The following is a 358,789-nucleotide window of genomic DNA, read 5'->3' as shown; positions in this document are numbered from 1 at the left end:
GCCGACCTCGCAGGAACAGGTCATTCAGTCACTCGAGGGCGGTGTTGTCGCCAAGCTCATGGTGCGACAGGATGATGTGGTGGAGCCGGGGCAGATTCTGGCGCAGCTCGACCCAACCGTTACAGAATCAAGCGTGCAGGAAAGTGCCGCCAAATATCGTGCGGCTTTGGCAAGTTCTGCGCGGCTAACTGCTGAAGTCAGCCAGACTGAGCTGCAATTTTCGCCGGAGCTTGATGCGTTTCCGATGCTGGTGGCTGCAGAAACACGACTTTTCGATGCGCGTACACGCAGCCTGCAGGATTCGCTTGAATGGATCACCGAATCCAAAAAGCTTGTGCAAGACGAACTCAATATCAGCCAGTCACTAAGCAAAATGGGTGCTGCCAGTAATGTGGAAGTGATCCGCCTGAAACGGCAGCTGGTTGAGTTGCAACTCAAGGAAACTGAGATCAAATCGGATTATATCGTTCAGGCGCGTGAGGAGCTTGCAAAGGCAAATGCCGAGGTGGAATCGCTTTCATCGGTTATTCGCGGACGATCCGATGCGCTTGCGCGTCTGACGTTGCGTTCGCCGGTGCGCGGCATCGTCAAGAATATCGAAGTCTCGACCATTGGTGGTGTGGTGCCTCCGAATGGCAAACTGATGATTATTGTGCCGCTTGATGAACAGCTGCTGATCGAGACGCGTATCTCGCCGCGGGATATTGCTTATATTCACCCGGATCAGCGTGCGACCGTCAAGGTGACCGCATATGATTATGCGATTTATGGCGGATTGGAAGGCAAGGTTGTCAGCATCTCGGCCGACACAATCAAGGATGAAGCGAAGCCTGAAAATTATTATTATCGCGTATTCATCAAGACCGAGACAGATGCGCTTTTAAACAAGCATGGAGAACGCTTTCCCATCGTTCCAGGCATGGTTGCGACGGTGGATATTCATACTGGTAGCAAGACAGTCTTTGATTACCTGATCAAACCGCTCAACAGGGCAAGCGAAGCGTTGCGAGAACGGTAGGGACCAGGTGGCGCCATGTGGAAAATGGTTCGCGAAAGTCGCCGGTTCAGCTGTGAATGGGTGATTTCGCTGGGCCTGATGCTGATTATCTTAACCATCGATGGTGCCAGAGCCGAGCTGCTGCAGTGGAGCCTCAAGCCTGATTTTGCGACCTGCCAGAAAACAGATGATGCAGTCTGGGCGGAATATGCAGGCGGGCAGGATTGTATCCGCTTTTTCTCAGGCGGCACCATCAAGGATGCGCCGGTGGTCATTGTTCTGCTGCGCGGCGATACCGTTGGCTGGGTGAAACGCAAGCCGGCAGATATTCCCGACAATACGGTGAAAGCGCAGAAAGGCCGCGCGGAACGAACAGCGCAGGTGATCGATGTTCCTGTCATCGTGCTGGAGCGGCCCGGAACTTTCGGTTCAACCGGCAACCACTTGCGGAGACGACAGGCGCCCGAATTCCTGGCGCTGAATTCTGCGCTGGATGCAATCAAACAGCGATACAACATCCAGCAGTTTGTGCTGATGGGGCATAGCGGCGGTGCAACTGCGGCTGCAGCTTTGCTCACACTTGGGCGCAATGATGTATCTTGTGCGGTGTTGACGTCGGGTGCATTCGGCCTTCTGGAACGTGCGCAGATGTTGCGTGCTGAATCCGGGCTGAAGCAACGGCCCGGACGTGACACAACGGGACTGCCTACGCCCTATGATCCGATGGAACATATCCGTGGATTCGTACGAAATCCGCAGCTGAAGATTATTGTGATTGGAAATCCGAGGGATCGCGTTGCGCCATTTGTTTTGCAGCGCCGTTTTGTCGATTTGTTGACTGGGAATGGATATTCCGCACAGCTTATGACTTACGGCGCTTTTCCGCCGCAATACCATAAACTGCGTGACGATATCGGCCTGAAACAAGCAGCGACCTGCGCAAAGCAGTTGTAGCTTTAGGAAATCAATTTGTTTTGTCGGGAGAAAGTTACTTCACTTTGAAGTGATGGTAGCGGAGGACGGATTCGAACCGCCGACACAAGGATTATGATTCCTCTGCTCTAACCTACTGAGCTACTCCGCCACGTTTTCTGCGAACTCTGTTCACCACCGTTTCCAGTGTTTTGAACGAATGATTTCGCAAGGAATGGCGGCGGTATATGTGGGGAACGGGACCCTGTCAAGCACTCTTCGCATAGCTTTCGTCTTGTTTTCCACGTTTTGCGTAGATAAGTAACTAGCGGAAAGCAAAGGCTTAGTTTTATGGCACCTCGTATTGCGGTTTTGGGTTGTGGCTATTGGGGCGGCAACCATATTCGTACCTTGAAGGGGCTCGGTGTCCTTCAGGGTGTTTCTGACGCCAATCCACAGAATGCGGAACGATTCGCTTCTGAGTTCGGTGTTCCCAACATTCCGGTCGATGAACTCTTCTCCCATCCCGATATTGATGGCATCGTTTTGGCGCTGCCTGCGCAGTTTCATGCGCAATATGCGATTGAAGCAGTGAAAAACGGCAAAGACGTTCTGGTTGAAAAGCCTATCGCGCTGGAAGTTGCCGATGCGGAAGCAGAAGTTGCGGCTGCACGCGAAAATGGTCGCGTGTTCATGGTCGGGCATATTCTGCGCTTCCATCCGGCATTTGAGAAGCTGCTCGAAATGGTGAAGGGCGGAGAGCTCGGCGATATTCGCTATGTGCATTCGCACCGCGTCGGTTTCGGAAAATTCCACGACAAGTTCGATGCGCTTTGGGATCTTGCTCCGCACGACCTTTCGATGATCCTCGCCATCACTGGCGAAGAGCCGTCAGCTGTTCGCGGAGAAGGCACGGCGATCATCGACAAGATCAGCGATTTTGCGCATGTGCATCTCGAATTCCCGAGCGGCATTCGCGGCCATCTCTTCGCTTCCCGAATGAACTCCTATCGTGAGCGCCGCCTGAGTGTGACGGGAACCAAGGGTATGCTTGTCTTTGACGATGCCGAGCCCTGGGATCGCAAGCTTGCATTCTACAAGCACGAAGTATGGCGTGAGAATGATCAGTGGGCTTTCAAATCGGTCGATCCGATCTATATCCCCGTCGAAGAAGGAATGCCGCTGACACGCGAGTTGCAGCATTTCCTGCACTGCATCGAAACGCGCGAAAATCCGCGCACTGATGGGCAGGAAGCAATCAACGTATTGCGCATTCTGACCGAAGGATCGGTCAGTCATTCCAGATAACACGCACTTGACGGAAATTTCTGTCAAGCGGTGTTACGGGAATAGCAAAACTTTGAACGCTCCACCCATGGCAGGGCGGGGCGCGAAGGAATAAGAGAATTGTCGTGGATTCGCTGAGCATTCTCAGTAAACCAGATAAATTGGAGCCAACATGCAGTTCATTGATCTTGGAGCGCAACGCGCGCGTATCGAAGACCGTCTTAATGCCGCCGTTTCCAAGGTTGTTGCGGAAGGCCGTTACATTCTCGGTCCTGAAGTGGCTGAGTTCGAAAAGAAGCTCGGTGAATATCTGGGCGTGGAGCATGTGATCGCCTGCGCCAACGGCACCGACGCCTTGCAGATGCCTTTGATGGCGCGCGGCATCGGCCCGGGCCATGCAGTTTTCGTTCCGTCGTTCACGTTTGCAGCGACTGCTGAAGTTGTTGCGCTTGTTGGTGCAGAGCCGGTTTTCGTCGATGTCGATGCCGACACCTACAACATGAATATCGAACAGCTTGAAGCTGCCATTGCTGCTGTCCGCAAGGAAGGTCGTCTTGAGCCAAAGGCAATCATTCCTGTCGATCTGTTTGGTCTTGCTGCCGATTACAACCGCATCACCGCAGTTGCTGATCGCGAAAACCTGTTTGTGATCGAAGACGCGGCTCAGTCGATTGGCGGCAAGCGCGACAACGTCATGTGCGGTGCTTTCGGCCATGTCGGTGCAACGAGCTTTTACCCTGCCAAGCCGCTCGGCTGCTATGGCGACGGCGGTGCAATGTTCACCAACGATGCCGAACTGGCCGACACGCTGCGTTCCGTTCTGTTTCACGGCAAGGGCGAAACGCAGTATGACAATGTTCGCATCGGTCTCAACTCGCGTCTCGACACCATCCAGGCAGCTATTCTTTTGGAAAAGCTGGCGATCCTTGAAGACGAAATGGAAGCGCGCGACCGTATTGCCAAGCGCTACAATGAGCTGCTCAAGGATGTGGTCAAGGTTCCGGGTCTGCCTGCTGGCAATCGTTCGGCCTGGGCACAGTATTCGATTGAAAGCGAAAACCGCGATGGTCTGAAGGCACATCTTCAGGCAGCCGGCGTTCCATCGGTCATCTACTATGTGAAGCCTTTGCATCTGCAGACGGCATACAAGCATTATCCGATTGCACCCGGCGGTCTGCCTGTTTCGGAAGCGCTGCCTGCGCGCATTCTCAGCCTGCCGATGCATCCTTACCTTTCGGAAGAAGATCAGGACAAGATCATCGGCGCGATCCGTGGTTTCCACGGCAAGTAAGCCTGATTTACCAGTGATTGAGAAAAGCCCGGCGAAAGTCGGGCTTTCTTTATATTATTGCCGTTTCGCGATACGTGAGGCGACGAAGCGGGCAATTGCCGGACCAGCAAGCAGCACGATGAAAAAGCGGCTGGTTTGCATGGCGATGATGAATGGCAGATCGACATTGCTCGATGCTGCGATAATGGCCACGGTATCTGCGCCGCCGGGGCTGGTGGCGAGGTAAGCGGTGAGTGGATCTAGGTCCAGCACATGGCCGAGTGTCATGCCGAACAGGCCACAAACGGCAATCAGAATAAGCGCTGATGCGAGCACAGCCGGAAAGGCGCGGGCAGCGTGTGCAATGATCGCGCGGGTAAAGCCAAGGCCAATGCGCCAGCCGATGAATATATAGCTCGCAGCCAGCAGCCATGGCGGCAGATCAATGACCATAAGGCCGAAATCCTGCAACAAGGCACCGAGCGCCAGCGGTACGAGCATCGCTCCGGTTGGAATGCGTGATATTTGGCCCAGAAAGGCGCCGCAGACGATCAATGCGAGGGTCGGGCCAAGCGTATGCCAGTTTATTGTCGGAAACCATTCTACGGCCGCTGGAGCGACTGTTTCGACATCGGCCGTGAACATGACAACAAGCGATGCAGTGGTTGCCACCAGCACTACGCGCAAATATTGCATGAAGGCGATAAGGCGTGCGTCAGACCCAAAGGATTCAGCCATGAGCACGATTGCTGTCGCAGCCCCCGGCGAGACACCCCAGACGGCGGTTGTTCCGGGCAAAACGCGAAAGCGTGCCAGAAGATAGCCTATTGTGGTGCTGGCGAGCAGCGTGAAGCCCGTCGAAAACAGGATGATCGGCAGATGTTGTCCCATATTGCTGAAGAATTCAGCGGTCATGGCACGGGCGATCAACAGGCCGACGATTGCCTGTGCGAGCAGGGAGAAATTCTTGTGAACCTTGATCGTGCTCTCACGAGACGCGAGAAAGATGGCGCCCAGCATCGCGCCAAGCAGCAAAGCTGCGGGTAATCCCAGCATTTCTCCGAGGAAGATCAGCAAGGCAGAGGCGATCAGCAGCACGCCCCACTGGACTGGCTTCGGTGTATTGCTGAACGTGAACGTATTGCGGGCCTTTTCTTGCCCGGGGGGGACGGGTTTTTGCATCGCGCTTCTTCCCTACAACTAGCGAAGGTGAGAATGCAAACGCGTTTTTCCCCCAAAGGCATATATGCGCGAGAAGAAACTCACGCGGTTCGTGCCATCAAACGATGGTGCCGAATTCCATGCTGACGGGATCAATCAGCGACAGGAATGCATCGCAATCTGCATTGCCTTGCCAGCTTGCACAAATTTCGGTGGCGGTGGTCTGATTATCGGCGAAGGCCAGATCGACAAATGTCCCATCAGCGAGTTTTACGAGATGCTGTGCAAGCCAGCCCGACTGATGCGAGAGGTGGTTGCTCACCATCGCGGTATAGGCGTCTCGCATGGCTTGTTCATCCACGCCGGCTTTCAATCGGAAGCGCCCGAGTTCTATGCCGTTGCCTGATGTTACCGGCTGCTGCGGCTCTGCCTGGGCTTGGTAATGGCCTATCGATACCATTTCTTTTAGCGTTTCTCTAAAGGCGGCAAATTCTGGTGCGGTGCCAACGAGCGATGCTGCAGCCAGCGCATCATCCAGCGTGGACCAGGAAACGAGATCAACACGATCTCCCGCATGCGTTATGCCGCTAAATGGCACCCAAGAGATGAAGCCAGGAAGAGCACAGATTTGTTCGCGTGCGTTTTCGCGCTCCTTATCTGCGCTCGCTATGTCGTTGACCTTATATGTTACAATTTCGAAGTATGGCGTGTTCAAGAAAAGCTCCTGTGTATTTGGTGTGCTGCACATACACGGAGTCCCTGACAGTTCCTGTCAGGGGTGTGCTATAGGCTTGGCGCATGAAAACACTGCGGCTCTTTTCTCTGCTCGATAGACTTCGTTCGGCTTCCACACCCGTTTCGGCGGAGGTGCTTGCCGATATGCTGGAAGTGTCACCGCGCACGATCTATCGCGATATGGCGACGCTGGTTGCAATGGGCGCGCCGGTCAGAGGTGAAGCCGGGTTGGGTTATCAGCTTGAGAAAGGTTACTTTTTGCCGCCGCTTCACTTCGATGCGGATGAGCTGGAAGCCATTATGCTCGGTGTGAGGCTTGTTATGGCCAGAGGTGATGGCGATCTTGGTGCCGCAGCGCAGCGCGTTTCAGGAAAAATCAGTTCAACCATGCAGGCTGGGGCGGGGGATCGTTACAAGAACCTGCCGTTGAGGGCTGTGTCGAAACTGACCGAGGAACACAGCAAGGCGAACCTGCATCTTTCATTTCTACGGCGTGCGGTTCGTGATCGCGTGGTTGTTACGCTCGAATATCTTGATCTGAAAGACAACATCACAGAGCGTATTGTAAGGCCACTTGGTTTAACGATGTTCGATGCGGTCTGGCTGCTGACAGGTTGGTGTGAAAGTCGTAACGATTTCCGGAATTTCCGTCTCGACCGCATCAGTAATGTTGAAACTGCCGGTCGGGTGTTTCGGCATCAGAAGGGGCAGCGCTTCGAGGACTATCTGCTCACGCTTTAGAGCGCCTTTGTGAGCCCGGAAGGGCGCATGGCGCTCTAGCGCCCCCAAGGCTAAAAACACGAAAGGCACGGCTCCCCCGCAGAAGCCGCGCCTCATTTTTCCGAAATCCAGAGACTTCGCAGTTCGTAATCTTAGCCGATCATCGCGCGGCGCTGATTGACCGGGCGTTCCACTACATCACGCGGGGCTTTTACGCCGTCGCGCTCTTCCAGTGCTTCGGCTTTCGCAAGGTCAGCCTCAGCCACAACCAGTTCGGCCTCGGCGCCTTCCTTCTGCTGCATCAGATCGCGAATCGAACCAAACAGGTTATCGCGCCGCTGGCGCGCTGCCTTTGCGAAGGTCGGATAGGCAAAATGATTGATGTCAGTGATGCCTGCCTTCTTTTCTTCCGATAGAATCTGGGCGTCGAGTTCTCCGGCCATCCGCTCGAACTCGCCGATCATCAAGTCAAGTTGGCCCAGCTGACGGCGCTTTTCCTTCACCTGGAACAATTTCAGCCTGACGAGGCTTTCACGTGGCTTCATACGCAATACTCCTTGAACACCAACCAGCTCTCTTAACGTTGGGGCGTTCCCCCCGACTTTATTAACAGGCATATATGCGGGCGGTTTTCCCACAATATGCCGTGAAATCCGTTGCAATGCCTGGCTTTTAAGGGCTTCAGCTCTGCCACCAATTTTAAGAACAGCCTCAATAAGCGAAACAAAAAGTTAAGATTTCGCCCTTTTGGTAACCATTCCTTTACCGGCAACGTTAATCATACGCGTTAGGAATTAAGGCTCGGTAAATCTGGTGTGGTTTTTGAGTAACAGGTGAAAGCTAGAGTCAAATGAATCACTTAGGAAGTTTTCTTAATGTGATTCATAAGGGTCTAATGAGTCGAATAATTACATATGATTCAGTTGGATAAGAGTTTTTTCTAAACTGGAAAGAATTGTACTTGCCAACCGGAATCATATTTTGTTAACCATTTGCAGGCACCTTCATGCTAAGGCAACGACAGTTCCGTCAGCTGCCGTGAGGGAAAACTGATCAGCGGCGGAAAGGGGATAAGATATGCGCGTCCTTTTGATTGAAGACGACAGTGCTATCGCACAGAGCATTGAATTGATGCTGAAGTCCGAGAGCTTCAATGTCTACACCACCGATCTGGGTGAAGAAGGCATCGATCTCGGCAAGCTTTATGATTACGACATCATCTTGCTGGACCTGAACTTGCCGGACATGTCCGGTTATGAAGTTCTGCGTACCTTGCGCCTTTCGAAGGTCAAGACGCCAATCCTTATCCTCTCCGGCATGGCTGGCATTGAGGACAAGGTTCGCGGTCTGGGCTTCGGTGCAGACGACTACATGACGAAGCCGTTCCACAAGGACGAGCTGATCGCCCGTATTCATGCGATTGTTCGTCGTTCCAAGGGCCACGCCCAGTCGGTCATCACCACTGGCGACCTGATTGTTAACCTCGACGCCAAGACGGTTGAGGTTGGTGGTCAGCGCGTTCACCTGACCGGCAAAGAATATCAGATGCTCGAGCTTCTTTCGCTCCGCAAGGGCACGACGCTCACCAAGGAAATGTTCCTCAACCACCTTTATGGCGGCATGGACGAGCCTGAGCTGAAGATCATCGACGTGTTTATCTGCAAGCTGCGCAAGAAGCTTGATGCCGTTTCCGGCAGCCAGAGCTACATCGAAACCGTTTGGGGTCGCGGCTATGTGCTGCGCGAGCCAGATGGCACAGAACTGCGTGAAAGCGCATAAGCGTTTTTAAAGCGCTTAGCAGTTCTGCTGGAAATACCTGATTGAATAAGGCTCCGCGTAAGCGGGGCCTTTTCTTATATGAGGCCGCAAACAAAAAAGGCGCAGGTTTTACCCTGCGCCTTTTGCTTAAAGAAATGCTTCTTATTCTGCGGCGAAGACGATGTCTTCGGCAGTCGCATGGATGGAAATGGTCATGCCTGCATCTTCAGCCAGAAGCAGTGTGTAGTATGGCTGAACCGAATGGGCGTCGATTGGCTCTTCCGGCTCTGCGCCTGAATGCAGTTCGAGGAACTTTGGCGGTACGCGCAGCATCCGACCTTTGGCGGTGATGACAAAACGTGGATTGGTGTCGCCATTTTCGAGGCGAACAGCCAGCGAACCGCCGCGTGGAATGGCTGCATTGCTGATCAGAAGCAGGTTGAGCAAAAGCTTGACCTTGTTCTTTGGCAGCAGAACGCGGGCGCCTTCCCAGGTCAGTTCCGGCTTTTCATTCTTGAAATATTCGGTTGCGACATGCTGCGCATCGCCGGTATCGATCTGTACGCCTGCGGAACCGGCTGCACCGAACGCGATGCGGGCAAACTGAAGACGGGCCGAAGCATTGCGAGCGCTCGACTTGATGAGCGCCATTGCGTCTTCGTCCGCGCCACCTTCTTCGAGCAGTTCGAGACCATTGTTAATGGCGCCAACCGGCGAGATGATGTCATGACAGATCCGGCTGCACAGAAGCGCACCAAGATCGAGTGCGGACAGGGTAACGGGCAATGGCATGGTGTTTTCTCCAGGCGCGAACCGGCTCTGCGAATCGACTTTGTAATCGAATGTCAGGCGGCAATCAGTTGATGAGCATAAATCCCGACGAATCACCACCGGGAACCTTGGGAATCTGGATACACGCGACATCCATTTGCCGCAACAAAGCTGTTTTTTGCCGCCATTCTAAAGCCAATTTCGGCGCTTAAAGATTTAGACAATAAATTCGCGGTTAAACTACGCGCGATTCGGCAAAGTGCTCGCAAGAAGCGCTGCCAGGCTTTTAACAGGGCCGTCAGACAGAGAAGCTGGTAGGCAAAAGGAATTATAGATGGCCATACCGTCCCTGTCGCAGATCAGGTTCCGCAACGCGGCGTATATTGTAGCGTTCTTTGCGGCCTTTCTGATCTCCATCACCGCCGTGCCGCACAAAGCGCAGGCACAGAGCAGCAACACATATTCGGCCGAGGAAGTTGTTGAATCCGGACACCGGTTCTTCGGTTCGACATCTGGCGGTATCGCCAGCGCAGTCGAAAAGGCGTTCCAGAGCTTCGGACTTCCCAATGGCTATATTCTGGGTGAAGAGGGCTCTGGTGCCTTCATAGGTGGTCTCACCTATGGCGAAGGTACGCTCTACACCAAGAATGCTGGCGATCATCGCACGTTCTGGCAGGGTCCGTCGCTCGGCTGGGATTTTGGCGGGCAAGGCTCGCGCGTCATGATGCTCGTCTATAATCTCGACGATATTCAGAGCCTTTATGGGCGTTATGCCGGCGTTGCAGGTTCTGCTTATGTGATCGCCGGAGCGGGCTTCAACGTGCTAAAGCGTCAGAATATCATGCTGGTGCCAATTCGTACGGGCGTTGGTGCCCGCCTTGGCGTCAATATTGGTTATCTGAAGCTTTCTGCGGCTCCGACCTGGAACCCATTCTGATTTGGACTGGCGTTCGAGCTGGAAAGCGGAACGCCGCTCCATTATGAATAACAACCAGCCAAGTCTTTTGGCTGGTCCATTTTCCCGTTTAGTGACAAAGCCGTGATCCAGTCTGCGCTCATTTTCATACTTGGCGTTCTCGTGGCGGTTTTCGTCGTGGTTCTGCTTGGCCCTTCGGTTTGGCGCCGCGCTTTCTTTCTGGCGCGTCGGCAGGTTCAAGCCGAACTGCCGATAACGCTTGCTGAAATCAGAGCGGATCGTGATGGCCTGAGAGCCGAACATGCGGTGGTGGCCAGCAAGCTTGCACAGCAGCTCAAGCTTGAACGTGATAAATCATCCGGCCAGCTGATCGAGCTCGGCAAGCAGAATGATGAACTCAAGCGTTTCGCTTCATTGGAAAATGATATCGCACAGCTAAAAGAGACGCTGGCGGAACGTGCAAAGCAGGTCGCAGAAACGATATCGGAACGCGACACTGCTGCTGAAAAAGCAGAAATTGTTGAGGCCGAGGTTGAGCGGCTGCAGAAACATCTTTCATCTCTCGAAGAACTGGCCGATACGCTACGTATCGAAATGAGTGCCAAAGAGACCGAACATGGTCGTCTGATGAATGAGATGAGCGAAATGCGTCGGGAACGTAAAGATGCATCTGCCCGCTATAATGAGGTTTCGACGCAATTGACGACAGCACAGACTGAGTTAAAGAGCGAGAAGCGCCGCAATACTGAATTGCAGGCCAAACTCGACAAGCTGATTACCGATTTCTCCGACGCTCAGGAAAAGCTGGAGCGCTTTACCCGCAAGGGTTCGGCATCAAACGCCGAAACAGAGCAACCCGCAGAATTCTCAAAAGAAAATGCGGCGCTTCGCGAAGAGATGGCAGCCTTGGCCGCGCGCATGGTTGCAGCTACCGCAGAGAAGGAAGGCGAAAACTCGCCTATCCATAAGGTGCTTGACGCTGAAGGTTCAGTTGGCAAGGGCAAAAATGCCAGCCCAAAGAGCCTTGCCAGTCGCATCCGCGATCTGCGCTGATATCAATCACTGGCTATAACGTCTGACCAATCTGGATGGCGCTTGACCTGCGCCTGCATGAAACTGCAGCGTGGGATGATTTTCCAGCCGGTTTTACGGGCGTCTTCGACAGCATTTAGCGCTAAGGCCTGCGCTACACCTTTGCCACGCATGGAATCGGGCACGAAGGTGTGATCGATGGAGATGAGTGCAGGCCCGAGCTTTGTATAAGTCATCTCCGCTTCGTCGCCATCGATATTGGCAAAGTAACGACCGCTATCGGTGCTGTCGGCTTTCTGGATCTGAATATTTTCGGCCATTCTGCTCTCCCCATGAGGGTTTCAGTTCTCATTGATATAGTGATGAACGGCCAAAGAAAAACCCCGGCCGGGTTAACCGGCCGGGGCTTAATTTGCGTATCTGCCTTTTCCGGAGAAACCGGCAGATTTTTAGTGTCTATACTGCTGGATACGTGTGGTCCTGAGACCGGCGAGACCATGCTCATCGATCGAGGACTGCCAGCCAAGAAATTCCTCCACCGTCAAGGTATAACGCTGACATGCTTCCTCAAGGCTGAGAAGCCCACCGCGTACAGCGGCGACAACTTCAGCCTTACGGCGAATGACCCAGCGCCTTGTAGTGGCGGGCGGGAGGTCCGCGATGGTCAGTGGACTGCCATCAGGACCGATAACATATTTTATACGCGGTCTTGTCAGATCGGTCATTGTACTCTCTACACAACACTCAAGGACCTAATCGAGACCGAGACTAACGCCACAGCTTTAAGAATTACCTAAACAGGCGGTAACTCTCTGGTAACACTTGCAAAAAAATGACTTATTTCGAAAGAAAGTCATAAAAAAACCTGTCTTGGCAGGCATTTGATAAAAAGTCTCACGGGAATTTGTGGTTGCAATGCCGCAAAACGGCCACTGTTTTTGCTGCGACATCTTGGCAAGTACCCGTTGTGTGACCTATATAGGGCGCAAACCTAAACTTTTAAAAGCAGGGCATTTGCCCGGAAGCTGGAAATAATCATGAGCCTGAACAGCCTCGATCTACCGGGAAAGCCGGAAGACACGCGCGTTGTCGTCGCCATGTCGGGCGGCGTCGATTCCTCTGTTGTGGCAGGCATTCTCAAACGTGAAGGCTATGATGTTGTTGGCGTAACGCTGCAGCTTTACGATCATGGTGCGGCAGTGCATCGCGCCGGTTCTTGCTGCGCTGGCCAGGACATTGAAGATGCCCGCCGCGTTTCGGAAAGCCTCGGCATTCCTCATTATGTATTGGATTATGAAGCACGCTTTCGTGAAGCCGTGATCGATCCATTTGCAAATTCCTATGTGAGCGGTGAAACGCCGATTCCATGCGTATCCTGCAATCAGACTGTAAAGTTTGCCGATCTTCTGCAGACTGCGCGTGAACTTGGTGCCGATGCGCTGGCAACCGGCCACTATATCCGCAGCAGTCAGAATGGCGACCATCGTGCGATGTTCCGTCCGGTCGATTCGGACCGTGATCAGAGCTACTTCCTGTTTGCGACCACGCAGGACCAGATCGATTATCTGCGTTTCCCGCTGGGCCATCTGCCAAAGGCACAGGTTCGCGAAATCGCCGAAGAAATGGGCCTGACTGTTGCCAAGAAGCAGGATAGCCAGGACATCTGCTTTGTTCCGCAGGGCAAATATTCCGACATCATTTCCAAGCTGAAGCCTGAAGCGGCAACGCCGGGCGATATCGTTCATATCGACGGTCGCGTGCTCGGTCGCCATGATGGCATTGTTCATTATACGGTCGGCCAGCGCCGCGGAATTGGTGTTGCAACCGGTGAGCCGCTTTATGTGGTGCATCTCGATGCTGCCAATACGCGTGTGATTGTTGGCCCGCGTGAAGCCCTTGAAACCCATAAGGTTTTCCTGCGCGATGTTAACTGGCTCGGCGATGGCGCGCTGGACGCGCTGCCAAAGGGCGGTATTGAAGTCTTCGCAAAGGTTCGCTCGACGCGTCCGCCACGTCCAGCTGTTCTGCATCATGCAGATGGCAAGACCTGGGTGGAGCTGGTCGACGGCGAAAGCGGTATCGCACCCGGACAGGCGTGCGTTCTCTATTCAGATGATTCGAACACTGCGCGTGTGTTTGGCGGCGGTTTCATCGGTCGCTCCGAACGTGAACCGCAGGCAGAAGAAATGCTGCGTCGTCTGGTTGCCAATACCTCAAAGGTATCTGCAGCTTAGAGCGCGACATATGCGTTTACAGCGGTCCAGTTAAGAAAGAATCGTTGGAACCGCTGTAACTGTTTGTTTTTACGCATTATCCGACGCAAAATCGCTTCGCACTTTTGCTGGAAATGCTATAAAATCAAAAGCCTCCGACATTGTTCGGAGGCTTTTTCATTTGAACAGTTATTTTTAATCGAAACGACTGAAGCGGGATAATGCTATGCCCGACGCCGTTGCCACGTTGAGGCTATCGAACTCTTTGGACATCGGTATGCGTGCTGTTGCTAATCGCTGTAATAGGTGAGGGGGCAAACCTTCGCCTTCCGTACCTAACAGCAAAGCCTGTTTTTTATGGTCCGGAGCCTTGAAGATGCTTGTTTCAGAAGAAGGGCTTAGCGCCAATATGTTGAAGTTGGCAACTTGCAGCGCTGCAATGATATCTTCGATAGAAGCACCGTGGAAATATGGCATTTTCAGCGTGGCGCCGACAGAAACGCGAATGGCTTTTCGGTAAAGTGGATCGCAGCAGGTCTCATCCATAAGAACACAATCCGCTTCAAATGCTGCCGCATTGCGGAAGATCGAGCCGACATTGTCGTGATTGGAAATGCCACACAGCACAACAACCAGAGCGTTCTCTGGTAACTGGCCGACCATTTCTTCAAGGGTTGGCTGAGTTTTGCGTCGTCCGACCGCGAGAATGCCGCGATGGACGTGAAATCCTGCAACTTCATCCATAACAGATTGAGGCACAGAATAGACAGCGACGCCATCGGGACGCTGTTTTAGTTGCTCCTCAAGCCCGTTCAGGCGATTTTCCAGAACGAGCAAGGATTCTGTTTGAAAGCGTGCATGAGAGGAGAACAGGACGTTAACGACCACTTTTCCCTCAGCGATGAAACGCTGCTGGCGACCGACAAGATCTTTTTCACGAATGTTCGTGTAGGGGGATAAACGAGCATCGGCAGAATCAGAGATGCTTACGACAAAGTCGTGCGATCCGGTTTGTTCCTTCATCGCACGACTTATGCCTCATATAGGTGCGTTATTGGTGAACGACCGCAGCAATCTCACGTCGACGCGGTGCAGGACTCATATAGAGACTTGAAAGCGTAGACAACATCAACTCGATGTGTGGTGAAGATACCATGTAATATATGGTTTGCGCGTCACGCCGCGTCGATACGAGGTCAAGTGCCCGTAGTTTTGCGAGGTGCTGGGATAGCGCGGATTGGCTAAGATCAATTGCTTTTGCTAAAGCACCAACAGACATTTCATTGTGAAGTAACTTGCACAAAATGAGTAGTCTTTTGTTGTTAGCAAGAGCTGAAAGAAAATCAGCCGCTTGATCAACGTTTTCTATTAAATCAAAAAAATTATGTTCATTGGTCATTTGCAGTCATACCCCCGTAAGACAGCATTCGGTTAAAAAAATGCCTGTGGTTCATTAGCCGCAGACACCCCAAAATTAATACTATACCGAGAAATTGAAAAGGGCTTGCTTATATTAACCAGCTCAAAAAATCATCGATTTGTCCCAAAAATAGCAGGGTTTTGTTTCAGCGCTCGGCTTTGAACAAGCCTTGCAGCATTTTCATTGCGTTCTCACCAGAATCGGCCCGAGCGGAAAAATCAGAGCGGATGATGTGGTCACCACTCGACATATTGAAGCCGTCGGGATCGAAACTCGTTATCTTCCAGTTTTTTGCCACGTCTTTGTGACGGGCGGCGTGAAGATTGATTTCGTTACCATATTTGTTGTTGAGGTCATCAATCGTGTCCTGTTCGGAAACCGCGATTGCACCGACGCTCTCAGGCGGGTTTATGAGGTCGTTATCGGTCAGATTAAATGCCTTGCCGAAGCCGCCATTCAGGCTGGCAGACTCAATTGTCAGTCGGAAAAAGGCAAAGTCTCCCAGGTCGACATATAAAGCGCCCTTGGGATTATGGTTGAGATAACGCCGTCTTACACGAGGATACTCGCTAGAGATTCGTTCAATTTTGTTGGCATTACAGTGAAGGGTGATGCGCGGATGGGCGAGTGGATCTCCCTTTCCTGCCTCACCAAGAAGCAGCGAGCAGGCGGGATTGGCGATTAACCCGGGAGTATGCGCTGCCAGTGCCGAAATGAGAATAATCGGCGTTCCGTCGATGTCCGTGGCGACAGCCACTCGGCTTGCAAGCGGTCTGCCCGTCTTGGGATCAAGGACTGCGATTGCGCCATAACGGGACGTGCGCAGCAAGGCTTTGGCCAACTGGATCGCTTCTGGCGTGGTGGGCCGAATAGGGCTTTTTTCTTCGGGCATGGAACGCAGCTCAAATGTGAGTGAATTTATCCAGTTAATAGCTCATCCGCATATTGTAGTATAGAAGCGGATCAATTTTTGCTTATCGAAGAGTGATAGCCTGTAGCAATATCCAATCTTTTGCTAAATTATGTTTGGAGTACGAATGCATAATGTGCCGAACAGTACACCTCTGACGGGATGTCAGGTGGCTGTTGTCGCACATATTTTAGATGCGAAGATTATTATAATTCCATGCCGTTTAGCGCAATTTTCTAAAACCCAACGCTGTCATGGAATAAAAATCTAATAAAACTGGGTAAAATCGGTTGAGAATATGACGCGATTCTAAAAATTGCGCTTGCATTGTGGCAAGCCAAGCGTTTCGATAAGGTCCAATTGCGTGCTTAGGGTGCGCGCAATATTATTTTCCGTGGAGGCGGGCACTACAATGAAATTCTACCAGAAACTTTTGGCGGCAACTGCAGTTGTCGCTCTAATGAGCGGCGCTGCATCGGCTAAGACCTTTGTATATTGCTCGCCAGCATCGCCTGAGGGCTTTGATCCGGCAGCTTACACCGGTGGTGACACGTTCGATGCGTCGGCGCATCCGGTCTACAACCGCCTTGCAGAGTTCAAGAACGGCACGACAGAAGTCGTACCGGGTCTGGCAGAAAGCTGGGAAGTTTCGGAAGACGGTAAGGAATATACCTTCCATCTGCGTAAGGGCGTAAAGTTCCATTCGAGCGATTACTTCACGCCAACCCGTGATTTCAACGCCGACGACGTGATCCTTTCCTTCGACCGTATGGGTAACAAGGAAAACCCTTGGCACGAATATACGGCTGGCATTTCCTACGAATATTTCGATTCGATGGAAATGGGCTCGCTGATCAAGGAAATTCAGAAGATCGACGACAACACCGTCAAGTTCGTTCTGAACCGTTCGGAAGCTGCTTTCCTCGCCAATATCTCGATGCCTTTCGCTTCGATCATCTCGAAGGAATATACCGACAAGCTCGCAGCTGACGGTAAGAAGGACGATCTCAATCAGGTTCCTGTCGGCACTGGTCCTTTCCAGTTCGTAGCCTACCAGAAGGACGCCGTTGTTCGCTTCAAGGCTAACAAGGACTATTGGGGCGATAAGCCAAAGATCGACGATCTGGTTTTCGCAATCACGACCGATCCTGCAGTCCGCGCGCAGAAGCTCAAGGCTGGCGAATGCCACCTGATGTCCTATCCTGCTCCAGCAGACATCAAGGACCTTCAGGCTGATTCCAACCTCAAGGTTGACGAACAGGCTGGTCTGAACATTGCTTACTTCGCTTACAACACGACTGTCGCTCCATACGACAAGCCGGAAGTTCGTAAGGCACTCAACCAGGCTGTTAACAAGCAGGCTATCGTTGATGCAGTGTTCCAGGGTCAGGGACAGGTTGCTAAGAACCCGATCCCACCGACAATGTGGAGCTACAACGACAAGATCGAGGACGACAAGTATGATCCGGAAGCTGCCAAGAAGGCTCTCGAAGCTGCTGGCGTTAAGGATCTTAAGATGAAGCTCTGGGCAATGCCTGTGAGCCGTCCTTACATGCCAAACGCACGTCGTACTGCAGAACTCATGCAGTCCGATCTTGCCAAGGTTGGCGTAAGCGCTGAAATCGTTTCGATGGAATGGGGTGAATACCTCAAGAAGTCCGGCGAAAAGGACCGCGACGGTGCCGTCATCCTCGGCTGGACCGGTGACAATGGTGATCCGGATAACTTCCTCGGCACGCTTCTGGGCTGCGCCGGCGTTGGTTCGAACAACCGTGCACAGTGGTGCTACCAGCCGTTCGAAGACCTGATCCAGAAGGCAAAGGTCTCGACCAACCATGAAGAACGCGTCAAGCTTTATGAAGAAGCTCAGGTGATCTTCAAGGAGCAGGCTCCATGGAACACCATCGCTCACTCGACCGTATTCGTGCCGATGTCGGCCAAGGTTACGGGCTTCAAGCAGAGCCCGCTTGGTGATTATCGCTTCGAAGATGTCGATATCTCCGAGTAAAATCTAACAACACCAGCGGCCGGGTGTGGAGGTTTCCTCCGCACCCGGTCGGAGTTTTTGTATGTTTCGTTTTATATTAAACAAACTCATCTATCTGGTGCCGACTTTCATTGGCATCACGATCGTTGCTTTCGCATTCGTCCGCGTTCTACCGGGCGATCCCGTGCTGTTGATGGCAGGCGAACGCGGCGTCAGTCCTGAGCGCCATGCACAGCTGCTGGCTCAGCTCGGCTTTGACCGCCCGTTGTGGGAGCAATATATCAACTATGTCTGGAACCTTCTCAATGGTGACTTCGGCCAGTCTCTGGTCACGAAAAAGCCGGTTCTGACGGAATTCTTCGCCCTGTTCCCTGCAACTGTCGAGCTTTCAATCTGCGCGATTATCGTGGCTATCCTGGTTGGTATTCCTGCAGGTGTCATCGCAGCTGTGAAGCGCGGTTCATGGTTCGATCAGGGCCTGATGGGCATCTCGCTCGTTGGTTATTCGATGCCGATCTTTTGGTGGGCTTTGCTGCTCATCATCTTTTTCTCGGGCATGATGCAGTGGACGCCGGTTTCTGGCCGTATCTCATTGCTGTATTTCTTCCCGCCAGTAACGGGCTTCATGCTGATTGACAGCCTGCTGTCAGGTCAGAAGGGCGCTTTCGCTTCTGCGGCTTCGCATCTCATCCTGCCGACCATCGTGCTTGCAACGATCCCGCTTGCGGTGATTGCGCGCCAGACACGTTCGGCAATGCTGGAAGTGCTGGGTGAAGACTACGTACGTACAGCTCGTGCAAAAGGCCTGCCGGTTCGCCGCGTTATCGGTCTTCATGCGTTGCGTAACGCAATGATCCCGGTCATCACCACCATTGGCCTTCAGGTCGGTGTGCTTATGGCGGGTGCTATCCTGACTGAGACGATCTTCTCATGGCCCGGAATTGGCAAATGGATGCTCGATTCCATTTCGCGTCGCGACTATCCGGTTGTGCAGAGCGGACTCCTGATTATCGCTTTCATCATCATGATCGTGAATCTGGTTGTCGATCTGCTTTACGGCCTGATCAATCCGCGTATCCGGCATAAGTGAGGGTATCATGACACACTCAGCAATTCAGCCGGAAGCCGTAAACGAAGTCGGAAAAATCCGTGCTTTGAAAGATTTCTGGTTCTATTTCAGCGTCAATCGCGGCGCTGTCATCGGTCTTTTCGTATTTCTGGCGCTTGTTATCGTCGCGATCCTCGCGCCGGTTCTCGCACCGCACAATCCTTCGGAACAGTTCCGTGACTTCATGCTGGTTCCTCCTTTCTGGGAACAGGGCGGCACAACGCAGTTCCTGCTTGGCACGGATGCTGTCGGTCGCGATATGCTGTCGCGTTTGATCTATGGCGCCCAGTATTCGCTGCTGGTCGGCTTTGTCATCGTCATCATTTCGATGTGCCTTGGCATCACCATCGGCCTTCTCTCCGGCTATTTTGGCGGCGGCGTCGATACGATTTTCATGCGTATCATGGACGTCATTCTGGCGTTTCCATCGCTGTTGCTCGCACTGGTTCTGGTGGCGATTCTGGGACCAGGCCTCATCAACGCCGTTCTTGCGATCACGCTGGTTCTGCTTCCGCACTTTTCACGTCTGACCCGCGCCGCAGTCATGGCCGAAAAGGAACGTGAATATGTGACCGCAGCCAAGCTTGCCGGTGCAAGCAAACTGCGTCTGATGTTCAAGACCATTCTGCCAAACTGCCTTGCACCTCTGGTTGTTCAGGCAACCATGTCGTTCTCCAACGCCATTCTCGACGTTGCAGCACTTGGCTTCCTTGGTATGGGTGCGCAGCCGCCGACACCGGAATGGGGCACAATGCTTGCAGAAGCGCGTGAATTCATCATGCGTGCATGGTGGGTTGTGACTTTCCCGGGTCTTGCGATCCTGATCACTGTTCTCGCGATCAATCTGGTCGGCGATGGTCTGCGCGATGCGCTTGACCCGAAACTGAAGAGGAGCTGATCGATGGCTCTGCTTGAAATCAAGAACCTTACGGTTTCGTTTGATACCTCGACTGGCCCGTTCAAGGCGGTCGATGGCATCGATATCTCGGTGGACAAGGGCGAAGTCCTTGCCATCGTGGGTGAGTCAGGCTCTGGTAAATCTGTCGGTATGCTTGCTGTCATGGGCTTGCTGCCCAAGACTGCAACCGTAACCGCCGACAGCATGACGTTTGACGGACAAGACCTGAAAGGGATGTCCGACAAGGAACGCCGCAAGATTATCGGGCGCGATATTTCGATGATCTTTCAGGAGCCGGTTGCAAGCCTCAATCCGTGTTTCACGGTGGGCTATCAGCTTGAAGAAGTGCTTAAGCGCCATATGGGGCTTAAAGGTTCTGCAAGCCGTGCCCGTGCGATTGAGCTGCTGGAACTCGTTGGCATCCGTGATGCTGCCGAGCGCCTGTCCAGCTTCCCGCATCAGATGTCTGGCGGTCAGTGCCAGCGCGTTATGATCGCGATTGCAATCGCCTGTAATCCGAAGCTATTGATTGCCGATGAGCCGACAACCGCGCTTGACGTGACGATCCAGAAGCAGATCCTCGATCTGCTGATGCGTCTTCAGGTGGAGCACGGCATGGGCCTCATCATGATTACCCATGATATGGGCGTTGTTGCCGAAACTGCTGACCGAGTGATCGTGCAGTATAAGGGCCACAAGATGGAAGACGCTGACGTGTTGTCGTTGTTTTCCGCGCCAAAGCACCCATATACGCGTGCGTTGCTTTCGGCTCTGCCGGAAAATGCGACCGGCGACCGTCTGCCGACGGTTTCCGATTTCGTCTTTGCAAACAATGCCGCAGGAGAAGCGTGATGAGCGAGATCGTTCTCGAAGCGCGCGATATCAAGCGCGACTACCATGTTGGCGGCGGTCTTTTTGGCAAGCCCAAGATTGTTCATGCCGTCAAGGGCGTGAGCTTCAAGCTTGAAAAAGGCAAGACGCTGGCAATCGTCGGTGAATCAGGTTGCGGCAAGTCAACACTCGCCCGCATCCTGACCATGATCGACCCGCAGACCTCTGGCGATCTGATGATCGGCGGGAAGGATGTGAACATTGCCCGTGATGGTCTGACAGCCGAAATGCGCCAGAAGGTGCAGATCGTTTTCCAGAACCCTTACGGTTCGCTCAATCCGCGCCAGAAGATTGGCGATGTGCTGGCTGAGCCTCTGCTGCTCAACACCAATATGTCTGCCAAGGAACGTCGTGAAAAGTCGATGGAAATGCTGCTCAAGGTTGGTCTTGGCAAGGAGCATTTCAATCGCTACCCGCACATGTTCTCGGGCGGTCAGCGTCAGCGTATCGCTATTGCACGCGCATTGATGCTCAATCCGAAGCTGCTCATTCTTGATGAGCCGGTTTCGGCGCTCGATCTTTCTGTGCAGGCGCAGGTGCTCAATATTCTTGCTGATCTGCAGGAAGAATTTGGCCTGACTTACGTATTCATCAGCCACGATCTGTCGGTTGTCCGTTACATCGCTGACGATGTGATGGTGATGTATTTCGGTGAAGTTGTTGAATATGGCTCGCGTGACGACGTGTTTAACAACCCGCAGCACGACTATACGAAGAAGCTTTTTGCAGCCACGCCGCGTGCGGATGTGGATGCAATCCGCGCCCGTGTTGAAGCGCGTGCCGCTGCACGAGAGGCCGCACAGGCTTAAAGCCTTCAATTCGATAATAAAAAACGCCGCCCTTTGAGGCGGCGTTTTTGTTTGAAGCTCTTGTTTTAGAGCGCCCTTTGTGCGCCCATAAGGGCGCACGGTACTCTATCCATTTGTCTTTACGCGCATCTTGTTCCGAAAACCGCTTCGCACTTTTCGGGATGCGCTCTAATGCTGACCGCGTTGCTGGTGCCAGGCAAGAGCGCGCACAATGTCATCGGCGGCAATTTTGCCGATGATGGCGCCATTCTCGACAATCCCCACATCACCGCTGCTATCCGCAACTGCGCCCATCAGGTCGCGAATAAGGGTTTCGCGTCGAGCGGTTGCGGCAAAGGGGCGAGGTGCGGCAGTGCGGTCAAATGGCGTCATGATATCGCCTGCACACAAAACGCCGAGCGGGTTCATATGCGCTACGAAATCGGCGACATATTGATCTGCCGGCTGCAGAAGAATTTCCTGCGGCGTACCACATTGAACGATGCGACCGCCTTCCATGATGGCGATACGATTGCCGATTTTCATGGCTTCGTCGAGATCGTGGCTCACGAAAACGATTGTCTTCTTGAGCCGTGACTGGAAAGCCAGCAGCTCATCCTGCAAACGCGTGCGGATCAACGGATCGAGCGCGGAAAACGGCTCATCCATGAGCAGAATCGGTGCGCCGGTTGCAAAGGCGCGCGCCAGGCCGACGCGCTGCTGCATACCGCCGGAAAGTTCGCCTACCTTGCGCTTGGCCCAGTCCTGCAAGCCCACCAGCTCAAGCTGCTTACGCGCTTGTGCCAACCGCTCGTCCTTGCGCATACCGGAGATTTCCAGCCCAAACGCGACGTTTTCCTCAACCGTGCGCCATGGTAGCAGACCAAACTGCTGAAACACCATTGAAACGAGTTCCGTGCGCAGATGGCGAAGCGTTCCCCGATCTGCTTTGCCGACATCGATAGTCCGCTCGCCATCACGCACCAGCACACGGCCGCGTGAAATCGGGTTGAGCCGGTTGATGGCCCGCAGGAGCGTTGATTTTCCAGAGCCTGAGAGGCCCATCAGGACGAGAATCTCGCCTTCCTGAATATTGAGCGCGCAGTCATGCACGCCCAGAACGAGATCGGTTTCAGCCTGAATTTCCGAACGCGAAGCACCCCGGTCCGCGAGTTCCAGCGCGTTATCGACATTTTTGCCGAAAATGATGCTGACATCTTCCAGTGCAATGATTGTCATGATCGGCTCCTATTTCTCGCGTCCGGCGCGGAAGATGCGGTCGAGCACGATAGCGACCACGACAATGACAAAGCCCGATTCAAAGCCCAGTGCGGTATTGACCGAGTTCAGGGCTCGAACGACCGGCACACCGAGGCCGTCAGCACCGACAAGCGCCGCAATCACCACCATGGAAAGCGACAGCATGATCGTCTGTGTCAGGCCAGCCAGAATTTGCGGCATGGCGTAAGGCAGCTCGATTTTCCAGAGAAGCTGTGTGCGGGATGCGCCGAAAGCTTCACCGGCTTCGATCAATGACGAAGGTGTCGATGAGATACCGAGATGGGTCAGTCGTACCGGTGCGGGCAGCACAAAGATCGCGGTTGCCAGCAGGCCGGGAACCATGCCGATGCCGAAGAAGACGATGGCCGGGATCAGATAGACGAAGGTTGGCAACGTCTGCATCAGATCGAGAATCGGTCGCAGGACTGCATAAAGGGTAGGGCGGTGCGCTGCGGCGATGCCGAGCGGGACGCCAATTGCCATACAGAGGAAACAGGCCGACAGAACCAGCGTCAGTGTCTTGAGTGTGCCATCCCAATAGCCCTGATTGATGATGAACAGAAAACCCAGGATGGTGAGGATCATCACCGAGATGCGGCGCTGGATAAACCAGGCGATCACTGCAAAAATGACGATCAGGACAAGCGGATGCGGCAGTTGCAACAGATACAACAGGCCGTCGATAAGCCACTGCATAACTGCAGCCAGCCCATCGAAAAAGCCACCCATATTGTCCGTGAGCCAATCGACCACCGACTTTGCGGTGGGTCCGACCGGAATTTTATAGTCCGTCAGCCAGTTCAACGATTATGTCTCCTGCCGCGTTCTTTCAGTCGTGGAGCGTGGTGCGACCTGCTTTATCAGATCGCTTCGCTGCTCCAGCTGTTTATCTTAACGCGCATCCTGTCCGAAAACCGCTTCACCCTTTTCGGGATGCGCTTCGATAGTTTACCTACAAAAGAGTAGGCCGCGGTAATCCGCGGCCTGACTTTCTAAGGATTACAGGCCCAGTTCCGACTTAACGGCTGGCAGACCTTCCTTGCCATCAACGGTGGTTACACCGTCAAGCCACTTGTCGAGCACAGCAGGATTTGCCTTGAGCCACGCAGTTGCGGCCTTTGCCGGATCTTCGCCATCGTCGAGAATCTTGCCCATGATCTCGTTTTCCATTTCAAGCTGGAACTCAAGATTGGTCAGGAACTTGCCGACATTAGGGCATTCCTGCGTATAGCCAGCACGGACATTTGTTTCGACCTTCGCGCCACCAAGGTTTGGTCCGAAGAAGTCGTTGCCGCCGGTCAGATAAGCGATCTCAAAGCGCTTGTTCATCGGATGCGGTTCCCAGGCGAGGAAGACGACCGGGTCTTTGCTTTTGATGCTGCGGGCAACCTGCGCCAGCATTCCCTGTTCAGACGATTCTGCCAGTTCGAACGACTTGAGGCCGAACGCATCCTTGCTGATCATGTCGAGAATCAGACGATTGCCGTCATTGCCCGGTTCAATGCCGTAAATCTTGCCGCCGAGCTTGTCCTTGAAGGTGGCGATGTCTTTGAAGTCCTTCAGGCCTTCGTCATAGGCATATTTCGGCACCGCGAGGGTGTATTTTGCGCCCGTCAGGTTGGTGCGGAGGGTTTCGACGCTCTTGTCATCCAGATAAGGCTTGAGATCAGCGCTCATCGATGGGTTCCAATAGCCGAGGAAAACGTCGATGTCCTTCTTGCTGAGCGACGCATAGGTCACCGGCACGGAAAGAACCTTGATGTCGGTCTTGTAGCCAAGGCCCTTGAGGATCTCGGTGGCTACCGCTGTGGTGGAAGTGATGTCGGTCCAGCCCACATCGGAAAAGCGGACAGTTGAGCAGCTTGCAGGCTCCGCAGCCGAGGCGGTTGCGGGCAGCGCAAAGATCGCTGTCGTGATGGCTAACATACTCAAGGCATATTTGAGCGTAGGCGTCGAAGTGGACTTCATTTTTCTCTCCATTAACCGGGCCGCTTTAACGGTTGATTGTTTTTCCGGTTCCGGCTTTTAGCAAACACCAAAGATTTCGCCGATCAAGTACCATTGCGGCGAAAATATTTCTGATTGCGACTTTGGGGTGTGTTGTACTCGTTTTTCTGGACCGTCAGACAAAAGGTTCTGCAGATAAAGCGTTAAAAGCCGAAGCAGTGCGAAGTGGCGCCATGTTACGCACAGCCCGTGTTGTTTCAACCCTTGAAGGCTTGAAAACACCCAATAAAGTCCGAACCTGTCTGGTTGATGGTTGTCGAAAAGCCTGACGCACTCTATTTGAGAAGTGTGAAACTTATCAGCATATGCTGCTTGGTAATCGGCGATTTTCCGGGTCTGTGATCCGGATGGGTAAAAGTGTCGGAGAGCCTGCAATTGCAGGTAACAGGAAGGATTCGTTACAGTGTGGAATGCAGTTCGGGGCGTTTTCTCCTTCCTTGGTCGTTTTATCGCGGCATTGGCTCGCGTGATTGCAGTGCCACTCGGCGGTCTGTGGGGACTTTTTCTCAAGTTGGGAAATTTGTGGAAAGTTGCGATTGCGGTGATCGTAATCGGACTTGGCGGCCTTTATGTCTATTTTATCTGGCAAACGCAGGTCTGGACCAACTTCAATCCTGATTATCCAGCCAAGTATAGCTACCAGAATGCTGTGACGCCTGGTGAAGTGGTGCAGACGACACCTCAGCCCCTGACTTCAACACCAGAGTCTGGAACGCCGGAGCCTGCAACCTCAACGCCTTCCGAAAACAGTGCGAGCGGGACAGACACCACGCCTGCAACGGGTGATGGTGACACTTCAACGCAGACACCGCCCATGCAGGCAGCGCAAATTCCGTCGACAGCGCGCAAGTGTTCGCCTTCCGCGATTGCTGAAGTCGCCGCTGATCTTACCGATTTCAATGTGAACCAGAACGCGTGGATTTCTTCCATGCTGCTGTACAAGGTTGGCTTCTTCGGTGTTGATTGGGATCGCACACCTTTCCTCGACAACAAGGCGTCGTTCCAGCGCGGTATCAATGCAGCTGTGCGCCGCACGGCAATCGAACTGGTGGACAATATCGGCCGTCTGCGCGGCACATCGCAAATTGATGGCGACCTGCAGAAAGCACGCGGCAATCTGCAGTTTGCAGAAGACGCCTGGTATTTTGGCCTGAGCCCGTTTGGTCCAAAGACACCGACGCCGAGCTATTATCGTTCTGCGATCAAGGATCTGCGCTCGTTCAACACCCGTCTTGAAAACTGTCAGGCAACCTTTGATGCACGCGCCGATAATCTGATCCAGTTCGTTGATCGTATTGCAAGCGATCTGGGTTCGACCTCTGCAATCCTCAAGGATCGTGCTGAAAACTATCATGCTGGCTGGTTCGATACGCGTGCCGATGATCGCTTCTGGTTCGCCTATGGCCAGCTCTATGCCTATTACGGCCTGCTGCGTGCGTCGCACTCGGACTTCCGTAATGTACTGGCGGAAAAGCATCTTGATGGCGTTTGGGACGAAATGGAGCGGCAGCTGCGCTCGGCGCTCGATATGCAGCCATTTATCGTTTCCAATGGTAGCCCGGATGCTTGGTTTACGCCGTCGCATCTGACGACCATGGGCTTTTACATCCTGCGCGTTCGCTCCAATCTGGTGGACGTGAAGCAGGTTCTGGAGCGCTAATTTCTAATGGAACTGCCATCACTATTGCGTCAGGCTGTGGACGCGTCGCTTGAAGGGGTGGCTCTGGCTGATCTCAAGCGTGCGTCTGAGGTTCTTTCGCGGCGCTATCGCGCGGAAACGCGCGATGGTCGTCTGCATATTTCGGATGAACTTGCCGCAAAAGCCTATCTGGCTGCGCGACTGCCTGCGACCTATGCGGCTGTGCGCGCAAGCCTTGAGAGTGTTGCGGAAATGTGCCCGGATTTTACCCCTGCCACCATGCTTGATGTTGGCTGTGGACCAGGGACCGCCCTTTGGGCCGCACGCGGATGCTGGTCTGACTTGCAATCAGCCACGATGATCGAAGCAAGCCCGGCAATCCGTGCCGTGGGAAGCAAGCTTGCAGAAAATGTTGGGCTTCAAACCGAGTGGCGTGCAGGCGATCTGGTCAAGGAAAAGATCGATTTTCCGCAAGCCGATCTCGTGACGATTGCCTATGTTCTGGACGAACTCGCTCCCCTTGATCGTAAGGCGCTTGTCGAGCGGCTATGGGCCTCGGCTCGCCATCTGTTTGTGATTGTGGAGCCGGGAACACCTGCCGGTTGGCAACGCATTCTTGATGCCCGGTCAGCACTGATTGCGCAAGGTGCGCATATCGCAGCGCCATGCACGCATCAGCACGACTGTCCGTTGATTGCGCCTGACTGGTGCCATTTTTCGCGCCGTGTTGCCCGGTCCCGTATCCATCGCCTGACGAAGGATGCGGAAGTGCCATGGGAAGACGAGAAGTTCATCTATCTGGCTGCAACGCGTGATCCGTCGATGAGTGCCACGGCGCGCGTGATCGCGCCTACGCGCGTTGGCGGCGGCAAGGTTTCACTTAAGCTGTGCAATGATGATGGCAGCGCCGAAGAGCGTCTCGTCACCAAGCGGGATGGCGAGTTTTTCCGTTGGGCGCGTCGTGCCGATTGGGGCGACGCAGCACTGGGAAACTAAGCGATGAAGATCAGTCTCGTGCAGCTGCGTTTGCTTGAAGCGGTAGCCGAAACCGGCAGTGTCGGTGCTGCAGCGCGCAAGCTTGGCCTTACCCAGTCGGGTGCAAGTCAGGCGCTGGCGACATTGGAGAAAATCCTCGGACTGGATCTGCTTGCGCGCAAACGCGACGGTGCGATGCTGACTGCTTTCGCACAGACCATTCTCGATGATGCACGCAGCGCTTTATCGGCGGTTGATCGGATCGAAGCGCAGGCACGCAAGATGGTCACGAATGCGCCCGACAGGTTGCGTGTGGCGGCTATTCCCAGCCAGCTCGAATATGTGGTGCCGGAGCTGCGCAAAAACTTTTTGCGGCTTCATCCGCGTGTTGAGTTCAGTACCTTTGAAGGTGGTCATGACGATGTGAGCCTTTGGGTCAGCGAAGGAATTGCCGATCTGGGCATTACCTCATTACCGACTTCCGGCCTTGAAGCAGACGAAGTCGGGCAGGAAGAGCTGGTTGTCGTGGGGCGTCGTGACGATCCGTTCATGCGCCGCGATCTCATCTCTCCCGGTGATTTGCGTGATCGACAGCTTATCGCGGCTGCTGGCTGTGAGCTGATTATCGACCGCATCATTCATGCAGATGGCGGCGCACGCAGCGAGCAGGTCAGAACGCGAGACGTTGCGACCGTGCTTGAAATGGTACGCCATGGGGTCGGCTTGACGCTGCTATCGGAAATCAGCCTTCCGGGGTCCAATCTGCACGATCTCAGGGCGATCAAGCTGGATCCACCGACTTTCAGGACGGTTTATGTCGTGTATCGTTCAGATAGTCCGGTCAGGCATTTGATCGACAGTTTCTGCGCGATTGCCAAACAGGCAAATGTCAAAGCGGCATAAGAATTTCTAATATCTCATATCTGATTTATCCGTGCCGTATGCATTCATGGTTTCTGTAATAGTTGCCCGACTATTCACGAAGCAGAGCACAGCAAATATGACGGCGACCACCGATACGACCATTCCCGTTTCAACCTCCGATACAGTGAAAGGCCTTGTTTGGGGCCTCTCAGGAGTTCTCGTCTGGTCTGGTTCATTCGTTTTGACCCGCTTTGGATTCAAGACAGCGCTTATGCCTTCTGACATCATCGCATTGCGATTTGGGGTGGCCGGGCTGGTTCTGCTGCCGGTTGTCTTCGCCAAAGGGTTTGGCTTCCGGCAATTGGGGCTGCTTGGCTTCGTGCTGCTCGCATCTGGTGCCGGATTTCCCTATGCGCTTCTGACGGTTTATGGGCTGCAATTCGCGCCTGCATCGCACGCGGCAGCGCTTATCCCCGGCCTGATGACAGCACTTGTTGCGGTCCTTGGCGTGTTGCTGCTTCAGGAGCGATTGGCGCTGTCGCGCTGGATCGGGGTGGTGCTCATCCTTATCGGCAGTGGCTTGATCGCTGGCCTGTCACAACTTGGCGGGCAGGAGATGATGGGTCATCTCTCGTTTTTTGCAGCGGCGCTGGTTTGGTCGATCTACGTGATGGTCTTTCGCCGGAAAGGCATGGACGGCCTTCATGCCACTGCGATTGCAGCGGTTGCCTCTGCACTGGTGTTTCTGCCGATTTACATCCTGTTGCTCGACAAAGGCATCGGACAGACTTCGTGGGGTGATATAGCCTTGCAGGGCTTTTATCAGGGCGTGCTGACGTCGGCTTTCGGTGTTTTTGCCTTTAATCGTGCTGTTGTGCTGTTGGGAACCGCCGCAGGAGCGGCCTTATCCGCACTTATACCGGTTGCGACACTGGTTTTGGGGCTCTTGCTGCTTGGTGAGGTGCCGGGATGGACCGACACCGCCGCTGCCCTTCTGATCAGCTTGGGTGTGCTGGCGCTGAACAGAAAGGGCAGGAAGCGTTGAGTGTTATGATGCCTGCAAAGCGGGTCTTGGAGCTGGCCTGCTGATGATGAACACCATGGCGGCTGCTGCGAAACACATCGCCCCTGCCAGAATGAGGGCAGGTGTATAGCTGCCATAATCGGTGCGGACGAAGCCTGCGAAAGCTGCGGCTGCAGCTGCACCCACCTGGTGGCCGGTGAACACCCATCCGAACACCATGCCAGCCTTTTCTGGACCGAAACGTTCTGCGGCAAGCTTGACCGTTGGTGGTACGGTTGCAACCCAATCGAGACCATAGAAGACGGCAAAGAGTGCCAGTTCATAGAGCGTGAAATCGGTAAAGGTCAGGTAGATCAGTGACAATCCGCGCAGGCTGTAGAACCAGAACAGCAGCCAGCGGTTGTCAAAGCGGTCGGAAAGCCAACCTGCGCCGATGGTGCCGATGAGATCGAAAGCACCGATGACGGCCAGAATGCCTGCTGCACCCACAGGTACGATGCCGAAATCGCCGCACAATGCGATCCAGTGGGTCTGGATCAAACCGTTGGTGGAAAAGCCGCAGACGAAGAAGGTGACGAACAGCACCCAGAAGGTTGATGTGGACGATACTTCGCGCAAGGTAATCAGCGGGGAAGCGAGCAGCGAGGCAAAGCTTTTCTTAGGCTCTGCGGCAGGGAGAGGGGCGGTTCGGCCATAAGGCTTCAGCCCGATATCTGCGGGATGATCGCGCATCAGGGCAAGCACCAGCACGAGTGCTGCTATAAGAAAGCCGACGACAATGGTTAGCGACGTGCGCCAGCCGATATTCTGGCTCACACTGGCGAGGATCGGCATGAAAACAAGTTGGCCGGTTGCATTGCTGGCTGTCATGAGGCCAACCACGAGACCCCGGCGCTTTTCAAACCAGCGAGCAGCAACAGTCGCACCCAGGACAAGTGCGGTCATGCCGGTGCCAAGGCCGATAACGATGCCCCAAAGGCCGACCATCTGCCATTCTTCAGTCATGAAGATCGAGCCGACCAGTCCGCAGGCGATCATGACGAGTGCTGCGGACACGACGCGTCGCAGGCCAAACTGGTTCATGAAAGCAGCAGCAAAAGGCCCCATCAAACCAAACAGCACCAGACGCAGCGCCATGGCGAAGGAAATATTGGCATTGGTCCAGCCGAATTCCTTCTGCAATGGCTCGATCAGGATGCCCGCCGAGCCCATGGCTGCAGCGGTTGCAAGCATGGTCAGAAACGTGATGGCAGCAACAACCCATCCATAGTGGATGTTTCGTTTTTGAAGAAAGCTTGCAAGGCTGGCAGAAATCATCTTCGGCGCTTTCGGAGACTGGCTGATTTTTGAACAGCCGCAAAGTTGAAGGTCAACCCAGTTGGCCAGTTACAGGCTCAATGGGCTTTGGTCATTGTTTTCAGTCAAAGGCGCGGAGAAGGGTAAGCAATTGCTCCACGCCTTCGCTGCCAAGTTTTGCTTCTATTTCATCTTGTGCCTGATCCCAGAGCGGCCCACCGCGCTCGACAAGGTCGCGGCCTGTCGACGTCAAAGCGATGTGCGTCTCACGATGATCTTCGCCCGATGTCTGTTCGATAAGATCCATACGCTGCAACACCTTCGCATTGCGGCCCATTGTTGATCGATCAAGGTCGGCAAGCCGGGCAAGCTCGGTCAATGAGATCGATTGCGCACGCGCAATTTTTCGCAGCAGACTGAACTGCGCGACATTGATGCCGAGCGGCGCCAGCGCCTTGTCGTAAACGCTGGATGATTTTCTCGCGGCCTGCCGCAGAAGGATGCAGAAACATGGATTTGACATGATGCGGGTATATACCCGTAAATAGTTATTGGCAAGCCTGTATCGGCAATGAGCCGATCTATACTGTCATCACGCTGGCAATAAATTTAGGTCGATAGCCGACGATAGCGACGTCACACAGCGATGTGTGACGTTTCCTTGACCTCTTCCATTACGGCGTAGGTGTGGGATTCCCTTACGCCCGGCAGGGATAGAAGTGCTTCCGAGAGAAAACGGCGATAGTGATCCATATCGGAGACGCGTGCCTTGATCAGATAATCGAAGCCGCCTGCAACCATATGACATTCGAGAATATCGGGATTGCCGCGCGTGAAGGCGGAGAAGGTTTCAAAGACCTCTGGCGTGGTGCGATCAAGCTTGATTTCAATGAAAACCAGCATCGATCGATCAAGCATCTTTGGCGACAGATGGGCAGAATAGCCGAGAATATAGCCTTCGCGTGTGAGGCGTTTGACGCGTTCTGCGGTGGCGGTCTGAGACAGATTAATACGATCGGCAAGTTCAGTATTGGTCAGTCGCCCGTTCTCTTGAAGGGCGTGCAGAATACTCCTGTCCATTACATCAAGATTCTTCATTGGTGTCCCCACTCGACCGCCTGCGATGGCGGCTTTTTATTGTTAGTTTATAAATGATTTGCTTGCGAAATGAATCCGAAATCCGTCTCGCACGCAAGGCAAAATTTTTGAAACATACTTAAATTACAGCTGCATTACACGGTTTGGTAGAAGGCTACGACGATAGACTTGACAGTTGCGGAAATGTGCAATCCATAGTAGTAAAGATGTGTACTTAAAGTGATATTGCACGCATAGAGTTAAGACTTTTGGCAGGTGTTATACCCACGGCGGGCCGGAAAAGGTACTCCAACCTTTAGTCAGTTTGTCCTTATCAAGGACTAGGGAGAATCCGGACTATTTAAAGCAGTCCGGATTTTCTTTTTGTGCGGGATAAAACATTCTAAAAAATTTGCACCGCTGAAATACGGTCAATTCTGACAAGTCTACATCAGTGAATTGAGGCTTTGAATTTTCCAGTTGCAAGCGATGCGAGGGAAGGCTAACAGTATCGCCATGAACATTTCGCGCATTGACACAAAAATCTGGTGGTGGGCTCGCTAAAAGCGGCCACGCAGGCGTTTGTGCATTTGCGTTTTAGTTAAGGCCGCTGGGATTATCCGGGCGGCCTTTTTGTTTGGCTGTTTGAATAATGCCACCGCATGTTGCCCAAGAGCGGAAGCCAGTTTTGGGCAACATGCTAGAATAAAAAGCCGAAGCACGATGCGCTTTGGTTGAGGGGCCTGAGCTTTGGAAGTGCTCGATAACGAATAACACTTGGGAATTGCCAGTCATGAATGCGAAGATTGCGGATAGCGAGATATTCACGCACGAGACAGCGGGCGGCATTGTTGTCGAACGTGTGCGCCATTTGACTGCTTATAAAGGAGCTATCGAGACTTATATCGATGCTCTCAATGAGCGGCGAGGCGCGGTCTTTTCTTCCAACTACGAATATCCCGGCCGCTACACGCGATGGGACACGGCAATTGTCGATCCGCCAGTCGTGATTACCTCCCGCAATCGCCAGATGCGTATTGAAGCGCTGAACAAGCGCGGCACGATCCTGCTGCGCCCGATCCTCAAGACGGTTCAGGCGCTTGCCGAAGTGAAGGTCGATAAGGCCGACGAAGATCTTATCGAGCTGACAATTGCTAAACCCACTGGCACATTCACCGAAGAAGAACGCTCGCGTATGCCTTCGGTCTTCACCGTGCTGCGCGCGATTGTGGGCCTTTTCTTCTCCGAGGAAGATGCAAATCTCGGACTTTACGGTGCGTTTGGCTATGATCTGGCATTCCAGTTCGATCCAATTCAGTACAAGTTGAAGCGCCCGGACGATCAGCGTGATCTGGTGCTTTTCATACCGGACGAAATCTTCGTGGCCGACCACTATTCGGCACGCGCATGGGTGGATCGCTACGAATTTGTCTGCGGTGGTTCTTCAACGCATGATCTTGCACGGGCGACACCGGTGCAGCCATTCAAGCCCGCAGAGCGCGATCTGCCGCGTGGCGATCATAATCCGGGCGAATATGCCAAGCTGGTCGAACGCGCGAAGGAAAGCTTCAAGCGCGGCGATCTGTTTGAAGTCGTGCCGGGGCAGACTTTCTATGAGCGCTGTCACACGGCCCCTTCGGAAATCTTCCGTCGCCTGAAGTCGATCAATCCATCGCCTTATTCGTTCTTCATCAATCTTGGAGAGAACGAGTATCTGGTGGGCGCTTCGCCAGAGATGTTCGTGCGCGTCAATGGTCGCCGCATTGAGACCTGTCCGATTTCCGGCACCATCAAGCGTGGTGAAGATGCAATTTCGGATTCGGAACAGATTCTGAAACTGCTCAATTCCAAGAAGGACGAGTCCGAGCTGACCATGTGTTCGGACGTTGATCGCAATGACAAAAGCCGGGTTTGTGAGCCAGGTTCGGTGCGGGTGATCGGTCGTCGTCAGATCGAGATGTACTCGCGTCTGATCCACACTGTTGACCATATCGAAGGCCGTCTGCGTGACGGTATGGATGCCTTTGACGGCTTCCTCAGTCATGCATGGGCTGTAACCGTAACCGGTGCACCAAAACTTTGGGCTATGCGCTTCCTCGAAGAAAACGAGCGTAGCCCACGCGCATGGTATGGCGGTGCCATCGGCATGATGCACTTCAACGGCGACATGAACACTGGCCTCACGCTGCGCACGATCCGCGTCAAGGATGGCGTGGCACAGATCCGCGCCGGTGCGACGCTGCTGTTTGATTCCAATCCTGAAGAGGAGGAAGCAGAAACCGAACTGAAGGCATCCGCGATGATCGCTGCTGTGCGTGAAGCACAGAAGAGCAATCAGGTTGCTGAAGAACGGGTTGCGGCAAAGGTGGGCGAGGGGATTTCGATCCTGCTGGTCGATCACGAAGATTCCTTCGTGCACACGCTCGCCAATTACTTCCGCCAGACGGGTGCTACGGTTTCGACGGTACGCTCGCCGGTCGCCGAAGAAGTGTTCGACCGCATTAATCCTGATCTTGTTGTGCTGTCACCCGGACCGGGTACACCGCAAGACTTCGATTGCAAGGCGACCATCGACAAGGCGCTTAAGCGCCAGCTGCCAATCTTCGGTGTCTGCCTTGGGCTTCAGGCTTTGGCAGAAGCCTATGGCGGCACTCTGCGTCAGCTGCGCATTCCGATGCATGGCAAGCCGTCGCGTATCCGGGTTTCAAAGCCTGAACGCATCTTCTCGGGTCTGCCGAAGGAAGTAACGGTTGGCCGCTATCACTCGATCTTTGCTGATCCTGAACGTCTGCCGGATGATTTTCTGGTTACGGCGGAGACAGAGGACGGCGTCATCATGGCTTTTGAACATAAAAAAGAGCCTGTGGCAGCCGTTCAGTTCCACCCCGAATCCATCATGACGCTTGGTCATAATGCGGGGATGCGAATGATCGAAAATGTCGTGGTGCATTTTGCAGCAAAGCACAAAGCGCGTCGCAGCAATTACTAGAGCATTTCCTGTTTTGATTGAGTCATTGGAAATGCTCTATCTATTTTTTGCGCGCATCTTGTTCCGAAAACCGCTTCGCACTTTTCGGGATGCGCTCTAATTGATTTTCTCAGTTGCAAAATAATGAGCCGGCCGTGGTGAAAACCGTGGCCGGTTTTTTGTTTATGGCCTTATAAAATCATGGTTTTTCAGAGCTGCTCTGGCGAACCATTTGCAACTGTAATGCATTGCATTCGCAAGAGAAAATTAAATGCGCGAAGTAAAAAAACAGGGTTTCGAAATTTGAATTTTATGGGCTATAGAACGGCTATCGAAATGCTGCTTACCGGCCACGCCGGAGTGAATGCGCAATAGGCTTCTTGTTAGCCTGAACCCGCCTGTCGGGATAAGAATTAAAGTATCTGAAGGTTTGTGATGGACGCGAGTGTAAAAGTTCGGCGGCTCGCCGCTTGGTCGATTCCTGTTGCGCTGGGCGTAATGGGGCTGAAATATCTGGCCTATGCAGTGACCGGCTCCGTGGCACTCTATTCGGATGCTCTGGAATCCATCGTCAATGTGATTGCGGCACTTGGCGCCTGGTGGGCGATCAGTGTCAGCTATAAGCCAGCGGATGAAAACCACCCGTTTGGCCATCATAAAGCAGAGTATATTTCGGCAGTTGTCGAAGGCGTACTGATTACGATTGCGGCGCTTTTGATTGCAAAAGAAGCATGGTCTGCGCTTGAGAATCCGCGTCAGCTTGATGAGCCGTGGCTGGGTCTTGCGATCAATACGGGCGCTGCTGTGATAAATGCTTTCTGGGCCATGCTGCTCATCCGCACAGGTCGCAGTGCGCGCTCGCCTGCTTTGGAAGCAGATGGTCAGCATATTATGACTGACGTGTTTACGTCGGTCGGTGTTCTGGTTGGTCTTGTTGGAGCCGTCATAACAGGCTGGGCGATCCTCGATCCGCTGCTCGCTATTCTGGTTGCGATCAACATTCTCTGGCAGGGTTGGGGTGTTATCAATAAATCCGTACAGGGTTTGATGGATATCGGTGTCGAACCTTCCGAGGAAATGCGGATTCGCGACGTTATTTCAGCAAATGCCGGTGGCGCGATTGAGGTTCATGATCTCAAGACCCGCATTGCAGGCCGTGTAACTTTCATCGAGTTTCATCTGGTTGTGGCTGCTGAAATGAGCGTGGGCGACGCGCATGTCATATGCGACCGAATCGAAGACGCACTGAAGACGCAGATCGAAAGCGCGCGTGTTGTGATCCATGTTGAGCCGGAAGATGAGGCAAAACTGCCGATTGGAACGAGTTCTGTGCCATTTGCCTAGAGCGCGTTTCGATCTGATTTTATCAGATCGGCGCTCTAATCTTTATATTTGATGCGCATCCTATCCGAAAACCGCTACGCACTTTTCGGGGTGCGCATGAAACAAATAGCGGCTTGCGCGTTTTGAACCTCGAGTGTAAAAGCGTTTCCATGGTTATGAAGAACGCAACATCTATGGAACATTCCGCAGCCGCTTCCAGCGCGCGCGTGAACGTTTGCGTTCTAAACTCGCTTCTTACCCTCGGCCTTAGCGGCGATCGCCGGGCTCGTTGAAAGGAGCGTCCGGCGGTCGATTGAAGTCCCGCTGACGCATGCTCCTTTCTCAAAATCCAAATTTGAATTTTAAGACGAGATATCCGTGTCGTTACAGCAGTACAGAACTGCTTAGTACGCCGGGAGGATGAGATGACCATGAATCAGAACGTAAACACGCCGAATTCCGCTGCTAAGCATAAAGGTATGCCAGACGCGGCTGTGAAATATTCGCCGTTTCCTTACCCAAAACTCGATGACCGCACCTGGCCTGCAAAGCGCATCGAAAAGGCACCAATCTGGTGTTCGGTCGATTTGCGCGACGGTAATCAGGCACTGATCGACCCAATGGGTCACGACCGAAAGGAACGCATGTTCCGCTTGCTGGTCGATATGGGTTTCCCTGAAATCGAAATCGGCTTCCCATCGGCTTCGCAGACCGATTTTGACTTCTGCCGCTGGGCAATTGAGCAGGGCGACACGCCTGACGAAGTTGATCTGCAGGTGCTGGTGCAGTGCCGCCCTGAATTGATCACGCGTACGTTTGAAGCGCTGGAAGGTGCTAAGACGCCAATTATCCACTTCTACAATTCGACCAGTGAATTGCAGCGCCGCGTTGTTTTCAACAAGGACGTCAAGGGCATCAAGCAGATTGCGACCGATGCCGCAAAGATGATCATGGACATGGCTGCGAAAGCAGGCGGTGGTTATCGTTTCCAGTATTCGCCAGAAAGCTTCACCGGCACCGAGCTGGAAGTTGCGCTGGAAATCTGCAATGCGGTGACGGAAATCGTCAAGCCGACAGCAGAGCACAAGCTGATCCTCAACCTGCCGTCGACTGTCGAAATGAACACGCCAAATGTTTACGCCGACCAGATCGAATGGATGTGCCGCAATCTCGACAATCGCGAAAACCTGATCATTTCGCTGCACCCGCACAATGATCGTGGAACGGGCATCGCTGCAACCGAACTCGGCCTGATGGCGGGCGCTGATCGCGTTGAAGGTACGCTGTTCGGCAATGGCGAACGCACCGGCAATGTGGACGTGGTGACGTTGGCGCTCAACATGTACACGCAGGGCATCGATCCAGAGCTGGATTGCACAGACATCAATCGCATGAAGGATGTCTACGAATATTCAAACCAGCTGAAGATTGCAGAGCGTCATCCTTATGTGGGCGAGCTGGTCTATACGGCTTTCTCCGGTTCGCATCAGGATGCGATCAACAAGGGTATGAAGGTTCGCAAGACCGCCAATTCGCCGGTCTGGGAAGTGCCTTATCTGCCAATCGATCCACAGGATGTTGGCCGTTCCTATGAGGCGATCATCCGCATTAATTCGCAGTCTGGTAAGGGCGGCATCGCCTATATTCTGCAGGCTGATTACGGCTTGAATTTGCCGCGCAATCTGCAGGTTGAGTTCCGCGAAATCATCCAGAACATCACGGATGATGAAGGCAAGGAACTGCCATCAAAGCGCATTCATGAAGAGTTCCAGAAGCTCTATGTCGAACAGGCAGAAGGCCGCATCAAGTTCGTGGATCACCACACCTATCCTGATCCTGAGCAGAAGGGTCGTCGTATTCTGACTGCTGAAATCACCGATAACGGCGTGACCAAGAATATCGAAGGCAAAGGTACAGGCCCGATTGATGGCTTCATCGATGCGCTGTCGAAATATCTGGGTGTGAAGATGTCGGTTATTGATTACTCCGAGCATTCGCTAAAGCAAGGTTCGGACGCGGCTGCTATTTCCTATGTTGAAGTTGCATACCCGGACGGCAAATTGTTCGGCGCCGGTATCAACGACAACATCGTGAGCGCCTCGCTCGAAGCAATTGTTTCGGCAGCTAATCGCGTAATCGGAAAATAATACGGGCAATTTATTCTATTAAAGGCGGCGCTATGCGTCGCCTTTAATTTATGTATCTATTATATGTGCCTTTATGTTTATTTATATTTTGGGATTGTCATCATATATTCATATTTATAAATACAAGGCCCAGTGAATTATTTTATTTATTGGGTATGTTTATGAAGAATATTCTAATGTTAGTAGTATTTTTATCTGTTGTTGCAGGTTGTGCATCGCGCTCCAGCAATATTTCGGCGAGTTATGTATCTCCTTCGGCATACAGCTCGCTTTCATGTGCTGCTCTTAAAGAAGAGGCCGTGCGCGTTTCATATAGTGCAGCAGCGGCTGCAGGACGCCAAGATTCAGCGGCCACTGGAGATGCAGTAAAAACAGGGGTTGGTCTTGTCCTGTTCTGGCCCGTACTTTTCTTCAATGAAGGTAACGGCGCAAAAGCCGCCGATGTTGCCCGCCTGAAAGGTGAAATGCAGGCATTGGAAGTCGCTGCAGCCCAAAAGAACTGCAATATCACGTTTCGCTCTCGCTGAACTTTAATGATGTAATGAGTGGTTTGAATTTAGCGTTTGATATCGCCGGTTGAAACACTGCGTCAGACGTTACAGCGGTTCCAGTTAAGACTAAATCGTTGGGGCCGCTTTAACTATTTGTTTTTACGCATTATCCGACGCGAAAACGGTTCCCACTTTTGCTGGAAATGCTATAAATTCGAAACATCCATTAATCGTCGTGTTGAACTATGGAATTTTCAGCTCTTGCCGGCTGAGCTCGATTATTCTTTCGCTTTCATCTTCAATGCCGTGCTGTTCCCACTGGCATAGCCATCCGCCTTCCGGCTTCCGGTCGATGTTGAAGATGTTGTAGCGTGCAGGCGGCTTATGCCCGCCGAAATTCTGGCTGGCAGATGGCACGCAGATAACCGGCACTTTTCCGTTCAGCCCGTCAATATCGTAGCGCGTTGCCAGATGCGTGTGGCCATGAATGACCAGCTCGGCACCATGCTTGCGAATAACTTTCTGAAAGCGGCGAATACCGTAGAGCCGCTTATGCGTGGGCGTTGCGCCGTGGATCGGCGGGTGATGGATCATCACCACACGGAACAGTCCGCGTGCGCCAGCTTCATCAAGCGCCATGGCCAGGCGCTTGGCCTGTGCGGATTTAAAGTCACCGCTGGCCATGAAGGGAGCAGTTGCGCGTGCAGACGAGACGCCGATTATCGCTACCGGCCCGCGCTCGCGCATATAGGGGAATAGCGGTCGCTGGCCGTGGTTGTCCACGCCATCGCCACGCATCCATGGCTCCCATTTGCGGCAGGATTTATCCAGCGCACCGGGGACATAGGCATCGTGATTGCCCGGAACGACAGATACGTTATCCGGATTGCCAAGCTTCAACAGCCAGTCATGGGCGATGTCGATTTCCAGATTGAGGGCAAGGTTCACCAGATCGCCCGTGACTGAGATATGATCAGGCTTTTGTGCCAGCATGTCGGCAATCAGACTATCCAGCACGGTGCCGTGCATGGCGTTTTTACGATTACGCAGCCAGTTGATGTAACCTGTGATACGTTTCGACGCCAATTCGCGATAACGAATGCGGGGCAGAGGCGACAGGTGGATGTCGGAAATATGGGCGAGGCGAAACATATAGTCGGTGTACTGTATTATTTTTTAAATCGAAACCGTGTTTAGCGACTTTTTATTGATGTGTCTGTAGCAATGATGCTGCAAAGAAATTTGTTCAGGATCGACGGTATGCGCTTCCGCCATTTTTTATTTCATACCTATTTTCTATTACGCCGCCCGATGACCCTCGGGGTCAGGGCAATTGTACTTGATGAGCAGAAAAATTCAGTTTTTCTGGTGAAGCATACTTACGTACCAGGCTGGCAATTGCCGGGCGGTGGCGTGGATAGTGGCGAAACTTTTGGACAGGCTCTCGAAAAGGAATTGCGTGAGGAAGGTAATATTTTCCTCACCGGACGGCCTGAGCTTTTCGCGCTTTACAAAAATGCTCATGCCTCAAAGCGGGATCATGTGGCGCTTTATGTCTGTCGGGCGTTTGAGCAGACAGAGCCGAAACAGCGAGACAGGGAAATAGCGGAAGCAGGTTTCTTTCCGCTCGATAATTTGCCTGAAGGGACGACGCCTTCAACCAAGCGCCGCCTGCAGGAAGCGCTTCACGATCTTGATCCGCTCCCAAACTGGTAAAAGGAAAGGGCGCTTTCGCGCCCTTATATTCAGAGATTAGAAGCGGTAGGTGATACCCGTACCGATCAGCCAAGGGTTAAGCTTGGCCTTACCGCTAACCTGTGTGCCGCCAGCCAGAGTCGCATCGAACTTGGGTTCGAGGAACAGCTTCTTCACATCGAAGTTGATACCCCAATGTTCATCGATCATGTAGTCGAAGCCGACCTGAAGCGCCCCGCCAAAGGTGTTCTTCACTTTCAGATAATCAACGCCAGCTGCATCCTGATTATAGAAAATGGTGTAGTTCACGCCCGCACCGACATAAGGCTTGAAAGCGCCGAAGTTGGTGAAGTGATACTGCATGGTGAGCGTTGGAGGCAGCATCCATACCTTGCCGACCTTGCCCAGACCTTCAATCGAACCAGTGCCATTAATATTGGCATAGGTGGTGCCGAGGATGAGTTCAGCGGCCAGATTGTCAGTGAAGTAGTAGGTGATGTCGAGTTCTGGCGTGATCGACTTCGAGTAATCAAGACCAGAGCCATCGACGCCGTTCACATAGCCTTTATTCTCGGCAATAACGCCAAGCGCACGCACGCGGATCTGCCATGGCGACAAAGCCTGTGGCACGGCAACGATCTCGGTTGCTGGCTGCGCAACAATCGCATCAGCAGCAAAAGCTGCAGGTGCTGCGAATGTCAGTGCGGTTGCGGCGAGAAGCCCTTTGGCAAAGCGGTTCATCAGTCTCTCCTAAAAGTCTTGGTCTAACAGTCCTGATCCCGGTAGTCTGGGGTAGTGATGCGCGCACTCTGGACCGCATAGCAAAGCGCCCCATTGATCAGGATCAAAGAGGCGCTCAAGATTTTAGAAAGTAAGGATGTTCTGATGGGACTGTTGCAGGAAAAGCTCAGTTGCTGAGACGGTCCCGGTCATGTGGTGCTGAGAGGTCGATTTCCGGTCCAAGCGGAACAATGCCTGTTGGGTTGATCGTCTTGTGGCTGCAATAATAATGGCCCTTGATGTGTTCCATATTGACGGTCGAAGCCACGCCCGGCACCTGATAAAGCTCTTTCGTGTAATTCCAAAGGTTCGGATAGTCGGCGATGCGCCGCAGGTTGCATTTAAAATGCCCGACATAAACCGGATCAAAGCGTAACAGTGTAGTGAACAGCCGCCAATCAGCTTCCGTCAGGCTGGAGCCTGCCAGATAGCGGCTCTTTGAAAGTTTTTCCTCCAGTGTATCGAGCGCTGCGAAAACCTGTCCGAAAGCTTCTTCATAGGCTTCCTGTGAGGTCGCAAAGCCAGCCCGGTAAACACCATTATTGATGTTTGGATAGACAAACTCATTGAGTGCGTCGATCTCTCCGCGCAGGGCTTCCGGATAAAGATCAAGCGACGCATCGCCAAACGCATCGAAAGCCGAATTGAGCATTCTGATAATCTCAGATGACTCATTTGAAACAATCGTCTCGCGCTGCTTGTCCCAGAGAACCGGTACGGTTACGCGACCGGAATAGGTTGGATCGGCGCGGGTATAAATCTCATGCAGGCGTTTTGAGCCGTAGAGAGCGTCACCCGTACTGCCGGTTGTGCCGTAGAAGGTCCAGCCTTCTTCGACCATGAGATAATCGACAACCGAGACGGAAATTACATCTTCAAGCTTCTTCAATGCACGGAATATCAGCGTACGATGTGCCCATGGGCAGGCGTAGGAGACATAGAGGTGATAGCGGCCGGGTTCGGCCTTGAAGCCGCCTTCGCCAGTTGGGCCTGCGCTTCCATCCGCTGTGACCCAGTTTCTGAACTGCGATTTCGAGCGCTCGAAACGGCCTTTGGTGGCTTTTGTGTCATACCAGACATCCTGCCATTTGCCGTCAACCAGAAGTCCCATGTGATTTCTCCTTTTGATAAGGAAAATAGCCGCAAAACTGCCGTTTGACAGCCTATCAACGCGTGAACAGTGCGTAACGGTGCCAAAAAGCTAAATTTGAACCGCCGTTTTGAAAGATTTTGTTTTACCTGTGATCATTTTGGTGATACCCAGCTTCCAAATTGCGGTTGGATAATTCCGACCAATCAGGAGAGCCGTGTAATGGAAATGCTTTTCATCCTCCGACGATGAAATCTGGACTGCGTGAAATGCGCGGTATGCATTCCATTGACCATCGAACGGTCACCGACATCTCCTATTGCGATCAAAGCCCCATGCAGCAGCTTGAACTGACATACGCGCAGGAAAACCCGGCGCACGACATCGAAATCGAAGCCATCAATGCCGAGGCTTTCGGTCCTGCCCGTTTTACCAAAGCAGCGCATTTCATCCGTGAAGGTGGCCCTCACGATCTGAACCTGTCCTTCGTCGCGCTGATGGGGGGCATCGTTGTTGGGTCAGTTCGGCAGACGCCAGTCATGGTTGGCAAGACGCCTGCTTTGCTGCTCGGACCGCTCGCTGTAAGGCCGGAATGGAAGAAGCGCGGCATCGGTGGCACCTTGATGCGGATGTCAATCGAGGCAGCTCAGAATGCCGGTCACAAGCTGATCGTTCTGGTAGGTGACGAGCCTTATTATGCGCCTTTTGGCTTCAAGATGGTGCAGCCGGGTTCGATGATTATGCCAGCGCCCGTCGATCCGCGCCGGATGCTCGCCTGTGAGCTTGCGCCAAATGCGCTGAACGGCGCAACCGGCATAGTGCGCCACGCAAGCAGAGTTTAAAAGTTAAAAAGAGGGGAAGCGAGGGGCGGTTTACCGCCCTTCGCGATACCACATGCCGCCGAAGACAAAGAGCAGGGCGGCGAGCGCAAACAATCCAGAGAACAACGGCAGACGGTTGACGCTTTTAAGCTGCGTGTCTGATGTTTCGCGCAAGCCGATCCAGTCATTGCCTGCAGCTGTACGATTGGCTGCAACGGCGGTGATTGCTGGCACCTGAACCGAACTATCGGCACTTTCATGAACGCGGTGAACTGAGCCACCCGTTGCATCGGCCAGTGGCTTCAGGCGATCAGCTGTCGAAATGCTGTCTGCAAATTCCGGCGCATCGACAGGGCCGACATGCGCAAGTGTTTCCAGATCGCCATTCTTCACACGGAAAATGCCAATTTCATCGGTTTGCAGCGAACCCTCGAACAGGCCAGGTTTTCCCTGTGCAAGATTAACCTGCAATTGCTTGCCGGATGGTGATGTGACGGTGGCAATGCCCGGATTATCGCCCATCGTCTGACGCCGGATTGAGAGGGTGCGGCCGTTGCCGCTTGCGGTCAGTGCTTCTTCTTCCAGTTCCGGTTCCTGCATTAGCCAATGTGCGATGCGGCGATAAAGCGAGGCGTATGGGCCTCCACCTTCAAAACCACGCGCCCAAAGCCAGCCCTGATCAGAAAGGAACATGCCAACGCGACCTTTGCCAACGCGATTGAGTACCAGCAGCGGCTTGTTGTCGGCACCGCTCATCACGGTTTCGCCTTGCGGCTGACCGATATCAATGGTGCGGAACCAGCGGCTCCAATGTGGCGGCTCCTGTTCGGCTCCATCAAGACCGCGCGTGACTGGATGGCGTTTGCCAAGGTTGGTCAGTCGCGGATAGAAAGCCTTCTCGGTTATCGTGCCGGTCGGCATGGCTGGCAGCGCGCTATAAAGCGGCGTGCGGGCAATCGACATATCGCCTGCATATTCCGGACCAGCTGCAATCAGCAGTGCGCCGCCATTCTCCACATATTGAGCGATATAATCGTAATAGAGAAGCGGCAGCACATCGCGGTGTTGGTAGCGATCAAGAATGATGAGATCGAACTCGTTGACCTTATCGACAAAGAGTTCGCGCGTCGGAAAGGCAATCAGCGACAGCTCGTTGATCGGCGTTCCGTCCTGTTTTTCAGGCGGACGCAGAATCGTGAAATGGACGAGATCCACAGCGGCGTCGGATTTCAGAAGATTGCGCCATGTGCGTTCGCCATTATGCGGCTCGCCGGAAACCAGAAGCACACGCAGGTTTTCGCGAATGCCGTCAATGGTTGCGACTGCGCGGTTATTGGCGTCCGTTACTTCGCCCGGAAGTGTAGGCGTTGTTATCTCGACTATATTCACGCCAGCGCGAGGCAGGTTGATGCTGGTCGTTGTTTCCTGTCCAACCTGTGCTTCTTCTTCGCTGACGACTTCGCCATTAACACTGATCTGAACCTGTGCGGGATTTCCGAGGCTTTTGCCTTCGTCCATCACCGTAAAGGACATTTCCAGCGGCTTGCCGCTGATGCCATAGCGCGGCGCCTTGTTGAATTTGATCCGGCGGTCGAATTCGTCAGGCTTTCCGGTGATAAGACCATGGACCGGTGCGTCGAAGCCAAGTGCATTCTCATTGGCTGGAATATCATGGACCTGACCATCGGTGATCATGATCGCGCCAGCTACACGCGATGGCGGTACGTCGAGAAGTGTGCGTGCAAGTGGACCAAACAGGCGCGTTGCATAGCCGTCATCATTGTCATCAGGCTTGCCAGCTTCAACCACGCGCGTTTCAAACTGCGGCATTGCTGACAACTGATCCTGAACGGCTTTCAGTGCGGCATCCGTATCGCTGCTGCGTTCGCCCAGCTCCTGGCTCTGGCTGCGATCAACCACAACAGCCACGACACTCTTTAACGGTTCACGCTCTTCATTGATGATGACCGGATTGAACAGGGCAAGTGCGAGAGCTGCTGCGGCAGCCAGACGAATAAGACCGCCACGCATACGAAGCGCAATAGTTGCCAAAATGAGAAGCGCCAATGGCACGAGAATACCAATGAGCCACGGCAGAGAGAGGAACGGTTCGAATTCAACATTCATGCCGATCTCCTTTCCGCATATCTTTTACCGGAAAGCCGGTTTTTACTTTTCCGAAACATGCTTTAATTCCCCAGCCGTTCAAGCAGGGCCGGGACGTGGACCTGATCGGATTTGTAATTGCCGGTGAGCATATACATCACGATATTGACACCGCCACGGATGGCATAGATGCGCTGCATTGGATCGTTCGGAACGGTTGGCAACAGAGGATTGCCCTGTTCATCGACTGCCCATGCGCCCGCAAAATCATTTGCGGTGATCATGATTGGTGTCACACCATCGCCGGTGCGAACGGGGCGATCCTGTGTGGCATTGTTGGGTGTTGTTGCTTCCACCCAGAGCGGGCTTCCCTCATAACGACCTGGAAAATCTGGCATGATGAAGAAGGACTTGGTCAGGACATGGTCGTCCGGAACGGGTTCCAGAGGTGGCACGTTCATGTTGTCGAGGATCGCCCTTAGCCGCTGATTTGCAGGTGACGCAGATGCATCAAGGCTTGCGCCTGCCTGAAGCTGGTCGCGGGTATCGAAAAGCACTGTTCCGCCCTGCTGCATATAGGCATCGACCTTGGCTATGGCCTCAGCGCTTGGCATGGCTGCATTTGGATCAATCGGCCAGTAAATCAACGGATAGAAAGCCAGTTCATCCTTGGCAGGATCAACGCCAATCGGATCGCCCGGCTCAAGCGCGGTCTTGTCGTTAAGAGCGAAGGTAAGGCCACGCAGACCTGCCTTGCTGATATCGTCGGTCTCGGCATTGCCGGTGATGATATAGGCAAGGTGGGTTTGCGAAACCGAGTTGATGATCGCTTCATCGCCGGGTTTGCTGTCGTCGTGTGTTTGTTGTGGCTCTTGGGCTCGCGCATGATTGACGGTTGCAGGGGCAAAACTGAATGCCAGTCCACCTGCCAATAGCAGGGCGATGCTTGCAGCCTTGGCCCGCGTCTTCATGCGACGACGGAAGGCACCGCGCAGCCAGAGCATCAACAATGTATCGAGTGCCAAAAGCATAGCTGCGAAGCCAAGAAATGGTCCTGCGAGCGAGATCGACTCATCCGACGTGTAGGATGCTTCGGTGACGCCCGTGGAAAATGCTGGTTGCTCGATTGGCTGCAATTTGATGTTGCTGCCATCAAAAATATTGAGTGCTTTCAAGCCATCCTCATTGCCGTAGAAACCGGGCGGCGTGTTGATACTGACACTGGCCTGTTTGTTTTTCTCAACGATCAAAGGCTTGGCCTCCGATGTCGGTGGCACAAGCGCTCCAGAAGCAGAAAGAAGCTGGAACGGCGGCAGCGAGACTGCGTCCTGATTGTCCTGTCCGCCTGCGCGGTTGGACAATGAGACGATGCGGCGAAGCATGTCGACAAATGAGCCGGAAATAGGCAGCGTCGACCAAGTTGCGTCAGGCGAAATATGGAACAACACGATATTGCCGCGTCCGCGTTTTTCGCCGGTTACAAGCGGAGTGCCGTCGGCAAGCACGGCATAGGTCTTGTCATTCAGATCAAAAGACGGTTCAGCCAGCACCTGTCGCGAGACATTCACATCGTCGGGAATAGTCAGACCAGCAAATGGGCCCTGCTGCGGAAAGGTACGGAGTTTCTGCGGTTCCGACCATGAGAGCGTACCACCCAAAGCGCGTTCGCCTTTGCGCAGTTTAACCGGAAGTAGCGGATCGTTGTCATTTGCACCGGCAAGGCGTGGACCCGCAAAACGCACAAGTGTGCCGCCGTCTTCCACCCATTTTGAAAGCTGTTCGATGACCGGCTGCGGCATCGTACCGATGTCGGCCATAATGAGCAGGGAAGGCTTGCCATCGAGCAATTCCGGTACGGATTGCAGGAGGTCGGCAGAGCGCGGCTCAACCAGATTTGCGTAAGGGGAAAGGGCGCGCGAAATATAATGCAGCGGTGACAGCAGTGGCTGGGCGAGATCGCCATCACCACTTGCAAGAAGCCCAATGGTACGGCGCTCTGAACCGGCATCGATCAGATGGGTCGCGCCTGCCTGCTCAACGCCATCAACGCGTATCAGGCGGAAATCATTGCGTAATTCCACCGGCAGATTGAAACGCGCTGTACCCTCGACGCTGCCGAGCGCAAAGGTAAGCGGTGCTTCGGCAATGCGGCGTCCTTTGTCGTCATAAGCTGCGGCAGTCAACGAACGCGGTGCCTGTACCCCTTCCGGACGGATTGCAATCGCATCCAGACTGTCGGCTTTGTTGTCGATGCCGGTGAGGGCAAATGTGCGACCGAGGCTCGCCCTATACCAGAGGATCGAACCCAGATGGCCGGTCTTGTCGAGCGCGCCGAAGCTTTCGGCGTCGTTCTCGCTGGCAAGGCCGTCATTCAGGAAAGCGAGGCGTATTTTTACGCCTTCAGGCAAGGCTGAAGAGAGGCGTTCAGTGGCGGCTTTGCGGTCCACAGGAAGTGGGCGTGCCTGCAACGCCTGCAAACGTTCGGTTGCTCCAGTGCGATCATAAGGCCCGATTGCAGCATTGGCTGGTTCTGCGGTGCCGATAATATAAATCTGCGTGTTGGTTTCATCTGTATCGGAAATAAGTTTTTCCGCAGCAGCCACACGTTGCGACCAGTCTTCAGCCGAGGCCCAGCCGTTATCGATCATGATTGCAAGCGGCTCATCGCCTGCAATTGCGGTGGCACGCGGGTTCCAGACAGGGGAGGCAAGTGCCAGAATAACCAGTGCTGCGATCAGCAGGCGTAGCAGCGTCATCCACCAGGGGCTTTTTGACGGCACTTCCTCGCGTTTGAAGACTTGCGCCAGAATACGCAAAGGCGGGAAGCTTTCTTCCTGCGGGCGCGGTGGCGTCATACGCAGCAGCCACCAGATAACCGGCAAGGCGAGAAGGCCTGCGAGGATCAGCGGTGATCCAAAGGCGAGAGGCAGAAAATTCATGCGCGTGCTCCACTAAGAGAGGACGCGCTTAAAGAACTATGCAATCGTGATAGCGCTTCGGTCGCTGGTCGATCTGTACGATGCACCGTATAGCTCCAGCCAAGTCGTTTGCAGAAATCAGACAATGTTTCCCGACGCGCGATGTATAAGCGCCGGTAGTCCTCGGCATAGGTTTCTGCGCGACCGGCAACAAGGGTACTGCCCGTCTCAGGGTCGCGAAACTCTGTACGTCCCGCATAGGGGAATGTTTCTTCTGCAGGATCTGCGACTTCGACAAGATGTGCGCGGACGCCGCGACGTGCAAGCTGATCGAGTAAATCGGTCAGTTCATCGAACGGATGCAGAAAGTCTGAAACAAGTACCACTTCGGAAAAGCGGCGGATCTGGTTGATGTCCGGCAGAGCGCTTTCAGATGCTTCATTCATCATTGAACCCATCAGGGCTCCTGCAAGGCGTTCGGCACCATTGCGGGCTGAGAAAGGTGGCAGCAGGGCCGGAAAGGCGATGCGTTCGCCTGATCTTGAGAGAAGCTCGGCCATAGCCAGCGTCAGGACCAATGCGCGTGCTTCCTTGGAGATCGGCGTCAGATTGGAGCGGTAGAGCATGGATGGCGAGAAGTCGCACCACAGCCAGACCGTATGGGCTGATTCCCATTCCCGGTCGCGAACATAGGTATGGTCGTCGCGGGCCGAGCGTCGCCAGTCGATGCGTGCAAGCGCATCGCCTTCAACATAGGGGCGGAACTGCCAGAAGTTTTCTCCGGGGCCGCGTTTGCGCCGTCCGTGCCAGCCATTCATGACGGTGTTGACGACGCGCCGGGCCTCGACCAGCAGATCGGGAATGCTTGCAGCTCGCGCCCGAGCACGAGCGAGCGTATCCTTGCGGTCTGTAGCTGAAACCTGTGCGCCAACCGCCATCAGGCTGCTGCCTTCACCAGATTGGCAATGACATCACGGACATGCATACCATCGGCGCGCGCTGCGAAATTGAGCGCCATGCGGTGTTGAAGAACAGGCTCGGCCAGCGCTTTGACATCGTCAACGGATGGAGCAAGGCGGCCTTCGTAAAGTGCGCGCGCACGGGCGCAGAGCATCAGCGCCTGACTGGCACGCGGGCCCGGACCCCAGGCAATATGCTTTTTCGCATGTTCATTATCAGCGTCAGGTCGCGCCGAACGAACCAGCTTGAGAATTGCATCCACCACACTTTCAGAAACAGGCATACGGCGCACCAGCGCCTGCATCTGACGCAGACGCTCGGCATCGAGAATTTCATAGGCCTTTGCTTCCGCAACGCCGGTGGTTTCCAGAAGAATACGACGTTCGGCGTCGAGTTCCGGATAGAGAATATCGATCTGCATGAGGAAGCGGTCGAGCTGGGCTTCTGGCAGCGGATAGGTGCCTTCCTGTTCCAGCGGGTTTTGTGTTGCAAGCACATGAAAGGGCGCAGGCAGATCATAACGCTGACCGGCGACCGTGACGTGGTATTCCTGCATGGCCTGCAAAAGGGCTGATTGCGTGCGCGGCGAAGCACGGTTGATTTCGTCGGCCATCAGAAGCTGTGCGAAGATCGGACCTTTGAGGTAACGGAAAGAACGGCGACCATCGGCATCCTGCTCCATCACTTCCGAACCGATGATGTCGGATGGCATCAGGTCGGGCGTGAACTGGATGCGCTGGCCCGAAAGGCCAAGCACCGTTCCCAGTGTTTCGACCAGCTTGGTTTTTGCAAGGCCGGGTACGCCGACAAGCAGAGCATGACCGCCAGCCAGAACCGCTACGAGCGTGCGCTCAATAACGCTTTCCTGTCCGAAGATAACGGTGCCGATGCTTTCCTTGATCCGCGCAATATCTGCAAGTGCACGTTCAGCTTCGGCGACGATCTGATCGGGGTTGACGGCTTCGGGCGTAACAACAACACTCATAAGAACCTCGCAAAAATATCCGCACCTGCATGTGATCGGTTAAATCACTATATATACTGACAAGCCGTGAAACGGTGACTATTTCATGACTTTAGAGCATTTCCTGTTTTGATTGAGTCATTGGAAATGCTCTATCAATTTGTTTTTACGCGCATCTTGCTCCGAAAACCGCTTCGCACTTTTCGGGATGCGCTCTACGAGTTAAATTCACATTCAGACAGGGATAACCGAGTCGGATGACAAAAAGCACCCCTGAAGGCAATGAAACGCCGCAAAGCGCAAAGCCGGGCACTGAAGGAATGGGCGGACTGGAGGCCCTGATTGCACGCGCTCATGCGGACGCGCAAAGCGGACCGGCTACGAAAGAACGTGGAATTCCGCCGGTAGAGCGCTGGAATCCGGAATTTTGTGGCGCGCTTGATATCGACATCAAGGCCGATGGAACATGGTTTTACATGGGCACGCCTATCGGGCGTAAACAGCTGGTGCGCTTGTTTTCAACCGTGTTGCGCAAGGATGAAGACGGTAAAACCTATCTCGTAACGCCGGTGGAGAAGATTGAAATCAGTGTCGAAGACGCGCATTTCATAGCCGTTGAAATGCAGGTTTCAGGTGAAGGTGACGATCAGAAATTGACCTTCCGCACCAATGTTGGCGATGTGGTTGACGCCGACGCCGAGCATCCATTGCGCTTTGTCGTTGAGGATGAAAGCGGTGGGTTGAAGCCCTATATCAACGTGCGTGGACGGCTTGAGGCGCTGGTTGGGCGTTCAGTTATGTATGATCTTGTGGCATTGGGCGAAGAAATCGAAGTGAATGGCGTTGTGATGTTTGCAATACGCTCTGGCGGCACAGTTTTCCCTATCATGCCAGCGGAAGCTCTTGAGGCTTCGCTGAAATGATGGACCGTGCATTGCATCTAAACACCCGATTTTCGGCCGGTGATTTTGCTGAGCGTGTTCGCCACTGGCAGCCTGATCAAGATGATCTGACCGGCGATCATTCGCTTAATCCGGATTTCACACAAGCTATGGTGACGGCGAAGATGCGCGATGCCGCCGTGCTCGTGCCGGTGGTTGATCGCGGTTCGGAAGCAACCCTTTTGCTGACGCGTCGCACGGACACTTTGCGTAAACATTCGGGTCAGATCGCTTTCCCGGGCGGTGCAATCGACCCGGAGGATGGGACGGCGGAAAATGCCGCTTTGCGCGAAGCCAATGAAGAGATTGGCCTTGTGTCGGAACGCGCCGAAATTCTCGGCAGTCTGCCGCGTTATCTCACCGGTAGCGGCTTTTCGATTACGCCGGTTCTGGCGGTCGTCAACACACCTTTCGATGTGCATCCGAACCCTGATGAGGTTGCGGATATTTTTGAAGTGCCGTTGTCCTTTCTGATGAACCCGGACAATCACCGGCGCGAAAGCAGGCTGTTCAATGGCACGGAACGCTTTTATTACGCGATGCCTTATCACGAGCGATTCATCTGGGGCGTGACTGCAGGCATTATTCGCGGACTTTATGAAAGGCTCTACCGTTGAGCAATACAGTGAATATTTCAGATCGGGCCAACTGGCTTCGCTCCAAGCCGTTACAGGCGCTGTTTGCGGCACTCAACCGCGATGGTGGCGAGGTACGTGTGGTGGGCGGTGCAGTTCGCAATACCCTGCTTGGCACGAAAGTCAGCGATGTCGATCTGGCGACCACGCATTTGCCGGAAGAAACGGTTCGGCTTGCCAAGGAAGCTGGCTTCAAGCCGGTGCCGACCGGGATTGAGCATGGCACGATTACCGTTGTGGTGCAGGGGCAGCCTTTTGAAGTCACGACCTTGCGCAAGGATATTGAGACCAACGGTCGCCACGCCAAGGTTGCGTTTGGCACCGACTGGAAGACGGATGCAGAGCGGCGTGACTTCACCATCAATGCGCTTTATGCGACTTCTGACGGCCATGTGATCGATTATGTCGGCGGTCTTGCTGACATTGAAACTAAGACGCTGCGTTTTATCGGCGATGCTGAAGAACGTATCCGCGAGGATTATCTGCGCATTCTGCGCTTTTTCCGCTTCTTTGCCTGGTATGGTTCGGGTCGGCCCGAGGCCAACGGATTGCGGGCGAGCGCTCGTTTGAAAGACGGGTTGAACCAGCTTTCAGCCGAGCGCGTCTGGTCGGAGCTCAAGAAGCTGCTATCTGCGCCTGATCCTTCTCGTGCGATGCTGTGGATGCGGCAATCGGGTGTGCTGAATATCATTCTGCCTGAAAGCGAGAAATGGGGCATTGATGCCATTCACGGCCTCGTTCGTGCAGAAACTGATCTCGACTGGCAGGTGGATGCGCTTTTGCGTCTTGAAAGCATTGTTCCGCCGGATGCTGCCCGTATGACAGAACTTGGCAAGCGGCTGAAAATGTCGAATGCCGAACGCGCTCGTCTTGAAGCATGGGCGCGGGCCGATGCCATCAAGTCGGAAACGTCTGAACAGGCATTGAAGAAGCTCATCTATCGCGGCAGTTCGCAGGCAGTCGCGGACCGTATTCGTCTTGCCTATGCGTCTGCGCGACAGGAAGCGGCTGCCAGTGATGAAGCGATGATCCGCGCTGGCGGATATTCACGTCTTCTGGATGCGGTTGAGAAATATGAACCGCTGGTCTTTCCAGTGACCGGCGGAGACCTGCTGTCGCTTGGTGTCGAGAAGGGGCCGGGGCTTGGTGAAGCATTGCGTGATCTCGAAACTCTATGGATTGACTCCGGATTTAGTCTTGACCGCGAAGCGCTTCTGGACAAACTTGATCGCAATAAAATGAACGGCTGATGGCTTGCAAAATTCAGCCATAGTTTCATTAACTTATGATCGAATGTTTTTAGTTTTGTTTTGAAAGCGTCTTGGCATGTCCAATCCTGATACATCAACTTCGCAGAATGCCAGCTCAGATCCCAAGCAGAATTTTGGCACCAGCGGTATCGCGCCGATGGAGCGTCCGGGTGCTGTAACGCGCTTCTTTATGGGGATTGTTGCCTGGGCAGAGAGCCTTAATCTGAAATATGCGAAGCTCGGCAATCCGCCTGTTTATGACAATGCCACGTTCCCATGGGCAGCAGAGGTTGAGAAGGCCTATCCGGCTATTCGCAAGGAACTTGAAAAGGTTCTGCTGCGTCAGAGCGAGCTTCCTTCGTTTCAGGATATTTCGTCCGACGTGAAGACGATCTCGACAGATAATCATTGGAAGACATTCTTCCTGCTGGGCTTTGGTGTGAAGTCGGAGCAGAACATTAAGGCCTGTCCCAATACATGGAATGCGGTGCAGCATATTCCGGGTCTGACGACTGCCATGTTCTCGATCTTCGAGCCGGGCAAGCACCTGCCGCCGCATCGCGGTCCTTATAATGGCGTGCTGCGTCTGCATATGGGCATGATCGTGCCGGAACCTGTCGATAAGCTTGCGATCCGCGTGGATAAGCAGGTTTGCCATTGGCAGGAAGGCAAGGTTCTGATTTTCGACGATGCTTATGAGCATGAAGCCTGGAACCACACCGAGCATACGCGCGTGGTGCTGTTCGTTGATTTTGTGAAGCCGCTGAAATTCCCGGCCCGTTTTGTGAACTGGGCACTGATGAATCTCGCGATCTTCACGCCCTTCATCAAGGAAGGGCTGGATAACCACAATGAGTGGGAAAAGAAGTTCTATGCGCAAGCTGAACAGCTTCGCAACCAGCCAAAAGCCTGAGCGATTTGACTTCAAGCCTCGCCGCTTTTAAATAATCTTCTGGAGGGCTTTTTAGCCCTCCAGTTGTTTGTGCCCCAAATGAGTGGGCCGCATACTTTTCGAGTGTGCTCCAGAAGGAATTGTTGATGCCGGAGATTGTAGGAAGCCTCTGATCGTTCCGAACGATTGCTGCGCCTTGAGTAGAGCGCAGATGTTCAGGGACGGAAATGGCATTGGCCGTGGACAGGTATTGGCTGTCCGCGTGCGCTGATGCTTGTCATGGTTTCCATCCAGGCATAACAACAATGAATATCTCACGTATTGAACAGCGCGTGCTTCACGTGCTGGCGCAGGGCGGCTACATTCGCCATCTGCGCGAAGACGGACGCATCTGCGAAATCGAATGCTACACGCGTGAAGGCTATCTGCTTTCCGATTGCACGATGGTTGTTTTCCAGCAATTGCGACGAAAACGGCTGATCGAATCGCGTGCAGGAAGTGCTTATCGCATCTCGCTCAAAGGACGCACCAACGTCCGAGCACAAGCCAACAATCGATGAGGAGTGCATGATGCATATCCGCAAGGAACAACTGAAGGATATTTCCTCAATCCGGCATTTGACGAATGACGCCTTTCGTACGGTGCCCTATAGCAATCAGAAAGAGGCGGCAATTGTCGACGCTCTTCGTTCGGCATCGGCCTTGACCTTATCGCTGGTTGCCGAAGAGGGAGAGGCTCTTGTCGGGCATGTGGCATTCTCGCCGGTTCTCATCAATGGTGTTGATTGTGGCTGGTACGGGCTTGGCCCCGTCTCCGTGCGGCCGGACAGGCAGGGTGAGGGCATTGGCAGTGCGCTCATCCGGCAAGGTCTAACATGCTTGCATGAAGTGGGTGCCAAAGGTTGCGTGCTGCTCGGTGACCCGGGCTATTATCAACGGTTTGGTTTTAAAGTCGATGAAAGGCTAACACTTGACGGTGTTCCGGCTGAGTATTTCCAATGCCTTGTGATTGAGGGTGAAATGCCGAAAGGCAAAGTGACCTATCACTCAGCATTTGATGCATAAAGAAAGGGCGGGAAATTCCCGCCCTTTTGTTTGGTTCATATTAACTTTTACGGCCACTTCACCACGGGTGGCATCGACGACAGAATGGAATTCACATTGCCGCCGGTCTTGAGACCAAAGATCGTACCGCGATCATAAAGCAGGTTGAATTCGACATAGCGTCCGCGACGGATCAGCTGTTCCTCGCGCTGTTCTGGTGTCCATTCCTTGTTGAAGTTCTGGCGCACGAGATGCGGGTAGACCACCGAGAAACCACGACCGACATCGCGGGTAAAAGCGAAATCCTTATCCCAGCCGCCCTGTTCTTCGGTTGAATGCAGCCAGTCATAGAAGATGCCACCGATGCCGCGGGCTTCATTGCGGTGTGGCAGGTAGAAATATTCGTCGCACCATTCTTTCAGACGCTGATAATCGACAATGTCCTTGTGCTTTTCACAGATGAAGCGGAACGCCTTGTGGAAGGCGAGGGTGTCCGGATCTTCCTGTGTGCGGCGGTCATCGAGAACGGGCGTAAGGTCGGCGCCACCACCAAACCATTGGCGTGTGGTCACGACCATGCGGGTGTTCATATGGACGGCTGGCACATTCGGGTTCTGCGGATGCGCGATCAGTGAAATGCCGCTTGCCCAATAGCGTGGGTCTTCCTCGGCGCCCGGTATCTGCTTGCGGAACTCAGGAGAAAATTCGCCATAGACGGTCGAGACATGCACGCCGACTTTTTCAAAGACACGGCCATGCATGATGGACATGACACCGCCACCACCTTTGCCTTCATCCTTCTGCCATGGGGTTCGAACAAAGCGTCCCGGCTCCTGGTCGGAAAGCTGGCCTTGCAAATCGTCTTCGAGCTGTTCGAAGCTCGCGCAGATACGGTCGCGCAGTTCTTCAAACCAGTTCTGGGCGGCTTGCTTTTTCTCTTCGATATCTTGCGGGATGATTGCCGGAATTTCGTCGCGCTGCATTTTGGATATCCTCTCACGCAATGTACCGAGCGACCGAAAGGCCGCAAAAATTCAAACGTCTATCTTCTTGACTTAGCAAAGTCCTGCAGTCTGGCAAAGCGCGAAGAGTGCGCGGCTTGCGGGTGCGAATTCCTCTCCCCAAGAAAAGACTCGTCATGAAGTCGTTGCTTCCCTATCTTAAGCTTCCAAGGGATTGGAAGTTTCGAGTTTTCCCTTGTTTCGGGAGGCAATTGCATGACCGCATCTTCGCCCCGCCCACCACTTGAAGGCTTGCGCAAGCAGCTAGAAAAAGGTCGTGCCAAGAAGAGCCGTATGCCACGCGACGGGTTTGTCCGCGAGACATTCACCCTACCGCGACAGGCCGCACGCGATAAAGCGCGGGAATGGTTTGAGGCTTTCCCCAAGGCTGCCTATTGGACTGAGATCGAAAGCTGGTGTGAACGGCCTGATGATGTCATCGAATTTACCATGCGTCGCCTGCCGACATCGGATTAGAGATCTGAGTCAACGAGACGCTTTAAGCCATTGAAACCAGATTCAAATCAGGCATTTGCGAAAACGCCCTCCGGTTTTTCCGAAGGGCGTTTACATTTCTGAGTTGTTATAGCGTTACAGCTTTATTTCGCTTCCGTCTGAGGGGCCTGCTCCCACGACTTCCAATCCTTGATGATGCTGTCAGCATATGCCTTGCCAACGCGATAGGCATTGGTCGTTGCCAGCGGGAAACCGCCCGACTTCGCAGCAAGGGATTCTGCCGCCGTCTGGTCTTTGCCCTGACGGTCGAAGTTGGAAGACGTACGCAGCAGCGCAATACGGTCATAATCGAGCTTGCCTGCATCGGCTGCGCGCTTGAGCGAGGTCAGCGTTGCATTGTCTTCCATCTGTGAGGTGCAGTAGTTCGCTTTGCCATCAGTCAGGAGCTTTGCCCACTGTTCCATGGCTTCGCCGAGCTTGGTGCCGTGCCAGTATGTGTCGCCCGATGCGGTATCGCAGATTGTGACCTGAGGCGCGCTGGTTGCTGCTTCTTCCGTGTAATGCTTGCGATATTCCTTGGCATCGTCGCTGTCGAGAAGTTCAACGCCCTTGGTCGTTGCGAGTGCGTAATCGGCAAGCTTGCCATTGAGTTCGAAGACTTCCGTGCCTGCAGCCCATTTTGGCTTTTCACCCGGCTTTTCAGCGCCGAGGCCGAAGAAGTCGGTCGCCCAGCCTTCAGGTGCTTCGCGGATATCAATGCGATGGTTGAGGTTGGCATCGATTGCGTATTTTGCCCAATGCGCAGAACCGAGTGTACCATGTTTTGGATCAACGCCTGCGATACCGGCGATGAGGAAATAAGTGTGGCTCAGATCAAGCTTGTCGCTCAGCGCCATTGCCGAGACCGCACTGGCTGCATTGGCAAAACCCATGGCCGTGGTCATGTGGCAGAGGCCTTCAGCCGTACAATCGATCTCAGGATATTCAGGGCTCAAGCCCGCAAGCTTCAGCTTCTGTGTGAACTTTTCACCTTCCAGCCAAGGCTTTGCTTCCTCACCGAACATGGTGATGACCATGACCTTTGGCGAAATGGTTTCAGCAGCCTGTGCAAATGCAGGAGCGGCAACTGCGGTTGCCAGAAGAGAGGCCGTAAGAACAGAAGTGCGGAACGATGGCTTCATCGGAGAAGAACCTTTTCTGACTGAATACTAAATCTGCTTCGGGAACTGATTCCGTTTGTCCGTCTATGCGGTTGAAACGGAATCGCTTTTTAAATTTTGCTGGCGCAGAGCTTCGCCTGCCGTGATCGCAACAGAAACCGCAAGATTGAGGGATCTGGCACCCGGCACCATGGGGATAATCAGTCGCGCATCCGCGATGTCCTGAATGCTGTCAGGGACGCCTGCGGACTCCCGCCCGAACAACAGGATGTCATTTTCCTGAAACGCGTATTCCGTATAGGGGATTGCTGCCTTGGTCGACAGCAACACGAGGCGCTTGCCTGCCTGGCTGCGCCAATCGTTGAAATTCTGCCAGTCCGCATGGCGGGTGAGGGCGGCCTGTTCGAGATAATCCATGCCTGCGCGTTTCAATGATCTGTCGGAAACGTCGAAGCCTGCAGGCTCGATCAGGTCCACCGCGAAGCCAAGGCAGGCGGCCATGCGCAGAATGGTTCCCGTGTTGCCGGGAATGTCGGGCTGGTAAAGGGCGATACGCAGATCCATATAAGGCGGGTAGCTCACAAATCCGATGGCTGCAAGTGTTCAGATTGGTTGTGTCGCACACGTCAACACATCAATTCGCGGGATGGTGCCCGCAAGAATAAAATCATTCTAGCATCACGAAAATATTCCCTTTTTGTTCCTGTTCCGACTTGGAAATTTTGCAAGGTGCCCGTAAAAGGATCGCCATGTTCAAATGGTTTGAAAAACGACTCGAAGCTTATCCCGAAGAACCGCCGCGCGAGCCTCCGCGCGGGCTGGTAGCCTTTTGCCTTTATTACACCCGTGGCGCATGGCCATGGATTATCGGCATGGCAATTTTCACGACACTGATCGCTATTATCGAAGTGTCGCTTTTTGCCTTCATGGGCAATATCGTCGACTGGCTTTCGCACCAGTCGCGTGAGACATTCCTGAGCAATGAAGGCTGGCGGCTTGCGCTGATCGCGGGCGTCGTTCTGGTCGGTTTGCCGGGCGTGGTTCTCATCCACTCGCTGCTTATTCACCAGACGTTGCTCGGCAACTATCCGATGCGTGTGCGCTGGCTTATGCATCGCTATCTGATCCGTCAGTCCATGTCGTTCTTTCAGGACGAGTTTGCCGGACGTATCTCAACCAAGCTGATGCAGACTGCTCTCGCTGTGCGTGAAACGGTGATGAAGCTGCTCGACGTGCTGAACTACGTCATCGTCTATTTTGCCGGTACGCTGTTTATCGCGGCCTCGGCGGATATTGTTCTGATGATCCCGTTTGCGGTCTGGCTGATCGTCTACATCATCCTGTTGCGCTTCTTCATTCCGCGTCTCAGGGTGATTTCCGAACAGCAGGCTGATGCGCGTTCGTCCATGACCGGACGTATTGTCGATAGTTATACCAACATCGCGACCGTGAAGCTGTTCTCGCATTCAAGCCGTGAAGAGTCTTATGTGAAAGAAAGCCTCGATGGCTTCCTCGTCACGGTGCATCGACAGATGCGTCTCATAACGATGTTCCACTTCACGCTTTATATGGCGAACTGCATCCTGCTGTTTGCTGTGGGTGCGATCGGCATCAAGCTCTGGATGAATGAAGCCATTTCGGTGGGTGCTGTTGCTGTCGGCATCGGCCTTGTGCTGCGCCTTAACGGCATGTCGCAGTGGATCATGTGGGAAATGTCTGCACTGTTCGAAAATATCGGCACGGTGGAAGACGGCATCACGACGATTTCGCGCGCACATGAAGTGGTGGATACGCCAAATGCGCCTGTGCTGAAAGTGAGCAAGGGTGCGCTGGATTTCGACAAGATCGGTTTCCACTACGGCAAGGGCAAGGGTGTTATCGAAGGCCTGTCGCTCGACATTCAGGCCGGGCAGAAGATCGGTCTCGTCGGACGTTCCGGTGCGGGTAAATCCACGCTCGTCAATCTGCTGCTGCGCTTCTACGATCTTGAAAAAGGCCGCATCCTGATTGATGGGCAGAATATTTCCAAGGTCACGCAGGATTCGCTTCGCGCAAGCATCGGCATGGTTACGCAGGACACGTCTTTGCTGCATCGTTCGGTGCGCGAGAACATCATGTATGGCCGTCCGGATGCGACAGAAGAAATGGTCGAACGGGCAATCCGTCTCGCTCAGGCTGACCAGTTCATTCCTCTATTGACTGATGCGAAGGGCCGACGCGGACTGGATGCTCATGTCGGTGAGCGTGGTGTGAAGCTTTCCGGTGGCCAGCGTCAGCGTATCGCGATTGCGCGCGTGATGCTGAAGGATGCTCCCATCCTCATTCTGGATGAGGCAACCTCTGCACTCGACTCGGAAGTGGAGGCAGCCATTCAGGACAGTCTCAACACACTGATGGAAGGCAAGACCGTTATTGCGATCGCCCATCGCCTTTCGACTATCGCCGCCCTTGATCGCCTCGTTGTGATGGACAAGGGACAGATTGTCGAAGATGGCACGCATGAGGAACTTGTTGCGCTCGGCGGCATTTATGCCGGACTATGGGCACGTCAGTCGGGCGGGTTCCTTGGTTTTGACGAGCAGACCGAAGCGGAAATGGCAAAGTAAGGAATACGCAATTGATGAAAGCGGTTTATAGCCTGTTCGAGCGTTGGGTTGATCCCTTCCGCGAACCGGACAAGCTTAGACCGCCTTCAACAACATTGGCCTTCCTCTGGCATTATGCGCGACAGGCTAAATGGCCGCTTGCAGCCTCGCTGGCTGTTGGCGGTCTTCTGCCTCTTGTGGAGGCGGGGTTGTTTTATTTCACGGGCAGGCTTGTCGATATTCTCGATCAGGCAGGCAAGGGCGGTGTCGAGCGTAGCTGGTCGGCACTGTTTCAGGCTGCGGGTCCGGAACTTCTGTTCATGGGGATCACGGTTCTTGTGATCCGTTTTGTAGTCACGGCCATAAACACCCTTCTTGAAGGTCAGACACTTTCGCCCGGTTTCTACAACATGATCCGCTGGCAGGCGAATTCCTATGTCCAGCGGCAATCCTATGCATTCTTTCAGAATGATTTTGCCGGGCGCATTGCCACCAAGGTCTGGCAGGCGGGGCAGGCGGCAGGTGATCTGATTGAAAGTCTCATTCAGGTCGTCTGGTTCATGGCGATCTATAGCGTGACGACGCTGTTTCTGGTGGGTCGTCTCGACTGGCGGCTGGCTGCCGCGGTGATTGCATGGATCGTGGCTTTCGGCCTGATTGCCCGGCACTATTTGCCGCGCATTCGAAAGAATGCTGAAGCCTCCGCGGAAGCGGGCTCCCTGATCAACGGCCGTATCGTTGATAGCTATTCCAATATCCAGACCATCAAGCTCAACACCGTCGATGACGATGAGCGCTATATGCGCGACGGTTTTATGCGCTATCTCGGGGCAATCCTGCCGTTTATGCGCTCACTGACCGGCGTGCGTCTTGCCATGACCGCCTTGTCAGGTCTGATGATTGTGACTGTGGCAGCAATTACCATCGACCTGTGGACCAAAGATGCCATCACTGTTGGGCAGGTGTCGTTCACGCTCGGTCTGGTGTTGCGTCTTAATATGCTGCTTGGCCGTCTGATGATGCAGCTGAATGGTATGCTGCGTCAGCTTGGGCTTATAGAAAACTCGATGAAGCTTGTTTCCGAACCATTGGGTCTGGAAGACAAGCGCGGTGCAAAACCGTTGCAGATTACCGAAGCGCGCATCGACATTCAGAATGTCACGTTTCATTATGGTAAGGCGGCGGGTGTTCTTGACGGTATCAACTTTTCCATCAGGGGTGGCGAACGGGTCGGACTTGTTGGCCATTCAGGGGCGGGCAAGTCGACACTCATCAATCTGATCCTGCGTCTTTATGATGTTGAGAAGGGCGCGATCCTTGTCGATGGTCAGGATGTTCGCGATGTGACGCAATCCTCTCTGCGACGCGCCTTTGCGGTCGTCAGTCAGGAAACAGCGCTGCTGCACCGTTCGCTGCGTGACAACATTATGCTGGCGCGTGATGATGCCACGGATGAAGAGCTTGCGCAGGCTGCACGACAGGCCGAAGCAGACGAGTTCATCGCGAAGCTGGAAGACTTCAATGGACGGAAATCCTTCGATGCCTTCGTAGGTGAGCGCGGCGTCAAGCTTTCGGGCGGTCAGCGTCAGCGTATCGCGATTGCGCGTGCGATCCTGAAAGACGCACCGATCCTCATTCTGGATGAAGCAACCTCGGCACTCGACTCAGAGGTTGAAGCCTCGATCCAGGAGAATCTTCGTCAGCTCATGGAAGGCAAGACCGTTATCGCAATTGCACATCGGCTTTCGACTATTGCAGCTCTTGATCGCCTCATCGTCATGGATAAGGGCCGGATTGTCGAAGAAGGCACCCATGAGGAATTGATTGCGCAAGGCGGAATCTATGCGGGCCTCTGGGCCCGCCAGTCGGGCGGTTTTCTCGGTATAAACAGCTAATTTCAAGTATTTTCAGACGACACTCACCAAGCCGCTCAAAGTAAGATTTGAGCGGCTTGGTTTGTTTTGTCGCTTTTAAAACATCCCAATAAATCAGCCTGCGACATGGTGCCGTCCTATGGGGTTGGCGTCTGGACAAGGCATTTCAACCTGCCTAAACCTGAATGTTGAGATGGAGGGAATTTCGTTCTGCAAGCAATTGTAGAACTGCTTTTTGCGTGAACGCGAAAGGCTGGACTGCTTTTGCCTAAGTGCAAGGGAACGAGGGGAGATTTCAATTGGATATCCAGGTTAAAAAGGAATTGGCACGTGAGCGCACACGACACGGCTGAGCCGACACGGCGTGATTTTTTGTATATTGCGACGGGAATGGCCGGTGTCGTCGGTGTCGGCGGACTGGCATGGCCGTTTATCGACCAGATGCGCCCCGACGCTTCGACGCTTGCTGCAGCGTCTATTGAGGTTGATGTTTCTTCTCTCGCAGAAGGCGCATCGCTCACCGTCAAATGGCGCGGTAAGCCAGTTTTCATCCGAAACCGTACGGCCAAGGAAATAGAAGACGCGAAGACAACAGCGCTTGGCGATCTTAAAGATCCGAATGCCCGTAACGCCAATCTTGCTTCGGACGCACAGGCGACCGACGTTGCGCGTTCTGCTGGTGAAGGTAAGGAAAACTGGATCATCATGATCGGTGTTTGTACCCACCTTGGTTGCGTGCCACTGGGTGAGTCAGGTTCGTTTGGCGGCTGGTTCTGCCCGTGCCATGGCTCGACCTATGACACTGCGGGTCGTATCCGCAGCGGTCCGGCGCCGGAAAACATGCACATTCCGGAATACGCATTTGCTTCCGATACGGTCATCAGGATCGGCTAAGACAGATCTTGGGGAGAGAAAACATGAGTGGTAATCACTCCACATATACGCCCTCGACCGGCATCGAAAAATGGGTCGACGAACGGCTTCCTTTGCCGCGCCTGGTCTATGATTCCTTTGTTGCCTATCCGACGCCGCGTAACCTGAACTATATGTACACCTTTGGTGGCATTCTAAGCTTTATGCTTATTGCGCAGCTCATCACCGGTATCGTGCTGGCCATGCATTATGCTGCGGATACGGGCATTGCATTCAACTCCGTTGAAAAGATTATGCGTGACGTCAACTCTGGTTGGCTGCTGCGTTACATGCACGCAAACGGTGCATCATTCTTCTTTATCGCCGTTTATCTTCATATTGCTCGCGGTCTTTATTACGGCTCCTACAAGGCACCGCGCGAGCTGCTTTGGATCCTCGGCGTGGTGATCTTCCTTCTCATGATGGCAACCGCCTTCATGGGTTATGTTCTGCCTTGGGGACAGATGTCCTTCTGGGGTGCGACGGTTATCACGGGCTTCTTTACGGCTTTTCCGATAATCGGCGAGCCGATCCAGCAATTGCTGCTCGGTGGCTTTGCCGTTGATAATCCAACGCTTAACCGCTTCTTCTCGCTGCATTACCTGCTGCCGTTCATGATTGTGGGCGTTGTTATCCTGCACGTATGGGCTTTGCACGTAACCGGGCAGACCAATCCGACAGGGATTGAAGTGAAGTCGAAGACAGACACGCTGCCGTTCACGCCTTATGCAACCATCAAGGATGCTTTCGGCGCGCTCGTGTTCTTCATTTTCTTCGCTTACTTCGTCTTCTACATGCCAAACTTCCTGGGCCATCCGGATAACTACATTCCGGCTGACTCACTGAAGACGCCAGCTCACATTGTTCCTGAATGGTACTTCCTGCCGTTCTACGCGATGCTGCGTGCGATCACCTTCAATATCGGCCCGATCGACTCAAAGCTTGGCGGCGTTCTGACCATGTTCGGTTCGATCGCGATCCTCTTTGTCGTGCCTTGGCTCGACACATCGAAGGTCCGTTCGGCGGTTTACCGCCCGTTGTTCAAGTTGTTCTTCTGGCTGTTTGTCATCAACGCTATCTTCCTTGGCTGGTTGGGTTCGCGTCCGGCTGAAGGCGTCTACACGCTGATGGCCCAGTTTGGCACGCTCTACTACTTCGCATTCTTCATCGTCATCATGCCTGTTCTTGGCTTGATCGAAACGCCGAAGCGTCTGCCGAACTCGATTACCGAGGCCGTGCTGGAAAAGAATGAAGGCAAGGCCGAGATCGCCCCAGTGGAAATCAAGGGCTGAAGCAGCGAGAGATGAAGGACGTATCAATGAAAAACATCCTCAAGAGTTTCGCTGCTTTCGGTATCGCTCCGCTGGTTGCGTTGGGTGTGACGATGGGTGGTGCTTTTGCCGCCGGTGGCGGTGAGGGGGAGCCGGAACACTTTCCGATCCACCATCCAAAGCAGGAAAAGTGGACCTTCTCTGGCCCATTCGGAACTTATGACAAGGGACAGCTTCAGCGCGGTCTCAAGGTCTATAAGGAAGTCTGCTCTGCTTGCCATTCGATGAACCTGGTGGCCTTCCGCACGCTGGAAGACCTTGGCTATTCGCCTGAGCAGGTAAAGGCTTTTGCTGCGGAATATGAAGTACAGGATGGCCCGAATGCAGACGGTGAAATGTTCACCCGCAAGGCAATCCCTACTGATCATTTCCCATCGCCATTTGCGAATGCGAATGCAGCGGCTGCAGCTAACAACGGTGCAGCTCCGCCTGACTTCTCGCTGATTGCGAAGGCGCGTGCGGTTGAGCGTGGTTTCCCGACCTTTATCTTCGACATATTCACGCAATATGCTGAAGCAGGTCCGGATTACATCCACTCTCTGCTGACCGGCTATGATGAACAGCCGCCTGCAGGTATGCATGTACCGGAAGGCACGCACTACAACCCGTATTTCATCGCGGGCAAGTCGCTGGCCATGGCGAAACCACTCAGTGACGATCAGGTGACTTACGATGATGGTTCTCCACAGACGGTGGACCAGTATGCACGTGACGTTTCTGCGTTTTTGATGTGGGCTGCAGAGCCGCATCTGGAAGATCGCAAGAAGACTGGCTTCCGCGTCATCATCTTCCTCATTCTATTCGCCGGCCTTGTTTACATTGCCAAGCGTTCGGTCTGGTCTGATGTGAAGCACTGATCTCCTGATTAAAGTTGAATGTTAAGGGCGCTGCGAGGCGCCCTTTTCTTTTGCCCGTATGACATCAGCGATCTCGCGGTTTTGATCAGCGAACCACCATTCCCGGGATACACTGTCGAGAATGATCGGGAACGGCTTTGAATAAGCTTGGCGTAGCGGCCATATCGTGATTGAAGATAATCTGAAAAAAGAAGTGCTTTTGAAATGAGAAAAGCACCTTAGATTTATTCGCATCGAAAGGACTGAAAATGGAATCCGGGTTCAAAGCCACTTTGAAGGACGCGATCAGAACCATTCCCGATTATCCAAAACCCGGTGTTCAGTTCCGTGATGTCACCACGCTTATGGGCGATGCACAGGCATTTCGCCGTGCGGTGGATGAGCTGGTTTATCCTTATGCCGGAAACAAGGTCGATAAGGTTGCCGGTATCGAAGCACGCGGCTTCATTCTTGGCGGCGCGATTGCACATCAGCTTTCGGCTGGCTTTGTGCCGATCCGCAAGAAGGGTAAGTTGCCGCGCGATACCGTTCGCATTGCCTACAGCCTTGAATACGGCATCGACGAAATGGAGATGCATCGCGACGCCATCGAAAAGGGCGAACGCATTATTCTCGTTGACGATCTGATTGCAACTGGTGGCACGGCAGAAGCTGCAGCCAAGCTGCTTCTGCAGATGGGTGCCAATATCGTCGCGGCCTGCTTTATCATCGATCTGCCAGACCTTGGCGGACGCAAGAAGCTCGAAGCTCTCGGTGTTCCGGTCCGCACGCTTGTCGAATTTGAAGGTGATTGATTCACCTCACCCTCAGAAGAAAAGGCCCGGAGTTTTCCGGGCCTTTTTCGTTAAGCGGGCAGCTTTACCATGGCGGCATTGTCAAAGGACAAAACCTTTTCGCCGTTTTGGTTATAAGCACTGGTGCTCATACTCAGCATCGACCAGCCGGGACGCGAGCTGAGAGGGCGGACCGCATGGACGGTGCGCTTATAGGTGATCGTGTCGCCTGCATAGACCGGGCGCATCCATTTGAGGTTTTCAAAGCCGGGTGAGGGGCCAAATGTCGGCGGAACTTCGCCGCGCTTCATTGCATCTTTTGTTGCCTCAACAATGGATGCCACGTTCAGCTTCATGAAGACTGCTGTGGTATGCCAACCCGACGCACAGAGGCCGCCCAGCACGCTTTTCTTGGCTGCTTCCGCATCCAGATGAAACGGCTGCGGGTCGAATTTTGAAGCGAAGTGGATGATTTCTTCTGCGGTGAATGTATAGCTGCCGATGGTCAGCTCTTCACCAAGATGCTCTTCAATAAAGCTCATGCTTCGTCTCCTTCGCGCTCAGGATTGCGAAGGCCGACCATGGCAGTGTGCTGTAACTCGCAAACGACCTCGCCACGCTGATTGACGATCTCATTATAGACCGTGAGGAATCCCACATGCGGCATGGATTTAGAGCGGCGGCGATCAAGGACGGTTGAGAAACCGCTCAATGTATCGCCTGCAAGAACAGGCCGTTTCCAGCGGTTGAATTCGATGCCGGGGCTGCCTTGCGAGGTCGAATCTTTAAGATAGGCATCCCAGACCATGCGCATGAAAAGCGACACGGTATGCCAGCCCGAAGCAGCCAGACCTCCAAGTACGCTTGCCTTGCCCGCTTCTTCATCAAGGTGGAAGGGCTGAGGGTCGAACTCTCGGGCGAATTCGATGATCTCTTCTTTGCTAATGGTGCGTGGTCCGAAGGGAAGCTTCAGTCCTTGCGTGAAATCTTCATAAGCATATCGAGGCGTCTTATCAGTCAATCCGGTCTCCTCCCACCAGAGCGGCATTCGCCGCCCTGTTTCTTTGCCTGCGCATGTCTATAACCCCAAAACCGGTTCCCACTTTAGGGAGACATGCGTAGAAAAAAAGGCCGCTAATTTGTAGCGGCCTTTGTTTTATCAGGTATTGAAGCGGAACAGCATCACATCGCCGTCATGGACGATGTATTCCTTGCCTTCGTCCCGCGCCTTGCCTGCTTCCTTGGCGCCGACTTCACCATTGAACTTGATGTAGTCCTCATAGGCGATGGTCTGTGCACGAATGAAGCCGCGCTCAAAATCCGTATGAATCACGCCAGCAGCACCCGGAGCTTTGGTTCCGCGACGGATAGTCCATGCGCGTGTTTCCTTGGGGCCAGCGGTGAAATAGGTGATGAGGTCGAGCAGCTTGTAGCCTGCACGAATAAGACGATCGAGGCCCGGTTCCTCTAAGCCCATGGCGTCGAGATATTCCTTGGCTTCCTCGTCAGCGAGCTGTGCAACTTCAGCTTCAATCGCAGCTGAAATAATAACGCTTTCGGCGCCCTGTTCAGCAGCCATCTTTGCAACAGCAGCACTGTACTCATTGCCATTGGCAGCATCGCTTTCAGCGACGTTGCAGACATAAAGCACAGGCTTGGAGGTGAGCAGATTAAGACCCTTGAGGATCAGCAGATCATCTGGTGCAATGTCTTTCAGCATCAGGCGAACCGGCTTGCCGTTCTGCAACAGTTCAAGTGCCTGTTCCATCACTGGCAGAACAGTCGTTGCTTCCTTGTCCTTGGACGAAGCGCGCTTGCGGATCTGAACGATACGGCGCTCGATGCTTTCGAGATCTGACAGCATCAGCTCCGTTTCAACAGTTTCAGCGTCCGACACAGGATCGATACGGCCTTCAACATGGGTGATGTCGTCGTCTTCAAAGCAACGAAGAACATGCACGATCGCATCGACTTCACGGATGTTGGCGAGGAACTGGTTGCCCAGACCTTCACCCTTGGATGCGCCGCGCACCAGACCAGCAATGTCTACGAAGTTGATGCGGGTTGGGATGATTTCCTTGGAACCTGCGATTTTCGCAATGCCATTCTGGCGAGGATCGGGAACTGCCACTTCGCCAGTATTAGGTTCAATGGTGCAGAACGGATAGTTTGCAGCCTGTGCTGCCGCAGTCTTGGTCAGCGCGTTAAAAAGCGTGGACTTGCCAACATTAGGCAGACCGACGATGCCGCATTTGAAACCCATGATATTCGTCCTTTATCGCTTTACGCGGTAAATTGAGCGCACGGCGCCATTATGAAGCGCCTTGGCGGATTGCAGATCCAGCCAGTGGCGTGATGATTTTTTGAAAGCCGGTTTGCCGCTTCCCAGAATGACCGGAATAGTTCCTATATCGATGATGTCAAGCAGGCCAGCATCAAGAAATTGCCGCGCCAGATCACCGCCGCCCATGAGCCATATGCGGCCATCCGCTCCCATGGCTTTCAACTTCGCGAGAAGTTCATCTGGCGTACCAGCCATCGTTGCGGTGCTTGCTGGCAGATTGTCGAATTTCTGATGCGTTGCAACAACGACTGGCAGTGAGCCATAAGGCCATTCCGGAATAGAACGAACCACATCAAAAGTGTCACGTCCCATGACGATGCCGGTGATGCCAGCCATGAACTCATCGAAGCCGAAGCCGTCATCCGGCGGAAACTGTTCCAGCCAGTCAAAGCTGCCATCATCATTGGCGATGAAGCCATCAAGGCTCATGGCAAACATATAAACGACATCGCTCATAGTTTAGTCCTTCTTGCCAAGCAGCTTTTTCAGCATTTCAGCCATCGGGCCACTTGCCGGAATGTTCGGCTTGGCTGCGCTCTGGCGCGCCTGCCGAATGTGGCTCTGTGCTTTTGGTGGAGCTTTGGCTGCCTGTTCAGGGTCAGCTTTGAAGCCGTTGGGACGCTGATTGCCATCACCCATGACGACTGCCACGCGGTTCATGAAGCTGTTGTCTTCTTTTTTGGCCAGCAGGCCAATATTGTCCGAGATGGCGCCAAACAGCTTATCCAGCCATTCATTATCGACTTTGGCGAAGTCGCCCAGAACGTGGTTGTGAACCAGCTCTTTTGCGCCCGGATGGCCGATGCCAAGGCGCATACGACGATAGTCTTTGCCGCCGGGGAAAGCCTGCACATGGGCGTCTATGGATTTGATGCCATTATGACCACCGGAACCGCCACCCGTCTTGATGCGCAGCTTTGCAGGCGCAAGGTCAAGCTCGTCATAGATTACGACGAGATCGGCAGGGGTCAGCTTGTAGAAGCGCATGGCTTCGCCAATCGACTGGCCGGAAAGGTTCATGAAAGTCATTGGCTTGATGAGAAGCACTTTTTCGCCGTCGATCACGCCATCGGCGATCTCGGCCTTGAACTTCTTCTGCCAGTTAGAAAATCTATGGCGGCGGAATATTTCATCCACCGCCATGAAACCGATATTGTGTCGGTTATGCGCATATTGGGGGCCGGGATTGCCAAGTCCTGCGATGAGCAGCATGGTTCAGAGCCCCTATAATGCGTAAAGCGATTATTCGCTTTCGTTGGCTTCTGCTTCGCCTTCTGCATTTTCTTCCGACTTGAGGCCGGCAGGTGCAGCAATGGTGGCGATCGTGAAGTCACGGTCCTGAATAGCAGCAGTTGCACCCTTCGGCAGCTTGATAGCCGAAATGTGAACCGAATCGCCGATTTCGAGACCGGTGAGGTCGAATTCGAGAGCTTCTGGAATCGCGTTCGCTGGAACGATCAGTTCAACGTCGTGACGAACGATGTTGAGAACGCCGCCGCGCTTGATGCCCGGTGCTGCTTCTTCGTTCTTGAAGTGAACTGGAACGTTGACGTGAACAACCGACTTCGCGGAAACGCGGAGGAAGTCAACGTGCTGTGGGAAGTCGCGAACTGGATCCAGCTGGTAGTCCTTAGGGAGAACCTGGATCTTCTTGCCGTCTACTTCAATCGTAGCAACAGTGGTTTTGAAGCCGCCGCCGTGGATCTTGTAGAAGATTTCCTTATAGGAAACAGCAATCGAGATTGGCTCCTGCTTGTCGCCATAGATGACTGCAGGAATCAGGCCGTTGCGGCGAAGTTCGCGGGAGGACCCCTTACCAACCCGGCTGCGCAGATCGGCCTTGAGCACGTAAGTATCGCTCATGGCATTACCTTTCAAAGTTACTGGAGTGTCGATCGCAGTTTTAATTGAGCACTTTCATGCTCCAGCGAACGACATGAAACAGCCCGAAATGCCCCTCACAGAGTGAAAGACCGGACCGCTCCATTCCGCGTTGCCTCCAAGGGTGTCTACGCGGATGGCAGGCCTATAGACCATAGGCATTCCATGTGCAAGTTTTTTGCCTGTGAAACACTGCTTCTGTGGGCTTTTGTCTTAACGGGTGGCAATGGCCATGTCAAAAATGTTAAGCGCATCGCTGATCGACCGCCTTTGTATTGCGAGTCGTTATATCATTTATGAAATAAAGGAAACGAGATGCAGGTCGGTATCGACATGGGTTCTGTTGCTGGAAGCGGCTCTGCCTCGGCAGCGGCGCTTGGTGGTGGCAAACAGGCCATGCTTGATCTTGAAGAGCTTCTCGCAACACGTCTTCTGGTGCAGGGTAATTCCGGCTCCGGCAAGTCGCATCTGCTGCGCCGCCTGCTAGAGCAGAGCGCGCAATGGGTGCAGCAGTGCATCATCGATCCTGAAGGCGATTTCGTAACGCTTGCCGATCTTTACGGCCATGTGGTTGTCGATGCAGCACGCTCGGAAGCTGAACTCACTCGCATTGCGAGCCGCATTCGCCAGCATCGCGTGTCGGTCGTGCTCAATCTCGAAGGTCTGGATGTCGAGCAGCAGATGCGTGCGGCAGCAGCCTTCCTCGGCGGACTGTTTGATGCAGAACGTGATTACTGGTATCCGATGCTGGTGGTCGTTGACGAGGCGCAGCTCTTTGCGCCCGCTGCTGCAGGCGAGGTATCTGACGAAGCGCGTAAGCTCTCGCTGGGTGCCATGACGAACCTGATGTGTCGTGGCCGCAAGCGTGGTCTGGCCGGTGTGATTGCCACACAGCGCCTTGCAAAGCTTGCCAAGAATGTCGCTGCCGAAGCATCGAACTTCCTGATGGGCCGTACCTTCCTTGATATTGATATGGCGCGTGCCTCCGATCTTCTCGGGATGGAGCGTAAGCAGGCAGAACAGTTTCGCGATCTGCAACGCGGCCATTTCATTGCTCTCGGACCTGCTTTGTCGCGCCGCCCGTTGCCGATCAAAATCGGCAAGGTCGAAACCTCTGCGCGATCGTCGTCGCCCAAGCTCATGCCTTTGCCCGATGCACCGGAAGACGCGCGCGATCTGATCTTCACGCCAGCGCCTGAAGAAATCCGCACTGTTGTTCGCCGAACGCCACCACCGCCTCCGCCACCATCGACGGCAGAAATTCTGGCCCAGGTGGCAAAGCCAAAGCCGGAAGCAGAGCCTGTTGAAGCGCCATTGTTTCCGGGCATTGTGGAAGCCGAGCGCGACAGTCTGCTTGAGAAGGTGATGCGCGAGATCGTTGATGATCCTGAAGCGTCCTTCCGTTCGGTTGCGGTGCTTTATCAGGATTTTCTGGTCCGCTGCCGCATTCACCGCGTTCCGGGTGAGCCACTGGCTTTGCCTGCTTTCCGCCGTCGTCTTGCGGTTGCGCAAGCAAGCATTGAGAGCGATGTGGCAACCGGTGAGACATGGCAGAAGGCATTGGCGCTGTCTGAAAGTCTCACAGATGACGTGCAAGGCGTGTTTCTGATTGTCGCACAGGCGGCGGTAACGGGCGCTATATGCCCTTCGGATGCGGCACTCGCGCGTGCTTACGGTACGCATTCGCTAAGCCGTGCCCGGCGTTTGCTGACCTATTTCGAAGAGCGTGGATTGCTGGTCGTGCGCAACGATTTCAAAGGCTTGCGCATTGTGAACTTCCCGGATCTCGAATGTGAGACGGCACCGGGCGATCCAAATGCACCGGATGATCAGGCAGAGGAAGCAACGGCTGCTGAATAAAGCGGCTCTGTGCAAACCGTCATGAACCTGTAATGATCCTCGGTAACTGCTGGGAGGATTTTACAGAGAGCAAGAATGACGACAGCGCCGCAGCCTGATTTCCGAGAATTGTTTGTTACTTTTGGCAAAGTCGGGCTTTTGTCGTTTGGCGGGCCAGCTGCGCAGATTGCCATGTTGCAGCGCATCCTTGTTGATGAAAAGCGCTGGATGGATCAGGAACGACTGATCCATGCCCTTAATTTCTGTATGTTGCTGCCGGGACCGGAAGCCATGCAGCTTGCGACCTATGCAGGCTGGGCTGTGAAAGGCTGGCGCGGTGGATTGCTGGCAGGGCTTTTGTTTGTTTTGCCCGGTGCGAGCGTGATGCTGGCTCTGTCGGCGCTTTATGTTGCCTTTGGGCATGTCGATATAGTTGCTGGTCTGTTGTTTGGCCTCAAGGCGGCAGTGCTGGCCGTTGTGTTTGAAGCGCTTTACCGGATGGCCAAGCGCACACTGGCTTCTGGCTTTTCTTATGTGATAGCGATTGCAGCTTTCGTTGCGATTGCGCTTCTGAAGCTACCTTTTCCGATTGTCGTGCTGCTCGCAGCTTTAGCTGGCGGTTTGCGTCATTTGCTGAAAGGCTGTGGTGTGGCAACTTCTGTTACACACGCAGCTCCCCATGCATTTCGGGAGTTTTCGCTGCAAACCCTGATCTGGGGTGGCTTGTGGCTGGTGCCACTCATTGCGCTGTATCTAATCTTTGGCGGGCAGCATGTGTTCACAGCTGAGGCCGCGTTTTTTTCTAAGCTTGCAGCCGTCACTTTTGGCGGAGCCTATGCAGCGCTGTCCTATACAGCGCAGCAGGCTGTCGAACATTTCGGCTGGATGAAACCCGGTGAAATGCTGACCGGACTGGGACTGGCAGAAACCACACCGGGGCCGCTGATATTAGTATTGGTCTTTGTTGGCTTTGTGGGTGCAGCCAATCTATCTGGTCTGCCGCCACTGGTCGGCGGGCTTGTGGGCGGGTTAATCGCCCTCTGGTTTACCTTCGTGCCGTGCTTTCTCTGGATATTGGCTGGTGCGCCTTTTGTGGAGCGCCTGCGTCAGCTGCGCTGGCTGTCCGCCATGCTTGGCGGGATCACGGCGGCGGTGGTCGGCGTGATTGCCAATCTGGCGCTCTGGTTCTCGCTGCACGTCTTGTTTGCACAGGTTCGGGAAATGCCGCTCGGTGCCTTCACGCTGCCAATGTCAATGTGGAGCACAATAGACAATGCCGCCGTCCTGATCGCAGGCGCGGCGGCATTATTGCTTATCGTTCTGAGGCTCAACATGCCGCTCGTGCTATTGCTTGCGGCATGTCTGGGCATTGTAATTAAATTAATCGAACAGGCTTGAAACCGACTCTTCAGCGGCAGTACGCGCAACAGCTTCACCGATGAGGCTGGAGATCGACAGAACGCGGATATTTGGAGCGTCGTTGATGGCGGTTGTTGGCTGGATCGAGTCGGTAATGACCAACTCTTTCAGCTTTGAAGAAGCGATACGGGCAACAGCGCCACCCGACAGAACGCCGTGTGTGATGTAAGCGGTGACGCTTTTCGCGCCCTTGGCAAGCAGTGCTTCGGCCGCATTGCAGAGCGTGCCGCCGGAATCGACGATATCATCGAACAGCAGGCAGTCTTTGCCGCTGACGTCACCAATGACGTTCATGACTTCCGATTCACCCGGACGTTCACGGCGCTTATCAACGATTGCGAGCTGAGCATCGATACGCTTTGCGAGCGAACGAGCACGAACCACACCGCCAACGTCTGGCGAAACGACCATGCAATTGCCGGTCGGGTAATTTGCCTTCACATCGCGCGCAATGACCGGAACAGCATAGAGGTTGTCGGTCGGAATATCGAAGAAGCCCTGAATCTGACCTGCATGAAGATCAAGCGTCAGAACGCGGTTTGCACCGGCTTCGGTGATGAGGTTGGCAACCAGCTTTGCCGAGATCGGCGTGCGTGGGCCTGGCTTACGATCCTGACGAGCATAGCCGAAATAAGGGAGAACGGCAGTGATGCGGCGTGCTGACGAACGACGAAACGCGTCGATCATGATCAGCAGTTCCATCAGATTGTCGTTTGCCGGATAGGAGGTCGATTGCAGAACGAATACGTCTTCGCCGCGCACGTTTTCCTGAATCTCTACGAAGATTTCCTGATCGGCAAAACGGCGAACACTGGCCTTACCGAGCGGGATGTTGAGATATTGAGCAACGGATTCGGCAAGAACCCGGTTGGAGTTGCCTGCGAAAAGTTTCATTCTTTTTGCCTCTGAAGCCGGAGCAGTTTCGTTCTGTCGCAAAAAGTCCGTGAAACGGACGTAATCTCTTATGTGAACGTGAGCCGAAGTAAGTTCGGTTACGCTATGCCACTCTTAAAAACTTTAAAGCCGCGTACTCTTTCACAAGGTGTCAAGTGCCGCAGCTTTCAAGGTTTTCTCGAATGAGCGGCCTATTGCAAAGAGTCACCGTCATTGCAAGTCCTGTCTGGCCACAATTACAGTAAAAAGCCTCTGCAAAGTGCTTTCCCACAGGGCTTCACCCATGATTCAGCAAAAGATTTCAGTCTTTTGCCGCATAAGTGCTTTCTCATGCGCGATTTGCCGCAAGCCAGGTCGAATATTCCTGCATGGTCTTGTCGGCGATTGATTGCATGGCAGAAGGCGGGACGATGCTCCATGAGTCTGCCGCAGCACCTGGTACTTTTTCCTGCCCTTGAATGCGATGCAGGCGGTTGCCGGTGGCGTCCATAACGTCCCAGACATAGAGTACGGTCGTCTGATTATCTTCGGACAGGACCGAGAAATAGCCCTTCATGACATAGGCTGCATCGGCGCCATTGTTGCCTGAAAGCTCAACGCCCTTTGCACGCGCATCGTCATTGATGCGGTGGGTGAGGGGAGTGACCACATTAACCGGCGCACCGATGATGGGAGCAATATAAAGCTTGCCCGGCTTCAGCGATGCTGAACGCTGCGGTGCTGTCGGCGTCGTTGTCTGTGCGGGCGTTGTGGCAGCAGGCGTCGCTGCCGGGTCAGTCGTTTGGCCCGTAGGTGGTGTTGTGGTTTGTCCGGATTGCTGATTGGCGCCCTGCACATTCAATGCAGATTCAGTGCTATTGCAGGCGGCAAGCAGTCCAGCAAGCAACAGCATCACGGAAAGATGTGCCTTGTTCATGTTCAGCTTCATCTCCTGAAAGCGCAGACCACTCCCGCGCCAGTCGGATTTATCGCCGATTGTGCGCTACTTGGCAATGATATCAAGAGAATGGCGGGACAATGGCAGAGCTGCACCATTTGTGGTGAGATATGTTTGCCCCAGCGTCATCGCCGTTTCCGTGTCAGAATCCATAATGATCATGTGCGCAAACAGCGTCATATCAGGCTGGATGCTTTCAGGGTTGCCCGAATAGAACATCTGCGGGTCCATCCATGATGGCGTAAAGCGTGCGCCCACAGAATAACCACAGGCATTGAGCCTGTGCCGGGTAAGGCCATGCGCCTCCATCGTGCGCGAATGCGCGTCGAATACATCGCCGAATGTCGAAGCAGGTGTCATGGCTTCTTCAACGGCTTCCAATGCTTCGCGTGCGGCGTCATAAAGCTTTTGATGTTCAGGCCTTGGCTGACCAATGATGATCGTGCGCATCATCGGTGCATGGTAATGGCGATAAACGCCTGACCATTCGAGCGTGAGCTGGTCATTGGCGGAAAGTGTGCGACGTCCCGCTTTGTAGCGGCAAAGCAGGGCATCGGCTCCAGAGCCGATAATATATTCATTGGCCGGATAGTCGCCATCGCCTGCAAAATTAGCTGCCATCATCGCAGCGAGAATATCGGCTTCACTCGCGCCAGCCTTGACCAGTTTCAGGGCCGCATCAAGCGCATCATCACTGAGTTCCGCTGCGCGCTTGGTGAAAGCAATTTCAGCAGGGCTTTTGAGAAGGCGCAGACTGTCGACCATGCCCGATGCATCATAGAGCTTGGCAAAGCTCTGCAACTGCTCATCAAGTTTGCGGGCATTGGCGCCGGTGAGGCCGTGGGTCTGGTATTCGATACCGATGCGCGTGCCGAGCAGATCAAGCTCAGTGAGAATGTTGCGCAGATCGATTGCCGGGTTTGCATTGTCGCGATCAGTCCAGACAACGATATTCTCGATGTTAGAGGTATGGCGCGCTTGCCTCAGATCGGCGGAGCGTGTCATCAACACGCTTGTACCGTCAGCTTTGACGACGAGACACTGGAAAAAGCAAAAGCCGAACGTGTCATAGCCGGTCAGCCAATACATGCTTTCCTGCGCGAAAAGCAGCAAAGCATCCAGTTTCTCTTCCTCCATCTTCAAGATCAGACGGTCGCGACGTGCGGCGAATTCTTCCGGCTCGAAGTGAAGGGCCATGCGGTTCTCCTTAATCTTCTACAATGGCGATGGCAGCAATCTGACGACCGTAATCTGGCTCGCCGCGATGCGTCGTGCGCCGATAGGAATAAAACTGGTCTTCATCGGCATAGGTGCACTGACGCAGTGCTTCCGCTCTGACACCTGCGCTGGTCAGACGGTCTGTGATGAAGGTCCAGAGATCGAAAAGCTTGTGGCCTTCCTTGTCCGAAGGCTCAAAATATTTCGTGTAGGATGCGTCTTTGCCAGTGAACTCTGAATAGAATTCCGGTCCGACTTCATAGTTTTCGGGGCCAATCGTTGGGCCAAGAACGGCAACAATGTTCTCGCGTCTGGCACCCAGCTTGATCATCGCTTCAACGGTGTTTTCAAGTACGCCTGTAAAGGCACCGCGCCAGCCTGCATGGGCCGAGCCGATGACACCTGATTCATGATCGGCAAACAGCACCGGGCCACAATCAGCCGATAGCGCGCCAATCGCAATGCCCGGAACATTCGTCACCATTGCGTCGGCCTTTGGACGTGGTGAGCTCAACGGTTCTGTGACGTAAACCACGTCGGGCGAATGAACCTGATGCACAGTCATCAGATGGTCGGAGGCAATACCAAGTGTTTCGGCAACGCGGCGGCGATTCTCGGTCACGAGTTCCGGCACGTCATTTGAACCGCTGCCAACGTTGAGGCCAGCGTAAATGCCATCTGAAACGCCACCTTTGCGGGTGAAAAAGCCATGCGCAATACGCTTGCCGTTTGATCCGGCAGGGCCGTCCAGTAAAGGGGAGCGAAGCGGTTGCGGCTTATCGATCATTAGCTTTCTCTTTTCAAACGGCTGGATGGTGGGGGAGCAAGATTGGCTTGTCAATTGAAGCTTTTTGACGATGCAATTTATTGGGATGTATCAAGGGGGAAGATTTTTGTTTGTTGGTCAGCAATTGCCAGCACTTTGAAAAGTGTTCCCATCTGGTCCGGTGCCGCCAATCGTTCGACGTCTTCGCGAATTTTATTCTGGAAAGTTTCGTCACGCCCGGCACCTAAGCGACCGGCACGGTCGATGAGGCCCATAGCGAGCAGAAAGTCACCTTGCGTCATGGTTGCGGTCAGGCAGCCGCAATTGCGCGCGGTTTTTTCCAGCATGTCGAAATCGACATGGCTGGTAAGGTCTGCTTCTCCCGGGTGGGCGAAGACGTCATCATAGGCATGTTTCAGCATGGCTTGCAGCGTATCGCCAAAGCCTGATTGCAGATGGCCATAATCGATGGAGAGTGCTGCACCTCGCATTGCGGCAATGCGCTGCGCAATTTCCTGCATCAAAGCGGTGCGAGCAGGGGCGGCTTCAAAGATCGTGCCGTCGGGCACTGTCTGATGGTTTGCTGGTAGAAGCGCTGCATCAATGCCTGCTGCGCCGCTGACGAACTGGAGTTCGTCTTGTTCATTGAGTGCGATCAGCCGTTCGACAAAGCGGCCATCGGCTTTCACGAACTGCCGGATCGGGATCGCGTCGAACAATTCGTTGGAAAAGAGGATCAGCGGGCCATCAGGAATATCTGCAAAGCGTTCAAACCAGTCGATTGAATATCCGGTGTTTGAAAGCTTCTCCTTCTGCTTTTCAATGAGGCGCGGACTGGTCTCGACCATGGCGACACGAATTGAAGCGGCCATTTGCGGTGCGAGCTTGGCGAGCGTACGCAGCATATCACTCATCAATGTGCCGCGGCCGGGACCAATTTCGCAAAGTACAGCGTTATCAGGGCGTCCGAGAGCGTCCCACACGCCGACACACCAGATGCCGATGAGTTCGCCGAACATCTGGCTGACTTCAGGGGCGGTGATGAAATCGCCGTCCCGCCCGAAGGGTTCGCGTGTGGTGTAGTAACCCTGTTCCCGATCACCAAGGCAGGCGGCCATGTAGTCGGCGACGCTGATCGGCCCTGTGGTGCCGACCAGTCGTTTCAGCCGGTCTTTCAGTGTTGCCTCAGGCATTCTTCGCTGCTGCCCGATTGGCGCGCCACATGGCCCAAAGGCCGATGAGAACCATTGGAAGGGAGAGGATCATTCCCATGGTCAGCCAGCCACCGAAGAGATAGCCAAGCTGGGCATCCGGTTCGCGGAAGAACTCGACGATAATGCGGCTGAGACCATAACCAAGGACGAATGTTCCAGCGATAAAGCCGGGGGCTTTCAGCTTTTTTCCAACCCATACGAGCAGAAGAAGAACGAAGAACAGCACAAAGCCTTCGAGGAATGCTTCATAGAGCTGGCTTGGGTGACGTGGTTCTGGTCCGCCATTTGGGAAATAGAAAGCCCATGGCACATCGCTGACACGGCCCCAGAGCTCGGAATTGATGAAGTTTGCCACGCGCACGACGCCAAGTCCGACGGGGACGCCTGCTGCAATCACATCAAACATGCTCCAGACCTTGATGCCGCGCGAGCGCGCGAACCAGATCATCGCGATTGTGGTGCCTAAGATTCCGCCATGGAACGACATGCCGCCATCCCATACCGCAGGAATGGCCAGCGGATTGGAGAGATAATAGGAGAAGTTATAGAACAGCACATAGCCGATACGCCCGCCGAGCACGACGCCAAGCGCTGCCCAGATGACAAAATCATCAAGCGCTTCGGGCTGCATTGGCGGCTGATTATTACCCCACAGACGATGATTGCGTAGCAGCTTTTTGCCGTACCACCATGCAAACATGATGCCGACGACATATCCCAGCCCATACCAATGAACGGCGAGGGGGCCGACCGAGAAGATCACCGGATCGATGTTTGGAAAAGCCAGAGCCGAAACCGGCAGCAACGTCTCTATCATTCAATTACTCCATTTTCCGGCGGAAGATGCGCGACGATATCTGAGTGGTCAAGTCATCACGTTTATACAGCTTCACTTGCATCAGAACCGAGACGGCCCTATTTCAAAATCAGGTTTTCAACAAGACCGTATCGAAGATAGGAAAGAATGCCATGACCAGCGGATCAAACCGGGTTCTCGATGAACTCGCCAAGCTTGTGACTGATGCGGCAGGCGCTGCGCAAGGCGTACGCCGCGAAGTAGAGACAGCATTGCGCTCGCAGAGCGAACGCGTGCTCAATACGCTCGATGTCGTGCAGCGTGAAGACTTCGAAGCGGTGCGTGAAATGGCAATCAAGGCGCGTGCTGAAAACGCTGCTCTGCTTGTTAAAATTGAAGCATTGGAAGCCCGTCTTGCCAAATTCGAAGTTGATTCGACTGCCAAAACGGCAAAAACCTCTGCTTCGGCTGCTAAATCCAAAGATAATTCATAATTTTTTATTAACAGGCTGTAAGTGCCAAAAACCCTTGTCTTAGAGTCGCTTAAGGCAGGGGTTGCGGTCCGCTCAAATCATATTTCCACATGCTTTAATGCCTCTTTTTATAAAAGGGGCTGGCGTTCAGATTCAGCATCAATAGACTGAAAACACTACATGATTCGTAATGTGGTCATGTAGGCAGCGGCGAGAGGCTGTAGTTTTAGTTTTCGCGTCTTCCAGGCTGCTTTCCAGTATCAGTTGCGTATGTGCGTGTGCCATTGAGGCGTTGCATGCTGTCTAAGCATGTCAGTTCCTCAACCGATCAATTCGTGCCTGTTTTTCTGCACTTATTCTTGTGCAGGGCCGGGTACGGGCGAGCAGTAACTTGCGCGCCGGGAATTTGGAGGTGTCTTTCGAGGCGCTTCCCAGAACAGGAAACGGACATGAGCCTTCTTGAGCTTGAATTTGCACGCGAAGCACATCCAGTGGATGTGATCGAGCATGTTGCGAATTCAAACGACTGGACGTTCGAGCGGACTGGCGACGACGAAATTGCAATTTCGGTAGCAGGTAACTGGACTGACTACCATATCTCGTTCTCCTGGATGGAGGACTTTGAAGCTCTGCATCTGGCCTGTGCCTTTGACATCAAGGTTGCTGAACCTCGGGTCAATGAAGTGATGCGGTTGCTGTCGCTCATCAACGAAAAGCTTTTGATGGGCCACTTCGATCTCTGGCAGCAGGAAGGCGCGATCATGTATCGTCAGTCGCTTCTGCTTGCTGGTGGTGCGGAGCCGACCAGCCGTCAGGTTGAAGTGTTGCTTTCGGCAGCGCTTGAAGCTTGCGAAAACTACTTCCAGGCGTTTCAGTTTGTCGTTTGGTCCGGTGTCAGTGCGCGTGAAGCGCTGGAAAGCGTGCTGTTTGAAACGGTCGGACGCGCATAATCAATTCAAATCCCGGCAGGGTTCGCCGGGATTTTACTTTCGGGGGGATAAAATGAGCGGAACTGAAACGATCAACTGGGCTGATTTCGAGAAGGTCGATATTCGCACAGGAACTATCGTTGAGGCCGTGCCATTCCCGGAAGCACGCAAGCCAGCTTTTAAGCTGAAGATCGATTTTGGCGACAAGATCGGTATTAAGAAGTCGTCTGCACAAATCACCAAGCATTATCAGCCGGAGGATCTGGTCGGTCGGCAGATCATGGCTGTGGTCAATTTTCCACCACGGCAGATCGGACCCTTCATGTCCGAAGTGCTGACACTTGGTTTTCCTGACGAAAATGGCGATGTTGTTCTCGCCGCAATCGATAAAAAAGTCCAAGACGGCGTTAAGCTGTTCTGATCTTCTATCTGTGATTTGTGCATATCGCATGTTCTGTGCGATTGATCGCGCAAGCAACGGATAGGAATGGAACAGATGCAGGGAACGATCGTCGTCGCCATCGGTGGAGCACTTGGCAGTGTTTTGCGCTACTGGTTTGCCATCTGGCTGGCACCGGTGAGCAAAGATTTGCCGTGGGGTACGATCGTCGTCAACATCATCGGTTCATTTGCTATCGCCTTTTTTGGCGCCATGACGATGGCATCAAGCCGTTTCGAAGTGCCCGAAATATGGCGTATTGCCTTTATGGTCGGTATTTGTGGTGGCTTCACCACCTTTTCCTCATTCAGTGTACAGACGTTCGAGTTGCTGCGGCTTGGGATGCCGGGTCGCGCTCTTATGAATGTCGGCATTTCGCTCTTCGTCTGCCTGGCTGCAACGGCGCTCGGTTATGTTGTGGGACAGGCGATCAGCAAGGTTTAGAGTGGGTGGCACTGTTTAGTGCAATCACATAGAGCATCTCCGGTTTCACTGAATCATTGGAAATGCTCTACCTCTTTGTTTTTATAGCATTATCCCATGAAAAACCGCTTCGCACTTTTCGGGCCGCAACATCTGTTTGTTTTTGCGCGCATCTTGTTCCGAAAACCGCGTCGCACTTTTCGGGATGCGCTCTAAGCCGGAATGCGGATAATCGCCCTCAACCCGCCGGTCGGTGCATCTTCCAGATCGATGTCGCCGCCGTGGCTTCGTGCGATATCGCGCGCGATAGCGAGGCCAAGGCCACCCGTGCCGCCTGAATCCTGCGTACGTGCTTCATCAAGGCGCACAAAGGGCTTGAATACGTCTTCTCGGCGATCTTCCGGAATGCCTGGACCGTCGTCGTCCACGACGATCTTCAGCCAGCCTTCATCATGTGTGATTGCCAACTCGACATTCTGCGCATGGCGGAAAGCGTTCGATACAAGATTGCTGACAAGGCGCGAGAAGGCATTGGGGCGCACATTCACTTCGCTGTCGCCTTCGATCGAATACTTGAACCCGCGCTCCCGCAACCGCGCTTCATTGGCCAGCTTGTCGCAAAGCAGGCGCACATCATAGGTCGCTGCTTCTTCCGATCCTTCACCGCGCGCAAAGGCCAGATAGCCTTCAAGCATGGTCTGCATGTCGGCGATGTCCTGATTGAGCGGCTCCGTATCGATAGAGTGACCAGCCAACGCCAGTTGCAGTTTGAAGCGGGTAAGGATCGTGCGCAGATCATGGCTGACGCCTGAGAGCATTGCCGTGCGCTGTTCAATCTGACGTTCGATACGCGAGCGCATTTGAATGAAAGCGATGCCTGCGCGGCGAACTTCTTCCGCGCCATGCGGACGGAAGCCTTCCGGCATTGGGCGGCCCTTGCCGAAGCTTTCAGCGGCCTGTGAAAGCTGCTGGATCGGTTTGATCTGGTTGCGCAGGAAGGCGATGGCGATGATCAGCAACACAAGCGCTGTGCCAATCATCCATGTCAGGAAGATGCCGGTATTGGACGCATAAGCCTGACTGCGGCGTGCAAAGACGCGCAGCACTTTATCATCGAGCTTGATGCGGATTTCAATGAGATCAGAATCGCCCACCGTATCGACCCAGAAGGGCCGGTTGATCTGGCGTGTGATTTCTTCACTCAGGAAGTAATCAAGAATAGCGAAGAACGGTTTTGGCCCCGGCGGTGGCAGCGGGTCAGGAGGCAGGATCGAAATGTTGAGCCCGAGGCGCTGCTGCGAAATGCGGATTAGATTGTCGTATCCGGGTTCCTGCGGATAGGTTTCCAGAATGTCGATAATCGCAGAAATATCGCGGACAACGGCTGTTGAAAGCCGCTCAGTCACCATCTGCCAATGTCTTTCCATGAAGACATAAGCGATCACTGACTGAAGGAGAACCATCGGTGCAATGATGATGATGAGCGAGCGCGCATAAAGCCCTTTAGGCATTCTGCGCGCAAACCAGCGTGTTATCGATTTCCAGGGTGACTTCATCGTCTCAGATAACTCCAGACGGTTCTGCTAGTTGCATGGCTTTTGTCACGCTCTGAAATTTGCGAGGCTCCGCTCTCTCTCTTCGAATTACTATTCGATGCTCAGCTTGTAGCCGATGCCGCGAACTGTTTGCAGCCAGACCGGGTTGGCCGGGTCCTGTTCGATCTTACGGCGCAGACGGTTGATCTGCACATCAATCGTGCGCTCGCCGACATCGCCATCCTGACCAGTCAGTTCATGACGTGGAATGGTTTCGCCAGCACGCTCGGCGAAAATCGCCATGATGTCCTGTTCACGATCGGTAAGCTTGATCGTTTCCGTGCCTTTCTTCAGTTCGCGACGTGGAATGAAGAAAGTGTAAGGGCCGAAAACGATCTGCTCGATCTTCGGCTGGGCCGGTGCGGCGCCACGACGAAGAATATTATTGATACGCAGGATCAGCTCACGCGGATCGAAAGGTTTTGGCAAATAATCATCTGCACCGGCCGACAGGCCGTCAATGCGGCTGTCTGTTTCCGACAGAGCTGTCAGCATGAGGATCGGCACGCTCTTCTGCTCGCGCAGCGAGCGGGTCAGCGAAACGCCTGTTTCTCCTGGCATCATGACGTCGAGGATCAGAAGATCAAAGTCGATGCCTTCAAGCTTGCGGCGCGCTTCTGCAGCGCTGCCTGCCATGGTGACGCGGAAGCCGCTGGTCGTCAGATATTGTGAAAGAAGGCTACGGATTCGCGTGTCGTCATCGACAACAAGAAGATGTGGCGCGTCATCCGATAGGTTCGATTCTTCTACAGCCATGGCGTCGTTTGATCCCATCCTGTGCCAAATTACCGTGCAAAGGATGCCGCACGGCATTGGGCTTTTTACTTCACGTATATGGAGGAAAACCATTTCATGATCTTCCATAACATACCGCATCTTAGCCACTGCAAGACGGCGCGTCTATGCAGGGCTTATATTGTTGCGCGTTCTCCCCCAGCCTTCTCAGGTTGGGGGCTAAGATGCTTCCACAGCCGTTTCGGTTGCTGCAAAATCATCGATCTGGGCGCGGCGCTCAGGATTGACCATATTATAAAGAAAACGTTCAATAACTTCGCGTTCTACCGCTCCGGATTCTTCCAATGCCCGTGCGATGCGGCGCGACTGTGGCAGAGCAAGCGCGAGTGTGAGTTGTCGTCCGCTTTTCGTGGGATAAAGTTTGCGATGGCGGCGATCGTGAAGTCCGGTAGCCTGAACAACGTGACCTGTGTCGATCAATTGTTTGAGAACACGCGACAGGCTTTGCTTGGTGATACGAAGAACATCAAGTAGCTCTGCTACCGTCATGCCGGGCTTACGGTTGATAAAATACAGCACACGGTGATGCGCGCGGCCAAAGCCAATCTTTTCAAGGATCAGATCGGGGTCGGCGGTGAAATCGCGATAGGAAAAGAACAGCAACTCAATGACGTTGAGGTCATCTGCCTCCAGAGAGGTTAGAGGGTTGCTTATGTAGTTCATATCATTCGTCGAGTTCACATCGAAGCTCCATCCTGTTGCGATAAATATGTCAGCATTGTTGACATAACTCAATCGCCAAGATAATTTTTGGGAAGTGCAGACCGGTTTTTTTGGAATAAAGTTTGCGCTGCTGCATGTTGGAGGAGAGATAATTACGCGGTTAGCTGTGTCATACTGTCCCTTAAGGACGGTAATGACCAATAGCGAGCGTTATTTTCCGTAATTGCCGGAAATATCTTTGTTTTACATGCATTCTTTGTCTGATCTCAGCATAATTGTTTGAGCTGACCTCAGCGTGTTTGATTGTAAAATGCCAGTCTTGGCAAAGAAAAACGTCTCTATCTTACCAGTTATATCGATTTAAATGGTGAGAAAAGACTAGGGAAAGGCCCATCAGGGCAAAACGGGCGGGCGGAAAAACCGTAGCCCAACTTTGAGGAAGCTAAAATGGCTGCGATTCCATTCGATCAACGGGAAGGGTTTATCTGGCAGGACGGCGAGTTCGTCGCCTGGAAGGATGCAAAGGTTCATGTGCTGACCCATGGTCTGCACTATGCGAGTGCAGTGTTTGAAGGCGAACGCGCTTATGGCGGCGAAATCTTCAAACTGACGGAGCATACCGAGCGTCTGCATGAATCGGCGCGAATTCTTGGTTTCGAGATTCCCTACAGCGTGGATGAAATCAACGATGCCTGCCGCGAGCTGCTGAAAAAGCAGGGCTTTGAAGATGCCTATGTGCGTCCGATTGCATGGCGCGGCTCGGAGTCGCTCGGCGTTTCCGCACAGAACAATCGCATTCATCTGGCAATCGCGATCTGGCAGTGGCCAAGCTATTTCTCGCCAGAAGAGAAAATGAAGGGTATTCGCCTCGATATTGCTGAATATTGCCGCCCAGACCCGCGCACTGCACCTTCGCGCTCGAAGGCTGCCGGTCTTTATATGATCTGCACCATTTCCAAGCACGCGGCAGAAGCCAAGGGTTATGCCGACGCGTTGATGCTGGATTGGCGTGGTCAGGTTGCTGAAGCCACGGGTGCCAATGTCTTCTTCGTGAAGGATGGTGCTTTGCATACGCCAAAGCCTGATTGCTTCCTCGACGGTATTACGCGCCGCACGATCATTGATCTCGCCAAGCGCCGTGGTCTGGAAGTTATCGAGCGCGTTATCATGCCAGAAGAAATGGAAACATTCAGCGAATGCTTCCTGTGCGGCACGGCTGCCGAAGTGACGCCGGTTTCTGAAATCGGCAAGTACCATTTCAAGCCAGGCGAAATTACGAATTTGCTGATGAACGACTATACAGCCGAAGTTCAGCCCAAGCGAATAGCTGCTGAGTAATAAGGTTTTAAACAGAAAAAAGCGGCTTTTAAGCCGCTTTTTTACTATGTGAATGCTTATTGTTTGACATTGGGAAGTTTCGGTTCAAGATTTTCCAAGTCGGATTCGCGTTATTCCGGCTTTTAACTCAGATGGGGTGACGATTATGGAATCTCTACTGCCTATCATTCTCCAGCTTGTTTCAGGTGCAGTCGGCGGCAACATTGCTGGTGCTGTCAAGAATCTGAGCCTCGGAACCGCAGGAAACACTGTTGCCGGTGGCATTGGTGGCGTTATTCTTGGTCAGCTTCTGCCTTTACTGTCCGGTGGCGGGTTGGACTCTGTTCTCAATGGTGTCGTTGGCCAGCTGGCCGGTGGTGGTGTGGGCGGTATCGTCCTCACGGCAATTATCGGACTGATCAAGAACTCGCTGGCAAGCAAAGCCTGAGTGTAAGCAAATAGCGCGGTTGTGGGGACAACAACCGATTTTGAGTGCATCCTGCAGAATAACTGTTTTCCGACAAGATGTGCTTCAGACCTTCGTGAGAGAGGGGAAAACGGGCGGCTTAAGGCCGCCCGTTTTGTTTGAGGGGCTTTGCAAGCATGTCATGCCGCATTATGTGATGGGGGACGGCAATATATGCAGCCTTTTCAATCATGCTGACCAAATGGAGTATTTCATGGGGCAACTTCAGGCCATAATCGTTCCGGTGACGCCATTTCAGCAGAACTGCACAATCCTTTTTGATGCGGAAACGAAAAAGGGTGTGGTGATTGATCCGGGTGGCGATCTTGAGCGCATCAAGGAAGCAGTCGCTTCTCAGAATGTCGAAGTTGAAGCGATCTGGATCACGCATGGTCATATCGATCATGCTGGCGCGGCATCTGAGCTTAGGGACGCTTTGGGCGTTGATGTTATCGGCCCGCACAAGGATGATGAGTTTCTGCTCAACAGTCTGGTCACGACTGGCCTGAAATACGGTTTAACCGAAGGTGTACGAAATATAACGCCCGATCGCTGGCTCGAAGAAGGTGACACAGTCACCGTTGCTGGCCATGTGTTTGACGTTTTCCATTGCCCGGGTCACGCACCGGGTCATGTGGTTTTTTATAACCCTGAAGCGCGTTTTGCGATTGTTGGTGATGTTCTGTTTAACGGGTCTGTGGGTCGAACCGATCTTCCGGGCGGAGACCATGACGCGTTGATCCGTTCGATCAAAGAAAAGCTTTTACCGCTGGGCGACGATGTCGGCTTTCTATGCGGACATGGTACGGGAAGCCGTTTTGGTGAAGAGCGCCGCAACAATCCGTTTCTGAACAATATCGGATATGCATGATATCCGGACAAGAATACAAGAAAGCCGCCCTTTTATAACAAGGCGGCTCAAGATGCTGACGCATCAAGCTTTGAAAAAACAATCGCCACTTGGCTAAATCAAAACTCCATGAGTAGGACTCATGGAGTTTTTGTATTAAGCGGCTTTTTTAGTCTGGTACGGGATTAGTTTGCTGAGCAGAAATGATCCCGACCGTCGTAACCACGATAGGTTCCGGTATTTGCATTGAACGAGCGATAGCGGTCCGAGCAATACTGATACCAGCCACGGCTCCATGGTTCATACCCAACGCGATACTGCACGCTGCGTGCTGGCGGCGCTGGATAATAGGCTGGAGGCGGTGGGGGCGGCGCATAAACCGGAGCTGGCTGCACATAGGTTGGCTGCGGCTGGCTCAGAGCGCTGCCGAGCAATGCGCCTGCTGCGAGGCCAATTACACCAGCTGCAACGGCATCACCTGTGCGGTCACGATGACGATGGTATGGGCGATCCCATCCACCACGGTTCCAGTCGCCGCGATCCCAGCCGCGACGGCCCCAGGAGTCTGCCGAAGCCGCTGCCAGCGGTGCTGAGACTGCTGCTATCGAGGCAACTGCCAGAATAGCTGTTTTAAGTAGTTTGTTCATTGTCCGCTCCTTCAGAAGCACAACTGCAATTTCGGCGATGCTGCGGGCCGGTCGGCACATCGCATCAATCATGAATATCAGGTTAATATTCTCGACATGAATGGAGGCTGAACAATGGTGAAGGCGCGGCGGAATCCGCTGATAAGCGGTAAATTAAATACCGTGCTGGTAATATTTCGCGCGTTTTAAGTGACGTGTTTTTAGGCGCATATTGGGCCAATGATCGGCCAATAAAAAACCCCGGCGTTGGCCGGGGTATAGATCTTTTTGGGTAAACGATTACTCAGTAACGGTAATGTTTACAGCCTTAGGGCCTTTGCCACGACGATCCGGTTCCGTCTCGTAGGAAACCTTCTGATTGTCAGCAAGTCCGGCCAAACCCGACGCCTGAACAGCGGAGATGTGCACGAAAATGTCTGCGCCGCCATCATCTGGCTTGATGAATCCGAAACCTTTTTCGGAGTTGAAGAATTTGACCTGTCCGGTCTGTGCCATGGGATCCGTTCCTTTTCCTTGGCGCCACTGCTTTTTTAGAAAACAGTGGAATTACAACTTCTGCCGAACGCACCACACACCCGGCAGAGGGTCATGCAGGCAGTTTTCGACATTGGAAAGGAACCGATCATTGCCAGAGATTACTCCCCGACCCGGAACTTCTAGCGGTTCCGGCGCGCCGTTCTTCCAGTCTTCCGTTTGTACTCAAATTGCCCGGACGAACGAAGACTGATCTATGCCGCGTAGTTTGGCAAGCAAATTCTTCACAGAATATGTGATTGGTTATCTTTGAAACGGTATCGTCACGAATTTGTACAAAAATTACGAGAATAACGACGGTTTAATACCAAAATAGAACATTCTGGTCGCAATATATCGTATCATACTATGGTATAGCATTCGAATATGCTTAGCGATTACGCAAAACTATGCAGGCTCCACCAACTGCGCGAAGTTTACTGCAAATGTTATCAGCCTCGGAACGGCTATCTGCACCGATACGAACCGCATAGATTCCACGTCGCGCCATCGGTGTGCGAACGCGGCTGATGACAGGGTTATGCCCGGCGAGTACTGACGAGAATTGTTTACGCAACCTGCTCCATTGATTAACGGCAACGCTGCGTCGGAAATTACCGGCAACTTGAATACCCCATGGCTTCGGCTTGATCTGCGACATGGGAATCGTTGCTGTTCTAACGATGGGCAGACGCTTGCAGGCTTCCGTAAAGGTGAGTTTTGCATCAAGCGGACGATTGGTAATTTCATTGCCCGACGCAAAGTTATCGGCAGGAGCGCCAGTCAGATCCAGCACGTAATCTTCGGTTTCCAATGGAAGAAAGCCGCCTGAGCGCATCCAGTTGGAGACGCGTGTCGGCCCGGCATTATAGGCTGCAGCTGCGAGCCCCCAATTGCCGAAAGCGCCTTTCAGTTCACTGAGAAAACTGGCTGAAGCCGGGATGGCCTGTTCGATATCGAATGGGTCTGCCAAACCGCGTTCTTTGGCCGTATAGGGCATGAATTGTGCAATGCCCTGTGCGCCCACAGGGCTGACAGCGCGATGATCAAAACGGCTTTCCTTCCAGATCAGCCGTGCAAAGAAGTCTTTTGGAATGCCGCGATGTTCGGCGCTCGCTTCAATCAATTCGCAGATTCGTGCGACCGTGGGTTCTGCTTTCTTGGGGGGCATCGGTGGACCATAGATTTCGGCTTCCGATCCATTTTCAGCAAAGGCGGAATTGATAGCTTCTGGCCAGCAAAGAAGCTGGAAAACTGCGACAGTTGCTATAGCCAGATGCGAACGCTTCATGCAGCCTTTCCGCCATTCATCCCCGAAAGCTACCGACAGAGTAAAGGAAGTTTCTGACTTGTCGATATGAGTTTCGCGGAGGGAAGCGGAATATACGCGAATATATCCTTGTTCTTCCTCTTCGCTGTGCCATTTTAGCAGTTAACAGGAGAGGGAAAGAGCAATGCTTCTAAACAGAATCAGTCGTTTGAGCCTATTGGCAGGTGCCTTGTTTCTTGCAGGTTGCGTCCCTGAAGGTGGCCCTGATTATCGCCCGCCGGTGCGGCCAGGCCCATCGCAGCCGCAAATGTGCCCGATGATTTACGCGCCGGTTTGCGGTGAGCGCGGGTCTTCGCGCAAGACGTTTGGTAATGCCTGTCAGGCGCGGGCCGATGGCTATCGTATCGTCGGCAACGGACAATGCACATCAAGGCCGGGACCTGGTTCGGGCTGGGGAGGAGAGCGGCCAGGACGCCCGCCGCATCAAGGCAATAGACCGGGTCGTCCGGGGCCGGGTGCTGGTGCCTGCACGCGGGAATATATGCCAGTTTGCGCCCGCAGGGGTAATGACAGGCAGACATTCCCTAACCGCTGTGAAGCAGAACGCGCAGGCTATCGCATTACTGGCGGTGGTCAGTGTCGGTAAGATAACTGAACTAAAAGAGCGGTCTTCATGGGCCGCTTTTTTCAAGCCGCAGTTTGTGTTGACTGTTGCTTGCTGAAACGCTCGATATTTGTGTCACCCCAGTCTTTGAGTGCAAGAAGAATGGGCTCAATGCTGCGGCCAAGTGGGGAGAGGCTATATTCTACCTTGGGCGGAACCTGCGCATAGACCTTGCGCTCAATCAGGCCATCGTCTTCCAGCTCACGTAGCTGATTGGTGAGCATACGCTGCGTAACGCCCGGTATCTGCCGTCTCAATTCATTGAATCTCAGCGTTCCATCCAGAAGATGATACAGCACCACACTCTTCCATTTGCCGTCGATGAGGCTGATTGCAGCCTCGACTGCGCAGCCGGGACTGCAATCGAAGCGTGAGTGCTTTGGCTTGGTCATTTCAGTAACCTCTGTATACTAAGTACAAATATCGTCACTATGGGCGATTTTTGTGCGTATTTTCATTTTCAGATAGTAGTCTAATATTTGATCCATAGCAAATGGAGCAAAGACTATGAAAGCTGTTGCCTATCAAACTGCCGGAAAGCTGGATCGTGCAGATTCGCTGGTTGATGTCGAACTGGATAAGCCTGTTGCGAAAGGCCGTGATCTGCTGGTGCAGGTCGAGGCGATATCGGTCAATCCCGTCGATTACAAAATCCGGAACCGTGCGTCGGCAGACGAAGGCACATGGAAAGTGCTGGGTTGGGATGCGGTTGGAACGGTGGTTGAAACCGGTGAGGCGGTCCAGAACTTCAAGACTGGTGACAAGGTCTGGTATGCCGGGTCACTTATCCGTCAGGGTGCAAACAGTGAATATCACCTCGTGGACGAGCGTATTGTTGGACAGGCGCCGGTATCGCTTGCCAAGAGTGAGGCTGCAGCTTTGCCGCTTACGTCGATTACTGCCTGGGAAATGCTCTTTGACAGGCTTGATGTGCGCAAGCCTGTGCCCGGTGCCGCAAACGCGGTGCTTATTGTTGGTGGGGCAGGCGGTGTGGGTTCTATCGCTATCCAGCTCGTTCGTGCATTAACCGATCTGACTGTAATTGCGACAGCATCGCGTCCTGAAACCCAGGAATGGGTCAAGCAGCTCGGGGCGCACCATGTCATCAATCACAGTAAGCCGTTGGCAGAGCAGGTCGAGGCTTTGGGGATTGGCGCGCCTGCCTTTGTGTTCTCGACCACGCAAACGCTGGATCATCTTAGCGAAATCGTTGAACTGATCGCACCACAGGGACGGTTCGGTCTGATTGACGATCCGGACAAGCTTGACATCATGCCATTCAAGCGCAAGTCGGTGTCAGTGCACTGGGAACTGATGTTCACACGTCCAATTTTTGAAACTGCCGACATGGATGAGCAGGGCAAACTTCTGAATGAAGTTGCACGCCTGATCGATGCAGGCAAAATCAAAACGACGGTGACGGACGTGCTGTCCCCGATCAACGCCACAAATCTCAAGGCAGCTCATGCAGTGCTTGAAAGCGGTAAGGCCAAGGGCAAGATCGTACTCGAAGGCTGGTAAAAAGCAGCCTCCGAGCTTTGCGATATTACCGCCCCGGTCGGCCAGTCTTGCCGGGGCGTCGCTTCTTGCGGGCGGTTTCAGCCGGGTCTTCATAAGAGCCGATGCCTGAACGCTCGCGGCGAAGAAGAGCTTCATCCGCACCTGCCGGTTTTTCCGTCCGCTTGACGGTCATCTCGTCCAACGTGTTCTTGCGGAACAGCGGTTTGGCCATGTCCGTGCCCGGTCCCATGTTGTCGAGCGAAGGCTTGGCAAAAAGCGACTTCTTCGGCTCGTCATCGACCGTGCGGTGAACCTTGCGACCCGCATTGTGACGGCCCTTGGTACGGCCAGTTACAGGGCTTTCAAGCTCCACTTCACGCGCCATCGGATCATCGGCAATCGCCAGTTCCATTTCGCGCAGGCGCTTGACCTCATCACGCAGACGCGCTGCCTTTTCGAAGTCGAGATCGGCGGCGGCATCGCGCATCTGTTTTTCAAGATGTTCAAGATGAGCAGCAAGATTGTTGCCCATCATCGAGCCTTCTTCGGCAAAGCCCGAAATATCAGCGCGGACGTGATCCTGCTCGTAAACCGAGTTCAGAATGTCCGAGATATTCTTCTTCACCGAGGCAGGCGTGATGCCATGCTCAAGATTGTAGGCTTCCTGCTTTTCGCGGCGGCGGCTGGTTTCATCCATCGCGCGCTGCATCGAGCCAGTGATGTTGTCGGCGTAAAGAATAACCTTGCCGTCAACGTTACGAGCCGCACGACCGATCGTCTGAACGAGAGACGTTTCCGAACGCAGGAAACCTTCCTTGTCGGCATCAAGAATGGCGACGAAGCCGCATTCGGGAATATCGAGACCTTCGCGCAGCAGGTTGATACCCACCAGCACGTCGAAAGCGCCAAGGCGCAGATCGCGAATGATTTCGATACGTTCCAGCGTGTCGATGTCCGAGTGCATATAACGCACGCGAACGCCTTGTTCGTGCAGATACTCGGTCAGGTCTTCCGCCATGCGCTTGGTAAGAACCGTGCAGAGCGTACGATAGCCCTTGCGCGCAGTTTCGCGGATTTCGCCCAACACATCATCGACCTGACTTTTCGCAGGGCGCACTTCTACCGGCGGATCGATCAGGCCGGTCGGGCGGATGACCTGTTCGGCAAACACGCCGCCAGCTTCTTCCATTTCCCATTTACCGGGCGTTGCCGAAACCGCGATAGTCTGCGGACGCATGGCGTCCCATTCCTCGAAGCGCAACGGGCGGTTATCCATGCAGGATGGCAGGCGGAAACCATATTCGGCCAATGTTGCTTTGCGCCTAAAGTCGCCGCGATACATGCCGCCAATTTGTGGAACAGTGACGTGGCTTTCGTCGAGGAAGACCAGTGCATTATCCGGGATGTACTCGAATAGTGTCGGAGGTGGTTCGCCCGGCTGGCGTCCAGTGAGATAGCGCGAATAGTTTTCAATGCCGTTGCAGACGCCGGTTGCCTCTAACATTTCAAGGTCGAAATTCGTGCGCTGTTCAAGGCGCTGCGCTTCGAGCAGACGACCTGCGCGGGTGAGTTCCGCAAGACGATGCTGCAGCTCTTCCTGAATGGACTTGATCGCCTGATTAAGCGTCGGGCGCGGAGTCACATAGTGCGAATTCGCGTAGATCTTGACTGACTGAAGATCGCCGGTCTTTTGGGCAGTCAGCGGGTCAAACTCGGCGATGGTTTCAATCTCGTCGCCAAACAGCGAGATGCGCCATGCGCGGTCTTCCAAGTGGGCCGGGAAGATTTCAATCGTATCGCCACGCACGCGGAATGAGCCGCGGACGAAGTTGATGTCCTGCCGCTTATATTGCTGTGCCACGAGATCGGCGAGAAGCTGACGCTGGTCGAGCCGGTCGCCAATTTTCATCTCAAACGTCATGGCCGTATAGGTTTCGACCGAACCGATACCGTAAATGCACGAAACCGATGCCACGATGATGACGTCATCGCGCTCGATCAACGCACGCGTTGCTGCGTGGCGCATCCGGTCGATCTGTTCGTTTACGGTCGATTCTTTTTCGATAAAGGTGTCCGACCGCGCCACATAGGCTTCGGGCTGATAGTAATCGTAATACGAAACGAAATATTCGACGGCATTGTTCGGAAAGAAGTTTTTGAACTCGCCGTAAAGCTGCGCCGCAAGCGTCTTGTTCGGCGCAAGAATAAGCGCCGGACGCTGCGTTTCCTGAATGACCTTCGCCATGGTGAAGGTCTTACCGGAGCCGGTGACGCCGAGCAGAACCTGTGTCCGATCTTCGTCATTCAAACCGCTGATCAGGTCGCGGATCGCGGTCGGCTGGTCGCCAGATGGCTCGAAGCTCGACTCCATCTCAATCGCAATCCCGCCTTCGGATTTGGCCGGACGGGCAGGGCGGTGCGGTGTCCAAAGCTCACCATTCTTGAACAGCGGATTGCCGGATTCAATCAGGTCAGACAGCGCTTTGACGGTAGCCGTGGCGCCTGAAGGATTAAGAGCCGTGGCGTCTTCGAGGCTTATATCAAGACCCGCCACAGGATTAAGACCAGCGGCTGCGCGTTCCTTAGCGGAGGCTGCGCCGCCCATGGATGTACCGCGCGCGCTGCGCGTCGCTTCTTTGCTGCGTTCAGGCACCTTTTTCGGTGTCTTCGCCGCTTTGGGTGATTTGGCTTTAGGTTGAGGTTTTTCAGCCTCATCCCCTATCTCTTTCGCCCAGTCGGAAATTGAGCCTGAAAGCGGCGCACCTGAGAAACCGGACTGAGGCGCTTCGCCAAAGCCGCGAGTTTCATCATGCGAATCCTGAGTGTATTTGTCTTTTGAGGAAGCCATGGTCCCAATATGGAATTTCACGGCACAAATGAAAAGGGCGCCCGGATCAAATATGGAACAAATCCGGTGCGCCGCGTCGCAATTCTATATGGCTCCTGACATCAGGCTGTCAGGAGGTGGCAATCACCGTGGCCCGCGTGGACGCCAGCGATCACCGGGGCCGTAGACATTTGGGTGAAAGCCGGGGTGGTCGCGCCAGCCGGGACGATCACCCCAATGTGGACGTGGTTCACCCCACTGGCCAGGTCCGCGCCAACCTGGGCCCGGACGATAAGGGCCGGGGCCCCAGCCGGAACGGTATGGGCGTGGACCCCATCCTGGTCCCCAATTTGGACCATCGTCCCATCGATTGTTGTTTATTGCCGAACCGATCACCAGCCCGGCAATCAGGGGAATGCCGACGGCTGCGGCAGTCGAGCCGAAATTGTCGTTGGTCGTGTAGCCGCCACCGCCGGTTTGTACAGCGATGTAATTTGAAGAAGCCCAGCCGTCGAGCCCGGCATAGTTGACGCGACACCAACCATATCCGCTGGTGCAGCCTGCAACGTTGAGAAGGACACCATTCGGAATTCTACCCATTGATGGGTATTGTGTGCCGGGGCCAGTGCGAAGATTTATATTCGCGGTTGCAAGGCCACTATATGCTTCAGCATTCGTTGCAAATAAAACTGCTAATGTAGCAATAGATGATGTAATAATAATCTTCATTTTAGCCCCTGATATGTATTACATGAATTTATACATAGCAGATAATTGTTATTATTAATTTAAAGCCAATATGAATATTTACGGTATGATTAATAATTAAGAGTTTAACTTTTATAGGTGTCTCGTGCCTGATTTGCATGGCTGCGGTGCGCATGTCGCACTTTCCCTTCGGAGAGGCTTGCAGCATACTCAGCGATGACTCTAGTTTTCTGTTTTGACGTGCATCTTTTACGAAACCGCTTCATGCGGTTTGGGATGCGCCTCTGGTGATCGAAGGACCTACTGATGAATGATATTAATGCGCCAAAGGGCATGTTGACTGTACGCACGCAGGCTATGCCTAAAGATACCAATTCGGCTGGTGATATTTTCGGCGGCTGGGTTATGGCGCAGATGGATACGGCCAGCGGCATTCGTGCGGCAGAACGCGCCAAGGGTCGCGTTGTAACAGCTGCGGTGCGTGAAATGTCTTTCGCCAAGCCGGTCAAGATTGGCGACGTTCTTTGTGTTTATACCGAGATTACGCGCGTTGGTCGCACCTCGATTACGCTGCGCGTTGAAGCGTGGGCTCAGCGTTATCTAGCTGACGAAATGGATCTGGTTACACATGGCGAATTCGTCATGGTGGCGCTCGACAAGAGTGGCCAGCCGACACCAGTTCCGGCTGAGTAAGCAAGTTCGGGAACTGATTCAGCCTGTTTCGCTAAGCTGATGAAATAGAATCGAAAAAGCCCGGGTGATCCGGGCTTTTTTACTACTTGCAGGCACGGTGGCCGCTGCGTCGCTGCATCAGGTCGAAGTGAAAATGGTCGGCATGTTCGCGGTTATAGCCAGGCCCGAGAACGGTTGTGAAATAGGAGCAGGCGTCCGAGCGCACGCTGTTGAGCAAGCCTTTTTCGCGGAAAGCAAAGAAGCCGGGCTTGCGCACCGTGATGCTCTTGCCGTTATTCAGAACGATCTTGGTGACATCGATCGCATTGCCGCGAGAATGCTCCGACATCTTGGCGCCACGGCGATGGTTCATTGTGCGGCAGGAATAGCCACCGGCATTGTGAATGGTGTTGATACCGGACAGATAACGAAGGCGTGCAGATGGCTGCAAGTCGCCCTTGATCCAGCGCGCAAAGGCTTCTGTCACCTGACAATTCAAAGTCGCGGCAGGTTTGAAAGCGATGGCACCGCTGTTGAAGCCGCTGACTTCAATAGGATTATCGATACGACAGCTGCCGCTTTGATTGATGGGTGATTTTTCAGTGAAGACAACTCCGAGGCGCTTTAGCCGGGTTCGGCAAGCTGCTTCCGAATTGGACATCGTATAGATGTTTTCCGCAGTGCTGACTGGGTTCTGTACAGGTGTCGCAAAACCGTAATCGCCAGTGTAATGCGGCTGGCTCTGTGTCGTCATTTCATTGGCGTTGTTTTCGATTTCCTCCGCCAACCCCACGACACGTTGTTCCTGCGGTGTGTTCACCGAAGCAACAGGGGCAGGCGGGACCATGACATCGGCGTTGCCGATGTCTGCCTGCGGACGAGAAGGCCGGTCTCCGGAGCAGCCTGCAACAAGTGTGAACAGCGCAAGAGATGCCGGTAATAGGTAATGGTGAAAGCGAGCGGACAACGCAAAACTCATGCCCCTGCCTTTCATTTTGGAACCGGGCTTCCGTTCATATTAGCTGATAAGCGTAAACGAACAGTCAGTGAGCTTGTTAAGAGCTGCGGCGCAAATAAGGTGATTTATCGCCCAATTGATGGTCATAAGTCCGACGAAATCTTCATGGCTTTGTGCTAACGCTTAAAAGCGGTTTCGGGCCAAGCCGCGACAGTGTCCTCCCGGTCCCCAAAGTTCTTTCCATGTCAGCACTGATGTCGCCAAGTGTTCTGCCGATCCTGCTTCTGATCGGCTCTAATGTTTTCATGACCTTTGCCTGGTACGGGCATCTCAAGTTCACCAGTACCCCTCTGGTCACTGTGATTTTCATCAGTTGGGGCATTGCTCTGATTGAATATTGTCTGGCTGTGCCGGCAAATCGTATCGGGCATGAAGTCTATTCAGCCGCCCAACTCAAGACGATGCAGGAAGTGATCACGCTGGTGATATTCAGCCTGTTCTCGATCTTCTATCTCAAAGAAGCCTTCACCTGGAATCATGTGCTTGGTTTTGCGCTGATCGCAGGCGGGGCGGCCCTTATTTTCCGAGGGTAATTATTCGGCGGCTGCCATGATTGGTTCCGCTTTACGTTTCCAGAACATCGGAACCAGTTCGACAGCAAGCATCGCTGTAAATAGCAAACCACAGCCGATGAAGCCGATGAAAGTCAGCCGGTCTCCAAGGAAAATTGCGCCAAACATTGCTGCAAAGATCGCTTCGGACGACAGGAAAATCGCAGCCTGCGCCGAGGTGGTGTAGCGTTGGCCGATGGCTTGCAGCGTGAAGGCAATGCCGGATGAAAAGACGCCGGTGAACAGCAGTTCTTTCCAGGTGAGTGCGATGACGTTCCAGTTAATGTCTTCAATTGCTGCGGCGATCAGCAATCCTGCGACTGCGGCGGTCGCAAACTGAACGCAGCTCAGCGTGATCGGGCGGCCTGCTCGATTGGCACGGCTAATCAACAAAACCTGCATAGCCCAGAAAACAGCACCGGCAATGACAAGCCAGTCGCCTTGCTTGAGAGCGCTTAGTTCCCCGCCTGATAACAGGAATATGCCTGTGAGGCAGGCGATAGCGCTTGGCCAGACAACAGGATGCGGCCAGCTGCGGAAAATAATCACGCCGAGCACCGGTACCATCACGACATAAAGACCTGTCAGGAACCCGGCATTGGTGACGGAGGTGGTGATCAGTCCGATCTGCTGCAGCACAAGGCCGATAAAAAGCGTTGCTCCAACGACCATGAAGTAGAGATAGTTCGAGCCTTTGAGCTTGTGCGGTGAGCGTCTGCTTTCGGCGATTGACCATGGTAGTACGGTCAGGGCGGCAATGGCTGAACGGACACCGATAAACAAAAAGGGGCCTATGCTTGCCATTGCGGTAGACTGCGCGACGAAGCCCATACCCCAAATGACGCCCGCCAAAAGGAGAAGTAAATTTGCCTGAACGCGCGTCATTGCTGCCTCATCCCACCAAATAATTCTTTAAGCGGCTCTTGGCTTCTTGAAGCGCAGAGGGTGCTCTAAAGAGAACTGCCCTCTTTCATTTGGATCATCTTCCCGGGGCAGGATATGCTATAGAGAATATTCGGGATAATCGGCAAGGTAGTAGTTTCACTGCGACACTGCTGCACATAAGAAAGCAAATATTTACACGCGGGGAGTTGTTTATGCTTTCATTGAAAAAGAGCAGTAAAGCTATCTTGCTGGCCGGGACGGTTTTTACGTTGATATTGAGCAGTCTTGGCGTCTCTTACGCCGCCTACAAGTTGATCCGTGATACATCCGTCCTGTGTGATTTCGCGCAGAATTGCACATTATCCCTGACACCAGTTGCCAGTGACGGTGCGCCGGGATTGGGCATTTATCGCGGTCGTGCTGTGGGCGCAAAGCCTGAACTTCAACTCTCTTATATCGACCCATCGAAAGTGTCGGGTAAGCTGGAGCTATCGATTGATGGAAAGCCCGCGTTGAGTGTCGATGCGTCAGTCATGAAGTTGCAGGATGAACAACTCAATTATGGAGATGCGGACGCGGTCGCCAAATTGATTGAAGCGATGAGGAATGGCCAGAAGCTGCAGCTTAAATTCGCAGGCAAGGTTTCGAACTATTCGCTCTCCGGCTTCGTCGGAGGCTTGATCTATACTGACGAACAGCAATCGCGTGCAGGAACGGTTGATGCACTTCAAGCCAAAGGTGCCAAGTCAGCCCCGCCTGCGCCTGATGTGACATTGATCAAGGATGTTCAGCAGATTCCCGAACAAGTCCGCAAAGACTTCACTGACGAGGATGGCGTTTGCGGAACATCAAACGGGGATTCGTTCAGCTCCGGTGGCGGTTTTAATGCAAACATTGCGGATGGGCTTAATCTGATCGGAATGCCGTGTGGTTCTCCTGGGGCATATAATCAGTCTTACGTGTTCTATAGCCAGAGCGAGAATCAGGTCGTCCCAATTTCGCTGCCGACCATTTCAGATGCTGGACCAAGCACAACGGATCAGGCCTGGAATATTGATTGGTCGCAGTCGAATAAAACGATCACAGCGTTCTTCAAGGGCAGGGGATTGGGTGATTGCGGCATCTATGACGTCTGGAAAGCGACTGACGACGGGGAGGGCAAGGTTCGCTTTGTGCTCGTTGAAGAACGCTCGAAAGGTGATTGCGACGGTAATTATGCGGGCGGCCCCGAAAAATGGCCAGCGAGCTGGCCTGTATCTGCAAAATAGCTGCTGTTTTGGATACAATTAACAGGCTTAAATTTTTCTTCGTGAAATGATCGACGAAAATGCTATAGTTTAAGCAACATCACTTTGAACGGTTCCGAAGCGTGTGCTTCGGTGACCGTTTTCTTTTTGTGTACCGGCGGGTGAATTCACCTCCCGGGCGGGTGTCTTGTGCCAAACACGGCTCAAGATCAGGCGGGCAACCAAACTGCCGTCGCGCTCATCCTGGAGGGACGTGCGGCGGGCGATGGAAAGGACTGGACTGGGTATGGAAAAGTTCCCAATGACCCCTCGCGGTTTCGAAAACCTCAAGGAAGAACTCCGCACGCGTCAGCAAAATGAACGCCCGCGGATCATTGAGGCAATTGCTGAAGCGCGTGCACATGGCGATCTGTCTGAAAATGCCGAATATCATGCAGCAAAAGAAGCGCAGAGCCTCAATGAAGGTCGAATCAACGAATTGGAAGACCTCGTTGGCCGCGCAGAAGTTATCGACGTTACGAAGCTGACCGGCGACAAGATCAAGTTTGGCGCCACTGTCACGCTTATTGATGAAGATACCGAAGAAGAAAAAATCTATCAGATCGTTGGCGATCAGGAAGCCAATGTGAAGGAAGGTCGTATTTCAATTTCTTCCCCGATCGCGCGTGCGCTGATCGGCAAGGGTGAAGGCGATACCATTGAGGTCAATGCACCGGGCGGTTCGCGTTCCTACGAAATTCTCGGCTTTAAGTTCGCTTGAGTCGAAACGTGTCCGTTCCCGTTGAACAGGTGGAAGTCGTAGCGCCGAACTTCAAGCGCCGCCTTTCGGGTGTGACTTCGACCATCGTACAGCTCATCCCTTTGCAACGCGCAAAGGGATTGGGCATTGCAACAATGGGGCCGGGACTTCCTGACAGCCTGCCGCATCTGGGCTGGTCAGCACTTTTTTCATTCTGGAAGAAGCCTGCCAAACGCCGTTTTCGTATCTGGCATGCACGCCGCAATATCGAAATGCTGGCGGGTATTTTCATGCGCGATATTCTGCGTATGAAGCTTCGACTGGTATTCACCTCAGCTGCGCAGCGTGACCACAAGCCTTTCACCAAATGGCTGATCCGTCGCATGAATGCGGTGATTGCAACCAGTGGCCGGTCGGGCAGTTTTCTTCAAGTGCCGCATGATGTGATTATGCATGGTGTCGATCTTGAGCGTTTTCATCCGCCCGTCGATGCGGCTGATGCATTCAGCGCATCAGGGTTGCCGGGCAAATATGCCGTTGGCTGTTTTGGGCGTGTGCGTCATTCCAAAGGCACCGACCTTTTTGTCGACGCCATGATCGCACTTTTACCCAAATATCCGGAATGGACGGCAATTATCACCGGCCGTACGACGTCCGAACATCAGTCGTTCGAGGATGATCTGAAAGCGCGTATTGCTGCTGCAGGTCTTCAGGATCGTATTCTTATCTTAGGTGAAGTGCCGGATATCCGTGTCTGGTACCGCCGGTTGACGCTTTATGTTGCGCCATCGCGTAACGAAGGTTTTGGCCTGACCCCGCTGGAAGCAATGGCTTCAAAAACCGCTGTCGTTGCAAGTGATGCCGGCGCTTATGCCGAAATGATCGTGGACGGCACGGGCAGCTTTGTTGCAGCGGGTGATGGCGACGCGCTTCGCGATGCGATTGAGCCATATCTTGCCGATCCGGCTATGGCGCAGCGCCATGGTGAAAATGCCCTTGCCCATGTGCATGAAGCATTTCCGCTCGAAAAAGAAGCGGACGCTATCAGCGCCGTTTATGAGCGTGTTTTTAACAGCTGAGCTCGATTCCAAATAAAAAGAGCGACTGCGCCGGGACGCAGTCGCTCTCTCATGGAATATTTCTCTTATCAGAGAATCATCAGCGGCTCGTCCTTGACCGGACGAATTGTCAGCGCTGTGCGTACTGAATCCACATTTGGGGCCGCGGTCAGCTCTTCAATGACGAAAGTCTGGAAGGTGTTGAGGTCGCGTGCAACGCAATGAAGCAGGAAGTCGGATTCGCCAGAAACCATCCATGCGCGGCGTACCAGAGGCCACTGCTTCGTTTTCTCCGCAAATGCCTTGAGATCGGCATCAGCCTGACGGTGCAAGCCAACCGAGCAGAAAGCCACCAGATCCTGGCCGAGCGCATTACCATTCAGGATTGCGCGATAGCCACGAATAACGCCGCTTTCCTCGAGTTTACGTACACGACGCAAGCAAGGAGGGGCCGAGATTCCGACCCGTTCAGCGAGTTCGACATTGGTGATGCGCCCGTCATTCTGGAGCTCCCGAAGGATTTTCCAATCGATATCGTCCAGATCAGCCTTGATAGGCATGCAAAACTCCGCGCGCAAGGATATTTCAGTCGGTTGTAATTATAAAACACTCAGCGCTGGTATAGCGCAATCTAATCCTGCTCATACCAAAAGAAACGACCGGATGTAAACCGCCTAAAGCGTTGTTAGCGCATCCAGAAAGTACGTGTGAACAGGATAAATATGGTTATGAGCTCGAGGCGGCCGACCAACATGAGGAACGAGAGCACCCAAAGTGCGGGGTCATGGATCGTCGAAAAATTGCCCACAGGACCAATTGTATCGCCGAATCCGGGGCCAACATTCGATAATGCGGTCAGTGCACCAGTGAAGGCCGATACGAAGTCGAGGCCAAGTGAAGCGAGTAAGACCGCGCCGATAATGAGCGATGCGATATAGAGAAAGAGATAGAGCAATACGTTCTGGGCGATCTCGCCAGACACTTCCGATGAACCGTACCGGATTTTAATAACAGCGTGGGGCATGACGAGGCGTGCCAGATTGGCTTGCGTCAAGCTCCACAGGATGATGAGACGGTTCATCTTGATGCCGCCGGACGTCGAGCCTGCGCAGCCGCCCAGAAAAGACGCGAGGAAAAAGATGCCTATCGCGGGTGGTCCCCACAGTGAGTAATCTTCGGTTGTAAAGCCAGTGGTTGTGATGACCGAGACAAAGTGGAACGAAGCTGAAATCAGCGCATCGCCAAATGGAACGTTAGAACCAAGGCGCAGTACGACAGCGAGAACGAAGCTGAAACCGATTACGATGGTGAAGAAGAGTTTCACCTGGGGATCTTTCAGCAGTTCTGTACGGCGTGGCATAAACGCCTTGATGTATAAAACGAAGGGCAGGGCCGACAGCACCATGAAAACTGTCGAAACAACCAGCAACATTCGGTTGCCTTCATAAAAGCCGAATGAATTATCATGGGTCGAAAAACCGGCCGTCGCAACCGTCGCCAAACCATGATTGATTGCATCGAAGATGCTCATCCCGACAGCGAAATAAGCGATCATGCAGGCGGCTGTCAGGGTGAGATAAGCCAAAATAATGCCAAGCGCGATCTGGTTCATGCGCGGCAGAATTTTTTCCGACTTGTCCGAGTTTTCCATATGGAACAGCGCCAGACCACCAGCTCGCAACGACGGCAGCATCAAGAGGGCCAAGCCGATGAAGCCAACGCCCCCGATCCAGCAAAGCAGAGAGCGCCACAGCAGAATACCGCGCTGCATGTCATCAAGGCCTGTGAGTGCTGTAGCTCCTGTAGACGTCACACCCGACATGGCCTCAAAGAATGCCGTCGCGTAGCTGATTGGCAGATGCGAAAAATAAAGCGGGATAGAGCCAAGAAAACTTGCAGTGAGCCACAGGCAGGCAGTCAGCAAAAAACCAAGACGTGGTGTGAAGCGCGTGTTCTGGTTTTGCGTGGCAAACAGGATCAGCGCGGATAGCGCTCCGGTTGCTGCAGCAGAGCGCACGAAAATCAGCCAGTCATCGCTGCCGTCGCGCAGATCGATGGCTGCAGGCAGCAGCATTGCAACAGCCATAACAAGGCCGAAACGCGCACAGATATTGGCGACTGTCTTATAGATGGCGGTCGGCTCCAGCGTTTTTTAGAAGCTGCTTCATATCCTGTGTGTTTAACGCGGGAAATTGCCAGCTGCAATGTGGTGTGACGTATAGCCATGCCGAAAGGTCACAAGCTGTGGCTAACGGGCTTCAAATGCTGGTCGAACCTTGCAATGGCCAGTTTGCAGACCTACCTTGGCCATAATATCAGGGCATTGGCAGAGCTGAGCGCGAAGGCGATTCTAGTAAGCTTGAAGTCCGCGATTTAAATCGATTTTTGGGACCGGAGAACTACCCATGTCACAGCGTCACGCGCCCGTCATTGTCATCGGCTCAGGTCCGGCAGGATATACAGCAGCCATTTATGCAGCGCGCGCCATGCTCAAGCCGATCATCATTACCGGTTTGCAGCAGGGTGGTCAGCTGATGATCACCACCGATGTGGAAAACTATCCGGGCTATGCCGAACCTGTTCAGGGTCCATGGATGATGGATCAGATGGCGACGCAGGCTCAGAATGTCGGCGCTGAAATTCTTTATGACATCATCACAGAGGTCGATACGAAATCGCGTCCATTCCGCCTGATCGGCGATTCAGGCACGGTTTATACCTGTGATGCGCTGATCATTGCGACTGGTGCGCAGGCTAAGTGGCTGGGGCTCGAGAGCGAACAGACCTTCATGGGCGGCGGCGTTTCAGCTTGTGCGACCTGTGACGGTTTCTTCTATCGCGGCAAGGATGTTGTGGTTGTCGGCGGCGGCAATACCGCTGTCGAGGAAGCGCTTTACCTTTCGCATATCGCGAAGAGTGTGACCGTTGTTCATCGCCGCGAAGGCTTCCGCGCAGAAAAGATCATGCAGGATCGCCTGCTGAACCGCGACAATGTTAAAGTCGTCTGGAACAGCGTCATCGACGAAATCGTCGGCACCGAGGCCAAGCCACCAATGGGCGCGACAGTGACCGGCGTGCGCCTCAAGAATGTTGTCACGGGCGAAACGGCTGTTCACGACGTTCATGGCGTTTTCATCGCCATTGGCCATGCACCTGCCGTTTCTTTGTTCGAGGGCAAACTCAAGCAGAAGCCAAACGGCTATCTTTGGACTGCACCTGATTCAACGGCCACTGACGTTCCAGGCATTTTTGCCGCCGGTGACGTTACGGACGATATTTACCGGCAGGCTGTAACGGCAGCAGGTATGGGTTGCATGGCTGCTCTGGAAGCAGAGCGCTGGTTGGCTGCACAGGAACCGCTGCACGAAGCTGCGGAGTAACGAGAGGGGGAGAAGGTGGTCGCACCGCTCGACTGGGATAAACTGCGCATATTCCATGCTGCCGCGGAAGCGGGGTCCTTTACCCATGCCGCGCAGACATTGCATCTGTCGCAATCGGCTATTTCGCGTCAGGTCAGCGCGCTTGAGCAGGATGTCGGCGTTCCGCTGTTTCATCGTCATGCGCGTGGGCTTATTCTGACGGAACAGGGTGAAACGCTCTATCGCACGGCGCATGACGTGCTGATGAAGCTCGAAAATGTCCGCTCCAAACTTGCCGAAAGCAAGGAAAAGCCGACGGGTCGCCTGCGTGTGACCACGACGGTTGGTCTTGGCTCGGGCTGGCTGATCGAGCGCATTCAGGAGTTTGTCGAGCTTTACCCGGATATTCAGCTGCAGCTGATCCTCGATAATGAGGAACTGGATCTGACCATGCGTCATGCGGATTGCGCAATCCGCTTGCGCCAGCCCCAGCAGCCTGACCTCATCCAGCGCCGCCTGTTCACCGTGCATATGCATGTTTATGCCTCTGCGGGTTATGTCTCGAAATATGGGAAGCTGAATTCCATAGACGAGATCGACCAGCATCGGGTTGTGACATTCGGTGAGCCTGCTCCAAGCTATCTGACAGGATTGAACTGGCTCGAGATCGCTGGTCGGTCCGATGGCAGCTCACGCATTCCGGTTTTGCAGGTGAATAATCTGCTTTCCATTCGTCGTGCGGTCCAGCGTGGTGTCGGAATTGCGGTGTTGCCTGACTATATGGCGGACAAGGAATCCGGGCTTGTTCAGCTTCTGCCTGAGCTTGAGGAAATCCCATCCTTCGACACGTTCTTCTGTTATCCGGAAGCGCTGAAGAATTCTGCCAAGCTTCATGCTTTCCGTGATTTCCTGTTCTCGAAGGCAAGAAACTGGACCTTCTGATCTCGTTTTTGACAAGAAAAGGCCGCGCTGGACAATCCAGCGCGGCCTTTTTGTTTTGTGAAGCTATTTGCGTGGCAGCAGGCGCTGAACTTCTTTCGATGCATCGGCAAGAGCATCTTCAGGCGTAGCCGACTGCTCAACAACGCGCGAGAGGTTGTCGACAATGGTCTGTGTTACCTTGACGCCGTTCGAGCCCGGGAATGCATACCAAGGGATCATGATCGACATCTGGCTCAGACCAGCTTTGAAGAGCGGATTTTCTTCATAGAATTTGCCGAGATATTCATCCGACTGCGCAGCCAGTTCGTTGTTCGGTACATAGCCGGTACCTGGTACAACGACCGATGCGCCGTATGGGCCTGCAGCAAATTTGGCAAATTTCCAGGCTGCCTCAAGCTTTGCCTGGTCTTCGGTCAGGATGACAACTGCATTACCACCCGTCGGCAAGCGACCCTTTTCAGGGTTAAGCAGTGGAATCTTGGCGGTGCGCATATCGAACTTATCGCCAACATTCTTGATCGTGTTGCGCAGTGCGCCAGTGGTCTGGAATGCGAAGCCTACCTTACCAGCAGCAAAAGCCTGTTCACCCGCAGCCTTGGTCAAAACTGGCATGCCGCCTTCTTTCACCAAGCGATCAACGAGTTTGAAGGCTTCAAGGCCTTCCGGTCCATTAAAGGCAACCTTCTTTTCGTCTTCAGTGAGCATGGTGCCGCCCGCGCCGAAAAGCAGCGCTGAGAACATCCAGTCGTCACCCTGCCAACGGAAGTCGATGCCTTCATTGCCGTTGCCGAGTGCCTTGATTTTGCCGCCGAGCTCGATCACCTCGTCCCAGGTGGTTGGCGGTGTATCTGGGTTGCCGCCCGCAGCCTTAACCAGATCGGCATTGTAATACATGATCGGGTTTGACGTTGCGAAAGCAAGGCCGACCTGACGATCACCAACGCGAGCAAGGCTTAGCAGGTGATCGGTAAAGCCCTGAGCTTCAAGGTCTGCTTCCTTATCAACGAGCGGCTTCATATCGACGCCGATATTGCGTTCAGCCAGTACGCGCAGACGGTTCAAGCCAGTGAAAGTGATGTCTGGCAGTTCCGAGGTGCCAGCCTGACGCATGATTGTCTGGATGCCTTCTTCATAAGTCGCTGAGGGGCTTACGAAGTTGATCTTGATATCTGGATTTTCTTCCATGAACTTCTTCGAGATGTCGGCCATGACATCTTTGAAGAAGCCGGGCATCGGATAGTGCACGTTAAGCGTGGTTTCTGCGAAAGCCGGAGAGACGAGGCCGGTCGCAACAGCCAGAGCGGCAAGAGCGCTGGAAAGGCGTTTCATGGTTTAACTCCTTGGGAGGATAAGGGAGGGCGGGGAGGATTTCAGCCTTTGAGGCCGGTTAAAGTAATGCCTTCGATGAAGCGGCGTTGGGCTGCGAGAAACGCGAGGAGAAGCGGCAGGGTGATGATGAGCGTTGCCGCCATCAGTGCGCCATAGTCGTCGCCAGCTTCTGCTGCGCGGAAATAGAGGAGACCGAGCGGTGGTGTGGCCCGTTCCATGCCATTGACGACGATGAGCGGCCAAAACAGATCGTTCCAGTGTGCGACCACCGAAAAGATCGAGAAAGCGGTTATGGCAGGCCACGCATTTGGAACAATGACGCGCATGACGATGCCTGCTTCGGACATTCCATCAAGGCGAGCAGCGCTGATGAGGTCATCCGGAAGAGCACGGAAAAACTGTAGAAACAGGAAAATGCCGAAAACCGAAATGAAGAACGGTGCGCTCAGTGCGAAGTAGCTATTGAGAACGCCAAGCTGATTGAAGCCGACATAGAACGGGAGGGCCGTTGCATGGATCGGAACAAGAAGGCCAAGCATGACCAGCATCATCATCGTGCGCTGACCGCGAAACTGCAGCTTTGCCATTGCATAAGCGCACGGTATGGCAATCACCACCTGTACGACGAGAACCAGCCCACAGACGACGACACCGTTAAACAGCAGAAGTCCCATCGGAACGCGCGTCAAAGCTTTGGTGAGGTTATCCCAAAGAGCCCAGTTTTGCGGAATGAGCGAAAGTGAAGAGGAAAAGATATCCTGCTGCGATTTGGCGGCCGTCGATAGCATGAAGATATAGGGCGCCAGAAAAATAAGCGCACCCAACGAAAGCAAGCCGAGACGGAAGGAACGGGCAAAAGTCATTTCTGGTTCCTCAATAATGGGTACGACGGTCCAGCACGCGGAACTGCAGCATCATCAGAACGATCAGCACAGCGAGGAAAATCACGGTCATCGCAGAGGCATAGCCCACGCGCAGATAGACAAAACCTTCCTGATAAATGGTCCAGAGCAGCACTTCGGATGCTTTATTTGGACCGCCTTCGGTCAGTGTTTTGACTGTCTCAAAGACTTTCACTGCATTGATAATGCTGATTGTCGTTACAAACAGCGTGGTGGGGCCGAGCAGAGGCCAAGTGACCAGACGAAACCGTTCCCAGCTGCTTTTCACGCCATCAACTTCCGCAGCCGAATAAAGTTCGCGTGGTATCGCGGTCAGGCCAGCAAGAAACAGAACCATGTTGAAGCCGACGCTCTGCCAGACGCCAATGAGTGCAAGGCTAAAGAGCACGGTATCGCTGGAGCCTAGCCAGTTGGGGCCGGTAATCCCGATCATCCCAAGCATTGCATTTACCGGACCAAGCGTTGGATGCAGCAGATACTGCCAGACGGTTGCCATGGCGACGAGAAGCGAAGCGACAGGAAGGAAGTAAACCGTGCGGAAAAATGATTTGCCGCGAACTTCGCTTTCAATAAGAAGCGCCACGCCAAGGCCCAGAAAAACGGAAGCCGGAGCTACGATGGCTGTGTAAACTGCCGTGTTTTTGAGTGAGATCAAAAACGTGCGGTCGGTGAATAACTCGCGGTAGTTATCAAGGCCGATAAATTCAAAGCCGTCATAGCCCAACTCGAAATTGGTGAGGCTCCAGAAGATCACAGCTGCTGTCGGTAACAGGATCAAAAGTGTTGTGAGGAGAATGGCCGGTGCCGCAAGCTTCCAGGCAAGGCGTTCTTCACGCCGGCGTGCCTTTTCTGCAGCCGTGCGAGCGTTGGTTAAACCCGTGTGAGGAAGAGCGGCGTCAGACATGAGCTGGCGCCTTTTCCCGCGGGGCAAGTTGTATTGCATTCCCGGCGGGTTGACGCAGACGCAGACCGTCGTCGCCAAAAAGATAGGCGTTGTCTGCATCAAAATGCAGGCCAACGGCGAGGCCCGCTGCAATATGTTTTGCGTTCGCGGGATCAAGCTTGACTGTGAGATCCTGTGACGCGCCGGGAGCTTTTACATAGATCAACACTTCCGAGCCCAGGAACTCAATCCGCGAAACCGTGGCAGTGATACCGGTTCTGTCGTGTGGAACGATGCGGAAATGTTCGGGCCTGATGCCGACGCGGATTTGCGTGCCAGAATGTGCCGCGATGCCTTGCAGTATCGCGCGGCCAGCAAAATGGACGATGCCATTGTCGCTCACCAGAGCGTCAAGGATATTGATGCGCGGTGTGCCGATAAACTGAGCGACTTCAATATGTTTTGGATCATTATAGATCGCAGTTGGCGTATCAATCTGCAGTAGCTTACCGCCCATCATGACAGCCACACGGTCGGCCATGCTCAGCGCTTCAGCCTGATCGTGCGTTACATAGATTGTCGGCACGCCGGCGCGGCGATGTAGCTCCACGATTTCCGCCCGGGTGTGAACACGCAGATTGGCGTCGAGGTTGGACAGCGGCTCATCCATTAGAAACGCGCCGGGCTGACGGACAAGAGCACGGGCAAGCGCAACACGCTGGCGCTGGCCACCCGACATTTGGCCCGGCTTGCGATCAAGCAGATGATCGATTTTAAGGCTGGTCGCTGTCGCTTTGACCTGCTTTTGGATGGCTGCTCGCTTCTTGCGTTGCCCCGGAACGAGTACGCCGACCAGTGGAAAGCGTTCCAGAGTGGTCATATCGCGCATGGCAAGAGGAACCGCGATGTTCTGCGCCGCCGTTAAATGCGGATAAAGTGCATAGGATTGAAAGACCATCGCCATGTTGCGGTCAGCAGGATGGGCGCCTGTGATATCGCGTCCGGCAATGGCAATGCTGCCTTCATCGGCGTGATCAAGGCCTGCTAGAATGCGCAGCAACGTGCTCTTGCCACAACCTGACGGACCCACGAGTGCAATAAACTCGCCTTCTGCGGCCTCAATGGAAATACCGTCAAGGATCTGATTGTTGCCGTAAGACTTGCTGATATCGCGAAGGACAAGCGTGCTCACTGAGTAGCCTCCTCAGCAAGCTTTTCCGCCTCACCATCGCCGGTGTGATGCGGATAGACTTCATGCACCACATCATCAATGACGTAAGGTGTAAGCTCTTCAATACGGACGATTTCACTTTTTACTGTTTCGCCGAGGTCGTGGATAGCTGCTCCCAGAATACGCTCACCGGGCAGGTCACGTTCCATGGCGCCCACGATGAATGCTGCTGCCGGTGCCCAGATATAGCTTGTACCATAAGCTTCCCCAGCCCATGCGCGGTGAAGATGGCCGCTTGCATGAAGCTTTACATTATTGGCGGCAAACAGATCGTAGAGGCGCTGACGTGGAGCGGGACGAATACCCCAGTAGCCCGTGTCCCCTTCATCTGGCTGATCGACGAAAACCGGCTTATGCGCAAAAATAGCAACAGGCTTGCCATCGCTGTTATTCAGCTCTGCCTCAAGCCATTGGAACTGTTCTTCTTCCTCAGCGGAGTCAGCACCGATAATCAGGCTGTTAAGCCCAATGACGCGCCAGTCGCCGAGATCTTTAGCCCAGTAGTCTGGCCCGAAATGATCACGCCAACGCTTCAGGCGCTGCATGTTGACAGGTTGATGGCTGCCGGGCAGGTGGCCGATGTCGTGATTGCCGGGAAGGCTCAGCACAGGGGCGGTAAGTTCGGCGATACGTTCGCGGCAGAAAGCGAGATCCGCTTCCATATCTGCACCGTCAACCGTCAGGTCGCCGGTGTGAATGATGAGATCCGGCTTTTGTTCTTCAATCCACGCAACAAGGGGTGCCCAATTGCTGTTGAAGTGCGACTTGGTTGGGCTGAGGTGGGTGTCGGTAATCTGGACGATACGCAAGATGGCGCTCCTTGTTGGATAAGGGGTGCGCTGCAGCATGTGCCGTTTCGGCATTCAAAAAGGATGGCTGCGGCCTTGCGAGGGCTTCTATGCCTCTTCTGTGACAAGTCAGATTCAGTGCCATGATAGTTTCATGACAGCGGCGGATGCTTGCGATTTACGGAAGTGATTTGCTATTTTTAGAGGCAGTGATTGTTCGGCTATGCCTTCTGTTTGGGCGGCTCTATAATAGCCAGTTAAGAAAGTCGGATAAGTGGTTAATCTCTAACTCTATGAATATATTGACTTTTTATTGATTTTCTAGCCATGCAAAAAACGCATAGCTGTATTGCGCTAAAGTTGCATTGCAAAAACAATGAGCACAAGGCATATATAAGTCATCTCAGCGCTGCGTTTCCTCCTCCCATTTGCGCGCGCTGAGTGTTCCCCTCTGGAGGTTTGCCTTGAAGGCACCTTCAAAACTCAAAGCCAGACATTTGTCTGGCTTTTTTTTTGGCTTTTCGCCTGATCTTGGTTTTTCTCTTGAGGTGAAGATACGAAAAAGGGGCCTTTCGGCCCCTTCGTCATTTGTATTTATAGCTTTTAACGCAGGCTTGCGCAGAAGCGCTGAATGCGTGAGCAGGCTTCTTCAAGCAGTTCGTCGGATGTCGCATAAGAAATGCGGAAGTTTGGTCCAAGGCCAAATGCCGAACCATGAACAACTGCAACGCCTTCTGCTTCGAGCAGCTCAGTTACGAAGTCTTCGTCGGTTTCGATGACTTTGCCAGCTTCCGTCTTCTTGCCGATCAGTCCTGCACAGGATGGGTAAACGTAGAATGCACCTTCTGGCGTTGGGCAATGAATGCCGGTTGCCTGATTGAGCATCGATACGACCAGATCGCGGCGAGCCTGGAAGATCTTCTTGTTTTCCGGAATGAAGTCCTGCGTGCCGTTGAGCGCTTCAACCGCTGCCCACTGAGCGATGGAACAAGCGCCGGAGGTCTGCTGACCCTGCACCATGTCCATAGCCTTGATGAGCTGCAGCGGGCCTGCGGCATAACCAATACGCCAGCCGGTCATTGCATAGGCCTTCGATACGCCGTTCATGGTGAGCGTTCGATCATAGAGCGAAGGTTCAACCTGTGCAGGCGTCGTGAAGACGAAATCGCCATAGACGAGATGTTCATACATGTCGTCGGTGAGGATCCAGACCTGCGGATGACGGACGAGAACGTCGGTCAGAGCCTTCAGTTCTGCTTCAGTGTATGCCGAGCCGGTTGGGTTCGATGGCGAGTTGAAGATCAGCCACTTGGTCTTTGGCGTGATCGCCTTTTCAAGATCGCTTGCTGTCAGCTTGAAGTTGTCTTCGATCTTCGTGTTGACGAAAACTGGCGTGCCGCCGTTGATCGCAACCATTTCCGGGTAGCTTACCCAGTATGGGGCAGGCACGATCACTTCATCACCTGGGTTCAGGGTCGCCATGAAAGCGTTGAACAGGATCTGCTTGCCGCCGGTGCCGACGATAACCTGTTCCGGCTTATAGTCGAGGCCGTTTTCGCGCTTGAACTTAGCAACGATGGCCTGACGCAGCTCAGGAATACCAGCAACTGGCGTGTACTTGGTTTCGCCGCGATTAATCGCGTCGATGGCAGCCTTCTTGATATTGTCTGGTGTGTCGAAATCGGGTTCGCCCGCTCCGAGACCAATCACGTCCTTGCCCTTGGCTTTCAGTTCACGTGCTTTCTGGCTGACCGCGATGGTTGCAGATGGCTTTACACGAGAAAGGGCGTCGGCGAGAAATGCCATGATAGATCTCCATAGATGGCAGGATCAGATAACCGGCACCGGGCACGGTCCGGTTTTGCGGACTTTCTATGTCGCATCGGCGCACGAATCGCAACAAAAGCTTTGCATTTTCGCAAGAAATTCCGGTTTCTCGCGCGATTGTGTTGCTGAAAAGTTCTGATCCATCAGATATCCGCACATATTCGTTCAATGAAACTGATTGGACAGCTTTCAGTCTGACGGACATGTTATGCCGGTACAGGAGAAGCAAATGCTCACGATCTATTCACAGCCAGATTCCGGAAATTGCTATAAGCCACGGCTTTTGCTCGCAAAACTCGGTAAGCCTTTCAAGCACGTCACCGTTTCATCCCTCGACGGTTCGACGCGAACACCTGAATATCTGGCGAAAAACCCGAATGGTAAGGTTCCGCTCCTTGAACTGGAAGATGGTCGCTTCCTTGCCGAATCGAATGCCATGCTTCTCCATCTGGCTGAAGGGACGCCCTATCTGCCTAAAGACGCTTATGAGCGGGCGCTGGTTTATCAATGGCTGTTCTTCGAGCAATACAGCCATGAGCCTTATGTCGCGGTGCGCCGTGCCTTGATGGTCTATCCGGAGCGCGCCCGTGATGCGACGCCTGAACGTCTGGCATCGACCCTTGCCGGTGGCGACAAGGCGCTCGGCGTTATGGAAGAGCAATTGAAGAAGACACCTTTCCTGGCAGGTGACAGCCTGACGGTGGCTGATATTGCTCTTTATGCTTATACGCATGAGGCGCATCGGGGCGGCTTCAACATGGATCGCTATCCGGCAGTGAATGCGTGGCTTAAGCGCGTAGCAGCCGATCAAGGGCATGTTTCGATGGACTGGCTGCCTTAAGGTTCAGAGCGGTTCCAGTTAATACTAAATTGTTGGAACCGCTCCATCTTTTGTTTTACGCATTATCCTCACGCAACACCGCTTCGCAGTTTTGTTGGAAATGCTTTAATGGCTCATGAGGTCTCGCAAGCTGCGCGTGGCCATGACTTTATAAGCCTCAATCAGCGCGTAGCATTCATCTTCCGCAACCTCGACGGCAATGCGCATGGTGGATTCGCCAAAATGCATCAGCAGAAAAGCTGTTTCGTCCAGCTGGGCGGTGTCTTTATCGGGGGCGATCTGGCGGATTGTATCCGCTAGCAGTTTGCCATTCTGGCGGCTTTCGGCAATCTCCAGCTTCGACAGGGATTTATCGGTCTGCATGGCCGACCATATATCGCGCATTGCTGGTTCCAGCCGCATCAAAGCCAGATATTCGTCAATCAAGGCGTTAAATGCAGCAATCAATTCGTCGCTTGAATTTGCTGCGGCAAGTCCATCTTCGATGCACTGACGCGATTGCGCGTTACAGCTTTCAAACAGATACCGGATCAAGGCGCTTTTATCAGGAAAATACTGATAGAGCGCACCGATCGAAATGCCGGCCTGCTGGGCAATTTCGCTCATCTTCAGGCTGTCGCTGCCCTTTGCGGCGATCAGCGCGGTCGCGCATTCCGCTATGCGGCGGATTTTTTCCTGTGCCCGGCTCTGACTGGGCGTGCGTCGCAGGATTGCCGCACCGATTACTTCTGTTTCCGTACCCGAATTCTGCTTCATGACCGACTCACATTATCCGCTCTTGACAGAATATGAGGATTGCTCACATATTGCAAATATGAGGGATACTCATATTTTGGGAGATGGAAAATGAATACGGACTCGAATGATCTTTATCTGGTGATCGGTGCGACCGGCAAAACCGGCAGGCGCGTTGCGGAGAAATTGCGGGAGAAGGGCCTGTCTGTTCGTGCCGTATCGCGAAGCACGGAAATTGCCTTTGACTGGAGTAATCAATCCGGTTGGGCAGGGGCGCTTGAAGGCGTCACACGGGCCTATGTCACATATCAGCCGGATCTGGCTTTGCCGGGTGCGGTAGATGCAATCCGCGCATTTCTGATGGTCGCGAAGACGGCGGGTGTGAAACATGTCGTTCTTCTTTCCGGACGAGGTGAGGAGGAGGCCGAAGCTGCCGAGCAGGTGCTTCAAACCTCCGGCCTTGACTGGACCGTGCTGCGCGCAAGTTGGTTCATGCAGAACTTCAGTGAAAACTACATGCGGGATGAGCTTTTATCGGGTTCGCTGACGTTGCCGGTCGGACAGACAAAAGAGCCGTTCATCGATGCCGACGATATTGCTGATGTGGCGGTTGCAGCCCTGACGCAATCGAGCCACCGCAATCGCCTCTATGAGCTAACAGGCCCGGAACTGCTGAGTTTTAATGATGCAGTGAGCGAGCTCGCAAGCGCTACGGGGAGGGAACTGTCGTTCTATTCTGTTTCGTTTGCTGATTATGAAGTGGCGTTGCGCGAACAGGCGCTGCCTGAAGATGTCATTGCGCTTCTACGCTATCTTTTCACTGAGCTTTTTGATGGCCGTAACGGCAAAGTGGCGAAGGGCGTCGAGGAAGCTCTGGGTCGAAAGCCGCGCCGCTTTGCAGATTTTGCCCGCAAGGCCGCTGAAGAAGGCGCTTGGGAGGAAGGATCATGACGATGAGTTTTCAACTGCTTGTGCTGCTGACGGCATGGGGTAGTGCGATTACAGGCGGTATTTTCTATGCGTTCTCAAGTTTTGTGATGGCTGCTCTCGCACGCATTCCGGCAAATGCAGGTATATCGGCAATGCAGTCGATCAACATAACAGTGATTAATGGTACATTCTTTGCCGTCTTTTTCGGAACAGCATTGCTCTGTCTGGCGATAATTGCGCTCGGGCTGATGGGTTTTGGCAGCCTGTCGAAGTGGACGATGATCGGTGCTGGCATCTATCTGATCGGCACCATTGGCGTAACCATGATTCTGAATGTGCCGCTCAATGATCAGCTTGCCGTCATGGATGCAAATGCTGCTGCATCAGCGGATGTCTGGATCGCTTATGTGCGCGACTGGACTCTTTGGAACCATGTTCGCACCGTAGCAGCGTTGGTCGCGGCTCTTATGCTGGGAGCGAGTGCGCTGATAAAAGTTTGAATATTATCGAATAAGAAATCGGGCAAATAAAAAAGGCGGGACAAGTCCCGCCTTTCCTCTGCCTTGCGGCAAAAATTATGCTGCGACGAGGTTGTCGGCAGACGAACGGCCCGAACGACGGTCCTGTACGATTTCGTACGTAACCTTCTGGCCTTCATCGAGCGTGGCCAGACCAGCGCGCTGAACAGCGGAAATGTGAACGAATACGTCCGTGCCGCCCTGATCAGGCTGAATGAAGCCGAAGCCCTTGGTCGTGTTGAACCACTTAACAGTTCCCGTAGCCATGGGAAATTCCTTTGTAACATTAGTAGTCGTGTAGTCCGTATGCTTCGCACACGTCCCTGTGGATCGAATTTATGGACAGGAGATCGTCAGGAAGCACGGCAGGCCGGGCGGGTCGCAAAGTCACTTGACCGAAAAATCGATTGCCCGACTATATGCGACAAATTTGACCAATACAAGACAGGCTTTGATATCTCTAAAGGCCTATTTTTGAAATGCTTTTTCATATTCCGATCCAGATGTGATCGCTAACGTCTGCCAAATGCACCTGGAAGAGATGAAAAGAGATGGTTTTATTCCTCAAACGGGGATGCATTTTATAATGCTGCCAGCTGGATAAGCAGGTGCAAGCATCCGATAAAGTGAGCGGTCTGGTTCTCACACAAAAGTTCCAAAATGTTGCTACAGAGTGAGGCCGGAATTGTTTAAGAACAATCCCATGACCTTTGGTATTTACGCCTATATTTACTAGTGGTCTGATTCCAACATTTGCTTCCCTCGTTTCATGTGCTGAGCAAATGTTGGAATTTAAAAGGACCACTAGTAAGTATTTCTATCTAGTGGATTTTTCGAATTTGACGTTTGAAACAACATAAGTGTCAGCCGGAATTCAAACGTCAAATTCAAGCCACTAGCAAAGTTTTGCATCTGCCAAACACAAGCCCGATGAGGAAAGACGTGGTGTCCAAATCAAAGCAGGATAAGCCGCATAGGGCTACTCGCCCGCCTCGTCGTCATCCGGATAAGAGCAAGCAGGACGGCAGCGATCTTCTCTCGCAAGTTCGCATGATGATGAGCGCGTTCTGGGTGTCCCCCGTTCGTAATCAGCTGATCGCCTTGGGAACAGGTATCTTCGTGCTGATCGTTCTGATCGCTATCGGGCAAGTGGCAATCAACCGCTGGAACGTGCCATTTTACAATGCGTTATCGGACCGCAATTTGAGTGCGTTTTTCCATCAGCTATTAATTTTCTTTGCCATTGCCGGCTCAGTTCTCATCCTTAACGTCTCACAGACCTGGCTGAACCAGATGTTCAAGCTGAAGCTGCGCGATGGGTTGGCGCGTGATCTGGTTGGTCAGTGGTTGCAGCCGGGGAGGGCGTTTCGACTGGCAAAGGCTGGCGAAATTGGCATCAATCCCGATCAACGCTTGCAGGAAGATGCACGCCATCTGGCCGAAACGACGAGCGATCTCGGCATCAATCTGCTGCAATCGACAGTCATTCTGGTGAGTTTCGTTGGCGTCTTATGGTCGCTTTCAAGCGGCTTTGTCTTCCATGTCTGGGGTTATAGTTTTTCTATTCCCGGTTACATGGTTTGGGCGGCTGTTTTTTATGCGGGCTCTGCGTCGCTGCTTTCGTGGTTTGTCGGTCGCAGCCTCGTCAATCACAATGCCAACCGCTATGCGCGCGAGGCTGATTTCCGCTTCTCGCTGATGCGGGTTAACGAGCATATCGATGCCGTAACACTCGCACGCGGTGAAGCTGATGAGCGCCGCAGGCTGGATCGCGATCTCGATGCCGTTTTGAGCGCGATCAAGAGGATCGTCATTGCGACAACGAACCTCACATGGGTAACTGCAGGCTATGGCTGGTTCACGATTATTGCTCCGATTCTTGTCGCGGCACCGGTCTATTTTTCCGGCGGGCTGACCTTCGGTGGCCTTATGATGGCTGTGGGTGCCTTCACGCAGGTACATAATTCTCTGCGCTGGTTCGTCGATAATTTCGGCGCGATTGCAGACTGGCGTGCAACGCTTTTGCGCGTTGCAAGCTTCCGTCAGGCTATCTTGCGAATGGATGATATCGGCCATATTGATCGCCAGATCACGCTCGAAACGAACGAAGACGAGCGTTTGACCATCGACGGTTTGTCGATTGCGGTACCTGACGGCTGTCTCAATCTTGTTGAGAAGCAAGTAGCGATCAACCCCGGCGAACGTCTGTTTGTGACAGGGGCAACGGAGACCGAGCGCAGCCGGTTTTTCCGTGCTCTCGGTGGTTTGTGGCCTTGGGGAAGCGGACGCATCGGGCTGCCCGCTGGTGATCGCGTGGTGTTTATCCCTCATGCGCCTTATATCCCACCCGGCAACCTGCATGACGCCGTTGTATATCCACTGAATGCTGCCGATTTCTCTAAAAATCAGGTCGCGGAAGTGCTGAAATTCGCGGGGCTGGAGCGTCTGGAACCACAGATTGATCGTACCTTGCGCTGGGATAGGACGCTCACTGATGACGAGCAGCAAAGCCTGGCACTCGCGCGGCTTGTTCTGCAAAATCCAAGCTGGATCGTGATTGATGGCACATTGGACGGTATGGATGAAGAAGCGCGCAAACGCGCGTATGCAATTTTGACCGGCCCATTAAAAGATGCATCCGTCATTCATATCGGCAAAGGTCTTGGGCATAATGGTTTGTTCACACGCCAACTCCATCTTGAGATGGACTTGCAGGCTGATCCACTTCGCCTGCCGCATCAAACAGAAGCAACGGTCTAGGGTCTGTGGAGAATTAGTTTTGGAGCGTGGTATGAGTGAAAATCGCACAGGTTCCGGAGCAAGATGCGCGCCAAAACAAATAGATAGAGCATTGCCGAGTTCGTCATATTGGCGGTTGCTACCAAAGAAAAAGGCCGCAGATTTTCATCTGCGGCCTTTTTCGTGTCTCTCAGTTTGATTAATCGCGGAAGTAATCCTGCAGCGGACGGACTTCCATCGAACCGGCCTTAAGTGCCGCAATAGCTTCAGCAGCAGCTTCTGCACCAGCCATGGTGGTGTAGTAAGGCAGCTTCTGCATCAGTGTTGCACGGCGGATCGACTTGCTGTCCGAAACAGCGCTTGCGCTGTCGGTCGTGTTGAAGACCAAATGGATCTGACGATTGCGGATCGCGTCTTCAACGTGCGGACGGCCTTCGATGACCTTGTTGATCTTGGTCGCTTCCACGCCATTTGCGACGAGGAACTGCTGTGTTCCGCCGGTTGCCATTACCTTGAAGCCGATGCTCGCAAGCTTGCGGACTGCACCCAGTACGCGTTCCTTGTCTTCATCGCGAACTGAGACGAAGACCGTGCCTTCGCGCGGCAGCTCAACGCCTGCGCCGAGCTGCGCCTTGGCGAAGGCCAGTGCGTAGTCGTAGTCGAGGCCCATGACTTCACCGGTCGAACGCATTTCAGGTCCGAGCAGGGTATCGACGCCCGGGAAGCGTGCAAATGGGAACACGGCTTCCTTGACTGCGATGTGCGGGCGCGAAGGAGCCTGCGGCTTGCCGCCATACGCGCCGAGCGCTTCTTCAAGGCTTTCGCCAGCCATGATGCGGGCCGCAACCTTGGCAATCGGTGTGCCGATGGTCTTTGCAACGAACGGAACCGTACGCGAAGCGCGCGGGTTCACTTCAAGAATGAAGATTTCGCCGTCCTTGATCGCGAACTGGACGTTCATCAGGCCGCCAACATTAAGTGCCTTGGCAAGAGCTTCGGTCTGACGTTCCAGCTCAGCAACGGTTTCAGCGGAGAGCGAATGAACTGGCAGCGAGCAGGCGCTGTCGCCCGAGTGAATACCGGCTTCTTCGATATGCTCCATGATGCCGGAAACGAAGCTGGTCTTGCCGTCGCAAAGGCAGTCGACGTCCACTTCGATGGCCTGTGTAAGATAGGTATCGAACAGGAGCGGGTTCTTGCCGAGCAGCGTGTTGATCTGACCAGTCTTGTCGTTTGGATACTTGGCCTTGATGTCTTCAGGGACCAGTTCCGGAACGGTATCGAGCAGATAGGCCTGCAGGCTGCGTTCATCATGGATGATCTGCATGGCGCGGCCACCCAGAACATAGGACGGACGAACAACCAGCGGGAAACCAAGATCTGCTGCGATTAGGCGTGCCTGTTCAACCGAATAGGCGATGCCGTTCTTTGGCTGGTTGAGACCGAGCTTGATGAGCAGCTTCTGGAAGCGGTCGCGGTCTTCTGCAAGATCAATCGCGTCAGGCGAAGTGCCGAGGATCGGAATGCCTGCCTTTTCCAGTGCATTTGCAAGCTTGAGCGGGGTCTGGCCGCCAAACTGTACGATCACGCCATGCAATGTGCCTTTTTCTTGCTCTACGCGCAGGATTTCCAACACATCTTCAGCTGTAAGCGGTTCGAAGTAGAGGCGGTCGGACGTGTCGTAATCGGTCGAAACTGTTTCCGGGTTGCAGTTGATCATGATGGCTTCGTAATCGGCATCGCCGAGTGCGAAAGCGGCATGACAGCAGCAATAATCGAATTCGATGCCCTGACCGATACGGTTTGGACCGCCGCCGAGAATGACGACCTTCTTGCGATCCGAAACCTGTGCCTCGGAGCGAGGCTGACCGACGAATGGCGTTTCATAGGTCGAGTACATGTAGGCGGTTGGCGAAGCGAATTCTGCAGCGCAGGTATCGATGCGCTTGTAAACCGGATGCACATCAAGTTCACTGCGCAGCTTTGCGATATCCTCTGCGTCCTTGCCCGTCAGGCTGGCGAGGCGCGCATCGGAGAAGCCCATGGCCTTCAACATACGCAGGTTTTCTGCATCCTGTGGCAGACCGTGTTCGCGAACACGCTCTTCGGTCTTCACAATGGCTTCGATTTGTTCGAGGAACCAAGGATCGATCTTGGACGCATCGTGAACCTGCTCGGTCGTCAAACCAAGGCGCATTGCCTGAGCGACCATGCGCAGACGGTCTGGCGTAGGCGTGCCGATGGCAGCGCGGATCGCGTTCTTCTCATCGCCTTCTTCAATATTTGGAATGGCGATTTCATCAAGGCCCGTCAGGCCGGTTTCGAGGCCGCGAAGCGCCTTCTGCAAGCTTTCCTGGAAAGTACGGCCAATGGCCATGACTTCACCGACCGACTTCATTGCAGTGGTCAGGATTGGCGAAGAGCCCGGGAATTTTTCGAATGCAAAGCGCGGGATCTTGGTGACGACATAGTCGATCGATGGTTCGAACGATGCAGGTGTCGCGCCGCCGGTGATGTCGTTGTCGAGTTCATCCAGTGTGTAGCCGACAGCAAGCTTTGCCGCGACCTTGGCAATCGGGAAGCCGGTTGCCTTGGAAGCGAGAGCCGAAGAACGCGACACGCGTGGGTTCATTTCAATCACGATCATGCGGCCATTGGCCGGGTTGATCGCGAACTGCACGTTGGAGCCACCGGTTTCAACGCCGATCTCGCGCAGCACCGCAATCGAGGCGTTACGCATGATCTGGTATTCTTTGTCGGTCAGCGTCAGCGCTGGTGCAACGGTGATTGAGTCGCCGGTATGGACGCCCATAGGATCGAGGTTTTCGATCGAGCAGATGATGATGCAGTTATCCGCCTTGTCGCGGACGACTTCCATTTCATATTCTTTCCAACCCAGAACCGACTCTTCGATCAGAACTTCAGTCGTTGGCGATGCATCGAGACCGCGCTCGATGATTTCGAAGAATTCCTGGCGGTTATAAGCGATGCCGCCGCCGGTGCCGCCGAGCGTAAAGCTTGGGCGGATAATGGCAGGCAGGCCAACCACGTCGAGTGCCTGCGCAGCTTTTGCAAGCGCGTGGCTCATGTAGCGCTGCTTGCGCTCAACTTCGCCCAGCTGCCATTCGGTTTCCAGCTTGTCGAGCGCCTTGTCGAGATCATCGCCAGAATACTGCGACTTCACTTCAGCGCGCTTGGCTTCGTGACGCTTGCGGTCTTCGTCCTTGATTTCGGTCGCATTGGCCAGTCGCGATTCCGGTGTGTCGAGGCCAATCTTGTCCATGGCTTCACGGAAGAGGGCGCGGTCTTCTGCCTTGTCGATGGCTTCTGCATGTGCGCCGATCATCTCAACATTGTAGCGCTCAAGAACGCCCATGCGGCGGAGCGACAATGCAGTGTTCAGCGCGGTCTGACCGCCCATGGTTGGCAGCAGTGCGTCAGGACGTTCCTTGGCAATGATCTTAGCAACGACTTCAGGCGTAATTGGTTCGATATAGGTCGCGTCCGCCAGATCAGGATCGGTCATGATCGTAGCTGGGTTGGAGTTGACGAGGATGATGCGGTAGCCTTCCTCTTTCAACGCTTTACAGGCCTGCGTGCCGGAATAATCGAACTCGCAAGCCTGGCCGATAACAATGGGGCCCGCGCCGATAATCAGGATCGATTTGATATCTGTACGTTTCGGCATGGGGGCGTTTTCCTTGTTCTTAGCCTGCCAGAAAAGCCCGCACGGTTTACCGGCGGGTTGGCAGAGAGAAATTCTGTGGGCTAAGCTGGCCTTATAGGCAATGATGACCCAAAGCGGAACCCCACAAATGCCCTTATTTAAAAGAAAATGTGGGCATTTACGGAAAATCACAAACAAGCGTCGAGATTGCAACCACTCATTGGTGCGTTTGTTGCAGATACGTGTTTGTTTGTGATCCTCGCTCATTTACTTTTTCTGTTGCCGCGCCAACTGTTTGTGCGACAATTGCTTGCAACAGATTGGTGCTGCCTTCTTAACGGCTGGCACGGTGAAGGGGAGTTGGTCCATGCGTTGGCAAGGCCGTAGACAAAGCGATAATGTTGAGGATGTGCGTGGACAACAAGGTGGCGGCCTCGGCGGCGGCTTTGGTCGCGGTGGCGGCATGGGCGGCGGACCCGGCTTTCGCATTGTTCGCGGCGGCGGCATTTCCGGTATTCTCATTCTCGTTGTGATGTTCTTCGTGTTGCGTGCAATTGGCATTGATCCACTGCCATTCCTGTTTGGTGATGGCAGTATCCAGTCTACGCAGACGCAGCAGAGCAGTGGTCGCACGCCTGCTGAGGGCGGCAAGGTCGCTAATGACGAGGCGACACAATTTGCTCGCACCATTCTCGCTGAAACCGAAGATACATGGAGCGGAATTTTCCAGTCACGCGGGCAGACATACACACCGCCGACGATGGTTTTATTCTCGGATGGTGTTCGTTCAGCCTGCGGTATGGCTTCGGCGGCTTCAGGGCCATTCTACTGCCCCGGTGATCGCAAGCTTTATATCGATCTGACTTTCTTCAATGAACTGGCCACTAAGTTCGGTGCATCGGGTGATTTCGCCAATGCCTATGTTATTGCGCATGAGGTCGGCCACCATGTTCAGAACCTGCTCGGCATTCTGCCGCGCTTTAATCAGATGCGTCAGCAGATGAGTCAGGCTCAGGCCAACCAGATGTCGGTTCGTGTCGAATTGCAGGCCGATTGTTTTGCTGGCGTCTGGGGATATTACACAAACCAGAAGGGCATTCTGGAAGCTGGTGATCTTGAAGAAGCGATCAATGCTGCGCACCAGATTGGTGACGATACGCTGCAAAAGCGTAGTCAGGGCTATGTCGTTCCTGAAAGCTTCAATCACGGAACGTCTGCACAGCGCGCCAAGTGGTTCCAACGCGGTTTCCAGAGCGGCAAGATCGAATCCTGCGATACTTTCAGCGGCGATGTCTGATCGCTAAAGCCGATATAAACAACGAAAAAAGCCGGGATCAAATCCCGGCTTTTTCTTTTCTTAACAGAGTTTTACAACAGTTCCAGTTAAGAATGAATCGTTGGAACCGCTGTAACTGTTTGTTTTCACGCAGCCTCTTCGCGTTCTGGCAGAAGAGCTTCGCCCTTCTTTTCACGGATCAGATTGATGAAGCGACGGAAGAGATAGTGGCTGTCCTGCGGGCCGGGAGAAGCTTCCGGATGGTGCTGTACGGAGAACACCGGCTTGCCGATGACGCGCAGGCCGCAATTGGTGCCGTCGAACAGCGATACATGCGTTTCTTCTACATGGTCTGGCAGGCTGTCGGAATCGACCGCGAAGCCGTGGTTCATCGAAACAATCTCAACCTTACCGGTTGTGTAATCCTTGACCGGATGGTTTGCGCCATGATGGCCCTGATGCATCTTCTCGGTTTTCGCACCAAGTGCCAGTGCCAGCATCTGGTGTCCAAGGCAGATGCCGAAAACAGGCAGTTCGCTATCAACCAGCTTCTGGATCGTTGGCACAGCATATTCACCGGTGGCAGCCGGATCGCCAGGGCCGTTCGAAAGGAAGATGCCGTCTGGATTATAGGCCAGTACATCTTCTGCAGTAGCGGTTGCAGGCAGAACTGTGACCTTCGCGCCGAGGCCGGAAAGCAGACGCAGAATGTTACGCTTTACGCCGAAGTCGAGTGCTACGACATGATACTGGTTGTCGGCCTGTTCGCTATAGCCTTCGCCCAGCGTCCAAGGGGTCTGGTCCCAGGTCAGGCTCTGACCGATGGTGACATCTTTTGCTAGATCAAGATTTTCCAGACCGCTCCAGTTAGCAGCGCGGGCCTTGAGAGCGTCGATGTCGAACTTACCTTCAGGATCATGTGCGATGACGGCATTCTGCGCGCCACGCTCACGGATCAGCGATGTGAGGGCGCGGGTATCGATGCCGGCGAGCGCGATAACGCCGCGGTTTTTGAGCCAGGTGTTGAGGTCTTCCGACGAACGGAAGTTCGAAGGCGTTGTGATGTCTGCCTTGAAGATCGCGCCGACTGCGCCGTGGCGATTGGCTGGCGTCAGGTCTTCGATGTCTTCAGCATTAGCACCGACATTGCCGATATGCGGGAAGGTGAAGGTCACGATCTGTCCGGCATAGGATGGATCGGTCAGGATTTCTTCATAACCGGTGAGGGCGGTGTTGAAGACCACTTCGGCTTCAATCGCGCCGGTTGCGCCAAGGCCCTGACCTTCGATAACGGTTCCGTCTGCCAGAACCAGAATGGCGGTTCGCTTGGTCGTCGTCCAGGGTGCGGTTTTCGATGTGGCTTCGGTCATAGGTGCACTCCTGTGTGGTTTCGCGGCTGCCGTCTGGCGCACGTTTCGAGTTTATCAGTATGCGACATGCGCCTGTTTTCAGCCAGCCAGTTGAGGGGCTGCTTGAAAACTGGAACTTTTAGAGCCATATACGCGCCAAAAAGCAGCGGGGTTAAAAACCTTCCGCCGTGAGCACATGCCGATGTCCTGCTAAGCCTCGAGCAATAGAGAAAGTTGGGCGCGGGGTCAATCGTCTTGATCCATTGTTTCCGGTAATATCGGCGATAATTGCCGGGTTTTTACTTGTGGGATGATGGTTTCGACAGCTCGGCGGATATGCAGCATTGCTGTATAGCTATATTTCTTACCTAACCGTCAGGAGAGACGTTATGCTTCGCCAGGAGATTTCTCAGGCACTTACCAATGCAATGAAGGCACAGGATAAGCTGCGCTTGTCGACACTGCGTCTGATTATGGCTGCGGTTAAGGACCGTGACATTGCTAATCGCGGCGCTGGCAAAGATCCGGTTGGCGACGAGGAACTGCTTGGCATTCTCGGAAAGATGGTCAAGCAGCGCGAAGAATCCGCGCGCATCTATGAAGAAGGCAATCGTATTGAGCTCGCTGAAGGCGAACGTCAGGAAATTGCGATCCTCAATGATTTCCTGCCAACGCAGATGAGCGATGATGAGATCAAGACGGCTTGTGAAACGGTTATTGCAGATATCGGTGCGCAGGGCCTTCGCGATATGGGCAAGGTCATGGCTGCATTGAAAGAACGCTATGCAGGCCAGATGGACTTCACCAAAGCCAGCGCTCTGGTGAAGACACTGCTTCAATAGAAGCGCCTTTGTTGTAAATAAAAAAGCCCCGCTTCTGCGGGGCTTTTTGTTAGCTTTGTTTCGCTGTCTTCAAGCGGGTTGCACTGAGCAGTCCTTGTTCTTCGAGAACCGGATATGCCATCGATGCCAGCAATGAATTAATCTGCTTGAGATCGCGAATGGTGTCGAGATGGATGGTGCTTGTTTCGATACTGCGCGTTGAGCCTTCGCGAAGGCGCGAGAAGTGACGCATACTCGTCTGCTTTTCGAGATCGCGCAGATTGTCCTTCTCCTGCACCAGCAGGCGCGCCGTGCGACCATCACGCGAAACAATCACGTTGAAAGCCATATGCGCGTTGGCCAGCACCATGGCATGGAAGTGGCTCAGTTCCTTCCAGCCTTCCTCGGTGAATTCGAGATTGTGGTCCATCTTCTTTTGCACATGCGCAAGCATGTTGCGGACGATGATGTCGCCGACCTGTTCGAGCTTGACGCAGGCACCCATCAGCTCCTGCATACGGAGCGCTTCAAACTCATCAAGATCCTTGCTTGCAAGCCTGGTGAGATAAAGCTTGATCGCCGCATGTTTCTTGTCGACCCGGTCATCGAGTGCTGCAAGTTCATTAATACGTGCCTGATCCGGCTTCTCGTAAAGGTCGATAATGCGGCGCAGCATTACTTCAATCGTGTCGCAGACGCCCACAACTTCGCGCGTTGCATTGGCAAGCGCCTGCGAAGGACGGTCGAGCACGGCATTGTCGAGCGCGCTGTATTCTTCGACCTCGATTGGCTGAACGGGGGCATTCTTGTCCGAGTTGAGATGCACCAATGCTTCTGTCGCTCGCAGAACCAGGCCGGACAATGGAATGCCCGCAAGCATGATGATGACATTGAACAGGATATGCGCGTTGACCACCTGCGAGACAGGGTCGCCGCCGAGGAAGCCGAGCGAAGGCTTGAAGCTTTCAAACAGCACCAGCATGATCATCGAACCTGCACCGCGCATCAGCAAATTGCCGAGCGGGACGACGCGAGTTTCGGGTGGCGCGTTGCGGGTCAGAATTGGGGCAATAATGGACGAGCCGAGATTGACACCCAGCACCATGATAACTGCAAGCTCGGGCGTGATTAGTCCACGGGACGCGAATGTGGTCAGCAGGATGACGCCTGCAATGCTCGAATGGAACAACCAGGTCATCAGTGCGGCCAGAAGATAGGTCGTCACCGGATCGCTGGAGAGATAATCTACGATAATTGGCAGAAGCTCGCTCTGACGCAGCGGCTCGGTGGCCTGTCCTGTCATTTCCAGAGACATGATGAGCAGGCCGATGCCGACGAGGATGCGGCCAATCTGGCGCCAGTCCCGTCGCTCGGTGGTCATGAAAATGGCGGTGCCTGAAACAAGGCAGAGCGGCACAAGCAAGGTCAGATCATAGCTCAGGATCTTGACGACAAGCGCCGATCCAAGTTCGCCGCCGCGCACAGCCATCAAGCCCGCAACGCCGCTCACAATGCCTGATCCGACAAAAGAGCCGACCAAAAGTGTGACTGCGGTGGAACTTTGCAGGGCAATTGCCATGACAAGGCCGAAGGCTATCGCCAGCAGCGGGTTCTGCATCTGATTGCGCAGACGACGGCGTAGCCGATCACCATAGGCGCGCTCCACACCCGTTCGCACCATGCGGGTCGCCCAAAGAAGGAGAGCAACAGCACCAGCAAGATGCAAAAGGACAAGAGAACCGTTCATTGGAACTCCTTTCGGGTTGGAGATTGGGGGATCAAATTTTTCAATTAAGTCTAAACAACAAAAAGAGAAAAAATATGTTCCGGCTAATTATATTAATGAGGGAATATGAGCCTGAAATCCCTCTAAATCAAGCGGCGTCGCTTCAATGTGAAAGATATGTGACAGTTTTATGACATATCGGGCGAAGCAGTCCCTATGTACTGCGGACTGTGATTAGCGGGGAGGGCCGCTTCTGTGTCATGGACTGCGTGTTCGCGCGCGCCTATATATGCTGAAGAACAAATTGCCTGCTGAGCTGAAAGAGACAATCGTAATGCGTTTTCCGCCTTCCTTTCTCGATGAGATCCGAGATCGCGTGCCGATCTCGACGCTGATCGGAACGCGCGTTTCGTTTGATCGGAAAAAGAGCAATCCGCCGAAGGGTGATTTCTGGGGCTGTTGCCCGTTCCATGGCGAAAAAACGCCAAGCTTCCACTGCGAAGACCGTAAGGGACGTTACCACTGTTTCGGTTGCGGAGTAACCGGCGATCACTTCAAATTTCTGACCGAGCTGGAAGGCGCAAGCTTTCCTGAAGCAGTGGAGCGCGTCGCTGACATGGCTGGCGTGCCGATGCCCGCACGCGATCCGGAAATGGAAAAGCGCGAAGCGCAGCGCGCATCGCTTTATGATGTGATGGAGCTTGCAGCGCAGTTTTTTGAAAGCCAGCTGCAGGTTGCTGCAGGCGCAAAGGCGCGTGCTTATCTGCGCGATCGCGGACTTTCCAGCGCAACACAGCAGACTTTTCGCATTGGCTATGCGCCGGAATCGCGCAATGCGCTGAAAGAGTTCCTGGCGGGCAAAGGTATCGCGAAAGATCAGATCGAAGCCTGCGGCCTCGTTGTCCATGGTGAAGGCATTGCGGTTTCCTATGATCGTTTCCGTGATCGTATCATGTTCCCGATTGAGGATTTGCGCGGCCGCATTGTCGCTTTTGGTGGTCGTGCGCTTTCGGCTGATGCCCCTGCAAAATACCTCAATTCACCGGAAACCGAGCTGTTTCATAAGGGCCGCATTCTTTATAATGGCCTCCGTGCGCGCAAGGCGTGTCAGCCACAGGGCGGCGAACCGGCAAAGCCGATCATCGCTGTTGAAGGCTATATGGATGTGATTGCGCTGGCACAGGCGGGCATTGAGCAGGCCGTGGCGCCGCTCGGGACGGCACTGACAGAAGAGCAGCTTGAATTGCTTTGGCGCATCAGTCCTGAACCTATCCTCTGCTTTGACGGCGATGGCGCAGGTGTTCGCGCAGCCTATCGTGCGGCTGATCTGGCATTGCCTACGTTGCAACCGGGTAAATCGTTGCGTTTCGCCATGCTTCCCGAAGGGCAGGACCCGGACGATCTGGTGAAGGCAGAAGGTCCATCAGCGTTTTATTCCGTTTTGCGTGATGCTAAGCCGCTGGTCGATATGGTCTGGACGCGTGAGACTGCCAGCGGCGTTTACGACACCCCGGAGCGGCGTGCTGAGCTGGAAGCGCGTTTGCGCGAAATCACCAGCCGCATCGCAAATGAGGACATTCGGCGCCATTATAGCCAGGAAATGCGTGACAGAGCTCAGGCATTTTTTGGGCAGCGACGGCAAAATAATGGCGGAAATACGTTTAATCGTGGCAAAGATAAGGCGCGAGGCCCTCAGCAGGGTCGCGGCGGTGCTGCCTTTGGCGGTCGTCTGTCGTTTTCTGACAGTCTGACGCGCTCCAACATGGTCAAAGGCCGCAACGCGCCGCTGCGCGAAACGGCAATCGTTTTGATGCTGCTTAACCATCCGCGTCTGATCGAAGAAGATTTTGAGACGATGGCCGCACTTGATCTTGAGCACGATGCTTTGAAGGTATTGCATCTGGCAATGCTGGATGTGCTGGCCTCCAATCATGTCGAAGATGGCTATGCGATGCGCAAGGCGCTGGTTGCGGCGGGGCATGTCGAATTGATCGAGACGCTTGAAGCTGTTGTCAGGCGTACCCGCGAGTGGACGGCCACGGCGCAGGCGGCCGAGGATGATGTTCGTGAAGCCTTAAAACAGGCGCTTCACTTGCATCAGCGGGCGCGCACCCTACATAGGGAGTTGCGCGCTGTCGAAGCATCGCTTGATAGTGATGAAACGGGTGAAATTTTCGCCCGACTTATTGATATTCAGAAACAGATTGCTCAGGCAGAAGCAACCGAAGCCCTCATTGACGGGTTTGGACTTTCATCGGGACGCGCACCGGGAAGTTCGTGATTTCAGTCATGCTGTCTGCAATCAGGTAAACGCGTAACAGTTTAATGTCACAGGCCCCGAATCACCTGGAAACGGCGAAAGACTTCAAACTGCCGGAAATGGCGGGTTTGTGGGAATTTGGGGCGTTGAAAAGGGCTGAGAACGCGCCGCGACAATAAATGATTCGCTTTTTGGACCCGAATCAGGTGAGTCGCTCTTGACGTGCGGCACAAATGACGGAATCACGACAGTTCGAGCAAGGATTAAAGAACTGATATTGATAAACGTTCCCTAAGTGGACTCCTGAAATCAGCCTTGATGGGCGATAGTAACAGACCGGGCAGGGCCTTGAAGGCGACCATTGATCCCGGATCTACCCACAAGAATTTGGAGACGACAGGGTCCGTTAATACCGGCAGGGTTAATCCGGCATTAACGTGAAATCAGCTATTCGCAGAATCAACAGTTAAACGGCGCTCTCGCAAAACCGTTTGACCACTCTATATATCTTAGAAGCGACCGGTGTCGCCTGGAGACGAGCAATATGGCAACGAAGGTTAAGGAAAACGAAGAAGCCGAAGTCGAGCGCGAAGGTGCGACCGACGGGCCGCTTCTCGACCTTTCTGACGATGCTGTCAAGAAGATGATCAAGCTCGCGAAGAAGCGCGGCTACGTCACTATGGACGAGCTGAATGCCGTGCTGCCTTCCGAGGAAGTGACATCCGAGCAGATCGAAGACACGATGGCCATGCTTTCGGACATGGGCATCAACGTCGTTGAAGACGACGAACAGGAAAACGATCGCGACGACAACAGCGACGACGACAATGAAGAAGGTGGCGATCTGGTCGAATCGACCGGAACGGCTGTTGCTGCCACCACTACCAAGAAAGAGCCGACTGATCGTACGGACGATCCGGTGCGCATGTATCTGCGCGAAATGGGTTCCGTCGAGCTTCTGTCACGCGAAGGCGAAATCGCCATCGCAAAGCGCATTGAAGCCGGTCGTGAAACGATGATTGCAGGGCTTTGCGAAAGCCCGCTGACATTCCAGGCGATCATCATCTGGCGTGAACAGCTGAATGAATCCAACATTCTGCTGCGTGAAATCATTGACCTTGAAACCACTTATGCCGGACCGGAAGCCAAGCAGGCTCCGATCGTCGAGCGCGTGGAAGAAGAAAAGCCGCGTGATGACAAGGGTCCGCGCCGTTCGCGTGATGACGACGACATTACCAATGTCGGCGGTGACATGCCTGCGGAAGAGGAAGAAGAAGACGAGGATGAAGCCAACCTGTCGCTGGCGGCTATGGAAGCCGAACTGCGCCCACAGGTCATGGAAACACTCGATCTGATCGCAGATACCTATCGCAAGCTGCGTAAGCTGCAGGACCAGCAGGTTGAAAGCCGTCTGGCTGCTGCCGCTGATCTGTCTTCCAGCCAGGAACGTCGTTACAAGGAACTGAAGGATCAGCTGATCAAGGCGGTTAAGTCGCTTTCGCTGAACCAGAATCGTATCGAGCAGCTGGTTGAACAGCTTTACGACATCAACAAGCGTCTCGTTCAGAACGAGGGCAAGCTGCTCCGTCTGGCTGAATCGTTTGGCGTGCGTCGTGAAGAGTTCCTGAAGGAATATCAGGGTCACGAACTCGATCCAAAGTGGGTTGAGCGCGTCGGCACTCTGGCTGCTCGCGGCTGGAAAGACTTCGCCACGAAGGAAGAACGCACGATTGATCGTCTGCGTTCGGAAATTCAGATGTTGGCTACCGAAACCGCGATTTCGATCGGCGAATTCCGCCGCATCGTCAATCAGGTTCAGAAGGGCGAACGCGAAGCAACCATCGCCAAGAAGGAAATGGTGGAAGCCAACCTTCGTCTCGTTATCTCGATTGCCAAGAAGTACACCAATCGTGGCCTTCAGTTCCTTGATCTTATTCAGGAAGGCAATATCGGTCTGATGAAGGCGGTCGATAAGTTCGAATATCGCCGTGGTTACAAGTTCTCGACCTATGCGACCTGGTGGATCCGTCAGGCGATCACACGTTCGATTGCCGATCAGGCCCGCACCATCCGTATTCCGGTGCATATGATCGAAACGATCAACAAGATCGTTCGTACCTCGCGCCAGATGCTGCATGAAATCGGTCGTGAACCAACGCCGGAAGAATTGGCTGAAAAGCTGGCCATGCCGCTTGAAAAGGTGCGCAAGGTTCTGAAAATCGCCAAGGAACCAATTTCGCTTGAAACGCCAGTTGGTGATGAAGAAGATTCACACCTGGGTGATTTCATCGAAGACAAGAATGCGCTGCTGCCAATTGATGCGGCCATTCAGGCAAACCTTCGTGATACGACGACCCGCGTTCTCGCATCGCTTACACCGCGTGAAGAACGCGTGCTGCGTATGCGTTTCGGTATCGGCATGAACACTGACCATACGCTTGAAGAAGTCGGTCAGCAGTTCTCGGTAACGCGCGAACGTATCCGTCAGATTGAAGCGAAGGCACTGCGCAAGCTCAAGCATCCGAGCCGCTCGCGCAAGCTGCGTTCGTTCCTCGACAGCTGATAACTCCTCGCCCGATGCCGGATACGGTTTCGGGCGATTTTTATAAAGAGGGAGCGTTATGTCTTTTCTGAAGCGTCTTTTTGGCGGTGGCTCAGTTGAAGAAACCCCAGCAGCACCAAAAGAAGCCGGGCGTCTTGAACACAAAGACTTTCTGATCATCGCGACGCCTTACAGCGAAGGCGGCCAGTATCAGGTTTGCGGTGTTATCTCGAAGACGATCAATGGTGAGCTGAAAGAACATCGCTTTGTGCGCGCTGATCGCTGCCCTGGCATTGAAGATGCCGCGAGCATTTCGCTTAATAAGGGTCGTCAGATCGTGGATGAGCAGGGCGAAGCTATCTTCCGCTAAGCGAACTACAATAAATTGAAAAAGCCGCGCATGAACACTGCGCGGCTTTTTTGTATGCCCTAGTTATTTTTTCGTTTTATTCTACGCAAAATGGCGACCTTTGTGCGTCCGAATGGACGCACGGCGCTCTAATGCGGATGGCAGACGAAGCCGACCATTTTTCGAACCACTGGCAGGATGGCAAGCAGAACCGGGAAGGCGATTGCCCAGGACAGAGCCCACGACGTCATCCAGCTGTAGGCCAGATCAGGGTGGGCAAAGCCAAGGCTTTTCGCCGTTGCGATCAGCGAGACGACGAAGGTCATCATGATCGAGAGAATGAATGGCATCACAATAGATGCATAACGCGCTGGCAGTTTTCTGCTGCGTGACCCGTTAAACTGAGACATATGTATTCCTGAATATTATGCGGGGAACGCGCAACGAAACATCAAAGCGGATAGCCGTTCCCAGCTAAATTGATGCGTTGCCTAACGTAAGACGCTTACGGTCATAAGGATGACGAAGGTTGTCTAACGCAAGAATGCTCAGCATTCAATAGGGAAGGGCGGCGATTTGCCCATGCCCAAAAGTATCTAATTGCACTATATGCAGCGTCATGGATAAGAAACCCTTCTGGCAAACCAAATCTCTAGAGCAGCTCAACCGACAGGAATGGGAAAGCCTGTGCGATGGATGCGGTCAGTGCTGCCTGCATAAATTGCTGGATGACGACACTGAGGAAGTCTACTGGACGACTGTTGCCTGTACACTTCTGGACGCAGAGAGCTGCAAGTGCAGCGACTATCCGAACCGTCGCAAAACGGTGCCGGATTGTGTGTTCCTGACGCCTGAGATCGTTCATGAAGTCAATTGGCTTCCGGCTACCTGTGCTTATCGCTTGGTTGCAGAAGGTGCTGATCTCTATTGGTGGCACCCGCTGGTATCAGGTTCGCCAGATACGATCTATGAAGCCGGCGTCTCCGTTCGCGGCAAGGTGACGGCTTTTGATCATGAACTCAAGGATGAAGAAGAATACATCCAGCACATGGTGCCGTTGGATTAATCGTCTTATCAGGGTGCATTAATTAAGTTTAATTTTCGCTCTTTAGCGATTTCGTTTTGGCGCTACTTTTCAACTTAAGTGATTGTTTTATATTATTTTTATGAAGACATGTTGTGTCGATCTTTGGCGGTGTTTACCAAACTGAACGCTATATGAACGTGAACTTGGCTTTCCGTTCATGTTCGATGGACTACTTATCGGATGTCTCGGGTGAGGATCACCTGATAAAAGTTCGAAAGGGTTTTAAGATGTCCGCAATGTCGCTCAAGTCATTCGTTGTCACTGCTGCAATCGGTTTCGCCGCCGTCTTCACCGCTGGTGCTTCGGCAAATGCTGCATCGCCTGCATCCGTGCCTGCGGTCAGCACCGCAGCGCATTCGCCTGTGATCAACATCGATTATCGTGGTAATCGTCATCATGGACGTCCTGCCTATCGCGGTCCGGCCTGCTCGGTTGAAGGCGCCAAGATGAAGGCACACCGCATGGGTATTCGTAACGCACGCGTTGCTTATCGCGGAAAATCGGTTCAGGTGCGCGGCTTCCGCCATGGTCGCCCGACCGGCGTTGTATTCGCCAATGTACGCGGTTGCCCAATCATCCGTTAATCGGACCTACTGACTAAACATAAAGCCAGCCTGAAACTCAGGCTGGCTTTTTCTGTTGTCTTAGACTGGTAGAGTAAAAGGGGCGCGTGAACGCCCCTTCTTTGTCGTTATTCCTTGATCTCGAAAACGACGTTTACCGAAACATTATAGCTGTTTTCACCAGCTGCGACTGGAACTGAATCCTCAGGGGCAGCGGCTGCCATCATCTTGGCCTGACGCGCGATTGGCATCGGCATAGGCGGACGGCTCTGTTCGTTGATTTCAACGACCCGACCGAGGCCAACGCCTGCTGCATCAGCAAGGGTCTTTGCCTTGGCAATCGCATCAGCAACGGCACGTTTACGGGCTTCGTTGATCGTGGAAGCTGGATTATCGTTCACGAAGGTAAGGTCGCCGCCCTGATTGACGCCAAGCGTTACTGATTCATCGAGAACATTGCCAACCTTGGCCAGATCACGCACACGCACGCTCAGGCTGTTGGATACGCTATAACCGCTTATTTTTGGTTCTTTCAGGCCATTCTTGTCGTCTGGGTAGACATAACGCGGCTGAATATTGATACCGCTGGTCTGGAGATCACGCTCCTCGACGCCGGCCTTTTTCATTGCTTCCAGCACCTTGGCCATTGCTTCATTATTGGCCGTCATTGCTTCGCGCGCCGTTTCAGCATCGCGCAATACAGTGAGGTTCAGAATTGCCATGTCCGGGGCAGAGTTCATCTTGCCTTCGCCGGTCACTGCAATGCGTGCTGGCTGCTTCGTCATGTGATTCTCCTGCGCTGCAGCTGGCAGTGAAAATGCACCTGCAAGCATGATTGCCGAAAATGAAGTGGCAAGAAGGGTAGTAGCGCGGTTGTTCATAAAATCTCCTGTAGAGAAAGTTGAGGCAGCTTGTGCAAAGCAGACTCCTTGAGAAGCCATTTCTGCTTTGTCATTGAGTGTATTTAAGTTCCCTCTAAAGCAAAACGCCACAATATCTGGCCTGAAACGCAGTTGATTTGCAACCTGGCGGTTCAATTCAGATGAATCGTGTCTTGAGTTGCATGAATGACAATCGAATATGTGCGCATTAGGGCAACTCGTGTAATTGACAGCTTGTGTCGTATCTTTCTTTAGGGTAGGTGCAGTGTTGCGTGGGCCTGTAGCTCAATTGGTCAGAGCCGGCGGCTCATAACCGCTTGGTTGGGGGTTCGAGTCCCTCCGGGCCCACCATTTTCTCCACAAAACTTATTCTCGACTTTCAATGGGTTTCGCTTACTCAAGCGGAGGAACCTTGTGAGCGGTTTTGAAATAGTTTTCTACCACGGTAGTCATAATCAACAACGTCGCAGTTTAAGTGTTGATTAGATGCAATAACGGCGTGACGCATTGTATTTCATTAATTAGAAATTCCTGTGTGAACTATAAAAACAGGTGGGAATCACAGTGGGTTATAAAATGGGATGGTGGTCTGGCGAGGGTCAGGCCACGGGAATTATTGCGTCTGATTGTAAGAAACTGAAGCGTGCTTCGGCATTTACCAGCGCTGCTGGTGCTCTTGCTGTAGCCGTTGGGATCGCTGGCGTATCAATGAGCAGCGGTGCTGCTGCGTATGATTACGGTCAGTATGCCAATCAAACAGTCGATAAACTGATAAATGATTATCCGGGCCGATATCGCGGTACTGCTAATTTTGAAGCTGCAACCAGCTGGATGCAGTCGCGGCTTGGTGTGGGATATGAAACATCAATCCAGAACTTTAATTGGACAGCTAGCGGCACGAGCCGTGCGTCGAAGAACGTAATCGCTTCGGCAGCTGGTACGACCGGAAAATATCTCGTGGTGGGCGCGCATTACGACACGTTCTTCGGTCGGCCTACCTTGCAGGGTCTGGATGACAATGCGTCGGGCGCTGGCGTTCTGACCGAAATCGCGCGCAATATGGCCGGTATCCAGCTTGAAAACGGGTTGGAAGTGGTTGGCTTTGGTGCGGAAGAAGAAGGTTTGCGCGGATCGCGTGCCTATGTCGCTTCGTTAAGCGCTGAAGCGCGCGCCAACATGCTCGGCATGATCAATATCGACAGTCTGATCACCGGCGATAAAATGTATGCGCATGCAGGCCGCAACAGCGTCGCTAATCCAGCTCTAGCGTCTTATCGTGAGCAGATTTTCAGAATTGCGGATGAGCTGAATATCTCGCTCTTCACCAATCCTGGATTGGACCCGGCATATCCGGCCGGTACAGGCTGCTGTAGTGACGGTGATAGTTTTCTTGGTCTTGGCATTCCGGTCCTCTACATGGAATCAACCAATTGGGAACTTGGCGATCTTGATGGCTATACACAGACCGATAATCCCGCGATCCCGGGAGGCAGCACCTGGCATAATCCGGCGCGCGATAATGAACAGGTCTTAACGGACGCCTTTGGCGAAGAACGTGTCGAACAGCGCCTACGCGATTATTCACGACTGTTGACCCGCCTTGTGCTGGAGCTGACCAACGCCGACCTTCTTGCTTCGACAGCTTCCGGCGGCGCGATGATCAGGCAGATGTCGGATCAGCTTGGCCGTCAGCATGATGCTCTGGTCAACCTTCATAACCGCCGCTGGCTTAGTTTGCTTGAAAGCGACCGCGCTGTCGGGACGTTTAAGGGCGAAGCGAGTATCGAAGGCGATATCTTTCCAGGTAGCGGCTTCGATCTACCTGGCGTATCCGATGCAACGCGTTTGGGCATCAATCTTCTCGGTGATTATCGTTACAACGATTCCTGGACCTTCGGCGGCAGTATCGGATTTCAACGCAGTCGCGATAAGCTCAACCACGAGGGTTCTATCGAGAGCGACAACTGGCAGGCTGGCCTTTATGCGTTGTTTCAGGACAGCGCTTCAAATTGGCTTGCGGGTGATTTGAATATCGGGCGTAGCAGCTTCGATAATAAACGCTCGATATTCCTACAGGCGATTGACGGCCCAGTGCTACTCGATCAGCGGCTTTCGTCAGATACGTCAACCTTGTCATGGGGCGCTCGGGTTGAGGGTGGCCATGACTTTACATTGGGCGGTGTAAAAAGCGGCCCGGTCGCAGGTCTTGATTATATGCGGTATCGCATCAACGGCTTTGACGAAGACAGCGATTTCCGCACCGGCATGAGCTATGACAAACAAACGTTTGATTCATTCGAGGCCAGTATCGGCTGGCGTTTGCATGGCACAATTGCGCTGGGCAATGGAATGGTTCTCCGTCCATATTCCAGCGTGAAGTGGGTGCATGAGTTTGCAGATGGTCGTCCTGACAGCATCCAGCTGACAAGCCTTTCGGATGGCGGTGTACGTATCGCCGATTTGGGCAATGTTGATAAAGACTTTGGACGTGCGCAGCTTGGTGCTCAGCTCGCTGTAACTGAACAGGTCGGCGTCTTCAGCGAAATCAATGCGCGCTTTGGTCATGACGACGGAAATCAGGTTGGCTACTCTCTCGGTCTTCAGTTCCGCTTTTAGTGCGCCGGCTCGCTTTAGTCAGAGCGAAACGTGCTCTAAGCGTGAATTGAATTTCAATCCGAATTTAATCTGGTTGATTTCATAAGCTCATACGGTTGTAGCCCGCCCGGTTTAATCGCCAGGCGGGCTTTCTCATGCGCGAATTACGCATGGCCGCGACGATTTTACCTGTTCAACAATTTTTTAGGGGTCTGTTAAGGAAATAGTAACGCAATGAAACAATTTTTTATGCTGCGTGATTGGCGATATTATGGAGGTTTCAGGCAATGACTAAAAAAACAACCACTGTTGCGTTGGCGCTTGCAGGGTTGGTGGCGAGTTCTTTCGCGGCTTCGGCTAAAACAAGTCATGTTGGTGAGTTTCGGGATTGGGGCGTTTATCAGAACACGCAACTGCCCGGAAATAAATGCTATGCTTTGACTGTGCCGTCGAGTTTCCTTCCGGCAGGCGTCAGGCATGGCGATAATTTTATCATTATTTCCAAGTCTGGAGGCGGTTACAGCCCCCAGCTCGTTATGGGTTATCAGCTTAAAGCCGATAGCACGGTGAGGGTGATGGTGGACGGTGCGCAGTTCCCATTTTTCACTGAAGGGAATCGGGCTTGGGCACAGAATGAAGGCGATGAGGCGCGCATTATCAGCGCAATGCGGTCTGGCCGCTCGGTTAATGTGCAGGCGACTTCTGTTCGTGGCACGCAGACACGCTACACATTCTCGCTTATGGGACTGTCGGCATCGCTTCAGCGCGTTGATCGCTGCTAAGCAAGAAAAAATGAAGCCCCGCCAAAGGGCAGGGCTTCATTTCGTTAGAGCTTGGGCGGGCTATGACAGCCATTGCTGGTGCTTGTACCAGTCATCGATGTCGGACTTCACACGGTCCTTAGCGATACCGTAGCGCTCCTGAATCTTGCCTTCCAACTGTTCGCGGCGACCATTGATCTGGTCAAGATCATCGTCAGTAAGTTTACCCCACTGTTCCTTGACCTTACCCTTAGCCTGTTTCCAATTACCTTCTACGCGATTCCAGTCCATTGGATTTCCTCCGTTCTGGTTAGTTGTGATTAAACAACGCGTCAAAGGCTGTTTGGTTCAGATTATTGGGCCGTTTTTCAAATTCTCTTGGCCGGATTGCAGTTTCGTTGAACTCAAAGACCGAGGAACTTGAACGGTTCGGAATCCTTGAAATCTTTGTTTACGACGCCGGAAAAGATGTTGCGCTGATCTGGTCCCAGATCGAGTTTCTGAACCTTTCCTTTATCGGCTGAAAAGTCGATTGTGTTCAGATCGACCCAGAAGATGTTGGGCGTAAGCGCAGATTCAAAGAAATAGAGCTTACGTTTGTGATCAGCGACTGTGCGCCAGCGTGTCGATGAGATGTTCGGCTGATCAGGTGTGGTGATGCCGAAAGGTACTGATGTGTTGCGAATGACGCTGAAAACGCTCGCCAGTGCTTCGACTGGTTCTTCTGACTTCGGAATAGCATTGATGTAGAAGGCCGCGCGCGTGAAGCGATCCGAAGCCCGATTGGTGCCCGGCAGCATCACCGTTCCGCCGATCTGTGTCCAATAGGAGTGAAGTGCCAGCTGTTCATCAAAGGTCGGCGAATTGGTCATTACCTGATATTCACGGCTGTGATGAATGACCTGTTTGCCGTCGATATATTCGATGATGGCGCTGTCGCCTGATGCGTCCGACATGGAGAGATGCAGCGTTGCTAGCCTGCTTTCACCGGGAACCTTGTCAGTGACGATTGTGAATGGGTTGGCACTGAGCGCTTTAACGGCTTCATCGACGGTCGCGAAATTGTCGAGCACATATTGCGCCCAGGCCGCGATGGACAGACCGGGACCCGTTCCGTCATATTTCGGATATTCAGATTCAACCAGCCATAACACATTGGCCACAAGACCGGCTTCGTTCATGCCGTCGGTTGTGGAAATGTCGTAGCCGGAGGAAATGACGCTTCCGTATTTAGACTTCCACTTGACGGAGTTTGGTCCGGCTTCACCTGAACGATCCATTCCGCGGGGGAAAATCCAGAGATTGGTGCCGACATCAACTTTCCAGTCCATGGAGCGGGCAGTGATTACCTGATCATTCGCCCCGAGATAGACTACGCGTGTGCAGGCTTCGACGACAGGTGCGACAAACATACTGACGGCGACGAGAGCGCTGGTGCATGCAGCGGCAAAGGACTTTCTCAGAATAGCCATTGGTAACCCCCTTGTTGAAACGGTCGACGCATTTCTCAACTTTATGCGCCGCATTCGTGACGCCTATGACGGCAGTCTCTTGCAGCACCTGATCGGTATTTATCTCTCACCGCCATAACCACGGCGTTTCCATTCGGCAAGCAGCATGATGTCGGGCGGACCGCCGCCTGCTTCATACCAGGAATCAACGGCCCAGCGCTCGCCATCCTTCGCTTGGATTACGGCGGTCCAGTGTGGATAGCGGCCGTCGATAAAGCTGCCGCGTGTTGTTTTGCGTGCTGGCGAATGATGCTTTAGCCAGCCTCGTGCATCCAGATATCGGATGAAATTATCAGTGTTGGTCGATTCATCGATACAATCCATCTGGCCTTTGATGCGCGCTTTGCCAAATTGCATTCGTGGTTTGTCGCGCACGCCGATGAAAGCCGTGCTGCGTTGCTCAAACAAGGCAATTGCTGACCGCAACGCTTTACGTTCGGCGGCGGGCGATTGCGCTCCTTGGCGCATGAGGCTTTGAACTCGGCGCAGATCCTGGGCAGATAAAGTCACCTTGGTTCGATAATAGCATTCATAGCCATGACAAACACTGAAAGTTTGAGCCTCGGCCTTTGGCGCAGCTACAAAGAGCGTCAGTGCAGTGATTGCTACGGCAAGCGGTTTCATAACGAGTTCCTATTTCGCTTTCAAAGCTGCGGATCAGGTTTGCTTCTGGTTTGTAAATAAGAGCGATGGTTCAAGACGCTCTATCCCCTGATAAGGATTGGCATGAATGGCGAGAATCCATAGACAAAATGCTGCCGTGATCGAATAGATTACCATAGCTTTTATCCCGGCCGTTACTCTGTCCGCATGTGTTGCGGCAATTGTAATTATCGTCAGGACCGTCAGTGAGAACAGTAGATACCACTTATACATGTCAACCGAAGTTGAGCCGACAGAGAGCCGTGCATTGCGCGCATCCTGCAATTCATCAAAATCGCGTACGAGCTGCGATATGATCGGTGCAGGAATGTCAGTTTTGGCGAGGTGTACGATCTCACGCCGAATATTTTGCAGTGCAACCTCAACGGAATGAACGGGATAAATGTTACTGTTCCCCTGCCATTCGTCCTTAATGACTGCAGAGCGATATTCGGACAACGAATTCACGAGCACAGGCGCGTTGAGAATGTCGGGGCTTGCAGCTCCGATCAGTCGCGAGATTGATGACCGCTCTTCGCTTGTAGCCTGATCAGCCTTCGAGTTCGCTGTCCAGATATCTGCGGCCACAAACCCAAGCGAGAGCGCCCAAGCCGTAGCAATAGTGCTGATGAAAGCACCGATCGGGATTGATAAAATATCGTGATTGGCATGGCGAGACAGAATGTGGAGTGCCAAGCGGCCCACAAAATAGACGGCAACACCGAGTATCGCGAACGTTACGAACGAAAGATACACGGATAGTTCGAATATTGATGTCATCCCGCGCCCTGTTCCCCAAAATCTATAACCTGCTCAGGTAGTTGAGGCCATATTAGAAAATCTTGCAAGTATGAAATGGCTTTCCATTATTTCTTGCTAAACAAAGGCTTGCGCTCGATCCTGGTTATTTGGCTGACCAATTCCATGGACAAGCAAAAGCCGCCGGGAAACCCCAGCGGCTTTGAGTTACGGCTCCACCAAAAGCAGAACTGCTGAATGGGTATCAGAACTGGACCGAGAGGCCGATGACTGGACCGTGCTGGGTTACGTCATATTTGAACTTCTCGACACCATCATTGTCGCGATAATCCTGGTAGAGCGCACGGTAGCCGACGCGCCAGGTGGTGGGAACATCAAATACCAGCGTGCGATAGCCGAGATAGATCTGACCATTCGCACTCAGCTTGGTTCCTGCGCCAAAGCCGCCAATATCCGCTTCTGCGAAGATGTTCCAGCGATCATTGATATCGTAGAAGACACGCGTCCCGATGAATGGATCAGTCCAATCTGCTTTACGAGATGCGCTGAATGGTCCGATATTGACCTTGGCTTTCAGTTCGGTCCAGCGAACGCCCACAGTCGGCTCAATAGCGAAGACGCGCTGTCTGCCGAAAAGTGTGGTGCCCTCGAGCTGCTGTTCATAGAGGCGATAGTAGACGCCACCTGAGAGGGTCGTCGATGTGATGTCCATGTCGAGCTGTTCATTGAGAACATCCGCGCCCTGACTGGTCTTGGTATATTGGCCATCAAAATAGGCGCCGAATGTACCATTCGTCACTTCGATATTGCCCATGAAGCTCATATCGAGATTATCAAGAATGTCTTTGAACGGCACGTCAACATTCGTGTTCAGCCCAAGTAGGCCTGCTTTACCGTTCAACGATGCACCCCAGACATAGGGGCTGAAAATCACACGCCAGCGCTGTTGATCCTGAATATCGGTCTGAACAGGAGGAGCAGCGACGATATCGGCAGCATGGGTGGTCCCAGCAGCCGTTAATATAAAAGAGCTAGCTAATATAATATTTCTAAAAGTAGTATTCAGTAAATTATTACTATCGGTGCGCGAATTGTTTCTGTTCACGGCATTATCCTCTCGGAACCTAATTTAGAAACATATAAAAGACAGGGCCATTAAAGGCGTAATCCATAATTATGTTAATCATGACAAGAAATAAACCAGAAAATGAATGTAATACAGAGGTTTTATCTGTTGACTTTGCTCTGAGGCAACCGTTCTATTCCAATGCAATTGGATTAATGAATGTTTCTGGCTTCCGAATGTGGCCGAGCTCCCAAGTGGCTGCATTTTATCAATCCAGGCATCTAATTTTGTGATGAGGTTTATCATGCAAAAGAATTGGTCTATCTGGAAGTCCTCTTACCGAATGTTGGCTCGTGGTGCAGCGGTTGCAACACTTGCTTCGGCACTCATCGTCCCGCAGGTGGCACAAGCCTGCACGAGTTTTGTATTGCCGACAACAGACGGTAGCGTCGTTTACGGACGCACAATGGAATTCGCTTTCCCAATCGATTCCGATTTGATCGTACTGCCGCGCAACTTTGAAATTTCAGCCACACCGGCAGATGGCAAGGAAGCGAAGTCGTGGAAAGCCAAATATGCGGCGGTGGGCATGAACGCTTTCGGCGTCACTGCACTCGCGGATGGTATGAACGAAAAAGGCCTGACCGGCGGCGTTCTTTATTTCCCTGATTTTGCAAAATACACCGATCCTGCAGATGCCAAAGCTGAAGACAGCCTTGCACCTTGGGATGTTCTGACCTGGGCTTTGACGAATTTTGCAACTGTTGCAGAAGTGAAAGAAGCGCTGAGCAATATTTCAGTCGTGACGGTTATTCAGAAGAATATGGGCATCGCTCCGCCGCTGCACTACACCCTTCACGATGCCACCGGCGCATCCATTGTCATCGAGCCAGTTGATGGCAAGCTGAAGGTTTATGACAATCCACTTGGCGTGATGACGAATTCACCTTCGTTCGATTGGCACATGACCAATCTCCGGAATTACGTCAAATTGTCGCCGAATAATGCGAAGCCAGTAAAAATCCTCGGGGCTGAAATCACGCCGCTTGGCGAGGGTTCAGGCATGTTGGGCATTCCGGGCGACACGACACCACCATCGCGTTTCGTCCGTGCTAGCGCTTATGTCCTGTCAGCCAAACCGGTTGCCAGTGGCGTTGAAAGCGTGCGACTTGCTGAGCATATCGTGAATAACTTCGACATTCCAAAAGGCTGGATCGAAGAGCCGAATACGCCTGCTGAATATACACAGTGGAGCACAATCGGCGATTTGAAGAACCAGGTCTATTACATCAAGACTTACGATGATCCGGTTCTTCGCGGCGTTTCGTTCAAAGAACTGGACCTCGATGCCAAGGATATGCAGACGATCAAGATGCATCCTAAGCTTGAGCCAGCTTCACTCATTGAGAAAAAGTAAGCTGGTAAGAACTCCGAAAATGAGGGCGGCCGATCAGGTCGCCCTTTTACAGCGGTTCCAGTTAGAAAAGAATCGTCGGAACCGCTGTAACTATTTGTTTTTACGCATTATCCGACGCAAAACCGCTTCGCACTTTTGCTGGAAATGCTATAATTATGGTACGTCGTCGTAACCGACCACTCCGCCCTCGTTTTCGAGATTGGCAATTCGTTTTGCTTCGGAGCGGCTAAACTTCAGACGCACGCCAAGTCCACCACCGTTCTCCCAGATAAACTGAGCGCCCACCTTCTCCAGCGTATCTTGCAGCGCTTGGATCTGTTTATCGGAAGGCGTTCCAAGCTTCCGTTCGAACTGTTCAATGGTTCCGGTGTCGATACCCGATAGTTGTGCCAGTCGCTCGCGAGAGAATTCTACGAGTGCGCGTGCTGCACGGCATTGCGGCCCTGTTATCATAGTAAACTTCCTATCCGGATGACATGGTTTCTGCCTCTGATGTCGATAAGTCTATGACAAATAACCACGAAAGCCATGCGGCTTTTTGCTAGCAATGAAGTGCTACCGTTAACGATCACGCAATCTTGAAGCTTGCGTTTTTTCGTGAACACAGTTTCGCCATTGTTTTTCTTGTCCGCCGCGGTGTCGCTTCTTACATAAAGAAGAACTCCCGCAGGAGGATGCCGTTTGTCTGGCTCCTTGCCAGATCGATAGTTCGGCCTGCCTCATAAACATAAAAATCAGATGGTTTCCGATGACCACTTATAAATATTTCATTTGGCCTGCGATTTTCACGGTCATTGGACTTCTCTGCGCTCTCTGGCTGGGCTATTCGACAACCGGCACCGTCGGGGGCATGGTCTCCGTCTTCATCATCTGTGCGGTGCTGAGTGTTCTCGAAATTTCCCTTTCATTCGACAATGCCATTGTGAATGCACGCATTCTGCGTGACATGACGCCCAAGTGGCAGCATCGGTTCCTGACCTGGGGCATTATCATCGCCGTTTTCGGTATGCGGATCATCTTCCCGCTGGCAATCGTTGCGGTTGCCATGTGGACAGACCCGATTTCCGCACTGAAACTCGCCATTTGGCAGCCTAATGAATATGCGCGGGTCATTGCCGAGTCTCACACGGGTATCGCAGCCTTTGGCGGCACATTCCTGCTGATGGTTGGCATGAAATACTTCTTCGACGTCGAGAAAGATGTGCATTGGGTCAAGATCATCGAGAGCCGCATGTCGAAGTTCGCGTCGGTTCAGGGTGTTGAAATCGGCGTTGCCGTCGCACTCATTCTCTTCTTCTCCTATCAGCTTGATGCCGAGCATTCGCACACATTTCTAGTCGCAGCGTTGTTCGGCCTGCTGACCTTCCTTGCAGTTGAGGGCTTGGGCGAAGTGCTCGACGCTTCGCAGGAACAGGTGGACATGGTCCATCGCGGCGGTCTTGGCGCTTTCATCTATCTTGAAGTGCTGGATGCCAGCTTCTCTTTCGATGGTGTGATCGGTGCCTTTGCGCTCACCACCAATCTGTTCGTGATTGCAATCGGTCTTGGCATCGGTGCGTTCTATGTGCGTTCGCTCACCATCATGCTGGTGGAGCGTAAGACGCTCGGCCAGTATCGCTATCTTGAGCACGGCGCTTTTTACGCGATTATGGTGCTGGCCGTGATCATGTATGTGCAGACGCTGGTCCACATTCCGGAAGTCATCACTGGTCTGATCGGCGCAGTGCTGATCGGTCTCTCGCTTCTGTCGTCCATTCGCTACAACAAGAAAAACCCCGAGTGGCAGAATGAGGCCGATGAAGCGGCGCTGCATTGATAAACGGCTTACAAGCGAAACGAGAAAGGGAGGCGAAAGCCTCCTTTTTTCTTGAGGCTTGACGGAATCAGCAGAGTTAGCGAGCTTTGGTGAGCTCCCGGCGCTGATAGGCCGGAGCATATCAGCATATGCCGCAAGCCTATAAGCCAGCGGCTACGACTTTTTTGGAGAGGGGTCTTCCATGGTCGTTACTCGTTTGAGCAAAACCGCCTTTGTCGCGGCAATCGCTTTCTTCGCAACACTCGTTTCGTTCGGCAATATCACAGACTACGGAAGCAATTTTGCTTTCGTCCAGCATGTGCTTCTGATGGATACGATCTTTCCGGACGCAACCATCAAATATCGCGCGATCGACAGCAACTTCCTACATAATGCCGGATACATTCTGATTATCGCGGCAGAGACATTGACGGCAATTCTTTGCTGGATTGGTGCTTTTGCCATGTTCGGTCGCCTGAGTGGTGATGCAAAGAGCTTCAATCACTCAAAGAAATGGGCAATTGCTGGCCTGTCTGTTGGCTTCCTCGTCTGGCAGGTAGGCTTCATGTCGATTGGCGGCGAATGGTTCGGTATGTGGATGTCTTCAACCTGGAACGGTATCGAATCCGCCTTCCGCTTCTTCATCACCATCATTGCCGTGCTGATCTATGTCGTCCTGCCGGATGGCGAGATCGAAAAATAATCAGATGAAATGAGATGCAAGGGCGGGTTCGTTGATGAGTTCAACGCCCGCCTTTTGCATTTGATTGAGCATGGTGTCCATCGATCCGCCTATGTCGATGCCGCGACAGGCGTCGAGCCGAACGCGCACACGAAAGCCATGTGACACGGCGTCGAGCGCGGAATAGGCAACGCAGAAATCAGTTGCCAGTCCAGCGATTGTCAGAGAGCCAATGTTGCGGTCACGCAAGTATCCGGAAAGACCGGTCGGCGTCTGCCGGTCGTTTTCATAAAAAGAGGAATAGCTGTCTACGCCAATGCGGAAGCCTTTGCGAATAACGAGCTGCGCGCGCGTCCAATTTAAATCTGGATGAAAGTCGGCTCCATGCGTGCCTTGCACACAATGGTCGGGCCATAATGTTTGTGGGCCATAAGGCATATCGATGGTGTCGAATGGCTTCTTACCAGAATGGCTTGTGGCAAAGCTTGAGTGACCCGCAGGGTGCCAGTCCTGTGTCAGAATGACATGTTCGCTCTCATCGATCAGCCGGTTGATAGCGGGCAGAATTTCATCGCCCTTATCGACAGCCAGTGCACCACCGGGGCAGAAATCATTTTGCACATCAACGACGAGAAGGGCATGACCGATCATAAAATGCTCCTGACTGCTTTGATGCGATTATAATCAGCGGCAAGGGTGCTTGCCAGCAATTATCCGCGTTCTGGTATTACATTGTCTTTGGTGCTACCGACCTACTTTCTTTACTTGAACAGGGGGTAGTCATGACCGATGAAATCACGCGCGACAGCAACGGAACGCAGCTGAACGACGGCGATTCTGTTACGCTCATCAAGGATTTGAAGGTCAAAGGAACATCAACCACGCTCAAGCGTGGTACGCTGGTCAAGGGCATTCGCCTGACTGGAAATCCAGACGAAGTTGATTGCAGCACAAAGCAAGTCAAAGGCCTCGTGCTGCGTACTGAGTTTTTGAAAAAAGCCTAATCAGGCATCAATTTCGACACGACCACGCGGACGGCTGCAACAGGCAAGTATGTAGCCTTCCGCGATCTCGTCGTCACGAATGCCGCCATTGTGGTTCATTTCGGTTTCACCGCCGACGCATTTGACCTTGCAGGTGCCACAGATGCCGAACTCGCAGGCGCTCGGGATTTTGAGCCCGCCATTGCGCGCTGCCAAAAGGATTGTGTCATTTTCAGTGCATTCGACTTCAACGCCGGACAGGCTGAAGACGACGCTGGCTGGTGCGACAGCGGGCTTTACCGGAGCCGCCGGTGTATCCACCGCCAGAGCAGAAGGCACTGGAACGGCAGAGATTTCGGTCGCAGGCTGGAAGCTTTCCTGATGATAGTTGGCCATGTTGAAGCCGGATTGTTCCAAAAGGCCACGCACGCCATTCATGAACGGCTCAGGACCGCAGCAGAATACTTTGCGATGCAGAAAATCCGGCGCCAGCAGTTCGAGCCGGGCACGGTCGATACGTCCATGCAGGCCGGGCCAGACATGGCGGGCGGATGATTGCTCGACGATGAATGCAAGGCGCATGGCTTCCATGCGGCCAGAGAGCAATTCAAGCTCCTTGCGGAAGATGATGTCGTCGGGGGAGCGCGCGCAATTGATGAAGGCGACATCGGTTGCCGGTGCGCAATCAAATAGCCAGCGCGTCATCGAAACCATTGGTGTGATGCCGGAGCCAGCCGAAATGAAGAGATATTTTTCACTCGGATGATTGGCGAGCGAAAAGTCGCCATTTGGGCCATAGGCCTTGATGGTCATCGGTGGGCGCAGATGATCGAGCATCCAGCGCGTGCCGATGCTATCTTTCTGCGCTTTGACGGTGACAGAGATATGATAGGGCCGGGAAGGGGTCGATGACAGCGTGTAGGTTCGCAGCACCGGCCCCAATCCATCGGCCCGTTCAATCGGCAGTTCAAGAGTGACGAACTGACCCGGCGTATAGCGGAACCAGTTGTCCTCCAGCGTTTTGAAGGAGAAGGTCATAACGTCTGGCGCTTCTTCGATGGCCGAGATGCATTGCAGCATCTGCAACCTGTCGTTCCACGGCAGCATCTCGTCCAGATATTTCAGAGGCTGCATGGCCTTCTCACTTCTTCAATACGTATTACAGTTTATGCGACGCGGCTAAGCTTTGCCGTTTCACCCTTCAGGCGAGGTGTGACAGTGTTGGTGTACCATTCGAGGAACTGCATCACACCACCTTCATGCTCGACCGAATAAGGGCCGGGCTGGTAAGCGGGTGAGCGAATGCCGACCGCATTTTCTTCCACGATCTGGCGATCCTGGTCATTGGTCTGAATCCACACATGGGTCAGCTCATCGAGGTCGTAATCAACGCCTTCAACCGCATCCTTGTGAACCAGCCACTTTGTCGTCACCATGGTTTCCTCGGCGCTGATTGGCAGCACGCGGAACGAGATGGCGTGATCGACCATCAGGTGGTTCCAGGTTGATGGGTAGTTGAAGAGCAGCATAGCGCCGATATTGGTGTTACCCGCTACCTGATCGCTCAAAGGCTTCTTGACGGCTGGTTTGCCCGACATGGTGTAGCTCACGGCATCGCGCAGAAGCGGGATTCGGGTGATGCGATAGCGGCCGTCTTCCGACATGTTAAACTCAGCAGGAAGGCCGATGGAGGCGCAGTTTTTCCAGAGCTGGTTGATTTCCGGGTCTTCCATCACCCCCTGAACGCCAGTAGCGCTCGGTGCTTCAGGATAGGTGCGGCAAAGCTCAGGATGGTTGGCTGCGCAGTGATAGCACTCGCGGTTGTTTTCCCATACGAGCTTCCAGTTGCCTTTCTCGATGATCGAGCTTTCAAAGGCGACCTTTGCATCCTTGATATTGTGCGGTGCGAGATAAGGCTCAACGAGATTGCGGAAGCCATTGAAGTCCGGCGCTTCGTCTGCAAGGCAGACATAGATATAGCCCGCGACGTTTTCGCAGTGAACCTGCTTCAAACCATATTCGGCAGGCTTGAAATCCGGGCCAACCTGACGAGCAAACAGCAGGCGACCATCGAGTTCGTAGGTCCACTGGTGGTAAGGGCAGACGAGCTTCGCTGCGGTGCCTTTTTCGGCGGAGCAGATACGTGAGCCGCGATGGCGACAGGAATTGTGGAACGCGCGGATGCCGCCCTGAGCATCGCGCACGATGACGACAGGGTATGCGCCGACCTGAACGGTCATGTAAGAGCCGGTTTTTGGCAGCTCGCAATCGTGGCCGACAAACAGCCAATCGCGATAGAAGATGTTTTCCAGATCAAGCTTGTAGAAATCCGGATCAGTATAAAATTTCTGCTCCAGGCTGAAATTTGGGTCGCGCCCGGTCAAAAGCCCCAGCATTTCGTTGCGAACGTCCATAGCCTCGAACCCTCTGTGTTCTGTCGTTGGATTGGCCTTTTGCTGTTCTCTCAGCGACCTTGGCCCGATCCGGTGTTCCCTTAATCCTCCGGAAGCACGGCTTTTCCCGTTATCTCAATGGCTTGTCTGTTCATCTGCGGATGTTCAGACTGGCTCCCGTTGTCATGATTCAATCATCGAAATGTTCTAAACGCGCATTGGGATGCGACATGATTTTCGCGTAAAGACGACACGCCAGAGCGTGCTTCGATCCGCGTCCAGCTGATCGGTGCTCTAACTCGTTGTTTCGACGCGTATCTTGTCCGAAAACCGCTTCATACTTTTCGGGATATGCTCCAAAATGACGCGCTGAGAATGATGCCGGACTTCGCAATTGTGTGAGACTCTCTCTTGTGGGATTGCCAAGAGGCTAAAAAGGCAGTTACCAAACTGCGAAATATATTCGGTTTCATTCCATGGGAGGTTCAGAGGCCATGAAACGTTCAGAAATCAATGAGATTATCCGCGAGAGCGACGCCTTCATTCGTTCCTTTGGCTACGTCATGCCTCCTTTTGCTTATTGGTCGCCAGAAGAGCTGAAAACGCGCACTTCGAGTGATGCAAAGGCCATTCTCGATGGTCGTCTTGGCTGGGACATTACGGATTACGGTCAGGGCAAGTTTGCGGATCTTGGTCTGTTCCTCTTCACCACGCGCAACGGCAATGCCGAGGACCTCAAGCGCGGTGGCGGTATGCTTTATGCCGAAAAGATTATGATCTCGCGCAAGAATCAGCTTTCGCCGATGCATCGTCATGTGGTGAAAGCAGAAGACATCATTAATCGCGGTGGTGGCACGTTGGTACTGGAACTCTTCAATTCGCGCGCCGATGGCAGCGTCGATGAAGAAACCGATGTAACGGTTGCAACCGATGGCCGTCTCGTGACGCAAAAGGCTGGTGCTCACCTGAAGCTGCGTCCGGGTGAAAGCGTCACGCTTCTGCCGGGCAACTGGCACGCTTTTTGGGGTGAAGGCGCCGATGTGCTGATCGGTGAAGTATCGACAGTGAACGACGATCTGACAGATAATATTTTCCGTGAGCCGATCGGACGTTTTTCCAATATTGAAGAAAACGAACAGCCAGTACATCTGCTGGTATCAGATTATGATAAATGGCTCTGAACCTAGCGATATTCCGGCTCTAGCCGTCTGCAAATATCGGTTTTTGAGCTTCCGGTGCTCACGTACCCCAAAGTACGCTGCGCTTCGGGTCTCGAAAACCAACATTTTCGACAGGCCATAACCGAAATCTCAACTGGTTCAGCAGGCTTGCGATGAACAAAAAGGTCTAAACTTATGAAGCTGGCGATGATCGGGACGGGCTATGTGGGTCTGGTTTCGGGCGTGTGTTTTGCCGAATTCGGCTTTCACGTCACCTGTGTCGACAAGAATCCTTCGATCATCGAACGGCTTGAAGCGGGTAAGGTTACGATATTCGAGCCGGGGCTTGATGAGCTTATGGGCCGGAATATTCGTGACGGGCGGCTGGAGTTCAGCACCGATCTGGCGAGCAGCGTTGCCGATGCCGATGTCATCCTGATCGCCGTTGGCACGCCGTCGCGGCGTGGCGATGGCGAGGCCGATCTGCAATATATTGAAGCTGCTGCTGATGAAATTGCTGCTGCCATGAAGCCGGGGGCGGTGGTCGTCATTAAATCGACCGTTGTTGTTGGCACCAATGCGCGCATTCGTGATCGTATCGCGCAAGCGCGTCCGGGCGTTGCCTTTTCGATGGTTTCAAATCCAGAATTCCTGCGTGAAGGCTCTGCGATTGAAGATTTCATGCGCCCTGATCGCGTTGTCGTTGGTGTTGATGATGAGCGTGGTAAGGCTGCGATGCAGCGGCTTTATCGTCCGCTTTATCTGCGTGAAACGCCGATGGTGGTCACGTCGCTGGAGAACGCGGAAATCATCAAATATGCGGCCAACGCTTTTCTTGCGATGAAGGTGACTTTCATCAATCAGGTAGCCGATCTTTGCGAAAAGACCGGCGGTAATGTGCAGGAAGTCGCGCGCGCCATCGGCATGGATAACCGCATCGGTTCGAAATTCCTCCATGCTGGCCCGGGCTTTGGCGGTTCCTGCTTCCCGAAAGATACGCGCGCCTTTGCTGCAACCGGCAAGAAATATGATGCGCCGCAGTCGCTGATCGAGGAAGTGATTTCGGTCAATGAGGCGCGCAAGCAAGCAATGGCAGAGCGCATCGTTACAGCGGCTCGCGAAAGCGGCGCGAATACGGTTGCCGTGCTTGGTGTCGCCTTCAAACCGAACACGGACGATATTCGTGAATCGCCGTCGCTCGATATCATTGCGGCTATCCAGAAGGCTGGCCTCTCTGTTCGTGCGCATGATCCGGAAGCGATGGATGCTGCAAAGGCAGTATTGCCGGATGTGATCTGGTGCAGCTCCGCCTATGAGGCCGCAAAAGGCGCAGGCGTTGTGGCGCTGCTCACCGAATGGAATGCCTATCGCGCACTTGATCTGAAGCGTGTCGCCAATGCGATGGAAGGCAATGTGCTGATTGATCTTCGCAATGTCTATAAAGCCGATGATGTGGCCGGAACCGGACTTGATTATCGCTCAGTGGGGCGGACTCTAAAAATCCAGTAGCTAAAACAAAAACGCCGATCTGAACTCATCAGATCGGCGTTTTGATTTTGAGCTGTGAACAGCGAACTAGTCAGCCGCTGCCACGCGCTTCTTCTCGTTAGCAATCAGCCAGAGATTGCGGACATAAACGATAAGGCCCAGAGCCTGGCCCGCGATGAAGACCGGATCCTTGCGCTGTATCGCATAAATCAGCAGCAACGCGCCGCCAAACAGCGAAAAGAACCAGAATGCCACCGGCATAACGCTTTTCTTGGCCTTTTCAGATGCCAGCCACTGCACGACGAAGCGCATTGTGAAACAGGCTTGTGCGATAAAGCCCAGAATGATCCAGCCATCCCATTGTGCGACGAACACATCGTGCAGCCATTGAGCGAGGCTGTTGAAAATATCAGTCATGGGTAATCTCCGTCACGCGCGGCACAACCTTGCGACGCTTGCGCAGCCACCATACGCCATAAAGGTCGAGAATGCCGCGCAGGCCACGGTCGAGAATGCCGTAGTTGGATTTGCCATGGCGGCGTTCGCGGTCAGTGACATCGATGTGGACGACATCAAAGCCTTCGCGCAGGGCCAGCGCTGGCAGATAACGATGCCAGCCGTCAAAAAATGGCAGCTGTCGGAAAAGTTCAGTGTGCAGTGCTTTGAGGCCGCAACCGGAATCGCGTGTCTTGTCCTTCAGGATCGCGCCGCGCAGATTGTTGGCAAAGCGTGAGGAAAGCTGCTTGAGTTTGGTGTCGGTGCGCTTGAGACGCTGACCGGCGGCGATACCAAAAGCCGGGCCTGCATTGATCAAAGCGTCTGCAAGTGCTGGCAGATAGGCTGGATTATTCTGTCCGTCGCCGTCCATCGTCACAACAATCTGGCCACGAGCTGCGAAAACACCGGAGCGCAAAGCAGCGCTCTGCCCGGATGAACGGTCGTGGCGGATATGGCGCAGCGGCTTGCCTGCATGGATGCGACCAGCCAGCACATCACTGGTGGAATCTGTCGAGCCATCGTCAACGACGATCACTTCATACGCGCGACCCAGCATGGCGCTATCGACTTCGTCGAGCAGAAAAGCGAGATTGTCGGCCTCATTGCGGCAGGGGATGACCACAGAAATCGTTGGTGTTGCCAAGCGGAGCTTCCTTCATTCCTTGCGCATTTGCCGTAAAATCGTGTGCTTAATATCTCAGTACAGGTGCCCTGTAGCGCGCAAGGCGGGCTCCATAACATTGATTGCCGGGCAAACCAAGTGTTTCAAGAAATCGTGAGTTGGACCGGATAGTTGTTTATCAGCCGCTTTTACTCCGACATATGTCCAGACGGAAGTACCTCTGCAAGCCAATCCAGAAAATTCTGCGTCACTTCATCCCGGTTGATGTCATTGAGGCTTTCGTGGCGCGTGCCGGGGTAAATCGTGCAAGTGACCTTGCTGAAGCCCATGGCCTGCATTCTGTCCGCAAGTTTACGCGTCGCTTTGGCCTTGTCTGTTGCAGGATCCTCAGTGCCTCCAACCAGATTGAAAGGCAAATCTTTGCGGATACCCGCAAAATTGCTGTCGGTTGCACCAGCTTTCATCATACGAAAGACGTCGATCCAGAGTGCAACACTCGCGTCGAAGCCGCAGAGCGGATCATTCACATAGGCTTCAACCTCTGCCGGATCGCGCGAGAGCCAGTCGAAAGGCGTTTTATGGCCGGGAATGGATGTTCCCCATGCGCGGAAAGTGAGCTTCGGCAGGATCGAGCTTGGAACGTCGGAGCCCTTGAACATCCGTTCCGCCTTCAACAGCGCCATGGCAGCACTGTTTTCGATGCCGCCATTGAAATTGGCATTCCAGACTGCAGCTGCATCGATGGTATCTGAATGTGCAAGCGCATAGTTCAGTGCGATAAGTCCACCCATCGAGTGGCCGAATAAAACCACAGGCACGCCGGGATAGGCCGCATGAATATGGCGGTTTAGTGCGAGAATATCGTCGATGGCCACTCTATGGCCGTCTTTTTGTGCAAACATTCCTCTTGGTGCATGAGGACTTATGTTTGCACCATGACCACGGTGATCATGTGCATAGACGTGGTAGCCCGCTTGATTAAGCGCCTTTGCGAAGCGCGCATAACGAGCCGAATGTTCGGCAAGCCCATGGCAGATGTGCACGATAGCCTTTGGGGCGTCTTGCGCAGCGGACAACGACTGACGGTATGGCAGTTCGGTTCCGTCTGAGAGGGGCAAGCGATTGATGGTTTCAAATGACATGGGATCATCTGAATTTATGCTGCGCAAATAGTCAAATTGTCTTTTGGTAGCGTCTTTAAAAAAGGCATCCAAAGGTTGAATGAACTAATTTTAGGCATTTGCAATTTTTGAGCAAATTCCGCTTGAAAACCGCGAAATCCTAGGCAAATCTATCTTTATCAGGGGATATGGACGGAGTTTTGAAGAGAATTCAGGGGCGTCGAATTCCAGTCGTTAAGGCATAACTAGCAGGCTATTCGGTGAAAGGGAGGATACTTTCTCGAATAGTGGCCAGAGGGGAAACCGGGTGACGGAAATATCCGCGCCCGGTTTCATTTTATCAAGGCATATTTCCATTTGGACTTTGCGCGATGATATTTGCTTCCGCGCTCTATTTCGCCTACATAGCCTTCAGAATTTTATCTGCGGTTCGACCGAATAGTCGTACACGCTCTCTAACTCGTGGAGACGACGCGCTTTATGGCACGCCAATTCATCTATCATATGTCCGGGCTGAATAAGGCCTACGGCGCTAAGAAGGTTATCGAAAACCTTCACCTGTCATTCTATCCAGATGCGAAGATCGGTATTCTTGGTCCAAACGGCGCCGGTAAGTCGACGATCCTCAAGATCATGGCCGGTATGGACAAGGATTATACCGGCGAGGCCTGGCTCGCTGAAGGTGCGACTTGTGGCTATCTTGCTCAGGAACCGCATCTTGATCCTGAAAAGACTGTACTCGGCAATGTGATGGAAGGTGTGGCTGACAAAACGGCCATTCTCGACCGTTATAATGAGCTGATGATGAATTATTCTGATGAAACCGCAGACGAAGGTGCGGCTCTTCAGGACGTTATCGACAGCCAGAACCTCTGGGATCTGGACAGTCAGGTTGAAATGGCGATGGAAGCTCTGCGCTGCCCGCCTGCTGATGCTGATGTCACCAAGCTTTCGGGTGGTGAGCGTCGTCGCGTGGCACTTTGCAAGCTGCTTCTTTCGAAGCCTGATCTGCTGCTGCTCGACGAACCGACCAACCACCTTGACGCTGAAACCACCGCCTGGCTGGAAAAGCACCTGCGTGAGTATGAAGGCGCTGTCCTGCTCATCACGCACGATCGCTACTTCCTCGACAATGTCACCGGCTGGATTCTCGAACTCGATCGCGGTCGCGGCATTCCTTATGAAGGCAACTATTCTGCCTATCTGGAAGCCAAGTCCAAGCGCATGATTCAGGAAGGTCGTGAAGACGATTCCCGCCAGAAGGCACTTGAGCGTGAACGCCAGTGGATTGCTGCGAGCCCGAAAGCGCGTCAGTCCAAATCGAAGGCACGTATCAAGGCCTATGACCAGCTGGTCGAAGCTGCCAATAATCAGCGTCCGGGTGATGCCCAGATTCTGATCCCGGCTGGTGAGCGTCTTGGTCAGGTGGTTATTGAAGCAGAAGGTCTGACCAAATCGTTTGGCGACCGTATGCTGATTGAAAACCTTACCTTCAAGCTGCCTCCGGGCGGTATCGTTGGTGTTATCGGTCCAAACGGTGCCGGTAAGTCGACGCTCTTCAAGATGATTACGGGTCAGGAAAAGCCGGATTCCGGTTCGATCCGCATCGGCGATACGGTTCATCTTGGTTACGTCGATCAGAGCCGCGATCACCTCGACCCAAACAAGAACGTCTGGGAAGAAATTTCCGGCGGCAACGACATCATCAAGCTTGGCAAGTTTGAAATGAACTCCCGCGCTTATTGCGGTGCGTTCAACTTCAAGGGCGGCGATCAGCAGGCCAAGGTTGGCAATCTCTCCGGTGGTCAGCGTAACCGCGTGCATCTTGCCAAGATGCTGCAGGCAGGCGGCAACGTTCTGCTCCTCGACGAACCGACCAACGATCTTGATACGGAAACGCTGGCAGCGCTCGAAGATGCGCTTGAAAAGTATGCTGGCTGCGCTGTTATCATCTCCCACGATCGTATGTTCCTCGATCGTCTGGCAACGCACATCCTCGCTTTTGAAGGCGATAGCCATGTTGAATGGTTCGAAGGCAACTTCGAGGATTACGAAGCTGACAAGGTCCGCCGTCTTGGACCTGAAAGCGTCAATCCGAAGCGGGTAACCTACAAGCCGCTGACGCGCTAAGAAATCAAAGGCCGGTGCATCGCACCGGCCTTTTTGTTTGATCGCATGTGCTTAACTCTCACGAATTGTGAGGGTGTAATGAGGAGTGGAAAATGAAAGACTGGTCCGCAAAGCAATATCTGAAGTTTGAAGATGAACGTAGCCGCCCGGCGGCTGATCTTCTGGCGCAGATTATGATCGATAGTCCGCGCAAGGTGGTCGATATCGGTTGCGGTCCAGGAAACTCCACCGAGCTTCTCGTCAAACGTTGGCCGAATGCAAAAGTCTCGGGTTTCGACACATCGCCGGATATGATCGCGAAAGCCAAGCAGCGCTTGCCACAGGTTGATTTTTCTCTGGGTGATCTGACGAAGTTTGAGCCTGACGTTGAGACGGATGTGCTGTTTTCCAATGCGGTTTTTCAGTGGATTCCTGATCATAAAGAGCAGATGCAAAGGCTTTTGTCGCAGCTCCGGACCGGCGCTTATCTCGCGGTGCAAATGCCGGATAATATGGCAGAGCCAACCCACGTATTGATGCGTGAAGTTGCCAGGTCCGAGCCCTTCGCCGCGAAGATTGGCAATAAGGGAAGGGGGCCTCTGCCGCCTGTCGCCGACTATTACAATGCGTTGATTGATCATGCTTCCCGTGTTGATATCTGGCATGTGGTTTACAATCATCAGCTGGCTGATGTGGACGCTATCATTGAGTGGGTGAAATCCACCGGTCTGCGTCCCTTCCTTGATCCATTGGATGATGATGAACAGCGCGAATTTTTGAAAGCATACAAATCGCGTCTTCTGGAATTCTATCCAACGCTGAATGATGGTCGTGTGCTGCTGCGCTTCCCACGAATTTTCATCGTTGCCAGAAAATAAGAGAACGCTTTAGCGAGTCTTCTCTCGTCTGTTGCGGAGACCATCTTTCACAAAGATTTTACCGGGTCTGCAAATCGCTTATCCGGTAAAATATTTAAACTTCAAATACTTATGCTCCTGCTGAAGAGTTTCTAATCCAATAGTAGTGTATGATAATAGATTGCATACAAACGATATTGCTCCTATGATTTTGCGGTATCGGAGGTAATTCCAAACAATTTTTGATGCCCGCTGGGATCGCTTGATTGGGAGTGGTGACATCTCTTTTTCAAAGATGTTGCGTCAAGGTTAGCTTCAGAGACTGTGCGGCTTTTGGTCGAACCATGCAGACTTGCAGACTGAAATCTGAGGCCCGACCGACCTGCCGAATATATTGATTTAGAGATCAACGATTACTGGTTTTGCTCTCTCCCAAGCAAGGCAAGTGATCATGCAGTCGTTTCCCCGTTTTCGGCTGCTATCGGGAGTTTCAGAATGAGCAATGCAGAAATGCACAGCGATGCCAATGGTGAGATCGAAGAGAAACACGACGCTCACGATACGCGCCGCCGGATTTATGCGATCGTTGCGAGCGCCTCCGGCAATCTGGTCGAATGGTACGACTTTTATGTCTATTCTTTTGGCGCACTTTACTTCGCATCACAGTTTTTCCCGGCTGAAGATCAGACCAGTCAGCTGCTGAACGCAGCGGCTATTTTCGCAGCCGGTTTTCTTATGCGCCCGATTGGCGGTTGGCTGTTTGGTCGGCTCGCTGACAGGCTCGGTCGCCGTACTTCTATGCTGATTTCGGTCAGCATGATGTGTCTTGGTTCTTTTGCTATCGCTATCCTTCCGACTTATGAGTCCATCGGCCTTTGGGCACCGCTTCTTCTTTTGCTGGTGCGACTGTTGCAGGGCCTGTCGGTTGGCGGAGAATATGGCACCACTGCCACTTACATGAGTGAAGTGGCTCTTGCCGGGCGTCGCGGTTTCTTCTCGTCGTTCCAGTATGTGACGCTGATTGGCGGTCAGCTTCTTGCTGTTCTGGTGCTGGTAATTCTGCAGTTCTTCCTGACGTCGGAACAGCTGCATGAATGGGGCTGGCGCATTCCGTTTGCCATTGGCGGTCTGGCTGCAATCGTTGCGCTTTATCTGCGCCGTACACTGCACGAGACTTCAACCGAAGAGTCACGTAACAGCAAGGCTGCAGGTAGTTTTGCGACGATCTGGAAGCATCACCGCAAGGCATTCCTGGTCGTTGTGGGCTTCACGGCTGGCGGTTCGCTGACCTTCTATACTTTCACGACCTATATGCAGAAATATCTGGTCAATACCGCCGGTATGGACAAGGAAACGGCCAGCGAGGTTATGACGGTCGCGCTGTTTGCATTCATGCTCATGCAGCCGCTGTTTGGCTATATCTCCGACAAGGTTGGTCGCAAACCGATGATGATCGCCTTTGGCGGCGTATCGGTGTTGACGACTATTCCTTTGCTCACAGTGCTTGGCTCTGTGCAAAGCCCGACAATGGCATTTGTCTATATCGCCATCGCTTCGGCAATTGTGAGCATGTACACGTCGATTGGCGGTATCGTGAAATCGGAACTGTTTCCGGCTGAAGTGCGTGCTTTGGGTGTTGGCTTTTCCTATGCCATTGCCAATGCAATCTTCGGCGGTACCGCCGAATATGTGGCGCTATGGTTCAAGAAGGCCGGCTTTGAAAGCGGGTTCTTCTGGTATGTAACCATCATGATGGTGATCGTGTTCATCGTCGGTCTGGTCATGCCTGATCCGCGCAAACACGGTTATTTGCAGGGTCACGGAACCCACTGATACTTGAACTTGTTAGACGCCGCCTTTGGGCGGCGTTTACATTTCTACCTTCTCATCATCATCAGCGGTGACGAGACGCGTGGCGCGCCATTCGGTTAGCTTTTTGTTGATGTCATCCAGCACAAAGAAACGCGCTGAATCCTTGTCATATCCGTCATCGCGCAGAGTGTCGTAGTCGGTATGCGCGTGGCGAACATGCGCGACCGTTGCAAGCCAGACGGCCACTGAGGGCGGGAGTGTCTTCATATGAGGCGCAAGCGCTGCGGCTCGGATTGGCTCTGAGTCTGAATAAGGAACCGCGGGAAGCAAAAGCGTGAGCGATTTTGCAATTGCCTTCTGTCGTACAGAGCTTGCACCCATGGCGGTCTTCCTTTCCTGCCTGCAGCAAGATTCGATATAATCATAACCCAGCTACCATTCTGCTCAAACGGCTACCCGAACCGGGTGACAGTTTTGCTGTGTATGGGTTTGCGAAAACTGCTTGCGTCATTATCGCAATTCACATAAACATATCTTTATATGTTTTAGAGCGTGGAGGTTGCGGATTGCGTTTGCAGCTCGATCAGATGGTGGATGTTTTAAAAGCGGTGGCCGAGCCAAGCCGCTTACGCATCCTTGCGCTTCTTTCCAAGGGCGATTTGACGGTATCTGACCTGACCACAATTCTTGGTCAGTCGCAGCCGCGCGTGTCGCGCCATCTCAAGCTGCTCGGTGAAGCTGATCTGATCGACCGTTATCAGGAAGGCGCCTGGGCCTATTTCCGGCTTTCCGATAATGCGCTCTGCGGTGAGGTTGCACGCAATCTTCTCATCCGGCTCGATGCGACGGATGCGCTGATTGAGCGTGATCTGGAGCGGCTCTCACAGGTCAAATCCAATCGTCAGGAAAAGGCTGCGGCCTATTTCAGTGCGAATGCCGGAAGCTGGGACGAAATTCGCAAGCTTCATGTGTCTGAGAATGCCGTGGAAGCGGCGCTCAAGACCATTGTGGGTGATAAGCCATTTCAGGCGATGCTTGATGTTGGTACGGGCACCGGTCGGTTGCTGGAACTGTTTTCACCGCTTTATTCTCGCGGCCTTGGCATTGATATCAATCGCGACATGCTTGCCGTGGCGCGTGCCAATCTTGACCTTGCAACGGTGAGCAATGCGCAAGTGCGGCAGGGCGATGTTTATGCACTGCCCGTCGAACGTGAGAATTTCGATCTCGTAACCATCCATCAGGTTCTGCATTTTCTTGATGATCCGCAGGCTGCTATTCGCGAGGCAACGCGTGCGCTGCGCCCCGGCGGCAGATTGCTGATTGTCGATTTTGCACCGCATAAGCTTGAGTTTCTGCGCGAAGAACACGCGCATTTGAGGCTTGGCTTCAGCGATGAGCAGATGCTTGGCTGGCTGAAGGAAACAGGGCTTGAGCCCGACACAACGACTGAATTGGGGCCGAAGGTTGCCAATGGCGATGACGGATTGACGGTAAAGCTCTGGCTTGCCCGTGATCCGCGTGTGCTGATTGCTGATCCGGCTTCGCGCAATGAAAGCATGACGGAGACAGTTTGATGGGTTTCTATGGTCTTTCCCGCCGACCAGATATCGGCCAGACCACCCGGGTTTCGTTCGAATTCTTCCCGCCCAAGTCGGAAGAAATGGAACAGCGCCTGTGGGAGACGGTAACGCGGCTTGCGCCGCTCAAGCCGGAATTTGTCTCCGTGACCTATGGCGCAGGTGGTTCTACGCGTGAGCGCACAATACGCACGGTTGCACGTATTCTGAAAGAAACAGATGTCCAGCCTGCTGCGCATCTCACCTGTGTTGATGCGACCAGTGAGGAAGTTGATCGCGTGGCGCAGGAGTTCGCAGCGCTTGGCGTCAATCGCTTCGTAGCGCTGCGTGGTGATCCGGCTGCCGGTATCGGCGAGAAATATGTTCCGACGCCGGGCGGCTATCAGAATGGCGCTGAGCTCGTCGGTGGTCTGCGTAAGCTTGCTGACTTCGACATTTCTGTTTCGGCCTATCCTGAAAAGCATCCGGAAAGCCCGGATTTTGCGACCGATATCGATATGCTCAAGCGCAAGGTCGATAATGGCGCAACGCGCGCAATCACGCAGTTCTTCTTCGATAACGATCTGTACGAGCGTTATGTCGAGCGTGTGCGCCGTGCTGGCATCTATATCCCAATCGTTCCAGGTGTTCTGCCAGTGCACAATTTCAAGCAGGTTCGCAATTTCTGCGCCCGTTCAGCAACGCATATCCCGGCATGGCTGGCAGAGCGCTTTGACGGGCTGGATAATGACCCGCAGACGCATCAGCTTGTTGCAGCAGCCATTGCTGCCGAACAGGTCATGGATCTGATCGAACGCGGCGTGCAGGACTTCCATTTCTACACGATGAACCGAGCTGACCTTCCATACGCGATCTGCCATATGATTGGTATTCGGCCTAAAACTGAAGCCCAGTTAGAAGTCGCCTGAAATGAAAAAAGCCCGGTCTGAAACCGGGCTTTTCTTTTAAGTGAAACGGATCGGTTCATCCTCAAAAACCGATGCCGTCTAATGGCTTAGGCTGTTCCCAATCAGGGAATAACGCCTGCTATCAACGCGGCAACAAATGCAAATGCTGCACAGATCATGAGGACATTCAAAGATCGCGTAAGTCCCATTGGTCTGTCTCCTTCTAAGCATCCGACAAAGTCGAATGCGCGCTGGTAGAGAACCTGAATCTAAGCGCAAAAGGTCTCAAACAAAAGAAGATTTCTTGCTGCAATATGCGGTGATCGTGGAAAAAACCTTCTGTTTACCACCTAAGTCATTGAAATTTTTAACTGTAAAATTTTGTTCACATTTCATGAAAATGCCACGAAACCGCCAACTTTGGAGGTGGTTTTGACACAATTTTTGGGGTGTTTCAGCTGATAAACGCCAGAAAAACGGACAGAGTCACGACCGAAATCGTTGTCGAATAGAGAATTACATTCGACGTAATTGCTGCCTCACGACGGTAATGTTCGGCCAGCATGAAGGGTCCGGTGCCAGCGGGCAGTGCTGCGAGCAGGGTCGCGCTTTGTGCCAGATGCGGCGGCAGCTTAAACACATAGACTGCAAGCAGCCATGTTGCGAACGGCATGACAATGAGCTTGACCGAGACCAGAAAAGCGATGGCATTGACGCTTTCGCGCTCAATCTTGCGCGGCTGGGCAAGGAAAAGCCCAAGCGCAACCAGCGCGCAAGGAGAGGCAGCGCCGCCCAACATCTTCAGGAAAGTTTCGGCAGGTGCAGGAATGGTAAAGCCAGTTAAAGGCACCAGCATTCCGAGGAATGGTGCTACGAGCAGCGGATTGCGGATCAGCGAACGCGTAACCTTCCACACTAGATGCAGCGGCTTCTTCTCTGTTTGCAGGCCGATCTCGATCAGGACAATGGCGAAAGCGAAGGTCACACAAACGGTGATGATGATGGTGATCGTAGTTGCAGCGAGTACGCCTGAACCAAATGCAATCATCGAAAGCGGAATGCCCATATAGCCCGTATTGGGATAGGCTGCATTAAGGCCATCGATGGCGCTGTCTGCGAGCGGCTGCTTGCCGCGCAGGCGGATAATAAAAGGCAGGGCAAAGGCGATGGCGCTGCTGAGCAGAAACACGGCGATAAAGCCCGGCTGCCAAAGATCGCTGCCATGGGTGTTGGCCATGATGTCGAACAGCAGGGCCGGCAGTGCGAGATAGACGACAAAGCGATTGAGTTCCGCAATTGCATGTGGGCCCAATATTTTCAGCTTGAACGCAAGCCAGCCTGAGAAAATCAGGGCGAATACGGGCAGGACGACGATCAGAGTCGAGAGCATGGCGGGATCACTTGCAACGATAGAGCGGTTCCCGCTTTTGCTGGAAATACTCTAGAACTAAAAAGGCGCGGGGTTATCCGCGCCTTGGATTTATTCAGAGTCAGAGCTTTTCAAGCAGCTCTGGAGTTGGCCAGGAATCAGCTGGCATTCCAAGACGCAGCTGTTCGGTGCGCACTGCATCGCGGGTCAATACGCCGAAGACACCATCAATCTTGCCCATATCATAGCCACGAGCCTGAAGCTTGGTCTGCAGTTCCTTCATCTGTTCCTGCGTCAAGCCCTGATCAGGGTTGCCGGGATTGAAGGCTGGAGCACCTGCAAGGCGGGTGGCAAAATAAGCAGCCGTGGTCGCGTAAACAATCGACTTGTTCCACTCCACGAAAACATCGAAGTTTGCATAAGACAGGAACGCTGGTCCCTTGCGGCCCAGTGGCAGTAACAGCGATGCATCGCCATCATCAGGGCCAAGCGGTCCCTTGAGGCCGACAACGCCCTGTTCAGCCCACCATGAATGCGGCTTGCGATTGGTGCGGATGGATTCTTCCCACGGCAGGTCTTTGGTGATGCGTACTTCTTCGAGCCAAGGCTCGCCGCGTTTCCAGCCGAGTTCGGAAATCATGCGGCCTGCCGTCATCATCGCGTCAGGCACGCTGTTCTTGAGATCGACCTTGCCGTCGCCGTCGCCGTCAACGCCGCGCTCAAGATAATCCTTCGGCAGAAGCTGCATCATGCCGATTTCGCCAGCCCATGCGCCTGTAGTTGCCGCATCGACAACACCGGTATCGAAAAGCTTGAGAAGGGCGATCAACTGAGGACGGAAGAGCTCTGGGCGGCGGCAGTCGTAGGAAAGCGTCACAAGCGCGTTCAGCGTATCGAAATCACCCTGAATGGCGCCGTAATCGGTTTCAAGACCCCAGAAGGCTGCAAGAACCGGACCCGGCACGCCATAAGTGTCTTCGACCTTCTTGAACACATCGGCATATTTGACGAGGTTGCTCTGGCCGTTCTTCAGGCGCGCTTCGGAAATCAAGCGCTTGGAGAATTCGGTGAAGGTCAGGTTGAAGACCGTCTGTTTGCGGTCGCGGTCGAGAACTTTTTGCTCAAGCATAGCCTTGTGTAGCTCGGCAATGCCCTTTTCACCCACGCCTGCTTCGCGTGCTTCCTTGGTCAGATTATCCATCCACTGACCGTAATCGATCTCGCATTCCGGCTTAGGCAGATTGGTCGCATTGGTTGCGGCATCCGGGCCCGGAGAGGCGAGCGCGGGAGAAATTGCAGTTGATGCCAGTAAAGCGGCAGCCATCACTGAAGCGATAAGTTTCATCGAGAGAACTCACAATTAAAAGAGAAAGAACTTCCCCATTTATTTCCAAAAGCTATTGCCTCATCACGTCATGGAAATGAAGCGAAACTTAGCGTGAGTTCTCATTTGATGCCGAGTTAACGGACCTTGTTGCTTTCCAGCCACTTTTTCCATGCACTGGCACTGCCGGCAAACACATTGATATCTGCATCACCCTTGATGCCCGGAATGGTTCCCGTACCCGTATATTGCCAGAAGGTCCAAGGATGCGGCCCGTATTTCTCTGTCGGGTGACCAGCCGTGGATCGCAGCCAGAACGGATATTCCCGCATCTGGTTGAGGTCATTTTCATCGAAGAAGTCGACCGTTGTGTAGATGATCGGTCGTTTGCCATAGTGCTTTTCGACGGCATCAAGGAAAATCTTCATTTCCTTGCGTACCACAACCGCATTTGGCCTTAGCTTACAGCTCGGCGAACTTGCGTTCCATTCCATATCGAGAACAGGAGGCAGTGCGTTCGGATCGCGCGGAACATTCTGAATGTACCAGCGTGCCTGCTCGATGGCTGGGCGGCAGAAGTAATAGAAATGATAGGCGCTGCGCGGAATGCCAGCCTGCTTCGCGCCATTCCAATGCTCGGTGAAACGGTCATCAAAGCGGTCGCCGCCTTCTGTTGCCTTGATGAAGGCGAACGAAATGCCGCTGCGGCGTACCGCATTCCAATCAACATCGACCTGATATTTTGAAACATCCGTACCATGGATTGGATAATGCCATGGCGTGCGGCCCGTCCATTCAAACGGTTTTCGATCACCGAACCGCGGTGCATTGACGGCTCCTGTCGGGCGCGCCATCTGCTGCATCGAATTGCCTGACTTTTTAACGTCGGCGAAGTCGTAGTCGACTGTGGTGCAGCCGGCTAGAAGTAACATGCCAAGGGCTAGAATGCTGCGGTTGGCCATACGGTTCATACAGTGGTCCCGGTGTCGCGAATCAATCTTAACAAGGGTTACGCGATCCCGATGCTGACGTCATCAGTCAGCGGGCAAAACTTTGCTGGAAATAGATTGTGTCGCACCAGTTGCGGCTTATTCGGCGCGGATAGTCGCGATCCATGCAAAGCCGCGATAGAGCACTTTGTGTCTTGATATGGCGCCTTGTTCCGCGGCCATTTGGTCTGCGACAGTGAAGAGATCACTACGAGGCGTCACATGGAACCAGCGAAGCCAGGTGAAAAGTGCTTTCTTAAACCAGTAGGGCAGACCTTGCTGATCTCCAAAATCGACTATGTGCAGTTCGCCGCCCGGTTTGAGGTGGCGAATGCTTTCCCGGATGACAGGTTGCCATTGCGGGATCATCGAAACAGCATAGGAAATGAAGATACGGTCGAAATTGCTTTGACCAAAAAGCGCTTCGGGGTCGAAATGCGTGGCGTCGGCGCGTTCGAGGCTGGTGCGTTCGGCAATCCCGGCCCGCTCAGCCGCGCTGTGGGCCGTTTCCAGCATCTCAGCTGAAATATCGATGCCAAACAGTTTTGCGTCCGGGTAGGCTTGGGCGGTTTTGACGAGATTGCGGCCTGTGCCGCAACCGATTTCGAGTACATGGCCATTGGATGGAACATTGAGGCCAGCGATCATTGTATCGCGGCCAAGGAGATAATATTTGCGCGTTGCATCGTAAAAATGCCGTTGCCGCTTATAAACCCGGTCCATCAGGCTGGCATGGTCGATGCCCTGAGCCCGTCCGCGACTGCCCAATGGATTAACGCCCATATCAAGCGTCCTTTAATGTGTAGAGGTGAAAGCCGCCATATATAGAAGAGCGGTCGCGATCATGTAGTGTGCGCGATTCATCTTCGCGGTAATCCCAATGGGCCAGAATTGACGGATCAACACGGCCCGGAAGCAGACTTGGTTCTGCTGCCGTGCGGAAAATGACGCGGGCACCGGGCGCTGCTGTGCGTGTGATTTCGCTCCAGAGCGCGTTGAGCTGGCCGTCGTTCATCCAGTCCTGTGCGTCGAGCAGAATATAGCGATCTACGGATGAGGCTGGCTTCTGGGCAAGGAACTCGGTGTAGTTGGCGTTCTGAACCGTCATGCGGTCCACACGGGCGCGCACGGTTTCAAAATTGGCACGGGAGAGATAGGGCGGCAGGGGGCCGGTTTCCTCATTGCCGCTATAGCCACGTCCGAAGGCCTGCCAGGCGAAATAATTTTCAGTCAGCGGAAAGGCGCAGGCGAGTTTTTCAAGGCGTGCACGAAGGACGAAAGCCATGTCGCCATTGCCGGCGGTTGCCAGCGCATCATATTGCTGCGGCGGAATGCCAAGGCCAAACAACGATGATTTACGAGCGGTGGCCCAGCGTACCATGCGTTTTTCAAACAAGGGTGCGAGTGCTGTATCGAAGAATGTTCGCTGCTCTTCCATTGTGCGTGCCTTGAGAATGTCACGCGGGTCAATGCCATAAAGGCGGGCAACGCGGTGCCCCATGCCGATGAAGACACCCAGAAGACCGTGACGATACAGGTCACGCGAGAAGATTGAGATGCGCTGGCGGCCACTTAGTTTGCGTTTTTCCCAGTAGGCGCGGCTTTCTTGATCAAGATGCGGGCGGATAAAGCGTTGGTAGGCGGCGAGATTGGCCTTGTCATCAGCCTTGCCATAGAAGCGATAAAAGGTGGCATAATCGGGCAGGTGCTTGAGTGCTGCAAGCTTCAGGCGATTGAACGCCACATGCGCACGGTTAAGATCGACGGCCTCGACGCGAGCCGGATCTGCGGTCAGATAGGAAAGCGCGTTGCAGCCGCCAGACGCAATGGTCACGATACGATGGCCGGGCTGAATGGCGAGTGCCACCATGTCGACTTCTGGGTCCTCCCAGATTTGTGGATACACCAGCCCCTTAAACAACCAGGCAAAAAGACGCTCTGAAAAGCCCTGTCGTGAGAGCGCATGATTTTGTGTGACGGCGCGTTGAAGGATCGTTCCGTTGGCGTCTTGTCCTGTCATGCCATGCTCCCCGTTTATTTAGCGCATCCCGAATTCTGAATTGGTTCGGGCAAGATGCGCGAAGTTTTAAAGGCGAATCCGACCTTGTTTGCGCAAGTTAAACATCTGCCAGTGACAGGGGCGTGACGGCAGTTTTACGGGAAAATCATGGTTAAAACTTTGTTATTATGGCGTTTTGTTACGAGCAGTAAGACTATTTGAGAGAACCTTTCCGCATGCTCGCCGTTTTTTGTTGTGACGTTGGCATCGTCGTAAAGCATCGCCGGGGACTAAAGAGCGATGTGGCGACTGTCTTCGTAGGTGATTGATCGGATGAACCGATCAGACACGGAAAACCAAAGCAGCGTTGGCTAAATCCCCGCAGCGCTGATTTTTAGGGAAGGAGAGCCATTATGAAAAAGTTTCTGGTAAGTGCGGTAGCTGCCGTATCGTTTCTCGGACTTGCTGCCTGCAGCGACAATTCGAAAGATACGAATAGTGCGCCGTCCACCCCTGCGCCATCAGCGCCGGCAAATAACGATACGACAACGACTCCGTCGACCCCAGCACCGGCACCATCGACACCGGGCACGGGTACACCTCCTGCAAACTAAATTGCAGTTGGTTTATGTGAACCGCGATCAGTTCGCGGCTGAATGGCGGTCTGTTTTGCAGGCCGCCATTTTCCCCGAAAGGAGCAAAGTTGATGGATAACTCTGCAGTAGTCGTCAATAAAGACAGTATGACTGCGTTTTCCATGTTCAAACGCAGGCTTTCTTCGGTTATGGCTTTTGTTATGAGCCGTCATTTTCTGTTTTTGATTTCCGCTGTTGTTCTGGTTGCCCTTGCTGCTTGCGGCAAAGGAGAGGACGAGCAGGCTGCTGCTCCAGCTCAGCCAGAGCAAAACACATCTGCTCCAGCCCCATCCAGTGATACACAGGCTGGACCAGATTTAATGAAGGCTTTGCAGGATAATGCTGGCGTTATAACTCCCGAACAAAAGGCTGCAGCGATTGAGCGTGCGCGCACCAATGCCGAAGCTGCAGCCAAGGCTGTGGGTCAGAGCGTTGAGCAGGCACAGGCCGCAGGCGAAGCGGCGGCGAGTGCTGCACAGCAGTCGTTTGAGGCTCGTCAGGCCGCGCAATAATCGTCTTCACAGGCAGCGATATTTTTCTAAATTATTGTTTTTTCGTCGATTGCAACGGGTTGTTGTTTCCAGCCTTTACGGAATTATATAGAAACGATTCATGTCGATCTGGGTCCGCATCGGTGAGTTCGTCACCTCTGTAACGCTGAACGCTATTTCCAGCGTTATCGAAGCCGTGCGCACGGTTTTTGAGGGCGATGCAGATACGCGCCGTCGCGTTGCATTCTCCATTGCCATGATCGCGCTGTCTGCAAAAATGGCAAAAGCGGATGGTGTGGTGACGCAGGATGAGTTTCGTGCGTTCCAGAGCATTTTTTCAGTGCCGCCAGAAGAGCACGCCCATGTGGTTCGTCTCTATAATCTCGCTCAGCAGGATGTGGCGGGCTATGAAAGCTACGCGCGTCAGTTGGCAGGTCTTTGCCGCGAAGGCGACGATAATTGTCATCTGCTTGAAGATATTCTCGACGGTCTTTTTCATATCGCGACCGCTGACGGCTATGTGCATGACAAGGAAATGGCGTTCCTTGCGAGCGTTGCTGAGATTTTCGGTTATGACGAGGAAGGCTTCGAGCGCATCGCGCTCCGCCATGTCAATCGCGGAGAGGGCGATCCTTATGCCATCCTCGGGCTTGTTCGCGGTGTGTCTTTTGAGGATGCGCGCAAGCGCTATCGCTCTTTGGTGAAAGAGCACCATCCTGACCGGCTTGTTGCGGAAGGTCTTCCGCTGGAATTTATAAAGATCGCAAATACACGCCTTGCTGCCATCAATGCAGCCTGGGCAAGCGTAGAAAAACAATTGGAAGCCGCATGAGCAGCGCAGACGTATCAGAAGCAGAACTTTTGGCGGCACTTGTTTTGGATAAGCCCGATTATCCAGCGGCCTCGATTGATGCGTCGCCGAATTTCGGCATTCGCAAGGACGGCAAGACACCGACCTATCTGATCCTGCATTATACGGGTCTGGCTACGGCTCAGGAGGCTCTGGACGTTCTAAAGTCGCCTGAGATGGAAGTCTCGGCACATTATCTGGTTCATGAAGATGGCCGCGTAGTGCAGATGGTCTCTGAAAAGGCGCGCGCATGGCACGCAGGAAAGAGCTTCTGGAAGGGCGAGACAGATATCAATTCGGCATCAATCGGGATCGAAATCGTCAATCCGGGCAATCTCGAAAATTATCCGCCTTTTGCGGACCGTCAGATCGAAGCAGTTATAGAGCTTTGCCGCAGCATATGTAGCCGATATGAAATCCGTCCCGAAAACGTACTCGCGCATTCGGACATCGCACCAGAGCGTAAAACAGATCCGGGGCACAACTTCCCGTGGAAAAAGCTTCATGCCGCAGGGATTGGTCATCTGATCGAACCAACTGCTGTCCGGGGCGGACGCTTTCTCGCGCGTGGCGAGCAAGGACAACCGGTCGAAGCTTTGCAGTCCATGCTGGCACTTTACGGATATAAAATCGAGATCAACGGTGTGTTCGATGAGGCTACCGAGACCGTAATTAAGGCGTTTCAGCGGCATTTTCGGACACAAAATGTGGACGGTGTAGCGGACGTATCTACTATAGATACCCTCTACAGGCTTATTTTTTCCCTACAAAATGTTACCGCATGAGCATGAGATTTCATGCTTATGCGTGATAGCTTGCGGCTTCATATTTCTGTAGTAATTTCATTAAATTAGAACGATTACACCTTTTGTCGATGGTATTTTTCCACCATGGCGCGTATCACGAAATGTGACAGTCTTTATTACAACCTGTAAGACTATTTTACTTCCCCAACCAATCTTCGGCTGCATTTCCCCAGCAAATGATCTGGCATTCCCAGCGGCGACGGGCGGGTTTTGGCCAGTCATGCGGGATCATAATTCAAACGGCTCTGCTGCCCCCAAGACCAGCGAAGCCCCATAAAAAACGATCCAAGACGGTAGGTTATGAAAGTAAAATTTGTTGTTGTATGCGCCCTGATTGGCGCCATGAGTTCTTTTGGCCTTAATTCTGCAATGAGTGCGCCAGTCAATGAACCAACCAATCTGGCAGATCTTCTGAAGGCTCGCGCCCAGAACAAGGCTGCTGAAACCAACAAGTCTGAACAGTCATCACGCTCAGCCCAGACAGAACGCAAGCAAACCGCAAAGAAGGCTTCGGTCATCACAAAGCGTGCCGCACCAACGGCAAAGAGCGCGAAGCGGTCCAAGTCTCGCGGTGAGACGTCAAAGTCCGTGAAGAGCGGTACCGGCTACTCCCAGATTATCAATCGCTATGCAGCGACCTACGGTGTGCCTTCGTCGCTCGCCCATGCGGTTGTTCGTCACGAAAGCAATTTCCAGCCAAATGTTCGCGGCAAAGCTGGTGAAATCGGTCTGATGCAGATCAAGCTCTCGACGGCTCGTGGCCTCGGTTATACCGGTTCTGCAAAGGGCCTCTATGAGCCTTCGACCAACATCCAGTTTGGCATGAAGTATCTTGCAATGGCACAGAAGCTCGGCGGCGGCAGCACCTGCGGCACGATCCTCAAGTACAATGCCGGTCATGGCGCAAAGCGCATGAACCCAACCTCTGCAAAATATTGCAGCTCGGTTAAGGCCTACATGGCTGGCCTCTAATGTTTGTTCTGACACGCCTATCCTGAAAGTCGTTTAGCCCTTTTCGGGATAGGCTCTGAATTTATGTTGTCGGTTGCGTAGAGTTCCAAACCGATGATGTAAACGAAAAGCCGGTAGCGGTTTCGCTGCCGGCTTTTCTGTTGTGCATAGATTTTTTCGAAACCCGGTTCCCACTTGGCATGATCGTGCTATATACGCGCCCGTCAGTCGGTCGGGCAGCCGCGCTTGTCATATGCCGAAAGGCGGCAGGTGAGGAAAGTCCGGGCTCCATGGAAACACGATGCCGGGTAACGCCCGGCGGGGGCGACCCCAGGGACAGTGCCACAGAGAGTAGACCGCCCCGTCTTCCGTACCGCTTGGTCAAGCGGCAGGGATGACGGGGTAAGGGTGAAAGGGTGGGGTAAGAGCCCACCGCGCCGGTGGCAACACAGGCGGCAAGGTAAACCCCATTGGGAGCAAAACCGAATAGGGACGGCGCGCCGGTTCGCAAGAACCGGCAATCAGTTTCCGGATCAGCCGTCCGGGTGGGTTGCAAGAGGCGGGTGGCGACATCCGTCCCAGATGAATGGCTGCCACGTTGGACGCAAGTCCGGCCATACAGAACCCGGCTTACAGACCGACTGACACTTTATCCTTCCCCATTTCTGTTTGATCGCAGGAAACGGATAGTTGTGTTCGGGTTGCACATCTATTGCGGAACTTCCCAATCAAGGAGGTTTCCATGTCGAGCTTAAAAGATAAGGTCGCAATCATTATCGGTGCGTCGTCGGGAATAGGGCGCGCTACGGCAATGCTGTTTGCTGCGCAAGGTGCAGCTATCATTCTAAATGCCCGCAATGAGGCGGGGTTGGTGCCAGTAGCGCAAGCTATCAAAGAGCTTGGCGGCGAAGCACATTATGTTGCTGGCGACGCTTCACAAGCTGAAACACATGAGAAACTCATAGCCGCTGCGCAAAATGAGTTCGGTCGTCTTGATGTCGCTTTTAACAATGCTGGTACTGTCGGCCCCATCGGACCGATGACAGAAGCAAGCCTTGATGATTGGAACAAGGTGATTGCCGGAAATCTGACATCGGCATTTCTCGGCGCGAAATCGCAGATACCATTCATGCTCAAGTCCGGCGGCGGTTCGATCATTTTTACATCGACCTTTGTTGGCACCAGTGTCGGCATTCCTGGAATGTCGCTCTATGGTGCCGCAAAGGCTGGGTTAATGGGATTGGTGAAGGGCATCACCGCAGACTATGGCGCGCAAGGCATCAGAGCCAATGCGCTTTTGCCGGGCGGTGTCGATACGCCGATGGCAGGCAGTGACGCGCAGAAAGAATGGGCGGCGGGCCTTCATGCAATGAAGCGGATTGCGCAGCCCGAAGAAATTGCTCAGGCGGCACTGTTTCTTGCAGGGCCAATGGCGAGCTTTGTTTCCGGTTCAGCGCTTTATGCTGACGGTGGCAATTCAGCGGTCAAGTAAAAAAGCAGCGGCTTTCCGGGTTGGAAAGCCGCTGTGCCGTCTCAAATCGGTACGCCTGTGAAGAAGTCGTAGATGAGTTTCATGTTCAACACGACGATGATGGCAGCGGTAACTGCCGCAAGGATTGTTACCCAGCGCGGCGCCACCAGCGCGCCCATCTTTTTCTTTTCTGCTGTGAACATCACGAGCGGGATGATGGCAAAGGGCAGCTGAAGACTGAGCACCACCTGCGACAGGATCAAAAGTTCGGTCGTTCCCTGCGAGCCATACATGATCGTAACTATGGCCGCTGGCACGATAGCGACGAAGCGGGTGATTGCGCGACGCAACCAGGGCTTCAGTTTGATATCGATAAAGCCTTCCATCACGATCTGACCAGCCATGGTCGCCGTGATGGTCGAGTTAAGCCCGCAGCATAGCAGCGCAATTGCAAACAGTGTTGGCGCTAGAGCGGAACCGAGCAACGGGTTGAGCAAGGCATGGGCTTTGTCGAGATCTTCGACGGTGGTATTGCCTGTCGCATTGAAGCTTGCTGCGGCCAAAATCAGGATCGATGCATTGACCAGCAGTGCGAAGGTAAGGGCAATCGTCGAGTCGAGTGTTGCAAAGCGTATTGCTTCGCGCTTTTCCGGCAAAGTATGCCCGTAATCGCGTGTCTGAATGATGCCGGAATGCAAATAGAGGTTATGCGGCATCACGGTCGCACCAATAATGCCCAATGCTATATAGAGCATATCCGGATTGCGGATGATTTCTGTGGTTGGCGCAAAGCCGCGGATCACTTCGCCCCACTTGGGTTCAGCCATCAAAATCTGGATCAGGAAGCAGAGCGCAATGACGCCGAGCAGCGTGATGATGAGCGCTTCGACCCGACGAAAGCCCTTGTTCTGGAGATAGAGAACAAGAAGCACGTCTGCGGCGGTAATGATGACGCCGATTTCCAGCGGAATGCCGAAAAGCAGATTGAGACCGATTGCCGTGCCGATAACCTCGGCAAGATCGGTGGCGCAGATGGCAAGTTCTGCCAAAAACCACAAAGGCCAGGCGAGAAAGCGTGGATAGGCATCGCGGCAGGCTTGAGCGAGATCGCGACCGGTTGCAACCGCAAGCCGGGTGCATAGTGCTTGCAGGAGTACTGCCATGAGATTTGAAATCAACACGACCGACAGCAGCATATAGCCGAAGCGGGAGCCACCTGCGAGCGAGGTGGCCCAGTTGCCGGGGTCCATATAGCCTACGGCGACAAGATAACCGGGGCCAAAGAAAGCCATTGCGCGGCGAAGTTTTGAACCGGATCGGTTTACCCGGATAGACCGGTGTACATCGGACATCGAGGCTTCGCCCCGATCACGACGCCAACCTTCAAATGTAACGTCTTGCGGAGCGGGGGGCGTACTTCCCCGCGGAGCCATCTTAAATGCCATGCGTTAAGCTTTCAAAATGCAATTGCGAACTATTTGCAATTAATAACGCCAGCATGGCTTGCCGTCAACGGCAGCAAATGGGGACTTTTTTCATATCTATGTGATCGTTGGATCTGGTTATTGGACGAATTGACTGCCGGTTGGGCGCGCAGTTTTCGGTCTTTGGACAAGCTGAAATGATGCTAGAAAAACTTTTGTATAAGCCCTGGTTTTCTGTATGGGCGTTGCAAAGGATAACGGTTCATTAAGCTTAATATCCGATAACTGTTTGAACGAATCCGCCAAATCGAAGCTCGTCTACAATTGGCCGGAATCCATACAGAAAACACAGGATAGCGGGACTTGATCCCGGGAAAGGATCGGGATGATGGCTAGCCTCGGCGGAGACCAATCTCAAGCCGAAGGGGCTCAGGTCCGTCACGTTCCGGTGCTTATTTCCGAAGTGATCGATGCCTTGAAGCCCGAAACCGGCAAAGTAATCGTCGATGGCACATTCGGTGCGGGCGGTTATACCCGACGTATTCTGGAGCAGGGCGCAAGCGTTATCGCTATTGATCGCGACCCGACTGCCATTGCAGCCGGTCGTGTCATGGAAAAGCAGTTCGAAGGCAGGCTCAATCTGGTTGAAAGCCGGTTTTCGGCGCTGGATGAAGCTGTTGAAACAGTCGAGGGAGAAGGCGCGAAGGTGGATGGCGTTGTGCTCGATATCGGTGTCTCGTCGATGCAGATCGATGAAGCCGAGCGTGGCTTTTCCTTCCAGAAGGATGGGCCGCTCGACATGCGCATGTCACGCAACGGTCCAAGCGCTGCCGATGTGGTTAACCGCCTGAAGATGGGCGATCTTGCACGCATCTTTAATTTTCTCGGCGAAGAGCGTCATGCAGGTCGCATCGCGCGCATGATTGAAAAGCGTCGCGAAACACAGTTTTTCACGCGCACACTTGATCTAGCCAATGCGATTGAATCGCTGGTCGGCCGTAATCCAAAAGTGCCTATTCATCCTGCAACGCGCGTGTTTCAGGCGTTGCGCATCTATGTGAATGACGAGCTGGGTGAACTGGCGCGAGCATTGCTTGCAGCCGAACGTATTCTGAAGCCTGGTGGTCGCCTTGTTGTCGTGACCTTCCATTCGCTCGAAGATCGTATGGTCAAGCGCTACTTTGCAGACCGTGCTGGTGGCAGCGCTGGATCGCGGCATTTGCCGGAAACCCATGTGCGCCTTCCAAGCTTTACGGCTGCGGTAAAAGGGGCTGTTGGACCGAGCGCCGAAGAAGAAGAGCGCAATCCTCGTGCTCGCTCTGCAAAACTGCGTGCGGGACTGAGGACTGAAAATCCGCCTCTAGAAGATGATCTTTCACTTTTCGGGCTGCCAAAGCTGCCTGAAACGTATGAACTGGCCCGGAGTTGAACGAGTGCTGCGTACTTTTGAACTCATCATGATAGCGGCGATGCTGGTGGCAGCAACGATCACCTATACCATCAAATATGATGCGGAAAGGCAGATCGCTGTTATTGCCAAGCTCAAGCGTCAGATCGATTCCGAGAAGGATACGATTACGCTGTTGCGCGCGGATTGGGCATTGATGACGCAGCCAGGTCGTCTGCAGAGCCTCGTTGGCGTTTACGCGGAAGAGCTGAAGCTCCAGCCAATTGAAGCAGAGCAGCTTGCTATGGGCGTGGAAGACATTCCAGAGCGTCAGCTGGATGATATTCAGAAACTTATCTCAGGTAGCGATGAACTGGTGGCAAGTGGCGTTCTGGAGCCAGACGCGACAACCACTGGCAGCATCAAGAAGAATGGAGCGAGGCACTAATCATGCGGCTGAAGCTCGGATTTTCCAAGAAGAACAAACAGAACACCAATGACGGCTTTGAGCCGGCTGGCAATGAAAAGCTGGCCGGCAATATGGCTTTTGTCGGCTCGCGTAAAAAGCACGGCAATCGCGCACGTAATCGTCTCTGGATGGCCATTGCCTGCTTCGTCGGCATTTATGGCGTGATCGGCGGTAAGCTGGTCTATTTCGGTGTGATTGGCGGCGAGGGTGATGACTCTGGCGGCCCTGCCGTACATCAGCTCGCATCGCGCCCGGACATTCTGGATCGCAATGGTGAAATCCTTGCGACTGATATCAAGACCGCTTCGCTGTTTGCTGAGCCACGCAAGATCGTCGATCCGGATGAAACAATCGAACTTCTCTCGACTGTTATTCCCGATCTCGACTGGGAAGCGACCTATCGCCGTCTGAAAAGCGGAGCAGGCTTCGTTTGGGTGAAGCGTGGTCTGACGCCACGTCAGCAGAGCCAGATTATGGCTCTAGGTGTGCCCGGTATCGGCTTCCGTACGGAAAAGCGTCGCTTTTATCCGGGTGGTCCAACGGCTTCGCATATTCTTGGTCTCGTTAATGTCGACAATCAGGGCATTGCGGGTATGGAAAAATATATCGACAGTCAGGGACTGAGCGATCTTCGCGCTGTCGGTATGGCAACCGGGCAATCGCTTGAGCCGATCAAGCTCTCGATCGATATCCGCGTGCAGCACATCATGCGCGACGTTCTCGTTAAGGCGATGGAACGTTATCGCGCGATTGCTGCGGGTGCCGTGGTTCTCAACGTGAAGACCGGCGAAGTCATTGCTATGGCTTCGGTGCCGGATTTTGATCCGAACAATCCGGTTAATGCGCTCGATAAGGATCGCTTGAACCGCATGTCGGCGGGTACCTACGAAATGGGCTCGACGATCAAGAGCTTCACCACTGCAATGGCGCTCGATTCGGGCAAGTTTAATCTCAATTCGAGGATCGATGCGTCGCGTCCGCTGGTTATCGGTCGTCAGACAATCCGCGACTTCCACGGCAAAGGCCGCGTTTTGACGCTGCCTGAAGTCTTTATCTTCTCATCCAACATTGGTTCAGGTCATGAAGCCAACGTTGTCGGAATTGAAGGTCATCGTGCGTTCCTGAAGAAAATGGGTCTTCTTGATCGTATGCAGACTGAGCTGCCTGAAGTGGCGCGCCCGGTCGAGCCGCGCGTCTGGAAGAAGGTTCACTCGATGACCATTTCGTTCGGACACGGCATGATGACCACGCCGCTGCAGACCGCTGTTGGTGCAGCAGCTTTGATGAATGGCGGCAAGCTGATTGAGCCGACATTCCTTACACGCACGCAGACTCAGGCCGATCAGGTGGCGCAGCAGGTTATTCACCCGCAGGTGTCAGCGGACATGCGTTATCTTTATCGCCTGAACTCAACCGCGCCAGGTGGTTCGGGTAAACGTGCAACGGTTCAGGGCTACCGTGTCGGCGGCAAGACGGGTACGGCTGAAAAGGTCGTGCATGGCCGCTATTCGAAGGATGTGCGCTTCAATGCATTTCTCGCATCCTTCCCGATGGACGATCCTACCTATGTCGTTCTGACTATTATTGACGAGCCTAAGCCGGAAGAAGGCAAGTACAGCGCGACCGCTGGTCTTAATGCTGCGCCAATGGTTGCCGATATTATTAGGCGCTCAGCCTCATTTTTGGGGGTTAAGCCCGATTTTAAACAGGAATTTGCGCCAGCAGCATCAGAGATCGCTTCTGCTGATTCGATAAACGACTGATTTGTGTAGTTGTAGCGGGAAGCGGAAACTGCACCACTGAACCTGGATTTGGTATGACCATGAAGCTGAAGGAAATTACACTCTTTAAGGAACTGGCCTCCGGCGCTGCGGGCGAAGTGGACATTGTTGGTGTCACCTCAGATTCTCGTAAAGTCGAGCGCGGCTTCCTTTTTGCGGCTCTCAAAGGTGTAAAAGCGGATGGCTCCGCCTATGCAGTCGATGCCGTCAAGCGTGGTGCTGTTGCCGTTATCGCTGGCAAGAATGCAGCCATTGAAAACCTCGGTGTGCCTGTTCTGCATGTTGAAGATCCACGTCATGCACTGGCCGTTGCGAGCGCACAGTTTTATGGCAAGCAGCCTGAAGTCATGGTTGCCGTGACGGGCACCAGCGGCAAGACTTCTGTTGCTTCGTTTACCCGACAGATTTGGGCTTATGCCGGTTTTCCTGCGGCCAATATCGGAACGACAGGCGTTTTCTCGCCAACCCGCAGTGATTATAATTCGCTGACGACACCTGATCCGGTTGAACTGCATCGCGTGCTCGCAGAGCTTGCCGATGAAGGTGTGACCCATGCCGCGATGGAAGCCTCGTCCCATGGTCTTGATCAGCGTCGCCTTGACGGCGTGAAGCTTGCTGCTGGCGCGTTCACCAATCTCGGTCGCGATCACATGGATTATCATGCAACGATCGAAGAATATCTGCACGCCAAGATGCGCCTGTTCGATACGCTGCTTCCAAAAGGTGCACCTGCAATCATTTTTGCGGATGACCAGTTCTCGCCACAGGCGATTGAAGCTGCAAAAGCCGCTGGTTGCGATGTGAAGACTGTTGGTCGCAAAGGTGATTTCATCACCATCAAACGCGTTGAGCATGAACGTTTCCGCCAGCACATTGAAGTGCGCATTGCTGACGAAATCTTTGAAATCGAACTGCCGCTGGCCGGTGACTTTCAGGTTGCCAATGCGCTTGTGTCGGCAGGTCTTGCGATGGTTACGGGTGTTCCGGCTGCGGCTGCCATGCGTGCGCTTGAGCGCCTCAAGGGTGCGCCGGGCCGTCTTGATCTGGTTGGAGCCACGGAAGAGGGCGCTCCGGCCTATGTGGACTACGCACATAAGCCGGAAGCACTTGAAAACGTTCTTACTTCCGTGCGTCCATTTACAACTGGACGCGTGATCGTGGTGTTTGGCTGTGGCGGCGACCGTGACAAGGGCAAGCGCCCGATCATGGGTGAAATTGCTGCACGTCTCGCCGATGTTGCCATTGTCACCGACGACAATCCACGTTCGGAGGTCCCTGCGCAGATCCGTTCGGAAATCATGGCTGCAGCCCCGGGTGCCACCGAAATCGGCGACCGTCGTGAGGCAATTTTCACTGCAGTTTCCATGATGATGCCCGGTGACACACTGGTGGTTGCGGGTAAGGGACACGAAGAAGGCCAGATCGTCGGCGACATCACGCTGCCGTTCTCGGATCATACGGAAGTGGCGGCTGCACTGGCAGCACGCCTTGAGGAGCATAAGGGATGAGTGACTGGCTTTGGACATCTGCCGATATGGTGGAGGCCATGGAAGGCCGGCCTTTCGGTACATTGCCTGCGGGTATCACCGGTATTTCTATCGATAGCCGTACGCTGAAAGAGGGCGAAGCTTTCTTTGCAATCAAAGGCGAATTGTTCGATGGACATGATTTTGCAACGGCCGCCATGGCAGCCGGTGCTGGTCTTCTGGTCGTCAACGAATCCCGTCTTCCAGCTCTCGGCAATCTCAAGGTTCCGATGATCGTGGTTGAAGACGTGCTTGAAGCCTTGATCAAGCTCGGTATTGCCTCGCGTGATCGCTCCAAAGCCCAGATCATTGCTGTTACCGGTTCTGTCGGTAAAACGACGACCAAGGAAGCGCTGCGTCATGTGCTGGCCGATTCAGGCAAGGTCCATGCGTCGGTTGCGTCGTTTAACAATCATTGGGGCGTGCCGCTGACACTCGCCCGTATGCCAGCCGATACCGATTATGGTGTGTTTGAAATTGGCATGAACCACCACGACGAAATCCGGCCGCTGGTTAAGATGGTTCGCCCGCATGTGGCGCTCATAACGTTGATCGCACCGGCACATCTTGGTCACTTTGCAAATCTCGAAGAAATCGCAGTGGCAAAAGCCGAGATTTTTGAAGGTGTTGTGCCGGGTGGTTATGCGCTTCTCAATCGCGACGACAAGCGCTTCAAGCAGCTTGAAGAACTCGCCGAAAAGGCAGGCGTCGAGCATATCGTCACCTTCGGCGAAAATGCGCGTTCCGAATATCGCCTGCGCGAAGTGAAAATGCATCCTACCTGCTCATGCATGACGGTCAAGATCGGTAACGAAGAAGCGGTTGTAAAGGTCGGCATGCCGGGACGCCATATCGTGCAGAATATGCTTGCTGTACTTGGCGCGGCCCATCTCGTTGGTGCAGATATGGCAAAGGTTGCCATTGCCATGGCAACTTTGACTGCTGAAGGCGGGCGCGGCGCGCGTCATGTTCTGGAGCATCCGGATGGCGGTTCCTTCACGCTGATCGATGAAAGCTACAATGCAAACCCGACCTCGATGCGTGCATCGCTGTCGCTGCTTCATGCAACGCCGCCTGAAGGCCCGCGGGGTCGTCGTATCGCAATTCTGGGCGATATGCTGGAGCTTGGCCGTCAGTCTGGAAAGCTTCATGCCGATCTTGCACGCCCCATCGTCGATGCGGAAGTGAACGTGCTTTATATCGGCGGACGCGAAATGTCGGTGCTCAAAAATGCCTTGCCGGTTGAAATTAGCGTCGAATACAGGCAGAGCACCGATGAATTGTTGCCGCTGGTGACGAAGGCTGTGCGTCCCGGCGATGTTGTCATGGTGAAGTCATCCAAGGGGATTGGCTTTTCTAAGATCGTCAAGGCGCTTACCAATCAGTTTCCGCCAGTGGTGCCTGCCGAGTAGCAGTTTTTGAGGGATTTTTCTCAGCATGTTGATGCTTCTTTCAATCTTCGCCGAGCATGTGACACCGTTTAACGTGTTCCGCTACATCACGTTCCGCACTGGCGGGGCGATGATTACCTCGGCGTTGATCGTGTTCTTGTTCGGCCCTGCGATCATCAATTCGCTGCGCGCGCGACAGGGAAAAGGTCAGCCGATCCGTGCTGATGGCCCTCAGACCCACTTCAAGAAAGCTGGTACGCCCACCATGGGCGGTCTGATGATTATGACCGGTATTCTGGTCTCCTGCTTCTTCTGGGCTAATCTCGCCAGCGTCTATGTCTGGGTCGTGCTGATGGTCACAGTTGGTTTTGGTGCAATCGGCTTTTACGACGACTATCTCAAGGTCACGAAACAGTCGGATAAAGGCTTTTCCGGTAAATCGCGTCTGGGCATCGAGTTTCTGATTGCGGCGATTGCAGCCTTCATCATCATGCGGGCAGGACAGGAGCCGTTTTCCTCATCGCTGACGTTCCCGTTCGTAAAGCAGTTTGTTCTGAACCTCGGCTGGTTCTTCATTCCATTGGCAGCCTTCGTCATGGTTGGCGCAGGCAATGCGGTAAACCTTACTGACGGTCTTGACGGTCTTGCGATTGTGCCTGTGATGGTTGCTGCGGCCTCTTTCGGCTTCATCGCCTACCTTTCGGGTAATGCGATCTTTGCCGATTACCTGCAAATTCATTTTGTTCCAGGCACTGGTGAACTGGCCGTTGTACTGGGCGCTGTTATCGGCGCAGGCCTTGGCTTCCTCTGGTTCAATGCACCGCCTGCTGCAATCTTCATGGGTGACACGGGTTCGCTGGCGCTCGGCGGGATGCTCGGCACGGTTGCTGTTGCAACCAAGCACGAAATCGTTCTTGCCATCATCGGTGGTTTGTTTGTGGTTGAAGCACTCTCGGTCATCATTCAGGTTGGTTCGTTCAAACTCACCGGCAAGCGCGTCTTCCTGATGGCACCAATTCATCATCATTTTGAAAAGAAGGGCTGGACGGAGAGCCAGGTCGTGATCCGTTTCTGGATCGTGGCAATTATCCTCGCCATGATCGGCCTTTCCACATTGAAGCTCAGATAACAGGCAAGCAGAATGATCCCGATCACCGCCCTTAAAGATAAGACTGTAGCCCTCTTCGGACTGGGTGGGTCGGGCATCGCTACCGCCAGGGCCATTGTGGCGGGTGGAGCGAAGATCATTGCCTGGGATGATAATCCCGACAGTGTTGCCCGCGCACAGAGCGCGGGTATAGCGACTGGCGATTTGAGGCAGGCGGACTGGTCGCAGTTCGCTGCCTTTGTGCTTTCGCCCGGCGTGCCGCTGACACATCCCAAGCCACACTGGACAGTTGATCTCGCTCATGCTGCAGGTGTCGAGATTATCGGTGACGTTGAGCTTTTCGTGCGTGAACGCAATCACATCGCACCGGATTGCCCGTTTATCGCCATCACCGGCACGAACGGCAAATCCACCACGACCGCGCTGATTGCGCATATCATTAAGGCTTCGGGCCGCGACATGCAGCTCGGCGGCAATATCGGAACGGCGATCCTCACATTGGAAGCGCCAGCACCGGATCGTTTCTATGTGGTCGAGTGCTCGTCCTACCAGATTGATCTGGCACCGTCGCTCAATCCCACTGCTGGTATTCTTCTCAATCTTACGCCTGATCATCTCGACCGCCATGGCTCCATGGAAAACTATGCTGCCATTAAGCAGCGGCTTGTTGAGAAAAGCGGTGTGGCAATCGTTGGTGTGGACGATGAATATTGCGGGAGCATTGCGGATCGTCTTGAAAGCAAAGGCGTAAAAGTCGCACGTCTTTCCAAAGATAAGCGCCTTGAGAACGGTGCATTTGCTGAAGGTGCAAAGCTCTATTCGACATTGGGCGGCAAGGTTGAAGAACTCGCTTCACTGGACGGAATTGGTTCGCTGCGCGGCGCGCATAATGCGCAGAACGCGTTGGCTGCAATCGTGGCCTGTTTGTCGGTCGGCCTTTCGATTGAAGAAATTCGTGCAGGTTTGAAAAGCTTCCCAGGTCTTGCGCATCGCATGGAACAGGTTGGTCATCGCGGCAAGGTTCTGTTCGTCAATGATTCCAAGGCAACCAATGCCGAAGCAACCGCGCCTGCGCTGTCGTCTTTTGCGAACCACATTTACTGGATCGCTGGCGGTGTACCCAAGGCTGGCGGTATCAGCGCTTTATCGGAGTTCTTCCCGCGCATTACCAAAGCCTATCTGATTGGTGAAGCTGCGGCGCAGTTTGCTGCGACGCTGGGCGATGCGGTGACATTTGAGATTTCCGACACGCTGGCTGTTGCAGTTGAACATGCTGCACGCGATGCAGGCAATGATGCAGCAAGCGAACCTGTGGTTCTGCTTTCGCCAGCCTGTGCGAGCTTCGACCAGTTCCAGAATTTTGAAAAACGCGGCGATGCATTCCGTAACGCCGTGCTTGCGCTCCCGGGTATTGAGCCAATGAGAGGGGAAAGCTGATGGTAAGTCGTGTTGACCGTGGTGCTGTCGCCAATTGGTGGTGGACAATCGACCGTTACTTTCTGGCTGCATGTCTGGCCCTGATGGGGCTTGGTGTGCTGTTGTCCTTTGCTGCAAGCCCTGCCGTTGCGCAGCGCATTGGCCTTGATAGCTTCCATTTCGTAGAACGACAGACCTTCTTCATGATTCCGGCTGTTGCCGTGATGATCGGTGTCTCGTTCCTGTCGCCACGCCAGATCAGGCGTTTTGCGCTGATCCTGCTCTGCGCCTCGCTGTTTCTGATGGCAGCAGCACTTTTCGTCGGTATCGAGATCAAGGGTGCGCGCCGCTGGGTCAGCCTTGCAGGCATTTCCATTCAGCCTTCCGAGTTCATGAAGCCCGCTTTTGTGGTCATCTGCGCATGGCTTTTCTCCGAGCGCGAGCGCGGCGGCGAGATGCCGGGCTATTTTCTGGCGATGATGCTGTTCTGCGTGACTGCTGGTCTGTTGATGCTGCAGCCTGACTTTGGTCAGACAATGCTCACCACCGGCACATGGGGCGCGATGTTCTTCCTCGCCGGTCTGCCGATGTTCTGGATTCTGGTCCTTGGCGGCATCGCCGTTGTCGGTGCCTTTGGTGCATACATGACGCTCGATCACGTTGCGGGCCGTGTTAACCGCTTCATGACCGGTGAAGGTGATACATTCCAGGTGGATGCAGGGCGCGAAGCCATTCTGCGTGGCGGCTGGTTCGGTCAGGGACCGGGTGAAGGCACCGTCAAGCGTATCATCCCGGATAGCCACACCGACTTTATCTTCTCGGTTGCCGCAGAAGAATACGGCATCATTCTCTGCATGATCATCATGGCGCTGTTCGCGTTTATCGTGATCCGCGGACTTTCGATTGCGCTGCGTGAGCGCGATGCTTTCACACGCCTCGCAGTTTCCGGCATCGTGATTCTGTTCGGCTTCCAGTCGATCATCAATATGGCGGTTAATCTGCATCTGATGCCTGCCAAGGGCATGACCCTGCCGTTTATCTCCTATGGCGGCTCTTCGCTCGTTGCTATTGCGATCACCATGGGCATCTTGCTGGCTTTAACACGCCGTCGTCCGGAAGCGCGCATGACGCATACGGTCAGCATGGGCGAGCGCATTCCGGCTTTGTGAGGGGACTATGGGAAAAGGCGTAATTGTATTGGCCGCTGGGGGAACAGGCGGCCATCTGTTTCCAGCTGAAGCACTGGCGCACGAATTGAAGTCTCGCGGCTGGGATGTGCATCTGGCAACGGACGCACGCGCGCAGCGTTTTGCCGGTGCCTTTGCAGAAGACCATGTGCATGTGATCCGCTCAGCCACTATTGCAGGGCGCAATCCGATTGCGCTGGCACGCACATTGTGGTCACTCTGGCAGGGTAATCTCGATAGCCGCAAACTGTTTCGTCGCTTGAAGCCCAAGCTCGTCGCTGGTTTTGGTGGCTACCCAACATTGCCGCCGCTTTATGCCGCGAGCAATATGGGTATCCCGACCATGGTGCATGAGCAGAACGCTGTCATGGGGCGCGCCAATAAGGGCTTGGCTTCGCGCGTGAAAGCGATTGCTGGCGGGTTCCTGCCAGAAACGAGCGGTGCGTTCGCTGACAAGATTGTTGCGACCGGCAATCCGGTTCGCCCGCCAGTGCTTGCTGCTGCCAACACGCCTTATAAGCCAGCCAAAGAGGGTCAGCGTTTTCGCCTTCTGGTATTTGGTGGCAGTCAGGGCGCGCAGTTTTTCTCAAATGCGATCCCAGAAGCGATTGCGCTTTTGCCCGAGAGCGAACGCGCAAGGCTGCTGATTACACAGCAGGCGCGTAAAGAGGATGAGGCCGCTGTCCGTGCCGCATATCAGAAGCTCAAGATTCCGGCTGATGTCGCGCCATTCTTTAACGATATGCCTGCCCGTATTGCCGACGCGCATTTTGTGATTTCGCGTTCGGGAGCTTCTACCGTTTCAGAAATCGCAGCGATTGGCCGTCCGGCCATGCTGGTGCCGTTTCCACATGCACTTGATCATGATCAGGCGGCGAATGCGGCGGCTCTTGCTGCTGCAGGCGGTTGTGATGTGGTTCGGCAGGCTGAACTAACGCCAGAACGACTGGCCAGCATCATTAGTGCAGCGATTAACGAGCCAGAAAGGCTTGAGCAACAGGCAAAAGCTGCGAAAAGCGTCGGGAAGCCTGATGCCGCGCAGTTGCTTGCCGATCTTGCAGAGGCTATTGCAGCAGGAAAATCAGTTCAGGAATTGAAAGAAGGAACTCGGCCATGAAAATGCCGCTCAACATCGGGCTTGTCCATTTTATCGGGATCGGCGGCATTGGCATGAGCGGTATCGCGGAAGTGCTGCACAATCTTGGCTATAAGGTTCAGGGTTCTGATCAGTCGGACAGCGCCAATGTGCAGCGTCTACGCGAGAAGGGCATTGAGGTCTTTGTCGGTCATAAGGCCGAGAATCTTGGCGATGCGGAAGTCATCGTCGTTTCGACTGCCATCAAGAAAACCAATCCGGAATTGGCTGCCGCCCGCGAAAAGCTTCTGCCGATTGTTCGCCGCGCTGAAATGCTGGCCGAGCTGATGCGCTTCCGTCGTGCGGTTGCCATCGGCGGCACACATGGCAAAACCACGACCACATCGATGGTTGCAGCTTTGCTTGATGCAGGTCATCTCGATCCCACCGTCATCAACGGCGGCATTATCAATGCTTATGGCACCAATGCTCGTATGGGCGATGGTGACTGGATGGTTGTTGAAGCCGATGAAAGCGATGGCACCTTCCTGAAACTGCCAGCCGATATTGCGGTTGTTACCAACATCGATCCTGAACATCTGGATCACTACGGCAATTTCGACAATGTACGTGCAGCTTTTGCGCAGTTCGTCGAAAACGTACCATTCTATGGCTTTGGCGTGATGTGTCTTGACCACCCTGAAGTGCAGGCTCTGGTAAGCCGCATCGAAGATCGTCGCATCATCACCTATGGTCAGAACCCGCAGGCGGATGTCCGCTTTGTTAATCATCGCATGGATGGCGCAACGAGCCTGTTTGACGTGCTGATCCGCTCACGCAAGGGCGATACGGTTGAGATCAAGGATCTCCGCTTGCCGATGCCGGGTATGCACAATGTTTCAAACGCAACGGCAGCGATTGCAGTCGCAAATGAACTTGGCATAACAGCCGACGATATCCGTCGTGGTTTGGGTGCGTTCGGTGGGGTCAAGCGTCGCTTCACTCATACCGGCTCCTGGAATGGTGTCGAAATTTTCGATGACTACGGCCACCATCCGGTTGAAATTCGAGCTGTTCTGAAAGCAGCACGCGAAGCAACCAAAGGTCGAGTAATCGGCATCGTTCAGCCGCACCGCTATACACGTCTTCACAGCCTGTTTGATGAGTTTGCAGCGTGCTTCAATGATGCCGACACGGTTATCGTAACACCGGTTTACACAGCTGGCGAAGACCCGATTGAAGGTGTGAACTCGGAAACGCTCGTGTCGCGCATCAAGACTGCTGGTCATCGCGATGCACGTTATGCAAGCGGCCCTGAAGCATTGGTGCCGTTGGTGGCTTCTATCGCAGAGCCTGGTGATTTCGTGGTTTGCCTCGGTGCAGGCAACATTACACAGTGGGCTTATGCATTGCCGAAAGAATTGGCTGAACAGGGTGCAAAGTAATGGAAAGCGGCGAAACGCTTCTCAAGAAGCTTGATGGCAGGCTTTCCGGTCTTCGCGGCCGGATGATGCCGGATACCGGCATGGACAAGATTACGTGGTTCCGTGCCGGCGGTCCTGCGCAGGTTCTGTTTCAGCCTGCTGATGAAGAAGATCTGTCGGAATTTCTGAAAGCTGTGCCAGAAGAGATTCCGCTTCTGGTTGTAGGTATCGGCTCCAATCTTCTGGTGCGTGACGGTGGCATTCCAGGTTTTGTTGTCAGGCTATCGGCCAAGGGTTTTGGCGAAGTCGAACGTGTTTCAGAAACCCAGCTCAGGGCAGGGACTGCGACGCCGGATAAGCGTGTGGCAGCGGCAGCACTTGAAGCGGGTCTGAGCGGCTTTCATTTCTACCACGGCATTCCCGGGGGCATTGGTGGCGCTCTGCGCATGAATGCCGGAGCCAACGGCGTTGAGACGCGTGAGCGTGTTGTGGAAGTGCGTGCGTTTGATCGCAAGGGTGAACTGCATGTCCTGTCCAATGCGGATATGGGTTATGCATATCGGCATTCCTCAGCGTCGCCTGATCTGATTTTCACCTCGGCTCTGTTCGAAGGTATTCCGGGCGACCGTGAAGAAATTCAGAAAGCCATGGACGAGGTGCAGAATCACCGTGAAACGGTTCAGCCTGTGCGCGAAAAAACCGGCGGCTCAACCTTCAAGAATCCTGAAGGCACATCTGCCTGGAAAGAAATCGACAAGGCGGGCTGTCGCGGCCTGCGTGTTGGTGGCGCGCAGATGTCTGAGATGCACTGCAATTTCATGATCAATACCGGAAATGCGACCGGCCATGACCTTGAAACGCTCGGCGAAACTGTTCGCGCTAAAGTTTATGAGAATTCAGGTATTCGCCTTCATTGGGAGATCAAGCGGCTTGGCTTGTTCCGCGAAGGGGAAGAAGTGAAAGAATTCTTGCAAAAAGTCTAATTTTAAGAAGCCCGGATTTCCTACTGAAATTCCGGGCTTTTTTGCGCTTGTTGAGCGCTCCGTAAGTTGCTCCCCTTTTGATAGGGGCTTGCCACGGAATCAACTCTCTGATTCTTTATGGTTAACCGTACAGTGATTTGATTCGTCAGGGTTTTCCTGACTTGGGTGTCTGCGGCTTGTGTCGCCGGACTATCCAGATTCTATTTTTGATTCGAGCGCAGGGGATGCGCAGAGGGGATGACTGACATGGCTGGACAGAAGGCTGGAAAGCATGTTGCCGTTTTGATGGGTGGCTTCTCATCGGAGCGTCCAGTTAGTCTCTCGTCCGGAACTGCCTGTGCGCAAACCCTTGAAGAGTGCGGCTATCGCGTGACGCGCATTGATGTTGATCGCAATGTCGCGAGCGTTCTAGCTGAGCTGAAGCCTGATGTGGCGTTCAATGCGCTGCACGGCCCGTTCGGCGAAGATGGCGCCATTCAAGGTGTGCTCGAATATCTCCAGATCCCATACACGCATTCCGGCGTGCTGGCTTCAGCGCTTGCCATGGACAAGGATCGCGCCAAGAAGGTCGCGGCTGCGGCTGGTGTAGCTGTTGCGCCGTCGCTTCTGCTCAACCGTTTCGAAATCGGCTCTGAGCATCCGATGAAGCCGCCTTACGTCGTCAAGCCGGTCCGTGAAGGTTCAAGCTTCGGTGTTGTAATCGTCAAAGAAGATCAGACTCACCCGCCGCAAATCATCAGCTCTGCTGAATGGAATTATGGTGCCGAGGTTCTGGTCGAAAAATACATCGCTGGCCGCGAATTGACCTGCGCCGTGATGGGTGATCGCGCGATGGACGTCTGCGAGATCATTCCGGTGGGGCATCAGTTCTACGATTATGATTCAAAATATGTTGCAGGCGCATCAACTCACGTGTGTCCGGCAAAAATTTTACCAAATATTTACCAAAAAATACAAACAATGGCCCTTACGGCGCATCGGGCAATCGGGTGTCGGGGCGTAAGCAGATCAGACTTCCGTTTCGACGATCGTTTTTCCGAAGAAGGCGAAGTTATTTGGCTGGAAGTTAACACCCAGCCGGGAATGACTCCTACCTCGCTCGTACCTGATATCGCGAAGGCGGCAGGTATCTCTTTTGGTGAATTGTTGAGTTGGATGGTGGAGGACGCGTCTTGTTTGCGTTGAACGGCAGATCTCAGGAATATAGGCGTTCGGGCACGATGCGGGATGCATCGGGTGCAGCCTTTGTTCTGCCGCGCCTTCTGCGGAAGCCTTTCCGCTTCGCTGTCCGTATGTTTCAGGGCAATATCAATGTTCCGCGCTATGCTGGCACGATTGGTATGCTCGGATTTCTCGGTGCAACCGGCATCTACGGCATGGTGCTCGGTGGTCATTCCGAAAATATGATCAAGGCAACCGCTTCCACTTTTGGTTTTGCGATTGAAGACGTGAAGGTCGTTGGCAACAACGAAACGTCGGATATCGATATTCTCGGTCAGCTTGAGCTGGACGGCGAGACGTCACTGGTCGGCATGAGTGCTGAAGGTGCGCGTCAGGCTATCGCCAAGCTGCCTTGGGTTGAAAGTGCTGAAGTGCGTAAGGTTTATCCTGGTACGCTGCTGGTTTCTCTGGAAGAGCGCAAGGCATTTGCCGTCTGGCAGAATGGCCAGGAGCTCTCTCTGATTGATTCTGCAGGCGATACCATCGTCCCATTCCGTCCGGGCCGTTACAATGCTCTCCCGCTTGTTGTGGGTGAGGGTGCTGAAAAGCGCGTTAAGGGCTTCGTGGACGAGGTTGCGGCCTATCCGGCGCTTGCTGGCAAGGTTCGTGCCTATATCCGCGTTGCTGACCGCCGCTGGGATATTCTGCTGGAGAATGGCGTTCGTATCATGCTGCCGGAAGATGAGCCTATGAAGGCTCTCGCCGAAGTCGAGCGCCTGGATAGCGAAAAGCATCTTCTGTCCCGCGATATTGCTGCGGTCGATATGCGTCTTGACGATCGCGTCACGGTTCAGCTGACGGCAAGCGGCATGGAACAGCGCCAGAAGTTCTTGGCTGATCGTAAAAAAGAATTAGCCCGCACGGGGAAGCGCGTATGAGTATTCTGGGCGGAAAAGGTTCATCACAGGTTGGAACTGCAGGGCGCAAGGTGCGCCTGCTCACAGTTCTGGACGTCGGTTCAAGCAAGGTCTCCTGCGTGATCGCACGTCTGCGTCCACATGAAAGCGGCGTCTTGCTGCCAGGTCGCACGCACCGCATGGAAGTGCTGGGCATTGGCCATCAGCGTTCGCGTGGTGTGAAGTCTGGCGTCATCATCGATCTTGATGCGGCTGAACAGTCGATCCGTCTTGCGGTTGATGCTGCAGAGCGCATGGCTGGCCTGACTGTCGACAGCCTGATTGTTAATATTTCTGCTGGTCGCCTCAAGAGCGAAACCTTTACCGCGAGCGTCAACCTCGGCGGTCATGAAGTTGAGCAGACAGATATTCGCCGCGTGCTGGCTGCAGGTGCCAAGCAGGCGCTTGCTGCCGAACGTCACCTCGTTCACTCGCTGCCGGTTGGCTACACGCTCGACGGTGAGCGCGGTATCCGCGATCCGCTTGGTATGCTGGGTGACAGTCTCGGCGTTGATATGCATGTGCTGACGGCTGATGCCGCTCCACTGCGCAATCTCGAGCTTTGCATCAATCGTTGTCATCTGTCAGTCGAAGCAATCGTCGCGACCCCTTATGCGAGCGGCCTCGCAGCTCTCGTTGGTGATGAAGCCGAAATGGGTGCGGCCTGCATCGATATGGGCGGCGGCACGACAACGATTTCCGTCTTCTCCGAAGGCAAGTTCATTCACGCTGATGCTGTAGCTATCGGTGGAACACACGTCACGATGGATGTGGCGCGGGGCTTCTCCACCCGTATGGAAGATGCTGAGCGTCTGAAGGTCATGTACGGCTCGGCGCTGCCAAGTGCCGCAGACGATCGTGATCTCATCTCGGTTCCGCCAATTGGCGATGACGAGCGTGATGTACCCAATCAATATCCGCGCTCAGTATTGACGCGGATCATCCGTGCACGCGTGGAAGAGACCCTGGAACTGGTTCGCGACAGGCTGAACCAGTCGGGCCTCGGACATATCGTTGGCAAGCGTGTTGTTCTGACGGGTGGCGCAAGCCAGCTGCCGGGAATGCCAGAAGCTGCCAGACGGATTCTTGCAAGAAATGTGCGAATCGGGCGTCCTCTAGGAATAGCAGGACTGCCTGAGGCGGCTAAGGGTGCGGCTTTCTCCGCGACCGTTGGTCTTCTGATCTACCCTCAGGTGGCAGGTATTGAAGAACGGTCCGTGAAGGCAGCCTCCTCCGGTCTTATGACTGGTACGGGCGGGCGAATTCAACGTGTCAGCCAATGGCTGAGAGAGAGTTTTTGAGTACACATTGAGTGATTTGATTGCGTGATGTGGGCGTAACCATCAGCGTAATAACCAATTAGCACCGCGGCGGCGAAGCGGTGAGAGGCTTAAGAGGAACGAGAACCATGACCATTAATCTGCAAAAGCCGGACATCACCGAGCTGAAGCCTCGCATCACCGTATTCGGTGTCGGCGGCGGCGGCGGCAATGCGGTAAACAATATGATCAATGCCGGTCTGCGCGGCGTGGATTTTGTCGTTGCAAACACTGACGCTCAGGCTCTGACCATGTCGAAGTCTGAACGCATGATCCAGCTTGGTGCTGCTGTCACCGAAGGTCTCGGCGCTGGTTCGCAGCCAGAAGTTGGCCGCGCAGCAGCTGAAGAATGCATCGACGAAATCGTCGATCACCTCAACGGCACGCATATGTGCTTCGTCACTGCCGGCATGGGCGGTGGTACCGGTACTGGTGCTGCTCCTGTTGTGGCACGCGCTGCACGCGAACGCGGTATCCTCACCGTTGGCGTCGTAACCAAGCCTTTCCACTTCGAAGGTGCTCGCCGCATGAAGACGGCTGAGCTTGGCATAGAAGAACTGCAGAAGAACGTCGATACGCTTATCGTCATTCCAAACCAGAACCTCTTCCGCATTGCCAACGACAAGACCACCTTCGCCGATGCATTCGCAATGGCTGACCAGGTGCTTTATTCGGGTGTTGCCTGCATCACCGATCTGATGGTCAAGGAAGGCCTCATCAACCTCGACTTTGCTGACGTTCGCTCGGTTATGCGCGAAATGGGCAAGGCGATGATGGGCACTGGCGAAGCTTCGGGCGAAGGCCGTGCAATGGCTGCTGCTGAAGCTGCGATTGCTAATCCGCTCCTCGACGAAACCTCGATGCGCGGTGCCAAGGGTCTCCTGATTTCGATCACCGGTGGTCGCGATATGACCCTGTTCGAAGTCGATGAAGCTGCAACTCGTATCCGTGAAGAAGTTGATCCGGAAGCCAACATCATCCTCGGTGCTACCTTCGACGAAGGCCTCGAAGGCGTCATCCGTGTATCCGTTGTTGCGACCGGCATCGACAAGCAGATCGGAGACGCGGCGCCTGCGCCGCTGGAATTTCGCCAGCCGGTAAAGCCTGCTGCACAGACCAAGCCGATGGCTCCGCATGGCGCTCTGCGTCCTCCGGTTGTTGAACAGCCACGTCAGGTCGAACAGCCTGCTCCAGTTGCCCAGTCGATCGAAAACGAAATCGCTGCAGCAACTGCTGCTCCAGCAGCTTCGGCTGCTCCTGAGTTTCGTCCACAGAGCCGCATTTTCCAGGCTCCTGCCGCTGATAGCTTTGAACGCGCACCTGTTGCACGTCCAGCCGCTCCACAGCCGCAGATGATCAATAATCAGGCAACGGCTCAGGCCATGCAGCCACAGGCTTACCAGCAGCCACAGCAGATGCATGCAGAACCGGCTCCTCAGCCACGTCCTGCTCCGCGTATGCCAGCTGTTTCGGATTTCCCACCTGTTGCACAGGCTGAAATCAATGCACGTCGTGCAGCGCCTCAGCAGCCTGCTCAGGAAGAACGTGGTCCAATGGGTCTGCTTTCCCGCCTGACCCGTGGTCTGACGCGCCGTGAAGAAGAGCAGCCAGCTGCTCGTCTGGAACCAGCGCATCGTGAACCTGCTATGCGTCAGCCAGAACAGCGTCGCCCAATGCAGCAGGACAGCTCGATCTATGCTCCACGTCGTGGCCAACTTGATGATCAGGGCCGTCCGCAGCCGCGCGCTGCTTCGGAAGAAGATCAGCTCGAAATTCCGGCATTCCTGCGCCGTCAGTCGAACTAATCATCTGATACGACATTGAAAATACAGATGCCGTGGAGTTAACGCTCCACGGCATTTTGTTATGATAATTATCGTTATGGTTTGTAAGAAAGCGTGATTTTGAACAGCTGCCGCTCATCACTATTTTCGACATAACTGTCTTATTATAGAAGAATACGATGGAAACTGGCGATTGTCAGTTGCGGGCATTATATGCTTGGCAAATCTCTTGCGGGATGCAGCTGCATCTTGCCCCATACGATAGATTGGACTGATTTTGAGCGCTTACCAAAAAACAATCGGGCGTGCGGTTACTCTTTCCGGCGTCGGCGTCCACGGTGGCGCTGCAGCCTCGGTGACGTTTCTGCCAGCCGATGCGGATACGGGAATTGTATTCAAGCGCTCAGATCTCAGTACCAAGGCCGATATTCGTGCCCATGTTTCGCAGATTGGTGCAACAGACCTTTGTACCGCGCTCGGTCCGCAGGATTCGCGTATCAACACGGTCGAGCATTTGATGGCGGCGATTTCCGCATTGGCTATAGACAACTTGGTTGTCGAAGTGGAAGGGCCGGAAGTTCCTATTCTGGACGGGACATCTGCGCGCTTTATTGATGCATTTGATGATGCTGGAATCGTTGTTCAGGAGTCGAAGCGCCGTTTCATCCGTATTTTGAAGACAGTGCGTGTAGAAGCGGGTGGTTCCTGGGGCGAGTTTCAGCCTTATTCGGGTACGCGCTTTGAAGTGGAAATCGACTTCGAGTGCCCGCTCATCGGTCGGCAGAAGTTTGGCTCCGATATGTCCGAGGATACTTTCCGCAAAGAACTATCAACTGCGCGAACTTTCGGCTTCATGAAAGACGTTGAACGCCTGTGGGCCGCAGGTTTGGCGCTCGGTTCATCACTCGACAATTCGCTTGTCATCGGTGACGATAATTCGGTGATCAATCCCGGTGGTCTGCGCTTCAAGGATGAATTCGTGCGTCACAAGACGCTTGACGCTGTTGGCGATATAGCTCTTGCCGGGCTGCCTTTCATCGGTTGTTTCCGTTCCTATCGCGGTGGTCACAGGCTGAATGCTGAAACGGTGAAGGCACTTTTGGCCGATAAGTCGAATTACGACATCGTTGAAGCAAGCGGTGTGCGTCGGAATGCAGACAATTTGGACTTTGTTACAGTCCGTCCAAATATCTCGGCGCCCTGGGCGCTTTGAACTTTCTATTGGAAGTCCGGTGTTTATGGCCATAATTGGGCCGTGATCGCCGGGTCTTCTTCGCATGAGTCGGCGTATTCATTGTGGACTGAGAGCCAAGCCTCCGTATTTGGTGAGGAAAAAGCCATTGGTTTGCATAGATATAGCTTCAGGCCGAGCCATTGATGCCTTATGCGTGCCAAATTCGGACGATTGATCAGCTAGACGATTGCCGATTTCGCCAGCATGTGGTTTATGGACGGCCAAAACAGCCTCGGCTATGTTTACCTAAGTGCTGATGCTGATGTATTGGGAAGAATGGAGAAAGAGTGAACTACAGAGTTCATTTTACTCCAGACAGAAAAGACGTTGCCAAATGGCCGGAGACCGCATGACGAGTTCGAAATTCCCGGTGAAGACGAAAACCGCGTTGATTGCCAGCGCTCTTGCCGTTTTTGTTCCGCTTGCGGGATGTGCCAGCAAAAACGACGATATCGATCTGACCAAATATGTTGAGACGATCGATCCGGCGGACAAGCTTTACAACGAAGGCCTCGCGAATCTTGATGCGGGCCGCCTCGGTGAAGCTGCCAAGAAGTTTGCAGCGGTTGACCGTCAGCACCCTTATACCGAATGGGCACGCAAGTCGCTCGTCATGGCTGCTTTCACAAATTACCGTCAGGGCAATTACGAAGAAGCGGTCAGCATGGCAAAGCGTTATAACACGCTTTATCCGACATCGCCTGAATCGGCTTATGCCTATTACATCATTGGTCTGAGCTACTTCCGCCAGATTCCTGACGTGACCCGCGATCAGGCGGCAAGCCGCCGTGCAATCGCTGCGATGCAGGAAGTGGTCGATCGCTTCCCGGATTCAGAATATACCGACGACGCCAAGACCAAGATCCGCGTCGCCCGCGACCAGCTCGCTGGCAAGGAAATGCAGGTCGGTCGTTATTATCTTGAGCGCAAGGAATATCTGGCTGCGATCAAGCGCTTCCGTGGTGTGGTTGAAGAATATTCAAACACCCGCCAGGTTGAAGAAGCACTTGCCCGTTTGGTCGAAGCCTATTATGCGCTTGGTCTGACTTCCGAAGCTCAGATGGCAGCTTCGGTGCTAGGCAAGAACTTCCCGGACAGCCGCTGGTACAAGGATAGCTACAAGCTCTTGCAGAGCGGTGGTCTTGAGCCACGTGAAAACGGCGGTTCGTGGCTGGCCAAGGCTTCGGCAATGATCACGGGTGGCGGCGCTTAAGCCGATACCCGCATGCTGTCGCACCTGTCGATCCGCGATATTGTCCTGATTGAACGGCTCGACATCGAGTTCAAGACCGGCTTGTCCGTGCTTACGGGCGAGACCGGTGCCGGTAAATCCATCCTGCTTGATTCGTTGTCGCTGGCGCTTGGTGCGCGCGGCGACGCTTCTCTGGTTCGCCATGGGGCGGATCAGGGGCAGGTGACGGCAGTTTTTGATGTGCCGGGTGGACACCCCGCCCGTAAATTCCTGAGCGAAAATGGCTTTGACGATGACGGCGACGTCATCCTTCGCCGTCTCCAGATGGGTGACGGACGCACGCGCGTTTTCATCAATGACCAAGCGGCAAGTGTTGCGCTGCTGCGCGAACTGGGCAAACGGCTGGTCGAAATCCATGGTCAACATGACGACCGCGCGCTGATCGATACCGACCTTCATCGTACATTGCTGGATGCGTTTGGCGGTCTCGATGCTGAGGCCACGACTGTTCGCGAGCGCTATAAAGCGTGGCGTGATGCTGAAAGTGCATTGTCGAAGCATCGGGCACGGGTTGAACAGGCCGAGCGTGAAGGCGATTATCTGCGCTCTTCGGTGGAAGAACTAACCAAGCTTGATCCGCAGTCGGGCGAGGAAGACGAGCTCGCTGAACGCCGCGCTGTCATGATGAAGTCGGAGAAGATTGCGGGTGACGTGAACGAAGCAGGTGAGCTTCTGTCGGGCAATGGTTCACCAGTGCCGACACTTGCAAGCCTCGTGCGTCGTCTGGAGCGTAAAATTCCGGAAGCGCCGCATCTGCTCGAGCCTGTCTGCAAGGCGATTGACGAAGCACTCAATAGTTTGGCACTGGCGCAGGATGGCATCGACCACGCCATGCGAGAGATCGATTTTGATCCGCGTGTGCTGGAGCAGGTTGAAGAGCGGCTGTTCGCGCTTAGAGCTGCTGCCCGCAAATATTCTGTTGCAGTTGAAGGCTTGCCTGCACTGCGTGACAAGATGGACGCCGATCTTGCCGATCTGGATGCCGGTGCAGAAAAGCTGATCCAGCTTGAAGCGCAGGCAACCGAAACGCGTGCAGCTTACGATGCTGCTGCGAAGGTCTTGTCAGAGCGCCGTAAGGACACTGCCGAGCATCTGAAGGCTGCGGTTATGGCGGAGCTGCCAGCACTGAAGCTGGAGCGCGCCGAGTTTATCGTTGAAATGACGACGGATACCAACGCGCGCGCTGCTGAAGGCATTGATACGGTCGAATATTGGGTTCGCACCAATCCGGGCACGCGTGCTGGCCCGATGATGAAGGTTGCCTCTGGTGGCGAGCTTTCTCGTTTCCTGCTGGCACTCAAAGTGGCGCTTGCCGACCGCGGTTCGGCGCCGACGCTTGTTTTCGACGAGATCGATACAGGTGTTGGTGGTGCAGTCGCTGATGCGATCGGACAGCGTCTGGCGCGTCTCTCATCTCGCGTACAGGTACTTTCTGTGACCCATGCGCCGCAGGTTGCAGCACGCGCATCCACTCATTTTCTTATTGCGAAGTCTGCAACCAATGAAGACCGCATGTCTACGTCGATCCGTTCGATTGGTGTCGATGAGCGGCAGGAAGAAATTGCGCGTATGTTGGCCGGTGCCAGCATCACCGATGAAGCGCGTGCAGCAGCTGAGCGTTTGCTGGCAGAGAATAGCGCGCTCGTCTCCTGACAGAACGCTGTCAGTGTGACCATATGTTCGTAACTGCGCGCGGCTGTAGGCGCGGCCTCATTTCTTGGTTATGTTGAGCAAAATTGAATCAGCAGGTTTTGCCACGCATATGCCCGATATTTCCGTTGAAAAACTGACCGACCTTGAAGCCGCTGCAGAACTGGAGCGGCTAGCGCGTGAAATTGCTCATCATGATGAGTTGTATCATGCCAATGACCGGCCGGAGATTTCGGACGCGGATTATGATGCGCTGAAGCGGCGTAATGATGCCATTGAAGAGCGTTTTCCGCATCTGGTACGGGCCGACAGTCCTTCCGTGCGCGTGGGCACGGCACCAGTTTCCAAATTCGCACAGGTTGTCCATGCGCGGCCGATGCTTTCGCTCGGCAACGCGTTTTCGGATGAAGACGTGCAGGATTTCGTAGGCAGCGTATATCGCTTTCTCGGGCAACTGCCGGATAATTCCATTGCTTTCACAGCTGAACCGAAGATCGACGGGCTATCGATGTCGATCCGTTATGAAAACGGCGTTCTCGTTAGTGCCGCTACGCGTGGTGATGGCACGACCGGCGAAAATGTAACCGCCAATATCCGAACCATCAGTGAGATTCCAAATAAGCTTCCAGCAGGTGTTCCAGCGGTCGTCGAAGTGCGCGGCGAGGTCTATATGGCCAAGAGCGACTTCCTCGCGCTCAACGAGCAGATGGTGGCAGAAGGCAAGCAAACATATGTCAACCCGCGCAACACCGCAGCAGGCTCGCTGAGACAGCTTGATGCGAAAGTGACGGCCAGCCGCAAGCTCAGGTTCTTCGCCTATGCCTGGGGTGAGATGTCTGAAATGCCATCTGATACACAGCATGGAATGGTCGAGGTGTTCCGCGAATGGGGCTTCCCGGTCAACCCGCTGACGAAACGATTGAAGAGCGCAGATGAGCTTATTGCGCATTATCGGGCGATTGGGCTTGAGCGCGCCAAGCTCGATTACGATATTGACGGCGTTGTCTACAAAGTGGATCGGCTGGATCTGCAAACACGGCTTGGCTTTCGTTCGCGTAGCCCGCGCTGGGCTATCGCACACAAGTTCCCGGCAGAGCAGGCAACCACGATTCTGCGCGGCATTGACATTCAGGTTGGACGTACGGGCGCGCTGACGCCGGTTGCACGCCTTGAGCCGATTACTGTTGGTGGCGTGGTTGTCACCAATGCAACGCTGCACAATGAAGATTACATCAAGGGCATAGGCCTCAAGGGTGAACGTATCCGTGAGGAGGATCACGACATTCGCATCGGCGATACGGTGATCGTGCAACGGGCAGGCGATGTCATTCCGCAGATTGTCGATGTGGTGTTGGAAAAGCGCCCTGCTGATGCTGTGCCGTTCCATTTCCCGCATGAATGCCCAGTTTGTGGCAGTCATGCCGTGCGCGAAGAAGGCGAGGCGGTCTATCGCTGCACAGGTGGTTTGACCTGTGCCGCACAGGCTGTAGAGCGCATCCGCCATTTCGTATCGCGCAACGCGTTCGACATTGAAGGTCTCGGCGAAAAGCAGGTCGAGTTTTTCTTCCATGCGGAAGATGACAACCTGAAAATCAAATCACCTGCGGATATTTTCACGTTGCAGAAGAGACAGGCGAATTCGCCGCTCAAGAAGCTCGAGAATATCGAGGGCTTTGGTGCGACTTCCGTGAAGAAGCTCTATGACGCAATCAATGACCGGCGCGAGATTGCTTTGCATCGCTTCCTGTTCGGTCTTGGTATCCGCCATGTTGGTGAAGTGAACGCCAAGCGATTTGCCAAGGCTTATCTCACCTACGACAAGTTTGCCGAAGCAGCAACAACGGCTATCCCACCAAAAGAGGGCGACCGTAGCGACAAGGGCAACGAAGCCTGGCAGGATCTGATTGCGGTTGAAGGCATTGGCGGGATTGTTGCCGAAGCCGTGGTCGATTTTTATGCCGAACCGCATAATCGGGAAGTTCTGAAAAATCTGTTCAAAGCGGGTGTGGTCCCTCAGGATGAAGTTGCACGCGTGGCCACTGGGTCGCCAGTTGAAGGCAAGACGGTGGTGTTCACGGGAAGTCTTGAACGCATGTCGCGCGATGAAGCGAAGGCTATGGCCGAGCGTCATGGTGCCAAGACTGCGGGTTCTGTTTCCAAGAAAACTGATCTTGTGGTGGCCGGTCCGGGGGCAGGGTCAAAGCTTGCGAAAGCATCGGAACTCGGCATCGAAGTGATCGACGAAGATGCGTGGCTTGCACTTGTTGGGGAAGGCTGATGGCTTCGTTCAAAGGTTTTGGCGACAAGGCTATTCCGTTCCTGAAGGCACTTGATTTTCATCAGAACCGCGAGTGGTTTGTTGAAAACAAGGACTTGTTTGAAGAGCATCTGAAAGAACCGCTTGGTGATCTGGTTGAAGAGCTGACTGCGCGCTTTGAGAAAGCCGGATTGCCTTTCAAGGGTGATCGGGTGAAGTCTCAGTTTCGCATCAAGCGCGACACGCGGTTTTCGCACGACAAAGCGCCTTATAACCGGCATCTGTCCGCGCTTTTGTCCAACTCTGGCACCAAATGGGACGAAAGCGGCTGCTTTTATGTCTGTATTGGTTTGCCGGGCGTGCGTGATTGCTATGCAGGTGTGGCATGGTGGGGGCCGAAGAAAGAGCTTCTGCAAGCCATACGCGAAGCGATTGTTGAAAAGCCGGATGAGTATCGTGCCGTTGTGGCAAAGCTCAAGAAAAGTGGTTTGAAGATCAGCGATAATGATCGTTTGAAGCGCACGCCGCGTGGTTTTGAAACCGTAACCGATGCCGACCTTCTGGAAGCCATTCGCAATCGCCATTTTGCTGTTCGTCTGGAAATTGATCCAGAGACCATAACCCGTGCCGACCTCGCAGATCGGCTGGTGAAGTTTACCGAACAGGCGCGCCCGTTGATCGATTGGATCAAGAAGATCGAAGGCACTGTTCCTCAAACATCAGAATAATGCATTGATGCATCACACATTATGATAGGTGATGCTGAAATGCTGCGCGTGCTTTCTAATAGTATGATTTTTATCGAAAACTGATTTCAACTTGGCCCAAAATTTCTTAAGCACTCCCAGACTGAGGAGTGATTTTCGTGGATCAGGGTTTTCGACCAGCACCGGTTTCAGCGCGGAACGATTTCTGGGCGGGCGTCAAACGCGGCGTTCCCATTGTTGCGGCTGGTGCGCCGTTCGGGCTGCTATTTGGTGCTGTGGCACTCGATAACGGTCTGTCGATCAGTGAAGCCGTCTTTATGAGTGCAATGCTCTATGCAGGAGCGAGCCAGATGGTCGGGCTTGATCTTTTCGGCCAGAACATCGCGCCATGGATGATTGTCCTGTCGATTTTCGCAGTCAATTTCCGACATGTGCTTTATTCGGCGACCGTTGGCCGACGCATCCGCCATTTCACCTTCATGCAGAAGGTTGCCTCCTTTTTTCTGCTCGTTGATCCACAATATGCGGAAGTTGAAATTCGTGCTGAGGCCGGCCGGAAAATCAGCTTTGCCTGGTATATGGGTGTGGGTCTCACAATCTATATCTGCTGGCTTCTCGAGACACTTATCGGAGCGCTGTTCGGCAACCTGATTTCCGATCCCTATGCGCTTGGTATCGACTTCCTGCTGCCGATCTATTTTCTTGGCATGGTGATGAGCTTTCGCCATCGCGAGCATTGGTGGCCGGTGGTGATCGTTAGCGCGATCTGCGCGGTCGTTGCCTATAAGCTGGTCGGCTCGCCGTGGCATGTGACGCTGGGTGCTATAGGTGGCGTTGTGCTTGCTGCCATTCTCGCAAAGCCGCAAACAGGGAAGGCATAGGGCCATGTCCACGACGATCTGGATCATCATAGCAGGCGCTGTTTGCACTTATCTCACCCGTGTCGGCGGACATCTTATTTTGTCGCGATTTGAGCGGGTGCATTATCGTGTTGAAGCAGCGCTCAATGCCGTGCCTGCGGCTGTTCTTACTGCAATTGTTGCTGCACCTGCTTCGGATCACGGATGGCGTGAACTGCTTGTGCTCGTCTTCTGCGTGCTGCTCTCGCTGCGCGTGGGCATGATGACGATGTTTTTTGCGGGCGCAGCACTGTTAATCGCGCTGCGCCATTTCTTTCCGGCCTGATTTCAGAGTGGCGCGGTGGCTGTTGTGAGCCATTCAGCCTGTTTGCCATCAAGATGGCCGATAAGCTTATCACGCACTCGGTCATGATAGGCATTGAGCCAATCAAGCTCTTCCTGCGTGAGAAGTGATTTATCGATCAGGCGCCGGTCGATCGGGCAGAAGGTAAGCGTTTCAAAGCTCATCATCGGCAACTCGCCGCCTGCTGGCACTTCCGCTTCCTTGACGATGATCAGGTTTTCAATGCGGATGCCGTAAGCGCCCGGTTTGTAATAGCCCGGTTCGTTGGAAAGGATCATGCCGGGCAAAAGCTCCTGCACGCCTTTTTTGGAAATGCTCTGCGGGCCTTCATGGACCGAAAGATAGCTGCCGACGCCATGGCCGGTGCCATGTGCATAGTCGAAACCTTGTTTCCACAACGCGATGCGTGCCAGCACATCGATGTCCTGTCCGCGTGTGCCTTTTGGGAAGCGGGCAGTGGTGATGGCGATCATGCCCTTCAGCACGAGTGTGAAAGAGCGAATCGTTTTCGGCGTAATTGTGCCGACGGCAACCGTACGCGTGATATCTGTCGTGCCATCGCGATACTGAGCACCGGAATCGATCAGGTAAAGCTCCCCGTCGTTGAGTTTACGATTGGTATCGGTGTTCACGCGGTAGTGGATGATCGCACCATCCGGACCTGCGCCGGAAATTGAATCAAACGAGATGTCTTCGAGCGGCATCTGGAAATCGCGACCAGCCTTGTCACGGCTCTCCTCCAGCTTTTGCGCAGCTGAGATTTCATCTACTGTGCCGGGCTTTTCGCCATCAAGCCATGACAGGAAATTGACCATGGCAACGCCATCGCGTTCATGTGCTGCGCGGGAGCCGTCAAGCTCGGCCTTGTTCTTAATGGCGCGGGGCAAGCGGGCAGGGTCTTTGCCATGAATGACATGACCGCCCGCGGCCTCTACCGCCAGACGAAGCTTTTCCGCAGCCAGTGCGGGATCGAGCATAATGGTTTCACCAGCTGCTGCTCGCGCACTCAAATGACCTTCAAGCTTTGCGGGTGCGCAGAGTTTGGCAAGCTGCGTGAGATAGGCGCGGGGTTCGATAGCAAGCTTGCGCTCGTCGATGAACAGTTCCGGCTCGCCCTCTGCGGGGATGATGGCAAAGCTCAATGGCAAAGGTGTGTTTGAAACGTCCTTGCCGCGAATGTTGAACACCCAGGCAACCGATGACGGATCAGTCAGCACGGTGGCACTTGCACCCGTTGCTGCTACTGTTTTTTGCATTTCCTTGATTTTGTCTTCAGCCTCGTGGCCCGAGAAACGGGCGGGCTGAATAGTGACTGGCGCAAGAGGTGCTTCTGGCTGATCGTCCCATACGAGATCAACAAGATTATGTGCAACCGGCACCAGCTTGCCGCCCTGATTTTCCAGAGCTTCTCGCAATGCGTTGGCTTCGGAAATCGTGTGCAGCCATGGATCGAAGCCAATCGTCAGGCCTTTGCCGTTCTCTGCAAGCCAGCTCGCAGGCGGATTGGTGACAAGGCTTACATAAGAAAACACGTTGCCATCGGTTTGATTGCGCACCTGTAATTCATAACGGCCATCGATGAAAATATAGGCCTGCTCCTTTAGGATAAGGGCTGCACCAGCCGATCCCGTAAAGCCTGTGAGCCAGCCGAGGCGTTGGGCACGGGGCGGCACATATTCACCCTGATGCTCATCGGCACGCGGAACGAGAAAGCCGTCCAGCCCCTGTTCGGCAAGCTTTTCGCGCAGCAAAGCTACCCGTGGTGCGCCATTGGCCGGATCGGTGGTTACATCAAAAGTCTGAAAAGCCATGAGCGTAACTCGCAATAAATAAGGAAAACCGCGTTATTTCAGATGAATCGTGACCCAGCCTTCGCGGTGCAGCGTTTTGATATGCGTCAAACCCTGCGCCTGATAGGCAGCAAGCACCATATCATGCTGGCTGTCGAGAATACCGGACAGGATGATTGAGCCGCTTGGAGCCAGATGCGATTTGAGCGCAGGTGCGAGCTCCATCAGCGGATTGGCGAGAATATTGGCGACGATCAGATCAAACGGCGTATAGGAACGGAAGATAGGATGGTCAAAGCCTTCGGCAGTCGCTGTGATGACATGCTCACTCACGCCGTTGAGAACGGTATTTTCAGCGGCAACAGTGACAGCAATCGGGTCGATATCGGTGGCTAGGACTGGAATCGGTGCAAGCTTGGCAATGGCGATTGCCAGAACTGCGGAGCCGGTGCCGAGATCGAGCGCGTTGGTTGGATGTTCGCGCTCAACCACTTCTTCGATCATTTCAAGGCAACCTGATGTGGTGCCATGATGGCCGGTGCCGAAAGCAAGGCCCGCATCGATCAAAATCGGAATGTCGTCAGCTTGAAGCTTGTCGCTATCATGCGAGCCATGCACGAAGAAACGTCCGGCCCGAACTGGCTTCAGGACTGAAAGCGAGTGCGTGACCCAGTCAATATCTGGCAGTTCCTCTGTTTCAAACTTGCCTGCACCCACCAGCGCGTCTATGCGCGCTGCAAGTTCCTCGGCTCCATCTTCGGTATAGACGGAAACTTCGAAAATCTGACGGTCTTCATCGATTTCGGTAATCGCAATCGGGAAGGCTTCATCCTCGAATGCTTGTTCGATGATGTCATAGATTCGTTCGGCTTCCGTCTTGTCAGCCGAAAAGAAGAGTCGTGATTGGGGCATGGATAAAAAGCTCTCAAATCGAATTGGAAGCTTTGTTTACCCGTTTGCGCGACCTTTGGCCAGATTCTTCAACTTTTCCAGAGCAGTATCTGGGTTCTCCTGGTAGGCGATTGTTCCGCGGAAGCGACCGCCCTTATCGAGAAGGAAAACAGAAGCCGTGTGGTCGACTGTGTACTCGCCGTCTTCAGTTGGAACTTTCTTGGCATAGATGTGATAGGACTTTACCACGTCAGCTACACTTTCAGGTGTGCCGGTGACGCCAATAATGCGGTCGGATACGTTGCTGACATAGGTTTTCATGATGTCCTGCGTATCGCGCTCAGGATCAACTGAAATGAAATAAGCTTTAATATCAGCAGCTTCAGGGCCAAGCTGTTTCAGATAACCGTCCAGTTCATAAAGCGTGGTCGGGCAAACATCAGGACAATGGGTGAAGCCGAAGAAGACAAGGGAAGGGGTTTCGCGCAGGTCTTTCTCGGTAAATGGTTTCCCATCCATCGACACCAGATTGAACGAACCGCCGAATGGCTGGTCAGCTGAATTGCGGTCACGGATCAGATTAAAGCCAGCAGCACCGACAATCACGATGATGAAAGCGAAGATGAAGATGGGCAGGAATTTTTTCATGTCCAGTCAGCCTTGAATTTTGTTTTGTATTTATCGCACATAAGCACGCTATTCTGAATTTACATCGATCTGCGACAGGAAAGCGCTTATATGCAAGCGCTGACGAACTGCCGCAGGCGATGTTGGAACTGCAATGTCAGTCTAGCAGAGTGCAAAGATTTCAGAAAGTTTTGAAATGACGCAGGGTGAAGACCTTCGTTTCCAGAATAGCGAACCGCGCATTCATTCGACCGCGCAGCTTAAATCCAGCAAGTTGGGCCGGTATGTCGACATTGGTGAGCGCGTAATCCTGCGTGAAGTCACGGTGGGCGACTTCACCTATTTTGAGCGTAATGGCGAAGGCATTTATGCTGAGATCGGAAAATTCTGCTCTATTGCTGCTAATGTGCGCATAAACGCGCTCGAGCATCCGATGGAACGGTTGACGACTCATAAGATGAGCTACCGGCCCAATGAATATTTCCGCTATTTAGGCGTGGATGGCGAATTCCGCGCACGACGTCAGGCAAAGCGTGTCACCATTGGCAATGATGTATGGATCGGCCATGGTGCGGTGATTACACCCGGCGTGACCATCGGCCATGGCGCGGCGATCGGTGCCAATGCGGTGGTGACGAAAGATGTAGCGCCTTATCATGTCGTGGGCGGCGTTCCGGCACGGATCATTCGCAAGCGCTTTGACGACAAAATCATTGAAAAACTGCTCGCGCTCAACTGGTGGGACTGGCCAGTGGAAAAGCTTTATGAAGCTGTTCCCGACATTCAGGTGCTTGAAATCGAAGCCTTTCTGGAAAAATGGGGTGTTTAGGCGCCCCAATCTTGCAAAGCCCGATTTACTTCTCCATTTTTCCATCACAGTTACTGGAGATTTCCAATGTCCAAATTGAATAAGCTCGCCGGATTGCTTGTTGCCCCATTGTTGCTGATCGGCGCATCGGCTGCCGTATCGGCTGAGGAAGTCGGTCAGGTCGGTGTGGACTGGCTGGGCAATGATATTGTGGTTGATGCTGTACAGGACCCGAAGGTGCAGGGTGTTACCTGTTATCTGGCGTCGTTTTCTCGTGGCATGATTGACCGGTTGCAAAAAGGCAATTGGTTCGAAAACCCGTCCAACGCTTCGATTTCCTGTGAGCAGTCTGGTCCGATTACCATTGGCGACATCAAGCTTGGCAAAGGCGGAGAGCGGGTCTTCTCAGAACGCACGAGCCTGATCTGGAAGAAGCTGGTCATCACGCGCATCTATGACCAGAAGAACAATACGCTGCTCTATCTCGCTCATGCGACACAGGTTCAGGATGGTTCAGCCAAGACATCGCTGTCGACCGTTCCACTCTTTAAAGGCGATGTGACGTGGGAGAAAGGAAAGCCGGAATAATTTCCGGCTTATTTAGTTTTCATAATCTATGCGCGCTGGACGAAGCTGTCGAGAACGCGCTTTTGTCCGGCCTTATCGAAGTCGATGGTCAGCTTGTTTCCATCGATCGTCGCGATTGTTCCATTGCCAAACTTGATATGGAACACGCGGTCGCCGACGAAGAAGTCTGATGGTTTGTCAGCAACCGACTTTGCAACCAGTTCACCGTCAATCGTGCGCCCCTTGATGGAACCACGACCAGCACCAAAGCCTGAATCCGTTTCGCCATAGCCAATACGTTCAACATTGGCACCGGAGCGTGAGCCCCAATTGTTGCGAGTAGCATCCGAGCGGTTCTGCTGCGCGCGCTGCCAGCCGGGCGTTGAATAGGAGTTCTGGAAAGGATCAGCCTTGTCGAAGCGCGATTGTCCATAGCCACTATTACCGTAACCGCCGTAATTGCCTTCCATCTCCGCTACTTCGACATGCGTTTCAGGAAGTTCTTCCAGAAAGCGAGACGGAATGGTCGATTGCCACATGCCATGAATGCGGCGATTGGAAACGAACCAGATATGCAGGTTCTTTTTGGCGCGCGTCACGCCGACATAGGCGAGGCGACGTTCTTCTTCCAGACCAGAGCGTCCGCCTTCATCGAGCGCACGCTGATGCGGAAACAGGCCTTCTTCCCAGCCGGGCAGGAAGACGGTTTCAAATTCCAGACCCTTTGCGGAATGGAGCGTCATAATGTTGACCGCATCCATATCCTCGTTCTTCTCGGCATCCATGACGAGCGCAACATGCTCAAGGAAGCCGCGCAGGCTCTCATATTCCTCCATGGAACGGATAAGTTCCTTGAGGTTTTCTAGACGGCCCGGCGCTTCTGCCGATTTGTCATTCTGCCACATGGCTGTGTAGCCAGACTCGTCGAGAATGGTTTCGGCGAGTTCTGTGTGTGGGGTATTGTCGAGAAGTGACTGCCAGCGGCGGAAATTATCGACCACTTCACGCAGTGCCGAACGCGGCTTTGGCTTCAGCTCTTCGGTTTCAACCAGATCGCAGGCCGCAGCAAACATCGAAATATCGCGTGCGCGGGCATAATCATGAACCTGACGGATGGCCGCTTCACCAAGCCCACGCTTCGGCGTGTTGATGATGCGCTCAAGTGCCAGATCGTCGGCCGGTTGCGCAACAACGCGCATATAGGCCATGGCATCCCGAATTTCGAGGCGTTCATAGAAGCGCGGACCACCGATGACCCGGTAATTGAGGCCGAGCGTCACGAAGCGATCTTCGAACTCACGCATCTGGAAGGATGCACGCACGAGGATCGCCATATTGTTGAGCAGATGGCCCTGACGCTGCGCCTGTTCAATCGCTTCTCCAACTGCACGGGCTTCTTCTTCTGAATCCCATGCGGCGTGGATTTTGACTTTTGGATCATCAGGGTTTGGCGCTTCGGTGAAAAGCGTTTTGCCGAGACGACCTTCATTGTGTGCAATCAGATGCGCTGCAGTACCGAGAATATGCGCCGTCGAGCGATAATTGCGCTCAAGTTTGATGACGACTGCACCCGGAAAATCCTTCTCAAAGCGGAGGATGTTATCCACTTCTGCGCCGCGCCAGCCATAAATCGACTGATCGTCGTCGCCCACGCAACAGAGATTGACTTTGTTTTCGCTCACGCCGAGTTCGCTATGCTCACCGGCTCCGCGGGGGCCTCGCATTGGCTCGGACGCCCTAGCGGGCTGTATCGGCGTGTTTTCTGTGGCGACGGGCGCTGCCGATTTTGATTTAGGCCTCTGAGCCAGAAGACGTAGCCACATATATTGCGCGGTGTTGGTGTCCTGATACTCGTCCACCAGAATGTACCGGAACTTGGCGTGATACTCGCGCAGGATATCCGGATGATTGCGGAAAATGCGGATCGGATGCAGCAGCAGATCGCCAAAGTCACAAGCGTTCAGCGTGCGTAAGCGTTCCTGATAGGCGTGATAAAGTTCACGGCCTTTGCCGTTGCCGAACGAACGTGCATCGCCTTCCGGGATATCGGCAGGACCAAAGGCTTTGTTCTTCCAGCCATCAATCATGTTGGCGAATGTACGGGCAGGCCAGCGCTTGTCATCCAGACCTTCGGCCTGAATAAGCTGCTTGATCAGCCGGATCACATCATCCGTATCCAGAATGGTGAAGTCAGAAGTGAGGTTCACCAGCTCTGCGTGTTTACGCAGCAATTTCACCCCGATGGAGTGGAACGTGCCGAGCCAGGGCATACCTTCAACAGCGCCGCCAACCAGATGGCCGATACGCTCTTTCATTTCGCGCGCGGCCTTGTTGGTAAAGGTCACGGCGAGAATCTGGCTTGGATAGGCGCGGCCGGTTGTTAGAATATGCGCAATACGCGTGGTGAGAACGCGAGTCTTACCCGTGCCTGCACCTGCGAGAACCAGAACCGGCCCTTCTGTGGTCAGAACGGCTTGACGCTGTTCAGGGTTCAGCCCTTGTAGATAATCGGGTTCGCCACGTTGTTGGTTGCGCGCTGCCATGGCGCGTGCGGCAATTGAGCCTGCCGCAGGCGCGCGGTCAGCCGGTACGTCATCGCCGAAAAACGGCATATCGTCGGGGAAATCGGACATTTGCACCGAATGTAGTGATTCTTGGAAGAAAGACCAGTAAATTACTCAAGCTGAGTGACGCGCCGGTCCGTGAAATTGAGGCGGTGCGAAGCAAGGGCTTCCACCAATCCGCGCATTTCCGGCTCGCGGCTCAGCAAATCATCGAGCTCTGTCATCTGGTTCATGGCGATCAGGCGCAGGATGTCGTCACGGATTGTGCCGTCATCACGTCGAGGCAGATGTGCAACCGGCTGGATGAGTTCAAGCTTCGTTCCCTTGAGCCGCGCACGCAGACTTTTTTCGTCTGCATCCAGAGTTTCAACGAACGCATAAAGACCAACGCCCTTGGCGGGCAGCGAATATAGCGCAAGCGCCACGTCTTTCACGCGCGGATCAGACTTGAGGGCCGCCATGATGGCTGGGCCTTCATTGTCGATACGGTCGCCCGTGCCTTCACCATCCGACCAGTTGAAAATGCCGCGAGTGATGAAGTTGTAGACTTTTTTGCCGGTCGCGAGCCAGATACGTGATGGCAGCGAGCGCCGCGCGAGAATACGCTTTTCGGTCGGTGTCATCAGATCGGAAGCAAAGGCGCGTTTCTGCTTGATAAGGTGACGGAAGTCTTCATAGGCCAGCAGGCGATAGAAGGCACCGCGACGACGATGGACGCTTGCCAATTGGAAATCGATCACAGCTGCTTCGCCTTCTGGCGTCATCAACCAGTTTTGTGGCTTGGCAAGATCGTTATGCGTAACGCCCATACGGCGCATGTCGCGCAGAATGCGATGTGCTGTGCGATACCATTTGGGATCGGAAGGCCGCGCAAGATGCAGCGGTGTGCCATCCGTCCATGAACGATAGAGGCCGTCGCGATCAGTAAAAAGAAGCTGTGGAACACCTTCGATGCCGCGGACTGTTTTCAGGCCACGGATTTCACGTCGCGCCAAAATCCATGCCAGCGGCTTCGACCACCATGGAGCGGCGCTGACCACGCGGCGAATGATGCGGGTTTCGGGATCGCCCGCAAAATAGCCTGCGCGGGTCTCGGAAAAAACATCGCGCTTGAATACGGCGGTTTCCACAAACTCCGGTATGCGGTCGCCTTTTGCGGGTACATCAATATTCGGTTTCTGAGCCATAAGGCTCCACTAGCGGTTCATGCGCGATCAATCAAGTTTGATGGTGCGGGTAAGCGGTTGCATTCATGTGATTGAGGGCGCAAAAGAACTCACGCTAAATTTTGGGGAGATAATGCAACATGGCTCAGAGCGACGATATCAAGCAGATTATCCGACAGGAACAGGCGTTGATTTTCACGTCTTTCAACGAAAATGATGCGTTTTCTCTTGGCCATCGCATCCGTGATCTGGCCGTGAAGCAGAAGCTTTCAGTTGCTATCGACATTTCGCTTTGGGATCGCCGTCTGTTCTTTGCATCTACTGCCGGAACGACTGTGGACAACAGCGAATGGCTGCGCCGCAAATTCAATGTCGTGCGAAGGTTTCATGCGTCGAGCTATCGCCTTGTTCTTGAACAGAACCGCGACGACAAGATGTTTGCGGCCCACAAGGCGCTTGATGTTGCCGATTATGCTCTCGCGGGTGGCGGTTTCCCGATCAATGTGGCGGGTGCAGGGGTGATTGGAACAGCAATTGTTTCAGGTCTGCCGCAGAGAGAGGATCATAACCTGGTTGTGCGAGCCATCGCGGAGCATCTCGGCCAAGACCCCGTCGCACTGGCTTTGTCGGCAGCATAGAGCATAATTCCTTAAACTTGAATCGGTTTAGCGTAAAATTATGCTCTGATTTTAGAGTGTTAGGGCGCCTGGCGCTCTAATTTGAAATACGGAGAATGAACAATGTCGCTTCAGAATGTGGTTGCCCTTCAGCGTAATGAGGAGGGTATTGCTGCCGCAGTTGAAATCCTGAAACAGCGTTTTGGCGAACGCGCCCAGACCGGGCAGGCAATCCGCGAGCAGCATGGCCACACGACGACTTATGTGCCGACACAGGCACCTGACATTGTCATTTTTGCGCATAATACGCAGGACGTGCAGGAAGTCGTCCGCATCTGTGCTGAGCATAAGGTTCCGGTGATTGCCTTTGGTGCCGGTTCCTCGCTTGAAGGTCAGGTGAATGCGCCTGCGGGTGGTGTTTCGATTGATCTCACACAGATGAACCGCGTTCTGGCTGTTCATGCGGAAGATCTGGATTGCGTTATTGAACCGGGGATCACACGTCGCGAACTCAACGAGTATTTGCGCGATACCGGGCTTTTCTTCCCGATTGATCCGGGTGCGAACGCAACACTCGGCGGTATGGCCTCGACGCGTGCTTCCGGCACCAATGCGGTGCGCTATGGCACCATGCGCGAAAATGTACTGGCGCTCAAAGCCGTTATGCCGGATGGCCGTCTTATCGAAACGTCCAAGCGCGTGAAAAAGACAGCCGCTGGCTACGATCTGACACGTCTTCTGATCGGTTCGGAAGGGACGCTCGGTATCATCACCGAACTTACCTTGAAGCTCCAAGGTATTCCGCAGGCTGTTTCAGGCGGGATTTGCCCGTTTCCTGATGTTGAATCAGCGTGCCGCGCGGTGATTGAAACCATCCAGATGGGTATTCCGGTTGCGCGCATTGAGCTGGTCAACAAGCTTCAGATGGAAGCTCTGATCCTGCATTCCAAACTGCCTTATGAGGCCCAGCCATATCTGTTTGTCGAGTTCCACGGCACGGAAACCGGCGTCGCCGAACAGGCCGAAATCTTTGGCGAGATTGCCGCTGAAAATGGTGGCGGAGAATTCAGCTGGACCAATGATCCAGAAGAACGCGACCGGCTCTGGCGTGCGCGGCATGATGCCTATCTTGCGTCCTTCCTTCTGCGCACAGGCGCAAAGGGAGTCTCAACTGACGTCTGCGTGCCGATTTCGCGGCTTGCCGACTGTATTGCCGAGACAGAAAAAGATTTGGCTGAAAGCGCTCTGATTGCGCCAATCGTTGGCCATGTAGGTGATGGCAATTTCCATCTTCTGCTTCTGCTCGATACCGATGATGCATCGGAGATGGAGCGCGCCGAAGATTTCATGGATCGTCTGGTCCGGCGTGCAATTGCTATGGAAGGCACCTGCACGGGCGAGCACGGCATCGGGCAGGGCAAGATGAAATATCTTCCCATGGAGCTTGGTGAGGCGACTGATTATATGCGGATGATCAAGAAAGCGATCGATCCGGATAACATTATGAACCCCGGGAAAATTCTGATTTCCTGATTCAAATCAGCGTTTTGAATCGTCTTTTTGATAAGGTGATTCAATATCACCCATGAAACAGCCATGAATCGCTTCGGAGAAGGCAATTTGCCTTGTTATCGCCGGAACGATGCCGTTATGTTGCACCGATAAAGACCGCGTGATTCACCCTTTGTTTCATTCGGCGAACATTAAGTATTTTATCGGAGCTTCGTTTGGGCCGCATATTCGTCATCGTGGGTGGATTGCTGGTGCTGCTTTTGACTGCAGCGCTCGTCGTGCCGCCATTTGTCGACTGGAGCGGCTATCGGGCCGAGTTCGAACGTGAGGCAAGCCAGATCCTTGGCCGGCCGGTTCATGTGACAGGCGATGTCAGTGCTCGATTGCTGCCGTTTCCTTCGGTGGCTTTCTCCGATGTGCGTGTGGGGGCAGATGCCGAACATCCGGTAATGACTGTCGATACCTTCTCGATGGATGCCGAACTGATGCCGTTTCTGCGCGGCCAGTTACTGATTTTCGATATGCGCGTGGAGCGTCCGCAGGCAACAATTTCGCTTGATAAGGATGGCAAGGTTGATTGGGCAATTCGCCCGTCAACGCCGCTCGATCCGGCGAAGATCAAGGTTGAACGTCTTTCGATCACAGATGGCAAGGCGACACTGGTCGACAGAGCCAGTGGCCGTTCGCATGAAGCGACAGCGATTAATGCTGTTATGTCGGCCAATAGTCTTGCAGGTCCTTGGAATGCCAACGGTACCCTCAACATCGAAGGGCAAAAGCTCGCGCTCGATCTTAACAGCGGCGAAGCAAAGCCAGATGGTTCATTGCGTCTGCGCGCGCGTATTTCGCCCGAAGCTGTACCTGCATCGTTTGAAACCGACGGTGACATCACGCTCGATGATGGCAGATTGAATTATGCCGGTAATTTCTCACTGCGCTCTGCTGATGCGATGGCACCTGCTGCCAAAAACCAGAAGGCTCCAATCGAGAAGCCATTCTTCAGCGATCTTCGCGTTAGTGGAAAATTCGATGCAAACAAAAGCCGTTTCGATGCGAGCGAGTTTCGCATGGAGCAGGGGCCTGCCGACAACCCTTATGTTGTGAACGGCAAGGCGCTGATTGATTACGGTGATACGCCGCGCTTTGAGATCAGCGCTGATGGCCAGCAGATTTTTTGGGGTCCGGTCGATACGCAAGAGAGCCAAGCGGAAGTGCAGACCATTCCGATTGCCGATCGAGTCGCGATTGCCCGGCGAATACTGGAGCAATTGCCGATACCTGGCATGCCTGGCAATGTCGATTTGCGTCTGCCTGCGGTAATTGCAGGTGGTACCACAATTCGTTCCGTAACCGTCAGTGCGGAGCCTGATGGCAATGGCTGGAATATTCGCCAGTTCGCAGCCGACCTTCCAGGTCGCACCAAGGTTGAAGCCAAGGGCAGGCTTTCAGTGGGACGCGATTTCGGGTTCGCGGGTGATATGCTTGTGGCCTCACGTCAACCATCCGGTCTTGCTTCGTGGCTCAATGAAACAGTCGATGAATCGATCCACAAACTCGATGGCGTCGGTTTTTCAGGCAAAGTTGATCTGCGCGACGGAATGCAGAGCATCGATAATCTCGAAATCGGACTTGGCAAAACGACACTCAAGGGCAGTTTCTTGCGTCAGATAGCAGGTTCAGCTGAACCTGCTATCACTTTGCGCCTACAGGGTGGTTCTGTTGATAGCAATGCTTTGCGGGCGTTTACTGGTTTTTTCTCAGACGGCCACGGCATGGCCTCGCTTGATGGACAGGCGCTTGATATCGGCTTTAAAGCAGGCCCAGTCCAATATGAGGATATGGAAGCAGGCAGCGTCGATCTCGCTGTACGCGTGCATGGTGGCCGTTTTGATTTTGATCGCTTGATGATCAATGACGTCGCGGGCACAACCCTTACTGCAACCGGAACTTATGAGCCTTTTGCGACTGCGCCATCTGGCTCGCTGGATGCGACCTTGTTGTCTTCCGATCTTTCGCAATTCCTGACTTTGGCTGCGCATCGCCATCCGCAGGTTCCGTTCTTCCGCTCGCTTTCAGCGCGCGCGGATAACTATCCCGGCCTGTTCGAAGACACTGAAATCAACATCATCGCAAATGCGGTTGCACCGCCCAGCAACGTTGCCGCATCGGCAACCGCCGCGAGCAAAAATGCGGGCAAGGATAAAAGCGCGCGCACCAAAGAAGCGAACACAAAGACACCAGCCAAAGGTGGAGAAGCCTCGTTCAGTGTGACTGGCAAAGCGGGCGGGATGAAGCTTGATTTATCCGGAACAACGAGTGGTGGCAGCTCCGACAGTGATCCGATGCAAATGCAGCTTAATGGCACAGCATCGTCGCCGAATGGCGAGACAGTGCTTGCATTGCTGGGAGTTCCATCTTTGCCACTTGGCCTTGCTGGTGAATTGACCGCTGATCTGACGATGCAGGGTGCACCAAGCGCTGGTATGCGTACTCAACTCAAGCTTACCGCGCCTGACGGTAACGCGGTCGCCGATGGTATTCTTTCATTGGTTGGCGGCGATATTGCTGCGAGCGGCAAGGCTCAGTTGAAATCGGCCGATTTGCAGCCCTTCATTGCGACGGCCGGTTACACGCTTCCTGGTTTTGGGGAAGGGCTTTCTGCCGATCTCTCCAGTGATTTTCAGTTCGCAAAAGGTTTGCTGCGCTTCCCAAATTTCGCAGGAAAACTTGGCGGCGATGACATCTCTGCACGCATAGAGGCGAATTTTTCTGACAGTGGTCTGCCGCAGATCAAGGGTGAAGCAAAGCTTGCATCAATTGAGCTGGCGAGCCTTGCTGGGATCATGCTTGGGCAGGATGCGATAGAACCGACAAAAGCGCGTAAAGGGTCTGTGTGGCCGAAAAACACTTTTGCTGTTCGACCGTCATTGCCGTTGCTCATGGACATGAAACTGACCGCAGCCCAGGCGCATATGGATGGATTTGGAACAGTCAGTGATTTTTCCACGCGGCTGCAAAAAAGCATTGATGGGCTCACGCTTGGTGAACTGACTGGAAATTGGGCTGGTGGCTATCTGGTTGGTAACGTTTCGCTGCGCAATAACGACAAGACTGCGCTGTTGGCCTCTGACCTAAAATGGAGTGGTGCAGCACTTCAGGACTTCTACCATCTGCCAGATGGTGGCGTCCCGCTTGCCGGGACAGTGAAGGCCGCATTGTCGCTGAACTGTAGCGGCACAAGTGTCGCGGAGCTCGTGTCATCACTTGCGGGCACGGGAAGTGCAGATGTTGAAAACTTCGCCATCAACGGGCTTGATGCTGCTAGTTTCCCTGCGATGTTGACAGCAGCTGATACACTGGCAGATCAGCCTACAGGTGCCACGCAGATTGATGCGAAGCAGTTTGTGGCAATTGCCGATAAAGCAGTTGGCCAAGGGCAGTTTATTGCAGGCATGACCAGATTTGATTTCACCGTCGCCGGTGGCATCGCGCGACTTTCGCCATTTAGTTTGAGCGCTGGCGATGCGGTGCTTTCTGGTGACTTGCAGTTTGATCTTTCCACGCTTGCTTTGGGTGGTACTGGCAGCTTGTCTTTCAAAAACGCAGATAATGCTGAAGCTGATGGCGCTGCCAATTTGCGTTATTCAATCGGCGGCACTTATGACGCGCCTTCGGCTCAGTTTGATCGTCAGCCGCTGGTGCAATTCCTCACACAGCGTGCGCTTGAGCGTGAGCAGGAGCGCGTTGAAGCGATGCAGGCAAGCATCGTTGAAAAACAGCAGCTGCGTCGCCAACTTGATTTGCTTACTTCCGATGAACAGGAACGCGAGCGTGTGAAGCAGGAAGAGGAAGCGCGCAAAAAAGCTGAAGCCGATGCACGGGCGGAGGCCCAACGCAGGGCTGAGCAAATGCAAAATGATGGCGCTACCATACCTGTGCCAAGTGGTGGGGGAGCGCCTCTCAATGGCCAGAATGGTCAGTCGCTTAATGATTTCCTGAAGAGTCTAGAGCCTTCGCCAGATACGCAGCCCAGCCCACAAACTCAGCCTTAAATTAGGTTAATTTGTTACTGGCAGTTTGGCTTTAAGCCATTCAAGCGCATGAAGACGCAAAGCTGATGAAAGATTTATCATTCGGTCGCGTTGACTGTCGATTTCTGCGATGAGAGCGGCAACGGCCATCTCACGTTCTTGAGCTATCTCTTCTATGATTTCATAGAAAGGGTCCTCCAGCGTGTAGCTGGTGGCATGTCCACGAATGCTGACGGAATGCTTGCGAAGCCGGGCAGAGACACTCACGCTCCGTCATCCGGTTTCTTGCTCGGCTCCAGCCGATTGAGGGTGAGGAATTTTTCAGCTTTTCGCGTTTCTTCTCGCGCGAATTCTTTCTCGGCTTTCGTGCGTCCATGAAGAATACGGTTCTGCTCGGCCTGCTGTTCTTTCGACTGGCGAGCCTTCTGTTTCTTGAACTGGCGCAGATTGACGATATCGCTCATGAAAGCCTGTTATTCGATTAGTGGGTTAGGTTTGTAACCGCCCCTGTTATTTTTTTGGCGTTCTGGGGTTTGTAAACCACCAGATGGCCAATGACAGCACAACAAGCATAAGCAAGCCGAACGTCATTTGCCAGAGCGGAAAATTCGGCTCATCCTTTGCAACGAATACCGCAGCAATAAGCCCGCTGAGCCACAAGACTGCCTGTGCAATTAAACGCAGCATAAAACCACCATCCAAATCGTTGCCAATATTTGTATAATTATCGCCTAATTGTCCGTATGCCTTGATTAAAGTCAATTGGGCAAAAAATCTGGCTTATGGGAAGGTCGCTTTTAAGCGCAAATGAAAACGCCAGAGAGGAAAACCTGCTCTGGCTCTGATCTCATAAGGAAGGTTTAAGCTTACTTCTTGCGGAAAGAATCAAGCGAAACGACATCCGCAGATGGTTTAGATTCTGCATCATCGCCTTCTGACGCTTCGTTTTCCTTGGCGGCTGCATCTTCCTTTTCCGCAGCAGTTTTGCGCGGTTTTGACTTCGGCTTTTTGGCCGGGGCTTCTTCAGAAGAAATCAGCTCAATCGAAGAAATATTACTGCCTTCGTCATTGTCACTGGTCGGCTGGACGACGGACACGTCGAATTCCAGCTCGAAGTTCACGGAAGGATCGTAAAAGCCGCGGATAGCCGAGAACGGAACGGTCAGCTTTTCAGGGACATCACCGAAGGACAGACCAATCTCAAAAAGCTGGTCTGTCACTACCATATCCCAAAACTGGTGCTGTAAAACGATCGTCATCTGCTCAGGGTATTTTTCCTTGAGGCGCGATGAAATGCGCACACCAGGCGCTCCCGTCAGGAACGTGATGAAGAAGTGGTGGTTTCCAGGCAAGCCAGTTGACGCGACCTCCGCAAGAACCTTGCGAATGACGCCGCGGAGGGCTTCCTGAGCCAAAATATCGTAACGGATCAAATCCTGTACCATGATTTGCTTATCCCACGGATTCGCGGGTTGATGTCAAGTTTGTTCTCAATTGAATTGAAAATTATATCGTGAAAAAGCTCAACTCCCACGAGGGTGGGACTGTAAAAGCAATCAAGGCGCGAATGTGAAGGGGGAGGAAGACCTAAGCGCGTTTGCCAAATGCCATCAGAAACGTCCGGACACCATTGATCGAGCTTTTCTCGATAATGCTATCATCCACACTTTGGCCTGTCAGGAGGTGGTAGTGAATGTCAGCATTGATAAGTGCCAGATAATGGCGAGCGGCGAGGTCCGGATCCTCAATCTGCAAGTCGCCGGCAAGCGCAAGACGAGCCAGATGAGCGGCAATTGCTGGCACGGCTTGTGCGGGGCCGCGATTACTGCAAATATCGCTTTTCAACGGCAGAGCATCTTCGTCGGATTGAAAAAGTTTGCGAAGGAAAACAGTAGAAGAGTCATAAACGCAGCTACGACTCATCCTGATGGAAAATGAGATCAGAGCCTTTTCCAGATTTTCGCCCGACTGCGGAAAAGTGGCTAAAACAGCGAAAAGGCTAGCAGTCATCCGGTCAAAGGCATCATCAACGACAGCAGCAAGTAGTGCTTCCTTGTCGCGATAATGATTATAGATCGTCTGACGGGATACTCCGGCTTCGCTGGCAATGAGATCTATGCTCGCACCTTGAAACCCATCGCGGTAAAAGACGCGGGCTGCAGCGCAAAGAATGAAGTCACGCTTCATGCATTGCCCCGGTTTCACTGCCGCAGAATTCATCCCTTTCGAAAGGGTGGCACGTCTGTCCGGCAGAACGGCTATATCGAGCATGTCAGTAGGTTTCATATTCATAACATAAGACGACTTGACGGTTTGGACAATAGTGTCTAATTTTACACTCGTGTCAAAACGGTTTTGACATCTCGTCCATTATGCGGATTGCTACACTGTTTTTAAAGGCTGCGATATCCGGTTGGGGGCCGGTTTGTCACAGATATAATTGAAAATATTCAGCGATAACATGTGGATAGACATCCGGTTGCGATATTTCGACCCTGACCTGCCATCCTCCCAAGCGATGACCCGGGGCCGAAATCGTAACAGGCGACTCACGAAACATTGATGAAAGTGCTCCCCCCATGAGTTCAGGCACCCGTTTAGGATCCTCATCTGGCTCTGCTACTTCCGGTCTCGTGCGCAACGCAATTATTCTGGGTCTTTTGTCAGCAATAGGCCCGTTTGCGATTGATATGTATCTGCCAGCATTGCCGACGATTGCGACTGATCTGCGCGCCGAAACCGGTGCAGTTCAGATGAGCCTTCTGGCATTTTTTATCGCTTTGGCGATTGCACAGCTATTTTGTGGCCCGTTGTCTGACATGGTGGGGCGCAAGGTGCCTCTTTATGGCGGACTTATTTTGTTTGCGATCGGCAGCGTCGGGTCGGCTTTAGCGACCAATATTGATGTCCTTGTGATGTTCCGCTTCCTTCAGGGCCTTGGAGCTGCTGCCGGTACGGTGATCCCGCGTGCTGTGGTGCGTGATCTCCATACAGGCGTGGATGCTGCACGATTAATGTCGCTGCTCATGCTTGTGTTCTCGATTTCACCGATCCTCGCGCCTTTGAGTGGCTCGGTGCTTATTGATTTCTTTGGTTGGCGCGGCGTGTTCTGGGCGGTGCTTGTCGCAGCTCTTGTCGGCATCGTGCTAGTTGCAACAGCTCTGAAAGAAACGAGAGGGGCCGAAGCGCGTCTTGAAAGTAATCTCAGCAGCGCATTGCGCGGCTATGGACGCCTGCTCAAAGATCGTTACTTCATGGGGCTGGCTGCCATTGGTGGGTTCGGTATCGCTTCTTTCTTTGTCTATCTGGCTAACTCGTCGTTCATTTTGATCGACCATTATGGCCTGACCAGAAGCCAATATGCTGTGGCATTCTCAGTGAACGCGGTCTCGTTCTTTAGTGTCTCGCAGCTCAATGGTGTTTTGGGTGCCCGTTTTGGGCTGCGCCGCGTGATGCGCGTGGCGGTATCGGGATTTGCCGCTGTTATGCTTGCGATGTTCGCTGCCGTGCTAATGGGCCATCATTCGCTTTGGCTAATCGCCAGCTTCCTGTTTGTCGGTTACGGTTTCCTTGGTCTGGTTATCCCGACAACTGCCGTGCTGGCACTGGAAGACCATGGTGAAATTGCGGGAACTGCCTCAGCACTTTTGGGAACACTGCACTTTGTGATTGGCGGTATCGCAATTGGTATCACAGGTGCTTTCTTCGATGGTTCTGCACTGCCAATGATAGGCGGAATCGCCGCCTGTGCCGTGACGGCTTTCCTGCTTGCGCTGATTGTTTTCTCGCGCAAGACAGAGCCGGATACAGAAGCAGCAATAGTCTAAAACAGAACGGCTTCAGATTTTCTGGAGCCGTTTTCATTTAAGCCGCTGTAATTTTGTAGAGAAGTGGAGGCTTCTGTTGCCAGGTGCCTCCGAACCCCGCCTTAAGGTGCTAACCCTAAGGGCTTTAGAGTGGGTTTCCCGCACCGCCATTAGGCAGCGAGAGCGTAACCCTGAGCTTTGTTGTCATTTGCAACTACTCAATTGACCCGATAACGGTGGTATCATGCCGAGCAAAAGAGCGATCTTTACACCCTTGTCGATCCTATTTCGCCCCCGCCGCAGCGCAACTCGCTTTTAATGCTTCTTGCGTTGTGGTGGAGGCGCCGGGTACCGCCCCCGGGTCCAATAGGTTTATTACATCGTCCATTTATCACCATAGTCAGCTTGCGCTGACACGCCGTATATAGGCGTCCTTCCCTTCGATTGGAAGGGGGTAGTTATGATTTAACAGGTTGTTCGCCGATCTTGCTCTTCGCTTTTAGCGTTCATTTTTATTGACAGTCAGCGCAGGCTGGTCAATCCTCACTCCACTACCGGTGCATGCTGGATAGAAACAGAAATATCCAGCTGTGGCGGAGGTTTAATCGGGGCAGATACCCAATCTAAGGAGAGTGGATATATGAGTGACTATCTCGCGGATGTCCGTCGTTATGATGCTGGCGCTGATGAAGCCGCTGTCGAGAAGATCGTAAAGCATCTCGGCATTGCGCTGCGCAATCGCGATTCCTCTCTAGTTTCAGCAACCGATCCGGAAGAACTCAAGCGCGTGCGCGATAGCTGGGTAGCGAAGAAGCTCGGTGTCGCCGACGCTGCCAAGGCTGAAGAAGTGGTCAACCATGTAGCTGAAGTGATGAAGGGCGACCGCAACAAGCACCGCGTCACCTTCTATTATCTCGTCGCAAAGCAGCTTGGTAAGCTCGGCGACCTCTGATCCATTCACTCCCTTGTGGAGTTTGAAACCTCGGTGCCTCGTCGCACCGAGGTTTTTCTTTATAGTGGTCCTAAAGCGAATCGGACTCGGAAAGTTTCCCTATGCGTACCTATCTCGACCTTCTCCAGCATGTGCTCGACAATGGCGTTGACCGTGGCGACCGTACAGGAACGGGTACGCGTTCGGTTTTCGGTTATCAGATGCGGTTCAATCTGGCCGAAGGGTTTCCGGTTCTAACCACCAAAAAGCTGCATCTGCGCTCAATCATTCATGAGCTGCTGTGGTTTCTCAAAGGCGATACAAATATCGCCTATCTTAAGGAAAACGGCGTTTCGATCTGGGATGAATGGGCCGATGAGAATGGCGATCTCGGCCCTGTCTATGGCTATCAGTGGCGCTCATGGCCAGCCCCGGATGGCCGCCACATTGATCAGATTGCGAATCTTCTCAAGATGTTGCGTGAAAATCCTAATTCACGACGTCTGATCGTATCTGCATGGAATCCGGCGCTTGTTGATGAGATGGCGCTGCCGCCATGCCATTGCCTGTTCCAGTTCTACGTGTCTGATGGCAAGCTTTCCTGCCAGCTCTATCAGCGTTCGGCAGATATTTTCCTTGGGGTTCCTTTCAACATCGCATCCTATGCGTTGCTGACGATGATGATTGCGCAGGTTGCGGGCCTTGAGCCGGGAGACTTTGTGCATACTCTTGGTGATGCGCATATCTATTCCAATCATTTCGAGCAGGCGCGTTTACAGCTGACCCGCACGCCAAAAGCATTGCCGACCATGCGGATCAATCCGGATATCAAAGATCTGTTTGCCTTCCAATTCGAAGACTTCGAACTGGTGGGTTACGAAGCTGATCCGACGATCAAAGCTCCGATCGCGGTGTAAGATATGACTGCTCGAAATCCGATTGTATCGATCATTGTGGCTGCTGCGGAAAATGGTGTCATTGGCCGCGACAATGACATGCCTTGGAAACTGTCTACCGATCTCAAGCGCTTTAAGGCACTCACACTTGGTAAGCCGGTGATTATGGGGCGGAAGACATGGGAATCTATTGGTCGGCCTTTGCCGGGGCGCCCAAATATCGTGATAACGAGAGATGCGAATTTTGCAGCCGACGGTGCTCAGATTACTGCTTCGCTCGAAGATGCAATCAATCTCGGCCGCAAGCTTGCAATAGAGCTGGGTGTCGATGAAGTCTGCATTATTGGTGGTGGCAAGATCTATGCGCAGGCGCTACCATTGGCCGATAAGGTGCATCTGACGCGCGTTCTGGCCACAATTGATGGTGACACGTATTTCCCAGAAATCGATTCGGATATCTGGCAGGTAATTTCGAGTGAAGACGTGCCTGCAGGCGAAAAAGATAGTCATCCAACACGCTATATTCAGTACGAACGGCGTGTTGCGTAAATTATAACGCAGGAAATTTGCCGCCTCACGTTGAAAGCGGCCCTCGCGATGCCTATAAAACGGTAACATTAGTTGATGACGGGAGGTGGCGCTTGCTTTCCCGTCTCCCGGACGAGAGGTGAGGATGCCCTGGAGTAATCAGAATGGCGGCGGCGGCCCATGGGGTGGCGGCGGCGATAATAATAACGGCAATAACAATAATAATGGTGGCAACGGTGGCCCATGGGGGCAGGGACCGAAGGGACCGCGCGGTGGCGGACCAAACACACCGCCGGATCTTGAAGACATTCTCCGTAAGGGCCAGGACCGTCTGAAAAAAGTTTTTCCAGGTGGCAGTGGCGGCAAGGGCGGCAGCAATCGCGGCGTATTTTTCCTCATCGGCGCAGCGGTGTTGGGTTTCTGGCTTTTTCAGTCGGTCTATACCGTTCAGCCTGATGAACTCGCCGTAGAACTTCGCTTTGGTAAACCAAAGGCTGAAGTTTCCGAGCCGGGCCTGCATTTCCATTTCTGGCCGATCGAGACCTATGAAAAGGCTCAGATCGTCGAAAAGCAGATCAATATCGGTGGGCAGGGCTCGCGTAACGCCACGCAGGGCCTGATGCTGACGGGCGATCAGAACATCGTCAATGTTCAGTTCTCGGTGCTTTACCGCGTATCCGATCCGCGTGCATATTTGTTCAATGTCGATAATCCGGACTCGATGGTCCAGCAGGTTTCGGAAAGTGCGATCCGCGAGATCGTCGGCCGCCGACCAGCTCAGGACGTGTTCCGTGATAACCGTGCTGCCATTGCGCAGAGCGTTCGCGACATCGTTCAGGCAACGCTTGATCGCTACAATGCCGGCATTCAGGTCAACGCCGTTTCCATCGAAGATGCAGCGCCGCCGCGTGAAGTGGCCGATGCGTTCGATGAAGTACAGCGTGCTGAACAGGATGAAGACCGCTTCGTAGAAGAATCCAACCAGTACTCCAACCAGCGTCTCGGTCAGGCGCGCGGTGAAGCGGCACAGCTTCGTGAAGAAGCAGCAGCTTATAAAAACCGTGTTGTCCAGGAAGCTGAAGGTGAAGCGCAGCGTTTCAGCTCGGTGCTTGGCGAATATCAGAAGTCGCCGGAAGTTACCCGTAATCGTCTTTTCCTAGAAACGATGGAACAGGTACTCAAGAGCACGAAAAAAGTCATCGTGGAGCCCGGAAAAGAAGTCGTGCCTTATCTGCCTCTGAATGAACTTATGCGTCAGCAGCCGCGTCCCGGTGCAAACGCAACCACGACCGGCGGAGGTGCACAGTAATGTCTCAGAACAGGCTTCCGATTATTGGCGGTATCATCGCCGTCATCCTTTTCCTGGCATACTCGGCCACGTTCATTGTTAACGAACGCCAGCAGGCAATCGTTCTGCGCTTTGGTCAGATTGTTGCTGTGAAGACTGAACCAGGCATCTATTTCAAAATGCCTTTCGGCTTTCTTGATGCAGATACCGTGCAGTTGATCGATGATCGTCTCCTGCGCTTCGATCTTGATGATATCCGTGTTCAGGTTTCGGGCGGTAAGTTCTACGACGTGGACGCGTTCCTCGTTTATCGTATTACTGATGCCCGCAAGTTCCGCGAGACAGTTTCGGGTAGCACTTTGCTCGCCGAACAGCGCCTGCGTACGCGTCTTGATGCTGCATTGCGTGGCGTTTACGGTCAGCGTGGCTTTGAAGCTGCACTCTCCGAAGAACGCGGCGACATGATGCGTGAAGTGGCAAACCAGATGCGCGCTGACGCGACTTCTCTTGGTCTCACGATTGAAGATGTTCGTATTCGTCGTACCGATCTGACCGCTGAAGTTTCGCAGCAAACCTACGACCGCATGAAGGCAGAACGTCTTGCAGAAGCAGAACGTCTGCGTGCGCGTGGTCGTGAAGCAGCACAGCGTATCCGCGCTATTGCTGACCGTCAGGTTGTGGAAACGCTTGCTGAGGCACGTAAGGAATCTGAAATTCTTCGCGGTGAAGGCGAAGCACAGCGCAGTGATATTTTCGCTCAGTCTGCGTCTAAGGACCCTGGCTTCTTTGCCTTCTATCGTTCGATGGCAGCGTATCGCGAAGCTCTCCAGACACCAGACACAACGCTTGTTCTCTCGCCGGATTCGGAGTTCTTCAAGTTCTTCCGTGATGCTGGTGGGAAACTGGCAACGCCGTCTCAGTAAGAGAAATTGTCGCAAATGAGCGATTTTCTAGCCGCCGTAGGTCTTCTCTTCGTCTTCGAAGGGCTGCTCTACGGCGGCTTTCCTTTTTTTGCCAAAAAGCTTGCGCGCGATGCATCAGAAGCGCCCGAAAGCATGTTGCGGATTGCAGGGCTTTCGGCACTGGCAATTGGCGTCTTCATTGTCTGGCTTGTCAGGGGATAAGCCAGTTCATTCATTATATTTCTGCTCACCGCTCTATGCGGGGCCGTAAACAGGCCGTATTTTGCAGCGATCTAAACTTCTGGATTTCTTATCGCAGACAGAAACGGAGCAGAGCTTCATGGCAATTGCACCCAAGGCGAGATTTGCTCGCACCCTTCTAGCAACCGTAGCTCTTGGAGCGATGAGTTTTACAGGGACAGTTGCAATTGGCACCGCACCTTCGTTCGCCCAGCAAACAGCGCCAATCAGGCAGGGGCCGGGTTCTGTAGCTGATCTGGCCGAAGGCCTTCTGGATGCGGTCGTGAATATTTCGACATCGCAGACCGTCAAGGAAGATGGTGAAGAAGACGGCGGTGTGCCTATGCCACAGGTGCCGGAAGGTTCTCCGTTTCAGGAGTATTTCAACGACTTCTTCAACGATAAGGACGGTGCAAAGAAAAACGATTCGCGCAAAGTGCAATCGCTGGGTTCGGGCTTTGTGATTGATGCCGAAAAAGGCTTTATCGTCACAAATAACCACGTCATTGCCGATGCAGATGAGATCGAAGTGAATTTCGTTGACGGCTCCAAGTTGAAAGCGGAGCTGGTGGGGAAGGACACAAAGACCGATCTTGCCGTGCTGAAAGTTGATCCAACGAAGCATAAGCTTAAATCCGTGCAGTTTGGTAATTCGGACAAAGCGCGCATTGGCGATTGGGTGCTGGCAATCGGTAATCCGTTTGGCCTTGGCGGCACAGTGACTGCCGGTATTATTTCCGCACGCAAGCGCGATATCCAGTCTGGCCCTTATGATGATTTCATCCAGACGGATGCCGCAATCAATCGCGGTAATTCCGGTGGTCCGCTGTTTGATATGGACGGCAAGGTGATTGGTATCAATACGGCGATCTATTCACCATCGGGTGGTTCTATCGGTATTGGTTTTGCTATTCCGGCTGAAATGGCTGTTGGCGTTATCGATCAGCTTAAAGAGTTTGGTGAAGTGCGCCGAGGCTGGCTCGGTGTTCGTATCCAGCCGGTCACTGATGATATTGCCCAAAGTCTTGGCCTGAAGAAATCTAAAGGCGCATTGATCGCCGGTCTTATCGAAAATTCAGGTGTCGACAATAAAGAGATCAAAGCGGGTGACGTTGTGATCCGTTATGACGGTAAGCCGGTAGAGCGTGCGCGCGACCTGCCGCGTCTTGTTGCCGAAAGCGCTGTCGGGGATGAAGTCGAAGTTGTTGTTGTCCGCGACGGCGAAGAGAAAATCGTAAAGGTCAAGCTTGGCCGTTTGGTCGAAGACGATAAGAGTACCGAGGAAGCGACCGAAGATCAGGCACCTCCGCCAGATATGGAAGAAGGCGAAGAGGGTGAAGAAGTTCCAAACGCTCCTAAGAAGGAGCAAAAGGAACAGGCTGGCACGTCGGTACTCGGTATGAAGCTTTCGGAAATCAACGACGATGTGCGTGGCGAATTTGGCATTGCCGAAGATGTGGAAGGGGTGGCTGTGCTTTATGTTGCTCCCGGTTCTGCTGCTGGTGAAAAGCGTATCGAAACCGGCGACGTGATTGTCGATATCGGACAGGTTACTGTGAAGTCACCGGCTGACGTGAAGAAGCGAATTGATGCTCTGCGTCGTGAAGGCCGTAAGAATGCACTCCTGATGCTTGCGTCGCGTTCTGGCGAACTGCGTTTTGTGACAATCCGCATCGACTAAATGTTCTTATCTTAAACAAAAAAGGCGTCGCAACATTTTGCGGCGCCTTTTTTCATTGTAGTTTGAATCATTTAGGCGGGTTAGCTCTGAATGTGATTCAGTTCTTCGTGTGGTTTGCTAAGCGGTAGACGACGTGATGTTTGAGGTGCGGCGTTTCGTCGGGCACATTCGGATGATCGAAATCGCCAGTCTCATCAAGAACCATACCTATACGCTGCATAACAGATGTTGAACGGTCATTGTTAAACACTGCAAAGGATACGACCTCGGGCAAGTTCAGCGTTTCGAAGGCATAAGTCAGAAGCGCGTTGCCAGCTTCCGTCACATAGCCTTTGCCCCAGAAACGATGGGCAAGTCGCCAGCCGATTTCAACAGTACCCTTTGGAAAATGCGGTTCAAGGTCAGTGCGGGCAAGGCCTGCAAATCCGATGCATTGTCCACTCAGTTTTTCTTCGAGTGCGTAGAAGCCAAATCCAGTTTCAGTAATCATTTTCTGCAGACGCTCAAACAGATCATCCGATTCCGCACGATTGCGCCGAAATGGAAAGAAACGCATCACGTCAGCATCGGAGTTGATCTCGTGCATTAATTCACGATCTCGATCTCCCCAGTTACGAATAATGAGGCGAGGCGTTTCCAGAATAATCATTCAACGAAATCCGATTTGCGATAGCCCTGAATATAGAGAAGGGCGGTCAGATCACCATGATCGATACGCACTTTTGCCTGCGCTGCCACAGCTGGTTTTGCATGAAGCGCGACGCCTGTGCCTGCGAGCTGGATCATGCCAAGATCGTTGGCCCCGTCACCCACAGCAATTGCATCCTGCGGGGTGAGGCCAAGACGGTCAGCGATTTCGACCAGCTTTTCCACTTTTGCTTCGCGGCCGAGGATCGGATCGGAAACGGCGCCGCTTAGATGCGCGCCATCATGAAGAAGTGTGTTGGCGCGATCTTCGTTAAAGCCAATCATTTCTGCAACACGGCGTGTGAAGGATGTGAAGCCACCAGACACAAGTGCCGTATAGGCGCCGTGCTTGCGCATGGTGCGCACCAATTCGACACCACCCGGCATAAGCGAAATGCGGGTCGAGATAACCTTGTCGATCACCGACAGTGGCAGACCTTTGAGAAGTGCTACGCGTTCACGAAGTGCCGGTTCGAACTCAATTTCGCCATTCATGGCACGGGCAGTGATCGCTGCAACATGTTCACGAAGACCGGCTTCTTCCGCCAGTTCATCAATGCATTCCTGCTGGATCATGGTGGAATCCATGTCTGCAATCAGAATTTTCTTGCGCCGGCTTTCCTGTTCCTGCACCACGACATCAACTGGAGCGCCATCAAGGGAAGAGCGCAACGCCTGATCTGCTTCTTCATGGCTTAAACCGGAAGCAAGCGGTATATCGCAGGCGATGCCATCGGCGAGCCAGTAAAGCCCGCTTGCATTCACTGCTGCCGAGGCTTTAATCCCCAAGGAAGGAATAAGCGACGCTTTGGCCGGATTGGCAATCAGTGTAGCAACGAGGGAAGCGGATCGGGACATGAGGAATATTTCCTGCGATGAGTGAAGCGGCAAAGGGTGCAATCCTGATAGCTGGCCCAACGGCCAGCGGCAAGTCGGCTCTTGCTCTTCATATGGCAAAGAAGACCGGCGGCTTCATCGTGAATACCGATTCCATGCAGGTTTATGATGTGCTCGACCTTTTGAGCGCTCGCCCGCAATCTGACGAGCTTCGTGAAGCCGAGCATTTTCTTTACGGCCATGTCGCGCCATCAGTATCCTATTCGACGGGAAAATGGTTTGCAGATGTCGAAGCCCTTTTATCGCGTGCGGATCTCAGAACCCGCACACCGATCTTTGTCGGGGGCACCGGACTTTATTTCCGTGCGCTTTTAGGCGGTCTTTCACAGATGCCGGAAGTGCCTGCAGATGTGCGCGAGCACTGGCGCAATAGAATGAGTGAAGAAGGGGCAGAAGCGCTCCACAGTGCTCTTACAGAACTTGATCCGGAGATTGCCGCCACACTGCGCCCGACTGACAGTCAGCGTATTGTGCGTGCGCTGGAGGTGTTTGAAGGAACGGGCAAGTCGCTGCTGCACTGGCAGAAGAATACCGGAACGGCTCTCGTTGATGATGCAAGCGCAACAAAGATCGTGTTGCTGCCCGACCGCAAATGGTTGGGCGAGCGGATTGCTCAACGTTTCAATCTCATGTGGGACCATGGGGCGCTTGACGAAGTGCGGGTGTTGAACGCTCTTCATCTTGATCCGGCATTGCCAGCGATGAAGGCGATCGGGGTGCGCGAGATTTCGGCATTTTTTGCGGGTGAGATGACGCGTGAAGACGCTATCGAGCGATCGATTATCGCCACCCGCCAATATGCCAAGCGGCAATCAACATGGTTTCGCAACCAGCTTGACGAGAGCTGGAAGGTGTTCTCCTCAGGTGAAAATGCCCTGTCAGGGCAATAATCTTATCGAGAGGCGCAGTTTGACAGAAGAAAATATCGCGCTTCATACATTTATGCGTTGACGACACGATTTTCGCTGATTACTCTCGCCGCCATGAACAGAACAGCTCTTATTCTTGTGGTACGTACGCGCATGGGCAGGATGGTGTAACCATCCGGCGAAAGCTCCCATGCGCGAAAGACAGGCTCCCTCGGGGGCCTTTTTTGTTATCTAAACATCAACGAAATTGAATATGTAAAGCAGACGGGAAGTGACGACGATGACGGCAGCAACAAGCGAGGCGGCGACGATCTCCGCAGGGCAACGCGAAATGACCGGCGCGGAAATGGTGGTTCAGGCTATGATCGATCATGGCGTGGAGCATCTTTTTGGTTATCCGGGTGGTGCAGTGCTGCCGATCTATGACGAACTTTTCCAGCAGGACAAAGTTCAGCATATTCTGGTTCGTCACGAGCAGGGCGCTGGCCATGCGGCTGAAGGCTATGCACGTTCGACCGGCAAGGTTGGCGTTATGCTGGTGACATCCGGCCCAGGTGCGACCAATGCGGTTACGCCTTTGCAGGACGCGCTGATGGATTCGATCCCGCTGGTCTGCATCTCCGGTCAGGTTCCAACATCACTCATCGGTTCCGATGGCTTTCAGGAAGCGGATACGGTTGGTATCACCCGTCCTTGCACGAAGCACAACTGGCTCGTTCGTGACGTTAATGACCTCTCGCGCATTCTGCACGAAGCTTTCCACATTGCTTCGACTGGTCGTCCGGGTCCGGTTCTGGTTGATATTCCAAAGGATATCCAGTTTGCGACCGGCATATACACGCCACCGCAGACTTCGCCGCGCACCAGCTATCGTCCAACTATTGAGGGTGACAAGTCGGCCATCGCGCAGGCTGTTGAAATGCTGCTGACTGCGAAGAAGCCTGTCATCTATTCGGGTGGCGGTGTTATCAACTCTGGTCCTGCTGCAACGAAGCTGCTGCGCGAACTGGTTGAGATCAGCAATTTCCCGATCACCTCGACTTTGATGGGGCTGGGCGCTTATCCTGCATCGGGCAAGAACTGGCTCGGTATGCTGGGTATGCACGGTACATACGAAGCCAACATGACCATGCATGATTGCGATGTCATGCTGTGCGTTGGAGCGCGCTTTGACGACCGTATCACGGGCCGTCTGAATGCATTCGCTCCGCATTCGCGCAAGATTCACATCGATATTGATCCATCGTCGATCAACAAAAACGTTCGCGTTGATGTTCCGATCATCGGTGATGTTGCACATGTTCTGGAAGATATCGTTCGCCAGTTCCGCGCTTCAGCAAAGAAGCCTGAGAAGAATGCGATTGCTGCCTGGTGGGAGCAGATCGACCGCTGGCGTGCTCGCAATTCGCTGGCATATGCGCCAAACAAAGACGTCATCATGCCGCAATATGCGTTGCAGCGTCTGAACGAGCTGACCAAGGACCGTAATACATACATTACCACTGAAGTCGGCCAGCATCAGATGTGGGCTGCGCAGTTCATGGATTTCGACGCGCCAAATCGCTGGATGACATCGGGCGGCCTCGGCACGATGGGTTATGGTCTGCCTGCTGCTCTGGGCGTGCAAATTGCGCATCCTGATGCGCTGGTTATTGATATCGCCGGTGACGCGTCTATCCAGATGTGCATTCAGGAAATGTCGGCTGCGATCCAATATGAAGCGCCGATCAAGATTTTCATCTTGAACAATCAGTATATGGGCATGGTTCGTCAGTGGCAGCAACTGTTGCATGGCAATCGCCTGTCGCATTCCTATACAGAAGCAATGCCTGATTTTGTGAAGCTTGCAGAAGCTTATGGCGCGCATGGCATTCGTTGTGACAAGCCAGAGAAACTCGACGATGCGATCATGGAAATGATTGAGATCAAGAAGCCGGTTATCTTCGATTGCCGCGTTGCCAATCTCGCCAATTGCTTCCCGATGATCCCGTCTGGCAAAGCGCATAATGAAATGCTGTTGCCAGATGAAGCGACTGACGAAGCTGTTGCTAATGCTATCGATGCCAAGGGCCGCGCCCTAGTCTGATCCGGAGTAAAGAACATGAACGCACAAAATCTAGCATCCGGCTCGGCATATTTCATTGCAGCGGATACCCAGACACCAGAAACCCATACGCTATCGGTTCTCGTTGATAATGAACCGGGTGTTCTAGCCCGCGTCATTGGTCTGTTTTCGGGTCGTGGCTACAATATTGAAAGCCTGACGGTTTCTGAAACCGAGCATGAACAGCATCTGTCGCGCATTACTATTGTAACGCGCGGCACGCCGAATGTGCTTGATCAGATCCGCCATCAGCTTGAGCGTATTGTTCCGGTGCATCGCGTGGTCGACATGACGCATCGCGCTGTCGAGCTTGGCCACGAGCGCCCGATCGAGCGCGAACTAGCACTGATTAAAGTAGCAGGCAAAGGCGAAGCACGCGCTGAAACTCTGCGTCTGACCGATGCTTTTAATGCTAAGATTGTTGACGCCACGACCGAACATTTCATTGTTGAGATTACCGGTAAGACGGCCAAGATCGACCAGTTCATTTCGCTGATGAAGCCACTTGGTCTCGTGGAGATCTGCCGGACCGGTGTGGCTGCAATGAACCGCGGTCCTCAGGGACTCTAGGTTACGTAAATCGAGACAATATCGGTTGAAACCGGCACAATGTTTCGATTGTGCCGGTTTTTTATTGGGCTAATTTGTCCTTGTTAGCTGGATCAATCCAATGTCTTTTGAAATTTTCTTAGCGCTTCTCGTATTCGCCTTTGTTTCTTCCGTTACCCCTGGCCCCAATAATCTGATGCTGCTCGCGTCGGGGGTGAACTTCGGTTTTCGGCGCACAGTCCCACATATGCTGGGCATTGGTGTGGGCTTTTTCGTGCTGCTGCTGGCGGTTGGCTTTGGCCTTGGCGCGCTGATCGAAACGATGCCGTCATTCTATACATCGCTCAAATTCGCGGGCGGGGCCTATATGCTTTATCTCGCATGGAAAATTGCGACCTCGCGCTCCATCGGGGAATCCAAGACCGGTGATAGCGGTGTTCCGATGACATTTTTTCAGGCTGCTGCCTTTCAGTGGGTTAATCCCAAAGCTTGGGTAATGGCGATCACCGGCATTGCGACCTATGCCAACCACGACAACTACTACGTGGCAGTGCTGTTGGTGAGTGCCGCCTTTGCAATTGTGAACCTGCCGAGCGTGTCGGTCTGGGCGGGGTTTGGCACATTGTTGCGCAACTGGCTTGCCGATCCCACCCGGTTGAAGTGGTTCAATCTGACCATGGCCTTGCTGCTCGTTCTGAGCTTGTGGCCGATGTTAAAATAACGAGTTGAAGAGGTGAATGATGTCTGCACTTCCTACCTATGACGATGTGGTATCTGCAGCTGAACTGATTGAAGGGCACGCGCATCGCACGCCCATCTTGACCTCATCGACCATTGATCGCGATACAGGCGCGCAATTCTATTTCAAATGCGAGAATTTTCAGCGTATCGGAGCGTTCAAGTTTCGTGGGGCATACAATGCTTTGTCGCGCTTTAGCGATGAGCAGAAGAAGCGCGGTGTACTTGCCTTTTCGTCTGGAAACCATGCGCAAGCGATAGCTCTTTCGGCGAAATTGCTCGGTATTGCTGCCACGATTATTATGCCTGAAGACGCGCCCGCTGCAAAACTGGACGCAACGCGTGGCTATGGTGCAAAGGTTGTGACCTATAACCGTTATACTGAAGACCGAGATGCGCTTTCAAAGCAGCTTGCGGAGGAGGGCGGTTTAACGCTTATTCCGCCGTTTAATCATCCGCATATCATTGCGGGGCAGGGCACGGCAACCAAAGAGCTGATTGAAGAGGTTGGCCAGCTTGACGCGCTGTTTGTATGCCTTGGTGGAGGCGGTTTGCTGGCGGGTTCTGCTCTTGCGGCCAAAGCGCTTTCACCTTCATGCGATGTCTATGGGGTTGAGCCGGAAGCAGGCAATGACGGCCAACAATCATTCCGTTCTGGCAAGATCGTTCATATTGACGTTCCAAAAACTTTAGCCGATGGCGCGCAGACACAGGCACTTGGCGATATGACATTTGCTGTCATTCAGAACAGCGTTCACGATATTTTGGCAGTCAGTGACAATGATCTGGTGCAAGGCATGAAGTTTTTTGCCAGCCGAATGAAGATGGTGGTCGAACCGACCGGCTGCCTGGCGTTCGCTGGCGCTTTAAAGATGGCGCCGGGGCTCAAAGGCAAGCGTATTGGCGTGATCGTCAGTGGTGGCAATGTCGATCTGGAAAGATTTGCAGCGCTGGTTGGCAGCTAAGTTTGAAAAGCGGCCGGAGAGTTACTCCAGCCGCTATTTTTCATTTGAGAAGGGCGTAGCCAAAGGTGTGGCACTCATCGATGCCACATTGAACGCCGACCGAGACGAAATTAATCACGCCAATCGCAATCACATACAGACTGAGAGCCGTTGCCAACACGCGAAGCAGCGACTGATGCGTCAGAGATTTGTGCTGCAATTGCGTGCTGCCGCCCCATAAGATGAGTTGAAAAGCGAAGGCAATCAACAACGCTACAGCAATGAGAATTGACCAGACGGGCATATGAAGGCCAAAGACTGAGGTGCCGATATATTCATGCCCAGGGCGGGGGTAGATATCCAGCAATGTCTGCCGCACGGATACGATCAGCAGAAACAGTGAGAAAATCATACTCATGCCAGTGTTACGGTATGAAAAACCATGTCGAAACTGCAAAATGATTCCGAAGCAAACACCAAACATCGCAACGCGTTGTAAAAGACAAAGCGGGCAAGGTATTTCGCCATTGGCATATTGCAGCACCATTGCTGCGGTCAAAATTGCTGCGATGACGGCCATCATTCCCAGAAGATAAATCGAGAGAAGAGTGGCTAATGTCTGCTGCTTGTCGATTTCATTATCTGATGTGAAAACACTCATGCTGCTGCTCCATCAGATTTTATGCTCGGCGTGAAAGCAGAAGCGAACTGTTGCCGCTTAGGCTGATCGACCACTTCTGTTTGAATCCAAGGCATCCGATAGCCGTATTCAGAACTATATATTTCCCAAAGAAACTGTTTTACGCCCAATGCAAGGCAGAGAACGGCAAGAAATATTGCAACGGACTGACGCCCGAACCATGCGAAAACTAATGAAAGTGCCAAAACTGCAAAAACAAGAAGCATCATGATTGAACTCCTTCTATAAGTTTATACTGAATATGATCTATTAAGTTATGATGAATACGATTAAAGGTACTTATAATTATTTGCATTACTAATTTATTATTCAATATAATTGGCTCTTTTATTAGCTAACATTGATGGTTTGTTTTGTGCGGCCTCATAGCTTTGATGCTGTTTTGTTCTGCTATTCACTTGTCTTTAAGTGCCGAATCCTGTCTGAACAGGGTATGCAGTTTTCACCGGAACAGGATCAGGCTTTAAAAGCCGTTGGCAAGTGGCTGAAGGAAGGGCGTTCCCCTATCTTCAGGCTGTTTGGTTATGCTGGCACAGGCAAAACCACGCTTGCGCGTTATTTTGCCGAGCATGTGGATGGTGATGTGCAGTTTGCAGCCTTCACCGGCAAGGCCGCGCAGGTGCTACGCTCCAAGGGCGCAAACAATGCGCGCACGCTGCATTCACTGATCTATCGGCCGCGCGGTGAAGAAGCGATTGAAGACGAAACAACCGGTAAGACGTCTATCGCCCCGACATTTTCGCTTAACCGTCAAAGCCCGGTGGCCAAGGCGGCTCTGATCGTTGTGGACGAATGTTCCATGGTTGATGAGCAGCTCGGTCGCGATCTGATGACATTTGGCACACCTATTCTGGTGCTGGGTGATCCGGGACAGTTGCCGCCGATTTCGGGCGGCGGTTTTTTTACTGAGCACGAACCGGATTATCTGCTGACGGAAATTCATCGTCAGGCACGCGATAACCCGATCATCCGTATGGCGCTTGACGTGCGTGAGGGTCGTGAGCTTGCTTATGGCGATGAGGGAAGAGCGAAAGTTATTTCCAAATCTGAGGTCAATCAGGATGTGGTTCTTTCTGCCGATCAGGTTCTCGTTGGCACCAACCGTACACGCAAGCGCTATAATCAGCGGCTGCGCGAGTTGAAGGGTTTTACTGCGGAATACCCCCAGGCCGGCGATAAGCTGGTTTGCCTGCGCAACGATCCGGCCAAGGGGCTTCTGAACGGCTCTCTCTGGAAGGTAATGACCTCGTCCAAGGAAACAGTGAAACCGGGAATTAATCTGCTGGTCTCGCCCGAAGACGAAGACCGAGGCGTCGCCAAGATCAAACTGCTCAAAGCGCAGTTTGAGGACCCGGATGCTGAAATTCCTTGGCAGACCAAGAAGCGTTTCGATGATTTTGATTACGGTTATGCACTGACGGTTCACAAGGCGCAGGGTTCGCAGTGGGATAATGTCGTGCTGTTCGATGAAAGCTACGCTTTCCGCGACACGCGCGAGCGCTGGCTTTACACGGCAATCACGCGTGCAGCCGAACAGCTGACAATTGTAAAATAATCATTGTTCCGCTGGTTCGGCGCTTAGCCACTCCCAAGCTTTGGGCTCGTCTTCGGATTCGAATGTCTTCATTTCGATGGACAGAAACGGCTGCATGAGCGTGACGCTTGCCTGTATCCATAGCGGGCCGCCAACAATGGCATAACGTCGAAGGTGACGCAGAGATTTTGCACGCATCGACAACATGCTCTCCGAAAATGCTGAACCCCAATCCACGCCGTCATAGCCGGTCAGGCGGATGAGCAGGTCGATTTCATCATGGCCTTCATAGGCTGCATCGAGCAGTCCATAAAGATTTTCGAGAGAAGCATCATCGAGATGGCCCTCGATAGCAAAAGCAAAGACATCTTCACGATTGGTTGGAATGCGACGGATGACAGGAATGTCCTCGTTGCGCATCGTTGACCTCCGGTTCTTAGAACGTCGTGTTATTTCACTAAAACGCCTCTCAGGGGATAAAGGTTGCGGCAGGCCTTCAAAATTAGCAATCCCTATATTGGTTCGAGGTGTGACAGGAAAACACTCACACTTTTCAATGGCTGACGATATAAAGCCTCATATCGAATTGAAGGAGCGAAGCTCTATGCCTGCAAAATTGTCCGTCAATCTCAACGCTATAGCCATGTTGCGTAATCGGCGAGATCTTCCTTGGCCGAGTGTGACCGGTCTAGGACGAGCGGCGCTTGCAGCAGGAGCGGCTGGCTTGACGGTGCATCCGCGTCCTGATCAGCGTCATATTCGTTTTACCGATCTTGGCGATATCCGCGCATTGATCGATGATGAATACCCGCAGGCTGAGTTCAACATTGAAGGCTTTCCAACAGAAGCCTTTCTGGAACTGGTTGAAAAGCATCAACCTGAGCAGGTGACGTTGGTTCCTGATGATCCGATGCAGGCAACTTCCGATCACGGTTGGGATTTTGAAACCAAATCCGATTTCCTGGAACCGATCGTTCAGCGGCTGAAATCAAAGGGAATGCGTGTATCGTTATTCGCTGACCCTGATCCGCTGGGTTATGAAAAGGCCAAGGCAATTGGCGCAGACCGCATTGAGCTCTATACGGGCCCATATGGAGCGACTTATGATGATCCGGCTGCCGCTACACAGGAACTGAGCCGTCTCGGCAAAGCTGCAGATGCAGCAACGGCGCTCGGGCTCGCAATCAATGCAGGGCACGATCTGACAGTTGAAAATCTCCCAGCTTTGGTGAAACGTGTACCGCAGTTAAGCGAAGCGTCGATTGGGCACGGTCTGACCGCAGATGCTTTAATGTATGGTATGCCGGTGACCGTTAGCCGATACATTGCAGCCTTGGCTGGATAGGCTTTACGAAAATGCATGGCTGACAATGGAGCTTTGCGAAATCTGCATTTGTGCGCGGGCGTGACAAGATATAGACCGCCCGCCACAGAATAACCACGCTCCGAGGTGCGCTGGGTCATTTGAGGGAAGCATACATGAAGTTTTCCGCAGTCCGAGCTTCACGCTTCAGCGGTGAGTTAGCTTACTTTTCTTTAAAGAGTTTAACTTTGACACTTCAGGCATTTGACTGATACCGAACTTGCATGGGAACCTTTGCAGCGATCATGTATTCCCTAGCTGTTGACGGTTTGTTTAACTCCCAGGCGCTCTGATATCCAATCCCGATACTTACGACCTCACGAGGTGTCTGCATATGAGCAGCGAGCAACCAGATAAGAACACGCCAGTCGCAGGAGATGCGCAGGCGGGTTCTCAAAATACGCTGCCTGCTGGCGTTTCTCCAGAGAACTCGATTGCTTCGGAAGAAAACGACCATTCCCATGACAGTATGAAGATGCTGGTGCTTGGTGCTCTCGGCGTCGTTTATGGTGATATTGGTACGAGCCCGATCTACGCCTTCCGCGAAGCATTGCACGCGGCAACTTCGGATGGGTTTCTTTCCAGAAGTGATATTCTGGGTGTCGTTTCTCTGATCTTCTGGGCGCTTCTGCTCGTTGTGACGGTGAAATATGTGATCTTCGTGCTGCGTGCCGACAATAATGGCGAAGGCGGCATTCTCTCTTTGATGGCTTTGGTAAGGGCTGCCCTTAAAGGGCGGCCCGACATCGTTCTGGCAGCTGGTATTTGCGGAGCGGCGCTGTTCTTTGGCGATGCGGTCATTACGCCTGCGATTTCGGTGTTGTCTGCGGTGGAAGGGGTGCAGATTGTTGCGCCCCATATGACGCCCTTTGTGGTGCCCATTACCGTGGTTATTCTCGTGGTTCTTTTCTCAATCCAGAAGTACGGAACGGGCAAGGTTGCGATTGTTTTCGGGCCGATCATGGCGGTGTGGTTTCTGGCCCTCGGTGCGTCCGGTCTTTGGCATATTTTTGACGATCCGACAGTAATGGCAGCGCTTAATCCTTATTATGCCCTGCGTTTTCTTGTCGTGAGCCCCGGTGTCGCCTTCATTACTGTAGGCGCAGTCTTTCTTGCCATGACAGGCGCTGAAGCGCTTTACGCTGATCTCGGTCATTTTGGCCGTAAGCCAATCGTTCGAGCTTGGCTTTGGATTGTGTTTCCGTGCCTTCTACTTAACTATTTCGGACAGGCGGCATTCGTGTTGTCCCATGGTGAAGCGGCGGCGTTGCCTTTCTTCCAGATGATGCCGGATTTTGCGCTCTGGCCGATGGTGCTTCTGGCGACAGCTGCCACTGTGATCGCCAGTCAGGCCGTCATCAGCGGCGCGTTTTCTGTGGCGCGTCAGGCGGTTCAGCTTAACATTCTGCCGCGTCTTGAAATCCAGCACACGTCGGAAAAACTGCACGGACAAATCTACATTCCGCGCGTCAATCTGCTGCTTGGTCTTACGGTTATCATTCTCGTTCTCGGGTTTGAGAAGTCGAACAATCTGGCATCTGCTTACGGTATCGCCGTGACGGGCAATATGCTGGTCACGACCGGTCTTCTTTATTTTGTCATGACTCGCATCTGGAACTGGCGTGTCAGCCGCGCTGCTCCCTTGATCGCAGGCTTTCTGGTCATTGATGTGATGTTCTTCAGCGCCAACATCATCAAGGTGCATGATGGCGGCTGGGCGTCGATTACCTTTGCGCTTATTCTTGTGGTCATCATGTGGACATGGGTGCGCGGCACGCGCCACCTGTTCCAAAAGACACGCAAGGCGGAGGTGCCGCTCGATCTTATCGTCGAGCAGATGAACAAGCGTCCGCCGACAATTGTTCCGGGAACGGCTGTGTTTCTGACAGGTGATCCCAAGAGCGCGCCGACGGCACTCATGCATAGTCTCAAGCACTATAAGGTTCTGCACCAGAACAATGTTATTCTGACTGTTGTAACGGCTTCCAAGCCTTGGGTGTCGAGTGCTGACCGTGCGCGTGTTTCGCAGTTCAATGAACGCTTCATGCAGGTCACGCTGACATTTGGCTATATGCAGCAACCGAATATTCCGCGCGCGCTAGGACTTTGCCGAAAACTCGGCTGGAAGTTCGACATCATGACGACGTCTTTCTTCCTGTCACGTCGCTGGCTCAAGGCTTCCGCACATTCCGGTTTGCCGCTCTGGCAGGATAAGCTTTTCATCCTGCTTGCTCGTACGGCCTCTGATGCGACGGAATATTTCCAGATCCCAACAGGTCGTGTTGTGGAAATAGGCACACAAGTAAATCTCTAAGGCATGAAGCCAGATATGCATATTTTTAAAGGGCGCCTTCTGAGAAGTTGATTCCGGAAGGCGCTCTTTCTTTTTGAATTTGTTTGCTTCTTTCCAGTTGTCGAAAAAGAAGCTCCAAGCGGTTCTCGGATCACAATTCTAAAATCTTCCATCTCGTTGAAAAATCCTGCTTGACGGTCTCTCAAGCAAAGATTAATAAACGGAACCGTACCGTACGGTACAAGGTGGAGGGATTGATCCGTGACTGATAAAAGCGACGAATTGCAGGCTCAGAAGCAGCCGTCTTTTTCGCCGCGTCAGAACGATGTTCTGGAGCAGGCGTTGCGCCTTCTTGTCGAAGGCGGTGACCGCGCTTTGACGACGGCGAGCATTGCGCGTGCTGCCAATTGCTCCAAGGAAAGCCTTTATAAATGGTTTGGTGATCGCGATGGTCTGCTAACCGCAATGGTTCGCTGGCAGGCATCGAAGGTTCGTGTCGTGCCGGTAGCTCGCGAGAAGCTTGACGCGGAATCGCTTTTCTCAAGCCTTGAACATTTTGCGCGTGACTGGCTGCTGGTGCTGTCTGGTCCAACATCGATTGCATTGAACCGTCTGGCTGTAAGCCACACGGCATCGGGCAAATCGGCACTTGGCGACATTGTTCTCGCCAATGGTCCGGTGGCGATGGCAAAGCGTCTTAAGCCGATCCTCGAAATGGGTCAGGAAGCAAAGCTTCTTGCTTTTGACGACATCGACGAAGCTTTTCGTGCATTTTTCGGACTTGTCGTTCGGGACATGCAGATCCGGTTGCTGCTTGGCGACCGGCTGGAACTGACTGACGAAGTGGTCATCCGGGACGCCCGGCGTGCCACAAAGCAGTTTTTCGCTCTTTACGGGGCATAACCAACGGCCAACGCGAGGAAGCCGCAGAGCAATCTGAAAAATAATCTGAATGAAGGGAATACGAAAATGCGCGTTTATTACGATCGTGATGCAGACGTTAATCTGATCAAGTCGAAGAAGGTTGTTATCGTCGGTTACGGTAGCCAGGGCCGTGCCCATGCGCTGAACCTCAAGGACTCCGGCGCTGCCAACGTGCGCATCGCTCTTCGTGAAGGTTCGGCAACGGTCAAGAAGGCCGAAGCTGATGGCTTCGAAGTGATGAACGTTGCTGATGCTGCCAAGTGGGGCGATCTCCTCATGATGGCAACCCCTGATGAACTTCAGGCTGACATCTACAAAGACCACATTCAGGATAACATCCGTGACGGCGCAGCGATTGCTTTCGCTCATGGCCTTAATGTTCACTTCGGCCTGATTGAGCCAAAGAAGTCGGTTGACGTTGTCATGATCGCACCAAAGGGCCCAGGCCACACGGTTCGCGGCGAATACCAGAAGGGCGGCGGCGTTCCTTGCCTCATCGCTATCCATCAGGATGCTTCGGGCAACGCACATGATCTCGCTCTGTCTTACGCTTCGGGCGTTGGCGGCGGCCGTTCGGGCGTTATCGAAACCACCTTCAAGGAAGAGTGCGAAACCGATCTGTTCGGTGAGCAGGCTGTTCTTTGCGGCGGTGTTGTTGAACTCATCCGCACCGGTTTTGAAGTTCTCGTTGAAGCTGGTTACGCACCAGAAATGGCTTACTTCGAGTGCTTGCACGAAATGAAGCTCATCGTAGACCTGATCTACGAAGGCGGCATTGCGAACATGAACTACTCGATCTCCAACACTGCTGAGTGGGGCGAATACGTCACTGGTCCACGCATCATCACTGCAGAAACCAAGGAAGAAATGAAGCGCGTTCTGAAGGACATTCAGACCGGCAAGTTCACTTCCGATTGGATGCAGGAATACCGTGCAGGTGCAGCTCGCTTCAAGGGCATCCGTCGTAACAACGACAGCCACCAGATCGAAGAAGTTGGCGAAAAGCTCCGCGGCATGATGCCATGGATCGCAGCGAACAAGCTCGTCGACAAGGCACGCAACTAAAAATCTGCGATACTCAGACTCTGGCCGTCTGCAAATGGCGCTTTGTTTCGCTTACCTAGGCTCACGTACTTTATGTACGCTCCGCTCCGGTTCTCACAAAACGCCATTTTCGAGTAGAGCGCCGTGCGCCCGAATGGGCGCACAAAGGTCGCTCTACTTTTAAGATAGACGCATCGATCTGTCCAAAAGTCGAAAACGATTTTTGGGACGATGCGTCGGCCATAAGTCAGAATCTCATCAGATTTTAGGTGCTCGATGATTAGACAAAAAGGGGGCGTTTCTTACGCCCCTTTCATGCATAGGGATTTGGTCGTGTGAAATGTAGCGCACGAAAAGATCGTCGGATGCTTTTGGAATTTGTGTTTTGTGCGTCATTTGGCCAAAACAATTCAGAATATCTTTATTCCGTCTCAGCATGGAAGAAAGTGTTCTCGTTAGCAAAAAATTGCGCTATCGCTAGAACTTTATCTGGCAAGGTTTGAGGAGGCTTTGCCTCCACCGTATTGAGGAGATTTCCCGTGTTGGACTGGGAAACTGTATTTGCAACGCGCTCGAAACGTATGCGCGCTTCGGAAATCCGTGAACTTCTAAAACTGCTGGAACGTCCGGATATTATTTCCTTTGCTGGCGGTATTCCCGATCCGGCGCTGTTTCCACATGCTGAATTCCAGAGCGCTTATCAGGACATCTTTGGTGGCCCTGAAGCTAATGCAGCTCTGCAATATTCGGTATCCGAAGGTTACAAGCCGCTCCGCACCTGGTTGGTGAGTGAACTCGCCAAGATCGGTATTCCTTGTACCGAAGACAACGTCTTTATCACGTCCGGTTCGCAGCAAGCACTTGACTATCTAGGCAAGCTTTTCATCTCGCCAAATGACACGGCACTGGTGACGGCCCCGACTTATCTTGGCGCGTTGCAGGCATTCAACGCCTACGAGCCGACCTATGACATTCTCTCGCTGAATGGTAACCGCACACCGGATTCCTATAAGCAGGCAGCGGAAAATGCTGGCGGTCAGGTTAAGTTTGCCTATCTTTCGGCAGATTTCAGCAACCCGACCGGAGAAACAGTTGATCGTGCAGGCCGTGAGAAGTTGCTGGCCGACGCTGATGAACTGAATGTGCCGATTATCGAAGACGCTGCTTATCAGTATCTGCGTTACAACGGCGAAGCGATTGCGCCGATCCTGTCGATGGATATTGCGCGTCACGGCGGTGATATCGAAAAGACCCGCACGATCTATTGCGGCTCATTCTCGAAGACCCTCGCACCTGGCCTGCGCGTCGGTTACGTGGTTGCTTCGCAGTCGGTTATCCGCAAGCTGGTTCTGATGAAGCAGGCGGCTGATCTTCATTCTTCGACAATCAACCAGATTGCCATCCATCGTGTTGCTTCGACTGGTTTTGACAGCCAAGTCGCTAAGCTGCATAGCGTTTATAAGCATCGCCGCGATAAGATGCTGGAAGCACTTGCTAAATACATGCCGGAAGGCACTGACTGGACCAAGCCGGAAGGTGGAATGTTCATCTGGGTCACGCTTCCAAAGGGCATGGACGGTGCTGCATTGCTTGCCGCATCGATTGAAAGCGAGAAGGTAGCTTTCGTCCCGGGCAAGGCATTCTTTGCGGATGGCACGGGTGCCAATACGCTGCGTCTTAGCTATTCATGCGCTAATGATGAAATGATTGATGAAGGTATCATGCGTCTGGGACGCTTGATCCGCACGCATTCCAAATCAGAAGCTGCATAAAATCAGAAGCCGGGCATTGCCCGGCTTTTTTATTGAAAGGGCGAATTACAACCTGTGCGCGGCCCTGCCAAGGGCTGGTATGTGTTATCCGAAGTACGATAACTGCGGTAACGATTTGAGCACCATGAAATATGGTTGCTGCTTGGACCGAAGGTGGTGACAGGCTTGCGATTGGATGGGCGAACTTGAAGCGGGTCGCCATTCTTGTAGATCGGGATGCCTTCGCGCGAGATGTAATTGCCACTGTCGCGGCACCCCACGCCGTAACACTTACTTGATCCTGCTTGTGGCTGATAAGTCCGCGGCAGCCCGCCAGCGATAGGGGGTGTGCTTGGACGCAAAGACGGCACGTAAGGCGTATTCAGGTCAACCGCTGCAGCGCTGCCAACAAGGCTTGCTGCAAAGAGACCTGAGCAAAGTGCGATGTACCGTATCTTATCAAGCATTTTCGGTGTCCTGATTTCCAGACTTTATATGGTGGCTTTTCTGATCAAAACCAGCGTGGCTGTGCAATTTTGAAAAGAACCACTTGCCAATCATAGCGCAAGTGGTGAGATTGCGCGGGCATGTTTACGATAGCAACCTTCAATGTCGAAAATCTGATGCGCCGGTTTGATTTTTCCGGCTTTCGAAATGAATTGCATCAGGATCGCTCGCTCAAGCTCTTCGAGATCGGCGATGAAACGCAATACCGTCTGCTGGAGCAGGCGCGGGCGATTGCCCATACCGATGACACACGGCAGATGACGGCGCTGGCAATAGCCGAAACACGGGCCGATGTGCTTTGCCTGCAAGAAGTCGATAATCTCGCCGCCCTTAACGCGTTTGAATATGGCTATCTTTTCAAGATGGTCGGGCAGGGCTATCGCAATAAGTATCTGATTGACGGCAATGATAGTCGAGGCATCGACGTTGCTGTGATGGCACGCGATACGACGCGTGATGGCCAGCGGATTGAAGTGCTGGAAGTCACCAGCCACGCACATCTGACCTATAAGGATCTTGATCTTTATCAGCCGGTGCTTGCGGAGCTAGGACTTGAACCGAATGATCGCATTTTTAAGCGCGATTGTCTTTGTCTCGATATGCGTATCGACGGCAAGCCATTGACGCTTTTTGTTGTTCATCTGAAATCAATGGGCGGTGCACGTAACGGGCTTGATGGTCGCACTGCATCCTTGCCGGTCAGACAGGCAGAAACGCGTGCGATCCGTCACATTATCGAAGAGAAGTTTGGCGCAGGGCACACTTCGGGTAAGCGCTGGCTCATTTGCGGTGATTTCAACGATTACCGGGAACGCGTCATCATCGAAGGCGATGAGTGGAACGGTTATCAATTCTCGCCTGTGAAGGAAGCTGCCAGTGCTCTGGATACGCTGCTGAGCGATGGCTTCGCCATCAATCTTGTGGAGCGCCGCCCTGAAATGGACCGCTGGACGCTCTATCACACCCGCGGACCGCAGGAACGCCATCTTTGCCAGCTTGATTACATTCTTGCGTCGCCAACTCTGGCTGACAAAAACGGTGGTGCGATTCCGAAGATTATCCGTCGGGGCCAGCCCTGGCGCACGGTTTTCCCGCCAGGACAAGAAGTTGATCGTTATCCACGGACTGGATGGGATCGTCCTAAGGCCAGTGACCATTGCCCCGTGGCTGTCACGCTGAACATTGTTTGAGAATGGGACGGCTAATGCAGCATGTGAAAGAAAACACGGTTTATGAAATTGATCGTGTCGATGTCCGGATTTTGCCGGGACCGCTCGATTATGCGCAAGCCAATAAAACCGCAATCGCTGAAAACTGGCAGCGCGAGTGTCAGGCTAATCCGACTTTGTTTGATGGTGAAATTTATCTTGCACCAGACGCGAAACTGGAAGGCCAGTCTTTTTCCGCCGGTTTCCATCGCACGAGCTTTGCAACGCTTATGTATTGGCGCAAAGATGCACAGCCTTTACGGCCGTGGCATATTTTTGGCGTCGGCATCATGGTGTCCACTGAAGGGCATTTGATAGCAGCCCGTATGAGCGCGCATAATGCGGTCGCAGGACGTGTCTATTTTCCGGCAGGTTCCATTGATGACAATGATGTCGTTGATGGTCGGGCCGATTATAAAACCAATATGGCCCGAGAAGTCTTTGAAGAAACCGGAATTAATCTTGGTGATGCCAGGGCGGAAGCAAAGACCCATCTGGTAACTGCCGATGGAAGCATTGCGCTTTTCCGCCGACATTACTTTGATCTTTCGACGACGGAATTGTTGAAGCGAATAGAGGCAAATCTCGCTGCTCAAGCAGAGCCGGAATTGTCGGAAATCATTCCGGTTAAGCAGGCAGGAGCCATGGGGCAGGCGACGCCATCCTATGTGCGCGCATTTGCCGATTGGCATTTCGAAAATCAACAGTAACGATCAGTTCTTGCAGATGACAGCGCCACGAAATTGACTATGCTCGCAAAGCAAGGCTTATGGCCTTACTGAAGTGAGGGAGAGGTGAACGATGACCGAAGCTGCCAGTGCTGGCCGGTACTATGAGATTTTCGACGTTTTCGCCGATAAGGCTCTGGCTGGGAATCCGCTGGCTGTTGTGCACGAGAGTGAAGGGCTGACTGACGCGCGTATGCAGGCCATTGCGCGCGAATTCAATCTGTCCGAAACGGTCTTTATCTTTCCGCCTGAAAATCCGATGCATGAGGCAGCCGTCCGCATTTTTACCCCGGACTACGAGTTGCCATTTGCCGGTCATCCGACGGTTGGTGCTGCGGTATCGCTGGCACGTCATCGCAGAACAGGCGACGAGTCGGATCGGCTGGTGACGCTTGAAGAGAAGGTAGGTATCGTTCGCTGTGGTGTCATCTTAGGTGAAAACAGCGCCTTTGCAGAATTTGATCTGCCGCGTTTGCCGGAAAAGCTCGATATCAAGATCGAGAAGGAAGAGGCAGCCGCCGCAATCGGGCTAGGCACGCATGAGATCGGCTTTGAAAACCATATTCCTGCTGTCTGGAGCGCAGGCACACCCTATCTTCTTGTGCCGGTTCATAACCTGATCGCTGCAGCCAAAGTCTCCATCGATCCTGTCTATGTGAGCGAAAGTCTGCCGCATGTGGGCGATCGACCATTGCCGATTTATGTCTATTGCCGCGAAACAATTCTGTTCGACAGTAATTATCACGCACGCATGTTTGTGACAGGCTCGAATGTGTATGAAGATCCCGCGACGGGGTCTGCAGCGGCGGCTTTTGCAGGCATGATTCTGGCCAAAGACCAGCCGGTGGATGGAAGTTCACAATGGTGGATCGAGCAGGGCATGGAGATGGGGCGCCCCTCGCGTATTCGCCTTGAACTTGATGTGTCAAACCAGACACTCACCGGTGCTCGTATTGGCGGTACGGCAGTCAAGATTGCTGAAGGGCGCCTGTTCGTCTGATTTTCATGTTTTGATTGCGGTCAAAGCGCAATCGCCGCCCTATAGTAATCTAACAACAGATTAGCTGAACGAGGGACGCTTGCCATGATAATCAAGGAAATGTCTGAAATTGATGTCCGTGATATGATCCAGCATACCCAGATCGGGCGGTTGGGTTATATTCTTGGTGATCGACCATTTGTGGTGCCGCTCGGTTTTCGATTCAGCGGTGGGGCGCTTTATTCCTTCACTACCGATGGTCAGAAGACTGAGGCTATGCGGAAAAATGATGCGGTCTGCATTTTGTTCGATCACATCATTTCAAAAACGGAATGGCGTAGCGTTGTGGTGAACGGTCATTATCGCGAGATCACGCGCGAGGAAGAAAAGGCTGCGATCGTCAATATGCTCTCAAACGAGCCGACATGGTGGGAGCCTGCTTATACCAAGACCATCACCAGTGGCGGCGAGCAACGCAAACTGGAACCTGTTTTCTTTCGCGTTGATATTGAAAGCGCCACTGGTCATCAGGCCGGTTGAATCTAGCGAACCACCAGCACCGGAACAGTGCTTCGCGTAACGACTTCATAGGTCTGACTACCGAGCAACATGCCTTTCAGTCCACGGCGACCATGCGACGCCATCACAATCAGGTCGTTGCGCAATTCTTTTGCGGTTTCAATGATTGAGGTGGCTGGATGCTGCGCCACGACATGCAATGTATGGATTTCAACGCCAGCCTGACTTGCCAGTTCACGGGCGCGGGCAAGTGCAGCATCGGCGTAATCGTTCCATTCTTCTTCATAACGCTCGATAAAGGCCGGACTGTCAGTAAAGCCGCCAGGCAGGCCGGAAAGCGAATAGGGGGCGGTCACGGTGAGGACCGTCACCTTGCTACCCATGGCTTTCGCGGTATCAAATCCATGAATGAGACCGCGCTCTGCAAACTCTGAACCATCTGTGGTGACTAGGATATTCTTATACATCGTGCCCTCGCTTTGACTTTATACATCTTTAAAGTAGTTACCCAGTTGATCATATCAAACCAGATATGGCGTTAATATTAGAATAGAACGGGACTGCGATAATCCATGCCACTTGATTGCGATACTTTTCATGCGAGCTGGGTTGCGACTGTTCTTAATCTGGATTGGCCATCCAGAGCTTCCACTCAGATTGAGGATGATTCCGAACGCGTGAAGCGCCAGAAGCAGGAACTGGTGCGAATGTTTGAAGAAGCATCCGAACATGGCATTAACGCCGTGATCTTTCAGGTTTCACCTGCTGCGGATGCTTTCTACAAATCAGACTATCTGCCGTGGTCATCTTATCTGACGGGTACACTCGGAAAAGATCCGGGCTTCGATCCACTGCGCTTTGCGATCGCGCAAGCGCACAAGCGTGGAATCGAGCTACATGCCTGGCTCAATCCTTACCGTGTTTCTATGGATGTGCGACCGGCAACGCGAAAAGAACTGAATAATTCTTCCAGCGATTCTCCGCCTAGCGTTTATAAAACCAATCCGGGTTGGGTAGGCATATCTGCGGATCGCTATGTGCTTGACCCCGGTATTCCGGCAGTGCGCCAGTGGGTCACTAACATCACGGCTGAAGTTGTCCAGAAATATGATGTCGATGGAATCCAGTTCGATGACTATTTCTATTACGAAACGCAGGGCTCGCCACTCAAGGATGACAAGACATTCAAACGTTTCGGGACGCATTTCTCCAGCAAGCATGACTGGCGGCGTCACAATACCTATACGCTGGTGCAGGAAATATCGCACAAGATCAAAGCCATCAAGCCGCATGTTCGCTTTGGTATCAGCCCTGGCGGCGTCTGGCGCAATCAGATTAACGATCCGCTTGGTTCGCCAACGCGGGCGGGTAAGACCAATTATGATGGAGACTTTGCTGATACGCGTGCCTGGGTGAAAGATGGGCTGATCGATTATATCGCGCCGCAGGTCTATTGGTCGTCAGGCCGCAAGGATGTGCCTTATGGCCCTATCGTCAGATGGTGGGCGGATACAGTTAAAGGCACAAATACTGATCTTTATATCGGTATGGCACTTTATCGCGCTGGCACCTCGAGTAAGGCTGAGCCTGAATGGCTTGCGGGAAATGGCGTCGATGAAATCAAGCGCCAGCTTGACCTCAACAGCGCTATACCGGAGGTCAAAGGCAGTATTCTTTTTCGACAGGGTTTCTTGTCTGATCCGAAGCTCAAGAGCGTATCGTCATACTTGAAAAAGACCTGGGGTAAGTGTCGACCTGAAAAATAGCGGCACATTCAGGTTATTTATTATCTGGTTGATTTAAATCAAAGAAAGCCTCCGCCAGCGGATGCTAATGATCGCTTGTTGCCGAGTTCCACCAGAGTCGGCAATCTCCGGGGCGTCGAGGCCCAACCAAAGCGACGCCCCGGCTAATTTTAAACAATTCAAGGATCTGTCGAGCGCACCAGCGCGATCTTTTTGCAATGTTGTACTGTCGACAGCCAGCGGGTGCTGTCAGCATTGCCCTCCATCTCACTAAATCGGCACCCGCGAATTTTCTTATATTTATTATTTAACGCATGAAATTGCGGTGCATTTGAGTATAGTTGATTTTAATCAAGGCACGCACTCCCAAGTGAAAATACAGAATTCAATCTGACTGAGTAGTATCGTTTGCCGCATAGCTTTGCTTTGCGGACCCGCAAGATGATGACGCAGAGGATGTTTCGGCATGGGGTTTAATCGCAAGCAGTGGATCGCAACTGGTGTAGTCGTGGCTTTGGTAGCCGGAGGCTACTATGCCTGGAAAGCACTGAGCGACCCCGGACTGCCGGAAGGCATTGCTGGCGGAAATGGGCGAATCGAAGCCGTAGAGATCGATGTATCCACCAAAAGCCCCGGACGTATCCGCGAAATTCTTGCCGACGAAGGACAGTTTGTTGAGGCAAACGCGGTTCTGGCGCGCATGGATACTGCCCAGCTCGAGAGCCAGCGAAAACAGGCTGAAGCGCAGCTTCGTCGCGCTGAAATAAGCATTGAGACAGCGAAAAGTTTGGTTGTCCAGCGTGAAGCCGAGCAAACCGCCGCTCAGGCCACGGTCGCACAGCGCGAAGCGCAACTGGACGCTGCAAATCGCCGTTTGGCCCGTTCGCAACAGCTTTCAGAATCGCGCACAGTCTCTCAGCAGGTGCTGGATGATGATCGCGCAACCGCGCAGGGTGCTGAGGCAGCCGTGGGTGCTGCAAAGGCGCAGCTCGCCGCGACGGCGGCTGCGATCAGTGCTGCAAAGGCACAAGTTGTTGATGCAGAAGCTGCGGTTGAAGCTGCAAAGGAGGCGATTGCCACCATCGATACAGATATCAATGATGCCACATTGCGTTCGCCAAAGCCGGGCCGCGTGCAATATCGTGTTGCGCAACCGGGTGAAGTATTGTCTGCTGGCGGTCGCGTGCTGAATCTGGTGGATGTCAGCGACGTCTATATGACTTTCTTCCTGCCGACTTCGCAGGCTGGTCGCGTGGCCATTGGCGCGGATGCTCGTATTGTGCTCGATGCCGCACCTCAATATGTGATCCCTGCTACGATTAGTTTCGTAGCCGATGTTGCGCAGTTCACGCCAAAGTCGGTTGAGACGGAGGAAGAGCGTCAAAAGCTCATGTTCCGCGTTAAGGCAAAAATCCCGCAGGAATTGCTTCAGAAATATATTCAGCAGGTCAAAACCGGGCTTCCGGGTATGGCTTACGTGAAACTTGATCAAAATGCTGAATGGCCGAAGAATCTCGCGGAAACAGTAAAATGAGTGGGGCTTCGATAAAGGCTGGCGTGGGCGACGACAGCTTTGTCGTTCGCGCAGATAGCGTGAAGCTGTCCTATGGATCAACTGAAGCATTGCGCGATGTTTCGCTCGAGGTGCCTGCCGGCTGCATGGTCGGGCTGATTGGGCCTGACGGCGTTGGAAAGTCGAGCCTTCTGTCGCTGATTGCTGGCGCTCGCGTTATGCAGAAGGGCAGGATTGAAGTGCTCGGCGGCGATATTGCCGACAAGCGTCATCGCCAGTCGGCATTCCCGCGCATCGCCTATATGCCTCAAGGCTTGGGAAAGAATCTGTATCCGACGCTTTCCGTGTTCGAGAATATTGAGTTTTTCGGACGACTGTTTGGTCACGATAAGCACGAGCGCGAGCGCCGTATTGCTGATCTTCTGGCGCGAACGGGCATGTCGCCTTTTGCTGATCGCCCGGCTGGTAAGCTTTCGGGTGGCATGAAGCAGAAGACAAGTCTTTGCTGCTCACTGATCCATGATCCTGATTTGCTGATCCTTGATGAGCCGACAACGGGCGTTGATCCTTTATCACGGCGTCAGTTTTGGGAACTGATCGACGATATCCGCAAAGATCGTCCGGGGATGAGCGTTATTGTGGCCACGGCCTATATGGAGGAAGCCGAACGCTTCGACTGGCTGGTTGCGATGAATGATGGCCAGATTCTTGCAACCGGCACACCCCAGGAACTGCTTGAGAAAACCCAGACGCCTAATCTCGATGCGGCCTTTATCGCGCTTTTGCCGGAGGAGCTTCGGCAAGGGCACAGCGAAGTAGTAATGCCACCGCGCAATGCGCAGGCAGATAGCGGCATCGCTATCGAAGCCGAGCATGTCACGGTGCGATTTGGCAATTTCACTGCCGTCGACAATGTTAGTTTCCGTATTCCGCGCGGCGAGATTTTCGGCTTCCTCGGCTCTAACGGTTGCGGCAAATCCACGACGATGAAGGTCTTGACCGGCTTGTTGCCTGCAAGCGAAGGCACGGCAAGGCTGTTTGGACGCGAAGTCGACCCAAAGGATATCGATATACGCCGTCATGTTGGTTACATGTCGCAGGCGTTTTCGCTCTATTCCGAACTGACAGTTCATCAAAATCTGGAGCTTCACGCCAAGCTGTTTGGCATGGCGGAAGAAGATACCAAGCGCAGAATCACGGAACTGTCCCAAAGGTTTGATTTGGCTGGCGTTATGGATGATCTTCCCGACTCGATGCCGCTCGGCATCCGCCAGCGCCTGTCGCTGGCTGTCGCGCTGATCCATTCGCCGGATATTCTTATTCTCGATGAGCCAACTTCAGGCGTTGATCCAGTTGCGCGCGATGCGTTCTGGCAAATCCTTGCCGATCTTTCGCGCAACGACAATGTCACGATTTTCGTGTCGACCCATTTCATGAATGAAGCGGAACTGTGTGATCGCATTTCCTTGATGCATGCTGGTAAGGTGTTGATCAGCGATACGCCAAAAGCCATTACCGCAAGCCGTAATGCAGCAACACTTGAAGACGCTTTCATCGCATATCTCGAAGAAGCAATTGGCGAAACAGCGCCTGAGAAAGCCGTTCAAGAGGCGGTGAAGATTCAGCCTGAAAAGGTTGAGAAAAGCACGACGGCCCGCGCGGGCTGGTTGCCAAATCCTCGGCGAATGTTGGCTTTCTCACGCCGCGAAGCGCTGGAGTTGAAACGCGATCCGATCCGGGCGACATTGGCCATTCTGGGCACTGTGATCCTGATGTTCGTTATCGGCTATGGTATCAATCTTGATGTCGAGGATCTTACATTCGCTGTCCTGGATCGTGACGATACGACGATCAGTCGGGATTACACGCAGCAACTTGCTGGTTCCCGGTATTTCACCGAAAAAGCACCCATTACCGATTATGACGACCTTGATCGGCGTATGCGCGAAGGTGAAATCAGCCTGGCAATTGAGATCCCGCCGAATTTCGGCAGCAATGTCGCGCGTGGTCGTCCCGTCGAAATTGGTGCCTGGATCGATGGCGCCATGCCGACGCGAGCGGAAACCGTGCGTGGTTACGTTCAGGGAATGCATGCCAATTGGCTGACACAAAAAGCGCGCGAGCTATATGGAAGCAACGCCACTGTCGGCAACTTCAATCTGGAAATTCGTTATCGTTATAATCCGGACGTCCAGAGCCTTGTGGCCATGGTGCCAGCAGTTATCCCGCTGCTTCTGCTGATGATCCCTGCAATGTTGGCGGTTCTGAGCGTTGTACGTGAAAAAGAACTTGGCTCCATCATAAATTTCTATGTGACGCCGGTGACTAAGTTCGAGTTTTTGCTAGGCAAACAGCTGCCCTATATCGCGCTTGCTTTTCTCAACTTCCTGATGCTGACGGCCTTTGCTGTTTTCATATTCCGTGTGCCATTCACAGGCAGTTTCCTGACCTATGCCACGGCGGCGCTTCTCTATGTCATCATTACGACCGGCATGGGCTTGGTGATCTCAACCTTTATCAATAGCCAGATTGCGGCGATCTTCGGCACTGCATTGCTGACACTCATTCCCGCAGTGCAATATTCTGGCATTATCGATCCGGTCTCGTCTTTGCAGGGGGCAGGTGCGTTTATCGGCAAGATTTATCCGACGACCTATTTCGTGACGATCTCGCGCGGGACTTTCTCAAAGGCGCTCGATTTCTCCGATCTCGCCGGATCATTCCTGCCGCTGCTGATTGCCATACCGGTTCTTACCGTTCTCGGCATTGTACTTCTCAAGAAGCAGGCGGGCTGAGATGCGGATTTCCAATATATTCCAGCTTGGCGTCAAGGAACTGCGCGGACTGGCGCGTGATCCGATGCTTCTGCTGCTTATCGTCTATGCCTTCACACTTGCGATCTATACCGCTGCAAAGGCTATGCCGGAAAATCTCAACAATGCGGCAATCGCAATCGTTGATGAGGATCAGTCACCGGTTTCGGGTCGCATCACGACTGCGTTTTATCCGCCGTATTTTGTGCCGCCAAAGCTCATCTCATCTCATGAGATGGATAAACGGATGGATTCTGGCCTCGATACCTTTGCGCTCAATATCCCGCCGAATTTTCAGCGCGATCTGCTTGCCGGGCGTTCGCCAACGATTCAGCTGAATGTCGATGCAACGCGCATGAGTCAGGCCTTTACCGGCGGCGGTTACGTGCAGTCGATTGTTTCGAGCGAAGTGAATGAGTTTGTTAATCGCTATCGCGGGGAGACGCAAACACCGGTTGGACTTAACCTACGTGCGCGCTTCAATCAGGATCTGAACAAAGGCTGGTTCGGTGCGATCACCAATGTCATTTCATCGGTAACTATGCTTTCGATCATTCTGACGGGCGCAGCTCTCATCCGCGAGCGCGAACATGGCACAATCGAACATCTGCTGGTCATGCCGGTGACGCCACTTGAGATCATGGTCTCTAAGGTCTGGTCAATGGGGATGGTGGTGCTGGTGGCGACTGCCTTTTCACTGGTTGTTGTTGTGCAGGGCATTCTCGCGGTGCCGATCAATGGTTCGCTGACGCTGTTTTTAGCGGGTGCTGCATTACAGCTTTTCGCGACCACGAGCCTTGGCATTTTCCTAGCAACGATTGCTGGTTCTATGCCTCAGTTCGGGCTTCTCCTGATGCTGGTTCTGCTACCACTACAGGTTCTCTCGGGTGGTACAACGCCGCGCGAAAGTATGCCGGAGATCATTCAGAACATCATGCTGGCGGCACCCAATACGCATTTCGTGATGCTCGCTCAATCGGTGCTGTTCCGCGGTGCTGGACTCAATGTCGTGTGGCCGCAATTGCTGGCCATGATTGTAATCGGAAGCGTTCTTTTCTTCTTTGCACTGCGTCGTTTCCGCGACTTCCTGAGATGAAAAATCCATACAGTTCAACCATCTGAATCAATTGGTTCTGAATGTGATTCAGATGGGGCACATTGTTGCAGTTGATAATCTGCCATCCCCTTGCTATCGCTCGCCACAGGAAACGGTTCTGTCCGCAAGGATGGATGAAAAGGGAACACGGTGAGGCTCATTTGAAGAGCTGAGACCGAGACTGCCCCCGCAACTGTGACCGGCGAGTCATCCTCCCATGATCGTAAGTTGCGATCATAGCCACTGAATATTCACGTTCGGGAAGGCGGAGGACCGATGAAGACCCGGAAGTCAGGAGACCTGCCGTATCCAGTCACCCATGGCTGACACGAGGGGTGTCCAGTCGCGGCCGTCCGTAGCGGTGACATTGTGAAATGTTGCCGTGGGACAAAGACAAGGCGCTTCCGCCCTGATTTCTGACACCTGCGGTGAAGCAAGGCTTGCACGCAGGAAGTAGAAATAATGCATATTCTCAAACTATCGGCATATCTCGCATCCACCGTTCTGGTGGTTACGCCGCTCGACGTATTCGCTCAGACGAAGGCGAGCGTGCAGGATGGCGTTGTGCTTGATACGATTGTCGTCACACCGTTGAGGCGTGCAACGTCTTTGCAGCGCTCCACATCGTCCGTCACGGTCATTGATCGGGAGGAAATCGACCGATCAGCAGCGCCTGATTTGCAATCGCTTCTTCAGTACTATCCGGGAATTTCGATTACCACCAATGGCGGGCAGGGATCGTCTTCCAATCTCTACATTCGCGGTATGTCGTCAAAACAGACGGTTGTTCTCGTCAACGGTGTGCGAACCGCATCAGCAACGACCGGAGCAACAGCGCTTTCCAATATTCCACTGAGTTCAATTGATCGTATTGAAATCGCGAAAGGCGCGCATTCCTCGCAATATGGTGCGGATGCGATGGGTGGTGTGATTAATATCATCACAAAGCAGGGTGGAGCCTGCGGGGAGCGCTCCTACTGCGGAAGTCTGACAACGGGGGTTACGCATCCATGGGGCGGTTATGCGTCCGGTTCGCTTCAGGGACGCAGCAAGGACGGCATTGATTATGCCTTTGGTGCCGCTGTCACAGGCACACAGGGATATAATTTTACGACACCAGATTCCTTTGGCTATGAGCCTGATCGTGATGGTTTTCTACAGGGTTCGTTTAACTTCTCGCTGTCGAAGGATTTTGATTGGGGGAAGATTTATACTGATGGCCTCCTGAGCCGCGGCCGCAATCAATATGATGCCAAAGCCCCGTCTGCTAATGAAGCGTATACAACAGCATTTAGCGGCAAGTTGGGTGCGCGTATCGATCACACCGCTGATTGGTCTTCGACGATCGAGTTCAGCTCTGGTCTAGATCACAGCCGAAATTTCCGTAAGGGGGTTAGCGGGTCTGATCTGTTTGAAACCAAGCGCTATGGCATCTTTGCCTCGACGGAAAAGCAGTTTGAAACGGGCAATGTTTCGCATGTGGTGACCGGTGGCGTTGAAGCTTACCGCGAGGAAGTCAGCGCTACGACCGAATATGCCAAAACCAGTCGTGATCTGGCTGCGGTATTCGGGCAATACTCGCTCGAATATGATGCGCTGCGCTTTGATGGCGGTGTGCGCTACGATTATAATGAGCAGTTTGGTGACGTGGTCACCTATAATCTCGGCGCGAGCTACGAAATCCTGCCTGATCTCGTGCTGCGTTCTTCGTTTGGCACTGGCTTCCGTGCGCCGACCTTTAATGAGCTTTACTATCCCGGCTTTGCGAATGCCGATCTGCAGCCGGAAAAATCCCGCTCGTATGAGATTGGTTTGAACTGGCAAGCAACAGCCGATACAAGTCTCGATTTGGCTTTCTATAAGACATGGCTACGTGATGCGATCATGAGCACGGCACCATCCTATCTGCCTTACAATATCGCGCGTGCAGAAGTGACGGGTTTCGAAGCGGCGCTATCTCATCGCTTCAACGAAACTTGGGCGGTAAAAGGATCACTCGACCTCAAAAAGCCAATTGATGAAGATACTGATAAAGATTTGCCATATCGCGAGCGGTTGAAGGCGACAGCTGAAGTGAATTTCAAGCCTATCGACAAGCTCGATCTAACGGCTCGGTTGCTTTACGGTGGTTCGCGCTACACAACTGCCGCGAATACCAAGAAGCTTGATCCTTATGTGACGGCTGATTTCATCGCGCTGTATAACATCGACACACAATCGCAGATGAAGCTTTCGGTAGAGAATATTTTCGACAAGGATTACCAGACAACGTCCGGCTATAATGCACCGGGGCGCAGCTTTAATATCGGGCTGACGCGGAATTTCTGACGAGATGCGCAACATGAAAACGCAGTCCGGGTTATGGAAAATCAGGTTTGGCCTTTTGGCCGGCCTGTTTCTGACTGCGTTTCATCCCGCTCATGCGGATGGATTGCCCAAGCACGTCGTGTCGATCAATGTCTGTACAGATCAGCTGGCGATGCTGCTGGCAGATGCCACTCAGCTGCAGTCGGTGTCGTATCTCTCGCGTGACCCGCTTCTGTCTGTGATGACCGAGAGAGCAAAACAGCTGCCCATCAACCATGGGCAGGCTGAAGAAGTGTTCCTCATGAAGCCTGATCTGGTGCTGGCGGGCACGTTTTCTTCGCGTGCCACGGTTGGGTTGTTGCGGGATTTGGGTGTGCAGGTAGAGGAATTCGCGCCTGCACGCTCTTTTGAGGATATCAAAGCGCATATGAAGCGCATGGGCGAATTGCTCGGCCGTGAAAGCGAAGCAACTCGGCAGATTGCAGACATGGATATGGCTCTTTCAGCAATCCAAAAGCCTGACCATAAACAGACCGTCGCGCTCTATTATGCGAATAGTTATACGTCGGGACGCGGCACGCTGATTGATGAAGCAATCCGTCTGGCCGGGCTTGATAATATCGCCGATAAGGCGGGTGTTCGTGGTTCAGCTATGCTGCCGCTGGAAATGCTGGTTATGGAAAAGCCTGATATTTTGTTGCGCGGATCGCGGGGACGACCGCCCGCACTGGCCTTTGAGAATTTCGAGCATCCGGCATTGCGCGCGCTCGAAGGGCACACGCGAAGCGTGGCGCTCAACGACAATCTGACAGTATGTGGCGGGCCGTTCAGCGTTGAAGCTGTTGCGAAGCTCGCGGAGGCTGCGCGTGACTGAAACTGGTCGTTTTTATCTCCTGCTTGTTGTTCTTGGCTTGATGGTTCTGGTGCTATTTGCGCTTTCGCTGTTGGTTGGTCCGGCATCCATCAGTGTGGGTGAGAGCATTCGGGCGCTATTTGCCGGGCAGGGGGATGTGATCGTGTTGGTTATGCGCGAAATCCGGCTGCCGCGCGCTTTGCTTGCCTTGCTAATTGGTGCTTCGCTAGGCCTTTCAGGTGCTGCTCTTCAGGGCTATCTGCGCAATCCGCTGGCCGAGCCAGGGCTGCTTGGCGTGAGTTCTTCGGCCTCGCTAGGTGCGGTGATTGCGATTTATACGGGGCTGTCGCAGGTTTTCCCGTTGGCTTTGCCGTTGCTGGCGCTGGTCGGCGCGTTTGTGTCGGTCTTTCTCGTCAAGACGCTGGCGGGGCGTCACGCCGGAACACTGACTGTCATTCTGGCAGGTGTTGCCGTCGCCAGTCTCGCCGGGGCGATGACGGCACTGGCGCTTAATCTGTCGCCTAATCCATTCGCTGCCATGGAAATAGTGTTCTGGATGCTGGGTTCTCTTGCCGATCGGTCGATGACGCATGTGTGGCTTGCCGCACCCTTTATTCTGATCGGTTGGGCGATGTTGTTTTCACTGGGGCGTGCGCTTGATAGCCTAACCTTGGGATCGGATGCCGCGGCCAGCATGGGCGTCAATCTCTCGCGCGTTCAGATTCTCGCTGTCCTTGGCACTGCAGCTTCCGTTGGCGCATCGACTGCGGTTGCGGGAGCAATCGGTTTTGTAGGGCTTGTAGTGCCACATCTGTTGCGCCCGCTGGTCGGTTCGCGACCGTCACGTCTGCTTGTTGCCAGTGCGTTTGGCGGTGCCGCCCTTCTGTTGGCTGCCGACGTGCTGGTGAGAGTGATTATGCCGGGGCGCGAATTAAAGCTCGGAGTGTTAACGGCAATCATTGGCGCCCCATTCTTCCTATGGCTTGTCTTCAAATATCGGAGGCGGCTGGTGTGAGCACTCTTTCAGTCCACAATCTTGATGTCTCGCTGGGGCGCAAAGCGGTGCTTGAAGCTGTCGGTTTCGAGGCAGGTGAAGGTGAGTTTATCGGGCTGATAGGTCCAAATGGTGCAGGTAAGACCACGCTGCTGCGTGCGCTTTTGGGCCTTACGTCTTCGACCGGTGTAATTCTGCTGGATGGCTCGGACCTCCGAAGAATGCATGTTGCGGATCGCGCCAAGATCATCGCTTATCTGCCGCAGGAACGCGATGTTGCATGGCCGGTAACAGTTAGGATGCTGGTATCGCTTGGGCGGTCAGCACTGAAGCCTGTGTTTGCAGGACTGGACCGTGACGATGAAACTGTGATCGAGACTGCCATGCAGCGCATGGGTGTGGCTGAACTTGCGTCACGTCCTGCTAACGAGCTATCGGGCGGTGAAAGAGCGCGCGCCTTGATCGCGCGGGTATTGGCACAGAATACGCCGATCATTATGGCTGACGAGCCTGTAGCTGGGCTTGATCCGGCCCATCAGCTGGAATTGATGGAGCTTTTTGCCGGTTTGGCAATCGAGAAGAAGACGGTGATCGCCTCGCTGCACGATCTTGGACTGGCCGCGAAATATTGCACCCGGCTGATTGTGCTTAATCAGGGTCGGCTCGTCGCCGATGGTGCGCCGGAAGAGGTGCTCAATCCAGCGCTCCTGAAAGAGGTCTATGGCATCGACGCGCAGCTGATGAAGATCGAGCACGAATTCATCCTGCATACGCGTAAGCACTTTCGGTAGATTATATTGGTTTCCACTGCCGCTCGCGGCTGGATACGTAGATGGCTTCGATAGTTTTTTGCACCTCATAGCCTTCGCGGAAATCGGCGTGACCTGTATTCTGTCCTGCAATACTTAACAGGAAGTCGCGCACCTCAATCGTTTTCAGATCATTGAAGCCAATCTGATGCCCGCCAGCCACGCAAAACGCGCCATAAGGCTCGTGGTCTGGGCCTGCGAAGATCTTGCGGAAACCCTGTTGCCCTTTCTTGTCAGAGAAAAGGAATAGGTCGAGTTCGTTGAAGCGCTCTTGCGAGAAAAAGATCGAGCCCTTTGAGCCCGATATCTCAAAATCATGTTGCATTTTGCGGCCACTGGCGAGCCAGTTCGCTTCGATAGTGCCGGTTGCGCCATTCTCGAACGATAGAAAAGCATGGCAGATATCATCCACTTCGACTGCTTTCATCTGCGACGGGTTGTTGTGGTCGGGACGCTCTACAATTGCTGTCACGCTTTTGCCCATCACCTCGGCAACCGGACCAACCAGATAGCGTGCCGCGGCAATGATATGGCTGCCTATATCGGCAAGTGCGCCACCACCGCCTGCCGGATCAAGTCGCCATGACCAAGGAATTCGATGGTCGGCCATGAAGTCTTCGGCATGGATGCCGCGAAAATTTCTGACTTTGCCAATTTCACCGCTCTCAATGATTTCTCTAGCGAGCTTAATCATCGGGTTCTTGAGGTAATTGAATCCGACGGCGGTTTGAATGCCCTTCCGTTCGGCAGCGAGTGTCATTTCAAGGCATTCGGCGGCAGTTGGAGCTAATGGCTTTTCACAGTAGACGTGCTTGCCTGCATCAATGGCTGCAAGCGCCATTTCTTTATGAAAGCGATTTGGGGTGGTGATATCGATCAGATTGATGGCCGGATTGGCGATCAGGTCACGCCAATTGCCTGTGGAATGAGCAAAGCCAAGCTGACACGCTGCGCGTGAGGCGGTTTTCTCGTCCACATCGGCCAATGTGTGAAGCTCGACCGTAATCGGCAGGTCGAAAATCCGGTTTACATTCGCAAGGGCGAGAGCATGAGTTTTGCCCATGAAACCCGAGCCGATCAGGCCTGCTACAACTGCCATTCTCTCCTCCCAGAGCTAAATTGCATGTGCATTTTGACTGCTGCTTATGTGATTGACATGAGCTAACAGAAATGGAATTATAATTCCACGAGAATTTTCTAATGAATGTTTCATTCTATTAAATGACAAAGATTGCAGCGAAATTGCCGGGATCAAATGCGTGGAGGCAGCCCCGGAATTAGCTCTGAACGAGGTGCAGATAAATTAACAAACCGGCGGGGAGTGCCGGGCAGGGAGGAGTGAACATGAAATCTCTATTGAAATCGGCAGTTGCTGGCGTTGCGCTGATGGCTGCGTCATTTGCGGCGCAGGCACAGGATGTCAGCATTGTTGTTGTCAGTCACGGCCAGGCATCCGATCCTTTCTGGTCGGTTGTGAAGAATGGTGTTGCGGAAGCAGCCAAGGATACAGGTGCAAAGGTTGATTATCGCGCACCTGAAACATTCGACATGGTGCAGATGGCGCAGCTGATTGATGCTGCAATCAACCAGAACCCGCAGGGCATCGTTGTTTCGATTCCCGATGCCGACGCGCTCGGGCCGTCGATTGAACGTGCTGTTGCAGCCGGTATTCCGGTTATTTCGATGAACGCAGGTTCGGATGCTTCCAAAAAGCTTGGTGCCTTGCTGCATGTCGGTCAGGATGAGTTCGATGCTGGCAAGGTTGCCGGTGAAGCACTTAAAAAGGCTGGTGGCAAGAAAGGCATCTGCGTCAATCAGGAAGTCGGTAACGTCTCGCTTGATCAGCGTTGCGCGGGCTTCAAGGAAGGTTTTGGCGATGTGACAGTTCTGCCCACCTCGGCTGATCCGACTGAAAATGAATCCAAGGTGCGTGCAGCACTCGCATCTGACACGGCGGTCGATACAATTCTGACGCTGAATGCAACGCTGGCCGGTGAGCCAGCCGTAAAGGCAGCTTCAGAAAGTGGTCGCGAAGGCATTCACATTGCCACTTTCGATATGTCGGCTGGCTTCCTTGAGGCCGTTGAAAACGGAAAAGCGGATTTCGCGATTGACCAGCAACAGTTCCTGCAGGGTTATCTGCCAGTTGCGTTTCTGGCGCTCAATGCGAAATACGGCCTGATGCCGGGCGGCAATGTGCCGTCGGGCCCGAACCTGATTACCAAGGACAAAGCCAAGCAGGTGGTTGAACTGTCTGCCAAGGGCATCCGCTAAGCAGCAACGCATAACTTTTGAATATCTCACCCCGCCCATGAAAATGGGCGGGATCGAGTATCCATACCCATAAGTTCGCGACCTTCATGTCGCGTTGTCTAGAGCGCGTTTCTCTCAAATTGAATCAAAATGGTGCTCTAGGGAATTGTTTTAATGCGTATTTTCGCGGATACGCTTGAAGGAGGAAAGCATGAGTGAGCCAACTTCATCAGAGCAGCCCGCTCAGACCGCAGCAAATGATCCGGCGATCGCAGCTGCGCAACGGGATGAGCGGCTGAAGAACGCCAGTGCACTTCAGCGGATGCTTAGTCGGCCTGAACTGGGTGCGGTTTCAGGTCTCGTGCTCATCACGATCTTCTTCCTGTCGACAGCCAATCCGGCAATGTTCACCGCCGCCGGTATTATGAATTTTATGGCGCCTGCATCGCAGCTTGGCATTCTTGCTGTGGCTGCAGCATTGCTCATGATCGGTGGCGAGTTTGATCTTTCTATCGGCTCAATGATAGCGTTCGCTGGCCTAATATTCGCTGCTGCCCTCGTCGTTTGGCAGGTACCGCTCATCGTTGCCATCATTCTGACACTGGTTTTCGCGGCGCTTGTGGGGGCTGTGAACGCGCAGATTGTGCTTAAAACCGGCTTGCCCTCCTTCATCGTTACGCTGGCGTTTCTGTTCATCCTGCGTGGGCTTTCGCTGGTCGGCCTCAAATGGGCGACGGGTGGTGCAACGCAATTGCGTGGCGTGAAGGAAGCTGTCGGCACGAGCTATCTTGCGGGATTGTTTTCTGGTGATGCTTTTCAAGGATTGTTTGAATGGCTTGCGGAAAAAGACCTCATCGCGAAGTTCCCAAATGGCCAACCGACGGTGAAGGGTGTGCCGGTCGAAGTTCTCTGGTTCATCGGCATCGCTCTCGTGGCGACCTACGTTCTGGTGCGAACCCGCTTCGGTAACTGGATTTTCGCGTCTGGTGGTGATGCGCTGGCTGCGCGCAATTCGGGCGTGCCTGTGCGCCGTGTGAAGACAATTCTCTTCATGTGTACGGCAATGGCAGCAGCACTTGTTGCAATTCTTACTGTGCTTGATGCGGGGTCGACGGATGCGCGGCGCGGCTTCCAGAAGGAATTCGAAGCGATTATTGCGGCTGTTATCGGGGGCTGTCTGCTTACCGGCGGCTATGGTTCGGCCATTGGGGCATTCTTCGGCTCGATCATCTTCGGTATGGTGCTGATTGGCCTGACTTACACGACGATTGATCAGGACTGGTACTTGGTATTCCTTGGCGGAATGCTGCTGATCGCCGTTCTCTTCAACAACTTTATCCGTAAGCGCGCCACCGGCGAGCGATAGGTTTCAGCATTCACGCAGTTTCAGGGAAACCGCTTCCTAACTTTCCCGAAACTGCGTTGATAGGGAGTATGCACTATGACAACCCCGATCATTGAAGTTCGCAATCTTGTCAAACACTTCGGCCCGGTTATTGCACTGAACGGCGTTTCACTCAGTGTGGAACCGGGGCAGGTACACTGTCTGCTTGGTGACAACGGTGCCGGTAAGTCGACACTGATTAAAACACTGTCCGGCGTGCACAAACCAACAAGCGGAGAGTTTTTTGTTGAAGGCAAACAGGTTGTCTTCAACAGTCCGCGCGATGCGCTCGATCACGGCATTGCGACGGTCTATCAGGATCTTGCGATGATCCCTCTTATGTCGGTCATGCGAAATTTCTTTCTCGGTCGGGAACCGACCAAGGGGATTGGGCCAGTTCGCTGGTTTGACACGCAGTTCGCAGAAGATGTGACCCGTGAAGAGATGAAGAAGATCGGAATTGATGTCCGCGATCCGCAGCAGGCCGTTGGCACGTTGTCGGGTGGCGAACGACAATGTGTAGCGATTGCACGGGCAGTCTACTTTGGTGCGAAAGTGTTGATCCTCGATGAGCCAACCTCGGCGCTTGGCGTGCGTCAGACTGCTATGGTGCTGAAGTATATCAACCTTGTGCGTGAGCGAGGGCTTGGTGTGATCTTCATCACGCATAATGTGCGCCACGCTCATGCCGTAGGCGACAAGTTTACCGTGCTTAATCGCGGTGCCACGCTTGGAACTCGCACCAGAAGCGATGTGGACATGGATGAGCTGCAGAGCCTCATGGCAGGCGGCCAGGAACTGGCTGATCTCTCATCTGCGTTGGGTGGACGGGTTTAACTTATATTCGGAGCCAGAAATGAGCGGACAATTGAATGGCAAGGTTGCGGTCATCACTGGCGGCACCCAAGGTCTTGGTGCGGCTACAGCACGACTTTTTGCCGAACGTGGCGCGAAGGGCATAGTGATTTGCGGTCGCTCAGCTGAAAAAGGCAAGGCGCAGGCCAACGCGCTGGAGCAGCTTGGTGCAAAGGCCGTCTTTGTTCAGGCCGATCTGGAAAAGGTCGAAGATTGCCGTCAGGTGATTGCTGAAGCGGATCGGGTTTTTGGACGGCTTGATATTCTCGTCAATGCAGCGGGGCTGACGGATCGTGGCGATATACTTGATACGTCGCCTGAACTGTTTGATCGGCTTTTTGCGGTCAATACGCGTGCACCTTTCTTTCTTATTCAGGAAGCGATCAAGCTTTTCCGGCGCGATAAGGTTGAAGGAGCAATTGTCAATATTTCGTCCATGTCCTCCATGGGCGGCCAACCATTCATCGCTGCTTATTGTGCATCCAAGGGTGCGCTTGATACGCTCACGCGCAATATTGCCTATTCGGTGCTGCGTAATCGCATCCGCGTCAACAGCCTCAATATCGGCTGGATGGCATCGGATGGCGAAGATCGTATCCAGCGCGAATTCCACGGCGCACCCGCCAATTGGTTGGATGAAGCGGTCAAGGCCCAGCCATTTGGACGTCTGATTGATCCCAAGGAAGTTGCGCGCGCGATTGCGTTTCTGGCGTCGGAAGAATCCGGAATGATGACTGGTGCAATCGTTAATTTCGACCAGTCGATCTGGGGTGCATACGATTCGTCGCCGCATCCAGCAAACCCGCTCTGAGGCTCTTCTGCACCAATTTCTGCAAAATCCTTCCAGAATGTGCAGGATTTTTCACATCTGGCGGCCGAAAAATCTTAATCTTTACCGATCCTGCTTGCTCTTACAATTTCTTGTGATTAACCAATCATCTATCAGATCCCGTTGAAATTGCGCTGAAAGGATGAGAAATCGTGGAGCAGGCAACGAGCGGAAAACGCAAGGGCGGACGCAAAGCGCTTTGGGCAGCTGTCGCAGTCATAGCCATCGCGGCTGCAGGTGCAGTCGGATACAAGATCACACTCGAAAAGACGATTAACGCCCAGCTTGAGCGGCGTGGCGGCAAGGCTACTTCTGTTTCGGCAGATTTTCTCGGCCACATAAAGCTGACCGATGTGGTCCTGCCTTTGAAAAACGGCACGAACGTCACCATCGCTTCGATCGAAGGTCGTCCAAAAGTACTGTTTCTGAATGGCATGCTTGATGCCAAGGGTATCAAGACGGAAATCGCTCAGTTTAAGATTGAGATGCCGAGTGTTCTTATCGACGATGCGAATTTCGATATCCAGATGCTGCGCGATACATTCGGTAATGGCGAGTTGAGCCTTGCTGAACGCGTTGGGCGTGTTTCTGCCAAGCGCATGTCGGTGCCTGAAATCAACATCGTTCAGATGTTGAACGATAAGGAACAGAAGACGTCTTATAAAGATGTCGCGCTGGAAGACATCGTTCACGGGCATGTCGCACGTTACACTTCAAGTGGCGCGACATTCGATCTTGATCTTTCGCTGCCCGATGAGAACGGCACGATTAATGAAGAACGTATGGCTGGTACGATCGGCGCATCGGAAGGCAAGGATATCGACGGCGTTTTCATAGCGCGTCTTTATACTGAGAAGGCTGGCCCGAACGATACGGAAGCGAAGCCGATTTATGGACCGTTTTCTGCGAAGAATATCGCCGTAAAGGGCACGAAGTCGAGCTTCAGCTATGACGAAGTTCGCAGCAACGGCTTTACCATGCGCCTGCCTGCAGAGCCGTTTACCGAAACACTACAGAAACTGGAAGCAGCCAAGGACATCGAATCTCTTTCGCAGGAAGAACGTAAAGAGTTCTTCATGCGTCTGATCGGTCTCTTCGACACGATTGGTAAGGGCGACGTCGAGTTACTCGGGATGAAAATCCAGCCGGGTGATCCAGAAAAGGGCGAAGGCAAAATCGACAAGATGGCGATGTCCTTCGACAATAAGAAGCTCGACATGTCGCTTAATGGCTTCTCGGCTGGTAACGGCACCGACTTCGTGAAGCTGGACGAATTCTCACTTAAAGGCTTCAATTGGGCGCCGTCAGCAGAGGCCGTGACAAAGTTTGCAGGTCTGAGCGACCAGGAAATGGAGAATTTCCCGTTCACGACCATGCTGCCTGAATTCGGCACGATGGTCGTCAAAGGTGTTGATGCTGACCTGCCGGGCGACAGCAACGCCAATGACGATGTTGATGTTGAGGAAGATCAGGACACAACTGCAACGCCGCCAGCAACCGGTTTGCCTGAGCGCATCAAGTTCAGCATGAAGAGCTACGAGCTGGCGTTGAACAAGCCGTTCAACGGTATTCCGACTGATATTCGTGTTGCCTATGAGGATATGTCTTTGCCTGTTCCCGCGAACAGCCGTGAAGAAATGTATCAGCAGCTGCGCAAGCTCGGCTATGACCGTGTAAACGTTTCATCCAATCTGGAAGCAAATTGGGATGAAGCCAGCCAGAGCCTCGTCATCAAGGATCTGTCGGTCAGCGGTCAGGACATGGGAAAAATTTCCATGTCTGGTCTATTGGGCGGCTTCACCAAAGAGTTCTTCTCCGGTGATAAAGTTCTGGCACAGGTTGCACTTCTCGGCCTCAAGGCTCGTGAGGTAAAGCTCAAGATTGAAGAACAGGGCCTGATTGAAAAGGGTCTCAAGTTCTACGCAGACGAAAACAACATGACTGTCGAAGATGCTCGCAGCGCTTTGACCATGATTGCCAATGCAGTTCTGCAGGAACTTGCTGCCGATCAACCGCAGCTTCAAGATGCGATCACTGCTTTTTCGACATTCCTTGCTAAGCCAAATATCTTTGAGGTGACGGTCAAGTCCAAGTCTGACAAGGGTATTGGTGCGCTGGAAATGGTTGCGGCATCGCAGAACCCGCTAGCGCTGCTCGATAAGGTCAATATTGAAGCGAAAGCCGAATAACGGTACCTTCCCTTTTTAAGTGATCAACTGGAAACGCCGGCTTTAATCAGCCGGCGTTTTTTGTCGCTTGTGATCACCATAATGAGTGTGGACACGACACTTTCGCGTCTTTTATCTTTGCCCCATGTCTCCAGAAACCGATATCGGTTATTACGGTGATGCTATAGGGTGCGCGCATTCAAACTCCACCATTCGGATTTACCCAATGCTTAAAAATCTAAACCCACTGCTGACCGGCTCGCTTCTTGAAGTGCTTGCGGATATGGGCCATGGCGACGATCTTGTTATCGTTGATGCCAATTATCCAGCACAGGCTTCCGGTGTGCAGGTTCTGGACTTTCCGGGGATCAGTGCGACAGATATTGCAGACGCTGTGCTTTCTCTGCTGCCGCTCGACGACTTTGTTGATAAGCCAGCGGCTGTGATGGAGTGCCCTAGCGAGACGCCTGCGATTTTTGGTGAGTTTGAAGCTATCATTGAGAAGGCAGAAGGCCGCAAGATAGCTGTTGATCCGATTGATCGCTTTGCGTTCTACGATCGGGCGAGTTCTGCCTATGCAGTCATCCGCTCTGGCGAAAAGCGTCTCTATGGCAATATCATTTTCAAGAAGGGCGTTATTCGCTCATAATGGAAACAAAAAAGCCCCGCATTGCGGGGCTTTTTCGTAATGTTTATTTTACTGTTGTGGCTTTGGCTGGTGGTGTTCCATTTTGCCTCTGCCACCGTGATGCGGACCCTTTGGGCCATGGTGGTGGAACTTCTTGCCTGCACGTAGCTCGTGGCGGTCTAGCTTGCCATCTTCGTTGCGATCAAGCGCTGCAAATTCCTTCTGTCGCTGCTTTTCAATCGCTTCCAGAGTGATTTTGCCATCGCCCTTTACATCAAGGCGACGTTCCATGCGGTCTGCTGCGCGGCTGACCATGCGCTTGAGCGCAAGTGCTTCAATTTCATCGCGAGAGAGGACTCCGTCGCCATTTGTGTCGGCGGCTTTCAATTCGTCCATGCGGGAGAATTTCTCGAGATCGATTGGTCCGCGCTTGCCTTTAGATCCATCATTCTGCGTAATGGAAGTATCCGTCGCTGACTTGTCTGTATTTTCGCTGGCCTTTTCCTGTGCGAATGCGGCGGTGGAAAGCAATGCGGAAGCGATAACTGCAATATACAAGGTCTTCGATTTCATGGTTATTTGACTCCATTACTCTATACACAGCGCCATTTATTGGCGTGTGAGCAATGTCAGCCATTTTAGGTGAACCTGATATGAACAGGCCAATTAATAATTCGTAATGTTACGATGCCTTGCTTGCGAGCTTTCTCTCTCGAAACATCGAGAAAAGGCCAGCCGCGACGACAATGCTTGCACCGGTCACTACATTCCAGGTCAGATGTTCGTTGAAAACAAGAACTGCAATGAACGCTCCAATCACGAGCTGGAGATAGGATAATGGTTGCACCTCACCGGCTTCAAGAATGTCGTAGGCGCGGATGAGGCAATAATGGCTTGCAATGCCACAGGCGCAAAGCGCCGCCATCCAGGGCCAGTCATGCTGCGCAATTGGTTCCATATGAAAAAGACCGACTGCGGTTAGTACAACAGCGCCGCCAATGCCCGTATAGAAGAAGCTGGTCATGGAGTTATCAGATTTGCTGACTGCGCGTGTCGCAATCGCATAAATTGCAAACATGGTTGTTGCAGCCATGGGGAACAGCAAGTTCAGGTCGAATTTTACATGAGTTGGATTGATGATGAGAAGAACACCGAACAAACCCACTACAATCGCGGTCCAGCGACGCCAGCCTACTTTTTCGCCAAGGAAGGGCACTGAGAGCATCGTGACGAGCAATGGGCCAACCTGAAAGATTGACTGCGCCATGGCCATGCCGACCCGGCTAAGGCCGAATACGAAGATAACGATTTCCGTTGCCAGCAAGACGCCGCGGAAGATCTGCAAAAATGGACGCTTAGTCGAAGCAGCGCGTGCAATTCCCCCGGCGCGCATCGCAAGTAGAATCACGAAAACGGCAAACGCCCAATAACGCACCATCGTTATGAAGATGGGCGAGTAATGTGATCCGAGATACTTCGAGATGCCATCTTGTGCCGCAAAAATGGCAACGGCTAGAAGTGTGAATGTGTAACCAAGGCTCTTGGGGGTCATGTGGCACACTCATAGTACCACCTTATTGGTTTCGCCATGCCTATTTGCGCATTTAGGCTGCAATATTGCTGGATATTTCCAAGTAACAAGGAAGAAGATTTTTAACGCAATTGAAACTTGAGCCGGTTCGTCCGGCTATCGTGTAATCAGCGGTAACTCTTTGAAAGAAGAGGAGAAAATGGTGGGTGATGTAGGGATCGAACCTACGACCCGCTGATTAAGAGTCAGCTGCTCTACCAACTGAGCTAATCACCCACTCGCTTCTCCGAGGCAGCGGCCCCGGTGAGGTGAGCGGTTCTATAAAGGCCGCTTTTCTGTCTGTCTAGCCTTCAGTGATAAAAAAATGAAAAAAAGTTGCGGAGATTTCAAAAAGCCCGGAAATGTGGAGTTTTTAATTAAATACTCAATGCACCTATTCCGCGTATAAGTGAAAACTAATCGTTTTGATTGCTAAAATAAATTTCTGCCAGTGGAATCATTCTTGTCATGATTCTGATTTTGAATCATTTTTTCCAAATGACGTTGTAAGTGGGCGCAGGAATTTCCATATTCGCAACGCTCGATTTGGACTTGCTAATGCTTCACTCAAGAGGGGACTGGCATTATTCGTTCGGGCTAAATGATTTGCGCAGCAAAATTCGCAGCCATGTCATCAATTTTTGATGCTTGTCTGAGATGGTTCGGCATATAAAAGACTTGATAGGCAAATAAGTTCTTTGCCATTGAGAGAATGCTGCAAGCGTTTGTTACGCGCAGGCAGGCGAGGGGTTCACGCACCGGATTGTCCTCGTTTAAGAAAACCCGAAGTCACCCCACGGTTGGGGTCTGACTTCAGAATCCGGTTCGCGGCATTTTGAGGACGGAATGGAAAGCATAATTAGCGATCTCGGACAGTTCATTTCCGATCATCGGGTATGGGCGGGTCCTATCGTAGGCATTATAGCCTTCGGCGAGTCTCTCGCTATTATCGGAATGTTCATTCCTGCCACACCTATCATGCTCGCCATTGGCGGTCTGGTGGGCGCCGGAATCGTGGAGCCTTGGCCAATTATCATCGGCGCCATCATCGGCGCGGTCATTGGCGATATCGTTTCTTATTTGCTTGGTTGGTGGCTTGGTCGCAGCATTATTCACAAGTGGCCGCTCAATAAGCACCGCACCGGCATTGCGCGGGCACGATTGCTATTTCGCCGCTATGGCTTCTCGGCTGTTTTCCTTGGTCGCTTCTTTGGGCCGGTCCGTTGTACCGTTCCGATGGTTGCAGGCATGATGTCGATGGATCAGAAGCGCTTCCAGACCGCAAACGTGCTTTCTGCAGTGGTCTGGGCGCCGCTCATGTTCCTACCAGGCTGGCTCGCTGGTCGCGGCATAGGCGTATTTGCGAAGATGGATGGCGATCACATGTTCTGGTCCGTGATAGGCATTACGGCCTTGACGATCGTGGTAACGGTGATCGGTATGCGTTATTTCAAAGGTCGCCCACGTCGTGAGCGCAAGCGCGGCGTGCATGTTTCTCCGGCTGAATAGTATATGGTCTTGCGCGTAAGCCGCGCGTCTGCATAATGCAGCCATCATATGCCATATGAAAACATGGTGTTCTGGAGCAGACAAAGGGTCTGCTTCGTGTCTCTTTAAAAGGTTCATCGCGCTTTATGCCCGACGACAGTTCTGACGATTCGTCTTCACGAAGTCCCGCTCCCTGTATGGGAGCATTGGACTTAAAAGGCTTTGAGCTTTCTCACGCCGTTTGCAATTCCTTCTGGCCGATCCGCTTTTCTGTGGTTCGGGAGGGAAACGCATGCGGCGTTTTTTCTGTTTCCTCTTTTCTCTGATTTTACAGGAGCCGACAAATCATGGATTGGTCCATGGACTGGATTGCCGACCCCAATGCCTGGGTAGGACTCGTGACATTGGTGGTGCTAGAAATTGTTCTCGGCATCGACAATCTCGTCTTTATCGCCATTCTGGCCGATAAACTTCCGCCTCATCAGCGTAATCGTGCGCGTATAATCGGTCTTTCATTGGCCTTGATAATGCGTCTCGCATTGCTGGCTTCGATCTCGTGGATCGTGACGCTGCGCGAACCGTTGATTGCCGTGATGGGACTTTCCTTCTCCGGTCGCGATCTCATAATGCTGGTTGGTGGTCTGTTCCTTCTCGCTAAGGGTACGATGGAGTTGCATGAGCGCCTTGAAGGTGCGCATGGACCTAAGAACACGCGCGTTGCCCATGCGATCTTCTGGCAGGTTATCGTTCAGATCGTCGTGCTTGATGCGGTCTTCTCGCTCGATAGCGTGATCACGGCTGTTGGTATGGTGCAGCATCTGCCGGTTATGATGATCGCGGTCATTATTGCGATTGCAGTCATGATGCTGGCTTCGCGCCCGCTGATGGACTTCGTCAACAAGCATCCAACAGTGGTTATCCTCTGTCTTGGCTTCCTGATGATGATCGGCTTCAGCCTTGTCGTTGAAGGCTTCGGCTTCCATATTCCGAAGGGCTATCTCTATGCCGCTATCGGCTTCTCGGTATTGATCGAGGCGGCCAATCAGATGGCGCGTAAGAATCGCGAAAAGCTCGTGACCACAAACGATCTTCGTGAACGCACAGCGGGCGCTGTTCTGCGCCTGCTCGGTGGCCATCGCGGCGATAACCCACTTTCGGACACAGTTGACGTGATTGCGCAGCAGACGGCTGCCAGTGACGTCTTCCTGCCGGAAGAAAAGGAAATGATCCGAGGCGTACTGGATCTTGCCGATCGCCCGGTTCGTTCCATCATGTCGCCGCGTAATGAGATCGAATGGCTTGATTTGGATGAGGATGAAGCTGAGCTTCATGAAGCGATCCGTAAGCTTTCGCATTCTCGCGTAATTGTTGCCCGTCGTCAGGTTGATGAGTTTGTCGGTGTCGCTTCGGTCAAGGATCTGCTGCTTGATATGACCGACAAGAAGCAGATCAACTGGGATGAAGTGGTCAAGCAGCCGCTGGTGGTTCATGAAAATGCGAATGTGCTTCGCGTCATGGAACAGCTTCGTGTTTCGCCGGTGCAGCTTGCTGTGGTGGTGGATGAGCATGGCTCGTTTGAAGGCGTAGTCACACCGACCGACGTGCTTGAAGCCATTGCCGGTGAGTTCCCGGATGAAGACGAAGAGGCTGCTGTTGCAGAATCAGACGGACAGGGTGGCTATCTGGTTGATGGTTTCACTGATATTCGCCGTCTCAGCAGCATCCTGCAGCGCGATCTGGTGGATGATAGTGATCGTTACACAACGCTTGCTGGCTATGCGCTTTGGCACCTCGGCCATCTGCCGGTGGGCGGTGAAAGCTTTGTAGAGGATGGATACCAGTTCACCATCGAAGCGATGAGCGGTCGTCATGTTGAAAAGGTCCGGATCAGGCCTGTCGACGACTACGAAGTCTAAAATAGAATAATTTTGCGGGCATCCACATGGTTGCTCGCAAAATATTTCGCGATGTTAACTCCCATAAAATAAGTGGGATATTGACTTTATCGCAGAAGCCTTCAAAATTAACACATCGTTCATTGCTGCGGCGAAATCGTGGCCCAAATTGGGCTTCAGATTGCAGTTGGAGTGGTGAACGTGAAATGGAGGCTCTTATGAACCGTAAAATTCAATTGCTGGCGCAAAGCATAAAAGATGCTGTGCTGCGCATGACGGCCTATCTGGAGCAGCCTTGGCGCGGCATGAAGCTAAGCGCTGATGAAATTGCAGAGCGTCGTCGTAATCGCTTGGAGCGTGGCGAGCAAAATTTTCTCTGGTGCTGGCAGCACCGTGGGTTTTGGTAACATCTAAGCAATGAAAAAAGTTTCGAAAGCCGGGAGCGAAAGCTTCCGGCTTTCTTGTCTTTATTGCGCGTTTCTACCTGTCTTTGGAAAAATATTCTCAGACCAATTTTGCCGTTAGGCGAGGTTTCCAAGAATGGTTATGAAAGTAGTTTATATATTTAAATCAATGATTTAGATTGATTCTTGCTTGTCTCTCTGTAGATTTGTTTCCCAACAGAAGTCGATTTACGGGCGCTTTGCGCAAGCAAAGTGAGAAGGGTGCGATCTATGAAGAAAATTATTCTATATGCGGCGGTTGCTCTCGGTTTGGGCGTAGCTCCGGTCAGCGCGCAGGAGCCAAAGGAAATTCTTAACGTTTCCTATGACATCGCACGCGAGCTTTACGAGCAGGTCAACAAGGCATTCATCGCGGATTGGAAAGCCAAGACTGGAGAAGACCTCACTGTCAATCAGTCTCATGCCGGTTCATCCAAGCAGGCTCGTTCCATTCTCGAAGGTCTGGAAGCTGATGTTGTAACCTTTAACCAGGTGACGGATGTTCAGGTGTTGCACGATAAGGGCGACCTTATTCCTGCTGATTGGCAGAAGCGCCTGCCAAACAATTCTTCGCCTTATTACTCATTCCCGGCTTTCCTTGTGCGTGAAGGCAATCCAAAGGGCATCAAGAACTGGGATGATCTCGGTCGTGACGACGTGAAGGTTGTTTTCCCGAACCCTAAGACCTCCGGCAATGCGCGCTATACCTATCTGGCAGCGACGGCTTATGCCAACGAAGCTTTCAAGGGCGATCAGGAAAAGGTTCACGAGTTTATCGGTAAGATTTTCAAGAACGTACCAGTGTTCGATACAGGCGGTCGTGGTGCAACGACGACCTTTGCTGAACGCGGTATCGGCGACGTTCTGGTAACGTTTGAAGCGGAAACGCGCGGTACAGCCAAGGTGCTCGGCGAAGACAAATATGATGTGGTTGTTCCAGAAGTCAGCCTTCTGGCTGAATTCCCAGTCACTGTCGTTGATAAGGTTGTCGACAAGCGGGGCTCGCGCAAGATTGCCGAAGCTTATCTAAACTATCTCTACGCGCCTGAAGGTCAGGAAATCCTCGCACAGAATTTCAATCGCGTGCACGACAAGGACGTGATTGAAAAGCATAAGGATATCTATCCAGATGTGCGCCTTGTAACAGTCGAAGATGCTTTTGGCGGCTGGGAAAAGGTTCAGAAAGAACATTTTGCCGAAGGCGGCGTACTTGATAAGCTCTTTACTGCTAAGTAAACAAGACTACCCGGCGGGAGCACCCAGCTCTCGCCTTTCTTTTGGAAAAATCCAGTGTCGCTTCTGAGCATGAAACGCAATTCGGTGCTGCCGGGGTTCGGACTGACCCTCGGCTGCACTTTGCTATATCTGGCGGTCATTGTCGCCTTGCCTCTACTGGCAATGATCCTGAAAACCGCTAGTCTTGGATGGAGCGATTTCTGGAACATCGTAACTTCGGATCGTGCATTGGCGACGTTTCGCATTACAATCAGTGCCGCAGCCGTCGCTACCGTATTCAACGGTCTGTTTGGGCTTCTGCTTGCATGGGTTCTGTCCCGCTATCAGTTCCCTGGCAAGCGACTGATTGATGCCGCAGTCGATCTGCCTTTTGCTTTGCCTACTGCGATAGCAGGTCTGGCGCTCGTGACGCTGTTCGCACCCAATGGCTGGTTTGGTCGCTTTCTTGAGCCGATTGGTATCAAGGTTGCTTATGCGCCACTTGGCATTATGATTGCGATGTTTTTTACCAGCATTCCCTTTGTCATCCGCACCGTACAGCCGGTGCTGGAAGATATGAGTGCTGATGTGGAAGAGGCTGCGCGGAGCCTGGGTGCCAGCCCCTGGCAGGTTTTCTCGCATATTATCTGGCCGACAATCTTCCCGGCATTCCTGGCTGGCGCTTCGTTGTCCTTTGCCCGCAGTCTTGGCGAGTTCGGCTCGATTGTTTTCATCTCCGGCAATTTGCCGTTTGAAACGGAAGTTACATCACTTCTCGTTTTCATCAGGCTGGATGAATATGATTATCCAGCCGCTGCAGCACTCGCTTTCATGATGCTGCTCATGGCGTTTTTTATGCTTCTTGTGACTAATATTATTCAGGCAAGGCGGCTTCGTTATGCAGAGCGCTAGTGCAAGCGCGCAGGCGCGCAACAAGCCGGGCTCTGTGCGTAGCCTGCTGATCGGAATGGCTGCCATTTTGTCAGCAATCTGTATTGGCGCGCCGCTGGCCGTCATCTTCTCCTATGCCTTCAGCAAAGGGGTGGATGTCTTCTTTGGAGAAATTCTCAAGCCTGATACGCTTCATGCGGTGTGGCTGACGATCCTGACCGCGATTGTGGTTGTGCCGATCAATATGGCATTTGGCATTTGTGTGGCGTGGCTGGTCACAAAATTTCGCTTTCCGGGGCGCCGACTGTTGATCACATTCGTCGAAATTCCGTTCTCGGTCTCTCCGATCGTCGCTGGTGTTACGTATCTTTTCCTGTATGGCTCGCAGGGACTGCTCGGACCGTTGCTTGAGAGCTACGACATCAAGGTCATGTTCACGGTTCCCGCGATCTTTCTGGTGAGCCTGTTCGTGACGTCGCCTTTTGTGGCACGCGAGCTGATTCCACTGATGGAAGTGCAGGGCAGCGATGAGGAAGAAGCGGCTCTTACGCTTGGAGCGAATGCCTGGCAGACATTTTTCTATGTCACGCTGCCCAATATCAAATGGGCGCTGCTTTACGGTGCTGTGCTTTGTAATGCCCGCGTGATGGGCGAATTTGGCGCGGTGTCCGTTGTGTCAGGCGCTATCCGTGGCAAGACCAATACATTGCCGCTGCAGGTTGAGCTCTTGTTCAACGATTACAATGTCGCTGGTGCCTTTGCTGCCGCTTCGACACTGGCCGGCTTAGCATTGCTGACGCTTGTTCTGAAAATCTGGCTTGAGCGGAAACAGAACGGCTAAAAAGAAACCGCCTGCTTTTTTAGAGGCAGGCGGCTGGCGGTCACGCTGCTTGGGAGAGCGTGTGTGTTATTGGTTCGCGTTGCAGGGATGAGGCGAGGATTGCGCCTTCCGGCCAATGCGTGAAGCCACTTGCCACGTTGATATGGCCTGCATGGCCGACGTCGACAAAGCCAGAACCCCAGACATTCGCAATGGCTTCTGCCTTGGCAAAGCGCATATATTCGTCATCGCGGCTGGCAACGACGATGGATGGAAAAGCTAACTCATGCCGAGGCAAGGGTGCAAAGCTCGCAAAGCGGCTATCGCGACGCGACATAGTTTCAACGTCTGCCGGGGCGACCAGAAGTGCGCCAGCAACGTGAGCCGCAGCCGGACAGCTTGCGAGATGCGAAACAAGAATACAACCAAGACTATGGGCAACCAGAACCGCACCGGGATTTTCGGCGAGTTTGGCTTCAAGCGCGTGCATCCAGTCGGATAGCACCGGATAGTGCCAGTCATCTTGTTCGACGAGCACTGCTGACGGATCGTCATGCAACCATTGGCGCTGCCAGTGGCCTGCTTCCGATCCCTTGTAACCGGGGATGATCAATGTCGCAGGCATGCGTTAGTTCCTCTTGGAATGTGCCATGGGAGGCGTTTCTGCTCTGCATCGGGAGGATATGCGAAGCAATTTCCAAGATAGGGGCTATTTCATACCATTTTAAGGAATATAAATTCAAATTGAGGCGGGTGTGTAAAAATTAATCCCGCCTCAGATTGATTACTTCTTTTGTTTGTCGTTCCAGCGCAGCACAAATTGCGATTTCTCGAAAACGAGAACCACGATCAGCGACATGGCAAATGGAATGAGAAGATAAAGCAGGCGGAAGACGATAAGTGCCGCCAGAACGTCAGCCTGATCCATATCTGGCAGGCCGGTGAGGAAAACCAGCTCAAGCACACCAAGGCCGCCCGGAGCGTGCGATATAAGTGCTGCCGAGAACGATACCAGGAAGATGCCAAGAATAATCAGAAAGCCTGGATTGCCCGCTTCTGGCAATGCGAAATAGATAATGCCTGCGGCACCAATCAGTTCGAGCGGGGCTACGATCAGCTGCTGTGTAACAACTGGCAAACGCGGATATTCGAGGCGGAATTTGCCGATCTGAAGTGGGCGTAATTGTAACCAGCTGCCGAAGATATAAAGTAGAACAAAAGCCAGCATCAACAAGGCGATGACTATCGACACAGTTGGCGTCAGGTCCGAGTTGAAACGCATCAGAATATGCGGTTCCAGCAGCAGGACAATGCTGGAGGTGATGATTACGCCGAGAATGAATGTGAATGAGCAAAAAGCGATAAGGACAGCGATTTCACTGCCTGGCATTCCCTGCGAGGAATATGCGCGATAACGCACCACTGCACCTGAAACGACCGACGCGCCGATATTGTGCGACAATGCGTAGGTCGTAAACGAGCAGAGAGCGATGAAGAGCCAGGAAATTTTGCGACGCAAGTGGAGAAGCGCAATGCGATCATAACCGGCCAGCGAGCTATAGGCGAGGAGCGCTGCTGCTGTTGCCAGCAACCAATGATGCGCTCGGATCGCGTAAAGACTATCCAGAACGTCTTCAAGCGAGATACTGCGCAACTCCCGATAAAGAAGCCAGGCTGAAACAATGACTGCTAGAATGCCTATTACCGGCCAGATGTAATCCTTGAACTTCATTAACCGATCACCGCACCTTCAACTCGCATCTAATTCCCCTTTATCGATCTCTCCGGTTCTTGCATCAGGTTGCTTCCGGTTCGATCCCCTTCAAATCAACCAAGGTCTCGGACGAAGGGCGATGTTGCTGAACACCCTCGTTTCGTCTCTCGTTTATAATTGCTCTCTCCATTGCTCCGGCGATTTCGGCTTCGCCCAGGATAACGGAGTCCGCACCTAGATCGTGCAGGTATTGTGCTTCAGCTGGCGAACAGGCTCGCACGATGATGCGCAGGCCCGGATTTGCAGCCCGGGCAAGTGATGTTGCGCGCCCGGCTTCAAATGCATTCGGGATAGCAATCACCAGATTGATTGCCTTCTCAGGATTCGCCGCCTCCCATATTTCAGCATCAGAGGCATTGCCCGCAATAGCTTCAATGCCGATTTCTTTCAATCTGAAATAAATCTTGGGCGAATTTTCGATCACAAGGAAAGGCATTTGCTTTTCCTGCAAGGCCGAAGCCACTCGTTTACCGATTTGGCCATAGCCCACAATGATTGTGTGAGCTGTTAATTTGGTGAGCGGTAGCGGTTCGGGTTCCGAGATATCGAGGCTTGTTTCACCCAAATCATTGGTTGAGCCTTCAACGCCCAGACGCTTTTCGATCCAAGGTCGTAGTCGCTCGGCAACAATGAACATGACCGGGTTGAGGAAGATCGAAAGAATTGCACCGGCGAGGATCAGATCGCGCCCTTCAGGCGGGAGAAGGTTGAGGCCTACTCCCAGCCCTGCGAGGATGAATGAGAACTCGCCGATCTGGGCAAGACTTGCGGAAATGGTAAGAGCTGTTCCAACGGGACGTTTAAATGCGCGGACAATAAAGAATGCTGCAACCGATTTGCCGACCAGAATAATCAGGAGTGTCGCAATCAGGGGCAGGGGATCACGGATGAGACTCATCGGATCAAACAACATGCCCACGGAAATGAAGAACAGAACCGCGAAAGCGTCGCGCAGAGGCAGCGATTCCTCTGCGGCGCGATGGCTTAGCTCAGATTCGCTCATCACCATGCCAGCAAAGAATGCACCAAGCGCGAAAGATACGCCGAACAGATGGGCGGCACCAAAGGCAACACCAAGCGCTATAGCCAGAACGCCAAGGCGGAACAGTTCACGCGAGCCTGTCTGAACAATGACGTTCAGAAGCCATGGGATCACCTTTCGCCCCACCACCAGCATAAGCGCTACAAAAACTGCAACCTTGGCAATGGTCAGAAGAATGATGCCGCCAATGCCTAGCCCCAGCCACTCGGCGATAGGATCGTTGGCTGCGGCATGTCCGGCTTCAGTGCCGACACTGGCTAGAGCCGGCAGAAGCACCAGCGCCATGACCATGGCGAGGTCTTCGACTATCAGCCATCCGATGGCGATGCGGCCTCGATCTGTATCGATAAGACGCAGATCCTGCATCGCACGCAGGAGAACGACGGTACTGGCCGTTGAAAGCGCTAGCCCGAAGACAAGACCGGCTTTTACGTCCCAGCCAAGTGCAAGACCGAGAGCTGTGCCGAGTGCTGCTGCTGTCGCGATCTGCGCCAGCGCGCCGGGAACAGCAATTGCTTTCACAGAAAGCAGGTCTTTGAGAGAGAAGTGCAGACCAACGCCGAACATCAGCAGGATAACGCCGATTTCCGCGAGCTGGAGAATGAGGTCCTGATCGGCAACAAAACCGGGCGTGTGCGGGCCAGCTATGACACCAGCAAGCAGATAACCGACGAGGGGGGAGATTTTGAGACGGGTGGCAATCGCGCCGAAGATAAACGCCAGACATAACCCGATGACGATTGTCGCAATCAAAGGCGTGTCATGGGGCATAGCGGTGCCTTCCCGTTCTTCAGTCTTATAAAATTTTTATGGAGAGCCGGGCATGATCGTAACCATGCCCGGCAATGGAGTTATTTTTGTGCAGCCGTGTTGTCTTCAAGCGTCTGATGCGCTTCCCGACGATGCTGCCACCAGTTGCCCAGCAACAGCAGGATCGGTGCAGCGATGAAGATCGACGACGTCGTTGCGATGAAGATACCGAACAGCATAGGCACGGCAAAATTATGAACGGCGCTGCCGCCCCAGATTGCCATTGGCAGAAGGCAGAGGAACGTCACAACCGATGTATAGATACAGCGGACGAGTACCTGATTGATACTCATATCGACGATCTCACGCAGAGGCTTCGTTTTGTAGAGACGCATATTTTCACGCATACGATCATAAACAACGACCTTATCGTTTACCGAGTAACCGATAGCGGTCAGAAGCGCTGCAATGGCGGTCAGGTTGAAGTCGAGCTGAAGCAGCGCGAAGAAGCCAACCATCTTCGTGGTATCGAGTATCAGCGTGATAATCGCGCCGACTGCGAAGAACCACTCGAAGCGCCACCAAAGATAGATGAGCATACCGAGAGCCGAAAGCACAACCGCGATGAAGCCAGAACGGGCCAGTTCGCCGGAGACCTTTGGTCCCACAACTTCGGTACGTTCAATCTTCACACCCGGATCGATTTCAGTAACAGCGTCACGCATCTTGTTGACCGCAACCGTCTGCGCTTCTTCGCCGCCATCCTGACGCTGAATACGGATCAGCACATCATTCGGGCTGCCAGCAGACTGCAGGGCAACTTCACCAAGGCCAAGTCCGCCGAGCTTCTCACGCAATTGCGCCAGATCAGCAGGTTGCGACGTGGTGATTTCCGCCTGAATGCCGCCCTTGAAGTCGATGCCGTAATTCAGCCCCGGCTTGAAGAAGAGCGCGATCGAAGCAATCGACAGGACGATGGAAACGCCGATGCCGAAGAAGCGCGCATTCATAAAGCGGAAGTTAGGGTTTTCAGGCGCGATCCTTACCAGTGGCTCAATGCGAAGCACCTTGAGCTTGCGACGACGCACATACCAACCCATCGCCATGCGAACCAGCGTCACGTCGGTAAACATCGAGATTACGATGCCGAGCATCATGGCAACAGCAAAGCCGCGTACCGGGCCTGTGCCGAACATGAAGAGGAGCAGGGTCGAAATCAGCGAGGTGACGTTGGAGTCAACGATTGTAGCAAAAGCGCTATGGAAGCCTCGGTCGAGGGCTGCCATGGCACCAAGGCCTCTTTTCGTTTCTTCTCGAATACGTTCGTTGATGAGAATGTTCGCGTCAACCGCGATACCGATACCCAGAATAATACCGGCGATACCGGGCAGTGTCAGTGTCGCGCCGATAAGGCTCAGTGCTGCGAAGGTCAGCAGTGTGTGGAGCAGAAGCGCTACGTTGGCAATCAGACCCCAGACGCCGTAAAGGAGCTGGATGAAGATCGCGACGAGGATGAAGCCAGCGATACCGGTGATCAGACCCATCTTGATGGCGTCGCCACCGAGGTCAGGACCAACTGTACGCTCTTCGATAACCGTCAGTGGGGCAGGGAGAGCACCTGCACGCAACAATGCTGAGAGAACAACACTGTCCTGAACCGTGAAGCTGCCGCTGATCTGGCCGTTACCACCGGTAATCGGTTCGCGGATGACCGGCGCGCTCAGCACCTTGCCGTCGAGAACGATAGCAAATGGGCGATTGACGTTCTTGGTGGTGATGTCAGCAAACTGACGGGCACCGAGGCTGTCGAAGCGGAACGAAACGATTGGTTCGTTGGTGCGCTGATCAAATCCTGCACGCGCATCGGTAAGACGCTCACCGGACAGGGCAACCTGGTCTTCAATTGGGTATTTGATGTTTGGATCTTTGGAATCCGGCAGGATGCTGACGCCCGGAGGCGGTGCATCATTCGGATTCGCGTCAGCCACCATGTGGAAGCTCATCTTCGCGGTGCTTCCGAGAAGCTGGCGAAGCTGTGCTGGGTCCTGAAGACCTGGAAGCTGAACAACGATACGGTCGGAACCAACGCGCTGGATCGAAGGCTCGGCAACGCCGACCTGGTCAACACGCTGGCGAATGATTTCAAGGCTCTGCTGAAGCGCTGAATCAAGGCGATAGGTGAAGCCAGCTTGTGTCAGCGTCAGACGGATCTGATTGTCGCTGGACGTGACGTCGATATCGTTGATCGCTGCGCCGAAGCCGCTCGTGTTAACCTGAGAAATCAGGGTTTTGAGCGCGGTATCGGCCTTTGCACGCTGATCGGCGTCAGGGATCGTCACGATGACGGAATCACCAACGGCGCGGATCGATTGTGGCTGAATGCGTTCAGCGCGCAGCTTGCCGCGCGCATCATCAAGCAGCGCACGCATACGATCTTTTTTGAGACCAGCTGCATCCACTTCAAGAACAAGGTAGGAGCCGCCACGCAGATCGAGGCCGAGCGTTACCTGTCGTTTAGGGAACCACGACGGCATCGCGTCGAGATGCTGCTGTGTGAAGAAATTGGGCAAGGCGATGATGACGCCGATCAGAACGATCAGGCCATATAGCACAGCGACCCATTTAGAAGTACGCATGAGTTGAAGTTCCGGATATTGAGCGCATTCAAATTTCGTAATGAATACAAAAACTTAAAGCGCATTTCTTCGTAAATGATTCAGGATTGGCTGTGACCAATCTCAATGACGACTTTCAGGCGCTCCTTGGTGGCGCGCGTGCGGGAGCATATGTGCTCCGCGAAAGTCTCAAAATCGTGTTTGTCCTTGCGGATTCGACCGGTTTTGCGTCGAAAAATGCAAGATCACTCGGCATTGCCGACAAGCCTGCACCATTTCCGTCAGGATAGGTTGCCTTGATTTTAGCGGCAATCGCTTCGGCCAGAACGGCGCGTAACGGCTGCGTCGCAGGCGTGGATTGCTGGCGTCCAGGTATCGCAGGCGCGTCTTCGACCTGCTGGGCCGCCATGCTTTTGGGAACAGTGCGGCAGGCTTCATCGCCAAGGGCAGAAAGGTCCACTGCAAACATAAAGGCTGCAAACGACAGGACGCACGTTACAAACAGCATGAATCCATGCTGGTGATAACGATCAGTGCGCTGATCTGTGTTATTCATGCCCTTAATCAAAACGCTTGGACTTTCCTCTACAGTCTTTCCGCAGAAATGAGCCAGTGCCAGAGTGGTTTTCCGATTGGTCTAAGCCACTCTAGTTATTCGATTTTATGCAAAGCCCGATTCAAAAACTTTGTATTTTTATCGGGACTTAGCGTTGACACCTACAGCATCGATTCACAAATTGGAATCTATTTCTGTCACCTGCTGCCCCTCGGTTCGCATGAAAGGGTTTGCGATGGTTACTGATATGCTGCTCACGCAACCAAAATCCTGCATTGATTAGGCTCTGTCGGCCATAAAACCGATTTCGATTTTCGGTCCAATGTTGTAGGGCTTGCTTCCGCTTTAACGCGCTTTATGTTGAAACAGTGATCGTGAAACTGGCAGAGCTTAAATTGGCATATTTACCGACGTTCCGCGCAATTGCATTTGCAATGACCACTTTTGCTGTGTCGCTTGGGGCGCTGGATCATTCGTTTGCTCAGGATAACAAACCGCAACAGGCTCAGCCTTCCGCTCCGCAATCGGCGCCTGCTCAAGCTCCTGCACCGGTAGCAACAGAACCTGCGGCAGCTAGTACACCCGTTTCTGGTGTGGTGCAGCAACAAAAGCCGATCATCAACGATCTCAAGCAGCAGACCAAATCGATCAACGATCAGCTGCAAAAATCTTCGACCAGCGACGAGACGCTCGCAAATCTCAAGCTACAGCTTGATGGTCTTTCCAAGAAGCTGCTTGATGCGGGTGTTGCGTTTCGTCCAAGGCTGACGGAAATCAACACACGTCTGGAGCAGCTGGGTGCCGCCCCCTCCGGCGATCAACCGGCAGAGCCGCAAATCGTTGCGGATGAACGCGCACGACTGACTGCTGAAAAGGCCGAGATCAACGCCGTTATCGGCGAGACGGAAGATGCATCGCTTTCGGTCAATCAGATGTCGGCGAAAATCGGTAATATGCGCCGTGACCTGTTTGCGCAAACCTTGTCTCAGCGCGTCAATCTCGATCTTACACTCGGATCTGAAGTAACCTCGGCTGCTGGCGATCAGATGGTTTCGCTGTGGAGCATCGTGAAATCATGGTGGCGCTTTGTCTCCACCTTCAAGCTGAATTCGTTTCTGGCAGCGGCCTTTTTCGCATTTGTTGCGGCACTGATCATCCAGCTCGGCGCGCGCCGTGTTCTCGGTTCGCTTTACGAACGTGATCCGACGATTGAAACACCGTCTTATCTGAGCCGTTTGTCGGTTGCATTCTGGTCGACAGCGATCCCATCGGGTGCTGTCGGTGTGTTTCTGGCAACGACCTATTTCTTTCTCAATTACTTCAATGTTTTAAGACCTGATATTGCAGGGCTTCTACAGTCGCTCTTCGTCGTTTTAGGCATTGTGTTCTTTATCAGCCGGCTGGCGTTTGCCTGTATAAGCCCATACACACCAGCATGGCGGTTGGTGCCGGTCGCGCCACGCCCAGGTCGAGTTCTCGTCTGGCTGATTACAGGCATGGCATTGATTAACGGGCTCGACTCGTTTTTCAGCAAAGTAAACCAGGTTCTTTCCTCGCCGCTCTCTTTGACGATGGCGAAAAGCTTGCTTTCGACGGTCGTTATCGGCGTTCTGATCCTCATCGTGGCCTTTGTGAAGCCAATAGAAAAAGACGGAGAAGAGGGCGTCCGCCCCTGGCCTAAGATGTTCAGGATATTCCTGATCGTCCTTGGTCTTTTGCCGATTATCGCAGCTGGTCTTGGCTTTATCGGACTTGCACGCTTTGCTGCACAGCAGATCGTTGTTACCGGGGCGTTCCTCGTCACGATGTATCTCGGGTTTTTGACCGGCCGTGCAATTTCGGAAGAACAGGCCTTTGCGTCCAGCCCGATTGGTCGGGTTATGCGTGACCGCTTCCATTTTGATGAAGCGACACTTGACCAAATAGGGCTTGGTGTCGGCATTCTCATCAATTTTGCGGTGGCGCTGGTCGGCATACCGCTCGTGCTGATGCAGTTTGGTTTCCAATGGTCGGAGCTGAAAAGCACTTTCTATAATCTGATGACCGGCATCCCCATCGGCAATATTTCCATTTCGCTGATGGGGATTCTGACGGGTATTGCGCTTTTCGTCGTTGTCTATCTGATGACGCGCTGGTTCCAGAACTGGCTTGATAACAGCGTTATGGCGCGTGGCCGTGTAGATTCCGGCGTTCGTAATTCGATCCGCACGGTGGTCGGCTATGTGGGGCTGGTACTTGCGGCGCTGGTTGGTGTTTCGGCAGCTGGCTTCAATCTATCCAGTCTCGCACTGATTGCTGGTGGTCTGTCACTTGGTATCGGTTTTGGCTTGCAGAACATTGTCCAGAACTTCGTTTCGGGCCTTATTCTTCTGGCTGAACGTCCGTTCAAAGTGGGCGACTGGGTCGAAGCAGGTACCGTTAGCGGTATCGTAAAAAAGATCAGCGTTCGTGCAACCGAAGTTGAGACTTTTCAGAAGCAGTCGATTGTCGTTCCAAACTCGACGCTTATCAACGGCAATGTCGGTAACTGGACCCTTCGTAACAAGCTTGGCCGAATCGATATTAATGTGCAGGCAGCCTATACCGATGAGCCGCGTCGCGTTCACACGTTGCTGCTAGAAATCATCCGCAGTCATCCTTCAATTCTAAAAAATCCGGAACCGTTCGTGGCGTTTCAGAGCATGACGGATTCTCTGCTGGTGTTCGATATCTACGCACATGTTGCAGATATTACATCGACGGGCGGTATCAAGAATGAGCTGCGATTCCAGATCGTTGAACGTTTCCACGCTGAAGGTATAGAGTTGGCTTCGTCTTCGACTGATCTGGTTTTAGGTGTTACGGAAATCGAAAAGCTTTCCGAGCTTATGAATAAAGATGCCCCACGCGCTGCAAAGGCGCGGAAGGAAAAGCCTGCTGAGTCTGAGAAGGGCGAAAAGCCTGAACATGACGACAAAGTCTGAACGCCTTAAATCATTGCCAGTTTTCACTGAATGGTTGGAAATTCTCTATCTATTTGTTTTTGCGTGCATCCTGTTCCGAAAACCGCCGCCGTCTTTTTGGGATGCGCTTTAATGCGAATTATGAATATGTCGTTCAGTTGCAGTTCAGTTTTGAAGTCTTATAAATGATTACGAAAAGAGGCAGGCGAACTGTCTTAGAGCAATGGGGCCGTATACTCGGCTTGTAGCGGGAGCAGCGGAAACGCTGAAACGATATGAACAGAACTCAGGTCAATTATGCTGGCAAGGTCGCTATCGGTGCGATGCTCGCGATTTCGTTCTCCGTACCGAGCCTTTATGCTGCAACTGTTGCCAATAACGACAGCTCGGCTCAGACCATTGTGGTGACTGAAGGCGCTTCGAAGCGTGAAATGCTGGTGGCGCCTGGTGAAACAGTCGATTTCTGCAATGGCGGTTGTTTTGTAACGTTCCCGAATGGTGATCGTGAGGCGCTGAAGGGCGACGAAACCATTACGATTTCGGGTGGTAAGGCGACGATTCAATAAATAGACCAACACGAATTGAGAAAGCCGGGGCACAACCCCGGCTTTTTATTGAGCTTTACGATTAGAGCGTCTCCCAATCTTCATTGAACCGTTGGGAATTCTCTATCTATTTGTTTTTGCGCGCCTCTTGTTCCGAGAACCGCGTCGCACTTTTCGGTCTGCTCTTTAACTGCGGGGCTTGAGATTTTCCGGGTCGTAGAGTGGCTTGTAACCAATCGATACGACTTCCACTGGATAGGTCTCTCCGAAATATTCCACGTTCAGCTTGCGGCCTTCCTGGCAGTAAGACCAAGGCAGATAGGCAAGTGCGATATTCTTACCGATGGTTGGGCCGTAGGCGATGGAAGACGTGAATGAGCGACGTCCGAGTTCATCAACCAATGTTGCACCCGTTTCAGGGTCGAGCACCGGCAGAATGCCGACCGGGTAGCGTTTGACGCCTTTGGAGTCGACATTCTCGCTCATAACCAGCGTGCAAAGCATGGCTGGCTGATGCTCGCGAGCCTTGTACTCAAGATGCTTTGCCTTGCCACGGAAGTCTGCTTCCTTGACCTTCGGGCGAGCCAGATCAGCTTCAAGCAGATTGTATTCAGTGAGCAGATCTGCATTCTGAAGGCGTAGGCTTTTCTCCATGCGGCGTGTATTCGCATAGGTCTCAACACCGACGGCAATTGCCCCGGTTGATCGCAGCGCATCCCAGACAGCGAGGCCGTCTTCATAGCGCATGTGCAATTCCCAGCCCTGTTCGCCGACATAGGAAATACGGAACGCTGTTACGTCCTTGCCTGCAATACGGATTGGCTTGATGGCGGCAAACGCGAAGTTCTCAAGGTCAAGACCCTCCGGGTTCTCGACAACCTTTTTGAGATTGTCTCGTGCATTCGGTCCCCAAATGCCGATGGTGACATATTTCTCAGTCACATCGGTAATAGTGACATCAAAGCCCTTATCTTCAGCCATGCGGCGCATATAATGGAAATCGCGCGGACCGGCATCCGCGCCGTTGATCATGCGGATGCGGTCTGCCATGCGGATGGCCGTGAAATCGGCGCGCACCATGCCTTCATCATCGAGAAAATGCGTATAGATGCCTTTGCCGATATTGGCATCGCCGCCGATCTTGGCAGCGCATAACCATTCCATCAGCTCGACATGATCCGGACCTTCGATGTCGTACATGGCAAAATGCGACAGATTGATAATGCCGCAATCTTCACTCAGTGCGAGATGCTCAGCGTTGGAAACGCGCCAGAAATGGCGATTGTCCCACTCGTTCTCACGGACCGGAATGCGGTCGCCATATTTCTCAAGCAGATGTTCGTTGGCCGCGTAGCCGTGTGCACGCTCCCAGCCGCCTAGCTCCATGAAGTGGCCACCAAGTTCCTTTTCACGCTCATAGAAAGGTGAGCGACGAATATTGCGGCCTTTGGAAAATGGTTCGCGCGGATGCACTGCCGGATTATAGACCTTCATCGCCGTTTCGGTGCAGCGATCCCATATGAACTGCTCAGTCATCTGATGCGGATAGAAACGCGAATAGTCGATGGCGTGATGATCGATTGCTGTACGACCGTCCGTCATCCAGTCGGCAATAAGCTTGCCCATGCCGGGGCCGTCTTTGACCCAGATTGCAACTGCATACCAGAGGCCGCGCACCTTCTGGCTTTCGCCCATTGAAGGACCGCCATCAGTCGTGACCTGAAGGAAACCATTGAAGGAATGGCTTTCATTGTAACCCAGTTCGCCGAGGATCGGGGTCAGTTCGATGGCGCGTTCAAGCGGTTCGAGTACCTGTTCCATGTCGAGATCGCGCTGTGATGGCGACAGGCGTGCTTCATGCTTTTCAAGCAAATCACGCGGATGGCAGAGGCGAGGATTGGTTTCTTCGTAGTAGCCCCATTCGATCTGGCCACCTTCGGCCGTCTTCGGGTCGCCGGTGTCGCGCATATAGGCTGAGTTGCCCTGATCGCGCATGAGCGGCCAGCCGATTTCCTTGCCGGTTCCTGTAAATTCATTATAGGGACCGAAGAAAGTGAGCGGATGGTCAATCGGCATGACTGGCAGGTCTTCGCCAACCATCTCGGCAATCAGACGGCCCCAGAGACCGGCACAGATCACAACATAATCCGCTTCGATCGTACCGCGATGGGTGACAACGCCCTTGATGCGCCCATTTTCAACAACAAGCGACTGTGCGGGGGTATTGGCGAAGCTCTGAAGCTTGCCAGCTGCTTCGGCTTGGTCAATCAGCTTGCCCGCAACCGTCTGCGAACGCGGAATAACGAGACCTGCATCCGGGTCCCACAAGCCTCCCTGAACGAGACTTTCTTCGATTAGCGGGAATTTTTCTTTGACTTCCGCAGGCTCCATCAGGCGGGCGCGTGTGCCGAAAGCTTTGCCGGATGCGACTTTGCGTTTCAGTTCTTCCATGCGGGAATCGTCGCCGACGCGAGCAACTTCGATGCCGCCGACGCGAGCGTAATGGCCCATCTTCTCATAGAAATCGATGGAGTAGAGCGTTGTCCAGCACGACAGAAAATCATGACTGGTTGCATAGCAGAAATCAGATGCGTGTGCGGTGGAGCCGATATCGGTGGGAATGCCGGATTTATCGATGCCGACAATATCGTCCCAGCCACGCTCGATCAGGTGATGGACGACGGATGCGCCAACGATGCCGCCCAGTCCGACAATGACTACTTTCGCTTTCTTAGGAAACTCTGCCATTTTATGCGATCCCATTTTTCATTTGATGGAATCATAGTGATTGGTAGGAGCTTACAATTGTCATTCTACGACATAATCACGGCGTGAGGCGACCGAAGCTCAATGGCTGTTTGATCGTTTTGACGGTCAGGAAATCCGGAACCTTACTGTGTTGAGAATTTGATTCACAGAGCAGGGCTATCACTATGATTTAAAAAGAAAAGCCGCATTGTGAATGATGCGGCTTTTATGCTTGTTTCTCCGATCAGGCTGCTATCAGCATTTTGCGGTCAGCCCGTTCCTGCTGCGGCGAACGCCCGTAAAGTTCGCGGTAGCACTTGGAAAAATGCGACGCCGAAACAAAGCCACAGGCAACGGCAACTTCAACAACCGGCATGGATGATTGCAGCAGCAGATGCCGGGCCCGGTCGAGACGAATTTCGAGATAATAACGCGCTGGTGAGCGACCCATTTCCTGACGGAACAGACGTTCGACCTGGCGACGCGAAAGCCCGATATTATGCGCCACATCGATAAGCGCTTCCGGTTCTGAAAGATTGGCTTCCATCATTTCGATGATCGTCAGAATCTTCGAGTTCTGGATACCAAGACGAGCGCGAAGCGGCAGACGCTGGCGATCATGCGGATTGCGCACGCGGTCCGTGAGAGCCTGTTCGCAAATGCGGTTGACCAAATTATCGTCGAAGTCATCACCGATGAGCTTTAACATCATATCGAGTGAGGCGGTTCCGCCTGCACAGGTATAGATGTTGCCATCGACTTCGAAGAGATCGGCATAGACTTCCGCTTTTGGAAAAGCTTCGGAAAAGCCGGGCAGGTTTTCCCAGTGAATGGCGCAACGTTTACCAGAGAGAAGACCGGCTGCCGCCAGAATGTGCGCGCCCGTGCAAAGGCCGCCAACCGCGACGCCGCGGTTATATTCTTCGCGTAGCCAGGCAAAGACTGACTTGTTGCGAAATTCTTCGACATAAACGCCCGAGCAAACAAACACCATGGAAGGGCGCTGTTCGCGCTGAAGGAAGCGTCGCTCGTCCTCCAGTGAAGCATTGACGGCGCATTCCACGCCGTTCGACGCTGTTACCGGCTTGCCGTCGGTGGATGTCAACCGCCAGCGATAGGCTTCATAGCCCAGCATTCGATTGGCAATGCGCAGCGGTTCAATTGCTGTCGCAAATGCGATCATCGAGAAGTCAGGGACCAGAAAAAAAACAATAGACCGCTTAACCGATGAAGCTTGATTCATAGCCTGATCGTTCCCATTCTCGAAAGCCTGAACCGCGGTTCCCGACGCAGTTTCCGGCTTTGTGCCTCCGTCATGACACCGGGGCTTTATCAGACCCTGTCATCCGGTCGCTTTCTGACCGGCCATCCTGTTGCTTCAGCCCGGATTTATAGGGGGTAGGCTATGACGCAAACAGGACAGACATATTGAGACATAGAACTTTCAGATTGCATAGTGCGGCTAAATGCCTGCCGTAAATTGGCATCTATATGTCGTTTAATTGAGGGCAAGGAATATCCTGCCCTCATCTGACGATGTTATTTACTTCTTTCGGCTGATGCGTGTGGAAGTCGGAAGGCGATCATCCACGCAAGGCCAGCCGATATCGTGTAGAATGTGTTCCGGTAAAGACTCCAGCACCCTGCGGCTTTTCTTTACGCGCCGCTGATAAGCCCATTCGGCATAGAAAGCGACGACTGAGACAATGTTCGTTTGCAGCCAGCTTGGGATGACAGATGGGCGCGAACCAGATTCGTTTTGCAGTGCTTCACATTGAATGCTCATTTTCGTTCTCCTGACAAAAAGTGAGACCAAGTGGTTGGGTGGAGATGTTCTGATCTCGATGATGAGAGCTTGCGACCATCTTGACGTTCAATCAAACGAAATATAGAAAGGTATAAGATCAGAAAAATTGAACTAACGGAAATCGCGGAGTTCAACATGACAGCGCCGGTTCAACATCCTCTGCCAATGCTCGATATTGATGTGTTGCGCACATTCGCGTCCATTGCCGATACAGGCAGTTTTTCGGCAGCGGCAAATGTGGTTTTTCGGACGCCCTCGGCTGTTTCGATGCAGATCAAGAAACTTGAAGAGCAGCTCGGGGTTGCCGTTTTTGAGCGAGATGCGCGTTCGGTTACGCTGACGAGTGATGGTGAGATATTGCTCGGCTACGCACGGCGACTTCTTGCGCTCAATCGCGAGGCCGTGGCCAAATTTGTTGCTCCGACGGTTACAGGCGTTGTTCGCTTAGGGTCGCCTGACGATATTGGCGAATGTGTTTTGCCTCTGGTTTTGAAGCGATTTGCTGAGACCCATCCGGGCGTCACTGTCGATGTCGTCATTGATCAAAGCACCAATCTGCGTAAGCGGTTGGATGAACGCCGTCTTGATGTCACGCTGGTCAATCTCTCTCATACCGTTCCGGGCAGGGGTGACGTTGAAGTGTTGCTTGATGAGGAGCTTGTCTGGGCAGGCGCAAAATGTGGTACGGCCTATCGTCGTGATCCGCTCCCGCTTTCCATATGGGAAGAGGGCTGTGCTTGGCGTGGAAATGCGCTGGAAGCATTGGAAAAGTCAGGCCGGTCTTATCGTATCGCCTATATGAGTTCTCATTCTACAGGGCAGCGCGCTGCCATACAGGCTGATCTCGCTATTGCACCTTTCGGTAAAACATTGCTGGGAGAGGGAATTGTAGCGCTCGGACCTGAACATAATCTGCCGCAGCTTGGACGTTATCAGCTCGGAATGATCATTAAACCGGACGCGCGCCAGCACATTCAGGTGGTCGCTGAACATTTACGCAATGTTTTTGAAAGCTATCGCCGCAGCGGTCGCTTCGATACATTTCGCGCAGGTTGAGCCGTGCAATGAAACTTTAGCAGTTTACTAAATACCTCTCTTGCCAGCGAAAAAAGCTGCGCTAGATTTTATATGTGACAGCCGAGTAACGGCTTCACCGCCAGAATACCGGGCAGCGCGCGTCAGGTAGTTTGGGAGGCATATTTGGTTGAATTGAGCATCTCAATGGAGAGACTGTTATGAAGCTATCCCGCATTGTCCCCGTTGCCATCGTTCTGTGTGCTTTCACGCTGGCGTCTTGCGCAAATACAGTCCGCGGCGTCGGGCGCGACGTCAAAGGCACCGCACATGCGGTGCAGGAAACAGTAGAATAAAATGAAAAGGTCCGGGTAATTAACCCGGACCTTTTTTATTTCTGCAGGAAGTAACTCACAGTGATGTTCATGTCTGGACGGGTTCTGTAGGCGATCTTGGTCGTTGTAATACCCGTTTCAGGAATATGAATCTGTGCCTCGTTTATAAGCGCCGATACACGCTCATTTGGAACTGCATCTCCGAACCACATAACCAGCGTAGGTCTCGCTGCATTGGCCGCACCAAACGGTGTTTCAGGATGAATAATCTGGAGAGACGGGTCGAAGAGACGGAAGTTTCCGGGGATCTGTGCGTTGTCCGTCAAGATCGTTTTAAACTCGCCCTGCTGTCTCACTTCATCGTAAAGACGCTGATATTCCAGCTGGCCATAGGGCGGCGTGCTTGAGCCATATGTGAGATAATAGGCAAGGACAGGTGGCACGATTAGGGCCGCAACGATACTTACAGTCGCGAAATCTACCAGTGCTCGTGTTCCGGCTCGATAATGTGCAAACCAGGCAGCGGTGGCTGCAGGCAGAAGGAAAAGAACCGGCTGCAACCAACGGTCTTTGATATTGCTGACACCGGCCAGCACGACACCGGCAAAAACAATTCCCATTCCGATGATAAGCAGGCGACGCATAAAAATCTCGCCTGAAGTGAACGGTTTATTTGGTGATGTCCGTGCTTTCGAGTGGATGAGCGCAATAATGCCTGCAACCGCGAGTGCTACAATCGAAAATAGAAAGGCTGCTTCAATAAAGCTGCCGACACCGTTGAGGCGGTCAATAAAGAGATTTCCCGAAGCGCCTATCTGGAGTTTGCCAGAGCGAGCAATGACGCTCGATTTGTGCGCGAGCATCCACATGCCCGTGGGGGCGAAAGCCGCGCCAAAGGCAATGATTGTGACGATAGAGAGCTTTGAAAGGAGAATTTTTCTATATTCGGGGATTGAAAGAGCGGTGACAATCAGCATAATTATGAAAAGCGAGGCATTGAACTTGCCCAGAATCGCTGCAGCCATAGTAATGCCAAGTACGGCCGCCGAACCCACATGACGGGCGCGCATGTGCCAGGCAAGAGCCAAAAAGGCCCAACCACAGCCCGCTGTGCCTGCAACAGAGTGTGTGAGTGCGCGCTGCGATTCCCATCCAATCTGCGGAATGAGAAAAAGCCCAAGCATTGACGCCGAGGCAACGATACGTGAAAACCCGAGCAGCCGCATTGCGGCGAATACACTTAGAAAAAGGCTTGCGAGTACACCGAACTTGACGATCTGCAACGTCAGCATCGAAGTGCCTAGCACCGACGCCGTAATATTTGTTATCCAGGTGTAAAGCGGTGGCTGCGAGCCGCCGTAACCCCAATCAAGATAGCCGATATTGGCAAGCTGTTCCGCATCGTCGAGACCTGCACCGTTTGATACAAACGTGACCAATATTGCCTGGAAGGCGAAATAACAAAGGACAAAAAGCACCGCCGCCGGTAAACCGAACGTGTTTTTTTCGGCTGGAAGCGCCGTTATTGGTCGTGTTGCACTCAAAATCTATAGATCCCAGAAAAAATTACGCTTTATCTGCGTACCAAGCAGCGGTTAGCTTTCACAGGATTATGGCCAGAATTCAATCTTTGGGACCAGATCTAATATAAAAATCACGCATAATTTATGAAATGAACAATGGCAAAAACCGCGCTGCCTCTGAAGGTGCACGGTTTTGCCAAAAACGCATGGCGTTCCCGCCAAACAATACACAGGCGGGAGAGACTGAAGCTCCGGTACGCAGTACCAGATCCGGAGCGTCGAGAAGGTTTGCACCGTCTCTGGCTCCTTTTTAGCGCAACATCGTTACCGGACAGTTATCAGATACTTAAGCAAATCTAAACAAAGCAAGTTTTTCGCTGCTTTGGCGAAGAATTTCTCAATTGCCTGCTTTGGTTGAGCGCAAGAAATTTATTATGCCCGAAAAGTCGTCTCCGCCATGCCCTTCATTATCGAAGCGGCTGTAAAGTGCTTCTGCATGAGCGCCCAACGGCGTTGCAGCACCCGAGCTTTTTGCCGCTTCCTGCGAAAGCTTGAGGTCTTTGAGCATCAGAGCTGCTGCAAAGCCGGGCTTATAATCCCGGTTGGCAGGCGATGTTGGTACTGGTCCGGGCACCGGGCAATAGGTGGTCAGCGACCAGCATTGCCCCGATGAGGTGGATGCCACATCAAAAAGCGCCTGATGCGAAAGGCCCAATTTTTCAGCTAGCACAAAGGCTTCACTGACGCCGATCATCGAAATGCCGAGAATCATATTGTTGCAGATTTTCGCAGCCTGACCTGCGCCATCGCCGCCGCAATGCACGATCTTACCAGCCATCGGCTGAAGAAGCGGCTCAGCCTTTGCAAAGGCATTATCGCTGCCGCCCGCCATAAAGGTGAGGGTACCTGCTGCGGCGCCACCTGTGCCGCCCGAAACCGGTGCATCAATGGAGAGGTGGCCATGGCGGGCTGCGATTTCGTGAGCTTTGCGTGCCGAATCAACGTCAATCGTCGAGCTATCGATGAAAAGTGAGTCTTTACGAGCCTTAGGGGCAATCTCTTCATAAACAGAAAGAACATGTTTACCAGCAGGCAACATGGTTATAACCGCGTCTACATCGCTGACCGCTTCTGCAGCATTTGCCGCGATCTGAAGGCCGTTGGCTTTAGCTTCTTCAAGATGAGCATGCAGCAGATCAAAGCCTATGACCTTGTGTCCAGCCTTCACCAGATTGGCGGCCATTGGGCCGCCCATATTACCGAGGCCGATAAACGCGATAGTGGCCATGATTTCCTCCCATTCAATATTTGTATCAGCGTCCGATCAGCGTCCGATCAGCTGGCGAGCAATGATGACGCGCATGATCTCGTTGGTGCCTTCGAGAATCTGATGAACGCGCAGATCGCGGACAAGTTTCTCGATGCCGTAATCATGAAGATAGCCATAGCCACCCAGAAGCTGCAGCGCGTCATTGGTGACGTTAAAGCCTGTGTCGGTCACAAAGCGTTTGGCCATCGCTGACCATTTGCCGGCATCATGCGTTTTGCGGTCAAGCTTGCTCGCAGCACTGTAAAGAAGCTGTCTTGCTGCCGAGAGCTCGGTCTCCATATCAGCAAGACGGAACTGCAACGCCTGAAACCGGTCAATTGTCTGGCCGAAAGCCTTGCGCTGCCCCGTATATTCCAAAGCTTTATTGAGTGCAGATTGTGCACCACCGAGCGAGCAGGCGGCGATGTTCAGTCGTCCACCATCAAGGCCAGCCATGGCGATTCGGAAGCCCGTACCTTCATCACCCAGACGGTTGGCGACAGGCACGCGGCAATTGTCGAAAATCACTGTGCGGGTGGGCTGCATATTCCAACCCATCTTGTGCTCATTGGCGCCAAACGACAGGCCGGGTGCATCTTTCGGCACAACGATGGTAGAAATTCCTTTCGGACCGTCCTCGCCGGTACGCACCATAGTTAGATAAAGATCGGTAGCTCCCGCACCGGAAATGAACTGCTTGGTGCCATTAAGCACATAATGATCGCCATCCCGCTCTGCGCGGGTGCGAAGTGCGGCTGCATCGGAGCCTGAACCGGGTTCAGTCAGGCAATAGCTCGCAAGCCATTCCATCGACGTAAGTTTAGGCAAAAATGTCTGACGCTGGCTTTCATTGCCAAACGTATCGATCATCCATGCTGCCATATTGTGGATGGAAACAAACGCTGAAAAAGCTGGGCAAGCCTCGGCAAGCGCCTCGAAAATAAGGACCGCATCAGAGCGTTTAAGTGCCGATCCACCTACGTCTTCGCGAACATAAATGCCACCCATGCCAAGCGGTCCGGTTTCCTTTATAACGTCAATCGGGAAATGTTTGTCGCGATCCCATCGCAGTGCATGAGGCGCAACAAAATCCGATGCGAAGCCGCGCGCCATATCTTGAATGGCGAGTTGATCTTCATTGAGTTCAAACTGGTTCTGGTCGGCAGTATCCATGGTTTCCTCCCTATGAGCACCGCACCCTCCTGAGGCGACTAGATCACAATGGCGCGTGGCTGCCAACGCTCCATTGGAATAATGTTGCTCACTTTTGTAATAAACTGATGCGCATTTTTGCATATAAGGTTGCCGCAACTGCTGGCGATTGCCAGTCACATGAAGTTGGGATAGGCAAGCTCGCATGACACGCGCAATCATGTTTCAGGGAACGGGTTCGGATGTCGGCAAAAGTGTGCTTGTTGCCGGTCTTTGTCGCGTTGCACGCAATCGCGGGCTGAAAGTTCGGCCGTTCAAACCGCAAAACATGTCGAATAATGCAGCCGTCAGCGATGATGGCGGCGAGATTGGGCGCGCGCAATGGCTTCAAGCTCTGGCTTGCGGCGAGCCGTCATCGGTTCATATGAACCCGGTTCTACTGAAGCCACAGACTGACATGGGCAGTCAGGTGGTTGTGCAGGGCAAAGTGCGTGGCGAGGCGCGTGGGCGCTATTATCAGCAGTTAAAGCCGCAACTGATGGCGGCGGTGATGGAATCCTTTGATATTGTCAGTGATGGCGCCGATCTGGTGTTGATCGAAGGCGCGGGGTCGCCTGCCGAAATCAATCTGCGTGCCGGCGATATCGCCAATATGGGCTTTGCCACGCGCGCAAATGTGCCAGTCGTCTTGGTGGGTGATATTGATCGCGGCGGGGTGATTGCCTCGCTGGTCGGTACGCATACAATTCTGCCGGATGAAGATCGCGCCATGGTGCGCGGCTTCATGATTAACAAGTTTCGCGGCGATATTTCGCTGTTTGATGACGGTCTGGAAGCGATTACCCGCTTTACGGGCTGGCGTTCTTTTGGGGTTGTTCCATGGTTGAAAGCCGTGTCACGACTGCCTGCTGAAGATTCGGTCGTTCTGGAACGAGCCACGCGCGGCGATGCCAAGGCGTTGAAAGTAGCAGTCCCCCTGTTGCCGCGTATTGCGAATTTCGACGATTTTGATCCGCTGAAAGCAGAAAACCAGGTTGAGGTTGTAATGGTTCCGCCGGGACAGCCTTTGCCGCATGACGCAGGGCTTGTGGTTTTACCGGGCACGAAATCAACGATTGCCGATCTGATTGCATTTCGTGAAAACGGATGGGAGCGCGATTTGCAGCTCCATGTGCGGCGCGGCGGGCATGTGCTTGGTATTTGTGGCGGGTTTCAGATGCTCGGCAACCGGATCAGTGACCCGGACGGCATCGAGGGGCAGGTGCGCGACATCGATGGGTTGGGGCTGCTGGACGTCAACACTGTGATGGAACCGGAAAAAGTCGTGCGCAATGTTGCGGCTCACTCGCAACTTTATGATGCAGCACTTGATGGATACGAGATTCATATAGGGCGAACCAATGGTACAGATGCTATCCGCCCATTCTCGCGGATCGGCGATCACGATGACGGGGCAGTCTCGGCGAACGGTCGGGTGATGGGCACCTACCTGCATGGTGTTTTTGGTGCGGATGAGTTCCGTCGGCAGTTTCTTGCAACGCTCGGCGTGAGCAGTTCAGTCGAGAATTATCGTGCTGGCATTGAAACGGCACTTGATGAGCTGGCTGACGGCCTTGAAAACTGCCTTGATATTGATGCGTTGTTCGCACTCGATTGACGCCGCATTTGTGAAAGCCTAGTGTCGATTTACACAACAGGTTTTGCCGGGACGAATCCCGGCGATACCAAAAGGGAATGCGACGGACAGACCCAATCCGGGCGTCTTTATCGCAGCCGACCCCGCGACTGTAGAGCGGAGAGGGATGAGGCAAGCCGGTTAACCGGCGGCCACTGGAAACACAGCGTTTCTGGGAAGGCAGCTTCAAACCCTACGACCCGTGAGCCAGGAGACCTGCCTGTTGCGTGAAGGACATTTTGTCCGCACCCCATGGGAGGTTTTCCCTGCTGCCTGCACGGAGGTTGTCATGGCTGCGCGTACCCAAAATTCTGTTCCCAACACTTTAGCTATGCCGCTTGCAACGCGTCTTGGCACGGCCGTCGTTTCGCTGCTTCTTGGTGCATTTCTGATTTACGGCGTGGGTCTTGCTCACTCCGATACGCTGCACGATTCAGCGCACGACACGCGTCATTCATACGGTTTTCCCTGCCACTAAGCCGTTTAGCTTTTAGAAACAGGAAATGAGCAACGCTCGATGGTGGACGGCCATCGGAGCGGGAATTGCTATTGAGGGAATGAAATGTTGATCCGTTATCTTCTGGCCACACTTGCTGCTGGCCTTTTGGCAGGGCTTCTCGTGACGCCTGCCATGTACTTGAAAACCGTTCCGCTGATCATTCAGGCGGAAACTTATGAAGACGCTGGTGGTGGTCATAGTCATGGTGATGCAGCCGAAGCGGCTGCACCGCACGATCATGCAGCAGCTGCAACCAGCGAAGGTGAAGGTGAGGCCGGGGCAGAACTGCCGTTTGGTCGTCTTGGCAATACATTGCTCGCCAATCTCGTAGCTGGCGCAGGTTTTGCCCTGCTTTTGGGCGGTGTTGCTCTGTTGCTTGGTCGTCGTATTACGCCGCAGAACGGTATTTTCTGGGGTGTGGCCGGTTTCTTTGCAGTCGCTTTCCTGCCAGCTTTGGGGCTTTCGCCGGAACTGCCTGCGATGCCCGCAGCCGATCTGGCGCAGCGCCAGCTCTGGTGGATTCTGACAGTGGTGTTAAGCGGCGTCGGCATTTATCTGCTGGTTTTGCGTGGTGAGATCATTTCCAAAATTCTCGGGCTTGTGTTGATTATCGCACCACATCTTTATGGTGCACCGCATCCTGAAGATATTGCATCGCCAATCCCATCGCTGCTTGCTTCGCAATATGCAGTCGCATCGCTTGCAACAAACCTGTTCATGTGGGCCGTCATTGGTCTTGCGCTGGGCTGGTTCATTCAGGCTTATGCAAAGTCGGATATTGAAGGCTGATACCTATGGCTCCGCCCAGAAATGAAAATGCAAAAATTACATTCGTTCTTGGCGGAGCCCGTTCTGGTAAGTCGTCGTTTGCGGAGAAACTGGTTGAGGACTCAGGACTTCAGCCAGTCTATCTCGCGACAGGACGTGCATTCGACAAGGAAATGGAAAGCCGTATTTCCATTCATCGCGACCGTCGCGGACGTGAATGGCAGACGGTGGAAGAACCACTCGACCTTGTTGGGGCGCTTGAAAAACATGCGGGGCATGACCGCTTCGTGCTGGTCGATTGCCTGACGCTCTGGATCACCAATCTGATGATGGCAGAGCAGAATATCGCTGCTGAAACCGAGACACTGATAGCGGCGTTGAGTCCGCTTTCAGGTCCGGTTGTTTTCGTTTCCAACGAAGTTGGCCTAGGCATTGTGCCGGAAAATCAGATGGCGCGGGAGTTTCGCGATCATGCCGGTTTTTTGCATCAGGCCGTGGCATCAGTGGCGGATGAAGTCTATTTTCTGGCGGCAGGCTTGCCGCTCAAAATGAAGGGATAATTCGATGCAGGGACAAAAGATTCCAGCGACCGTAATCACCGGCTTCTTAGGTTCCGGCAAGACGACGCTGATCCGCAATCTGCTGGAAAATGCCAATGGAAAGCGCATCGCGCTCATTATCAATGAGTTTGGCGATCTGGGCGTTGATGGCGGAATTCTGAAAGGCTGCGGTATCGAAAGCTGCCGTGAGGAAGACGTGATCGAGCTCAACAATGGTTGCATCTGCTGCACTGTTGCCGATGATTTCATTCCGACGATGACCAAGCTTCTGGATCGTGCGGATCGTCCTGATCATATCGTGATCGAAACTTCTGGCCTGGCGCTGCCTCAGCCGCTGGTCGCTGCTTTCAACTGGCCTGAAATCAAGACGCAGGTAACAGTCGACGGCGTGGTGACGGTTATCGATGCTGCCGCCGTTGCCGAAGGTCGTTTTGCTGACGACCACGACAAGGTGGATGCTCAGCGCGCGGCGGACGAATCTCTTGATCATGAAAGCCCTTTAGAGGAACTTTTTGAAGATCAGATTCATGCAGCTGACCTTATCGTTTTGAACAAAGCTGATCTCGTTGATCCATCGAAACTCGATGGTGTGAAGACCGATGTGGCTGCACGCTCAACGCGTCGCGTCAACATGGTGCCAGCAAGCTTCGGCAAGCTTGGTGCGGACGTGCTGCTCGGCCTCGGCGTGGGCACGGAAGACGATATTGCCAACCGCAAGTCGCATCATGAAATCCATCACGCTGACGGCCATGAGCATGATCACGATGAGTTTGAAAGCTTTGTGGTCGAAGCAGGCTCGGTTGCTGATCCAAAGGCCTTTACTGAAAAGCTCAAGGCTGTGATTGCGGAACACGATGTTCTGCGGCTCAAAGGCTTTGTCGATGTGCCGGGCAAGCCGATGCGTCTGGTTGTGCAGGCCGTTGGTCCGCGTATTGAGCATTATTTCGATCGCCCATGGGGCAAGGATGAAGCGCGCAATACGCGTCTTGTCGTCATTGGTCTGCATGAGATCGATGAGCAGGCAATCACCAAAGCCGTGAAAGACGCTGTTTCGTAATGCATCTTTTACTTGCCCAGAAAGGAACGATAAGCGACGGCAATGAGGCCGTCGACCTCGGCCAGACGCCGGGTCACATATTGTTCCTTTCCGCTGCCGATACGGAACTGGCCAGTCTTGCTCAAGCACATAAGCTTGGGCAAAGCGGGCCAAGTCTCCGGCTCGCTAATTTTCTAAGCCTCACACATCCCATGTCGGTCGACGCTTATATTGAGCGTACGGCAAAACATGCGAAGCTTATTGTCGTGCGGATTATTGGTGGCGAGACCTATTGGCCTTATGGGCTTGAGGCGCTTCATGCCTGTGCAGTTTCACACGGCATCAAGATCGCAGTGCTGCCGGGGGATGATAAGCCCGATTACGGACTGACAAGGTTTTCAACCGTGCCAGCGCAGGAGCGGGATGCCCTTTGGCAATATCTGATCGAAGGCGGGGCGGCCAATACGTCTCGCTTTCTCGATTATTGTTGCGCACTGATTGATGAGAGCGAAAAGCCGGAAGAGGCTGCACCGCTTCTGAAAGCTGGACTGTGGTGGCCGGATATGGCCGCACCTTCGCTTGATCTCATCCGCCAGCAATGGAAGGCCGCTGATGCGCCTGCTGCCGCAATCATTTTTTATCGTGCGCTGGTGCAGAGCGGACAGACACAGCCGGTCGAAGCACTGATCAGTGCATTGCAGGCCAAGGGTCTGAATCCGGTTCCGATCTTTGTTTCCAGCCTCAAGGACAGACTTTCGGCGGCGATTGTTGATGGCCTGTTTGAAGATTGCCAGCCGGATATCGTTCTCAATGCAACCGGCTTTGCGATTTCATCGCCGGGTGCGGAGCGCAAGCCGACCGTGCTCGATAAGCGCGGCAATATGGTTTTGCAGGTGATCTTTTCCGGCACGCCAAAAGCCACATGGCAGGCATCTCAACAGGGGCTGCTGGCGCGCGATCTCGCGATGAACGTAGCGCTGCCGGAAGTGGACGGTCGCGTGCTGTCACGCGCGGTGTCGTTTAAATCGGCAAAGCAATTCGATAGCGCGGTTGAAGCCAATATTGTCACCCACGAGCCGGATGCCGGTCGCGTGACTTTTGTGGCGGAACTGGCGGCAAACTGGGTGCGCCTGAAGCTTAGGAAACCAGAAGAACGCCGCATTGCGCTGATCCTCGCCAATTATCCAAACCGCGATGGCAGGCTGGGCAATGGCGTTGGGCTTGATACGCCAGCCGGAACGGTGGAAGTGCTGCGGGCTATGAAAGGCGAGGGCTATCAGGTGGGTGATGTGCCTGCCAATAGTGATGCTTTTATGCAGCTTTTAATGGCCGGCCCAACCAATGCCGCGCGTGACGGGCGTGTAATCCGCGAAGTCATTTCTCTGAATCAATACAAAGCCTTCTTTGCAAAGCTTCCTACTGTGATTCAGAATGAAGTGACAATGCGCTGGGGAGCGCCGGAAGGTGATCCATATTTCGCAAATGAGCTTAATGCTTTCGCTCTGCCGCTGATGAAACTTGGCGAAACCATTGCCGGTATTCAGCCCGCGCGCGGTTATAACATCGATCCAAAAGAGACCTATCACTCACCTGATCTGGTGCCGCCGCATGGCTATATCGCGTTCTACGCTTTTCTGCGTGACGTGGCGAAGATCGATGCCATCGTACATATGGGCAAGCATGGCAATCTGGAATGGCTGCCCGGCAAAGCCCTAGCGCTATCGGAAAATTGCTATCCCGAAGCGGTCTTCGGCCCTACGCCGCATGTCTATCCGTTCATCGTCAATGATCCCGGTGAAGGCACGCAGGCCAAGCGCCGTGTGGGTGCCGTGATCATCGATCATCTGACACCGCCGCTCACACGGGCCGAAAGCTATGGCCCGCTCAAGGATCTGGAAGCACTGGTCGATGAATACTACGAGGCGTCGGGCGTTGACCCGCGTCGTCTGTTGCGGTTGAAGGCGCAGATTCTCGATCTTGTGCGCGATATTGGTCTCGACCGCGACGCGGGCATTCATGACCATGACGATGAAGACATGGCGCTGCAAAAGCTTGACGCCTATCTCTGTGATCTCAAGGAAATGCAGATCCGCGATGGGCTGCATATTTTTGGTTTGGCCCCTGAGGGGCGGTTGCTTACTGATTTGCTGGTAGCACTGGCGCGCGTTCCGCGCGGCATTCCTGTTGCACTGGGTGGTTTGCCGGGCGAACAAAGCCTGCAACGTGCAATCGCAAAAGATGCAGGCCTTGGCGAAGAATTTGATCCGCTCGATTGTGCAATGGCTGATCCGTGGACCGGGCCGAAGCCTGCACTGCTGTTGGCGGCAAGTCCTGCAAGCTGGCGTATTAAAGGTGATACGGTTGAGCGTATCGAATTGCTTGCTGCGCAGTTTGTTGAGGGCGAGGTTGATTGCCCAGTAGAGTGGACGCATACCACTGCTGTGTTGCAATCGATCAATGATCATTTGCGCCCCATGGTGACATCCTGCGGACCTTCAGAGATTGAAGGTTTTCTGGCTGCCATTTCAGGGCGTTTTGTGCCGCCAGGACCATCGGGAGCGCCAACGCGAGGTCGTCCTGATGTATTACCGACCGGGCGTAATTTCTTCTCGACCGATAGTCGTGCCGTACCGACACCTGCCGCATGGGAGCTTGGTCGCAAATCAGCTGAATTGCTCATTACCCGTTATACGCAGGATCATGGCGAATGGCCGACTTCGTTCGGTCTGACCGCATGGGGAACCTCCAACATGCGCACAGGCGGCGATGATATTGCGCAGGCACTTGCGCTCATCGGTGTAAAGCCGGTCTGGGATATGGCCTCGCGGCGTGTGACTGGCTACGAGATTGTGCCGATTGCCAAGCTTGGCCGCCCGCGTGTTGATGTGACTTTACGCATTTCCGGTTTCTTCCGCGATGCATTCCCGGAACAGATTGCGCTGTTTGACAAGGCTGTGCGCGCTGTGGGTGCTCTGGATGAAGAGGCAGAAGACAATCCGATTGCTAGCCGCATCAAAGCAGAGCAAGCCCGGCTCATCGCGACGGGTGCTGACGAAAAGACTGCCGAACGTCGCGCAGGCTATCGTGTGTTTGGATCAAAACCCGGTGCCTATGGTGCTGGATTGCAGGCGCTGATTGACGAAAATGGTTGGGCTGGTCGCAACGATCTGGCGGAAGCCTGGCTTGTCTGGGGTGGCTATGCCTATGGCGCGGGCGAAGAAGGCCAGGCAGAACGCGGGCTTCTTGAAGAACGGCTTCGTTCGGTGCAGGCCGTGGTGCAAAATCAGGATAATCGTGAGCATGATTTGCTCGATAGCGACGATTATTATCAGTTCGAAGGTGGAATGGCTGCGACTGTTGAGAAGCTGACTGGCGCGATGCCGACCGTCTATCACAATGATCATTCAAAACCCGAAAAGCCGGTTATCCGCACGCTCGAAGAAGAACTTGCGCGCGTTGTGCGTGGCCGTGCTGCTAATCCCAAGTGGATCGCTGGCGTAATGCGTCACGGCTATAAGGGCGCTGCGGAAATTGCAGCCACTGTTGACTATCTTTTTGCTTTCGCGGCCACGACTGGCAAAGTCGGTAATCATCACTTCGAGGCTGTCTATCAGGCCTATATCGCCGATAAGGTGGTGCATGACTTCATGCTTGATAAGAATCCGGCTGCACTGAGTGAAACCGCTTCAAAGCTCAACGATGCAATTGAACGTGGCTTCTGGGTGCCACGTTCCAATTCAGCACGGTTTGAGTTGGAAAACCTTATGGAGTATCGCAGGAAAACGACGATGTGACGTGCCACTCTTTGTTTGTAAGCAAAGTCCGATTTGGAAGATCTGTCATCTCCCGTGGACCTTGTTAAACTTAAAAAACTGATTCCGGAAAGGGCATTAAATGGCTGAGAAATCTGCGAAACTTCTTTCGATGACGGAAGAGGAATTGAATGCCCGTCATGCCGATAAAATGCGCAAGAAGAAAGCGGCGCGCGACAAGATTCAGGCCACCAAGACCGACGAAAAAGGTCTTGTGATTGTTCATACGGGCAAGGGCAAGGGTAAGTCGAGTGCTGGTTTCGGTATGGTTTTCCGTGCACTTGGCCATGGCATGAAAATTGGTGTCGTGCAGTTTGTCAAAGGCTCGTGGGATACCGGCGAGCGCTGGGTTCTGGAGAAGTTTCCGGAACAGGTGACAATCTCCGCGCTCGGCGAAGGTTTTACCTGGGAGACGCAGGATCGTGCTCGCGATATCGCCATGGCGCGCGACGCATGGGAGCAGGCGAAGACCCTGATCCTTGATGAAAGCTATGACATGGTGCTTTGCGACGAGCTCAATATCGTGCTTCGCTATGATTATCTACCTGTCGAGGAAATCATCGAAGTGCTTGCCGCCAAGCCTGAGATGAAACACGTCATCATCACTGGCCGTAACGCCAAAGATGAACTGATTGAGTTTGCTGATCTTGTCACCGAGATGGAAATGATCAAACATCCGTTTCGTTCGGGCGTGAAGGCGCAAAAGGGGATCGAGTTCTGATCATGGTAGCGAGTTGGCAATTCTGGGCATTGATGTCGGCAGTTTTCGCTGCCTTGACGGCGATATTTGCCAAGGTTGGCATTCAGGGCATCAACTCAGATTTTGCCACGCTGGTTCGCACGCTGGTGATCATCGGCGCGCTTTGCCTTTTTCTGACCGTGACAGGCCAATGGCAGAAGCCCGGCGAAATTTCTGCAAAGTCCTGGGTGTTTCTCGTGCTCTCCGGCCTTGCCACTGGCGCGTCATGGCTGGCCTATTTCCGGGCGCTGCAAATTGGTGACGCGTCACGCGTCGCCCCTGTTGATAAACTGTCGGTGGTATTGGTCGCGCTTTTCGGAGCAGCATTTCTTGGCGAACGTATGTCTACGATCAACTGGTTAGGAATTGCGCTGATCGGTTGCGGTGTTGTGCTGGTAGCGCTGAGGATTTAGAGCCGCATCCCGAAAAGTGCGAAGCGGTTTTCGGATACAGATGCGCGTTGAAACAAATAACTAGAAACCTATCATCTGACGAATAGGATTGCTCGGCTCCATCAGTAGCCGCACGGCAAGCGCGAGGCTCACTACAATCAGCAGGGGCTTGATGATGCGTGAGCCAATCTTCATGGCAAGGCTTGCACCGATCTGAGCGCCGACGAATTGTGCAATCCCCATGCAGATGCCGAGTTTCCAGTTGATCGTGCCAACGAGCGCGAAAGTGGCAAAGCCGCCGATATTGGATGCGCAATTGAGCAGCTTGGTATGAGCAGTTGCTTTCAGTACGCCGTAGCCTGCAAGTGCGACGAATGCCAGCATGAAGAATGAGCCGGTGCCGGGGCCGAAAAGCCCGTCGTAAAAGCCAATCAGTGGAACTAGCGTGACGCCAAACAGAAACGGCCCTATCCGGCGTGCGCGATCCACATCACCAAGGCTTGGTTTCACCGCAAAGTAAATGGCAATCGCGATCAGCAGAATTGGCAGTGCTGCCCGCATGATATCGACGGGCAGGACGGTTGCTAAAAGCGCACCAAAAACTGAACCGACCAGCGATGCAATGGCTTCAGGCCATTGTTCCTTGATGTTCACATGACCTTTGCGTGCGTAGGCAATGGTTGCAGAGGAAGAGCCGAACAGGCCTTGCAACTTGTTTGTGCCAAGCGCTTCGACAGGTGGCACACCTGCCAGAAGCAAAGCCGGGATCGTAATCATACCGCCTCCGCCTGCGATAGAATCGATAATGCCCGCAATGAAAGCGGCCATGGTCAGGAGGAGCGTCAACGTATCGAAAAATTCAAGCATGGAGGGGTCCGGCAAAAGTTGACGCAACATAGAGCAGACAACCTGATTGCGCCAGACGCATTTCGCCTGCTTTTTCGGGTAAAGACGACGGCGGGAACTTGCTGGCGCTTGCGTTGTTTTTTTGTTCAGGCATCATTACTGATGCAGGTCAGGTTGGTAACAGGAGACGGTCATCCATGAGCGAAAGCATTTTCGAACGCATTACTGCGTTTCTCAGCAAAAAGAGTGCTGTGCAGCGTGTCGCCGAAGATCCGGCACTCGCTTCGGAACTGCTTCTTCTGCTTCATGTGGTTTTTGCCGATGGCGATCGTCATCCGGCAGAAATTGCAGCTTTCAAAGACATCGTTTCCGAGAATTTTGGTATTTCGGCGGAAGAGCTGCCGGAAGTTACCGAGTATCTTAAAGACTTCGGCTATGAGACCACCACCAAGCAGGCGGCTTCTATGCTGGCTGAAATGGCCCCTGAACGCCGTGCGTCACTGCTGCGCGATCTGATGCGCATTGCGCGTGCAGATAATCATGTTGATCAGTCGGAAACGGCGATGATCAAGCGTATTGCCGACATTCTTGGCGTTACAGCGGATGATTTGCGGCAGGCTCAGCAGCTGGCCCCGCAATCGGCACCTCGTGCAGTCTAAGGAAAAACGGGCTGCGCTTGGGATGGGAAGTTCGTCAGGCGTAAGTCTCGAGGAACTCGTTTCATTGGCAGACAAGGTTTTGCTTAAAGCCGGTTTGAAGCGACCTTCTGTCATAGCAACAATTTCCACCAAGCAAGGTGATCCGGTCTGGGCCAAGTTTGCTCAACATTATGGTAGCGAGCTGCTCTTCTTTGATGCCGAGCGGCTCGAAGAAGAAACGCCAAAGTTGAAGCACCCGTCGGACGTGGTTTTCGCTATGGTCGGATGCCATGGCGTTGCAGAATCTGCAGCGCTTGCTGCGACCGGAGATGATGCAGAATTGCTGATCGGAAAAACGACCAGTGAATGTGCCACCGCAGCGATTGCGGTGACACGGAGCGTATGAATTACGCGATCTTCACTTTGCGACGTTGCACGATGTAGGTTGCAACAGTCGCAACGAGCAGCAGGGCAGCGGTCGCAACGATGACAGCCACATAGGCATTTTCGAATGCTTGCGATGCGAGGGTAGTCAGAGCATAGGCATCCGCTTCCGGCATCGATTGTGCAGCGAGAAGCGCTTCATCCAGGCTGTCGCGGACAACAGATGGAATGCTTGAGCCTGCAGGCAGGATAAGGCTGGCGGTATAGAATGCCGACAGGATACTTCCGAAGATCGTCACACCCAGCGCATTGCCAAGTTCAAACGAAACTTCCTCGACAGATGCCGCCATGCCAGCCTTTTCGGCCGGTGCATTGCCCATGATTGACGAGGATGCGCCGGTCATTGCACAGCCAACACCAAAACCGAGGACAGCAAGCCCTGCCAGATAGAAATGCGTCGAGAGCTTATAGGTCAGGATATAGATCACCACACCGAGAGCGGTGATGCCGAGCGACGCCCAGAGCACCTTGCCTGCGCCAAGGCGCGGCAACATCATGCCAGCCAGCGGTCCAGCTACAAAGGCCGCAAGCGGAATAGGCAAGATCATCAGACCAGCCTGCAAAGGCGTCATGCCTTCGATCAGCTGCATACGCTGGCTGAACACCAGTTCCATGCCAGTCATCGAACCGGACGCAACGAGAGCCGCAAACACACCCGTTGAGAACAGTCTGTTATTAAACAGCGAGAAGTCGATGAGCGGCTCTTTGCTTGAAAACTGACGGCGCACGAAAATGGTCGTTGCGATGAGGCCGATAATCAGAGCACTCGCAAACACAGTCATCGATGCATCGCGCTTGGCAAGTTCCTTGACGGCATAGGTCAACGCGATCAGGCCGATCATAATCTGGATCGAGCCGACGAGATCCCATTTGCGCTGGGAGCCGAGGGGGCGGTTTTCAAGGTTGAAGGCTGAAAGTGCCAGGGCCACCAGAACAACAGGCACGTTGATGAGGAACACCGAGCCCCACCAGAAATATTCGAGCAGTACACCGCCCGCGACAGGGCCGATGGCAGCGCCACCCGAAGCAATCGCCGCCCAGATGCCAATGGCAAGCGAGCGTTCTTTTTCATCGGTAAAGGTCAGTCGAATGATCGACAGCGTAGCAGGCATCATCATCGCCGCGCCACAGGCGAGAAATGCGCGGGCTGCGATCAACACTTCCGGGTTTGGTGAATAGGCTGCGCACAGCGAAGCAAGGCCAAACACCACCAGGCCATTCATGAACATGCGCTTGTGGCCGAGCTTGTCACCCAGCGTGCCGAGGCCCGGCAGCAGGCCTGCCACCACCAGCGGGTAGATATTCATGATCCAGAGCTTTTCGGAAGCACTTGCCGCCAGATCATGGGTGAGGCGTGGCAGCGCTGTGTAAAGCACTGTCATATCCACAACGATCAGGAACAACGCGCTGGAAACAATTGCGAGAACGAGCCAGCGATTTTGCGGCAACATCGGATTACACCTTTTCAATACGAGCGTATTCAAACTTGTCAGGGTGGCTGACATAATATAAATCCGTCCGTATGGAAAGTAAGAAATTGCAGAAAACCGGCCGTCCGCGCTCAATCGACCGTGACCACGTTCTGGATATGGCCGAGAAGCTGGTTGCCGAAGGTGGTATCGTTGCGCTGACCATGGATGCGGTGGCGCAGGCCTCCGGTGTTACCAAGGGCGGCGTGCAATATTGCTTTGGTAACAAAGACGGGCTGATGAAAGCTATGATCGAGCGGTGGGGCGACCGGTTCGACGATTTGGTGACAGCGCGCAAACAGCACAGGCAGGATGCGATTTCGCACATTGCTGCCCATATCGCGGTGACGCGCGAAAGCGATGCTGAGGACGATTCACGATTTGCTGCCATGATGGCGAGCCTTATTCCCAACTCCCATTATCTTGATGAAACGCGGACCTGGTATCGCAAGCAGTGGGATGGACTTGATGTTTCGACACCTGAAGGCAGGCGCGCGAGATTGGCTTTCATTGCCAATGAGGGTGCATTTCTGCTCAGAAGCTTCAACTTCTTCGAGCTGACACCGGAAGAGTGGCAGTCGATCTTCAATGATATTCAAGGACTTTTGCCTGAAAAAGATTGACTCTTCTGCCACCTGACAGGCATTCGAAACGCCTGAACAGAGGAAGAAAACGTGACAGTTCATTTCATTGGAGCCGGTCCCGGTGCCGCCGACCTCATCACCGTGCGTGGTTTGCGACTGATCGAAAGCTGTCAGGTCTGCATTTATGCAGGATCGCTGGTGCCAAAAGAAGTTGTTGCATCTGCACCCGATAATGCGCTGCTGATTGATAGTTCCTCGCTGACACTTGATGAAATCATTGCGGCGATTGAGGCGGCTCATGCCAAAGGGCATGATGTTGCACGGGTGCATTCAGGAGATCCATCGATTTATGGCGCGATGGCTGAACAGATGCGCAGGCTTGATACGCTCGGCATCCCTTATGACGTGACGCCGGGTGTCCCGGCTTTTGTAGCAGCTGCAGCTGCAATGAAACAGGAACTAACAATTCCGGAAGTTAACCAGAGCATTATTCTGACGCGGACTTCGGTAAAATCATCTGCGATGCCGGAAGGTGAGGATCTCGCCACACTGGGTAAATCTGGTGCGACTTTGGTCATTCACCTATCGATCCGGAACCTTGCGAAGATCGAAACGGAGCTGACGCCACTATACGGTTCTGACTGTCCAGTGGTCGTTGCATACCGAATTGGGTGGCCAGATGAGCAGATTCTGCGCGGAAAACTGTCTGACATTGTGGCGAAAGTGGAGCTTTCTGGCGTCAAAAGAACGGCAATGATATTCGTTGGGCGTGGTCTTGATCCGAAGAACTTTCGTGATTCAGCGCTTTATCATGAAGCGCATAGCCATGTTGCGCGCTCAAAATCGTAAAGCTGAACGCGCAAATTCAACTGCTTCATCCACGGTGGCGACAACAGTTTTGGCTTCAACGGGTGGGCGTGCGATCATCATGACAGGTATGGCGAGATCGCGCGCTGCCCGGATTTTCGCATAGGAAATGCTGCCGCCGGAATTGCGGCTGACAATCAGGCCGATCTTTCGCCCGCTCAGGAATTGCTTCTCAGATTCATAGTTTCCGGGTTTTGCCAGAACGATTTCACAATCGCGTGGAAGTGTTACCTCCGGCGGATCGATCATCCGTATGATGAAGTGAACATCGCTACGATCTGCAAAGGGTTTGATATGTTGGCGGCCCAGTGCGAGCAGAACACGCTCACCAGCGGGGATCAAGGTCGCAGCCTGCGCTTCGTTCTCGACCTCAATCCAGTTATCGCCGCTTTGTTTTTCCCATGCTGGACGTTCAAGCCGGAGTAGCGGAATATTTGCCATATCGGATGCCACGACAGCATTGTGTGAAATGCGCGTTGCATAGGGATGTGTCGCATCGATCAGAAGATTGATTTTCTCGGTTGTCAGATAAGCTGTCAGACCTTCTGCGCCGCCAAATCCGCCAATGCGCAGCTTGCCGCTGATTGGAGCAGGGTTGGCCGTTCGGCCTGCAAGCGAGGTGATAGCTTCGACGGGTAGGGCCTCCAGTGAGGAAGCAAGCTTTGATGCTTCAGCCGTGCCGCCAAGAATGAGTATTTTAGAGGCAGGCAAGGATATTGCCTTTGCGATCCGTCACAATGATTTCGACTTCAACAGGTGCGCCGCGCAGGGTTTCGAGCGCCACCTGCTTAGCTTTTTCAGCGATCGGTGTAGCCATGTCGATGTCAACGCTTTGAGTCATTTCAAGCACTTCCAGTGCAGTGTTCGCAAAAAGAATCCGGTCCTTCATGTCGCTTGGCGCGCCAGCCTTTTCGGCAATAGTCCAGAGGAAGCTCTTATCGACCTGTGAACGCGCAGAATGAAGATCAAGCTCACCCTGAGCAAGTTTTGTCAGCTTGGCGAATCCGCCTGCAAGGGTAAGTTTATCGATGGGATGCGCTCGCAGATATTTGAGTACGCCACCGGCAAAATCACCCATGTCGAGAATTGCAAAATCCGGCAGATCATAAAGTGCTTGTGCTGCGTCTTCAGAGGTTGAGCCGGTCGCAGCGAGTACATGTTTTTGCTTTTCAGCACGCGCTACATCTATGCCGCGATGGATAGAATGGATCCATGCTGAACACGAAAATGGATGCACAACGCCTGTCGTACCCAAGATGGAAATACCGCCAACGATACCAAGGCGCGGGTTCCACGTTTTCTGCGCAATTTCTTCGCCGCCCGGAACGGAAATCGTAATCACCAGATCAGCAGGCAGACCATATTCCGCACATATCTGTTCGCAGATCTCTGTCATCATGCGGCGCGGAGTTGGATTGATTGCCGCTTCGCCCGGCTGAATTTGCAAGCCGGGTCGCGTTACGGTGCCTACGCCTTCGCCTGCCTGAAACACAATGCCTGTGCCGGGAGGGGCAGGGAAAACGGTCGAGATGATTGTTGCGCCGTGCGTGACATCCGGATCGTCACCCGCATCCTTGATGATACCCGCCATGGCATAGCCTTCACCCAGCCCTTCATATTCAAGCTGGAAATAGGGAACTTCACCTTTGGGGAGGATGATGCCGACCGGATCGGGGAATTCACCGGTAATAAGCGCAGTCAGCGCTGCCTTGGTGGCAGCTGTGGCACAGGCGCCCGTCGTCCAGCCGCGACGCAGTTCGGCTTTTTCTGGTAGTTTATTAGTAGGGGCGGTTTCATCGTTCATGGACGCCTTATAATGTATCTGATAGCTGTGCCGCTAGTGGATTGAATTTTACGTTTGTATTTCTGCTGAAATAGGCGTCGTAACAAACGTTAAATTCGAAAAATCCACTAGATAGAATTATGGTTGATGACGATGAATAAGCCTGAACATGCGCCGGAATGTATTGTTGCGAAGAGCAAAGTCAGCTTGCCCGCGATACAGCCCGGGCATGTCTGGCTTGTTGGTGCCGGTCCGGGTGATCCGGGCCTTCTCACATTGCACGCGGTGAACGCGCTGCGAGACGCGGATGTTATTGTCTATGATGCGCTGGTTGATGAAGCCTGTCTTTCACTCAAGCGCGATGACGCAATTGTTGAATACGCAGGCAAACGAGGCGGCAAGCCTTCACCAAAGCAGCGCGATATTTCGCTGCGACTGGTTGAGCTAGCTCAGGAAGGCAAGAAGGTTCTGCGCCTGAAAGGTGGTGATCCATTCGTCTTTGGGCGCGGAGCCGAGGAAGCGCTGACGCTTGTTGAACATGGCGTGCCGTTTCGCATTGTGCCAGGCATTACAGCGGGTATCGGCGGTCTTGCCTATGCAGGAATTGCGGCCACGCATCGCGATATCAACCAATCAGTTACATTCCTCACGGGCCACGATGCAACAGGGCTGATGCCAGATCGTATTAATTGGGAGGGCATTGCCCAGTCTTCTCCGGTTATTGTGATGTATATGGCGATGAAGCATATCGACCTCATTACAGAGCGTCTGATGACAGCAGGACGTTCGCCAGATGAACCGGTCGCATTTGTCTGCAATGCCAGCTTGCCTGAACAGGTGGTTCTGGAGACAACATTGTCACGCGCGGTTGCAGATGTTGAAGCATCGGGTCTCAAGCCGCCGGCAATCGTGGTTGTGGGAGAGGTTGTGAAGCTGCGTGCGGGGCTTGACTGGGCCGGTGCATCTCAGGGTCGAAAACTGACAAGCGATCCGCTTCATCTTAGCAGAGAGAAGAGCGCATGAAGGGTTTCATGATTGCAGCGCCGGCTTCCGGTTCAGGCAAAACCACTTTGACGCTTGGGCTGCTGCGCGCTCTAAAGCGTCGTGGCGAGGCGCTTGCACCTGCGAAAGCTGGCCCTGATTACATCGATCCTGCCTACCATAAGTCTGCGAGCGGTGTGGATTGCTTCAATCTTGATCCATGGGCCATGCGGCCAGAGCTTATCAGTGCCATTTCATCCCGCATGACTGAGGGCAATAAGCTGCTGGTTGTTGAAGGTATGATGGGGCTTTTCGACGGTGCGCTCGATGGAAAGGGTTCGTCGGCAGATTTGGCGCGAACTCTTGATCTGCCAGTGGTTCTAGTGGTCGATTGCGCCCGCCAATCCCATTCCATTGCTGCACTCATTTCGGGTTTCAGCCAGTTTCGCAAAGATGTGCTGATTGCCGGGGTTATTCTTAACCGGGTTGGCAGCGGCAGACATGAGGCCATGCTGCGCGAAGCGATCAAACCGCTCGGTATTGCCGTTCTGGGCGTAATTCCGCGAGATGAAGCGCTGGTTCTGCCCTCCAGACATCTTGGGCTTGTTCAAGCAGCGGAACATGCCGATCTGGAGCGTTTCCTTGAGCACGCTGCGGATGTGGTTGATGCGCGTATTGATTTAAGCGCATTAGAGCATATCTGGTCGCGGCCAAAGCATCATGAGGCTATGGCGAATGTTCCTCGCCTCACGCCGCTTGGAAACCGCATTGCAGTAGCGCGAGACGACGCCTTTGCCTTTGCCTATGCGCATCTACTTGCAGGTTGGCGCAGGCGTGGTGCTGAGCTTTCATTCTTTTCACCGCTTGTTGACGAAGCGCCCGATGAAAGTGCTGACGCCATTTATCTGCCGGGAGGCTATCCTGAGCTTCATGCCGGAAAATTGAGCCAAGCGAAGTGTTTCCTGCAGGGCATGAGACGCGCTGCGGATCGTGGTGTGCGCATTTACGGCGAGTGTGGCGGCTATATGGTGCTGGGTGAGACGCTGGAAGATTCGTCTTGCGTGAAGCATCCCATGCTTGGGCTGCTTCCGCTTGACACAAGTTTTGCCAAACGCAAAATGCACCTTGGTTATCGCAAACTGGAACCTTTGTCGGGTTCGCCATGGCCATTGCCGCTTTCGGCTCATGAGTTTCACTATGCCAGTATTGTGCGCGAAGGGGATGCCGAACGGTTGTTCCGCGTCCGCGATGCGTTGGGCGAGGAACTGGGAGAGGCGGGACTTCGCGTTGGTTCAGTTGCTGGCTCCTTCACGCATGTGATTGATTTTTCCGGAGAGAATGCCTGAACATGACTATTGAGCATGGCGGAGCGCTGGATAAGGCTATTGCGCGCTTTGGCGGTAAGGTCGACGACTGGCTTGATCTTTCAACGGGTATCAATCCCGAACATTTTCCTCTGCCGGAACTGGCTGCGCCCTTGTGGAACCGTTTGCCGGATGAGGGGCTATCGTTGCGGGTTCTGACTGCGGCGCGTTCCTATTACGAAGCCGGTAAGAATGCGCCAATCGTTGCCAGTCCGGGAACGCAGGCGCTTATTCAGCTTATTCCGACATTGCTTGAACCTGCGACGGTCGCCATTTTGGGCCCGACCTATCAGGAACATGCGGCAGCTTTTGAAGCGGCGAACTGGAATGTGATCGAATGTGCGACGCTCGACGACATCCCAGAGGATGCGCTGGTGGTCACAATCGTCAATCCGAACAACCCGGATGGCCGGATTATTGCGCGGCCTGATTTGCTGGGGCTTGCGCGAAAGTTGGGCGAGCGTGGCGGTTTTCTGGTTGTGGATGAGGCTTTTGCCGATCCGCATCCGGAGGTGAGCATTGCAAGACATGCTGCGAATGCGCCGCTGGTCGTGTTGAAATCCTTCGGTAAGTTCTTTGGCCTTGCAGGTGTCCGGCTTGGGTTCCTGCTTGCGAATGATGAGCTTGTGAAGCGCGTTGCAGACAGGCTCGGTCCATGGGCTGTGGCGGGACCAACGCTTGCGATTGCACTCCATGCTTTCGAAAGTGGTGTTGAACTTGAGGCCTTTCACGGACGCATTGATACAAGACGGGCAGAACTTGCCGCGACGCTCGCACATTGTCAGCTCTTGGAAGTAGGTGGCACAGCTCTGTTTTCGCTCGTTGAACATGAAAATGCTCGTGCAATTTACGATGCACTTTGTGAGCGGCATATTCTTGTCCGAAAGTTTGCCTATGCACCAAGCTGGCTGCGCATCGGACTCGCGCCTGATCAGGCGGGCCTTATGCGATTTGAACATGCATTGCGGGATATTCTCCGCTTGAAAAAGTGATTCAGGAAAGCGCATCAAGTCCATGGAAATAAAGCTGATTATTCTTGCTTTAGCGCTTGTTCTGGACCGGGTGATGGGTGATCCGCCACAGCTCTGGCAGAAAGTTCCGCATCCGGTGGTTCTGTTTGGCAAGGCAATCAGCTGGGGTGAAAAACGTCTCAATGATCACAGTCTTTCTGTCAATGCACTGCGCAGCAATGGCATGTGGTTGATAATCGGACTGGTAATTTCATGTGTTGTGGTGGGGTTGGCGCTAGACTATTTGCTGCCTTATCTGGGGACAGCGGGCGCGCTGGTTGAAATCACCATCGTCGCAGTGTTTCTGGCCCAGAAAAGCCTTGCCGATCATGTGCGGGCGGTGGCCTCTGGGTTGCGTGAAGACGGTATTGAAGGTGGTCGCAAAGCGGTTTCGATGATTGTCGGACGTAACCCGGATCAGCTCGATGAAGGCGGTATCAGTCGCGCAGCGATCGAAAGCCTTTCCGAGAATGCGTCGGATGGCATTGTTGCTCCTGCTTTCTGGTTTCTCGTCGCCGGCTTGCCGGGGCTGTTTGCGTATAAACTCATCAACACGGCAGACTCGATGATCGGTCATCTCAATGACCGCTATCGTCATTTCGGGCGCTTCGCTGCCCGTCTTGATGATGTTGCAAACTATATTCCCGCACGATTGACCGGATTGCTGACTGCAATAGCTGCTGCGTTTACGGTCGATAAAAAAGCCGGGAAAAGAACACTATCCGTCATGTGGCGCGATGCGCGGCTGCACCGTTCGCCCAATGCTGGATGGCCGGAATCGGCCTTTGCAGGTGCGCTTGAGCTGGCACTTGCCGGACCGCGCCAATATGGATCGGAAAAGGTCGAAGCACCGCTGTTTTATGGTGAGGGTAAGCGGGAAGCTGATGCAGACGATATTGATGCTGCGCTTTCGCTTTTCTGGTCGAGTATGAGCGTTATGACCGGGATTATTATCGCTGCAAGCCTGATCGGGCTTATCAGTCAGCTGTTATAAAATGCGTTCCATCATAGCGCTGCAGGCGATTTGGATTGTCGCTGCGCATACCGTTGCCATCGAATTTGATTGTGCCAAGCGCGGTTTCAAATGAGCTGTCGCGCAAAATATCAATAAGCGGCTGCTTTTGTTCCGCAGCTTTGCTGATCGCGGAAGCCGCGAGTTCAATGCTGGCAAAACCAGTGACGGAATAGGCTTCCGGCAGTTTGCCTGCCTGACTGATGGCATCGACCGCCGTTTTAGCTGTCGAAAGATCCTGCGGCTTCAGAGGTGCAATCATCAGGGTTTCAGTGCTCAGTGGTTGAGCACCCGGCGCTGCATTGAGGACGCTGCCGCCCGCGATAACCAGCGGATACTTAAGTGTCACGGCACTTGTGCCAATAGCTGCAATGTCGTCGCGTTCCCCGCCGACATAAACATGCGTTGCTCCTGCACGACGCAGGCGCGCAACAAGCGCATTCTGGTTTTCGAGGCCGGGGCGATATGTATCCGTGAAAACAGGCTGAAGCTGCTGGTCCTTCAGGTGAGCCAAAACCTGTCCAGCACGTTCGCGACCTTCAATCGTACCATCGTCTATGACCGCGAAGGGCTGCGAGCGCCATAGGCTTGCCAAAAAGCTACCCGTAGCACGCGTTTCCTTCTCCAGCCCCGTCGTAATGCGGAAAACCGAAAAAGGCGTTGCTGCACGCTTTTCTGTAAGGGTTTGTTCGCTGACGCCTGAGGCGATGACGGGGATGTTGCGCTGACTCAAAACGGGAAGTGCTGCTTCCAACGCTTCCGAACAGAGAAAGCCGGTTACGATCTGGACGTTCTCTTTGATAAAGGTTTCTGCAGCGGATTTGCCACCTTCTGCATCACAGCGATCATCTGCAACGACGAGCTGTGCATTCTTGGCACTGGCCGCCACGCGGGCGCCTTCGATCAGCTGGTTTCCAAGCGGGGCAAAGCCGCCACTCAAAGGTGCTGCCATTCCAATGCGGATTTCAGTCGCATTTTCCTGCGCTGATGCTGGAAAGCAAAGCATTGTGAAAGCCGATAGCGCTAGGGCGAAGAGTTTCGTCCGGTTGAGAACGCGCAATTCCGGGCGGAAAACCGCTTCATGTCTATCCGGTAATTGCTCTGGCTTGATCACGCGATTTATCTTCTTCAAACATTTCATGGCTAATTGAACGAAAAGTGGGTAGCGGTTTCCTCGCCTTTGTGCAATGCCCGTATATGTATACAGGCAATCAGATATTGATTTCAGGAAGCCTGGCAGACAATACGGATGCTTGCTGACGTGCAAACGGATAAAAACACTACCTCAAATACTGTATCGCTCGAGCCGAAGACTTATCGCGATGCGATGAGTCATTATGCAGGTTCGGTGCAGGTTGTTACCACCGCAGGTGCTGCCGGAAGGCGCGGACTTACTTTAACTGCGGCCTGTTCAGTTTCGGATAATCCGCCAACTCTGCTGATATGCCTGCAGAAAATGCACGAAGAGAACCTGCTTTTCATCAAGAACGGCGTGTTTGCGGTTAATACGCTGGCAGGCTCACATCAGCAGCTTGCCGATGCGTTTTCAGGGCGCATAGGGCTTACGCAAGACGAACGTTTCGAGCTGGCACAATGGGACATAATCGATACGGGTGCACCTGTACTCAAAGGCGCGCTGGCGGCTTTTGATTGTCGTGTGACAAGTGTGCAGGAGCATTCCACGCATCATGTACTGTTTGGCGAGGTCGTTGGCTTGCGTTCGAATGCAGACGAAGAAGCGCTGATTTATCTCAATCGCCGCTATCATACGCTGGAACTCTGAAATTGTTTGAGGGAGGGAGAATGAACAAGCGGGCTGGATTATTGGCGGGTTTGTTGCTGTTGACTGCAACATCCGTTTTTGCCCAAGGATCGCTCCCCCCGTTCAAGGATGATTATTTCGCCTATCCGGGCGTGCTAAGCAGCGCCGACAATGGCGACTATAAAGTCATCGATTACAACGAAATGCGCGATATCAATGGTCGCGATTCCGTGCCTGAAAAGCGCGTTAAAGACGCTTATGTTTCACTAAAAGCGCGTGCATATCAGAAAGATGTCGTCTTCCAGACGGCGGCAGGGCCGGTAAAGGCCATGGCTGCCGGAAAGCAGAGCGGTGCATCGTTTATCGTCATTTATCTGCACGGGCGCGGCGGTAATCGTCTGCAAGGCATGAATGATTTTACATTTGGCGGCAATTTCAACCGCTTGAAGAACCTTGCGGCGACCAATGGCGGACTTTATCTGACGCCGGACTTCAAGGATTTTGCGGCAACGGGCGAAGCGCAAGTTGCAGGACTCATCGAAGCGGCGAAAGCGACTTCACCATCTGCACCGCTCATACTGGCTTGTGGATCGCAGGGTGGGGCGCTTTGCTGGCGTATCGCATCGAATGATAATGCGGGCAACCAGCTCTCAGGCCTGATCCTTTTGGGTTCACTGTGGGATGAGGGCTTTTTCAAATCGCCGGCGTTCAAAAAGCGTGTGCCGGTGTTTTTCGGCCATGGCAGTCGCGATCCGGTTTTCGCAATCGATAAGCAGGAAGGCTTCTATCGAGAAATCCGCAAGCGCTCGCCCGGTTATCCCGTTCAGTTCCGTCGTTTTGAAAGCGGCAATCATGGAACGCCGATCAGAATGAGCGACTGGCGCGAGATGTTGAACTGGATATTCACGAAACAATGATGACGTCGTTGGGGATGCTCAACGAAAAACCGGCATTGTGGCCTTCCTGCCACTCGACAATCTGTCAAAAGCGAATAGTTATCTCAGTTAAAATTTTACCTAATCAGCAGATCGTAAGAGGTTGATCATGTACGGACGCACCCGCAACGGAGCCCGTTTGTTTGTTATTGCCATGCTGGCTCCTTTGGCTGCCGCTTGTACAACAACTACGCAGAATGCGACGGTTCCAGGCAAGTCTGAAGCGCCAGTAACAGCTTCGACTGTTTCGCTGCCACGTTTCATTCCAACGTCGACGGTCGATTCATCTTTGGCACAGCCTTGCATCACTGCTGCTGCCAACAAGTATTTCTTGCCTGAACGCGTGATCAGCGCAGTTAATTCGCGTCCGGGTGCCGGTGGTGGTACGGATGTTGACCTGAAGGTCGACCTACGCACTGCAGTTTGTCAGGTTTCTGCAAACGGCTCGGTTCGTTCGGTTGTCGATACGTCGCCAAAGAGCGCCGATCAGATTGCAGCTGAAGCTGCCGCTGCTCAGGCCGCATCGGCTGCACCAGCACCGAAAAAGTCGAAGAAGAAGTGATTCAATAAAACGTCATAACTTACTAAAAAGGCAGGGATTTCCCTGCCTTTTTGTTTTTCATTTGTGCGGCTTTTGGCCATACCAGCGCGGCGTGTAAACCCACTCTCCGCCTTCCGCGCGTGGAAAGCGGGCAGTGTGCGATGAGCCGACAATCACCACAGTTCGCATGTCGACATCGTCAGGTGTGAGTTGCCCGAGCGAAACAACGCGAGTTGTTTCCGCAGGCCTGCCAATATCGCGACCAAGCACGACCGGCGTTTCAGCATGGCGATACTGCCGGAGGATTTCCAGCGCACGACCAAGCTGATGTGGGCGGGCTTTGGAAATCGGATTATAGAAAGCCATGGCGAGATCGGCTTGAGCTGCCAGTGCGAGACGCTTCTCGATTACATCCCAGGGCTTGAGATTGTCCGAAAGCGAGATGATGCAGAAATCGTGCCCAAGCGGCGCACCGATCCGGGACGCCGCTGCCATCGCTGCCGAAATTCCGGGCTGGATAACCAGTTCAACGCCGTGCCACGCCACATCAGATGATTCATGCAGTGCCTCAACAACCGCTGCAGCCATTGCAAATACGCCGGGATCGCCGGACGACACCATCACGACATCGCGGCCTGAAGCTGCAAGTTCAAACGCATGGCGTGCGCGCTGCATTTCTTCGCGATTGTCGGTCATGTGAATGATCTGATCGTCGCGGAAGGGTCCTGCCATGCGAACATAGGTTTCATAGCCGAGTACGTCTTCGGCCTGTTCCAGATCACGCTGCACGGCTGGGGTCATCAGATCACGGGCACCGGGGCCAAGTCCAATAACCGTGAGCTTGCCGCGCTTGCGACCGATAAAAAGAACATCGGCAGGTGCTGATGCAACAGCCAGCTTTAGGTTTTCAGTCGCTATGTGTCGAACAGGGTTTTCGACCGAGGCGGCTGAAAGATCGGCATTACCTGCAACAAAGCGCAATGGCGCTTTCAGTACTTTTGCTGCCCGATGGATATGCGGTGATGCGCAATCTTTCTCATGAGCGAGAAGCAAAGCAAGTGAGTCTATAGACAGGCCCGTATCGTCAAAGGCTTTCCCGATGAGGCTTGTCAGTTCTTCAGTCGGCTTTTCGATAGCGATGGCAATTGTTCGCGGATGATAGATCAGCTCATTTGCCTGTGGCGTGCGGGTTTCGGGCGTGATGCTGATTGTGAGCTTCCCATCGTCGGCAAGCGGCAGCTTTGATGCCGTGAGCCAGCGAGAATTACCATTGATTAGTAATGTTTGACCTGCCAGCAGGTCGGACATGAAAGTCTTGGCGTCGTCCTGATTGGCGAGTTTCAGTTCTGCCGGAGGATGAAGCAGGTTGATGCCAAAGCGCAACTCGCCAGTCGTGGTGATCGCGGGCGCGACTTCCAATGCATGAGCTATTGTCCGCGCCAGGTCGTTGACACCCGACAGACCGCCAAGCAATGGCACGACGGCGCTGCCATCTTCTGCAACGGATAGAACTGGCGGTTCGATGCGCTTGTTTTGCAGAAGGGGTGCAAGGGCGCGGATGATGATGCCTGAAGCGCACAAGGCGATCACAGGTCGGCCTTCTTCATAAAGTGCGCGTATAGCGTCGCCAAAATGAGCAAAGCTTTTGTCGGCGCTTTGAACGCGGTTTTCCAGTCCCAGCACTTCCGCATTTCCAAGTGATGATTGCACTTTCCGCGCGGTGGAAATTGCAGCTTCACTCAAGATCAGAATTGCAGGCTTCATACGCCGTTCCATTTGCTGCCCGGAACGAGAATGATCGAGAAATAAGGGCAATCGCTACCACTTACCTCGGTCAATGGCGCAATACGCTGGTTTTGCATGGTTGCACGCTCGATATAGAGCGCACGATCCATCAGCCCAAGCTCGGTCAGCACACCGCGCACCTTGTCGAGATTTTTCCCGAGTTTCATGATGGCTGCGGCCTCAGTAGCAGCGAGACGTGTTTTGAGTTCTTCTGCGCTCATGACGCCCGAAAGGATCGACAGGGTCTGGTTGCGGTAGACCAAGGGTGCGCCAAGCACGGCAGCAGCGCCCAGAACAGAACAAACGCCAGGCACGACTTCCGTTTCGTATTTTTCGGCCAGTCGGTCATGGATATACATGAACGAGCCATAGAAGAATGGATCGCCTTCCGCGATCACGGCCACGTCGCGGCCTGCATCAAGATGGCATGCAATCGTCGTGGTGATCTCGGCATAGAAATCGCTGACGATCTGCTCATAATCCATATGTGCGGGCAGTTTTTCCGTTGTCACCGGATAGATGAGCGGAACCAAAGTCTGTTCTGAAGACAGGTAGGTTTCGACAATAGTAAGTGCATTGCCCTTTTTGCCCTTGGCTGCGTGGTAGGCGACCACAGGAGCTGATTTGAGCAGTCGAAGAGCTTTGAGTGTGATGAGTTCCGGATCGCCGGGGCCTACACCCAGACCATAGAGCTTGCCTTTGAGGGCCATTATTCGCGCTCCGAAGCAAGTGCATTAACGGCAGCTGCGGTCATAGCGCTACCGCCACGACGGCCGCGCACAATGACGAAAGGGACACCACGGCTGTTCTCAGCTAGCTCGTCCTTGGATTCGGCAGCACCCACAAAGCCGACCGGCATACCAATGATAAGGGCAGGTTTGGGCGCGCCATTGTCAAGCATTTCAAACAGGCGGAAGAGGGCGGTTGGCGCGTTACCGATAGCAACGATGCTGCCTTCAAGGTGTGGAAGCCAAAGGTCGAGGGCTGCGGCAGAGCGTGTATTGCCGATCTTTTTCGCCAAATCCGGAACCGATGGATCGTTCAGTGTGCAGATAACATTGTTATTGGCTGGCAGTCGCGAACGGGTAATGCCTTCTGCAACCATACGCGCATCGCAGAGGATTGGTGCTCCTTTGAGCAAAGCATCACGTCCGGCCTGTCCTGCGCCATCTGAGAAGACGATGTCTTCAACGATATCGACCATGCCAGATGCGTGAGCCACGCGCACGGCGAGCTTTTCGAGATCCGCAGGTATGCGGCTCAGATCGGCTTCGGCGCGGATGATGGCGAAGGAGCGGTCATAAATGGCCTGCCCGTCGCGGATGTAATCTGTCATGGCGTCCGCTTTTGCTATTTGTTCAGCAGCTTTGCTGCCTCATCAATGGTGATGTTTGACGCCAATAGCCGTCCGAAGCGTGCTGGTCCAGCTTTGTCTTGCAAAAATAGGTCGTAATGCATTGGGGAGCGGGCGAGAAGCGTGTGTGGCAAGGGAGAAAGTGCGGCGCAGGATTTGGCGCAGCCCGTGATGTGAATCTGTGCGGTGTCGCTGCGTAGCTTACGCGCAAGCTTTTCACTGTCTGCCTGTGTATCTGCGAGAGCAGAGGCGCAGCCTTTGGAACCGGAACAGGCCCGAAGACGGGCGGCAGGCGAGGTAGGATCGGTGCAGAAGCCAAGGGCATCTAGCTGGTTGATGATGCTCTTGCCTTCAGCTTCCGCAATATGTGGGATGAGAATGCCTTGCCATGGGGTGAGATGCAGTTCTTCGTTTGCAAGCTTTGTAAGTCCACGCAGTTGCTGCGGTGTCAGGCGACCAAGCAGCGGCATGGCACCGACATAGAAGTTGCCGTCGAGCTGGCGATGTAAGCCAAGATGCGCGTGAGCGATGGGTGCTTTGCGCTGCCAGCTTGCTGATGCATCAAATGCGAATGGAAGTGTTTGCAGAAACTCTGCGACCGGCATCACCTCGAAGAGGTGCTTCATGCGGGCAATGCCTTTTTGGCTCGCGCCAAGGAAATGCTGTAGCAGAGCCTCTATAAAAGGCAGGGCGTGTTCGTTTGAAATTGTGCCAAGCGCCTGTTTGTCAGGCGAGGAAGCCAGTCCAAAAGCATAGGCCTTGCCACCTTCAATTGCTGAAAGCCAGATGTCGCCGGGATGAGAAACCATAGCACAATCTTCGCCACCATCGATCTGGAGCGAGAATTTGGGCGACAGCGCGTGATAAGTTTCGTTGTCCTGCAAAACGGAAAGCAGCTTAGCCGCTAACCCGGTCACATCACTGATTTGGTTGGGGTCAATACCAGCAGTGGGGCTTACCATGACATTACGAACATCATCAGCCGCCGCGTTTTCTGCACCAAGTCCGGCCTCATAAAGTGCGCTAATTACATTCGGCCAGACGTCGGGATGAATGCCGCGAAGCTGAATATTGGAGCGAATCGACAATTCAATTGCGCCCGTTTCAAATCGTTCGGCGATATCTGCGATGGCTTGAGCCTGTGCCGCGCTGAGCATTCCGAGCCGGAGCTTGATGCGGGCGATTGCGCCATCCTTGCTCATCACCATGCGCGAGAGTCCCGGACAGGCACTACGCCGGTCGGGTCTGATAGCAATGGTCTGACTATTTTGCTGGCTCAACATAATGGCCTTATACGCCTTCGCGCTTGCACTTGCTACTGCACCGCCATACGAACAAAGAAAAGGAGCAATGCTTATGGGCTGCTGGCTGACGATTATCGGTATTGGTGAGGAGGGGCTGGCGGGTCTTGGAAAGAGCGCCCGTGACGCGCTCGACCGTGCTGATGTTATTTTCGGCGGCAAGCGGCATCTAGTCTTTCTTGATCACGGCATCAAAGCCGAGCAGATTTCATGGCCGTCACCGTTTGATAATGCATTTCCAATGATTGAAGCCCAACGCGGCAGGCAGGTTGTGGTGCTGGCAAGCGGTGATCCAATGTTCTTTGGCATGGGCGCATCGCTGAGCCGTTATTTTTCGACACAGGACATGCATATCATCCCGTTTCCATCGTCATTGTCGCTGGCCGCAAGCCGTATGGCGTGGCCTCTGCAAGAAGTACGCATAGTCAGCGTGCATGGTCGTCCGTTTGAATTGCTGGCACCGCATATTCTGCCGGGCGAGAAGATCCTCGTATTGAGTAATGATGGTACGACGCCTGCGAAAGCTGCAGCACTTCTAAAGGCCAAAGGCTTTGACCAAAGCCGTCTGACAGTACTTGAGCATCTCGGCGGAACAAAGGAAAAATCTATCATTGGCAGTGCTGATGGCTGGTCACATGAAAACTGTGCCGATCTCAATGTTTTAGCAATTGAATGCATCGCGGCGCCAGATGCGGTTGTTTTTTCGCCTGTCAGCGGATTGCCAGATCATGCTTTTGAAAATGACGGGCAGCTGACAAAGCGCGATATACGCGCAGTGACACTGTCACGGTTGCAGCCGCTGCCGCATGAGCTTTTATGGGATGTAGGTGCTGGTTGTGGCTCGATTGGCATTGAATGGATGCGTGTTCATCCTTCTTGTCGGGCTATCGCAATCGAAGCTGATGAAACGCGGCAAGCTATCATTGAGCGCAACGCGCGTTCTCTGGGCGTGCCCGGTCTGCAGCTTGTGAAAGGCGAAGCGCCTGAAGCGTTGAGTGGCCTCGAAGCACCGGATGCGATTTTCATTGGTGGTGGTGTTACAGATGCGGGCGTGATCGAAGCTTGCTGGAAAGCCCTAAAGCCCGGAGGGCGCTTGGTTGCTAATGCCGTCACATTGCAAAGCGAAATGCAGCTTTTCAACTGGCGTAAGCAGCATGGCGGCGAGCTAACAAGGCTGCAGGTTGCGCAAGCAGGGGCGCTTGGCTCCTTTGATGCATGGCGTCAGGCACTGCCCGTCACAATTTATTGCGGCATCAAAGTTAAATGATGACTTGAACCCTCATGTTAAATTCGGGTATGGCTGGCTCACATTCCATGATGAGGAGAACAGGCATGTCCGAATTGAGCCTGAACGCCAGCACACGTTTCACCGTCAACAATCCATCTCGTATTCTTGATCAGGTTCTCGATCATTTTGTCGAACACGCTGATGTAGAGCGGCAGGAAAACAGTGCGCGACTTGTGTTAAGCTTCGGACAGGCTGATGTTCAGTGGGACAAGGACGCAGTATCAGTCGATGTGAAAAGCCGCGACGAAACTGGCCTAGCCTATATGAAATACTCCATCGTTGAACATGTGATGGAGTTTCTTGAAAAGGGCAGCCCAAAGCCTCGGATCATCTGGGAAGGTGACGGCGCGGCCGGTCTGCCTCTGCCTTACTTCCGCGAAATGCAGGTAGTTGCCGTCAGCAATGTTACGCCGCACATGCGCCGTGTCCGCCTGAAGGGGAACGAACTTGCGCGCTTTGCCCATACGGGTTTGCACATTCGACTGCTATTCCCACCAAAAGATCTCGCTACGCCGCAATGGCCCGTGTCCGGTGAAGACGGTCGCCCCGTCTGGCCGGAAGGCGAAGCCAAGCTCGCGACCCGTGTTTACACGATCCGCCAGATTGATGCTCAAGCTGGCTGGGTCGATATCGACATGGTTGTTCATGGTGATGATTGCGATGCGCCGGGTTCCGGTTGGTCTATAAGCGCCAAGCCGGGCGATATTGTTGGAATGACAGGGCCGGGCGGTGGTGATGCTGCTGCCGATGCGAACTGGTATCTGTTGGCGGGTGATGAAACGGCTCTGCCAGCAATCGGGCGTATTCTGGAGCGTCTTCCAGAAGGTGCCAAAGCTGTCGTGCGCATTGAAATCGACAGTGATGCGGAAGAGCAGGTCATTCAATCGCGTGCTGACGTTGATCTGCAGTGGCTACACCGCAAAGGTGCCGAAGCTGGAACCACGACGCTTCTGCAGGATGCCGTACGCGCCGTTGAACTGCCCGAGGGCGAAGAGAGCATCTATGTGTGGGCGGGATGTGAATTCAACGCATTCAGGTCCATCCGCACCTATATGCGTAAAGAGCGGAATATTCCAAAGGATAAGCAGCTGATCGTTGCCTATTGGCGCCGTGGTCTGGATGGCGATAGTGCACGCCGCGGTGCAGACGACTAAAGTACCAACCGTGCATTGATTTACAGCGTTTCCAACAATTCATTCTTAATTGGAACTGCTGTAAGCCGGTTTTATCCGACGTGCGTTTCACGCTTTTCAGAATGGCTATTGAAAAAGGGGACCTTTTGGTCCCCTTGTTTTTAGCGCCTGAAGCCTTCACTGGCCGTCATCAGGTTCTTTGTATAGTCAGCATTGATATTGCCGCTGACAAGATCCCCGGCTTCAAGCTGCTCGACAACTTCACCGTTGCGCATCACCGCCAACCGATCACACATATGCGTAACGACTGCGAGATCGTGGCTGACCATAACGAAGGTCAGCTTGCGGTCGCGCCGCACTTGTTCGAGCAGGTTGAGCACCTCAGCCTGCACGGAGGCATCGAGCGCAGAGGTAGGTTCGTCGAGAAGCAAAATACTTGGCTCGATGATGAGTGCGCGTGCAATGGCGATACGCTGACGCTGACCGCCCGAAAGCTGGTGTGGATAGCGGAAACGGAAGCCCGAACCTAGGCCCACTTCATCAAGCGCGCGAACGATGCGCTTTTCTGTATCACCTATGCCATGCACTGCAAGCGGTTCAAGCAGCAGGCGATCGACCGTCTGACGTGGATGCAGAGAGCCGTAAGGGTCCTGAAACACCATCTGAACATTGCGGTAGAACGCTTTGTCGCGCGGTGTCTTAAGTGGCGTTCCGTCAATACGGATTTCACCGTCGTCGACAGGTGCAAGCCCGGCTACTGCACGCAGAAGCGTGGATTTACCGGAGCCGGACTCGCCCACCAGTCCATAAGATTCCCCGCGTGCGACATCGATGCTGACCGATTTGAGCGCGTGGAATTCGTCGAAAAATACGTCGATCTTGTCGACGCTAAGAGCTGGTGCGGTGTTCATAGACGCCATGCCTCCTCACGCTGCAAGGTGGGTAGCGGATGGCGATCAGCTCCGAGTTTGGGCATGCAGTTCAGCAATCCTTGCGTATAAGGGTGTTTCGCGTTTGCAAGATCACTTGCTGCAAGTTCCTCAACGATCTTGCCAGCATACATGACGATGACGCGGTCGCAGAAGGACGACACGAGACGCAAATCGTGGCTCACGAAGATGAGGCCCATGCCGCGCTCTGCCACGAGCTTGTCGAGAATGCCAAGCACTTCGAGCTGAACTGTCACATCAAGTGCAGAGGTTGGCTCATCTGCGATCAGCATTTCCGGTTCCGCGACCAGCATCATAGCGATCATGACGCGCTGTCCCATGCCGCCCGAAACCTCGTGCGGATAGAGTTTCATCACACGTTCAGCATCTCTGATCTGCACGGCTTCCAGCATGGCTATTGAACGAGTGCGAATTTCCGAACTCGAAAACTTGCCATGGGCCTTCAGCGTTTCCGCGATCTGCTTGCCGATAGTCATGACAGGATTGAGCGAATATTTCGGGTCCTGCAACACCATGGCAACCCGGCCGCCGCGCAAGGCGCGACGTTCACGCGGTGACGCATTGAGAAGATCGATGCCGTCAAATTCCAGCTTCTTGGCGGTGATCTTCGCGTGTGGTGGGGTAAGCCCCATGATCGCGCGTCCAGTCTGTGATTTGCCGGACCCGGATTCACCAACGATCCCGAGACGCTCGCGACCAAGCGTAAAGCTTACGCCACGTACTGCTTCAATCGCGCCTGTGCGGGTAGGGAAGGTGACGCGGAGGTCTTCAACTGTCAGAAGTGGCTTCATTGGTTGTTACCCCGCGGATCGAGTGCATCACGCAGGCCATCACCAAGGAAGTTGAAGCCAAGGCTGACGACGAGAATCGCAATACCCGGCATGGCTGCCACCCACCACTGGTCGAGAATGAAGCGACGGCCAGAAGCAATCATTGCGCCCCATTCAGGCAATGGTGGCTGAGCACCAAGGCCAAGGAAGCCGAGGCCCGCTGCCGTCAGAATGATGCCAGCCATATCAAGCGTTACGCGCACAATCAGCGAAGATGTGCAGAGGGGCATCACATGGCGCAGGATGATGCGGAAAGGTGACGCGCCCATCAAGCGCACGGCGGAAATATAATCCGAGTTGCGAATGGTCAGGGTTTCAGCGCGTGCAATACGCGCGTAAGGCGGCCATGAGGTGATCGCGATTGCGATAATGGCGTTTTCAATGCCCGGTCCCAAAGCTGCGACAAAGGCGAGTGCCAGAATGAGCTTCGGGAAAGCAAGGAAAATATCGGTGATGCGCATGAGAACAGCATCGACCCAGCCACCGGCGTAACCTGCAACTGTACCAACGAGAAGGCCGATAGGTGCAGCAATGACGGCAACGAGCAAGACGACGTAAAGTGTCAGGCGTGAGCCATAGATCAGACGCGAGAGAATATCGCGCCCCTGATCATCGGTGCCGAGCAGATAGCCTGGTGTGCCCGGAGGTAGCAGACGGGCATTGGCCAAGTCGCCAGTATAAGGCGAATGCGGGGCCAATACATTGGCAAAGGCTGCAACGAGCAGCAATGCAATGATGATGAGCAGGCCGAGAACGGCCAGCTTATTTGCCGTAAAGCGGCGCCAGACCATGTAAGAACGGCCGAGGCGTGCCTGCATACGCGATTGCGGGCGCTCGGAGAGCAGCCAGTCGCGCCACGAAAGATTGGATGTTTCTGTCATTTGGCTCATCGTGCGCGCGTCCTTGGATCGAGAAGCCGATACAGCAGATCGGATACGAGGTTGAGCGCGATAAAGACCGACCCGATGATGATTGTGCCACCGAGGACGGCATTCATGTCAGCATTTTGCAGCGAGTTGGTGATGTAAAGACCAAGACCCGGCCACGAGAAGATCGTTTCGGTCAAAACTGAACCTTCAAGCAAGCCTGCATAGGAAAGCGCAATCACCGTCACGAGTGGCACAGCGGCATTGCGAAGAGCATGGCCCCATATGATGCGGGTTTCTGAAATACCTTTCGCGCGCGCTGCAACGATATATTCCTGTTCAAGCTCGTTGAGCATGAAGGAACGCGTCATGCGGCTGATATAGGCCAGGCTGAAATAGCCAAGCAGAGCCGACGGCAGAATGAGATGCGAAACGATGTTGCGCAGTGCTTCCCAATCGCGCTGGATGATCGCGTCGACAAGGTAAAAGCCAGTGATCGGTGTGAAGGTGTATTCGAACGTGATATCGATGCGTCCGGGGCCAGACGTCCAGCCGAGACGCGCATAGAAAATAAGAAGTGCAAGCATACCGAGCCAGAAGATTGGCACAGAATAGCCGACAAGGCCGATCACGCGTACGATTTGGTCAATGATGCTGCCGCGCTTGACAGCCGCTAGAACACCGAGCGGAATCCCGAGCAGGGCACCGATGATCGTTCCGATGGTTGCGAGTTCCATCGTTGCTGGGAATACGCGGCGAATATCAGTCATGACCGGATTTGTGGTCAGTACCGATGTGCCGAAATCGCCTTGCAGGACACCTTTCACATAAAGGTAGAACTGCTGGTAATAGGGGAGGTTGAAGCCCATCTCCTGACGCACGCGCTCGACCACATGTGCGGGTGCGCGGTCGCCGACAATGGCGAGAACCGGATCAATCGGCACAACGCGGCCGATGAAAAACGTGACGGCCAGAAGGCCGAGATAAGTGGTAATAACGATGACCAGAAAGCTGGCAATCGCTTTAGCGATGGAAGAGGAGCGCCGTCGGGCGCCCCTCTTTTTAGTTACAGTTGTTGTCGTGCTCAATTGTTTGACCGTTCTTCAGATCAGTCTTTGCTGATCGGTGCGAGGAAGTTCGAGTCGAATGTCGGGCCGAGCTTGTAGCCCTTCACACCGCCACGAACGCCGGCAACTTCGGTCTGCTGGAACAGCATTACGAATGGGCTCTGATCAAGAGCTTCCTGCTGAAGCTTCTGATAGATTGCGGCGCGCTTGTCGTTGTCGCGTTCCAGAAGTGCAGCCTTGGTTTCCTCGGTCAGTGCAGGAATGTCCCATGCATTACGCCATGCGAGCGTCTTGTTGGAAGCATCGTCGCCATTGTCCGGGTTGGACGTGAAGGCTTCAGCATTGGAGTTTGGATCCCAATAGTCCATGCCCCACTGGCCGATGTAAAGATCGTGGTTACGCGCACGATACTTGGTAAGCGTCTGCTTGCCGTCGCCCGGAATGATCTCGATCTTGACGCCAGCCTTGGCGGCGGACTGCTGGAAGGATTCGGCAATGCCGGTCACAGGCTGTGTGTTGCGAACGTCGAAGGTGATCGATAGACCGTCCTTGAGACCGGCTTTTTCGAGCAGTTCCTTCGCCTTTTCAACGTCGAGCTTGTAGGGGGCAGCGTCAAGAGCGCCGAGAACACCCTTTGCCTGATAGGTCTGGCGAACTTCGCCGATGCCCTTGATGAGAGTAGCGCCGATTGCATCGTAATCAACCAGATATTTGAAGGCTTCGCGAACTTCTGGCTTAGCCAGGTTCGGATTTTTCTGGTTGAGCGAGATATAATAAACGGTACCCTTTGGAGCACTGGCGACGGCCAGATCCTTGTTTTTCTGAACTGCTTCCAGATCGCCCGGCTCAAGATTGCGCGCGACATCGACGTCACCCGATTCAAGCATCAGACGCTGCGTGGCGCTTTCCTTGACGTGACGATAGAAGACGCGGGCGAGCTTCGGCTTTTCGCCATAGTAATTGTCGTTGCGTTCCAGAACGACAACTTCATTGGCGCGCCAGTCACGGATCTTGAATGGACCCGAACCTGCATAGCCGGTCTTGAGCCATGCTGCGGCATAGTCGGTTTCGTACTTATAATCGTCAGTCGGAGTGACCTTTACAGAATGCTCTTCAAGCAGCTTCTGATCCACAACCGCGCCAATCGTAGCGGTGAGACAGTTCAGCACGAAGCTTGGAGCATAAGCCTTGTCGACCTTCAGAACGAAGGTGGTGTCGTCAACCGCCTTGGCATTTTCCGTGACGTTTTCACCATTGAGACCGAACTGGGTCAGAATGAACGCCGGGCTCTTGTCGAGACGAACAGCGCGTTCGAACGAGTAAGCCACGTCCTTTGCAGTCAGCGGGTTGCCGGAAGCAAACTTGATGCCCGGCTTCATCTTGAACGTGTAGGTGAGGCCGTCATCAGAAATGGTCCAGCTTTCTGCCACGCCCGGCACAACTTTCGATGTGTCGTTGATGTCGAGACGAACCAGCATGTCATAGGCGTTGCCGATGAATTCTGCTGGCGAAAGCTCGAAGGATTCGGCCGGATCGAGCGTGATGGTGTCATCGATAGCCCAAGCCTGAACGAGCGTATCGGCAGGCGTTGCAGACAATGCCGGATTTGCAGCCATAACTGCAGCAAGAGCTGCACCGGCTGCAAGAATACGAAAACGTCCGAAATGCATCATTTTAGTTCCCTTTCTGTCATTTTGTTTTGGGATTTTGTTATCGAGCGATCAGGCTGCTTCGTGCCAAGCCTGTTTAAGCACTCTTATCCAGTTGTCGCGGCAAAGCTTCGCGAGTTCATCTTCACTATAACCTGCTTCCCGCAGCGCCGTGACGAGATTTTGCGTACCTGCTGCATCACCGATTTCGTTTGGAATGGTTGCGCCGTCGTAGTCAGAACCGAGCGCCACGCAATCGATGCCCATGCGCTCAACCATGTAATCTACGTGGCGTACCATATCTGAAAGCGGTGTATTTGCATTCTCGCTGCCATCGCTGCGCAGCATGGTGGTTGCGTAGTTGAGACCGGCAAGGCCTTTACTATCACGGATCGCATCAAGCTGACGATCTGTCAGATTGCGTGCGACAGGGGTGAGAGTATGTGCATTGGAATGGCTGGCAATAAGTGGCTGATCGCTCAGCTTTGCCACATCCCAAAATCCTTTTTCGGTGATGTGCGCGAGGTCGATGAGGATGCCTTTGCGATTGCATTCCTTGACCAGACGTTCACCGGCTTCTGTCAGGCCTGGACCTGTGTCAGGGCTCATAGGGAATGCAAAGGGTACGCCATGTGCGAAAATATTGTTTCGGCTCCAGACCGGGCCGAGCGAGCGCAGTCCTGCGGCGTAAAAGACGTCTAGTGCTGCCAGATCGGCGTCAATGGCTTCGCAGCCTTCCATATGAAGAACTGCCGCGAATGTGTCGCTCGTCAGTGCCTCGTCTAATTCTTTGCCGTTGCGGCAAAGTTTCCAGCCACCAGCTTCTTCGAGGCGGAGTGCCAGCGAAGCAAATTCAAGAGCGATGTCAAGAGATGGAGCGCGTTCCAGTGGAGGCGAAAGCGGCGTTTCGTAATGTCCGTTCTGATCTGGCTTGCCCAGTTTGATATGGTGGCCAGATGGGATGTAGATGGCGCAGATACCGCCAGCCAGACCGCCCTTCAGCGAGCGGGGGCGATCTATGTGGCCAATCGACGTGCCGTCGATGAATTCCTTGATTGGGTCGCCACCATTGCGCTGGTTTTCCCAAAGACGCAGAAGGACATCATTATGTCCGTCAAAAACGCGCTGCATTTTCCATTCCTAGCTGAACGGCGAAGATATGTCTCGCCACCCAATTGAAAGCCGGTTCCCAATAGGGATTCAACGCTGCCGGAATTCACTTGAGAATTACTGGTGATGAGCGCCCCACTCGAACCGTTGATATATAAGAAGTTGGGAGCTAGCGAAGTCAAGTGGCATGAGGGGTGGCACGATAGCCGCTGCAGCCTTTCCAGCCTGAGAAATTGTGCAAAAGAAAAGGCTGCGCCGGTAAGCGCAGCCTTTTGTGCAAAAGCAGAATGAGCTTATGCGAAAATGGACTGAAGTGTCCTTCGTCAAGAATCAGAAGCGGTAGTTTACACCGGCCTTGATCGAATGATTCTTTAAATTGTTCGTCTGGCTAACGCCATTTACCTTCGACTTCACATCGTTGAAGCGCTGGAAGTCATATTCAGCCTTGATGGAAATTGGACCAGAAAGTGCCTGTTCAACGCCTGCGCCGATCAGTGCTCCGCCTTCCCAGCCTGGAGCGGACGTGGTTGCATCCTTGGCCTTGAACTTCGTTACGCCATAGCCAGCAGTGCCGTAAACCAATGTTTTGTCGAAAGCATAGCCGACTTTGCCCTTGGCATTTGCATTCCAAGACTGCTGGAGGCTGCCGCCATTGCCGATACGATGTTCAGCTTCTGCGAAGTTACCCTCGAGCTCACCACCGAAAACAACATTACCGCTCTGCATATTTTTGCCGACAACCGCGCCACCAAGGAAGCCAGTACGGTTCGTGAATGGGCCAGGAACGCGGGACGACGAAGCGCCGATCTGTGCGCCGACGTAGTTGCCCGACCAGTCATGAGGACCGGATGCAATCGGCTCGTTGTAGGTGTAATCCGCGCCGCCCATCATGTCAGCAGCAAAGGACGGGCCAGCAAAGGCAACGATTGCGGCACCGAACGCCGCGGCGATGTAAGAACGCTTCAACATTTTTTACTCCAGTTTTCCCGCCGAAAACGCTGACGAGAAATATACTTTAACTCTTATGACAGGGGCGGATTTGAAGCCCCTTGAACTATTCGCTTCGTCGCTTGTGATTGTGTCTAAATTTAAGAAAATTCGAGCTAATTTGTAGAGGTAAGCCCGCGTTTCCGTTCATATGCTTAATGAATGGTAACCATTCACAGGTCCGAGAATAGAGCATTTCCAGTTTTGATTGAGTTATTGGAAATGCACTGTTCATTTGTTTCTACGCGCATCTTTTTCCGAAAACCGCGCCGCACTTTTAGGGATGCGCTCTAAATCAGTTTCAGGCCTCGCATACTGATATGACCGTGCTTGCCGATAATGATGTGGTCGTGGATCGAGATACTCAAAGCTTTGGCCGCATCGATCAGAAGTTTCGTCATGTCGATGTCAGCCCGCGATGGTGTCGGATCGCCAGACGGATGATTGTGAACGACGATTATCGCGGTTGCAGAAAGCTCCAGTGCTCGTCGTACGACCTCGCGCGGATAGACTGGCGTGTGATCGACCGTTCCCTGTTGCTGCACTTCGTCTGCGATGAGGCGATTTTTCTTGTCGAGGAAAAGCACGCGGAACTGCTCTCGCGTTTCATAGGCCATTGCGGTCGTGCAGTATGCGATTACTTGGCTCCATGAGCCTAACACTTCGCGCTCCATCACCATGCTACGTGCGGAACGTTTGGCTATTGCCTCAACTATTTTGAGTTCAAGCGCTATGGAAGGGCCAACGCCCGGCGTTTCGGCAATAAGTTTTTCGGGTGCACCAAGAACTTCGGCGAGAGAGCCAAAACGGGTAAGTAAAGACTTTGCGATCGGCTTGGTGTCGGCCCGCGGAATAACGCGGAACAGAAGAAGTTCGAGCAATTCATAGTCCGCGAGCGCATCTGATGCCGCCTTGAAACGCTGGCGAAGCCTGTCACGGTGGCCCAAATGGTGCGGTTTTTCGAGCCGCAGGCCGATCTGAATGCCTTCATTGAATCCGGGGAGGTCTAAACTCCCCGTTTTTTTATCTTTCGGTGCCATTCTGTTTAAACCCCCGCAGAAACAGACAGACAATATTTAATTACGCTTACCGCATGGATGGCGGGCCAAAAACATTCTTTGGTGACAGTGTGAATATTTCACAGCCATCTTTAGTAACGCCGACAGTGTGTTCGTATTGTGCCGTCAGCGAACGGTCGCGTGTAACTGCCGTCCAACCATCCGACAGCACTTTCACGCCCGGCTTGCCCAGATTGATCATTGGCTCGATCGTGAAGATCATGCCTTCCTTGATTTCGACGCCTTCGTTGACAGTGCCATAATGCAGAATGTTCGGTGCATCATGGAAAAGCTGACCAACGCCGTGGCCGCAAAAATCGCGCACTACAGAGCAGCGCTCGCCTTCAGCATAGGTTTGGATAGCTTCACCAATTGCGCCGGTTTTTGCACCGGGTTTTACCGCAGCAATGCCGCGCAGCAGGCTCTCATAGGTAACTTCCAGCAGGCGCTCTGCCGCACGCTTGATTTCACCCACCGCATACATGCGGCTGGAATCGCCGTGCCAGCCGTCGAGCAGATAGGTGACGTCGATATTGACGATGTCGCCTTCACGTAGAGGCTTATCGTCCGGAATACCGTGGCAAACAACGTGATTGATTGAGGTACAGGTCGATTTTGTATAACCGCGATAATTAAGTGTCGCCGGGAAGGCGCCGTTATCCATACCGAACTCGAACACAAAGCGGTCGATTTCATTGGTCGTGACGCCCGGCTTTACAATGTCATTCAATGCATCAAGGCAACGAGCGGTGAGGTTACAGACCTTGCGCATACCTTCAAAGGCGTCCTGGCCATAGAGCCTGATCTGCCCAGTATATTTCATCGGTGCGCTCGTCGCTTCGATATAAGTCACCATTTCGATCCGTCTTTCTCAAGCGCTTTAAAATCCGTTTTTATCAGACCGGCGCTCTAATCATTTATTCTTACGCATGCGCTGCCCGGAAACCGTTTTAAACAATTCGAGATGCGCTCAGTATTCAATAGGCACCAGAGTTTCAGCGGTGATGCCATTTTCTGTTATTTGGCATCGAATGGCCCAAGCCTCAACCCCGGCCGCTCGTGCGCGTTCAAATGCGCGGGCATAAGCCGGATCAAGATCGCCTGAGATGCTGAATCTGTTGCAATCGCTTCGCTGGATAATAAACACCATCACGCCCCGATATCCAGCGGATACGACATCAACAAGTTCATCAAGATGTTTTGCACCGCGCGCGGTGACAGTATCGGGAAATTCGGCAAGGGAAGGTGTGCGGATGAAGTGGACATTTTTCACTTCGACATAGGCGCGGGGTTGCTCACCTTCATCAAGTAGAATGTCGATCCGCGAGTTTTTGCCATATTTCTGTTCGCGTTTGAGAAGCCCGTAGTTTTTAAGATCGGGAATCATGCCTGAAAGAATGGCTTCTTCCGCAATCTTGTTTGGGAGTCCGGTATTGACGCCGACCAGTGTGTTGTCTGCTTCAACGATCTGCAACGTATGTGGATATTTGCGGTGAGGGGCGTCTGAGACGCTCAACCAGACGCGGGAGCCGGGAGCAGTCAATCCGAGCATGGAACCAGTGTTGGGAACCGATGCGGTGATGAAGCGCCCATCGTCGAGCGTGACGTCGGCGAGAAACCTTTTATAGCGCCGCTCTAAGCGACCGGTGACAAGGGAGGTTTGGAAAAGCATGAGCCGGTGTAGGCTCATGATTGCTTTGTTGCAAGTATGTGCGAAGGAGTATCAGAACAGTACCTTGGCGACGTCCGCCCAGCTCATATCTGCGCCGAGCACAAGCATTGCTGCAATAAGGCCTGCACTGAGCAGTGTCAGTGTTGTTCTTGTTTCACTGGTCATCTTCACCACCACCAAATCATCTCTGTGTTGGTGAGAATTTTGCGTGAGATTTAGCCCGCAATGTGATGTGAAGATGGCTATTCGGGGCAATTTGCGGGCAATTTATCGGAGGGTTGAACGGGCGCCAAAGCGCCTATTCCTTCACCCAGTTGAAGACCAGTTCTTCGCGGAACGCAAAGCGCACGATGTGGCTTGCGACGACGTCTTCCATTTGAGAGAGGCTTTCTTCAGGTGCCTCGACCGTTGCGACGAGATTTTCCGGATTAGCGTCCATCAGAACCAAGCGATTCTCGCCAAGATCGATTCGACCATGCTCGGGTGTGAATTCAACAGTGAATTTATGAGCCCAATGTTTGCACAGCTGCTGTAAATAGCGACTGGCATGGGCGGTCGGTACGATTGCTTTGGTTTTAGCCATAATCTTGCTGTCCATTTTCAAGTTTTACGGACAGTGCGTAACATTGCTGTCGAAGCTATGTCACTTACCAAGATATCAACTTTTCGGGAGAAAAACAAAACCAGCAAGTGGTACGCCCAAGGGGAATCGAACCCCTGTCTGCGCCGTGAAAGGGCGCTGTCCTAACCGCTAGACGATGGGCGCCTGTTGCTGGTGTGAGTGGGCTTATATTCAGGAAGATCCTGACTCGCAAGCCCTTAATATAACTTTTCTAAAAAAAACTCGTCTGATTGTCGTTTTCTTCTGGAAAAGCGGAGTGGGGAATCTGGCAACTATATGAAAAATAACAAAAAAGCCGGACTTTTGGTCCGGCTTGATTTGCTGTGATTACTTTTTACAGCTCCAGTTCCAGTCACGTTCCGGACCTACATCGACGTGGACTGAGGTTGTATGGCAATAGGTGCCGACACCGCCGCGGCCTGTCATGTTGCGCGCATAGCGGGCGATTTCATGCTTTGAAACACCATCGATCTGAATGTCGGCCGCTGCACAAATCATGTGAAGCGATTTGCGTGCGCCATTGACCTTGCGATTGTAGGACGGGCTACGATAGCCGGAAGTGACCATGACAGGCTTGCGGAAATGCCGTTCCATGGTCTTCAGCATAGTGACAAGCTGAGGCTTAAGGCAGGCAACATCGACTGTTTCGCGCTGAACCTTCAGGCCATTTGGTGCGAGCCGCGCAAGACCCGGTGCCGATGCTAGCTGAACAGATGCGTAATCGTCATATTCGTTCGCATCGATATCGCTGTCGTCATAGATGCTCTTGCGATGCTTGATCTCGAAGCCGCCGTTCGGGCGCACGCCAGGGAGGGTGTAATTATATTCGTGCTTCGATTTTCCGGCTGGCCTTATAACTGCGAGCTTCTTGTTCTGCGACGTACCAGAGCTGTTTGCTGATTCATCGGTGAAGAGACGAGCGATGCTGCCTTGGCTTGCTGTTGAGGCGGGGCGCTGGGGCGCTGCATATGCATTGGCATTTTTTGCAGAGCCAAAAAGCGATGTCACTTGAGTAGGTTTCTCTGATTCGGCAGGTTTTGGCGCTTCGGCTTGTTTGGCTTCTTCCGGAGTAGGCTTAGCTACCTGTGCTGCAGCCTGCTCTTTTGCCTCTTCAGGTTTTGCAGTCTCAGTTGTTTCGGGCGCCGCTGTTGAATTTACAGGCGGCTCAGCTGGCTTTTTGCCAAACATGCCAAAGAGGGAAGTGGATTTCGTCTGTGGTGCGAGAGCTGCAACCTGAATAGAGCCGTCTTGGGTCGGTTGCGCGTCGTTTGCCGCTGCTGTTGCTGACTTTTGTTCTGTATCGGATGACTTTGCTTCGGCGACCGCGGCTTTCGCCGTTTCAGTCGTTGTATCAGCCTTTTTCGTTTCAGCCTTACCTGCGTCTGCTGCTACTTCGGCGGCAGCTGTCTGATCGGCAGCACTTTGAAGAGTGTCAGCAATCATGGAACCATCGGCGTTGTTCGTCATTTGTAAAGGCGAAGTGCCGTTGCCAGTCGATGTGCAGGATGCGAGTACAAGTGCGAGCAAAGCTACGCTGCTTGTCAGCAATCTGCCGGTCTTCCGGTGTGAAGGTTCTGCAAATTTCAATGTCTGCTCCAGCTCGACGTCCCGGCTGTTTTATCAGCTTATCGGGATTTATCAGTCTGACGAACCGGAAGCCCGTGCCCGCCTGGTTTCGGGAGATCAAATCCCCCATGTGAGTCTCGCCAATTTTAAAGAAGGCGATTTTACTCACGGAAACCGGTCATTTGTACCGGGGTAGATAAACCAAGATTTTCAGCACTTTATAGCGATTACACCACATATGTAGGCGCATTTAAGCGTGAATATACAAATCACTCAGTGATAAGTAGTAACTAATTTTTAGGATTTTTAACTGCCAAACGCAACTATTGAAAGTGCTATGTGTTTCATAAGCGCTTATTAGGTCGTTCAATTACAGCGATATAACACAATATTACTGCTTGTAATTTTTGGTTATACTTATTTATCATTCATACATCCGTCGCCGCGGAATGAAGCCAATCGCAACTCACTTGTTGACATGATGCATCGAGTTAGTGCTATCCATTCCGCACTATACTATCTGTGACGCGCTAAGTAATGTACTAGCGTCTTCAGAGCACCAGGATCGGAACCGGACATATGACCAAAAGCACACGGAAGTTTGCCAATCTCATGCTGGCAGCAACAGCCGTGGCGCTTCTCGCGGGTTGTGCCGGTGGGCCTGAGTTTCAGGGTACGCCTCAGGAAGGTGCCAAGCGCACCGATACCTATCCGACCTTTGGCCGAATGCCAAAAGCTGCGACTACACAGATTACGCCCGAAGAGAAGGCGCAGATGATGTCCGGCCTTGATTCTGACCGCACGCGTCTTGCGGCCACACGTTCTTCCAATGCAGCTCTCACGCCAGCTCAGGCTGCTGCTTTGCGCAAACAGGCGCAGGAAGAAACAGACGCCACCCTCAAGCAGATCGAAGCCGGGGAATAGCGGGCTTTTCTTTCTATAAAAGCTTCGTCGCAGAACTGTAACAAGTCTCGACCCGATTCGATAACAGGTGTATAGCTCCTAACCCGGCGCATACGCGCCGTTTCATTCAACTCCCTTCTGGAACAGGATCATGTCGGAAGAATTTCATAAAGTCCGTCGCTTGCCACCTTATGTCTTTGAACAGGTAAATCGCCTGAAGGCATCGGCGCGAGCGGCTGGAGCCGACATCATTGATCTCGGAATGGGTAATCCTGATCTGCCGACGCCAAAGAACATCGTCGACAAGCTTTGCGAAGCTGTTCAGGACCCGCGTGCGCATCGATATTCGTCGTCGAAGGGCATTCCCGGCCTTCGCCGTGCGCAGGCACAATATTATGCGCGTCGTTTTGGTGTGAAGCTCAACCCGGATACACAGGTCGTTGCGACGCTTGGTTCCAAGGAAGGCTTCGCCAATATGGCGCAGGCGATCACGGCGCCCGGCGATGTCGTGCTTTGCCCGGATCCAACCTATCCGATTCATTCGTTCGGCTTCATCATGTCGGGTGGTGTGATCCGTTCGATTCCTGCAAAGCCGGATGAGGATTTCATTCGTGCGCTGGATCGTGCGGTCAAGCATTCTATTCCAAAGCCGCTCGCGCTTATTCTTAACTTCCCGTCGAACCCGACCGCTTATATTGCTACCCTTGATTTCTACAAGGATGTGGTCGATTTCGCGCGTAAGAACGATCTGATCATTCTGTCGGATCTGGCTTATTCGGAAATCTATTTTGACGACAACAACCCGCCACCATCGGTTCTTGAAGTGCCGGGTGCGATGGATGTTGCTGTCGAGTTCACTTCGATGTCGAAGACGTTTTCGATGCCGGGCTGGCGCATGGGCTTTGCGGTTGGCAATGAACGCCTGATTGCGGCACTGACGCGCGTTAAATCCTATCTGGATTATGGTGCATTCACGCCTATTCAGGTTGCAGCAACCGCAGCACTTAACGGCGACGGTACTGACATTGCTTATGTTCGGAATGTCTATAAGCAGCGTCGCGATGTGCTGGTCGACAGCTTTGGCCGTGCAGGCTGGGATGTGCCGCCACCAGCGGCAACCATGTTCGCATGGGTTCCGATTCCAGAGCGTTTCCGTGCGCTGGGCTCGCTCGAATTCTCCAAGCTTCTGGTTGAAATGGCCGACGTGGCTGTTGCGCCGGGCGTAGGCTTTGGCGAACACGGTGATGAATATGTTCGTATCGCATTGGTCGAGAACGAACACCGCATCCGTCAGGCTGCTCGTAACATCAAGCGCTTCCTGTCCGCCAAGGACGAGAATGTGCAGAACATCATTCCGCTTGAAGGTCGCCGTTAAGCGATTTTAACCGGACAAAGCAGGGGCCGTCTTCTGGTCGGCCCTTGTTTCCCACCACATAGAAATTCAACGAATCGGAAAGACAGAACAATGAGTGATGCATTGCGGATCGGCGTTGCCGGACTGGGCACCGTTGGTGCTTCGGTGTTGCGTATTCTACGTGACAAGGCCGAAATGCTCACTCGTCAGTGCGGCAAGCAAGTTACTGTTACTGCGGTGAGCGCACGCGACCGCACTCGTGATCGCGGTATCGATCTTGATGGCGTTGAATGGTTTGACGATCCAATCGAGCTTGCCAAAAGCGCTAATATTGATGTTTTCGTTGAGCTGATCGGTGGTGATGAAGGCCCGGCCAAAACGGCTGTTGAAGCTGCATTGCGTGTAGGTCATCATGTTGTGACTGCCAATAAGGCACTTCTTGCAAAGCACGGCGTGGCGCTTGCCAAGATTGCCGAAGAGAAGGGCGTTCTTCTCAATTTTGAAGCAGCTGTTGCTGGCGGCATTCCCGTCATCAAGGCGATGCGTGAATCATTGACCGGCAACACGGTTTCGCGCGTTTACGGTATCATGAACGGCACCTGTAACTACATCCTCACCCGGATGTGGGAAGAGGGCATTTCGTTTGAAGATTGCCTCGCAGACGCGCAGCGTCTCGGTTATGCCGAAGCTGATCCGACCTTTGACATTGAGGGCAACGATACGGCGCACAAACTTGCGCTGCTTACAAGCCTTGCATTTGGCACCCAGATTGCAGCCGACGACATTTATCTTGAAGGCATCAGCAATATTTCGCTGGCTGATATTCGTGCTGCTGACGAGCTTGGCTATCGTATCAAGCTGCTCGGCGTTGCGCAGAAGACCGATACCGGTATCGAACAGCGCGTGCATCCGACCATGGTCCCAACCTCGTCAGTAATTGCACAGGTCCATGGCGTGACCAATGCAGTTGCAATCGAAACTGACCTCCTGGGTGAATTGCTGCTTTCCGGTCCGGGTGCCGGCGGCAATGCCACGGCATCGGCTGTGATCGGCGATCTGGCAGATATTGCCAAAAGCCGTCCCGGCTTCCAGCATGGCCCAGTTTTCGGCACACCTGCGAAAGCCTTGCAGCCATATAAGCGTGCAAAGATGCGCAAACATGCAGGCGGTTATTTCATTCGCCTGACGGTTTATGATCGTATCGGTGCATTTGCTGGAATTGCCAAGCGTATGGCTGAGAATGACATTTCGCTTGAGTCAATCGTTCAACGTCCTTTGATGGACAGCGACGTAAGTGACGGCATCAAGACTGTTATCCTCGTTACGCACGAAACGACTGAATCCGCTGTGAAGAAAGCTCTTGAAGCAATTCTCAAGGATGATCATCTGGTCAACAAGCCACAGATGATCCGTATCGAACGTGCAGGCTGATTATATCCAATAGTGTTGCCGCTCTTGAAGGGCGGCAACGCTTTTGCTAAGAAGCATCCATCGGAATAGTCCGGTTTAGAGACAAATATGGAAAAGGAGGGCTGTAATATGGATGTGACGCGTCACGACCGTCATCGTCAGTATGGCCCTGATTTTGCCCTGCAACAGTAAATTGTGCAGGGCCGATTAAGACTGAAACAAAGGTCTTTTTCTGCCTTTTCTGAAGGCTCAGCTTCAATTGCTGTAGCCGCAAATTTGCAAGCATGTTGATTGAAGCTGTTTGAGAACTCCTCGTCCGTGCTTGGCCAAATTGGGCCTATCGCCATGTCTCTTATATCTGTTCAGAATCTTTCGCTTAGCCTCCATCAGACCTTGTTTGCAAACCTCGATTTCGTCGTAGGCGATGGCGAGAGGCTTGGTATCGTTGCCGCCAATGGTCGTGGAAAGACCAGTCTTTTACGATTGATCGTCGGAGAGGGGGAGCCCACCAGCGGTACGATCACGCGCTCGCGTGGGCTCAAAATCGGCTATGTCAGCCAGTATGTCTCAGACGATCTGATGGATCTGTCTTTCTATGACGTCGTGCTCAGCGGACTGGATGAAGAAGCACGCGCTTATGAAAGCTGGCGTGCTGATATCGTGCTTGATGATCTTAATGTTCCGGCTGAATTGCGTGAACTTGCCATTCGGCAGTTGAGTGGTGGCTGGCAGCGGCTTGCGCTTCTGGCACGCACATGGGTGTCCGAGCCTGACGTACTATTGCTGGACGAGCCGACAAACCATCTCGACCTTGAGAAGGTGCATTTGCTGGAAAACTGGCTTGATGCGCTCCCGCGTTCAGTAGCCGTCATTGTTTGCAGTCATGACCGCGCCTTTCTTGATGTGGTGACGAAACGCACGCTTTTCCTGCGTGCGGATAAGTCGTTTGTCTTTGCGTTGCCCTACAGCCAAGCGCGTGTGGCGCTTGACGAGATAGATGCGGCTGACGCCCGCCAGTTTGAAAAGGACATGAAGACTGTCCAGCAATTGCGCAGACAGGCGGCAAAACTCAACAATATAGGCATTAACTCGGGAAGTGATTTGCTGGTGGTGAAAACCAAGCAGTTGCGTGCGAGAGCCGAGAAAATCGAGGAAAGCGCGAAGGCAGCTCATGTCGAACGCTCTGCTGGCAAGATCAGGCTCGATGGTCGGGGTAGCCATGCCAAGGCACTGATCGTAATCGATCAGGCCGAGATTGCGACCCCTGACGGTCGCCCCCTCTACAAAGCCGGGCAGTTGTGGGTCAATCCCGGTGACAGAATCGTGCTGCTTGGCGCTAACGGTACGGGTAAGACGCGATTGCTCACACTGGTTCGTGAAGCAATCCTTCAGCCGGAACAATCACTTGCGGGCATCAAAGCAACGCCGTCACTCGTGTTGGGCTATAGTGATCAGGCTTTATCCGAGCTGAATGGTAAATGGACGCCATTTGAGACGATCATGAAGCGTTTCGATGTCGGCGACCAGCGAGCACGATCCTTGCTTGCCGGCGCCGGTATGACGCTTGAGATGCAGACCAAACCTTTGTCGCGGCTTTCGGGCGGACAAAAGGCGCGGCTTGCCATGCTGGTTCTGCGTCTGACTAAGCCGAACTTCTACATTCTCGATGAGCCGACCAATCATCTGGATATAGATGGGCAAGAAGCGCTGGAAGCAGAACTGTTGAGCGATGAAACAGCGAGCCTCATCGTATCGCATGATCGCAGTTTCGTGCGTAACGTTGGAAATCGTTTCTGGGTAATCGATAGAAAAAAGCTGGTCGAAGTTGAGAATCCAGAGTTTTTCTTCAAAGCAGCTGTAGGTTGATCTGCCGAAAATTCTTCTGGTTGCTTTCAGCTTTCTGGTCTCAATGGTTGGGTGTGTTCGTTCACGCCCGACCAAGACATGAAACCAAGTGTGTGACCTTAAATCGATTAAGCGCTTGAGTGCAAAATCTTTTTACCCTTCATTCTCTTGCAGGCGGCAGGGGACTTTGACAAAAGATTTGCATATTGTCGCTATAAGTGACGACACTGTCGCTCTATCGACGCAGCAACCTCATTCGAATTCAGGACTTTGTTCACATGGCCAAGACCGCAGAGCAGCAACCGCATGGATCAGCCCAGGGACTGGATCGCATTCTCACACTCGAACTCGTTCGTGTGGCAGAACGCGCGGCAGTGGCTGCAGCACGCCTTCGTGGACGTGGCGATGAAATGGCTGCTGATCAAGCCGCAGTTGACGCCATGCGTCAGGAGCTTAATCGTCTGCCTATTGCTGGTACCGTCGTAATCGGTGAAGGCGAACGCGATGAAGCGCCGATGCTCTATATCGGTGAAGAAGTTGGCACCAAGCAGGGGCCTGATGTTGATATTGCGCTCGACCCCCTGGAAGGTACGACGATTTGCGCCAAGAATCTGCCGAACTCGCTGGCTGTTATCGCCATCGCCGAGAAGGGCAATCTGCTTTATGCGCCAGATGTTTACATGGAAAAGATTGCTGTTGGTCCGGGTTATCCGAAGGGCGTGGTCGATCTCGATGCAACACCGACCGACAACATCATGGCCATTGCAAAGGCCAAGGGCGTAAAGCCACATGAAATTACGGCTTGCATTATGGATCGTCCACGCCACGCACGTCTGATCGAAGAAGTGCGTGCGACCGGTGCATCCATTCGTTTGATCGGCGATGGTGATGTTGCGGGTGTGATGCACACGACCAATCCGGATGAAACCGGCATCGATATTTATATCGGTATCGGTGGCGCGCCGGAGGGTGTGCTGGCAGCTGCAGCGTTGCGTTGCATTGGTGGCCAGATGCAGGGCCGACTTCAGCTTAATTCAGATGAGAAAATTGCGCGCGCGGCCAAGATGGGCATTTCGGATCCGAAAAAGGTCTATACGCTGGAAGAGATGGCGAAGGGCGACGTGCTTTTTGCTGCAACCGGTGTGACGGATGGTAATATGCTTTCTGGCGTCAAGTTCGCCCGTGATTATATCCAGACCCACACAATCGTCATGCGCTCAAGTTCGCAGACGGTTCGTGAAATCAAGGCACGGCATCAGGATTTGTCGAAGTTCTAACAGAGCTATCATAGGGTTGTTTAAAAGGCGGCATTGCAAAAATGCCGCCTTTTGTGTCTTTAAGAAACCATGACAACAGAACGTTTTTTTCTTGGCATCCGTAAATCTGTCACTGGCCAGAAATGGATGGATCGGCTCGGCCCGCGTGAGGCCAATACGGCGCTCGCAATCGCGCAGCATCATGGCATTTCCGATCTGGTATCGCGCGTGCTTGCAGGGCGCGGGGTTTCTGTAGAAGGCGCGCCGGAGTTTATCGATCCGAGCCTGCGCAACCTGATGCCAGATCCAGCCATGCTGACCGATATGGATAAAGCCGCAAACCGCATCGCCGACGCTATTATGCGGCGCGAGACGGTTGCTATTTTCGGAGACTATGACGTTGACGGTGCATGTTCATCCGCCCTCATGGCGCGGTTTTTGAAACATTATGGTATCACGCATTCAATCTATATTCCGGATCGTATCTTTGAAGGATATGGCCCGAACCCCGATGCCATGCGTGAACTGGTCGCAAAGGGTGCCTCGTTAATCGTGACGGTTGATTGCGGCACCAACAGCGCGCCGTCGATTACGGCTGCAAAAGAAGCTGGTGCCGATGTCGTGGTTATCGACCACCATCAGGTAGGCGGTGATCTACCGGATGATGCGGTGGCCATTGTCAACCCGAACCGCGAAGACGATATTTCACAGCAGGAGCATCTGTGCGCCGCGGGCGTTGTTTTTCTGACGCTTGTTCAGGTGACAAAAGTTTTGCGCGAACGTGGCAAGGGGCCTGGGCCGGACCTTCTCTCGCTGCTCGATTTGGTGGCACTTGCGACAGTTTGCGACGTGGTTCCGCTGAAAGGTGTCAATCGCGCCTTCGTCGTGAAAGGACTCCTGGTTGCGCGTAGCCAGAGCAATGCGGGCCTGGCAGCGCTTGGCAGGGTTTCGCGCATTGGCGAGCCGCTCAATGTTTTCCATCTTGGTTATCTGATCGGCCCACGTATCAATGCCGGGGGACGTATTGGTGATGCAGGGCTGGGCGCTCGGTTGCTTACACTGGACGATTCAACCGCTGCTGATCCAATTGCCGCAGAACTCGACCGACTCAATCAGGAGCGACAGGCTATGGAAGCCGAAATGCTGATTGAGGCCGAAGCGGAAGCTTCACTTGAGCTTTCAGGCGGTGCAGGTGCATCGGTGATTGTGACGGCAAGTGATCGCTGGCATCCGGGTATCGTCGGATTGCTGGCATCGCGGCTCAAAGAAAAGGCGCGTCGGCCTGCCTTTGCCATTTCATTTAATGCGAATGGCATTGGCTCGGGGTCGGGGCGTTCTATTTCCGGACTTGATCTTGGCAAACTGGTTCGCGGTGCGATGGAGCGCGGGTTGCTGGTAAAGGGCGGTGGTCACGCCATGGCAGCTGGTATTACCATTGAGCGCGGCAAGCTTGGTGCGCTTCGTGCATATCTTGAGGAAGAATCGGCTGATACGGTCGCAAGGCTTCGTGAAAATCAGAGTCTTTCGATTGACGGGGCGGTTGCTGCTTCGGGCGCGACTGTTTCGCTTTATGAATCTTTGCAGAAAGCTGGTCCTTTCGGCTCAGCGCATCCACAGCCAGTGCTTGCACTTCCGCATCATATATTGGCGGATGTGCGTTTGGTGGGGCGGGATCATGTGCGTGTTGTTCTGCGTGGCGCAGATGGCAAACGCGTTAACGCTATCGCTTTCCGCGTTGCTGAAGGGGATTTGGGACGATTCTTGTTCAACAATATCGGGCAGAGTGTCCATATTGTTGGGAACTTGTCGCTCAATCACTGGAACGGTTCGGTCACTCCTCAGATCCAGATTCTGGACGCAGCTGTGCCTATTTGAATTTTCTCAACTTTTTTGTCTTCACGCTCTTGTGAAAACGGGGAGCGAATTCCCATATAATCACGGACTAAAATATTCTGTGATTACTCTATTGGGAGATACTTATGCCGGGTTCCGGAAACCGCCTGACCAAACTGACCGCTGCAATGGTCCTTGGGCTTATAGCCTCTTTTGCCGCTGTTGATTTCGCCGAGGCTCGCCGTGCTGGCGGGGGCGGTTTTGGTAGCCGTGGTGCGCGTACATATCAAGCGCCTGCACCGACGCGCACTGCACCAAACAATGCAGCGCCTATGGAACGTTCGATGACGCCAAATACAGGTGCAACTCAGACCAATCGTCCGAGTGCAGCGGCAGGCACACAGAATGCAGCTGCGGCTCGTTCTGGCGGCATGTTTGGCAATTTCGGCCGTTCGATGCTCGGTGGTCTCCTAGTTGGTGGTCTGATCGGCATGTTGCTGGGTAATGGCCTTGGCGGTATGGCCGGCATGTTCGGCCTTCTGTTGCAGGTCGCTGTCATTGCGCTGATCGCGATGTTCGTCATGCGCATGATTGCAAATCGTCGTCAGACGGCAGCAGCGGGTGCAGGCAACGCCGGCGCTCAGCCTTTTAATGCTGCACAGGTTTTTGGTTCTGCAAAGACTGCTGCACCACCGTCAAATACTACAAGCCGCACGCCTTCGGTAAATCCCTTTGGCGCTAAGCAGGAAGAGACCCCGGTTGCAGCTGCGGTTGAAGAAGAGCCAATGGATGTTGGCCAGGAAGAACTGGATCGCTTCGAGCAGATGCTGTCAGAAATCCAGACCGCTTATGGCCGTGAGGATTATGCAGCACTCCGCAAGCTCGCAACACCGGAAGCCATGTCTTACCTGGCTGAAGAACTGGGTGAGATCGCTTCCAGCGGTATGCGTAATGAAGTCAAGGACGTGAAGCTGCTTCAGGGCGATGTTTCCGAAGCATGGCGTGAAGGCAATGTCGACTATGCGACTGTCGCCATCCGTTACTCGGCTATCGATGTTATGCTTGACCGCAATACAGGCGCTGTCGTTGAAGGCAACCCTGATGAGCCGGTTGAAAGCGTCGAAGTCTGGACGTTCACCCGCGTTGATGGTGGCGACTGGTTGCTCGCAGCGATTCAAGGCACCGAATAAGCCCAACAGTTTTAATGAAAAGGCCCGGTCGAGATACCGGGCCTTTTTCTTGATTACCAGCTGCCGATATTTTCGGCCGAAGCCCATGGCTCCTGCGGAGCGAGGCGCTCACCCTTCTGGATCAGTTCGATGGAAATGCCGTCGGGTGACTTGATGAAAGCCATGTGGCCGTCGCGTGGTGGACGGTTGATTGTGACGCCAGCGTCTTTCAGCTTTTGGCAAGTCGCATAGATATTATCGACCGCATAAGCGAGATGCCCGAAGTTACGGCCACTGGTATAGGTTTCTGGGTCCCAGTTATAGGTCAGTTCCAACTCTGGAGCGCGTTCTGCCTTGGCCTTATCCTTGTCTGATGGCGCGGCAAGGAAGATGAGCGTAAAGCGGCCTTTTTCATTTTCAGTCCGGCGAATTTCTTCGAGGCCAAACTTGTTCACGTAAAAATCGAGCGATTCATCAATGTCGCGAATTCTAACCATCGTGTGCAGATAACGCATAGTCTTCTCCTGGTTCGCATGTTTGCCGGTTGTAGGATTTAACGCTTTCCCCAGAGAATGGTTCAGCTTTTCGTATCCTTCCGCCCGGTTTCCATTGCACGGCTTGAAAGAGCAATTTCGTGGATAGGCGGCTTACGTGAAAACGCAAGTAAACAAGTTGTCGAATTGCCATGCTGCCATATGTTTTCGACGAGGTGCTTGATACGGCAATTTTCAATTTTAGAAATTGGCAAATTAACGCTGAGAGCACAAAGCCTGTGATCATCTTCATGACAGCAAAAGTTTAGGCTTGCCGCCTCCGGTTAAGGAAGTGTTATTCTTTGGGCAAGAATCAGGACAGAATCGCAACGGAACAACAGAGGAGGGACGAGCGCATGGCGGACAAATCTGTGTCGGATGACCAGTTTCGCAGTCAGGCCTCCTCAGAAGAGCTAGGCGAACTTATTGAAGTGTCCGGCCACATCAAGTGGTTCGACGTTGCAAAGGGGTACGGTTTCATCGTGCCCGACCAGCCTGGGCTTTCCGATATTCTCCTTCATGTCACATCGCTTCGCCGCGATGGCTTTCAAACAGCGCTCGAAGGCGCGCGTATCGTTTGTGAAGTGCGCAATGGCGATCGTGGTATGCAGTGCTTCCGCGTTCTTTCCATGGACACGTCTACAGCAGTTCATCCGGCTCAGATGGCGCCACAGCGCACGCATGTAACGGTTACGCCATCAAGCGGGCTGGAGCGCGTGATTGTGAAGTGGTTCAACCGCACCAAGGGCTTCGGCTTTCTGACGCGCGGCGAGGGCACAGAAGATATTTTCATTCATATGGAAACGCTTCGTCGCTTCGGCATGATGGAACTGCGCCCCGGTCAAGTCGTTCTGATCCGTTTCGGCAATGGAGACAAGGGCCTCATGGCTGCGGAAATCCATCCAGATATTGGCACGGCGATTCCGGTTTCTCATTGAGCAGCCCACCAAAGCTCATAGAATCACTCTATCTCTTCGCTTAATGCATCATCCAACGCAAAAACGTTTCGCACTTTTGCTGGAGATGATCGAACTCCCATTTCATATTCTGTAACAACCGGGTGATGCTGGCGACTTAGTCTTGCCGTACTACAACCTCGTTGTTATCTTCGCGGCTCAATCGCACCATTCGTGAGCGCCCGTGACAGCGCAATTGGCACGAACGCGCAGCACGAGAGCAGGGTATGGGCCGGATTCTTTTCGCATTCGCTTTTCTATTTTTTGCTGTTTCTGCCCATGCGCAGGAAACCAAGCCAATGCTATTGCCTTTGGATAAAGAACCGCTGACCTTCGTTACCTCAAAGGGCAAGGTTTCATTCGGGTTGGAGATTGCTGCTACAGATGAAGCGCGTATGCGTGGTCTGATGTGGCGAACCGATTTTCCGAAAGACCGCGCTATGCTCTTTGTTTTCGGCGAAATGCGGAGCGTGATGATGTGGATGCAGAACACGCCTTCGCCGCTGGATATGGTTTTTCTTGACGATACCGGCCATGTGTCGGCGATCCATGAAAATGCAGAACCGTTCTCCGAGGCCATCATTTCTTCGCAAGGGCCTGCGGCTTATGTGGTTGAACTTCTGGCCGGGACTGTTAAACGAACCGGTATCAAGCGTGGTGACAGTGCGATCCACAAGGCCATTTGTGGCGAGTGTCGCAGTTAAGCCTGTCAAAAATCCCGCATTCTGAAATTCAAAAGGAATACAAATTGAGCGCGCTCGATATCGAATATTTCGAACATGATGGTCTGCGTCTTGCGTATCGTCAGGACGGAGAGGGCGACCCGATCCTGCTCATTCACGGCTTTGCCTCGTCGAGCCTCGTCAATTGGGTGTCGCCGGGTTGGTTTCGCACTTTGACTGAAGCAGGTTATCGCGTGATCGCCATCGATGATCGTGGCCACGGCTTTTCTGCAAAGAGCCATGAAGCAGCGGATTACACACCGAGCGCCATGGCGGGTGATGCCGCGGCTCTGCTCGATCATCTTGGCATCGAAAAAGCGCATGTCATGGGATATTCGATGGGCGCGCGCATCACTGCGTTTCTGGCAATCGAGCACCCCGAACGTGTTCATAGCGCCGTGTTTGGCGGCCTTGGCATCGGCATGGTGACGGGCGCAGGCGACTGGGAGCCAATTGGTGAAGCACTTCTTGCAGAAGATCCATCGACCATCACGAATCCGCGCGGGATGATGTTCCGCAAATTTGCCGACCAGACCAAGAGTGATCGAATTGCGCTCGCGGCTTGTGTCATTACATCCAAGGAACTGGTTTCTGCCGAGGCAATTGCGCGCATCATGCAGCCGGTCCTTGTAGCGGTGGGTACGACAGACGATATTGCAGGGAGCGCTCAAGAGTTGGCAGATATGCTGCCAAATGGCCGGGCGCTCGATATTCCTGACCGTGACCACATGTTGGCGGTGGGTGACAAGGTTTATAAGAAAGGTGTTCTGGCCTTTCTCGAAGAAAACCCTCTCTGAGTTCGGGCGCGATACGCTAACGACAGCGATAAGATTTATGCGGTGTAAAGGCACGGCATTTTGAGATATGTTGTCTGCCGAACTCGCATTGCAATGCAGGCTTTATGGGCAACGGGAGTGTTCAGTTGTCTGCAATGAGCAAAATTGGAGTATGCATGATGTCCGTTCGTTCGAACGCAAAATTGTCCCCTTCGTTGGGGCAGGTTGATCCGATCTGGCATTCCATTCGCGCTGAAGCGGAGGAAGCGGCCAAGAACGATCCCGTGCTTGGAACGTTTCTGTATGCAACGATCCTCAATCAATCGACGCTCGAAGATGCAGTGATGCATCGCATCGCCGAACGTCTTGGTCATGCGGATCTCAGCGCGGATATCCTGCGTCAGACTTTTGATGCGATGTTTGAAGCCAATCCGGAATGGTCGCATATCGTGCGCGTCGATATACAGGCCGTGTATGACCGCGACCCGGCTTACAGCCGTTTTATGGACCCAATTCTTTATCTGAAGGGTTTTCATGCCATCCAGACGCATCGTCTGGCTCATTGGCTTTATAAAGAAGGTCGTAAGGATTTTGCTTATTACCTGCAAAGCCGTTCGTCTTCGATCTTCCAGACTGATATTCATCCGGCTGCAAAGTTTGGCAGTGGGTTGTTCCTTGACCATGCGACCGGGCTTGTGGTGGGCGAAACGGCTGTCATTGAAGACAATGTTTCGATTCTGCATGGCGTAACGCTGGGCGGTACGGGCAAGGCCAGTGGTGATCGTCACCCTAAGATTCGCCATGGTGTGCTGATCGGAGCGGGTGCGAAAATTCTCGGCAATATCGAAGTTGGAAATTGCTCAAAAATTGCAGCTGGTTCTGTCGTACTGAAACCTGTGCCGAATAATGCGACGGTAGCTGGTGTGCCGGCAAAGGTTGTCGGGGAAAGTGGTTGTTCAGAGCCATCGCGCGTTATGGACCAGACGCTAGGCGAAGCAGCCTTTGGTGAGCACATGTATGGCGAGGGTATTTAGCCCGGCATAGTTCCCATAAATCGTAACGATCTGCCGCGTCTGGTCTTTTCATTAACGCGGACTATATCCACAAACAGTCATCCAAACTAACGGTGTATGCGCTGAGCCGCTCATGCGTTAGTGCTTTACATCAAACAATGCCGGGTGCATTAAACCGGCCTCAATTCAATATCAGGAGAAGCCGGTTGAAACCCGAAGAACTCAAGAAACTCGACGCATATTTCAAGCGGACTTTCAACAATCCGGGCCTTCAGGTGAAGGCGCGTCCACGTAAGGACGATTCTGCTGAGGTATATCTGGATGATGAGTTCCTGGGTCTCGTCTATAAGGACGAAGACGAAGGCGAACTTTCCTACAACTTCTCGATGGCCATTCTCGACGTTGATCTTTAAGATCCGTCTTGATTGATGAACCAGAACGCCCTTTCTGCTTTGCAGAGAGGGCGTTTTTTATTGGCTTGATGCTCCGAGAAGCGTTCTCTACAAAAGTTGGCGCTGATTGAGGGAGGTTGGAGAAATCATGATTGGTTCATTTGCGCGCCATGTTTTGGGTGCCGCCGCAGCCCTATGCTTGGGCCTTGTGGCTTCCTCTGCGCTAGCGCAGGCGATTGACGATGACGGTACCTGTCCCGAACTGGCCCAGAAAATGAGCAAGATTTATTTTGGTTTTCCTGAGATTGTTGATGGTTCCATTGAACGTTTTGCCAGCTGGAAGGCATCTTGTGCCGCTAAGGCTCCTGCGGGACAGGGAAATGTCGTCGCTCTTTGTCAGGGCAAGCTTCAAGGTGAAGGCAATGTCTTCTTCTGGATCAAGGCAGCCGTGGAAGCTGAAAGCAGCGGCTATGAAATCTGCGATTGATCATGGCGCAAGACGACAGAGATAAACAGTTGCCTATCTGGCTTAATATCCGCAATCGTAAAACGCGCGATATTAAGCAGGATCCTGAAAATCGACCGCAATCTGAAATGCGAAAATTTTCGTCGGGTTCGCTTTGGGCCAGTACAGTGCTCGGGGGACTGGTGTCGTTCTTTTTGCTTCGTAGTGCTTTTAATAACGTAACCACAGGAAAAATGGCGGTTTCATCGCAGATGGGGAGGCTTCGCAGCACCTATTACTGGCCGGATGATTGGGGATTTTTCTCGACAATTGTTGGCTTCAAAGTGCTCGCCGGTATCATCTTCCTGGCGGCAACACTCTATTGCCTGAAAGCCGCATTCCGTTCCCACGATAATTAGCGCATGTTGTTCGAAGAATTTGTGATGGAGGAAAGCTCATGCCGATCTATGCGTATAATGGTCACAAACCTGAATTTGCCGACCGGGCCAGTAACTGGATCGCACCGGATGCAACGCTGATTGGTAAAATTCTCGTTGGCGAGAATGTCGGCTTTTGGTTTGGAGCGGTTCTGCGTGGCGATAATGAGATGATCTCGGTTGGTGCCAACACCAATGTGCAAGAACACACCATCATGCATACGGATATTGGGTTTCCGCTCAGCATTGGGGAGGGCTGCACGATTGGCCATCGCGCGATTCTTCACGGTTGCACAATTGGCGATAATAGTTTGATCGGCATGGGGGCCGTTTTGCTCAACGGTGCGAAAATCGGGAACAATTGCCTCATAGGCGCGGGCGCGCTGGTGACAGAAGGCAAGGAGTTTCCGGATAATTCGCTAATTGTCGGCTCGCCAGCGCGCGTTATTCGCGAGCTTGATGTTACCGCTGTCGAAAAGCTGAAGTTGTCAGCCAAGCATTACGTCGAGAAAGGCCAATCTTTCATGCGTGGCCTGGAACCGGCATAAGCAGAATCTGACAAATATAAAAAGGGACGGGGAATGACGACCCGTCCCTTTTTAATGTGATATTTGATGAAAATCAGTTGCGGATGCTGCTGACGAAGGTTTCGCGGCCATCCTTGATAGAGACCCAGGTGCCAGTGTTGGTCGTCGATTGGCGCTTAAGATAGGTGTAGTCGGTTTCGTTCCAAAGGCGCACACGCTGATCGAGATTGTCGAGAATGAAGTCGCCGCGATCTGTGCGTACCGTCAGAACCGCATGACCTTCGCCATTTGCCTGACGAACGACTGTCATCAGGAGCGTGTTGAGAGGGATACCGAGTGCAATAAGCTCGCGGCGCTTGAGCAACATATAGTCATCGCAATCGCCAGCCGTGGTTGGGTATTCCCAATATTCCTCGCGGCCCCAGACGTCCATATCGGTGCGTGGTGCGATTCGTTCATTGACGCTGGCGTTAACAGCGATGATTTCTTGCCAGACTTTCTGATTGAGCGTCAGCGGTGCGCTGTTAGCGCTGGTGATCTTGCACTCTGTGTCATGGCGCTCGCAAAATTCATAATGGCCGATCGGCTGAGATGTACGCTCACCCGTTGGCATCCAGTGCGACTTGGATGCTGGATTCGCTGCTTGTGCAAAAGCCGTACCCAGTATCAGCAGGATTGCTGCGATGATTGTTTGCTTCGTCATTCTTTTGTCTCCCTGTTGGAAACAAGAATGCGTGCAAGACTTTGAGGGCTGGGAAATTCAGACGCGAAAATGCGAATCTAATTTGAATAAAACTGCGCGGAACTCAGCAATGTTTTGTTCAGAAATGGCGCGTTTAAGACCATTTTAGAGGGTTTTATGGCCTTTTGATGCCCAAATTGCCCAAAAATGCGGTTTGCCAATCCGTAACCTTAGTGCGCGTTTACCTTTATATTGCTGACCTTAAATGTTTCCAGTCAGGCTTTTCCGCCGTTGATGACCCGGAGAGCTGGCATATTGTGCGTAGGAACCGGCGTACCCCAGCGGCGTGTGCTGTTTGCTACATTGACGGTCATCACGGAAGGTTTGCGGACCTCCTGCTCAATGATTAGATCGGGTGCAAGCGGTTCAACACTGTTAAGATGGCCCAAGACCAGTGGATCAGCACCGGCCCATGCGACATCACTAAGAACAACGATGCTGCCAAGCAGATTGATTCTTCCGCCTTCACCTCTTTCGAGCGGTGCCAGCAACATCTCAAAGGCTAGGCTGCGCCCTGAGAGACTAATGCCGTCATTCTGGCTCAAAGCCGGGACCAACAGAGAATCAATGTTTCTGGCAAGTTCGTTAAGGGCAGAGCGATTGCGTTCAGGCCAGAGTGACAAGAACCGAGTGGCTTTAAGTTCGCGACCGAACAGGGCACAAACGCGTGTGCCCGCGAGGCGGAACATCAGGTCCCCCGTTTCATCTTCTTCAAGAATGAACAGATCCGACAAATGCCGTCCCAGCTTGCGAGGCTGGATCAGTTCGCGCTGCGGCGCATGGAGCGCGTTACCCTGACTTAAAGCCAGTCGCTGCCATTCGCTAAAGATTGCGATCGTGCTGCGGTTTTTCATTATGCGCTGCTTGCCGTTTTATCCTGATTTCGGGCAGTGCCCGTTGGTCAGCGCATTAAAATAGTATTAACGGCGAGGGCGCCAGCTTAACCCTTTCTTCATCCACTAGGGTTGGTTGTTAAGGTTAACAAGAAGTAATAGTTGCAAAAGTTCTTTTATAGCAGTTTGATGGGTTGTCAGTTGAAGCCATTGTCTTGGTTGGCTTTTTTCTGATCTCCAGATTCTGTATCGCAAAAGTCAGACATTTGCGACAAGGCCGTACGGGATACTCCGGCGGCCTTTATTTTTAACGAATTGTCACTTATCAAGAATCCATATCCAGATGAGCGCGACCGCAAGAGCGATCAGCGCGACAGGTCTTTCGCAGACGGAAAGTGGCAATCGATGAGCACGCCTCAGCCTGAAATGCGCGGAAACTCCAACGATTCGAGACGTTCGGGCGGCAGCGAACCAATATTCAACATACCAAGCGTCATTCTTGCGCTAATGGCGATCTGCGCTGGCGTCTATATCTATCAAAATTACATTATCAGTGAGCAGCAGAACTATGAGTTCATGCTGAACTTTGCTTTGATTCCCGCGCGCTTCTCACTTGCAAGTGGATTTACCGATCCGTCCGCACTTTTCACGCTCATCAGTTACTCTTTCATGCACGGCGGGTTTGCGCATATCGCGGTCAATATGATCTGGTTTGCCGCTTTCGGTTCTCCGCTCGCGGGCCGTATCGGTACTGGTCGAATGATTATTTTCTGGATTCTAACGTCGGTGATTGCAGGCCTCACGCATTATGCGATCTATCCCGAAAGCGTAACGCCTCTAGTCGGTGCTTCCGGCGCCATCTCCGGCATGATGGGGGCTGCAGCGCGTTACGGGTTCCGCCGTGTCGGCTTTGGGCGCAGGTCGGAATTTGCAGGGCCGGTGCTGCCTATTGGTCTCACGCTCACACTTAAGCCTGTGCTGACCTTCGTGGGTATCTGGTTTCTGATCAATATTTTCACCGGTCTTTATTCGACAGGCGGCGCTGATTTATCGGGAATTGCATGGGAAGCCCATATTGGTGGCTTCATCGCAGGCTTTTTCGGGATTTCACTGCTTGATAAGCCCCGAAGCTACGACGCTGTGATTAGGCGCTGAGCTTAGGTCTCCCAATTTAGTCTGCTTGCAAAGCGGCTAATCAAAGCGCACCATTATTGGAACGCAGCTGGAGGAGCTGCGTTAGAATCATGCAGCGATCCTGCAGATTGGATTGCTGAACCTTGGGAGGGACTTTGGCATGACTGTTAGATCGATTCTCGAGACAAAGGGCAGAGATGTTGTTGTTATAGGCCCTGAGGAAACGCTTTCTCATGCTGTTGCTGTCTTAGCTCAACACAAAATCGGTGCTTTGGTCGTCTGTGATGAAGCAGGTCGGATAAAGGGCATTTTTTCTGAACGTGACGTGGTGCGTGCTATCGCGTCTATGCAAGAAAAGATCGCCGACCGGCTTGTGTCTGAGTTTATGACTACAAAGGTACAGGTTTGTCGGGAACATCACACTGTGAATCAGGTGATGGAAATCATGACTCGCAACCGGTTCCGTCATATGCCGGTGGAAGAAAATGGCAAGCTTGCTGGAATCATCTCAATCGGTGACGTAGTTAAGCGGCGCATTGAGGATGTGGAGCGTGAAGCAGAGGATATTCGGACTTACATCGCCACGGCCTAAATCCGTGTGTCCTACTCTTCGAATCATCTGGAGCGCATGAAACGCTCCAGATAAAAAATTGAATCGCTTTTAAGAACCGTTGCGCGCACGCAGATAACGTTCCGCTGCATAGAGCGAAATTGCTGCAGCATTGGAGACGTTAAGCGATTTGATTTCGCCCGGCATATCGAGACGTGCCAGTGCAGTCACCGTTTCGCGGGTCTTCTGACGAAGACCTTTGCCTTCTGCGCCAAGAACGAGTGCTACACGACCGCCCTCAAGTGTCGCTTCCATTTCAAGTGGACCTTCCGAATCAAGGCCAATGGTCATGAAACCGAGCGAATGAAGTTCTTCGATCGCTTCTGCAAGGTTGCGAACCTCAATATGAGGAATAAGCTCGAGTGCACCCGAGGCAGCCTTTGCCAGAACACCACTTTCTTGAGGGCTGTGACGGCTAGTGGTAATGATTGCTCCTGCACCAAAAGCCACTGCCGAGCGGATGATTGCGCCGACATTGTGTGGATCGGTAACCTGATCCAGCACCAGCAAAAGCGGGCTATCTTTCAATTCTGACAACTTTTTATGCCGAAGCGGTTCTGCTTCGATCATGACGCCCTGATGGACGGCATCCGAACCGGTCTCTTTGTCGATCTCTTTTGGTTCGACGATTTCGACTGGGAAAGGGAGGCTTTCTGCTTCGCCAATTTCAAGGCGCGCAAAGCCATTGCGAGTCGCACGCATACGCAAAATCGTGCGCGCGGGATTCTCTACAGCTGCGCGAACCGTATGCAGGCCATAAAGGCGTACGGTTCCATCCGCTACTCGACCGGCCGGAATAGGCGCTCGTTGAGGCCTGTGCGGTGCTTTGCCTTCTGCGGCTGCCTTATGGTCACGATGTTCGCGACGCAGGCGCGCATAATGAGAATCTTTAGGGGTACGGGGTGAGTTTTTATCATTCATGCGGCGCTTATACCCTGTCCACAACATGGAAGATAGCGTGCTCGATTTTATTTAATGTGAGAATTTATATCTCTTTATAGGCGTCAAATCCCGGTTTCGCGCGGTTCTCGGGCGCTGAGTGCGAGCTGATCTGTCCAAGCTGTGGAATGTTCTGCATTCTTTTCACTTTTACCCTGTTGACAGGAGCGACGCATATCGGCATAAGCCCGCTCACAGAACGACGGCGGGCCCAGCGCCAACCGGAAACTCTGTAAAAAATGCCTAGTTACTCGACTCTGCTGATAGTGATATTAGGAGGAATGCCCGAGCGGTTAAAGGGGACGGACTGTAAATCCGTTGGCTAAGCCTACGTTGGTTCAAATCCAACTTCCTCCACCACTGTCGGATTAGAGTTTAGAGTGCGCGGGTATAGCTCAATGGTAGAGCAGCAGCCTTCCAAGCTGAATACACGGGTTCGATTCCCGTTACCCGCTCCAGATTTTCAAGAGCGGATAGGCGTGTAAGGAATCATCGACGGGCGGTTCGCCGTTCCGTTTTGGCATAAATGTCGGCCTGGAAATCTGATTGGTTTCTATGCGGGCGCTCGAGCGGTTCTAGAACAAAGAGAACAACGGCGATGGCAAAGAGCAAGTTTGAACGTAATAAGCCCCACGTAAACATCGGCACCATTGGTCACGTTGACCATGGCAAGACCTCGCTGACGGCAGCGATCACCAAGTTTTTCGGTGAATTCAAGGCATACGACCAGATCGATGCTGCACCAGAAGAACGCGCTCGCGGTATCACTATTTCGACGGCTCACGTTGAATATGAAACTGCAAACCGTCAC

Annotated in this window: 336 protein-coding genes, 6 tRNA genes, 2 other RNA genes, 2 pseudogenes and 2 riboswitches; of the genes and pseudogenes, 202 read left to right on the top strand and 144 right to left on the bottom strand. The window is 53.3% G+C overall.

The window, feature by feature from the left end; all coding sequences use genetic code 11:
• Window positions 1-1,018, top strand: a 1,018-nt coding sequence (locus CEV34_RS03080) for an HlyD family type I secretion periplasmic adaptor subunit (RefSeq protein WP_094543192.1), incomplete at its 5' end; no start/stop codon positions are given.
• A 15-nt stretch (window positions 1,019-1,033) separates the two neighbouring features.
• On the top strand, window positions 1,034-1,951 hold the full coding sequence (locus CEV34_RS03075; RefSeq protein WP_007876143.1) for an alpha/beta fold hydrolase: 918 nt from the start codon (window positions 1,034-1,036) through the stop codon (window positions 1,949-1,951).
• 53 nt (window positions 1,952-2,004) lie between these two features.
• Here CEV34_RS03075 and CEV34_RS03070 read toward each other — a convergent pair.
• A tRNA-Met gene (locus CEV34_RS03070) sits at window positions 2,005-2,081 on the bottom strand.
• Between the two features lie 179 nt (window positions 2,082-2,260).
• On the opposite strand from CEV34_RS03070, the gene CEV34_RS03065 reads away from it, so the two are divergent.
• Window positions 2,261-3,217 (top strand): Gfo/Idh/MocA family protein, encoded by a 957-nt coding sequence (locus tag CEV34_RS03065; protein WP_007876130.1) that lies wholly within the window; start codon window positions 2,261-2,263, stop codon window positions 3,215-3,217.
• Between the two features lie 151 nt (window positions 3,218-3,368).
• Window positions 3,369-4,487: a DegT/DnrJ/EryC1/StrS family aminotransferase gene (locus tag CEV34_RS03060; RefSeq protein WP_007876128.1), complete on the top strand. Its 1,119-nt coding sequence runs from the start codon at window positions 3,369-3,371 to the stop codon at window positions 4,485-4,487.
• A 54-nt stretch (window positions 4,488-4,541) separates the two neighbouring features.
• Here the strand turns inward: CEV34_RS03060 and CEV34_RS03055 are convergent, their stop codons facing one another.
• Window positions 4,542-5,648 carry an AbrB family transcriptional regulator gene (locus CEV34_RS03055; RefSeq protein WP_007876125.1) on the bottom strand — a complete coding sequence of 369 codons (1,107 nt, stop codon included), beginning with the start codon at window positions 5,646-5,648 and terminating at the stop codon, window positions 4,542-4,544.
• Between the two features lie 97 nt (window positions 5,649-5,745).
• Complete coding sequence (locus CEV34_RS03050; RefSeq protein ID WP_039860037.1) at window positions 5,746-6,342, bottom strand: hypothetical protein; 597 nt, start codon at window positions 6,340-6,342, stop codon at window positions 5,746-5,748.
• An 83-nt stretch (window positions 6,343-6,425) separates the two neighbouring features.
• On the opposite strand from CEV34_RS03050, the gene CEV34_RS03045 reads away from it, so the two are divergent.
• A complete protein-coding gene (locus CEV34_RS03045) occupies window positions 6,426-7,103 on the top strand; it encodes a helix-turn-helix transcriptional regulator (protein WP_007876121.1) in 678 nt (225 codons plus the stop codon).
• A 131-nt stretch (window positions 7,104-7,234) separates the two neighbouring features.
• Here CEV34_RS03045 and CEV34_RS03040 read toward each other — a convergent pair whose 3' ends face one another.
• A complete protein-coding gene (locus CEV34_RS03040; RefSeq protein WP_007876119.1) occupies window positions 7,235-7,627 on the bottom strand; it encodes a hypothetical protein in 393 nt (130 codons plus the stop codon).
• A gap of 532 nt (window positions 7,628-8,159) precedes the next feature.
• On the opposite strand from CEV34_RS03040, the gene ctrA reads away from it, so the two are divergent.
• Window positions 8,160-8,861 carry a response regulator transcription factor CtrA gene (gene ctrA, locus CEV34_RS03035; protein WP_007876117.1) on the top strand — a complete coding sequence of 234 codons (702 nt, stop codon included), beginning with the start codon at window positions 8,160-8,162 and terminating at the stop codon, window positions 8,859-8,861.
• Between the two features lie 141 nt (window positions 8,862-9,002).
• Here the strand turns inward: ctrA and chpT are convergent, their stop codons facing one another.
• Window positions 9,003-9,632, bottom strand: coding sequence for a histidine phosphotransferase ChpT (chpT, locus tag CEV34_RS03030; protein ID WP_007876116.1), 630 nt, complete (start codon window positions 9,630-9,632; stop codon window positions 9,003-9,005).
• A 313-nt stretch (window positions 9,633-9,945) separates the two neighbouring features.
• Here chpT and CEV34_RS03025 point away from each other — a divergent pair, with 313 nt between their 5' ends.
• A complete protein-coding gene (locus CEV34_RS03025; protein WP_007876115.1) occupies window positions 9,946-10,548 on the top strand; it encodes a DUF1134 domain-containing protein in 603 nt (200 codons plus the stop codon).
• Between the two features lie 126 nt (window positions 10,549-10,674).
• A complete protein-coding gene (locus tag CEV34_RS03020; protein ID WP_171380218.1) occupies window positions 10,675-11,580 on the top strand; it encodes a coiled-coil domain-containing protein in 906 nt (301 codons plus the stop codon).
• A gap of 2 nt (window positions 11,581-11,582) precedes the next feature.
• Here the strand turns inward: CEV34_RS03020 and CEV34_RS03015 are convergent, their stop codons facing one another.
• Window positions 11,583-11,879 carry a GNAT family N-acetyltransferase gene (locus CEV34_RS03015; RefSeq protein WP_007876113.1) on the bottom strand — a complete coding sequence of 99 codons (297 nt, stop codon included), beginning with the start codon at window positions 11,877-11,879 and terminating at the stop codon, window positions 11,583-11,585.
• Window positions 11,880-12,008: 129 nt separating this feature from the next.
• Entirely contained in the window at window positions 12,009-12,284 is a 276-nt protein-coding gene (gene sciP, locus CEV34_RS03010) for a CtrA inhibitor SciP (protein ID WP_007876112.1), read from the bottom strand.
• Window positions 12,285-12,596: 312 nt separating this feature from the next.
• Between sciP and mnmA the strand changes: the two genes are divergently transcribed.
• Window positions 12,597-13,793 (top strand): tRNA 2-thiouridine(34) synthase MnmA, encoded by a 1,197-nt coding sequence (gene mnmA / locus CEV34_RS03005; RefSeq protein WP_007876111.1) that lies wholly within the window; start codon window positions 12,597-12,599, stop codon window positions 13,791-13,793.
• Between the two features lie 174 nt (window positions 13,794-13,967).
• Here mnmA and CEV34_RS03000 read toward each other — a convergent pair whose 3' ends face one another.
• The 3 genes from CEV34_RS03000 to CEV34_RS02990 form a co-directional block, all read right to left on the bottom strand.
• Window positions 13,968-14,795 (bottom strand): TrmH family RNA methyltransferase, encoded by an 828-nt coding sequence (locus CEV34_RS03000; protein WP_007876110.1) that lies wholly within the window; start codon window positions 14,793-14,795, stop codon window positions 13,968-13,970.
• Window positions 14,796-14,823: 28 nt separating this feature from the next.
• Entirely contained in the window at window positions 14,824-15,171 is a 348-nt protein-coding gene (locus CEV34_RS02995; protein WP_007876108.1) for an ArsR/SmtB family transcription factor, read from the bottom strand.
• Window positions 15,172-15,337: 166 nt separating this feature from the next.
• Window positions 15,338-16,084, bottom strand: a complete 747-nt coding sequence (locus CEV34_RS02990; protein WP_007876106.1) for a HugZ family pyridoxamine 5'-phosphate oxidase — start codon at window positions 16,082-16,084, stop codon at window positions 15,338-15,340.
• Window positions 16,085-16,514: 430 nt separating this feature from the next.
• On the opposite strand from CEV34_RS02990, the gene CEV34_RS02985 reads away from it, so the two are divergent.
• The 5 genes from CEV34_RS02985 to CEV34_RS02965 all read left to right on the top strand — a co-directional run bounded on the left by CEV34_RS02985 (window position 16,515) and on the right by CEV34_RS02965 (window position 21,795).
• Window positions 16,515-18,110: an ABC transporter substrate-binding protein gene (locus CEV34_RS02985; protein ID WP_007876103.1), complete on the top strand. Its 1,596-nt coding sequence runs from the start codon at window positions 16,515-16,517 to the stop codon at window positions 18,108-18,110.
• 61 nt (window positions 18,111-18,171) lie between these two features.
• Window positions 18,172-19,179, top strand: a complete 1,008-nt coding sequence (locus CEV34_RS02980) for an ABC transporter permease subunit (RefSeq protein ID WP_007876101.1) — start codon at window positions 18,172-18,174, stop codon at window positions 19,177-19,179.
• 7 nt (window positions 19,180-19,186) lie between these two features.
• Complete coding sequence (locus CEV34_RS02975; RefSeq protein WP_007876099.1) at window positions 19,187-20,095, top strand: ABC transporter permease subunit; 909 nt, start codon at window positions 19,187-19,189, stop codon at window positions 20,093-20,095.
• Between the two features lie 3 nt (window positions 20,096-20,098).
• A complete protein-coding gene (locus CEV34_RS02970) occupies window positions 20,099-20,947 on the top strand; it encodes an ABC transporter ATP-binding protein (RefSeq protein WP_007876094.1) in 849 nt (282 codons plus the stop codon).
• Window positions 20,947-21,795 (top strand): dipeptide ABC transporter ATP-binding protein, encoded by an 849-nt coding sequence (locus tag CEV34_RS02965; RefSeq protein WP_007876092.1) that lies wholly within the window; start codon window positions 20,947-20,949, stop codon window positions 21,793-21,795. Before CEV34_RS02970 ends, CEV34_RS02965 begins: the two co-directional genes overlap by 1 nt.
• 168 nt (window positions 21,796-21,963) lie before the next feature.
• Here the strand turns inward: CEV34_RS02965 and choV are convergent, their stop codons facing one another.
• The 3 genes from choV to CEV34_RS02950 all read right to left on the bottom strand — a co-directional run bounded on the left by choV (window position 21,964) and on the right by CEV34_RS02950 (window position 25,023).
• Window positions 21,964-23,013 carry a choline ABC transporter ATP-binding protein gene (gene choV / locus CEV34_RS02960; RefSeq protein WP_007876090.1) on the bottom strand — a complete coding sequence of 350 codons (1,050 nt, stop codon included), beginning with the start codon at window positions 23,011-23,013 and terminating at the stop codon, window positions 21,964-21,966.
• 9 nt (window positions 23,014-23,022) lie between these two features.
• Complete coding sequence (gene choW, locus CEV34_RS02955) at window positions 23,023-23,859, bottom strand: choline ABC transporter permease subunit (RefSeq protein WP_007876088.1); 837 nt, start codon at window positions 23,857-23,859, stop codon at window positions 23,023-23,025.
• 195 nt (window positions 23,860-24,054) lie between these two features.
• A complete protein-coding gene (locus CEV34_RS02950; RefSeq protein ID WP_007876086.1) occupies window positions 24,055-25,023 on the bottom strand; it encodes a choline ABC transporter substrate-binding protein in 969 nt (322 codons plus the stop codon).
• A gap of 442 nt (window positions 25,024-25,465) precedes the next feature.
• On the opposite strand from CEV34_RS02950, the gene CEV34_RS02945 reads away from it, so the two are divergent.
• The 4 genes from CEV34_RS02945 to CEV34_RS02930 all read left to right on the top strand — a co-directional run bounded on the left by CEV34_RS02945 (window position 25,466) and on the right by CEV34_RS02930 (window position 29,585).
• Window positions 25,466-26,722, top strand: a complete 1,257-nt coding sequence (locus CEV34_RS02945; protein ID WP_007876085.1) for a DUF2333 family protein — start codon at window positions 25,466-25,468, stop codon at window positions 26,720-26,722.
• A 6-nt stretch (window positions 26,723-26,728) separates the two neighbouring features.
• Window positions 26,729-27,697, top strand: coding sequence for a small ribosomal subunit Rsm22 family protein (locus CEV34_RS02940; RefSeq protein WP_007876084.1), 969 nt, complete (start codon window positions 26,729-26,731; stop codon window positions 27,695-27,697).
• Window positions 27,698-27,700: 3 nt separating this feature from the next.
• Entirely contained in the window at window positions 27,701-28,579 is an 879-nt protein-coding gene (locus CEV34_RS02935; protein WP_007876083.1) for a LysR family transcriptional regulator, read from the top strand.
• Window positions 28,580-28,676: 97 nt separating this feature from the next.
• Window positions 28,677-29,585: a DMT family transporter gene (locus tag CEV34_RS02930; RefSeq protein ID WP_007876082.1), complete on the top strand. Its 909-nt coding sequence runs from the start codon at window positions 28,677-28,679 to the stop codon at window positions 29,583-29,585.
• 3 nt (window positions 29,586-29,588) lie between these two features.
• Here the strand turns inward: CEV34_RS02930 and CEV34_RS02925 are convergent, their stop codons facing one another.
• The 3 genes from CEV34_RS02925 to CEV34_RS02915 form a co-directional block, all read right to left on the bottom strand.
• Entirely contained in the window at window positions 29,589-30,881 is a 1,293-nt protein-coding gene (locus CEV34_RS02925; RefSeq protein ID WP_007876081.1) for an MFS transporter, read from the bottom strand.
• A 100-nt stretch (window positions 30,882-30,981) separates the two neighbouring features.
• Entirely contained in the window at window positions 30,982-31,383 is a 402-nt protein-coding gene (locus CEV34_RS02920) for a MarR family winged helix-turn-helix transcriptional regulator (RefSeq protein WP_007876080.1), read from the bottom strand.
• A gap of 113 nt (window positions 31,384-31,496) precedes the next feature.
• Window positions 31,497-31,958: an Lrp/AsnC ligand binding domain-containing protein gene (locus CEV34_RS02915; protein ID WP_007876078.1), complete on the bottom strand. Its 462-nt coding sequence runs from the start codon at window positions 31,956-31,958 to the stop codon at window positions 31,497-31,499.
• Window positions 31,959-32,730: 772 nt separating this feature from the next.
• Between CEV34_RS02915 and CEV34_RS02910 the strand changes: the two genes are divergently transcribed.
• The 4 genes from CEV34_RS02910 to CEV34_RS02895 all read left to right on the top strand — a co-directional run bounded on the left by CEV34_RS02910 (window position 32,731) and on the right by CEV34_RS02895 (window position 38,902).
• Entirely contained in the window at window positions 32,731-34,926 is a 2,196-nt protein-coding gene (locus CEV34_RS02910) for an anthranilate synthase component I (protein ID WP_007876076.1), read from the top strand.
• Between the two features lie 414 nt (window positions 34,927-35,340).
• The gene (locus CEV34_RS02905) at window positions 35,341-36,249 is read left to right on the top strand and encodes a cation diffusion facilitator family transporter (RefSeq protein ID WP_007876074.1); all 909 of its coding nucleotides are present in this window, start codon (window positions 35,341-35,343) and stop codon (window positions 36,247-36,249) included.
• A 410-nt stretch (window positions 36,250-36,659) separates the two neighbouring features.
• A complete protein-coding gene (gene leuA / locus CEV34_RS02900; protein ID WP_094543200.1) occupies window positions 36,660-38,375 on the top strand; it encodes a 2-isopropylmalate synthase in 1,716 nt (571 codons plus the stop codon).
• Between the two features lie 161 nt (window positions 38,376-38,536).
• Complete coding sequence (locus tag CEV34_RS02895; protein ID WP_094543197.1) at window positions 38,537-38,902, top strand: hypothetical protein; 366 nt, start codon at window positions 38,537-38,539, stop codon at window positions 38,900-38,902.
• Between the two features lie 207 nt (window positions 38,903-39,109).
• Here CEV34_RS02895 and CEV34_RS02890 read toward each other — a convergent pair whose 3' ends face one another.
• Window positions 39,110-40,018 carry a metallophosphoesterase family protein gene (locus CEV34_RS02890; RefSeq protein ID WP_007876062.1) on the bottom strand — a complete coding sequence of 303 codons (909 nt, stop codon included), beginning with the start codon at window positions 40,016-40,018 and terminating at the stop codon, window positions 39,110-39,112.
• Between the two features lie 108 nt (window positions 40,019-40,126).
• Between CEV34_RS02890 and CEV34_RS02885 the strand changes: the two genes are divergently transcribed.
• A complete protein-coding gene (locus CEV34_RS02885; RefSeq protein ID WP_007876061.1) occupies window positions 40,127-40,582 on the top strand; it encodes an NUDIX domain-containing protein in 456 nt (151 codons plus the stop codon).
• Window positions 40,583-40,618: 36 nt separating this feature from the next.
• On the opposite strand, the gene CEV34_RS02880 is transcribed toward CEV34_RS02885, so the two are convergent.
• Window positions 40,619-41,302, bottom strand: a complete 684-nt coding sequence (locus CEV34_RS02880) for an OmpW/AlkL family protein (RefSeq protein WP_007876059.1) — start codon at window positions 41,300-41,302, stop codon at window positions 40,619-40,621.
• 166 nt (window positions 41,303-41,468) lie between these two features.
• Window positions 41,469-42,452: a glutathione S-transferase family protein gene (locus tag CEV34_RS02875; RefSeq protein ID WP_007876057.1), complete on the bottom strand. Its 984-nt coding sequence runs from the start codon at window positions 42,450-42,452 to the stop codon at window positions 41,469-41,471.
• A gap of 314 nt (window positions 42,453-42,766) precedes the next feature.
• Here CEV34_RS02875 and CEV34_RS02870 point away from each other — a divergent pair, with 314 nt between their 5' ends.
• On the top strand, window positions 42,767-43,273 hold the full coding sequence (locus CEV34_RS02870; RefSeq protein WP_007876055.1) for a GNAT family N-acetyltransferase: 507 nt from the start codon (window positions 42,767-42,769) through the stop codon (window positions 43,271-43,273).
• Between the two features lie 30 nt (window positions 43,274-43,303).
• Here the strand turns inward: CEV34_RS02870 and CEV34_RS02865 are convergent, their stop codons facing one another.
• The 4 genes from CEV34_RS02865 to CEV34_RS02850 form a co-directional block, all read right to left on the bottom strand.
• The gene (locus tag CEV34_RS02865; protein ID WP_007876053.1) at window positions 43,304-45,379 is read right to left on the bottom strand and encodes a hypothetical protein; all 2,076 of its coding nucleotides are present in this window, start codon (window positions 45,377-45,379) and stop codon (window positions 43,304-43,306) included.
• A gap of 62 nt (window positions 45,380-45,441) precedes the next feature.
• The gene (locus tag CEV34_RS02860; protein ID WP_007876051.1) at window positions 45,442-48,297 is read right to left on the bottom strand and encodes a DUF4159 domain-containing protein; all 2,856 of its coding nucleotides are present in this window, start codon (window positions 48,295-48,297) and stop codon (window positions 45,442-45,444) included.
• Window positions 48,294-49,214, bottom strand: a complete 921-nt coding sequence (locus CEV34_RS02855) for a DUF58 domain-containing protein (RefSeq protein WP_007876049.1) — start codon at window positions 49,212-49,214, stop codon at window positions 48,294-48,296. Before CEV34_RS02855 ends, CEV34_RS02860 begins: the two co-directional genes overlap by 4 nt.
• The gene (locus tag CEV34_RS02850) at window positions 49,214-50,221 is read right to left on the bottom strand and encodes an AAA family ATPase (protein WP_007876047.1); all 1,008 of its coding nucleotides are present in this window, start codon (window positions 50,219-50,221) and stop codon (window positions 49,214-49,216) included. The genes CEV34_RS02855 and CEV34_RS02850 overlap by 1 nt, the downstream gene beginning before the upstream one ends.
• Before the next feature lie 236 nt (window positions 50,222-50,457).
• Here CEV34_RS02850 and CEV34_RS02845 point away from each other — a divergent pair, with 236 nt between their 5' ends.
• The 6 genes from CEV34_RS02845 (at window position 50,458) to CEV34_RS02820 (ending at window position 54,983) form a co-directional block, all read left to right on the top strand.
• Window positions 50,458-51,123 (top strand): DUF1285 domain-containing protein, encoded by a 666-nt coding sequence (locus CEV34_RS02845; RefSeq protein ID WP_007876046.1) that lies wholly within the window; start codon window positions 50,458-50,460, stop codon window positions 51,121-51,123.
• On the top strand, window positions 51,123-51,758 hold the full coding sequence (locus CEV34_RS02840) for a CoA pyrophosphatase (RefSeq protein WP_039860001.1): 636 nt from the start codon (window positions 51,123-51,125) through the stop codon (window positions 51,756-51,758). Before CEV34_RS02845 ends, CEV34_RS02840 begins: the two co-directional genes overlap by 1 nt.
• On the top strand, window positions 51,755-53,026 hold the full coding sequence (locus CEV34_RS02835) for a CCA tRNA nucleotidyltransferase (protein ID WP_007876044.1): 1,272 nt from the start codon (window positions 51,755-51,757) through the stop codon (window positions 53,024-53,026). The genes CEV34_RS02840 and CEV34_RS02835 overlap by 4 nt, the downstream gene beginning before the upstream one ends.
• 76 nt (window positions 53,027-53,102) lie before the next feature.
• Window positions 53,103-53,939: an ornithine lipid ester-linked acyl 2-hydroxylase OlsC gene (olsC, locus tag CEV34_RS02830; RefSeq protein WP_007876043.1), complete on the top strand. Its 837-nt coding sequence runs from the start codon at window positions 53,103-53,105 to the stop codon at window positions 53,937-53,939.
• 284 nt (window positions 53,940-54,223) lie between these two features.
• Entirely contained in the window at window positions 54,224-54,478 is a 255-nt protein-coding gene (locus tag CEV34_RS02825) for a YjhX family toxin (RefSeq protein ID WP_007876042.1), read from the top strand.
• Between the two features lie 10 nt (window positions 54,479-54,488).
• Window positions 54,489-54,983, top strand: a complete 495-nt coding sequence (locus CEV34_RS02820; protein WP_007876040.1) for a GNAT family N-acetyltransferase — start codon at window positions 54,489-54,491, stop codon at window positions 54,981-54,983.
• A 47-nt stretch (window positions 54,984-55,030) separates the two neighbouring features.
• Here CEV34_RS02820 and hemF read toward each other — a convergent pair whose 3' ends face one another.
• A complete protein-coding gene (gene hemF / locus CEV34_RS02815; protein ID WP_007876039.1) occupies window positions 55,031-55,945 on the bottom strand; it encodes an oxygen-dependent coproporphyrinogen oxidase in 915 nt (304 codons plus the stop codon).
• A 234-nt stretch (window positions 55,946-56,179) separates the two neighbouring features.
• Between hemF and CEV34_RS02810 the strand changes: the two genes are divergently transcribed.
• A complete protein-coding gene (locus tag CEV34_RS02810; RefSeq protein WP_007876038.1) occupies window positions 56,180-56,440 on the top strand; it encodes a hypothetical protein in 261 nt (86 codons plus the stop codon).
• 122 nt (window positions 56,441-56,562) lie between these two features.
• On the opposite strand, the gene CEV34_RS02805 is transcribed toward CEV34_RS02810, so the two are convergent.
• Entirely contained in the window at window positions 56,563-57,600 is a 1,038-nt protein-coding gene (locus CEV34_RS02805) for a purine-nucleoside phosphorylase (RefSeq protein ID WP_007876037.1), read from the bottom strand.
• Between the two features lie 63 nt (window positions 57,601-57,663).
• On the bottom strand, window positions 57,664-58,143 hold the full coding sequence (locus CEV34_RS02800) for a tRNA (cytidine(34)-2'-O)-methyltransferase (RefSeq protein ID WP_007876036.1): 480 nt from the start codon (window positions 58,141-58,143) through the stop codon (window positions 57,664-57,666).
• Between the two features lie 185 nt (window positions 58,144-58,328).
• Here CEV34_RS02800 and CEV34_RS02795 point away from each other — a divergent pair, with 185 nt between their 5' ends.
• The 6 genes from CEV34_RS02795 (at window position 58,329) to CEV34_RS02770 (ending at window position 65,932) form a co-directional block, all read left to right on the top strand.
• Window positions 58,329-60,185 (top strand): ABC transporter ATP-binding protein, encoded by a 1,857-nt coding sequence (locus CEV34_RS02795; protein ID WP_007876035.1) that lies wholly within the window; start codon window positions 58,329-58,331, stop codon window positions 60,183-60,185.
• A gap of 14 nt (window positions 60,186-60,199) precedes the next feature.
• Complete coding sequence (locus CEV34_RS02790) at window positions 60,200-62,059, top strand: ABC transporter ATP-binding protein (protein WP_007876034.1); 1,860 nt, start codon at window positions 60,200-60,202, stop codon at window positions 62,057-62,059.
• A 309-nt stretch (window positions 62,060-62,368) separates the two neighbouring features.
• Window positions 62,369-62,932, top strand: coding sequence for a ubiquinol-cytochrome c reductase iron-sulfur subunit (petA, locus tag CEV34_RS02785; RefSeq protein WP_007876027.1), 564 nt, complete (start codon window positions 62,369-62,371; stop codon window positions 62,930-62,932).
• Window positions 62,933-62,955: 23 nt separating this feature from the next.
• Window positions 62,956-64,242: a cytochrome b gene (locus CEV34_RS02780; protein ID WP_007876025.1), complete on the top strand. Its 1,287-nt coding sequence runs from the start codon at window positions 62,956-62,958 to the stop codon at window positions 64,240-64,242.
• Window positions 64,243-64,268: 26 nt separating this feature from the next.
• On the top strand, window positions 64,269-65,138 hold the full coding sequence (locus CEV34_RS02775) for a cytochrome c1 (RefSeq protein ID WP_171380151.1): 870 nt from the start codon (window positions 64,269-64,271) through the stop codon (window positions 65,136-65,138).
• A 248-nt stretch (window positions 65,139-65,386) separates the two neighbouring features.
• On the top strand, window positions 65,387-65,932 hold the full coding sequence (locus CEV34_RS02770) for an adenine phosphoribosyltransferase (protein ID WP_064320877.1): 546 nt from the start codon (window positions 65,387-65,389) through the stop codon (window positions 65,930-65,932).
• A 50-nt stretch (window positions 65,933-65,982) separates the two neighbouring features.
• Here the strand turns inward: CEV34_RS02770 and CEV34_RS02765 are convergent, their stop codons facing one another.
• The 6 genes from CEV34_RS02765 to CEV34_RS02740 form a co-directional block, all read right to left on the bottom strand.
• Window positions 65,983-66,453 carry a MaoC family dehydratase gene (locus CEV34_RS02765; protein ID WP_007876010.1) on the bottom strand — a complete coding sequence of 157 codons (471 nt, stop codon included), beginning with the start codon at window positions 66,451-66,453 and terminating at the stop codon, window positions 65,983-65,985.
• Window positions 66,450-66,959, bottom strand: a complete 510-nt coding sequence (locus CEV34_RS02760) for a MaoC family dehydratase (protein WP_374891529.1) — start codon at window positions 66,957-66,959, stop codon at window positions 66,450-66,452. The genes CEV34_RS02765 and CEV34_RS02760 overlap by 4 nt, the downstream gene beginning before the upstream one ends.
• 111 nt (window positions 66,960-67,070) lie before the next feature.
• Complete coding sequence (gene ychF, locus CEV34_RS02755) at window positions 67,071-68,174, bottom strand: redox-regulated ATPase YchF (protein WP_007876005.1); 1,104 nt, start codon at window positions 68,172-68,174, stop codon at window positions 67,071-67,073.
• Between the two features lie 12 nt (window positions 68,175-68,186).
• Window positions 68,187-68,711 carry a dihydrofolate reductase family protein gene (locus CEV34_RS02750; protein WP_007876003.1) on the bottom strand — a complete coding sequence of 175 codons (525 nt, stop codon included), beginning with the start codon at window positions 68,709-68,711 and terminating at the stop codon, window positions 68,187-68,189.
• 3 nt (window positions 68,712-68,714) lie between these two features.
• Entirely contained in the window at window positions 68,715-69,467 is a 753-nt protein-coding gene (gene pth, locus CEV34_RS02745; RefSeq protein WP_007876001.1) for an aminoacyl-tRNA hydrolase, read from the bottom strand.
• 30 nt (window positions 69,468-69,497) lie between these two features.
• Complete coding sequence (locus CEV34_RS02740) at window positions 69,498-70,118, bottom strand: 50S ribosomal protein L25/general stress protein Ctc (RefSeq protein WP_007876000.1); 621 nt, start codon at window positions 70,116-70,118, stop codon at window positions 69,498-69,500.
• A 333-nt stretch (window positions 70,119-70,451) separates the two neighbouring features.
• On the opposite strand from CEV34_RS02740, the gene CEV34_RS02735 reads away from it, so the two are divergent.
• Together CEV34_RS02735 and chrA are read left to right on the top strand one after the other, a co-directional pair.
• Complete coding sequence (locus CEV34_RS02735) at window positions 70,452-71,996, top strand: helicase HerA domain-containing protein (RefSeq protein WP_007875998.1); 1,545 nt, start codon at window positions 70,452-70,454, stop codon at window positions 71,994-71,996.
• A gap of 75 nt (window positions 71,997-72,071) precedes the next feature.
• Window positions 72,072-73,373: a chromate efflux transporter gene (chrA, locus tag CEV34_RS02730; protein ID WP_007875996.1), complete on the top strand. Its 1,302-nt coding sequence runs from the start codon at window positions 72,072-72,074 to the stop codon at window positions 73,371-73,373.
• Here the strand turns inward: chrA and CEV34_RS02725 are convergent.
• From CEV34_RS02725 to lgt, 6 genes are all read right to left on the bottom strand, one after another.
• Window positions 73,356-74,288, bottom strand: a complete 933-nt coding sequence (locus CEV34_RS02725) for a ribose-phosphate pyrophosphokinase (RefSeq protein WP_007875994.1) — start codon at window positions 74,286-74,288, stop codon at window positions 73,356-73,358. The genes chrA and CEV34_RS02725 overlap by 18 nt on opposite strands.
• A gap of 328 nt (window positions 74,289-74,616) precedes the next feature.
• On the bottom strand, window positions 74,617-75,216 hold the full coding sequence (locus CEV34_RS02720) for a hypothetical protein (RefSeq protein WP_007875992.1): 600 nt from the start codon (window positions 75,214-75,216) through the stop codon (window positions 74,617-74,619).
• 54 nt (window positions 75,217-75,270) lie between these two features.
• Complete coding sequence (locus tag CEV34_RS02715) at window positions 75,271-76,422, bottom strand: M24 family metallopeptidase (RefSeq protein ID WP_007875988.1); 1,152 nt, start codon at window positions 76,420-76,422, stop codon at window positions 75,271-75,273.
• A 10-nt stretch (window positions 76,423-76,432) separates the two neighbouring features.
• Window positions 76,433-77,230, bottom strand: a complete 798-nt coding sequence (gene pgeF, locus CEV34_RS02710) for a peptidoglycan editing factor PgeF (protein WP_039859987.1) — start codon at window positions 77,228-77,230, stop codon at window positions 76,433-76,435.
• A 77-nt stretch (window positions 77,231-77,307) separates the two neighbouring features.
• A complete protein-coding gene (locus CEV34_RS02705) occupies window positions 77,308-78,402 on the bottom strand; it encodes a class I SAM-dependent methyltransferase (RefSeq protein ID WP_007875984.1) in 1,095 nt (364 codons plus the stop codon).
• The gene (lgt, locus tag CEV34_RS02700; protein ID WP_079212126.1) at window positions 78,395-79,240 is read right to left on the bottom strand and encodes a prolipoprotein diacylglyceryl transferase; all 846 of its coding nucleotides are present in this window, start codon (window positions 79,238-79,240) and stop codon (window positions 78,395-78,397) included. Before lgt ends, CEV34_RS02705 begins: the two co-directional genes overlap by 8 nt.
• Window positions 79,241-79,392: 152 nt before the next feature.
• On the opposite strand from lgt, the gene CEV34_RS02695 reads away from it, so the two are divergent.
• The 4 genes from CEV34_RS02695 to crcB all read left to right on the top strand — a co-directional run bounded on the left by CEV34_RS02695 (window position 79,393) and on the right by crcB (window position 81,504).
• A complete protein-coding gene (locus CEV34_RS02695) occupies window positions 79,393-79,713 on the top strand; it encodes an accessory factor UbiK family protein (RefSeq protein WP_007875982.1) in 321 nt (106 codons plus the stop codon).
• Between the two features lie 428 nt (window positions 79,714-80,141).
• Entirely contained in the window at window positions 80,142-80,642 is a 501-nt protein-coding gene (locus CEV34_RS02690) for a type III secretion system chaperone family protein (protein ID WP_007875981.1), read from the top strand.
• Window positions 80,643-80,694: 52 nt separating this feature from the next.
• Window positions 80,695-81,042 carry a tRNA-binding protein gene (locus tag CEV34_RS02685; protein WP_007875980.1) on the top strand — a complete coding sequence of 116 codons (348 nt, stop codon included), beginning with the start codon at window positions 80,695-80,697 and terminating at the stop codon, window positions 81,040-81,042.
• 75 nt (window positions 81,043-81,117) lie between these two features.
• Window positions 81,118-81,504, top strand: coding sequence for a fluoride efflux transporter CrcB (gene crcB / locus CEV34_RS02680; protein WP_079212593.1), 387 nt, complete (start codon window positions 81,118-81,120; stop codon window positions 81,502-81,504).
• 191 nt (window positions 81,505-81,695) lie between these two features.
• Here the strand turns inward: crcB and CEV34_RS02675 are convergent, their stop codons facing one another.
• The 3 genes from CEV34_RS02675 to CEV34_RS02665 form a co-directional block, all read right to left on the bottom strand.
• Window positions 81,696-83,039 carry an ATP-binding protein gene (locus CEV34_RS02675; RefSeq protein WP_007875978.1) on the bottom strand — a complete coding sequence of 448 codons (1,344 nt, stop codon included), beginning with the start codon at window positions 83,037-83,039 and terminating at the stop codon, window positions 81,696-81,698.
• Window positions 83,040-83,129: 90 nt separating this feature from the next.
• Complete coding sequence (locus CEV34_RS02670) at window positions 83,130-83,852, bottom strand: response regulator (protein WP_039859984.1); 723 nt, start codon at window positions 83,850-83,852, stop codon at window positions 83,130-83,132.
• Window positions 83,853-84,032: 180 nt separating this feature from the next.
• Entirely contained in the window at window positions 84,033-84,554 is a 522-nt protein-coding gene (locus CEV34_RS02665; protein ID WP_094543190.1) for a MarR family winged helix-turn-helix transcriptional regulator, read from the bottom strand.
• A gap of 429 nt (window positions 84,555-84,983) precedes the next feature.
• Here CEV34_RS02665 and CEV34_RS02660 point away from each other — a divergent pair, with 429 nt between their 5' ends.
• From CEV34_RS02660 to CEV34_RS02650, 3 genes are all read left to right on the top strand, one after another.
• Window positions 84,984-85,874: a branched-chain amino acid aminotransferase gene (locus CEV34_RS02660; protein ID WP_007875975.1), complete on the top strand. Its 891-nt coding sequence runs from the start codon at window positions 84,984-84,986 to the stop codon at window positions 85,872-85,874.
• Window positions 85,875-86,019: 145 nt separating this feature from the next.
• Window positions 86,020-86,301: a hypothetical protein gene (locus tag CEV34_RS02655; RefSeq protein WP_007875973.1), complete on the top strand. Its 282-nt coding sequence runs from the start codon at window positions 86,020-86,022 to the stop codon at window positions 86,299-86,301.
• Window positions 86,302-86,533: 232 nt separating this feature from the next.
• Window positions 86,534-87,190 carry an MBL fold metallo-hydrolase gene (locus CEV34_RS02650; protein WP_007875971.1) on the top strand — a complete coding sequence of 219 codons (657 nt, stop codon included), beginning with the start codon at window positions 86,534-86,536 and terminating at the stop codon, window positions 87,188-87,190.
• A gap of 164 nt (window positions 87,191-87,354) precedes the next feature.
• Here CEV34_RS02650 and CEV34_RS02645 read toward each other — a convergent pair whose 3' ends face one another.
• The 3 genes from CEV34_RS02645 to CEV34_RS02635 form a co-directional block, all read right to left on the bottom strand.
• Complete coding sequence (locus tag CEV34_RS02645; RefSeq protein ID WP_039859991.1) at window positions 87,355-87,816, bottom strand: BA14K family protein; 462 nt, start codon at window positions 87,814-87,816, stop codon at window positions 87,355-87,357.
• Window positions 87,817-88,095: 279 nt separating this feature from the next.
• Window positions 88,096-88,311, bottom strand: coding sequence for a cold-shock protein (locus CEV34_RS02640; protein WP_007875966.1), 216 nt, complete (start codon window positions 88,309-88,311; stop codon window positions 88,096-88,098).
• Between the two features lie 409 nt (window positions 88,312-88,720).
• On the bottom strand, window positions 88,721-89,620 hold the full coding sequence (locus tag CEV34_RS02635; RefSeq protein ID WP_007875964.1) for a lytic transglycosylase domain-containing protein: 900 nt from the start codon (window positions 89,618-89,620) through the stop codon (window positions 88,721-88,723).
• 163 nt (window positions 89,621-89,783) lie between these two features.
• Here CEV34_RS02635 and CEV34_RS02630 point away from each other — a divergent pair, with 163 nt between their 5' ends.
• On the top strand, window positions 89,784-90,245 hold the full coding sequence (locus CEV34_RS02630; RefSeq protein WP_007875963.1) for a Kazal-type serine protease inhibitor family protein: 462 nt from the start codon (window positions 89,784-89,786) through the stop codon (window positions 90,243-90,245).
• Between the two features lie 41 nt (window positions 90,246-90,286).
• Here CEV34_RS02630 and CEV34_RS02625 read toward each other — a convergent pair whose 3' ends face one another.
• Window positions 90,287-90,655: a winged helix-turn-helix transcriptional regulator gene (locus tag CEV34_RS02625; RefSeq protein ID WP_007875962.1), complete on the bottom strand. Its 369-nt coding sequence runs from the start codon at window positions 90,653-90,655 to the stop codon at window positions 90,287-90,289.
• A 115-nt stretch (window positions 90,656-90,770) separates the two neighbouring features.
• Between CEV34_RS02625 and CEV34_RS02620 the strand changes: the two genes are divergently transcribed.
• Window positions 90,771-91,784, top strand: coding sequence for a zinc-binding alcohol dehydrogenase family protein (locus tag CEV34_RS02620; RefSeq protein WP_007875961.1), 1,014 nt, complete (start codon window positions 90,771-90,773; stop codon window positions 91,782-91,784).
• A 25-nt stretch (window positions 91,785-91,809) separates the two neighbouring features.
• Here CEV34_RS02620 and uvrB read toward each other — a convergent pair whose 3' ends face one another.
• The gene (gene uvrB, locus CEV34_RS02615; protein ID WP_007875960.1) at window positions 91,810-94,611 is read right to left on the bottom strand and encodes an excinuclease ABC subunit UvrB; all 2,802 of its coding nucleotides are present in this window, start codon (window positions 94,609-94,611) and stop codon (window positions 91,810-91,812) included.
• A 123-nt stretch (window positions 94,612-94,734) separates the two neighbouring features.
• A complete protein-coding gene (locus CEV34_RS02610; protein WP_007875959.1) occupies window positions 94,735-95,319 on the bottom strand; it encodes an SH3 domain-containing protein in 585 nt (194 codons plus the stop codon).
• A gap of 285 nt (window positions 95,320-95,604) precedes the next feature.
• Here CEV34_RS02610 and CEV34_RS02605 point away from each other — a divergent pair, with 285 nt between their 5' ends.
• Complete coding sequence (locus CEV34_RS02605) at window positions 95,605-95,991, top strand: acyl-CoA thioesterase (protein ID WP_007875958.1); 387 nt, start codon at window positions 95,605-95,607, stop codon at window positions 95,989-95,991.
• An 82-nt stretch (window positions 95,992-96,073) separates the two neighbouring features.
• On the opposite strand, the gene CEV34_RS02600 is transcribed toward CEV34_RS02605, so the two are convergent.
• The gene (locus CEV34_RS02600; RefSeq protein ID WP_094543188.1) at window positions 96,074-96,949 is read right to left on the bottom strand and encodes an extensin-like domain-containing protein; all 876 of its coding nucleotides are present in this window, start codon (window positions 96,947-96,949) and stop codon (window positions 96,074-96,076) included.
• Window positions 96,950-97,170: 221 nt separating this feature from the next.
• On the opposite strand from CEV34_RS02600, the gene CEV34_RS02595 reads away from it, so the two are divergent.
• Complete coding sequence (locus CEV34_RS02595; protein ID WP_007875953.1) at window positions 97,171-97,521, top strand: DMT family protein; 351 nt, start codon at window positions 97,171-97,173, stop codon at window positions 97,519-97,521.
• Here CEV34_RS02595 and CEV34_RS02590 read toward each other — a convergent pair whose 3' ends face one another.
• Window positions 97,522-98,424 carry a DMT family transporter gene (locus CEV34_RS02590; protein ID WP_007875952.1) on the bottom strand — a complete coding sequence of 301 codons (903 nt, stop codon included), beginning with the start codon at window positions 98,422-98,424 and terminating at the stop codon, window positions 97,522-97,524.
• Window positions 98,425-98,636: 212 nt separating this feature from the next.
• Between CEV34_RS02590 and CEV34_RS02585 the strand changes: the two genes are divergently transcribed.
• From CEV34_RS02585 to CEV34_RS02575, 3 genes are all read left to right on the top strand, one after another.
• Complete coding sequence (locus CEV34_RS02585) at window positions 98,637-99,692, top strand: DUF1176 domain-containing protein (RefSeq protein ID WP_007875951.1); 1,056 nt, start codon at window positions 98,637-98,639, stop codon at window positions 99,690-99,692.
• 265 nt (window positions 99,693-99,957) lie between these two features.
• The gene (greA, locus tag CEV34_RS02580; protein WP_007875950.1) at window positions 99,958-100,431 is read left to right on the top strand and encodes a transcription elongation factor GreA; all 474 of its coding nucleotides are present in this window, start codon (window positions 99,958-99,960) and stop codon (window positions 100,429-100,431) included.
• Between the two features lie 8 nt (window positions 100,432-100,439).
• Window positions 100,440-101,489 (top strand): glycosyltransferase family 4 protein, encoded by a 1,050-nt coding sequence (locus tag CEV34_RS02575; RefSeq protein ID WP_007875948.1) that lies wholly within the window; start codon window positions 100,440-100,442, stop codon window positions 101,487-101,489.
• A gap of 68 nt (window positions 101,490-101,557) precedes the next feature.
• Here CEV34_RS02575 and CEV34_RS02570 read toward each other — a convergent pair whose 3' ends face one another.
• Window positions 101,558-102,028, bottom strand: a complete 471-nt coding sequence (locus tag CEV34_RS02570) for an Lrp/AsnC family transcriptional regulator (RefSeq protein WP_007875947.1) — start codon at window positions 102,026-102,028, stop codon at window positions 101,558-101,560.
• A 125-nt stretch (window positions 102,029-102,153) separates the two neighbouring features.
• Window positions 102,154-103,554, bottom strand: coding sequence for a TrkH family potassium uptake protein (locus CEV34_RS02565; RefSeq protein ID WP_007875946.1), 1,401 nt, complete (start codon window positions 103,552-103,554; stop codon window positions 102,154-102,156).
• 319 nt (window positions 103,555-103,873) lie between these two features.
• Here CEV34_RS02565 and trxB point away from each other — a divergent pair, with 319 nt between their 5' ends.
• Window positions 103,874-104,848, top strand: coding sequence for a thioredoxin-disulfide reductase (trxB, locus tag CEV34_RS02560; RefSeq protein WP_007875945.1), 975 nt, complete (start codon window positions 103,874-103,876; stop codon window positions 104,846-104,848).
• A 15-nt stretch (window positions 104,849-104,863) separates the two neighbouring features.
• The gene (locus CEV34_RS02555; RefSeq protein WP_007875944.1) at window positions 104,864-105,769 is read left to right on the top strand and encodes a LysR family transcriptional regulator; all 906 of its coding nucleotides are present in this window, start codon (window positions 104,864-104,866) and stop codon (window positions 105,767-105,769) included.
• A 63-nt stretch (window positions 105,770-105,832) separates the two neighbouring features.
• Here the strand turns inward: CEV34_RS02555 and CEV34_RS02550 are convergent, their stop codons facing one another.
• The 7 genes and pseudogenes from CEV34_RS02550 to CEV34_RS02525 all read right to left on the bottom strand — a co-directional run bounded on the left by CEV34_RS02550 (window position 105,833) and on the right by CEV34_RS02525 (window position 112,708).
• Entirely contained in the window at window positions 105,833-107,098 is a 1,266-nt protein-coding gene (locus tag CEV34_RS02550; protein ID WP_007875943.1) for an ABC transporter substrate-binding protein, read from the bottom strand.
• Window positions 107,099-107,139: 41 nt separating this feature from the next.
• Window positions 107,140-107,961: a carbohydrate ABC transporter permease gene (locus CEV34_RS02545; RefSeq protein WP_007875942.1), complete on the bottom strand. Its 822-nt coding sequence runs from the start codon at window positions 107,959-107,961 to the stop codon at window positions 107,140-107,142.
• A 10-nt stretch (window positions 107,962-107,971) separates the two neighbouring features.
• Window positions 107,972-108,904 (bottom strand): carbohydrate ABC transporter permease, encoded by a 933-nt coding sequence (locus CEV34_RS02540; protein ID WP_039859965.1) that lies wholly within the window; start codon window positions 108,902-108,904, stop codon window positions 107,972-107,974.
• Window positions 108,897-110,075, bottom strand: coding sequence for an ABC transporter ATP-binding protein (locus tag CEV34_RS02535; protein WP_007875940.1), 1,179 nt, complete (start codon window positions 110,073-110,075; stop codon window positions 108,897-108,899). The genes CEV34_RS02540 and CEV34_RS02535 overlap by 8 nt, the downstream gene beginning before the upstream one ends.
• Window positions 110,072-110,923, bottom strand: coding sequence for a metallophosphoesterase family protein (locus CEV34_RS02530; RefSeq protein ID WP_007875937.1), 852 nt, complete (start codon window positions 110,921-110,923; stop codon window positions 110,072-110,074). The genes CEV34_RS02535 and CEV34_RS02530 overlap by 4 nt, the downstream gene beginning before the upstream one ends.
• A 377-nt stretch (window positions 110,924-111,300) precedes the next feature.
• Window positions 111,301-111,490, bottom strand: a pseudogene (locus CEV34_RS27620) (hypothetical protein).
• A 15-nt stretch (window positions 111,491-111,505) separates the two neighbouring features.
• On the bottom strand, window positions 111,506-112,708 hold the full coding sequence (locus tag CEV34_RS02525; protein ID WP_007875930.1) for a pyridoxal phosphate-dependent aminotransferase: 1,203 nt from the start codon (window positions 112,706-112,708) through the stop codon (window positions 111,506-111,508).
• A 250-nt stretch (window positions 112,709-112,958) separates the two neighbouring features.
• Here CEV34_RS02525 and CEV34_RS02520 point away from each other — a divergent pair, with 250 nt between their 5' ends.
• Window positions 112,959-113,570 (top strand): glutathione S-transferase family protein, encoded by a 612-nt coding sequence (locus CEV34_RS02520; protein WP_007875928.1) that lies wholly within the window; start codon window positions 112,959-112,961, stop codon window positions 113,568-113,570.
• Between the two features lie 105 nt (window positions 113,571-113,675).
• Here CEV34_RS02520 and CEV34_RS02515 read toward each other — a convergent pair whose 3' ends face one another.
• Complete coding sequence (locus CEV34_RS02515) at window positions 113,676-114,326, bottom strand: TetR/AcrR family transcriptional regulator (RefSeq protein ID WP_007875927.1); 651 nt, start codon at window positions 114,324-114,326, stop codon at window positions 113,676-113,678.
• Between the two features lie 90 nt (window positions 114,327-114,416).
• Here CEV34_RS02515 and CEV34_RS02510 point away from each other — a divergent pair, with 90 nt between their 5' ends.
• Together CEV34_RS02510 and CEV34_RS02505 are read left to right on the top strand one after the other, a co-directional pair.
• Window positions 114,417-115,256, top strand: a complete 840-nt coding sequence (locus CEV34_RS02510) for an NAD(P)H-binding protein (RefSeq protein ID WP_007875926.1) — start codon at window positions 114,417-114,419, stop codon at window positions 115,254-115,256.
• Window positions 115,253-115,735, top strand: a complete 483-nt coding sequence (locus CEV34_RS02505; RefSeq protein ID WP_007875925.1) for an anthrone oxygenase family protein — start codon at window positions 115,253-115,255, stop codon at window positions 115,733-115,735. The genes CEV34_RS02510 and CEV34_RS02505 overlap by 4 nt, the downstream gene beginning before the upstream one ends.
• Window positions 115,736-115,810: 75 nt before the next feature.
• Here CEV34_RS02505 and CEV34_RS02500 read toward each other — a convergent pair whose 3' ends face one another.
• The gene (locus tag CEV34_RS02500) at window positions 115,811-116,020 is read right to left on the bottom strand and encodes a cold-shock protein (protein ID WP_007875924.1); all 210 of its coding nucleotides are present in this window, start codon (window positions 116,018-116,020) and stop codon (window positions 115,811-115,813) included.
• Between the two features lie 675 nt (window positions 116,021-116,695).
• Here CEV34_RS02500 and CEV34_RS02495 point away from each other — a divergent pair.
• Window positions 116,696-118,513: an ABC transporter ATP-binding protein/permease gene (locus tag CEV34_RS02495; protein ID WP_083898634.1), complete on the top strand. Its 1,818-nt coding sequence runs from the start codon at window positions 116,696-116,698 to the stop codon at window positions 118,511-118,513.
• Window positions 118,514-118,691: 178 nt separating this feature from the next.
• On the opposite strand, the gene carB is transcribed toward CEV34_RS02495, so the two are convergent.
• Window positions 118,692-122,180 (bottom strand): carbamoyl-phosphate synthase large subunit, encoded by a 3,489-nt coding sequence (carB, locus tag CEV34_RS02490; RefSeq protein ID WP_007875921.1) that lies wholly within the window; start codon window positions 122,178-122,180, stop codon window positions 118,692-118,694.
• A 346-nt stretch (window positions 122,181-122,526) separates the two neighbouring features.
• On the opposite strand from carB, the gene ypfJ reads away from it, so the two are divergent.
• Window positions 122,527-123,456, top strand: coding sequence for a KPN_02809 family neutral zinc metallopeptidase (gene ypfJ / locus CEV34_RS02485; protein WP_007875920.1), 930 nt, complete (start codon window positions 122,527-122,529; stop codon window positions 123,454-123,456).
• A 125-nt stretch (window positions 123,457-123,581) separates the two neighbouring features.
• On the opposite strand, the gene carA is transcribed toward ypfJ, so the two are convergent.
• A complete protein-coding gene (carA, locus tag CEV34_RS02480; RefSeq protein WP_007875919.1) occupies window positions 123,582-124,805 on the bottom strand; it encodes a glutamine-hydrolyzing carbamoyl-phosphate synthase small subunit in 1,224 nt (407 codons plus the stop codon).
• Window positions 124,806-125,173: 368 nt separating this feature from the next.
• Between carA and CEV34_RS02475 the strand changes: the two genes are divergently transcribed.
• On the top strand, window positions 125,174-125,626 hold the full coding sequence (locus CEV34_RS02475) for a GatB/YqeY domain-containing protein (protein ID WP_007875918.1): 453 nt from the start codon (window positions 125,174-125,176) through the stop codon (window positions 125,624-125,626).
• 49 nt (window positions 125,627-125,675) lie between these two features.
• Here CEV34_RS02475 and CEV34_RS02470 read toward each other — a convergent pair whose 3' ends face one another.
• Window positions 125,676-127,352: a Na/Pi cotransporter family protein gene (locus CEV34_RS02470; RefSeq protein WP_007875915.1), complete on the bottom strand. Its 1,677-nt coding sequence runs from the start codon at window positions 127,350-127,352 to the stop codon at window positions 125,676-125,678.
• A 313-nt stretch (window positions 127,353-127,665) separates the two neighbouring features.
• On the opposite strand from CEV34_RS02470, the gene dnaG reads away from it, so the two are divergent.
• The 3 genes from dnaG to CEV34_RS02455 all read left to right on the top strand — a co-directional run bounded on the left by dnaG (window position 127,666) and on the right by CEV34_RS02455 (window position 132,503).
• Window positions 127,666-129,612, top strand: a complete 1,947-nt coding sequence (gene dnaG / locus CEV34_RS02465; RefSeq protein ID WP_007875913.1) for a DNA primase — start codon at window positions 127,666-127,668, stop codon at window positions 129,610-129,612.
• Between the two features lie 523 nt (window positions 129,613-130,135).
• Entirely contained in the window at window positions 130,136-132,154 is a 2,019-nt protein-coding gene (gene rpoD, locus CEV34_RS02460) for an RNA polymerase sigma factor RpoD (protein ID WP_007875911.1), read from the top strand.
• Between the two features lie 58 nt (window positions 132,155-132,212).
• Window positions 132,213-132,503 (top strand): HlyU family transcriptional regulator, encoded by a 291-nt coding sequence (locus CEV34_RS02455; protein ID WP_007875910.1) that lies wholly within the window; start codon window positions 132,213-132,215, stop codon window positions 132,501-132,503.
• A gap of 128 nt (window positions 132,504-132,631) precedes the next feature.
• On the opposite strand, the gene CEV34_RS02450 is transcribed toward CEV34_RS02455, so the two are convergent.
• Window positions 132,632-132,892 (bottom strand): DUF2798 domain-containing protein, encoded by a 261-nt coding sequence (locus tag CEV34_RS02450; protein ID WP_007875908.1) that lies wholly within the window; start codon window positions 132,890-132,892, stop codon window positions 132,632-132,634.
• A 209-nt stretch (window positions 132,893-133,101) separates the two neighbouring features.
• Here CEV34_RS02450 and CEV34_RS02445 point away from each other — a divergent pair, with 209 nt between their 5' ends.
• Window positions 133,102-133,548, top strand: a complete 447-nt coding sequence (locus tag CEV34_RS02445) for a YcgN family cysteine cluster protein (RefSeq protein WP_007875906.1) — start codon at window positions 133,102-133,104, stop codon at window positions 133,546-133,548.
• 248 nt (window positions 133,549-133,796) lie between these two features.
• A complete protein-coding gene (locus tag CEV34_RS02440; protein ID WP_007875905.1) occupies window positions 133,797-134,153 on the top strand; it encodes a hypothetical protein in 357 nt (118 codons plus the stop codon).
• A gap of 107 nt (window positions 134,154-134,260) precedes the next feature.
• Here CEV34_RS02440 and CEV34_RS02435 read toward each other — a convergent pair whose 3' ends face one another.
• The gene (locus tag CEV34_RS02435; RefSeq protein ID WP_007875904.1) at window positions 134,261-135,013 is read right to left on the bottom strand and encodes an SIMPL domain-containing protein; all 753 of its coding nucleotides are present in this window, start codon (window positions 135,011-135,013) and stop codon (window positions 134,261-134,263) included.
• 274 nt (window positions 135,014-135,287) lie between these two features.
• On the opposite strand from CEV34_RS02435, the gene CEV34_RS02430 reads away from it, so the two are divergent.
• The 3 genes from CEV34_RS02430 to CEV34_RS02420 all read left to right on the top strand — a co-directional run bounded on the left by CEV34_RS02430 (window position 135,288) and on the right by CEV34_RS02420 (window position 138,390).
• A tRNA-Ile gene (locus CEV34_RS02430) sits at window positions 135,288-135,364 on the top strand.
• Between the two features lie 213 nt (window positions 135,365-135,577).
• Window positions 135,578-137,629, top strand: coding sequence for an autotransporter domain-containing protein (locus CEV34_RS02425; RefSeq protein WP_200860675.1), 2,052 nt, complete (start codon window positions 135,578-135,580; stop codon window positions 137,627-137,629).
• Window positions 137,630-137,895: 266 nt separating this feature from the next.
• Window positions 137,896-138,390, top strand: coding sequence for an invasion associated locus B family protein (locus CEV34_RS02420; RefSeq protein WP_039859959.1), 495 nt, complete (start codon window positions 137,896-137,898; stop codon window positions 138,388-138,390).
• Window positions 138,391-138,450: 60 nt separating this feature from the next.
• Here the strand turns inward: CEV34_RS02420 and CEV34_RS02415 are convergent, their stop codons facing one another.
• From CEV34_RS02415 to CEV34_RS02395, 5 genes are all read right to left on the bottom strand, one after another.
• Window positions 138,451-138,660: a CsbD family protein gene (locus tag CEV34_RS02415; RefSeq protein ID WP_007875896.1), complete on the bottom strand. Its 210-nt coding sequence runs from the start codon at window positions 138,658-138,660 to the stop codon at window positions 138,451-138,453.
• 113 nt (window positions 138,661-138,773) lie between these two features.
• On the bottom strand, window positions 138,774-139,841 hold the full coding sequence (locus tag CEV34_RS02410; RefSeq protein ID WP_007875894.1) for a linear amide C-N hydrolase: 1,068 nt from the start codon (window positions 139,839-139,841) through the stop codon (window positions 138,774-138,776).
• 99 nt (window positions 139,842-139,940) lie between these two features.
• Complete coding sequence (locus CEV34_RS02405) at window positions 139,941-140,504, bottom strand: hypothetical protein (protein WP_007875893.1); 564 nt, start codon at window positions 140,502-140,504, stop codon at window positions 139,941-139,943.
• Between the two features lie 33 nt (window positions 140,505-140,537).
• Window positions 140,538-141,302, bottom strand: coding sequence for a bestrophin-like domain (locus CEV34_RS02400; protein WP_007875892.1), 765 nt, complete (start codon window positions 141,300-141,302; stop codon window positions 140,538-140,540).
• 223 nt (window positions 141,303-141,525) lie between these two features.
• On the bottom strand, window positions 141,526-142,347 hold the full coding sequence (locus tag CEV34_RS02395; RefSeq protein ID WP_051063923.1) for a hypothetical protein: 822 nt from the start codon (window positions 142,345-142,347) through the stop codon (window positions 141,526-141,528).
• 304 nt (window positions 142,348-142,651) lie between these two features.
• Between CEV34_RS02395 and CEV34_RS02390 the strand changes: the two genes are divergently transcribed.
• Entirely contained in the window at window positions 142,652-143,764 is a 1,113-nt protein-coding gene (locus CEV34_RS02390) for a linear amide C-N hydrolase (protein WP_007875889.1), read from the top strand.
• A 153-nt stretch (window positions 143,765-143,917) separates the two neighbouring features.
• On the opposite strand, the gene CEV34_RS02385 is transcribed toward CEV34_RS02390, so the two are convergent.
• Window positions 143,918-144,217 (bottom strand): helix-turn-helix domain-containing protein, encoded by a 300-nt coding sequence (locus CEV34_RS02385; protein WP_007875887.1) that lies wholly within the window; start codon window positions 144,215-144,217, stop codon window positions 143,918-143,920.
• 295 nt (window positions 144,218-144,512) lie between these two features.
• On the opposite strand from CEV34_RS02385, the gene CEV34_RS02380 reads away from it, so the two are divergent.
• Together CEV34_RS02380 and CEV34_RS02375 are read left to right on the top strand one after the other, a co-directional pair.
• Window positions 144,513-145,580: a DUF475 domain-containing protein gene (locus CEV34_RS02380; RefSeq protein WP_007875881.1), complete on the top strand. Its 1,068-nt coding sequence runs from the start codon at window positions 144,513-144,515 to the stop codon at window positions 145,578-145,580.
• 181 nt (window positions 145,581-145,761) lie between these two features.
• Window positions 145,762-146,262, top strand: coding sequence for a DUF2165 family protein (locus CEV34_RS02375; protein ID WP_007875879.1), 501 nt, complete (start codon window positions 145,762-145,764; stop codon window positions 146,260-146,262).
• On the opposite strand, the gene pncA is transcribed toward CEV34_RS02375, so the two are convergent.
• Window positions 146,263-146,892 carry a bifunctional nicotinamidase/pyrazinamidase gene (pncA, locus tag CEV34_RS02370; protein ID WP_007875878.1) on the bottom strand — a complete coding sequence of 210 codons (630 nt, stop codon included), beginning with the start codon at window positions 146,890-146,892 and terminating at the stop codon, window positions 146,263-146,265.
• Window positions 146,893-147,023: 131 nt separating this feature from the next.
• On the opposite strand from pncA, the gene CEV34_RS02365 reads away from it, so the two are divergent.
• Window positions 147,024-147,245, top strand: coding sequence for an alkylphosphonate utilization protein (locus CEV34_RS02365; protein WP_007875876.1), 222 nt, complete (start codon window positions 147,024-147,026; stop codon window positions 147,243-147,245).
• On the opposite strand, the gene CEV34_RS02360 is transcribed toward CEV34_RS02365, so the two are convergent.
• Together CEV34_RS02360 and CEV34_RS02355 are read right to left on the bottom strand one after the other, a co-directional pair.
• A complete protein-coding gene (locus CEV34_RS02360; RefSeq protein WP_007875874.1) occupies window positions 147,246-148,358 on the bottom strand; it encodes an FAD-binding oxidoreductase in 1,113 nt (370 codons plus the stop codon).
• A gap of 32 nt (window positions 148,359-148,390) precedes the next feature.
• The gene (locus CEV34_RS02355; RefSeq protein WP_007875872.1) at window positions 148,391-149,638 is read right to left on the bottom strand and encodes an aromatic ring-hydroxylating oxygenase subunit alpha; all 1,248 of its coding nucleotides are present in this window, start codon (window positions 149,636-149,638) and stop codon (window positions 148,391-148,393) included.
• A gap of 473 nt (window positions 149,639-150,111) precedes the next feature.
• Here CEV34_RS02355 and CEV34_RS02350 point away from each other — a divergent pair, with 473 nt between their 5' ends.
• The gene (locus tag CEV34_RS02350; RefSeq protein WP_007875870.1) at window positions 150,112-150,798 is read left to right on the top strand and encodes a D-lyxose/D-mannose family sugar isomerase; all 687 of its coding nucleotides are present in this window, start codon (window positions 150,112-150,114) and stop codon (window positions 150,796-150,798) included.
• A gap of 174 nt (window positions 150,799-150,972) precedes the next feature.
• Entirely contained in the window at window positions 150,973-152,286 is a 1,314-nt protein-coding gene (locus CEV34_RS02345; protein WP_007875868.1) for a UDP-glucose dehydrogenase family protein, read from the top strand.
• A 66-nt stretch (window positions 152,287-152,352) separates the two neighbouring features.
• On the opposite strand, the gene CEV34_RS02340 is transcribed toward CEV34_RS02345, so the two are convergent.
• The 3 genes from CEV34_RS02340 to CEV34_RS02330 form a co-directional block, all read right to left on the bottom strand.
• Window positions 152,353-152,682, bottom strand: a complete 330-nt coding sequence (locus CEV34_RS02340; RefSeq protein WP_007875866.1) for a lipid-A-disaccharide synthase N-terminal domain-containing protein — start codon at window positions 152,680-152,682, stop codon at window positions 152,353-152,355.
• Window positions 152,675-153,406 carry a glycosyltransferase family 2 protein gene (locus CEV34_RS02335; protein WP_007875863.1) on the bottom strand — a complete coding sequence of 244 codons (732 nt, stop codon included), beginning with the start codon at window positions 153,404-153,406 and terminating at the stop codon, window positions 152,675-152,677. The genes CEV34_RS02340 and CEV34_RS02335 overlap by 8 nt, the downstream gene beginning before the upstream one ends.
• A 167-nt stretch (window positions 153,407-153,573) precedes the next feature.
• A complete protein-coding gene (locus CEV34_RS02330) occupies window positions 153,574-154,527 on the bottom strand; it encodes an alpha/beta hydrolase (protein ID WP_007875861.1) in 954 nt (317 codons plus the stop codon).
• A 459-nt stretch (window positions 154,528-154,986) separates the two neighbouring features.
• On the opposite strand from CEV34_RS02330, the gene ettA reads away from it, so the two are divergent.
• The 3 genes from ettA to CEV34_RS02315 all read left to right on the top strand — a co-directional run bounded on the left by ettA (window position 154,987) and on the right by CEV34_RS02315 (window position 159,305).
• A complete protein-coding gene (gene ettA / locus CEV34_RS02325; RefSeq protein ID WP_007875859.1) occupies window positions 154,987-156,636 on the top strand; it encodes an energy-dependent translational throttle protein EttA in 1,650 nt (549 codons plus the stop codon).
• Window positions 156,637-156,728: 92 nt separating this feature from the next.
• Complete coding sequence (tam, locus tag CEV34_RS02320; RefSeq protein WP_007875857.1) at window positions 156,729-157,493, top strand: trans-aconitate 2-methyltransferase; 765 nt, start codon at window positions 156,729-156,731, stop codon at window positions 157,491-157,493.
• Between the two features lie 474 nt (window positions 157,494-157,967).
• Window positions 157,968-159,305 (top strand): MFS family transporter, encoded by a 1,338-nt coding sequence (locus CEV34_RS02315; RefSeq protein WP_094543185.1) that lies wholly within the window; start codon window positions 157,968-157,970, stop codon window positions 159,303-159,305.
• Window positions 159,306-159,341: 36 nt separating this feature from the next.
• Here the strand turns inward: CEV34_RS02315 and CEV34_RS02310 are convergent, their stop codons facing one another.
• The gene (locus CEV34_RS02310) at window positions 159,342-159,665 is read right to left on the bottom strand and encodes a DUF2293 domain-containing protein (RefSeq protein ID WP_007875848.1); all 324 of its coding nucleotides are present in this window, start codon (window positions 159,663-159,665) and stop codon (window positions 159,342-159,344) included.
• A gap of 206 nt (window positions 159,666-159,871) precedes the next feature.
• On the opposite strand from CEV34_RS02310, the gene CEV34_RS02305 reads away from it, so the two are divergent.
• Window positions 159,872-160,861 carry an ArsR/SmtB family transcription factor gene (locus CEV34_RS02305; RefSeq protein WP_039859954.1) on the top strand — a complete coding sequence of 330 codons (990 nt, stop codon included), beginning with the start codon at window positions 159,872-159,874 and terminating at the stop codon, window positions 160,859-160,861.
• On the top strand, window positions 160,861-161,772 hold the full coding sequence (gene metF / locus CEV34_RS02300) for a methylenetetrahydrofolate reductase [NAD(P)H] (RefSeq protein WP_007875844.1): 912 nt from the start codon (window positions 160,861-160,863) through the stop codon (window positions 161,770-161,772). The genes CEV34_RS02305 and metF overlap by 1 nt, the downstream gene beginning before the upstream one ends.
• A gap of 433 nt (window positions 161,773-162,205) precedes the next feature.
• Here metF and CEV34_RS02295 read toward each other — a convergent pair whose 3' ends face one another.
• From CEV34_RS02295 to CEV34_RS02275, 5 genes are all read right to left on the bottom strand, one after another.
• Window positions 162,206-163,141, bottom strand: a complete 936-nt coding sequence (locus CEV34_RS02295; RefSeq protein ID WP_007875842.1) for an AEC family transporter — start codon at window positions 163,139-163,141, stop codon at window positions 162,206-162,208.
• Between the two features lie 100 nt (window positions 163,142-163,241).
• The gene (locus tag CEV34_RS02290) at window positions 163,242-164,465 is read right to left on the bottom strand and encodes a lytic murein transglycosylase (protein ID WP_007875836.1); all 1,224 of its coding nucleotides are present in this window, start codon (window positions 164,463-164,465) and stop codon (window positions 163,242-163,244) included.
• Window positions 164,466-164,581: 116 nt separating this feature from the next.
• Window positions 164,582-165,415, bottom strand: coding sequence for a glycoside hydrolase family 25 protein (locus tag CEV34_RS02285; protein ID WP_007875833.1), 834 nt, complete (start codon window positions 165,413-165,415; stop codon window positions 164,582-164,584).
• A 117-nt stretch (window positions 165,416-165,532) separates the two neighbouring features.
• Complete coding sequence (locus tag CEV34_RS02280; protein WP_007875832.1) at window positions 165,533-166,216, bottom strand: class I SAM-dependent methyltransferase; 684 nt, start codon at window positions 166,214-166,216, stop codon at window positions 165,533-165,535.
• 1 nt (window position 166,217) lies between these two features.
• Window positions 166,218-167,453: a BtaA family protein gene (locus CEV34_RS02275; RefSeq protein WP_007875830.1), complete on the bottom strand. Its 1,236-nt coding sequence runs from the start codon at window positions 167,451-167,453 to the stop codon at window positions 166,218-166,220.
• 392 nt (window positions 167,454-167,845) lie between these two features.
• Here CEV34_RS02275 and CEV34_RS02270 point away from each other — a divergent pair, with 392 nt between their 5' ends.
• From CEV34_RS02270 to CEV34_RS02240, 7 genes and pseudogenes are all read left to right on the top strand, one after another.
• Entirely contained in the window at window positions 167,846-168,046 is a 201-nt protein-coding gene (locus tag CEV34_RS02270) for a hypothetical protein (RefSeq protein ID WP_079212087.1), read from the top strand.
• A gap of 132 nt (window positions 168,047-168,178) precedes the next feature.
• A pseudogene (locus tag CEV34_RS02265) lies at window positions 168,179-168,579 on the top strand (hypothetical protein).
• A 100-nt stretch (window positions 168,580-168,679) separates the two neighbouring features.
• Window positions 168,680-169,390: a J domain-containing protein gene (locus CEV34_RS02260; protein WP_007875826.1), complete on the top strand. Its 711-nt coding sequence runs from the start codon at window positions 168,680-168,682 to the stop codon at window positions 169,388-169,390.
• Window positions 169,387-170,193, top strand: a complete 807-nt coding sequence (locus CEV34_RS02255) for an N-acetylmuramoyl-L-alanine amidase (protein WP_007875825.1) — start codon at window positions 169,387-169,389, stop codon at window positions 170,191-170,193. The genes CEV34_RS02260 and CEV34_RS02255 overlap by 4 nt, the downstream gene beginning before the upstream one ends.
• Window positions 170,194-170,514: 321 nt before the next feature.
• A complete protein-coding gene (locus CEV34_RS02250) occupies window positions 170,515-171,186 on the top strand; it encodes a lytic transglycosylase domain-containing protein (RefSeq protein ID WP_007875824.1) in 672 nt (223 codons plus the stop codon).
• Between the two features lie 203 nt (window positions 171,187-171,389).
• Window positions 171,390-171,814, top strand: an RNA gene (gene rnpB / locus CEV34_RS02245) — RNase P RNA component class A.
• Window positions 171,815-171,907: 93 nt separating this feature from the next.
• A complete protein-coding gene (locus CEV34_RS02240) occupies window positions 171,908-172,657 on the top strand; it encodes an SDR family oxidoreductase (RefSeq protein WP_094543183.1) in 750 nt (249 codons plus the stop codon).
• A 41-nt stretch (window positions 172,658-172,698) separates the two neighbouring features.
• Here CEV34_RS02240 and CEV34_RS02235 read toward each other — a convergent pair whose 3' ends face one another.
• Window positions 172,699-173,988 carry an Nramp family divalent metal transporter gene (locus CEV34_RS02235; protein WP_231195821.1) on the bottom strand — a complete coding sequence of 430 codons (1,290 nt, stop codon included), beginning with the start codon at window positions 173,986-173,988 and terminating at the stop codon, window positions 172,699-172,701.
• A 457-nt stretch (window positions 173,989-174,445) separates the two neighbouring features.
• Here CEV34_RS02235 and rsmH point away from each other — a divergent pair, with 457 nt between their 5' ends.
• The 22 genes from rsmH to CEV34_RS02120 all read left to right on the top strand — a co-directional run bounded on the left by rsmH (window position 174,446) and on the right by CEV34_RS02120 (window position 201,312).
• Window positions 174,446-175,489 (top strand): 16S rRNA (cytosine(1402)-N(4))-methyltransferase RsmH, encoded by a 1,044-nt coding sequence (gene rsmH, locus CEV34_RS02225; protein WP_039859934.1) that lies wholly within the window; start codon window positions 174,446-174,448, stop codon window positions 175,487-175,489.
• A gap of 4 nt (window positions 175,490-175,493) precedes the next feature.
• On the top strand, window positions 175,494-175,895 hold the full coding sequence (gene ftsL / locus CEV34_RS02220; RefSeq protein WP_007875804.1) for a cell division protein FtsL: 402 nt from the start codon (window positions 175,494-175,496) through the stop codon (window positions 175,893-175,895).
• A 2-nt stretch (window positions 175,896-175,897) separates the two neighbouring features.
• Complete coding sequence (locus CEV34_RS02215) at window positions 175,898-177,679, top strand: peptidoglycan D,D-transpeptidase FtsI family protein (RefSeq protein WP_007875803.1); 1,782 nt, start codon at window positions 175,898-175,900, stop codon at window positions 177,677-177,679.
• Window positions 177,680-177,732: 53 nt separating this feature from the next.
• Window positions 177,733-179,205 carry a UDP-N-acetylmuramoyl-L-alanyl-D-glutamate--2,6-diaminopimelate ligase gene (locus CEV34_RS02210; RefSeq protein WP_064320829.1) on the top strand — a complete coding sequence of 491 codons (1,473 nt, stop codon included), beginning with the start codon at window positions 177,733-177,735 and terminating at the stop codon, window positions 179,203-179,205.
• Window positions 179,202-180,635 (top strand): UDP-N-acetylmuramoylalanyl-D-glutamyl-2,6-diaminopimelate--D-alanyl-D-alanine ligase, encoded by a 1,434-nt coding sequence (locus CEV34_RS02205; protein WP_007875801.1) that lies wholly within the window; start codon window positions 179,202-179,204, stop codon window positions 180,633-180,635. The genes CEV34_RS02210 and CEV34_RS02205 overlap by 4 nt, the downstream gene beginning before the upstream one ends.
• 25 nt (window positions 180,636-180,660) lie before the next feature.
• Window positions 180,661-181,743 (top strand): phospho-N-acetylmuramoyl-pentapeptide-transferase, encoded by a 1,083-nt coding sequence (gene mraY / locus CEV34_RS02200; protein ID WP_007875799.1) that lies wholly within the window; start codon window positions 180,661-180,663, stop codon window positions 181,741-181,743.
• 12 nt (window positions 181,744-181,755) lie between these two features.
• Window positions 181,756-183,159: a UDP-N-acetylmuramoyl-L-alanine--D-glutamate ligase gene (murD, locus tag CEV34_RS02195; RefSeq protein WP_094543181.1), complete on the top strand. Its 1,404-nt coding sequence runs from the start codon at window positions 181,756-181,758 to the stop codon at window positions 183,157-183,159.
• The gene (gene ftsW, locus CEV34_RS02190; RefSeq protein ID WP_007875797.1) at window positions 183,159-184,307 is read left to right on the top strand and encodes a putative lipid II flippase FtsW; all 1,149 of its coding nucleotides are present in this window, start codon (window positions 183,159-183,161) and stop codon (window positions 184,305-184,307) included. The genes murD and ftsW overlap by 1 nt, the downstream gene beginning before the upstream one ends.
• A 7-nt stretch (window positions 184,308-184,314) precedes the next feature.
• Window positions 184,315-185,442, top strand: coding sequence for an undecaprenyldiphospho-muramoylpentapeptide beta-N-acetylglucosaminyltransferase (gene murG / locus CEV34_RS02185; protein WP_007875795.1), 1,128 nt, complete (start codon window positions 184,315-184,317; stop codon window positions 185,440-185,442).
• The gene (murC, locus tag CEV34_RS02180; RefSeq protein ID WP_007875793.1) at window positions 185,439-186,845 is read left to right on the top strand and encodes a UDP-N-acetylmuramate--L-alanine ligase; all 1,407 of its coding nucleotides are present in this window, start codon (window positions 185,439-185,441) and stop codon (window positions 186,843-186,845) included. The genes murG and murC overlap by 4 nt, the downstream gene beginning before the upstream one ends.
• Window positions 186,845-187,807 (top strand): UDP-N-acetylmuramate dehydrogenase, encoded by a 963-nt coding sequence (murB, locus tag CEV34_RS02175; RefSeq protein WP_007875792.1) that lies wholly within the window; start codon window positions 186,845-186,847, stop codon window positions 187,805-187,807. Before murC ends, murB begins: the two co-directional genes overlap by 1 nt.
• Window positions 187,808-188,053: 246 nt before the next feature.
• A complete protein-coding gene (locus tag CEV34_RS02170; RefSeq protein WP_094543195.1) occupies window positions 188,054-188,992 on the top strand; it encodes a D-alanine--D-alanine ligase in 939 nt (312 codons plus the stop codon).
• Window positions 188,980-189,906 (top strand): cell division protein FtsQ/DivIB, encoded by a 927-nt coding sequence (locus CEV34_RS02165; RefSeq protein ID WP_039859930.1) that lies wholly within the window; start codon window positions 188,980-188,982, stop codon window positions 189,904-189,906. The genes CEV34_RS02170 and CEV34_RS02165 overlap by 13 nt, the downstream gene beginning before the upstream one ends.
• A complete protein-coding gene (gene ftsA / locus CEV34_RS02160; RefSeq protein WP_007875786.1) occupies window positions 189,903-191,225 on the top strand; it encodes a cell division protein FtsA in 1,323 nt (440 codons plus the stop codon). The genes CEV34_RS02165 and ftsA overlap by 4 nt, the downstream gene beginning before the upstream one ends.
• A gap of 107 nt (window positions 191,226-191,332) precedes the next feature.
• Window positions 191,333-193,048, top strand: coding sequence for a cell division protein FtsZ (gene ftsZ / locus CEV34_RS02155; RefSeq protein ID WP_007875784.1), 1,716 nt, complete (start codon window positions 191,333-191,335; stop codon window positions 193,046-193,048).
• A gap of 256 nt (window positions 193,049-193,304) precedes the next feature.
• On the top strand, window positions 193,305-194,240 hold the full coding sequence (gene lpxC / locus CEV34_RS02150; RefSeq protein WP_007875773.1) for a UDP-3-O-acyl-N-acetylglucosamine deacetylase: 936 nt from the start codon (window positions 193,305-193,307) through the stop codon (window positions 194,238-194,240).
• A 370-nt stretch (window positions 194,241-194,610) separates the two neighbouring features.
• A complete protein-coding gene (locus CEV34_RS02145; protein WP_007875771.1) occupies window positions 194,611-195,474 on the top strand; it encodes an outer membrane protein assembly factor BamD in 864 nt (287 codons plus the stop codon).
• Between the two features lie 12 nt (window positions 195,475-195,486).
• Window positions 195,487-197,166, top strand: a complete 1,680-nt coding sequence (recN, locus tag CEV34_RS02140) for a DNA repair protein RecN (protein ID WP_007875769.1) — start codon at window positions 195,487-195,489, stop codon at window positions 197,164-197,166.
• Between the two features lie 109 nt (window positions 197,167-197,275).
• Window positions 197,276-199,441, top strand: a complete 2,166-nt coding sequence (gene ligA, locus CEV34_RS02135) for an NAD-dependent DNA ligase LigA (RefSeq protein ID WP_007875767.1) — start codon at window positions 197,276-197,278, stop codon at window positions 199,439-199,441.
• A complete protein-coding gene (locus CEV34_RS02130) occupies window positions 199,441-200,148 on the top strand; it encodes a DUF2461 domain-containing protein (protein WP_007875765.1) in 708 nt (235 codons plus the stop codon). The genes ligA and CEV34_RS02130 overlap by 1 nt, the downstream gene beginning before the upstream one ends.
• Before the next feature lie 137 nt (window positions 200,149-200,285).
• A complete protein-coding gene (locus CEV34_RS02125) occupies window positions 200,286-201,008 on the top strand; it encodes an AzlC family ABC transporter permease (RefSeq protein ID WP_007875764.1) in 723 nt (240 codons plus the stop codon).
• Between the two features lie 4 nt (window positions 201,009-201,012).
• Window positions 201,013-201,312: an AzlD family protein gene (locus tag CEV34_RS02120; protein WP_007875748.1), complete on the top strand. Its 300-nt coding sequence runs from the start codon at window positions 201,013-201,015 to the stop codon at window positions 201,310-201,312.
• A 2-nt stretch (window positions 201,313-201,314) separates the two neighbouring features.
• Here the strand turns inward: CEV34_RS02120 and CEV34_RS02115 are convergent, their stop codons facing one another.
• Genes CEV34_RS02115 through CEV34_RS02105 form a run of 3 tightly spaced genes read right to left on the bottom strand, consistent with a single transcriptional unit; the run spans window position 201,315 to window position 204,659 of the window.
• Window positions 201,315-203,141, bottom strand: coding sequence for an aminopeptidase P family protein (locus CEV34_RS02115; protein WP_007875746.1), 1,827 nt, complete (start codon window positions 203,139-203,141; stop codon window positions 201,315-201,317).
• A 33-nt stretch (window positions 203,142-203,174) separates the two neighbouring features.
• Window positions 203,175-204,032 (bottom strand): 50S ribosomal protein L11 methyltransferase, encoded by an 858-nt coding sequence (locus CEV34_RS02110; RefSeq protein WP_007875745.1) that lies wholly within the window; start codon window positions 204,030-204,032, stop codon window positions 203,175-203,177.
• 36 nt (window positions 204,033-204,068) lie between these two features.
• Window positions 204,069-204,659, bottom strand: a complete 591-nt coding sequence (locus tag CEV34_RS02105; RefSeq protein WP_064320817.1) for an SCO family protein — start codon at window positions 204,657-204,659, stop codon at window positions 204,069-204,071.
• Between the two features lie 175 nt (window positions 204,660-204,834).
• Between CEV34_RS02105 and CEV34_RS02100 the strand changes: the two genes are divergently transcribed.
• On the top strand, window positions 204,835-205,467 hold the full coding sequence (locus tag CEV34_RS02100; RefSeq protein ID WP_007875740.1) for a DapH/DapD/GlmU-related protein: 633 nt from the start codon (window positions 204,835-204,837) through the stop codon (window positions 205,465-205,467).
• 66 nt (window positions 205,468-205,533) lie between these two features.
• Window positions 205,534-206,034 carry a CreA family protein gene (locus tag CEV34_RS02095; RefSeq protein WP_007875738.1) on the top strand — a complete coding sequence of 167 codons (501 nt, stop codon included), beginning with the start codon at window positions 205,534-205,536 and terminating at the stop codon, window positions 206,032-206,034.
• 26 nt (window positions 206,035-206,060) lie between these two features.
• Here the strand turns inward: CEV34_RS02095 and CEV34_RS02090 are convergent, their stop codons facing one another.
• Together CEV34_RS02090 and CEV34_RS02085 are read right to left on the bottom strand one after the other, a co-directional pair.
• Window positions 206,061-208,646, bottom strand: coding sequence for an ATP-dependent helicase (locus CEV34_RS02090; protein WP_007875736.1), 2,586 nt, complete (start codon window positions 208,644-208,646; stop codon window positions 206,061-206,063).
• A gap of 41 nt (window positions 208,647-208,687) precedes the next feature.
• Complete coding sequence (locus CEV34_RS02085; protein WP_007875734.1) at window positions 208,688-209,764, bottom strand: serine/threonine protein kinase; 1,077 nt, start codon at window positions 209,762-209,764, stop codon at window positions 208,688-208,690.
• A gap of 119 nt (window positions 209,765-209,883) precedes the next feature.
• Between CEV34_RS02085 and CEV34_RS02080 the strand changes: the two genes are divergently transcribed.
• The 3 genes from CEV34_RS02080 (at window position 209,884) to CEV34_RS02070 (ending at window position 215,924) form a co-directional block, all read left to right on the top strand.
• Window positions 209,884-210,381: a heme-degrading domain-containing protein gene (locus tag CEV34_RS02080; protein ID WP_007875732.1), complete on the top strand. Its 498-nt coding sequence runs from the start codon at window positions 209,884-209,886 to the stop codon at window positions 210,379-210,381.
• A gap of 102 nt (window positions 210,382-210,483) precedes the next feature.
• The gene (locus CEV34_RS02075; RefSeq protein ID WP_094543178.1) at window positions 210,484-211,893 is read left to right on the top strand and encodes an FAD-binding oxidoreductase; all 1,410 of its coding nucleotides are present in this window, start codon (window positions 210,484-210,486) and stop codon (window positions 211,891-211,893) included.
• Window positions 211,894-212,087: 194 nt separating this feature from the next.
• Window positions 212,088-215,924: an AsmA family protein gene (locus CEV34_RS02070; protein ID WP_007875724.1), complete on the top strand. Its 3,837-nt coding sequence runs from the start codon at window positions 212,088-212,090 to the stop codon at window positions 215,922-215,924.
• 6 nt (window positions 215,925-215,930) lie between these two features.
• Here the strand turns inward: CEV34_RS02070 and CEV34_RS02065 are convergent, their stop codons facing one another.
• From CEV34_RS02065 to CEV34_RS02050, 5 genes are all read right to left on the bottom strand, one after another.
• Complete coding sequence (locus CEV34_RS02065; protein ID WP_007875722.1) at window positions 215,931-216,170, bottom strand: ribbon-helix-helix domain-containing protein; 240 nt, start codon at window positions 216,168-216,170, stop codon at window positions 215,931-215,933.
• Complete coding sequence (locus tag CEV34_RS02060; protein WP_007875721.1) at window positions 216,167-216,367, bottom strand: DUF4169 family protein; 201 nt, start codon at window positions 216,365-216,367, stop codon at window positions 216,167-216,169. The genes CEV34_RS02065 and CEV34_RS02060 overlap by 4 nt, the downstream gene beginning before the upstream one ends.
• Window positions 216,368-216,413: 46 nt before the next feature.
• The gene (locus CEV34_RS26630; RefSeq protein ID WP_143853296.1) at window positions 216,414-216,665 is read right to left on the bottom strand and encodes a hypothetical protein; all 252 of its coding nucleotides are present in this window, start codon (window positions 216,663-216,665) and stop codon (window positions 216,414-216,416) included.
• Between the two features lie 104 nt (window positions 216,666-216,769).
• Window positions 216,770-217,348 carry an SspB family protein gene (locus CEV34_RS02055; protein WP_007875719.1) on the bottom strand — a complete coding sequence of 193 codons (579 nt, stop codon included), beginning with the start codon at window positions 217,346-217,348 and terminating at the stop codon, window positions 216,770-216,772.
• Window positions 217,349-217,490: 142 nt separating this feature from the next.
• Entirely contained in the window at window positions 217,491-218,195 is a 705-nt protein-coding gene (locus tag CEV34_RS02050) for a TetR/AcrR family transcriptional regulator (protein WP_231195843.1), read from the bottom strand.
• Window positions 218,196-218,482: 287 nt separating this feature from the next.
• On the opposite strand from CEV34_RS02050, the gene CEV34_RS02045 reads away from it, so the two are divergent.
• Window positions 218,483-219,730 (top strand): multidrug effflux MFS transporter, encoded by a 1,248-nt coding sequence (locus tag CEV34_RS02045; RefSeq protein WP_007875717.1) that lies wholly within the window; start codon window positions 218,483-218,485, stop codon window positions 219,728-219,730.
• Window positions 219,731-219,792: 62 nt separating this feature from the next.
• Here the strand turns inward: CEV34_RS02045 and ssrA are convergent.
• Window positions 219,793-220,163: a transfer-messenger RNA gene (ssrA, locus tag CEV34_RS02040) on the bottom strand.
• A 186-nt stretch (window positions 220,164-220,349) separates the two neighbouring features.
• Here ssrA and CEV34_RS02035 point away from each other — a divergent pair.
• From CEV34_RS02035 to CEV34_RS02005, 7 genes are all read left to right on the top strand, one after another.
• Window positions 220,350-220,661, top strand: a complete 312-nt coding sequence (locus CEV34_RS02035; protein ID WP_007875715.1) for a DUF2853 family protein — start codon at window positions 220,350-220,352, stop codon at window positions 220,659-220,661.
• Window positions 220,662-220,762: 101 nt separating this feature from the next.
• Window positions 220,763-221,557 carry a thymidylate synthase gene (locus CEV34_RS02030; RefSeq protein ID WP_007875713.1) on the top strand — a complete coding sequence of 265 codons (795 nt, stop codon included), beginning with the start codon at window positions 220,763-220,765 and terminating at the stop codon, window positions 221,555-221,557.
• 3 nt (window positions 221,558-221,560) lie between these two features.
• The gene (locus CEV34_RS02025) at window positions 221,561-222,085 is read left to right on the top strand and encodes a dihydrofolate reductase (RefSeq protein WP_007875712.1); all 525 of its coding nucleotides are present in this window, start codon (window positions 221,561-221,563) and stop codon (window positions 222,083-222,085) included.
• A gap of 124 nt (window positions 222,086-222,209) precedes the next feature.
• Window positions 222,210-223,373, top strand: a complete 1,164-nt coding sequence (gene hflK, locus CEV34_RS02020; protein ID WP_064320808.1) for an FtsH protease activity modulator HflK — start codon at window positions 222,210-222,212, stop codon at window positions 223,371-223,373.
• Complete coding sequence (gene hflC, locus CEV34_RS02015; RefSeq protein ID WP_007875707.1) at window positions 223,373-224,275, top strand: protease modulator HflC; 903 nt, start codon at window positions 223,373-223,375, stop codon at window positions 224,273-224,275. The genes hflK and hflC overlap by 1 nt, the downstream gene beginning before the upstream one ends.
• Window positions 224,276-224,290: 15 nt before the next feature.
• Complete coding sequence (locus CEV34_RS02010; RefSeq protein WP_007875705.1) at window positions 224,291-224,476, top strand: DUF2065 domain-containing protein; 186 nt, start codon at window positions 224,291-224,293, stop codon at window positions 224,474-224,476.
• A gap of 118 nt (window positions 224,477-224,594) precedes the next feature.
• On the top strand, window positions 224,595-226,175 hold the full coding sequence (locus CEV34_RS02005) for a Do family serine endopeptidase (RefSeq protein WP_094543176.1): 1,581 nt from the start codon (window positions 224,595-224,597) through the stop codon (window positions 226,173-226,175).
• Window positions 226,176-226,272: 97 nt separating this feature from the next.
• On the opposite strand, the gene CEV34_RS02000 is transcribed toward CEV34_RS02005, so the two are convergent.
• Together CEV34_RS02000 and serB are read right to left on the bottom strand one after the other, a co-directional pair.
• The gene (locus tag CEV34_RS02000) at window positions 226,273-226,824 is read right to left on the bottom strand and encodes a GNAT family N-acetyltransferase (RefSeq protein WP_094543174.1); all 552 of its coding nucleotides are present in this window, start codon (window positions 226,822-226,824) and stop codon (window positions 226,273-226,275) included.
• Complete coding sequence (gene serB / locus CEV34_RS01995; RefSeq protein WP_007875700.1) at window positions 226,821-227,720, bottom strand: phosphoserine phosphatase SerB; 900 nt, start codon at window positions 227,718-227,720, stop codon at window positions 226,821-226,823. The genes CEV34_RS02000 and serB overlap by 4 nt, the downstream gene beginning before the upstream one ends.
• Before the next feature lie 17 nt (window positions 227,721-227,737).
• Here serB and miaA point away from each other — a divergent pair, with 17 nt between their 5' ends.
• The 5 genes from miaA to CEV34_RS01970 all read left to right on the top strand — a co-directional run bounded on the left by miaA (window position 227,738) and on the right by CEV34_RS01970 (window position 232,984).
• Window positions 227,738-228,649 (top strand): tRNA (adenosine(37)-N6)-dimethylallyltransferase MiaA, encoded by a 912-nt coding sequence (gene miaA / locus CEV34_RS01990; protein ID WP_007875699.1) that lies wholly within the window; start codon window positions 227,738-227,740, stop codon window positions 228,647-228,649.
• Between the two features lie 259 nt (window positions 228,650-228,908).
• Window positions 228,909-230,714 carry an acetolactate synthase 3 large subunit gene (locus tag CEV34_RS01985; RefSeq protein ID WP_256443808.1) on the top strand — a complete coding sequence of 602 codons (1,806 nt, stop codon included), beginning with the start codon at window positions 228,909-228,911 and terminating at the stop codon, window positions 230,712-230,714.
• Window positions 230,715-230,729: 15 nt separating this feature from the next.
• Window positions 230,730-231,302, top strand: a complete 573-nt coding sequence (ilvN, locus tag CEV34_RS01980; RefSeq protein WP_007875697.1) for an acetolactate synthase small subunit — start codon at window positions 230,730-230,732, stop codon at window positions 231,300-231,302.
• A 100-nt stretch (window positions 231,303-231,402) separates the two neighbouring features.
• Entirely contained in the window at window positions 231,403-232,002 is a 600-nt protein-coding gene (locus tag CEV34_RS01975; RefSeq protein WP_007875696.1) for a LysE family translocator, read from the top strand.
• 19 nt (window positions 232,003-232,021) lie between these two features.
• Entirely contained in the window at window positions 232,022-232,984 is a 963-nt protein-coding gene (locus CEV34_RS01970) for a threo-3-hydroxy-L-aspartate ammonia-lyase (RefSeq protein WP_007875695.1), read from the top strand.
• A gap of 40 nt (window positions 232,985-233,024) precedes the next feature.
• Here the strand turns inward: CEV34_RS01970 and CEV34_RS01965 are convergent, their stop codons facing one another.
• Window positions 233,025-233,624 (bottom strand): disulfide bond formation protein B, encoded by a 600-nt coding sequence (locus tag CEV34_RS01965; protein WP_007875694.1) that lies wholly within the window; start codon window positions 233,622-233,624, stop codon window positions 233,025-233,027.
• The gene (locus tag CEV34_RS01960; RefSeq protein WP_007875693.1) at window positions 233,621-233,872 is read right to left on the bottom strand and encodes a hypothetical protein; all 252 of its coding nucleotides are present in this window, start codon (window positions 233,870-233,872) and stop codon (window positions 233,621-233,623) included. The genes CEV34_RS01965 and CEV34_RS01960 overlap by 4 nt, the downstream gene beginning before the upstream one ends.
• 224 nt (window positions 233,873-234,096) lie before the next feature.
• Here CEV34_RS01960 and CEV34_RS01955 point away from each other — a divergent pair, with 224 nt between their 5' ends.
• A complete protein-coding gene (locus tag CEV34_RS01955; RefSeq protein ID WP_007875692.1) occupies window positions 234,097-235,218 on the top strand; it encodes an ATP-dependent DNA helicase in 1,122 nt (373 codons plus the stop codon).
• Here the strand turns inward: CEV34_RS01955 and CEV34_RS01950 are convergent, their stop codons facing one another.
• The gene (locus CEV34_RS01950) at window positions 235,219-235,617 is read right to left on the bottom strand and encodes a SpoIIAA family protein (RefSeq protein ID WP_007875691.1); all 399 of its coding nucleotides are present in this window, start codon (window positions 235,615-235,617) and stop codon (window positions 235,219-235,221) included.
• Between the two features lie 184 nt (window positions 235,618-235,801).
• On the opposite strand from CEV34_RS01950, the gene CEV34_RS01945 reads away from it, so the two are divergent.
• From CEV34_RS01945 to CEV34_RS01925, 5 genes are all read left to right on the top strand, one after another.
• A complete protein-coding gene (locus tag CEV34_RS01945; RefSeq protein WP_007875690.1) occupies window positions 235,802-236,542 on the top strand; it encodes a pyridoxine 5'-phosphate synthase in 741 nt (246 codons plus the stop codon).
• 487 nt (window positions 236,543-237,029) lie between these two features.
• Window positions 237,030-238,874, top strand: coding sequence for a potassium transporter Kup (locus tag CEV34_RS01940; RefSeq protein WP_235819004.1), 1,845 nt, complete (start codon window positions 237,030-237,032; stop codon window positions 238,872-238,874).
• A gap of 240 nt (window positions 238,875-239,114) precedes the next feature.
• The gene (locus CEV34_RS01935; RefSeq protein ID WP_007875688.1) at window positions 239,115-239,756 is read left to right on the top strand and encodes a TetR/AcrR family transcriptional regulator; all 642 of its coding nucleotides are present in this window, start codon (window positions 239,115-239,117) and stop codon (window positions 239,754-239,756) included.
• A gap of 66 nt (window positions 239,757-239,822) precedes the next feature.
• A complete protein-coding gene (gene ilvC / locus CEV34_RS01930; RefSeq protein WP_007875687.1) occupies window positions 239,823-240,842 on the top strand; it encodes a ketol-acid reductoisomerase in 1,020 nt (339 codons plus the stop codon).
• A 518-nt stretch (window positions 240,843-241,360) separates the two neighbouring features.
• Window positions 241,361-242,593 (top strand): aminotransferase-like domain-containing protein, encoded by a 1,233-nt coding sequence (locus CEV34_RS01925; protein WP_007875684.1) that lies wholly within the window; start codon window positions 241,361-241,363, stop codon window positions 242,591-242,593.
• 29 nt (window positions 242,594-242,622) lie between these two features.
• Here the strand turns inward: CEV34_RS01925 and CEV34_RS01920 are convergent, their stop codons facing one another.
• Window positions 242,623-243,039, bottom strand: a complete 417-nt coding sequence (locus CEV34_RS01920; RefSeq protein ID WP_007875678.1) for a BA14K family protein — start codon at window positions 243,037-243,039, stop codon at window positions 242,623-242,625.
• Window positions 243,040-243,159: 120 nt separating this feature from the next.
• Between CEV34_RS01920 and CEV34_RS01915 the strand changes: the two genes are divergently transcribed.
• The 4 genes from CEV34_RS01915 (at window position 243,160) to CEV34_RS01900 (ending at window position 246,534) form a co-directional block, all read left to right on the top strand.
• Window positions 243,160-244,269, top strand: coding sequence for an endonuclease/exonuclease/phosphatase family protein (locus CEV34_RS01915; protein WP_007875676.1), 1,110 nt, complete (start codon window positions 243,160-243,162; stop codon window positions 244,267-244,269).
• Window positions 244,270-244,283: 14 nt separating this feature from the next.
• Window positions 244,284-244,997 carry an NUDIX domain-containing protein gene (locus CEV34_RS01910; RefSeq protein ID WP_007875672.1) on the top strand — a complete coding sequence of 238 codons (714 nt, stop codon included), beginning with the start codon at window positions 244,284-244,286 and terminating at the stop codon, window positions 244,995-244,997.
• Between the two features lie 91 nt (window positions 244,998-245,088).
• Window positions 245,089-246,015, top strand: a complete 927-nt coding sequence (locus CEV34_RS01905; protein WP_064320798.1) for a PhzF family phenazine biosynthesis protein — start codon at window positions 245,089-245,091, stop codon at window positions 246,013-246,015.
• An 84-nt stretch (window positions 246,016-246,099) separates the two neighbouring features.
• A complete protein-coding gene (locus CEV34_RS01900) occupies window positions 246,100-246,534 on the top strand; it encodes a pyridoxamine 5'-phosphate oxidase family protein (protein ID WP_007875668.1) in 435 nt (144 codons plus the stop codon).
• A 2-nt stretch (window positions 246,535-246,536) separates the two neighbouring features.
• Here CEV34_RS01900 and CEV34_RS01895 read toward each other — a convergent pair whose 3' ends face one another.
• The gene (locus tag CEV34_RS01895) at window positions 246,537-246,980 is read right to left on the bottom strand and encodes a universal stress protein (RefSeq protein WP_007875666.1); all 444 of its coding nucleotides are present in this window, start codon (window positions 246,978-246,980) and stop codon (window positions 246,537-246,539) included.
• Window positions 246,981-247,085: 105 nt separating this feature from the next.
• Here CEV34_RS01895 and CEV34_RS01890 point away from each other — a divergent pair, with 105 nt between their 5' ends.
• The 8 genes from CEV34_RS01890 (at window position 247,086) to CEV34_RS01855 (ending at window position 258,625) form a co-directional block, all read left to right on the top strand.
• Window positions 247,086-248,279 (top strand): glycoside hydrolase family 10 protein, encoded by a 1,194-nt coding sequence (locus CEV34_RS01890; RefSeq protein ID WP_007875664.1) that lies wholly within the window; start codon window positions 247,086-247,088, stop codon window positions 248,277-248,279.
• 445 nt (window positions 248,280-248,724) lie between these two features.
• On the top strand, window positions 248,725-249,792 hold the full coding sequence (locus tag CEV34_RS01885; RefSeq protein WP_094543172.1) for an HlyD family secretion protein: 1,068 nt from the start codon (window positions 248,725-248,727) through the stop codon (window positions 249,790-249,792).
• Window positions 249,789-252,566 carry a ribosome-associated ATPase/putative transporter RbbA gene (rbbA, locus tag CEV34_RS01880; protein ID WP_007875655.1) on the top strand — a complete coding sequence of 926 codons (2,778 nt, stop codon included), beginning with the start codon at window positions 249,789-249,791 and terminating at the stop codon, window positions 252,564-252,566. The genes CEV34_RS01885 and rbbA overlap by 4 nt, the downstream gene beginning before the upstream one ends.
• Window position 252,567: 1 nt before the next feature.
• A complete protein-coding gene (locus CEV34_RS01875; RefSeq protein ID WP_007875653.1) occupies window positions 252,568-253,680 on the top strand; it encodes an ABC transporter permease in 1,113 nt (370 codons plus the stop codon).
• A gap of 96 nt (window positions 253,681-253,776) precedes the next feature.
• A riboswitch (cobalamin riboswitch) is annotated at window positions 253,777-254,002 on the top strand.
• Between the two features lie 140 nt (window positions 254,003-254,142).
• The gene (locus CEV34_RS01870) at window positions 254,143-256,008 is read left to right on the top strand and encodes a TonB-dependent receptor domain-containing protein (RefSeq protein ID WP_094543170.1); all 1,866 of its coding nucleotides are present in this window, start codon (window positions 254,143-254,145) and stop codon (window positions 256,006-256,008) included.
• A 13-nt stretch (window positions 256,009-256,021) separates the two neighbouring features.
• Complete coding sequence (locus tag CEV34_RS01865) at window positions 256,022-256,861, top strand: ABC transporter substrate-binding protein (RefSeq protein WP_007875646.1); 840 nt, start codon at window positions 256,022-256,024, stop codon at window positions 256,859-256,861.
• Window positions 256,854-257,855, top strand: coding sequence for a FecCD family ABC transporter permease (locus CEV34_RS01860; RefSeq protein ID WP_007875644.1), 1,002 nt, complete (start codon window positions 256,854-256,856; stop codon window positions 257,853-257,855). Before CEV34_RS01865 ends, CEV34_RS01860 begins: the two co-directional genes overlap by 8 nt.
• On the top strand, window positions 257,852-258,625 hold the full coding sequence (locus tag CEV34_RS01855; RefSeq protein ID WP_007875642.1) for an ABC transporter ATP-binding protein: 774 nt from the start codon (window positions 257,852-257,854) through the stop codon (window positions 258,623-258,625). Before CEV34_RS01860 ends, CEV34_RS01855 begins: the two co-directional genes overlap by 4 nt.
• 1 nt (window position 258,626) lies before the next feature.
• Here the strand turns inward: CEV34_RS01855 and CEV34_RS01850 are convergent, their stop codons facing one another.
• Entirely contained in the window at window positions 258,627-259,742 is a 1,116-nt protein-coding gene (locus tag CEV34_RS01850; RefSeq protein WP_094543167.1) for a Gfo/Idh/MocA family protein, read from the bottom strand.
• Window positions 259,743-259,987: 245 nt separating this feature from the next.
• Here CEV34_RS01850 and CEV34_RS01845 point away from each other — a divergent pair, with 245 nt between their 5' ends.
• The 6 genes from CEV34_RS01845 (at window position 259,988) to CEV34_RS01820 (ending at window position 266,781) form a co-directional block, all read left to right on the top strand.
• The gene (locus CEV34_RS01845; RefSeq protein WP_007875639.1) at window positions 259,988-260,917 is read left to right on the top strand and encodes a sugar ABC transporter substrate-binding protein; all 930 of its coding nucleotides are present in this window, start codon (window positions 259,988-259,990) and stop codon (window positions 260,915-260,917) included.
• 190 nt (window positions 260,918-261,107) lie between these two features.
• On the top strand, window positions 261,108-262,262 hold the full coding sequence (locus CEV34_RS01840) for an ABC transporter permease (protein WP_007875638.1): 1,155 nt from the start codon (window positions 261,108-261,110) through the stop codon (window positions 262,260-262,262).
• Between the two features lie 75 nt (window positions 262,263-262,337).
• Window positions 262,338-263,117: an ATP-binding cassette domain-containing protein gene (locus tag CEV34_RS01835; RefSeq protein WP_007875637.1), complete on the top strand. Its 780-nt coding sequence runs from the start codon at window positions 262,338-262,340 to the stop codon at window positions 263,115-263,117.
• A gap of 19 nt (window positions 263,118-263,136) precedes the next feature.
• Complete coding sequence (locus CEV34_RS01830; RefSeq protein WP_007875636.1) at window positions 263,137-263,946, top strand: SDR family oxidoreductase; 810 nt, start codon at window positions 263,137-263,139, stop codon at window positions 263,944-263,946.
• Between the two features lie 170 nt (window positions 263,947-264,116).
• The gene (locus CEV34_RS01825) at window positions 264,117-266,153 is read left to right on the top strand and encodes a hypothetical protein (RefSeq protein ID WP_007875635.1); all 2,037 of its coding nucleotides are present in this window, start codon (window positions 264,117-264,119) and stop codon (window positions 266,151-266,153) included.
• 205 nt (window positions 266,154-266,358) lie between these two features.
• Entirely contained in the window at window positions 266,359-266,781 is a 423-nt protein-coding gene (locus CEV34_RS01820) for an RbsD/FucU family protein (protein ID WP_007875634.1), read from the top strand.
• A 48-nt stretch (window positions 266,782-266,829) separates the two neighbouring features.
• Here the strand turns inward: CEV34_RS01820 and CEV34_RS01815 are convergent, their stop codons facing one another.
• The 4 genes from CEV34_RS01815 to CEV34_RS26920 all read right to left on the bottom strand — a co-directional run bounded on the left by CEV34_RS01815 (window position 266,830) and on the right by CEV34_RS26920 (window position 269,089).
• Entirely contained in the window at window positions 266,830-267,333 is a 504-nt protein-coding gene (locus tag CEV34_RS01815) for an EF-hand domain-containing protein (RefSeq protein WP_007875633.1), read from the bottom strand.
• Between the two features lie 109 nt (window positions 267,334-267,442).
• The gene (locus tag CEV34_RS01810) at window positions 267,443-268,312 is read right to left on the bottom strand and encodes a DMT family transporter (RefSeq protein ID WP_007875631.1); all 870 of its coding nucleotides are present in this window, start codon (window positions 268,310-268,312) and stop codon (window positions 267,443-267,445) included.
• Window positions 268,313-268,491: 179 nt separating this feature from the next.
• Window positions 268,492-268,567, bottom strand: a tRNA-Lys gene (locus CEV34_RS01805).
• A gap of 360 nt (window positions 268,568-268,927) precedes the next feature.
• A complete protein-coding gene (locus CEV34_RS26920; RefSeq protein WP_153222971.1) occupies window positions 268,928-269,089 on the bottom strand; it encodes a hypothetical protein in 162 nt (53 codons plus the stop codon).
• An 87-nt stretch (window positions 269,090-269,176) separates the two neighbouring features.
• Between CEV34_RS26920 and CEV34_RS01800 the strand changes: the two genes are divergently transcribed.
• The 6 genes from CEV34_RS01800 (at window position 269,177) to cysW (ending at window position 275,103) form a co-directional block, all read left to right on the top strand.
• A complete protein-coding gene (locus CEV34_RS01800; RefSeq protein ID WP_007875629.1) occupies window positions 269,177-269,839 on the top strand; it encodes a DedA family protein in 663 nt (220 codons plus the stop codon).
• A gap of 326 nt (window positions 269,840-270,165) precedes the next feature.
• A complete protein-coding gene (locus CEV34_RS01795; protein WP_007875627.1) occupies window positions 270,166-271,734 on the top strand; it encodes a TerC family protein in 1,569 nt (522 codons plus the stop codon).
• A 197-nt stretch (window positions 271,735-271,931) separates the two neighbouring features.
• Window positions 271,932-272,120: a hypothetical protein gene (locus tag CEV34_RS01790; protein WP_039859886.1), complete on the top strand. Its 189-nt coding sequence runs from the start codon at window positions 271,932-271,934 to the stop codon at window positions 272,118-272,120.
• A 267-nt stretch (window positions 272,121-272,387) separates the two neighbouring features.
• Window positions 272,388-273,392: a thiosulfate ABC transporter substrate-binding protein CysP gene (gene cysP, locus CEV34_RS01785; RefSeq protein ID WP_007875623.1), complete on the top strand. Its 1,005-nt coding sequence runs from the start codon at window positions 272,388-272,390 to the stop codon at window positions 273,390-273,392.
• 69 nt (window positions 273,393-273,461) lie between these two features.
• A complete protein-coding gene (gene cysT / locus CEV34_RS01780) occupies window positions 273,462-274,283 on the top strand; it encodes a sulfate ABC transporter permease subunit CysT (protein WP_051063921.1) in 822 nt (273 codons plus the stop codon).
• The gene (gene cysW / locus CEV34_RS01775) at window positions 274,270-275,103 is read left to right on the top strand and encodes a sulfate ABC transporter permease subunit CysW (RefSeq protein ID WP_007875619.1); all 834 of its coding nucleotides are present in this window, start codon (window positions 274,270-274,272) and stop codon (window positions 275,101-275,103) included. The genes cysT and cysW overlap by 14 nt, the downstream gene beginning before the upstream one ends.
• 40 nt (window positions 275,104-275,143) lie before the next feature.
• On the opposite strand, the gene CEV34_RS01770 is transcribed toward cysW, so the two are convergent.
• From CEV34_RS01770 to CEV34_RS01750, 5 genes are all read right to left on the bottom strand, one after another.
• On the bottom strand, window positions 275,144-275,707 hold the full coding sequence (locus CEV34_RS01770; RefSeq protein ID WP_007875617.1) for an alpha/beta hydrolase: 564 nt from the start codon (window positions 275,705-275,707) through the stop codon (window positions 275,144-275,146).
• Window positions 275,708-275,866: 159 nt separating this feature from the next.
• The gene (locus CEV34_RS01765) at window positions 275,867-276,814 is read right to left on the bottom strand and encodes a lysylphosphatidylglycerol synthase domain-containing protein (RefSeq protein WP_007875615.1); all 948 of its coding nucleotides are present in this window, start codon (window positions 276,812-276,814) and stop codon (window positions 275,867-275,869) included.
• A gap of 64 nt (window positions 276,815-276,878) precedes the next feature.
• Window positions 276,879-278,669 carry a cation:proton antiporter domain-containing protein gene (locus tag CEV34_RS01760; RefSeq protein ID WP_007875614.1) on the bottom strand — a complete coding sequence of 597 codons (1,791 nt, stop codon included), beginning with the start codon at window positions 278,667-278,669 and terminating at the stop codon, window positions 276,879-276,881.
• An 80-nt stretch (window positions 278,670-278,749) separates the two neighbouring features.
• Window positions 278,750-281,284, bottom strand: coding sequence for a protein translocase subunit SecD (gene secD / locus CEV34_RS01755; RefSeq protein ID WP_007875613.1), 2,535 nt, complete (start codon window positions 281,282-281,284; stop codon window positions 278,750-278,752).
• A 115-nt stretch (window positions 281,285-281,399) separates the two neighbouring features.
• Window positions 281,400-281,819: a hypothetical protein gene (locus CEV34_RS01750; protein WP_051063919.1), complete on the bottom strand. Its 420-nt coding sequence runs from the start codon at window positions 281,817-281,819 to the stop codon at window positions 281,400-281,402.
• 434 nt (window positions 281,820-282,253) lie between these two features.
• Between CEV34_RS01750 and CEV34_RS01745 the strand changes: the two genes are divergently transcribed.
• Both CEV34_RS01745 and CEV34_RS01740 read left to right on the top strand, forming a co-directional pair.
• Window positions 282,254-284,782, top strand: coding sequence for a mechanosensitive ion channel domain-containing protein (locus tag CEV34_RS01745; RefSeq protein ID WP_051063920.1), 2,529 nt, complete (start codon window positions 282,254-282,256; stop codon window positions 284,780-284,782).
• Window positions 284,783-285,036: 254 nt separating this feature from the next.
• Window positions 285,037-285,327: a hypothetical protein gene (locus CEV34_RS01740; RefSeq protein WP_007875611.1), complete on the top strand. Its 291-nt coding sequence runs from the start codon at window positions 285,037-285,039 to the stop codon at window positions 285,325-285,327.
• 165 nt (window positions 285,328-285,492) lie between these two features.
• Here CEV34_RS01740 and CEV34_RS01735 read toward each other — a convergent pair whose 3' ends face one another.
• From CEV34_RS01735 to CEV34_RS01725, 3 genes are all read right to left on the bottom strand, one after another.
• Window positions 285,493-288,054: a GcvT family protein gene (locus tag CEV34_RS01735; protein ID WP_007875610.1), complete on the bottom strand. Its 2,562-nt coding sequence runs from the start codon at window positions 288,052-288,054 to the stop codon at window positions 285,493-285,495.
• 244 nt (window positions 288,055-288,298) lie between these two features.
• The gene (locus CEV34_RS01730; RefSeq protein WP_064320775.1) at window positions 288,299-289,297 is read right to left on the bottom strand and encodes a GlxA family transcriptional regulator; all 999 of its coding nucleotides are present in this window, start codon (window positions 289,295-289,297) and stop codon (window positions 288,299-288,301) included.
• A gap of 300 nt (window positions 289,298-289,597) precedes the next feature.
• Window positions 289,598-289,840, bottom strand: coding sequence for a DUF1127 domain-containing protein (locus tag CEV34_RS01725; protein ID WP_007875608.1), 243 nt, complete (start codon window positions 289,838-289,840; stop codon window positions 289,598-289,600).
• A 156-nt stretch (window positions 289,841-289,996) separates the two neighbouring features.
• Here CEV34_RS01725 and CEV34_RS01720 point away from each other — a divergent pair, with 156 nt between their 5' ends.
• Both CEV34_RS01720 and CEV34_RS01715 read left to right on the top strand, forming a co-directional pair.
• Window positions 289,997-290,917 (top strand): LysR family transcriptional regulator, encoded by a 921-nt coding sequence (locus tag CEV34_RS01720; protein ID WP_007875606.1) that lies wholly within the window; start codon window positions 289,997-289,999, stop codon window positions 290,915-290,917.
• A 179-nt stretch (window positions 290,918-291,096) separates the two neighbouring features.
• Complete coding sequence (locus CEV34_RS01715) at window positions 291,097-291,231, top strand: entericidin A/B family lipoprotein (protein ID WP_007875604.1); 135 nt, start codon at window positions 291,097-291,099, stop codon at window positions 291,229-291,231.
• A gap of 35 nt (window positions 291,232-291,266) precedes the next feature.
• Here CEV34_RS01715 and CEV34_RS01710 read toward each other — a convergent pair whose 3' ends face one another.
• From CEV34_RS01710 to CEV34_RS01700, 3 genes are all read right to left on the bottom strand, one after another.
• On the bottom strand, window positions 291,267-292,649 hold the full coding sequence (locus CEV34_RS01710) for an ArnT family glycosyltransferase (protein WP_235819001.1): 1,383 nt from the start codon (window positions 292,647-292,649) through the stop codon (window positions 291,267-291,269).
• Window positions 292,650-293,130: 481 nt separating this feature from the next.
• Window positions 293,131-294,021 carry a 3-hydroxyisobutyrate dehydrogenase gene (gene mmsB / locus CEV34_RS01705; RefSeq protein WP_007875600.1) on the bottom strand — a complete coding sequence of 297 codons (891 nt, stop codon included), beginning with the start codon at window positions 294,019-294,021 and terminating at the stop codon, window positions 293,131-293,133.
• A gap of 36 nt (window positions 294,022-294,057) precedes the next feature.
• The gene (locus CEV34_RS01700; RefSeq protein WP_007875598.1) at window positions 294,058-295,215 is read right to left on the bottom strand and encodes an isobutyryl-CoA dehydrogenase; all 1,158 of its coding nucleotides are present in this window, start codon (window positions 295,213-295,215) and stop codon (window positions 294,058-294,060) included.
• Window positions 295,216-295,399: 184 nt separating this feature from the next.
• Between CEV34_RS01700 and CEV34_RS01695 the strand changes: the two genes are divergently transcribed.
• The 8 genes from CEV34_RS01695 to CEV34_RS01660 all read left to right on the top strand — a co-directional run bounded on the left by CEV34_RS01695 (window position 295,400) and on the right by CEV34_RS01660 (window position 304,696).
• Window positions 295,400-296,851, top strand: a complete 1,452-nt coding sequence (locus CEV34_RS01695) for a cobyric acid synthase (RefSeq protein WP_007875596.1) — start codon at window positions 295,400-295,402, stop codon at window positions 296,849-296,851.
• 21 nt (window positions 296,852-296,872) lie between these two features.
• Window positions 296,873-297,107: riboswitch (cobalamin riboswitch) on the top strand.
• A gap of 51 nt (window positions 297,108-297,158) precedes the next feature.
• Window positions 297,159-297,347: a CbtB domain-containing protein gene (locus CEV34_RS01690; protein WP_007875594.1), complete on the top strand. Its 189-nt coding sequence runs from the start codon at window positions 297,159-297,161 to the stop codon at window positions 297,345-297,347.
• Window positions 297,348-297,431: 84 nt separating this feature from the next.
• Window positions 297,432-298,157 carry a CbtA family protein gene (locus tag CEV34_RS01685; RefSeq protein WP_007875592.1) on the top strand — a complete coding sequence of 242 codons (726 nt, stop codon included), beginning with the start codon at window positions 297,432-297,434 and terminating at the stop codon, window positions 298,155-298,157.
• 5 nt (window positions 298,158-298,162) lie between these two features.
• Window positions 298,163-298,696, top strand: a complete 534-nt coding sequence (cobU, locus tag CEV34_RS01680; protein ID WP_007875591.1) for a bifunctional adenosylcobinamide kinase/adenosylcobinamide-phosphate guanylyltransferase — start codon at window positions 298,163-298,165, stop codon at window positions 298,694-298,696.
• 4 nt (window positions 298,697-298,700) lie between these two features.
• Window positions 298,701-299,753, top strand: coding sequence for a cobalamin biosynthesis protein CobW (gene cobW, locus CEV34_RS01675; RefSeq protein WP_094543164.1), 1,053 nt, complete (start codon window positions 298,701-298,703; stop codon window positions 299,751-299,753).
• On the top strand, window positions 299,753-303,526 hold the full coding sequence (gene cobN, locus CEV34_RS01670) for a cobaltochelatase subunit CobN (RefSeq protein WP_007875588.1): 3,774 nt from the start codon (window positions 299,753-299,755) through the stop codon (window positions 303,524-303,526). The genes cobW and cobN overlap by 1 nt, the downstream gene beginning before the upstream one ends.
• A 100-nt stretch (window positions 303,527-303,626) precedes the next feature.
• Window positions 303,627-304,265 carry a cob(I)yrinic acid a,c-diamide adenosyltransferase gene (gene cobO, locus CEV34_RS01665; protein ID WP_007875585.1) on the top strand — a complete coding sequence of 213 codons (639 nt, stop codon included), beginning with the start codon at window positions 303,627-303,629 and terminating at the stop codon, window positions 304,263-304,265.
• Between the two features lie 2 nt (window positions 304,266-304,267).
• A complete protein-coding gene (locus CEV34_RS01660) occupies window positions 304,268-304,696 on the top strand; it encodes an EamA family transporter (RefSeq protein WP_094543162.1) in 429 nt (142 codons plus the stop codon).
• Window positions 304,697-304,756: 60 nt separating this feature from the next.
• Here CEV34_RS01660 and CEV34_RS01655 read toward each other — a convergent pair whose 3' ends face one another.
• Window positions 304,757-305,542, bottom strand: a complete 786-nt coding sequence (locus CEV34_RS01655) for a TSUP family transporter (protein WP_007875576.1) — start codon at window positions 305,540-305,542, stop codon at window positions 304,757-304,759.
• Window positions 305,543-305,718: 176 nt separating this feature from the next.
• Between CEV34_RS01655 and CEV34_RS01650 the strand changes: the two genes are divergently transcribed.
• Both CEV34_RS01650 and CEV34_RS01645 read left to right on the top strand, forming a co-directional pair.
• Window positions 305,719-306,180 (top strand): tellurite resistance TerB family protein, encoded by a 462-nt coding sequence (locus CEV34_RS01650; RefSeq protein ID WP_094543159.1) that lies wholly within the window; start codon window positions 305,719-305,721, stop codon window positions 306,178-306,180.
• A 22-nt stretch (window positions 306,181-306,202) separates the two neighbouring features.
• Window positions 306,203-306,565: a cobalamin biosynthesis protein gene (locus CEV34_RS01645; protein WP_007875565.1), complete on the top strand. Its 363-nt coding sequence runs from the start codon at window positions 306,203-306,205 to the stop codon at window positions 306,563-306,565.
• Window position 306,566: 1 nt separating this feature from the next.
• Here the strand turns inward: CEV34_RS01645 and CEV34_RS01640 are convergent, their stop codons facing one another.
• Window positions 306,567-308,054, bottom strand: a complete 1,488-nt coding sequence (locus CEV34_RS01640) for an MFS transporter (RefSeq protein WP_007875564.1) — start codon at window positions 308,052-308,054, stop codon at window positions 306,567-306,569.
• A gap of 86 nt (window positions 308,055-308,140) precedes the next feature.
• On the opposite strand from CEV34_RS01640, the gene CEV34_RS01635 reads away from it, so the two are divergent.
• Together CEV34_RS01635 and cobM are read left to right on the top strand one after the other, a co-directional pair.
• Window positions 308,141-308,695, top strand: coding sequence for a TetR/AcrR family transcriptional regulator (locus tag CEV34_RS01635; RefSeq protein WP_007875563.1), 555 nt, complete (start codon window positions 308,141-308,143; stop codon window positions 308,693-308,695).
• A 51-nt stretch (window positions 308,696-308,746) separates the two neighbouring features.
• Window positions 308,747-309,505, top strand: a complete 759-nt coding sequence (gene cobM / locus CEV34_RS01630) for a precorrin-4 C(11)-methyltransferase (protein ID WP_007875562.1) — start codon at window positions 308,747-308,749, stop codon at window positions 309,503-309,505.
• Here the strand turns inward: cobM and CEV34_RS01625 are convergent.
• A complete protein-coding gene (locus tag CEV34_RS01625; RefSeq protein ID WP_094543157.1) occupies window positions 309,494-310,234 on the bottom strand; it encodes a cobalt-precorrin-6A reductase in 741 nt (246 codons plus the stop codon). The two genes, cobM and CEV34_RS01625, sit on opposite strands and share 12 nt — an antisense overlap.
• Window positions 310,221-311,327: a cobalt-precorrin-5B (C(1))-methyltransferase gene (locus CEV34_RS01620; RefSeq protein WP_007875560.1), complete on the bottom strand. Its 1,107-nt coding sequence runs from the start codon at window positions 311,325-311,327 to the stop codon at window positions 310,221-310,223. Before CEV34_RS01620 ends, CEV34_RS01625 begins: the two co-directional genes overlap by 14 nt.
• Before the next feature lie 132 nt (window positions 311,328-311,459).
• On the opposite strand from CEV34_RS01620, the gene cobA reads away from it, so the two are divergent.
• Genes cobA through cbiB form a run of 4 tightly spaced genes read left to right on the top strand, consistent with a single transcriptional unit; the run spans window position 311,460 to window position 315,655 of the window.
• Complete coding sequence (gene cobA / locus CEV34_RS01615) at window positions 311,460-312,329, top strand: uroporphyrinogen-III C-methyltransferase (RefSeq protein ID WP_039859870.1); 870 nt, start codon at window positions 311,460-311,462, stop codon at window positions 312,327-312,329.
• Window positions 312,326-313,633, top strand: a complete 1,308-nt coding sequence (locus CEV34_RS01610) for a cobyrinate a,c-diamide synthase (protein ID WP_007875558.1) — start codon at window positions 312,326-312,328, stop codon at window positions 313,631-313,633. The genes cobA and CEV34_RS01610 overlap by 4 nt, the downstream gene beginning before the upstream one ends.
• Window positions 313,630-314,643 (top strand): threonine-phosphate decarboxylase CobD, encoded by a 1,014-nt coding sequence (gene cobD / locus CEV34_RS01605; RefSeq protein ID WP_039859867.1) that lies wholly within the window; start codon window positions 313,630-313,632, stop codon window positions 314,641-314,643. The genes CEV34_RS01610 and cobD overlap by 4 nt, the downstream gene beginning before the upstream one ends.
• A gap of 22 nt (window positions 314,644-314,665) precedes the next feature.
• Entirely contained in the window at window positions 314,666-315,655 is a 990-nt protein-coding gene (gene cbiB / locus CEV34_RS01600; protein ID WP_007875555.1) for an adenosylcobinamide-phosphate synthase CbiB, read from the top strand.
• On the opposite strand, the gene CEV34_RS01595 is transcribed toward cbiB, so the two are convergent.
• The gene (locus CEV34_RS01595) at window positions 315,639-316,814 is read right to left on the bottom strand and encodes a branched-chain amino acid ABC transporter substrate-binding protein (RefSeq protein WP_083898631.1); all 1,176 of its coding nucleotides are present in this window, start codon (window positions 316,812-316,814) and stop codon (window positions 315,639-315,641) included. The two genes, cbiB and CEV34_RS01595, sit on opposite strands and share 17 nt — an antisense overlap.
• Window positions 316,815-316,922: 108 nt before the next feature.
• On the opposite strand from CEV34_RS01595, the gene CEV34_RS01590 reads away from it, so the two are divergent.
• The 3 genes from CEV34_RS01590 (at window position 316,923) to CEV34_RS01580 (ending at window position 318,932) form a co-directional block, all read left to right on the top strand.
• Entirely contained in the window at window positions 316,923-317,456 is a 534-nt protein-coding gene (locus tag CEV34_RS01590) for a flavin reductase (RefSeq protein ID WP_051063917.1), read from the top strand.
• Between the two features lie 20 nt (window positions 317,457-317,476).
• Window positions 317,477-318,352 (top strand): alpha/beta hydrolase, encoded by an 876-nt coding sequence (locus tag CEV34_RS01585; RefSeq protein WP_094543154.1) that lies wholly within the window; start codon window positions 317,477-317,479, stop codon window positions 318,350-318,352.
• 127 nt (window positions 318,353-318,479) lie between these two features.
• Window positions 318,480-318,932 carry a hypothetical protein gene (locus CEV34_RS01580; protein ID WP_007875549.1) on the top strand — a complete coding sequence of 151 codons (453 nt, stop codon included), beginning with the start codon at window positions 318,480-318,482 and terminating at the stop codon, window positions 318,930-318,932.
• Window positions 318,933-318,989: 57 nt separating this feature from the next.
• Here the strand turns inward: CEV34_RS01580 and cobJ are convergent, their stop codons facing one another.
• Genes cobJ through cobG form a run of 4 tightly spaced genes read right to left on the bottom strand, consistent with a single transcriptional unit; the run spans window position 318,990 to window position 323,333 of the window.
• A complete protein-coding gene (gene cobJ / locus CEV34_RS01575) occupies window positions 318,990-320,675 on the bottom strand; it encodes a precorrin-3B C(17)-methyltransferase (RefSeq protein WP_171380124.1) in 1,686 nt (561 codons plus the stop codon).
• Window positions 320,672-321,406 (bottom strand): precorrin-2 C(20)-methyltransferase, encoded by a 735-nt coding sequence (locus CEV34_RS01570; protein WP_007875545.1) that lies wholly within the window; start codon window positions 321,404-321,406, stop codon window positions 320,672-320,674. Before CEV34_RS01570 ends, cobJ begins: the two co-directional genes overlap by 4 nt.
• Window positions 321,406-322,032: a precorrin-8X methylmutase gene (locus CEV34_RS01565; protein WP_007875539.1), complete on the bottom strand. Its 627-nt coding sequence runs from the start codon at window positions 322,030-322,032 to the stop codon at window positions 321,406-321,408. The genes CEV34_RS01570 and CEV34_RS01565 overlap by 1 nt, the downstream gene beginning before the upstream one ends.
• Window positions 322,033-322,046: 14 nt before the next feature.
• Window positions 322,047-323,333 (bottom strand): precorrin-3B synthase, encoded by a 1,287-nt coding sequence (cobG, locus tag CEV34_RS01560; protein WP_039859859.1) that lies wholly within the window; start codon window positions 323,331-323,333, stop codon window positions 322,047-322,049.
• A 73-nt stretch (window positions 323,334-323,406) separates the two neighbouring features.
• Between cobG and CEV34_RS01555 the strand changes: the two genes are divergently transcribed.
• Both CEV34_RS01555 and CEV34_RS01550 read left to right on the top strand, forming a co-directional pair.
• Entirely contained in the window at window positions 323,407-324,618 is a 1,212-nt protein-coding gene (locus CEV34_RS01555) for a bifunctional cobalt-precorrin-7 (C(5))-methyltransferase/cobalt-precorrin-6B (C(15))-methyltransferase (RefSeq protein WP_007875536.1), read from the top strand.
• Window positions 324,619-324,683: 65 nt separating this feature from the next.
• A complete protein-coding gene (locus CEV34_RS01550; protein WP_007875534.1) occupies window positions 324,684-325,793 on the top strand; it encodes a siderophore-interacting protein in 1,110 nt (369 codons plus the stop codon).
• A gap of 140 nt (window positions 325,794-325,933) precedes the next feature.
• On the opposite strand, the gene CEV34_RS01545 is transcribed toward CEV34_RS01550, so the two are convergent.
• The 13 genes from CEV34_RS01545 to CEV34_RS01485 all read right to left on the bottom strand — a co-directional run bounded on the left by CEV34_RS01545 (window position 325,934) and on the right by CEV34_RS01485 (window position 338,170).
• On the bottom strand, window positions 325,934-326,683 hold the full coding sequence (locus CEV34_RS01545; RefSeq protein WP_007875532.1) for an ABC transporter ATP-binding protein: 750 nt from the start codon (window positions 326,681-326,683) through the stop codon (window positions 325,934-325,936).
• Window positions 326,680-327,513, bottom strand: coding sequence for an ABC transporter ATP-binding protein (locus CEV34_RS01540; RefSeq protein ID WP_007875530.1), 834 nt, complete (start codon window positions 327,511-327,513; stop codon window positions 326,680-326,682). The genes CEV34_RS01545 and CEV34_RS01540 overlap by 4 nt, the downstream gene beginning before the upstream one ends.
• Window positions 327,510-328,442, bottom strand: a complete 933-nt coding sequence (locus tag CEV34_RS01535) for an ABC transporter permease (protein ID WP_007875527.1) — start codon at window positions 328,440-328,442, stop codon at window positions 327,510-327,512. Before CEV34_RS01535 ends, CEV34_RS01540 begins: the two co-directional genes overlap by 4 nt.
• Window positions 328,439-329,506 carry an ABC transporter permease gene (locus CEV34_RS01530; protein ID WP_007875525.1) on the bottom strand — a complete coding sequence of 356 codons (1,068 nt, stop codon included), beginning with the start codon at window positions 329,504-329,506 and terminating at the stop codon, window positions 328,439-328,441. The genes CEV34_RS01535 and CEV34_RS01530 overlap by 4 nt, the downstream gene beginning before the upstream one ends.
• Before the next feature lie 20 nt (window positions 329,507-329,526).
• Window positions 329,527-331,158 carry an ABC transporter substrate-binding protein gene (locus CEV34_RS01525; RefSeq protein ID WP_039859854.1) on the bottom strand — a complete coding sequence of 544 codons (1,632 nt, stop codon included), beginning with the start codon at window positions 331,156-331,158 and terminating at the stop codon, window positions 329,527-329,529.
• 48 nt (window positions 331,159-331,206) lie between these two features.
• Window positions 331,207-332,265 (bottom strand): dipeptidase, encoded by a 1,059-nt coding sequence (locus tag CEV34_RS01520; protein ID WP_007875521.1) that lies wholly within the window; start codon window positions 332,263-332,265, stop codon window positions 331,207-331,209.
• A gap of 309 nt (window positions 332,266-332,574) precedes the next feature.
• Window positions 332,575-333,213 (bottom strand): outer membrane protein, encoded by a 639-nt coding sequence (locus CEV34_RS01515; protein ID WP_007875519.1) that lies wholly within the window; start codon window positions 333,211-333,213, stop codon window positions 332,575-332,577.
• A gap of 308 nt (window positions 333,214-333,521) precedes the next feature.
• Window positions 333,522-334,271 carry a RadC family protein gene (radC, locus tag CEV34_RS01510; RefSeq protein WP_094543151.1) on the bottom strand — a complete coding sequence of 250 codons (750 nt, stop codon included), beginning with the start codon at window positions 334,269-334,271 and terminating at the stop codon, window positions 333,522-333,524.
• A 46-nt stretch (window positions 334,272-334,317) separates the two neighbouring features.
• Window positions 334,318-335,145: a type I methionyl aminopeptidase gene (map, locus tag CEV34_RS01505; RefSeq protein ID WP_007875512.1), complete on the bottom strand. Its 828-nt coding sequence runs from the start codon at window positions 335,143-335,145 to the stop codon at window positions 334,318-334,320.
• Window positions 335,146-335,259: 114 nt separating this feature from the next.
• Complete coding sequence (gene sfsA / locus CEV34_RS01500; RefSeq protein ID WP_007875511.1) at window positions 335,260-335,961, bottom strand: DNA/RNA nuclease SfsA; 702 nt, start codon at window positions 335,959-335,961, stop codon at window positions 335,260-335,262.
• A 298-nt stretch (window positions 335,962-336,259) separates the two neighbouring features.
• Complete coding sequence (locus tag CEV34_RS01495; protein WP_007875507.1) at window positions 336,260-336,544, bottom strand: DUF2218 domain-containing protein; 285 nt, start codon at window positions 336,542-336,544, stop codon at window positions 336,260-336,262.
• 108 nt (window positions 336,545-336,652) lie between these two features.
• A tRNA-Glu gene (locus CEV34_RS01490) sits at window positions 336,653-336,727 on the bottom strand.
• A gap of 183 nt (window positions 336,728-336,910) precedes the next feature.
• Window positions 336,911-338,170, bottom strand: coding sequence for a D-Ala-D-Ala carboxypeptidase family metallohydrolase (locus CEV34_RS01485; protein WP_039859850.1), 1,260 nt, complete (start codon window positions 338,168-338,170; stop codon window positions 336,911-336,913).
• 558 nt (window positions 338,171-338,728) lie between these two features.
• Between CEV34_RS01485 and CEV34_RS01480 the strand changes: the two genes are divergently transcribed.
• The 7 genes from CEV34_RS01480 to CEV34_RS01450 all read left to right on the top strand — a co-directional run bounded on the left by CEV34_RS01480 (window position 338,729) and on the right by CEV34_RS01450 (window position 347,940).
• The gene (locus CEV34_RS01480; RefSeq protein ID WP_007875502.1) at window positions 338,729-339,073 is read left to right on the top strand and encodes a hypothetical protein; all 345 of its coding nucleotides are present in this window, start codon (window positions 338,729-338,731) and stop codon (window positions 339,071-339,073) included.
• Between the two features lie 130 nt (window positions 339,074-339,203).
• Window positions 339,204-340,427, top strand: a complete 1,224-nt coding sequence (locus tag CEV34_RS01475) for an LL-diaminopimelate aminotransferase (protein ID WP_007875500.1) — start codon at window positions 339,204-339,206, stop codon at window positions 340,425-340,427.
• 90 nt (window positions 340,428-340,517) lie between these two features.
• A complete protein-coding gene (locus CEV34_RS01470; RefSeq protein WP_007875497.1) occupies window positions 340,518-341,837 on the top strand; it encodes a homoserine dehydrogenase in 1,320 nt (439 codons plus the stop codon).
• Window positions 341,838-342,161: 324 nt separating this feature from the next.
• The gene (locus tag CEV34_RS01465) at window positions 342,162-343,682 is read left to right on the top strand and encodes an ABC-F family ATP-binding cassette domain-containing protein (RefSeq protein ID WP_007875495.1); all 1,521 of its coding nucleotides are present in this window, start codon (window positions 342,162-342,164) and stop codon (window positions 343,680-343,682) included.
• A 257-nt stretch (window positions 343,683-343,939) separates the two neighbouring features.
• The gene (gene glpX / locus CEV34_RS01460; RefSeq protein ID WP_007875494.1) at window positions 343,940-344,938 is read left to right on the top strand and encodes a class II fructose-bisphosphatase; all 999 of its coding nucleotides are present in this window, start codon (window positions 343,940-343,942) and stop codon (window positions 344,936-344,938) included.
• 69 nt (window positions 344,939-345,007) lie between these two features.
• The gene (gene recJ / locus CEV34_RS01455) at window positions 345,008-346,792 is read left to right on the top strand and encodes a single-stranded-DNA-specific exonuclease RecJ (protein WP_094543149.1); all 1,785 of its coding nucleotides are present in this window, start codon (window positions 345,008-345,010) and stop codon (window positions 346,790-346,792) included.
• A 104-nt stretch (window positions 346,793-346,896) separates the two neighbouring features.
• Window positions 346,897-347,940 carry a Tim44 domain-containing protein gene (locus CEV34_RS01450; RefSeq protein WP_094543146.1) on the top strand — a complete coding sequence of 348 codons (1,044 nt, stop codon included), beginning with the start codon at window positions 346,897-346,899 and terminating at the stop codon, window positions 347,938-347,940.
• 53 nt (window positions 347,941-347,993) lie between these two features.
• Here the strand turns inward: CEV34_RS01450 and gloA are convergent, their stop codons facing one another.
• Window positions 347,994-348,434: a lactoylglutathione lyase gene (gene gloA, locus CEV34_RS01445; protein WP_007875483.1), complete on the bottom strand. Its 441-nt coding sequence runs from the start codon at window positions 348,432-348,434 to the stop codon at window positions 347,994-347,996.
• A gap of 374 nt (window positions 348,435-348,808) precedes the next feature.
• Between gloA and CEV34_RS01440 the strand changes: the two genes are divergently transcribed.
• The 8 genes from CEV34_RS01440 (at window position 348,809) to CEV34_RS01405 (ending at window position 353,741) form a co-directional block, all read left to right on the top strand.
• Complete coding sequence (locus tag CEV34_RS01440; RefSeq protein WP_007875475.1) at window positions 348,809-349,390, top strand: cold-shock protein; 582 nt, start codon at window positions 348,809-348,811, stop codon at window positions 349,388-349,390.
• Window positions 349,391-349,635: 245 nt separating this feature from the next.
• Complete coding sequence (locus CEV34_RS01435) at window positions 349,636-350,112, top strand: DUF192 domain-containing protein (protein WP_007875473.1); 477 nt, start codon at window positions 349,636-349,638, stop codon at window positions 350,110-350,112.
• Window positions 350,113-350,156: 44 nt separating this feature from the next.
• Entirely contained in the window at window positions 350,157-350,927 is a 771-nt protein-coding gene (locus tag CEV34_RS01430; protein ID WP_007875471.1) for an alpha/beta fold hydrolase, read from the top strand.
• Between the two features lie 158 nt (window positions 350,928-351,085).
• Window positions 351,086-351,940: a serine O-acetyltransferase gene (gene cysE, locus CEV34_RS01425; RefSeq protein WP_007875465.1), complete on the top strand. Its 855-nt coding sequence runs from the start codon at window positions 351,086-351,088 to the stop codon at window positions 351,938-351,940.
• A 185-nt stretch (window positions 351,941-352,125) separates the two neighbouring features.
• Window positions 352,126-352,332 carry a DUF3126 family protein gene (locus CEV34_RS01420; protein ID WP_007875463.1) on the top strand — a complete coding sequence of 69 codons (207 nt, stop codon included), beginning with the start codon at window positions 352,126-352,128 and terminating at the stop codon, window positions 352,330-352,332.
• Between the two features lie 127 nt (window positions 352,333-352,459).
• Window positions 352,460-352,798, top strand: coding sequence for a hypothetical protein (locus tag CEV34_RS01415; RefSeq protein WP_007875461.1), 339 nt, complete (start codon window positions 352,460-352,462; stop codon window positions 352,796-352,798).
• Between the two features lie 2 nt (window positions 352,799-352,800).
• Window positions 352,801-353,175: a hypothetical protein gene (locus tag CEV34_RS01410; protein WP_039859840.1), complete on the top strand. Its 375-nt coding sequence runs from the start codon at window positions 352,801-352,803 to the stop codon at window positions 353,173-353,175.
• Between the two features lie 38 nt (window positions 353,176-353,213).
• Complete coding sequence (locus tag CEV34_RS01405; protein ID WP_007875457.1) at window positions 353,214-353,741, top strand: gamma carbonic anhydrase family protein; 528 nt, start codon at window positions 353,214-353,216, stop codon at window positions 353,739-353,741.
• 73 nt (window positions 353,742-353,814) lie between these two features.
• Here CEV34_RS01405 and CEV34_RS01400 read toward each other — a convergent pair whose 3' ends face one another.
• A complete protein-coding gene (locus CEV34_RS01400; protein ID WP_007875455.1) occupies window positions 353,815-354,423 on the bottom strand; it encodes a transglutaminase-like cysteine peptidase in 609 nt (202 codons plus the stop codon).
• A gap of 254 nt (window positions 354,424-354,677) precedes the next feature.
• Window positions 354,678-355,316 (bottom strand): PAS domain-containing protein, encoded by a 639-nt coding sequence (locus tag CEV34_RS01395; RefSeq protein ID WP_094543144.1) that lies wholly within the window; start codon window positions 355,314-355,316, stop codon window positions 354,678-354,680.
• A 384-nt stretch (window positions 355,317-355,700) separates the two neighbouring features.
• On the opposite strand from CEV34_RS01395, the gene CEV34_RS01390 reads away from it, so the two are divergent.
• Window positions 355,701-356,450, top strand: a complete 750-nt coding sequence (locus CEV34_RS01390; protein ID WP_039859844.1) for a rhomboid family intramembrane serine protease — start codon at window positions 355,701-355,703, stop codon at window positions 356,448-356,450.
• Between the two features lie 139 nt (window positions 356,451-356,589).
• Window positions 356,590-357,021, top strand: a complete 432-nt coding sequence (locus tag CEV34_RS01385; RefSeq protein ID WP_007875447.1) for a CBS domain-containing protein — start codon at window positions 356,590-356,592, stop codon at window positions 357,019-357,021.
• Between the two features lie 69 nt (window positions 357,022-357,090).
• Here the strand turns inward: CEV34_RS01385 and rlmB are convergent, their stop codons facing one another.
• Window positions 357,091-357,960, bottom strand: coding sequence for a 23S rRNA (guanosine(2251)-2'-O)-methyltransferase RlmB (gene rlmB, locus CEV34_RS01380; RefSeq protein WP_094543194.1), 870 nt, complete (start codon window positions 357,958-357,960; stop codon window positions 357,091-357,093).
• Window positions 357,961-358,253: 293 nt separating this feature from the next.
• On the opposite strand from rlmB, the gene CEV34_RS01375 reads away from it, so the two are divergent.
• The 3 genes from CEV34_RS01375 to CEV34_RS01360 form a co-directional block, all read left to right on the top strand.
• Window positions 358,254-358,338: transfer RNA gene (locus CEV34_RS01375), tRNA-Tyr, on the top strand.
• A 24-nt stretch (window positions 358,339-358,362) separates the two neighbouring features.
• A tRNA-Gly gene (locus tag CEV34_RS01370) sits at window positions 358,363-358,436 on the top strand.
• A gap of 140 nt (window positions 358,437-358,576) precedes the next feature.
• The coding region (locus tag CEV34_RS01360) for a GTP-binding protein (RefSeq protein ID WP_235819000.1) at window positions 358,577-358,789 on the top strand (213 nt) is incomplete at its 3' end.

This window comes from Brucella pseudogrignonensis (assembly GCF_002252525.1).
GTDB classification, from domain to species: domain Bacteria; phylum Pseudomonadota; class Alphaproteobacteria; order Rhizobiales; family Rhizobiaceae; genus Brucella; species Brucella pseudogrignonensis.
This window is presented reverse-complemented; position numbering and strand designations above follow the sequence as displayed.

Excerpts from the sequence above, each read along its gene's own strand:
- CEV34_RS03075 (WP_007876143.1), top strand. The coding sequence starts at position 1,034 with ATGTGGAAAATGGTTCGCGAAAGTCGCCGGTTCAGCTGTGAATGGGTG.
- CEV34_RS03065 (WP_007876130.1), top strand. The coding sequence starts at position 2,261 with ATGGCACCTCGTATTGCGGTTTTGGGTTGTGGCTATTGGGGCGGCAAC.
- CEV34_RS03060 (WP_007876128.1), top strand. The coding sequence starts at position 3,369 with ATGCAGTTCATTGATCTTGGAGCGCAACGCGCGCGTATCGAAGACCGT.
- CEV34_RS03055 (WP_007876125.1), bottom strand. The coding sequence starts at position 5,648 with ATGCAAAAACCCGTCCCCCCCGGGCAAGAAAAGGCCCGCAATACGTTC.
- CEV34_RS03045 (WP_007876121.1), top strand. The coding sequence starts at position 6,426 with ATGAAAACACTGCGGCTCTTTTCTCTGCTCGATAGACTTCGTTCGGCT.
- CEV34_RS03040 (WP_007876119.1), bottom strand. The coding sequence starts at position 7,627 with ATGAAGCCACGTGAAAGCCTCGTCAGGCTGAAATTGTTCCAGGTGAAG.
- ctrA (WP_007876117.1), top strand. The coding sequence starts at position 8,160 with ATGCGCGTCCTTTTGATTGAAGACGACAGTGCTATCGCACAGAGCATT.
- chpT (WP_007876116.1), bottom strand. The coding sequence starts at position 9,632 with ATGCCATTGCCCGTTACCCTGTCCGCACTCGATCTTGGTGCGCTTCTG.
- CEV34_RS03025 (WP_007876115.1), top strand. The coding sequence starts at position 9,946 with ATGGCCATACCGTCCCTGTCGCAGATCAGGTTCCGCAACGCGGCGTAT.
- CEV34_RS03015 (WP_007876113.1), bottom strand. The coding sequence starts at position 11,879 with ATGGCCGAAAATATTCAGATCCAGAAAGCCGACAGCACCGATAGCGGT.
- sciP (WP_007876112.1), bottom strand. The coding sequence starts at position 12,284 with ATGACCGATCTGACAAGACCGCGTATAAAATATGTTATCGGTCCTGAT.
- mnmA (WP_007876111.1), top strand. The coding sequence starts at position 12,597 with ATGAGCCTGAACAGCCTCGATCTACCGGGAAAGCCGGAAGACACGCGC.
- CEV34_RS03000 (WP_007876110.1), bottom strand. The coding sequence starts at position 14,795 with ATGAAGGAACAAACCGGATCGCACGACTTTGTCGTAAGCATCTCTGAT.
- CEV34_RS02995 (WP_007876108.1), bottom strand. The coding sequence starts at position 15,171 with ATGACCAATGAACATAATTTTTTTGATTTAATAGAAAACGTTGATCAA.
- CEV34_RS02990 (WP_007876106.1), bottom strand. The coding sequence starts at position 16,084 with ATGCCCGAAGAAAAAAGCCCTATTCGGCCCACCACGCCAGAAGCGATC.
- CEV34_RS02985 (WP_007876103.1), top strand. The coding sequence starts at position 16,515 with ATGAAATTCTACCAGAAACTTTTGGCGGCAACTGCAGTTGTCGCTCTA.
- CEV34_RS02980 (WP_007876101.1), top strand. The coding sequence starts at position 18,172 with ATGTTTCGTTTTATATTAAACAAACTCATCTATCTGGTGCCGACTTTC.
- CEV34_RS02975 (WP_007876099.1), top strand. The coding sequence starts at position 19,187 with ATGACACACTCAGCAATTCAGCCGGAAGCCGTAAACGAAGTCGGAAAA.
- CEV34_RS02970 (WP_007876094.1), top strand. The coding sequence starts at position 20,099 with ATGGCTCTGCTTGAAATCAAGAACCTTACGGTTTCGTTTGATACCTCG.
- CEV34_RS02965 (WP_007876092.1), top strand. The coding sequence starts at position 20,947 with ATGAGCGAGATCGTTCTCGAAGCGCGCGATATCAAGCGCGACTACCAT.
- choV (WP_007876090.1), bottom strand. The coding sequence starts at position 23,013 with ATGACAATCATTGCACTGGAAGATGTCAGCATCATTTTCGGCAAAAAT.
- CEV34_RS02950 (WP_007876086.1), bottom strand. The coding sequence starts at position 25,023 with ATGAAGTCCACTTCGACGCCTACGCTCAAATATGCCTTGAGTATGTTA.
- CEV34_RS02940 (WP_007876084.1), top strand. The coding sequence starts at position 26,729 with ATGGAACTGCCATCACTATTGCGTCAGGCTGTGGACGCGTCGCTTGAA.
- CEV34_RS02935 (WP_007876083.1), top strand. The coding sequence starts at position 27,701 with ATGAAGATCAGTCTCGTGCAGCTGCGTTTGCTTGAAGCGGTAGCCGAA.
- CEV34_RS02930 (WP_007876082.1), top strand. The coding sequence starts at position 28,677 with ATGACGGCGACCACCGATACGACCATTCCCGTTTCAACCTCCGATACA.
- CEV34_RS02925 (WP_007876081.1), bottom strand. The coding sequence starts at position 30,881 with ATGATTTCTGCCAGCCTTGCAAGCTTTCTTCAAAAACGAAACATCCAC.
- CEV34_RS02920 (WP_007876080.1), bottom strand. The coding sequence starts at position 31,383 with ATGTCAAATCCATGTTTCTGCATCCTTCTGCGGCAGGCCGCGAGAAAA.
- CEV34_RS02915 (WP_007876078.1), bottom strand. The coding sequence starts at position 31,958 with ATGAAGAATCTTGATGTAATGGACAGGAGTATTCTGCACGCCCTTCAA.
- CEV34_RS02910 (WP_007876076.1), top strand. The coding sequence starts at position 32,731 with ATGAATGCGAAGATTGCGGATAGCGAGATATTCACGCACGAGACAGCG.
- CEV34_RS02905 (WP_007876074.1), top strand. The coding sequence starts at position 35,341 with ATGGACGCGAGTGTAAAAGTTCGGCGGCTCGCCGCTTGGTCGATTCCT.
- leuA (WP_094543200.1), top strand. The coding sequence starts at position 36,660 with ATGAATCAGAACGTAAACACGCCGAATTCCGCTGCTAAGCATAAAGGT.
- CEV34_RS02895 (WP_094543197.1), top strand. The coding sequence starts at position 38,537 with ATGAAGAATATTCTAATGTTAGTAGTATTTTTATCTGTTGTTGCAGGT.
- CEV34_RS02890 (WP_007876062.1), bottom strand. The coding sequence starts at position 40,018 with ATGTTTCGCCTCGCCCATATTTCCGACATCCACCTGTCGCCTCTGCCC.
- CEV34_RS02885 (WP_007876061.1), top strand. The coding sequence starts at position 40,127 with ATGCGCTTCCGCCATTTTTTATTTCATACCTATTTTCTATTACGCCGC.
- CEV34_RS02880 (WP_007876059.1), bottom strand. The coding sequence starts at position 41,302 with ATGAACCGCTTTGCCAAAGGGCTTCTCGCCGCAACCGCACTGACATTC.
- CEV34_RS02875 (WP_007876057.1), bottom strand. The coding sequence starts at position 42,452 with ATGGGACTTCTGGTTGACGGCAAATGGCAGGATGTCTGGTATGACACA.
- CEV34_RS02870 (WP_007876055.1), top strand. The coding sequence starts at position 42,767 with ATGCAGCAGCTTGAACTGACATACGCGCAGGAAAACCCGGCGCACGAC.
- CEV34_RS02865 (WP_007876053.1), bottom strand. The coding sequence starts at position 45,379 with ATGAATGTTGAATTCGAACCGTTCCTCTCTCTGCCGTGGCTCATTGGT.
- CEV34_RS02860 (WP_007876051.1), bottom strand. The coding sequence starts at position 48,297 with ATGAATTTTCTGCCTCTCGCCTTTGGATCACCGCTGATCCTCGCAGGC.
- CEV34_RS02855 (WP_007876049.1), bottom strand. The coding sequence starts at position 49,214 with ATGGCGGTTGGCGCACAGGTTTCAGCTACAGACCGCAAGGATACGCTC.
- CEV34_RS02850 (WP_007876047.1), bottom strand. The coding sequence starts at position 50,221 with ATGAGTGTTGTTGTTACGCCCGAAGCCGTCAACCCCGATCAGATCGTC.
- CEV34_RS02845 (WP_007876046.1), top strand. The coding sequence starts at position 50,458 with ATGACAAAAAGCACCCCTGAAGGCAATGAAACGCCGCAAAGCGCAAAG.
- CEV34_RS02840 (WP_039860001.1), top strand. The coding sequence starts at position 51,123 with ATGGACCGTGCATTGCATCTAAACACCCGATTTTCGGCCGGTGATTTT.
- olsC (WP_007876043.1), top strand. The coding sequence starts at position 53,103 with ATGTCCAATCCTGATACATCAACTTCGCAGAATGCCAGCTCAGATCCC.
- CEV34_RS02825 (WP_007876042.1), top strand. The coding sequence starts at position 54,224 with ATGAATATCTCACGTATTGAACAGCGCGTGCTTCACGTGCTGGCGCAG.
- CEV34_RS02820 (WP_007876040.1), top strand. The coding sequence starts at position 54,489 with ATGCATATCCGCAAGGAACAACTGAAGGATATTTCCTCAATCCGGCAT.
- hemF (WP_007876039.1), bottom strand. The coding sequence starts at position 55,945 with ATGCAGCGCGACGAAATTCCGGCAATCATCCCGCAAGATATCGAAGAG.
- CEV34_RS02810 (WP_007876038.1), top strand. The coding sequence starts at position 56,180 with ATGACCGCATCTTCGCCCCGCCCACCACTTGAAGGCTTGCGCAAGCAG.
- CEV34_RS02805 (WP_007876037.1), bottom strand. The coding sequence starts at position 57,600 with ATGAAGCCATCGTTCCGCACTTCTGTTCTTACGGCCTCTCTTCTGGCA.
- CEV34_RS02800 (WP_007876036.1), bottom strand. The coding sequence starts at position 58,143 with ATGGATCTGCGTATCGCCCTTTACCAGCCCGACATTCCCGGCAACACG.
- CEV34_RS02795 (WP_007876035.1), top strand. The coding sequence starts at position 58,329 with ATGTTCAAATGGTTTGAAAAACGACTCGAAGCTTATCCCGAAGAACCG.
- CEV34_RS02790 (WP_007876034.1), top strand. The coding sequence starts at position 60,200 with ATGAAAGCGGTTTATAGCCTGTTCGAGCGTTGGGTTGATCCCTTCCGC.
- CEV34_RS02780 (WP_007876025.1), top strand. The coding sequence starts at position 62,956 with ATGAGTGGTAATCACTCCACATATACGCCCTCGACCGGCATCGAAAAA.
- CEV34_RS02775 (WP_171380151.1), top strand. The coding sequence starts at position 64,269 with ATGAAAAACATCCTCAAGAGTTTCGCTGCTTTCGGTATCGCTCCGCTG.
- CEV34_RS02770 (WP_064320877.1), top strand. The coding sequence starts at position 65,387 with ATGGAATCCGGGTTCAAAGCCACTTTGAAGGACGCGATCAGAACCATT.
- CEV34_RS02765 (WP_007876010.1), bottom strand. The coding sequence starts at position 66,453 with ATGAGCTTTATTGAAGAGCATCTTGGTGAAGAGCTGACCATCGGCAGC.
- CEV34_RS02760 (WP_374891529.1), bottom strand. The coding sequence starts at position 66,959 with ATGCCGCTCTGGTGGGAGGAGACCGGATTGACTGATAAGACGCCTCGA.
- ychF (WP_007876005.1), bottom strand. The coding sequence starts at position 68,174 with ATGGGTTTCAAATGCGGCATCGTCGGTCTGCCTAATGTTGGCAAGTCC.
- CEV34_RS02750 (WP_007876003.1), bottom strand. The coding sequence starts at position 68,711 with ATGAGCGATGTCGTTTATATGTTTGCCATGAGCCTTGATGGCTTCATC.
- pth (WP_007876001.1), bottom strand. The coding sequence starts at position 69,467 with ATGCTGCTCATCGCAGGACTTGGCAATCCCGGCCCCCAATATGCGCAT.
- CEV34_RS02740 (WP_007876000.1), bottom strand. The coding sequence starts at position 70,118 with ATGAGCGATACTTACGTGCTCAAGGCCGATCTGCGCAGCCGGGTTGGT.
- CEV34_RS02735 (WP_007875998.1), top strand. The coding sequence starts at position 70,452 with ATGCAGGTCGGTATCGACATGGGTTCTGTTGCTGGAAGCGGCTCTGCC.
- chrA (WP_007875996.1), top strand. The coding sequence starts at position 72,072 with ATGACGACAGCGCCGCAGCCTGATTTCCGAGAATTGTTTGTTACTTTT.
- CEV34_RS02725 (WP_007875994.1), bottom strand. The coding sequence starts at position 74,288 with ATGAAACTTTTCGCAGGCAACTCCAACCGGGTTCTTGCCGAATCCGTT.
- CEV34_RS02720 (WP_007875992.1), bottom strand. The coding sequence starts at position 75,216 with ATGAAGCTGAACATGAACAAGGCACATCTTTCCGTGATGCTGTTGCTT.
- CEV34_RS02715 (WP_007875988.1), bottom strand. The coding sequence starts at position 76,422 with ATGGCCCTTCACTTCGAGCCGGAAGAATTCGCCGCACGTCGCGACCGT.
- pgeF (WP_039859987.1), bottom strand. The coding sequence starts at position 77,230 with ATGATCGATAAGCCGCAACCGCTTCGCTCCCCTTTACTGGACGGCCCT.
- CEV34_RS02705 (WP_007875984.1), bottom strand. The coding sequence starts at position 78,402 with ATGCCTGAGGCAACACTGAAAGACCGGCTGAAACGACTGGTCGGCACC.
- lgt (WP_079212126.1), bottom strand. The coding sequence starts at position 79,240 with ATGATAGAGACGTTGCTGCCGGTTTCGGCTCTGGCTTTTCCAAACATC.
- CEV34_RS02695 (WP_007875982.1), top strand. The coding sequence starts at position 79,393 with ATGACCAGCGGATCAAACCGGGTTCTCGATGAACTCGCCAAGCTTGTG.
- CEV34_RS02690 (WP_007875981.1), top strand. The coding sequence starts at position 80,142 with ATGAGCCTTCTTGAGCTTGAATTTGCACGCGAAGCACATCCAGTGGAT.
- CEV34_RS02685 (WP_007875980.1), top strand. The coding sequence starts at position 80,695 with ATGAGCGGAACTGAAACGATCAACTGGGCTGATTTCGAGAAGGTCGAT.
- crcB (WP_079212593.1), top strand. The coding sequence starts at position 81,118 with ATGCAGGGAACGATCGTCGTCGCCATCGGTGGAGCACTTGGCAGTGTT.
- CEV34_RS02675 (WP_007875978.1), bottom strand. The coding sequence starts at position 83,039 with ATGAAGTCACCCTGGAAATCGATAACACGCTGGTTTGCGCGCAGAATG.
- CEV34_RS02670 (WP_039859984.1), bottom strand. The coding sequence starts at position 83,852 with ATGGGATCAAACGACGCCATGGCTGTAGAAGAATCGAACCTATCGGAT.
- CEV34_RS02660 (WP_007875975.1), top strand. The coding sequence starts at position 84,984 with ATGGCTGCGATTCCATTCGATCAACGGGAAGGGTTTATCTGGCAGGAC.
- CEV34_RS02655 (WP_007875973.1), top strand. The coding sequence starts at position 86,020 with ATGGAATCTCTACTGCCTATCATTCTCCAGCTTGTTTCAGGTGCAGTC.
- CEV34_RS02650 (WP_007875971.1), top strand. The coding sequence starts at position 86,534 with ATGGGGCAACTTCAGGCCATAATCGTTCCGGTGACGCCATTTCAGCAG.
- CEV34_RS02645 (WP_039859991.1), bottom strand. The coding sequence starts at position 87,816 with ATGAACAAACTACTTAAAACAGCTATTCTGGCAGTTGCCTCGATAGCA.
- CEV34_RS02640 (WP_007875966.1), bottom strand. The coding sequence starts at position 88,311 with ATGGCACAGACCGGACAGGTCAAATTCTTCAACTCCGAAAAAGGTTTC.
- CEV34_RS02635 (WP_007875964.1), bottom strand. The coding sequence starts at position 89,620 with ATGAAGCGTTCGCATCTGGCTATAGCAACTGTCGCAGTTTTCCAGCTT.
- CEV34_RS02630 (WP_007875963.1), top strand. The coding sequence starts at position 89,784 with ATGCTTCTAAACAGAATCAGTCGTTTGAGCCTATTGGCAGGTGCCTTG.
- CEV34_RS02625 (WP_007875962.1), bottom strand. The coding sequence starts at position 90,655 with ATGACCAAGCCAAAGCACTCACGCTTCGATTGCAGTCCCGGCTGCGCA.
- CEV34_RS02620 (WP_007875961.1), top strand. The coding sequence starts at position 90,771 with ATGAAAGCTGTTGCCTATCAAACTGCCGGAAAGCTGGATCGTGCAGAT.
- uvrB (WP_007875960.1), bottom strand. The coding sequence starts at position 94,611 with ATGGCTTCCTCAAAAGACAAATACACTCAGGATTCGCATGATGAAACT.
- CEV34_RS02610 (WP_007875959.1), bottom strand. The coding sequence starts at position 95,319 with ATGAAGATTATTATTACATCATCTATTGCTACATTAGCAGTTTTATTT.
- CEV34_RS02605 (WP_007875958.1), top strand. The coding sequence starts at position 95,605 with ATGAATGATATTAATGCGCCAAAGGGCATGTTGACTGTACGCACGCAG.
- CEV34_RS02600 (WP_094543188.1), bottom strand. The coding sequence starts at position 96,949 with ATGAGTTTTGCGTTGTCCGCTCGCTTTCACCATTACCTATTACCGGCA.
- CEV34_RS02595 (WP_007875953.1), top strand. The coding sequence starts at position 97,171 with ATGTCAGCACTGATGTCGCCAAGTGTTCTGCCGATCCTGCTTCTGATC.
- CEV34_RS02590 (WP_007875952.1), bottom strand. The coding sequence starts at position 98,424 with ATGACGCGCGTTCAGGCAAATTTACTTCTCCTTTTGGCGGGCGTCATT.
- CEV34_RS02585 (WP_007875951.1), top strand. The coding sequence starts at position 98,637 with ATGCTTTCATTGAAAAAGAGCAGTAAAGCTATCTTGCTGGCCGGGACG.
- greA (WP_007875950.1), top strand. The coding sequence starts at position 99,958 with ATGGAAAAGTTCCCAATGACCCCTCGCGGTTTCGAAAACCTCAAGGAA.
- CEV34_RS02570 (WP_007875947.1), bottom strand. The coding sequence starts at position 102,028 with ATGCCTATCAAGGCTGATCTGGACGATATCGATTGGAAAATCCTTCGG.
- CEV34_RS02565 (WP_007875946.1), bottom strand. The coding sequence starts at position 103,554 with ATGGCTGTTGCAATGCTGCTGCCTGCAGCCATCGATCTGCGCGACGGC.
- trxB (WP_007875945.1), top strand. The coding sequence starts at position 103,874 with ATGTCACAGCGTCACGCGCCCGTCATTGTCATCGGCTCAGGTCCGGCA.
- CEV34_RS02550 (WP_007875943.1), bottom strand. The coding sequence starts at position 107,098 with ATGAAACGCCTTTCCAGCGCTCTTGCCGCTCTGGCTGTTGCGACCGGC.
- CEV34_RS02545 (WP_007875942.1), bottom strand. The coding sequence starts at position 107,961 with ATGACTTTTGCCCGTTCCTTCCGTCTCGGCTTGCTTTCGTTGGGTGCG.
- CEV34_RS02540 (WP_039859965.1), bottom strand. The coding sequence starts at position 108,904 with ATGTCTGACGCCGCTCTTCCTCACACGGGTTTAACCAACGCTCGCACG.
- CEV34_RS02525 (WP_007875930.1), bottom strand. The coding sequence starts at position 112,708 with ATGGCATTTCTCGCCGACGCCCTTTCTCGTGTAAAGCCATCTGCAACC.
- CEV34_RS02520 (WP_007875928.1), top strand. The coding sequence starts at position 112,959 with ATGCTCACGATCTATTCACAGCCAGATTCCGGAAATTGCTATAAGCCA.
- CEV34_RS02515 (WP_007875927.1), bottom strand. The coding sequence starts at position 114,326 with ATGAAGCAGAATTCGGGTACGGAAACAGAAGTAATCGGTGCGGCAATC.
- CEV34_RS02510 (WP_007875926.1), top strand. The coding sequence starts at position 114,417 with ATGAATACGGACTCGAATGATCTTTATCTGGTGATCGGTGCGACCGGC.
- CEV34_RS02505 (WP_007875925.1), top strand. The coding sequence starts at position 115,253 with ATGACGATGAGTTTTCAACTGCTTGTGCTGCTGACGGCATGGGGTAGT.
- CEV34_RS02500 (WP_007875924.1), bottom strand. The coding sequence starts at position 116,020 with ATGGCTACGGGAACTGTTAAGTGGTTCAACACGACCAAGGGCTTCGGC.
- carB (WP_007875921.1), bottom strand. The coding sequence starts at position 122,180 with ATGCCGAAACGTACAGATATCAAATCGATCCTGATTATCGGCGCGGGC.
- ypfJ (WP_007875920.1), top strand. The coding sequence starts at position 122,527 with ATGCGTTGGCAAGGCCGTAGACAAAGCGATAATGTTGAGGATGTGCGT.
- carA (WP_007875919.1), bottom strand. The coding sequence starts at position 124,805 with ATGACCGAAGCCACATCGAAAACCGCACCCTGGACGACGACCAAGCGA.
- CEV34_RS02475 (WP_007875918.1), top strand. The coding sequence starts at position 125,174 with ATGCTTCGCCAGGAGATTTCTCAGGCACTTACCAATGCAATGAAGGCA.
- CEV34_RS02470 (WP_007875915.1), bottom strand. The coding sequence starts at position 127,352 with ATGAACGGTTCTCTTGTCCTTTTGCATCTTGCTGGTGCTGTTGCTCTC.
- dnaG (WP_007875913.1), top strand. The coding sequence starts at position 127,666 with ATGCGTTTTCCGCCTTCCTTTCTCGATGAGATCCGAGATCGCGTGCCG.
- rpoD (WP_007875911.1), top strand. The coding sequence starts at position 130,136 with ATGGCAACGAAGGTTAAGGAAAACGAAGAAGCCGAAGTCGAGCGCGAA.
- CEV34_RS02455 (WP_007875910.1), top strand. The coding sequence starts at position 132,213 with ATGTCTTTTCTGAAGCGTCTTTTTGGCGGTGGCTCAGTTGAAGAAACC.
- CEV34_RS02450 (WP_007875908.1), bottom strand. The coding sequence starts at position 132,892 with ATGTCTCAGTTTAACGGGTCACGCAGCAGAAAACTGCCAGCGCGTTAT.
- CEV34_RS02445 (WP_007875906.1), top strand. The coding sequence starts at position 133,102 with ATGGATAAGAAACCCTTCTGGCAAACCAAATCTCTAGAGCAGCTCAAC.
- CEV34_RS02440 (WP_007875905.1), top strand. The coding sequence starts at position 133,797 with ATGTCCGCAATGTCGCTCAAGTCATTCGTTGTCACTGCTGCAATCGGT.
- CEV34_RS02435 (WP_007875904.1), bottom strand. The coding sequence starts at position 135,013 with ATGAACAACCGCGCTACTACCCTTCTTGCCACTTCATTTTCGGCAATC.
- CEV34_RS02420 (WP_039859959.1), top strand. The coding sequence starts at position 137,896 with ATGACTAAAAAAACAACCACTGTTGCGTTGGCGCTTGCAGGGTTGGTG.
- CEV34_RS02415 (WP_007875896.1), bottom strand. The coding sequence starts at position 138,660 with ATGGACTGGAATCGCGTAGAAGGTAATTGGAAACAGGCTAAGGGTAAG.
- CEV34_RS02410 (WP_007875894.1), bottom strand. The coding sequence starts at position 139,841 with ATGGCTATTCTGAGAAAGTCCTTTGCCGCTGCATGCACCAGCGCTCTC.
- CEV34_RS02405 (WP_007875893.1), bottom strand. The coding sequence starts at position 140,504 with ATGAAACCGCTTGCCGTAGCAATCACTGCACTGACGCTCTTTGTAGCT.
- CEV34_RS02400 (WP_007875892.1), bottom strand. The coding sequence starts at position 141,302 with ATGACATCAATATTCGAACTATCCGTGTATCTTTCGTTCGTAACGTTC.
- CEV34_RS02390 (WP_007875889.1), top strand. The coding sequence starts at position 142,652 with ATGCAAAAGAATTGGTCTATCTGGAAGTCCTCTTACCGAATGTTGGCT.
- CEV34_RS02385 (WP_007875887.1), bottom strand. The coding sequence starts at position 144,217 with ATGATAACAGGGCCGCAATGCCGTGCAGCACGCGCACTCGTAGAATTC.
- CEV34_RS02380 (WP_007875881.1), top strand. The coding sequence starts at position 144,513 with ATGACCACTTATAAATATTTCATTTGGCCTGCGATTTTCACGGTCATT.
- CEV34_RS02375 (WP_007875879.1), top strand. The coding sequence starts at position 145,762 with ATGGTCGTTACTCGTTTGAGCAAAACCGCCTTTGTCGCGGCAATCGCT.
- pncA (WP_007875878.1), bottom strand. The coding sequence starts at position 146,892 with ATGATCGGTCATGCCCTTCTCGTCGTTGATGTGCAAAATGATTTCTGC.
- CEV34_RS02365 (WP_007875876.1), top strand. The coding sequence starts at position 147,024 with ATGACCGATGAAATCACGCGCGACAGCAACGGAACGCAGCTGAACGAC.
- CEV34_RS02360 (WP_007875874.1), bottom strand. The coding sequence starts at position 148,358 with ATGCAGCCTCTGAAATATCTGGACGAGATGCTGCCGTGGAACGACAGG.
- CEV34_RS02355 (WP_007875872.1), bottom strand. The coding sequence starts at position 149,638 with ATGGACGTTCGCAACGAAATGCTGGGGCTTTTGACCGGGCGCGACCCA.
- CEV34_RS02350 (WP_007875870.1), top strand. The coding sequence starts at position 150,112 with ATGAAACGTTCAGAAATCAATGAGATTATCCGCGAGAGCGACGCCTTC.
- CEV34_RS02345 (WP_007875868.1), top strand. The coding sequence starts at position 150,973 with ATGAAGCTGGCGATGATCGGGACGGGCTATGTGGGTCTGGTTTCGGGC.
- CEV34_RS02340 (WP_007875866.1), bottom strand. The coding sequence starts at position 152,682 with ATGACTGATATTTTCAACAGCCTCGCTCAATGGCTGCACGATGTGTTC.
- CEV34_RS02330 (WP_007875861.1), bottom strand. The coding sequence starts at position 154,527 with ATGTCATTTGAAACCATCAATCGCTTGCCCCTCTCAGACGGAACCGAA.
- ettA (WP_007875859.1), top strand. The coding sequence starts at position 154,987 with ATGGCACGCCAATTCATCTATCATATGTCCGGGCTGAATAAGGCCTAC.
- tam (WP_007875857.1), top strand. The coding sequence starts at position 156,729 with ATGAAAGACTGGTCCGCAAAGCAATATCTGAAGTTTGAAGATGAACGT.
- CEV34_RS02315 (WP_094543185.1), top strand. The coding sequence starts at position 157,968 with ATGAGCAATGCAGAAATGCACAGCGATGCCAATGGTGAGATCGAAGAG.
- CEV34_RS02310 (WP_007875848.1), bottom strand. The coding sequence starts at position 159,665 with ATGGGTGCAAGCTCTGTACGACAGAAGGCAATTGCAAAATCGCTCACG.
- CEV34_RS02305 (WP_039859954.1), top strand. The coding sequence starts at position 159,872 with ATGGTGGATGTTTTAAAAGCGGTGGCCGAGCCAAGCCGCTTACGCATC.
- metF (WP_007875844.1), top strand. The coding sequence starts at position 160,861 with ATGGGTTTCTATGGTCTTTCCCGCCGACCAGATATCGGCCAGACCACC.
- CEV34_RS02295 (WP_007875842.1), bottom strand. The coding sequence starts at position 163,141 with ATGCTCTCGACTCTGATCGTCGTCCTGCCCGTATTCGCCCTGATTTTC.
- CEV34_RS02290 (WP_007875836.1), bottom strand. The coding sequence starts at position 164,465 with ATGAAACTTATCGCTTCAGTGATGGCTGCCGCTTTACTGGCATCAACT.
- CEV34_RS02285 (WP_007875833.1), bottom strand. The coding sequence starts at position 165,415 with ATGAACCGTATGGCCAACCGCAGCATTCTAGCCCTTGGCATGTTACTT.
- CEV34_RS02280 (WP_007875832.1), bottom strand. The coding sequence starts at position 166,216 with ATGGGCGTTAATCCATTGGGCAGTCGCGGACGGGCTCAGGGCATCGAC.
- CEV34_RS02275 (WP_007875830.1), bottom strand. The coding sequence starts at position 167,453 with ATGACAGGACAAGACGCCAACGGAACGATCCTTCAACGCGCCGTCACA.
- CEV34_RS02270 (WP_079212087.1), top strand. The coding sequence starts at position 167,846 with ATGAAAAAGTTTCTGGTAAGTGCGGTAGCTGCCGTATCGTTTCTCGGA.
- CEV34_RS02260 (WP_007875826.1), top strand. The coding sequence starts at position 168,680 with ATGTCGATCTGGGTCCGCATCGGTGAGTTCGTCACCTCTGTAACGCTG.
- CEV34_RS02255 (WP_007875825.1), top strand. The coding sequence starts at position 169,387 with ATGAGCAGCGCAGACGTATCAGAAGCAGAACTTTTGGCGGCACTTGTT.
- CEV34_RS02250 (WP_007875824.1), top strand. The coding sequence starts at position 170,515 with ATGAAAGTAAAATTTGTTGTTGTATGCGCCCTGATTGGCGCCATGAGT.
- CEV34_RS02240 (WP_094543183.1), top strand. The coding sequence starts at position 171,908 with ATGTCGAGCTTAAAAGATAAGGTCGCAATCATTATCGGTGCGTCGTCG.
- CEV34_RS02235 (WP_231195821.1), bottom strand. The coding sequence starts at position 173,988 with ATGTCCGATGTACACCGGTCTATCCGGGTAAACCGATCCGGTTCAAAA.
- rsmH (WP_039859934.1), top strand. The coding sequence starts at position 174,446 with ATGATGGCTAGCCTCGGCGGAGACCAATCTCAAGCCGAAGGGGCTCAG.
- CEV34_RS02215 (WP_007875803.1), top strand. The coding sequence starts at position 175,898 with ATGCGGCTGAAGCTCGGATTTTCCAAGAAGAACAAACAGAACACCAAT.
- CEV34_RS02210 (WP_064320829.1), top strand. The coding sequence starts at position 177,733 with ATGACCATGAAGCTGAAGGAAATTACACTCTTTAAGGAACTGGCCTCC.
- CEV34_RS02205 (WP_007875801.1), top strand. The coding sequence starts at position 179,202 with ATGAGTGACTGGCTTTGGACATCTGCCGATATGGTGGAGGCCATGGAA.
- mraY (WP_007875799.1), top strand. The coding sequence starts at position 180,661 with ATGTTGATGCTTCTTTCAATCTTCGCCGAGCATGTGACACCGTTTAAC.
- murD (WP_094543181.1), top strand. The coding sequence starts at position 181,756 with ATGATCCCGATCACCGCCCTTAAAGATAAGACTGTAGCCCTCTTCGGA.
- ftsW (WP_007875797.1), top strand. The coding sequence starts at position 183,159 with ATGGTAAGTCGTGTTGACCGTGGTGCTGTCGCCAATTGGTGGTGGACA.
- murG (WP_007875795.1), top strand. The coding sequence starts at position 184,315 with ATGGGAAAAGGCGTAATTGTATTGGCCGCTGGGGGAACAGGCGGCCAT.
- murC (WP_007875793.1), top strand. The coding sequence starts at position 185,439 with ATGAAAATGCCGCTCAACATCGGGCTTGTCCATTTTATCGGGATCGGC.
- murB (WP_007875792.1), top strand. The coding sequence starts at position 186,845 with ATGGAAAGCGGCGAAACGCTTCTCAAGAAGCTTGATGGCAGGCTTTCC.
- CEV34_RS02170 (WP_094543195.1), top strand. The coding sequence starts at position 188,054 with ATGGCTGGACAGAAGGCTGGAAAGCATGTTGCCGTTTTGATGGGTGGC.
- ftsA (WP_007875786.1), top strand. The coding sequence starts at position 189,903 with ATGAGTATTCTGGGCGGAAAAGGTTCATCACAGGTTGGAACTGCAGGG.
- ftsZ (WP_007875784.1), top strand. The coding sequence starts at position 191,333 with ATGACCATTAATCTGCAAAAGCCGGACATCACCGAGCTGAAGCCTCGC.
- CEV34_RS02145 (WP_007875771.1), top strand. The coding sequence starts at position 194,611 with ATGACGAGTTCGAAATTCCCGGTGAAGACGAAAACCGCGTTGATTGCC.
- recN (WP_007875769.1), top strand. The coding sequence starts at position 195,487 with ATGCTGTCGCACCTGTCGATCCGCGATATTGTCCTGATTGAACGGCTC.
- ligA (WP_007875767.1), top strand. The coding sequence starts at position 197,276 with ATGCCCGATATTTCCGTTGAAAAACTGACCGACCTTGAAGCCGCTGCA.
- CEV34_RS02130 (WP_007875765.1), top strand. The coding sequence starts at position 199,441 with ATGGCTTCGTTCAAAGGTTTTGGCGACAAGGCTATTCCGTTCCTGAAG.
- CEV34_RS02120 (WP_007875748.1), top strand. The coding sequence starts at position 201,013 with ATGTCCACGACGATCTGGATCATCATAGCAGGCGCTGTTTGCACTTAT.
- CEV34_RS02115 (WP_007875746.1), bottom strand. The coding sequence starts at position 203,141 with ATGGCTTTTCAGACTTTTGATGTAACCACCGATCCGGCCAATGGCGCA.
- CEV34_RS02110 (WP_007875745.1), bottom strand. The coding sequence starts at position 204,032 with ATGCCCCAATCACGACTCTTCTTTTCGGCTGACAAGACGGAAGCCGAA.
- CEV34_RS02105 (WP_064320817.1), bottom strand. The coding sequence starts at position 204,659 with ATGAAAAAATTCCTGCCCATCTTCATCTTCGCTTTCATCATCGTGATT.
- CEV34_RS02100 (WP_007875740.1), top strand. The coding sequence starts at position 204,835 with ATGACGCAGGGTGAAGACCTTCGTTTCCAGAATAGCGAACCGCGCATT.
- CEV34_RS02095 (WP_007875738.1), top strand. The coding sequence starts at position 205,534 with ATGTCCAAATTGAATAAGCTCGCCGGATTGCTTGTTGCCCCATTGTTG.
- CEV34_RS02090 (WP_007875736.1), bottom strand. The coding sequence starts at position 208,646 with ATGTCCGATTTCCCCGACGATATGCCGTTTTTCGGCGATGACGTACCG.
- CEV34_RS02085 (WP_007875734.1), bottom strand. The coding sequence starts at position 209,764 with ATGGCTCAGAAACCGAATATTGATGTACCCGCAAAAGGCGACCGCATA.
- CEV34_RS02080 (WP_007875732.1), top strand. The coding sequence starts at position 209,884 with ATGGCTCAGAGCGACGATATCAAGCAGATTATCCGACAGGAACAGGCG.
- CEV34_RS02075 (WP_094543178.1), top strand. The coding sequence starts at position 210,484 with ATGTCGCTTCAGAATGTGGTTGCCCTTCAGCGTAATGAGGAGGGTATT.
- CEV34_RS02060 (WP_007875721.1), bottom strand. The coding sequence starts at position 216,367 with ATGAGCGATATCGTCAATCTGCGCCAGTTCAAGAAACAGAAGGCTCGC.
- CEV34_RS02055 (WP_007875719.1), bottom strand. The coding sequence starts at position 217,348 with ATGGTACAGGATTTGATCCGTTACGATATTTTGGCTCAGGAAGCCCTC.
- CEV34_RS02050 (WP_231195843.1), bottom strand. The coding sequence starts at position 218,195 with ATGAATATGAAACCTACTGACATGCTCGATATAGCCGTTCTGCCGGAC.
- CEV34_RS02045 (WP_007875717.1), top strand. The coding sequence starts at position 218,483 with ATGAGTTCAGGCACCCGTTTAGGATCCTCATCTGGCTCTGCTACTTCC.
- CEV34_RS02035 (WP_007875715.1), top strand. The coding sequence starts at position 220,350 with ATGAGTGACTATCTCGCGGATGTCCGTCGTTATGATGCTGGCGCTGAT.
- CEV34_RS02030 (WP_007875713.1), top strand. The coding sequence starts at position 220,763 with ATGCGTACCTATCTCGACCTTCTCCAGCATGTGCTCGACAATGGCGTT.
- CEV34_RS02025 (WP_007875712.1), top strand. The coding sequence starts at position 221,561 with ATGACTGCTCGAAATCCGATTGTATCGATCATTGTGGCTGCTGCGGAA.
- hflK (WP_064320808.1), top strand. The coding sequence starts at position 222,210 with ATGCCCTGGAGTAATCAGAATGGCGGCGGCGGCCCATGGGGTGGCGGC.
- hflC (WP_007875707.1), top strand. The coding sequence starts at position 223,373 with ATGTCTCAGAACAGGCTTCCGATTATTGGCGGTATCATCGCCGTCATC.
- CEV34_RS02010 (WP_007875705.1), top strand. The coding sequence starts at position 224,291 with ATGAGCGATTTTCTAGCCGCCGTAGGTCTTCTCTTCGTCTTCGAAGGG.
- CEV34_RS02005 (WP_094543176.1), top strand. The coding sequence starts at position 224,595 with ATGGCAATTGCACCCAAGGCGAGATTTGCTCGCACCCTTCTAGCAACC.
- CEV34_RS02000 (WP_094543174.1), bottom strand. The coding sequence starts at position 226,824 with ATGATTATTCTGGAAACGCCTCGCCTCATTATTCGTAACTGGGGAGAT.
- serB (WP_007875700.1), bottom strand. The coding sequence starts at position 227,720 with ATGTCCCGATCCGCTTCCCTCGTTGCTACACTGATTGCCAATCCGGCC.
- miaA (WP_007875699.1), top strand. The coding sequence starts at position 227,738 with ATGAGTGAAGCGGCAAAGGGTGCAATCCTGATAGCTGGCCCAACGGCC.
- CEV34_RS01985 (WP_256443808.1), top strand. The coding sequence starts at position 228,909 with ATGACGGCAGCAACAAGCGAGGCGGCGACGATCTCCGCAGGGCAACGC.
- ilvN (WP_007875697.1), top strand. The coding sequence starts at position 230,730 with ATGAACGCACAAAATCTAGCATCCGGCTCGGCATATTTCATTGCAGCG.
- CEV34_RS01975 (WP_007875696.1), top strand. The coding sequence starts at position 231,403 with ATGTCTTTTGAAATTTTCTTAGCGCTTCTCGTATTCGCCTTTGTTTCT.
- CEV34_RS01970 (WP_007875695.1), top strand. The coding sequence starts at position 232,022 with ATGTCTGCACTTCCTACCTATGACGATGTGGTATCTGCAGCTGAACTG.
- CEV34_RS01965 (WP_007875694.1), bottom strand. The coding sequence starts at position 233,624 with ATGAGTGTTTTCACATCAGATAATGAAATCGACAAGCAGCAGACATTA.
- CEV34_RS01960 (WP_007875693.1), bottom strand. The coding sequence starts at position 233,872 with ATGATGCTTCTTGTTTTTGCAGTTTTGGCACTTTCATTAGTTTTCGCA.
- CEV34_RS01955 (WP_007875692.1), top strand. The coding sequence starts at position 234,097 with ATGCAGTTTTCACCGGAACAGGATCAGGCTTTAAAAGCCGTTGGCAAG.
- CEV34_RS01950 (WP_007875691.1), bottom strand. The coding sequence starts at position 235,617 with ATGCGCAACGAGGACATTCCTGTCATCCGTCGCATTCCAACCAATCGT.
- CEV34_RS01945 (WP_007875690.1), top strand. The coding sequence starts at position 235,802 with ATGCCTGCAAAATTGTCCGTCAATCTCAACGCTATAGCCATGTTGCGT.
- CEV34_RS01940 (WP_235819004.1), top strand. The coding sequence starts at position 237,030 with ATGAAGATGCTGGTGCTTGGTGCTCTCGGCGTCGTTTATGGTGATATT.
- ilvC (WP_007875687.1), top strand. The coding sequence starts at position 239,823 with ATGCGCGTTTATTACGATCGTGATGCAGACGTTAATCTGATCAAGTCG.
- CEV34_RS01920 (WP_007875678.1), bottom strand. The coding sequence starts at position 243,039 with ATGCTTGATAAGATACGGTACATCGCACTTTGCTCAGGTCTCTTTGCA.
- CEV34_RS01915 (WP_007875676.1), top strand. The coding sequence starts at position 243,160 with ATGTTTACGATAGCAACCTTCAATGTCGAAAATCTGATGCGCCGGTTT.
- CEV34_RS01910 (WP_007875672.1), top strand. The coding sequence starts at position 244,284 with ATGCAGCATGTGAAAGAAAACACGGTTTATGAAATTGATCGTGTCGAT.
- CEV34_RS01905 (WP_064320798.1), top strand. The coding sequence starts at position 245,089 with ATGACCGAAGCTGCCAGTGCTGGCCGGTACTATGAGATTTTCGACGTT.
- CEV34_RS01900 (WP_007875668.1), top strand. The coding sequence starts at position 246,100 with ATGATAATCAAGGAAATGTCTGAAATTGATGTCCGTGATATGATCCAG.
- CEV34_RS01895 (WP_007875666.1), bottom strand. The coding sequence starts at position 246,980 with ATGTATAAGAATATCCTAGTCACCACAGATGGTTCAGAGTTTGCAGAG.
- CEV34_RS01890 (WP_007875664.1), top strand. The coding sequence starts at position 247,086 with ATGCCACTTGATTGCGATACTTTTCATGCGAGCTGGGTTGCGACTGTT.
- CEV34_RS01885 (WP_094543172.1), top strand. The coding sequence starts at position 248,725 with ATGGGGTTTAATCGCAAGCAGTGGATCGCAACTGGTGTAGTCGTGGCT.
- rbbA (WP_007875655.1), top strand. The coding sequence starts at position 249,789 with ATGAGTGGGGCTTCGATAAAGGCTGGCGTGGGCGACGACAGCTTTGTC.
- CEV34_RS01875 (WP_007875653.1), top strand. The coding sequence starts at position 252,568 with ATGCGGATTTCCAATATATTCCAGCTTGGCGTCAAGGAACTGCGCGGA.
- CEV34_RS01870 (WP_094543170.1), top strand. The coding sequence starts at position 254,143 with ATGCATATTCTCAAACTATCGGCATATCTCGCATCCACCGTTCTGGTG.
- CEV34_RS01865 (WP_007875646.1), top strand. The coding sequence starts at position 256,022 with ATGAAAACGCAGTCCGGGTTATGGAAAATCAGGTTTGGCCTTTTGGCC.
- CEV34_RS01850 (WP_094543167.1), bottom strand. The coding sequence starts at position 259,742 with ATGGCAGTTGTAGCAGGCCTGATCGGCTCGGGTTTCATGGGCAAAACT.
- CEV34_RS01845 (WP_007875639.1), top strand. The coding sequence starts at position 259,988 with ATGAAATCTCTATTGAAATCGGCAGTTGCTGGCGTTGCGCTGATGGCT.
- CEV34_RS01840 (WP_007875638.1), top strand. The coding sequence starts at position 261,108 with ATGAGTGAGCCAACTTCATCAGAGCAGCCCGCTCAGACCGCAGCAAAT.
- CEV34_RS01835 (WP_007875637.1), top strand. The coding sequence starts at position 262,338 with ATGACAACCCCGATCATTGAAGTTCGCAATCTTGTCAAACACTTCGGC.
- CEV34_RS01830 (WP_007875636.1), top strand. The coding sequence starts at position 263,137 with ATGAGCGGACAATTGAATGGCAAGGTTGCGGTCATCACTGGCGGCACC.
- CEV34_RS01820 (WP_007875634.1), top strand. The coding sequence starts at position 266,359 with ATGCTTAAAAATCTAAACCCACTGCTGACCGGCTCGCTTCTTGAAGTG.
- CEV34_RS01815 (WP_007875633.1), bottom strand. The coding sequence starts at position 267,333 with ATGAAATCGAAGACCTTGTATATTGCAGTTATCGCTTCCGCATTGCTT.
- CEV34_RS01810 (WP_007875631.1), bottom strand. The coding sequence starts at position 268,312 with ATGACCCCCAAGAGCCTTGGTTACACATTCACACTTCTAGCCGTTGCC.
- CEV34_RS01800 (WP_007875629.1), top strand. The coding sequence starts at position 269,177 with ATGGAAAGCATAATTAGCGATCTCGGACAGTTCATTTCCGATCATCGG.
- CEV34_RS01795 (WP_007875627.1), top strand. The coding sequence starts at position 270,166 with ATGGATTGGTCCATGGACTGGATTGCCGACCCCAATGCCTGGGTAGGA.
- CEV34_RS01790 (WP_039859886.1), top strand. The coding sequence starts at position 271,932 with ATGAACCGTAAAATTCAATTGCTGGCGCAAAGCATAAAAGATGCTGTG.
- cysP (WP_007875623.1), top strand. The coding sequence starts at position 272,388 with ATGAAGAAAATTATTCTATATGCGGCGGTTGCTCTCGGTTTGGGCGTA.
- cysT (WP_051063921.1), top strand. The coding sequence starts at position 273,462 with ATGAAACGCAATTCGGTGCTGCCGGGGTTCGGACTGACCCTCGGCTGC.
- cysW (WP_007875619.1), top strand. The coding sequence starts at position 274,270 with ATGCAGAGCGCTAGTGCAAGCGCGCAGGCGCGCAACAAGCCGGGCTCT.
- CEV34_RS01770 (WP_007875617.1), bottom strand. The coding sequence starts at position 275,707 with ATGCCTGCGACATTGATCATCCCCGGTTACAAGGGATCGGAAGCAGGC.
- CEV34_RS01765 (WP_007875615.1), bottom strand. The coding sequence starts at position 276,814 with ATGAAGTTCAAGGATTACATCTGGCCGGTAATAGGCATTCTAGCAGTC.
- CEV34_RS01760 (WP_007875614.1), bottom strand. The coding sequence starts at position 278,669 with ATGCCCCATGACACGCCTTTGATTGCGACAATCGTCATCGGGTTATGT.
- secD (WP_007875613.1), bottom strand. The coding sequence starts at position 281,284 with ATGCGTACTTCTAAATGGGTCGCTGTGCTATATGGCCTGATCGTTCTG.
- CEV34_RS01750 (WP_051063919.1), bottom strand. The coding sequence starts at position 281,819 with ATGAATAACACAGATCAGCGCACTGATCGTTATCACCAGCATGGATTC.
- CEV34_RS01745 (WP_051063920.1), top strand. The coding sequence starts at position 282,254 with ATGACCACTTTTGCTGTGTCGCTTGGGGCGCTGGATCATTCGTTTGCT.
- CEV34_RS01740 (WP_007875611.1), top strand. The coding sequence starts at position 285,037 with ATGAACAGAACTCAGGTCAATTATGCTGGCAAGGTCGCTATCGGTGCG.
- CEV34_RS01735 (WP_007875610.1), bottom strand. The coding sequence starts at position 288,054 with ATGGCAGAGTTTCCTAAGAAAGCGAAAGTAGTCATTGTCGGACTGGGC.
- CEV34_RS01730 (WP_064320775.1), bottom strand. The coding sequence starts at position 289,297 with ATGAATCAAGCTTCATCGGTTAAGCGGTCTATTGTTTTTTTTCTGGTC.
- CEV34_RS01725 (WP_007875608.1), bottom strand. The coding sequence starts at position 289,840 with ATGAGCATTCAATGTGAAGCACTGCAAAACGAATCTGGTTCGCGCCCA.
- CEV34_RS01720 (WP_007875606.1), top strand. The coding sequence starts at position 289,997 with ATGACAGCGCCGGTTCAACATCCTCTGCCAATGCTCGATATTGATGTG.
- CEV34_RS01715 (WP_007875604.1), top strand. The coding sequence starts at position 291,097 with ATGAAGCTATCCCGCATTGTCCCCGTTGCCATCGTTCTGTGTGCTTTC.
- mmsB (WP_007875600.1), bottom strand. The coding sequence starts at position 294,021 with ATGGCCACTATCGCGTTTATCGGCCTCGGTAATATGGGCGGCCCAATG.
- CEV34_RS01700 (WP_007875598.1), bottom strand. The coding sequence starts at position 295,215 with ATGGATACTGCCGACCAGAACCAGTTTGAACTCAATGAAGATCAACTC.
- CEV34_RS01695 (WP_007875596.1), top strand. The coding sequence starts at position 295,400 with ATGACACGCGCAATCATGTTTCAGGGAACGGGTTCGGATGTCGGCAAA.
- CEV34_RS01690 (WP_007875594.1), top strand. The coding sequence starts at position 297,159 with ATGGCTGCGCGTACCCAAAATTCTGTTCCCAACACTTTAGCTATGCCG.
- CEV34_RS01685 (WP_007875592.1), top strand. The coding sequence starts at position 297,432 with ATGTTGATCCGTTATCTTCTGGCCACACTTGCTGCTGGCCTTTTGGCA.
- cobU (WP_007875591.1), top strand. The coding sequence starts at position 298,163 with ATGGCTCCGCCCAGAAATGAAAATGCAAAAATTACATTCGTTCTTGGC.
- cobW (WP_094543164.1), top strand. The coding sequence starts at position 298,701 with ATGCAGGGACAAAAGATTCCAGCGACCGTAATCACCGGCTTCTTAGGT.
- cobN (WP_007875588.1), top strand. The coding sequence starts at position 299,753 with ATGCATCTTTTACTTGCCCAGAAAGGAACGATAAGCGACGGCAATGAG.
- cobO (WP_007875585.1), top strand. The coding sequence starts at position 303,627 with ATGGCTGAGAAATCTGCGAAACTTCTTTCGATGACGGAAGAGGAATTG.
- CEV34_RS01660 (WP_094543162.1), top strand. The coding sequence starts at position 304,268 with ATGGTAGCGAGTTGGCAATTCTGGGCATTGATGTCGGCAGTTTTCGCT.
- CEV34_RS01655 (WP_007875576.1), bottom strand. The coding sequence starts at position 305,542 with ATGCTTGAATTTTTCGATACGTTGACGCTCCTCCTGACCATGGCCGCT.
- CEV34_RS01650 (WP_094543159.1), top strand. The coding sequence starts at position 305,719 with ATGAGCGAAAGCATTTTCGAACGCATTACTGCGTTTCTCAGCAAAAAG.
- CEV34_RS01645 (WP_007875565.1), top strand. The coding sequence starts at position 306,203 with ATGGGAAGTTCGTCAGGCGTAAGTCTCGAGGAACTCGTTTCATTGGCA.
- CEV34_RS01640 (WP_007875564.1), bottom strand. The coding sequence starts at position 308,054 with ATGTTGCCGCAAAATCGCTGGCTCGTTCTCGCAATTGTTTCCAGCGCG.
- CEV34_RS01620 (WP_007875560.1), bottom strand. The coding sequence starts at position 311,327 with ATGAACGATGAAACCGCCCCTACTAATAAACTACCAGAAAAAGCCGAA.
- cobA (WP_039859870.1), top strand. The coding sequence starts at position 311,460 with ATGAATAAGCCTGAACATGCGCCGGAATGTATTGTTGCGAAGAGCAAA.
- CEV34_RS01610 (WP_007875558.1), top strand. The coding sequence starts at position 312,326 with ATGAAGGGTTTCATGATTGCAGCGCCGGCTTCCGGTTCAGGCAAAACC.
- cbiB (WP_007875555.1), top strand. The coding sequence starts at position 314,666 with ATGGAAATAAAGCTGATTATTCTTGCTTTAGCGCTTGTTCTGGACCGG.
- CEV34_RS01595 (WP_083898631.1), bottom strand. The coding sequence starts at position 316,814 with ATGAAATGTTTGAAGAAGATAAATCGCGTGATCAAGCCAGAGCAATTA.
- CEV34_RS01590 (WP_051063917.1), top strand. The coding sequence starts at position 316,923 with ATGCTTGCTGACGTGCAAACGGATAAAAACACTACCTCAAATACTGTA.
- CEV34_RS01585 (WP_094543154.1), top strand. The coding sequence starts at position 317,477 with ATGAACAAGCGGGCTGGATTATTGGCGGGTTTGTTGCTGTTGACTGCA.
- CEV34_RS01580 (WP_007875549.1), top strand. The coding sequence starts at position 318,480 with ATGTACGGACGCACCCGCAACGGAGCCCGTTTGTTTGTTATTGCCATG.
- cobJ (WP_171380124.1), bottom strand. The coding sequence starts at position 320,675 with ATGAAGCCTGCAATTCTGATCTTGAGTGAAGCTGCAATTTCCACCGCG.
- CEV34_RS01570 (WP_007875545.1), bottom strand. The coding sequence starts at position 321,406 with ATGGCCCTCAAAGGCAAGCTCTATGGTCTGGGTGTAGGCCCCGGCGAT.
- CEV34_RS01565 (WP_007875539.1), bottom strand. The coding sequence starts at position 322,032 with ATGACAGATTACATCCGCGACGGGCAGGCCATTTATGACCGCTCCTTC.
- cobG (WP_039859859.1), bottom strand. The coding sequence starts at position 323,333 with ATGTTGAGCCAGCAAAATAGTCAGACCATTGCTATCAGACCCGACCGG.
- CEV34_RS01555 (WP_007875536.1), top strand. The coding sequence starts at position 323,407 with ATGGGCTGCTGGCTGACGATTATCGGTATTGGTGAGGAGGGGCTGGCG.
- CEV34_RS01550 (WP_007875534.1), top strand. The coding sequence starts at position 324,684 with ATGTCCGAATTGAGCCTGAACGCCAGCACACGTTTCACCGTCAACAAT.
- CEV34_RS01545 (WP_007875532.1), bottom strand. The coding sequence starts at position 326,683 with ATGAACACCGCACCAGCTCTTAGCGTCGACAAGATCGACGTATTTTTC.
- CEV34_RS01540 (WP_007875530.1), bottom strand. The coding sequence starts at position 327,513 with ATGAAGCCACTTCTGACAGTTGAAGACCTCCGCGTCACCTTCCCTACC.
- CEV34_RS01535 (WP_007875527.1), bottom strand. The coding sequence starts at position 328,442 with ATGAGCCAAATGACAGAAACATCCAATCTTTCGTGGCGCGACTGGCTG.
- CEV34_RS01525 (WP_039859854.1), bottom strand. The coding sequence starts at position 331,158 with ATGATGCATTTCGGACGTTTTCGTATTCTTGCAGCCGGTGCAGCTCTT.
- CEV34_RS01520 (WP_007875521.1), bottom strand. The coding sequence starts at position 332,265 with ATGCAGCGCGTTTTTGACGGACATAATGATGTCCTTCTGCGTCTTTGG.
- CEV34_RS01515 (WP_007875519.1), bottom strand. The coding sequence starts at position 333,213 with ATGTTGAAGCGTTCTTACATCGCCGCGGCGTTCGGTGCCGCAATCGTT.
- radC (WP_094543151.1), bottom strand. The coding sequence starts at position 334,271 with ATGGCACCGAAAGATAAAAAAACGGGGAGTTTAGACCTCCCCGGATTC.
- map (WP_007875512.1), bottom strand. The coding sequence starts at position 335,145 with ATGGTGACTTATATCGAAGCGACGAGCGCACCGATGAAATATACTGGG.
- sfsA (WP_007875511.1), bottom strand. The coding sequence starts at position 335,961 with ATGCTTTTCCAAACCTCCCTTGTCACCGGTCGCTTAGAGCGGCGCTAT.
- CEV34_RS01495 (WP_007875507.1), bottom strand. The coding sequence starts at position 336,544 with ATGGCTAAAACCAAAGCAATCGTACCGACCGCCCATGCCAGTCGCTAT.
- CEV34_RS01480 (WP_007875502.1), top strand. The coding sequence starts at position 338,729 with ATGACCAAAAGCACACGGAAGTTTGCCAATCTCATGCTGGCAGCAACA.
- CEV34_RS01475 (WP_007875500.1), top strand. The coding sequence starts at position 339,204 with ATGTCGGAAGAATTTCATAAAGTCCGTCGCTTGCCACCTTATGTCTTT.
- CEV34_RS01470 (WP_007875497.1), top strand. The coding sequence starts at position 340,518 with ATGAGTGATGCATTGCGGATCGGCGTTGCCGGACTGGGCACCGTTGGT.
- CEV34_RS01465 (WP_007875495.1), top strand. The coding sequence starts at position 342,162 with ATGTCTCTTATATCTGTTCAGAATCTTTCGCTTAGCCTCCATCAGACC.
- glpX (WP_007875494.1), top strand. The coding sequence starts at position 343,940 with ATGGCCAAGACCGCAGAGCAGCAACCGCATGGATCAGCCCAGGGACTG.
- recJ (WP_094543149.1), top strand. The coding sequence starts at position 345,008 with ATGACAACAGAACGTTTTTTTCTTGGCATCCGTAAATCTGTCACTGGC.
- CEV34_RS01450 (WP_094543146.1), top strand. The coding sequence starts at position 346,897 with ATGCCGGGTTCCGGAAACCGCCTGACCAAACTGACCGCTGCAATGGTC.
- gloA (WP_007875483.1), bottom strand. The coding sequence starts at position 348,434 with ATGCGTTATCTGCACACGATGGTTAGAATTCGCGACATTGATGAATCG.
- CEV34_RS01440 (WP_007875475.1), top strand. The coding sequence starts at position 348,809 with ATGGCGGACAAATCTGTGTCGGATGACCAGTTTCGCAGTCAGGCCTCC.
- CEV34_RS01435 (WP_007875473.1), top strand. The coding sequence starts at position 349,636 with ATGGGCCGGATTCTTTTCGCATTCGCTTTTCTATTTTTTGCTGTTTCT.
- cysE (WP_007875465.1), top strand. The coding sequence starts at position 351,086 with ATGTCCGTTCGTTCGAACGCAAAATTGTCCCCTTCGTTGGGGCAGGTT.
- CEV34_RS01415 (WP_007875461.1), top strand. The coding sequence starts at position 352,460 with ATGATTGGTTCATTTGCGCGCCATGTTTTGGGTGCCGCCGCAGCCCTA.
- CEV34_RS01410 (WP_039859840.1), top strand. The coding sequence starts at position 352,801 with ATGGCGCAAGACGACAGAGATAAACAGTTGCCTATCTGGCTTAATATC.
- CEV34_RS01405 (WP_007875457.1), top strand. The coding sequence starts at position 353,214 with ATGCCGATCTATGCGTATAATGGTCACAAACCTGAATTTGCCGACCGG.
- CEV34_RS01400 (WP_007875455.1), bottom strand. The coding sequence starts at position 354,423 with ATGACGAAGCAAACAATCATCGCAGCAATCCTGCTGATACTGGGTACG.
- CEV34_RS01395 (WP_094543144.1), bottom strand. The coding sequence starts at position 355,316 with ATGAAAAACCGCAGCACGATCGCAATCTTTAGCGAATGGCAGCGACTG.
- CEV34_RS01390 (WP_039859844.1), top strand. The coding sequence starts at position 355,701 with ATGAGCACGCCTCAGCCTGAAATGCGCGGAAACTCCAACGATTCGAGA.
- CEV34_RS01385 (WP_007875447.1), top strand. The coding sequence starts at position 356,590 with ATGACTGTTAGATCGATTCTCGAGACAAAGGGCAGAGATGTTGTTGTT.
- rlmB (WP_094543194.1), bottom strand. The coding sequence starts at position 357,960 with ATGAATGATAAAAACTCACCCCGTACCCCTAAAGATTCTCATTATGCG.